General features: G+C 63.5%; 280 protein-coding genes, 1 tRNA gene and 1 pseudogene (1 of these 282 only partly in view). 186 read left to right on the plus strand and 96 right to left on the minus strand.

The genetic code is table 11. From position 1 onward, the window contains the following. Positions 1-114 carry the end of a ribose-5-phosphate isomerase RpiA gene (rpiA, locus tag ACP7B7_RS00815; RefSeq protein ID WP_426075442.1) on the plus strand. The gene continues 564 nt to the left of window position 1, outside the view, so 114 of the gene's 678 nt are visible here — the last part of the coding sequence; the start codon falls outside the window, past its left edge; it ends in the stop codon at positions 112-114. A 14-nt stretch (positions 115-128) separates the two neighbouring features. Here the strand turns inward: rpiA and ACP7B7_RS00820 are convergent, their stop codons facing one another. Both ACP7B7_RS00820 and ACP7B7_RS00825 read right to left on the minus strand, forming a co-directional pair. Continuing rightward, positions 129-650, minus strand: a complete 522-nt coding sequence (locus ACP7B7_RS00820; RefSeq protein ID WP_426075443.1) for a DUF6622 family protein — start codon at positions 648-650, stop codon at positions 129-131. A 182-nt stretch (positions 651-832) separates the two neighbouring features. After that, positions 833-1,105 (minus strand): oxidative damage protection protein, encoded by a 273-nt coding sequence (locus ACP7B7_RS00825; RefSeq protein ID WP_065310347.1) that lies wholly within the window; start codon positions 1,103-1,105, stop codon positions 833-835. A 228-nt stretch (positions 1,106-1,333) separates the two neighbouring features. Between ACP7B7_RS00825 and kdsA the strand changes: the two genes are divergently transcribed. Then, a complete protein-coding gene (gene kdsA, locus ACP7B7_RS00830) occupies positions 1,334-2,179 on the plus strand; it encodes a 3-deoxy-8-phosphooctulonate synthase (RefSeq protein ID WP_308924976.1) in 846 nt (281 codons plus the stop codon). Next, entirely contained in the window at positions 2,179-3,471 is a 1,293-nt protein-coding gene (gene kdsB, locus ACP7B7_RS00835; RefSeq protein ID WP_426075444.1) for a 3-deoxy-manno-octulosonate cytidylyltransferase, read from the plus strand. Before kdsA ends, kdsB begins: the two co-directional genes overlap by 1 nt. Before the next feature lie 113 nt (positions 3,472-3,584). On the opposite strand, the gene argA is transcribed toward kdsB, so the two are convergent. Then, on the minus strand, positions 3,585-4,895 hold the full coding sequence (gene argA / locus ACP7B7_RS00840) for an amino-acid N-acetyltransferase (RefSeq protein ID WP_308924978.1): 1,311 nt from the start codon (positions 4,893-4,895) through the stop codon (positions 3,585-3,587). A gap of 56 nt (positions 4,896-4,951) precedes the next feature. On the opposite strand from argA, the gene hrpA reads away from it, so the two are divergent. Continuing rightward, positions 4,952-9,037: an ATP-dependent RNA helicase HrpA gene (gene hrpA, locus ACP7B7_RS00845; RefSeq protein WP_426075445.1), complete on the plus strand. Its 4,086-nt coding sequence runs from the start codon at positions 4,952-4,954 to the stop codon at positions 9,035-9,037. A 165-nt stretch (positions 9,038-9,202) separates the two neighbouring features. On the opposite strand, the gene ACP7B7_RS00850 is transcribed toward hrpA, so the two are convergent. Beyond that, positions 9,203-9,754, minus strand: a complete 552-nt coding sequence (locus ACP7B7_RS00850; RefSeq protein ID WP_426075446.1) for a PRC-barrel domain-containing protein — start codon at positions 9,752-9,754, stop codon at positions 9,203-9,205. A 180-nt stretch (positions 9,755-9,934) separates the two neighbouring features. Between ACP7B7_RS00850 and ACP7B7_RS00855 the strand changes: the two genes are divergently transcribed. Then, on the plus strand, positions 9,935-11,080 hold the full coding sequence (locus ACP7B7_RS00855) for an extracellular catalytic domain type 1 short-chain-length polyhydroxyalkanoate depolymerase (RefSeq protein WP_426075447.1): 1,146 nt from the start codon (positions 9,935-9,937) through the stop codon (positions 11,078-11,080). Positions 11,081-11,083: 3 nt separating this feature from the next. Here the strand turns inward: ACP7B7_RS00855 and ACP7B7_RS00860 are convergent, their stop codons facing one another. Continuing rightward, on the minus strand, positions 11,084-12,349 hold the full coding sequence (locus tag ACP7B7_RS00860) for a putative Na+/H+ antiporter (protein WP_426075448.1): 1,266 nt from the start codon (positions 12,347-12,349) through the stop codon (positions 11,084-11,086). A gap of 215 nt (positions 12,350-12,564) precedes the next feature. Between ACP7B7_RS00860 and imuA the strand changes: the two genes are divergently transcribed. The 3 genes from imuA to ACP7B7_RS00875 all read left to right on the plus strand — a co-directional run bounded on the left by imuA (position 12,565) and on the right by ACP7B7_RS00875 (position 15,716). Next, on the plus strand, positions 12,565-13,275 hold the full coding sequence (imuA, locus tag ACP7B7_RS00865; RefSeq protein WP_426075449.1) for a translesion DNA synthesis-associated protein ImuA: 711 nt from the start codon (positions 12,565-12,567) through the stop codon (positions 13,273-13,275). Next, the gene (locus ACP7B7_RS00870; protein ID WP_426075450.1) at positions 13,205-14,701 is read left to right on the plus strand and encodes a Y-family DNA polymerase; all 1,497 of its coding nucleotides are present in this window, start codon (positions 13,205-13,207) and stop codon (positions 14,699-14,701) included. Before imuA ends, ACP7B7_RS00870 begins: the two co-directional genes overlap by 71 nt. A 241-nt stretch (positions 14,702-14,942) precedes the next feature. Then, positions 14,943-15,716, plus strand: a complete 774-nt coding sequence (locus ACP7B7_RS00875) for an alpha/beta hydrolase family protein (protein WP_426075451.1) — start codon at positions 14,943-14,945, stop codon at positions 15,714-15,716. A gap of 51 nt (positions 15,717-15,767) precedes the next feature. Here ACP7B7_RS00875 and ACP7B7_RS00880 read toward each other — a convergent pair whose 3' ends face one another. From ACP7B7_RS00880 to ACP7B7_RS00910, 7 genes are all read right to left on the minus strand, one after another. Continuing rightward, a complete protein-coding gene (locus tag ACP7B7_RS00880; protein WP_065310711.1) occupies positions 15,768-16,118 on the minus strand; it encodes a hypothetical protein in 351 nt (116 codons plus the stop codon). A gap of 23 nt (positions 16,119-16,141) precedes the next feature. Continuing rightward, on the minus strand, positions 16,142-16,774 hold the full coding sequence (locus ACP7B7_RS00885) for a glutathione S-transferase family protein (RefSeq protein WP_426075452.1): 633 nt from the start codon (positions 16,772-16,774) through the stop codon (positions 16,142-16,144). A 66-nt stretch (positions 16,775-16,840) separates the two neighbouring features. Beyond that, the gene (locus tag ACP7B7_RS00890; protein WP_426075453.1) at positions 16,841-18,712 is read right to left on the minus strand and encodes a M61 family metallopeptidase; all 1,872 of its coding nucleotides are present in this window, start codon (positions 18,710-18,712) and stop codon (positions 16,841-16,843) included. Positions 18,713-18,738: 26 nt separating this feature from the next. Further along, positions 18,739-21,963, minus strand: a complete 3,225-nt coding sequence (locus ACP7B7_RS00895; protein ID WP_426075454.1) for a CHAT domain-containing protein — start codon at positions 21,961-21,963, stop codon at positions 18,739-18,741. After that, on the minus strand, positions 21,960-23,612 hold the full coding sequence (locus tag ACP7B7_RS00900; RefSeq protein WP_426075455.1) for a caspase family protein: 1,653 nt from the start codon (positions 23,610-23,612) through the stop codon (positions 21,960-21,962). Before ACP7B7_RS00900 ends, ACP7B7_RS00895 begins: the two co-directional genes overlap by 4 nt. Beyond that, positions 23,609-24,106, minus strand: a complete 498-nt coding sequence (locus ACP7B7_RS00905) for a hypothetical protein (RefSeq protein ID WP_426075456.1) — start codon at positions 24,104-24,106, stop codon at positions 23,609-23,611. The genes ACP7B7_RS00900 and ACP7B7_RS00905 overlap by 4 nt, the downstream gene beginning before the upstream one ends. Then, the gene (locus tag ACP7B7_RS00910; protein ID WP_426075457.1) at positions 24,103-24,714 is read right to left on the minus strand and encodes an RNA polymerase sigma factor; all 612 of its coding nucleotides are present in this window, start codon (positions 24,712-24,714) and stop codon (positions 24,103-24,105) included. Before ACP7B7_RS00910 ends, ACP7B7_RS00905 begins: the two co-directional genes overlap by 4 nt. Before the next feature lie 176 nt (positions 24,715-24,890). Between ACP7B7_RS00910 and ACP7B7_RS00915 the strand changes: the two genes are divergently transcribed. The 7 genes from ACP7B7_RS00915 to coaD all read left to right on the plus strand — a co-directional run bounded on the left by ACP7B7_RS00915 (position 24,891) and on the right by coaD (position 31,204). After that, positions 24,891-25,157 carry a helix-turn-helix transcriptional regulator gene (locus tag ACP7B7_RS00915; protein WP_426075458.1) on the plus strand — a complete coding sequence of 89 codons (267 nt, stop codon included), beginning with the start codon at positions 24,891-24,893 and terminating at the stop codon, positions 25,155-25,157. A 79-nt stretch (positions 25,158-25,236) separates the two neighbouring features. Beyond that, complete coding sequence (locus ACP7B7_RS00920; RefSeq protein WP_426075459.1) at positions 25,237-25,542, plus strand: hypothetical protein; 306 nt, start codon at positions 25,237-25,239, stop codon at positions 25,540-25,542. A 156-nt stretch (positions 25,543-25,698) separates the two neighbouring features. Next, positions 25,699-26,172 (plus strand): Hsp20 family protein, encoded by a 474-nt coding sequence (locus tag ACP7B7_RS00925; RefSeq protein ID WP_426075460.1) that lies wholly within the window; start codon positions 25,699-25,701, stop codon positions 26,170-26,172. 239 nt (positions 26,173-26,411) lie between these two features. Beyond that, positions 26,412-27,941 carry a Do family serine endopeptidase gene (locus ACP7B7_RS00930; RefSeq protein ID WP_426075461.1) on the plus strand — a complete coding sequence of 510 codons (1,530 nt, stop codon included), beginning with the start codon at positions 26,412-26,414 and terminating at the stop codon, positions 27,939-27,941. Between the two features lie 23 nt (positions 27,942-27,964). After that, positions 27,965-28,624 carry a response regulator gene (locus ACP7B7_RS00935; protein WP_183746146.1) on the plus strand — a complete coding sequence of 220 codons (660 nt, stop codon included), beginning with the start codon at positions 27,965-27,967 and terminating at the stop codon, positions 28,622-28,624. Between the two features lie 2 nt (positions 28,625-28,626). Next, positions 28,627-29,961, plus strand: coding sequence for an ATP-binding protein (locus tag ACP7B7_RS00940; RefSeq protein WP_426075607.1), 1,335 nt, complete (start codon positions 28,627-28,629; stop codon positions 29,959-29,961). 94 nt (positions 29,962-30,055) lie between these two features. Further along, complete coding sequence (gene coaD, locus ACP7B7_RS00945) at positions 30,056-31,204, plus strand: pantetheine-phosphate adenylyltransferase (RefSeq protein WP_426075462.1); 1,149 nt, start codon at positions 30,056-30,058, stop codon at positions 31,202-31,204. On the opposite strand, the gene ACP7B7_RS00950 is transcribed toward coaD, so the two are convergent. Continuing rightward, positions 31,205-31,807, minus strand: coding sequence for a 2-hydroxychromene-2-carboxylate isomerase (locus ACP7B7_RS00950; RefSeq protein WP_426075463.1), 603 nt, complete (start codon positions 31,805-31,807; stop codon positions 31,205-31,207). It abuts the gene before it with no gap. Positions 31,808-31,923: 116 nt separating this feature from the next. Between ACP7B7_RS00950 and ACP7B7_RS00955 the strand changes: the two genes are divergently transcribed. From ACP7B7_RS00955 to ACP7B7_RS00970, 4 genes are all read left to right on the plus strand, one after another. Continuing rightward, entirely contained in the window at positions 31,924-32,367 is a 444-nt protein-coding gene (locus ACP7B7_RS00955) for a hypothetical protein (protein ID WP_308925000.1), read from the plus strand. A 100-nt stretch (positions 32,368-32,467) separates the two neighbouring features. Beyond that, positions 32,468-32,911 carry a hypothetical protein gene (locus tag ACP7B7_RS00960; protein WP_426075464.1) on the plus strand — a complete coding sequence of 148 codons (444 nt, stop codon included), beginning with the start codon at positions 32,468-32,470 and terminating at the stop codon, positions 32,909-32,911. Positions 32,912-32,931: 20 nt separating this feature from the next. Further along, positions 32,932-33,468: a hypothetical protein gene (locus ACP7B7_RS00965; protein ID WP_426075465.1), complete on the plus strand. Its 537-nt coding sequence runs from the start codon at positions 32,932-32,934 to the stop codon at positions 33,466-33,468. Between the two features lie 32 nt (positions 33,469-33,500). Beyond that, positions 33,501-33,989, plus strand: a complete 489-nt coding sequence (locus ACP7B7_RS00970) for a demethoxyubiquinone hydroxylase family protein (RefSeq protein ID WP_426075466.1) — start codon at positions 33,501-33,503, stop codon at positions 33,987-33,989. A gap of 20 nt (positions 33,990-34,009) precedes the next feature. Here the strand turns inward: ACP7B7_RS00970 and ACP7B7_RS00975 are convergent, their stop codons facing one another. The 4 genes from ACP7B7_RS00975 to ACP7B7_RS00990 form a co-directional block, all read right to left on the minus strand. Next, positions 34,010-35,749: a methyl-accepting chemotaxis protein gene (locus tag ACP7B7_RS00975; RefSeq protein WP_426075467.1), complete on the minus strand. Its 1,740-nt coding sequence runs from the start codon at positions 35,747-35,749 to the stop codon at positions 34,010-34,012. Between the two features lie 386 nt (positions 35,750-36,135). Further along, positions 36,136-36,408: a hypothetical protein gene (locus tag ACP7B7_RS00980; protein ID WP_426075468.1), complete on the minus strand. Its 273-nt coding sequence runs from the start codon at positions 36,406-36,408 to the stop codon at positions 36,136-36,138. A gap of 26 nt (positions 36,409-36,434) precedes the next feature. Beyond that, positions 36,435-38,555 (minus strand): TonB-dependent receptor plug domain-containing protein, encoded by a 2,121-nt coding sequence (locus ACP7B7_RS00985; RefSeq protein WP_426075469.1) that lies wholly within the window; start codon positions 38,553-38,555, stop codon positions 36,435-36,437. 166 nt (positions 38,556-38,721) lie between these two features. Beyond that, positions 38,722-39,507, minus strand: a complete 786-nt coding sequence (locus ACP7B7_RS00990; protein ID WP_426075470.1) for a PhzF family phenazine biosynthesis protein — start codon at positions 39,505-39,507, stop codon at positions 38,722-38,724. Between the two features lie 96 nt (positions 39,508-39,603). Between ACP7B7_RS00990 and ACP7B7_RS00995 the strand changes: the two genes are divergently transcribed. Further along, positions 39,604-42,753, plus strand: a complete 3,150-nt coding sequence (locus ACP7B7_RS00995; protein ID WP_426075471.1) for an error-prone DNA polymerase — start codon at positions 39,604-39,606, stop codon at positions 42,751-42,753. 21 nt (positions 42,754-42,774) lie between these two features. Next, positions 42,775-43,245: a GNAT family N-acetyltransferase gene (locus tag ACP7B7_RS01000; RefSeq protein ID WP_308925008.1), complete on the plus strand. Its 471-nt coding sequence runs from the start codon at positions 42,775-42,777 to the stop codon at positions 43,243-43,245. On the opposite strand, the gene ACP7B7_RS01005 is transcribed toward ACP7B7_RS01000, so the two are convergent. From ACP7B7_RS01005 to ACP7B7_RS01015, 3 genes are all read right to left on the minus strand, one after another. After that, positions 43,242-44,258 (minus strand): hypothetical protein, encoded by a 1,017-nt coding sequence (locus tag ACP7B7_RS01005; protein ID WP_308925009.1) that lies wholly within the window; start codon positions 44,256-44,258, stop codon positions 43,242-43,244. The genes ACP7B7_RS01000 and ACP7B7_RS01005 overlap by 4 nt on opposite strands. A 149-nt stretch (positions 44,259-44,407) precedes the next feature. Next, positions 44,408-45,091 (minus strand): polar amino acid ABC transporter permease, encoded by a 684-nt coding sequence (locus tag ACP7B7_RS01010; RefSeq protein ID WP_426075472.1) that lies wholly within the window; start codon positions 45,089-45,091, stop codon positions 44,408-44,410. Continuing rightward, positions 45,088-46,728, minus strand: coding sequence for a transporter substrate-binding domain-containing protein (locus ACP7B7_RS01015; protein WP_426075473.1), 1,641 nt, complete (start codon positions 46,726-46,728; stop codon positions 45,088-45,090). The genes ACP7B7_RS01010 and ACP7B7_RS01015 overlap by 4 nt, the downstream gene beginning before the upstream one ends. Positions 46,729-46,932: 204 nt before the next feature. On the opposite strand from ACP7B7_RS01015, the gene ACP7B7_RS01020 reads away from it, so the two are divergent. The 22 genes from ACP7B7_RS01020 to tssA all read left to right on the plus strand — a co-directional run bounded on the left by ACP7B7_RS01020 (position 46,933) and on the right by tssA (position 78,406). Beyond that, the gene (locus tag ACP7B7_RS01020) at positions 46,933-47,577 is read left to right on the plus strand and encodes a hypothetical protein (protein ID WP_426075474.1); all 645 of its coding nucleotides are present in this window, start codon (positions 46,933-46,935) and stop codon (positions 47,575-47,577) included. Continuing rightward, positions 47,578-53,463, plus strand: a complete 5,886-nt coding sequence (locus ACP7B7_RS01025; RefSeq protein WP_426075475.1) for a hypothetical protein — start codon at positions 47,578-47,580, stop codon at positions 53,461-53,463. A gap of 373 nt (positions 53,464-53,836) precedes the next feature. Then, positions 53,837-54,379 carry a type VI secretion system contractile sheath small subunit gene (tssB, locus tag ACP7B7_RS01030; RefSeq protein WP_426075476.1) on the plus strand — a complete coding sequence of 181 codons (543 nt, stop codon included), beginning with the start codon at positions 53,837-53,839 and terminating at the stop codon, positions 54,377-54,379. Between the two features lie 46 nt (positions 54,380-54,425). Then, positions 54,426-55,922 carry a type VI secretion system contractile sheath large subunit gene (tssC, locus tag ACP7B7_RS01035; RefSeq protein WP_308925015.1) on the plus strand — a complete coding sequence of 499 codons (1,497 nt, stop codon included), beginning with the start codon at positions 54,426-54,428 and terminating at the stop codon, positions 55,920-55,922. A 91-nt stretch (positions 55,923-56,013) separates the two neighbouring features. Then, positions 56,014-56,499 (plus strand): Hcp family type VI secretion system effector, encoded by a 486-nt coding sequence (locus ACP7B7_RS01040; RefSeq protein WP_308925016.1) that lies wholly within the window; start codon positions 56,014-56,016, stop codon positions 56,497-56,499. A gap of 66 nt (positions 56,500-56,565) precedes the next feature. Beyond that, positions 56,566-57,024 carry a type VI secretion system baseplate subunit TssE gene (gene tssE, locus ACP7B7_RS01045; protein ID WP_308925017.1) on the plus strand — a complete coding sequence of 153 codons (459 nt, stop codon included), beginning with the start codon at positions 56,566-56,568 and terminating at the stop codon, positions 57,022-57,024. 28 nt (positions 57,025-57,052) lie between these two features. Next, the gene (gene tssF / locus ACP7B7_RS01050; protein ID WP_308925018.1) at positions 57,053-58,798 is read left to right on the plus strand and encodes a type VI secretion system baseplate subunit TssF; all 1,746 of its coding nucleotides are present in this window, start codon (positions 57,053-57,055) and stop codon (positions 58,796-58,798) included. Then, a complete protein-coding gene (tssG, locus tag ACP7B7_RS01055; RefSeq protein ID WP_426075477.1) occupies positions 58,786-59,889 on the plus strand; it encodes a type VI secretion system baseplate subunit TssG in 1,104 nt (367 codons plus the stop codon). The genes tssF (ACP7B7_RS01050) and tssG (ACP7B7_RS01055) overlap by 13 nt, the downstream gene beginning before the upstream one ends. Positions 59,890-59,891: 2 nt before the next feature. Further along, positions 59,892-62,591 (plus strand): type VI secretion system ATPase TssH, encoded by a 2,700-nt coding sequence (tssH, locus tag ACP7B7_RS01060; protein WP_426075478.1) that lies wholly within the window; start codon positions 59,892-59,894, stop codon positions 62,589-62,591. Then, positions 62,588-64,579 carry a type VI secretion system Vgr family protein gene (locus ACP7B7_RS01065; protein WP_426075479.1) on the plus strand — a complete coding sequence of 664 codons (1,992 nt, stop codon included), beginning with the start codon at positions 62,588-62,590 and terminating at the stop codon, positions 64,577-64,579. Before tssH ends, ACP7B7_RS01065 begins: the two co-directional genes overlap by 4 nt. Before the next feature lie 100 nt (positions 64,580-64,679). Continuing rightward, on the plus strand, positions 64,680-65,315 hold the full coding sequence (locus ACP7B7_RS01070) for a toxin-antitoxin system YwqK family antitoxin (RefSeq protein ID WP_426075480.1): 636 nt from the start codon (positions 64,680-64,682) through the stop codon (positions 65,313-65,315). Then, the gene (locus tag ACP7B7_RS01075) at positions 65,316-65,702 is read left to right on the plus strand and encodes a DUF4280 domain-containing protein (protein WP_426075481.1); all 387 of its coding nucleotides are present in this window, start codon (positions 65,316-65,318) and stop codon (positions 65,700-65,702) included. 46 nt (positions 65,703-65,748) lie between these two features. Next, complete coding sequence (locus ACP7B7_RS01080) at positions 65,749-65,997, plus strand: hypothetical protein (RefSeq protein WP_308925024.1); 249 nt, start codon at positions 65,749-65,751, stop codon at positions 65,995-65,997. Continuing rightward, a complete protein-coding gene (locus ACP7B7_RS01085; RefSeq protein ID WP_426075482.1) occupies positions 65,994-66,875 on the plus strand; it encodes a substrate-binding periplasmic protein in 882 nt (293 codons plus the stop codon). Before ACP7B7_RS01080 ends, ACP7B7_RS01085 begins: the two co-directional genes overlap by 4 nt. A 28-nt stretch (positions 66,876-66,903) precedes the next feature. After that, positions 66,904-68,172, plus strand: a complete 1,269-nt coding sequence (locus ACP7B7_RS01090; protein ID WP_374694301.1) for a dicarboxylate/amino acid:cation symporter — start codon at positions 66,904-66,906, stop codon at positions 68,170-68,172. 7 nt (positions 68,173-68,179) lie between these two features. Beyond that, positions 68,180-69,610 carry a cation:dicarboxylate symporter family transporter gene (locus tag ACP7B7_RS01095; protein ID WP_426075483.1) on the plus strand — a complete coding sequence of 477 codons (1,431 nt, stop codon included), beginning with the start codon at positions 68,180-68,182 and terminating at the stop codon, positions 69,608-69,610. 23 nt (positions 69,611-69,633) lie between these two features. Then, positions 69,634-70,170, plus strand: a complete 537-nt coding sequence (locus ACP7B7_RS01100; RefSeq protein ID WP_426075484.1) for a hypothetical protein — start codon at positions 69,634-69,636, stop codon at positions 70,168-70,170. Positions 70,171-70,199: 29 nt separating this feature from the next. Continuing rightward, positions 70,200-71,534, plus strand: coding sequence for a type VI secretion system baseplate subunit TssK (tssK, locus tag ACP7B7_RS01105; RefSeq protein WP_308925029.1), 1,335 nt, complete (start codon positions 70,200-70,202; stop codon positions 71,532-71,534). Positions 71,535-71,538: 4 nt separating this feature from the next. After that, positions 71,539-72,312, plus strand: a complete 774-nt coding sequence (locus tag ACP7B7_RS01110; RefSeq protein WP_308925030.1) for a DotU family type IV/VI secretion system protein — start codon at positions 71,539-71,541, stop codon at positions 72,310-72,312. Between the two features lie 21 nt (positions 72,313-72,333). Beyond that, positions 72,334-76,491, plus strand: coding sequence for a type VI secretion protein IcmF/TssM N-terminal domain-containing protein (locus tag ACP7B7_RS01115; protein ID WP_426075485.1), 4,158 nt, complete (start codon positions 72,334-72,336; stop codon positions 76,489-76,491). A gap of 46 nt (positions 76,492-76,537) precedes the next feature. After that, the gene (locus tag ACP7B7_RS01120) at positions 76,538-77,164 is read left to right on the plus strand and encodes a formyltransferase family protein (protein WP_426075486.1); all 627 of its coding nucleotides are present in this window, start codon (positions 76,538-76,540) and stop codon (positions 77,162-77,164) included. A gap of 12 nt (positions 77,165-77,176) precedes the next feature. After that, entirely contained in the window at positions 77,177-78,406 is a 1,230-nt protein-coding gene (gene tssA, locus ACP7B7_RS01125; RefSeq protein ID WP_426075487.1) for a type VI secretion system protein TssA, read from the plus strand. Between the two features lie 15 nt (positions 78,407-78,421). Here tssA and ACP7B7_RS01130 read toward each other — a convergent pair whose 3' ends face one another. After that, entirely contained in the window at positions 78,422-79,831 is a 1,410-nt protein-coding gene (locus ACP7B7_RS01130) for an FAD-binding oxidoreductase (protein WP_426075488.1), read from the minus strand. Between the two features lie 179 nt (positions 79,832-80,010). Between ACP7B7_RS01130 and ACP7B7_RS01135 the strand changes: the two genes are divergently transcribed. The 5 genes from ACP7B7_RS01135 to ACP7B7_RS01155 all read left to right on the plus strand — a co-directional run bounded on the left by ACP7B7_RS01135 (position 80,011) and on the right by ACP7B7_RS01155 (position 85,442). Next, entirely contained in the window at positions 80,011-80,901 is an 891-nt protein-coding gene (locus tag ACP7B7_RS01135; protein ID WP_426075489.1) for a ChaN family lipoprotein, read from the plus strand. A 278-nt stretch (positions 80,902-81,179) separates the two neighbouring features. Further along, complete coding sequence (exbB, locus tag ACP7B7_RS01140; protein ID WP_308925036.1) at positions 81,180-81,935, plus strand: tonB-system energizer ExbB; 756 nt, start codon at positions 81,180-81,182, stop codon at positions 81,933-81,935. A 3-nt stretch (positions 81,936-81,938) separates the two neighbouring features. Beyond that, positions 81,939-82,364: a TonB system transport protein ExbD gene (exbD, locus tag ACP7B7_RS01145; protein ID WP_308925037.1), complete on the plus strand. Its 426-nt coding sequence runs from the start codon at positions 81,939-81,941 to the stop codon at positions 82,362-82,364. Then, positions 82,361-83,155, plus strand: a complete 795-nt coding sequence (locus ACP7B7_RS01150) for an energy transducer TonB family protein (protein ID WP_308925038.1) — start codon at positions 82,361-82,363, stop codon at positions 83,153-83,155. Before exbD ends, ACP7B7_RS01150 begins: the two co-directional genes overlap by 4 nt. 31 nt (positions 83,156-83,186) lie before the next feature. Next, positions 83,187-85,442 carry a TonB-dependent receptor domain-containing protein gene (locus ACP7B7_RS01155; protein WP_308925039.1) on the plus strand — a complete coding sequence of 752 codons (2,256 nt, stop codon included), beginning with the start codon at positions 83,187-83,189 and terminating at the stop codon, positions 85,440-85,442. A gap of 65 nt (positions 85,443-85,507) precedes the next feature. Here the strand turns inward: ACP7B7_RS01155 and ACP7B7_RS01160 are convergent, their stop codons facing one another. After that, entirely contained in the window at positions 85,508-85,915 is a 408-nt protein-coding gene (locus ACP7B7_RS01160) for a PRC-barrel domain-containing protein (RefSeq protein ID WP_308925040.1), read from the minus strand. Between the two features lie 245 nt (positions 85,916-86,160). Here ACP7B7_RS01160 and ACP7B7_RS01165 point away from each other — a divergent pair, with 245 nt between their 5' ends. The 4 genes from ACP7B7_RS01165 (at position 86,161) to ACP7B7_RS01180 (ending at position 91,132) form a co-directional block, all read left to right on the plus strand. Next, the gene (locus tag ACP7B7_RS01165; RefSeq protein WP_308925041.1) at positions 86,161-87,813 is read left to right on the plus strand and encodes a CTP synthase; all 1,653 of its coding nucleotides are present in this window, start codon (positions 86,161-86,163) and stop codon (positions 87,811-87,813) included. 136 nt (positions 87,814-87,949) lie between these two features. Further along, positions 87,950-89,233, plus strand: coding sequence for a phosphopyruvate hydratase (gene eno, locus ACP7B7_RS01170; RefSeq protein WP_308925042.1), 1,284 nt, complete (start codon positions 87,950-87,952; stop codon positions 89,231-89,233). 61 nt (positions 89,234-89,294) lie between these two features. Next, entirely contained in the window at positions 89,295-89,618 is a 324-nt protein-coding gene (gene ftsB / locus ACP7B7_RS01175) for a cell division protein FtsB (RefSeq protein WP_308925043.1), read from the plus strand. A gap of 155 nt (positions 89,619-89,773) precedes the next feature. Next, positions 89,774-91,132, plus strand: coding sequence for a glycerophosphodiester phosphodiesterase family protein (locus ACP7B7_RS01180; protein WP_426075490.1), 1,359 nt, complete (start codon positions 89,774-89,776; stop codon positions 91,130-91,132). A gap of 323 nt (positions 91,133-91,455) precedes the next feature. Here the strand turns inward: ACP7B7_RS01180 and ACP7B7_RS01185 are convergent, their stop codons facing one another. From ACP7B7_RS01185 to ACP7B7_RS01195, 3 genes are all read right to left on the minus strand, one after another. Then, on the minus strand, positions 91,456-91,713 hold the full coding sequence (locus ACP7B7_RS01185; RefSeq protein WP_426075491.1) for a hypothetical protein: 258 nt from the start codon (positions 91,711-91,713) through the stop codon (positions 91,456-91,458). A gap of 305 nt (positions 91,714-92,018) precedes the next feature. Continuing rightward, complete coding sequence (gene hslO / locus ACP7B7_RS01190) at positions 92,019-92,999, minus strand: Hsp33 family molecular chaperone HslO (RefSeq protein ID WP_426075492.1); 981 nt, start codon at positions 92,997-92,999, stop codon at positions 92,019-92,021. A gap of 5 nt (positions 93,000-93,004) precedes the next feature. Then, positions 93,005-93,529, minus strand: coding sequence for a gamma carbonic anhydrase family protein (locus ACP7B7_RS01195; RefSeq protein WP_426075493.1), 525 nt, complete (start codon positions 93,527-93,529; stop codon positions 93,005-93,007). 178 nt (positions 93,530-93,707) lie between these two features. On the opposite strand from ACP7B7_RS01195, the gene ACP7B7_RS01200 reads away from it, so the two are divergent. The 8 genes from ACP7B7_RS01200 (at position 93,708) to bamC (ending at position 100,835) form a co-directional block, all read left to right on the plus strand. Further along, a complete protein-coding gene (locus ACP7B7_RS01200; RefSeq protein WP_426075494.1) occupies positions 93,708-94,589 on the plus strand; it encodes an alpha/beta fold hydrolase in 882 nt (293 codons plus the stop codon). 80 nt (positions 94,590-94,669) lie between these two features. Continuing rightward, positions 94,670-95,503: a 3',5'-nucleoside bisphosphate phosphatase gene (locus tag ACP7B7_RS01205; RefSeq protein WP_426075495.1), complete on the plus strand. Its 834-nt coding sequence runs from the start codon at positions 94,670-94,672 to the stop codon at positions 95,501-95,503. Between the two features lie 211 nt (positions 95,504-95,714). Then, a complete protein-coding gene (gene htpX / locus ACP7B7_RS01210; protein ID WP_426075496.1) occupies positions 95,715-96,596 on the plus strand; it encodes a protease HtpX in 882 nt (293 codons plus the stop codon). A gap of 38 nt (positions 96,597-96,634) precedes the next feature. Next, positions 96,635-97,258: an L-threonylcarbamoyladenylate synthase gene (locus tag ACP7B7_RS01215; protein WP_308925051.1), complete on the plus strand. Its 624-nt coding sequence runs from the start codon at positions 96,635-96,637 to the stop codon at positions 97,256-97,258. A gap of 70 nt (positions 97,259-97,328) precedes the next feature. After that, positions 97,329-98,006, plus strand: coding sequence for a site-2 protease family protein (locus tag ACP7B7_RS01220; RefSeq protein ID WP_426075497.1), 678 nt, complete (start codon positions 97,329-97,331; stop codon positions 98,004-98,006). Positions 98,007-98,034: 28 nt separating this feature from the next. After that, complete coding sequence (locus ACP7B7_RS01225; RefSeq protein WP_426075498.1) at positions 98,035-98,607, plus strand: class I SAM-dependent methyltransferase; 573 nt, start codon at positions 98,035-98,037, stop codon at positions 98,605-98,607. Positions 98,608-98,691: 84 nt separating this feature from the next. After that, complete coding sequence (gene dapA, locus ACP7B7_RS01230; RefSeq protein WP_308925054.1) at positions 98,692-99,570, plus strand: 4-hydroxy-tetrahydrodipicolinate synthase; 879 nt, start codon at positions 98,692-98,694, stop codon at positions 99,568-99,570. Positions 99,571-99,638: 68 nt separating this feature from the next. Further along, positions 99,639-100,835, plus strand: coding sequence for an outer membrane protein assembly factor BamC (gene bamC, locus ACP7B7_RS01235; RefSeq protein ID WP_426075499.1), 1,197 nt, complete (start codon positions 99,639-99,641; stop codon positions 100,833-100,835). Between the two features lie 159 nt (positions 100,836-100,994). Here the strand turns inward: bamC and ACP7B7_RS01240 are convergent, their stop codons facing one another. Beyond that, complete coding sequence (locus ACP7B7_RS01240) at positions 100,995-101,249, minus strand: hypothetical protein (protein ID WP_308925056.1); 255 nt, start codon at positions 101,247-101,249, stop codon at positions 100,995-100,997. 354 nt (positions 101,250-101,603) lie between these two features. Then, positions 101,604-102,725, minus strand: a complete 1,122-nt coding sequence (locus ACP7B7_RS01245; RefSeq protein WP_308925057.1) for a cupin domain-containing protein — start codon at positions 102,723-102,725, stop codon at positions 101,604-101,606. A 93-nt stretch (positions 102,726-102,818) separates the two neighbouring features. Here ACP7B7_RS01245 and ACP7B7_RS01250 point away from each other — a divergent pair, with 93 nt between their 5' ends. Continuing rightward, positions 102,819-103,370, plus strand: coding sequence for an FKBP-type peptidyl-prolyl cis-trans isomerase (locus ACP7B7_RS01250; RefSeq protein ID WP_426075500.1), 552 nt, complete (start codon positions 102,819-102,821; stop codon positions 103,368-103,370). A gap of 316 nt (positions 103,371-103,686) precedes the next feature. On the opposite strand, the gene ACP7B7_RS01255 is transcribed toward ACP7B7_RS01250, so the two are convergent. The 3 genes from ACP7B7_RS01255 to ACP7B7_RS01265 form a co-directional block, all read right to left on the minus strand. Then, on the minus strand, positions 103,687-104,694 hold the full coding sequence (locus ACP7B7_RS01255) for a hypothetical protein (protein ID WP_426075501.1): 1,008 nt from the start codon (positions 104,692-104,694) through the stop codon (positions 103,687-103,689). Next, positions 104,691-107,357, minus strand: a complete 2,667-nt coding sequence (mutS, locus tag ACP7B7_RS01260) for a DNA mismatch repair protein MutS (protein WP_426075502.1) — start codon at positions 107,355-107,357, stop codon at positions 104,691-104,693. The genes ACP7B7_RS01255 and mutS overlap by 4 nt, the downstream gene beginning before the upstream one ends. Before the next feature lie 165 nt (positions 107,358-107,522). Further along, complete coding sequence (locus ACP7B7_RS01265; protein ID WP_426075503.1) at positions 107,523-108,050, minus strand: hypothetical protein; 528 nt, start codon at positions 108,048-108,050, stop codon at positions 107,523-107,525. Between the two features lie 327 nt (positions 108,051-108,377). Here ACP7B7_RS01265 and ACP7B7_RS01270 point away from each other — a divergent pair, with 327 nt between their 5' ends. Then, entirely contained in the window at positions 108,378-110,237 is a 1,860-nt protein-coding gene (locus ACP7B7_RS01270; protein ID WP_426075504.1) for a sensor domain-containing phosphodiesterase, read from the plus strand. Here ACP7B7_RS01270 and ACP7B7_RS01275 read toward each other — a convergent pair. From ACP7B7_RS01275 to ACP7B7_RS01305, 7 genes are all read right to left on the minus strand, one after another. Then, entirely contained in the window at positions 110,200-110,973 is a 774-nt protein-coding gene (locus ACP7B7_RS01275) for a transporter (protein ID WP_426075505.1), read from the minus strand. The genes ACP7B7_RS01270 and ACP7B7_RS01275 overlap by 38 nt on opposite strands. Before the next feature lie 415 nt (positions 110,974-111,388). Next, a complete protein-coding gene (locus tag ACP7B7_RS01280) occupies positions 111,389-113,524 on the minus strand; it encodes a peptidase domain-containing ABC transporter (RefSeq protein WP_426075506.1) in 2,136 nt (711 codons plus the stop codon). A gap of 32 nt (positions 113,525-113,556) precedes the next feature. Continuing rightward, on the minus strand, positions 113,557-114,864 hold the full coding sequence (locus ACP7B7_RS01285) for an HlyD family secretion protein (protein ID WP_426075507.1): 1,308 nt from the start codon (positions 114,862-114,864) through the stop codon (positions 113,557-113,559). 253 nt (positions 114,865-115,117) lie between these two features. Then, on the minus strand, positions 115,118-115,324 hold the full coding sequence (locus tag ACP7B7_RS01290; RefSeq protein WP_308925072.1) for a hypothetical protein: 207 nt from the start codon (positions 115,322-115,324) through the stop codon (positions 115,118-115,120). A 771-nt stretch (positions 115,325-116,095) separates the two neighbouring features. Then, on the minus strand, positions 116,096-116,299 hold the full coding sequence (locus ACP7B7_RS01295) for a hypothetical protein (RefSeq protein ID WP_426075508.1): 204 nt from the start codon (positions 116,297-116,299) through the stop codon (positions 116,096-116,098). Positions 116,300-116,345: 46 nt separating this feature from the next. Next, a complete protein-coding gene (locus ACP7B7_RS01300) occupies positions 116,346-116,903 on the minus strand; it encodes a hypothetical protein (protein WP_308925075.1) in 558 nt (185 codons plus the stop codon). Positions 116,904-116,907: 4 nt separating this feature from the next. After that, on the minus strand, positions 116,908-119,142 hold the full coding sequence (locus tag ACP7B7_RS01305; RefSeq protein ID WP_426075509.1) for a protein kinase domain-containing protein: 2,235 nt from the start codon (positions 119,140-119,142) through the stop codon (positions 116,908-116,910). A gap of 206 nt (positions 119,143-119,348) precedes the next feature. On the opposite strand from ACP7B7_RS01305, the gene tssF (ACP7B7_RS01310) reads away from it, so the two are divergent. From tssF (ACP7B7_RS01310) to ACP7B7_RS01340, 7 genes are all read left to right on the plus strand, one after another. Next, the gene (gene tssF / locus ACP7B7_RS01310) at positions 119,349-121,196 is read left to right on the plus strand and encodes a type VI secretion system baseplate subunit TssF (protein WP_426075510.1); all 1,848 of its coding nucleotides are present in this window, start codon (positions 119,349-119,351) and stop codon (positions 121,194-121,196) included. Further along, positions 121,157-122,197, plus strand: coding sequence for a type VI secretion system baseplate subunit TssG (tssG, locus tag ACP7B7_RS01315; RefSeq protein ID WP_426075511.1), 1,041 nt, complete (start codon positions 121,157-121,159; stop codon positions 122,195-122,197). Before tssF (ACP7B7_RS01310) ends, tssG (ACP7B7_RS01315) begins: the two co-directional genes overlap by 40 nt. Before the next feature lie 35 nt (positions 122,198-122,232). Then, on the plus strand, positions 122,233-124,983 hold the full coding sequence (locus ACP7B7_RS01320) for a type VI secretion system Vgr family protein (protein ID WP_426075512.1): 2,751 nt from the start codon (positions 122,233-122,235) through the stop codon (positions 124,981-124,983). 23 nt (positions 124,984-125,006) lie between these two features. Beyond that, a complete protein-coding gene (locus tag ACP7B7_RS01325; RefSeq protein ID WP_426075513.1) occupies positions 125,007-127,226 on the plus strand; it encodes a T6SS effector phospholipase Tle3 domain-containing protein in 2,220 nt (739 codons plus the stop codon). 75 nt (positions 127,227-127,301) lie between these two features. Continuing rightward, entirely contained in the window at positions 127,302-128,645 is a 1,344-nt protein-coding gene (locus tag ACP7B7_RS01330; protein WP_426075514.1) for a hypothetical protein, read from the plus strand. Next, a complete protein-coding gene (locus ACP7B7_RS01335; protein ID WP_426075515.1) occupies positions 128,642-129,940 on the plus strand; it encodes a hypothetical protein in 1,299 nt (432 codons plus the stop codon). Before ACP7B7_RS01330 ends, ACP7B7_RS01335 begins: the two co-directional genes overlap by 4 nt. Positions 129,941-129,959: 19 nt before the next feature. Continuing rightward, complete coding sequence (locus ACP7B7_RS01340; protein ID WP_426075516.1) at positions 129,960-130,223, plus strand: PAAR domain-containing protein; 264 nt, start codon at positions 129,960-129,962, stop codon at positions 130,221-130,223. Between the two features lie 5 nt (positions 130,224-130,228). Here ACP7B7_RS01340 and ACP7B7_RS01345 read toward each other — a convergent pair whose 3' ends face one another. Next, positions 130,229-131,551: an aspartate aminotransferase family protein gene (locus ACP7B7_RS01345; RefSeq protein ID WP_426075517.1), complete on the minus strand. Its 1,323-nt coding sequence runs from the start codon at positions 131,549-131,551 to the stop codon at positions 130,229-130,231. A gap of 179 nt (positions 131,552-131,730) precedes the next feature. On the opposite strand from ACP7B7_RS01345, the gene ACP7B7_RS01350 reads away from it, so the two are divergent. From ACP7B7_RS01350 to ACP7B7_RS01360, 3 genes are all read left to right on the plus strand, one after another. Next, positions 131,731-132,402 carry a response regulator gene (locus tag ACP7B7_RS01350; RefSeq protein ID WP_426075518.1) on the plus strand — a complete coding sequence of 224 codons (672 nt, stop codon included), beginning with the start codon at positions 131,731-131,733 and terminating at the stop codon, positions 132,400-132,402. Next, positions 132,386-133,771: an ATP-binding protein gene (locus ACP7B7_RS01355; protein WP_426075519.1), complete on the plus strand. Its 1,386-nt coding sequence runs from the start codon at positions 132,386-132,388 to the stop codon at positions 133,769-133,771. Before ACP7B7_RS01350 ends, ACP7B7_RS01355 begins: the two co-directional genes overlap by 17 nt. A gap of 82 nt (positions 133,772-133,853) precedes the next feature. Further along, positions 133,854-134,264 carry a YgiW/YdeI family stress tolerance OB fold protein gene (locus tag ACP7B7_RS01360; protein WP_426075520.1) on the plus strand — a complete coding sequence of 137 codons (411 nt, stop codon included), beginning with the start codon at positions 133,854-133,856 and terminating at the stop codon, positions 134,262-134,264. Here ACP7B7_RS01360 and ACP7B7_RS01365 read toward each other — a convergent pair. Beyond that, complete coding sequence (locus ACP7B7_RS01365) at positions 134,261-135,130, minus strand: MurR/RpiR family transcriptional regulator (protein WP_426075521.1); 870 nt, start codon at positions 135,128-135,130, stop codon at positions 134,261-134,263. The two genes, ACP7B7_RS01360 and ACP7B7_RS01365, sit on opposite strands and share 4 nt — an antisense overlap. A gap of 45 nt (positions 135,131-135,175) precedes the next feature. Further along, positions 135,176-135,469: a hypothetical protein gene (locus tag ACP7B7_RS01370; protein ID WP_308925090.1), complete on the minus strand. Its 294-nt coding sequence runs from the start codon at positions 135,467-135,469 to the stop codon at positions 135,176-135,178. Positions 135,470-135,682: 213 nt separating this feature from the next. On the opposite strand from ACP7B7_RS01370, the gene ACP7B7_RS01375 reads away from it, so the two are divergent. After that, positions 135,683-136,120: a YbjN domain-containing protein gene (locus ACP7B7_RS01375; RefSeq protein ID WP_426075522.1), complete on the plus strand. Its 438-nt coding sequence runs from the start codon at positions 135,683-135,685 to the stop codon at positions 136,118-136,120. A 1-nt stretch (position 136,121) separates the two neighbouring features. Here ACP7B7_RS01375 and ACP7B7_RS01380 read toward each other — a convergent pair whose 3' ends face one another. The 3 genes from ACP7B7_RS01380 to cphA (ACP7B7_RS01390) form a co-directional block, all read right to left on the minus strand. Further along, the gene (locus tag ACP7B7_RS01380; protein ID WP_426075523.1) at positions 136,122-139,298 is read right to left on the minus strand and encodes an EAL domain-containing protein; all 3,177 of its coding nucleotides are present in this window, start codon (positions 139,296-139,298) and stop codon (positions 136,122-136,124) included. Positions 139,299-139,470: 172 nt separating this feature from the next. Next, entirely contained in the window at positions 139,471-142,041 is a 2,571-nt protein-coding gene (cphA, locus tag ACP7B7_RS01385; protein WP_426075524.1) for a cyanophycin synthetase, read from the minus strand. Between the two features lie 79 nt (positions 142,042-142,120). Then, positions 142,121-144,298 (minus strand): cyanophycin synthetase, encoded by a 2,178-nt coding sequence (gene cphA / locus ACP7B7_RS01390; RefSeq protein WP_426075525.1) that lies wholly within the window; start codon positions 144,296-144,298, stop codon positions 142,121-142,123. Between the two features lie 480 nt (positions 144,299-144,778). Between cphA (ACP7B7_RS01390) and ACP7B7_RS01395 the strand changes: the two genes are divergently transcribed. Both ACP7B7_RS01395 and ACP7B7_RS01400 read left to right on the plus strand, forming a co-directional pair. Beyond that, complete coding sequence (locus tag ACP7B7_RS01395; RefSeq protein ID WP_426075526.1) at positions 144,779-147,052, plus strand: ABC transporter ATP-binding protein; 2,274 nt, start codon at positions 144,779-144,781, stop codon at positions 147,050-147,052. Between the two features lie 2 nt (positions 147,053-147,054). Then, on the plus strand, positions 147,055-147,525 hold the full coding sequence (locus ACP7B7_RS01400) for a DUF1854 domain-containing protein (RefSeq protein WP_426075527.1): 471 nt from the start codon (positions 147,055-147,057) through the stop codon (positions 147,523-147,525). 86 nt (positions 147,526-147,611) lie between these two features. Here the strand turns inward: ACP7B7_RS01400 and ACP7B7_RS01405 are convergent, their stop codons facing one another. Beyond that, complete coding sequence (locus ACP7B7_RS01405) at positions 147,612-148,220, minus strand: hypothetical protein (RefSeq protein ID WP_426075528.1); 609 nt, start codon at positions 148,218-148,220, stop codon at positions 147,612-147,614. Between the two features lie 192 nt (positions 148,221-148,412). Here ACP7B7_RS01405 and ACP7B7_RS01410 point away from each other — a divergent pair, with 192 nt between their 5' ends. Beyond that, positions 148,413-148,895 (plus strand): antitoxin Xre-like helix-turn-helix domain-containing protein, encoded by a 483-nt coding sequence (locus tag ACP7B7_RS01410; protein WP_426075529.1) that lies wholly within the window; start codon positions 148,413-148,415, stop codon positions 148,893-148,895. Then, positions 148,892-149,362, plus strand: a complete 471-nt coding sequence (locus tag ACP7B7_RS01415; protein WP_426075530.1) for an RES family NAD+ phosphorylase — start codon at positions 148,892-148,894, stop codon at positions 149,360-149,362. Before ACP7B7_RS01410 ends, ACP7B7_RS01415 begins: the two co-directional genes overlap by 4 nt. 4 nt (positions 149,363-149,366) lie before the next feature. Here ACP7B7_RS01415 and ACP7B7_RS01420 read toward each other — a convergent pair whose 3' ends face one another. Further along, positions 149,367-150,881, minus strand: a complete 1,515-nt coding sequence (locus tag ACP7B7_RS01420; protein WP_308925100.1) for an AMP nucleosidase — start codon at positions 150,879-150,881, stop codon at positions 149,367-149,369. A 232-nt stretch (positions 150,882-151,113) separates the two neighbouring features. Beyond that, positions 151,114-151,515: a hypothetical protein gene (locus ACP7B7_RS01425; RefSeq protein ID WP_426075531.1), complete on the minus strand. Its 402-nt coding sequence runs from the start codon at positions 151,513-151,515 to the stop codon at positions 151,114-151,116. 215 nt (positions 151,516-151,730) lie between these two features. Between ACP7B7_RS01425 and ACP7B7_RS01430 the strand changes: the two genes are divergently transcribed. From ACP7B7_RS01430 to ACP7B7_RS01450, 5 genes are all read left to right on the plus strand, one after another. Then, entirely contained in the window at positions 151,731-152,033 is a 303-nt protein-coding gene (locus tag ACP7B7_RS01430; RefSeq protein ID WP_308925102.1) for an HNH endonuclease, read from the plus strand. 88 nt (positions 152,034-152,121) lie between these two features. Then, complete coding sequence (locus ACP7B7_RS01435) at positions 152,122-153,363, plus strand: hypothetical protein (protein WP_426075532.1); 1,242 nt, start codon at positions 152,122-152,124, stop codon at positions 153,361-153,363. A gap of 78 nt (positions 153,364-153,441) precedes the next feature. Continuing rightward, on the plus strand, positions 153,442-154,044 hold the full coding sequence (locus ACP7B7_RS01440; protein ID WP_426075533.1) for a TetR/AcrR family transcriptional regulator: 603 nt from the start codon (positions 153,442-153,444) through the stop codon (positions 154,042-154,044). Between the two features lie 25 nt (positions 154,045-154,069). Continuing rightward, a complete protein-coding gene (gene map / locus ACP7B7_RS01445) occupies positions 154,070-154,873 on the plus strand; it encodes a type I methionyl aminopeptidase (RefSeq protein WP_308925105.1) in 804 nt (267 codons plus the stop codon). Positions 154,874-154,935: 62 nt separating this feature from the next. After that, the gene (locus tag ACP7B7_RS01450) at positions 154,936-155,238 is read left to right on the plus strand and encodes a hypothetical protein (RefSeq protein ID WP_308925106.1); all 303 of its coding nucleotides are present in this window, start codon (positions 154,936-154,938) and stop codon (positions 155,236-155,238) included. A 95-nt stretch (positions 155,239-155,333) separates the two neighbouring features. On the opposite strand, the gene ACP7B7_RS01455 is transcribed toward ACP7B7_RS01450, so the two are convergent. Then, complete coding sequence (locus tag ACP7B7_RS01455; RefSeq protein WP_308925107.1) at positions 155,334-157,775, minus strand: hypothetical protein; 2,442 nt, start codon at positions 157,773-157,775, stop codon at positions 155,334-155,336. A gap of 113 nt (positions 157,776-157,888) precedes the next feature. Here ACP7B7_RS01455 and ACP7B7_RS01460 point away from each other — a divergent pair, with 113 nt between their 5' ends. Together ACP7B7_RS01460 and ACP7B7_RS01465 are read left to right on the plus strand one after the other, a co-directional pair. Beyond that, positions 157,889-158,788 (plus strand): DMT family transporter, encoded by a 900-nt coding sequence (locus ACP7B7_RS01460; RefSeq protein WP_308925108.1) that lies wholly within the window; start codon positions 157,889-157,891, stop codon positions 158,786-158,788. Between the two features lie 37 nt (positions 158,789-158,825). Then, entirely contained in the window at positions 158,826-159,422 is a 597-nt protein-coding gene (locus ACP7B7_RS01465) for an O-methyltransferase (RefSeq protein ID WP_308925109.1), read from the plus strand. Here the strand turns inward: ACP7B7_RS01465 and ACP7B7_RS01470 are convergent, their stop codons facing one another. Together ACP7B7_RS01470 and ACP7B7_RS01475 are read right to left on the minus strand one after the other, a co-directional pair. Further along, entirely contained in the window at positions 159,423-159,932 is a 510-nt protein-coding gene (locus ACP7B7_RS01470; RefSeq protein ID WP_308925110.1) for a GAF domain-containing protein, read from the minus strand. Between the two features lie 61 nt (positions 159,933-159,993). Then, positions 159,994-160,872: a LysR family transcriptional regulator gene (locus ACP7B7_RS01475; protein ID WP_308925111.1), complete on the minus strand. Its 879-nt coding sequence runs from the start codon at positions 160,870-160,872 to the stop codon at positions 159,994-159,996. Positions 160,873-161,007: 135 nt separating this feature from the next. Here ACP7B7_RS01475 and ACP7B7_RS01480 point away from each other — a divergent pair, with 135 nt between their 5' ends. From ACP7B7_RS01480 to ACP7B7_RS01540, 13 genes are all read left to right on the plus strand, one after another. After that, positions 161,008-161,964: an aldo/keto reductase gene (locus ACP7B7_RS01480; RefSeq protein ID WP_308925112.1), complete on the plus strand. Its 957-nt coding sequence runs from the start codon at positions 161,008-161,010 to the stop codon at positions 161,962-161,964. Positions 161,965-162,051: 87 nt separating this feature from the next. Continuing rightward, positions 162,052-162,912, plus strand: coding sequence for a CheR family methyltransferase (locus tag ACP7B7_RS01485; protein ID WP_308925113.1), 861 nt, complete (start codon positions 162,052-162,054; stop codon positions 162,910-162,912). A 14-nt stretch (positions 162,913-162,926) separates the two neighbouring features. After that, a complete protein-coding gene (locus ACP7B7_RS01490) occupies positions 162,927-163,535 on the plus strand; it encodes a chemotaxis protein CheB (RefSeq protein ID WP_308925114.1) in 609 nt (202 codons plus the stop codon). 159 nt (positions 163,536-163,694) lie between these two features. Further along, a complete protein-coding gene (locus ACP7B7_RS01495; protein ID WP_308925115.1) occupies positions 163,695-164,816 on the plus strand; it encodes a hybrid sensor histidine kinase/response regulator in 1,122 nt (373 codons plus the stop codon). Next, on the plus strand, positions 164,813-168,187 hold the full coding sequence (locus tag ACP7B7_RS01500; RefSeq protein WP_308925116.1) for a hybrid sensor histidine kinase/response regulator: 3,375 nt from the start codon (positions 164,813-164,815) through the stop codon (positions 168,185-168,187). Before ACP7B7_RS01495 ends, ACP7B7_RS01500 begins: the two co-directional genes overlap by 4 nt. A 42-nt stretch (positions 168,188-168,229) precedes the next feature. Next, complete coding sequence (locus ACP7B7_RS01505; RefSeq protein WP_308925117.1) at positions 168,230-168,628, plus strand: MAPEG family protein; 399 nt, start codon at positions 168,230-168,232, stop codon at positions 168,626-168,628. A gap of 119 nt (positions 168,629-168,747) precedes the next feature. Next, complete coding sequence (locus ACP7B7_RS01510) at positions 168,748-170,469, plus strand: RecQ family ATP-dependent DNA helicase (protein ID WP_308925118.1); 1,722 nt, start codon at positions 168,748-168,750, stop codon at positions 170,467-170,469. 84 nt (positions 170,470-170,553) lie between these two features. Further along, positions 170,554-171,609 (plus strand): ligase-associated DNA damage response exonuclease, encoded by a 1,056-nt coding sequence (locus ACP7B7_RS01515; protein WP_308925119.1) that lies wholly within the window; start codon positions 170,554-170,556, stop codon positions 171,607-171,609. Beyond that, a complete protein-coding gene (locus tag ACP7B7_RS01520) occupies positions 171,602-173,233 on the plus strand; it encodes an ATP-dependent DNA ligase (RefSeq protein WP_308925120.1) in 1,632 nt (543 codons plus the stop codon). The genes ACP7B7_RS01515 and ACP7B7_RS01520 overlap by 8 nt, the downstream gene beginning before the upstream one ends. Positions 173,234-173,243: 10 nt before the next feature. Next, a complete protein-coding gene (locus ACP7B7_RS01525) occupies positions 173,244-175,709 on the plus strand; it encodes a ligase-associated DNA damage response DEXH box helicase (protein WP_426075534.1) in 2,466 nt (821 codons plus the stop codon). Further along, complete coding sequence (pdeM, locus tag ACP7B7_RS01530; protein WP_426075535.1) at positions 175,706-176,407, plus strand: ligase-associated DNA damage response endonuclease PdeM; 702 nt, start codon at positions 175,706-175,708, stop codon at positions 176,405-176,407. Before ACP7B7_RS01525 ends, pdeM begins: the two co-directional genes overlap by 4 nt. Before the next feature lie 159 nt (positions 176,408-176,566). Then, positions 176,567-176,938 carry a KGG domain-containing protein gene (locus ACP7B7_RS01535; RefSeq protein ID WP_308925123.1) on the plus strand — a complete coding sequence of 124 codons (372 nt, stop codon included), beginning with the start codon at positions 176,567-176,569 and terminating at the stop codon, positions 176,936-176,938. A gap of 151 nt (positions 176,939-177,089) precedes the next feature. Beyond that, positions 177,090-177,380: a hypothetical protein gene (locus ACP7B7_RS01540; RefSeq protein WP_308925124.1), complete on the plus strand. Its 291-nt coding sequence runs from the start codon at positions 177,090-177,092 to the stop codon at positions 177,378-177,380. On the opposite strand, the gene ACP7B7_RS01545 is transcribed toward ACP7B7_RS01540, so the two are convergent. Together ACP7B7_RS01545 and ACP7B7_RS01550 are read right to left on the minus strand one after the other, a co-directional pair. Beyond that, positions 177,377-177,967, minus strand: coding sequence for a DUF2239 family protein (locus tag ACP7B7_RS01545; protein WP_426075536.1), 591 nt, complete (start codon positions 177,965-177,967; stop codon positions 177,377-177,379). The genes ACP7B7_RS01540 and ACP7B7_RS01545 overlap by 4 nt on opposite strands. Positions 177,968-178,047: 80 nt before the next feature. After that, complete coding sequence (locus ACP7B7_RS01550) at positions 178,048-178,545, minus strand: pyridoxamine 5'-phosphate oxidase family protein (RefSeq protein WP_426075537.1); 498 nt, start codon at positions 178,543-178,545, stop codon at positions 178,048-178,050. A 217-nt stretch (positions 178,546-178,762) separates the two neighbouring features. Between ACP7B7_RS01550 and ACP7B7_RS01555 the strand changes: the two genes are divergently transcribed. Genes ACP7B7_RS01555 through ACP7B7_RS01580 form a run of 6 tightly spaced genes read left to right on the plus strand, consistent with a single transcriptional unit; the run spans position 178,763 to position 183,788 of the window. After that, entirely contained in the window at positions 178,763-179,407 is a 645-nt protein-coding gene (locus ACP7B7_RS01555; protein ID WP_426075538.1) for a PepSY-associated TM helix domain-containing protein, read from the plus strand. A 32-nt stretch (positions 179,408-179,439) separates the two neighbouring features. Then, positions 179,440-179,955, plus strand: a complete 516-nt coding sequence (locus ACP7B7_RS01560) for a DUF2271 domain-containing protein (protein WP_308925128.1) — start codon at positions 179,440-179,442, stop codon at positions 179,953-179,955. A gap of 12 nt (positions 179,956-179,967) precedes the next feature. Then, positions 179,968-180,792 (plus strand): DUF4198 domain-containing protein, encoded by an 825-nt coding sequence (locus tag ACP7B7_RS01565; protein ID WP_426075539.1) that lies wholly within the window; start codon positions 179,968-179,970, stop codon positions 180,790-180,792. A gap of 3 nt (positions 180,793-180,795) precedes the next feature. Further along, positions 180,796-181,818, plus strand: coding sequence for an FAD:protein FMN transferase (locus ACP7B7_RS01570; RefSeq protein ID WP_426075540.1), 1,023 nt, complete (start codon positions 180,796-180,798; stop codon positions 181,816-181,818). 7 nt (positions 181,819-181,825) lie between these two features. Next, positions 181,826-183,190: a sulfite reductase subunit alpha gene (locus ACP7B7_RS01575; protein WP_426075541.1), complete on the plus strand. Its 1,365-nt coding sequence runs from the start codon at positions 181,826-181,828 to the stop codon at positions 183,188-183,190. Between the two features lie 46 nt (positions 183,191-183,236). Then, positions 183,237-183,788, plus strand: coding sequence for a glutathione peroxidase (locus ACP7B7_RS01580; protein ID WP_426075542.1), 552 nt, complete (start codon positions 183,237-183,239; stop codon positions 183,786-183,788). Between the two features lie 4 nt (positions 183,789-183,792). On the opposite strand, the gene ACP7B7_RS01585 is transcribed toward ACP7B7_RS01580, so the two are convergent. The 7 genes from ACP7B7_RS01585 to ACP7B7_RS01615 all read right to left on the minus strand — a co-directional run bounded on the left by ACP7B7_RS01585 (position 183,793) and on the right by ACP7B7_RS01615 (position 188,545). Further along, entirely contained in the window at positions 183,793-185,019 is a 1,227-nt protein-coding gene (locus ACP7B7_RS01585; protein ID WP_426075543.1) for a DUF2325 domain-containing protein, read from the minus strand. Between the two features lie 45 nt (positions 185,020-185,064). After that, entirely contained in the window at positions 185,065-185,394 is a 330-nt protein-coding gene (locus tag ACP7B7_RS01590; RefSeq protein ID WP_426075544.1) for a hypothetical protein, read from the minus strand. A 96-nt stretch (positions 185,395-185,490) separates the two neighbouring features. Continuing rightward, positions 185,491-185,688, minus strand: coding sequence for a hemin uptake protein HemP (hemP, locus tag ACP7B7_RS01595; RefSeq protein ID WP_426075545.1), 198 nt, complete (start codon positions 185,686-185,688; stop codon positions 185,491-185,493). Positions 185,689-185,865: 177 nt separating this feature from the next. Continuing rightward, a complete protein-coding gene (locus ACP7B7_RS01600) occupies positions 185,866-186,678 on the minus strand; it encodes a Crp/Fnr family transcriptional regulator (RefSeq protein WP_308925709.1) in 813 nt (270 codons plus the stop codon). Between the two features lie 326 nt (positions 186,679-187,004). Further along, positions 187,005-187,649 carry a response regulator gene (locus ACP7B7_RS01605; protein ID WP_426075546.1) on the minus strand — a complete coding sequence of 215 codons (645 nt, stop codon included), beginning with the start codon at positions 187,647-187,649 and terminating at the stop codon, positions 187,005-187,007. Positions 187,650-187,757: 108 nt separating this feature from the next. Further along, positions 187,758-188,225: a universal stress protein gene (locus ACP7B7_RS01610; protein WP_308925137.1), complete on the minus strand. Its 468-nt coding sequence runs from the start codon at positions 188,223-188,225 to the stop codon at positions 187,758-187,760. Next, the gene (locus ACP7B7_RS01615; RefSeq protein ID WP_308925138.1) at positions 188,207-188,545 is read right to left on the minus strand and encodes a hypothetical protein; all 339 of its coding nucleotides are present in this window, start codon (positions 188,543-188,545) and stop codon (positions 188,207-188,209) included. Before ACP7B7_RS01615 ends, ACP7B7_RS01610 begins: the two co-directional genes overlap by 19 nt. A 135-nt stretch (positions 188,546-188,680) precedes the next feature. On the opposite strand from ACP7B7_RS01615, the gene ACP7B7_RS01620 reads away from it, so the two are divergent. Both ACP7B7_RS01620 and ACP7B7_RS01625 read left to right on the plus strand, forming a co-directional pair. Beyond that, positions 188,681-189,532, plus strand: coding sequence for a protein phosphatase CheZ (locus ACP7B7_RS01620; protein WP_308925139.1), 852 nt, complete (start codon positions 188,681-188,683; stop codon positions 189,530-189,532). Beyond that, positions 189,532-191,421, plus strand: coding sequence for a chemotaxis protein CheA (locus ACP7B7_RS01625; RefSeq protein ID WP_308925140.1), 1,890 nt, complete (start codon positions 189,532-189,534; stop codon positions 191,419-191,421). The genes ACP7B7_RS01620 and ACP7B7_RS01625 overlap by 1 nt, the downstream gene beginning before the upstream one ends. 52 nt (positions 191,422-191,473) lie before the next feature. Here the strand turns inward: ACP7B7_RS01625 and ACP7B7_RS01630 are convergent, their stop codons facing one another. Next, a complete protein-coding gene (locus ACP7B7_RS01630; RefSeq protein ID WP_426075547.1) occupies positions 191,474-192,607 on the minus strand; it encodes a S41 family peptidase in 1,134 nt (377 codons plus the stop codon). Between the two features lie 311 nt (positions 192,608-192,918). Here ACP7B7_RS01630 and leuC point away from each other — a divergent pair, with 311 nt between their 5' ends. From leuC to ACP7B7_RS01710, 16 genes are all read left to right on the plus strand, one after another. Further along, positions 192,919-194,322 (plus strand): 3-isopropylmalate dehydratase large subunit, encoded by a 1,404-nt coding sequence (gene leuC / locus ACP7B7_RS01635; protein ID WP_308925142.1) that lies wholly within the window; start codon positions 192,919-192,921, stop codon positions 194,320-194,322. A 67-nt stretch (positions 194,323-194,389) separates the two neighbouring features. Continuing rightward, positions 194,390-194,512, plus strand: a complete 123-nt coding sequence (locus ACP7B7_RS01640) for an entericidin A/B family lipoprotein (RefSeq protein ID WP_308925143.1) — start codon at positions 194,390-194,392, stop codon at positions 194,510-194,512. Positions 194,513-194,565: 53 nt separating this feature from the next. Continuing rightward, a complete protein-coding gene (leuD, locus tag ACP7B7_RS01645; protein ID WP_426075548.1) occupies positions 194,566-195,213 on the plus strand; it encodes a 3-isopropylmalate dehydratase small subunit in 648 nt (215 codons plus the stop codon). Between the two features lie 12 nt (positions 195,214-195,225). After that, the gene (gene leuB / locus ACP7B7_RS01650) at positions 195,226-196,296 is read left to right on the plus strand and encodes a 3-isopropylmalate dehydrogenase (protein ID WP_308925145.1); all 1,071 of its coding nucleotides are present in this window, start codon (positions 195,226-195,228) and stop codon (positions 196,294-196,296) included. A 47-nt stretch (positions 196,297-196,343) separates the two neighbouring features. Further along, complete coding sequence (gene asd / locus ACP7B7_RS01655) at positions 196,344-197,468, plus strand: aspartate-semialdehyde dehydrogenase (protein WP_308925146.1); 1,125 nt, start codon at positions 196,344-196,346, stop codon at positions 197,466-197,468. Between the two features lie 384 nt (positions 197,469-197,852). Next, on the plus strand, positions 197,853-200,315 hold the full coding sequence (locus ACP7B7_RS01660; RefSeq protein ID WP_374694266.1) for a FimV/HubP family polar landmark protein: 2,463 nt from the start codon (positions 197,853-197,855) through the stop codon (positions 200,313-200,315). Between the two features lie 103 nt (positions 200,316-200,418). Then, positions 200,419-201,249: a tRNA pseudouridine(38-40) synthase TruA gene (truA, locus tag ACP7B7_RS01665; RefSeq protein WP_426075549.1), complete on the plus strand. Its 831-nt coding sequence runs from the start codon at positions 200,419-200,421 to the stop codon at positions 201,247-201,249. Positions 201,250-201,264: 15 nt separating this feature from the next. After that, complete coding sequence (locus ACP7B7_RS01670; protein ID WP_308925149.1) at positions 201,265-201,945, plus strand: phosphoribosylanthranilate isomerase; 681 nt, start codon at positions 201,265-201,267, stop codon at positions 201,943-201,945. Then, positions 201,942-203,186, plus strand: a complete 1,245-nt coding sequence (gene trpB / locus ACP7B7_RS01675) for a tryptophan synthase subunit beta (protein WP_308925150.1) — start codon at positions 201,942-201,944, stop codon at positions 203,184-203,186. The genes ACP7B7_RS01670 and trpB overlap by 4 nt, the downstream gene beginning before the upstream one ends. 87 nt (positions 203,187-203,273) lie before the next feature. Further along, positions 203,274-204,071: a tryptophan synthase subunit alpha gene (gene trpA, locus ACP7B7_RS01680; protein ID WP_308925151.1), complete on the plus strand. Its 798-nt coding sequence runs from the start codon at positions 203,274-203,276 to the stop codon at positions 204,069-204,071. Positions 204,072-204,282: 211 nt separating this feature from the next. After that, positions 204,283-205,155 carry an acetyl-CoA carboxylase, carboxyltransferase subunit beta gene (gene accD, locus ACP7B7_RS01685; RefSeq protein WP_065310462.1) on the plus strand — a complete coding sequence of 291 codons (873 nt, stop codon included), beginning with the start codon at positions 204,283-204,285 and terminating at the stop codon, positions 205,153-205,155. A 96-nt stretch (positions 205,156-205,251) separates the two neighbouring features. After that, positions 205,252-206,550, plus strand: coding sequence for a bifunctional tetrahydrofolate synthase/dihydrofolate synthase (gene folC / locus ACP7B7_RS01690; RefSeq protein WP_308925152.1), 1,299 nt, complete (start codon positions 205,252-205,254; stop codon positions 206,548-206,550). Between the two features lie 24 nt (positions 206,551-206,574). Further along, positions 206,575-207,561, plus strand: a complete 987-nt coding sequence (locus tag ACP7B7_RS01695; protein ID WP_308925153.1) for an SPOR domain-containing protein — start codon at positions 206,575-206,577, stop codon at positions 207,559-207,561. Positions 207,562-207,588: 27 nt separating this feature from the next. Then, positions 207,589-208,077 (plus strand): CvpA family protein, encoded by a 489-nt coding sequence (locus ACP7B7_RS01700; RefSeq protein ID WP_308925154.1) that lies wholly within the window; start codon positions 207,589-207,591, stop codon positions 208,075-208,077. A gap of 37 nt (positions 208,078-208,114) precedes the next feature. Then, a complete protein-coding gene (gene purF, locus ACP7B7_RS01705) occupies positions 208,115-209,638 on the plus strand; it encodes an amidophosphoribosyltransferase (RefSeq protein ID WP_308925155.1) in 1,524 nt (507 codons plus the stop codon). A 43-nt stretch (positions 209,639-209,681) separates the two neighbouring features. Further along, positions 209,682-210,923: a cystathionine gamma-synthase family protein gene (locus ACP7B7_RS01710; protein ID WP_426075550.1), complete on the plus strand. Its 1,242-nt coding sequence runs from the start codon at positions 209,682-209,684 to the stop codon at positions 210,921-210,923. Between the two features lie 65 nt (positions 210,924-210,988). Here ACP7B7_RS01710 and lexA read toward each other — a convergent pair whose 3' ends face one another. After that, a complete protein-coding gene (gene lexA, locus ACP7B7_RS01715; protein WP_308925710.1) occupies positions 210,989-211,627 on the minus strand; it encodes a transcriptional repressor LexA in 639 nt (212 codons plus the stop codon). Between the two features lie 276 nt (positions 211,628-211,903). Here lexA and rpsF point away from each other — a divergent pair, with 276 nt between their 5' ends. From rpsF to ACP7B7_RS01750, 7 genes are all read left to right on the plus strand, one after another. Continuing rightward, complete coding sequence (gene rpsF / locus ACP7B7_RS01720) at positions 211,904-212,293, plus strand: 30S ribosomal protein S6 (RefSeq protein ID WP_034750499.1); 390 nt, start codon at positions 211,904-211,906, stop codon at positions 212,291-212,293. Between the two features lie 17 nt (positions 212,294-212,310). Continuing rightward, positions 212,311-212,610 carry a primosomal replication protein N gene (gene priB / locus ACP7B7_RS01725; RefSeq protein ID WP_308925711.1) on the plus strand — a complete coding sequence of 100 codons (300 nt, stop codon included), beginning with the start codon at positions 212,311-212,313 and terminating at the stop codon, positions 212,608-212,610. Positions 212,611-212,636: 26 nt separating this feature from the next. Further along, positions 212,637-212,927 carry a 30S ribosomal protein S18 gene (gene rpsR, locus ACP7B7_RS01730; protein ID WP_010400024.1) on the plus strand — a complete coding sequence of 97 codons (291 nt, stop codon included), beginning with the start codon at positions 212,637-212,639 and terminating at the stop codon, positions 212,925-212,927. Positions 212,928-212,954: 27 nt separating this feature from the next. Next, positions 212,955-213,410: a 50S ribosomal protein L9 gene (gene rplI / locus ACP7B7_RS01735; protein ID WP_308925157.1), complete on the plus strand. Its 456-nt coding sequence runs from the start codon at positions 212,955-212,957 to the stop codon at positions 213,408-213,410. Between the two features lie 137 nt (positions 213,411-213,547). After that, a complete protein-coding gene (locus ACP7B7_RS01740; protein WP_308925158.1) occupies positions 213,548-214,933 on the plus strand; it encodes a replicative DNA helicase in 1,386 nt (461 codons plus the stop codon). A gap of 92 nt (positions 214,934-215,025) precedes the next feature. Further along, positions 215,026-215,652 (plus strand): DUF47 domain-containing protein, encoded by a 627-nt coding sequence (locus tag ACP7B7_RS01745; protein ID WP_065310472.1) that lies wholly within the window; start codon positions 215,026-215,028, stop codon positions 215,650-215,652. A 44-nt stretch (positions 215,653-215,696) separates the two neighbouring features. Further along, the gene (locus ACP7B7_RS01750) at positions 215,697-216,707 is read left to right on the plus strand and encodes an inorganic phosphate transporter (protein ID WP_308925159.1); all 1,011 of its coding nucleotides are present in this window, start codon (positions 215,697-215,699) and stop codon (positions 216,705-216,707) included. A 47-nt stretch (positions 216,708-216,754) separates the two neighbouring features. Here ACP7B7_RS01750 and ACP7B7_RS01755 read toward each other — a convergent pair whose 3' ends face one another. The 3 genes from ACP7B7_RS01755 to ACP7B7_RS01765 all read right to left on the minus strand — a co-directional run bounded on the left by ACP7B7_RS01755 (position 216,755) and on the right by ACP7B7_RS01765 (position 218,189). Further along, the gene (locus ACP7B7_RS01755; RefSeq protein ID WP_308925160.1) at positions 216,755-217,000 is read right to left on the minus strand and encodes a hypothetical protein; all 246 of its coding nucleotides are present in this window, start codon (positions 216,998-217,000) and stop codon (positions 216,755-216,757) included. 52 nt (positions 217,001-217,052) lie between these two features. Continuing rightward, positions 217,053-217,223 carry a hypothetical protein gene (locus tag ACP7B7_RS01760; RefSeq protein WP_165829518.1) on the minus strand — a complete coding sequence of 57 codons (171 nt, stop codon included), beginning with the start codon at positions 217,221-217,223 and terminating at the stop codon, positions 217,053-217,055. Between the two features lie 81 nt (positions 217,224-217,304). Then, positions 217,305-218,189 carry an MBL fold metallo-hydrolase gene (locus ACP7B7_RS01765; protein ID WP_426075551.1) on the minus strand — a complete coding sequence of 295 codons (885 nt, stop codon included), beginning with the start codon at positions 218,187-218,189 and terminating at the stop codon, positions 217,305-217,307. A gap of 180 nt (positions 218,190-218,369) precedes the next feature. Between ACP7B7_RS01765 and ACP7B7_RS01770 the strand changes: the two genes are divergently transcribed. The 9 genes from ACP7B7_RS01770 to ACP7B7_RS01810 all read left to right on the plus strand — a co-directional run bounded on the left by ACP7B7_RS01770 (position 218,370) and on the right by ACP7B7_RS01810 (position 239,308). Next, positions 218,370-220,013 carry an HD domain-containing phosphohydrolase gene (locus ACP7B7_RS01770; protein ID WP_426075552.1) on the plus strand — a complete coding sequence of 548 codons (1,644 nt, stop codon included), beginning with the start codon at positions 218,370-218,372 and terminating at the stop codon, positions 220,011-220,013. Beyond that, on the plus strand, positions 220,013-222,262 hold the full coding sequence (locus tag ACP7B7_RS01775) for a CHASE2 domain-containing protein (RefSeq protein WP_426075553.1): 2,250 nt from the start codon (positions 220,013-220,015) through the stop codon (positions 222,260-222,262). The genes ACP7B7_RS01770 and ACP7B7_RS01775 overlap by 1 nt, the downstream gene beginning before the upstream one ends. A 116-nt stretch (positions 222,263-222,378) precedes the next feature. Beyond that, on the plus strand, positions 222,379-223,965 hold the full coding sequence (locus tag ACP7B7_RS01780; protein WP_426075554.1) for a ShlB/FhaC/HecB family hemolysin secretion/activation protein: 1,587 nt from the start codon (positions 222,379-222,381) through the stop codon (positions 223,963-223,965). A gap of 20 nt (positions 223,966-223,985) precedes the next feature. Then, complete coding sequence (locus ACP7B7_RS01785; RefSeq protein WP_426075555.1) at positions 223,986-234,755, plus strand: beta strand repeat-containing protein; 10,770 nt, start codon at positions 223,986-223,988, stop codon at positions 234,753-234,755. 4 nt (positions 234,756-234,759) lie between these two features. Then, entirely contained in the window at positions 234,760-235,494 is a 735-nt protein-coding gene (locus tag ACP7B7_RS01790; RefSeq protein ID WP_426075556.1) for a FecR family protein, read from the plus strand. A 72-nt stretch (positions 235,495-235,566) separates the two neighbouring features. After that, the gene (locus ACP7B7_RS01795; protein ID WP_426075557.1) at positions 235,567-237,951 is read left to right on the plus strand and encodes a heavy metal translocating P-type ATPase; all 2,385 of its coding nucleotides are present in this window, start codon (positions 235,567-235,569) and stop codon (positions 237,949-237,951) included. 3 nt (positions 237,952-237,954) lie between these two features. Further along, positions 237,955-238,380 (plus strand): Cu(I)-responsive transcriptional regulator, encoded by a 426-nt coding sequence (cueR, locus tag ACP7B7_RS01800; protein WP_426075558.1) that lies wholly within the window; start codon positions 237,955-237,957, stop codon positions 238,378-238,380. A 98-nt stretch (positions 238,381-238,478) separates the two neighbouring features. Beyond that, on the plus strand, positions 238,479-238,694 hold the full coding sequence (locus tag ACP7B7_RS01805; RefSeq protein WP_308925169.1) for a hypothetical protein: 216 nt from the start codon (positions 238,479-238,481) through the stop codon (positions 238,692-238,694). A gap of 11 nt (positions 238,695-238,705) precedes the next feature. Beyond that, positions 238,706-239,308 (plus strand): hypothetical protein, encoded by a 603-nt coding sequence (locus tag ACP7B7_RS01810; protein ID WP_426075559.1) that lies wholly within the window; start codon positions 238,706-238,708, stop codon positions 239,306-239,308. On the opposite strand, the gene ACP7B7_RS01815 is transcribed toward ACP7B7_RS01810, so the two are convergent. Genes ACP7B7_RS01815 through ACP7B7_RS01830 form a run of 4 tightly spaced genes read right to left on the minus strand, consistent with a single transcriptional unit; the run spans position 239,274 to position 243,454 of the window. Next, positions 239,274-239,591: a hypothetical protein gene (locus tag ACP7B7_RS01815; RefSeq protein ID WP_426075560.1), complete on the minus strand. Its 318-nt coding sequence runs from the start codon at positions 239,589-239,591 to the stop codon at positions 239,274-239,276. The genes ACP7B7_RS01810 and ACP7B7_RS01815 overlap by 35 nt on opposite strands. A gap of 10 nt (positions 239,592-239,601) precedes the next feature. Then, positions 239,602-242,118 carry a cbb3-type cytochrome c oxidase subunit I gene (locus ACP7B7_RS01820; RefSeq protein WP_426075561.1) on the minus strand — a complete coding sequence of 839 codons (2,517 nt, stop codon included), beginning with the start codon at positions 242,116-242,118 and terminating at the stop codon, positions 239,602-239,604. After that, on the minus strand, positions 242,115-243,053 hold the full coding sequence (gene coxB / locus ACP7B7_RS01825; RefSeq protein WP_426075562.1) for a cytochrome c oxidase subunit II: 939 nt from the start codon (positions 243,051-243,053) through the stop codon (positions 242,115-242,117). Before coxB ends, ACP7B7_RS01820 begins: the two co-directional genes overlap by 4 nt. Further along, positions 243,050-243,454, minus strand: coding sequence for a c-type cytochrome (locus ACP7B7_RS01830; RefSeq protein WP_426075563.1), 405 nt, complete (start codon positions 243,452-243,454; stop codon positions 243,050-243,052). The genes coxB and ACP7B7_RS01830 overlap by 4 nt, the downstream gene beginning before the upstream one ends. A 118-nt stretch (positions 243,455-243,572) precedes the next feature. Between ACP7B7_RS01830 and ACP7B7_RS01835 the strand changes: the two genes are divergently transcribed. Next, entirely contained in the window at positions 243,573-244,445 is an 873-nt protein-coding gene (locus ACP7B7_RS01835) for a c-type cytochrome (RefSeq protein ID WP_426075564.1), read from the plus strand. A gap of 30 nt (positions 244,446-244,475) precedes the next feature. Continuing rightward, positions 244,476-245,216, plus strand: coding sequence for a glutathione S-transferase (locus ACP7B7_RS01840; RefSeq protein ID WP_426075565.1), 741 nt, complete (start codon positions 244,476-244,478; stop codon positions 245,214-245,216). A 16-nt stretch (positions 245,217-245,232) separates the two neighbouring features. Here the strand turns inward: ACP7B7_RS01840 and ACP7B7_RS01845 are convergent, their stop codons facing one another. The 3 genes from ACP7B7_RS01845 to yidD form a co-directional block, all read right to left on the minus strand. Next, positions 245,233-245,439 carry a heavy-metal-associated domain-containing protein gene (locus ACP7B7_RS01845; RefSeq protein WP_426075566.1) on the minus strand — a complete coding sequence of 69 codons (207 nt, stop codon included), beginning with the start codon at positions 245,437-245,439 and terminating at the stop codon, positions 245,233-245,235. 94 nt (positions 245,440-245,533) lie between these two features. After that, positions 245,534-246,475 (minus strand): bestrophin family protein, encoded by a 942-nt coding sequence (locus tag ACP7B7_RS01850; RefSeq protein ID WP_426075567.1) that lies wholly within the window; start codon positions 246,473-246,475, stop codon positions 245,534-245,536. Positions 246,476-246,676: 201 nt separating this feature from the next. Beyond that, positions 246,677-247,069: a membrane protein insertion efficiency factor YidD gene (yidD, locus tag ACP7B7_RS01855; RefSeq protein ID WP_308925179.1), complete on the minus strand. Its 393-nt coding sequence runs from the start codon at positions 247,067-247,069 to the stop codon at positions 246,677-246,679. Between the two features lie 149 nt (positions 247,070-247,218). Here yidD and ACP7B7_RS01860 point away from each other — a divergent pair, with 149 nt between their 5' ends. Beyond that, complete coding sequence (locus tag ACP7B7_RS01860) at positions 247,219-248,586, plus strand: NAD-dependent succinate-semialdehyde dehydrogenase (RefSeq protein WP_308925180.1); 1,368 nt, start codon at positions 247,219-247,221, stop codon at positions 248,584-248,586. A gap of 33 nt (positions 248,587-248,619) precedes the next feature. Here the strand turns inward: ACP7B7_RS01860 and ACP7B7_RS01865 are convergent, their stop codons facing one another. Next, on the minus strand, positions 248,620-249,603 hold the full coding sequence (locus ACP7B7_RS01865; protein WP_426075568.1) for a TPM domain-containing protein: 984 nt from the start codon (positions 249,601-249,603) through the stop codon (positions 248,620-248,622). Positions 249,604-249,749: 146 nt separating this feature from the next. Here ACP7B7_RS01865 and ACP7B7_RS01870 point away from each other — a divergent pair, with 146 nt between their 5' ends. Beyond that, positions 249,750-252,161: a TonB-dependent siderophore receptor gene (locus ACP7B7_RS01870; protein ID WP_308925182.1), complete on the plus strand. Its 2,412-nt coding sequence runs from the start codon at positions 249,750-249,752 to the stop codon at positions 252,159-252,161. Between the two features lie 62 nt (positions 252,162-252,223). Here the strand turns inward: ACP7B7_RS01870 and ACP7B7_RS01875 are convergent, their stop codons facing one another. Next, positions 252,224-252,898 carry a site-2 protease family protein gene (locus tag ACP7B7_RS01875; RefSeq protein WP_308925183.1) on the minus strand — a complete coding sequence of 225 codons (675 nt, stop codon included), beginning with the start codon at positions 252,896-252,898 and terminating at the stop codon, positions 252,224-252,226. Between the two features lie 223 nt (positions 252,899-253,121). Between ACP7B7_RS01875 and ACP7B7_RS01880 the strand changes: the two genes are divergently transcribed. The 3 genes from ACP7B7_RS01880 to ACP7B7_RS01890 all read left to right on the plus strand — a co-directional run bounded on the left by ACP7B7_RS01880 (position 253,122) and on the right by ACP7B7_RS01890 (position 259,238). Next, complete coding sequence (locus tag ACP7B7_RS01880; RefSeq protein WP_426075569.1) at positions 253,122-253,520, plus strand: DUF3304 domain-containing protein; 399 nt, start codon at positions 253,122-253,124, stop codon at positions 253,518-253,520. A gap of 132 nt (positions 253,521-253,652) precedes the next feature. Further along, positions 253,653-254,219 carry a DUF4011 domain-containing protein gene (locus ACP7B7_RS01885; RefSeq protein WP_426075570.1) on the plus strand — a complete coding sequence of 189 codons (567 nt, stop codon included), beginning with the start codon at positions 253,653-253,655 and terminating at the stop codon, positions 254,217-254,219. A 27-nt stretch (positions 254,220-254,246) separates the two neighbouring features. Then, positions 254,247-259,238 (plus strand): DUF3320 domain-containing protein, encoded by a 4,992-nt coding sequence (locus ACP7B7_RS01890; RefSeq protein WP_426075571.1) that lies wholly within the window; start codon positions 254,247-254,249, stop codon positions 259,236-259,238. 85 nt (positions 259,239-259,323) lie between these two features. Here the strand turns inward: ACP7B7_RS01890 and ACP7B7_RS01895 are convergent, their stop codons facing one another. From ACP7B7_RS01895 to ACP7B7_RS01935, 9 genes are all read right to left on the minus strand, one after another. Next, a complete protein-coding gene (locus ACP7B7_RS01895) occupies positions 259,324-261,171 on the minus strand; it encodes a PhoH family protein (RefSeq protein ID WP_308925185.1) in 1,848 nt (615 codons plus the stop codon). 270 nt (positions 261,172-261,441) lie between these two features. Then, complete coding sequence (locus ACP7B7_RS01900; RefSeq protein WP_308925186.1) at positions 261,442-261,912, minus strand: peroxiredoxin; 471 nt, start codon at positions 261,910-261,912, stop codon at positions 261,442-261,444. Between the two features lie 74 nt (positions 261,913-261,986). Then, positions 261,987-262,946 (minus strand): polysaccharide deacetylase family protein, encoded by a 960-nt coding sequence (locus ACP7B7_RS01905; RefSeq protein ID WP_426075572.1) that lies wholly within the window; start codon positions 262,944-262,946, stop codon positions 261,987-261,989. Further along, positions 262,946-263,998 (minus strand): bifunctional UDP-4-keto-pentose/UDP-xylose synthase, encoded by a 1,053-nt coding sequence (locus ACP7B7_RS01910; RefSeq protein WP_308925188.1) that lies wholly within the window; start codon positions 263,996-263,998, stop codon positions 262,946-262,948. The genes ACP7B7_RS01905 and ACP7B7_RS01910 overlap by 1 nt, the downstream gene beginning before the upstream one ends. Then, positions 263,995-264,927, minus strand: coding sequence for a formyltransferase (locus ACP7B7_RS01915; RefSeq protein WP_308925189.1), 933 nt, complete (start codon positions 264,925-264,927; stop codon positions 263,995-263,997). Before ACP7B7_RS01915 ends, ACP7B7_RS01910 begins: the two co-directional genes overlap by 4 nt. Next, positions 264,927-265,922: a glycosyltransferase gene (locus tag ACP7B7_RS01920; protein ID WP_308925190.1), complete on the minus strand. Its 996-nt coding sequence runs from the start codon at positions 265,920-265,922 to the stop codon at positions 264,927-264,929. Before ACP7B7_RS01920 ends, ACP7B7_RS01915 begins: the two co-directional genes overlap by 1 nt. Then, positions 265,919-267,124 (minus strand): DegT/DnrJ/EryC1/StrS family aminotransferase, encoded by a 1,206-nt coding sequence (locus ACP7B7_RS01925; protein ID WP_426075573.1) that lies wholly within the window; start codon positions 267,122-267,124, stop codon positions 265,919-265,921. Before ACP7B7_RS01925 ends, ACP7B7_RS01920 begins: the two co-directional genes overlap by 4 nt. A gap of 205 nt (positions 267,125-267,329) precedes the next feature. Continuing rightward, positions 267,330-269,003 carry a glycosyltransferase family 39 protein gene (locus ACP7B7_RS01930; protein ID WP_308925192.1) on the minus strand — a complete coding sequence of 558 codons (1,674 nt, stop codon included), beginning with the start codon at positions 269,001-269,003 and terminating at the stop codon, positions 267,330-267,332. Beyond that, positions 269,000-269,404, minus strand: coding sequence for an Mth938-like domain-containing protein (locus tag ACP7B7_RS01935; RefSeq protein ID WP_426075574.1), 405 nt, complete (start codon positions 269,402-269,404; stop codon positions 269,000-269,002). The genes ACP7B7_RS01930 and ACP7B7_RS01935 overlap by 4 nt, the downstream gene beginning before the upstream one ends. 379 nt (positions 269,405-269,783) lie before the next feature. On the opposite strand from ACP7B7_RS01935, the gene ACP7B7_RS01940 reads away from it, so the two are divergent. Next, positions 269,784-271,013 carry a pyridoxal phosphate-dependent aminotransferase gene (locus ACP7B7_RS01940; protein WP_426075575.1) on the plus strand — a complete coding sequence of 410 codons (1,230 nt, stop codon included), beginning with the start codon at positions 269,784-269,786 and terminating at the stop codon, positions 271,011-271,013. Positions 271,014-271,085: 72 nt separating this feature from the next. After that, positions 271,086-272,408, plus strand: a complete 1,323-nt coding sequence (locus ACP7B7_RS01945; RefSeq protein ID WP_426075576.1) for a homoserine dehydrogenase — start codon at positions 271,086-271,088, stop codon at positions 272,406-272,408. 53 nt (positions 272,409-272,461) lie between these two features. Here ACP7B7_RS01945 and ACP7B7_RS01950 read toward each other — a convergent pair whose 3' ends face one another. After that, positions 272,462-272,818, minus strand: a complete 357-nt coding sequence (locus ACP7B7_RS01950) for a ribonuclease E inhibitor RraB (protein WP_426075577.1) — start codon at positions 272,816-272,818, stop codon at positions 272,462-272,464. Between the two features lie 294 nt (positions 272,819-273,112). Between ACP7B7_RS01950 and ACP7B7_RS01955 the strand changes: the two genes are divergently transcribed. After that, on the plus strand, positions 273,113-273,511 hold the full coding sequence (locus tag ACP7B7_RS01955) for a hypothetical protein (protein WP_308925197.1): 399 nt from the start codon (positions 273,113-273,115) through the stop codon (positions 273,509-273,511). 441 nt (positions 273,512-273,952) lie between these two features. Here the strand turns inward: ACP7B7_RS01955 and ACP7B7_RS01960 are convergent, their stop codons facing one another. The 3 genes from ACP7B7_RS01960 to ACP7B7_RS01970 all read right to left on the minus strand — a co-directional run bounded on the left by ACP7B7_RS01960 (position 273,953) and on the right by ACP7B7_RS01970 (position 276,875). After that, entirely contained in the window at positions 273,953-274,513 is a 561-nt protein-coding gene (locus ACP7B7_RS01960; RefSeq protein ID WP_426075578.1) for an outer membrane beta-barrel protein, read from the minus strand. Between the two features lie 146 nt (positions 274,514-274,659). Further along, complete coding sequence (locus tag ACP7B7_RS01965) at positions 274,660-276,129, minus strand: sensor histidine kinase N-terminal domain-containing protein (RefSeq protein ID WP_426075608.1); 1,470 nt, start codon at positions 276,127-276,129, stop codon at positions 274,660-274,662. Positions 276,130-276,161: 32 nt separating this feature from the next. Beyond that, on the minus strand, positions 276,162-276,875 hold the full coding sequence (locus ACP7B7_RS01970) for a response regulator (protein ID WP_426075579.1): 714 nt from the start codon (positions 276,873-276,875) through the stop codon (positions 276,162-276,164). 188 nt (positions 276,876-277,063) lie between these two features. Here ACP7B7_RS01970 and ACP7B7_RS01975 point away from each other — a divergent pair, with 188 nt between their 5' ends. The 26 genes from ACP7B7_RS01975 (at position 277,064) to ACP7B7_RS02100 (ending at position 302,477) form a co-directional block, all read left to right on the plus strand. Beyond that, positions 277,064-278,125: a porin gene (locus tag ACP7B7_RS01975; RefSeq protein WP_308925200.1), complete on the plus strand. Its 1,062-nt coding sequence runs from the start codon at positions 277,064-277,066 to the stop codon at positions 278,123-278,125. Positions 278,126-278,128: 3 nt separating this feature from the next. Then, positions 278,129-279,127 (plus strand): Bug family tripartite tricarboxylate transporter substrate binding protein, encoded by a 999-nt coding sequence (locus tag ACP7B7_RS01980; protein WP_426075580.1) that lies wholly within the window; start codon positions 278,129-278,131, stop codon positions 279,125-279,127. Between the two features lie 44 nt (positions 279,128-279,171). Next, a complete protein-coding gene (locus ACP7B7_RS01985; RefSeq protein WP_308925202.1) occupies positions 279,172-280,269 on the plus strand; it encodes an ABC transporter substrate-binding protein in 1,098 nt (365 codons plus the stop codon). Positions 280,270-280,338: 69 nt separating this feature from the next. Next, entirely contained in the window at positions 280,339-282,129 is a 1,791-nt protein-coding gene (locus tag ACP7B7_RS01990; protein ID WP_308925203.1) for an ABC transporter permease, read from the plus strand. Between the two features lie 20 nt (positions 282,130-282,149). Continuing rightward, positions 282,150-283,226 (plus strand): ABC transporter ATP-binding protein, encoded by a 1,077-nt coding sequence (locus ACP7B7_RS01995; RefSeq protein ID WP_308925204.1) that lies wholly within the window; start codon positions 282,150-282,152, stop codon positions 283,224-283,226. A gap of 445 nt (positions 283,227-283,671) precedes the next feature. After that, positions 283,672-284,379 (plus strand): beta-ketoacyl synthase chain length factor, encoded by a 708-nt coding sequence (locus ACP7B7_RS02000; protein WP_308925205.1) that lies wholly within the window; start codon positions 283,672-283,674, stop codon positions 284,377-284,379. Further along, positions 284,372-285,163 (plus strand): lysophospholipid acyltransferase family protein, encoded by a 792-nt coding sequence (locus ACP7B7_RS02005; RefSeq protein WP_308925206.1) that lies wholly within the window; start codon positions 284,372-284,374, stop codon positions 285,161-285,163. The genes ACP7B7_RS02000 and ACP7B7_RS02005 overlap by 8 nt, the downstream gene beginning before the upstream one ends. Then, positions 285,156-285,410, plus strand: coding sequence for a phosphopantetheine-binding protein (locus ACP7B7_RS02010; protein ID WP_308925207.1), 255 nt, complete (start codon positions 285,156-285,158; stop codon positions 285,408-285,410). Before ACP7B7_RS02005 ends, ACP7B7_RS02010 begins: the two co-directional genes overlap by 8 nt. A 29-nt stretch (positions 285,411-285,439) precedes the next feature. Further along, a complete protein-coding gene (locus ACP7B7_RS02015; RefSeq protein ID WP_308925208.1) occupies positions 285,440-285,697 on the plus strand; it encodes an acyl carrier protein in 258 nt (85 codons plus the stop codon). Positions 285,698-285,702: 5 nt separating this feature from the next. Continuing rightward, a complete protein-coding gene (locus ACP7B7_RS02020; protein ID WP_308925209.1) occupies positions 285,703-286,248 on the plus strand; it encodes a hypothetical protein in 546 nt (181 codons plus the stop codon). Then, the gene (locus ACP7B7_RS02025; RefSeq protein WP_308925210.1) at positions 286,241-288,034 is read left to right on the plus strand and encodes an AMP-binding protein; all 1,794 of its coding nucleotides are present in this window, start codon (positions 286,241-286,243) and stop codon (positions 288,032-288,034) included. Before ACP7B7_RS02020 ends, ACP7B7_RS02025 begins: the two co-directional genes overlap by 8 nt. Next, complete coding sequence (locus ACP7B7_RS02030; RefSeq protein WP_426075581.1) at positions 288,028-289,116, plus strand: class I SAM-dependent methyltransferase; 1,089 nt, start codon at positions 288,028-288,030, stop codon at positions 289,114-289,116. The genes ACP7B7_RS02025 and ACP7B7_RS02030 overlap by 7 nt, the downstream gene beginning before the upstream one ends. After that, positions 289,109-289,876, plus strand: coding sequence for a glycosyltransferase family 2 protein (locus tag ACP7B7_RS02035; protein WP_426075582.1), 768 nt, complete (start codon positions 289,109-289,111; stop codon positions 289,874-289,876). The genes ACP7B7_RS02030 and ACP7B7_RS02035 overlap by 8 nt, the downstream gene beginning before the upstream one ends. After that, complete coding sequence (locus ACP7B7_RS02040; protein ID WP_426075583.1) at positions 289,873-290,847, plus strand: acyltransferase; 975 nt, start codon at positions 289,873-289,875, stop codon at positions 290,845-290,847. Before ACP7B7_RS02035 ends, ACP7B7_RS02040 begins: the two co-directional genes overlap by 4 nt. Then, on the plus strand, positions 290,834-292,402 hold the full coding sequence (locus ACP7B7_RS02045; protein ID WP_426075584.1) for an HAL/PAL/TAL family ammonia-lyase: 1,569 nt from the start codon (positions 290,834-290,836) through the stop codon (positions 292,400-292,402). The genes ACP7B7_RS02040 and ACP7B7_RS02045 overlap by 14 nt, the downstream gene beginning before the upstream one ends. Beyond that, complete coding sequence (locus tag ACP7B7_RS02050) at positions 292,395-292,841, plus strand: acyl-CoA thioesterase (protein ID WP_308925215.1); 447 nt, start codon at positions 292,395-292,397, stop codon at positions 292,839-292,841. Before ACP7B7_RS02045 ends, ACP7B7_RS02050 begins: the two co-directional genes overlap by 8 nt. Continuing rightward, positions 292,838-293,458, plus strand: a complete 621-nt coding sequence (locus ACP7B7_RS02055; RefSeq protein ID WP_426075585.1) for an outer membrane lipoprotein carrier protein LolA — start codon at positions 292,838-292,840, stop codon at positions 293,456-293,458. Before ACP7B7_RS02050 ends, ACP7B7_RS02055 begins: the two co-directional genes overlap by 4 nt. 5 nt (positions 293,459-293,463) lie before the next feature. Then, positions 293,464-295,845 (plus strand): MMPL family transporter, encoded by a 2,382-nt coding sequence (locus ACP7B7_RS02060; protein ID WP_426075609.1) that lies wholly within the window; start codon positions 293,464-293,466, stop codon positions 295,843-295,845. Further along, positions 295,845-296,396 carry a DUF3261 domain-containing protein gene (locus ACP7B7_RS02065; RefSeq protein WP_426075586.1) on the plus strand — a complete coding sequence of 184 codons (552 nt, stop codon included), beginning with the start codon at positions 295,845-295,847 and terminating at the stop codon, positions 296,394-296,396. Before ACP7B7_RS02060 ends, ACP7B7_RS02065 begins: the two co-directional genes overlap by 1 nt. Beyond that, positions 296,393-297,586, plus strand: coding sequence for a beta-ketoacyl-ACP synthase (locus ACP7B7_RS02070; protein WP_426075587.1), 1,194 nt, complete (start codon positions 296,393-296,395; stop codon positions 297,584-297,586). Before ACP7B7_RS02065 ends, ACP7B7_RS02070 begins: the two co-directional genes overlap by 4 nt. Continuing rightward, positions 297,583-298,056, plus strand: a complete 474-nt coding sequence (locus tag ACP7B7_RS02075; RefSeq protein WP_308925219.1) for a hotdog family protein — start codon at positions 297,583-297,585, stop codon at positions 298,054-298,056. The genes ACP7B7_RS02070 and ACP7B7_RS02075 overlap by 4 nt, the downstream gene beginning before the upstream one ends. After that, complete coding sequence (gene fabG / locus ACP7B7_RS02080) at positions 298,049-298,774, plus strand: 3-oxoacyl-ACP reductase FabG (protein WP_308925220.1); 726 nt, start codon at positions 298,049-298,051, stop codon at positions 298,772-298,774. Before ACP7B7_RS02075 ends, fabG begins: the two co-directional genes overlap by 8 nt. Next, a complete protein-coding gene (locus ACP7B7_RS02085) occupies positions 298,771-300,003 on the plus strand; it encodes a beta-ketoacyl-ACP synthase (protein ID WP_308925221.1) in 1,233 nt (410 codons plus the stop codon). The genes fabG and ACP7B7_RS02085 overlap by 4 nt, the downstream gene beginning before the upstream one ends. Continuing rightward, on the plus strand, positions 300,000-301,181 hold the full coding sequence (locus tag ACP7B7_RS02090) for a serine hydrolase domain-containing protein (RefSeq protein ID WP_308925222.1): 1,182 nt from the start codon (positions 300,000-300,002) through the stop codon (positions 301,179-301,181). Before ACP7B7_RS02085 ends, ACP7B7_RS02090 begins: the two co-directional genes overlap by 4 nt. A 37-nt stretch (positions 301,182-301,218) precedes the next feature. Further along, entirely contained in the window at positions 301,219-301,860 is a 642-nt protein-coding gene (locus ACP7B7_RS02095) for a hypothetical protein (protein WP_308925223.1), read from the plus strand. Next, positions 301,857-302,477, plus strand: coding sequence for a 4'-phosphopantetheinyl transferase family protein (locus ACP7B7_RS02100; RefSeq protein WP_308925224.1), 621 nt, complete (start codon positions 301,857-301,859; stop codon positions 302,475-302,477). The genes ACP7B7_RS02095 and ACP7B7_RS02100 overlap by 4 nt, the downstream gene beginning before the upstream one ends. On the opposite strand, the gene ACP7B7_RS02105 is transcribed toward ACP7B7_RS02100, so the two are convergent. Together ACP7B7_RS02105 and ACP7B7_RS02110 are read right to left on the minus strand one after the other, a co-directional pair. Next, entirely contained in the window at positions 302,474-303,259 is a 786-nt protein-coding gene (locus ACP7B7_RS02105) for a DUF2145 domain-containing protein (protein WP_426075588.1), read from the minus strand. The genes ACP7B7_RS02100 and ACP7B7_RS02105 overlap by 4 nt on opposite strands. A gap of 4 nt (positions 303,260-303,263) precedes the next feature. Further along, positions 303,264-303,689: a hypothetical protein gene (locus ACP7B7_RS02110; protein ID WP_426075589.1), complete on the minus strand. Its 426-nt coding sequence runs from the start codon at positions 303,687-303,689 to the stop codon at positions 303,264-303,266. Between the two features lie 148 nt (positions 303,690-303,837). On the opposite strand from ACP7B7_RS02110, the gene ACP7B7_RS02115 reads away from it, so the two are divergent. Continuing rightward, positions 303,838-304,581: a helix-turn-helix domain-containing protein gene (locus ACP7B7_RS02115; protein WP_426075590.1), complete on the plus strand. Its 744-nt coding sequence runs from the start codon at positions 303,838-303,840 to the stop codon at positions 304,579-304,581. Between the two features lie 3 nt (positions 304,582-304,584). Here the strand turns inward: ACP7B7_RS02115 and ACP7B7_RS02120 are convergent, their stop codons facing one another. Together ACP7B7_RS02120 and ACP7B7_RS02125 are read right to left on the minus strand one after the other, a co-directional pair. Continuing rightward, a complete protein-coding gene (locus ACP7B7_RS02120; RefSeq protein ID WP_426075591.1) occupies positions 304,585-306,039 on the minus strand; it encodes a DUF3999 family protein in 1,455 nt (484 codons plus the stop codon). Then, positions 306,036-309,272, minus strand: coding sequence for a DUF2339 domain-containing protein (locus tag ACP7B7_RS02125; protein ID WP_426075592.1), 3,237 nt, complete (start codon positions 309,270-309,272; stop codon positions 306,036-306,038). Before ACP7B7_RS02125 ends, ACP7B7_RS02120 begins: the two co-directional genes overlap by 4 nt. 242 nt (positions 309,273-309,514) lie before the next feature. Here ACP7B7_RS02125 and ACP7B7_RS02130 point away from each other — a divergent pair, with 242 nt between their 5' ends. Beyond that, on the plus strand, positions 309,515-311,401 hold the full coding sequence (locus ACP7B7_RS02130) for an MFS transporter (RefSeq protein WP_426075593.1): 1,887 nt from the start codon (positions 309,515-309,517) through the stop codon (positions 311,399-311,401). 3 nt (positions 311,402-311,404) lie between these two features. On the opposite strand, the gene ACP7B7_RS02135 is transcribed toward ACP7B7_RS02130, so the two are convergent. Together ACP7B7_RS02135 and ACP7B7_RS02140 are read right to left on the minus strand one after the other, a co-directional pair. Beyond that, positions 311,405-312,931: a hybrid sensor histidine kinase/response regulator gene (locus tag ACP7B7_RS02135; protein WP_426075594.1), complete on the minus strand. Its 1,527-nt coding sequence runs from the start codon at positions 312,929-312,931 to the stop codon at positions 311,405-311,407. An 8-nt stretch (positions 312,932-312,939) separates the two neighbouring features. After that, the gene (locus tag ACP7B7_RS02140; protein WP_426075595.1) at positions 312,940-314,448 is read right to left on the minus strand and encodes an ATPase domain-containing protein; all 1,509 of its coding nucleotides are present in this window, start codon (positions 314,446-314,448) and stop codon (positions 312,940-312,942) included. A gap of 450 nt (positions 314,449-314,898) precedes the next feature. Between ACP7B7_RS02140 and ACP7B7_RS02145 the strand changes: the two genes are divergently transcribed. The 6 genes from ACP7B7_RS02145 (at position 314,899) to ACP7B7_RS02170 (ending at position 322,582) form a co-directional block, all read left to right on the plus strand. Further along, positions 314,899-316,128 carry an efflux RND transporter periplasmic adaptor subunit gene (locus ACP7B7_RS02145; protein ID WP_426075596.1) on the plus strand — a complete coding sequence of 410 codons (1,230 nt, stop codon included), beginning with the start codon at positions 314,899-314,901 and terminating at the stop codon, positions 316,126-316,128. 15 nt (positions 316,129-316,143) lie between these two features. Further along, on the plus strand, positions 316,144-319,311 hold the full coding sequence (locus ACP7B7_RS02150; protein ID WP_308925235.1) for an efflux RND transporter permease subunit: 3,168 nt from the start codon (positions 316,144-316,146) through the stop codon (positions 319,309-319,311). A 1-nt stretch (position 319,312) separates the two neighbouring features. Further along, complete coding sequence (gene adeC, locus ACP7B7_RS02155; protein WP_426075597.1) at positions 319,313-320,758, plus strand: AdeC/AdeK/OprM family multidrug efflux complex outer membrane factor; 1,446 nt, start codon at positions 319,313-319,315, stop codon at positions 320,756-320,758. Positions 320,759-320,821: 63 nt separating this feature from the next. After that, positions 320,822-321,433: a TetR/AcrR family transcriptional regulator gene (locus tag ACP7B7_RS02160; RefSeq protein ID WP_426075598.1), complete on the plus strand. Its 612-nt coding sequence runs from the start codon at positions 320,822-320,824 to the stop codon at positions 321,431-321,433. A 90-nt stretch (positions 321,434-321,523) separates the two neighbouring features. Beyond that, positions 321,524-321,600, plus strand: a tRNA-Pro gene (locus ACP7B7_RS02165). A 508-nt stretch (positions 321,601-322,108) separates the two neighbouring features. Further along, positions 322,109-322,582, plus strand: a complete 474-nt coding sequence (locus tag ACP7B7_RS02170) for a hypothetical protein (RefSeq protein WP_308925238.1) — start codon at positions 322,109-322,111, stop codon at positions 322,580-322,582. A gap of 117 nt (positions 322,583-322,699) precedes the next feature. On the opposite strand, the gene ACP7B7_RS02175 is transcribed toward ACP7B7_RS02170, so the two are convergent. From ACP7B7_RS02175 to ACP7B7_RS02190, 4 genes are all read right to left on the minus strand, one after another. Next, a complete protein-coding gene (locus ACP7B7_RS02175) occupies positions 322,700-323,116 on the minus strand; it encodes a type II toxin-antitoxin system HicB family antitoxin (RefSeq protein ID WP_426075599.1) in 417 nt (138 codons plus the stop codon). A gap of 61 nt (positions 323,117-323,177) precedes the next feature. Further along, positions 323,178-323,423, minus strand: coding sequence for a type II toxin-antitoxin system HicA family toxin (locus ACP7B7_RS02180; protein ID WP_308925240.1), 246 nt, complete (start codon positions 323,421-323,423; stop codon positions 323,178-323,180). Positions 323,424-323,715: 292 nt separating this feature from the next. Next, entirely contained in the window at positions 323,716-324,201 is a 486-nt protein-coding gene (locus ACP7B7_RS02185) for a hypothetical protein (protein ID WP_308925241.1), read from the minus strand. Beyond that, positions 324,198-324,758, minus strand: a complete 561-nt coding sequence (locus ACP7B7_RS02190) for a hypothetical protein (RefSeq protein ID WP_426075600.1) — start codon at positions 324,756-324,758, stop codon at positions 324,198-324,200. Before ACP7B7_RS02190 ends, ACP7B7_RS02185 begins: the two co-directional genes overlap by 4 nt. A gap of 365 nt (positions 324,759-325,123) precedes the next feature. Here ACP7B7_RS02190 and ACP7B7_RS02195 point away from each other — a divergent pair, with 365 nt between their 5' ends. From ACP7B7_RS02195 to ACP7B7_RS02210, 4 genes are all read left to right on the plus strand, one after another. Further along, positions 325,124-325,627: a hypothetical protein gene (locus tag ACP7B7_RS02195; RefSeq protein WP_308925243.1), complete on the plus strand. Its 504-nt coding sequence runs from the start codon at positions 325,124-325,126 to the stop codon at positions 325,625-325,627. 367 nt (positions 325,628-325,994) lie between these two features. Continuing rightward, the gene (locus tag ACP7B7_RS02200; protein ID WP_426075601.1) at positions 325,995-326,438 is read left to right on the plus strand and encodes a PEP-CTERM sorting domain-containing protein; all 444 of its coding nucleotides are present in this window, start codon (positions 325,995-325,997) and stop codon (positions 326,436-326,438) included. Positions 326,439-326,634: 196 nt separating this feature from the next. After that, the gene (locus tag ACP7B7_RS02205) at positions 326,635-330,447 is read left to right on the plus strand and encodes an ATP-binding protein (RefSeq protein ID WP_426075602.1); all 3,813 of its coding nucleotides are present in this window, start codon (positions 326,635-326,637) and stop codon (positions 330,445-330,447) included. Positions 330,448-330,471: 24 nt separating this feature from the next. After that, complete coding sequence (locus ACP7B7_RS02210; protein ID WP_426075603.1) at positions 330,472-330,888, plus strand: DoxX family protein; 417 nt, start codon at positions 330,472-330,474, stop codon at positions 330,886-330,888. 19 nt (positions 330,889-330,907) lie between these two features. On the opposite strand, the gene ACP7B7_RS02215 is transcribed toward ACP7B7_RS02210, so the two are convergent. Next, positions 330,908-334,162 carry a DEAD/DEAH box helicase gene (locus ACP7B7_RS02215; RefSeq protein WP_426075610.1) on the minus strand — a complete coding sequence of 1,085 codons (3,255 nt, stop codon included), beginning with the start codon at positions 334,160-334,162 and terminating at the stop codon, positions 330,908-330,910. 94 nt (positions 334,163-334,256) lie between these two features. Here ACP7B7_RS02215 and ACP7B7_RS02220 point away from each other — a divergent pair. Further along, positions 334,257-335,044, plus strand: a pseudogene (locus ACP7B7_RS02220) (IS3 family transposase); the annotation flags it as partial. Positions 335,045-335,121: the final 77 nt, after the last annotated feature.

Genomic DNA, 335,121 nt, shown 5'->3' on the forward strand with positions numbered 1-335,121 from the left:
GAACAGCAGATCAACCAGATCGTCGGCGTGATCGCCGTCGGCCTGTTCGCCGCGCGCGGCGCCAATGTGTGCTTGCTGGGGACGGCGGAAGGCGTGCGTACGCTGGCTTACTGATCGCCAGCGTTGCCTTACACAGCGGCCCCCTGCGGGCCGCTTGTCATTTGCGCGGTCCGATAGGCGCTCAGCGTGCGCAGCAGGCCGCCCAGGAAAATGCCGCTGAAGCAGCCGTAGGCGACACATACAAACAGCACGAAACCGGTGGCATGGGCATAGGCGGGATGGATGGCCAGGCTGACCGCCACCGCATACTTCATGCAGAAGATGCTCATCATTAATGTCAATGGCAGCCAGCTGCCGGCCAGCCGCAGCGTGCCGCGCTCGGGGCAAGCCGTCAGCTTGCGCGCATCGGTCAGCGACCAGGCGAGCAGGCCGCCGGCCAGCGCACCGGCCGCCCAAGCAAATGGCGCCACGCCGTCAAAACCGAAGCTGCCATGCACGCCGGACAGCGACAGGGCCAGCATCACCAGCGGAATAATGCACAGCTTGCGCAAGGTCACTTCACGGGCACGGCTGGCCAGCACGCCGCGGTACACGAGAAAAGCCAGGATGGCCCAGACGTAGAGGGGAGTGTGGCTGAAGAGCTGTTGCATGGTGTCCGCCTTGGAAAGTCGTTGTCGATGGATGTACTGTGCCTGCCGGCGGCATGGACGGCGAGCGGACTGCGACGAAACGAAGACGGAAGGCCGTGAAAACGGCTGAGGATGGCGTGAAACTGCGGTGTGAAACGAAGACGAAAACCTGCCCGTGACGTGGTCACGGGCAGGGATGCAACTTATTCCGTCGGTGGCACGTAGCCCATGGCGGCGTCGGCGCCATCGCCGAAGAAATGCTTTTCCATCTGCGTGGCCAGGTATTTGCGGGCGCGCGCGTCGGCCAGGTTCAAACGGTTTTCGTTGACCAGCATGGTCTGGTGCTTGAGCCAGGCGGCCCAGGCTTCTTTCGACACCGATTCGTAAATTTTCTTGCCCAGTTCGCCCGGGTACGGCGGGAAGTCCAGTCCTTCGGCTTCCTTGTTGAGTTTGACGCAATGGATAGTGCGGGCCATCTGTGCTCCTGAATCGGTGTAGAGATAAAGCGTGATTATAAGGTACTTTGCGCGGCGCTACCGGCAGCGATGCCCGGCCAGCCGCGCGGCTTGTGGCGCGCCCTTGCGCCAGATCAAATTTGATCTGCGCCGCCCCAGCTAGTAAGATGTGTTGTCGCGCAAGTGCGATCTTGCGCCAGTATTGCCTCAACCACGCGGCCCGCCCGCCCAACAAGAATGGAATCCCCTATGGTCTCGGTCAAAGTCAACGATATCAGCGTCAGCAATGAAGGCAAGTTTGTGCTGTTTGGCGGCATCAACGTGCTCGAATCGCGCGATCTCGCCCTGCGCGCCTGCGAAGAGTATGTGCGCGTCACGCAAAAACTGGGCATTCCCTATATTTTCAAGGCCAGCTTCGACAAGGCCAACCGCTCGTCGATCCACTCCTACCGTGGCCCGGGCCTGGAAGAGGGCATGCGCATTTTCCAGGACGTCAAGGCGGCGTTTGGCGTGCCCATCATTACCGACGTGCATGAACCATGGCAGGCCCAGCAGGTCGCCGAAGTGGTCGACGTATTGCAACTGCCCGCCTTTTTGGCGCGCCAGACCGACCTGGTGGTGGCCCTGGCCAAGACCGGCAAGGTGATCAATATCAAGAAGCCGCAATTCCTCAGCCCTGGCCAGATGGCCAATATTGTCGAAAAATTCAAGGAAGCGGGCAATGAACAGCTGATCCTGTGCGATCGCGGCACCTGCCTGGGCTACGACAACCTGGTGGTCGACATGCTGGGCTTTGGCGTGATGAAACAGACCTGCAACGATTTGCCCATCATTTTCGACGTTACCCACGCCTTGCAGCAGCGCGATCCCGGTGGCGCCGCCTCCGGTGGCCGCCGCCAGCAAGTGGCGGACCTGGCCCGCGCCGGCCTGGCCGTCGGCATCGGCGGCCTGTTCCTGGAAGCCCATCCGGACCCGGACAACGCGCGCTGCGATGGCCCCAGCGCCTTGCCGCTCGATAAACTGGAACCGTTCCTGACGCAACTGAAGGCGCTGGACGATCTGGTGAAATCCTTCCCTGCGCTGAATATCAATTAATGGAAAACGGTAAATTGACCCCGCGCCTGGCCATCGTCATCCCGGCCCGCTACGCGTCCACGCGCCTGCCCGGCAAGCCGCTGGCCGACATCCTCGGCAAACCGATGGTGCAACATGTGTACGAACGGGCGCTGGAAGTGCCCGGCGTCGACACGGTGGTGATCGCCACCGACGACCAGCGCGTGGTTGACGCCGTGCGCGGCTTTGGCGGGCGTTGCGTGATGACTTCGCCCGATCATCCATCGGGCACCGACCGCCTGGCCGAGGTGATGCGGACGGTGGACGCCGACATCTATATCAACCTGCAGGGCGACGAGCCTTTGGTGCGCCCGGCGGATATCGCCTTGCTGGCCGACGGCATGCGTGCGGACAGCGCGGTGCAGGTGGGCACCTTGTGCCACGCCATCGACGCACAGGAAGCGCGCAACCCGAATACGGTCAAGGTGGTGTTGGCCGCCAATGGCGACGCCCTGTATTTCAGCCGCGCCGCGATTCCGTTCGCGCGCGACGATGCGCCGGCCAGTTACCTGAAGCATGTGGGCGTATATGCCTACCGGCGCGACGTGCTGGCCGCGTATTCTGCCTTGCCGGCGGCGATGCTGGAGCAGGCCGAAAAGCTGGAGCAACTGCGTTTGCTGGCGGCGGGACTGCGCATCCGTGCGTTCCAGGTGGCACCTTCCGGGCCCGGGGTCGATACGCCCGAATGCCTGGCGCGCGTGCGTGCGCTGATGGCCGGTGAAACACCTGCATCCCTGCCGACCCTGGCCGAGATCAAACTGGTGATTACCGATGTCGATGGCGTGCTGACCGATGGCGGCATTTATTATGACGCCACCGGCGAATGCCTGAAGCGCTTCCATGTGCGCGACGGCCTGGGCATGCGCCTGCTGGAAGAAAACGGCGTGCGCGTGGCGGTGCTGTCCGGCCGCGATTCGCCGACCCTGCGCAAGCGGGTGGCGGACCTGGGCATCACCCTGTACCAGTTCGGCGTGAAGGACAAGCATGGCGCCTGCCGCGAGCTGATGGAACAGGCTGGAGTTGGCGTCAATGAAACCGTCTGCATCGGCGACGACAGCATCGACCTGCCCGCGTTTGCCGCCTGCGGCCTGTCGTATGCGGTGGCCGACGCCCCCGTCTACGTACAGGCGCGCGCCAGCGCCGTGCTGGTCAAGGAGGGAGGCAAGGGGGCTTTCCGTGAACTGGCTGACGCCATTCTGGTTGCGCAGGGCAAGGAGCATGTATTCGGTTCGGCCGAGGGTTTTTCCACGGTGATGGGCCGGGTGGTGCAATAACATTGAACAGCGGGCCGGAGTCGCGAGCTTGGCCCGGTATGCCTGTGCGGACGACTGGGGTTGTAATGCCCTTCGCTGGTCTGCTTGTGGAAAGGCCTTGTTCCTGGTGGTATTTACAAGGTCTTGATCAACACCTGCGACTTGCGCTGCCAGTTATACATATGCTGGCGGTCCTTCGGCAGGTCGTCCACGGTGGCCGGCAGGAAGCCCCGTTTCTTGAACCAGTGCGAAGTGCGCGTGGTCAGCACGAACAGCTTGGTCAGCCCGGCGGCGCGCGCGCGGTTTTCCATGTGCTTCAAGATGCGCTCGCCATCGCCCTGGGTCTGCACTTCGGGGTTGACGATCAGGCAGGCCATTTCCGCCATCTTCTCGGCCGGGAACGGGTACAGCGCGGCGCAGCCGAAGATCACGCCATCGTGCTCGATGACGGAGAAATAATCGATTTCGCGTTCGATCAGCTCGCGGCCCCGCTTGACCAGGGTGCCGTCCGCTTCCATCGGCTCGATCAGCTTGATGATGCCGCCCACGTCCTCGATGGTGGCCTGGCGCAGGCTTTCCAGGTTTTCATGGCTGATCATGGTACCCACGCCATCGTGGGTAAACAATTCCAGCAGGGCCGAGCCGTCCATCGAGAACGGCACGATGTGCGAGCGGTCCACGCCGTTGTGGCAGGCCTTGACGCAGTGTTTCAGGTAGAACGCGGTGGCGTCCGGCAAAAAGCCCGCCATCAGCACGGCTTCGGCCTGGTGCGAGGACAGCTCTCGGATTTCCACGCCGGTGGCGTCCGCCATCATCGGCGTTTCGGTAATGAAGATCAGTTTGTCGGCATGCAGGGCGATCGCCGCGCTGCAGGCCACGTCTTCCATGGTCAGGTTGAACGCTTCGCCGGTCGGCGAAAAGCCCAGCGGCGACAGCAGCACCAGGCCGTCGGAACCGAGAATGGAGTGGATGGTTTCGGCGTCGACCTTGCGCGTGATGCCGGTCAGTTCCAGGTCCACGCCATCGATCACGCCCAGCGGGCGCGCCGTGATGAAGTTACCTGAAATAATACGGATCGCCGCGTTCGACATCGGCGTGTTCGGCAAGCCCTGGCTGAACGCGGCCTCGATATCGAGGCGCAATTCGCCGGCCGCTTCCTTGGCGCATTCGAGCGCGGCGATGTCGGTAATCCGCACGCCATTGTGAAAGCGGCCTTCGACGTTACGCAGGGCCAGCTGTTCGGCCACCTGCGGGCGCGAACCATAGACCACGGTCACATTGATATCGAGCGCATGCAGCAGCGATAAATCATGGGCCAGCACCTGCAGCGCCCCGGCGCTGACGAGTTCACCGGGGAAGGCGACCACGAAGGTCTTGCCGCGAAAGGCGTGGATGTAGGGCGCGACGGAGCGCAGCCATTGGACGAATTGGGTAGGGTTTTCCATTAAGCGCATTATAATTCGCTGCGCGATGTGCGCGCTCAAAATACCTGTAAAAAACAATGTCTTCAGCCAGCGATAAGTCTTCCCCTCCTTCCACTGTTGCAAATGTGCCAGCGAATGCGCCTGATCGCGCTGCGCGCCAGCGTCCGACCGTCGGCCAGCAAAGGCCACAGAAGCCGCAAAAGCCGCGTACGGAAGAAAAGCAGCAACAGCAGCAACAGCGTGACGCCGCCCGTGCCGCGCGCGAGGCGGAAAAAGCGTTCCGCAATCCGCTGCCGCCCATCACCTATCCGGAAGACTTGCCGGTGTCGGGCCGGCGCGCCGAAATCGCCAAGGCCCTGCTGGACAACCAGGTGATCATCGTCTCGGGCGAAACGGGTTCCGGCAAGACCACCCAGCTGCCGAAGATCTGCCTGGAACTGGGGCGCGGCCAGAAGGGCCTGATCGGCCACACCCAGCCGCGCCGTATCGCCGCCTCGTCGACCGCCAAGCGCATCGCGCAGGAACTGGGCACACCGCTCGGCGTCACCGTCGGTTTTAAAGTGCGCTTTGCCGATACCCTGACGAAGGGCGCGTCGGTCAAGCTGATGACGGACGGTATCCTGCTGGCCGAGACGCAGACCGACCCGCTGCTGAAAAACTACGACACCATCATCATCGATGAAGCGCACGAACGCAGCCTGAACATCGATTTCCTGCTCGGCTATCTGAAGCAGCTGTTGCCGCGCCGGCCCGACCTGAAAATCATCATCACCTCGGCCACCATCGACGCCGAGCGCTTTGCGCGCCATTTCGGCACGCCCGAAAAGCCGGCGCCGGTGATCGAAGTATCGGGCCGCCTGTACCAGGTGGAAGTGCGCTACCGCCCCGTGGAACGCGAACAGGTGGCGATGCCGGGCGCGGCCAATCCCGACAAACCGGGCCAGCGCACCGCCGCCGCGCGCGAAAAGCGCGACCTGATGGACGCCGTGGTCGATGGCGTGGAAGAGCTGTGCCGCATCGGTTCGGGCGACGTGCTGGTGTTCCTGCCGGGCGAGCGCGAGATCCGCGACTGCGCCGAAGCGCTGCGCAAGCACCATCCGCCGCATGTGGAAATCTTGCCGCTGTTCGCCCGCCTGTCGGCCGAGGAGCAGGAGCGCGTTTTTAAAACCAGCAATGCGCGCCGCATCGTGCTGGCCACCAACGTGGCGGAAACCTCGCTGACCGTGCCCGGCATCCGCTACGTGGTCGACGCCGGCCTGGCGCGTGTGAAGCGCTACAGCTACCGCAACAAAGTGGAGCAGTTGCAGGTCGAGCCGATCGCGCAGTCGGCCGCCAACCAGCGCGCCGGCCGTTGCGGCCGCGTCGCCGACGGCGTCTGCATCCGTCTGTACGAAGAGCAGGACTATCTGCTGCGTCCAAAATTCACCGAGCCGGAAATCCTGCGCTCGTCCCTGGCGGCCGTTATCCTGCGCATGAAGTCATTGCACCTGACGGACGTGGAAACCTTCCCGTTTATCGAGCCGCCGCTGGCGCGCGCGATCGCCGACGGTTATCAATTATTGCAGGAACTGGGCGCCGTCGACGAGGTCAACCAGCTCACGCCGCTGGGCAACAAGCTGGCCAAGCTGCCGCTCGATCCGCGCGTGGGCCGCATGATCCTTGCCGCGCTGGACAACGCCTGTCTGACGGAAGTCTTGATCGTCGCTTCCGCCCTGTCGGTGCAGGACCCGCGCGACCGCCCGATGGAGCACCAGCAGGCGGCCGATGAAGCGCACAAGAAGTTTGCCGATGAAAAATCGGAGTTTTTGAGCTACCTGAAGATCTGGCGCTGGTTCGAGTCCGCCATCGAGCACAAGAAAACCAACCGCCAGCTGCAGGACAATTGCCGCACGAATTTCCTGTCGCAGATGCGCCTGCGCGAATGGCGTGACGTCCATTCGCAGCTGCTGACCATCGTCAAGGAACAGGGCTGGCGATTGAACGAAGCGCCGGCCACGTATGACAATCTGCATATGGCCTTGCTGACCGGTTTGCTGGGCAATATCGGCTTCAAGGGCGAGGACGAGCCGGGCGCCGGCTACCTGGGCGCGCGCGGCATCAAGTTCCATATCTGGCCCGGTTCCTCGCTCTTGAAAAAGCCGGGCAAGTGGATCATGGCGGCCGAACTGGTCGACACCACGCGATTGTATGCGCGCTGCGTGGCCAGGATCGAGCCCGAGTGGCTGGAAAAAGTCGGCGTGCACCTGCTGAAAAAATCGTGGGGCGAGCCGCGCTGGGAAAAACGTTCGGCGCAGGTCACGGCATCGGAACGGGCCACGCTGTACGGCCTGGTGGTGTACAGCCAGCGCCGCATCAATTACGGCAATTTCAACCTGCCGGAAGCGCGTGAAATCTTTATCCGCGACGCGCTGGTGGGCGGCGACTTCGACACGCGCGCGCCGTTCTTTGCGCACAACCACAAGCTGATCAAGGACATCGAAAACCTCGAACACAAATCGCGCCGGCTGGACGTGCTGGTCGACGATGAACTGATCGCCGCGTTCTATGACCAGCTGCTGCCGGCCGACGTGTGCAATGGCGCCGGTTTCGAGAAATGGCACAAGGAAGCCACGCGCGAGAACCCGAAGCTGCTGTACCTGAACCGCGAAGAGCTGATGCGCCACGAGGCGGCCGGCGTGACGACCGACCTGTTCCCGAAAACCATGTCGGTGACGGGCCTGGAAATGGGGCTGACCTACCACTTCGAGCCGGGCAGCCTGCGCGACGGCGTCACCTTAAGCGTGCCGCTGTATGCGCTGAACCAGTTGCCGCGCGAGCGCTGCGAATGGCTGGTGCCGGGCATGCTGAAGGAAAAAGTCCATCTGCTGCTCAAATCGCTGCCGCAAAAGCTGCGCCGCCACTGCGTGCCGCTGCCCGACTATGCGGCGAAATTCTGCGAACGCGTGCATGAGGCGGGCGTGTTCGGCCGCGGCGACCTGGTCGACGCCATCATTCTGGACATCCGCACGCAGATCACCATCAATGTGCTGACCACCGACTTCAAGCCGGAAACCCTGCCGGCCCATCACTTCATGAATTTCAAGGTGATTGACGAGCATGGCCGCCAGCTCGACATGGGCCGCAACCTGGCCACCCTGCAAGCGGAATTCGGCGGCCAGGCGCGCCAAAGTTTCCAGAAGCTGGCCGAGGTGTCGGGCGTGTCGGGTGCCGGCACGCCGGGCGCGAAAGTGGCGGGCAGCCAGGTGGCGGCGCGCCTGCAATCGCAGGCGGCGCCGGCCAAGGCTGCTGCGCCAGCCGGCAATAGCGTTGCCCAGCATATGGGTTTGACGGGCTGGACCTTTGGTGAACTGCCCGAGCTGCTGGAAATCGTGCAGGGCAAGCTGACCCTGATCGGCTTCCCCGCGCTGGTCGACAAGGGCACGCATTGCGACCTGGAAGTGTTTGACGACCCGACCGTGGCGGCGCGCACGCACCGCACCGGCCTGCGCCGGCTGTTCGCGCTGCAGATGAAGGAGCAGATCAAGTTCGTCGAGAAAAGCATCCCGGGCCTGCAGCAGATGGGCATGCAGTTCATGGCGCTGGGGTCGCAAGAGGAATTGCGCGAGCAGATCATCAACAAGGCGATCGACATCGCCTGCCTGCAGGACCCGCTGCCGCTGGACGCCGCCTCGTTCGCCAAGCGCCAGATGGAAGGCAAGTCGCGCCTGGTGCTCCTGGTGAATGAAATCGCCCGCCTGCTGTCGCAGGTGCTGACGGAATTCCACGGACTGCCCAAGCGCCTGCAGAATATTCCGGCGCCGGCCGCCACCGATATCCAGGCCCAGCTGCAAGGCCTGGTGCACAAACGTTTTCTCACCGAAAACGAGTACACCCAGCTGTCGCACTTCCCCCGCTACTTGAAGGCGATCAACGTGCGGCTGGAAAAACTGCGCGCCGACCCCGCGCGCGACACCAAGCTCATGGCCGAATGGCAATCGGCCGCCGCGCCGTATCTGCGCCAGGCGAAAGACCGCCAGGCCGGCAAGAATACCGACCCGAAACTGGTCGATTTCCGCTGGATGCTGGAAGAACTGCGCGTGTCGCTGTTTGCGCAGGAGCTGAGGACGCCGATGCCGGTGTCGGCCAAACGCCTCCAAAAGGTTTGGGAATCGATGCAGAGGTGATGGCGTCTCCATAAACCTACTGCGCAGCTCACTCTCGGGTCGGCGTTGCTCACCGTACTTGAGTACGGCTGCGCTACTCAACCCGATATTGAGCTTGCTCGCTACGGTTTCTGGAGACGCCGTGACGCCAGGGGTGCGCCGATAAAAGGTGCGCCAATAAAAACATCAACTCCGCCGTTTCATCTCATCATCGTCGCTCATCGACGATCCCGACATGCTGCCGCCGGTGCCGGACTGCACGCTGGCGCCGCCGCGCAGGTCGCTGCCGGAGGGCATGCGGCTACCGGCCAGGCTGCCCATGGTGTTCATGTCGCCGGTGCCATAGCGCGAGCTGGTGCCGTAGAACTGGTTCATCTGGTCGTTCCACGCTTCGCTGGCCATGTCGGGCCAGTTGTCCTTGTCGAAGCCGGGGGCGCTTTTCAATTGTTCCTTGTCCACGTCCAGCAGGAAACGCTTGTTGACGGTGTCCAGGGCCAGCTTTTCCCACGGCACGGCGAACAGCTTTTCGCCCAGGCCCAGTACGCCGCCGAAGGACAGCACGGCATAGGCGATCCGGCCGCTGCGCATGTCGAGCATGATTTCCTTGATGTCGCCCAGTTGTTCGTCGTCGTGGTTGTAGACATCGTCGCCGATCAGGGTGTCGGCGCCCATCAGTGCGGGGCCGGGTCCGGTGTCGTTGCGGTACATGCCCAGCATGTCGCGGTCCAGATAGCTCATGGTGTTTTCTCCAGTCAAAGGGGATGGAAGTGCGCGGTGAGCGTCCAGAGTAGGCATGGCGCCCTGGCGGCGCTTGAGCTATCTCAATTGTGTCAGGGGAACTTTTAAAAGTGCAGGATCGTACGGTGTCGTGCGGCAAGTGGGGTACTCTATGGTGTCCAATCAGGAGGCTCTGCAATCATGGTTAAACCCGCCACCACGTGGTTGCGCGGCTTGCTGCGTGCCGGCAAGGTGCAGCAGCGTACGGCCACCAAGCTGGCCAAGGTGCTGTTCGGTCCACCTGCGGCCAAGCCCGCTTCCAAGCCCCGCCGCAAACCGGTGGCCAAAGCCGCGCCGGCCGGCCCCGATCCGCTGGCGCCGCCGCGCGTGCGCAAGCGGGCCGCACCGGCGCCGGGCAAATGGCTGGCCTCGCAGTATGCGCCGCTGGTGGAGCGGGGACAGTTGCCGGGCCGGCGCCTGCCGTATTATCTGTATCTGCCGGACAAGGAACCCAATGTGGCCATGCGCAGCCGGGGCCGGCCCCTGCTGGTGATGTTGCACGGCTGCGAACAGAGCGCCACCCAGTTTGCCGAAGGCACGCGCATGAACCGCCTGGCCGAGCGCAAGGGCTATGCCGTGCTGTATCCGCAGCAGTCGCTGCGCTCGCATGCGCGGCGCTGCTGGAAATGGTATGAAAAGCTGACCCAGGAGGGCGGCGGCGACGTCGGTCTGATCGTCGGCGCCATCGCCCAGGTGGCGGCGCGCTATCCCATCGACCGCTCGCGCATTTATATCTGCGGCATTTCCGCCGGCGCCGGCATGGCCCATATCGTGGCCTTGAACCATCCGCAGCTGTTTGCCGCCGTGGGCCTGCATTCGGGCCCCATGTTTGGCGCCGGCCACAGCCTGATCGGCGCCATGCACGTGATGCAGCATGGGGCGGCCAGCCGGGTCGACAGCGCCATTGATGAAGTGCTGGCGCGCCAGCCCATGTTTCCGCGCCTGCCGACCATTTTGCTGCAGGGCCAGCAGGATAGTGTGGTGCGTCCCATTAACCAGACGCAACTGGTGCGCCAGAGCATACGCATCAACCGCATGCCGTTCGACACCGTGGTGACGGCCGAGCGCTGGCCGCCAGGCGCCACGGGCGGCCGCAATCCCGCGCATGGCTACGCCCTGCATGACTACCAGGTGGGTGGCGAGTTGCTGCTGCGCGTGGCGCAGATCGAGCAGCTGGAGCACGCCTGGAGCGGTGGCGACGCCAGCCTGCCGTTCAATGCCAAGGCGGGGCCGGACGCCAGCAAGATGCTGCTGGACTTTTTTGCGCGCCACCAGCGGCGCTTGTAGAAGCTACAGCGCCAGGAAGGCCAGCGCCGCCACGGCAGTCGGCAGCAGGGCGCCGGCCAGCAGGCCCAGCGCGCCGATTGACTCATTGTTGAAGCCGCGCCGCAGCAGGGCCACGCCGGCCGGATTCGGCGCATTGGCGATGACGGTCAGGCCGCCGCCGGCCACCGCGCCCGCCATCAGCATGTATTTCGCTTCCTCGCTCATGCCGACGATCAGCGAGCCGAGATAGGTCAGGGCGGCATTGTCGGTAATCGCCGTCAGGCCCAGCGCGCCGAAGAACAGCGCCAGCGGTTTCAGGCTCGATACTATCGGCTGCAACCACCATTGCTGCATGCCGCCCAGCACCACCAGCCCCGCCAAAAAGAAGCCGACCAGCAAGCCCTCCTTCAGGATCAATGGGCTTTGATAGCGTTCATAGGCCTGCACGAAACCGAGGAAGAACAGGAACAATCCCAGGAACAGCACCGGATGATGGGCCAGCGCCACCACGCCGGCCAGCACGGCCAGGTGCACCAGGCTGATGGCCAGCGGTACTTTGGGCAATTCGACATCGCCCGGTTTCGGCTTGATGTCGGAAGTGTTGCTGTGCAAATACTTGCGCAGCAGCAGGCAGGCGCCGGTGGCGTTGACCAGCACGGCAATCGCCGCCTTCCAGCCGAAATGGCTGGCCATAAAGGCGCTGTCCCAGTTCCAGGTGGTGGCCACCATCAGCACCGGCGGCGCCGCATACGAGGTCAGCGTGCCGCCGATCGAGACGTTGACGAAAAGCACGCCCAGCGCGCCATATTTCAGCCATTCGGGTATGCCGGGGCGAAAGATTTGCGGCGCCAGCATCAGCGCGGCCAGGGTCATGGCGGCCGGTTCGGTGATCAGCGACCCCGTCAGCGGCACCAGCGCCAGGCCCAGCCAGGCCAGCGCCAGCTCGGTACGCAGCGGCATGGCGCGCGCCACGCCTTTGAGCAGGCGCTGCACGGCGTCGAGCACGGGGCGCGAAGCGGCCACCACCATGACGACGAAGACAAACAGCGGTTCCGTGTAATGGCGCGACTCGGCATAGCTGATCGCCGCGTCGCCGCCGGAAACGAAGGCCATGGCGATGATCAGGATAAACGCCCAGAAACCGAACACGACTTCCACCTCGCCCAGCAGATGAAGCACGCCGGCATGGCGCGGATGGCGGTGGGCCAGCACTTCAAACGACTTGGCGGCAAAGGTGTGGACGAGGGCGAGGCCGAAGATGACGGCGCTGATCAATTGTATGGTGGTCAAATGGGAGGTCCTTGAAGAATAAGAAACCGGCGCTGTCAGGCTGGCCGGTAAGGAGAGTGCTTATGGTACAGCAATCGTGATCAATAATAGTGTTTTTCGGCACCGCGAAGCGGCCCGTGCAGCGGCGTGGAGGGCATGGACAGACAGATAATCCTTGCCAAAATCGCTGGTGAATAGTACTGTATATTTATACAGTATTTTACATGGATACTTTCATGCAACATTCCGAACTGATGGCCTCGCCGGAAGCCTTGCACCCGTCCTTGTGGCGCGCCTCGCAACTGGGGCAGGGCGCCGTGCGCTGTGTCGACACCGGCTTTGCCGCCTTGTCGGCACAGCTGCCGGGCGGCGGCTGGCCCACGGGCAGCCTGGTCGACCTGCTGGTGCAGCAGGCCGGCAGCGGCGAGTTGCGGCTGCTGGCGCCGGCGCTGGCGCAATTGCAGGGCTTGCCCATCGTGCTGTTGCAGCCGCCCCATCCGCCACAGGCGCTGGCGCTGGCCGCGCAAGGCTTGCATCCGTCGCAACTGCTGTGGCTGCGTAGCGCCAGCAGCAAGGATGCCTTGTGGGCGGCGGAAAACATCTTGCGCAGCGGCAGTTGCGGCGCGCTGCTGTTCTGGCAAAGTCAGGTACGCGCCGACAGCCTGCGCCGGCTGCACCTGGCGGCGCAGGGCGGCAATACCCTGTTTTTCATGCTGCGCCCGCTGCATGGCGCGCAGGATGCGTCGCCGGCGCCGCTGCGCCTGTCGGTGCGGCCGGCCGCCGGCGGCATCGATATCGGCTTTGTCAAACGCCGGGGACCGCAGCGCGATGCGCCGCTGTTCCTGCCCCTGCAACCTCCTTCTTTACTGCAGCGCCATGCGCCTCTGGATCGGCCTTTGCCTGCCCCGGCTCCCGCTCGACGTGTTCTTGCCGAACTGGTCGGCTGACACCTCGTGCGTCGTGCTCGAGCACGAACAAGTGATTGCCCTGTCGCCGCTGGCGCGCGCGGCCGGCATCAAGCCGGGCATGCGCCGCGCCGGCGCCCTGATGCTGGCGCCGCAGGCGCGCGTGCATGAACGCTCATTGGAACGGGAAGCGCGGGCGCTGCAGGAAGTGGCGCTGGCGCTGCTGCAATATTCGCCGCAGGTGGCGCAGGCCGAGGAAGCGACCTTGCTGGTCGACGCGGGCGCCAGCCTGCGCCTGTTCGGCGGCGTGCGCGCGCTGTGCCGCAGCATCGAGGCCAGCTTGCGCGCGCTGGGCTACACGGCCGTGCTGTCGTGTGCGCCGACGGCGCGCGGCGCCTGGCTGCTGGCGCAAGGCGTTGCCAAGGCGGGCGCAAAATCGGGGCGCGCGCTGGGCATGGCCGGCCTGGTGCGCCGCCTGGACCGGCTGCCCTGCGCCTTGCTGCCGCCGGCGCGTCCCTTTATCGACTGGTTCGACGGCATCGGCTGCATGACCCTGGGGCAAATGCGCCGTTTGCCGCGTCCCGGCCTGCAGCGCCGCTGCGGGCGGCCTTTGCTCGACATGCTCGACGACGCCCACGGCCACAGCACGGAATTGTTCGTCTGGCTGGCCGCGCCGCCCAGCTTTTGTGCTTCGCTGGAATTGTTCGACCGGGTCGAACACGCCGACGCGCTGCTGTTCGGCGCGCGCCGCCTGCTGCAGCAAATGACGGGCTGGCTGTGCGCGCATCAACTGGCCGTCGAACGCATTGAATTGCTGCTGATCCATGAACGGGGCAGGGTGGCGAAGCCGCCCACCGTGCTGGTGCTGGCGCTGGGCGAGGCCGTCTGGCGCGACGAGCACCTGGTGCGCTTGCTGCGCGAGCGGCTGGCGCAAGTGACGCTGGACGCGCCCGTGATCGGCTTGCGCTTGTCCGCGCCGCAAGTGCAGGCGATGGCGCCGCCCAGCGACAGCCTGTTTCCCGAGCCGGGCGGCACGCCGCAGGAACGCCAGCGCCTGATGGAATTGCTGGTGGCGCGCCTGGGCGTGGAGAATGTCTTGCAGGCCGTGCCGCAAGCCGACTACCGGCCCGAAGCGGCCAACCGCTGGCTGCCGCTGCCGTCCAGGGCGCCGGCCAACAGCGCCGTGCCCGACTTGCCGCCCGGCCTGCCCGGCATGCCGCGGCCCGGCTGGCTGCTGGCCCAGCCGATCGCCCTCTTGATGCGCGAACACCGGCCGTTTTATGGTTCGCCCCTGAGGATGGTGTCGGTGGCCGAACGCATCGAAGCGGGCTGGTGGGGCCAGTCGCAGGCGCGCGATTATTTCATTGCCGAGGGACTTGATCACGCCCATTACTGGGTCTATCGCGAACGTGTCGCAGGCAATGCGGAAGAAGCGCCACGCTGGTATTTGCATGGCTTGTTCAGTTGAATTGCATATCACCTCAACCTCGGGAAACCTGATGCCTTTAAACTGTTCAGTGCATGGAAAGAGCAAGGCCTGAAAGCTTAAAAATGACGGGCGGAGACGCGCCCGCTTGGCCCGGGGGAACCTGTGCGGGCGACTGGGGTTTAACACGTTTTTCTGGCGTGCTTGTGGTTAAAACATGCTTGCTCCAGTAGCGCTACAATGCCCCATCGCCGGGCATGTCCGGCAGCTTTGATGAGCACCTATGAAATCCACCCGGCAAGACTTTCCCGGCGCGCATGGCCATCTGCTGGCGGCACGGCTCGATGCGCCCGATGGCGCAATCCGCGCCCATGCGCTGTTTGCCCACTGTTTTACCTGCGGCAAGGATGTGCTGGCCGCGCGGCGCATCGCGCAAGGCTTGACCGAACACGGCATCGCCGTGCTGCGCTTTGACTTCACGGGACTGGGTGCCAGTGAAGGTGAATTTGCCGCCACCAATTTTTCCTCGAACGTCGATGATTTGGTGGCCGCCGCCGATTTCTTGCGCGCAAAGCATGCTGCGCCGCAATTGCTGATCGGTCATAGCCTGGGTGGCGCGGCCGTGCTGGCCGCCGCCGCGCAAGTGCCGGAAGCCACGGCCGTGGTGACCCTGGCCGCACCGAGCACGCCCGCCTACGTGACGCGCATGTTCAGCGCCCACCTGGACCAGATCGCCGCTGATGGCGAAGCGCTGGTGCAGCTGCAAGGGCGGCCGTTTCGCATCCGCCAGCAATTCGTCGACGATGCGGGCAGTCACAGCCTGAAGGAATGCATCGCCGGCCTGCGCCGCGCCTTGCTGGTGATGCATGCGCCGAACGACACCACCGTCAGCCTGTCGAACGCGATGGATATTTTCACGGCCGCGAAACACCCGAAAAGCTTTGTCTCGCTCGACGACGCCGACCATCTGTTGACGGGGCGCGACGATGCGGCCTATGTCGCCAACGTGATCGCGGCCTGGAGCGCGCGCTATCTGGCGCAGCCTGGAACGCCATGAAAAACGCCGCACCGGCATATAGCGGGTGCGGCGTAGTGGAGAGGTAAAAACTTACTCGTCGTCGAATTCGGCGGACAAATCTTTCCAGCCTTTACTTGCAGCAAAAGCGGAAAACTCTTCCGGTGCTTCGAGCACGATCAGTTTCTTGTCTTGCAGGCCCAGGTCGCCATGGCCGAAGTCGGGACCGACGTAGCCGAGGCTGCGCAGGCGCGCCAGGATATGGCCGACCAGGGTCTTGTCTTTATAAGCACCCGCTTCGAGCGGGGCGGAAAAATCGACATACACGTCGATGATGCCGTAGCCTTCGTCGAAGATGCGGATGGCCTTGATGTCGTGGGCACGGCCGGAGCCGTCGGTGGCCTTGAAAGGGCCGCTGAGCTGGATGTCGGTGTCATTGTTCATGGTGTCAGCATACACCAAATCAATCAGACTTTGGGCAAGGCCATGCCGCGCTGCACGGCCGGGCGTTCGCCGACCAGTGTCAGCCAGCGCTGCAGCGCCGGGCTCGTTTCGATTTGCGTGCCCAGCGCGCCCTTGAGGCGTTCTTCGGCGGCGCGCACCCACGGGTAGGCGGCGATATCGGCAATCGTGTACTCGCTGCCGGCCAGATAGGGCGCGGTGGTCAGCTGTTTTTCCATTACGTTGAGCAATCTTTCGGCTTCTTCGCGGAAACGTTTTAACGCTTGTTCCGATTTTTCCTCGGCGCGCTCGAAATAGCCCAGCTGGCCCAGCATCGGACCCAGGCCGCCGATTTGCCAGCTCAGCCATTCCAGGGCCTTGTAGCGGGCAGGGCCCGACGGCGCCAGGAAACGCTGGTGTTTTTCCGCCAGGTAGATCAGGATGGCCGCGCTTTCAAACAGCGGCAGCGCGCCGCCCTCGGCGTCCTCGTCGACGATGGCGGGAATCTTGTTGTTGGGCGAAATGGCCAGGAACTCCGCCGTGAATTGCTGGCGCTCGCCGATATTCACCGCCTCGATGCGGTAGGGAATGCTCAATTCCTCGAGCAGGATGGTGGGCTTGCGGCCGTTGGGCGTGGTCCAGGTGTAGAGCGTGATCATGATTTCTCCTTGGTGGAATACTGCGCCATCTTAAAACGGCACCGCGCCGGCCAGCGCGCGTTAGCCTTATTTCAACGCTTGCAGGATGGTGCCCAGGCGATCCGGCGTGCCGGGAATCCGTTCCAGCTGCGGATATTTCAGGCCGCCGTGATAGTCGAGCGCCACGGTCTGGAACTGCTTGCCCTTTTTCACCAGCAAGTTGATCGGCTCGCTGCCGTCCCTGGCGGCCTTGATCGCCGCTTTCAGCAGCTTGGGCGTGTAGGCCGTGCCATTGACGGCCAGCAAGGTCGTGTTGCCCGACAAGCCGGCCTTGAAGGCGGGGCCGTCCCACAGCAGCCGGCCCAGCTTGCCATCCTTGTCGATCACCACGCCCAGCGAATACGTCAGGTCGGTGCTTTTGGCACGCTCTTCATCGGCCTTCAGGAAAGCCGTGGGGGTATCGCGGTAGACCAGCTTCCAGCCGGCGCGCGCCAGGCCATCGAGCGGCGCGCCGGGGCCGTGGCCTTCCACGCGGCTGCGCAGGAAGGTGGCCCAGTCGTAGGGCTGCACCTTGTTGAGCGCCGCCACCACATCCTCGAAGGTGTAGGGCAGCGGCGTGGTGCTGCCGTCGTTGACGCCAAAAAAGGCGCGCGCGAAATCGTCCAGCGAACGGCGCTCGCGCGACAGTTCGCGGATCAGGGTGTCGACGTCGAGCCAGACCAGCGCGCCCTCCATGTAGTAATCCTCATCGCGCTGCCAGCTGCTCCAGCCCTGCGGGCGGCGGCCATTGATGATGGGATCGTTGGTGGTGTCGCCCATGCTGCGCCAGCTGCGCCCTGGCGCCACGTCGTAGCGCGCGGCGGTGGCGGCGAACAGGTCGCGCATGTGGGCCGGGTCGACCAGGCCGGAACGGGCCGCCAGCACATTGCCCCAGTACTGGGTCTGGCCTTCGTAGACCCACAGCAGGCTGTTTTGCAGCGGCGTGTTGAAGTCCGGCGTGTCCTGGCCGGCCGGGCGGCGGAACTTGCCGTTCCACGAGTGCGTCAGTTCATGCGGCAGCAGCACGCGCACCGGCGCGGTCTTGTCCCAGTCGCTGAAGTAGCCGGGCTTGACGCCGTTCTCGCTCGACTGCTGGTGCTCGCGGCCGATGCCGCCGAATTCATCGCTTTGCGCCAGCAGGAAATCGTAATGTTGGTAATGGCGCGAGGCGAACAGTTTATACGCCTGCTGCATCAGCGCGCGGTGCGGCGCGATCTGTTCCGGCGTCGCTTCCAGGCTGTCGGCGCTGTCGGCCACCAGGTTCAGGTGCACCGGGAACCGGGCGCCCGGGTCGAGGTCGATGCGCTTGAAATGGCGGCCGGCGAACAGGGGCGAGTCGACCAGGGTTTCCAGGTCCAGCGGCTTGAACGCCACCTGCTGGCCTTGTGGCGTGGCCGCCTGGCTTTGCACGGCCAGCGCGCTGCCGAACTGCCAGCCGGCCGGCAAGGTCAGATTGGGCTGCACGCTGATCTCGCGCGTGGGCTTGCCTGCCGGATACAGGGTCATGGCCTGCCACTGCACGCCCAGCATGTCACGGGTCATGGTGATGCGGCCCTGGTTCGCTTCGACCGGCGAGAGGAACTGGTACTGCGCTTCCACGGTCGATGCGCCGGCCGGCACGGTGACGTGGAACGCGAACATGTTGACCGGATCGCGCCGCCATTCCAGGGGCTGGCCATTGGCCGACAGGCGCAGGCCGGCGAGTTGATTGAGCGGGCCGCTGGGGCCGTGGTTGCCCGGTATCCATTGCGGGTACAGCAGGGTCAGCTCGCCGGGGGCGGCGGGTATCGACGCCTTGATCTGGAAAATCTGCTGCGCCACGTTGCTGGCGTCGACATTGAGCACGATGGGTGCGGTGGCCTGCGCATGGCAGGCAGTGGCGAACAGCAGGGCAAACAAGGGGCGGGGAGAAAAGGGCATGGATGGCAGGTAATTAAAGAAAGAGATCAGGAGCCGAGCAGGATAAAGCCGGCCCAGTAGAAAGGGTGGTCGCGCGACGCCCCGGCAGGGGAAGGCGCGGCCATGTCGAGCGGTGTCAGGCCGCGCCGCGCCAGGCCGCGCCTGGCTTGGATGGCGGCGCTTTGCCGGCCGGCCCGCAACTGGCGCAGCTGCGCCTGGCGCAAGGCTTGCGGCTTGCTTTTGCCTTGCGCCAGGGCGGCATAAAAGTCGCTCATCAGGGTGGCGGTCGACTGGTCCGACACGCGCCACAGGCTGGCCAACACATTGTGCGCGCCGCGCTGGCGCGCCAGCCAGGCCAGGCCTTCCAGTTCGCGGCCCGTGTCGTCGGTGCCGGCCGGTACGGCCGTCTCGCAAGCCGACAGGGTCAGCAGGTCCAGGCCGTCGAAGCGGTAGCGGCTGTCGCCCAGTTCGGCCAGGCTCAGTTTCTGGCCATCGCCCAGCAGCAGATAAGAATCCTGGCCGGCGCCCGAGCGCAGCACGAAGTGGCTGGCGATATGCACGCTGCTGTTGGCGGGCAGCGCCTGTTGCAGCGCGGCTTGCGTGAAATCGCCATCGAGATACAGGCGGCTGGGAATGCGCGCCGTCCGCTCAATGGTGTCGACGGCCTGCAGTTCGCGCCGCACGAAGGGGAGCGCGGGCAGTTCGCCGCTGGCGCCGGTCTGGCCGAACAGCGCCATCGATGGCGCGCGCGCCGGCGCCTGTTCCCCTGTGCCGGCGCTGGCCTGCAGCGAGACGGGCAGCCGTTCGACCAGCCAGCGGCGCCCGTCATGCAGCATGGCGAACGGCAGGTAGCGCAGCACGCCGCCCAGCCACAGCGACAGCGCAGTGGCGCCCGCCAGTTCCGCGCGCGCCGGCGCGATCAGCAGCGCATACAGCGCTTGCGCCTCGGCTTTGGCATCCAGGCCCGGGTCTTGCGCGCTGCGCCGCAGGCGGGCGATATGCCGGGCCAGTGCGCGCTCGTCGATGGCGACGTTGTAGACATGGGTCGCGGCACGCCCGCCACGGCGGGCGACGATGCGCAGGCGCTGGCCCGTCACCAGGTAAGTCAGGTGCAAGGTGCCGCGTTTCAAGGGCGCCGCTTGCATGCTGGCGGCGGCAAGGTCGCTTACGGTGGTGGCCGTTGGCGTCGATGGCAGCGCCAGCAGCGCCCGGCTTGCGGCATCGACCAGGCTGGCCATCGAGTCTTGCGCGGCCGCCAGTGCGGCATCGGCCTGCGGCGCGTTTTGCGCCTGCTGTTCGCGCGCCTGGGCCAGTGCCTGGGCGCCCGCGCGCAGGGCCGCACCGCTGGCGGCGAGCTGGCGCTGCCAGGCGCTTTCCACGCCCGTGTAGTCCAGGCGCGTGGTGCGCGGGTCGGCGCCGCTCCTCACCAGGCTGTGAAACTCGTCTTCGCGCACCATCGCCAGCACGGTTTCCGCTTCATGCAGGCGGCGCTGGTCGAGCAGGCGGTCGGCCAGCTGGCCGTAGGCGGCGCGCTTTTGCCGCACAAAGCCCAGGCGCAGCGCGACCGGCAAGCCGGCGGTCGCGCTGCGCGCCGTCTGCAGCGCATTGACGGCTTGCTTGCCCAGGAAAATGGCGGCGCCATCGGTTTCCAGCGCACCCAGCTGCGCCGCGGCGCGCGCTTCAAACAGCGTGTTGTCATTGGCCAGCGCGATGGCCAGCGCGCGCGCCGCCTGCTCGCGGGCCGTGGCCAGTTCGCCCGCGCGCGCCTGCAGGCCGGCCGCGTCCAGCAAGGCTTGCGCGCAAGCGGGATGCGACAGGCCGCGCGTGGCGGCCAGGTGCCGCGCCATGGCTGACGCCTCGCCGGCCAGCGCGGGCAGGCCGGCGGCATCGATCACTTCAGCGCGCGCCAGCAGATGTGCCTGGCGCACCGTGTCCAGCAGCTCTCTTGACGCGGGCGGCGTTTGCGCCAGGCGCGCTTCGAGTGCGCCCAGGATGGCGACGGCTTCTGCTTGCCGGCCCAGCGCGATCTGCGCCTGTGCACCCAGGAGCAGCGCTTCGGCCTCGTCGCCGGGCAGCGCCTGTGCGCCCGACATGGCCAGCCGCGCCGCCGCCTGCGCCGCGTCCAGCGCGTCCTGGTACTGGCCCAGCGCCAGCAGCGCGCCGCCCTGCGTCAGCTGGTGCAAGGCGCAGGCCGGGGCCGTGTCGCCCTGCACGCCGCGGCAGTGGCGCAGCGCCTCGCCGGCCGCCACTTCGGCGCGCCCCAGCTGGTTGTCGGCCAGCGCCGCTTGCGCCACATCCTGCCAGGCGTTGACGGTATGCGCATGGCGGTCGCCGAACAGCGCGCGGCGGATGCGCAGGCCGTCTTCGGCTTCCTGCAGCGCCTTGCCGCTTTCGCCCAGGCGCAAATGGATGCCGCTCAAACGGCTCAGGGCCACGCTGGCCTGCATCGAGTCAGGCCCCGCTCTGCGCACGGCGCTGGCCAGCGCGCGCTGGGCGAACGACAGCGCCTGCCGGTCGTTGCCGGCGAGGGTATGCCAGTTGGCCAGGTCGTTGACGCTGGTCTGCGTCTCGGTGCTGTCTTCGCCGAAGGCGCCCAGGCGGATGCGGTAGGCGCGCTCCAGGTAGGCCCGGGCTTCCTGCATGCGCCCCATGCGCAGCAGCAGCACGCCGACGTCGCGCATGCCCCAGGCGTGGTCGGTGCTGTTCTTGCCCGAGGTGCGTTCCCAGGTGTCCATCGCCTGCCGCGCATACGGCAGGCCGCGCGCATATTCCTTGGTCTGCAGCGCCACGCCGGATAAATTCGACAGGCTGGTGCCATACGACACCGTGTCCTTGCCGATCAGGCGCGCCTTGGCCGCCAGCGCGATATCGCCCCATTGCCAGGCCAGCTCGAAACGGCTCCACTGGCGGTACAGATACATCAATTCGCTCGGGTAGTACATGGCTTCGCGGCCCGGATCGCCATCGCCATCACCTAGCTTCTGGCGGATGGCCCAGCCTTCGAGCAGCGCCTGTTCGCTGTCGGCGTAGCGGTTGAGCATCTGCAGGCTCTGGCCCAGGCCCAGCAGGCTGCTGGCCACGCCGGCCTGGTCGCCCGCTTGCCGGCAAGCTTCCAGGGCGCGCTGGAACAGCGGCAGCGACACGGCCGGCCGCTCGGCCGCATTGGCATCGTTGGCCTGCGCCAGCCACGGCGCGATGGCGGCGCGGCAGCTGTCCGCAGCGATCGCCGTCATGGGGCAGGCCAGCAGCAGCGCGAGCAACAGGCGCTTCATGGCACCGACTTCCACGATACGCGCGCCAGCTGGGCCTGTTCGGGCGTGTCGGCTGGCGCAGGGATGGCGCCACCGCGCGTGCTTGCCGGCAGTGCCTCCAGGATGGCGAAGCGGCGCGGCGGGGCGCCATTGGCGGCCGGTGCGGCCACCAGTGCCAGCCACTCCACGCCATAGGCCGGGCCGCTGACGGCAAAGCTGCGTTCAAAAACGCTGATGCCATTGCCGATGGCCGGCGGCATGCGGTTGCTGTCGCCCGCCAGCGCCGGGTAGATGGCGGTGGCGGCGCCGTGCAGCGGCAAATGCGCCAGGCCCAGGTCGACCGATGCCGGACTCCGGTTTTCCACGCTGATGCGGATGCGCGTGCCGGCCGGCAGCGTGCCCAGGTCGCCATCGGCGAACGGCAACTGGCGCGGCGCCTGGCCCGGCAGGGTCAGTTCGATGCGCGCGTCCAGCAACGGCGCGCCCTGCGATGGCGGCAGCGCCAGCAGCGCGGCGATGCGTCCCGGTGGCGTGTGCGCCGGCGTGCGGCGCGCCCAGTTCGTGTTCGGCAGGGTTTGCGGACTGTCCGATAGTAGCCGGGAGCTGTTCCAGCCCACTTCACCGGCGCGCCAGCGTGCGCCGCCCGCCTCGAACAGATCGCCGCTGCGCACGCCGTCAAGCAGGCCATGCGGCAGCTTCCAGCCCTGCGCGTCGCGCTGCACCGGCCACAAGGGGGCGGTGTCGGCGGCGTCGCCCGCACGCCACAAGGGCGCGTCGAGCAAGCCCGCATATACGGGCGAAGGCCAGGCGGAGCGGGGCAGTTGATAGGACTGCAGCGCCGTGCGGTACTGCGCGCTGGCGTTGCCGGCCCAGGCCGCATAGGTGGCTGGCCGCGCCTGCAGGCCGGCGATCACGGCGCGCGTAAATAGTCCCGCCGCCTGGCCGGGGACGGCAACGCCGCGCGCCTCGGGCGTGCGTTGCTGGGCTTCGGCGGCAAAAAAGCCGACAAAGCGCGGACGGGCGCGGGCCGGCTCCGATTTTCGCTCCGATTCCCGCCCCGTTCCCGCTTCCTTGCTGGCGGCCTGGCGCCAGCCGATCTCGCCGGCCGACAGGCCGCGCCAGGTCAAACCGTCATCGCTGCGGGTGCCGGCCGCCGCATGGCAGGTATCGAACACGGCCACCACCTGCACCTGGCGCGCGGACAGCACATCGATGGCGCGCCCCAGTTCGGCGCTGCCGATGCCGCCGTCCAGCTGTTTTGAAGGGCCGAGGCGGCTGTCGCGCGTCAGCAGGCGGGTACGCCGGCTTTGCGCCACGGCGCCGGGATAGGCGGGCGCCAGCACGCTGTGGCCGGACCAGTACAGCAGCAGCACGTCATCCTTGCCCAGGGTTTTTTCCAGCTGCGCCAGGCGCGCCAGGATGGCCGCGCGCGTGGGCGCGGCATCGGCTTCTCCGCCATCGGCCAGGCTGGCGATATGGCGCTCGGCAAAGCCCTGCTGGCGCAGCGCGGCGCGCATGGCGGCCACGTCGCTGACGGGTCCGGCCAGCCAGGCGGCGCGCGGCAGGGCCGGCAGTTCGCCCACGCCGACCAGCAGCGCATGGCGCTCGCCGGCCAGCGCCGTGCCGCTGGCCAGGCAGTGGCATATCAGCCAGCACAGCGTGCGTTTCATGGATGGCGCAGTTCGATGGTGGCGACGATGGCGCCGTTCGCCTGCAGGCTGCGCAGCGCCGCCGGCGGGTCGGCTGCGTCCAGCAGATAGCTGCCGTCGGCCAGCGGACCGGCGACGATGCTGGCACCGGCCTGTGTCAATGCGGTGTTCATCTGCTCGACGGTGGCGCCGGGCGCGAAGCGCGCGCGCAGGGTTGCCGTACCCTGCGCTTCCATGCCGGGCAGGCTGCGCCATTGCAACTGATCGGCGGGATCGTGTGGCTGCCACAGCATCCAGGCTTGCGCCACGCAGAGGCTGGCCAGCGCCGTGATTGCCCATGGTGCCAGGGTAGGGAAGGTGGGCCAGCGCAGGCGGCGCCACCAGGCAAGCGGCCGCAGGCGCTGGTGCAATTGCGCCAGGCCCGCGTCGGGATCCATGGCGGCCGCTTCGGCGTCGAGCGCCTCGCGCAGCATGGCGCGCAGGCGTTGATCTTCCGGATCGATGGGGTCAGTCATGCCGGGCCTTCCTGTACCAGCCAGCGCTCCAGGCACTGGCGCAAATTGAGGCGGCCATGGAACAAGCGCGTCTTGACGGTGCCCGCCGGCGCCTGCTGGATGCGGGCGATATCGGCCACCGACAGGTCATCGATGGCCCACAGGGTCAGGCTTTCGCGCTGCATGGGATTGCGCAGCCGCCGCAGGCAGTCGAGGATGCCGTGGCGCCGCTGATGGCTCTCGTGCCGCGCCTGCGGCCCCGGGTCGTGTTCCTGTTCATCGAGCTGCGCCTGGTCGTAGCCATCGCGGTCGATCGATTCTTCGCGCGCCTGGCGCTTGCCGTGGCGGCGGATCTGGTCGATCGCCTTGTTGCGCGCCAGGGTCAGCAGCCAGGTGCCAAAGGCGACCCGGCCGTCGTAGCGCATCGGCGCGCGCCATACATCGTGGAACACGTCGACCGTGACTTCGTCGGCGATCGCATGCGCATCGAGTCCGCAGCCGGCCAGCTGCAGCCGCGCAAACACGCGCACGCGCGGCGACCAGGCGCGGTACAGCGCATCGAGCGCGCGCTGGTCGCCCGCTGCCATGGCGGCAAGCAGTTCGGCGGGATTGACGGGCAATGCGCTCATGGATAGTGGAAAAGGTGGGCGGTCAGGGACAGGCGGGCCGCTGGCGATTATATAGCACTGAAGAAACATTGCCCGGATGGTTGTCGCGGCATTGCCGGTCCGCTGCGCTCAAAAAAAATCTGCAAAAAGATTGAACCGGAGCGTGTCGGCCAGCGAACAAGGCAGTGAAGGGTCGCATGCGTGGCCCCGTCACCGGCAAGGGAGGTTCGATCATGAGACAGCAGGACACGATGTTACAAGATGGCGGCTGCGCCATGCAGCGCCTGACGCCCGCCGAGCGGGCGGTGGCCGCCATGGCCATGCATGGCACGCCCTACAAGACGATCGCCCGCACACTCGACAAATCACCGGCCACGGTGCGCAACCAGCTGCACATGATTTACCAGAAGCTGGGCGTGAGCAACCGCACCGCACTGTCCGGCGTATTGCTGTGCGACCCCTAAAGAAGTGGTCACCCTGGCATTTTCCTCATGGCGTGGCCGTGTGCTGCGTCTGTTTTACTTATCCATAGAAAGGTTTTTCATGTTTACACGTTTGACACAATCGGCCCTGCTGGCCACCATCGCCTTGATGGCCGGCTGCACCACGGTCACCTCCAATAACATCCGCGAAGTGAGCGAGCAGAATGTCAAAAGCTGCCGTTTCCTGGGCAATGTCAATGGCGCCGACGCCATCTTCGTGGGCCTGAGCTCATCCATCGGCAGCAAGAACGCCAAGGCCAAGGCCATCAATGCGGCCGTCGCGCTGAAGGCCACCGATGTGGTCTGGTCGCAACAGGGCACCAGCATGACCAATGAGTGGATCGGCAAGGCTTACGCCTGCCGTTGATGCGGGCGGGGCAGGATCAGTTATTTTTGGCACTGGGGCAAAAATCGCGTTTTTCAAGGCCTTGAAGGGCGCTTGATCGTCCTTAGATTGGTAGCAGGCGGATGCTCATCGTGAGGTCCGCCCCTCTTATCGCTTAACTTCAAAAGGATATTTATCATGCGACCATTTGACCTTGCTCCCCTGTATCGTTCCGCCATCGGCTTCGACCGCCTGGCCCAATTGCTCAACGAACAGCGCGCCGATGCGCAGCCGAGCTACCCTCCGTATAACATCGAACTGGTGTCGGAAGACAAATACCGCATCGTGATGGCGCTGGCCGGTTTCTCGCGCGGCGAGATCGACATCATCACCGAACGCGACTCGCTGCAAGTGACGGGCCGCAAGCAGAAAGATGGCGTCGAGCGCACCTTTTTGCACCGTGGCATCGCCGCCCGCGATTTCGAACAGCGCTTCCAGCTGGCCAACCATGTGAAGGTCACCGGCGCCACGTTTGAAAACGGCATGCTGACCATCGAACTGGTACGTGAAGTGCCGGAAGCGCTGAAACCGCGCAAGATCGAAATCGGCGCCGGCAGCGGCGAGGTGGTTGGCGACAATGTCAGCGCACTGGAACAGCGCCAGGCCGCCTGAGCCTTCAGCCTGGCCTGACAGGACGGAAGGATTCCCCATCCTTCTGATGCAGTAAAATACTGGCCGGTTGATCCGGCCAGTGTCACGTCCAGGCCTCCTGGAAAGACTGAATTAGACGATGCTTAAACGGCTGAAAAAGGACAGCACACCTGTTTCTCAATGGAAAAATGTTAAGCAGCGCCTAAGTCTGGTGGCCCACTATTGCATACATCAAAGTCTCATTGAATGAGGAGCAATCCATGGAACGCCAAGAACACAAATCGACCAGCCCATCGCTGAATATCAAACGCACCGTAGCCGCGCTGGCCGCGATCGGTGTGCTCGGTGCCGGCGGCGCGATGGTGGTGCATCAGAACAATGCCGGCGCGAATGGCGCGACGGCCGCCCCCCCGGTGGCCGCGGCCGTGGCGCCCGCCGCAGCCCCGGCCGCGCCTGGCCCGCTGGTGGCCTTGCCCGACTTCAGCCAGATCGCCGCGCGCAACAGCCCGGCCGTTGTCAATATCAGCGTTACCGGCAGTACCAAGGTGGCGCTCGACACCTCCGGCCAGGCCGGCGCCGACGATTTCGGCAACGACCCCTTCCTTGAATTCTTCCGCCGCTTCCAGGGGCCGCAAGGCGGCCAGCGCGGCGGGCGCGACGTGCCGACCCATGGTCTCGGCTCCGGCTTTATCGTCAGCCCGGACGGCATCATCATGACCAACGCCCACGTGGTGCGCGATGCGCGCGAAGTGACCGTCAAGCTGAACGACCGCCGCGAGTTCCGCGCCAAGGTGCTGGGCAGCGATCCGAAGACCGATATCGCGGTGCTGAAAATCGATGCCAGCAACCTGCCGGTGGTGCCGCTGGGGCATTCGAACGACCTGAAAGTGGGCGAGTGGGTGCTGGCCATCGGTTCGCCATACGGCTTTGACAGCACGGTGACGGCCGGCGTGGTCAGCGCCAAGGGGCGTTCCCTGCCCGACGACAGCAACGTGCCGTTTATCCAGACCGACGTGGCGGTCAACCCCGGCAACTCGGGCGGTCCGCTGTTCAATACGCGCGGCGAAGTGGTCGGCATCAATTCGCAGATCTACAGCCAGACGGGCGGCTTCCAGGGCCTGTCGTTCGCGATCCCGATCGACCTGGCCGGCCGCATCAAGGACCAGATCGTCGCCACCGGCAAGGCCAGCCACGCCAAGCTGGGCGTCACGGTGCAGGAAGTAAACCAGGGCTTTGCCGATTCGTTCAAGCTGGCCACGCCGGAAGGCGCGCTGGTGGCGAATGTGGAACGCGGCAGCCCGGCCGACAAGGCGGGCCTGAAATCGGGCGACGTGATCCGCAAGATGAATGGCGAGCGCATCATCGCCTCGGGCGACTTGCCGGCCATGGTGGGCATCGCCCTGCCAGGCGCCAAAGTCAGCCTGGATGTCTGGCGCGACGGCAAGATCGTGACGCTCACCGCCACGCTGGGCAATGCGGCCGACAAGGTGGCCGAAGCGGCGCCCGAGCATGGCGCGGCCGGCAAGGTGAAACTGGGCCTGGCGCTGCGTCCGTTACAATCGGATGAAAAGCGCGAGGCGGGCATCAGCGCCGGCCTGCTGGTGGAAGACGCCGGTGGCGCCGCCGCCAATGCCGGGGTGCAGCCGGGCGACGTGTTATTGTCGGTCAACGGCCGCCCCGTCAACACCGTCGAGCAGGTACGCGACGTGGTCGACAAATCGGCCAAGTCGGTGGCCTTGCTGATACAGCGCGGACCGGACAAGATTTTTATTCCCGTGCGCTTGGGCTAAGTAATTAACAAAGAGAGGCAACCATGCGCTTGCTGCTGGTAGAAGACGACACAATGATCGGCGAAGTGGTGCTGGACCTGCTGCGCGCCGAGCACTACGCGGTGGACTGGGTCAAGGATGGCGACATGGCCGACACGGCCCTGCAGACGCAAACCTACGATCTGGTGCTGCTGGACCTGGGCCTGCCGCGCAAGGATGGCCTGGAAGTGCTGCGCTCAATGCGCTTGCGCAAGCTCGACACACCGGTGCTGGTGGCCACCGCGCGCGACGCCATCGAGCAGCGCATCGCCGGGCTGGACGCGGGCGCCGACGATTACGTGCTGAAACCGTACGACCTCGACGAGCTGCTGGCGCGCATCCGCGCCTTGCTGCGGCGCGCTTCGGGCCGGCCGGAACCGGTGTTCGAACACCAGGGCGTGTCGATCAATCCATTGACGCGCGAAGTGATCGCCGAAGGCCATCCGGTCAACCTGTCGGCGCGCGAATGGGCGGTGCTGGAAGCCCTGATCGCGCGGCCCGGCATCGTGCTGTCGCGCGCGCAGCTGGAAGAAAAGCTGTACAGCTGGAAGGATGAAGTCAACAGCAATGCCGTCGAAGTGTATATCCACGGCCTGCGCAAGAAGCTGGGCAGCGAATTGATCCAGAACGTGCGGGGACTCGGCTACATGGTGCCCAAGGCATGAGAATGAAGGTGACCGTGACGCACTCGCTGCGCGGCCGCTTGCTGTGGTTCCTGCTGGCCGCCATCATCATGGCGGCGCTGGCGCAGGCCTCGATCGCCTACCGCAGCGCGCTGTACGACGCCGACCAGATCTTTGACTATCACATGCAGCAGATGGCGCTGTCGCTGCGTTCCGGCGCGCCGCTGGCCAACCACGCCGAAGCCTTGCCGGCCGATCCGGCCAATAACGACATGGTGGTGCAGGTCTGGACGCCGGACGGGGTGCAGGTGTTCCGTTCGATTACGCGCGCCGAACTGCCGCAGCGCGCCGTGCTGGGCTTCTCGAATGTGAAAGCCAACGGCACCACCTACCGCATCTTCTCGGTGCAGACCAGTTCCCAGACCGTGCAGATCGCGCAGGACATGGCGGTGCGCAAACGCATGGCCGGCAGCCTGGCGCTGCGCACCGTCGGCCCGATCGCGCTGATGGCGCCGATATTGATGCTGGTGGTGTGGTGGGTGGTCAGCGGTTCGCTGGCGCCCGTCTCGCGCGTGCGCAAGCAGGTGGCGGCGCGCCAGGCCGACGATCTGTCGCCGGTGTCGGAGTCCGGCTTGCCCGACGAAGTGCGTCCGCTGGTGCATGAATTGAACCTGTTGTTCGATCGCGTGAAAACCGCCTTCGACGCGCAGCAGCATTTTGTCGCCGACGCCGCGCATGAATTGCGCACGCCGCTGGCGGCGCTGAAACTGCAGGTGCTGAGCCTGGAGCGGGCCGAGTCGGAAGACAAGCGCAGCCTGGCCATTTCGCGTGTCAGCGCCGGCATCGAACGGGCCACGCGGCTGGTCGAGCAATTGCTGGTGCTGGCACGCCAGGAGGCCAGCGCGGCCAGCGGCGACCAGCTGCAGCTGGTCGACCTGAACGATGTCGTCAAGCGCGCGCTGGGCGACATGGCCGGCGTGGCGCAGGCGCGCAAGATCGACCTGGGCCTGCACCATATGGACCCGGCCAGCGCCGCCGGCCAGGCCGACGCCCTGAACATCCTGTTGCGCAACCTGGTCGACAACGCCATCAAGTACACGCCGCAGGGCGGCAGGGTCGATATCGACCTGCGCTCGACCCCGGTCGGCGTGACCCTGTCGGTGGAAGACAGCGGCCCCGGCATTCCCGAGGAAGAGCGCGAACGCGTCTTCAGCCGCTTCTACCGCGTGCCCGGCACCGACGCCAATGGCAGCGGCCTGGGCCTGGCCATCATCAAGGCGATCGCCGAGCGCCATGGCGCGCGCCTGGTGCTGGACAGTTCCGAACGGCTGGGCGGCCTGTGCGTGCGGGTGGAGTTTCCGCTGCCGCTGAAAAAATAGCGATTTGCTACGAATCTTTGGCATGCTGCATTGACGTGCGCGGCGCAGGCCTATATTGTCTGCGCAATAAGTACATTAATGAACGGAGCGCAGCATGCAGAAGATCGGATTTTCAGGCACCCTCGACCCCATCACCAACGGCCATATGTGGGTGATCGGCGAAGCGCGCTCGCTGGCCGACGAGGTGATCGTGTTCCTGTCGCAAAACCCGGCCAAGAAACCGCAGTTCCCGGCCGAAGACCGCAAGCGCATCATCGAACAGAGCGCGCGCGACTGCGGCTGGGACAATGTGCAGGTGGTGATCGTCAAGGGCGACTACACGGCGCGCGCGGCCAAAAAGCATGGCTGCGACTACCTGATCCGCGGCATCCGCACCACCGCCGATTTCGACTATGAAAACCTGATCCAGCAAACCAATGTCGACGTGCTGCAGGGCGCGAAAACCATCTTCGTGATGCCGCCGCGCGACCTCGGTTCCGTCAGTTCCAGCTTCGTCAAGGCGCTGGAAGGCCCGGTCGGCTGGAACTGGACCATGAAAAAATTCGTCCCCGGCCCCGCCTACCACGCCTGGATACTCGACTGCCTGCGCAAGGAGTGGCAAGCGCTGTGGCACTATGCGACCGCATCAGGCGAACAGGTCGCGCTGTTTGATCACTGGTTCGACCACCTGACAGGGCCCGACGCCTACGGCGGCGTCGACCGCCACTATCACAACCTCGACCACCTGGTGCACGGCCTGTCCGAGATCCGCGTCTGGGCCGACAACACCTACGCCGCGCCACGCGACAGCGCGCTGGTGAAAAAAGCCTTCTGGTTCCACGACGCCGTCTACAGCCACGACGACGCCGCCCTGTATTCCAGCGAGGAAGCCAGCGCCCAGCTCTGGCTGGGCAGCGGCCTGGATGCCGGCGACAACCAGGAAGTGGCACAACTGATACGCGCCACCGACCACTTCCAGGGCCCGGCGATTGTCCACCAGCTGAAAGACGTGATGCTGAGCGCCGACCTGGCCATCCTGGGCCAGGATGAAGAAGTCTACCGCGCCTACACGCAAGCCATAGTCCGCGAATACGCGCATGTCGAACCGACCCATTTCAATACGCAACGGGGACTGGCCCTGCAGCACCTGAGCGCCAAGGCGCAGGCGGGTCAGTTGTTTGGCGATGCGTATTTTGCCAACCAATATAACGAGCGGGCGATCGAGAACATGCAGAAAGAAATCGTGGCGCTGGCGGTCAGCTGATCAGGCGCGCGCGGTGGCAAACACCAGCGCATCGTCCAGCCTGTCATTGCCCCAGAATAATTCACCATGGCAGACAAAACTGGGCGCGCCGAACAGGCCCAGCGTTTGCGCCTGCTGCGTCTGGCGGCGCAGGCGCAGTTTATTGTCATCCGTCAGCGCCAGCGCCAAGATGGCGGGCGCATCGAGGCCCAGCGCCGTCAATGCCTCGCCGACCGCATCAAGGTTGTCGATCTCGCGGTCTTCGACAAAATTCATCGCCATCATGCGCCGCGAAAAAGGCGCGACCCAGCTCTGGTCCGCGCCGATCAGTGCCACGCGCATGGGCAGCAGGGCGGTGCGCGGAAAGGTGCCGGGCTGCTGCCACGGCAAGCCATATTTGTCGCACAGCCGCGCCATGTCGCGCCACATATAGTCGCCCTTGAGCTTTTGCAGCACGAACGGCGACGACTGCCAGCCCAGCGCCTTGAACACGACACCGAGCAGAAAGGGCTTCCAGATGACCTCCACATGATGTTTACGCGCCAGCGCCTCGATGCGCATGGCGCTCAGGTAGCTGTAGTTGCTGCCGAAATCGAACCAGAATTCCAGTGGCGACGCGGGCATGGCTTCTCCTTCAAGGTGGTGACGCAGATTGCATCTTATATCGATAGCAAAATACGTTAAAGTGGCAACCAGCCAGGCGCAGCCAGCAGGGCTGAACGTGAAGACAAAGGGAGTATATGGATACAGGAATCAGCTTTCTGAGGATGTGGGCCGATGACGATATGGTCGAGCTGCGTATCGAGGTCAACGACGGCACCTCAACCTTTGGCATCAGGGTGTATGCGGGACACCAGCGCCTGAAGGATACCGCCGCAGGATTGGAGCGCTTCAAGGACCAGATCCACGGCGGTATTTATGACCTGCGATTTGGAGAATTCGGCCCTGAATATGCATCGGGCGCCTTTCATGCCCGCCTGCAGTTTCAGCATGGCGGACATGTACATATCACTATTTCAGCCCAGTCCGAGTATTTCGATTTTGGCAAAAAGCACGTTGCCAATGAATGCACCGTGTACATGATGACCGAGCCGGCGCCGCTCGATGATTTTGTCCGCGGACTGAAAGCCTTGAGCGATGGCCATGTCGACAAGGCCAGCTTGGGTGCATGGTCAACTTTTTGAGGCCAGCCATGCTGGATATCGACAGGCCGATACCCGGCAGGCAAAGTAGCCGCTCAGCAAGCATGTACGATGAACGCATTCCCTATCATGTGAGTCTGCCATGTCCCGAATTCGCCGCCTTTTAACCATCCTCCTTTGCATTACGGTGACGCTCTTGCTGGCCCTTCCACCTGGCCTGTATTGGCTGGGACTGAGCGGCGTCGATGGCGTTCCGGAAAAGCCCTTGCAACTTGCCTCCAAAGAGCAGCAGGCGCTGGTTTGGAAACGTGCCCATGGCAACGGTGTGCCACGTATCGCAGCAATCAATCCTTATTCGTTTGCAATGACGTTACTCGTCAAAAAAGACCCCGGCGTAGATCCTGAGCAACTGATCGTCTGGTGGGTTGCCGCTGACTATCTCATCAGCCAGCAGCGGCACAAGGGCATGAACTGGTGGCATTTGTCAGGCGCGGCACTCGCAATTTGGTTGTCACGCCATTGGACGCAGGAGGACATCCTGTCTGCCGCTGTCGCTGCGTCAAAGTACCGGGAGCAAGCTTCATGACGAGGAACAGGATAAAAACCATGCGATTGCCATCCCGCTTGCTGCCACCCCGCCATCGCGAAAGTCTGGACTGTGCCTCAGTATTATTCCTGACGATCCTGGTAGTGGGGTTCGGATACTTGCTCTATTCGGCATCGACGTTTGCCCGGTGCATGATCGCGATGGCATGCTGCGCCGTCTGGTGCCATGGCGTAGCCGTGACCAAGCGGGAAAAGCGCCGCTACGAAGCGCTGGCAAGGTCGCGTCTAGGCGTATCGATCTGCGAGTTTGCCCGCAGCTTTGACACGCGCCAGACGGATACGTGGATCATGCGTGCGACCTACCAGGAACTCCAGCAATGGCTGCAGCCGTACGTGACCGCCTTTCCTGTATGCGCCTCGGACAGGCTGTCTGCGGACTTTCACCTTGAGGCGGACGACGTGGACGATTTGTTGCAGGACATCGCGGCCAGGTCAGGACGCTCCCTGGAGAAAACGGAAGACAATCCCTGGTATGGCAGCGTGCATACCGTGAAGGACCTGGTCGCTTTCATCAATGCACAGGGACGATTCCAGTGACCCTCCATTCCGCGCAATTGGCTGGGCGCATCATGAAGGTGAATCATGCGGGCGAGCATGGCGCCATCAGCATCTACACGGGCCAGATTTTCATGGCGCGCCTGACCGCCAGGTCACTGGTGCCGGAGCTGCGCGCATTCAGGGCGGATGAAGAAAAGCACAGGACCATCTTTTACAACGAGCTCCAGCGTCGTGGCTTGAAGCGCTGCAAGAGTTACTGGCTGTGCGCTGCGGGAGGCTATGCCCTGGGCGCCGCCACCGGCTTGCTGGGTGCGCGTGCCATCTCGCTCACCACGGTGGCGGTCGAACGCACGGTGTTGCGCCATCTGCGCCGGCAAACCACATTGCTGGCGCACGATGCCCAAGCTGTTGCCGCGATTGCCGGCATCCTGGACGAAGAGCAGGCGCATCACGACCAAGCAGCAGGGCACGGCACAACGACTGGCCTGTGGGGGCGCATGCTCGGTTCCGCCGTTTCCGGCATGACCGAATCGGTGATCTGGCTCGGCATGCGGCTGTAGATAGTATTGATGCGCAGCGCCTAGAATTCTTCCCAGTCACCCACGGCAGCGGTTGCCTTGCGTGCTTTTGCCTGCGACAAAGGCATGATGTTCGACACGGGCGCGCGCTTTGCGGGCAAGGCGCGTGCCGGTGCTTTGGCCACGGCGCTCAGCTTGCCGGCATGGCTCGGCGTTGGCCGCGCGGAGGGGCGTGCGCCGTCTGCGGGTATCTGGAAAACACTCACGGTAAGGACCAGATTGTCGGCTTGAACCCGCAGCGATTCAGCTGCTGCTGCCGCTTCTTCGACCAGCGAGGCGTTTTGCTGTGTGACATTGTCCATCGCACTGACGGCATGATTGATCTGTTCGATCCCGGTTGATTGCTCCTGGCTGGCGCTGACGATCTCGGCGATTACATCGGTCACCCGCGTCACGCTGCTGACCACCTCCGACATGGTGGCGCCGGCTTCGTTGGCGAATTTGGTGCCCAAGTCAACCCGTTCCACCGAGTTGTCGATCAATACCTTGATTTCCTTGGCGGCGCTGGCGCTGCGATGGGCAAGACTGCGTACCTCGGAAGCGACCACCGCAAATCCACGCCCCTGTTCACCGGCCCTGGCCGCTTCCACCGCCGCATTGAGCGCAAGGATATTGGTTTGAAAGGCGATGCCATCGATGACACCGATGATGTCGACGATTTTGCGCGACGCTTCGCTGATCGATTCCATCGTGCCGACCACCTGGGAAACGACAGCGCCGCCCTTGGTCGCGACATCGGACGCCGTGATGGCCAGGACGTTGGCCTGGCGCGCATTCTCGGCATTTTGCTTGACGGTCGAGGTCAATTCTTCCATTGAAGAGGCCGTTTCTTCCAGTGCGCTGGCCTGTTGCTCGGTTCTGTTCGACAAATCGTTATTGCCCGAGGAAATTTCCGCTGCGGCGCTCGACACCAGTTCCGAGTCCTGGCGAACGGATGAGACTACCTGCACCAGCGACAACTGCATGCGCTGCACCGCCGCCAGCACACTGCCGCTGTCGCCGGGCCTGACATGCAACTCGCCGGTCAGGTCGCCACTGGCAACCTTGGTCACGGCGTCACACAAGGCGACCGGTTCCGCGCCCAAGGCATTGAGGAGGCGCTTCGAGATCAGGATGCCGGCCGCAATCGCCAGTGCGGTGGCGAGCATGCTGAGCAGGATCAGCTGGTTCCTGGCGGCCGCAAACTTGTCTTCCGCGTTCTTGATCAGTTCCAGCGAGTGTTGGGTCGTGTATTGCGCGTATTCATTGGAGGCGGCTACCAGGGCTGCCAGCAAAGGGCGGCACTCCTGGTTGATCTTGATGGTCGCTTCCTCTTTCTTTTCTTGCAGGGCAAGATCCACAATGGCCAGCGCCACCGGTGAGTATTGTTTTTCGATGCTCTCGATCTTGGTGATCATGCGCCGGGCATCTTCCGACACGGATGCATCGCTGGCGAGTTCCTTCAGTTTGCGCAAATTGGTCACCACGTCTTCCTGGGCCTGGAAGACAGTTTTCTTCTCCGCATCACGGTCTGCCGGCGTGGTGACGAGGACCAGATTCCTGGCCGCCACGGCACGCATCCCTACCGCTTCCCTCACGACATGGGCCGCTTCGGAACGTGCACGCACACCATGCACATAATTTTCAAAGGTGGCTGACTGGTACGACATTCTGATGATGGCGATAATGGCTATCCCTGCCAGCAACAAGGTGATGCCGCCGAAGGCGAGTGCAAGCTGGGTACGTACGGATAAGTTTTTCATAACATTCCCTTGGGAATTATTTACATGTGATCCTTATCCGTCGTGATATGAGGACGTCAGGGATGCACGAGATGGAAGTCGATGGGCGTGATGGACTATCGATCAACTCAGGCAATGCCATGTTGAAGGCAGGCCGAGCAAGGTGGGGCGCGATGGTGAGCACGGGGCTGGGTGCTGGAATAACGAAATAAGTTGTTTAGTTATTTCGTTTTGTTATTTTTATTGGTTGAATTTAGTTTCTCACTAAAAATCACAAAAAGCAATGTGAGCGTGATTTCGTTGTGAACAGGCAACTTTTAATGCATGCCATGCTGATCACGGCGTCAACAAAAAAGCGGCTGCCCATCCCTGGCGCAGCCGCTGTTTTTTACGAAATGACCACTACATCAGAACTTGACCCACAAGCGTCCAAAGTACGATGCGCCATTCAGGCCGAACTGCACGCTGTCGTATTTGAAACCGTTGTCGGTTTCGTCGGCGTTCTGCGTGGTCGGTTTGACGTTGAAGATGTTGTTGCCGCCGAAGGTCAGCTTGGCGTTTTTCGTGATGCTGTAGGTAAAGCTCAGATCGGCCGAGGTCTTGGCCTTGTAGCGCGCGTTCGGTACGCCTTCGGCGGTGCCGCTGAAGGTGCCCAAGGTTTGCGGGCCGAAGTGGATCACGCGCAGGTTCGATTCCAGCTTGCCGGTCAGGTAGTCGAAGCCCAGCGTGGCTTTCGAACGGGGCCGCCTTGCTCGATGAACAGGCGTTCGCGTTCGGACAGCAGCACGTCTTCGAATCCGCTCAAGGATGCTGGCGTCTTGACTTTCGTCACTTCCGTCTTGCTCAGGTTCAGCGCCAGGAACGTGGTCAGGCGGTTGCTGAACAACTCACCCTTGTGCGAAGCGGTCAGGTCCAGGCCGCGCGTGCGCGTGTCGATCGAGTTGACGAAGAATTGCGCTTCACCCACGCCCAGCAGCGACAGACGGGCCGCCAGGTCCGGGTAGTTGTCGGCGTTGAAGCGGCCCGACAGCACGATGCGGTCCTTGATCTTGATGTTGTACAGGTCGGCCGTGACGGAGATGGCCTGGGTCGGTGTCCAGGTAGTGCCGAGGGTAAAGCTGGTGGATTTTTCTTCCTTCAGTTTCGGGATGCCGGCCGCATTGGCCACCGCGCCGCCATTCGGCGCCAGCACCACGTCGGTCGGCACGCCGCCGATAAAGTCGGTGAAGGTCGACGAGAAATACACTTGCTGCAACGATGGCGCACGGAAGCCGGTGCTGGCCGAGCCGCGCAGCAGCACATTCGGCGCCGCCTTGTAGCTGGCGGCCAGCTTGCCGGTGACGGTGGAGCCGAAGTCGCTGAATTTTTCATAGCGCACGGCGCCCTGGGTTTTCAGGCGCTGCGTGACGTCCAGTTCCACGTCGCCATAGGCGGCGATGCTGTGGCGCTTGGCCTTGGTGGCGTCGCCGGGCTGGAAGCCGGGAAAGCCCTGGCTGCCCGCATTGCCGCCCACGCCCACGCCGTCGGCATCGCTGTAGGAGCCCGGTTCGCCGGCGACGATCTTGTATTCCTCGCTGCGGTATTCGGCGCCGAAGGCGACGTTCATGCCTTGCAGCACGGTGTCGTAGTAGCGGCTGAAGTCGGCATTGGTGGTCAGTTGCTGGAACGAGAAGCCGCCCGCGTCATAACGGCTGGCACTGACGCCCTTGCCGCCGTTCAGCAGATCGAGGTTGGCGATCGATGCGTTCAGCGTATTGCTGATGTCGTAGCGCATCTTGTTGTAGCCATAGGTCTGCGAGAAATCCGCATTCCAGTCGCCGATCTGGCCACGGTGGCCGATGGTCGCATATTGGTCGTCGATCTTGCCGTTGATAAATGGCACGAAACCGTTCGGATACATGGCGGCCGAATTGCGCGATGGAATATCGTCGCTGCCGATGCCGCCGCGGCCAAACGCGGCGCTCGAGGCGTCGCGCGTCTGCGCGCCGGCCGTGAAATAGAGTTTGCTGGTGGCGCTGGTAGCATAGTCGCCATTCACGTACAAGGTCTTGTTTTCCGACTTGGTGTCGCCGATGATGCGCATGCTGTCCGAGTCGGCGCGGTTCGAGCGGCCACGGTCCAGGTATTCGCCGGTAATCGCAATCGTGCCCTTGTCGCCCAGCGCCATGCCGCAGTAGGCCGAGGTCATGTAGTTCTTGCCGTCGCCTTCCGAATACTGGCTGTAGCCGGCCACCGCTTCACAGCCCAGGCTTTTCTTCAGTTCGATATCGATCACGCCGGCAATCGCGTCCGAGCCGTACTGGGCGGCGGCGCCGTCGCGCAACACCTGCACGTTCTTGATCGCCAGCAGCGGAATCGCATTCATGTCGGTGCCCGTGTTGCCGCGGTTGCGCGCGCCGAACAGGTTGACCAGGGCCGTCGTGTGGCGGCGCTTGCCGTTGACCAGCACCAGCGTCTGGTCGGAACCGAGGCCGCGCAGGGCGGCGGAATCGACCAGGTCGGCGCCGTCCGCGCCGGTCTGGCGGGTGGAATTGAATGATGGCGAAATATATTGCAGCGACTGCGCCAGGTCGAACTGGCCGCCCTGTTCGGCGACCTTGGTCATGGGAATGATATCGACCGGCACCATGGTGTCGGTGGCGGAACTGGCGGTGACGCGGCGCGAGCCGACCACGCTGACCGTTTGCACGGCGCCCGTGTCGGCCGTGCTGGCGGTGTCGCCGGTTTGCGCCATGGCGGGCGCGGCGCAGATGCCGAAAACGCCGAGGGCGGCGCTGCCATACAGGCTGATCAGAACGGCTTTACGCAAGGTGGTCAGGGTCGGCACGCGGGTATCTCCAAGTGATTTTGTCACTTGATTCTAGTGCCAATTTTTAACTATCTGCCAGCAATACCGTGTTTTATTATTACAAATAAAGCCTGACTGTTGTTTCCTGGTACGCGGCGGTTTTGTTGCCTCTTTGTCTGCATTGCCTTGGTGCATCATGCCCCGTTCAGGTGCTGCTTTGCACCATTCCACCCACCCAAATCTCCCCTTCCGCATACTCGACCCGGATCAGACAAGGCTGCTGCGTGACATGGCCTTGTGACAGGCTCAGCGACTGTTGCAAGTGCAATGCCAGCGCCCCGGCCGCCACGCCGGTGGCGCTATCTTCCATGGCCGGGTCGGGATGATTGAAGTTGCGCCCTTCATAATGACCATCGGCCAGCTTGCAATACACATAGCAGCCATTGACGCCATGCAAGCGGCCCCAGTCGGCGATCAGCTCCAGGTTGGGCCGCAGCGCGCGCAAGGTGGTGCTGTCCGCCACTTCCAGCAGCAGCTTGGGGCTGCCGATGGAAGCGATCACCGGTGGCGATGCCAGATGCATGTGCTGGCCCATCAGTTCCGATGGCAGATAGCGTTCTATTTCGACAGATGGCGCTGTCTGCGGCGCCAGGCCGATCAACAGGTCCGCGCCGCGCCGCGCCAGCATCAGCGCTTGCCCGCGCATGGCGGTCCGTACCGTAACGCTGGCTGGCGCGCCCGGCGCCGCCAGCAGCACATGGGCGGCAGCCAGGGTGGCGTGCAGGCATAGCGGGCTGCGCGTGTGCGGATAAAAATAGTCGAGCACGATGGCGCCGTCCGGTTGGCGGTCGATAAAGACGCAGGCGCTGACCTGGCGTTCACGTGCAAATTGCTGGCGCGCGGTCTCCGTGCCGGTGTCGTGTTCGACGACCAGCGCCGGGTTGCCGCCACCGGGCGTGGCGCCAAAACATTTCAAGAGATGGATGGTCATGGCAGGTGCTGGTGGAGAGAAAGCACAAGCATAACCGCTTGGCCATTTTTTACTTGAGTATAATTACTGTGTTTATATACAGTATTGAGGTGGATCATGGTGGCGGCAAGCTTGCCCGATTATGCTGAGTTGTTCTGCCTGACCAACTTCAGCTTCCTGCACGGCGCCTCGCATGCGCAGGAACTGGTGGCGCGCGCCATCGAACTGGGCTACCGCGCGCTGGCCATCACGGACGAGTGTTCGCTGGCCGGCGTGGTGCGCGCCCATGGCGTGGCCAAGCGGGCACATTTCCCCCTGATTATCGGTTCGCATTTTCAGCTGACGCATGCCGATGGCCGCCCCGCCTGGTCGCTGCTGGCGCTGGCGAAAAACCGCGAGGGCTACGGCAATCTGTCCGAGCTGATCACCATGGCGCGCACGCGCGCGGCCAAGGGACGCTATCTGCTGACGCCCGACGATTTCGCCGCGCCGGCGCCCGAGTTCGCGCATTTGAAGGGCTTGCCCGGCTGCGTGATGATCCTGCTGCCCGGCTACCCGGCCGATGCCGATGCCTTGCGCGAACAGGGCGCCTGGATGCAGGCCACGTTTGCCATGGAAGAAGAAAAGGAGCGCAACTGGATCGGCCTGAACCTGCTGCTGCGCGCCCAGGACGATGCGCACCGCCTGGCCGTGCAGGCGGCGGCACAGGCGCGGGGCTTGCCGGTGGTGGCGGTCGGCCATGTCTGCATGCACGTGCGTTCGCGCAAGCCCCTGCTCGACACCCTGTGCGCGGTGCGCGTGGGCAAGCCGGTGGCAGACTGCGGCTATGCGCTGGCGCAAAACGCGGAACAGCATCTGCGCGCGCGTCTGCGCCTGGGCAATGTGTATCCAGCGCAGGCACTGGCCGAAACCGTATTGATTGCCAACCAGTGCAAGTTCAAGCTCGATACCCTGCGCTATGAATATCCCGATGAACTGGTGCCAGCCGGCCATACGCCGGCCACTTATTTGCGCGAAGAAACCTATCATGGCGCGCGCACGCGCTTTCCGCTGGGTATTCCTGCCAACGTGCAGGAGCAGATCGAGCACGAGCTGGAGCTGATCGCCGACCTGCAATACGAACCGTATTTTTTGACGGTCTACGATATCGTGCGCTTTGCCCGCTCGCAAGCCATTCTGTGCCAGGGCCGGGGCTCGGCCGCCAATTCGGCCGTCTGCTATTGCCTGCGCATTACCGAGGTGGACCCGGCGCGCGGCAATTCCCTGGTCGAGCGCTTCATGTCGCGCGAGCGCAATGAGCCGCCCGACATCGATGTCGACTTCGAGCACCAGCGGCGCGAGGAGGTGATTCAGTATATCTATGCCAAGTATGGCCGGCGGCGCGCCGCGCTGGCCGCCGTGGTGATCAGCTACCGGCCGAAAAGCGCGCTACGCGACAGCGGCCGCGCGCTGGGCGTGGACCTGGCCATCGTGGAAAAAGTGGCCAAGGCGCACCGCTGGTTCGACGGCAAGCGCGACTTGCTGAACCGCCTGGCCGAAAGCGGGCTGGACCCGGAGGCGCCCTTGTCGCGGCAATGGGCCAGCCTGGCGCAGCAACTGCTGGGTTTTCCGCGCCACTTGTCGCAGCACCCGGGCGGCTTCGTGATTGCGCAAGGCAAGCTTTCGCGCCTGGTGCCGATTGAAAACGCCACCATGGCGGGCCGCAGCGTGATCGAGTGGGACAAGGACGACCTGGAAGAGCTGGGCCTGATGAAGGTCGACGTGCTGGCGCTGGGCATGTTGTCGGCCCTGCGCCGCGCGTTCGATATCGTCAGCCTGCGCCGTGGCGAGCCGTTCGTGATGCAGGATATTCCGCCCGAGGACAAGGCGACGTATGACATGATCTGCGAGGCCGATACCATCGGCGTGTTCCAGATCGAATCGCGCGCGCAGATGAGCATGCTGCCGCGCCTGCGGCCGCGTGCATTCTATGACCTGGTGATCGAGGTGGCGCTGGTGCGGCCCGGTCCGATCCAGGGCGGCATGGTCCATCCGTATTTGCAGCGGCGCCAGCAAAAGGAGGCGGTGACCTATCCCAAGGGGCTGGAAAAGGCGCTGGGCCGCACCCTGGGCATACCGATTTTCCAGGAGCAGGTTATGCAGGTGGCGATCATCGCCGCCGATTTCACGCCCGGCGAAGCGGACCAGTTGCGTCGCGCCATGGCGGCCTGGAAACGCAAGGGCGGCATGAACAATTACCATGACCGCATCGTCGACGCCATGGTCGACAACGGTTATGAAAAAGAGTTTGCCGACGCCATCTTCAGCCAGATCGAAGGCTTTGGCGAATACGGCTTTCCCGAGTCGCATGCGGCCAGTTTTGCGCTCTTGACCTATGCCAGTTCCTGGCTGAAGTGTCACGAGCCAGCGGCCTTTTTGTGCGCCTTGCTCAACAGCCAACCCATGGGTTTTTACAGCCCCTCGCAACTGGTGCAGGATGCGCGCCGGCATGGTGTGCAAGTGTTTCCCGTCGATGTGGCCGTCAGCGGCTGGGAGGCGGCGCTGGAGGGCGAGGCCGCGCTGCCTGCCGTGCGCCTCGGTTTCAATACCCTGTTCGGCATGCGCGAGGACGCCGCCCGGCGCATCGAGGACGCGCGCGCGATTGCCGCCTTTCACAGCGTGGCCGAGCTGGCGCGGCGCGCCGGGCTGGACCGCCACGACTTGCAGATCCTGGCCGCCGGCAATACCTTGCAGGCGCTGGCCGGCAACCGCCACGCAGCCCTGTGGCAGGCGGCCGGCGCCGTGCCCGATCGCGACTTGCTGCGCGCCACCACGCCCGAGGAAGACTTGCCGCAGCTGTCAACGCCGAGCGAAGGCGCCGGCATCGTCAGCGACTACCGCGCGCAAGGCCTGACCCTGGGCCGCCATCCGCTGGCGCTGCTGCGCAAGCAATTGCTGGCGCAGCGCTTTATGCCGGCCTCTACGCTCAGTTGCTATACCAACGGGCAAGTGGCGCGCGCCTGCGGCATCGTCACCGTGCGCCAGCGCCCCGGCACGGCCAAGGGCGTGCTGTTCCTGACCTTGGAAGACGAGACCGGCACGGTCAACGTGATCGTGTGGCCGTCGCTGGTGGAGGAGCAGCGCAAGGAGGTGCTGGGCGCGCCCTTGCTGGGCGTATATGGCGTATGGCAGCAGGAGGGCATCGTGCGCAACCTGGTGGCCAAGCGCCTGGTCGACATGTCGCATCTGCTGGGACGGCTGCGCACCAGCAGCCGCGATTTTTGTTGACGCTTGTGGCATGATTTGCCCATGAAGATCTTGCCTGAAATCACACTACGTCCGGCGCTGGTCGCCGACGCGCCCGCCATCGTCGCCCTGATCGACGACCTGATGCCATTCCTGACCTTGCATCCGGATGGTGCCGGCGCGGAAAAATTCATAGCCCACTGCCGCTTGCCGGCCATCGAAAATTATCTGTCGCAGGAAAAATACCAGTACCAGATCGCCCATCTCGGCGGCCAGTTGGCCGGCGTGGTGGCGATGCGCGACAACACGCATCTGTTCCACCTGTTCGTGCCGCGCGCGCTGCACCGGTGTGGCATCGCCCTGCAGCTGTGGCAGGCAGCGCGCGATGCGTCGATTGCCAGGGGCAACACGACGGGCTTTACGGTGAACTCGTCCGTATTTGCCTTGCCCTTCTATGAAAGCCTGGGCTTTGTTGCCACGGCCCCCAAGGTGGAGGCCGATGGCATTGCCTATGTGCCGATGCGGATGATTTAGCGGCCGATAATGGCGTTGCTGCGTGGCCGTGTCGGCGCCTGCGTGATGGCGTTGCTGCGCGGCCGGGTGATGCTCATTTCGTTGCCGGCGTCGTAATAGCCCTGCGCTACCGCGTGCGACAGGTAGGAGGCGAGCCACGTGGCGCCGCCCGCGCTTTCATGCGGTTTGGTCAGCACCGGCAAGGGCACGGCATTGTATTTGTTGCGGCCGATATCGGTTTTGCCCGCCAGATAGGCGTCCGCATAGCCTTTTTGCAGTACGGCGTCGACGGCGGCTGGCATTTTTTCGCGCAGGGTGGTCTTGTAGCCGGTGACCACGGTGCTGATGCTTTGCACCCGTTCCTGCATGGCCGTCAGGTATTGCTGGATCTGCGTCAGCGCGATATTGAGCGACGAGGCTGCCGCCTGGACCTTGAAGGTGGCCGTCGGGAACGTGACGGCGTCATCGAATGTGGCGATGGTGGGCGGCAGGGCGGTGATGTAGTTGCACACCTGCTTGTATTGCTCCATCGCCTTGGTGGCCAGTTCCGCCGCTTCGGTGTCGCTGGTGTACAGCATCGATACTTCGCCGCCGGCCTGCTTGTTCAAGGCGCCGTCCGCTTCGCGGATGCTGCGCGTATGCAGTTCGGCCTTCGCTTCGGTGGCGGCCATGGTGATGGTTTTCGACACGATGGTCGACAGCACGGGAATCGGAATCTTGCTGGCCAGTTCGGACAGGGCTTTTTCCGCCAGGCCGACCAGCACGCTGGCGACGTCGTTCTTGTTGGCAAACATGACGCCCAGCTGCAATTTCAGCTGCGCCTTGAAGGTGGTGGTGAACGCGTCCTTGGATTTCTTGCGCAAACTGGCGTAGGTATCCTTGGCCTGGTCGAGATAGCCGGTGACAATGCCCATGTTGGCGCGCGCCATGCGGTCGAACAGGGCGCGGTAGCCGGCCTCCAGTGCTTCTTCGTAATACAAGGCCAGCGCTTTTCCAATCGCTGTCTTGTCCGCCTCGCTTAATGGATAGGGCATCAACTTTCCTTCATATGGGTAGGTATGTTCGAAATCACCACGCCGGGCTGGCAAGGCGTTGGTACGGCAACAGCATGGGCGAATTTGTAGCCACTTCGCCAATAATTGTAACTCGGATGGCCAGCCTTGCCGGCATCAACCAATGGCGCTCAAGCGGCCGCCGCCAGGTGCGAGCGGGCGTGCGACTGCGTCATTTTCCGGTGCACGCCGGCCATGAATTGGGACTGCTTGAACTTCCTGATCATGGCCGTAAACAGCAGCGAGGTGACGACGAAAAACAGGCTGCAATACAGATAGATCGGCACCATGGCGCCGGTGCCGCTGGCGGCGATCACGGTATTGCAGCGGCTGACCAGTTCGCTGACGCCGACCAGCGACGAGCCCGACGAGGCGACGAAGGAAATCAGGAACACATTGATCCAGTTGGGGATGAACAGCATCACGGCGTCGACATCGCCGCGGCTCCAGGCGCGGTGCGCCGCCACCAGGCTTTCGGCCGTGAACGACAGCGGCGAGGCCGACAGGCCGATCACCGCCTTGACCCAGGGCGCGATGAAGATGGTCATGCCGATGCCGGGAATCGTGATTTCGCTGGGCAGCACGAACACCACGTAGAAGATCAGCGCCAGGGTCGGCACGGCGCCCAGGGTGGTCGACACGCGCGCCGCCGCCCGCGACAGCGCACCGCTGCTCCTGACGCGCAGCCAGGCCAGCAGCGCGCCCAGCAGCGAGCCGAGCGAGACGGCGCAGATGGCGATGAAGACATTCCACAGGAAGCCTTGCAGCAGGAAGGGCGTCCAGGTGGCCAGCAGGCTCAGGGTATCGAAGTTCATGGATGTACGGCCGGGCGCAGCAGGACCGCCTCAAAATGGTGGATGATTTTTGCCCACAGGGTGGTGGTCAGATAGAAGGTGATCACCAGCGCCGTCATGGTCAGGAAAATATTGCCTTTTTCCGCGATCAGCAGGCTGCTGGCGCTGAGCAGTTCGGGAATCGCGATCGCCGACGCCAGCATGGTCTGCTTGGTCAGGTTGATCAGGGCCTGCTTGATCGGCAAGCCTGAAAATTGCTCGGTTTGCTTGATATTGTGCAGCCGCAGCACGAAATCCGGTTGCATGCGGCGCATGTGGTCGGCCGCTTCGAGGAAGGCGCGCATGATCAGGCCGGCCGTATAAAAGCCCGAGCAGAAGGTGGCGACGGCGAAGGCCGGCAGCTTGATGCCGAATTCGCGCGTGGTCCAGCCGCCGATGCCGAAAAAGATCAGGTACATCATGATCAGGGGCGGGGTCAGCCTGCCGTAGGCCATCAGCACGCGCAGCGCGCGGTGGCGCCAGCCGTTCCTGCCGTCGACGGTGGTGGCCGCCGCGATGCCCAGGGTCAGGCTGATGGCGATGCCCGAGGCAATCAGCAGCATGCTGTACAGCAGGCCGCGCAGGAACTGCGTGCGGTCATACGGGTCGTAGACGAAATTGAGGTCGATGCCGAAATTTTCCTTCAGGCGCAGGCCCAGTGCCTGCAGCCCGGTGACTTCTTCGCTGGAGACATATTCGGCGGTGCGGCAGGCGGCGCTCCAGGCGCCGTTCTTGCCGCGCACGCAGTTCAGCCGGCCGTTCTCGTCCTTGCCCGACCACAGCGCTTTTTGCTGCGTCAGCCAGTCGGTCGATTTGATGCCCCATTTGTTATTGGCTTCCAGCATCCAGCCGCTGCGATGCAGTTCGGCCAGCAGGTCACCGATGGCGATATCGAGCTCGCTGCCCTGTTCTTCGCGCGTCAGGAACACCGCCATCGGCGTCACCAGCGCATTCGGCAAGGGCATGCTGTAGCCGGCCCATTGCGGCAAATGCCTGGTATTGTCGAGTGCGCCGGTCGAATACATGAAGCCGGAGCACTGGCCATCGCGCAGCGCCAGGTGGGCGTCGCGCACGGTCTTGTAGGTCTGCAAGTTCAGCAGGTAGCGCTCGCCCATCGGCTTGTTGAAATAACTGCCCTGCACCGCGCACAGGGTGTCGTGGCGGACCTGCTCCCATTTGTCGATCTTGGCGCCGGGCGGGAACAGGGCGTTGACGCTGGTTTCGTTGTAGCCGGGCTCGACCGCCAGGGCCATGCCGCGTCGCTCGGCCGTGTCGGCGACGGTGGCCAGCAGGATATCGACGTCGCCCATCACCAGTTTCTGGAAGCGGTTTTCGGTGGTGGTGTTGACCTTCTTGAGGCGCATGCCCAGGCGCTCGGCGATCAGTTCGGCCAGGTCGCTTTCGAAGCCGGAGACCACGCCTTGCTCGTTGATCGAGTTGTAGGGACGAAAGTCGGTCTTGACGCCGATGCGCAGGAATTTTTTCCGGCGCACTTCTTCGAGCGTGGGGCTGGGCTTGCCTTTCCATGCCGTGGCCGCCGCCGCGGGAGCGGCTTCCTGCGCGGCCAGCTGGCCGGCAAAGCACAGCGCCGCGATCAGGCTCAGGAGTTGAAATACCATTCTTTTGTACATAATTTGTTATCTCTGAGCAATCACAAGCGGCGAGCAGCCATGCTAACTTAGACCAACTCATCATGCAATCACGGAAAGAGAGGATGACGCTTTGTTATCGCCTGGTGTTGTCAAAACGTCTGTTTTTCTTGTCGTTTGCCTTATCCCGTGCCACATGATATTGTCGGCCGACATTATTTCCCTGGGTAGACCATGCTGCATCCTCTGGCCAGTCTCTGGCGCCATTCGGGGCGCGTCACGTTCTACGAATCAGGTGGCCAGGTCGGACAAGCATTATTGCAAGGCGGCGGGCAAGGGTCGGCTTCGGGCTCGCGGCGCCGCTTCGCATCGGGCACCGAGGCGTTCGGCTATCTGCGCTTCTGGGCCGGCGAACCGGCCGCGCGCGCCGAACTGAAATGGGTCTTGCAGCGCTCCGGCCCATCGCTGGCCAGCGCGCATGGCGGGCCCGACGGCTGGATGCATGCGCTGGCCGGGCGCCTGGTCAGCGGCGCCGTGGTGGTGCTCGAGGAAATCAGCCGGCAAGCCATGCCCGGCCGCCTGGTGGCGCCGGCCTCGGCCGCGCTGTCGGCCGCCGCCATTTCCGCGCTGCCGGCGCTGTCCGCCTTGCCTTCCTTGCCGGTGGTGCCCGACCTGTTGCCGGTACTGGAAGACATCCGCATCGAAGGCGCGCAAGTGCTGCCTGAACTGAATCAATCGCTGGCGCAGGTCAAGGGCGCCATCGCCAGCGTCAGCTCGGCTTCGCTGTCGCTGGACCCGGCGCCTACGCGGGTGGCGGCGATCAGGACGGCGCTTGCCAGCGCCACCAGCCAGGCCACCACCACCCTCGGAGCGTTATAAATGAAAGTAGTCGAGCACGCCCTCGAGGTCTTGCCGCAAAGTCCGGTACGCATCGCCGCCGCCGTGCAAACGGCTGGCGATACCATGCTGGAGCAGGGCAACAATTTTGTCAGCGAAGTGAGCGCCTGCGCCGAATCGCTGAAGACCGACATGCTGGCCGTGGCCGAACAGATGAAGGCGATCCCGGCGCTGCTCGATCCGCAGCCCATCCTCGATTGCTGCATCGGCGTGCTGGAAACGGCGGCCGCCGACCTGCGCAAGCTGGCCAGCGACGCGGTCGAGATTCCGCAGCGCCTGCTGGAGCAGGCGGCCGGCGCGCAGAAAGTGGTCGACGCGGCCGGCGACGCGGTTCAGTCGATGAGCACGCTGCTGCCCGAGCTGGCCGATCTGGTGCCCGACTTCGGCGCCCAGCTGCAATTTGTCGACAGCCTGCCGTCGCGCGGCGCGGCGCTGGCCGACCTGGCCACGCGCAGCGGCGCGATGGTCGAGCAATACGGGCGCGACCTGCTGCCCTTGTCGGCGCAGCTGCAAAGCCTGGCGCTGCTGCAGGGCGGCGCCGGTGCCGGTGCAGCGCTGACCGAAACACTGGTGCAACAGGCCGAGCAGCTGCAGGCGGACGCGCTGGCCAAGGTGCAGGCATTGCGCGATACCCTGGACGGCAATGTGGTCGACCTCGACGCCACGCTGCAGGACGCAACCATGCAGGTGGTCGACGCGATCGCCGGCGTGTCCAGCCTGGTCGACCAGAAGGCCGAGGCCCTGCTGGCGCCGCTGCAGGCGCAGATCGACTGGATCGGCGAGGTGCGCGCCGCGCTGGCCGACGAGGCCCAGGCATGCGACCGCCTGTTCGACGAGGGCTGCGCCCAGGTCGACCGGCTGGGGGACATCCTGATGCAGCCGCTGGCCACCGCGCGCGCCCAGGTCGACGTGGTGATCGGCAAGCTGGCCGAGGCCGCCGCCAGCGTCGACGCCATGGTCGCCAAGGCGCGCGTGCCGCTCGACGGCCTCGATGCGCGCGTCGATATCATCACCGAAGCGCTGCGCGGCGTGGTCGAGGTGATCCGCCAGGAAGTGGCGAAGGTGCTGCAGCTGTTGCGCGAACTGGACGACGAGGCGGAAAACGCCAAGATCGCCCTGCGCGCGCTGCCGGAACAATTTGCGCCGGTGCGCAGTGCCATCGCCGACGCCGTCGCCATGCTGGTCGGCGTCAAGAACCAGATCCCGCCGTTCGTCGGCGAGGCCAACAGCGCCCTGAGCCTGGCCGACAATGAACTCGACCAGGCCGCCGCCCTGTGCGCCAGCGCGATCGAGATCTGCACCCGTTACATGATGAAGGCGCCTGGCCTGATGCTGGCCAGGACGCTGTTCGTCGGCCTGCAGGCGATGATCCCGCCGGTAAAAACGGCGATCGCCAGCGCGCGCACCGTGGTCGCCACCGCCGGCACGCAGGCGACCGGCCTGATGGACCAGGCGATCGGCCTGGTCGAGTCGCTCAATCCCTTGCTGGACCAGGCGCTGGCGCAGCTGCAAGTGGCGATCGATGCCTTGCTGGCGCTGCTGGAACAGATGCAGATGGCGCTGCTGCAGGTGGCGACCGCCGCCGAGGCGGTGCCGCCGTTGCTGCAGGAGCAGGTCGAAAAAGCCTGTACGGCGGCCCATGCGGTGCTCGACAAGGTGCGCGCCGCCGTCGACCAGTGCCTGTCGCAATTGCAGTGCGAAGCGCTGGTGCAGCGCTTGCGCCAGGAATTGTCCGATTTGCTGGACCGTACGTTCGCGCCGCTGGAAGCCCAGCTGAACGCGGCCGGCGCGCCGCTCAGGCAGGTGCTTGAAACGGGCAAGGTGCAGGTGGGCAAGGCGGCGACCCTGGCGCAGGACGGCTTGCAAACGCTCGCCGACGCCATCGCCAGCGCGCGCGACATGGCGCGCCAGCCGGTGCAGGCCTTGCACGGCACCTTGCAAACGGCGCAGGACCAGCTCACGTCGGTCAGTGGCGTGGCGCGCCAGCAAGTGCGGCAGGCGGCCGACCAGGCCCTGTCGTACGTCGACCAGGCCTGCCAGGCGATCCAGCGCCTGCGTATCCGCGACGCGGCCGGCCAGCTGGCGCCGTTCGTCCAGTTTTACGACGATGTCGCCGCCACTTTTCAACAGGCGGGCGAACAGGTGCGGCAGGCCGGCGATATCGCGGCCCGGGTCGATGGCTGGCGCACCCAGGCGCAGCAGGCGGCCAGCGATTTGCTGGACGACGTCAAAGGCAAGGCGGCGCAGGCCCTGCAGTCGGTGCAACAGCTTGAAACGGCGTCGAACGACGCCAGCGCCGGCGCGCAAGCCCGGCATGACAGCATCGAGGACGGCGAATCGCCGGAAGCGCAGGTGCGCGCCTCGTTCGATGGCATGCAAAGCGATGCGCAAGGCGTTGCCGACCAAGCCGATGCGGCGCTGGCCAGCATGTCGGGCACGCTCGACGAAGCCAAGTCCGAGTCCGAGACGGTGTCGGTGCCCGATCCGGCCGCCAGCGAGCCGGCGCTGGCCGAATTGCAGTCGCAAGCCGACCAGGCCACGGCGTTGGCCGAACAGGCCAAACAATCCGAGCAGGCGCTGCTGGTGGAAATCGCCAGCTGCGACAGCAGCGTCGGCGCCGCCGCCGACCAGGCCCTGAGCCAGACCACGGCCTGGAAGGACGAAGCGCAAGCGGGCATTGCGCAGGCCATGGCGCAGGTGGAAGGCGTGCAGGCGCAAGTGAATGTGGCGCGTGCCGAAGCGGTCAAGGCCGAGGCCATCGTCGATGCCGAAGTGGTGAAATTTGGTGGTACCTCGACGGCGGCCTATGCGCAGCAAACCGGCGAGCAGGCGGATGCCGCCGCCGCTGCAGGAGCAGGAGCGCAGGCCGCCGCTGGCGGCAGTGCCGGCAATGCGGGCGCCGAAAGCGGCGCCAATAATGCCAATGCCGCCAATGCCGCCAATGCCGCCAATGCCGCCGATGCCGCCGATGCCGACGCTGGCGCGGGCAATGATGGCGTGCCAGGCACGGGCGGTGCCAATCAGGTCAACAATAATGCGGCGGACGCCACCGGCAATCCTGGCGCAGACGGCGCGCAAGGCAATCGCAGCGCCGACAGCGCCACGAATGCCTCGGACGACAACGCGCAGGCGCGCGGCGATGCGGCGGCAGGCGATGCCGCCGCCGGCAATGAAGGCTCCGGCGACGCCGGCAGCCGTGCCGCAAGCGATGCCGGCGCCGATGGCGCTGTGCCACCCAGCACGCAAGCCGGCGACGCCGCCGGCAATGCGAACACGGATACCGGCGCTGAGGCGCTGGTGCGCGCCGGACAAGGCGATGGCGAACCCGCTGACGCCGCCACGCCTGTTGTCGGCGATACCGGCCAGGATGGGGCGCGGTCCGGCGACGATGCGCCACAAGGCGGCGACGCCGGCTTTGCTGCGCGCGATGAGGACACGCCAGCTTTGGATCGCGCAGCGGCCGTGCAGCCCATCACGGCGCCGGACGTGCCGGCGCCGGCCGGTGGCGACGCCGACAGCGACGCGCCAGTGACGCAAGACGCCGCCGCCGGCGACATGCCCGCCAATGCCGCCGTCCTGGCCGCCGCGCTTGCGGCGTCCAGGGCTGGCCTGGGCGCCGTCGCCGCAGACGCCGCCGCCGTGCCGCCCGGCGGCTATGCCGACATGGCCGCCCTGGCGGGCGCCGCTGGCGGTATCGCCGATCTGTCCGCCACCGGCGCTGGCGTCATGGAAGGGGACGCTGGCAAGGGCAGCACTGGTGATGATGCCGGTGCCGGTGCCGGTGCCGGTGCCGATGCCAGCGCCAGCACGGGAGAGGGTGCGCAAGACGATGGCGCCGGCGCGAATCCGGCCGGTGGCGATGCCGATGCCGGCGCCAGCCGGAACGCAGCCGGTGATGGCGCAGCAGGCGATGCCGCCTTCAATGGTGGGGCGGATGATGCCGCAGCCGCCAAGCCCGCCGCCGATGATGCGCAAGCGGGTGATGCGCAAGGTGAGGATGCGCAAGGAGAGAGTGCACAAGCCGATGCGGCGCAGGACAATGACGCTACGCCGCCACCGGCCGCCGTCAATGAAGGGCAGGGCGCCGGCGCCACCCCGGATGCCGCCGGTGCGGCGGACGCGGGCGCCGACAGTGCGCCGCAAGAAGAGAACGCTGCCGCGCAAGCCGGTGCCGAAACGGGCGTGGCCGATGCTAACGCTGGAGCCGAAACCGCAACCGCAACCGAGGCTGACTCCGGCACCGGCACCGGCGCCGCTGCAACGGATGGTGGCACTACAGGTACGGACAGCGCCGGCGCCCAGGATGATGCTGCCGCCAATCAGGCTGCCGCGACCGCTGGGGACGATGCCGGCGCCGCCAATGCCGATGCAGATGCACCGGCACCTGAAACCGACGCGGGTGCGAAGGCTGATGATGGCGCACAAGGCGACAGTGCCGCCGCTAGAACGCAGGGGGGCGAGGCGGCCGAGGAGGAGGCCGGTGGTGGACAGGACGACAGCGCCGCCGCTGAAAAGACCGATGGTTCCGCCACGGCTGGCGCTGGCGCGGCCACGCCGTCCGCCGCTGCCGCTGCCGATGCCTCGGCCGCCGAGGGAAGCGGCACCGAAGGCGGTGCGCCAGCCGAAGGCCCGGGCAACGCCGCCAATCCAGCCAATCCCGCCACTGGCCCTGCTGCCGCCGCGACGGATGCCGGCGCGGGCGCGGGCGCTGACGCGGCGGCACCGTCCGCCGCTGCCGATGAGGCGGCCGCCGAATCAGGCAGCGCCGATAATGGCGACGGCTCCAGCGCCGATGTGGCTGGCAATGGGGCGCCAGCCACATCGGCTACTGCGAATGGCGCGGCTGCCGAAGAGGGCGGCGCCGCTGCCGCCGCCGATGGTGGCGAGGGCGCCCAGGGCGGCAGCGACGCCGCGCAACCGGGCGCCGCCGCCAGCGAGGAACATGCCGGTGCGCAGCCGTCCTCTTCCGCCCCCGCCGATACGGACGCAAATACTGGCAAGCAAGGACAAGAAGCTGAGGACGCGGCCAAAGCCGCCACGGCCGATGCTGCTGATACTGTTGCCGCCACCGCCGATGCGCACGACGCCCACGACGCCCATCCCGCCGCCGCCAGCGAGACAAGCGAGACAAGCGAGACAAGCGAGGCCGGTACGGCGAACAAGGATGGGCACGCCGCCGCCAGCGAGGCGGGCGAGGCCAGCACCAACGCCAGCGCCAGCGCCACCGGCTCCGCGGCGGCGCCAGCAAGCGAGGCCGGCACGCCTGCAGTGACCGATACAAGAACCGATGCCGGAACCGAAACCGGGACCGATACCGGGACCGATACCACGACCGATACCGCCAGCGACACTGCCCACGCCAGCGCCGCCCTGGCGGCGGGCGGTGGCGTGCCAGGCACCGCCGCTCCGGCAAGCACTGCCGCGTCCACCGATGCCGATGCCGATATCGGCGCCGGCCACGCCGGGTTGCCGGCTGCGGCAGCCCCGGTGGCGCCACCGCATGTCGATCCGCATGGCGCGCGCCATGGCGATGCGGCGCCAGCTTCGGCCCAGGCGCCGCGAACGGCGCATGCCGGCGACTGGCGCGGCACGCCGCCGGCCGCGCCGCAGTTGGAGCATGGGCCGCAGATGGGGGACGGATCGCAGATGGAGTACGGTCCGCAGATGGAATACGGGCCGCAGCTGCCGCCCGCGCCGCAGCCGTCCGTCCTGCCAGGCGATGCCGTCGCCGCGCCGGCCGGCCAGCCAGTGGTTCGGACCAGCTGGCGCGGGGGCGCCGAGGTGCCCTGGGATCTGGCCGGCTGGCGCGCCAGATATCTCTCCAAGGTCAGCCGCAAGGTGCTGGGCAAGCTCGATAGCCCGGACTGATGCCGCCCCTGAAACGGTGCTGTGTAAAGTTATGTGAAGAGTCTGCCGGCAGGCTGGCAGGCCGCATGCTTTGCCGTTATTCTTGTTTTTCTAATGCAACTGATTCGTATCACGCAAGCTTTTTCTTCCATTCGGCAGGCATGTGTCGTATCTAAGTCGCAAAAGAACAATTTCGATAAGTTTGTTGATCGAGTGCAAATAAACTTGTTCAAAATTAGTTTTTCCATTTATCATTATTTGGTTGTTGGAAGAAATATCGATTGATACCGTTGCGGGGCCTGCAAAGTCGCGGCACGGCGGGCGTGATGCCTGTTTTGCGGTGTTTTGTTGATTTTTCGCCCCGCCCGCCACTAGTCACCATGTGAGGGTGTGAATGTCAGGCAGCTTACAAAAATGGGTAGGACGTAATCGTCCACCTCGTGTGCAAATCACGTACGATGTCGAAGTTGGCGATGCCAGCGAGAAAAAAGAATTGCCATTGGTTGTAGGCTTGTTGGCAGATCTTTCCGGGCAGCCATTGGTGCCCCCAGCGAAACTCAAATCGCGTCGCCTGATCGAAATTGACGGCGAAAACTTCAACGAAGTCATGAGCAATATTGCTCCCCGCCTCGATCTGTCCGTTCCGGACACCTACAAGGGCCAGGGCAATCTCAAGGTGGAACTGAACTTCACCTCCTTCGAACATTTCCATCCTGAAGCAATCGTTGCGCAAGTGCCGCGTCTGGCCAAATTGCTGGAAGTGCGCCAGCAATTGCGTGACCTGCTTGGCAAGCTCGACGGAAACGATGAGCTCGACTCCCTGCTGGAAAACATCATCCAGAATACAGAGGAGCTCAAGACGCTCAAGGGCCAGGGAGCAGGTGCGACAGCTCCGGCGGCGTCAAGCGAGCCTGAAGCTGAAGTGGCGCCTTCCTGATAGCGTGCTGCACGCTTCCCTCAATTCGTTTACAGAGAGCTAAATCATGGCCACCAATCAATCCGCCAAAGGCGGTGCCGGCAAGTCCGTCGAGTCCGCCGGCGAGCTGAGCCTGCTGGACCGTATCGTCCAGGAAGGCAAGATGGCAATCGAGCCATCGCAAGACGCATACGCAAAAAAACTGCTGGGACAATTCGCGACCCAGGTGCTGGACGAAGGCATGAAGACGGCGCCGAACAAGGGCGTCGTCGCGATGATCAACGAGCGCATCGCCGAGATCGACAAGATCCTCAGCGACCAGCTCAACGCGCTGATGCACCATCCTGACTTCCAGAAGCTGGAAGGCTCGTGGCGCGGCCTGCACGACATGGTACACGGCACCGAAACCGGTACCAACCTCAAGCTGCGCCTGCTGAACGTGTCGAAGAAAGAGCTGCTGAAAGACCTGGAAGGCGCTGTCGACCACGACATGAGCGTCCTGTTCAAGAAGCTCTACGAAGAAGAATACGGCACCTTCGGCGGCCATCCGTACTCGCTGCTGATCGGCGACTACTATTTTGGCCGCGATCCGCAAGACATCGCCTTGCTCGAACGCCTGTCGAAAGTGGCCGCCGCAGCCCATGCGCCACTGATCACCGCCGCCGCACCGTCGCTGTTCGACATGACCGAGTTCACCGACCTGGGTGTGCCGCGCGATCTGTCGAAGATCTTCGAAAGCGCTGAAATGGCCTCCTGGCGCAGCTTCCGCGATTCGGAAGACTCGCGTTATGTCGCCATGGTGCTGCCACGCTACGCGGCACGCCTGCCGTACGGCGCCAAGACGGTACCGGTCGAAAACTTCAGCTTCGAGGAAGACGTCGACGGCCGCGATCATGGCAAATACCTGTGGGCCAACTCGGCTTACCAGCTGGGCCTGCGCATCACCGACGCCTACGCCAAGTACAACTGGACCACGGCGATCCGCGGTGTCGAAGGCGGCGGCAAGATTGCCGGCATGACGGCGCACACCTACAAGACCGATGAAGGCGACGTCGTGCTCAAGTGCCCGACCGAGGTGTCGATCACCGACCGCCGCGAAAAGGAATTGAACGACCTCGGTTTCATCGCCGCCGTCAACGCCAAGGGTACCGACTTCGCCGCCTTCTTCGGTGGCCAGACGGTCAACAAGCCGAAGGTGTACAACCTCGACACGGCCAACGCCAACGCGGCGCTGTCGTCGCGCCTGCCGTATGTGCTGGCCGCGTCGCGCTTCGCGCACTACATCAAGGTGATGATGCGCGACAAGGTCGGCAGCTTCCAGACCCGCCAGGGCGTGGAAAGCTACCTCGGCGAATGGCTCAGTTCGTATGTGCTGCTCAGCCCGAATGCGACGCAAGGTGAAAAAGCCCGCTTCCCGCTGGCCGAAGGACGTGTCGATGTCACCGAAGTGCCGGGCAAGCCTGGCGTGTATTCGGCCACCGTGTTCCTGCGTCCGCACTTCCAGATGGAAGAGCTGACCACCTCGATCCGCCTGGTTGCCGAACTGCCGGCGTCGGTCGGCTGACGGCTGGCCGGTCCGCGTTCAACCTGACGTCCCCTCAACGCCGGCAGCTGGCATGGCCGCCGGCGTTGTTTATCAAATTTGGAGCCAGTAAATGTCTGACGTACTTATTCTGGACTTAGGTCCTTCGATCATCGGCAACTGCCAGGTGGTCGGCTATGTGGGCAAGATCATCGTCCATTCGTATTCGCACGGCGCATCGATTCCCCTGCAAATGGACTCGGCCAACACCGAGCGTACCGCCGGCCGTCCGGTGTTTTCGGAAATGTCGTTTTCGAAGATGGCCGACCTGGCCACCACGGAAATGTACAAGGCTTGTACCCAGGGCAGCAAGATCGGTACCGCCACCCTGTACGTGGGCCGGGTTGAAAATGGCAAGTACATGGGCTTTTTCGTCTACTCGATGACGCACGCCATGATTTCCAATATCAGCACCTCGGGCGGTGGCGGCATTCCAAGCGACTCCTTCTCGATCTCCTTTACCAAGATCAAGTGCGACTTCACCCAGCAGCAGTCGGATTCGACCGCCAAGGGCACCGGCACCTGGAACTGGAACCTGGAGACGATGAAATCGGATTGATGTCGAGGCGGCCGCCTGGCGGCGCCGCCATGGTTGGCCCCTCTCTCTTTCTGATTGCTCCGAATTATGTCCAAAGCCATCACCGCGTCGCTCGTTCCGCTGTTTGACCGACTCACCGGCATGTCCGCTTCGGCCGATGGCAGGCTGCTCGACGGCGGCGGCTTGCAGCAATCGCTGCAACTCGACCTGCTGCGCTTGTTCAATATCCGCAACGCCCTGTCGATACACGACTACCTCCAGGCCGAACCCGCGCTGCTGCCGTTCGGCCTGCCCGACATGCAAGCCCTGTCGGCCCGCTCGGAACAGGATCTCGACTTGTGGACGGCCGTCCTGGAGCGCTGCCTGGCGCGCTTCGAACCGCGCCTGTCGCATGTGAAGGTGGTGCTGCGTCCCGATCCGCACAAGCCGCATGCCGCGCACGCCGACATCAGCGCCGTAGTGAAGCTGGGCAGCCAGCTGTGCCGCGTCAATTTCGATGTCGCCGTCGACGCCCGCTCGGCCGCGTTGCAGGCGCTGGCCGCGTGAAAGGTCCGGTGCTGCCTTGAGCGACGACATGCTGGAATACTATCGGCGCGAACTCGATTACCTGCGCACCCAGTCGGCCGACTTCGCCGCGCGCTACCCGAAGGTGGCGCAGCGCCTGGTGCTGAGCGGCGACGAGTCGGCCGATCCGCATACCGAACGCCTGATCGAATCGGTGGCCTTTTTGACGGCCCGCGTGCACCGCGACCTCGACCGCGATTTTCCCGCCGTCGCCTCGGCCATGCTGGACAATCTGTGCCCCAGCCTGACCCAGCCCGTGCCGGCCATGACGGTGGTGCAGATGCGCCTCGATGCGTCGCAGGGCAAGGTCATGGCCGGCATGCCGGTGGCGCGCGGCACGACCTTGTCGACCACCGCCGCCAGCGGCGAAAACTGCCGCTTCCAGGTCGCCTGGGACACCACCCTGTGGCCGCTGTCGGTGGCCGCCATCAAGCTTGAAGACACGCGCACCTTGCGCCTCGACCTGCGCTGCGACGCCGGGGTCGACGTGGCCGAACTCGAACTGGCTACCTTGCGCCTGCACCTGGCCGGCGACCTGCTGACCACCATGCCGCTGCATGAACTGCTGATCAGCGAACTCGAATGCATCGAATTGCTGCCCGGTGGCGGCGGCGTGCATCGCTTCGGTCCCGACAGCCTGGTCGAGGTGGGCTTCGACGAAGACCAGGCGATCCTGGCGCAGCCGGCGCACGCCCATCCGGCTTACGCCCTGCTGCAGGAGTATTTTGCGTTTCCCCGCAAATTCCAGTTTTTCGACCTGAGGGGCTTGCGCGGCCGCCTGGGCGCCGGCGCCGGCTTTTCGCTGCGCTTCGTGTTCAACCGCAGCGCGCGCGTGCTGGCGCAATTGAGCGCCGACACCTTCCGCCTCGGCTGCGTGCCGGCGGTGAACCTGTTCAAGGTGACCAGCGAACCGCTGCGCCTGGACCGGCGCCAGTATGAATACCTGTTGATCCCCGACTACCAGCGCGACAGCATGATGGAAGTCCATTCGGTGCTGTCGGTCACGCTGTCGGACCAGCGCACCGAGCGCGCCCGCGTCATTCCCAGCATGTTCGCCGAATCGGAACCGGACGCCGGTGGCGCGGCCGACGACGTGTTCTGGTCGCTGCGCCGCGAGATGAGCCTGCGCAAAGGCATCAACGGCAGCGATGTGTATCTGAGTTTCGTCGACCGCGGCAATGTGCGCGCCGATCCGGGCGAGCCGGTGGTGTACGCCCAGCTGCTGTGCACCAACCGCAACCTGGCCGAGCAGATCGGGCCGGGCACGCGCTTCTACGGCGAGGGCATGTCGTCGTCGACCGATATCCGCGCGCTGTACCAGCCCAGCATGCAGCGCGCGCCGGTGCTCGAGGCCAAGGCCCTGTGGTCGCTGGTGTCGCTGCTGCGCCTGAATCACCGCTCGCTGGTCGACGGCAGCACCGGCGTGCAGACGCTGCAGCAGATGCTGATGCTGTTCGCCGGCGAAACCGCGCGCGACCAGGGCCAGGTGCGCGGCGTGAAAAGCCTGCTGGCCACGCCGGCCACCACCCGCGTGGGCCGCGATACCTGGCGCGGCCATTGCCGTGGCACCGACATCGTGCTCGAATTCGACGCCGACGCCTTTGTCGGCACCTCGCCGCTGGTGCTGGCCGGCGTGCTGTCGCGCTTTTTCGCCCTGTACACCTCGGCCAATTCCTTCGTGCGCCTGGCGGTCTGGCGCAATGGCGAGCCGTGGATGCAATGGCCGGCCATGAGTGGACGACAATGCCTGATCTGATCGAACAGCTGCGCCAGGCGCCGCAGACCTTCAACCTGTTCCAGGCGCTCAGCATCCTCGAGCGCAGCGAACCGGCGCGCGCCGCGCTGGGCACCTCGGTCGGGCTCGATGAAAGCGTGCGCCTGGTGGCGCAGATCGGCATGGGTTTTGCGCCCAGCGACCTGGCGGCGCTGGAGGACAGCGGCCGGCCCGGCCCGCCGCTGACCCTGGCCTCGACGGTGCTGTCGCTGGCCGGCGCGCATGGTCCGCTGCCGATGCCGTACACCGAAATGCTGCTCGAACGGCGCCGCCTGCGCGACCCGGCCGGGCTGGAGTTCCTCGATATTTTCAATCAGCGCCTGCTGGCCTTTCTGTACCGCAGCCGGCGCAAGCACCATCCGGCGCTGGCCGGCGGCGACCTCGCCAGCGCGCCGCTGGTGCGCTGCCTCGATGCGCTGGCCAGCCTGGGACGCACCGCGGACGACGCCGACCAGGCCGGCGCGCGCGGCCCGCACGGCGAACAGGCCTGGCTGCGCCATGCCGCCGTGCAGGGCGCCGCGCCGCGTTCGATGACCTCGCTGCTGGCGGTGGTGCGCGACCGCCTCGGCATCCATTTCACCGGCAAGCAATTCGTCGGCGGCTGGCATGCGCTGGCGCTGCAGGACCGCGCCCGCCTGCACAGCCAGGGCAAGCCGGCCGGCCGCCTGGCCGGGCTGGGCATGGGCGCCAGCCTGGGCGCGCGCGCCTGGGACCAGGGCGCCGGCCTGGCGCTGGACGCGCCGCCGCTGGCGCCGCCGCAATTTGCAGCCCTGCTCAAGGGCGGCAAGACGCATGGCCTGCTGCACTGGCTGGTGGCGCGCCACTTGCAAAGCGACCTCGATGTCGAACTCAAGCTGCAGCTGGCGGTGCGGCCAATGACCCGCCTGGCCGCGTCCGCGCCTGCCACCCGGCCGGTGGCGGCCATCACGGCGGCCATCACGGCGGCCACGCTGGCGCCACGGCTGGGCCTGAGCGCCTGGCTGTGCAGCCCCGGCGACGCGCCGCGCCCGGCCGGCGTGGTGTACCAGCAACCACGTTTCCGCCTGTCCGCCAACGCTACAGAAAGCACCTGACGATGGACATCGATATCCGCACGCTGTTATTGAAGCTCAATCCCGAATGCAAGCGCGCCATGGGCGAGGCGGCCGAATTGTGCGTGCGGCAGACGCAGTTCAATGTCGAACTGGAGCACCTGCTGTTCGCGCTGCTGCAGGCGCAGGCGCCCGACTTCGGCGTGATCCTGCGCCGCTTTGGCGTCAACGACAGCGCGGTCACGGCACAGCTGCAGCACAGCATGGATGGCTACAAGCGCGGCAATGGCCGCACGCCGGCGCTGTCGGCCCATTTCATCGCGCTGTTCCAGCAGGCCTGGACCCTGGGCTCCCTGCTGCTGGGCGCACAGCAGGTACGCTCGGGCACGATCCTGCTGGCGATGCTGGAAGTGGACAGCCTGCGCGGCATGCTGATCGACAGCGCGCCGGAATTGCTGAAGATTCCGCGCGAGCAGCTGAAAAACGAACTGGCGGCGTTGCTGGCCGATTCGGCCGAAGACGCCGGCCAGGCCGGCACGCCGGCAGCCGCCGCCAGCGTCGCCGCTGCGCCTGGCGTGTCCGCTGCGGCGGGCCAGACGCCGGCGCTCGACCAGTACACGGTCGACCTGACGGCGCAGGCGCGCGCCGGCGCCATCGATCCGATCCGCGGCCGCGACGCCGAGATCCGCCAGATCGTCGATATCCTGCTGCGGCGGCGCCAGAACAATCCCATTCTCACCGGCGAGGCCGGCGTCGGCAAGACCGCCGTCGTCGAAGGTTTTGCGCAGCGCATCGCGCAGGGCCTGGTGCCGCCGTCGCTGGCCAACGCGGTCGTGCGCTCGCTCGACCTGGCCCTGCTGCAGGCCGGCGCCGGCATCAAGGGCGAATTCGAAAACCGGTTGAAATCGGTGATCGCCGAAGTGCGCGCCTCGAGCACGCCCATCATCCTGTTTATCGACGAGGCGCACCAGCTGATCGGCGCGGGCGGCATGGAAGGGCAGGGCGACGCCGCCAATCTGCTCAAACCGGCGCTGGCGCGCGGCGAATTGCGCACCATCGCCGCCACCACCTGGGCCGAATACAAGAAATACGTCGAGCGCGACCCCGCGCTGGCGCGCCGCTTCCAGGTGGTCAAGGTCGAGGAACCGGAACCCGATGCGGCTGTTGGCATGTTGCGCGGCATGGTGGCCACCCTGGAACAGCACCATGGCGTGGAAATCCTCGATGAGGCGGTGATGGACGCGGTGCGCCTGTCGCACCGTTATATCAGCGGGCGCCAGCTGCCCGACAAGGCGATCAGCGTGCTCGACACGGCCTGCGCGCGGGTCGCCGTGGGCCAGGCCGGCGCGCCGCCGCAGCTCGAAGCGCTGGAACACGATATCGTGCTGGCGGACGAAGCGTTGCAGATCGCGCGGCGCCAGCATGCGCGCGGTGAGGAGCGCGGCGAGGCGATCGCCAAGCTGGGCGTGCAGCTGGCCGCCTTGCGCAAGCGCCAGGCCACCTTGAGCGCCAAGCTGGCCGAGGAACGCGGCGCGGTCGACGAGATCCTGGCGCTGCGCCGCGCGATTGCCGCCGATAGCGCGCAGGCCGGCGGCGTGATCGACGAAGAGGAGCGCGGCTCGCGCGGCGCGCAATTGCAGCGCCTGCAAAAAGGCCTGGAAACGATCCAGGAAGACGAACCGCTGGTGCCGGTGTGCGTCGATTCGCGCATCGTCGCCGACGTCATCTCCGGCTGGACCGGCATCCCGGTCGGCAAGATGATGGCCGATGAAATCCATACCGTGCTGCAGCTCAAGGAGCGCCTGTCGGACCGCGTGGTCGGCCAGGACCAGGCGCTCGACGCGATCGCGCGCCGCGTGCGCACCTTCCGCGCCGAACTGGACGATCCGGGCAAGCCGGTGGGCGTGTTCATGCTGGTCGGCCCCAGCGGCGTGGGCAAGACCGAGACCGCCTTCGCGCTGGCCGACATGCTGTATGGCGGCGAGCGCAATATGGTCACCATCAATATGTCCGAGTTCCAGGAAGCCCATTCGATCTCCAGCCTGAAAGGCGCGCCGCCCGGCTATGTTGGCTACGGCAAGGGCGGCGTGCTGACCGAGGCGGTGCGCCGCCGGCCGTACAGCGTGGTGCTGCTCGACGAAATGGAAAAGGCCCACCCCGACGTGCTCGAGATGTTCTTCCAGGTGTTCGACAAGGGCACCATGGAGGATGGCGAAGGCATTTCGATCGACTTCAAGAATACCCTGATCCTGCTGACCTCGAATGCGGCCCAGGACGTCATCACCCAGGCCTGCGCGGGCGGCCAGCGGCCCGACGTGCCGCAGCTGACCGAGCAGCTGCGCGCGGCCCTGCTGGGCCAGTTCAGCCCGGCCTTTCTGGGGCGCCTGGTGCTGGTGCCGTATTATCCGCTCGGTGACGAGCAGATCCGCAATATCGTCGACCTGAAGCTGGCCAAGCTGGCCGCGCGCTTCAAGGAAAACCACCACGCCCGCTTCACCTGGGATGATCATGTCACCGAGGTCGTCACGGCGCGCTGCACGGAAGTTGACAGCGGCGCGCGCAATATCGATTTCATCCTCACGCAATCGGTGCTGCCGCTGCTGTCCTCCCTGGTGCTCGAGCGCATGTCGCTGCTCAAACCGTTCACGGCGGTGCACATGAGCGTCGGCCCCGACCAGCAGTTCCGCTACGCCTTCCGCGACGAACCGCAGCGCGCGCCGGCGGGCACGGCGGGAGCGGCATGAGGACCGGCTTCACGCAGGCGGGCGGCTTCCTGTCGGTCAAGTCGCCATTCGGCGCCGACGACCTGCTGCTCGACGCCGTCGAAGGCAGCGAAGGCATTTCGGAGCTGTTCAAGTTCCACCTGCATATGCGGTCGAGCAGCACCAGCCTCGCCGCCGCCACCATCGTCGGCAAGAGCGTGACGGTGACCATGACCCTGGAGGGCGGCACCACGCGCTACATCACGGGCATGGTGTCGCGCTTTATCCAGAGCGGCTACGACCGCGACTTCGCCAGCTACGAAGCGGAACTGGTGCCGATGCTGTGGCTGCTGACCCTGTCGCGCGACCGCAAGATCTACCAGGCCAAGAGCGTCACGCAAATCATCGCTGCCGTGCTGGGCGACTTTTCCATCACCTTCGACGACCAGACCACGCAGACCTATGCGGCGCTCGACTACTGCGTGCAGTACGACGAGACCGCCTTCGACTTCATCAGCCGGCTGATGGAGCAGGCCGGCATCTTTTACTTTTTCACGTTTACCAGCAGCGGCCACACCATGGTGCTGGCCGACGCCAGCGCCGCCTTCGCCGATTGCGCCGGCGGCGCCGCGGTGCGCTTCTTTCCGCGCACCGGCATGTATAACGCGATCGACACGGTCTCGCGCTTCGCCTGGGAGAACACCATCGCGGTGAAGAAGGCGACCGTCAACGACTACGATTTCATCAAGCCCAGCACCTCGCTCGAAGGCACGCATTCGGCCACCGGCGGCAAGGGCGAAGTGTACGAATTCGCCACCGGCCACCTGGCCGTCGCCGCCGCCACGGCGCTGGCCAAGCTGCGCGTCGAGGCCAGCCAGGTGAATGCCGAAGTGCTGCGCGGCGACAGTTTTTGCTACCCCTTCCGCGCCGGCAGCAAGTTCACCCTGTCCGAGCATTTCGTCACGTCGCTGAACGCGGCCTTCGTGCTGCGCCGCGTGCACCATACGGCGCGCGACGAGCTGTACACCAATTCCTTCGAGGCGTTTCCGGCCACCGTGCCGTTTCGCCCGCCGGTGCAGACGGCGCGCCCGCGCGCGGTCGGCTGCGAGACGGCGCTGGTGGTCGGCCCCAGCGGCGAAGAAATCTGGACCGACAAATACGGCCGCATCAAGGTGCAGTTCCCGTGGGACCGCGACGGCGTCAAGGACGACAAGAGCTCGACCTGGCTGCGGGTGGCGCAATCGATGGCCGGCAACAGCTTCGGCGCGCTGGTCCTGCCGCGCATCGGCCAGGAGGTGGTGGTGACCTACCTGAACGGCGACCCGGAGCGGCCGCTGGTGACCGGCTCGGTCTACAACGGCGAAAACGCCACGCCGGCCACGCTGCCGGCCAACCAAACCCAGAGCATCCTGCGCAGCCGCTCGTCGAAACAGGGCACGGCCGGCAACGAGTTGCGCTTCGAGGACAAGAAGGACGCCGAAGAGCTGTACCTGCATGCGCAAAAGGACATGCTGACCGAGATCGAGGACGCGCTGACGACGACCATCAAGAAGGGCGCCGAAATCCATACCCTGCAGGAAGGCGACCGCACGGTCGACGTACAGAAGGGCAAGGAAATCCACAACGTCAAGACGACCCGCACGCTGAAGATCGACGGCGACGAAAGCCACACCAGCGGCGCCGATTTTACCCACAAGGTGACGGGCGACTATGCGCTGACGATCGACGGCAAGCTCAGCATCACCGTGACGGGCGGCATCACCATCACGTCCAGCGCGGCCATCACGCTCGACGCCAGCACGTCGCTGACGGCCAAGGCCGGCACCGCCTACAGCGCCAAGGGCGGCACCACCATGATCAACGAAGCGGGCACCAACCTGACCAACAAGGCCGGCATGAAACTGCTGAACCAGGGCGGCGTGCAGCTCGACAGCAAGGCGCCCATCATCAACAGCAAGGCCGACGCGATGCAAACCGTCGAGGCCGGCGCCATGCTGACGCTCAAGGGCGCCCTGGCGAAGGTGAACTGATATCGACACCCATCCATCAGCGGGCGCCGGCGCCGCGCCGCCAAGCTCGTCACCAGAAACCGATCTGCTGGTCGAAGAGCACGCCGACGACGGCCGCCTGGTGCAGCGCTGCACGATGCGCGGCGGGGTGCTGCACGGCCCGCTGGAACAGTTCGGCGCGCAGGGCCAGCTGCTGGTCAAGACGTTTTTCGAGCACGGCAAGATGCACGGCCCGATGGCGGTGTTCGACGAAGACGGCCTGCCGGTGCAGAAGTCGCAGTTTCGCGAGGGCCTGGCGCACGGCCCCATGGAGGTGTATGTGCATGGCCGCTGCGTGTCGCGCCAGACCATGGTCAAGGGCGTGGCCAGCGGGCCGGCGCTGTCGTATGACGAGGCGGGCAACCTGACGGCCAGGCTGCATCTGCTCGAAGGCCAGATCCACGGCCCCGCCGAATTTTTCCACCAGGGGCAACTGGTGCGCAAGGCGGTGTACCAGGGCGGCCTGCTCGAGGGCGCCTCGGTCGACTACGACGCCGAAGGCAGCGTGGTGCAGGCCTGCGTGTACCGCGCCAACCTGCTGCACGGCCCGCTGCGCCGCTACTGGCCCGACGGCACCCTGATGGAAGAAGTGCATTACCAGGACGGCAAACTGGTGGGGGCGCCGGCGCGGTTCGATGCCAAAGGACGCCGCACCGACAACAACGAGGCGACGCCGGCCTTGCTGGAGCGCATACACAAACTGGTGAGAGGTCAATGAATGGGACAACAAGTATGCATGGGAGCAATGCTGACCTGTACCTTCGGCGCGGCGCCGGGCTCGATGATGGTGTTGCCGATGAACCTGGTGCTGACCGGCGTGCCGGACGCCAACATCATGGACAACAAGCCGATGATGAACGTGCTGCCTTTCGGCATGTGCATGTCGATGTCGAATCCGATGGTGATCGCCGCCACCGCCGCCGCGCTGGGCGTGCCGACGCCGATGCCGTGCATCCCGATGACGATGGCGCCGTGGGTGCCCGGTTCGCCGACGGTGTTGCTGGGCAATATGCCGGCGCTGAACAATTCATCGAAGCTGATGTGCATGTGGGGCGGCGTGATCGGCGTCACGATGCCCGGCCAATTTACCGTTGCCGTGCCGTGAAACGCGGCCACCCAAGTTTGAACCATCCTGACCACGAATGCCCGACATGAACTACAAATTTTCCCTCACGCCACGTTTGATATCGCTGGCGATCTTTTCCGCCATCGCCCTGATGGTGCTCCTGTTCGCGCTCGGCTACCAGGTCGGCAAGAGCAGCGCGCCGGCGCCGCAGGTGGAGGGCCGCCTGGTCGACCAGGCCGAACAGCGTGCGGAACGGCGCGTGGAACAGCGCCTCGGCGCCGCCACTGCACCGCTGGCCGCGCCCGTGCGCGAGCTGCAGAAAGTGGCGCCATGAAGCACGTGTATTACTTCGTGGCCGCGCTAAGCCTGGGCTGGACCTTGTTGTCGGCGCCGGCGCCGGCGCTGGCCGCCGCCCCGGCCGCGCCCGCCGCAGTGGCGCCGGCGCGCATTTCGCCGCTGGTCAAGGTGCCGGACGGGCGCATGCTGGCGCCCGATATCGCGCGCGTCGTCAGCCAGGGCGAACTGGTGGTGGCCATGCTGGCGATCGACAATCCGCCGTTCTTTTCGGTCAGGAACGGCGCCCTGGTCGGTACCGATGTCGACCTGGCCAGGCGCATCGCCGCCGCGCTGGCCGTGCCGGTACGGTTCGACCGCAGCGCCACCACGTTTGACGCGGTGGCCGAGACGGTGGCGTCGGGCCAGGCCGACCTGGGCATCAGCCGCATGGCGCGCACGCTCAAGCGCAGCCAGGTGGTGCAGTTTTCCGATACCTACATGCGGCTCGGCCATGCCTTGCTGATCAACCGCGTGCGCTTTGCCACGCTGGCCGGCGACCAGCCGCTGCCGCAGGTGATCCGCAATTTCAGCGGCCGCATCGGCGTGATCGCCGACTCCTCGTGGGAAGAGTTCGGCAAGCGCAATTTTCCGCGTGCGACCCTGGTGCGCTACAAGACGTGGGCCGAAGTGGTCAGGGCGGCCAAGGCGGGCGAGGTGGTGGCCGCCTACCGCGACGAGCTGGAAGTGATGCAGATCGTGCGCAGCGACCCGAGCCTGGCGCTGTCGCTGCGCACCGTCACCTTTGACGACCTCGAGTCGCCGCTGCGCGTGATGGTGGGCATCCGCGACACCACCATGCTGGCCTTTGTCAACGAAGTCATTGCGCAGTGGCCCGACAAGCCCACCGTCAGCAGTGTGCTCAAATCGATCAAATAAGAGCGCACCCATGGATATTCCCGTGACCATGCGGCGTTACCAGAAATGGGCGCTCAATCCCCTGACCGTGCTGGCCTGCGTGCTGGCCGGCGGCCTTGCCGGCTGGGCCTTGCCGGGCCCGTCCAGAATGCTGGGCCTGGTCGGCGTGGTGTATGTCGACCTGCTGAAGATGATCGTGCTGCCGTTCATGATTTCGGCTGTCATTTTCAGCCTGCAAAGCCTGTACCGCGAAGGCGGCGCCAGCCGCATCCTGCAGCGCGTGGTGGTGGTGTTCCTGGCCGCGTCGCTGCTGACGGCGGCGCTGTCGGTGGCCACCGGGCTGCTGGTCAGCCCCGGCGGCGAGATGCCGGCCGAGACGCGCGCCGCGCTGGGCAAGATCGTCAGCGCCGACGGCGACAGCAGCAATGCCAGCATGTCGCTGCGCAGCATGGACGAGCCGGTGTACGCCAGCAGCGTGCAGGATGTGCTGCAGTCGCTGATTCCGCAAAATATCTTCGCCTCGCTGGCGAATGGCGAAACCCTGAAGGCGCTGGTGTTCGCGCTGCTGTTCGGGCTGGCGGCGGGCAGGGTGCCGAACCGCATTTCCACAGGTCTGAACGAGGCGCTGGAAACCATCTACCTGGCCTGCCAGACCCTGACGCGCTGGGTCAACCTGCCGGTGCCGCTGATCCTGTTCTGCATGGCGGCCAGCCAGGTGGCCGAGTCCGGCCTGCAGCCGCTGCGCGCGATGGCCGGCTTCGTCTTCGTGTTCCTGTTCATCTGTGTGCTGCTGCTGGCGCTGGCGATGTCGGTCATCAGCCGCCGCGCCGTGGTGCCGTATGCGGTGGTGCTGAAAGCCATGCGCGAGCCGTTCGCGCTCAGCGTGGCCACCAACAACAGCGCCACCTGCATGCCGGCGATGGTCGACGCGCTGGCGCGCCAGCTGCAGTTTGCCCGCTCGCGCGTCGAACTGCTGGTGCCGCTGAGTATTTCACTGCTGCGCGTCGGCGCCATCGCCTATTTCGTCTGCGCCACCCTGTTCATCGCCGCCCTGTACGGCCGCACGCTGTCGCCGTACGACCTGTGCATGCTGGCGCTGGTGTCGGTGCTGTCGGGTTTTGCCGCCGCCGGCATGAGCGGCATCGTCACGGTGTCGCTGGTGGGCACCATCTGCGCCTATCTGTCGCTGCCGTTCGAGGCGGCCTTCGTGCTGCTGGCGGCGGTCGATCCGATCTGCTCAATGGCGCGCACGGCCGTTACCGTCATCGGCAGCTGCGCCTCGGTGGCGGCGATCTGCGCCCAGCCCGTCAAACTCTAGGCCGCCCATGTTTCCCATGCCTTCCGCCATCAAGCCGACCACCATCCAGATCGGCGAAATCGTCCGCCATCCGGTCGTCATGCTGGGCATGGTACTGCTGGGTGGCACGCTGGGCGCATTGACGCCGGGCAGCGCGCCGTGGCTGTCGGCCTTGTCGACGCTGTACCTGTCGCTGATCCAGATGGCCGCCTTTCCCTTCGTCATCCTGGCCGTGTATTTTGGCGTGCAGCGCCTGCCCAGCGTGCCGGATGCCGGCAAGCTGCTGCTGCGTTTGGTGCTGATGGCCTTGCTGGCCATGCTGCTGTGCACGGTGATCGGCGCGCTGGTGGCCGGGCTGACGTCCGCCGGCTCGCACCTGTCGGCGGCGCAGGTGGCCGAACTGGGCAAGCTGGCGCTCGATTCCGAACCGGGCTTTGCGATGGCGATGCGGGGCCGCGAAGCCGAGGTCGCCGCCTGGAACGTATCGGCGCTGGTGCCGGACAATCTGTTCGGCGTGCTGGCCTATGGCCCGGCGCCGGCGGTGCTGGTCGGCGTGCTGTGCTTCGGCGCGGCGGTGGCGGTGCAGGCGCCAGCGCGCGCGAATGCCCTCGGCGCCATCTTCGAAGGCATCTACCGCGCGCTCGAATCGCTGGTGCACCGTTTCAACACCTTGCTGCCGCTGGCGGCCTTCGTGCTGGCCGGCGCGGCCACCGCCACCGCCGGCATGGAAACCATCTTGCTGCTGGGTGGCTTCCTGCTCGCCTTTTTGGCCGCCGCGCTGCTGGTGTGCGCGATGGCGCTGGGCGTGATCTGCTGGCGCCTGAAAAAAGCGCCGTGGCCGGTGCTGCTGGCGCTGCGCGAGCCGATCACGGTCTGCCTGTTTTCGCCGGTGGCCACCGCCGCCGTGCCCGGCTTTATCCAGGTCATGAGCGGCCAGCTCGGTTTCAACCGCGCCCTGGTGGAGCTGTGCACACCGATCGCGCCGGTCTTCCTGAAGGCCGGCGAGGCGATGTATTTCTCGATGCTGGCGATCTTCATCGCCAATCTTTACCATCACCCGCTGGCCGCCGCCGATGTGGCCCTGATCTGCGTGCTGTCGTGGACCGCCGCGCTGTGGTCGGTGGGCATACCCGGCGTCAAGTCGCTGGTGCTGGGCACCTTCGTAATGGCTTCGCTGGGCCTGCCGCTGGAGGCCGTCTTGCCGGTGTTTTTGCTGGTCGAGGTGTTGTGCGAAGGACCGCGCAACCTGCTTTCCCTGCTGATATCGTCAGCCTTGATTGCACTGGTTGCGGATGGTCTGTATATTAACTTCGGGCAAGTTTCAGAGGCATGGCAACCGGCGACGCTGAAGCTGGTGTTCAGCCGCAAACAGATGATGCTGTTTTTTGTATTGGCGTCGATTGCGCTGGCAGGCGTGTTCTGCGCAGGCGTCGGCTTTGGGCTGTATGCGGCTTCCTGATGACTTTTTTTGATCGAACAACTATGACATGGAACTCCCGCCCGAACGTGCCACCGGCGCCGATGCGCCGCGGCGTGCTGATGTTGATGCTGGCCGGCGTGCTGAACGGCTGCGGCGTGGTCTCCGGCGCCGGCGCCCTGCTGGGACTCGGTCCCAAGCCGGTCGAGCCGGACTGGAAGACCCTGGCCCTGCAGGCGTCCGACGACGCCAATGACAACAGCGCGCTGGCGGTGGACGTGGTGCTGGTGCGCGATACCGCCGTGCTCGAATCCTTGCTGACGATGCCGGCATCCAAGTGGTTCGCCACCCGCGCCGATGTGCGCCGCAGTTTTCCCGATGCGCTGACCGTGTATTCCTATGAAATCGTGCCGTCGCAAAGCATCAAGCTCAACGACAAGTTGTGGCGTTCGGAAAAGGGCTGGGCGGCGCTGGTGTACGCCAGTTACGCCACCCCGGGCGAACACCGCGCCAGGCTGCTGCTGTCCGCTTCCGGCTATGTGGTGCGGCTTGGCGCGCAGGGCTTCGAAGCGGGCGAAATCAGGCCCGGCGCGGCGCAATAGCAGATACAGCAGATGATGAAACGACCACAATGATTCCAACTCAACTTTTGAACCGCATCCAATGGCATGAAGGCATGCTGTTGACACCGCAGCACTTCCAGCAGGAAGGCGCGCGCATCGACACTTTGCTGGCCTGGCAAACCGTGGCCACCAATCCTTACGGCTGGGGCGTGCGCGAGCTGGTGATCGACGAGGCGCGCCTCAGCACCGGCACCGTCAGCGTGCTGCGGCTGGAAGCGATTTTGCCGAACGGCATGGCCGTCAGCTACGACGCCAGCACCGCGCAGGTACGCGACATGGAACTGAAGCTGGAGCTGGCGCCATGGGACGGCGAGATGACGCAGCGCGATGTCGACGTCTACCTGGTGCTGGGTAATACGCGCTCGCTGCGCCAGCCGGGCCAGCCGGCGATGTTCCGTGGCATCGAGAGCGCGCCGGTGGAGGATGAAGTGTCCGAGGCGCTGCCGGCCACCGTGCCGCGCATGGCCGTCAACCTGGCGCTGATGGCCGACGCGCTGCCGTCGTTCGGCTACGCCAGCCTGCGCCTGATGACCGTCAACAAGGTCAACGAGATCGTGCGCCGTGGCGCCTTTTTGCCGGCCATGCTGCAAGTGCCGGCCGAGGCGCCGATCCTGAAACGCGCGCGCGAACTGGCCACGCAGATGCGCAGCAAGGCGCTGTTCCTGGCGCGCCAGACCGCGCAGCCGTCGTCGCGCACCGAAGACCGGCTGAACCTGCTGGAGCAGAAGTCGCGCCTGGCCAGCCTGATTCTCAATTTGCCCCTGCTCGAAGCCGTCTCCTCGTGCCCGGTGGTGCAGCCGCTGCCGCTGTACCTGGCGCTGTGCGCCCAGCTTGGCGCGCTGACCACCTTGCGGCCCGGCGCCGTGCCGCTGATGCCGCCGGCCTACGACCATGGCGACAGCGCGGCGATGTTCGATACCGTGCTGACGGCCTTGTCCAGCCTGGTCGCCGAAGTGAGCCAGGAATGGAAGACCTGCACCTTCGAATTCGACGGCAAGGTGTTTGCGCTCGACGTGCAGCCGGAATGGCTGGCCGGCAGCCGCATCGTGGTCGGCTTGCGCGGCCGGCCGGAAAGCGAGGCGATGCAATGGATGCGCGGCGCGGCGATCGGCTCGAAAACCGTGTGGACCTCGCTGACGGACCGCAGGGTCAGCGGCGCGGCGCGCATGAAGATCGATGTCGCCGAAGAGCTGGGCCTGCGCGCCAGCAGCGGCTACACCCTGTTCAGCATCGAGTTGTCCGAGCAATTCATCGTGCCTGACCAGCCCCTGCTGATCAGCAATCCCAATGAAAGCCTGCTGGCCCAGCGCCCGCAGGAAGTGGTGTTGTTCATAAAAGGATGAGTGCGTGAGCAAATCAACCAGTCCGGCCAATACCCTGTCGACGGGCAATACATGGAGCGGCGCCAATACCGAAGGCGTCGACCTGGCGTCGGTGCAGTTCCGCGATTTCTACGAAGTGCTGGCGCGCGCCGCGCAGGCCGTCACGCGGCTGACCGAAGGCGAAGCCAAGCCGGCCGCCGAAGCGCTCAGCCGCCAGCTGTGCCAGATGATCGAGCTGCAGACGCTCGAAGCGCGCCGCATCGGCGGCCATGCGGGCATCGAAGCCGAGGTGCAGGGCCGCTTCCTGAAGGCGGCGCTGGCCGACGAAGTGCTGCTCAATACCGAATGGGTCGGGCGCACCTACTGGCGCCATGTGCTGGTCGAGGCGACCCTGTACAAATCGAGCTTTGCCGGCGAACGGGTGTTCGACGACCTGGACCAGCTGCTGCGCGACCGCGAAGCATCGCGCCGCAACCTGGGGCGGCTGTACCTGTATCTGCTGTCGCTCGGTTTCCAGGGCCGCTACCGCGGCCAGCCGCAGGACAAGATCGCCGAGTACCGGCGTGAATTGTTCCAGTTCGTGTACCAGCGCCCGGCCGACCTGCAGGGGCGCGACCGCACCCTGTCGGAACAGGCTTACGCCAATACCCTGGCGCACCTGACGGCGGGCCGGCTGCCGCGCTTCAGCCGGCTGGGCCTGATCGCGGTGGTGGGATTCCTGGCCTTGCTGGGCATTTCCGAGTTGTTGTGGTTGTGGCTGTCGTGGCCCGTACGCACCGCCCTGGCGGTATCCTTATGATCGGCCTGCGGGGACCTCATCGTGTTTAGTTTTTTATCGGATAAGATAGCCATTGTCACTCTGCTGGGCCTGACCTTGCTGGTATTGCTGCTGCTGGCGGTGGTGGTATGGGCGGCCATGAAGGGCGCGCAGCAGGCCGACAAGCCGGCCGCCGAACAGCCGCGCCTGCTCAGCGCCGATTCGCTCAAGCAGTCGTTCCGCGTGGCGGTCGAGCTGATTGAAAACAATATCGCGGCGCGCGCGGAACGCTACAACCTGAGCTGGACCCTGGTCCTGAACGAGGGCAAGCAGGGCCGCGAATTGCCGCTGGTGCAGTCCGGCCTGCAAAGCGCGCTCAGCGCCGACAGCACCCTGGCCGCGCGCGGCCAGGGCATCAACTGGAATTTCTTCGACCAGGGCGTGGCGATCCAGCTGCAGTCGGAATACCTGGGCTCGCCCGATGGCGAAGGCCCGGGCGGCAACAATACCTGGGACGACTTCCTCGGGCTGTGCCGCAACTACCGTCCCGACCGGCCGTTCGACGCCATCGTGCTGGCGATCCCGGCCGCCGCCTTCTTCGATACCGACGGCCAGGCCCACCTCGACCTGATCGCGCGCGCCAAGGCCATCCACCGCCGCCTGTGGCTGGCGCAAAACCGGCTGGCGCTGCGCTTCCCGATCTATATCGCCATCGCCGACTGTGAAACCATACCCGGCTTCGCCCGTTTTGCCGCCGCGCTGCCCGAACCGCTGCGCCGCTCGATGCTGGGCTGGTCGTCGCCGTATGAATTGTCGGCGCCGTTCCAGGCGCAATGGGTCGACCACGCCATGAACGACATCGTGCGCAGCCTGTCGAACAGCGGCGCCGAACTGTGCGCGCTGGAGCCGGCCGGTTCCGACAGCAGCGCCTACTTTTTGCTGCCGACCCAGGTCGAACGCCTGCGCACCGGCCTGAAGCTGTTTGCCGAAGAACTGATGCGGCCGAGCGCCTATCACGAGCCGTTTTTGCTGCGTGGAATTTATCTGACGGGCGACTGCAGCGACGCCGCCGTCCTGCTGGGCAACGACAGCGATACCCAGGACCCGCTGGCCTCGCTGGCCTACGCCATGCCGGCAGCGCCGGAGCCGATCCCGGCGCCGGGCGACGAGCTGGCCTGGAACGGCAGCGGCGCCATCGCCAGCGCCGCGCCGGCCCTGCAGGCGGACCAGCTCAATGCGATGCCGGCCTTCTTGCGCGATATCTTCGAACGCAAGATCTTTGCCGAGGCCGGGCTGTTGCGCTCGTCCTCGTCGCAGCGCATGCGCCGTCCGGCCATGAACCGCGTGCTGCGCTGGTGCCTGGTGGGCGTGCCGGTGGTATGGGTGATCGGCATGGGCATCGGCGCGACCAGGCTGCATTACCTGGCGCGCGACGTGGTCGGCTACCTGCACAATATGGACGCCAACGCGGGCAACCTGGCCGGTAACCGCCAGGTGTTCGACCTGGCGCAGAACCGCCAGCACGCGCTCGACGCGCTGCTCAATATCGAACGCATGGGCGCGGCCCACATGGGCTCGCTGGCCATGCCCGGCTCCTGGCCCTGGTTCGACGGCCTGCATGACCGGCTGCAATGGCGCATGGAAAAAGGCTTTGCCGACAATGCCTTCGACCCCTTGCGCCGCGCCGCGTATGCGCGCGTCAGCGAGCTGACCGGGGTGCCGCTGGACCCGGTCTCGGGCAGCCTGATCATCGGCGCGCAATGCACCTTGCCGGCCCGCTGGCACCAGAACACGGGCGCCGTGACGAACGCCCTGAATGTCGAGGACCTGCCCGAATTCGGCGCCACGCTGGACTATATGGCGCGCCTGGAACAGCTGGAAAAACTGCTGCAGGCGATGATGCGGCTCAAGTCGCCCAGTTCCGGGCCGGCTTCGGGCGACGACCTGGCGCTGGTGGTGCGCATGGTGTTCGGTTTCGAACTGAGCGGCAATCCGGCGCGCACCGCGGCGCTGTTCCGCCAGGTCTCGCAAAACATGGCCTCGCTGTCGATGGAGCCGCTGCAGGAAGCGGCCGCCTGCTCGATGCGCCTGGCCATGAAGAGCACCACTCGCCGCCTGTTTGTCGACAACGGCTTGCTGCGGGCCGAGCAGGCCATCGGCGCCGGCTCGATGGAACTGGTCGACGCCAGCACCAAAATCGCCGATCCGGCCGCCACCTTGCTGGTCTGGCAAAACCTGCGCACCGCCCTGCGCTCGCAGGAAACCTATCTGGTGGCCGGCAAGGGCGCCTGGATGCACAGCAACGCGCTGGCGCTGGGGCCGGCCTGGGACAGCCTGCTGCAGCGCATGGAATCGCTGACCTTGCTGGGCAAGGGGCCGGCCGACGACGCGCGCAAGCAGGCCGAACAGGGCTTCATGCAGTTTACCTCGGCCTGGGATGCGACCCTGGAATCGGACCGCTTGATCCAGGGCCTCAGTTCGGGCCTGGAATGGTCCGACAGCAACGCCAAGTGGGCTTTCGCGCCGGACCGCAAGGCCTTGCTCGACGCCTTGAACAACCTGCTGTCGCAGCCCTACATGAAGTTCAATACGCAGATCCGCTTCCCCGACGTGCCACCGGGCGCCACCGTCAGCTGGGACCAGGCGCGGCTGGAGCAGGTGCTGGCGCTGGGCGAGGCGCGCAAGCGTTTCCAGACCGAATTGCTGCCCAAGTTCCCGGTGGCACTGCACGGTGCCGCCGCGGCGTTCGCCGATGCGGGCCTGGTGGAAACGGCGCGCGACCTGATCTCGCAGGCGTATTTCGTCTCGCCGCGTGAGCTGCAGGCGCCGGCCAGCGAACTCGACCGCGGCCGCGCGCTGCGCATGCGGGCCTGGCTGCAGGACGTCGGCGCCATCGATACGGCCGATACCCTGAGCCGCATCCTGGCCACCGATGCGCTGTCGCGGCTGCAACTGCTCGACGACACCCTGACGCGGGCCCAGGTCTACGTGCCGCGCGACCGCGCCTTCCGCGACTGGAACGGCGAAAAAGCGCCGCTGCTGCACGCCTTTGGCGCCAGCGATCCGGCTGGCCTGAACGCCTATGTGGCGCAACAGCAATCGTTTATCGAAGCGATCCACAAGGACGCCGAAGCGCTGCTGCTGCAACTGGGCGGCGCCCACGCGGGCAATCCGCTGGTGGCGCGCTGGCAGGCCAGCGTGGCCGACCTGAGCCGCTACCGGCTGCGCAGCCCGACCAGCAGCCTGATGTCGCTGGAGCAATTCGTGCTGAGCGGTTCGTCCGAGCTGGAGTTCGGCAATTGTCTCGACAAGCTGCCGCGCGGCGCGGCCCAGCGGCGTGGCGTCGACCTGTTTTCCGAGCGCTTGCAACTGCTGCAATCGGGCTTGTATGCGCGCTGCCGCGAATTGACGGTAAAGGGCTACCAGGATGCCTGGAACAATTTTGCCGACGCCTTCAACCGCGACCTGGCCAACCGCGCGCCGTTCCGCGCCCCCGGCGCCGACAGCGCGGCCAAGGGCGGCGGCGAACGCACGCCGGCGGCCGTCGACGATGTCGTCGCCACCTTGAAATTGTTCGACCGCGCGCGCGCCCTGGCGCCGTCGTCCGAGCGCGATACGGCGCGTCCATCGGCGCCGCAGGAGGTGCGCAGATCCGACGAGCAACTGCAGAAAGTGCGCGATTTCCTGGCCCCCCTGTACCAGGGCGAGGAAGGCCAGCCTGGCGGCATGGATGTCAGTGTCGACTTCCGCGCCAATACCGCCGCCGAAGTCGACGGCAACAAGATCATCGACTGGGCCATCACCATCGGCGGCCAGACGCTGCGCCAGCGCGACACGCCGCGCCCGCTGCGCTGGGAACCGGGCATGGCGGTGGCGCTGACCTTGCGCGTGGCCCAGGATGGCCCGGTGATGCCGAAGGCCGAGCCCGGGCACCCGGGCATGAGCGTCGAGGAACGCACCGTCAGCTACCGCTTCAACGATGCCTGGGCGCTGCTGAGTTTCGTGTCTGCCTACCGCGAAGCGGGCGCGCCGTCATCGTCGGCTTCGCGTTCGCAACTGCTGCGCTTCGAGTTTCCGATGACGGCCGTCAGCGACAGCGCCCGTATCGCCACCCGCGATACGCGCGCCAGGGTCTTTATCCGGGTCAGCGTCAGCCCGCCGGGCAAGCGCGCGCCGCTGGCCTGGCCCGGCGTTTTCCCGGCCAGGGTGACGGCGTGGTAAACCATTTCATGATTTGCACTCTTTCCATCTTAAGGACGTATCATCTATGACGGACGAAATACGCATTGCCGTTTTCGGCAGTTTTCACCGCGGCTTTCACGTCTTGAGCGAGTTGCTCAAGGGACCGCTGGCCAGCAAGGTGCGCGTGGTTGGCGTGGCCACCGACGATGTACAGTCCGGCCACATCAGCCGCGACCGGCGCGTGTGGGCGTATCCGCATGCGCGCGAGGAAGAAACCATGGTCGAGGAACTGGCGGCGGCGCACGGCTTGCTCGCCTACAAGGGCAGGGTCAAGACGCCCGAGTTCTATCATATGTATGAACAGGAATGGCGGCCCGACGTGTGCATCGCCGCCACCTTCGGCCAACGCATCGACGCTCGCCTGTTCGGCTTTCCCTCGCTCGGCTTCTACAACCTGCATCCCTGCATCGACGATGGCTGGCCTTCGCACTATGCGGGGCCGAACCCGTTCAAGGCCTTGCTCGACGATAAGTCGGACCATGTCTCGATCGCGCTGCACGAAGTCGATGATGGTTTTGACACGGGCAGGCTGCTGGGCCTGTCGGAAAAAATCTATTTCCCGCCTGGCGCGACGGTGGTCGATCTGCACCGCCTGTCGTCGCCGATCGCCGCCAAGTTCTTTGCCAGCGAACTGAACAAGATGCTCGGCTAGGCGCGACCCACCATGGCGACACCGAAAAGCAGTATCAGCAGCAATTTGCGCAACTTGTACGACAAGGCGCGCCTGCTCATTACCGAGGAGCGCGACCCCGCTTTCCCGACACCGATGGCCCCTATGAATCCTCCCAGCTTGCCGATACCGATTTCCCTGATGAGCCATGCGCACCAGGATCAATTGGACATGTTGCTCCAGCCTCTCAGCGAAGAGCTGCCTTGCGGGCCGGCGCTGCGCTACGATCCGATCTTCACCGAGATCCGGCTGCTGCGCGAAGAGGATGATCCCAGCTTGCCGATGGGTAACTGGGAACGCCCGCTGAAACGGGCCGACTGGCCCCTGATCGAAGCGCGCTGCGTGACGATGCTGAGCACCCGCTCCAAGGATTTGCAGATCGCCGCCTGGCTGCTCGAAGCGTGGGTGCGCCAGGGCGGTTTCGACGGCCTGTACCGGGGCCTGAGCCTGATCGACCGGCTGGTGCGGCAACTGTGGGAGCCGCTGCACCCGATGATCGAGGACAATGACGAGGACGCCCGCATCGCGCCGCTCGAGTGGCTCAACGCGTCGCTGTCGGCCACCTTGCGCCTGCATGTGCCGCTGCTGAAGATGGCCGGGCGCAAGCCGCCCGTGCTGACCCTGATCGACTGGGAACGGCTGATCGCGGTGGAACTGGCCGGCCCCGGCCACACCACCGACAAGCCCGGTGGCGGCGACGACGCGCCGCTGACGCGCGCCGACGTGGTGGCGTATGCGCACCAGCGGCTGGGGCGCGAGATGGCGCTCAAGCGCGAGATCATCAAGCGCTGCCTGAATTGCCTGGAAACCATGATGGCCTTTGTCGAGATACAGCTGGGCTCGCGTTCGCCCAACCTGTCCAAGCTGAAGGGCACGCTGGTGGCGTATGAACGGGTGATGGCGCAATTGATCGTGGAACCAACAGAGGATGACATCATGCCGCAAGACAGCGACAGTGTAGACTTGCCGCCCTTGGGCGAGGTGGCCGAAAGCGTGCCGGCCAAGGTTGCCAGTTCGGGCTGGAAGAACCGCAAGGAAGCGTATGCCACGCTGGAGTCGCTGGCCGATTACCTGAGCGCGGTGGAGCCGCACAGCCCGACGCCGTATCTGCTGCGGCGCGCCGTCAAATGGGGCAGCATGCCGCTGCCCGAATTGATGGCGGAAATCATCCGCGAAGAGGGCGATTTGAATCGCTTGGCGAATGTGCTGGGCCTGAAGGAGTAGTTACCGGCGGATGGGCTACCAGCTGATAATTTTGCCCGGATTCATGATGTTGTTCGGATCGAGGGCATGCTTGATGGCGCGCATGGTGCCGATCGCGTCCGCGCCATGTTCCTCCACCAGGAAATCCATCTTGTGCATGCCCACGCCGTGCTCGCCGGTGCAGGTGCCGTCCATGCCGATCGCGCGTGTGACCATGTCGCTGTTGACCTGCTCGGCGCGCGCGATATCGGCCGGATTGCTTGGGTCGACCAGCATCTGCACATGGAAATTGCCGTCGCCGACGTGGCCGATAATGGCGTAGGTCAAGCCGGCGCGTTCGCAGTCATCCCTGGTGGCCAGGATGCATTCGGCCAGCCGTGAAATCGGCACGCAGCAATCGGTGGAAATGGCGCGGCTGCCCGGGCGCAGTTGCAGCAGCGCAAAATAGGCGTTGTGGCGCGCGGCCCACAGGCGCGAGCGCTCTTCGGGCCGGCTGGCCCATTCGAAACCGCTGGCGCCGTGTTCGGCCGCAATCTCCTGCACCAGCTGCGCCTGCTCGGCCACGCTGGCCGGCGTGCCGTGGAATTCAAACAGCAGCAGCGGTTTTTCCGGCAGCGCCAGCTTGTCGTAGGCGTTGATGGCTTTCACGCCGTTTTCGTCAAGAAACTCCACGCGCGCCACCGGCACGCCCAGCTGGATGGTCTGGATCACGGCGTTGACGGCCGAGCCCGTGCCGGGAAACGAGCAGACGGCGGCGGAAATGGCTTCCGGCAAGGGGTACAGTTTCACCGTCACTTCCGTGATGATGCCCAAGGTGCCTTCGCTGCCGACAAACAGCAGCGTCAGGTCGTAGCCGGCCGACGATTTTTTCGCCCGCGTCCCGGTCCTGATGATGCGCCCGTCGGCCGTGACGACGGTGAGCGCCAGCACGTTTTCGCGCATGGTGCCGTAGCGCACGGCATTGGTGCCCGAGGCGCGCGTGGCGGCCATGCCGCCCAGCGAGGCGTTGGCGCCCGGGTCGATCGGGAAGAACAGGCCGGTGTCGCGGATTTCCTCGTTGAGCTGCTTGCGCGTGACGCCGGCCTGCACCGTGGCCGTCAGGTCCTGGCCGTGCACGGCCACCATCGCGTTCATCTGCGACAGGTCGATGCAGACGCCGCCATGCAGGGCCAGCACATGGCCCTCCAGCGAAGTGCCGCTGCCCCAGGCGATCACCGGCACGCCGTGCGCGGCGCACAGCTTGACGGCGGCCGCCACTTCCTCGGTGGAATGGGCAAAGATCACGGCGTCGGGCAGCATGGCATCGTAGCGTGATTCGTCGCGCCCATGGTGCTCGCGCATCGCCTGCGTGGTGCTGTAGCGGTCGGCGAAGATCAGGGCCAGTACGGCAGCCAGCGTTTCGGGTAGTGGCCGTTTCAGGGCCGCCAGTTGGTCGGTGTGCGTCACGTGTGTCCTCCGTTATTTTCCTGATTTTACTCCCAGGCCGCCTTGCCCCTGAGGTCGGTTTTTTTGCCAGCTGTAAAAAAAATTGCTGTAACGTATTGTTTCAATTGTAAATGAGAATCATTTCCAATAGAATGATGCCGGTTATTGTTGTTGCATGTCATTTTTTTGAAAGCTGATCGATGAAATTATCTGTTTTCCTGCTGTTGGGCGGTGCGCTGGTCTTGAGCGCTTGCGGCGCCCTTGCTCCTGCCGCTGGCGGCGCCGACGCGGTTGTCTTCGCGCAAGCGCCACATCCTGCCGGCGATATCATCGACTTGCGCAGCGGCCAGCGCATCGACGCCGGCCAGCTGCTGGCGCAACTGGCGGCCGCGCCGCGCGTGATCGTCGGCGAGCAGCACGACCAACTGAGCCACCACCGGATCGAGCAATGGCTGGCGCTGCAGCTGCAGGGCCAGCGTCCGCAAGGCAGCGTGCTGCTGGAAATGCTGAACCCGGATCAGCAGGCGAAGGTGGACAAGGTCCAGCCCTGGCTGCGGACGGACCCGGTGGTGCGTCCCGAGCATGTGGCCGAACTGCTGGCCTGGCAACCGGGCTGGCAGTGGCGGCAATATGGCGAGCTGGTCATGACGGTGATGCGCGCGCCGTACCCGGTCTGGTCTGCCAACCTGGACCGCAGTGAAATCAAGCAGCTGTTTGTCGACCGGCCTGGCGTGCAGGGCAAGTATTCCAACCTGGCCAACGATGCCAAAGTGCACGCCAGGCTCCAGGACCTCATCCGCGTCATGCACGACAACCAGATCGATGCGCCGCGTCTTGCCGCCATGCTGTCGGTGCAGCAGCAGCGCGACCGCCGCATGGCCGAGCGCCTGCTGGCCGCGCCCGCGCCGGCCCTGCTGATCGCCGGCGCCTACCATGCGGCCAAGGATGTGGGCGTGCCGCTGCATGTGCGGGACCTGACGGGCGGCCCCGCGCCGCTGGTGCTGATCCTGGCGCAACAGGGCGCCACAGTGACGCGCGAGCAGGCCGATTTCGCGTGGTTCACGCCAGCGTCCGCCGCCGACGTACAGTAAGAGCCTATCCCAGTAGTGAGCGTCTTCTGCTTGCAGCTCATCAGGAGCGCGGACAAGGCGCGAGGAGGCCGCATGGCGAGCCATGCAACGACGAGCAACGCAGTCCCCGCTTCTGAGGGGCGCCAGCAGGGGGCGTATTCATCTACTGGGATAGGCTCTAAGTATTTCCCATCCCCCCCAGCAAGCTCTTCCAGCAGCCAGGCAGTCCCTTCGATTTTTTTTGCATGCGCATGCGCCGCCGCAGGCGCAGCCATGCCCGCTGACCTGGTAAAACCCTGATGACTGTTGCTGCTTCCCTCACTTCCCTGACACCCGCCGCGCGCGCCGCCGCCTTGTCCCATGATATGTCGCCCTTCGGCATGTTCCTTGCCGCCGACCAGGTGGTCAAGAGCGTGTTGCTTTGTTTGCTGCTCGCGGCATTGGCCGCCTGGGTGATCTTGCTGGTCAAGGGGGCCAGCCTGCTCAAGGCGCGGCGCGAAGCGGCCCAGGCCGTTGCCTTGCTCAGGACGGCAATTTCATTGCCGGACGCAACCCGGAAGCTGGCCAGCGCGGCGCCGCTGGCACGGCTGCTGCTCGATGACGTGCGGCAGGAACTGGCGCTGTCGCACGCCGATGCGCCGGTGGCGGCCCTGAAGGAGCGGGTGGGATTTCGTCAGGAGCAGTTGCTTGCCGATACCGTGCGCGCCATGGGGCAAGGCCTCGGCGTGCTGGCCAGTATCGGCGCCGTCGCCCCGTTCGTCGGTTTGTTCGGCACCGTGTGGGGCATCATGAACAGCTTTATCGGCATTGCCGCCAGCCAGAGCACCAACCTGGCGACGGTGGCGCCGGGCATTGCGGAAGCCTTGCTGGCCACGGCGCTCGGGCTGGTGGCGGCGATACCGGCCGTGGTGATCTATAACCTGCTCAGCCGTGGCATCAACGGTTACAAGGCGCAATTGCGCGCCGCTTCGGCGCAGGTGCTGCTGATGCTGAGCCGCGATCTCGATGGCCGGGACGCCGCCACTGTCCGTCAATCCAGCCTCCGGCAGGCCTGAAGCATGGCCTCCCTGTTTCCTTCGCAAGCGGACGATGCGGCTGACCTGGCCGAACTGAGCGAGATCAATGTCACGCCCTTTATCGACGTGATGCTGGTGCTGCTGATTATCTTCATGGTCGTCTCGCCGCTGGCCACGGTCGACCTGAAGATCGATTTGCCGGCCGCCACCGCGCGGCCCGAACCACGCCCCGATCAGGCGCTGTTCGTGTCGCTGAAAGCCGACCGCAGCCTGTATCTGGGCGAGGCGCCGGTGGCGCGCGAGCAGCTCGGTGCGCGGCTGGACGGCGCAACCGGAGGCGACCGCCAGCGCACCGTGTTCTTCCAGGCTGACAAGCAGGCCGCTTACGAGGATGTGCTGGCGGTGATGGACGGTTTGCGCCAGGCCGGTTACCTGAAAGTGGGCCTGGTCGGCCGGGAGGGCGGGTGATTTCGCGATCGCATCAGGAGCGGCCCGTGCTGGGCTGGGGCATCGCCAGTGCGCTGGTGACGGCGCTGGCGCTGGCGCTGCTGCTGTGGCTGAGCTGGCGGCCGCAGGCGGTGGCGCCGCCATTGCCCGCAGCCAGCGTGATGGTGGTGTTTGCCGCGCAAGCGATGTCGCCGGAAACGCAGGCCAGCCAGGCGGTGGGCGCGCGCCAGTCGGCCGCCTCGCATGCGGCGCGGCCGCCTCCTGGTCCGCTTCCCGCGCCAGCGCTGCCGGTGCTGGCACGTGCCGATGCCTCGGTCATCGCGACGACCGACAAGCAGGCGAAGGCGGCCGCCAGTCCATCGCCCGACCCGGGCCAGGATGCGGCGCTGGAGGCGGCCTCGCCGGCACAGGCCAGCAGCAGCGCCGCGCCGGCGCCGGCGGCCGTGCGCGGTCCGCAGGCGGCGCCCTTCGACAGCGATACGCCAGCGAGCAGCGCCGTGCAAGCCAGCTGGCAAAGCCTGGTGCTGGGGCATCTGGCGCGCTTCAAGCGTTATCCGGGCGATGCGCGCCAGCGCCAGCGGGCAGGGCAGGCGTGGGTGCGTTTCCGGCTCGATGCGGGCGGCAAGCTGCTGTCGAGCGAGCTGCTGACGTCCTCGGGCACGGTGTTGCTCGACCGCGAAGCGCTGCAGGTGCTGGCGCGCGCCCAGCCTTTGCCGGCGCCGCCCGGCGAGGTGCTGCGGCAGGGCGTGGTGACCGTCACCTTGCCCGTGTCGTTCAAGCTGGCGGCGGGCCACCCGCCCGATGCCACATGATTTTCTAAAAACTTACCACAAGCGAGGATGCATGAAAATGAACAGGATGGCGTACGCCGTGGGCGTGTGCATGATGGTGCTCGTCCAGCAGGCGCGGGCGCAGGAAGACGACGATGGCAAGGTGGAGTTTTCCGCCTTGAATGTCTCGGGTGAGGCTGTTTCCGCAGAGCAGCAGGCGCTGGAAAAACCGGGCGCCGTCAGCGCGCGCGGCGCCGACACGCGCTTGCAGTCGGTGGACCAGATCGTGCGCAGCATGCCGGGCACGTTTACCCAGATTGATCCGGCGCAGGGCGCCGTCAGCGTGAATATCCGCGGCCTGTCGGGCCTGGGCAGGGTCAACATGATGGTCGATGGCGTGAGCCAGAACTATTACGGCAGCGCGCCGTCGGAAGTGTCGCATGGCGGCGTGCCGGGCAGCCAGTTTGGCGCCCTGATCGACCCCAACTTCATCGTTGGCGTGGATGTTTCGCGCGGCAATATCACGGGCGGCGACGGCGTCAATGCGCTGGCTGGCAGCGCCAATTTTCGTACCATCGGCGTCGACGACGTGGTGTTTGCGGGCGAAAGAACGGGCGCGCGCACGAAACTGTCGGCGGGTAACAATGGCACCGGCCGCAGCGCCATGCTGGCCGTGGCGCTGAAAAACCCGGCTTTTGATGGCGGCAGCGTGGGCTTCATGGCCGCCACCAGCGCCAGCGTGATCGGCAGCAACTACAAGAATGGCAAGGGCACGAATAGCGAGGAGTTCGGTTTCGGCTACAACCGTTACTACAAGCAAAAACCGAAGTCGCAGCTGCTCAAGCTGGACCTGACACTGAGCGACTTCCATGCGCTGGAACTGTCGGCGCGCGATTATCGCAATACCTTCACGCGCCGCGATATCCAGAGCAACGATTACTATGTGAAATACCACTACACGCCGTTTTCCGAACTGGTCGACCTGAACGTCATGGCCAGCAGCAGCCGCGGCAACCAGAAATACATGCCGGAAGCCTTGCTCAATTTCGTCAACACCAATGCGGCCAACCGCGCCGACGCGTTCGACATCCACAACACCAGCAGCTTCCGGCTGGCCGGCGGCGACGCGCTGGTGACCGTGGGCGGCAAGCTGATGCGCAACCGCTACAGCAAGCATGTGGAAAGCCTGGTTCACGACCCGGACAACCCGGACGCCAACCGGCAGTCGATCGAGTCGAATACCTTCGGCCCGTCCGGACGTCAGAGGATCGACAGCCTGTACGCCAGCATGCAGTACAACCGCGGCATCTATCAGGTCAATGCCGGCCTGAACTACACGGGTTTCGAGCTGACCGGCTACAAGCCCGCCTGCGATGTGCGTGTGAAATGCTTCCCCCAGGGCGCGGCCGATATCGCCCTGAAGGAGCATGGCATCAACCCCTCGCTGCTGTTGTCGGCCCAGTTGCATCCGTGGTTCCAGCCGTTTGCCAGCGCCGAGCGCACCATGCGCGGGCCGAATCCGCAGGAAGTATTTTTCTCCAATGATGGCGGGGCCTCGATGAATCCTTTCCTGAAGGGGGAAAAGTCGACCACCTATCAGCTGGGCTTCAATTCCAGCCTGCATGGCTTGCTCAGTGCTAACGATGCGCTGAACTTCAAGGTGCTGTATTTCAAGAGCAAGATCGACGGCTATATCACCAGCCAGTCCTTTCTTGTCTGCGAAGGCGGGCGCAAGTGCAATATCGCCGAAGTGATCGCCACCGACTGGCAAACCGTCGATCCCTACGTGACCAATATGTATATCTACATCAACTCGGCCACGCCGGTGCATACGCGCGGGCTGGAACTGGAAGCGCAATACCAGTGGGGGCCGGCCTATGCGCGGCTGTCGTATACACGCGAAAAAACCAGCCAGCCCACCTCGATCGCCAGCGCCTGGTTCGGCGCGGCCGATATCAGCGAACTGCCCAGCGTGTACTACAACCTCGACGTCGGTGCGCGCCTGCTGGACAATAAACTGGAACTGGGCGCCATCATCAAGCATACGGGCAGCAACCGCCGCCTGTCGCCGGATAACGAGGCCGATGAGGTAACGGGCGAAGTGACCAAGGTGAGCAATCCGAAGATCCCGGCCGTGATCGACCTGTATGCCAGCTACCGGCTGGGCAAAAATCTGTTGCTGCGCCTGTCGGTGCAAAATGCGATGGACAAGGATTATTCCGAAGCGCTGAACCGCATGAATTCCATGCCCTCGCAGTCGAACGACTATACGCCGATGGGCACGGCGCGCGGCAGGACCTATGTGGCGGGGCTGGAGTACCGCTTTTAAGCGCCGGCCATGAAAAAGGCCGGATCATGGGATCCGGCCCAGGGAGTTGCTGTTGGGCTTAACTCTTAGTATTCGCGGGCGGTGGTGCCGTAATAGCTGTGGATCTCGTTGGACCAGGTGGTGTCGGCCATGTTCGGCCAGTTGTCGGTGTCGAAGCCGGGCGCGTTTTCGATGCGCTCCTTGTCGATGTTCAGCGTGAAGCGCTTGTTGACGGTGTCGAGCAGCAGGGCTTCCCAGGGCACGGCGAACAGTTTTTCGCCGATGGTGAACACGCCGCCGTGCGACATGACGGCGTAGGCAATTTTGCCGCTGCGCATGTCGATCATGATTTCCTTGATTTCACCGAGATGTTCATCCTTGGCGTTATGCACGTGGTCGCCGATCAGGGTGTCGGCACCCATCAGTTCGGGGCCGGGACCTTTATGGCCACGGTCCACATACATGCCATAGGCGTCGCGTTCTTCATAGCTCATGATATACCTCCGTTGAAAAATGCCAGTCTGCGGCAGGGCGACGCCTGGGTCTGTTCGCTCACCCACATAATGTATAAGAGTATAAATATTTCAAATATTGCCACTGCATAATGTTGTTGCGTATGCACCCTCGCTGCGCGCGGATAGCCGGCAGTTGGCGCAATTTTCCACGCCGCAGCGGTCCGTACGCCGGGCTTTAGTGTATAATTTCAATTTCCCGCACGTGCCGTTCGGCACCATCTGCAATGACCAAATTTGTCTTCGTCACCGGTGGCGTTGTGTCTTCCCTTGGAAAAGGGATTGCCGCCGCCTCTCTCGCCGCGATCCTCGAATCGCGCGGCCTTAAAGTCACCATGCTCAAGCTCGACCCGTATATCAACGTCGACCCTGGCACGATGAGCCCTATGCAACACGGTGAAGTCTTCGTCACCGACGACGGGGCCGAAACCGACCTCGACCTCGGTCACTACGAGCGCTTCATCTCCACCCGCATGAAAAAGGTGAATAACTTCACCACCGGCCAGATCTATGAATCGGTGATCCGCAAGGAACGCCGCGGCGAATATCTGGGCAAGACCGTGCAGGTGATTCCGCATATCACCAATGAAATCCAGGACTATATCCGCCGTGGCGCCGAAGGCTACGACGTGGCCCTGTGCGAAATCGGCGGCACCGTCGGCGATATCGAGTCCCTGCCCTTCCTGGAAGCGGCACGCCAGCTGAGCCTGCGCGCCGGCCGCAAGAACACGGCCTTCGTCCACCTGACCCTGGTGCCGTATATCGCCTCGGCCGGTGAACTGAAAACCAAACCGACCCAGCACTCGGTGCAGAAGCTGCGTGAAATCGGCATCTTGCCGAACGCGCTGCTGTGCCGCGCCGACCGCGCGATTCCGGAAGACGAGCGCGCGAAAATCTCGCTGTTCTCGAACATCGAGGAAGACGCCGTGATCTCCGTGTGGGACGTCGACACCATCTACAAAGTGCCGCAGATGCTGCACGACCAGGGCCTCGACAAGATCATCTGCGACGCGCTGGACCTCAATCCCGCGCCGGCCGACCTGTCGGTCTGGAGCAAGCTGATCTACACGCTCGAGCATCCGAAGTCGGAAGTGACCATCGGCATGGTTGGCAAGTATGTGGAACTGACCGAATCGTACAAATCGCTGACCGAAGCGCTGCGCCACGCCGGCATCCACAACGAGTCGAAGGTCAATATCGAGTACATCGACTCGGAAGAAATCGAAACCACCGGCTGCGCCGAACTGGCCAAGTACGACGCCATCCTGGTGCCGGGCGGCTTCGGCAAGCGCGGCGTGGAAGGCAAGATCATGGCGGCCCAGTTCGCCCGTGAGAGCAAAGTGCCTTACCTGGGCATCTGCCTGGGCATGCAAGTGGCGCTGATCGAATACGCGCGCCACAAAGCCGGCCTGACGACGGCCAATTCGACCGAATTCGACCTCGAGACCGCGCAACCGGTGGTGGCCCTGATCGACCAGTGGCAAGGCGCCGACGGCAAGGTCGAGAAGCGCGACGAGAACTCGGACCTGGGCGGCACCATGCGCCTGGGCGCGCAAACCTGCGAAATCAAGCCGGGCACCCTGGCCGCCGAGATCTACGGCGCCGTGGTGACCGAGCGTCACCGTCACCGCTACGAAGCGAACAATCACTACCTGCCGCGCGTGGAAGCGGCCGGCCTGGTGGTGGCCGCCCGTACGCCGACCGAAGACCTGTGCGAAATCATGGAATTGCCGCGCACCGGTGATAACGCCCACCCATGGTATATGGGCGTGCAGTATCATCCGGAATTCAAATCGACCCCACGTGACGGCCACCCGCTGTTCACCTCGTTTATCAAGGCAGCGCTGGCCCACAAGGAAGCGAACGCCACCGAGCAATAAACGTGGTTGATGGCGTTAGGCCTTGAAGCACCGCTCCCGGCAAGTCAGTCTCGCCGGGAGTTTCTTTACCCTCTTTGTGCAATTGCGCATCAGAACGCAGTGTGCAGCCCTGTTACGCTTAACTTTGGAGAATGATATGAGTGCTATTGTTGACATTATCGGCCGTGAGATCCTGGACTCGCGCGGCAATCCGACCGTCGAATGCGACGTCTTGCTGGAATCGGGTGTGATGGGCCGTGCCGCCGTACCGTCGGGCGCCTCGACCGGTTCGCGCGAAGCCGTGGAACTGCGCGACGGCGACGCCAAGCGCTACTTCGGCAAGGGCGTGCTGCAAGCCTGCGAGAACATCAACACCGAAATCTCCGAAGCCATCATGGGCCTGGACGCCAATGAACAGGCTTTCCTGGACCGCACCCTGATCGACCTGGACGGCACCGAAAACAAGTCGCGCCTGGGCGCCAATGCGATCCTGGCCGTGTCGATGGCCGTCGCCAAGGCTGCCGCCGAAGAAGCCGGCCTGCCTTTGTACCGCTATTTCGGCGGTTCCGGCGCGATGCAACTGCCAGTGCCGATGATGAACGTGATCAACGGCGGCGCGCACGCCGACAACAACCTGGACATCCAGGAATTCATGATCATCCCGGTGGGCGCCCCGTCGTTCAAGGAAGCCGTGCGTTACGGCGCGGAAGTATTCCACACGCTGAAAAAAATCCTGCACAAAAAGGGCCTGAACACCAACGTCGGTGACGAAGGCGGTTTCGCGCCATCGCTGGCCAACCATGAAGAAGCGATCAAGCTGATCATCCAGGCAATCGAAGAAGCCGGCTACGAGCCAGGCACGCAAGTGGCCATCGGCCTGGACTGCGCCGCTTCCGAGTTCTACAAGGACGGCAAGTACGAGCTGGAAGGCGAAGGCCTGTCGCTCACCGCCACCGAATTCACCAACCTGCTGGCGACCTGGTGCGACAAGTACCCGATCATCTCGATCGAAGACGCGATGCATGAAGGCGACTGGGATGGCTGGGCGATCCTGACGGCCGAACTGGGCAAGAAAGTGCAACTGGTCGGCGACGATCTGTATGTCACCAACACCAAGATCCTGAAAGAAGGCATCCAGAAGGGCATCGCCAATTCGATCCTGATCAAGATCAACCAGATCGGTACCCTGACCGAAACCTTCGCCGCCATCGAAATGGCCAAGCGCGCCGGCTACACGGCCGTCATTTCGCACCGCTCGGGCGAAACGGAAGACTCGACCATCGCCGATATCGCTGTCGGTACCAACGCCCTGCAGATCAAGACCGGCTCGATGTCGCGTTCGGACCGCATGGCCAAGTACAATCAGCTGCTGCGCATCGAAGAAGATTTGGGCGACATCGCTTCCTACCCGGGCCGCGATGCATTCTATAATCTGAAGTAAATGAAGTAATATCACCAACTGACCGGCCGGAATTTTCCGGCCGGTTTTTTAACCGAGACCCATGCGCCTGATTACGCTCGCCCTGGCGGCCCTGCTGCTGCTGATACAATTTCCCCTCTGGACGGGCAAAGGCGGCTGGCTGCGCGTTGCCGACATGGAAGCGCAAGTCGCGCAGGCGAATCAAAAGAATGTGGAATTGAAAGCCCGTAACGCCAAGCTCGAATCCGAAGTGCGCGACCTGAAGGACGGCACCGGCGCGGTCGAGGAGCGTGCCCGCTATGAGCTGGGCATGGTCAAGCAGAACGAGATTTTCGTGCAGATCGTGCGCAAGGGCCAGATCCCGCCACTGACGGAAGCGCCGTCCGATACCACGGCGCCTCACTAAGAAACTGCTTCTGCATTCCTGCTGCGGGGCAGGCAGGCGTCATTATCCTGTCATAACTGGTTTTTACAATAAGGCAATACGGTGTTTCGGGCAATCGCTGCGCATTGCCCGGTACGTGTTCCCATAATGACCATCAACCAGGAATTGCGCTTGCCATGATCACCAACAAACACACCTTGCTATGCCTGTCGGCGCTGGCCTTGTCCGCTTGCGGTGGCAGCAGTACCGAGTCGTTGCAGACGCTGGACGGCAAGGCGCCGCTGGTAATTGCCCATCGCGGCCTGCCGGGCCTGTACCCTGAACAAACCCGCCCGGCCTACGAGGCGGCGGCCGATGCCGGCGCCGATTCGCTGGAACTCGATGTGCACATGTCGAAGGACTGCGTGCTGGTGGCGCGCCATAATCCCTGGCTCAGCGACAACACCAATATCGGTACGGTCGCACTGACCAATGCCCAGGTCGCCGCACGCAAACGCACGGTGCCAGGCCGTCTGGTCAATGTCGGCTATTCCCTGGCGACCTATGGCGGCCCGGCGCAATACCTGACCGACCTGACCGATCCGGCCAATCCGAAATCGGTACTGAAATCGCTGATCGTCGATGGCGAAGATCATACGGGCGACTGGTCGATCAGCGACTTTACGGCGGCCGAACTGAAGCAATGGATCGGTGGCACGACCTACGACGCGCGCGAATCGCGTCCGAGTGAATTGAATGGCAAGTATCCTGTGCTGACGATGCAGGAAGTGATCGATATCGCCAAGGCCAAAAGCGCCTCGAGCGGCCGCACGATTTCGGTGTATCCGGAATCGAAAAACCCGGTATGGAACAATGCCCAGGCCATCGCCAACGGTTGCGGCAGCGGCAGCCATCCGTTCGAAGACGCGATCGTAAAGATCGTCAAGGACAATAACCTGAACAGCAAGACGGCGGCGATTTATATCCAGAGCTTTGATCCCGCCAGCCTGAAATACATGCGTGCTGCCGGTTTGACGAGCAAAATGGTGCAGCTGGTCGATGGCAATGACGTCAATTACAAGACAGGCGAAATGATTTATCGCACCAACGATGTCTACAACTTCGTCGATGGCCGTCCGTATAGCTGGACCCTGGCTGGCGACGGCCGCTTCTTCGGCGAGATGCTGACGCCGGCCGGCCTGGCCGAAATCAAGACCTACGCCGACGGTATCGGTCCCTGGAAGCCGCAAGTGATGGCCTTGACGATTTCACCGTTCAAAGCGACCAATGCCGATGGCACGCCGTACACCGGTTCGGCTGCCGACGTCAACAAGGCGACGCCAACGAGCCTGATCGCCGACGCGCACAAGGCCGGCCTGTTCGTCCACAGCTATACGTTCCGTAACGAGGCGAAATATCTGGCTGGCGTGTACAAAGGTGAGCCTGCACTGGAATTGCTGGGCTTTTTCCGCGCCGGTATCGATGGCGTTTTCAGCGATTTCAGCAATACGGCCGTGGTGACGCGTAATGCTTATTTGAAAGAAACGGGGCACTAAAGTAATCGTCAGGAAATTATTGTGAAGTTATGACGAACAGAACCGGATGCTATGCAAGGCGCTCGCTGCGACGCAGTGCGAGCACTGCTAGCAGCGGGCAACGCAGCAGAGCGCCGGTTATGGAAGTCAGAAATCACAAGAATTTATTGGGGGTTACTTGGGCACCGTGGCCGGCGCCGCCCGTCGTTGGTACTGCTTAGAACTCGCCCTTGCCGGTCGAGATCAGGTAAAAACGGATGGCGGTGACGGCAACGGCCAGGGCGATCAGGGTGGTTTCGAGGATCATCATAAGGTTCCTAAAGATATCAGTAATTGTTGGTGGATCAGCCGCGTGAAGCCAAAAAGCGCAGTTCGCTGGCCAGATTTGGCATCAATTTCTCGTAGCGTGCCGCTTCCGAATTCAGCAGCGCGATATCGTGCTTGCTGGGGCGCGTGTAGCGTGGCTCGTCGGCGGCGGTGGCGGCCTGGACGTATGGTTTCGAGGCAAGCAGGGCGCCCAGGAAGGCGCGCGTGGCGCGGCCCAGGTTGCTGAAGTAGCCATCGTGGCTGTCGGTGCTGTAAGTGCTGGTCAATGTGGACATATGTCCTCCATAAATGGTGTGTTGTTGCATTGCACAATAGCGCAGCCGTGGTTATGCGTCCAATTTCAAATTCCAATTTCAGAAATTCAATATGTGAATAATAAGGGCGTAGCAGCCTGACAACGCATGGAAAAGAATTTGTTGATCTGAATCAATTCTGTTGCAGGCCGGGTGCTTGCGAAGAATGGTGATGACAGTTATGCGTTTGTGTGGGGATGACTGCGCCCTGTGCGCAGGCGCGCGGCGCTGGTGCAGTGCAGCACGGAAGAGGGGTGCGCCGCCGGGAAGGCGGCGCGGGAGGGGGCCTAATTGATGCTGGTCGCTGGCGGGATCAAGACCTCGGCCGGCGCATCGGTCACAAACAGCTGCGCGCAATCGACTTTGTCGAAATCATAGTGCTGGCCGCAGAAGTCGCAGTTCACGCCCACGTGGCCGATTTCCGCCAGCGCGTCGTTGACTTCCTGTTCGCCCAGCATCTTGAGCATATTGCCCACTTTTTCGCGGGTGCAGGTGCAATGAAAACTCGGGTGCAGCGGGTCGAACACGCGGATGGTTTCTTCCCAGAACAGGCGCTGCATCAGGGTATCGATGTCGGTGGCCAGGATTTCTTCCTCTTTCAGGGTCGAGGCCAGCATGACGGCGCGGTTCCAGGTATCGAGCGCATCTTCTTCCGACACCGGCGTCGCTTCGGCCTTGCCGCCGTGGTGCGGCAGCTTTTGCAGCAGCAGGCCGCGCGAGGTGGTGTCGTCGGTGGCCAGCCACAAACGCGTGTCGAGCTGTTCCGAGCGCAGCATGTAGTTTTCGATGACGGTCGCCATGTCGTCGCCGTCCAGCGGCACGATGCCCTGGTATGGCTGTTGGCCCGGCACCTTGTCGGCCGGATCGAGCGTGATGATGAAGCGGCCCTTGCCGTTGGCGTTCATCAGTTGCGGCACGGTGGCGCCGTCGACGATCTCCGCATCCGGATCGAGCTTGGCCGTGGCGCGCAGGCGCAGGTCGGAGTCGCACTCGACCACCATCAGGCGCACCGGACCGTCGCCATGGATCTGCATGATGATGGAGCCGTTGAATTTCAGGTTGGCCGACAGCAGGGCGGCCGCCGCCACCATTTCGCCCAGGACTTTTTTCACGGCCAGCGGATAGGCGTGGCGCGACACCACTTCCTGCCAAGTGTGCGAGACGTCGATGAACTGGCCGCGCACGGCGGCGTTATCGAAAATAAATTTTTGCAGCGTATCCTGGCCTGCGATGGGGGCGATGATCGCGCCGCTGGTGTCAGTCGTCATGTGGTTTATCCAATCTTCTTGAGTTGCGTATTAAATAGCTGGCCGCGCTGTACATAATTGAGAGCATTGCCTTGCAGCCTGGTGATATCGTCCGCCGTCAGGGTGCGCACGGCCTTGGCCGGCGTGCCGATGATCAGCATATTGTCGGGAAATTCCTTGCCTTCGGTGACCAGCGCGCCGGCGCCGACCAGGCAGTTCCTGCCGATTTTCGCGCCATTGAGCACCACCGCCTGGATGCCGATCAGCGTGCCGTCGCCGATGGTGCAGCCGTGCAGCATGGCCTGGTGGCCGATGGTGACGTTCTGCCCCACGTCGAGCGGATAGCCGGGGTCGGTATGCAACACGGCGCCTTCCTGTACATTGCTGTTGGCGCCGACCGTGATGCGTTCATTGTCGCCGCGCAAGGTGGCGCCGAACCATACCGAGGTGTTTTCATGCAAGGTGACCTTGCCGATGACATTGGCCGTGTCGGCAACAAACGCGGAAGCATCAATCTGTGGCGCATCGGCGCCCAATTGGTAGAGTGTCATGTTTAGCCTGAGGCAATGGTGGAAAGGCCGGGATAGCGCTATTTTACGCTGTTGCAAGACAAGCCAGAACGGCGGCAAGCGATCCGGTATAATTAAAGAACGGTCGTACTTTTATGGCGGTACATTACTTCAGACACAGCATGTGGCGACGCCTGCGCCACTTTCAAGGTAGCTACTCATGAAACTTTCTCGTTCCGAATTCATCAATATCCGTGGCGCGCGCGTCCATGTGCGCCACTGGGGCCGCGACGGCGCGCCGGTTTTGTTCATGGTGCATGGATGGATGGATGTGGCCGCCTCTTTCCAGTTCGTGGTCGATGAGCTGGCAGGCGACTGGCATGTGATCGCGCCCGACTGGCGCGGTTTTGGCCAGAGCGACTACACCCAGTCCGATACCTACTGGTTCCCCGACTACCTGGCCGACCTCGACGCCATGCTGCTGCATTACTCGCCCGAGGCGCCGGTGCACCTGCTGGGCCACAGCATGGGCGCCAATGTGGCGGGCCTGTATGCGGGCGTGCGGCCCGAGCGCATCGCCAGCTTCATCAACCTGGAAGGCTTCGGCATGATGGCGACCCGGCCCGAGCAGGCGCCTGGCCGCTACGCCAAATGGCTCGATGAATTGCGCGCGCCGCCGCTGATGCGCAGCTATCCAAGCCAGAAGGCCGTGGCCGAGCGCTTGCAAAAGACCAATCCGCGCTTGAATGATGAACGTGCGGCGTTTCTGGCCGAACACTGGTCGGTGCAGAATGAGGCGGGCGAGTGGGACATCATGGGCGATCCGCGCCACAAGCGTGTCAATCCGATGCTGTACCAGGTCGAGGAGGTGTTGGCCTGTTGGCAACGCATCACGGCGCCGGTGCTGTGGGTCGAGGCGGACGACACGAATATGTGGCAATGGATGGGCCCGAAAGAACAGGCGCGCATCGAAATCGACCGCCGCCTGGGTTTCCTGAAAGACGTGCGCTGCAAGCTGATGGTGGACGCCGGCCATATGCTGCACCACGACCAGCCACGGGCGCTGGCGCGCATGGTGGAAGAGTTTCTTGCCACAATATGATGCTAACGCTGCCGCGCCCCGGCAGGCAGCGTACAATAAAACTTCTTCCCATCACAACCCGCGCACGGTATTGTTTTCCCATGCTTAAAGTCGACCTGCATTGCCATTCGAATATTTCCGACGGCGTCCTCGCACCGGCCGCCGTGGCTGCGCATGCACGCAAGGCGGGCGTCGACGTATGGGCGCTGACCGATCACGACGAGGTGTCGGGCATCCCTGCCGCGCGCGTGGCGGCCGTCGAGTTGGGCATGCAGTTTGTTGCTGGCGTGGAAATTTCGATTACCTGGGCCGGCCAGACCGTGCATATCGTCGGGCTGCAGGTCGATGAGAACCATCCCGGCCTGGTCAACGGCCTGAACCAGACCCGCTCCGGGCGCGACGCGCGCGGGCGCGAGATCGCCCGCCAGCTGGACCTGGCCGGCATTCCCGGCGCCTATGAAGGCGCGCTGAAATTCGTCGGCAATCCCGACCTGATGTCGCGCACCCACTTTGCCCGCTATATCGTGGAAACGGGCAAGTGCGCGAATATTCCCGAGGTGTTCAAGAAATATCTGTCCGAAGGCAATCCAGGCTATGTCGAGCACCGCTGGGCCACCCTGGCCGAAGCGGTGGGCTGGATACGCGGCGCCGGCGGCCTGGCCGTGATCGCGCATCCGGGCCGCTACCGCTTCAGCGACATGGCGCAGGGCGTGCTGTTTGATGAATTCAAGCAATTGGGTGGCGTCGCCATCGAAGTGGTGACGGGCAGCCACAGCCCCGACCAGTATCCCGAATATGCGCGCCTGGCCAACGACTACGGCTTTCTTGCCTCGCGCGGCACCGATTTTCATGCGCCGGGCGAGTCGCGCGTGGATTTTGCGCTGCTGCCGCCGCTGCCTGCGAACGTCAAGCCGATCTGGCACGACTGGTTTTAAACACCTTACATAACCTACTGCGCGGTGCGATTTGCGGCCTCCGATGCTCACTATGCTAAAGCACAGTTACGCTTCTCAGCCACAACTCACATCCGCTCGCTACGGTTCTGTAAAGTGTTTTTAAGGGAGGGCTAAGCCCGCTCTGGCAAGCTTGATAACAGCCGTATCGCCCCTATTTTATTGTTATCGCATTCCTGCCGGAGCTATCGCCATGAAACGCATCGTCCTGTTTATCGTCACCAACCTGGCCGTGATGCTGGTGCTCACGCTCGTGCTCAGTTTGCTGGGCGTCGGCAATCCGGCGCGCGGCAGCACCCTGAACCTGGGCAGCCTGATGGTGTTTTCGCTGGTGGTCGGCTTTACGGGTTCCATCATTTCCCTGTTGATCAGCAAGCCGATGGCCAAGTGGAGCACCGGTGCGCGCGTGATCGACAACCCCACGTCGTCAACCGAACTATGGCTGGTCGGTACGGTGCGCACGCTGTCCGAGCGGGCCGGCATCGGCATGCCTGACGTCGCCATCTACGAGGGCGACGCCAATGCGTTTGCCACCGGCGCGTTCAAGAATTCGGCGCTGGTGGCGGTCTCCACCGGTTTGCTGGAAAGCATGAACCGCGATGAAGTCGAAGCCGTGCTGGGCCATGAGATCGCCCACGTCGCCAATGGCGACATGGTGACCCTGACCTTGATCCAGGGCGTGGTCAATACCTTCGTGGTGTTCTTGGCGCGGGTCGTGGGTTTCTTTGTCGACAATATGCTGCAGAAAAATAATAATCGCGAAGGCGGGCGCGGCATCGGCTATTTCGTCACCGTGATGGTGTGCGAAGTGCTGTTCGGCCTGCTGGCCTCGATTATCGTCGCCTGGTTTTCGCGCCAGCGCGAGTTCCGCGCCGACGCCGGTTCGGCCAAGCTGCTGGGCAGCCCGACGCCGATGATGCATGCGCTGGCGCGCCTCGGCGGCGTGGCGCCGGGCGAGCTGCCGCAGTCGATGCAGGCGCTAGGGATCAACAGCAAGGGCGGCTGGGGCGCCCTGTTCGCCACCCATCCGCCGCTGGAGGAACGCATCGCCGCGCTGCGCGGCGTACAATCATGACACATCAATAAAAAACTGGTCCGCCAGTCAGTGAACCCATGAGTCAATTTTTCCAGATTCACCCTGACAATCCGCAATTGCGCCTGATCAAGCAGGCCGCCCACATCATCCAGTCCGGCGGCGTGGTGGCCTTGCCCACCGATTCCTGCTACGCGCTGGTCTGCCAGCTCGACGACAAGGGCGCCGTCGAGCGCCTGCGCCGCATCCGCGGCATCGATGAAAAGCATCATCTGACCCTGCTGTGCCGCGACTTGAGCGAACTGGGCGTGTATGCGCGCGTCGACAACCGCCAGTTCCGCCTGCTCAAGGCGGCCACGCCGGGCGCCTATACCTTTATCCTGGAAGCGACCAAGGAAGTGCCGCGCCGCCTGAGCCACCCGTCGCGCAAGACCATCGGCCTGCGCGTGCCCGAGCACCGCATCGTGCAATGTTTGCTGGAAGAACTGGGCCAGCCGCTGCTGGGCACCACCTTGACCCTGCCCGGCGATGAAGACAGCCTGACCGACGCCGACACCATCCGTGAGCGCCTGGAAAAGCTGGTTGACCTGATCGTCGACGGCGGTGTCTGTGCGCATGGCCCGACCACCGTGATCGACCTGACCGGCGCCGAGCCCGAAGTGGTGCGCGTGGGCCGTGGCGACCCGGCCGCGCTGGGCCTGTAGGCAGGGGCTTTACCTCCCTTTAATGGCGGCATAAGAAAGTGGCAAGGGCGGCTCTGGTAGAATCGCGGTCATGAGCGATTTCAACACGATAGTCCAAACCGTCGCGGTGTACCTGGTACCCGTTCTTTTTGCCATTTCCCTGCATGAAGCGTCGCATGGCTATGCCGCGCGCTATTTCGGCGACCCGACCGCCTCCGACCAAGGCCGGCTGAGCCTGAACCCGATCCGCCATATCGACCCGTTCGGCACGGTGATCCTGCCGCTGCTGCTGTATCTCACGATACAAGTGCCGTTCGGCTACGCCAAGCCGGTACCGGTCGACTTCAGCCGCCTGCGCAATCCGAAGAAGCAGATGGCCTGGGTGGCGTTTGCCGGGCCCGGTTCGAACTTCGTGATGGGCTTTGCCTGGATGATCGCCTTTGTCGTGCTGAGCGTGCTGCCGCCGACCGAGATCGGGGCGTTCCTGCGCAAGATGGCCGGCGCCGGCGTCAGCGTCAACGCGGCCATGTTCGTGTTTAACATGATCCCCGTGCCGCCGCTCGATGGCGGACGCATCATGACAGGCATCCTGCCGATGTCGCTGGCGCGCCCTTACGCCAGCATCGAGCGCTACGGCATGTATGTGTTCGGCGCGCTGGTGCTGCTGATGTACCTGGGCGTGCTGAACGGCGTGCTGCTGGCCGCGATCAAATTTGTCATCGGCATTTTCGTCATGCTGGTGTCGCCGCTGACCGCCATGCTGACCTGAGCCGCCCCCACAACCGATGGATATTTCGATGCAAGCAACTGAACAACACAAGAATGCCGAGGCCATCTCCGGCTGGGTGCGGCGCTGGGCGCCGCTGCTGCCGGGCGGCGAAGTACTGGACCTGGCTTGCGGCAGCGGCCGCCATGCGCGTCACCTGGTCAGCCTCGGCCACCCGGTGATCGCGCTCGACCATGATCCGGAAATGCTGGAAAAGGCGGCCGGACCGGGCGTCACCACCTCGCTGGTGGACCTGGAGGCGCCTGGCGCCGCGTGGCCCTTCGCGGCCGGCCGCTTTGCCGGCATCGTTGTCACCAACTACCTGCACCGTCCGCTGTTTGACGCGATGATCGCCAGCCTGGCGCCCGATGGCCTGCTGCTGTACGAAACCTTTGCCGAAGGCAATGAAGAGTTTGGCAAACCGTCGAACCCCAACTTCCTGCTGCAGGAAGGCGAGCTGCTGGCGTTGGCCTTGCAGCAAGGCTTGCGCGTGGTGGCGTTTGAAGAAGGCCGCGTGGAGCAGCCGAAAGCTGCTTTGGTGCAACGAATTTGCGCCGTACGGCCGGATTTTCCACGGCTGGCGGCTTTGTTGCCAGCGTTTTGAGCGGCATTCCTCTCGTAGAATGCACCACAGGCGCGGGCTATCCGCTACAATCGTTGTTTTATTTATCGGCGCTATAAACTTACTATGATCAAGGGCAGCATTGTAGCAATCGTCACCCCGATGCACGCGGACGGCAGTCTGGACATTCCAGGTCTGCGCAAGCTGATCGACTGGCATATTGCCGAGGGTACAGACAGCATCGTGATCGTCGGCACGACCGGCGAATCGGCAACCGTCAGCGTGGAAGAGCATTGCGAGCTGATCAAGCTGACCGTCGAGCACGCCAATGGACGCATTCCTGTCATCGCCGGCGCTGGCGGCAACTCCACGGCGGAAGCCATCAAGCTGACGCGTTACGCGAAAGATGCGGGTGCCGATGCTGTGTTGCAAGTTGTGCCTTACTACAACCGTCCTACCCAGGAAGGCATGTATCAGCACTTCAAGGCCATCGCCGAAGCCGTCGATATTCCCGTGATCCTGTACAACGTGCCGGGCCGCACCGTGGCCGACATGAGCAACGAGACCATCGTGCGCCTGGCCGCGATCGCCAACATCGTCGGCGTGAAAGATGCAACCGGCAATCTCGGCCGTGGCATCGACCTGCTGCGCCTGGTGCCCGCCGATTTCGCCGTCTACTCGGGCGATGATCCGACCGCCATGGCGCTGATGCTGTGCGGCGGCCACGGCAATATTTCCGTGACGGCCAACGTTGCCCCGCGCGCCATGCACGAGCTGTGCGTTGCCGCCATGGCCGGTGACCGCGCCACGGCGATCGCCATCAATAACAAGGTCTTCCCCCTGCATCAGAAATTGTTTGTCGAACCGAATCCGGTGCCCGTCAAATGGGCGCTGGCGGAAATGGGCCTGATGCCTGCCGGCATACGCTTGCCGCTGGTGCCACTGGCCGATCAGTACCATGCCACCGTGCGCGATGCCTTGCGCGACGCTGGCGTCTTATCCTGAGCCCGGACTGGTATAGTCCGGACCTTCCCTGATTTCAGCTGCCACTTAGCTTCTTATCCAGTAACGACATGACTAATAGCAAGAAAACCACCCCGGCGCCAGCCACCATTGCCCTGCGTGGCCTCGTCATCGGCGCCGTCGCGGCCAGTCTCGCCGGCTGCGGCATGATCAGTTCGGTAGTCGGCGGCGACAAGGTCGACTACAAGTCGGTCAAGAAAGCCAGTTCCCTGGATGTGCCGCCCGACCTGACGCAACTGCAGCAAGACAACCGCTACTCCCTGCCTGACGCCAAGAACGGTGTGGCGACCGCCTCCGGCTACAATGCCCAGCGCAATGCCGCCGCCGGTACGCCGGCCGTGGTCGGCGCCGATGGCGTGGTCGGCGTGGTGCCGATCACGGCCGGCTCTGTCAAGGTCGAGCGCGCGGGCAACCAGCGCTGGCTGGTGGTCAAGCAGTCGCCTGAGGTGCTGTGGCCGCAGGTGAAGCAATTCTGGGAAGACGCGGGCTTCACGATCGCCCTCGACCAGCCGACGGCGGGCATCATGGAAACCGAGTGGAATGAAAACCGCGCCAAGATTCCGCAGGATATTATCCGCAAAACAATCGGCAAGGTCTTCGACGGCCTGTATTCGAGCGGCGAGAAAGACAAATACCGCACCCGCGTGGAACGCCTGGCCGACGGCTCGACCGAGATCTACATCAGCCACCGTGGCGTGGAAGAGGTGCTGACCGGTCGCGACAAGGAAAGCACCACCTGGACCGCACGTCCCAACGATCCCGGCCTGGAAGCGCAATTCCTGGCCCGCCTGATGACGCGCCTGGGCGCGGCCAGCGACGAAGCGCAAGCCCGTACCGCGGTCGACGCCGCGATTGTGCAACCGCAGCATGCGAAGCTGGTCGGCGATGTCGCCACGCCGGCGCGCGCGATCGAAGTCGACGAAGGTTTTGACCGTGCCTGGCGCCGTGTCGGCCTGGCGCTGGACCGCGTCGGCTTTACCGTCGAAGACCGCGACCGCACGCAGGGCACGTATTTCGTGCGCTACGTCGATCCGGACGCCGTCAAGAAAGATGGCTTCTTCTCGAAGCTGTTCAGCTGGGGCTCGTCGGACGACAAGGACAAGGGCGCGCAGCGCTACCGCGTGCTGGTCAAGGCCGCCGCCACAGGTTCGGCCAGCACCGTCAGCATCCTGTCGAACGAAGGCCAGCCCGACGTCTCGCCAGTGGCCGAGAAGATACTGGGCTTGCTGAACGATCAGTTGAAATAAAGTGGTGCAGGGCGGTGGGTGCATACCCGCCGCGCGGCAAAAAGGCTGGCCCGGAAACGGCGCCAGCCTTTTTTATCGCCTGCCACTTTGGCGTCATGACAAAGTGACGGACGTAAAAAAGCCGGCCCGAAGGCCGGCTTTTTCACTACGGGTGCTAAATTACTTAGCAGCCGATGCAGCCGACGAAGCGGCAGCAGCAGCGTCCGAAGCAGCCGAAGCGGCGCTCGAAGCAGCAGCAGCAGCATCGGTAGCAGCCGAAGCAGCAGCGTCAGCAGCTGGTGCTGGAGCGGCTTCAACTACTGGTGCTGGTGCTGGGGTTTCAACTACTGGTGCTGGTGCAGGAGCTTCTTCTTTTTTGCTGCAAGCAGCCAGAGCAACAACCATCAGGGAGGCGATCAGCAGGGATTTTTTCATTTGTTTTCCTTAATTATTTCAAAAAATAAATCAACATTGTTGCGATGAATAATTACCGGTAATTATCGCTCGTTAGGTCGTCTTCGAAGGCTTTTCGTACCAGGTGGTGCCTGCCAGACAACGGAAACTTCCTAACCGAATATTATAGCGATTTTTGGTGCGTCGCAATAGGAGCAAGAGGCAAATTCGCAACTATTTTGTGATATCGCAATATTTGCCAAGGCAAATTGCAAGCAAGTGTAAGAGTTTTGCGAAAGCGCGTCAAAACGATATTAAAACTCCATCTTTCTTTGCGTCAGCGCAGACTCTTTACCCTTGCCTGTGTTTCACCACATTTGCTGCGTTGCGCCTCAATCAGGCCAGTTCGAGCCAGCCATCCTGATACCAGGTGTACAGCGCTTCCATCACGTCATCGGATGCCAGGGCCACGGCCGCGCCGTTCAGGGCACGGTCATTGGCCAGCGTCTCCAGCGCCGTTTTATCGGCCCGGCCAATCGCGAACGACTCGCCATTGATGAAGACATTCTTGCCACGATACAGCATCAGCGTCTTGCGTGACAACACAACACCCTTCTTGTGTGCCGCTTGTGTGAAGCGTCCCACAGTCAGCGGCTTGGCCAGTGGCGTGAAGAACACATTGTGCTTCGGTTCGGACAGGTGTTCGCCGAGGAAAATGGTGACGTCCTCTTCCGTGAAGCGCACCTTGTTCATCTCTTCGGTGATCACGCTGAGCATCTCGCGCGGGATTTCCGCCGGCTTGGCCGACGCCTTCAGGTCGGGGTCGCTGTAGATGCCGGGCAGGTCGATCGAATCGGCCATGAATTGCAGGAACGCTTCGCCCAGTTCCTGGAACGACGGCGAACGGAAACCGATCGAATAGGTCTGGCAATCGCCGATGGCCACGCCGTCGTGTGCGTAGTGCGGCGGCAGGTACAGCATGTCGCCCGGTTCCAGCGTGAATTCTTCGTCGGGCGTGAAGTTGCTGAGGATTTTCAACGGCAGGCCGTCGATCAGGCTCAGGTCCTGCTGCGCGCCGATGCGCCAGTGGCGCTTGCCCTGGCCTTGCAGCAGGAACACGTCATAGGAATCGAAATGCGGGCCGACGCCGCCGCCGTCGGTGGCGAAGCTGACCATCAGGTCGTCCAGGCGCGCATCGGGCAGGAAGCGGAACTGGCGTAGCAGGGCGTCGGCATCGGCGCTGTGCAGGTTGGCGCCTTGCACCAGCAAGGACCATTGCTTCTGTTTCAGGGAGGGCAGGCTGGCCAGCGGGCCCTGCTGCATGGACCAGTGGCCGTCCACCAGGCTGACCAGGCGCGACTCGACATGGTCGAGCTTGGCCAGTTCGGCCAGGGCCTTGAAGTCCAGCAGGGGCTTGAAGCCAGGCACGGCCTGGCGGATCAGCAGCGGTTTTTTATGCCAGTAGTCGCGCAGGAATTGCGCCGGCGTGATGTCGCCGAGGAGAGTTAATTTTTTCATGCGCCCATTATAACAACCGGAAATGCAGGAATGCGCCTGTCGTTGGCGGCGGAAAGGTATAATTTGTCAGCTTATACAATGAAAGGGAGCATAATGAAGATTGCCAAAAATACGGTCGTGACTGTCAACTACAAACTGTCAGACGCGCAAGACAATCTGATCGAAGACGGCCGCCAGCCGATGGTCTATCTGCACGGTGATTATGAAAACACCCTGCCGAAGATCGAAGAAGAGCTCGACGGCAAGGAAGTTGGCTATTCCAACACGATCCAGATCGAACCGGATGATGCTTTCGGTGAATACGACCCGGCGTTGGTCAAGGTCGAGCCACGCAATCGCCTGCCTGAGCCGCTGGAAGTGGGCATGCAGTTCGAAGGCATGCCGGAAAGCGATTCGCCGGACGAAGAAGCGATGATCTTCACCGTCACCGATATCGCCGACGACAAGGTCGTTCTGGATGGCAACCATCCGCTGGCCGGCATCGCGCTGCGCTTTGCGCTGACGGTCGCCGACGTGCGTGAAGCCACCGAAGAAGAAATCGCCCACGGCCACGTGCATGGCGCGCATGGCCACGGTCATGACGATGAAGAGGGTGATGACGAAGGTGCTGAAGGCGATCACTTCCGCACCCATCCTATCCACTAATCGATAACACCTGACCAAACCTGCTGCGCGGCGCGCTTTGCGGCCGGCGATGCTCACCGTACTGAAGTACGGTTGCGCTTCTCGACCACAAATCACTGTCGCTCGCTACGGTTTGCTCAGGCGTCTTGACGCTAAGTAACCCCCAATAAATTCTTGTGATTTCTGACTTCCATAATCGGCGCTATGCGGCGTTGCCCGCTGCTAGCAGTGCTCGCACTGCGTCGCAGCGGGCGCCTTGCATAGCATCCGGTTCTGTTCGTCATAACTTCACAATAATTTCCTGACGATTACTTAGTTGTAAAGCAGTACTTCTGATTTAACGGCGCGGCACCGACGGCCTGGTGGCGCGCTCGCGCACTTCAAACAGCGGCGTCTTGCCGGTGCGCACCGCAATCGCCGCCCAGTCGCTGGCGATGCTGACATGGCCCACATTGCCTTTCCAGTGAATGGCCGGCGTGGCGCCCTGGCGAGTTCCCTTGCCCTTGCTGTCCCGTTCTTTCTGCGTATCGACCAATAGCACCTTGCCGCCGAATTTTTTTGCCAGCAGGCGGATCTGCTTGCGCGGACCGGCAAAGCCATCCTGTTTCGAGCTGAAGCTGGGCAACAGCGAGCTTTCCTCTTCATCGAGCACGCCGACGTCGCCGTCGGAAAACAGCACGATGCCGTCGAGTTTCTTGCCTTGCGCCATGGCGAACAGCCGCTGCAGCCAGGCGCGGTTGGCCACCAGCCGGTCTTCGAATTCGCTGTTGCGACCCGCTTCTGGCAGGAAATGGTTGTTATTGGCGGGCAGGTTGACGGTGGCAAACAGCACGCCGCCCACTTCCCAGTGCGCATTTTCCGCATAGCTGCGGAACTTGGCCGTCGATGACAGCCGCGACAGGTTCAGCTTGCGCTGGCCCAGGCTCTGGTTGTCGGCGAAATACACATCGCGCAAGCGGTTCAGCCGTTCGATGGCGTTGACCCTGCCGCGCGAATTGCGGCAGCCGGCCCAGTCGCTGGCCGACAGCGACACGATCAGCGGCGAGGTACTGGCCTCGAGCAAATCCTTGCGCTGGCCGTACAGCTTGTCGCTGCACGATTCGCTGGCGGCCTTGATGCCGGTCGCCACCACGAACGAGGCATTGAAGGCGCTGGCGCCGGCAATCGCCTTTTTCAAGGGCCCGTCATCGGGCCCGGCCTGGAAGGAGTGGCCCAGCACCGCAAATTCAAAGCCGGGATTGCCGGTGTTGCCAGCGTTGGCCAGCGCCGGTGCCAGCCAGCAGCTGGCGGCCAGCAAGCCGGCCGCCAGCCTGGGCAGGCGCACGATGCCGTACATCAGCGTCATGCGGCGGCCAGCCGTTTCAACTGATACAGCTGTTCGAGCGCATCGCGCGGGGTCAGGGCATCGGGATCGAGCTCGGCAATCGCATCGAGCAAGGCTTGCTGCGCTTCGCTCAGGGCGGCCGGTGGCGCCGTTTCTTCTTCCTCCGCATATGGATCGGACGCCGGCGCGGCAAACAGGTCGCGCTGCGGCGTGGCGTCCAGCGCTTGCGCTTCCAGCCGCGCCAGGTGCTTGCGCGCGGCCTTGATCACCGGCTGCGGCACGCCAGCCAGCTGGGCCACCTGCAAGCCATAGCTTTGCGAGGCCGGACCGGGCTGCACCGCGTGCAGGAAAACGATGCTGTCCTTGTGCTCGACGGCCGACAGGTGCACATTGGCCGCGCTTGGATGGCTGTCGGGCAACTGCGTCAGTTCAAAGTAGTGCGTCGCGAACAAGGTGAAGCTGCGGCTGGTATCGATCAGATGGCGCGCGATGGCCCACGCCAGCGCCAGACCATCGAAAGTGGAGGTGCCGCGGCCCACTTCGTCCATCAGCACCAGCGAGTGTTCGGTGGCGCCGTTCAGGATTGCCGCCGATTCCGTCATTTCCACCATGAAGGTCGAGCGTCCGCCGGCCAGGTCATCGGTCGCGCCGATACGGGTAAAGATGCGGTCGATCGGGCCGATGGTGGCGCTGGCGGCCGGCACATAACTGCCCACATAGGCGAGCAGGGTGATCAGGGCCACCTGGCGCATGAAGGTCGATTTACCGCCCATGTTCGGGCCGGTGATCAGCAACAGCCTGCGTTCGTTGACGAAGCGGCAGTCGTTGGCGATAAAGCGCTCGATCTGCTTTTCCACCACCGGGTGTCGGCCTTCGACGATATTGATGCAGGGCTCACCCACCAGTTGCGGCGCGGCCCAGTTGTGCTGCTGCGCGTGTTCCGTCAGCGCGTTCAGGGTGTCGAGCTGGGCCAGGCCCTGGGCGATGGTTTGCAGGGTGCCGATATGCGGCGCCAGGTCGGCCAGCAAGATGTCGTACAGCAGCTTTTCGCGCACCAGCGCCTTGTCCTGCGCCGACAGCGCCTTGTCCTCGAACACCTTCAGTTCCGGCGTGATATAGCGCTCGGCGTTTTTCAGGGTCTGGCGGCGGCGGTAGTCGTCCGGCACCTTGTCGGTCTGGCCGTGCGTGACCTCGATATAAAAGCCGTGCACCTTGTTGTATTCCACGCGCAGGTTGGCAATTCCCGTGCGGGCCTGCTCGCGCGTTTCCAGGTCGACCAGGAACTGGCCCGCGTTTTCCGACAGCGCGCGCAATTCATCGAGCTCCGCATCGAAACCGCGCGCAAACACGCCGCCGTCGCGCACCATCGCGGCCGGCTCCGGCGCCACCGCGCGCACCAGCAGATCGAGGCAGCTTTCGGGCGTGGCCAGTGCGGTATGGATGTCGGCCAGCAAGCCGTCGCACGGTTCGCCGCCATAGCAGTGGGTGACGCGCTCGCGCAGCGCCGGCAATTGCTGCAAACCATCGCGCAGGGCGGCCAGGTCGCGCGGGCGCGCCGACAGCAGCGCGATACGGGTGGTGATGCGTTCAATGTCCGGTACTTGCGACAGGGTGGCGGCCAGCGGCGCGGCCGCTTCGCTGTGCATCAGCGCGGCGATCGCCTGGTGACGCGCGCGCGCCACGCCCTGGTCGCGCCGCGCGTGGTGCAGCCAGTGACGCAGCATGCGCGAACCCATGGCGGTGCGGCAATGATCGAGCAGCGAAAACAGGGTGGGGGACTCTTGCCCGCGGATGGTTTCCGTCAGTTCCAGGTTGCGCCGGGTGGCGGCGTCCAGGCCGATGAATTCGCTTTCCGTCTCGGTCGTCAACGAGCGCACGTGCTGCAGGCCACGGCCCTGGGTCGACTGCGCATAGCGCAGCAGCGCGCCGGCCGCGCCGAACGCGGCGCCGAGGCCATCGGCGCCAAAGCCGGTCAGGGTCGCCACGCCGAGCTGGTCCAGCAGCGCCTTGTGGCCGCCGGCCACGTCGAAATGCCAGTCCGGCACGCGGTTGACGTGGGTGGTCGGGTGGTCGTCAAACAGCGTGCCGGCGTCGCCGCTGAGGATTTCGGCCGGCACGATGCGTTCCAGTTCCTGCTGCAGCCGCAAGGCAACAGTGTCGCTGCTACCCGAAAACTCCATCAATTTGAGCGCGCCGCTGGCCAGCGACAGCCAGGCCAGGCCGGTGGTCACCGTCTTGCGCTGCGTGATGCTGCACAGGGCCAGCAGCGGCCGCTCGGCCTTTTCCGGCAGCAAGTCGGCGTCGGTCAGGGTACCCGGCGTGACCACGCGCATCACCTTGCGTTCGACCGGCCCCTTGCTGGTGGCCGGATCGCCGATCTGTTCGCAAATGGCGACCGACTCGCCCAGCTTGACCAGCTTGGCCAGGTAGCCGTCGAGCGAATGAAACGGCACGCCGCACATCTTGATCGGATTGCCGCTGGCCGCGCCGCGCGCCGTCAGGGTAATGCCCAGCAAGCGCGCGGCTTTTTCCGCATCGTCAAAAAACAGCTCGTAAAAGTCGCCCATACGATAGAAGACCAACATCGTCGGGTGATTGTCCTTGATGCCCATATATTGCTGCATCATCGGCGTGAGCTTGCTGCGGGCGATATTGGCGAGCTCGTGGTTTGACTGCATGTTCATGTAAGTCTTTGAAGGTAAGCGTTGTTCTGTAGGGTGGTCGGCGGCCGGGCATGGCGGGCGCGCAATGGCGCGGCCAGGCTGCCTGCGGCAAGCCACACTTTACCATTACCGGCGGGGGAGGGGCGAGACTTGCCGGACGGCAGGCCTGGCTCCATGACGTTCACGTCAGTTTCTTTTGATGATGCTATCGGCATGGGCCTTCAGCACCGGATTGCCAACCGCATTATTGTTGTGCTTGGTAGCATTGGCCAGCACGGAAGAGACACTGTCCTTATAGATCGCCAGGATTTCTTCTGCATTCTTTCCAGCCGCAATGCCCACTACAAACGCTGTTTCGGCATACGCTTTTTGCGACAAGATCCATTTGGCCAGAGCCAGTTGCTGCGCATCATGCGATGCCTTGAAGCGCGGATTTTTTGCTGCTATCTCATCCATTGGCAGTGATAACAAACTTTCAAGAAATTTATTGTCAGTTTCAAGCTGTGCATTTGCCCGCTGTAGCTGATGATTTTTTTCGGCAAGTACGCTTGCCTTATCTCGGAGCTGAGCAATCAAGCTGTCATTGGACTGATTGCGAAATTTTTCGGCATCGAGCTCTCGCCTTGCCGCAATCTCCTCCAGTCTTGCCCTCTGTTCATTCAGTTTTGCCTGTTCTGCAAAATGATTGTTTGGGTTGAAGTAATCACTGCTCATGACGCGCCTTGTTCTCAGTTTCGGAAGATTGTTAAAAGTGTAGCAGTGATTCCTGAGTTGATGCCACTGTGTCATCTTGGCCCCGTACCTTGCTGGCAGATCCAGTCACATGACAACCGCCAAACAACAGATTGGTGCAAATGTGGTTTCTTTTAATTAACGTAAATTGCCTCAATATAATTTCAGGGTAAGATGGAGGCATCCAGGCATTTTTCTTTTCAAGTACCCCCAACTTTGTATTGTATTGAGGGAAATATTGCCAACTGCCAGGCGTCACGAGCGTCCGGGTTGGACTGGTGAATCTTGAATAACAACCAAGCCCAACCTATGACCATTTCCTGCCATATCACCGAAGCGCGCCGCCTGCAGGCGCTGCGCAAGCTCAATCTGCTCGACACGCCGCCCAGCGAGGCATTCGACCGCATTACGCGCATGGCGGCGCGCTTTTTCAATCTGCCGATCGCCGCCGTGTCGCTGACCGATACCAACCGCCAATGGTTCAAGTCGCGCGTCGGCGTCGAGCACACCTCGATACCGCGCATGCAGGCGCCGTGCGGCGCAGTGGCCGACAGCCGCGACGTGCTGGTGATTGCCGACCTGCTGGCCGACGCCGGCTATCGCGACAGCCCGCTGGCCGCCGGCGGCGTGCGCTATTATGCGGGCGCGCCCCTGATCACGCAGGATGGCCATTGCCTGGGCGCCTTGTGCGTGCTGGGCACCGCGCCGCGCGAGACGACGCCGGAAGAGCTGGGCAGCTTGCAGGACCTGGCCGGCATGGTGATGGCGCAGATCGAGATGATGCATGCGATCGGGCGCGTCGATCCGGTCAGCGGCTTGCCGAACCGCACCCAGTTCATCGAAGATTTCGAGGACATGCAAAAAGACCGCCCCAGCGGCGAATGGCGCCTGGCCATCCTGATCAACCTGGCCACGCCGGAACAACTGGCGCACGCCGCGCGCGCCATGGATTCGGTCTACCTCGACGAACTGGTCAACGACGCGGCCGCCTGGATACGCGACGAGCTCGGCGATGGCCGCAAGGTCTACCACGTGGCCACCACCCAGTTCGCGCTGCTGGCGGCGCCCGGCATCACGCTCGACGCTTGCCTGCCGGTGATCGAAGCGAAAATCGCCGGCGCCATCGCCTCCATCAAGACCAGTTTCGTGGCCACGCCTGCGGTTGGCGTGGCGCCGTTCGAAGTGGGCACGGCCGATTGCCTGAGCGTGCTGCGCCGCGCGCAAAGCGTGGTCCAGGATGCGCTTGAACGAGCCAGCCATGTGGCCGTGTATTCCGCGCATGAAGACCGGCTGTACCGCCGCCGCTTCACCTTGCTGGGCGACTTCGCGCGGGCCCTGGCCAGCGGCGACCAGCTGCGCCTGGTGTACCAGCCGCGCATCGACATCGCCAGCGGCCTGTGCGTGGGCGCCGAAGCCTTGCTGCGCTGGAACCACCCGACCCTGGGCGCCATCGGCCCGGCCGAATTCATCCCCTTCATCGAGCGCTCGCGCCTGGCGCAAGCCACCACCGCCTGGGTGCTCGAAACGGCGCTGGAGCAGCAACGGGCGTGGCGCGAGGCGGGCATGGCCTTGCAGCTGTCGCTCAACGTGTCGGCCGCCAACCTGCTTGAAACCGACCTGGCCGCCCGCATCACCGAAGCGCTGGACCGGCGCGGCCTGCCGCGCGACTGCCTGGAACTGGAAATCACCGAAAGCGCCATCATGGAGCAGCCGGCCCGGGCGCATGCGACGCTCGAGGCGATCGCCGCCAGCGGCGTGCACCTGGCGGTCGACGACTTCGGCACCGGCTACAGCAGCCTGGCCTATTTGCAGCGCATGCCGGCCGACGTGGTCAAGATCGACCAGTCCTTTATCCGCGAACTGGAAAGCGACCCGCGCCAGCAGGGCCTGGTAAAAGCCATGATTTCATTGTCGCAGGACCTGGGCCACCGGGTGGTGGCCGAGGGCGTGGAAAACGAGGCGGTGCTGGCCTTTTTGCGCGAGGCCGGTTGCGATGAGGCGCAGGGTTACTGGTTTGCGCGGCCGATGGAGGTGGATGTGTTTACTGGCTGGTATGTGGGCCGCATCGTGGCGCAGGCGCAGCAACTGGCGTTGAATGTGGCGGCGAGGCCCGCTGCCGGTGATGGCAGCTTTACCACAGGCGCGCCAGCGGCATCACAAAGCCGCTGAAGAACGACCACTTGGGTGACGCGCGATTGAGTCCGCGCGCAACGCCGAAGTCGATTGCCAGCCGTCTGGTCGGGCTGTAGGTGGTGGCGAACAGAACCTGGGCCGTGCTGTCGGCGCCTGGCCGGCGCGTGCCGGACAGCTCGCCCGTGGCGCCCCAATGTTCGTCCAGCGGCAGCGACAAGGACACCGAAGCGCCCGTCTGCACGCGCCCTTCGCCGGCATCGGCGGCGCCCATGCGCGTCACGTTCAGATTGCTGTCCATATGCACGCTGGCGAGATCCTGGCTGTAGATGCCATTGACGCTGTAGTCCGCCTTGCCACTGCCGATCACCTTGCGCGCCGTCGGCACCGTGGCGCCCAGTTCCACGCCGAAGGCCGTGGCCGGGCTGACCAGGAAAGCATGCTTGAGCTCGATCGTTGTATCGCCCAGCCCCTGGTTGCGCCCATTGCCGCCGTCCCGCTCGGAAACAAAGGCCTCGCCCCCCAGCAACACGCCCCAGGTCTCGTTGAAAGCCAGCTTGACGGTGTAGGGCAGGCTGGCCCGGCGGTCATCATCGAGCCTGGTGTGCAGGCCACCCAGCTCCAGCTCCAGCTGCCCTGGTACCGGCAGTTGTGCCGGGCTGGAGACGGAAGGACGGTAAGGCGTCACCGCATCGTCCGGGGCTTGCTGGGCGTGCGCGGCGCTGGCGGCGAGGCACAGGCAGAGCAGACCGGCAAGCGGTTTCAGGACGGACATGTATGGGCTTTCGAATGATGCCAAATGGTGCATTGAAGGCACCATCCGCATAAGCTGTACTTGCTGCAGTGTTATGGTAAGAGGTAGCACATGCTTATGGACTGTGCTCTATGAAATCTAAGGGTAGGGCGATGCGTGTGGCATGACATCGTCCTTTATGTAACGTTATCCTACGTCCAGCGTACCGCCGACCGAGCTTTCAGGCATGACGCCGCCAGACACTTCTTCTACTTCATCAAAATTTAATTCTTGCATATTTTCCTCGCTGGTTTTTAACTTGGGTATTTGTATAGGTAAGTATTGCTCACTTACCAAGAATAATATTAACTTGCTGAGTTGATTTTGTATATGAAGACTGGAGAAATTTCCAAATTGCAAAAGACAGGCAAGCGTTTCCCATGTCAGCCGGTACTGATCACGCAGACTCTCTTGTCTCCTGCATCACATCCTGCACTATTTTCCCTTGTTGCAGTACCACCAGCCGCTCTGCCATGGCAATCGTTTCCGGCCGATGCGCAACAATCACGCGCGTCAGCTGGATCTTTTGAATCGCCGCATTGACGGCTTGTTCGTTCCACACATCCAGATGGCTGGTCGCTTCGTCCAGCACCAGCAGTTTCGGATTGCAGTACAGCGCGCGCGCCAGCAGGATGCGCTGCTTCTGCCCACCCGACAGGCCGCTGCCGATATCGCCCACCAGGGTATTGAAGCCCATCGGCATGGCGGCAATTTCTCCGTGCACGGCCGCCAGCTGCGCGCAGGCCTGCACCTGCTGCGGGTTCGGCGACGGCGCAAAGAAGCTGATATTGTCGGCGATCGAGCCGGCAAACAGGCTGTCTTCCTGCATCACGGTGCCCAGCAGTTGCCGGTAGTTCTTCATGCCCAGGTTGGCCAGGGTCACGCCGCCGATCAGTATCTCGCCTTCGGTCGGCTCCAGCAGGCCCAGCAGCAGTTTCATCAGGGTCGTCTTGCCGCAGCCGGACGGGCCGGTCACCGCAATGCACTGGCCGGCCGGTATCGTCAGGTTCAGCCCACTCAGCACATAGGGTTCGCTGTCGGCGTAGCGGAACGCCAGGTTGCGGATCTCGATCGATGGCGAAATATGGTCGATGTCGATTTCCACGTCGTTGCTGTCTTCTTCAGCCTTGGTCAACACGATATCGGCGACGCGCTCGCCATGCAGGCGCAGCATGCGCAGTTCGAACAGCTTGTCGACCAGGCTGGCCATGCGCTGGCTGAATTGATCCTTGTAGCTGATAAACGCGAACAGCATGCCGACCGAAAAACGGTTGTCGAGCACCGCCAGCGCGGCCATCCAGATAATGATCACTCGTTCGGCGCTGAATAAAAATGTATTGGCGGTCTGGTACGACACCGACAGGCGCGCGATGCGCAGGTCGGCATTGAACTGGTCGGCCAGCGCATTCATCCAGCTGGCGCGGCGCTCTTCATTGCGGCCGAACAGGCGGATGCTCTGGATGCCGCGCACCGATTCCAGGAAGTGGGTCTGCTGCTTGGCGGCGTGGATGATCTGCTCGGCGGTCGCTTCGCGCAGGGCCTTGAAGATGCTCCAGCGCAGCAGCACGTACAGCAGCACCGCGATGCAGGCCACGCCGGCCAGCAGCGGACTGTAGATCAGCATCATGCCCAGCGTGGCTAGCACCAGCACGCCGTCGATCGCGCCTTCGACAAATTGCGTCGTCAGGCTGCGCTGCATGGTCTGGATCGAATTGAAGCGCGAGACGATATCGCCAGTGTGGCGCTTCTCGAAATACGGCAGGGGCAGCTTCAACAAATGCGCAAACGCATTGCCCAGCCATTGCAGATTCAGATTCGTCGCCAGCACGGTGGTGATCCACGAGCGCACGGCGCCAATCGCCGTCTGTATCAGCACCAGCAGCAGAAAGCCGCAACCGAGCACCGTGATCAGGTCGCGGTCGGCCGCCAGCAAGGCTTCATCGACCAGCCACTGCATGTAGAACGGCGCCACCAGCGCACACACCTGCAAGGCCAGGCCCAGCACCAGCAGTTGCAGCAGGCCGCGTTTCAGGCCCACCACACGCCCCATCAACGACAGCAAGGAAAACTGCTGCTTTTCCTCGACCTTCCTGAATGCGGCGGTCGGCGTCAGCTCCAGCGCCACGCCCGTAAAGTGCTTCGCCACTTCCGCCAGCGGCAGGCGGCGTTCGCCGACGGCCGGATCGTGGATCACCGCATGGCTGCCGGAGACTGAGCGCAGCACCACGAAATGGTTCAGGTCCCAGTGCAAAATCGCCGGCAGCTTCAGTTCGGGCAAGTGCTGCATGTCCAGTTTCAGCGGCCGCGTATGCAGCGCCAGGCCCTGTGCCATCGCCATCAGGCCTTTTAACGTGACACCTTTCAGCGAGACGGAAAAGCGCCGGCGCATGCTGGAAATATCGATCTGGTGGCCCCAGTAGCTGGCCACCATACACAAGCTGGCCAGGCCGCATTCGGCCGCTTCCGTCTGCAGCAGCACGGGCAGGCGATTGCTGCGCCAGAAAGACAAATGAGCAAGAGAGGGGAGATGCATGGCGCGCAGACAAAGAGAATAAAAAAGAAGTTTTACAGGCGCCCGGAAATGCTGAACAGTGGCTCCAGCACCCATTCATACAGGCGGCGCTGTTCCAGCAGCACGCTGGCATCGACCAGCATGCCCGACTTCAAAGGCAGCGTTTCGCCATACGCCTGCACGCTCTGGCGCTGCAGGCGCAAGCGAATGCGATATAACGGTTCGCCACTGGTGCCACTGACGGCGCCCGGCACGGCCAGGTCTTCCGGCCGCAGCGAAGTGCTGGCCACTTCGCGTACCTGGGCCGGATACTGGCCGAATTTCTGGTACGGATACGCCTGGTAGCGCAGTAGCACCTGCATGCCCGGCTTGATAAAGCCGACCGAGCGCGATGGCGCATAGATTTCCGCCTCCAGTTCCGCGCCCATCGGTAGCACCGAAGCCAGCACGCTGTTGGCGGCCACCGTCTGGCCGATTTCGGTGGTGATCGCGGTGACCTTGCCATCCTGCGCGGCGCGTACCAGGATCTCGCGGCGCGCCTCGTTTTCGGTCAGGTCCTGCTCGATCTCTGAGGCGTTACGCTGCAGGTTTTCCGCATCGCGCTGGGCCTGCACCTCCAGGTCGCGTACATCGGCTTCGGCGCTGGCCAGGTCGCGCCCGCTGGCCGACTTGATGCGCTGCAGTTCCGCCAGCCTCTGGTGCTGGTCCAGCAGCTCGGCCTGCTTGTCCTGCAACTGGGCAGACGAGATGTAATTGGTGACGTGCAGGTCGCTGTAGCGCTTGTACGATTGCTCGGCCAGGGTAATGCGGCGCTGCTGCAGCACGATCTGGTCTTCCATGCGAGCGATCTCGGCCGTGAGGTCGCTGGCACGGCGTTGCCCGGCCGCCATGCGCTGGCGCGACTGCAGGCTCGATTGTTTCAGCTCCGCGTCATAACTGTCGCGCCGGCTTTTCAACAAGGTCGACACCACTTGCTGCGGCGCACCGGCATTGGCGCTGCTGCGCTCGCCCGACAATACGAACAGTACCTCGCCAGCGCGCACGGTCTGGCCTTCCTTCACGCGCGCTTCGGTAATCACGCCAGACTGGCCCGGCATGACGCGAATCACGCCGCTGGTCGGCAGCAGCACGCCTTGCGACTGCGCCTTGCGGGTGGTGCTGAAGAAAATGAAAAAAGCGATGATGGCCAGCGCGATGCCCAGAAACAGCAGGGTCAGGAACAGATGGCTGACGGGACGCGCCAGGATGACCGTGCCATATTGGCGGCTGCTCAGGTGCTCGAGGGCTTGCTGGCGGAACAGCGGTTGGACAGCTTGAGGGGGAGTTGCTGGCGACGCCGGAGCACTGGGTTGATCACGCAAAATAAGTGCTTTTCAATAAATGGATTGATCTCGGCCACGGTGTGCCGGAAACAGGTGAAACACGAGCTTCAGAGAAAATATCGCCGAAGCTCGTTGAGCGCACGCCACGCTGAAGCCTGCGTCGCAAATCCGTGTTTGGTACAAAGTAAATGCCTGTTTATGCTAGCGCATTGACTAACATGCCATCGGTCATGCTTGTTGATGCACTAATGTCTTTTGTTGTGTTTTAATGGCAAAATTATCTGAGGCAGCCTTACCAGTTGCTTTCGCCACCAACCGAGCTTTCAGGCAAGTTGCCACCGGATACCTCTTCAATTTCCTCGATGCTTAATGCTTGCATGTTTTTCTCCAAAACTTCATTATAGGTTGATGACAGGTGGTGCTGAAATGCCCCGTGGGATCGTGTCGCCGCCCACTGAGCCTTCAGGCATGTTGCCGCCAGAAACTTCCTCGATTTCATTGATTTTCAATTCCTGCATATTACTGTCCATTCGTTTTAAATGTTGCGGGTGAAATCAGGCTTTTATATGATTAGGTTTCCAAGCGTCCGCCAACCGAAGCTTCAGGATAATTTCCGCCAGCCACTTCTTCGATTTCACTAATATTTAATTCTTGCATATATTTTTCTTTTCTTCTGGTTGTTTGAATCATACATCGAATTTTAGTAGACAGCGTGCATCGTCAGTCCTGATCGCAACTTGAATTTTCTACTGGGTTTTATGTGAAAAGCCAAGCTTTCAGATATTTTTTCCATCGCAAAATTTTTCAATTTTGGTTTGACTTAATTCAGTCATGGCTTCTGCCAAAAATTAAAATTTATGATGGTTCTCGATGACCATGCAATCACGGCCTTACTTTGCCACCAACTGAAGCCTCCGGATAGTTTCCGCCTGATACTTCTTCTATTTCTTTGAGATCTAATTCTTTCATATTGTTTTTCTTTCTTTTGAATTTTGTGAGATAAAAATCAGGTCGACTATGTTTATATGTTTCAGTTTTTATTATTATTTTCTATTGAAATAATAATTTTATTTTTTTTTATCTCTTAGATTTTATCTCGGACCAGTATCACCACCAACTGAGCTCTCAGGCATGTTGCCGCCGGATACTTCGTCAACTTCATTTAAATTTAATTCTTCCATTCGATTGATTCTATCTTGAGATTGAGGTGCTGAGAGAATAATTTAACTGAAAATTTTGACTGCTGCCTGGAATGGAGTTAATGTTTTAATTAACCCATGCCCCAAGCATCGCCAACCGAGCTTTCAGGAATATTTCCACCTGATATTTCTTCTAAATCATTATCATCTAATTCTTGCATTTTTGAAAAATTTGAAAATGTGGTATATGTTGGACTAGTATCGCCGCCCACTGATGCTTCTGGCATATTTCCACCGGAAACTATCTCTACCTCATAAAAATCAAGTTCTTTCATATTATTCATAAATGATTGATTTTTACAAAGTGAATTTATCTAATTGTTACATATCAGTGTTGCCGCCTACTGATGCTTCTGGGTCAAAACTAAAAACACGTAATTCTGGCAGATCCTGTTCACCTCTGGTAATGCGTACGGTTATGACAAATGCAAGTTCCCAGCGGCCTTTGCTTTGCCCGATATCGAGATTGTGTTTCCATTCCTGACGAATACGGCGCAGGTCAGGCATTTCCGGATCTTGTGGCAGTAAGTGCGATTCAAAATCCAGTGGCAGTTGGTATGTTGCACCCACTGATTGCAGAAATGGTGACGGCATGGAGTAGCGTGTGGGTAAATCTGGACCAATCTGCGTCAACTGAGGCACGCTGATAAGGCAGCAATCGACGATTTGAAAGCCGGTAAAACCACTTTCTTTTGAGCCGCAGCAATTAATTTCTAGGTAAACATGCTGACCTTGCTGAAAGTGTACACCTCCCATATAAGGCCCATGGCGAGGATCAGCGCTACCATCACAAGAGGTAAAGGCGTAGTCCAGTTCATTGGTAATTTGATCTGCATCGAAGTGAACAGATAATTTCATCCAAGGTTTTTCGTAATTCATCTTTCTATTTTCTTTCGATGTGAGTAAGTAGTTTTTGATAGCGAGCATCTCGCCTCAGTGCCAACAGATCGGGAGTTGCTTCGATCAGATTGATAGGGTAGCCTCGCTCCAGGGCGCGTGCGAGAGAAGTTATTGCTTCGTTGCGGTTGCCTAGTAATTCATAGGTTAATGCTGCGCGAAAATGAACATCTGGCAAAGTAGGGGCAAGATTGATAGCTTGCGCCACGTGCTTTAACGCATCTTCACGCAAGCCAATATACGCAGAATATAATGCCAGACGAGAATGAATGTTGAAGTCATTAGGCATGTTTTTGAATGCGTATTTGGCAAGTATTATGGCTTGGCGATAAGATTCGCGCGAAAGTTCAATTTGGCCTGGAACCCATCGTTGAGCATCTGCTAGATTTGCCCAAAGTAAATAATTATTGGGGCTTCCTTTTTTATCGGAGACTGCATTTTTAAATGATTGAACTGCACCTAAATAGTCTCCGCGATTAAATAGTGCATTGCCTAAGTTTGTGTAAAGTTCCCAATCTGGATTTATTTGCAATCCTTGTTGTAGAATTTGTAGCGCTTCATCATTGCGATTTAAACGATCAAGTGTGGCACTAAGATAGGCATATGCGTTTGCTAATCCTGGTTCTAATTTTACTACCTTTCTAAAAAGCTTTTCTGCCTCAATATAGTTTCCCTGATTATAGTGTATGCGCGCTAGGAGAGAAATGAACGGGCTACTGTCAGGATAGATTTGTAAAGATGCCTCAAGTATGTCTTTTGCTAAATAAAATTTTTGTGCACGATTAAACAGTCGAGCTTTACCATACAATCCGAGAAAATTGTTTGGTTCTAAATTTAATGCAATAGTCGTTTCTTGTTGAGCTTGATCGTGTTTTCCTTTGTACTCAAGCACCCAAGCCTTCGCTACATGCGCCAAGGCTAACTGGTCGTCGGTTATTAATGCTTGCTTCGCTGTAACATCTGCGCGTTGTAGCCAGGTGGGATCGCGATCACTGCCTAGATAGCGTAATGTGGATACCAGCGAAGTGCCTGCGTTTGCACCTGCATGTTCGGGTTTGTGCTTGAGAATTTTGCTGAAATGTTCCAGCGCCTGATATTGAGAAATTTGTTGGTCGAAGGTACGTAACGCCTTCATCCCCGCAGCCATACTTTCTACCTCGGAATATGGTGCCGGCACTTTTTTCCCAGTGATTAAAGCTGTTACTGCAGGTGCTATATTGGACCATTGCCAAGTGAGTAACAACATCAACGCTATAATCCCTGCACCAATTTGCAAACTGCGCTTGCGCGGTACTGGAACTCGAATTGAAACAGTTGTGGGGGGCGCGGGCGGCAATGTGGTTTCAGGTGTCGGGACCGCGGCAGATGCCGATATCAGACCGCTGCGGTGCGCCGCGATCGCTTCCTTTATCCCCCCCATCGTCCTCGGCCGCTCCACCGGATCATGCGCCGTCATCGAACGCACCAGCGCGTCGATGGCCGCTGGCACGGACGAGGGCATGGCCGCCCACACGGCGTTCGTCTGCATGTGGGCGGCGGCCAGCGCCAGGCCGTTCAGGTGCGGGAACGGGCGCTGGCCGGCCAGCATTTCATACAGCATGGCGCCCAGCGCGTAGATGTCGCCACGCATGTCGGGCAGGCGGCCCATCAGGCGCTCGGGCGCCATGTAGGCGATCGTGCCCTGCAGGTCGCACAGGGCGGTGGTTTGCGTCGCCTGCGGATCGAGGTGGCGCGCCAGGCCGAAGTCGAGGATGCGCACCTTGCCGTTCGCTTCGAGCATCAGGTTCGACGGTTTCAGATCGCCATGCACCAGGTCCATGGCATGCGCTTCGTCCATCGCGTCGGCGATCTGCTGGGCGATGTCGAGCGCGGCGTCGAGCGGCATGGCCGCTGCGTGCATGACTTGTCCCAGGGTCTGGCCCTCGACCAGTTCCATCACGATGGACTGGCTCTTGCCGTCGCCGTCGATCGAGAAGATGCGCACGAAGGCGGGGTGGCGCAGGGACGCCGCCAGGCGCGCTTCGTTGAGCAGCTTTTCCGGATGCAGCATGTCGGCATGCTGCTTGAGACGCTTGAGCGCCACGCTGCGGCACAGCTTGGCATCCCACGCTTCGTACACGTGGCCGAAACCGCCTTCGCCCAGCAGCCGGCGCACTTCGTAGTGCGCGCTGAGGGTGTCATCTTGCAGCGCAGGCTGCAGCACCGGATCGAGCAATTCCATAGGGCCTGATGTGCAGTAAATTGATTTTAAGTAACTTCCTGATTTAAAACGATTGTTTCGAATAAGTCAATTCCTATTGATAAAAAATGAAGATGGCTTGCCGTGCAAGATGATGACGTGCGCACCAGAAACTTGTTTAAACGCAACTTTGACGGTGGCTACCGCACCAATAATGCAAGGGGAACCTGGCATGGGAAAGGGCGGTCATGGACAAGCTGCTGCAGTATTACGAGCGTGAACTGGGCACCCTGGGCGCGCATAACCAGGCGTTCGCGCGGCGCTATCCGGCGCTGGCCGGCGCGCTCGGCATGGCCGGTGGCGAGCCCGGCGATCCGCACTTGGCGCGCATGCTGCAGGCGTTTGCCATGTTCAATGCGCGCACGGCCAAGCGGCTCGACGATGCATTCGGCCAATTCAGCGATACCCTGCTGGACGTGAATTTTCCGCATTATCTGCGGCCGTTCCCGTCGTGCTCGATTGCCCGCGTGGACAGCGATGGCCATGACGATATTGGCCCGCTTGTGATTCCACGCGGCACTGTCATGCATGCGCAGGAACAGCAGGGCGTGGCTTGCAAGTTCAGCACGGCGTGGGACGTGACGGTCGCGCCGCTGCGCCTGTTTGACGTGCGCTATCAGGCCGTGCTGGCGGCGCCGCCAGCGCTGCGCCTGGCCAGCGAACTGGGGTCGGCCATCAGCATCGGCATCGAAGCCACCGGCGCGGTGTCCGCCTTGGGCAAGCTGGCCCTGCCGTCGCTGCGCTTGTTCCTCGATGGCGAACCGGCCTTGTGCGCGAGCTTGCGCGACGCCCTGTTTCTGCGCGTGCGCGGCGCCTGCGTCGAGATCGTCGATGGCGCCGGGAAAGGACGCTGGCTGGCGCTGGAGCAGATTCCGGTCGCGGCGGTGGGCTTTGCACCAGGCGAAGCGTTGATCCCGTTCCAGGCCACTGGGCACCCGGCCTACCGCCTGCTGACCGAATACTTTGCCTTTCCCGAGAAATTCAACTTTATCGATATCGGGCTGGCGCCGATCCTTGCGCTGCTGCCGGACGACTGCCGCCGCTGCAGCGTGCACTTGCTGCTGGCCGATGTGCATGCCGACTCCGCTATCGCGCGCATCCTGCGGCCATTATCAAAGCGCAACTTGCTGACCGGCTGCACGCCGGTCGTCAATCTGTTTGCCCAGGCGGCCAATCCGCTGCGCCTGACGCACACCAGCGCCGACTATCCGCTGCTGCCGTCCGTGCGGCAGGCGCATGGCCATGACATCTACAGCGTCGACAGCGTGCGCGTGCTCGGTGGCAGTGGGCAGGGTGCGGCGCCGGACACTTATTTCCCTTTGTATTCGATGCGCCACGGCGAGGCCGGCGGGCGGCGGGGCCGCTACTGGCTGACGCGGCGCGACGAGGTCATGGCGCTGAGCCATCCCGGCTATGAAATGCGCATCGCCTTTGTCGACAGCGCCATGGCGCCGCTGCACGACAGCACGCAGACGGTGTCGATCAATCTCACCTGCAGCAACCGAGACTGGCCGACCCGCCTGGCCTATGGCGCGCCGGGTGGCGACCTGCGCCACGAAGGGCCGGCCAGCAGCCTGCCGGTGCGCCTGTTGCGCAAGCCCGGCGCGCCTTGCCGCTTTGCCTCGGGCGCGCCGGCTCACTGGCGGCTGATTGCCCAGCTGTCGCTGAATCACCAGTCGCTGGGCCAGCAGGGTTTGCCGGTTTTCAAGCAAATCCTGGAGCTGTACAACTTGCCGGGTTCTATCAGCGCCGCGCGCCAGATCGCCGGCATTATCGGCTTGCGCCAGTGTCCCGCCAGCACCTGGCTGGCCGACGAGGCGGGCGGCAGCCTGGTGTTCGGCATCGAGGTCGTGCTGACGGTGGACGAGGACGCCTTTGCCGGCAGCGGCCTGCATGCGTTCGCGCAAGTGATCGAACATTTTCTCGGGCTATATGTTCACCTTGCCAGCTATACCCGATTGATCGTCCTGTCGCACCAGAGCGGAAAGGAGTTGCTATGTTGCCTGCCCCGCAATGGAAGCCAGACCCTGGTCTGAACCCTGACGTTATTCCTGATTTGATTGCGCAGTTGCTGGCGCGGCCCGGGTGCTTCGATTTTTTCCAGGCGCTGCGCCTGCTGGCGGCCTGGCTGGCGCAACAGGGAGTGGAAGCGGACCGGATATTCGGGCACGGCCTGCACCTGCACGGCAGCGCCAGCCTGGCGTTTGCGCCTGGCCAGATCGAACACTGCTGGGCCGATGACGAGGGCCGGTTGCATGTGCGCGCGGCCATGATCGGTTTTCTGGGCCTGCACGGCAACTTGCCGCTGCACTACACCGATACCATCGACCGCCATGAACGCGACACGGGCGACAGCGGCCCGCGCGCCTGGCTCGATGGCTTGTCACAGCGTGCGCTGAGCTTGTTTTACCAAGCCTGGGCCCGCTACCGCATCGAATGCCAGGGCGACGCCGATGGCGGCGACTTCCTGCCGTTGCAACTGGCGCTGGCCGGCGTCGCTCCCGGTGCCTTGGCGCACCAGTCCGATAGTTTGCCCGCGCACGTGATTGCCCATTACGCGGCTTTGCTGCGCCACCGGCCGGCCACGGCCGAAGTGATGCAGGCGGTACTGTTTGAATATTTCGGCGTGGACGTACGGTTGCAGCGTTTTATTGCTGCCTGGGTGACCCGCGCGCCGCACGAGCATACGCGGCTGGCGGGCAGCAACGCCGTGCTGGGCGGCGGCGCCATGCTGGGCGAGCGCTGTCGGCGCGCCGATCTGCGCCTGCGCCTGGTATTCGGACCCTTGTCGCGCGAGCAATATGACGACTTCCTGCCGGGCCGGCCGGGCGCGCTTGTCCTGCGCCAGATGCTGGCGCTGTTCGGCTTGCCGTGCGTCAGCTTCGAGGTGCGGCTGGTGCTGCGCCGCGACGCCGTGCGCGGTTGTGCGCTAGGCGATGGCGCCTGCCTGGGCCAGCATGCCTTTGTGCTGACCGAACCGCCACAGGCCGACCGCGACGACATGCATTACGAGCTGCGTTTTGATGGTTCCGCCTGAGATGGCAAATCTTGACCATGATGGGAGGGCATGCCGTGGACAGTGACAACGATTTTGCGCAATGGATGGCGCTGGAAAAAACCTTGATTACCGCCAACCGGCCGCTGCGCCTGCGCCTGGCTTATGCGCAAGGCATCAATGACGATGTGCTGCTGCCGCAGCGCATCCACGGCACGGAAACCCTCTGTGGCGGCATCGAGTACCGCATCCTGTGCGTGGCGACCGATGCCCAATTGCCGCTCAAGCAGTTCATCGCCGTGCCGGCCGAGTTGCAGATCGTGACCGACCGGGGCGCGCTGCGCAGCGTGTGCGGCATCGTCGCCGAAGCGATGGCCGGCCAGAGCGATGGTGGCCTGGCCACGTATCAGCTGGTGCTGCGCGATGCGCTGGCGCTGATGGACAAGCGCATCAATACGCGCGTGTTTCTCGACAAGAACGAATTGCAGATCGTGCAGCTGCTGTTCGAGGAATGGCGCCAGGGCAACGGCATCCTGGCGGCCAGCCTGGCGCTCGATATCGAGCCGGCGCTGGCGGCGCGCCAGCATCCGCCGCGCGACTTCACCATGCAGCACAATGAATCGGACGCGGCCTTTATCCGCCGCCTGCTCAGGCGCCGTGGCATCGCCTGGTGCATCTGTCCCGGCCAGCCCGCCACCCCGGGCGCGCAAGGCGACGATTTTCCCGCACACACGGTGCTGCTGTTCGATGACGCCAGCCGGCTGCCGCAAAACGCGGCCGGTCTGGTGCGCTATCACCGCGACGACGCCACCGAACAGCGCGATACCGTCACCGCCTGGAATGCCGTGCGCCGTTTGCAGCCGGGAACGCTTGACCGCCACAGCTGGGACGAGGCCCACCCGCTCAATCCGCAATTCATGCATACGCGCTCATACGGCATGGCGCAGCAGGGCGCCAACGGCCAGCAACTGGCGGCCACCCTGGACGATTACATCGTGCAGATGCCGCAGGCCGGCGCCGGCAGCGACGATCACGCCCGGCTGGGCGAACTGGCGATGGCGCGCCACGACCTGGAAACCAAATGCTTCGAGGGCGAAGGCTGCGTGCGCGATTTTTGCGCCGGGCAATGGTTCAGCTTGCAAGGCCATGCGGAGATCGACAGCCACGCCGTCGACCAGCGCAGTTTCGTGATCACGTCCCTGACGGTATTAGCCAGCAACAACTTGCCGAAGGGACTCGATGCGCGCATCGACCGCCTGTTTGCGCAGAACCAATGGGCCATCGATGCCAGCCTGGCGCCGCCAGCGGAGGGCATGACCTTGCGTTACCGCAACCGTTTCAGCTGCGTGCGGCGCGGCGTCGCCATCGTGCCCGCTTTCGACCCGCGCAGCGACTTGCCCGTGGTGCGCCTGCAAAGCGCACTGGTGGTGGGCCCAGCCAATGAAGAGGTGCATTGCGACGCGCTGGGCCGGGTCAAGCTGCGCTTTGTTGCCACGCGCGCAAGAGACCATGCACATGCCAACGGCTCGGGCGCTTCGAACAGCGAGCGCGATTCGGCCTGGGTGCGGGTGGCGTCGAGCTGGGCCGGCAACGGCCCCGGCATCGGCCGGCAGTGCGGCGCCGTGACCTTGCCGCGCGTCGGTAGCGAAGTGCTGGTCGATTTTCTCGGCGGCGACCCGGACCGGCCCATCATCGTCGGCCAGTTGTACAACGCGGTAGCCATGCCGCCCGGCTTGAGCGAGCGCGGCGGCTTGCCTGGCAACCGCTATCTGTCAGGCCTGCGCAGCCGCGAAGTACGCGGCACGCGCGGCAATCAGCTGTGCCTGGACGATACGCCGGGCCAGATCGGCGCCCAGCTGGCCAGCGACCATGCTGCGACGCAATTGAACCTCGGTCATTTGAGCGTGCCGCGCGTTGACGGCGCCGGCCAGCAGCGCGGCGACGGTTTCGAATTGCGCAGCGACGCCAGCGGCAGCCTGCGCACGGCCCGCTCGCTCTTGATTACAAGCTGGAAACAGCTGGCCGCCGGCGGCAAGCAGCTTGACAGCAGCGAGCACGTGGCGCTGATGAAAGAGTGTCTGGAACTGTTCACTTCGCTTGGCGAGTATGCCGCGCAGCACCAGGCACTGGCGCCGGAACCTGCCGGCAGCAAGGCGCTGGCCAGCGCGATCGCGGCGGACCAGCCGGTGATCAGCATTACCGCGCCCGAGGGCGTGGCCGTTTCCACGCCCAAAACCATCGCCGGCCATGCCGGTGAAAACATCGACCTGGTGGCCCTGCGGCAGCTGCAACTGAGCGCGGCGCAGCACTGCAATCTCAACGCGGGCAAGGGCATCTCGCTGTTTGCGCACCAGGATGGCATCGTGCAAGTGGCCCATCACGGCAAGTTCTTGCTGCAAAGCCAGCATGACCTGCTGCAGGCCGATGCCGCCAAGGAAATCCGCTTGTCGGCCGGCACGCGCCTGGTCGGCATGGCGCAGGATGAAATCACCTTCATGACGACCGGCGGCGCGTATTTGAAACTGTCGGGCGGCGCGGTCGAGCTGGGCGGGCCGGGCGCCTTGACGATCAAGACCGACGGCCACCACTGGAATGGTCCGGGCAGCATGAAGGCGGAGTTGCCGGTTTTCAGCGAAGGCGACCTGGGCCGCATGCCGCGCCTGGTGCGCGCCACCGACGGCATGCCGGTCGAAGGCGTGGAAGTGCACGTCGAACGTGAAAACGACAGCGCCCTGACTGGCAAGAGCGACGCCGGCGGGCGCGGCCCCAAGGTGCTGACCGACCACTTGCAACGGCTGAAAGGCTTTTTCTTCAGCCGCCGTTCCTGATTCCCCCTCCAGGAGAGCACACCATGACCTTTGATCCACGCCCGCCGCTGTGCGACGACCCGAAAGTCGACCTGCACGGCGAGTTTGCCTGCAGCGCCAATTACTTACACAGCGACAAGGTGACCGTACAGCAGTTGCCGCTACCGGGCATCATTATTTTCGTGCACGGCGTCAATTCCGATGGCGAGTGGTACCAGGCTGCCGAGGAGGGCTTGTGCCGGGGCTTGAACCAGCGCCTCAAGCGAAGTTGCGATCACCTTATGCATCACGGCGTGGAAGGCGGGGAAATGACGCCGGTGAGTTATGGCAAGGAGATCACGGACGAAGGCTTTCTCAATCCCGAAATGTCGGCCGATAATCTCATTCTCGACAGCGCTACTTTCTCGCCCGTGATCCGCTTTCGCTGGGGCTACAAGGCCTCGGGCGAGGAATTGCAACAGTATGGCCGGGGCATCTACCTGAATGAACAGGATTACTGGGGTGGCGGCCCGTTTGCCAATGGCTGCAGCGCGCTGGCCGATTTGTGGAAGGAGGGCCTGAGCGAAGCCCTGTTCCTGTGGACCACGATCCAGCATATGAACCCGTTCCCCGAGCGACAGGTGTTCAGCTGCCCGCCGCGGCCGTATTTCGTGCTGGCCGCGTATCGCCTGGCCAAGCTGGTGGAAGCGGTACGCCAGCAGCAGGCCGACGTGCCGGTCACCATCGTCTGCCACAGCCAGGGCACGATGGTGGCGATGGCGGCCGCTTTCCTGGGCAAGAATCTGCCGGCGGTGGAGGGCAAGTTTCCCTGTGTGGCCGATAACTACGTGATCTGCAATTCGCCGTACAGCCTGGCGCAAAGTAATTTTTCAGAAAACTGGATCGGCAGCAACCTGCGCGCGGTGGACGGCAGCAAGGGCAGGGTGACGGTCGCGGCGCGGATCGAGACGTTGAAGAACTTCTTCGAGATTATCCGCCAGCGCGCCAGCCTGGCTGAAGTGCAAACAGACCAGCGCCTCGACGACTGGGCGGCCAATGTGCAACACGGATTCTCCGCCGCCGCCGACCGCGAACAATATGGCATCGCCGGTGCCGCGCGCGGCGGCAGGAAATCCTCGTACGGCCGCGTCACCGTGTATTGCAATCCGCACGATGTGGTGGTGTCGTCGATCGCCATCCAGGGCATCGGCTGGCGCGGCCTGGATGGCGCCGAGCTGGCGGCCACCCATGCCGCAGGCGTGTATGTGCAGCGCGTGTTTGCGCAGGGTTTCGAGGTGGGCAAGCAGGGCAGTTATCACTACTGGGCCAATCATTGGCGCAAACCCACGCCGGGCGGCAAGGATTTCTGGTTTCCGGACCAGAAATATGCGTCCTACTCCATCAAGCAAGGCAAGGAGGCCAGCGAGAGTGCGTTTGCCGCCATCCTGACGGTCGGCTTTGCGCCCTTGTTCATGCTGCTGACCAAACTGTCCAAAAACCCCACCAATGCCTCGCCCGACAAGGACTGGAAAATCGAACTGACTGCGCCCGACCTGGCGCCGCCCTTCACGCCCCAGTCCCTGCGTTTCGGGGTAGCGAGTGATCAATTCGACGAGGGCTACGACCCCGCCGGTGAATCGCGCCAGGCCGGCAAGCAGCGCACGCCGGACGACGATTATTTTGCCAACCATGAAATTCCGCGCGGCGGCCTGCAAGGCGAGGAAAAAAGGCTGGAAGCGCAACGCATGGACATCGCCAAAGGCACGGCCGACGACGAGGCGCGCCTGCGCTACGAGCAGCGCGCGGTACTGCGCGCCCAGGCGATACGGGAAGAGAAAAGCGCCGCTGGAAAAAAGGTAGAGCAGGAAATGCCGCGCGCCACGCCCAGCGCCGACTACATGACTTGGCGCAGCGCGCGGGTCGAGGAAATGATGTCTAACCAGGCCGGCGCTTTTGCCACCGACCATTCCACCATCATGACCAATCCCCTGCATGCGGAAAGAGTATTGGCGTATGACGTGCCGGTGGGGGTGTGCAATATCAAGGCGCAGGCGCTGAGGAGGTTGAGGGTGATGGCGGATTGGCGATTGTTGGAGTGGGGTGGAAACGATAACTCTGCAATTGAATTTCTGGAATATTTTAATGAAGGAAAATTTCGTCGGAAGACCATTTCGGCTTGGGTAGCTCAGTCTGGTGAGGCGGCAATGCCAAGTTTGATTATTGACAGGCGTCAAAATCCTGCGCCGAGTGCCGGACCCACATCTGGCGAAATGGCGCACGGTTGACATCTTGCTGCTTGATTCACCATAATTTTTTTATTAATAACTTTATTCAAAAAATATTTCGAATGGAGAATTCGCATGTTGAAAACGTTTTTTTTGTACGCATTATTGGTGCCGCTGGCATCAATTTTTCTCACCGCCTGCGCTCGGTTTCGCTCATCGACTACTACGCCGTTAAATACCATGGTTGTGTTGCCAGAAGCTGTCAAGCGACCTTATATGGCGCAAGTGGTTGCTGTGCAATGGCTTAATCCCTTGCAGCGTCGTGATTACCCGACGCAATGGCAGTTGCTTTGGACGTTAGGTCTGGTACAGCCCAACCCTGCCGATGACATGGTCAAGGCAAACCCTGGGAAGTATTCCAGCTTGCAGGCTATCTCGCCTGTCGCCGCTGGAAATGAAGGTGAAGAGACGTTTCGAGGCTATCATCAGAAGTATATTCGCAAGGTGATGAATCTGTTTCGTAGCCCGTATTTTTCAGATCCCGAGTATTTTTATAACGTTCATTCAGCCAAGGACAGGTCGCGCTGGCGCGAATTGGCTGGCATCCACGTGGAATATGCACTTCCTGAAGGAAAGCTTGATATAAAAGACGCGGCGGATTTTGTGGGCGATTACATTGCAGGTACTTTTGATATCGGTAATCCCAACTTTCCTACACTTTGGACACGGCCGACTCCACCGGACGTTCGCTTCAACACAGGCGGCCCCAACGCCGGCTTTACCTCCCTTTCCGCCGCCCTCGACTATCTGCAAGCCCACCCCAAGGAAACCGTCTGGGCCATGAACTGGGATGCGCCCAGCCGTCCCAAGGACAGGCAGATCAACGAAAACCTGGTGTTGCTGATTTTGGCTGGCCCTGACTTCAAGACCGAGCGCGCACCGCTGGCGTGGCTTGGGTATCCGAGCACAAAATCCATCGCCGACTTCGAGCTGAAAAAGGGCGAGCCGCCGCGGCTGGTGCAGGCGTGGACGGCCGCCATCGAAGAGGCCGCCGGCAAGGCGGGCAGAATCGATACCGAGATCGGCTATGTGATCCATGATGCGGGCAATATGCACAAGGACTCGTCCGACCGCATCGGCGCGCTGGCGCAGACCTTGACTTTGCAACTACCCGAGTTCGATTTTCTGAAACAAAGTTTTAATCTGACCGCCGTGCTGGGCGAGACGGGGGCCGGCACGGCCTTGACGAATGTGGCGCTGGGCATCGCTTACGCGCATCACTTCGGCAAGCCGGTGCTGGTGGCCGGCACCAGCGATCTGGCCGCGCCGGTGGCGCTGGTGGTGGCGCCGCCGGCGGTGGTGCGGCCGATTCAATATGACAAGCCTTGGTTCCGCGCGCGCGGCGGCAATCATGCATATTTGCCGTGGTGGGGGCTGCGGCATGATGCGCCCGAGTATCTTCAGGGGTTTTCGCAATGAAGAAATTGACAGCGGTGCTGGTTTCGCTACTGCTCTGTGCTTGCGCGACTTTACCGGTTCAGGAAGAGCCAGTGAAGCGCAGTGGTCCGTTCATCGCGCAGGTGGTCGGCTTGCAATGGCTGAATCCTTTGCAGCGGAAAGACTATCCGACGCAGTGGCAATTGCTGTGGACACTAGGGCTGGTAAAAGCCAATCCAAGGGATGAAATGGTCAAGGATAAACCTGAAAAATACTCTAGGCTTCAGAGCATCGGTTCTATCGCTGCCGGCAATGATGGCTCGGAATCATTCGATGGATATCATGAAAAATATGTCAGTAGATTAATTAGCCTGTTCCATGGATTTTATTACTCCGATCCAGAATACTTCTACAATGTTCACTTCGCTGATGACAAGTCCCGCTGGCGCGAACTGGCCGGTATCCATATCGAATATGCTTTGCCAGAAGGAAAACTGGATCCAGTCGAGACGATGGAATTCGTTCGCAAACGCGTGGCAAGAACTTTTAGCATTGGCAACATCCATGCTCCAACTCTTTGGACGCACGCTACGCCCCCCGATGTCCACCTGACCATGGGCGGCCCCAACGCCGGCTTCACCTCCCTTTCCGCCGCGCTCGACTATCTGCAAGCCCACCCCAAAGAAACCGTCTGGGTCATGAACTGGGATGCGCCCAGCCGTCCCAAGGACAGGCAGATCAATGAAAACCTGGTGTTGCTGATCTTGGCTGGCCCTGACTTCAAGACCGAACGGGCGCCGCTGGCGTGGCTTGGCTATCCGAGCACAAAATCCATCGCCGACTTCGAGCTGAAAAAGGGCGAGCCGCCGCGGCTGGTGCAGGCGTGGACGGCCGCCATCGAAGATGCCGCCGGCAAGGCGGGCAGAATCGATACCGACATTGGCTATGTGATCCACGATGCGGGCAATACCAATAAAGACTCATCGGACCGTATCGGCGCGCTGGCGCAGACCTTGACTTTGCAACTACCCGAGTTCGATTTTCTGAAACAAAGTTTTAATCTGACCGCCGTGCTGGGCGAGACAGGCGCCGGCACGGCCTTGACGAATGTGGCGCTGGGTATCGCTTACGCGCATCACTTCGGCAAGCCGGTGCTGGTGGCCGGCACCAGCGATTTGACGTCGCCGGTGGCGCTGGTGGTGGCGCCGCCAGCGGTGGTGCGGCCGATTCAATATGACAAGCCCTGGTTCCGCGCACGCGGTGGCAATCATGCGTATCTGCCATGGTGGGGGCTGCGGCATGATGCGCCTGAGTATCTTCAGGGGTTTTCGCAATGAACACGGGCCAGGAGGCGGCATGCGTGGCGTGATTCGTCTGAACGACCCCACCAGCCATGGCGGCAAGGTGATGGGGGCGGCGTCGAACAGCACGTTGCTGGGAGTGGCCGTGGCGCGCAAGGGCGATCCTTGCATGTGTCCGGTCAAGGGCCATGTGCGCTGCACGATTGCGGAAGGCGATCCGCAGGTGCTGATCGGCGGCGTGCCGGTGGCCTTCGAAGGCCACAAGACCACCTGCGGCGCCAGCCTGATTTCCACGGTGGGCAAAAGCGGGCGCGGCTGAGGCAATCAGGCCAGGCAACTGTCGATGGCCTTGCCCAGCTTGTTGACGACCTCGTCCACATGGCTGCCGTCGATGATATACGGCGGCGCCAGCAGCACATGGTCGCCGTGCTGGCCGTCGATGGTTCCGCCCATGGGGTAGCACATCAGGCCGGCCTGCATGGCTTGCGCCTTGATGCGCGCGTGCAGGCGCCGCGCCGGGTCGAACGGCTGTTTTGTCGCGCGGTCGCATACCAGTTCCAGCCCCAGGAACAGGCCTCGGCCGCGGATATCGCCCACATGCGGATGCTCGCCGAAGCGCTGGACCAATCGATCTTTCAACAGATTGCCCATGGCGCGCACATTGGCCAATAAATCGCGTCGTTCGATCTGCTGCTGCACCGCCAGCGCCGCTGCGCAGGCGGTGGCGTGGCCGATATAGGTGTGGCCGTGCTGGAAGAAACCGGTGCCATCACGGATGGTGTCGCGGATGGTGGTTGATACCATCACGGCGCCGATCGGCTGATAGCCGGCGCCCAGGCCCTTGGCGATGCAGATCAGGTCGGCGGTCACGCCTTCCTGCTCGCAGGCGAACAGGCTGCCCGTGCGGCCCATGCCGCACATCACTTCGTCGAGGATGAACAGGATGCCGTGGCGCTGGCAGATGGCGCGCATATGGGCAAAATAGCCGGCCACGGCGGGCAGGGCGCCGGCCGTGGCGCCTACCACCGGTTCGGCGATAAAGGCCAGTACGTTTTCCGCGCCCAGCTCCATGATACGTTCTTCCAGCTCGCGGCCCAGGCGCGCCACATAGTCGCCATCGGTTTCGCCGGACAGCTGGTCGCGATACGCATAGCAGGGCGCCACATGCGTGACATCGATCAGCAGCGGCGCGAACTGCTGGCGGCGCCATGCGTTGCCGCCGGCGGCCAGCGCGCCCAGGGTGTTGCCGTGATAGCTCTGGCGGCGCGCGATGATATGGCGGCGCTGCGGCTGGTCCCGCTCGACCACATACTGGCGCGCCAGTTTCAGCGCGCTTTCCACGGCTTCCGAACCGCCCGACACAAAATACACGCTGGCTATGCCGGCCGGCGCCCGGGCGACCAGGAAATCGGCCAGTGCTTCCATCGGCTCGCTGGTGAAAAACGAACTGTGCGCATAAGCCATGCCGGCCACCTGCCGCTGCACGGCGGCGATCACGGCCGCGTCCGAATGGCCCAGGCAGGAGACGGCCGCGCCGCCGCAGGCGTCCAGGTAGCGCTTGCCGTCGGCATCAATCAGGTAGGGCCCGTCGCCGGCAACGGCGGTGGGGTAGGTGGCGGTCAGGCTGCGGTGGAAGACATGGCTCATGGCGGCGCTTTCGGCAAGGAGGGAAGCGCAAGTATAGGGTTGCCAACAGTAATTAACAACATATGTTGTATTTTAAAATTAAAAACAACATAAAATGTTTGGCGTCTTAAGATGGCATTCATCTTGCCCCTCCACACTGGGCGGGCCATACTGGCGGCTGACTTTTTTGGAAACTTCCCATGCGTATCCTGCTTGCCGAAGACGATCTCTCCCTCGGTGAAACCATCCTGGCCTGGTTGCGCCTGGACCAGCACGCCGTCGACTGGGTCGAGCGCGGCGACTCCGCACAGACGGCCCTGATGACCCATCACTACGACTGCGTGCTGCTCGACCGCGGCTTGCCCGGCATGAGCGGCGACGCCTTGCTGGCGCAGTTGCGCGGCGCCGGCAATGCCGTGCCGGTGATCCTGATCACCGCCTTCAATGCCCTGGCCGACCGGGTCGAGGGGCTGGACCTGGGCGCCGACGATTACCTGGTGAAACCGTTCGAGCTGGAAGAGATGTCGGCCCGCATCCGGGCCGCCGTGCGGCGCGGCGCCAGCCAGGTCAGCAATGCGCTGTCGCACGCTGGCATCGCCCTCAATATCGAAACCAGGCAGGCCAGCCTTGACGGCCAGCCGGTGGCGCTGACAGCGCGCGAATACCATGTGCTGCATGCCTTGTTATTGAGAAAAAACAGCATCGTCGCGCGCGCGCAGATCGAGGAAGCGCTGTATGGCTGGGGCGATGAAGTGGAAAGCAACGCCATCGAGGTGTATATCCACAACCTGCGCAAGAAATTCGGCGCCGACAGCATCGTGACCGTGCGCGGCCTGGGCTACCGGCTGAAACACGATGACAGCCAGGCCTGAGCTGGAAGCCAAGCCCTGGTCGCTGCGGCGGCGCCTGCTGGCCGCCATTGTGGCCGCCAGCACGGTGCTGTGGCTGGCCAGCCTGGGCATCGTCACCATGATCGCCTGGCATGAAACCAACGAGGTGTTCGACGATGCGCTGGAGGAATCGGGCCAGATGCTGATGGCCGCCACCACCGACTGGCAGCAGCGCGGCCTGCTGGCGCGCGCGCAGGGATCGGATGGGCCCGACGGCAAGCCGGAGCGCAAGGTTGACATGCAGTACCAGATCGTGGCCGGTGGCAAGGTGGTGCAGCGCAGCACCGGGGCGCCTGCGCAGCCGTTCGTGACGGACTTCGATGACCGCCACGGCTTTGCCGACCCACAAGTGGAACAGCGCCGCTGGCGCGTGTTCGTGATACGCGACGAGGAGCGCCATTTCGAGGTACAGGTGGGCCAGCAGTACAAGAAGCGCTACGATATCCTGGAGGAACTGGCCGAGCACCTGTGGCTGCCGATCGCCGGCTTCCTGGCGCTGCTGGCGCTGGCGTGCTGGCTGCTGACGGGCAGGGTGCTCAAGCCGCTGCGCGCGACCGCCGCCAGCATTGCCGGCAAGAGTCCCAGCGACCTGGCGCAGGTGGAACTGGCCGGCCAGCCGCGCGAGTTGCTGCCCATCGTGCAGGCGCTGAACGGCGTGCTGGCGCGGCTGGACACGGCGCTGCAGTCCGAGCGCCGCTTTACGGCCGACGCCGCCCACGAACTGCGCACGCCGCTGGCCGGCCTGCATATGCATGTGCAACTGCTGCAGCGCCAGCATCCCGACCTGGCCGCGCCGTTCCAGAAGCTGCGCCGCGATATCGCGCGCGTGACAGCCCTGGTCGACAGCCTGCTGACCCTGGCGCGGCTGGACCCGCTGGCGCCTGGGCAAGTGGGTCGCCAGCCCGTGATGCTGGCGCCGGTGCTGGATCAATTGCTGGCGGCCCATGCGCAGGAGGCGGCGGCGCGCGGCATGACGCTGGCCGTGCGCTGCGGGCTCGACTCGGTCGAAGCCGACCCCGCCATGCTCGAGATTGTGCTGCGCAACCTGCTCGACAATGCGCTGCGCTATTGCCCCGACGGCAGCCGCATCGAGCTGGTGGCCGAACGCCACGCGGGCCGGCCCCGCATCAGCGTGCGTGACAACGGGCCCGGCGTGGACCAGGCCAGCCGGCAGCGCCTCAGCGAGCGCTTTTTCAGGGTGCTGGGGCAGCAGCAATCGGGCAGCGGACTAGGCTTGTCCATCGTCAGGCGCATTGCCGACCTGCATGGGATCGCGCTGGCGTTCGGTAGCGGCCTGGATGGCCGTGGCCTGGGCGTGACCCTGGATTTTCCTGGCGGGTCCGCACCTTAAGATACGGTTAACGTCGGCTCGGTGTAATGCGTCTGTGCCTGCAGCGACAGGCAAACCCCGCCACTACCGAAGAGGAACGACCATGAAAAAAGTACTGACCATCTCCTGCATGACCGCCCTGATTGCCGCTTCCGCCTTTGCCATCGCCCAGCCCGCCGGCTATACGGGGCCGTCGAATACGGCGCCAGCCGCAGCAAGCGGCTACACCGGTCCGTCGAGCATGGCGTTGATGACGGCCAAGGACGTGCTGGCCAAGGCCAAGGACGATCAATACGTGAAGCTCAAGGGCAAGCTGACCAGCCACAAGGGCGGCGAGGAATATGAATTTACCGACGCCAGCGGCAAGATGACGGTGGAAATCGACGCCAAGCGGTTCCCGCAGGGCGTCAAGATCGATCACACGACGATGGTGGAACTGACCGGTGAATTCGACAAGGAAACCTTTGGCGAGTCGACACTGGACGTGAAACAGATCAAGGTCGTGGCGAACTAAGGCGCGTAGGCGCCCAGTTCGCGCAACTGGCTTTCGGCCGCCGCAATCGCTTGCACGGCTTCTGGCCCGGCGCGCGCCACCAGCAGTTCGGCCAGGCTTTCGACGGCGGCAATGCCCGCCACGATGGACGGGAAGAACGAGGGACTGTCGACGGCGATGACGATGCTGGCATGCGCTTGCCGGGCCAGCGGCGACATGGCGCTGTCGCTGACGGCCACGACCATGCAGCCGGCCTGGCGCGCGCGGCCGGCCACCAGCAGCGCTTCGCTGGAGTATGGCGCAAAGCTGGCCACCACCACCGCGTCGCCCGACTGCAGGGCGCGCAAGTCCATCTCCAGGGTGCCGCCCTGGCCGCTCAGCAGTTGCACGCTGGGGCGCAGCAATCGGTACAGATAATGGAAGGTGTAGGCGATCGGGTGCGCCGCGCGAAAGCCGGCCACGTGCACGCGGCCGGCCGCTTCCAGCAGGCCGGCCGCCGCCTGCAGGGCGGCCTGGCTGGCGCATTCGGTGGCGGCCAGGTTGCGCTGCTGCACCGCAAATACTTCGGCCACCAGCTCGGCGCCCTTGCCGGCCAGCGCGCCGGCTTTTTCCGCATAGGGCGCCGGCCGCGTGCGCAGGCGCTCGACAAAAATGCTTTTCAGTTCAGGCCAGCCGGCAAAGCCCAGCTGCTGCGCCAGCCGCACCAGCGCCGCCGACTGGACCCTGGCGCGCGTGGCGATGCTGCGCATCGACGAGACGGCCACGTCGTCGGGATGGTCGACCAGGTAGCGCGCGCCGGCCTGGAATTGCGGACTGAACTGCGCATAGCGCGCCTGGATCTCGGCGATCAACGCCGCGTGCCTGTCGTGGTGGGTGCTTGCCTGCATCGCCGTGCCTGAAGTAAGTAAGGTGGGGCGATGGTACAGGATAGCTCAGCGTCCCGGTAGCGCCGCGCCGAGGGTAGCGTAGCCGACGGCCCCCGCGCGCGGGCGCAAGCGGGCGAACAGGTGCGGGCCGGCCTTGTGCCGCTGCGGCCCGGTGGTCAGCACGCGCAGGGCGGTGGCCAGCGGCACGTCGTGGCAATGCAGGAACAGGGCGGCCGCGCCGGTGCCGGCCATGTTCTGCAGCGCCAGCGCATGCTCGACCAGTGCGCAAGTGCGCATGTCCAGCCGCGCCGGGATGTCGGGCTGGAATAATTGCTGAGGAGCTTGCCGCGCACCGCCCATGCCGTTCTCCGCTTGATTGGATGAGGAACTGACAGCATAAAAGCGCCGTGCCGAATTACTTTGCGACAGATCAAACCCGGCACTAAAACGATGCTTTCAGGAAAATTTCGCGGGCCGTGAAAATAATTTTGTATTGTGGCCGGGCGGCGCCGTTGAGGAGGGTATGCAGCGGCACCATCACGGTTGCCGGCATCTCAACCGAAAGGATCCACCATGGCCAGCAACACTTCCGTTACCGACTTCCTGCTCCAGCATCTGCAAGCCGAAGGCTACCAGGCCAGCCTCGACGGCGATGGCGACATCGCCTTCCGCTTCGAGGGCATGGGCTACGTGCTGTGCTTTGACGAGGACGACGCCCAGTTCGCCAAGCTGATCCTGCCCAATGTCTGGTCGATCGATACGCCGGAGGAACTGCAGCGCGTGCTGGCCGCGCTCGACGAAGTCAACCGCCGCATCAAGCTGGTCAAGGGACACGCGGTGCGCGGCCAGGTGTGGTTCTGCATCGAGATGCTGCTGGTCGACCAGCGCCACTGGTCGGTCTTCTTGTCGCGCGCCACGCGGGCCATCTCGCACGCCACGTCCATGTTCGCCGCCGAGATGCGCGCCAGCGCGGTGGCCGCGCAAGCCATCGCCGACGCCGGCGCCAACTAATCTAGGCGCAGGCCGGCACGGGCTGCTCGATGCCTTCCAGCCATGCCAGCAGCTGCGCCTGCGGCATGGGACGGGCAAAATAATAACCCTGCAATTCGTCGCAGCCGGCATGGCGCAGCACGTCGGCGTCGGCCGCGCTTTCCACGCCTTCGGCCGTCACCGTCAGGCCCAGGGTGTGGCCGAGGCCGATGATGGCCTTGGTCACGGCCAGGTTTTGCGGCGACTCATGGATGTTCTGCACGAAGCTCATGTCGATCTTCAGCTTGTCGAGCGGGAAGCGGCACAGGTAGTTCAGGCTGGAATAACCGGTGCCGAAATCGTCGATCGACAGGCCGAAGCCCAGCGCCTTGATTTGCTGCAGGGTGGCGATGGTGTCGTCCACATTGTCCATCAGGATCGATTCGGTCAGCTCGAATTCGATCTGGCCCGGCGCCACGGGAAACTCGGCCAGCACTTCGCGCAAGGTCGCCACCAGCGCGCCGTTTTTCAGCTGGATTGCCGACAGGTTGATCGAGACGGCGATGGCGCCGATGCCCGCCTCGCGCCAGGCCACGTGCTGGCGGCACGCTTCGCGTATCACCCAGGCGCCGATCGGCACGATCAGGCCCGATTCCTCGGCCACCGGTATGAAGCTGTCGGGCGCGATCAGGCCCCGCTGCGGATGGTTCCAGCGGATCAGGCTTTCCACGCCGTGCAGCAGGCCGCTGATGGCGTCGATGCGCGGCTGGTAGTGCAGCACCAGCTGCTGGCGGTCGATGGCGTGGCGCAGGTCGCTTTCCAGGTGCAGCTGCTGCAGCTGCTGGTCCTGCAGCTGCGCCGAGAACATGCGCGCGTTGTCGCGCCCGCCGCTCTTGGCCTGGTACATGGCGGCGTCGGCGTGGCGCATCAGGGTGTCGAGGTCGTCGCCGTGATCGGGATACACGGCCACGCCCACGCTGCACGACACATACAGCTCGCTGCCGGCCACCTGGTGCGGCGCGCGCATGGCCGGGATCAAGCGCTTTTCCAGCAGGCGGCCGATGGCCTCGACATCGTCGATGCCGTTCAGGATGACGACGAATTCATCGCCGCCCAGGCGGCTGACGGTATCGCCGTCGCGCACTAGTTGCAGCAGGCGCGATGACACCGATTGCAGCAGCGCGTCGCCGACATGGTGGCCCAGCGCGTCGTTGACGTTCTTGAAGCGGTCCAGGTCGATGAACAGCACGCCCACCTTGTCGCCGTTGCGGCGCGCCTGCGCGATGGCGGTGGCCAGGCGCAGGTTCGAGACATGGCGGTTGGCCAGGCCCGTCAGCGCATCGTGATGCGCCATGTGCTCGATCTGGCGCTCGCTGGCCTTGCGCTCGCTGATGTCGAGCGAACTGGCGATAAAGTGCGTGGTCACGCCGTCCAGGTCGCGCACGGCGTTCATGACCAGCCAGGCCGGATAGCATTCCAGCGACTTGCGCTGGATCGAGATTTCGCCTTGCCAGTAGCCGCGCCGCGCCAGCGTGTGGCGCAGGTTGTCGAGCTGTTCGGGGCTATTGTCCGGCGCCAGCAGAAAGGCCGGCCGCTTGCCGATCAGTTCCACCATGTCGTACAGCGAATGGCGGCGGAAGGCCTGGTTGACGGTGATGATGCGCATGTTCGCATCCATCACGATCAGGCTTTCGGCCGAGGCCTCGAACACCTTGGCCCACAGTTCCAGGCGCGACTCCATCTGCTTCATCTTGTTGATCGGCGTGAAGGTCGACAGCACCGCGCGCTGGCCCTGGTAGTCGATCAGGCGCGCCGAGATCAGGGCCCAGGTGGGCGTGTCGCCGCTGTGCCACAGCACTTCGAATTCATCGACGGCGCCCAGGTCGCTCAGGCGCTGGAAGAAGCGCGAACGGGCCTGCCCGCTCATGCCGCGGCTCCACGGATCGAGTTCCAGTCCCTGCTGCCACGCATGCGCGGCCTGGTTGGCGTGCAGTACCTGGTGGTGCGGGATCGAGGTGACCATCAGCGGGATCGGAATCGCGTCGACCAGCTGGCGCTGCGCATCGGCCGCGCTGGCGCGCGCCACCAGTTCCTGCTGCGCCACGCGCTGGAAGTCGAGCTGCTGCAACATGGTGTTGAAGGCGCCCACCAGGCGGCCGATTTCGTCCACGCTGTGCCAGTCGGCGCGCAGGCTATGGTCGCCCGTTTCACGCACTTCTTGCGCCACGCGGGCTAGGCGGCGGATCGGCAGGGCGATCTGGCGGGCGACGAAAAACACCAGCCCGAGTATCATCACCAGCAGCAGCACGGCGGTACCCAGGTGCAGCCACATGCGCGTGAAAAAGCCGTCGACCCGCAGCTGGATCAGGCGCTGCAGCTCGACTTCGGCATCCTTCCAGGCCAGCTGCAGCGCGGAGACTGCCGCCGCGTCGCGCAGCAGCAGTTCCTGGCGTCCGGCCGGATACGCCTCGGCGCCGGCCAGCGCCTGGGTGCTGGCACGGAACCGGGTGACGGCGTCGCGCAGGGCCGCGCGCGAGCCTTCCAGGTGGCGGCGCAGCAGCGGCGTGCTCGCTTCGAATGCTTCCGTGTAATCGCTGCCGATGCCGCCCATGGTGGCGTCCATGCGCCCTTCCAGGATCAGGAACTGGGTCTGCATGCGCTGGCGCTGCGCGCCTTCGGCGCTGGACAGGTTCAATGCCAGTTCGCGCATGCTGTTGATCACTTCCAGCAGTTCGGGAAAGCGCAGGATCACCAGCGACATGGTGTAGTAGCTGTCGAGGTCGGGGTCGAGGATCAGGTTCGATTGATTGCCCACGCGCGTGAGCAGTTCGCGCCCGGCGACAAACACGGGCGAGGGGGCGATGGCGTCGCTTGCCGCGCCGGCCTCGTGCGGGCGCACCAGCAGGGCGGCGAATTCGGCCGCCAGTTCGGCGCTGCGCATGGACCCGCCCAGGGCGCTTTCGGCGCGGGCGATGCTGGACGCCGCTGCCGCGCCCTGGGTTTCGGCGCCGGTGCGCGTGAGCGGCAGCATGGCGTCGCGGATCACGGCGATGTATTCGTTGCCGGCCATCTCCTTGCGCGAAAAATCGATGGCGATGTATTTTTCGTTGATCAGGATGCCGGAGATAAAGATGACGGCGGACAGGTCCAGCAGGTAGATCAGGGCCAGCTTGCGCCCCACCGTCAGCTTGCCGATAAACCGCGAGATTTTACTCACCATGCCTGCACCGCCTTGTCGTCAACCGATGATATGGTTTCTTATATGCAATTTTCATGCCCGAAATTACAGCATGCAGACCACGATTCGGGGTGAAAATGCACCAGGCTGGTGCGAGGGGGCCGGACGAAAAAAAGGCGGCGCATTGCGCCGCCTCTTCATCGCAGTGAGCCGCTTACGCTTCGGCCACGCGTTTGGCGATATGCGCCAGCGCTTCTTCCACCTGGTCGATCAGGATCAGGCACAGGTCGCCTTCGCCCAAGCGCGCCAGGGCCGTATCGATGGCCACGAACTCGCCGTTGATTTCATCGATATGGCTGGTGCGCTTGGCGCCGTCGAGACCCTGGCGCAGCAGGGCCACCACTTCGCCGTCGGCGCGGCCGCGCTGGCATTGATCCTGGTACAGCAGCACGTCGTCGAACGCGGCGCCGAGGATTTCCGTCTGCTGGCGGATATCTTCGTCGCGGCGGTCGCCGGCGCCGCTGATCACCACCGAGCGGCGCTTGGCCGGCATGCTTTCCACCGCCTGCACCAGCGCCAGGATGGCGTCCGGGTTATGGCCGTAGTCGGCGATCAGGGTCGCGCCCTTGTAGTCGAACACATTGAAGCGGCCCGGCGCATTGTCGGCTTCGTTGGCAAAGGTTTTCAGGCCCAGCGCGATGGTGGTCCAGTCCAGGCCGACGGCCCAGGCGGCGGCCACCGAGGCCATGGCGTTTTCCACCTGGAAGCCGATCGCACCGTTGCGCGTGATCGGCACTTGCGACAGTGCAATTTCATGGCGCGCCTTGCCTTGCGCCGCCACCAGCTTGCCGTCTTCCACGTAGACCACGCGGTTGCCCTGGGCGCGGTGGGTGGCCATCACGGGATGCGATTTGTCGGCCGCAAAGAAGGTCACGCTGCCGCTGCAGTTCTTCGCCATGCGCACCACCGCCGGATCGGTTGCATTGAGCACCGCCACGCCGCTGTCGGCCACGTTCTGCACGATCACGCGTTTCAATACCGCCAGGTCTTCCACGGTGGTGATGTAGTTCAGGCCCAGGTGGTCGCCGGCGCCGATATTGGTCACCACGGCCACCTGGCAGCGGTCGAAGGCCAGGCCTTCGCGCAGCATGCCGCCGCGCGCTGTTTCGAACACGGCCGCATCGACGTCCGGGTGCAGCAGCACATTGCGCGCGCTGCGCGGGCCGCTGCAGTCGCCGCTGTCGATCTGGCGTCCTTCGATGTAGACGCCGTCGGTATTGGTCATGCCGGTGCGCAGGCCCGACGCCGTCAACAGATGGGCGATCAGGCGCACGGTGGTGGTCTTGCCGTTGGTGCCGGTGACGGCGACGACCGGAATGCGGCCGTCGTCGCCGTCGGCGAACATGGCGGCGATGATCGCCTCGCCGACCGGACGCGGCCTGCCGAACGAGGGCGCCAGGTGCATGCGCAGGCCCGGCGCGGCGTTCACTTCGACGATGCCTGCATTCTGTTCTTCCAGCGGTTTCAGCACGCTGTCGGCGACCACGTCGACGCCGCAGATGTCCAGCCCCACCATGTGCGCGGCGGCGACGGCGCGCGCCGCCACTTCCGGATGCACGTCGATGGTGACGTCGGTGGCCGAGCCGCCCGTCGACAGGTTGGCGTTATTGCGCAGGATCACGCGCTGGCCCACCGGCGGCACCGAGTCGGCCACATAGCCCTGCTTGGCCAGGCTGGCCAGGGCGATATCGTCGAAGCGGATCTTCGTCAGCGAAGTGGCGTGGCCACTGCCGCGGCGCGGATCGAGGTTGACCTGGTCGACCAGTTCGCGCACCGTGTGGCGGCCATCGCCGACCACTTGCGGCGGGTCGCGGCGCGCCGCCGCCACCATTTTGTTACCGATCACCAGCAGGCGGTAATCGTGGCCCGGCAGGTAGCGCTCGACCAGGATATCGTCGCGAAATTCCTGCGCCGCGATAAAGCCGGCCGTCAGCTGCTCGCGCGTGGTGACATTGACGGTGACGCCCTTGCCCTGGTTGCCGTCCTTCGGTTTGACGACCACCGGCAGGCCGATCTCGCAGGCGGCGGCCCAGGCGTCGTCGGCGTCGAGCACCACGCGGCCTTGCGGCACCGGCACGCCGGCCGAGTCCAGCAGTTTTTTGGTCAGTTCCTTGTCCTGCGCGATCGCTTCGGCAATCGCGCTGGTGCCGTCCATTTCGGCGGCCTGGATCTTGCGTTGTTTGCTGCCCCAGCCAAACGTGACCAGGCTGCCTTCGGTCAGGCGGCGAAACGGAATATTGCGGGCCAATGCCGCGTTGACGATGGCGCCGGTCGACGGCCCCAGGCGCACGTCTTCATCGAGTTCCTGCAGCTGCAACAGGGCACCGGCAACGTCGAAAGGCCGGTCTTCCAGCGCGGCCAGGCACAGCTGCTGCGCCAGTTCCAGCGCCAGGCGGCCGACCGCTTCTTCCGAATATTCGACCACCACCTGGAAGATGCCCGTTTCCAGGGTCGGCGTGGTGCGGCTGAAGGTGACCGGGCAGCCGGCTTGCGCCTGCAGGCCCAGCGCCACCAGTTCGAGCACCTGCGCCATCGGCGCGGCGTTGTAGTTGCCCAGCGGTTGCAGCGGGCTCAGATGCGGAAAGATATTGCGCAGGCGCGCTTCGAATCCAGGCAGCTGGGCGATGTCGAGTTCCTGCGTGGTGCAGGAAACGATGGCTTCCACGGCGGTGTCGTGGCTCCAGAGGTTGGGGCCACGCAGGGCCCGTACGCGAGATACTTCCATAATTAACCGTATTCCTTGTGTTCTTGTGGGCCCGGCTTGCGCCGGGCTTGTTCTGTGCCTTGCCGGGTTTGGCAACCGTTCAGTTGCCGATGCTGCCCGGCGCCGCGTCAAACGTGCGCAATCCCGCGCAGATCAGGTCGGTGGACAGTTCCAGCGACCAGGCCGCGGCGACGGCCGCCAGCACGCTGTCGACGTTGCCGGCGGTGGCCGGTTTCAGCAGGTCCAGGCACAGCAGCACGGTTTCGATGCCGCCTTCGGCCAGCACGATATGGTTGCCGCGCACGAAAGCGGCGCGTTTTCCTTCGGCCAGGTGGGCGGCGATGCCGGGCAAATCACCATCCTGGGCGTACAGGGTCACGCTGCCGTCGCACAGTGCGGCCATTTCCAGCACCAGTGGCTCGGCGGCGTTCAGCACCGCCACGCCGGTCGGCAGCACCACGTCGACCTGGCTGCGCACGGCCTTGTACAGGCCGACCTCGTCGAGCACGTCGAAATCCTTGATGTCATCAAGGCTGCCGGTGTCGGTGACGATGCCGATCTGGCAGCGGTCGTACGCCAGGCCTTCGGCCAGGATCATGCGCGGATTGCTTTCGAACAGGGCCGTCTGCACGGTGCGGTTGAGCAGCAGGCGCTGGCCCGCGTCCCAGTTCACGCAATTGGTGCTGACCACGCGGCGCTGGTCGAGGAACATGCCTTCGCCGCAGACGGCGCCGGTATGCAGGCCGGACAGGTTGAGCAGTTTGCACAGCATGCGCACGATCAGGCTGGCGCCGCGCGTGCCGGTCACGCCGATCAGCGGAATGCGGCCCGTTTCGCCAGGTTCGAACAGATGCTCGACGATCGCCGCGCCGACCGCGCGCGGCTTGCCGACACCCGGCTTGATATGGGCCAGCAGGCCCGGGCTGGCATTGACTTCGATGATGGCGCCGCGCTGTTCTTCGAGCGGACGCGTGATGTCTTTCGCCACCAGGTCGATGCCGGCGATATCGAGGCCGACCACGCGCGCGGCCAGCAGCACCGCATGCGCCACCGATGGGTGGACGTCGTCGGTCACGTCGATGGCGACATTGCCGTTCGGCTGGATCAGCACTTTCTGGCCCGCTTGCGGCACGGAATCGGCCGTCATGCCCTGGCGCCGCAGTTCCAGCACGATCTCGCCCGATTCATGCGGCCGGACAGTGCCGAGCGGGAAATCTTCGCCTTCGCCGCGGCGCGGATCGGTATTGATCTGCGTGTTGACCAGTTGCAGGATGGTGGAGGCGCCATCGCCATCGACCCACAGCGATTCGCCCTTGGCGGCGGCGACCAGCTTGTTGCCGACCACCAGCAAGCGGTGTTCGTCGCCGGTAATGAAGCTTTCGACGATCACGGCCGAGCTGTCGCTTTGCGTGGCGGCCAGTTCATACGCGGCCTTCACGTCGCTTTCGGTCATCAGGTTCAGCGACACGCCGCGGCCATGGTTGCCGTCATACGGCTTGACCACCACCGGCACGCCGATATCCTGCGCTTCTTCCCATGCCGCTTCGGCGCTGCGCACCAGGCTGCCTTCGGGCACGGGCACGCCGCACGACTTGAGCAGCGACTTGGTCAGATCCTTGTCGCTGGCGATGCCTTCGGCGATCGCGCTGGTGCGGTCGGTTTCGGCGGTCCAGATGCGGCGCTGCGCGGCGCCATGGCCCAGTTGCACCAGGTTGCCGTCGTTCAGGCGCAGCGACGGGATGCGGCGCTCGGTGGCGGCGTCGACGATATTGGCCGTGCTCGGGCCCAGGCAGCGCGCATCGACCATCTCGCGCAGCGGCGCCAGCGCCGCTTCCAGGTCGTAGGCTTCATCGTTGATGGCGGCCATCAGCAATGTGCGTGCGGCGGCCAGGGCCGCGCGGCCGACCTGTTCTTCGCGCGTGCGGAAAGCCATTTTATAGACGCCGCGCTGGCTGGTCGAACGCGTCTGGCCGAAGCCGGTGCGCATGCCGGCCAGGTTTTGCAGCTCCAGCACCACGTGCTCGAGGATGTGGGCCGACCAGGTGCCTTCGCGCAGGCGCTCGAAAAAGCCGCCCCGTTCGCCGACGCCGCAGCGGTGCTCGATCATGCCGGGCAGCCATGCCACCAGCCGCTCATACAGGCCGGGCAGGGTATTGGAGGGGTAATCTTCCAGTTCGCCGATATCGACCCAGGCCTCGATCACCGGACGGTAGGTCCAGATGTTGGGGCCGCGCAGATGGGTGACGCGGACAAATTCGATGTTCTTCTTCTTGATCATGTAAGTGGTTTCTTGATAACAAGCCAGGCGTCTGGGCGCCAGATACTTTAGGTGGCTCTACAGAGACTTTTCAGGCTCGTGCTTGGTTCTTTATCCCGGGTATGCGCAGTGTGCCACTTTTAGGGGGCTCTTGTCGCGTTTGCTTCTACTATTCTGCTGGAGTTACGTTTCTAATTGTTACCATTCGTTGCCTTGCCTGCTATTTATTTCCTGCCTAGCCCCGCAACTTGCAGCATTTGCGCAACGCGGTGTTGTTGTATACTTCAGCCTGGCGTTGCAAAAGCGCAGCATCCACCTGGCCCTTCCTGATCAGTTTAGCCATCCATGCCTTACCTGCAGGCATCCATTCGATACAATACAGGAAATTGCCACTGGTATATCTGCCAGCCGCCGTCCCGCTGCACACCCCAGGACAGGCAGCTTTCACCCCACCCAATCCGCCCTTCGAGGGCCAGGCCATGAGCCGGAGCATGCTTTACGATGACAACTGAACTGATAGTTCCCGCAGTACCCACCCCCGCCACCGCGCTGCCTGACCACTGGCTGGCGCAGGTGGAAAAGAATCTGCTTACCGGGGAGAACGTTTTAAGTAGCGTGGAGGTTGACCTCGACGCGCGATTACGTTTCACAAAAGGCATAATAGTTGTCACCGAGAAGCGCCTGCTGGCGCGCGCTCCCGGCGAAACCACGTGGCAGCACTGGTCCTACCGCCCGGGCCTGCGCCTGGCGCACCACGATCACGCCGGCGTGGGCCACCTGGAACTGTTCGACGACCACGGCCGCCTGGCCTCGTGGCGCTTCACGCTGGGCCAGAACCTGCACGCCATCCGCGTGCTGGAACAGTTCGTCGAACGGCTCGACAGCCACCTGACGGGCCAGCCCATCCTGGCGGCCGAACAGGAAGTGTGCCCCAGCTGCAAGGCGCCGTTGGAACCCGACCAGGAAGAATGCCCGATCTGCGCCAAGGTGCTGCATACGCCGCCGTCGACCTGGACCCTGTTCCGCCTGTGGCGCTTCGCCCACCCCTACCGCGGCCAGCTGGCGCTCGGTTTCCTGCTGATGCTGCTGAGCACCGCCGCGCACATGATACCGCCCTACCTGACGGCGCCGCTGATGGACAATGTGCTGATCCCGTACCAGAACGGGCAGCAGATCGACCCGTGGCTGGTGGTGTATTACATGGGCGGCCTGCTCGGTTCGGCCCTGCTGGCCTGGCTGCTGGGCTGGGGCAAGACCTATGTGCTGGCGCTGGTGTCCGAGCGCATGGGCGCCGACCTGCGTTCGGCCACCTATGAACACCTGATGAAGTTGTCCCTCGAATTCTTCGGCGGCAAGCGCACCGGCGACCTGATGGCGCGCATCGGCAGCGGCAGCGACCGCATCTGCGTGTTCCTGTCGCTGCATCTGCTCGACTTCGCGTCCGACGTGCTGATGATCATCATGACCGGCGCCATTCTGTGGTCGATGAATCCGTGGCTGGCCATCATGACCCTGGCGCCGCTGCCGTTCATCGCCTGGATGATCCACCTGGTGCGCGACCGCCTGCGCACCGGCTTTGAAAAGATCGACCGCGTGTGGAGCGAAGTGACCAATGTGCTGGCCGATACCATTCCCGGCATCCGCGTGGTGAAGGCGTTTGCCCAGGAACACCGTGAAGCGGCGCGTTTCCGCGACGCCAATGCGCACAACCTGGCCGTCAATGACAAACTGAACAAGGTATGGTCGCTGTTCTCGCCGACCGTCTCGTTCCTGACCGAAATGGGCTTGCTGGTGATCTGGTGCTTCGGCATCTGGCAATTGTCGCGCGGCGAAATCACCGTCGGCGTGCTGACCGCCTTTATCGCCTACAGCACCCGCTTCTACGGCCGCCTCGATTCCATGAGCCGCATCGTGTCGGTGACGCAAAAGTCGGCCTCGGCCGCCAAGCGCATCTTCGACATCCTCGACCATGTGTCGAGCGTGCCGGAACCGGCGCAACCGGTGAAGCTGGACAAGATCGAAGGCAGGATCGACCTGCGCGAAGTCGGTTTCCGCTACGGCAACCGGGCCGTCAACCGCGGCATCACCCTGAACATCAAGGCCGGCGAAATGATCGGCCTGGTCGGCCACAGCGGTTCGGGCAAGAGCACGCTGGTCAACCTGATCTGCCGTTTCTACGATGTGTCGGAAGGCGCGATCCTGCTCGATGGCGTCGATATCCGCTCGTTCGCCGTGTCCGACTACCGCCGCAATATCGGCCTGGTACTGCAGGAGCCGTTCCTGTTCTTCGGCACCATCGCCGAGAACATCGCCTATGGCAAGCCGCACGCCACGCGCCAGGACATCATCGCCGCCGCGCGCGCCGCGCATGCCCACGAATTCATCCTGCGCCTGCCGCAGGGCTACGATTCGATGGTCGGCGAACGGGGCCAGGGCCTGTCGGGCGGCGAGCGCCAGCGCATCTCGATCGCGCGCGCGCTGCTGATCGATCCGCGCATCCTGATCATGGATGAGGCCACCTCGTCGGTCGACTCGGAAACCGAGAAGGAAATCCAGAAAGCGCTCGACAACCTGGTGCAGGGCCGCACCACGATCGCGATCGCGCACCGGCTGTCGACCCTGCACCGCGCCGACCGCCTGGTGGTGCTGGACCGCGGCCAGGTGGTGGAAGTGGGCAGCCACGACGAACTGATGGCGAAAGAGGGCGCGTATTACCGCCTGTATGAAGCGCAGGCGCGCAACGCCGCCGAAATGGTATTGGAAGAGAAGGAATAAACATGGCCAGCACGACTTTTACCTTGCGCCGCGACCCGTATGGCAAGCTGGTGATGACCGCCGAAGACGGCCAGCAGCATGTGGGCGTGGCGCCGGTGCGCGCGTTTCCGATCCAGGCGCCCGACGAGGGCATTTCACTGGTGCAGGGCGACGGCAAGGAAGTGGCGTGGATCGATCATCTCGACGAGCTGCCCGAACCGCAGCGCGGCTTGCTGAAGGAGGAACTGGAAGGGCGCGAATTCATGCCCGAAATCGCGCGCGTGAAAAGCGTGTCGAGCTTTGCCACGCCGTGCACCTGGCAGGTCGACACCGACCGCGGCGAAACCGAGTTCGTGCTCAAGGGCGAAGAAGATATCCGCCGCATCGGCGCCACCTCGCTGCTGATCGCCGACAACCACGGGATACAATTTTTGATCCGCGACATGTTCACCATCGACAAGCACACGAGAAAAATCCTCGACCGTTTTCTGTAAGCCGATGCCACAGACAAAAATGGCGCCTTGTATATGGATACAAGGCGCCATTTTTACGACCATGTCATCCTGAGAGAGAGCCTTTTTTATCGTGTCTTGTTGGCCTCATGGACCCTGTGAACCGATACCGTCAGCTTTTTCATGCAGGCCAGCATGGCGTCATAATCTTCATCCGACAGTTTTTCCGAAAACTGGATGGTATTCTGGCTGCGCTGGTTCGGGTATTCAATGGACAACTGCGTTTCCTCGCCATTGATCAGATTCCATAACTGCCGGGTAGCCGGTACCAGATCGGCCGTGCCATGGAGCTGCCCGGGCTTGCTGGACGCCTCGATGTTCCGCATGCGCAGTACTTCGGCGTCATCCTTTTTCTTGATCCAGAATCCGGTAGGGCGGGGTAATTTTTTTTGTGCTCCTGCCTGTTTTGCATTGTCAGGCGGCGTGGTCGGTGCACCGGCATTGACGTGGCCCATCAGCGTCGAGGCTGCGACATAGAACTGGAAATTATATGTTTCAAGTTTCTTGTTGATGATCACTGCGGTGATGGCATCCACTCCGCAGATGTCATTGCCGTTCGCATCGATTTCCACGAGGGGGCGCAGCAAGCTGTAGATGGGCGTGGAGACGGTTTGCGCGAATGCCGGCATCGACAGACCGAATGCCAGGGCGATACTGGCGCTTTGAAATAGATTCATTATTTTCCGTGAGATAAATGGCGGACCGGGCGGTCCGCATTCATGATACGCAAGCTTTACCGAAAAGCAACCTTGGCAAAGTGCGCAATGTGTGACCATGACAGCAGGCGAGAAGTCCCTTGTCATTTTTCTCGGCGCGTACCTTGTATTTTGTCTCATTCAACCTATTCTGATGTCTTGAAGGAGACGATCATGGCACATCCCAAGCAAACAGATCATTCACTGGCAGCCAGACAAGCGCGGGTTCTGTATGAAGGCACGGCGCCGCATGGCGGTGATCCGCACGAACGCATCGCACTGATACGCCAGGGCATCCCGGCGGCGACCATCGCCCGCTTGTCGGCGCGCATGGGCATGAGCAAGGAGTTGCTGCTGTCCAGCCTGGGGCTGTCGCGCGCCACCATCAGCCGCAAGGAAAAAGACGCCGGCCTGCTGTCGAAAGACGAGTCGGAGCGGGTGCTCGGCATCGAGACGCTGATCGGCTCGGTGCAGGCAATGGTCGAGCGCTCCGGCGATCCGGCCGGCTTTGACGCCGCGCGCTGGCTGTCTGACTGGCTGAGCAAGCCCTTGCCCGCGCTGGCCGGCGCCACGCCCGCCAGCTATATGGATACCTTCGAGGGGCAAAAAATGGTGGGCGCCTTGCTGGCGATGAGCGAGAGCGGAGCTTACGCATGAGCGTGCTCTGGCGTATCGCCGCCGATACGCCAGGCTATGCCGCCGATGACCTGAGCGGCATCGGCGCCAAGATTACGGGCGGGCGCTGGAACAGCAAGGGCGTGCCGGTCGTGTATTGCTCTACCAGCATTGCGCTGGCGACCCTGGAAACCGTGCACTACCTGCGCGCCGGCACGCTCCCTTTCAATCGCTTTCTGGTGCGCATCGAGGTACCGGAAGCGGTATGGCAGGCGCGCCAGCTGCTCGATCCCGTGCCGGGCGGCTGGGACGCCATCCCCGCCAGCATGTCTGCCAGCCGGGCTGGCGATGGCTGGTGCGCGGCAGGCAGGACCGCTCTGCTGGTGGTACCTTCCGTGATCGTGCCCGACGAATGCAATGTGCTGATCAATCCGCGTCATCCTGACGCGGCGGCGATCACTGCCAGCACCGTGCGGCGCTGGCAGTACGATCCGCGCTTCTTTGCTTGAACGCTTACTGAAACGCCACCTCGGCAAAGCTGCGCAGCTTGCGGCTGTGCAGCCGGTCCACGCCCTGGCGGCGCAGCAGTTCCACCGCGCGGATGCCGATGCGCAAATGCTGGTCGACCCGCTCGCGGTAAAAATGATTCGCCATGCCGGGCAGCTTGATTTCGCCGTGCAGCGGCTTGTCGCTGACGCATAGCAAAGTGCCATACGGCACCCGGAAACGGAAGCCGTTGGCGGCGATCGTGGCGCTTTCCATGTCGAGCGCAATCGCGCGGCTCTGGCTGAAACGGCGCTCGGGCGTGCGCTGCGGCAGCAGTTCCCAGTTGCGGTTGTCGGTGCTGGCCACCGTGCCGGTGCGCATGATGTGTTTCAGGTCCAGCCCCGTCAGCTGGGTGATTTCGGCCACCGCCGTCTGCAGCGCCTGCTGGATTTCGGCCAGCGGCGGGATCGGCACCCACAGCGGCAAGTCTTCGTCGAGCACATGGTCTTCGCGCACATAGGCGTGCGCCAGCACGTAGTCGCCCAGGCTTTGCGTGGTGCGCAGGCCGGCGCAGTGGCCCAGCATCAGCCAGGCATGCGGGCGCAGCACGGCGATATGGTCGGTGATGGTTTTCGCGTTGGCCGGACCGACGCCGATATTGACCATGGTGATGCCGCTGCCGTCGGCGCGCAGCAGGTGATAGGCCGGCATCTGCGGCAGGCGCGGCGGCGCGGCGCCCAGGGCGTCGTCCAGCTCGACCGACTGGCCGACCCGGCGCGTCACCACATTGCCCGGTTCGACAAAGGCGATATAGCCGTCGTCGTCCGAGGGCGTGCCGGCGTCCTGCGGGCGCTGCATCATGGCGTGGCCCAAGCGGATGAATTCGTCGATATAGAACTGGTAATTGGTAAACAACACGAAGTTCTGGAAATGCTGCGGCGAGGTGCCGCTGTAGTGGCGCAGGCGCTGCAGCGAGTAATCGACGCGCGGGCCGGTAAACAATGCCAGCGGCTGGGCTTCGCCATGCGCCGTTTCATGCGTGCCGTTGGCGATGCCGTCGTCCATCGCCGCCAGGTCGGGCAGGTCGAACAGGTCGCGCATGGCCATGCGGCGTCCGGCATCCATATTGCCTTCGATATGGTCGTGCTCGGCAAACGAGAAATGCACGGGAATGGGCTGGGCGCTGACGCCCACTTCCAGGGTCACTTTCTGGCCGTTGTTATGGTTTTTCAGCAGCAGGGTGAACTGGTCGAGATAGTAGTCGGCGAACAGGTCGGGGCGCGTCAGGGTGGTTTCGAACACGCCGGGGCCGGCCACGAAACCATAGGCCAGCGGCGAGTCGGCGCGCGCCACGGTCTCGGTCTGGATGCGCACGAAGGGGTAGCAGCCGCGTACCCGTTCCTGCATGTTTTCGCCGGCGACAAAGCGCTGCAGCGCATCGCGCAGATGGTCGATGCTGGCGCGGTAGATGGCTTGCACCTGTTCCAAAGCCAGGCGGGGATCGTCAAAACGGGCGGAGGCGATAAAGGCGGGCGTATGCAAGCGGTACTCCTGTAAGGGTTGGTACATGGCATTGTAAGGCAGGCACCGCATAAAGGTTTAAAAACGGCGGGCCGGAGACGCGGGCCCGAGAAAATGCCGATGGCGGCGTTGCGGCTCCTTGCCGTACATGCGTACTGTCTTCGTCGCCGCGCCTTGCCCTCGACATTTTTCAGGCCCGCTTGGCCCGGGACGCCCGAGCTGGCGACTTGGGCCATGATGGGAAAGCAGTCGTCTAGGGTGCGGTGAGCACGACAATATTGTCGCCGTAATCGCCGTCAAGCCACCCGTGATAGCCCATGCACATTCCATCACCGTCGCGCAAGTCCAGTTCGGCTGCAATGCCGGGCGGTTCTCGATTCACCAGCCGTGCGGTCACGGAGAGCTCGACAGATTGAGGCCCGCTTTTGAGAACACCGGACACACCGTCAATCACCATCATCAAGCCGTACATCGCATCATCAATTCCTTTCTGCACAGCCAAGCGAGTTTCGTCCGGCAGCGTCGGGTCGATTTTTTCGGTAGCGTAAGCCCGTACATCCTCGAATAGAATGCGGCCTGCGGCATGCTGTAGCCAAAGCTCCAAGGCGCGCGCCTGCTGCGGTGGACGAGAAAGTTCTAATTGCGATGTTGCCATGGGTAGGTCTCCTGAAGCTCTGATCAATACGGAAAAAAACGAGTCGTATCGGTGTTCAACGTCGCACCTCCACCACCCCTGGCGAGCAGCCGCCTTCAACCGCCGGATGCAACACTCTACCCTGTATGGTGACAACCACTGTCAGGCGGCACGACAAGTGCAGGCCAGGGGCGAATGATATAGTGGCGGGAATGTATACACTGAAAGAAACTGCCATGAAAAACGATATTGCCGTGCGCCCGAAAGCAAGCCAGGCACCTGCCAGGCTCAGCAAAGGGGACTTTGTCACCGTGCTGCGCAAACAGCTGCAAGAAGCGGAAAAGGCCGGCGAGGCCAGCGTGGACGTACGCGCTGCCAACTTGCACACCGAGGTTGGCGTTTATCCGGCGCGCGGCCACTCGATGCCAACCTGTTGCACCGTGATGTATGAAGAGATGCAGCCAGGTGACGAGATACTGCTGACGCCGCCTGGCGGCAAGGGACCTACGCTGCTGGTACGGTATAAATTCCCACGCTGAAAATCGCTGTCATCAGCTGCGGCAGGGTGAGGGCGACAGGTTACACTGTCGAGTCATTCACTGACCGGCCTGATCGGCCCACACTGCCATGTTCGTGCGCTTCGCTTTCCTCGCCACCGCCTTGACGCTGGGCTACGCCGGTCCGGCCGCCGCCGATACTGCCGTCCTCGACAAACTCCAGGCCAGCCGGCTCGCCATCACGCTGGACAAGGGCACGCTATCGGGGCCCGGTGCGGCACCGCTGCTGCAAGCGTCGCGCCAGGCGCAGTACGTGCTCCTCGGCGAGGATCACGGTGTCGCCGAGATCGCCCGGTTCTCTTCCGCCTACTTCAATGCCCTGGCGCCTGCCGGTTTCACGACCCTGGTAACGGAAACTGGTCCGGTCGTGGCGAGCGCGCTCGAAGGGATGCTCAAGCTCGCCGACGCGGTCACTGCCATCGCCCAATTCGACGCCGCCTATCCGGACGCCATCGCTTTCTACGCCATGCGCCAGGAAGCGGAGATGCTGGCCGGCTTTGCACTGGCCGCAGGACCGCGCTTCGAGCACTGGGGCATCGACCAGGAATTCATTGGTACGGCCAAATACCTGATCGCCCAGATGCTGTCCCAGCCGGTCAATCCGGCCGCCCGCGCGAAGCTGGAAGCCTTGCGTCAAATGGAAGCTGTCGCTTATCAAAAGGCGGCGGCTACCGGCAATCCCCTGGAGTACCTGATGCTGTCGGCCTCCGACGAGGAGCTTGCTTCGCTGCGCCCGCTGCTGGCCGGCCCCAAGGAGCAAACAGCGCTGGGCCTGCTCGATGCACTGCTGGAGAGCCGTGCCATCTATCAGAAAAGCGCCTCCAAAGTGCCCGGCGACCGCGACCTCTCCAACCGCCTGCGTTTGGCGCTGTTAAAGCGGACCCTGGCCTCCCGGCTCGGCGCGCAAGAGCAAAAGCTGGTGGTCAAGGTCGGCGCAAATCACGCCTACAAGGGTATCAATCCGCTCAACAATCGTGACGTCGGCAATTTTCTGGCGGAACGCGCCGAAGGCCAGGGCCGTACCTCGCTGCACCTGATTGTGCTGGCGGTGAAGGGCAAGCAACTGAGATTCGCGGGAGCGGGCAAGCCACACCAGCCTGCACAGATCGAACCTGGCAGCGCCGCCTTCAAACTGCTGGCCGATGCGGGCGCCACCGACGGCAGTTGGTCGCTCTTTGATCTGCGGTCATTGCGGCCCGGCTTGCGCAAACTGGCGGCGGGCGATATCGACATGCTCAATCTGATCAACGGCTACGACTTCGCCCTGATGATTCCCGAAGGCAGCGCTTCGACGCAGCTCGTAACACCGTAGAGAGAAAGCGGAACCCGGGCAGGGCGCAAAATATCGGCATGCTTGACGGATTCAAATAGAATGGGTATTCTATTTGCCATGGTCAGACTAGCCAAATTCAACGAAAATCATTTTATCGACAGCGCCATCACGGTTGCGGCCCAGTGCGGCGTGGCGGCCGTGTCGATGTCCGCCATCGCGGTCAAGGCGGGCGCGCCGATCGGTTCGGTGTATCACCGCTTCGATTCGCGCAACGCCATCCTGGCGCGCGCCTGGCTGCGCGTGAAAAGCGACTTCCGCGAGGAAGTGGCCAGCCTGTGGGGCGAGGGTGACACCTGGGCCGGCGTGCATGGCTTGCTGGACTGGTGCCGCCGCAAGCCCGTCTACGCGCGCTTCTTGCTGCAATGCGAGGACAGCCCCGATTTCAACGGCAGCCTCGATGCGGCACTGCAGGCCGCGCTGGAACAGGAACAGGCCGCGCTCGACGCCTGTTTTACGCGCTGCGCCGCCGCCATGCCCAACGTGGCCGAAACCGATGCGGGCATTGATCACCTGGTGCTCAAGTTCATGCTGATCGACGCGCCGGTGGCCGTCGTCAAGCCTTACCTGACCCAGGAACGCACCATTCCCGCCAGCGTCGATGCCATGCTGCGCGCCTCGCACGACGCCGTGCGCGGCTGGGCCGCCCACACCACACATTAATCAATCAGAATAAAGAACCCACACCATGCGCTATTCCACCCAGCTTGAACACGGCAAGAAAATCCCCCTGCACGACGAAGAAGGGTTCGAAGGCATGCGCGCCGCCGGGCGCATTGCCGCCGACACGCTCGACTACATCACGCCGTTCGTCAAACCCGGCATTTCGACCGCCAAGCTCGACGCCCTGTGCGAGGAATTCATGCGCGCCGCCGGCGCCATTCCCGCCACCATCGACTACCACGGCTACAAGCACGCCAGCTGCATTTCGGTCAATCATGTGGTCACGCACGGCATCCCGTCCGAGAGCAAGATCCTGAAAGTGGGCGACATCCTCAATATCGACGTCACGCCGAAATTCAACGAGTGGCACGGCGACACCAGCCGTACCTTCAAGGTCGGCGCCGTGTCCATCCTGGCGAATCGCCTGGTCAATACCGCGTATGAAGCGATGATGGTCGGCATCAACACCGTGAAGCCGGGCGCGACCCTGGGCGACGTTGGCGCGGCCATCGAAGCGGTGGCAAAAGCGCAGGGTTTTTCCTCGGTACGCGACTTCTGCGGCCACGGCGTCGGCAAGGTCTTCCACGACACGCCGCAAGTGCTGCACTACGGCCGCGCCGGCACCGGCATCGTGCTGGAACCGGGCATGATCTTCACCATCGAACCGATGCTCAACGTCGGCAGCTACCAGGTGAAAGTGTTGCCCGACAAATGGACCACCGTCACCAAGGACCGTTCGCTGTCGGCCCAGTTCGAGCATTCGCTGGCGGTGACGGAAACCGGGTTTGAAATCTTTACCCTGTCGGCGTTGCCGGACGCGCAGCCCTGAGCTCGCTGACCCGGCGGCTGCTGGCGCGCCATCGCTCGGAACCCGAAGATGCACTGCAGCAGGTGGCGCAAGCCGTCCTGATGCAGCACGGCATCCGCAGCGACAGCGTGCTGCGCGCGGAACGCATTGCCGCCCTGGCGCCGCCGGTGGCGTGCGTGGTGGTGCTGGCCGAATGGCTGGCGTATGTGGACTGGGAAGGATTCGACAGCGCGCGGTACATGAATTTTAAGGCCGTCAATGCGCTGGTGCAAACCGAGCTGGGTTTGCCGCCGCTGGCGCGCGACAATTTCGAGCGGCAGCGGCCCCAAGTAGTGGACGCGCTGTACGCCTATATTCAACGCCATATTGCCGAATTCCCAGCGTAGGTCGGATTAGCGTGCAAGCGCGTAATCCGACAACATTGTTAACGCGGCCGGAGGTGATGTCGGATTACGCGCAAGCGCTAATCCGACCTACGCCGTCAAGGCTTGCCCTGCGCCACCGCTTTGACGGCGCGTTCCTCCCCCATGCTTGCCGCAATCTTCCACCTCTGCATGGCGCTGGCGCGGTCGGGGCGTTTCAGGCCGGCGCCTTCCCAGTCCATCAGTCCCAGGTTGTAGATATCGCCGGCGCTGCCCTTGTCGGCGGCCATGGTGAACCATTTGCGCGCTTCCTTGTGGTTGACAGGCGTGTTTTTGCCCATCATGTTGTACAGGCCCAGCAAGTGCATCGCTTCGGTATTACCCTTTTGCGCCGCCTGCTTCAAGAGTTCCAGCGCGCGCGGCATGTTGCGCTGCTCCTGCCAGCCTTCGGCCAGCATCACGCCCTTGGCGGCCAGCGCGTAGCTGTCGTTTTTCGCCAGCGCGCGCGTGATCCACGGCTTGGCGTCGGCGTGCCATGCCTGGCGTTCCTGCGTGGTGGGGGCGGCCTGGCCCGGCTTTTTCGATAGTCCTTCGCCCATCAGTGTCATCCAGCCGTACAGGCCGTAGGCGTCGGCATTGCCTTTCTTGACCAGCACGTCGAGCATGGCCAGCGCTTGCGCCTTTTCGCCGTTTTCATACAGTTTCAAGGCCTTCGCCGCACTCGCGTCCTGCGGCACGCTGGCCACATGCGGCGACACCGGCGTCGACGCGATGGCGGGTACCGGCGCCGTGCTGGCGCGCTGGCGCAGCGGCAGGCCATAGCCGGCGCCCAGCGCCGCCACGATGGCCGGCGTCAATACCAGGGTATAGGCCAGCTGGTGGCGGCCGCCCTTGCCGGCGATCAGCATGGCCCGTTCGGCCTGTCTGTCGCCGCCCAGCGCTTCGCTCAGCACGCTTTTGACCTGGCGCTTGAACAGCAGCCAGGCCGCGCCGGTGGCCAGCAGGCCGGCAAACGCGCCCATGCCGCGGCCAAAGAAGAACCACACGCCGATGGTGGCGGCCAGCGCGCCGAGCGCGCCTTTCCACCAGAATTGCTTGGCCAGCCGGGTGTAGACCTGGCGCAGCGCGCCCAGCACGCAGGTGCGCACATTGCTGGCGTAGTCGGCCGAGACCACGTCGGCGTGGGCGTGATTGGTCTCGCCGCTCAGCACCGCTTCGATCACGTCGGCGTTCAGCTCGGACGCCGCCACGTCGCGCAGCGGCGTCAGCAAGCCCTTCACCTGGGACGAGAACAGGCCGTCATCAAGACTGCCAGCCAGCGCGTCGCTGAGCGCCTTGAGGTCGCCGCGCAGCAGTTTTTCCACGATATCGTCGAGCGTCAGCCAGCGCAAGTCGCGGCCGTAGGCCACCAGGTGGTGCGACTCGCCATTGCAGGCGGCGTCCAGGCGCACGATGCGCAGCTTGCCCGCATACAGGGCGTCGACTTCCTGCGGCAGGTCCGGGTCGTACACACTCACTTGCGCCAGCGCCAGGCTGCCGGCAAGCGCCGCCAGTGAGCGCACGCTTTCTTTTTCGCGGATGCGGCGCGCGTCGTCGGGCGCCTGTTTCGGCAGGCTGACGCTGTAGGCGGGCGCCACATGCACGTCGACCCAGGCCGCGCTGCCGACCTTGCCGGAACCGTCGCAAGGGTTGCAGCGCAAATCGCCGACGCCGCTGCAGGTGCGGCACGTGACGCTGCCGCTGGCGCGGCAGGTGCCGCAATTGACATTGCCGTTGCCGTGGCAGGTGTTGCACGTGACCTTGCCGTAGCTGCAATGATGGCAATTGCGCTGCACGTTGCGGTACTGGGTGCGCGTTTCCGTGTGGTAGCTGGTGCGCGAACTGCCGTTCTCGTAGATGGTAGTGGGTACTTCCACCGTCACGTAATCGGTCACCTGTTCGGTGACGAAACCGCTGCCGCTGCAATACGAGCACGACACCTTGCCGCTGCCGTAGCAGCCGTAGGCGTCGCAGCTGACGGTGCGCCGGCCGTGGCAGCTCCAGCAGGTTTCCGTGGTGCTGCCGTAGCAGGTGGTGCAATCGACGCGGCCGTGGCCGGCGCAGCTGTGGCAGGTGTCCAGATGCCACTGCTTGACGGCGTGACCGAGGTACAGGCCGTCGGCAATCGCGTCGTAGGCGTGGCCGGCGCCGTTCAGTTCCGTGCCCAGCCTGGCCGCCGCGCGGCGCAGCCGGTCTTTGGTCTGCCCCTGCGCGAATGGCGTCACTTCATGGCTGGCGCAGCAGTGATCGCTCGCTGACGGCGTGAAATAGCCGTTGATATGGCGCTGTTCCAGGCGCGCCTCGAAGGTGTAATTGGCTTGCAGTGAAAAGTCCTGGAGCACATCGTCTTCGGCCAGCGGCGTGATGTCCTGCGGCTCGAAGCGGGTCTTGTCCTGCACCAGGGTGCGCAATTTGCCCAGTACGGTGGGTGCGTCGTCCTTGCCCAGGTTGATGGGGGCGGGCGAGGCCGGCGCGCTGGCGCCGCCGGTGTCATCGCCGTTCGTCTCCGACACTGGGTTCATGCGACCATCCTTTGCTCAGTAGAAAGATGTTTGGATTTTAGCATTGATGGCATTGACGCCATGCGGCCGGCCGGCGCATGCGAAAATGCGGGCTGTTGAATTGAGGAGTTGCCATGCAGGCCAAGCATTATGTGTTTCCCGTGATCGCCGTACTGATCTGGGCCGTCAATACCATCGTCAGCAAGCTGGCCGTCGGCGTGATCGATCCGGCCGCGATCTCGTTTTTCCGCTGGCTGCTGGCCGGCGTGCTGCTGGCGCTGGCGTTCGGCCGTCCGGTATGGAAGCAGCGCGCCGTCGTCAAGCCCTACCTGGGCAAGCTGTTTGTGCTGGGCATGCTGGGCATGGTGATGTACCAGTGCCTGGCGTATATCGCCGCGCAGACCACCTCGGCCACCAATATGGGCATCCTGGCGTCGATGATGCCGCTGCTGGCGGTCGGGCTGTCGGTGCTGCTGCTGGGCGAGGCGGCCACCGTCGGCGGCGTGTTCGGCGGCCTGGTGTCGCTGCTGGGGCTGGCGTATCTGCTCAGCCATGGCGACCCGGCCGCGCTGCTGGCGCACGGCGCCGCCATCGGCGATGGGCTGATGCTGCTGGCCTGCCTGTCGTATGCCGGCTATGGCGTGCTGCTCAAGCGCTGGAAGATTCCCCTGAATAATTGGCACTCGCTGCTGGTGCAGGTCTGGTGCGCGGTGCCGGTGCTGTTCATCTATTACCTGAGCCAGTCGGCGCCGCCCGTGACCAACGCCGGCCTGCCGCTGGTGCTGTTCGCCGGCATCCCCGCCTCCATCGTCGCGCCGTTCCTGTGGATGCACGGGCTGGCGAAGCTGGGACCTAGCCGCGCCACCACCCTGATGAATCTGCTGCCGGTGTTCACCGTGATTATCGCCATGCTGTTTCTTGGCGAAACCCTGCACGCCTACGATGTGATCGGCGGCGGCGTCACCCTGCTCGGCGTGCTGATGGTGCAACTGCTCAAGCAACCGCTGCGCCGCGCCAAGGTCAAATCGGCTTGATTTTTTGCTATGCTGGTGCTTTTTGCCAGGAGCCGTCATGATCATCAATCCCACCCTCGATACCTTGCTGGGCGAACTCGAAGCGTTCGGCCTGGCCAACGATGCGGCGCACGCCGAACGCGGCAGCCGCATGCTCAATATCACGCGCGATACGGGCCAGTTGCTGGCGGTGCTGGTCCAGGCGCGTGGCGCGCGGCGCCTGCTGGAAATCGGCACCTCGAACGGTTACTCCACCCTGTGGCTGGCGCACGCGGCGCAGGGCCTGCAGGGCACGGTGGTGACGGTGGAGCTGGCGCAGGATAAATTCGCCATGGCGCAGGCCAATTTTGCGCGGGCGCAATTGGCACAGCTGATCGAACAGAAACTCGGTGACGCGGGCCAGGTGCTGCGCGAGGCGCAGGACGGCGCGCACGACTTTATCTTCCTCGACTCGGCGCGCGGTCAATATCAGGCGTGGTGGCCGCAGCTGGACCGGGTGCTGGTTGCGGGCGGCGTGCTGGTGGTCGACAACGCCACCTCGCACTATGAGGAGATGGCGCCATTTCTTGACGGCATACGGGATGATCCTCGCTATACCACATGCCTGGTACCGGTCGGCAAGGGCGAGTTTATCGCCGTCAAGTCGGCTACCTGATCAGGCAGCGACGATGGTCGCTTCCAGCGCACGCACCAGCGACTCGATGCCTTGCGCATCGACATCGTCGAAGCGGCCGGGCAGGGGGCTGTCGAGGTCGAACACGCCGACCACTGCGCCGTTCGAGAAGATCGGCACCACCAGTTCCGAGCGCGAATTGACGTCGCAGGCGATATGGCCGGGAAACGCATGCACATCCTGCACCACGATGGACTTGCCTTCGACCACGGTGGTGCCGCACACGCCACGGCCCTTCTTGATGCGGATGCAGGCCGGCTTGCCCTGGAACGGTCCCAGCACCAGTTCATCACCCTTGAGGAAATAGAAACCGGCCCAGTTCAGGCCCGGCATGGTGTTGAACACCAGCGAGCTGAAGTTGGCGGTATTGGCGATATAGTCGGTTTCGCCGGCCAGCAGGCCCTGCAGCTGTGAACGCAGGTCGGCATACATGGTTTGCTTGGCGGCGGGGGTGTCGGTGCCGTAGGCGGCGTCGCTGATGGTAAAGGTCATGGTGAAAGCTCTTGAACAGGGAAGGCGACATGGTAGCGCTTCTGGCGCGATCGCGTACTGGTCAGGCGTTTGCCCTTGCATGCAACAAGTCCAGCGCCGGATGTGATTTCTCCTTGGGCGCCACCAGCGCGATCCGCAGCGCCAGTTCCTCGCCCTCGGCCAGCGCGCGGTAGGCGACCCCGGCCAGGCGCAGCGCGCGGAACGAGTCGGCCAGCAGCGCCGCGCCCTTGCCGGCGGCCACTTCGGCCAGCAGCACATGATGGTCCGGCGGTTCGCGCAGGAATACGGGATCGTAGCCGTGGCGCGCAAATACCTGCTGGCAATGGTCAAAAAATGCCGGCTGGCGCGCGCGTTCGAACCAATACACGGGCAAGCACTGCAAATCGGCCAGGCGCAAGCGGCGCTTGCGCGCCAGCGCGTGGCCGGACGGCAAGGCCACCATCATGGGCTGGCGCAGCAAGGGGTGCACCGCCAGCTCGAAGGTATTGGCCGGCAGGGCCACCAGCGCCGCGTCGAGCTTGCCCTTGCGCACAGCCGTGATCAGGGTAGGGGACGGCGCCGATTGCAGGCGCAGCGTGGTGGCCGGCAGGCGCGTTTCCAGCTGCGCCAGCCAGGGCCGGAACAGGCCCGCCTCGACCGACGTCGTCAGGCCCAGGCGCAGCTGTGGCGCCGCGCTGTTGCGCGCCAGCGAGCGCTCGGCCTGGTCCAGTAACGCCAGGATTCGCAGCGCCTGCGGCAGCAGGCTTGCTCCGGCATCGGTCAGCGCCACGCCTTGCGTATCGCGTTCGAACAGGCGCGTGCCGAGCTTGTCTTCAAGCGTCTTGATGGCGCGCGACAGGGGCGGCTGCGTCATGTGCAGCTGCTGCGCCGCCTGGCGGAAGTTCAAACAGCGGGCGACCGCGCAAAACAGGGTCAATGCGTGGGTGTCGAGGGCTCTCATACCATAAAGGTATCACGAAATCGGACCTTCCCCCGCTGCTCAAGGCGCGCCAGACTGGTCTCACTCAACCATCACTGGAGAATCACCATGCGACAAATCGTGCCACAAAGCGTACGACACATCGGCAATAGCGGAATGGCTGCTTCGGCGCTGGGCCTGGGCTGCATGGGCATGTCCGAGTTTTATGGCGCCACCGACGAGGCGCAGTCGCTGGCCACCTTGGCGGCGGCGTTCGACGCCGGCGTGACCCTGTTCGATACGGCCGACACCTATGGCTTTGGCCACAACGAACAATTGCTGGGCCGCTTTCTGCAAGGCAAACGCTCGCGCGTGCTGGTCGCCACCAAGTGCGGGCTGGCGCGCGAGCCGGGCGGCTATGCGCGCCGGGTCGATAATTCTGCCGCGTATATTCGCCAGGCCTGCGAGGCGTCGTTGCAGCGGCTCGGCGTCGACACCATCGATCTGTTTTATCTGCACCGCATCAACCTCGATACGCCGTTGGAGGAGTCGATGGGCGCGCTGGCGCAATTGCGGCAGCAGGGCAAGATCCGCGCGATCGGCTTGTGCGAAGTGGGGCCGCAGACGCTGTTGCGCGCCGCCGCGATCGCGCCGGTGGCTGCCGTGCAAAGCGAATATTCGCTGTGGACGCGTGAACCGGAGCAGGGCGTGCTGGCCGCCTGCCGCACGGTGGGCGCCAGCTTTGTTGCCTACAGCCCACTGGGGCGCGGATTCCTGACGGGTGCTGTCCATGATGTGGCAGCCCTGGAGCCGAATGACTTTCGCCGCTTCAATCCGCGTTTTGCGGCTGAGAACATGGCACGCAACCAGGCCATCGTGGCGCCGCTGCGGCGGATGGCGCAGGAAAAACAGTGCACGCCGGCCCAGCTGGCGCTGGCCTGGCTGCTGGCGCAGGGCGACGATATCATCGCGATACCCGGCACCAAGCGGATTGTTTATCTGCACGATAACCTCGGCGCGCTGGCGGTGCGCTTGAGCCCGGCTGAGCTGGACGCCATGGCGCACGCTTTTCCACCGGGCGCGGCCTTTGGCGCCCGGTATACCGACGAGGGCATGAAGGGTGTGGACGCCTGATGGTTGCTCAGTGTTCGCTACCGAACGTACACCAGACTTTTCATAAGGAAAAATGCAGGACGATCTGCTAGCATCGACCAGGTCCCCATGTCACCCGGGAAACCAAGCAAAGGTGGGAAACCATTGTTAGACGACGATGCAATTTTTGATATTGAACTGAAATTATTGTTGGAAGGAATATTGCTGCGGTATCAGCATGACTTCCGCGATTATTCGGTGGCCTCGCTGCGCCGGCGCATGCGCCAGGCGCTCGAACGTTTCGACTGCGCGACCTTGTCGCAGTTGCAGGATCGCATACTGCACGAGCCGGCCATGTTCCTGCAGATGCTGCAGTTCTTTACGGTACAGGTCAGCGAGATGTTCCGCGACCCGGCGTATTTCCGCGCGCTGCGTGAAAAAGTCGTGCCGGTGCTGCACACCTATCCCTCGATCAAGATCTGGGTCGCCGGTTGCAGCAGCGGCGAAGAAGTGTGGTCGCTGGCAATTTTGCTGGAAGAAGAGGGCTTGCTGGAACGCACCATGATTTATGCCACGGATATCAATGTCGATGCGCTGGCCGCCGCCGAGGCCGGCATTTATGCGGTCGACCGCATCGCCCAGTTCAGCGACAATTACCGGCGTTCGGGCGGCAAGCGTTCCTTGTCCGACTACTACACGGCCGCGTACAAAGGCGCGATTTTCGACCGCCGGCTGCGCCGCCATTTCGTGTTTGCCGACCACAGCCTGGCGACCGACAGCGTCTTTTCCGAGGTGCATATGGTGTCATGCCGCAATGTGATGATTTACTTTAACAAGGACCTGCAGGACCGCGCGCTGGGCCTGTTCCATGAAGCGCTGGTCAACCGCGGTTTCCTGGGGCTGGGCATGAAGGAAAGCCTGCATTTCAGCCGGCATGCGGGCAACTTCCGCGAGCTGTGCCAGGTGGAAAAAATCTTCCAGCGGGCTTGAAAGGTGATTTGACCATGCTGCCGCACCGCGCACCGCTGACCACCATCGCCGCGCCGCCGGAAGGCCTGCGCCTGATCGCCATCGGCGCCTCGGCCGGCGGCGTCGAAGCGCTGGGCTTGCTGCTATGCGCCTTGCCGGCCCACTGCCGCGCCAGCGTGGTGGTGGTGCTGCACCTGGCGCCGGGTCGTTCGAGCCGCCTGCCGCTGCTGTATGGTGCGCGTTGCCTGCTGCCGATCCGCGAAGCGCAGGACAAGGAACCCTTGCAGCCGGGAGTGGTGTATTTCGCGCCGCCCGACTACCATTTGCAGATCGAGCCGGAGCGCAGCTTTTCGCTGTCGCTGGAAGCGCCCGTGTATTTTTCGCGCCCATCGATCGACGTGCTGCTGGAAACGGCGGCCAGCACCTACCGGCGCGAGATGCTGGCCATTATCCTGACCGGCGCCTCGGCCGATGGCGCCGAAGGGTTGGCGAAAGTGCGCCAGCTGGGCGGCGGCGCCTGGGTGCAGGACCCGGCGACGGCCTCGTCGGCCACGATGCCGGCCGCCGCGCTGCGGCGCGCGGGCGCCGACCGCGTGCTGGACGTGCGGCAACTGGCCGCCAGCCTGGCTTTGTTGGCAAGCTGAGCTGCACGCTTGCACAGTCCGCCGGTGCGGATGGCGCAGTACGTGTAAGATACACATGAATGCGGTAATGTTGAATTTGTGATATTAGAATTCCTGTTTTGTAACTTTTATTGAAACGCACGCTGCCGGCTTGCCGTCGCGATGCCTGAAGACTGATCCGTGACCGCACCTATCCACATCCTTGTCGTTGACGACATCGCGCAAAACCTGGTTGCCCTTGAGGCCGTGCTGGCCCGGCCCGGCATCGTCATCCTGAAAGCCGGTTCGGGCGCCGAAGCGCTGGAAATCCTGCTCAACCAGGAAGTGGCGCTGGCTCTGCTGGACGTGCAGATGCCGCAGATGGACGGCTTCGAGCTGGCCGAACTGATACGCGGCAGCGCGCGTACGCGCGACATTCCCCTGATCTTCCTGACGGCCGCCACGCGCGAGCCCACCTACAGTTTTCGCGGCTACGAGGCGGGCGCGGTCGACTTCCTGTTCAAGCCGGTCGACGTCAAGGCGCTGCAAAGCAAGGTGCAGGTGCTGGTGCAGCTGTACCAGCAAAAGCGCGAACTGTCCTCCCAGCTTACCGAACTCAAGCACGCGCTGCACCTGAACGAATTGTTTACGGCCGTGCTGGGTCACGACCTGCGCACGCCGCTGTCGGTGGTGATGAACGGCGCCATGCTGCTGCCGATGATGAGCGAGCATCCGAAGGTCATCATCACGGCGCAGCGCATCGAGAGCAGCGCCAAGCGCATGGCGCGCATGGTCGATCAGCTGCTGGATCTGGCGCGCATCCGGTCGGGCACCATGGAGCTGCGCTGCGGCATGCACGACTACCTGGCGCTGGCGCAGGCCATCGTCGATGAATTCGACATGCCGGGCCAGCCGGCGCGCATCACGCTCAGCCATGTGGGCGAACTGCATGCCCAGTGCGATGCGGGGCTGTTGTCGCAAGTCATATCCAACCTGCTGGCCAATGCGCTGACGCACGGCGAACCGGGCGCGCCGGTGCAAATGGTGCTCGACGGGCGCGCCGCCGACCATGTGGAAATACGCGTGGTCAACCGGGGCGAACTTGATCCTTCGCTGCTGCCGGCCCTGTTCGAACCGTTCCACCAGAGCGGTGAAAAGCGCAGGACGGGGCAGGGCCTGGGGCTGGGCCTGTACACGGTCGACATGTTCATCAAGGCGCATGGCGGCACGGTGCAGGTGAGTTCCTCCGCCACCCAGGGCACCATCTTCACGCTGAATCTGCCGCGCCAGTGCGATCCCGCTGCGCAAGTGGCAATACCATGAGCGACTCCATGGATAACGATCAGCCGCGCGGCGGCGGCATTACCGGCGAGCTGGTGCGCAAGCTGGACTGGTCCGCCACCAGCCTGGGCGCCATCTCCGGCTGGCCGGCCAACCTGCGCACCAGCGTCGACATCGTGCTCAATTCGCCGATGGCGATGGTGCTGATGTGGGGCCCCGAGCATGTGATGATCTATAACGACGAATATATCAAGATTGCGGCCGGGCGCCATCCGGCCGCGCTGGGCGGCACCGTGCCCGATGTCTGGCCCGAAATATGGGACTGGAATGCGCGCATCCTCGAAGCGGGCCTGCGTGGCGAAACCCAGGTGCACCGTGAATGCGCGCTGCCGCTGCTGCGCGACGGCGTGCCGGTCGACCAGTATTTCGACCTGTTCTACACGCCCGTGCACGGCGCTGGCGGCCAGGTCGACGGCGTGCTGTGCACGGCGCTGGAACTGACGGCGCGTCTGGAAGAGGGCCGCCAGCTCAAGCTGGCCACGGCCGAACTGGGCGCCGTCAATCACGCGCTGCAGGCCGAGGCGGAAGCGGCGCGCGACGCCAACCGGCGCGTGGCCGAAGAGCGCGGCCTGTTGCGCGCCCTGTTCGAACAGGCGCCCAGCTTCATGGCCGTGCTGCGCGGTCCGCAACATGTTTTCGAGCTGGCCAACGAACACTATATCCGCCTGGTCGGACGCAGTGAATTGCTGGGAAAAAGCGTGGCAGAGGCCTTGCCGGAAGTGCGCGAACAGGGTTTTATCGACCTGCTCGACGAGGTCTACCGCACCGGCGTGCCGTTCGAAGGGCGCCAGCTGAAAGTCGACCTGGCCACCGCCGACGGCAAGCAAAGGCAGCGCCATATCGATTTCGTCTACCAGCCGATCAAGGATGACGACGGCGTGGTCGGCGGCATCCTGGTCGAAGGCAGCGATGTCACGGAACGCATCGAGGGCGAAGAGCGCTTGCGCCTGGCGCAGCAGGCCGGCGGCATCGGCACCTTCGAGTGGTTTCCTGACACCGGCAAGATGGATGTCTCGCCGACCTTCCGCCGCATCTGGGGCATCGCCGACGATGCACTCGTCACGCAGCAATTGCTGGTGAGCCTGGTCGACCGGCGTGACCTGGAAAAAGTCGGGCCCAGCCGCATGCAGCTGGCGCAAAACCCGCTCGAATATGTGGAATACCGCGTGCGCCGCCCGCTGGACGGCGAAGTGCGCTGGATCGCGCGCCAGGGCGAAGTGGTCGACGGCCCGGCGCCGGGGCAGCGCCGCTATGTCGGCGTGTCTTTTGACGTGACCGAGCGGCGCCTGATCGAAAATGAACTGCACGCCAGCCAGGAGCGCATGGCCGCCATCTTCGGCCAGGCTTCGGTCGGCCTGTCGGAACTGGGCCTGGACGGCAGCTTCCAGCGCGTCAACGGCGCCCTGTGCACCATGCTGGGCCGCTCTTCCGAAGAGCTGCTGAGCATGAACATGAACGACATCATGCATCCGGACGATGTGCCGGGCAATACCCTGCTGTTCCGGCGCCTGGTGGAAACGGGCGAATCATTCAGTCTGGAAAAACGCTACCTGAAGCCGGACGGCATGCAGGTGTGGGTGTCGAGCAATGTCAGCCGCCTGGTCGATGAGCATGGTCAAACGCGTGCCCTGATCGCCGTCAAGACCGATATCACGGAACGGCGGCGCATCGAAAAAGCGCTGCATGAATTGAACGAAACCCTCGAGCACCGGGTCGAACAGGAAGTGGGCGAGCGCACCAAGGCCGAAGACGCCTTGCGCCAGGCGCAAAAAATGGAAGCCGTGGGGCAACTGACGGGGGGCATCGCGCATGACTTCAACAATGTGCTGCAAATTATCTCGGGCAATCTGCACCTGCTGCACCATTTGTCCGGCAACGACGGCGTGATGCGCCAGCGCCTGGACACGGCGATCGCCGCCGTCGAGCGCGGCGCCAAGCTGTCGTCGCATTTGCTGGCCTTTGCCCGCCGCCAGCCACTGCAGCCGGTGGTGGCCGACCTGTCGCGCGTGGTGCGCAACATGGATGCGCTGTTGCGGCGCGCCCTGGGCGAAGCGATCGATATCGTGCTGGTGGGCGGCGCCGGCCTGTGGAATACCCTGGTCGACCGCGGCCAGATCGAAAACGTGATTTTGAACCTGGCCATCAATGCGCGCGACGCCATGGATGGCGCGGGCAAGCTGACCATCGAGATGGGCAATGTGGTGCTTGACGAGCAGTATGTGCACAACCTGGACGTGCCGGCCGGCCAGTACGTGATGCTGTCGGTCACCGATACCGGCAAGGGCATGAGCGGGCCGGTGCTGCAGCGCGCGTTTGAACCGTTCTTTACCACCAAGCCCGAAGGCGCCGGCACCGGCCTGGGCTTGTCGATGGCGTATGGTTTTGTGACGCAAAGCCGTGGCCATATCCGCATCTACAGCGAACCGGGCCATGGCACGGGCGTGAAGATCTACCTGCCGCGCACCCTGATGGCGGAAGCGGCGGACGAGGAGGAACTGAGCGGCGTGGTCACGGGCGGTACCGAAACCGTGCTGGTGGTGGAAGACGACGTGGGTGTGCGCGCCACCGTGGTCGACATGCTGGGCAACCTGGGCTACAAGGTATTGAAAGCGGAAGACGGCGAAAGCGCGCTGGCCGTGCTGCAAAGCGGTGCGCAGATCGATTTGCTGTTTACCGACGTGATCATGCCGGGACCCGTGCGCAGCACCGACATGGCGCGCATGGCGCGCGAGATGCAGCCCGATATCGCCGTGCTGTTTACCTCCGGCTATGCGCAGGACGTGATCGTGCACGAAGGACGGCTGGACGCGGGGGTGGAGTTGCTGAGCAAACCGTACCGGCGCGAAGAACTGGCGCGCAAGCTGCGCCATGTGCTGGCCAACCGCCAGCAGCAACTGCGCGCGCGCCAGTTCGACTGGTCTGCCACGCCAAACGATGGCGCGGCGGCGGCCGGCACGCCGGGCCTGGACCTGACGGGCCACGCGCCGGTGCCACAGGGTGACGTGCCGACTTCGATGAAAATCCTCGTCGTGGAAGACAACCTCGATTCCCAGCTGATGGTATGCGAACTGGTGGGCATGCTGGGCCATACCGTGAGCGGCGTATCGGACGGCGAATCGGCGTGGGAATTGCTCAATGAGCAAGAGTTCGATATCCTGTTTACCGATGTCAGCCTGCCTGGCATGTCCGGCATCGCGCTGGCGCGCATGGTGCTGCGCGACAAGCCTGGCATGCGCATCATCTTTTCCACCGGCTACGGCAAGGAATCGATGGACGAACTGGGCTTTTCCGCCAGCGTGCTGCGCAAGCCCTACGACCTGCTGGAACTGCAGGCGGCGCTGGAACAATCGTAAGCCGGGCAATCTTGCCCGGTTTTAACTAACTGAAAGGCAAGCATGACTCCTGAACTGACGATACTCGGCTGGACCCTGGTGCTGGCGCTGGTGCAGATCTTCCTGCCATCGAGTGCCCGCACGCGCGAGACCGGCGCCGCCTACAACATGAGCGCGCGCGACGAGCCGGGGCCGCCGGTGGGCAAGGTCACGGCCCGCCTGAGAAGGGCGCAGGCCAACCTGTCCGAAACCCTGCCGCTGTTCGCCGCCGCCGTGCTGATCGCACACGTGACGGCCGTGCACAACAGCCTGACCCTGTACGGCGCGGCCCTGTACCTGGCGGCGCGCGTGCTGTACGTGCCGCTGTATGCGTTCGGCATTCCTGTCGTGCGCACCCTGGTGTGGGGCGTTTCCTTCGTCGGCCTGCTGATGATCTTGTGGGCAATTCTGTTTCCCTCCTGAACCACTTCCTGAAATCCTACAGGGGCTGTGGCAGGCGTCCTATGGCGCACACACCGGCCCAACCGTAGAGTGAATACCAGCTGGCGCACGGGCGCCGGCATTCACCATACGGACACAAGATGGCCACCATCGCCACTGCATTACCCGAGACCGCCGGCAAGACGCCGGGCAAAAAGATCCAGCGCCTGCTGCGCTCCGTGTTCGGCGTCGCGCGCCTGCGCCCAGGCCAGCAGGACGTGATCGACAGCGTGCTGGCCGGCCGCGACACCCTGGCCATCATGCCCACCGGCAGCGGCAAGTCGCTGTGCTATCAGATTCCCGCCTCCTTGCTGCCGGGCCCGACCCTGGTGGTGTCGCCATTGATCTCGCTGATGAAAGACCAGCAGGAAAAGCTGGCCGGCCTGGGCATTACCGCCGTGCAACTCAACAGCAGCCTGTCGCGCGCCGAAGAACAGGACGCCATCGCCACCATCGCGGCCGGCGGCAAGGTGATTATTTTTTGCACGCCGGAACGGCTGGCCACCGCCGAGTTCCTGGCGCTGCTGGCCGCCACGCCACCGTCGCTGGTGGTGATCGACGAAGCCCATTGCATTTCGCAGTGGGGCCATGATTTCAGGCCCGCCTACCTGGAAATCGCCGCCGCCCTGCGCGCGCTGGGCCGCCCGCCGGTGCTGGCGCTGACGGCCACCGCCACCGACGACGTCGTCGACGATATTGGCGCCCAGCTCGATACGCGCAAGCTGCATATCGTCAATACCGGTATCTACCGTGACAACCTGCGCTACAGCGTGATCCAGGTCACCAATGCCGGCGAAAAACAGGATCAGGTGTTGCGCCTGCTGCGTGAGACGGCCGGTGTCGGCATCGTCTATGCGGCCACCGTCAAGGCTGTCGAAGCGCTGGCGGAGAAACTGCAGGAGCTCGGTGAAAGCGTGACCTGCTACCACGGCAAGCTGTCGGCGCGCGAACGCAAGGAACACCAGGACCTGTTCATGCGCGGCGAGCGCCGCATCATGGTGGCCACCAACGCCTTCGGCATGGGCATCGACAAACCCGACACGCGCTTCGTGATCCACCTGCAGGTGCCGGCCAACCTGGAAGCGTACTACCAGGAATCGGGACGGGCCGGGCGCGACGGCCTGCCGGCCGACTGCACCTTGCTGTACTTCCAGGAAGACAAGCGGGTGCAGCAATTTTTTCTTGCCAAGCATTATCCGACCGCCACCGAACTGGCGGCCATCGTGCTCGAAGCGCAGGAGTTGCCGGCCACGTTTACCTTCGATGCGCTGGCCGGGCGCCTGCCCGATTTCTCCGATGGCCACCTGAAAGTGTGTCTGAAGCTGTTGAAGGACGGCAAGCTGCTGCGCCAGGACCGCAAGCTCGGCTATTGCCTGAAAGCGGTGACGGCCAGGACGCCGTCGTATGCGCAGCTGGAACAGATCTATATTGAAAAGCAGGAACGCGACAAGCAGGCGCTGGAACAGATGGTGGCCTATGCGCAGAGCGGCTTTTGCCGCTGGAAGCTGCTGCTCGATTATTTTGGCGACGCCGGTGATTTTGAGCGCTGCTGCAGCTGCGACAACTGCCTGTCGCCGCCGGCCGTGTCGGCGCCGATCACCTTCGATGAGCACTTGCAGATAAGCACCCTGGCGCCGGCGCTGCCGGAAGTGCCGGAAGTGCAAAAAGCGCCGGCGACGCCGCCGATCGCCGTCGGCAGCCGGGTGCGCGTGCCGCGCTTTCATATCGGCACGGTGCTGTCGGTGGCGGGCGACCAGGTCACCATCGAGTTTCCTGAAAACACCACCAAGACGTTCATGGCCGAATTCGTCGCGCCAGCCTGAGTCTGCCTGAGTGTGCGCTGTCGAACAACGCCGGTGGCGGCGCATGGCTAGAATGGTTCCATTCGAGGATGACATGGAACTGGCATGAGCGACATGGTGGTAGTGCGCAAGGAAGGCCTGTATTGTGTGCCGGGCCAGTTTTACATCGACCCGTGGCGCCCGGTCGAGCGCGCCATCATTACCCATGCGCACGCGGACCATGCGCGCGTGGGCCATGGCCATTACCTGAGCGCGCAATCCGGCGTGAAGGTGCTGCAGTCGCGCCTGGGTCCCGTCAATATCCAGGGCCTGGCATATGGCGAGCGCATCAATCAAAACGGCGTGACCGTCTCGCTGCACCCGGCCGGCCATGTGCTCGGTTCCGCCCAGGTGCGCATGGAATGCGGTGGCGAAGTGTGGGTGGCCTCGGGCGACTACAAGCTGGAGTCCGACCCGACCTGCCTGCCGTTCGAACCGGTGCGCTGCCATACCTTCATCACCGAATCGACGTTTGGTTTGCCGATCTACCGCTGGCAGCCGTCGCAAACCATCTACGACGAGATCAACCAGTGGTGGCGCAAGAACGCCGCCGAAGGGCGCACCAGCGTGCTGTTCTGCTATGCCTTCGGCAAGGCCCAGCGCATCCTGGCCGGGCTCGACCCCGAGATCGGCCCGATTATTTGCCATGGCGCGGCGCAGGCCTTGACCGAGGTCTACCGTGCCTCTGGCGTCATCTTGCCGCATACCGTGATGGTGGGCGATGTGACGGACAAGGCGGCCCTGAAGACGTCGATCGTGATCGCGCCGCCGTCGGCCGCCGGCTCGCCCTGGATGAAACGCTTCGGCGACTACAGCGATGCGTTCGCCAGCGGCTGGATGCTGCTGCGCGGTGCGCGTCGCCGGCGTGGCGTCGATCGCGGCTTTGTCCTGTCGGACCACGCCGACTGGCCCGGCCTGATGCGCGCCATCAAGGCGACGGAAGCCGAGCGCGTGATCGTCACGCATGGCTCGATCCCCACCATGGTGCGCTGGCTGCAGCAGAACGGCTGGCAGGCGGGCGGCTTCGAGACGGAATATGGCGATGACGAAGCGGCCGACGCGGTAGCCGGCGCCGTCAATGAAGCAGTGGCCGCCGCCGCCGACGAGGCGCCCCATGCGTGAATTCGCCCGCCTGTATGCCGAGCTCGACGAGACCACCTCGACCAGCCGCAAGCTGGCCGCGCTGCAAGCGTATTTCAGCAGCGCCTCGCCCGAGAATGCGGCCTGGGCCGTGTATTTCCTGGCCGGCGGCAAGCCGCGCCAGGCCGTGCCGACCAAATTGCTGCGCGAATACGCGACCGAAGCGGCCGTGCTCGACACCTGGCTGTTCGACGAGGCCTATCACGCCGTGGGCGACCTGGCCGAAACCATCGCCCTGATCCTGCCCGCGCCCGGCCATGTCAGCGATATCGGCCTGGCCGAGTGGGTCGAACAGCGCATCGCGCCCTTGCGCGGCGCCGCCCCCGAGGCCATCCGCAGCGCCTTGCTGGGCTTTTGGGATGAGCTGGAAACGCGCGAACGCTTTCTGTTGATCAAGCTGATCGGAGGCGGCTTCCGGGTCGGCGTGTCGAAACTGCTGGTGACGCGCGCGCTGAGCGCCATCGCGGCGGTCGACAGCAAGCTGATCGCGCAGCGCCTGATGGGCTGGACCGATGGCAAGGTCAGCCCCACCGGCGCGGGATTTTTAAAACTGATCAGCGAGGAGAGCGACGGCGAACATGCGCTGCGCGGCGGCCAGCCCTATCCCTTTTTCCTGGCCCACCCCTTGCAGGCGGCGCCGGAAACGCTGGGCGAGGTCGGCGACTGGCTGGTCGAATGGAAATACGACGGGATGCGGGCCCAGTTGTTGCGGCGCGACGGCACCACCTGGCTGTGGTCGCGCGGCGAAGAACTGATCACGGAACGCTTTCCCGAACTGGCGCACATCGCGCTTCCGGAAGGCTGCGTGATCGATGGCGAGATTCTGATCTGGCAGCCGGGCGACACGCCATCGCCGTTTGCCGACCTGCAAAAGCGCATGGGCCGCAAGACGGTGTCCAACAAGCTGCTGGCCGAATTGCCGGCCGCCCTGGTCGCCTACGATGTGCTGGAGCTCGATGGTGTCGACATCCGCCACCTGCCGCAGCACGAGCGGCGCGCACTGCTGCTCACCCTGGTGGAAAAGATTGCCGACCCGGCGCTGCGCCTGTCGCCGCGCATCACGGCCGGCAGTTGGGAAGAACTGGCGGCGATCCGCAGCGAATCGCGTGCGCGCGGCGTGGAAGGCATGATGCTCAAGGCGGTCTCGGCCGCTTACGGCGTGGGCCGCACCAAGGATGTGGGCACCTGGTGGAAATGGAAGATCGATCCGTTTTCCGTCGACGCCGTGCTGATCTATGCCCAGGCGGGCCATGGGCGGCGCGCCTCGCTGTACACCGACTACACTTTTGCCGTATGGGATGACGATGAAGACGGGCAGCGCAAGCTGGTGCCGTTCGCCAAGGCGTATTCGGGCCTGACGGATGCCGAAATCGGCAAGGTCGACGCCGTGATCCGCAAGACCACCATCGAAAAATTCGGCCCCGTGCGCAGCGTGAAGCCGACCCTGGTGTTCGAGATCGGCTTCGAGGGCATCGCAGCGTCCAGCCGGCACAAGGCCGGCATCGCGGTGCGCTTTCCGCGCATCCTGCGCCAGCGCGACGACAAGGCGATTGCCGATGCCGATACGCTGGACACCCTGAAAGCCTTGCTGACGGGTGTGCCATGAAAGGAAGGCCGTGAGCAAGAGCGCGCTGGCGCAGCGCATCGACGACTGGTTTGCGGCCAAGGGCTGGACCGTGTTTCCGTTCCAGCGCGCCGTCTGGCGCGCGGCCGCCAGCGGCCAGCCCGGCATGCTGCATGCGAGTACCGGTTCCGGCAAGACCTACGCCGTCTGGTTCGGCGCCTTGCTGCGTTCCGATCGCCTGGTGCGCAAGAACCGCAAGCAGGGCCTGCGCGTGGTGTGGATCACGCCGATGCGCGCGCTGGCGGCCGATACCGTGCGCGCGTTGCAAGCGTCCGCCGAAGAACTGGCGCCCGGCTGGCGCATCGAGGCGCGTACCGGCGACACCAGCGCGGCCCAGCGTGCGCGGCAATCGAAGACCTGGCCCGACGTGCTGGTCACCACGCCCGAAAGCCTGTCGCTGATGTTGAGTCAAGCCAATGCCGCCGAGCGCTTCAACCTGCTGGAAACGGTGATCGTCGACGAGTGGCACGAGCTGCTGGGCAGCAAGCGCGGCGTGCAGGTGCAGCTGGCGCTGGCCCGCCTGCGGCGCTGGAATCCGGCCCTGATTACCTGGGGCGTCTCGGCCACCCTGGGCAACTTGCAGCAGGCGCAGGACGTGCTGCTCGGCGAACACAATAGCGGCGTGCTGGTCGAAGGCAAGGTGCGCAAGCGCATCGTGGTCGACAGTCTGATCCCGCTCAATCCCACGCGCTTTCCCTGGGGTGGCCACCTGGGCATCCAGATGCTGCAGCCGCTGATCGCCGAAATCGACGGCAGCGCCACGACTCTCGTATTTACCAATACCCGTTCGCAAGCCGAGATCTGGTACCAGCACCTGATCGACGCGCGGCCGGACTGGGCCGGGCTGATTGCCTTGCACCATGGTTCGCTGGCGCGCGAGGTACGCGAGTGGGTCGAGCAGAGTCTGAAGGCCGGCACGCTGAAAGCCGTGGTCTGCACCTCCAGCCTCGACCTGGGCGTGGACTTCCTGCCGGTCGAGCGCGTATTGCAGATCGGCAGCGCGAAAGGCATCGCGCGCCTGGTGCAGCGGGCCGGGCGCAGCGGCCACGCGCCGGGGCGGGTCTCGCGCGTGACCCTGGTGCCGACCAACAGCCTGGAATTGCTGGAAGCGGCCGGCGCGCGCCAGGCGCTGGCGCAGGGATTGCTCGAAGCGCGGCCGGTGCCCGACAAGCCGCTCGACGTGCTGGTACAGCACCTGGTGACGATTGCGCTGGGCGGCGGTTTCCAGTCGCAAGCACTGTATGAGGAAGTGCGCACGGCCTGGTCGTACCGGAATCTGACGGCACAGGAATGGCAGTGGGCGCTCGATTTCGTCGCGCGCGGCGGGCAGAGCCTGACCGTGTATCCCGAATACCGGAGAGTGCTGCCGGACGAGGACGGCATCTATCGCGTGCCGGACGCGGCGCTGGCGCGGCGCCACCGCATGAGTATCGGGACGATTGTTTCCGAGTCGTCGATCCAGGTCAAGTACATGAGTGGCGGCAAGATCGGCAGCATCGAGGAATCGTTTATTTCACGCCTGAAGCAGGGCGACCATTTCCTGTTTGGCGGGCGCATCCTGGAATTCGTGCGCGTGCATGAAATGACGGCCTATGTGCGGCGTGCCACCGGCAGCCGTGGCGCCGTGCCGCGCTGGCAGGGCGGCAAGATGCCGCTGTCGTCGGAACTGGCGCATGCCGTGCTCGACCAGTTGCAGCAGGCGCAGGACGGTGAGGCCACGGGGCCGGAAATGCGCGCGCTGGCGCCACTGCTGGCGATCCAGCAGAAATGGTCCAGCCTGCCGACGCGCGCCAGCCTGCTGGTCGAAACCTTGTCCAGCCGCGAGGGCCATCATCTGTTCCTGTATCCGTTTGCCGGCCGCTCGGTGCACCTGGGGCTGGCGTCCCTGCTGGCGTACCGGATTGCGCGCGTGCATCCGGCCACCCTGTCGATCGCCGTCAATGATTATGGCTTTGAATTGCTGGGCGCGGACGATCTCGATTTTGCGCCGCTGTTTACGGCGGGGACGGGCGGGGAGGTTCCCCTGTTCAGCCTGGATAAGCTGCTGGAAGACGTGCTGGCCAGCCTGAACGCGACGGAGCTGTCGCAGCGGCGTTTTCGCGAAATCGCCCGCATCGCCGGCCTGGTATTCCAGGGCTATCCGGGCCAGCCGAAAAGTACGCGCCAGTTGCAGGCGTCATCGTCGCTGTTCTTTGAAGTGTTCCGCAAGCATGACGCAGGCAACTTGCTGCTGACGCAGGCGCAGCGCGAAGTGCTGGAGCAGGAACTGGAGCTGACGCGCCTGCGCGCCACCTTGCGTGAGCTGCACCAGTGCAGCATGAGCGTGCAAGCCTTGCAGCGCGCCTCGCCGTTTGCGTTCGGCCTGATGGTCGAGCGTTTCCGCGAAAAGCTGACCACCGAAAAACTGTCGGACCGGGTGGCGCGCCTGGTGCGCGAACTGGAGAAAGCGGCCGCATGAAGCACTGCAGTATTGAACTGGCCGACGAAACGCTGTGGCTGCTGGCCGGCAAGGCCATCTATTGGCCGGCGCGCAAGATGCTGCTGGTGGCAGACATTCATTTCGGCAAGGCCACCGCGTTTCGTTCGCTGGGCGTGCCGGTGCCGCACGGCACCACCAATGAAAACTTGCAGGCCTTGTCGCACTTGCTCGAGGGTTACGCCTGCGAGGAAATCGTGTTTCTCGGCGACTTTCTGCACGCCAGGGCCGCCCGTGCGCCGGCCACCCTGGCCGCCATGCAGGCCTGGCGTGCGCGCCATCCTGGCTTGCGCCTGACCCTGGTGCGCGGCAACCACGACCTGCATGCGGGCGATCCGCCGGCCAGCCTGGGCATCACCATGGTCGACGAACCGCACCGGATGGGGCCGTTTGCGCTGTGCCATCATCCGGAGCTGGAAACAGATGGCTATGTGCTGGCCGGCCATGTCCACCCCGTGTTTCATTTGCGCGCCGCGCGCGAGACCTTGCGCCTGCCGTGTTTTTTGCTGGGGCCGCGGCGCGCCATGCTGCCGTCGTTCGGCGCATTTACGGGCGGCCATGCGGTCAAGCCCGCGCCGGACGAGGCCGTCTTTGTAGTGGCGGACACGGCTATTTTTCGCGTGCCGGGCCAGGGGCCGGATACTGTTGAGTCTCTGGTACCATCGATCAAAAACCAATAGTAACTGCGCCACCGCAGGCGGGATAGCTCCTACATATCGTCTTGTCATGCTCCTATTCTGGGTTGGCCGATCGCGCACTAAGATGACTGCTCCCATGCATAAGCGTGGTTTCTAACACCCGAGATTACTCACGAATTACTCACGATTGAGGAGATGATCATGGCCACATCGAGTGACAACAAACCCGGTCAGCAAGGCGGCAAGGCCAGCGGCAGCGCCGGCAGCGGCAGCGGCAACAAGCAGAGCGACACCAGCAAACGCGGTTTTGCTTCCATGGATCCGGCACAGCAACGCGAAATCGCCAGCGAGGGTGGCCGCGCCGCCCATGAAAAAGGTACAGCCCACGAATTCACGTCGGAAGAAGCACGCCGGGCCGGCAGCCAAAGCCATAAAAACGATGGCAACCGGCAAAGCGCCAGCACGGCGCAAAATCCGGGAGGGCGCGACGATACCAGCATGAAACAGGACAATCCGAACAAGCAAAGCGGTGGCTCGGGTTCGTCCGGTGGCAGCGGCAGCCGTGGCAGCTAATGGCGACAGGTAGCAACAGGCGGCAGCGATGCCGCCTTTTTGTAGGATAAATCCTACATAACCATCTGTTGTTTTCTGATGTCTGTCCCCGTCGGCGTGGACTATGCTGAACAGGTTGCAATCACGCAGCACACCATAGACGGAGGTCGACATGGCGCACACTACTCCACCGGGGCCGGCGGACAAGGCGAACAAGGCGGGCAATCCCGGCAATCAGCAAGTTGCCCGCAGGGATGAGGGTAACCGGCAAAGCCACGCGCAGGAAGGCGAGCATTTCGTGCTGGTCGACAGTGAACGCGGACTCGATATCGGCGACGACCTGTTTTCCATCGGCGAAGTGCGGCGTGCCGACCGGCTGCCGCAGCACCAGGGCGGCAACGCGGGCCAGAGCCGGCAAAGCGCCGATGATGCGCCCGACACCACCGGCAGCACCGGCGTTTAGTCGGCGCTCCAGGCCGCTTGTGCCAGTTGCAACACATATTCGCGCACATCGGCCGGCCAGCTTGCTGTCTGTGTCAAAAAGGCCGCGCGCTGCCCGGCAAACAGGGCGCGGCTCGCTTCCTCGAAGCCCGCTTCATCACCGGCCAGCGCACTCATGAAGCGGTAGGCCGTTTCACGCGCCTGGCGCTGTTCGTCGACTGCCTTGTTGCCGCGCTGCGCATGTTCCACCAGTTTCCGTAACGCCACCGACGCGCCGCCCGGCTGGGTCGCCAGCCATTCCCAGTGGCGCGGCAGCAGGGTGATTTCGCGCGCCACCACGCCCAGCCTGGGCCGGCCTGCCGTGCGCGGTGTCGCGGGCACGGCAATCTCTTCCACCTGTTCACGCGGCTGTGGCAGGCGCTGCAATACCTCGGCCAGGCTGCCGTGCAGGTTCAGGTCGACCTGCTGTCCATTGTCGTCATTGAAAACCAGGATTTGTGCGTCGGGCTCGCGGCTCACGAGTTCCTTCAAGGTTTGCGCCACGGCATGCAAGCTGCCGGCGGCCACCTTGCGCTTGCCGGCAAAGGCGGTGAGGGGGGATGGGGTCATGCTGCCTCCGTGTGGGAATGGGATAAGCAGCTAATTCTACCCGGGTTAAAATAAAAGTCAATAATACCCGGGTAAAATTTTTAGAGATCGACGCGGCCGTGTTCGCCCAGGTCTTTAGGGGTGTCGCCCGTGATGGCGGCCTTGGCCATTTCAAAGAACTGGCGCATCTTGCTGGCGTCGCTGTCCCAGTATTCGGCCGACTGGATGGTGACCTTGATCAGCGACAGGTGGGGATCGTCGAGTCCGCCCGGGAACCAGGCCTTGACGATGGGGTTCCACAATTCTTCCGCCTTGGCGCGGTCTTTCAGCAACTCGGCGCGGCCGCACACCGACACATACAGGCTGTCGCTGGGTTCTGCGAAGCTGACATTCACTTGCGGGTTGTTCAGCAGGTCGCGCGTATAGGCTGCCTCGTCCGTGACGAAAAACCAGATCTGGCCTTCGCTGTCGACTTGCTGCTGGGTCAGCGGGCGGCTGGTCAGCGTGCGCGTGTCGTCGCTGGTGGTGAACATGCCAAATTTCACGCTCTTGATCTTGTCGGCAATCAGGGTGATCTGTTCGCTGGTGTAGGAAGTCATGGGATTCTCCGTTGGTGGTTGTGCTGAATGAACAGCATAGGCCGCCTCAGTCCCACGCTCTGTTCGACAGCGTACTTTGACGACAGGTCGCTCATGTTTCAAGCTTGTTACAAAACGTTGTTGTTGGGACACCTTCCGCATATTGACTTAATAAATGATAATCATTATCATTTGTTGGATAATCCGGTTTGACCCCTCTTATTTTCGAAGGATGTGAATGAAGCAAGCTGACGTGTCGCGCAGCAACGCCAGCCGTGCTGTCTGGTTGAAGCAACTGCATCAGTGGCATTGGATCAGCTCGGCGCTATGCCTGCTGGGCATGTTTTTGTTTGCCATCACCGGCATTACCCTCAACCACGCCAGCCAGATCGAAGCCAAGCCCGTCGTTTCGCGCCAGAAGGCGCAACTGCCCGCGCCCCTGGTCACGGAACTGGCCGCCTATGCCGAAAAGCATGATGGCGCCAACGCGCCGATGCCGGCAGCGGCCGAGCGCTGGCTGAAACATCAGTGGTCGCTCAATGCGGGCGGCCGTCCGGCCGAATGGAGCGTCGACGAAGTCTATTTGCCGCTGCCGAAAGCTGGGGGCGACGCCTGGGTGCGCATCGGCCTGGAAGACGGCGCCGCCGAATACGAACTGACGGACCGTGGCTGGATCTCCTGGCTCAACGACGTCCACAAGGGCCGCAACACGGGCGTGGCCTGGTTCTGGTTCATCGATATTTTTGCCGGTCTGTGCATCGTGTTCTGCCTGACCGGGCTCTTGATCCTGAAGTTCCACGCGGCCAACCGGCCGTTCACCTGGCCGATGGTGGGCCTCGGTATTTTGATTCCTTGCGCGATCGCGCTGCTGTTTATCCACTGATGTTTTTTCTCCCTTACTTTGACAGGCACACCATGAAATTACGCTACTCCCTTGCGCTCGGTCTTCCCCTGATCGGCACCTCGGCGATGGCGGCCGACCTGGCCCTCAAGCTTGAAATCCCGCAACTGAACGTAGCGGAATACCACCGTCCTTACGTGGCCGCCTGGCTGGAAACGGCCGACCAGAAAGTGGCGGCCAACCTGGCCGTGCTGTACGACGTGAAGAAGAAGGACAAGGCGGGCGAGAAGTGGCTCAAGGACATGCGTTCGTGGTGGCGCAAGAGCGGCCGTGACCTGGCCATGCCGGTCGACGGCGTCAGCGGCGCCACCCGTGCGCCAGGCGAACACAGCCTGACCTTCCCTGGCTCCAAAGCCGTGCTCGACAAGCTGCCGGCCGGTGAGTACCAGCTGGTGGTGGAAGCGGCGCGCGAAGCCGGTGGCCGCGAACTGGTGCGCGTACCGTTCCAGTGGCCGCCGAAGTCGGCCCAGTCCGTCCCTGCCAAAGGCAAGGAAGAACTCGGTAACGTCGTCGTCCAACTCAAACCTTAAGGCGCATCCATCATGCTGAAGCAATTGAACAAACCGCTGATCGCCCTGGCCCTGGCCGGCCTGGCCATGAACGCCCACGCCCACCGTCCGTGGATGGTGCCATCGAGCACGATGGTGGAAAGCAAGGACGCCTGGGTCACGGTCGATGCCGCCGTCTCCGAAGGCCTGTTCGAGATCGATCACCAGCCGCTGCGTCTCGATGCGCTGGTCGTCACCGGCCCGGATGGCGCCACCGTCGCGCCCGCCAATGTGGTCACCGGCCGCCTGCGCAGCGTGTTTGACGTCAAGATGGAAAAAGCGGGCACCTACAAGGCCGCCATCGTCTCGCAAAACGTGATGGCCAGCTACAAGGTCAACGGCGAGCAGAAGCGTTTCCGTGGCAACGAGGAAACCTTCAAGAAAGACGTGCCGGCCGATGCACAGGACTTGAAAGTCACGCGTACCGCAGGCCGCCTGGAAACCTTCTTCAGCAAGGACGAAGCGAGCACAGGCGTCTTCAAGCCGACCGGCGTGGGCCTGGAACTGGTGCCCGTCACCCACCCGAACGAATTGCGCGCCGGCGAGAAGGCCACCTGGCGCTTCCTGATCGACGGCAAGCCGGCCGCCAACCAGGCCTTCAGCCTGGTGCCAGGTGGCGTGCGCTACCGTGGCGTGCTCGGCGAAATCCGCCAGAGCACCGACGCCAAGGGCGAAATCACGTTCACGGTGCCGGCAGCCGGCATGTATTACGTCAACAGCAGCTGGCCCGCCGCCACGCCACCGGTCGCCGGCCAGCCGCCAGCCATGCCGGAGCGCCGCATGACCTACGCGGCCACCGTGGAAGTACTGCCGGAGTAAGCGATGCGCCGGGTACTGTTGCCGCTGGAACTCGATGATCGCGCGCCGCCACCTGGCGCCGCAGTGCGGGAGTTGCGCGGCCTGAGCATGGGCACCAGCTGGTCGGTGCGCCTGGTCGACAGTCCGCTGCCGGGACGCGCCGGCAGCGCCGATGTGCAGCAGGGCTTGCAGCAGCAGCTGGACCTGGTGGTGCGGCAGATGAGCCATTGGCAGCCTGATTCCGACCTGGGCCGTTTCAACCGCGCCGCGCCAGGCAGCTGGCAGCAATTGCCGGCCGCCTTTGGCGAAGTGCTGGGCTTTGCGCTGCAGGTGTCGCAGCTGAGCGGCGGCGCGTATGACCCGTGCGCCGGGGCCCTCGTCAATGCCTGGGGTTTTGGCCCCGAAAACCGCTACGACCAGCCCGGCTTCCGGGCGCCCGCTGCGGCGACCGTGCGGCAATTATTGGCGCAAGGTAGCCGCATCGAGTTCGATGTGGCCATGCGCCGCGTGCGCCAGCCGGGCGGGGTGCAGCTGGATTTCTCTTCTGTTGCGAAGGGTTATGCCGTGGACCGGCTGGCGCGCTACCTGGACAGCCAGGGCATCGCACATTACCTGGTGGAAGTCGGCGGCGAGCTGCGCGGCGCCGGCTGCAAGCCCGATGGGCAACCGTGGTGGGTGATGCTGGAGCAGGTTGACGGGGCCGATGCGGCCTGTCATCCGGCGGAAATGATGCTGGCGCTGCATGGTTTGTCGGTCGCCACCTCGGGCGACTACCGCCGTTTTTTTCACGATGGCACAGTGCGCTATGCCCATACCATCGATCCGCGCAACGGCATGCCGCTGACGAATGATCTTGCCTCCGTCACCGTGGTGCATGCGCAATGCATGGCGGCCGATGCCTGGTCCACCGCCTTGACCGTGCTGGGCATCGATGCCGGCATGGCGCTGGCCGAACAGCAGGGCCTGGCGGTCCGCTTCGTGCGGCGCGACGGCCAGGCTTACCAAGAATACCTGAGCAGCGCGCTGCTGGCCTTGCTCGACGACTGATACCTTCATGATTTTTACCCACGATACGACTCGGCTGTTGCTGCTGGCCGGCCTGTCCTTCAGTTATGCCGGCGTGTGCCTGGCGCCCTGGCTGCGCGCGCGCACCAAGCGCCGCGCCGCCGCTGCCGCCAAGGCGGCGCTGGCCGGCAATCCGGCCTGGCTGGTGGCGTATGCCAGCCAGACCGGCAATGCCGAAGAGCTGGCCACGCAGACGGCGCACAGCCTGCAGCTGGCCGGCATCGCCGTGCGCGTGTGCGCACTGGCCGAACTGACGGCGCAGGAGCTGCAGCAGGCCGAGCGGGCGCTGTTCCTGGTCAGCACCTATGGCGAGGGGGATGCGCCCGACAATGCCGCCGCCTTTATCGGTCGCCTGATGACGGGCGAACTGGCTCTGCCGCAACTGCATTATGGCGTGCTGGCGCTGGGCGACCGCAGCTACAGCCAGTTCTGCGGCTTTGGCCGCGCACTCGATGCCTGGCTGGCCGGGCAGGGCGCGTCGCCCCTGTTCGAGCGCATCGAGGTCGACCGCAGCGCCAGCGCCGCCATCGGCGCCTGGTTCCAGCAACTGAGCCATCTGGCCGGCACCAGCGATGCGCCCGACTGGAGCGCGCCCGCGTTCGACGACTGGCGGCTGCTGGAGCGCCGCCTGCTCAATCCCGGCAGCGCCGGCGGCCCGATTTATCACGTGGAGCTGGCGCCTGCCAGCGGCATCCTGCCGGCCTGGCAGTCGGGCGACCTGGTGCAGCTGGCCGCGCCGGCCGATCCATCGAAGCCGCGCGAATACTCGATCGCTTCGATACCGCAGGAAGGCCGCGTACACCTGCTGGTACGCCAGCACAGCCATCCCGACGGCAGCCTGGGCGTGGCATCGGGCTGGCTGACGCAGGCGGCGCAGCCGGGGCAGCTGGTGCAATTGCGCGTGCGCCAGCACCGCCGTTTCCGGCTGGAAGACAATGCCGGGCGGCCCTTGATCCTGATCGGCAACGGCAGCGGCATCGCCGGCCTGCGCGGCCACCTGAAAAGCCGCATATTGGCCGGCCAGCGGCGCAACTGGCTACTATTTGGCGAGCGCAATGCGGCCCACGATGCGCATTACCATGAAGAATTGCAGCGCTGGCACGCCAGCGGCGAGCTGCCGCGACTGGACCTGGTGTTTTCGCGCGACCAGGAGCAGCGCCTGTATGTGCAGGACCGCCTGCGCGGCAATGCCGATGAAGTGCTGCAGTGGCTGGCGCAGGGCGCGGCGATCTATATCTGCGGCAGCCTGGCCGGCATGGCCGGCGGCGTCGACCAGGCGCTGGAAGAGATACTGGGCCGCCCGGCCCTCGATGCGCTGGCGGCGCAAGGCCGCTACCGCCGCGACGTGTATTGAGCTGGCAGGCTATGATGGCTGTTTCCACCCGTTCCCAGGAGGCAACATGAGCGACAGTATCGAGACGATTCCCGTCAACCTGATCAATGGCCAGGCCACCAGCCTGGCGGCCTACCGTGGCAAGGTGCTGCTGGTGGTCAACGTGGCCTCGGCCTGCGGCTTGACGCCGCAATACGAAGGCCTGGAAAAGTTGTATGAAGACAAGCAGGCCGAGGGCCTGGTGGTGCTGGGCTTTCCCGCCAATGAATTCGGCGCGCAGGAGCCGGGCAGCAACGAAGAGATCGCCGACTTTTGCAGCAGCAAGTTCAGCGTGCAGTTCCCCCTGTTCGAGAAAATCGTCGTCAAGGGGCCGGGCCAGCATCCGCTGTACCAGCAGCTGGTCAAGCAGCAGCCGCAGGCGCAGGAAAAGCCGGGCAGCGATTTCCGCGCCAAGCTGGCCGGCTACGGCATTACGCAAGACAAGCCCGATGATGTGCTGTGGAATTTCGAGAAGTTTTTGATCAGCAAGGATGGCCGGGTGGTGGGGCGTTTTGCACCCGACACCACGGCCGACGACGCCATCCTGCGGGACGCCATCGAGCGCGAACTGCGCGCCTGAGCGCTTATTCCGACGTGGCGTGCTGGGCCGCCGGTGCCAGCTCGCCGCTCACTTCCTGCAAGCCGCGCGCCAGGCTGGAAATGCTGGGGTTGTCGATGAAGACGCAACGCTTGCCGGTGCGCTTGCAATAATCCTTCACGCGCCAGTAGGCGCTGTGGCTGATGCAGCCGGTCTGGCAGATCACCAGGTCGGCCGCCGCCAGGCTCGAATCGAGCAGGTTGGCATTGTCTTCCAGTCCGCCGTCATGGTGGGCGAACTGCGCGCCCACGCGCTCGATCAGGGCGCGGTAGGTGGCGACGTTGCCGCTGCGGCCACCGACGCACAGCACGCTCTGGTCGACCAGGCGGATCGGCATTTTCAGCTTGCCGCCGCTGGGCGCTTCCAGCTTCGGCGCCGGTGGCGGCACGGCCGCGGCAGGCCGTGGCTGGGCTTTCAACTCCGTGATTTGCAGGCGCAATTCCTTTTCGCGCTCATCCATCTGCGCCAGGCGTTCGACCAGGCGGGTGCGCGATTCCAGCGACGGGATGGCGGCCTGCAACTGCGCCAGCTCGGCCCGCAAGCCTTCGATCACGCTGTCCTTGCCGATCGCTTCGGCACGCGTGCGCAGCAGCACCGCTTCCTGGCGTTCCAGTTCGCCGGTTTTCTCCTGCAGCATAGCCTGGCCGCGCTGCTGCAGCCTGGCCAGTTCCTGCGCCAGGCGCACGTTTTCTTCCTGCAAGGCGGAAAACTTGCCCATGTCGGCCCGCACGCAGGCGCCGGCCTGGTGCTGGATCATGTGCAGGTCGCGGCACATCTGCTCTTCCAGCTCCGCATCGCAGCGTGGATGGGTCAGGCCGGCCCAGAAGGCGCCGGACACATCGCCATTGGCCACCGCGGTGCGCCACAGCTGGGCCACCTGCTCCTTGCTCTTGGCGCCGCGAAAACGCAGGATTACCGGTGCGTAGCGGCGTTCCAGTTCCTTTTGCAGCGCTTCCGACAAGCGGTTGCGCGCGCCGCATTCGGTCACCGCGCCGACGTGCACTTCGTAGTCGTCGGCCAGCACCCGCCCGCCCGTCATCTTGCCGACCAGTTTGCGCAAATAGCCGAGCGGCAGCCCCACGCCGACCAGCGGGCAATGGCAGGTATGCGACAGTTCCCACAGGCGCCGGCGGCGCGAGGTGAGCGCGGCGGTATCGGCGTCGCTGGCGGAACAATTGCTGATGACGGGCAGGGACTTGTCTTTGTCACACATGGCGGTTTCCTGTAAAGCGTAGCGGTAGGGCAGAGAGGGCGGCGCTTATTGCGCCAGCGGCAGGGGGCGCTTGGGGTTGACCAGGCGGTCCAGGCGTTCGAGCAAGGTGCCCTTGGCCGGCTTGGGCGGGTTGACGCTGGCCGTGACCATGGCAGCCCATTGCTGCGACAGCTGCTGGCAGGTTGCCTGCAGCACCGGCGCCAGGCTCGGCAGGCTGGACAACACCCGCAGGTGTCGTTCGATCACCGACGCCAGTTTCGGACACGCCGCGTTGGCGTGATAGTGCGACATCAGGTGCAGCACATTCGACAGCATCAGTTCGGGCTGCTGTTCATGGTTGCTCGCCAACATCGTGTCGATACGGTCGTTCGCCATCAAGCGCTCCTGTGCGGTAGTGCCGCTGGCGGGCGCGCCGTAGGCGCACGACTGGCTTGCGGAAAGGGATGGTCTGCCGGTTCAGCCGCAGCTGGCTCAGGCAGTGAGGATCAGTTTGTTCAGTTGGGTGACGCGCAGGCGGTAAATCTTGCCGCTGTGTTCGATTTCGATTTCGCGGCCCTGCTGCAGCAGCGTTTCGCTGGTGATGCGGCGAGCCGGCTGCGCCATGCTGACGGGCGGACGGATATGGGCGGTGGCGGCATCCTGGATCATGGCTGGTTTTGAGCTGTGCATGGGTGGCTTTCTTTATCTCAGTTGAGAATGATTCGTATTTGCATTATTGTTGAGTGTGACCCGAAATGCAAGCCTTATTTACGAGAAAATCATCATGAGAAAACCGGTCTTTCTTGCGCGCAAAAAAAGACCCGGCAGGAGCGCGTGCTCCGGCCGGGTCAAGCCTGTACGGTCAAATCAGACGGCGAGCAGCTGCGGTGTTTCCAGGGCGGCCACGCTGGCCGCCTGCGTTTCTGCCTTGAGCTTGGCGGCGGCCAGTTGCTTGGCGCGCGAGCGCGACGGCGGCAGGCGGCGCAGGGTCTTCAGCGCTTCCGGGTCCTTGATGCCGATCGTGCGCTGGTCGACCGTGATCAGCCCGATTTCATTAAAGGCCGACAAGGTGCGGCTGACCGTTTCCAGCGTCAGGCCCAGGTAGCTGCCGATTTCATGGCGCGTCATGCGCAGGTTGAACAGCTTGCTGGAATAGCCCATCTGCGCGAAGCGGTCGGCCAGCGAGACCAGGAAGCGGGCCACGCGCGCTTCGGCGGAGAGCGCGCCCAGCATGCCGATCATCGCCTGTTCACGTACCAGTTCGCGGCTCATCACGCCGTACATGACGTTTTCCAGCTCCAGGTGCACGCGGCCCAGCGCCGTCAGTTTTTTGAATGGCAGCAGGATCAGGTCGCAGTCGGACAGCGCCACCGCTTCCGACGAGTAATGGCGGGTGTGGATGCCGTCGACGCCCAGCATGTCGCCCTTCATGGGGAAGCTGAGCACCTGTTCGTTGCCGAATTCGTCGATCAGCACGGTTTTCAGGAAGCCCGAGTTGACGATGTACAGGGTGTCGAAGGGCTGGCCGATGGTGTGGATGCGCTGGCCGGTCTTGAACTGCACATGCTGGAACAACAGTTCGTCGGCGGCGATGGTGCAGGCGGTGGAAATATGCAGCAGATCGCAGACCTCCTTCAGGTTCGACCACAGCCGTCCCTGGCGCTGGCGTCCCGCTTCCATGGACGGCGAAGGGGGCATCGGCGAAACCGGACGGTTTTCAGACGTTTGCGTGGACAGCATGTTCATCTCCTGGTGTCAGGTCGGTCATATTGAATAGCGGAATGCTCAGGGATTGCGCCGCATGTCGGCAGGTTCCTGGCGGTTAGTGCTTGAAGCGCTGAAACTTGGCATGTGATGAAATAACTTCCAGCAACTCGATGACTGGTTTCAGTATGCCAACACGCGTAGTGAATTCATATCAGCCGAGGCTGAATATGGCAGTAGGAGGTAAGGAGAGGACTGTAGGATTGTTCCTACTGTGACGAGCCCGCGCGCGGCGGGCTGGTTCAGGTCTTGAAGGGCGACAGCAGGCGGTGGGCGACGGCGTATTGCACCATTTCTGAAAGGGAACTCATGCCCATTTTTTGCATGATGCGCGTCTTGTGGGTGCTGACCGTCTTCACGCTCAGGTGCAGGTTGTTGGCGATTTCCGTGATCGACTTGCCGGCCACCAGCAGTGAAAACACTTCGAATTCGCGGTCCGACAATTGTTTGTGCAGCAGGCTTTCATTGGGCATCATGATGTTGAGCACCAGCTGCTCGGCCACTTCCGCGCTGATGTAGGGCCACCCCGAGGCCACCTTGTGGATGGCGCCGACCAGCTGGGTGCCGGCGCTTTCCTTGGTCAGGTAGCCTTGTGCACCGGCGCGGATGGCGCGCACGGCATATTGCTCTTCTTCGTGCATGGTGAGGATCAGGATGGCCAGCTTGGGCGCCTCGCTGCGGATCTGGCGGATCAGGTCGACGCCGCTGCGCCCCGGCATCGACAGGTCGAGCAGCAGCAGGTCGAAGCCGCCCTGGCGCACCTGGTTCAGTACTTCGAAGCCATCGATGGCTTCGCCGACGATGTCGATGTCGGGTGCGCCGTCCAGTATGCGCTTGAGGCCCTCGCGCATGATGGTGTGGTCGTCGGCAATCACAATACGTATCATAGGGTGCGGTAGGTTGGTTCGCCGGGCGCGGGGCGATTGTTAAGGAATCAGAAAGGTTGTCATCTTAGCCGAAAAAGACCGCCGCACCGGTATCCCTGGCGCGGCGCTTCATTGCGCAGGCGGTTCCTTGATCAGCCGGTGCACCAGCACCGGCAAGGTGGAGTGCGACAACACCTTGTTGGTGACGCTGCCCAGCAGCAGTTGGCCCCAGCCGCTGCGGCCATGCGAACCCATGAAGATCAGATCGCAATGCTGCAGCTGCGCCACTTCGACGATCTTCAGCGCCGGGCTGTCGGAAAAGGCCGTCAGGCCGCTCGCTTCCAGTCCCCGCTTGGCGGCCTCGTCCAGGATGGGCTGCCAGTGGCCGCCGCCGGCCTTGCGCATGGCGATGCGGTATTCTTCTTCGCTGGGATAGCTGGGCGGAATGATTTCGATATACACGGGATACTGGTATTCGGGTGCGACGTACAGGGCAAGGATGTCGGCATGCATTTGTGCGGCGAACGCGACGCCGGCGCAGGCGGTGAGGTTGGAGACGGCGGAACCGTCCGTGGCGATCAGAATTTTCTTATACATGACAGCTCCTTCTTAAGTGAACCGGTGCGCGCAGCCTCCCTTATTGTAGGCCGGGCAGCATGATTGTATTCATGTAAAGACTTGATATTTATCAACAGTTGTGCAGCTTCAGTATAGACAACATTGGCGAAAAGGTTGTCATTTGCCGCTCCTGGTGTGGCGGCAAGTGGCTTGCGGCAAGGTTTTCTCGCCGGATTGATGCTCTTGCCTGCGCGCCAATGGTAGTATTTCAAAATACAACACCTGATACGGATATTTCCGTACGGAAAAGGTATTGTATGCCCGCTTTGCGGCGGGAAGCGCGTTTTGAGATTGAACAACAGGGCGGCGCCCTGCTACACTCGCACCATCGCAGCGGTATTGCCTCAAATCATCTTAATCGAGAAATTGTGGGTAGTAGTCTGTAAAACGCACAGTTCAGGCGGAATTTTGACAAATTATGGAGAAGCAGGGATATGACAAACGCCGCTGATGATTTCGATGCCTTATTCGATGAAGTATCTGCCCAACGCACCGAGGCGCCCAAACCGGCGCCCGCCGCGGCAGCTCCCGCCGTGATTGCGGACGATGATTTCGACGCGCTGTTCGACTCGGTGTCGGCCAGCGCCGCGCCCGCCGCAGCCGCCCCGGCGCCTGCCGTGGTGGAACCTGCGCCGGCAGCGGCCGCACCTGCCCCTGCGGCAGACAGCGCCGATCCGGTCGACCAGTCCGACAAGCCGATGTTCGAACGCCTGGGCGGCATCGTGCGCCTGCTGCACGACTCGCTGCGCGAACTGGGTTACGACAAGGCGCTGACGGAAGCGTCGTCGCAGATCGTCGACGCCCAGGACCGCCTGGAATACGTGGCGACCCTGACCGAACAGGCCGCCAACAAGGTGCTGAACACGCTCGACGAAGGCATGCCGGCACAGGACGTGCTGTCGAAAAAGGCCAAGGACATGGACAGCCGCTGGACGGCGCTGTTCGACGGCAAGCTGAGCCTCGACGAATTCAAGGCCCTGGCCGGCGACTCGCGCCAGTTCGCGCAGGCCGTCACCGAGGCGACCGAGGCGGAAAAAGCCCGCCTGCTGGAAATCATGATGGCCCAGGACTTCCAGGACATTACCGGCCAGTTGATCAAGAAAGTGGTCATTATCACCAAGACGGTGGAAAATGAACTGGCTCAGTTGCTGCGCGACAATGCTCCGGCCGAAGTGCGCGAGAAACTCGCACTGAAGGAAGCGCCGCTGATGCAAGGGCCTTCCGTGCCGTCGGTGGCGCTGGACCAGGATAATGTCGACGACCTTCTTGCCGATTTGGGATTCTAATGGACGATATGCTCAAGGATTTCGTCGTTGAGGCGATGGATCTTGCGGTTAATGTTGAAGAGCACTTACTGCGTCTCGAACGCGATCCGGACAACAAGGAAACGCTCAATGCGGTGTTTCGTTCCTTTCACACCATCAAGGGTGGCGCCGGTTTCATGGGCCTGCCTGCGCTGGTGGCGGCCTGCCACCTGACCGAAAACCTGTTCGACGCGCTGCGCACGGGCGCCGCGCCGGTGACGCCGATCGCCATCGAGGCGGCGCTGCAGGCGTCCGGCTTCGTGGCCGACCAGTTGACGGAGCTGGCCAACGGCGCCGCGCCGGAAAGCCTGCCGGCCATGCCGGAAGAGCTGGAAGTCATCCTCACCAACGCCATCGAAGGCAAGAGCATGGATGCGCCTGCCGCAGCCGTCGCTGCGCCTGCGCCGGCGGTGGTTGCAGCGCCCGTGGCCGCCGCGCCCGTCGCCGCTGCGGCCGCGCCTGCCGCTGTCACGGTGGGCGCCGATGGGCTGGACTGGACCGCCCTGTACAACGCCGTGGTGCCGGCCGGCAGCCAGCTGGCCGTGGTCGCGCCTGCCGCTTCGGCTGCCGCGCCGGCTCCGGCATCTGCTGCCGTCGCGGCGCCGCCTGTCGCCGCCAAGCCGGCCGCCAAGGCCGTCGATGGCGTGGTGCGCGAAGAGCGCCCGGACATGCGCCATGCGGCCCCGGTCAAGGAAGACAGCATCCGCGTCGATGCCGTCAAGCTCGACGCCTTGCTGGAAGTGGCCGGCGAATCGGTGCAGGCCGCCAACCAGGCAGCCGTGCTGCTGGAACGCTTGCTGCAATTCAAATTCGAAGGCCAGGCCGCCACCTTGATGGCGACCCTGGCGGAAACCCTGGAACGCGCCTCGCGCTACTCGACCGAACTGCAGCGGGCCACCCTGGCCACGCGCATGCAGCCGGTCGGCCGTCTGTTCCAGAAATTCCCGCGCCTGGTGCGCGAGCTGGCCAAGGACCTGGGCAAGGATGTCGAACTGACCATCGAGGGCGCGGAAACGGAAGTCGACCGCGTGGTGGTCGACAGCCTGTACGATCCGCTGGTGCACATGCTGCGCAACTCGCTCGACCATGGGGTGGAATCGCCGGAAGACCGTCTGGCCGCCGGCAAGCCTGCCAAGTCGTATATTTCCCTGAAAGCATGGCAGGAAGCGAACAGCGTGATGATCGTGCTGCAGGACGACGGCAAGGGCATGGACCCGGTCTTCCTGCGCAGCAAGGCGCAGCAAAAAGGCCTGATCAGCGAAAACGCGCAACTGAGCAACGACGAATGCTTCCAGTTGGTGTTCCTGCCCGGCTTCTCGACCAAGGAAGTCGCTTCCAGCGTGTCGGGCCGTGGCGTGGGCATGGACGTGGTCAAGACGGCGGTGGAAAAAAACCGCGGCGCCATCCATATCGAATCGGCGCTGGGCAAAGGCACCAAATTTGCCATCCGCCTGCCGATCGAACTGTCGATCGTGCCGACCATGCTGGTGTCGACTTCGGGCGCCGCGCTGGCGCTGCCGATGGCGGTGGTGCAGCGCGTGGTCGAGTTGCCGGAAACCTTCATGGAAGTGGGCGGCGCGCCGGTGCTGAAAGACCAGGGCCGTCCGTTGCCCGTGCGTTCGCTGGCCGGCGCCCTGGGCTACGAGCCGTGCAGCGAGCGGGTCGGCATCGTGGTGGCCGCGCCGCAGCCGTATATCCTGGCGGTGGCGGCCGTCGACGGCACGGCCGATCTCGTGATCAAGCCGATGACGGCCATTACGGTCGAAGGCATTACCGGTACCGCCCGTTCGGCCGAAGGCGAACTGGTGCTGGTGGTAGGGCTGTCCTTCCTGATGGATGGCTGCCGCGGCACGGTACGCATGGCGGCGTAACCTTTGCTTCAAAAATCAAGCCCGCTGCGCAGATTTGCGCAGCGGGCTTTTTTTATGCGCCGTCGCGGCGCAGCGTGCCGCCTTCCAGCCAGCGCTGCACGCGCACGATCTCGTCGTCGCGGCCGGCCTCGTCCTTGGGCGGCGGCAGATAGATGTCGGGTTGAATGCCGCCCAGGTCCACCTGCAGATGCGGCAGGCGGGCCGAGCGCGAGGTGGCGTATTGCAGGTGGCGCACGCCCGAGGGCAGGGCATGCAGGCGCAGGTTCGAATAGTCGAGCGCGCCATAGCTGTTGCGTCCGATCAGCTTGACGTGAAAACTTTGCCGCGCCGCCAGCAGGAATTCTTCGCAGGAACTGGCACAGTCGCGGTCGACCAGGATCGCCACCCTTGCCGGCCGCTGCGCCGTTTGTCCGTCGACGCGCAGATAGCTGATGGTGCCGCCTGGCTGCTGCGGCGCGAATTCGCCGGCCTGGACCGTGCGCATCTGCGCCACGGCCTGGCCGGCAAACGCCGCGCAGGCGGCGTCGCCGGGCGCCAGCAGCGCACAGACGCTTTCCTGGCCGGCGATATTGGCCGGCGTGGACAGCCATTCGGCGCCTACCCGCACCATTTCACCCGAACTGATCCATTGCAGCAGCGGCGCGTAGGTATTGTCGCTGCCGCCGCCATTGCGGCGCACGTCGAGTATCCAGTTGGGACGTGCGGCCAGCGCCTCGCGGTGGGTGTCGAGCAAGGCCTGCATCGCCGCGCTGTGGTTGCCGCGAAAGCTGGGCAGGCTCAGCAGCACGGTCTGGCTGCTCAGCAACTGCAGCGTGGGCGCTTTCGATGGCGCGGCCTGGCCGCTGGCGGCAGGCTGCGCCGGTGCCGGCTTGGCAATGTCCACGGCGCTGCCCGGCTTGACATGCAGATGGCCCTTGCGCCACACGCCCACGTAGTTTTCCAGCACCGCGTCGCAGGCGGCGGCGTCAGGCGCGGCGCTTGCCGCCTGGCTGGCCGTGGCCAGTGCCTGGTCGAAATACGCTTGCCCTTTTTGCGCCAGGTGCTGGCGCGCGCCAGTATCGTTTTCCAGCAGGAAGCCGGGAATGGCGCGCAAGTCCTGCACGCAGATCTCGCCAGGCGTGGCGGCCTGTGCGTGGCTGGCCGCGACGATGGCCAGTGCGGCCCATGCGAAAAAACTTGGTCTCATCAGTGTTGTTCCTTGATATTGTTGTCAAAATACAATACACGAAAGCCCTTGAAAGTCCTATCGCTTTGTGGTGCCGCCGTGGTTGCTTCGGGCGGCCGGATTGCTGGCCCGGCCTGATGCCACAAGCAGGCCATAATCGGCAATTTTCAGCTCAAATCCAACACTGCGGCCAAACTTTGTATCGCCAATCCCACGGCTGGGCCGCTTTCGGTTCTGTAATGGGCAAAATATGGCATAATCCTTGTGGATCACCGTATGAATCTGGTATCACTTGATCACTTACTACAGGCTGTGGCATTGCTGCATAATTCATGATGAAGACGCTTTACGACAAACTCTGGGAATCCCACGTGGTGCGGGCCGAAGAAGACGGCACGACCATTCTGTATATCGACCGCCACCTGGTGCACGAAGTGACCAGCCCGCAAGCGTTTGACGGACTACGCGACGCCGGGCGCCAGCCGTGGCGCATTTCCGCCAACCTGGCGGTGGCCGACCATAACGTGCCGACCACCAGCCGCGCCGACGGTATTGCCGATCCGGTCTCGCGCCTGCAGGTCGAAACCTTGGACAAGAACGCCAAGCACTACGGCCTGACGTATTTCAACATGAACGACAAGCGCCAGGGCATCGTGCACGTGATCGGCCCCGAGCAGGGCGCGACCCTGCCCGGCATGACGGTGGTGTGCGGCGACTCGCATACGTCCACCCACGGCGCCTTCGGTGCGCTGGCGCACGGCATCGGCACCTCGGAAGTCGAGCATGTGCTGGCCACGCAAACCTTGCTGCAGAAGAAATCGAAATCGATGCTGGTGCAGGTCGACGGCGTGATGCCGGCCGGCGTGACGGCCAAGGACATCGTGCTGGCCATTATCGGCAAGATCGGCACGGCCGGCGGCACCGGCTACTGTATCGAGTTTGGCGGCGCGGCCATCCGCGCGCTGTCGATGGAAGGACGCATGACGGTCTGTAACATGGCGATTGAGGCGGGCGCGCGCGCCGGCATCATCGGCGTCGACGACACCACCATCAACTACGTCAAGGGTCGCCCGTTTTCGCCGGCCGGCCCGCACTGGGACCGCGCCGTGGCCTACTGGCGCACCCTGCATTCGGACCCGGGCGCGCGTTTCGACCTGGTCGTCACCTTGAACGCTGCCGAGATCGAGCCGCAGGTCACCTGGGGCACCTCGCCTGAAATGGTGGTGGGCATCGACGGCCGCGTGCCTGATCCCGACCACGAGAAAGACAGCGTCAAGCGCGACGCCATCGAAAAAGCGCTGGTCTACATGGCCCTCAAACCAAACACGCCGATCTCGGATATCCGCATCGACAAGGTCTTTATCGGCTCGTGCACCAACTCGCGCATCGAAGACTTGCGGGCCGCCGCCGCCGTGGTGCGCGGCAAGTACCGCGCCTCGAACGTGAGGCTGGCGCTGGTGGTGCCGGGCTCGGGCCTGGTGAAGGACCAGGCCGAACGCGAAGGCCTGGACCGCATCTTCAAGGACGCCGGTTTCGAATGGCGCGAACCGGGCTGCTCGATGTGCCTGGCGATGAACGCAGACCGCCTGGAGCCGGGCGAGCGCTGCGCCTCGACCTCGAACCGCAACTTCGAAGGCCGGCAAGGGCAGGGCGGGCGTACCCACCTGGTGTCGCCGGCGATGGCGGCCGCGGCGGGGATTGCCGGGCATTTTGTCGATGTGCGTGGCTTGCGATGAATGACGGGGCTGGTGCCGCTGGCGTACACTGGCAGTTCCAACCCCTACCCTGACCAACGAGCATACAATGAAAAAACTCTTCGCCCTCCTGATCGCCACCGCCCTGCTTGCCGGCTGCAATACCGTGTCGGGTTTCGGCCGCGATGTGCAGAAAGTCGGCCAGGTCGTCACTGGTGCCGGCGGAAAATAACCCTGTGACGGTGCGGTGCCTGCGCGCCGGCCGTCCTACCGAGTACACACAGCATGGATAAATTTACGATTTACGAAGGCCTGGTCGCTCCGCTGGACCGCGCCAATGTCGATACCGACGCGATTATCCCGAAGCAATTCCTGAAGTCGATCCACCGCAGCGGCTTCGGTCCCAACCTGTTCGATGAATGGCGCTACCTGGACCACGGCGAACCGGGCCAGGACAACAGCCGCCGTCCGCTGAACCCGGAGTTCGTGCTGAACGAGCCGCGCTACCAGGGCGCGTCGATTTTGCTGACGCGCAAGAACTTCGGCTGCGGCTCCTCGCGCGAACACGCGCCGTGGGCGCTCGATCAATATGGCTTCCGCGCCATTATCGCGCCCTCGTTTGCCGATATCTTCTTCAATAACTGCTACAAGAACGGCCTGCTGCCGATCGTGTTGTCGGAGTCCCAGGTCGATCATCTGTTCAATGAAGTCAAGGCTTTCCCCGGCTACAAGCTGGTGGTGGACCTGGAGCAGCAGCGCGTGGCGACCAGCAGCGGCTCGGTGTCGTACCCGTTCCAGATCGACGCCTTCCGCAAGTACTGCCTGATGAACGGCCTCGACGATATCGGCCTGACCCTGCGCCACGCCGACGATATCCGCGCCTTCGAAGAACGCCATTTATCGAACCAGCCCTGGCTTGCCAACGTTATTTAATTCTATAAAAACATGAAAATTGCTATCCTGCCCGGCGACGGTATCGGTCCTGAAATCGTCGCCCAGGCCGTCAAGGTCCTGAATGTCCTCGGTGAATCGTTTGAGCTGGAAACGGCGCCCGTCGGCGGCGCCGGCTATGCCGCCCACGGTCACCCCTTGCCCGAAGGTACCCTGGCCCTGGCCAAGGCGGCCGATGCGGTGTTGTTCGGCGCCGTCGGCGACTACCAGTACGACAACCTGGAGCGTCAGTTCCGCCCCGAGCAAGCCATCCTGGGCCTGCGCAAGAACCTGGGCCTGTTCGCCAACCTGCGTCCGGCCATCCTGTACCCGGAACTGGCGGGCGCCTCGACCCTGAAGCCGGAAGTGGTGTCGGGCCTCGATATCCTGATCATCCGCGAACTGACCGGCGACATTTATTTCGGCCAGCCGCGCGGCGTGCGCGAGTGCCCGGACGGTCCGTTCAAGGGCCAGCGCGAAGGGTTCGATACCATGCGCTATGCGGAAGGCGAAATCCGCCGCATCGCCCACGTCGCCTTCCAGGCCGCGCAAAAGCGCGACAAGCGCCTGACCAGCGTCGACAAGGCGAACGTGCTGGAAACCTTCCAGTTCTGGAAAGACATCGTCACCGACGTGCACAAGGAATACCCGGATGTCGCGCTCGACCATATGTATGTCGACAATGCCGCCATGCAACTGGTGCGGGCGCCGAAGAAATTCGACGTGATGGTCACCGGTAACATGTTCGGCGACATCCTGTCGGACGCGGCCGCCATGCTGACCGGTTCGATCGGCATGCTGCCGTCGGCTTCGCTGGACGCCAACAACAAGGGCTTGTACGAGCCATCGCACGGCTCGGCGCCGGATATTGCCGGCAAGGGCATCGCCAATCCGCTGGCGACGATTTTGTCGGCGGCGATGATGCTGCGCTACTCTTTAAACCGCGCCGAGCAGGCCGACCGGATTGAGGCCGCCGTGAAAAGCGTGCTGGCGCAGGGTTTGCGCACGGCCGATATTTACGAAGCGGGTACCACCAAAGTGGGCACCGAGGCGATGGGCGATGCGGTTGTGAAAGCGTTGGCGTAATATATATTTCAATGACGGCGTTGGCCGTCTCTTCTCGAGGAATGGTAATGAAATTAGTAGGCTTGGTAGGTTGGCGCGGTATGGTCGGTTCGGTCCTGATGCAACGCATGCAGGAAGAGGGCGATTTCGCCCATATCGAACCGGTGTTTTTCACCACCTCGAACACGGGCGGCGCGGCGCCGGCGATGGCGAAGAATGAAACCATCCTGAAGGATGCCAACAGCATCGCCGAACTGTCCAAGTGCGACATCATTATTTCCTGCCAGGGCGGCGACTACACCAGTGCCGTCTTCCCGCAGTTGCGCGCAGCCGGCTGGGACGGTTACTGGATCGATGCGGCCTCGACCTTGCGCATGGAAAAAGACGCCGTCATCGTGCTCGACCCGGTCAACCTGCACGTCATCAAGGACGCGCTGGGCAAGGGCGTGAAAAACTATATCGGCGGCAACTGCACCGTGTCCTGCATGATGATGGGCCTGGGCGGCCTGTTCCAGCACGACCTGATCGACTGGATGACCTCGATGACCTACCAGGCGGCTTCGGGCGGCGGCGCGCAGCACATGCGCGAACTGCTGACGCAGTTCGGCACCATCAACAGTTCCGTCAAGGCGCTGCTGGAAAATCCGGCCTCGGCCATCCTGGAAATCGACCGCCAGGTGCTGGCCACCCAGCACGGCTATTCGGCTGACGAGATCAAGCAGTTCGGCGCGCCGCTGGCCGGCAATTTGATCCCGTGGATCGACAAGGACCTGGGCAACGGCCAGTCGAAGGAAGAATGGAAGGCCGGCGCGGAAACCAACAAGATCCTCGGCCGCGGCATCGACTTCGGCAGCAAGGAAATCCCGGTCGACGGGCTGTGCGTGCGCATCGGCGCCATGCGCTGCCACTCGCAGGCACTGACCATCAAGCTGAAAAAAGACGTGCCGCTCGACGAGATCAACGACATTATCGCCAGTAACAATGAGTGGGTAAAATTCGTGCCGAACACGCGCGAAGCATCGGTGCGCGACCTGTCGCCGGCGGCCGTCACCGGCAGCCTGACGATTCCCGTCGGCCGCGTGCGCAAGATGAGCATGGGCGGCGAATACCTGTCCGCCTTCACCGTCGGCGACCAGCTGCTGTGGGGTGCGGCCGAGCCGCTGCGCCGCATGCTGCGCATCTTGCTCGACTGATCCCGCCTCGCTGACAGACTGCCCTTGCCAGCACGCCGGCGCCGCCCACCAGGGCCGCGCCGGCGTTTTTCGTGTGCCGCAGCGCCATCCGATCCATTTCCTGGGTGCCGTCCAGCTGCTCGACTACCTGTATGTGTCCGCGTCGTCGTCACCAGACGCCGTCTTCCCGCTGCCGCCGCGTAGCGACTGACGGGCAAGGAAGCCGCGTTACATAGGAGGAAAGCTTGCACAGCTGGATACATGATGATATGTTGGTACATCTGGAAAAGTAACTGTTTTCCCATGCCAACCAAGATGCCACCAATTATGCCTGTACATACTCGTCCCCGAGTCGCCTCCCTTGCCATCAAAACACTCAGCAGCGCGGTCGCCTGCGCGGTGTTATTGTCACCGGCGGCATACGCGGCCGAGCTGGGCAAGATTACGGTACTGTCCGCCGTGGGCCAGCCCCTGCGCGCGGAAGTCGAACTGACCGCCGTCAAGCCGGGTGAAACGTCGGCCTTGCTGGCCAAGCTGGCGCCGCCCGATGCCTATCGCCGGGCCGTGGTCGACTTCAATCCCGCCCTGAGCGGCCTGACGTTCGCCATCGAGACGCGTACCGGCACCCCCTATATTCGCATCAGCTCGGCGCAGCCGCTGACCGAACCGCTGGTCAACCTGATGGTCGAACTGAGCAGCAAGGGCAGTGTGCAGACCCGCGAATACGCTTTCGTGCTCGATACCCCGGAAGCGCGCCAGACGCGTGGCGCGCAAGTGGCCGCGCCGGTGCAGCCAGGCAAGGGGCAAGGTAGCGGTGCGGCGCCCGCCACGCCGGCAGCGCCCGCCGCCGAGGCCAGGTCCGACTATCGCATCAAGCGCGGCGATACCCTGAGCCGTATCGCCAGTGAACTGAAACCGTCGGGCGTCTCGCTCGACATGATGCTGGTGGCCCTGTACCGCGCCAATCCGGACGCCTTCCAGGGCGAGAACATGAACCGCATGCAGGCCGGACGCATCCTGGCCGTGCCGTCCAGCGACACCGTGCGCGCCACGGATGCCGCCGAGGCGAAGGGCGTGGTCACGGCGCATGCCATCGATTTCGAAGCCTACCGCAACAAGCTGGCGGGGCAGGTGGCGCAAAGCCGTCCCGCGCGCGCGGCCCAGGCCACGCAAAGCACGGGCGGCAAGATCGGTGCTACCAAGGTCGAAGAAAAACCGACGGCGGTGAGCGAAGCCCAAGACAAGCTGAAACTGTCGAAAGCCGAGCCGGCAGCCAAGGCGGCCGGCAAGAGCACCGTGGCCAGCGAGGAAGAAAAGATCGCTAAGGCCAGACAGGTGGACGAAGCGGCCTCGCGCGTCAAAGAGCTGGAAAAGAACGTCAGCGACCTGGAACAGCTGATGGCCGTGAAGAACAAGGCCATGGCCGACAAGAGTGCGCCGTCGCCGGCCAAGCCTGACGAGGTCGCCGCCAACGCGCCGGCAACACAGCCGGTTGCGCCACAGCCGCCGGTGCCCAAGGCCAAACCGGTGCCGCTGGTCAAGAAGCCGTCACCGCTGGAACCGACCTTCGCCGACAAGATCAACGACCACCTGGGCGCCATCGGCATCGCCCTGGCCGCCCTGTTTGCGGCGGTGGCCGCGCTGGTGATCGCGCGCCGCAAGAAAGACACGCCGCCGGCGCACGACTACATTGCGCCGGTGCTGCCGCCCGATGAACCATCGCTTGCCGGGACCGGTTCCGGGACCGATGCCGACAAGCCGCACGACCTGGCGCCGGAAGACCAGCAGTCCGAAGCGAGCAATCATCTGTTCGGCGCTGGCGTCGCCGCCGCCGGCGTGGCGGCGGTGGCCAGCACCGCGCTGGCCTCGAATGAAGTCGATCCGGTGGCCGAAGCCGATGTGTATATCGCCTATGGCCGCGATGGCCAGGCGGAAGATATCCTCAAGGAAGCCTTGCGCGCCAACCCCGACCGCCATGCGGCGCGCCTGAAGCTGCTGGAAATCTATTCGGCACGCAAGGACGTGGCCGCCTTCGAAGACCAGGCCAGCGAACTGTACAGCCAGACCCGCGGCCACGGCGACGAATGGCCGCAAGCGGCCGCCATGGGCGCCGCGCTCGATCCGACCAATCCGCTGTACGGTGACGCCGACGTCGATGCGGTGGTGAGCCTGAGCAAGCCGCCCGAAGAGCCGCTGCACGGTCAGAGCGTGGACTTGCCGCTCAATCACAGCGCCTTCGATATCGACCTGCCGCCGGCCGAGCCCGCGCCAGCCACGCCAACCGCACCGGTGCCGGCGCGCGACGAGCGCCATCCGCTCGACTTCGATCTTGACAGCCTCGACTTTGAACCGGTATCGACCAGCGACCCGATCACCATGCCTGCGCCTGCCCATGCACCGGTCGGCAAGCTGGACGGCAAGGACCCGGCCCAGTACGACGCCAGCATGGATTTCGGCCTGGACCTGGAGCCGCCTGGCGGTCCCGCCAATGGCCTGGGCCCTGGCTTGACGCCGCTGCCCGATCCCCTGAAAAACGTCGACCTGGCCGATTTCGACCTGGAGCCGCCAGTCACGCCCGTGACGCCGCCCGCAGCGGCCGTGCCAGCCGAGACGCCGCCGGCGCCGCAGGAATTCGACCTGACCGGCATCGACCTGGACCTGAACGAGGGCAAGACGGCGGCCAGTGCCGGCGTGGACGACCCGCTGTCGGCCATCCACATGGAAATGGATACCAAGCTGGACCTGGCGATCGCCTACCAGGAGATCGGCGACAAGGAAGGCGCACGCGAGCTGATCGATGAAGTGATCAAGGGCGGCAGCGCGGAGCAGGTCGCCAAGGCCAACACGATGAAGGCATTACTGAGTTAATCACCTGATACGACGCTCATGGCTGCGTTGCTTGTCCTCGCCGTACTATTCGTACCGTCTTCGGGCGCTTAGGCGGAATGGTCAGGCCCGGTATAATGCGGCGATGCAAAATACTAACGAAGCAACGCCATTGAAGCGCATCGTCCTGGGCCTGCAGTATGACGGGCTGGCCTGGCATGGCTACCAGAAGCAGGAAAGCGGCCTGACGGTGCAGGACCAGCTGGAAAACGCGCTGGAGAAATTTGCCCGCGTGCGCCTGGCCACCACCTGCGCCGGCCGCACCGATACCGGCGTGCATGCGCTGGAACAGGTCGTGCATTTCGATACCACCCTGACGCGCGACATCCATTCCTGGGTGCGTGGCGTCAACGCCTTCTTGCCGGCCTCGATTGCCGTGCGCTGGGCCAAGGAATTGCCGGGCGACCCGACCGTCAATGATTTCTTTCACGCCCGCTTCAGCGCCCGCGCCCGCACCTATCATTATGTGTTGTACAACAATCCGACCCGTTCGCCGCTGGTCCAGGGCCGCGCCGGCTTCTTTTTTCGCCCGCTCGACGTCGAACTGATGCGGCAGGCAGTGCAGCCCTTGCTCGGCTGGCACGACTTCACGGCATTTCGCGCCGCCCAGTGCCAGGCCAAGTCGCCCGTCAAGCTGATGCATGACATCCATATCGAACGCCGTGGCGACATGGTCATCTTTACCATCACCGCCAATGCTTTCCTGCACCATATGGTGCGCAACCTGGTCGGCTCGCTGGTGTATATCGGCAGCGGCCGTGAAAAACCCGAGTGGCTGGCGTATCTGCTGGAAAGCAAGGACCGCCATGCGGCCGCGCCCACCTTCATGCCGGACGGCCTGTACCTGGCGAAAATCGATTACGACCCGCAATGGGGCTTGCCGCAGGACACCAGCAGCGCCTTGCCCTGGTTTTAACAAGGACATATTTCCATGCCACGCACCCGTATCAAGATCTGCGGCCTGACCCGCGTCGAAGACGTCCAGGCGGTGGTTGCCGCCGGCGCCGACGCGATCGGTTTCGTGTTTTATCCGAAAAGCCCGCGCCATGTGACGCCCGAGCAGGCCGCCAGCCTGATTGCCGCCGTGCCGCCGTATGTGGCCACGGTGGGCCTGTTCGTCAACGCCAGCGTGGCAGAAGTGCAGGCGATCTCGGCGGTGGCGCCCCTGTCGCTGCTGCAGTTTCACGGCGACGAAACGCCAGAGCATAGCGCTGCCCTGGCGCAAGCCGTGCATACGCCGTTCGTGCAGGTGTTCCGCGTCAAGCCTGACACAAGCGTGGAAGATTTGCTAGAATACGAGCAGCGCTATCGCGCCGCCAGTCCCCTGTTTTCCAGCCTCTTGCTCGATACCTATGTGGATGCCTACGGCGGTGCAGGAAAGGTATTTGATTGGTCTCTCGTTCCAGAAGAACTCGCGCCTCGGGTCGTTTTGAGTGGTGGCTTGAGCGTACACAACGCGACTGACGCAGTGGTGCGCGTACGCCCTTACGCGGTTGACATCAGCAGTGGTGTCGAGGCGTCCAAGGGCATCAAGGAAGCGTCCAAAGTCCGCGCGTTTATTGCCGCGGTGCAGGACGCCGATGCCATCATTGCCAGAGGAAATACCCCATGAAGCCATTCAATACCAGCGGCGCCGCCGCATTGTTCCACGCCACCGATTATCCTTTTCCTGACGCACGCGGCCACTTCGGCCCCTACGGCGGCTCGTTCGTGGCCGAAACGCTCACGCACGCGCTGGCCGAGCTGAAGGACGCCTATGCGCGCTACAGCGCCGACCCGGAGTTCCTCGAAGAGTTCCGCTACGAGCTGAAGCATTTCGTCGGCCGCCCGTCGCCGATCTACCACGCCAAGCGCTGGTCCGAGATGGCTGGCGGCGCGCAGATCTATTTCAAGCGCGAAGACCTGAACCATACGGGCGCGCACAAGATCAACAACGTGATCGGCCAGGCCTTGCTGGCCAAGCGCATGGGCAAGCCGCGCATCATCGCCGAAACGGGCGCCGGCCAGCACGGCGTGGCCACCGCCACCATCTGCGCGCGTTTCGGCCTCGAATGCGTGGTCTACATGGGCAGCGAGGACGTTAAGCGCCAGGCGCAGAACGTGTACCGCATGAAGCTGCTGGGCGCCACCGTGGTGCCGGTCGAATCCGGTTCCAAGACCTTGAAAGATGCGCTCAACGAAGCGATGCGCGACTGGGTCACCAACATTGAAAACACCTTTTACATCATCGGCACCGTGGCCGGCCCGCACCCGTATCCGATGATGGTGCGCGACTTCCAGTCCGTGATCGGCGAGGAATGCCTGGTGCAGATGCCGGAAATGACGGGCCGCCAGCCCGACTACGTGCTGGCCTGCATCGGCGGCGGCTCGAACGCCATGGGTATTTTCTATCCGTATGTCGACCAGAAGGATGTGCAGCTGATCGGCGTGGAAGCGGCCGGCGAAGGCCTGGAAATGGGCAAGCACTCGGCCTCGCTGACGGCCGGCTACCCTGGCGTGCTGCATGGCAACCGCACCTATCTGCTGCAGGATGATAATGGCCAGATCATCGAGACGCATTCCGTCTCGGCCGGTCTCGACTATCCGGGCGTGGGTCCCGAGCATTCCTGGCTGAAAGACTCGGGCCGCGCGCAATACGTCTCGATCACCGACGACGAAGCGCTGCAGGCCTTCCACGACTGCTGCCATATCGAAGGCATCATTCCCGCGCTGGAATCGTCGCACGCATTGGCCTATGCGGCCAAGCTGGCGGCAACCTTGCCAAAAGATAAAATTGTACTGGCCAACCTGTCGGGCCGCGGCGACAAGGACATGCATACGGTGGCCGAGCGCATGGGACTCAATTTCAGCTGAACAGTTGAAAAGCCATTCCTGTCGTAGGTCGGATTAGCGCGCAAGCGCGTAATCCGACATCTCTCACCGATTACAAGAAAGCCATCCATGTCCCGTATCGCCGCAACCTTTGCCTCCTTAAAAGCCCACAACAAGACCGCCCTGGTCACCTTTATTACCGCCGGCGACCCCGGTCCCGACGCCACCGTGCCGCTGATGCACGCGCTGGTCGAGGGCGGCGCCGACGTGCTGGAACTGGGCGTGCCGTTTTCCGATCCGATGGCCGAGGGCCCCGTGATCCAGCGCGCCTGCGAGCGCGCCCTGGCATTCAATGTCGGCATCCACGATGTGTTCGAGTATGTGCGCCAGTTCCGCAAGACCAACCAGAGCACGCCGGTGGTGCTGATGGGCTATGCCAACCCGATCGAGCGCATCGGCAGCGCCGCCTTTATCGCCGCCTCGAAGGAAGCGGGTGCCGACGGCGCCATCGTGGTCGACTATCCGCCCGAGGAATGCGAAGAGTTCGCCGCTGCCATGCGTGCCGGCGGCCTGGACCTGATCTTCCTGCTGGCGCCCACCTCCACCGAAGAGCGCATCGCGCAGGTGGCCAAGGTCGGCGGCGGCTTCAGCTATTACGTGTCGCTGAAAGGCGTGACCGGCGCCGGCAATATCGATACGGCGCAAGTGGCCGAACGCCTGGCCGCCATCCGCCAGCACGTGAAACTGCCGATCGGTGTGGGTTTCGGCATCCGTGACGCCGCCACCGCGCGCGCCGTGGCCGAGGTGGCGGACGCCGTGGTGATCGGCAGCCGCATCATCCAGGAGATAGAAAACGCCCCGCAAGGTGGCGAAGCCGAGGCCGTGCGCAGCTTTGTGGCCGGTATCCGCGCCGCGCTGGATGCCTGACAATATTGCCTTCAAAGCAAGGCGTTAATATGGCAAAGTTCGACAGCCCGGCGATAAACGGCTACACTTCGGCCACTGAATTGGCTGATATTGTGCAATAGATAAAACAGGGGCCGCCGCAAGACGCGGCTGCCTCATCATCGTTCGCCGGGGGCGTCCATCGACGCACCGACACGACATTCTTGCCCGACAAGGGTAACAGGAGAAAAATATGAGTTGGTTGGAAAAACTGCTGCCACCGCGCATACAGCGCTCTGATGCTGCCGCGCGCAAGACCATGCCGGAAGGGCTGTGGGTCAAATGCCCGTCGTGCGAAGCCGTGCTGTACCGTACGGACCTGGAATCGAATTTGCACGTCTGCCCGAAATGCGACCATCACATGCGCATCCGCGCGCGTGAACGCCTCGACAGCCTGCTCGACGCTGGCGGCCGCTATGAAATCGGCCAGGAAATCCTGCCGGTCGACACGCTGAAATTCAAGGACAGCAAGAAATACCCGGACCGCCTGAAGTCCGCCATGGAAGCGACCGGCGAGACCGACGCCATGGTCGTCATGGGCGGCGCCATCATGAGCTTGCCGGTGGTGGTGGCGTGCTTTGAATTCGAATTCATGGGCGGTTCGATGGGTTCGGTGGTCGGCGAGCGCTTCGTGCGCGGCGCGCAGATCGCGCTGGAACAGAAAGTGCCGTTCATTTGCATCACCGCCACCGGTGGCGCGCGCATGCAGGAAGGCTTGCTGTCCCTGCTGCAGATGGCCAAGACCACCGCCATGCTGACCAAGCTGGCCGAAAAGAAACTGCCCTTCATCAGCGTGCTGACCGACCCGACCATGGGCGGCGTATCCGCTTCCTTCGCCTTCATGGGCGACGTGGTGATCGCCGAGCCGAAAGCGCTGATCGGCTTTGCCGGCCCGCGCGTGATTGAAAACACCGTGCGCGAAAAGCTGCCGGAAGGTTTCCAGCGCGCCGAGTTCCTCGTCACCAAGGGCGCCGTCGACATGATCGTCGACCGCCGCAAGATGCGCGAAGAAATCGCCCATCTGCTGGCGTTGTTGCAAAACCAGGCTGTGGAAGTCCTCGCTTAAATCCTGCCATGCCGGGTTGCGCCATGCGGCCAGCCCGGTGACCACGTTTTACCGTCTTCGCGCGCGGCGCATCGTTTCCTCTTCAAGAAGTCTCCCATGCAAAACCTCCCCACCACTTTGCCAGACTGGCTCGCCATGCTGGAAGCCCGGCATTCGGAAACCCAGATCAACATGGGCCTGGACCGCGTGCAGGCCGTCAAGGCGCGCCTGCAGCTGGCCTTTGCCTGCCCCGTGATCATGGTGGCCGGCACCAATGGCAAGGGGTCCACCTGCGCCATGCTGGAGTCGGTGCTGTTGCGCGCCGGCTACAAAGTGGGCCTGTATATCAAGCCGCACTTTCTCGACTTTAACGAGCGCGCCCGCGTGCTGGGCGAAATGGCCAGCGACGAGCAGCTCGTCGCCAGTTTCAATGCCGTCGAAGCCGTGCGTGGCGACACGCCGCTGACGTATTTCGAATTCACCACCCTGGCCATCTTGCATTTGCTGTCGCAGGCAAATCTCGATGTGGCCATCCTGGAAGTGGGCCTGGGCGGGCGCCTGGACGCCGTCAATGTGATCGACGCCGACGTGGCGATCGTCACCAGCGTCGATATCGATCATACCGATTACCTGGGCGACACGCGCGAGGCGATCGGCTTTGAAAAGGCCGGCATCTTCCGCGCTGGCAAGGCCGCCATCTGCAGCGACCCGGTGCCGCCGCAATCGCTGATCGACCATGCAACGGCAATCGGTGCCGACCTGTGGCTGATGGGCCGCGACTTTAACTACTCGGGCGACAAGCAGCAGTGGAACTACGGCGGGCGCGAGCAGCGCCGCAACTCGCTGGCGTATCCGAGCCTGCGCGGCGCCAACCAGATCCTGAACGCCACCGCCGTGCTGGCCGCGCTGGAAGTGCTGAAACTGAAACTGCCGGTGGGCGCGCAGGAAGTGCGCACCGGCCTGGTCACGGTGGAACTGCCGGGCCGTTTCCAGGTGTTGCCGGGCCGCCCCAGCGTGATCCTCGACGTGGCGCACAATCCCCATGCGGCCTCGGCGCTGAACCAGAACCTGGGCAATATGAGTTTTCACCCGTATACCTATGCCGTGTTCGGTTCCATGCAGGACAAGGATATCGACGGCGTGCTGGCCGCCATGAGCGAGCACGTCGATCACTGGTGCCTGGCGGGCCTGCCGTCGCCGCGCGCGGCCACTGCGTCCGAGCTGGCGGCCAAGGTGCAGATCATGCTGGAAGACAAGCCGGACAGCGGCGATCATACAGTGTCTGTTTTCGATGACCCGGCACAAGCTTTTGCAAATGCAATGAGCCGGGCCGGTGAGAATGATAGAATTGTGGTCTTTGGTTCTTTCCTCACCGTTGCCGGCGTGATGAAGGCCAGGAAATCCTCACTTCACTGAAACGCACTCGACTGAAAATGACGCATGGGCTTGTTCTCGAAACTGTTTAAAAACAAGCAAGAATCCTCTGGCGAAGACAGCGGCTTTTATGTTCCTGGCGAAGCACAGTCGCCGACCCGCAAGCGTGCCGCCAATACCGCCGGTGGCGGTGGCCGCCGTGCTGGCCGCGATGCGCCCGATCCCGCCTTGCCGGAAAAGAAACGTGCGCGCCGCCGCCTGATCGGCGCCATCGCGCTGGCGCTGGGTGTGGCCGTCGGCCTGCCGATGCTGCTCGATTCCGAACCAAAGGCGCCCGTCAACGATATCGCCATCGAGATTCCGTCGAAGGACAAAGTGGCCGCCGCACCGGTCCCGGTACCGGCGCCCGTGCAGGCGGTGCCCGCCCAGGGCGCGGCCAGCAATGGCCTGGACCAGTCCGAGGAAATCGTCGACACGCCATTGCCGGCCAGAAGCAAGCCAGTACCGATGCCAACGCCGGTTCCGGCCACCGTGGTGGCCGCCGCCGAGCCGGTCAAGCCGGCCTATGTCGAGCCGAAGCCTGTCAAGGTCGAGCCCAAGCATGAGGCCAAGCCTGAGCCGAAGGTCGAACCGAAGCGGGAAGCCAAGCCTGAACCCAAGCCCGAGCCGAAACATGAAGCCAAGCCGGAGCCGAAGCCCGAGCCGAAGCCGGCCAAGGTGGAAAAATCGAATGACGATGCGGCGCGCGCGATGGCCATCCTGGAAGGCAAGCCCGCCGCCAGGGCGGAGGCCAAGCCTGCGGAGAAGTCGGCCGACGCCGATTCGGGCCGCTTTGTGGTGCAGGTCGCCGCGCTGGCGACGCAGGACAAGGTCGATGAGCTGCAGGCGAAATTGCGCGACGCGGGTATCAATTCCTATACGCAAAAAGTGTCCAGCGCCGGTGGCCAGCGCATCCGCGTGCGCGTGGGGCCGTTCGGCAGCCGCGACGAGGCGGAAAAAACCCGCGCCAAGCTGCAAAAGCTGGGCCTGGGTGGCAGCCTGGTGCCGGCGTGAGCAGTGTAGATCTGGCGGGCTGACGGCGTGACGATCTTCGATTACCTGGTGCTGTTCGTGCTGGCAACTTCGGTGCTGATCAGCATGATGCGCGGCCTGATCAAGGAAATCCTGTCGCTGGTGAGCTGGGTGGTGGCGTTTGTCGCCGCCAATGCCTACGGCGCGACCCTGGCGAAATTCCTGCCGGCCGTGATTCCTGGCGAGGCCGTGCGCCTGCTGCTGGCCTTCGTGATTCTGTTTATCGGCGTACGCATCCTGATGGGCTTGCTGGGCATGACGGTCGATGCGCTGGTCAAGGTGACCGGGCTGAGCCTGGCCGACCGCATGCTGGGCAGCCTGTTCGGCGCGGCGCGGGGGCTTGTAATTGTGCTGACCACCGTCATCTTGTGCGGCATGACCTCGATTCCGCAACAGCCGTTCTGGAAGAACGCCTTGCTCAGTCCATACGCCGAACAGGGCGCGCGCACCATCAAGCCTTATCTGCCTGCCGCCTACGCGCAGCATGTGAAATTTTGATCTTTTTAAATCAGTAGCACAGTTACAGGAGCACACCATGTGTGGCATCGTCGGCGTCGTTTCCCATCAACCTGTCAATCAATTGCTCTATGACGCATTGTTGCTCTTGCAACATCGCGGTCAGGACGCGGCAGGGATTGCGACCAATCACAGCAGTATGTTTTCCATGCACAAGGCCAATGGCCTGGTGCGCGACGTCTTCCGTACGCGTAACATGCGTTCGCTGCAAGGCAATTCCGGCATCGGCCACTGCCGCTATCCTACCGCTGGCTCGTCGAGCGAAGAAGAAGCGCAACCGTTCTATGTCAATGCGCCGTTCGGCATTACCCTCGCGCACAATGGCAACCTGACCAACTGGGAACAGCTCAAGCAGGAGATGTTCAAGAACGACCGCCGCCACATCAATACCGATTCCGACTCGGAAGTGCTGCTGAACGTGCTGGCCCATGAAATCCACCAGGCCACCACCGGCCTGGTGCTCGATCCTGAAGCCATCTTCAAGGCCGTCACCGTGCTGAACCGCCGCGTCAAGGGCGGTTACGCTGCCGTTGCCCAGATCGCCGGCGTGGGCCTGCTGGCCTTCCGCGATCCGCACGGCATCCGTCCGCTGTGCCTGGGCATCAATGAAAGCGAGCAGGGCACCGAATACCTGATCGCCTCCGAGTCGGTGGCGCTGGAAGGCATGGGCTTCCGCTTCGTGCGCGATATTGCGCCGGGCGAAGCCGTCTTTATCGATGCCGACAAGCAGCTGCACAGCCAGCAATGCGCCGACAACGCCAGCCTGAACCCTTGCGTGTTCGAATTCGTCTACCTGGCCCGTCCCGACTCCGTCATCGACGGCGCCTCGGTCTACGCCACGCGCCTGAAAATGGGCGAATACCTGGCCGAAAAGATCCGCCGCGAACTGCCCGAAGGCGGCATCGACGTGGTCATGCCGATTCCCGATTCCTCGCGTCCGGCCGCCATCCAGCTGGCCCTGGCGCTGAATATCGAGTACCGCGAAGGCTTTATCAAGAACCGCTATATCGGCCGTACCTTCATCATGCCGGGCCAGGCGGCGCGCAAGAAGTCCGTGCGCCAGAAGCTCAACGCCATCCCGTCCGAATTCAAGGACAAAGTGGTGCTGCTGGTCGACGACTCCATCGTGCGCGGCACCACCAGCCGCGAAATCGTGCAGATGGCGCGCGAAGCGGGCGCCAAAAAGGTGATCTTCGCCTCGGCCGCGCCACCGGTGATCTACCCGAACGTGTACGGCATCGACATGCCGACGCGCGACGAGCTGATCGCCTACGGCCGCACCACCGAAGAGGTGTGCCGCGAAATCACGGCCGACTACCTGGTCTACCAGGATATCGACGACCTGAAGCAGGCGATTGCCGACGTCAATCCGGCCCTGACCAGCTTTGAAGCGTCGTGCTTCGACGGCGTCTACGTGACGGGCGATGTATCGCAGGACTACCTGGACCGTCTGGAATATGCGCGCCATAATCCGAAGGCGGCCGCACCCGAAGACACGCCGCGTTCCCAGCTGAACCTGAACCTGGCGACCACGGAAGCATAAGTAACCTGCCCGGCCTGCGCCGGGCTTTTTTTTCTCTGCGATCATGAACGACAAAAAAAACTACGGCTTTACCACCACCATCCTGCATAGCGACCGCCGCAAGGGCATCGAACACGGCTCGCTGCACAAGCCCGTGCATACCTCGGTCGCGTTCGGCTACAGCGACGCGCGCCAGCTGGCCTCCGTGTTCCAGGGCAAGGAACCGGGCTTCCGCTATGGCCGCCAGGGCAACCCGACCGTCTCCGCGCTGGAAGACAAGGTCAACCAGATGGAAGACGGCGTCGCCACCTTGTGCTTTGCCACCGGCATGGGCGCCATCGGCGCCGTGGTGCAGTCGCTGCTGCGGGCGGGCGACCATGTGGTGTCGTCGGCCTTTTTGTTCGGCAATACCAACAGCCTGTGGCAGACCGTCACGGGGCAGGGCATCGCCGTATCATTCGTCGATGCCACCGATGTCGCCAACGTGGCGGCCGCCATCACGCCGCAAACGCGCATCGTGTTCGTCGAAACCATCGCCAATCCGCGCACCCAGATCGCCGACCTGGCAAAGATCGGTGAGCTGTGCCGCGAAAAAGGCATCCTGTATATCGTCGACAACACCATGACCACGCCCTACCTGTTCCGCCCGAAAGCGGTCGGCGCCGGCCTGGTGATCAATGCGCTGACCAAGTCGATCGGCGGCCACGGCAATGCGCTGGGCGGCAGCCTGACCGATACGGGCGTGTTCGACTGGACGCAGTACCCGAATATTTTCGAGAACTATAAAAAGGCGGCGCCGAAACAGTGGGGCATTGCGCAGATCCGCGCCAAGGCCCTGCGCGACTTCGGCGCCTCGCTGGGGCCGGAAGCGGCCCACCATATCGCCGTCGGCGCCGAAACCATGGCCCTGCGCATGGACCGCACCTGCTCGAACGCCTTGGCGCTGGCCACCATGCTGCAGGCCGATCCGCGCGTGGCGGCCGTGCACTATCCGGGCTTGCCGGGCCACCCGCAGCACGCGCTCGCCACCGAGCTGTTCCGCAGCTACGGCTCGCTGTTCAGCTTTGAGCTGAAAGACGGCATCGACTGCTTCGATTTCCTCAACCGCTTGAGGCTGGCGATTCCTGCCAGTAACCTGGGCGACACGCGCACCCTGGTGATACCGGTGGCGCACACGATCTTCTACGAGATGGGTGCCGAGCGCCGCGCCAGCATGGGTATTGCCGAGTCGTTGATCCGCGTCTCGGTCGGTATCGAAGACGAAGCCGATCTGCTCGATGATTTCAAGAGCGCGCTGGACGCTTAACTGCTACGGCAAGTAAAAAGGGCCGCGACAGCAATGCTGTCGCGGCCCTTTTTGCGTGAAATCGATTAATGCCAGCTGCGCATCAGCCCGACTGCGAGACCTTCCAGCGCAAATTCGTCTTCCGGCGACACGGTAATCACCTTGAAGTCGGGGTTTTCCGGCAGCAGTTCGATCAGGGTGCCGGTCTTCCTGTAGCGCTTGACGGTGACTTCATCGCCGATGCGGGCCACGACGATCTGGCCGTTCTTGGCGCTGTCGATCTTTTTCACGGCCAGCAGGTCGCCGTCCATGATGCCGGCGTCGCGCATCGACCAGCCGCGCACTTTCAGCAGGAAGTCGGGCTTGCTGGAAAACAGGGCCGGGTCGACGTTGTAGCTCGCTTCCAGGTTTTCCTGCGCCAGGATCGGCGAGCCGGCGGCAACGCGGCCGATCAGCGGCAGCGACATCAGCAGCGCGGCCGGCACTTTCGGCAGCGCCGGCTCGGTGACGGACGCGCCGATCAGGCGGATGCCGCGCGAGGTGCCCGGCGAAATCTCGATCGCGCCCTTGCGGGCCAGGGCCTGCAAATGCTCTTCGGCCGCATTGGCCGATTTGAAACCCAATTCATTGGCGATTTCGGCGCGGGTCGGAGGAAAACCCGTGTTTTCAATCGCGTCCTTGATCAGGTTCAGGATTTGTTCTTGTCGTGCTGTCAGCTTGATCATGGATGGTGGGTGCATAGTGAAATGCTGTCTATATGAACAGTCTGTATTTTTGTACAGTATCGCCGACTATGCAAGCGACTTTCGGCATTTTCGGCTGATTTCGATGCAAAAAATCACCTGGCGCGCAAAAAGGGCAGGCCGGCCGCCGCTCCAGGCGCCGTCGAAGAAGCAATGGTTGATCGGATTGCAAAAGGCGGTTATAATCTTCGGCTGACCTTCCCACACCCGTCTTGACGCCGGGGTGGGCGATTATCAATCCGACCTGAAGGAGTTTGCATGCGTCATTATGAAATAGTCTTTATCGTCCATCCGGACCAGAGCGAGCAAGTGCCCGCGATGATCGAACGCTACAAAGCCAGCGTAACCACCCGCGGCGGTTCGGTTCACCGCGTGGAAGATTGGGGCCGCCGTCAAATGGCTTACTCGATCCAGAAGCTGCCTAAAGCACACTACATCTGCCTGAACATCGAATGCGACAACGAGACCCTGGTCGAGTTGGAAACTGCATTCAAATTCAATGATGCCGTGTTGCGTCACCTGACCGTTAAAATGAAGAAAGCTGAAACAGCTCCTTCGCCGATGATGAAATCGGTACAACGCGAAGATGCGGCGAAAAGCCACCGCACCGAAGCACCAGCAGCCGCTCCAGCCGCAGCAGCAGCCTAATTGAGCAGGATCGTGCGCTGAACCAGTTACAAGTTACCGCCATCATTGCCGAGCGCGAAATATTGCGCTATACCCCGGCAGGGTTGCCGATCGTGAATGCAGTATTGCAGCACAGTTCGCAGCAGATGGAAGCCGGTATTGCCCGTTTGACCGAGTTTGATGTTGCCGCGCTTGCCGCTGGCGAAATTTCAGGCCGGTTCAGCCAGGCAAGCTTGGGCGGGGTGTATCAGTTCACGGGTTTCCTGGCCAGAAAAAGCCGCAACAGCAAGAGTTTGGTGTTTCACATCATTGATTTTAGTGCAGTCATTTCTGACTAGCGCATTTATAGATACAGGAGCCTCACATGGCATTCGGTAAAAAGTTCGACAAAAATAAGCTCAAGCTTAAAGAAAAACGCAAACAGCAAAACCCACTGTTCAAACGCAAGAAGTTCTGCCGCTTCACCGCAGCACACGTTGAACAAGTTGACTACAAAGACGTTGACACGCTGAAAGACTTCGTCCAAGAAAACGGCAAGATCATGCCAGCACGCCTGACCGGTACCAAAGCGCACTACCAGCGCCAAGTTGACACCGCAATCAAGCGCGCTCGCTTCCTCGCGCTGCTGCCATACACCGATCTGCACCACGCTTAATCGGTCAGATATTCCTGGAGAAGAACTATGCAAATCATTCTGTTAGAAAAAGTTGTTAACGTCGGTAACCTCGGCGAAGTCGTCAAAGTCAAAGACGGTTACGCACGTAACTTCCTGATTCCACAACGCCTGGCCCGTCGTGCTACCGCTACCGCGATCGCCGAATTCGAAGTCAAGCGCGCCGAACTGGAAAAAGCTGCTGCCGCCAAACTGGCCGCATCGCAAGCCCAGGGCGAAAAACTGAGCGGCCTGACCGTTCAAGTCGCTCAAAAAGCTGGCGTCGATGGCCGTCTGTTCGGTTCCGTCACCAACTTCGACATCGCTGAAGCGCTGACCAAGCAAGGTTTTGCTGTTGAAAAAGCACAAATCCGCATGCCTACCGGCCCGCTGAAAGTTGTTGGCGAGCACAACGTTTCGGTTGCTCTGCACACCGACGTGGTGGTGGAAGTGGTCATTGCCGTCGTACCAGACGCAAACGCGTAAATCGTTTGCAGGCCTTGGCCTGCAGGCATTGCCGCAATAGAAAAAGCCGGGTTCGCCCGGCTTTTTTGTCGCCTTTTTTTCGCTGATTTTCAGCCCTTTATTTTTGCCCGGACGCCGAAGCGGGTATAATTCGCGCCATGAACGCCCCCTCAGATCCACAACTGGATTCCCTCCGCATACCGCCGCATTCGATCGAAGCAGAACAGTCCGTCATTGGCGGCCTGCTGCGCGACAATGCCGCGTATGACCGCATTGCCGATTTCATGCATGCGGATGATTTCTATCGCTATGACCATCGCATCATCTTCGAGCAAATCGTCAAGATGGTGAACGCCTCCAAACCGGCCGATGTCATTACTGTTTTTGAAACCCTGACCCAGCTCGGCAAGGCCGAGGATGTGGGCGGACTCGCTTACCTGAACGCGATGGCGCAGAACACGCCGTCGGCCGCCAATATCCGCCGCTACGCCGAGATCGTGCGCGACCGCGGCGTGCTGCGCAAACTCATCACCGTGGCCGACGATATCTCGGGCACCGCCTTCAGCCCGCAAGGCAAGGAAGTCAAGCAGATGCTTGACGAAGCCGAATCGAAGATCTTCGCGATCGCCGAAGAAGGCGCGCGCGGCGCCCAGGGCTGGACCGCGATCCAGCCCTTGCTGACGCAGGTGGTCGAGCGCATCGACGAGCTCTACAGCCGCGACAATCAAAGTGAAATCACCGGCGTGCCGACCGGTTTCATCGACCTCGACCGCATGACGTCCGGCCTGCAGCCGGGCGACCTGGTGATCGTGGCCGGCCGTCCGTCGATGGGCAAGACCGCGTTTTCCGTCAATATCGGCGAGAACGTGGCGATCGACAGCGGCTTGCCGGTGGCCGTGTTCTCGATGGAGATGGGCGGCGCCCAGCTGGCCATGCGTATGCTCGGTTCGGTCGGACAGCTGGACCAGCACCGCCTGCGCACCGGCCGCCTGAACGACGAAGACTGGCCGCGCCTGACCAACGCGATCCAGAAGATGAACGACGCCCAGTTGTACATCGATGAAACCCCGGCGCTCAACTCGATCGAGCTGCGCGCCCGCTCGCGCCGTCTGTCGCGCCAGTGCGGCAAGCTGGGCCTGATCATCGTCGACTACTTGCAGCTGATGTCGGCCAATAGTCCCGGCGACAACCGCGCCACCGAGATTTCCGAAATTTCACGGGGCCTGAAAGGGCTGGCGAAAGAACTCGGCTGCCCGGTGATCGCGCTGTCGCAGCTGAACCGCTCGCTGGAACAACGCCCGAACAAGCGTCCGGTGATGTCGGACTTGCGCGAATCGGGCGCGATCGAGCAGGATGCCGACGTGATCCTGTTCATTTACCGCGACGAGGTCTACAACCCAGATTCGCCCGACAAGGGCACGGCCGAAATCATTATCGGCAAACAGCGTAACGGGCCGATCGGCAGCATCCGCCTCACTTTCATGGGGCAGTACACCAAATTTGGCAATTACAGTGGTGGCCTGGCGCTTTACCAAGGCGACTAATCCATCAGCACTGGCATTCCATCGGCCGCCCCCACTCACCGGGGCGGCTTTCTGTAGTAAATAACACGACTCAATGCTTAACGGAGAATGACATGTTTGGACGCTTGATGCCCACTGAGGGCAAGTTTTTTGAATTGTTTAACCAGCACGCGGAACTATGCGTCAAGGGCGCCAAAGAGATGCTTGGCCTGATGACCAATTTCGACGACCTGGAAAACCGCGTGCATGCCATCGAGAGCATCGAGAAACAGGCCGACAAGGTGACCTACGCCACGGTCGAAATGCTGCACAAGACCTTCATCACGCCGATCGACCGCGACGACATCCACCAGCTGATCACGCGCCAGGACGACATCCTGGACCTGCTGGAAGACGCGGCGCAAACCGTTTCCCTGTATGACCTGAAAGCCGTCACGCCGGAAGCCAAGCGCCTGGCCGAACTGGTGCTGGCCTGTACCGAAAAAGTGCGCGACGCCGTCGCCCTGCTGCACAATATGGACAACTCGCGCAAGATCGTCGCCATCTGCGAAGAGATCGACCGCCTGGAGTCGGACGCCGACCACGTGATGCGCGCCGCCATGTCCAAGCTGTTCCGCGACGAGCCGGACGTGCGCAACCTGATCAAGATGAAGGCGATCTACGAGCTTCTGGAAACCGTGACCGACCGTTGCGAAGATGTGTCCAATATTATCGAAGGCATCATCGTCGAAAACGCGTAAGCGTTTGGGCCTGTCCTGAACCAGAATCAGAAAAGAACATACCAATGACCATACAAATCAGCATCTACGTGCTAGGCCTGTTGATCGTCCTCGCACTGCTGTTTGACTTCATGAACGGCTTCCACGATGCCGCCAACGCGATCGCCACGGTGGTCTCGACGGGTGTATTGAAACCGCAGACCGCGGTTGCCATGGCCGCCACCTTCAACTTTGTCGCCATTTTCGTGTTTCACCAGCTGACCGTGGCCGCCACGGTGGGCAAGGGCACCATCGACCCGGCGGTGATCGACCAGTACGTGATCTTCGGCGCGCTGATGGGCGCCATCTTCTGGAACCTGTTTACGTGGTATTACGGGATTCCGTCGTCGTCCTCGCACGCCCTGATCGGCGGCTTGGTCGGCGCCGCCGTCGCCAAGTCCGGCACCGGCGCGCTGGTCGCGGCCGGCCTGTGGAAAACCGTCGCCTTTATCGTCATCGCCCCGGTGCTGGGCTTTGTGTTCGGCTCGATCATGATGCTGATCGTCTCGTGGATTTTCGTGCGCTCGACGCCGCGCAAGGTCGACAAATGGTTCCGCCGCCTGCAACTGGTTTCGGCCGCCGCCTACAGCCTGGGCCACGGCGGCAATGACGCGCAAAAAACCATCGGCATCATCTGGATGCTGCTGATCGCCGCAGGTTACTCCAGCGCGGCCGACGCCATGCCGCCGATGTGGGTCATCATCTCGTGCTACACGGCGATCAGCTTCGGCACCCTGTTCGGTGGCTGGCGCATCGTCAAGACCATGGGCCAGAAGATCACCAAGCTGAAACCGGTGGGCGGCTTCTGCGCCGAAACCGGTGGCGCCATCACCCTGTTCGTCTCGACCGCGCTGGGCATCCCGGTGTCGACCACGCACACCATCACCGGCGCCATCGTCGGCGTCGGTTCGTCGCAAAAAATGTCGGCCGTGCGCTGGGGCGTGGCGGGCAATATCGTCTGGGCCTGGATCTTCACGATTCCGGCATCGGCCTTTGTTGCCGCAGTGGCCTGGTGGATCGGCCACCACATCATGTGATGAAGTACCTTCACGATTGAAAAGGGAGCCGTCCAGGCTCCCTTTTTTTATTGGCCGATCTGCGCCTGTTTGCCTCGCCGGCGCGCATACCCCATGCACAGCAGCACCAACAGCACCAGGAACACGATGGGGGCGGCGCCCATCACGGCAAATACGGCGCCGTAGCCGCAAGCGCCTTCGGAATGGCCGCCAAACCAGGAACACGGCATCAGTTCGAGCGCCATAAAGGCGAGCAGGGCGGTCGCCAGCGCAGAGAGCAGGGCCAGGCCGGCAATGGTCAGCAGGTTTTTCATGGGGGAGCGCCAAATGAAACAGGCGCCGCGGCGCCTGTCTGGTGATCAAGACTTATTGGCCGCGTGGGCCCTTGTCGCCACCCTGGTGCGGTTTCAGGCCGTCATTCTGGCGGATCGCCCCCTTGTCCTGCTCGGCCTGCTGGCGGCTTTTGTTCGCTTCATGCTGGGCTTGCTGATCTTCGCGCTGCTGCTGTTCGCGCGCTTTTTCGCTTTGCTGGGTCATGACGGTCTCCTTGAATAAACAGGCATTCATCATGGCCCACTGGCGCCGGCCTGACCGTTCGTTACCCAACATACACAGAGCTTACGCCAGCGCCACCGTCATGCCTTCCGCCGCCAGGAAGACCTGCAGCGGTCCCAGCCGCCCCGCAAAGCGCGCCATCACGTCGGCAAACACGGCTTCCAGCTGGTCGTCGCTGCGGCCCGGTTCATGGTGGGTGCAGTACAGCCGTTTGGCGCCGCAGCGCAGGGCCAGCTCGAACGCGCCGTCGAAGGTGCCGTGGCCCCAGCCGCGTTTGTTCGCGTATTCCTCGCGCGTGTACGAGCAGTCCATGATCAAGGCGTCGACGCCGGCAATCGCCTTGTCGATGGCGCCCTGGCGCTGGGCGATGACGGCTTCGCAGGCGGCGTGCTCGGGCGTGCCGCTGGCGTGTGGATTGGCAAACGGTTCATGGTCGCCGCTGAAAAACAGCGAGGCGCCGCCGGACTCGATGCGGTAGCCCAGGTTGATCACCGGGTGGTTCATTTCGGCGTTCGTCACCACCGCGTCGGCCACTGCCACGCGCTCGCCGACGGCCAGGGTGCGGTAGTCGATCTCGGCCGCCATGGCCGCTTCGCTGACGGGAAAATAATTGTTCTGCAGCTGGGTGGCCATCACGTGCTCGATACCATTGCCGGCCGCATCCGCCGCGCCATACAGGCGCACGCGGCTGCCGCGGATGAATAGCGGCGCGAACATCGGCAGGCCATGGATATGGTCCCAGTGGCTGTGGGTGATCAGGATGTGCGCCGTCGCCGGTCCTGGCGGCAGTGCGCCGGCCAGGGCGAAGAGGCCGCTGCCGCCATCGAGTACCAGCAGGGCATCGCCGGCCGTGCGTACTTCGATGCAGGTCGTGTTGCCGCCGTAGCGCACCGTGTGCGGGCCGGGCGAGGGGATCGAACCGCGCACGCCCCTGAAGGTGAATTTCATCGCTGCCTTGTTATACTGTAACGATTGTTGATTCTATTCTAATTGTCGTACACGAAACGGCATTTTTTAATAGTTGTTGTGTTTCGGAAATCTATTTTCAGTTGTTGCCTTTTTGTAATGTACAGCCGGCAGCCGGCAACGTTACACTGGCGGTTGTTGCCACTTCCCCAGTCCTCCACCATGCTCCAGCTGCACCCCGAGCAAATTGCCCAGCGGCTCGACCAGCTGACTGAACTGAGCGTCGAACTGGGCCGTGGCGCGGCGGCAGGCATGCTGCACGGCGGCGATATCACGCCCCTGCTCGAACGCATCGTGCTGGTCGCCAAGGACATGACGGGCGCCGATGGCGGCACCTTGTACCGCCCCAGCGCCGATGGCCGCAGCCTGGAATTTCATATCAGTATCAATGACAGCCTGGGGCTGCGCCAGGGCGCCAGCGCCGGCGTGGCGGTCGGCGTGCCGGGCGTGGCGCTGTGGCAGGAAGACGGCGCACCCAATCTGGCGTCGGTGGCGGCGTATGCCGCGCACCGCCGGGTGTCGGTCAATATCGACGATGTGTACCAGTCGGGCGAATTCAATTTCTCGGGCATGCGCGCCTTTGACGGCCATTATGGCTACCGTTCCAGGTCGTTCCTGACGGTACCGATGAGCGACCATGAAGGCGAGCTGATCGGCGTGCTGCAACTGATCAACGCCCAGGATCGCGAGACCGGCGCGGTGCAGGCGTTTTCCGCCACCGACCAGCGCTTTATCGAGGCCCTGGCGGCGCAGGCGGCCGTGGCGCTGACCAATCAATTGCTGCTGCGCCAGCTGGAACAGTTGCTGGAATCCCTGGTCAACCTGATCAATATCGGCATCGATGAAAAGTCGCCCTACACGGGCCGGCACTGCCAGTTCGTGCCCGAGCTGACCATGATGCTGGCCGACGCCGTGCACGCCACCACGCACGGCCCGATGGCCGGTTTCCAGCTGAGCGAGAACGAACGCAAGCAGCTGTGGCTGGCGGGCCTGCTGCACGACTGCGGCAAGATCACCACCCCGGTGCATGTGGTCGACAAGGCCACCAAGCTGGAAACCATCCATGACCGCATCCACCTGGTCGACACGCGCTTCGAAGTGCTGCTGCGCGACGCGGAAATTGCTGCATTGAAGGCGCAACTGGCGTCACCGGCACAGGCTGGCGAGATCGCACTGGTCCTGCGCGAGCAGCAAACCTTGCTGCGCGAGGAGCGCGACTTTTTACGTCACGCCAATATCGGCGGCGAAGGCATGTCGCCGGCGGACCAGGAGCGGGTGCGCGCGATCGCGGCGCGGCGCTGGACCGGCCCCGATGGTGTCGAGCGCGATTTCCTCGAGGCCAATGAGCTGGAAAACCTGACGATTCGTTTCGGCACCCTGACCGATGCCGAGCGCAAGATCATCAACAACCATATTTCGGTATCGATCCGCATGCTCGAAGCGCTGCCCTGGCCCAAGCATTTGCAAAAGGTGCCGGAATACGCGGGCGGCCACCATGAACGCATGGACGGCAAGGGGTATCCGCGTGGCCTCACGCGCGAGCAGATGTCGGTGCCGGCGCGGCTGATGGCGATCGCCGATATCTTCGAGGCGCTGACGGCGCGCGACCGGCCCTATAAAAAGGGCAAGTCGCTGTCCGAGTCGCTGCGCATCCTGGGCCACTTCAGCCTGAACGGCCATATCGATCCCGACCTGTTCGACGTGTTTATCCGCAGCAAGGTGTACCTGGCGTTTGCCCGGCAGCATATGCATCCCGAACAGATCGACGCCGTCGACGAGGCGGCCATTCCCGGTTACGTGCCTTGATGCGCTGGTTTGCGGCACTGAAAAAGCATGGCGCGCGGCTGCTGCTGGGCGCGCTGTTGACGGTGCTGGCCGCCAGCGCCAGCATCGGCCTGTTCGGCGCCGATACCCTTGGCCGGCTGGACGCCATGCTGGGCGACATGCGCATGCGCGTCGAAGCCCCGCAGCTCGACACGCGCATCGTGATCGTCGATATCAACGAAAAAAGCCTGAACCAGATTGGCCGCTTTCCCTGGGGGCGCGACGTGCAGGCGCGCTTGGTGACGCAACTGACGGGCCACTATGGCGTGGCCGCGGTCGGCTTCGATATCTCGTTTCCCGAGCCCGACACCAGTTCCGGCTATGAGGTGCTGGCCGACCTGGCCAAGGGCGAACTGGCCGGCGTGCCGGGCCTGCGCAGCCAGCTCGAACGATTGCGGCCGCAGATGGATTACGACGCCCTGTTTGCCGAGGCCATGCGCGGCCAGCCGGTGGTGCTGGGCTACAGCGTGTCTGACCGGCAAAAGAAAGGCGTGCTGCCCAAGCCTGCTTTTACGGTGAGCGACCTGAACGGACGCACGGTGACGGCGTTTACGGCGCCCGGCTACGAGGCCAACCTGGCCCAGCTGCAACAGGCGGCGCAAGGGGCCGGCATCTTCACGGCCCTGACCGACAGCGACGGCGTGCTGCGCTCGTCGACCCTGCTGCAGCGCATCGGCGACGCGTATTACCCGTCGCTGTCGCTGGCCACGGCCAGCGTGTACCTGAAGGCGCGCGCGATCGCACCGGCGTTCGGCCAGACCACCGACAAGTTGTCCGAGGCCGAGCGCGAGCATGGCGGCCTGGACCACATCGCCGTGTTTACGCCGCGCGGACGCCTCGATATCCCGGTCGGCGAAGCCTTGACCACCACCATCCAGTTTCGCGGCAATGGCGGCCCGGACGGCGGCGCCTTCCGCTATGTGTCGGCCGCCGACGTGCTGATGGGAGCGGTGCCGACGGAGGTGCTGCACGGCGCCATCGTGCTGGTGGGCACCACCGCCGCCGGCCTGAACGATATTCGCGCCACGCCCGTCAATGCCGAGTTTCCCGGCGTGGAAGTGCACGCCAACCTGATCAAATCCATCCTCGACGGCCATTTCAAGTCGCGTCCCGACTATGCGCTCGCGATCGAGTTCGGCCAGGTGGTGCTGGTGGGCTTGCTGCTGGGCTGCGCGCTGGCGCTGGCCACGCCGGCGGCGGCCGTGTTGCTGGCCAGCGCGGCGCTGGCCGGCGCGCTGGGCCTGAACTGGTGGTTGTACCACGGCTTCGACGCGGCGCTCGATGCTGCCGTGCTGCTGCTCCTGATCGCGGCGCTGTTCGTCGCCAACCTGGCCTGGGGGTATTTCTTCGAAGTGCGCAAGGGCAGGGCGCTGGTGTCGCGCTTCGGCCAGTACGTGGCGCCGGAACTGGTGGCGCAGATGGCCGACAATCCCGACCGCTACAGCATGGATGGCGAAAGCCGCGAGCTGACGGTGCTGTTTGCCGACGTGCGCGGCTTTACCGCCATTTCGGAACAGATGACGCCGCAGGAGCTGCGCGTATACATCAACCTCTACCTGACCGCCATGTCGGAAGACATCCGCGACAGCCACGGCGGCACCCTGGACAAATATATCGGCGACGCCGTGATGGCCTTCTGGGGCGCGCCGGTGGCGTTTTCCGATCATGCCAGCCGGGCCGTGGCCAGCGCCCTGCTGATGCAGCGCAGCGCAGCGCGCCTGAACACGGACTTCCAGGCGCGTGGCTGGCCGGCGCTGCAGATCGGCATCGGCATCAATAGCGGCCTGATGCATGTGGGCGACATGGGCTCGCGCATCCGCCGCGCCTATACCGTGATGGGCGACGCCGTCAACCTGGGGGCGCGCCTGGAGGGCATTACCAAGGTGTATGGCGTGGGGATTGCCGTGAGCGAATTCACGCGTGCGCAGGCGCCGCAATTTGCCTACCGCGAACTGGACCGCGTGCGCGTGAAAGGCAAGACCGAACCGGTGGCCATCTACGAGCCGCGCGGCTTGCTGGACGAGGCCGATGCGGTTGAACTGGCGCTGCTGGCGCGCTGGTCGCGCCTGCTGGAACTGTTGCGCGCACGCGACTGGGATGGCGCCGGGGCAATCTTGCTGGAACTGCCAGACGATGGCCTGCGCCGGCTGTACGCCGAGCGGCTGCGCCAGTATCGCGCCACGCCGCCCGGAGCGGACTGGGATGGCGTCACCAGCTTCGAGACAAAATAACCATCGCTAGCACAGAAATATCTGACTGAGAATCAGAATCCGTCTAAACTTTGCCTTCAATCAATTGATGGTCCAGACACGCCTGGCTGGCCATGCAACCACAAGAACTCTCACACATGAATTATCGTCTGGTGCGCCTGCTTGCAGGTTCCGCGCTGTTGTTCTGCGCGGCACGCGCGAACGCCCAAACCCCGGTTGCCGACAGTGCCGTCCCTCTGTTCGATATCGCCAGCTACGAGGTCAGCGGCGACACCTTGCTGGGGCCGCAACTGGTGCAATCGCTGGTGGCGCCGTTTGCCGGCCGGCAGCGCGATTTTGGCGCCATCCAGCAAGCCGTCGAGGCGCTGGAAAACGCCTACCGCGCGCGTGGCTACACCATGGTGCTGGTGGCTTTGCCGGAGCAGGAACTCGATCATGGCGCCGTGCGCCTGGAGGTCATGCAGACGCAGGTCGGCAAGGTGGCCATTACCGGCAACCAGCATGTCGACCAGGCCAATGTGCGGCGAGCCTTGCCGGCCCTGGTCGAAGGGCAGACGCCGAACATGCCGGCGCTGGGGCAAAGTTTGAAGCTGGCCAATGAAAATCCGGCGCGCAAGATGGAAGTCAAGCTGGCCACCGGCGAGGTCGACGGCACGGTCGACGCCAGCATCGCGGTGGCGGACGAACGTGCCTGGAAAGCCACGCTCAACCTCGACAATACCGGCAGCAAGGACTCCGGCAAGACCCACGCCGGCGTGGTGCTGCAGCATGCCAATCTGTGGGGCCGCGATCATGTGGCCAGCCTGCAATACACCACCTCGCTCGAGCACGCCAACCAGGTCGGCGTGTACGGCCTCGGCTACCACGTGCCGCTGTATGCGCTGGGCGATTCGCTGGACTTTTTTGCCAGCTATTCGAACGTCGATTCAGGCAGTGTCGCGGCCGGCATTGTCGACCTGGCCGTCAGCGGCCGCGGCACCACCGCCGGCGCGCGCTACAACCAGAACTTCGGCAAGCGCGACAACTACGAACCGAAACTGGTGTATGGCCTGGATTTCAAGGCCTACCGCAACAGCCTGCAGTTCTTCGGCATGGAGCTGGGCACCGACGTGACGGTGCACCCGGTCAGCATCGCGTATATCGGCGCCTGGAGCTTGCCGCGCGGCGAGGCCAGCGTGGGCCTGACCCTGGCGCGCAATATTCCCGGCGGCAAGAATGGCAGCCAGCAGGATTTCACCCTGGCACGCCTGGGGGCCAAGGCCGGCTACAGCACCTTGCGCTTGAGCGGCAACTATAGCCAGGTGCTGGAAAACGATTGGCAATGGCGCGCGCTGTTCAACGGCCAGTACACGCCCGATGCGCTGGTGCCGGGCGAGCAGTTCGGCGTCGGCGGCGCGGCCACCGTGCGCGGCTTCCTCGAGCGCGAAGTGGCGAACGATAGCGGCGCCAACCTGAACCTGGAACTGTACACGCCGAACTGGTGCGGCGATGGCGGCTACCAGTGCCGCGCGCTGGCGTTTTATGACACGGCCTGGGTGCGCCGCAATCATGCCTTGCCCGGCGAAATCGACAGCATGGCGATCGGTTCAGCCGGCCTGGGCCTGCGCATCCTGCTGAACCGCTACGCCAACCTGCAATTGGACTATGCGCATGTGGTCAATGCCGGCCAGACGGGGCGCCGCGACGCCAACCGCCTGCATTTCAGAGTTGCGCTGTCGTACTGAGCATCAAGGATAACCACATCATGACCAAACAAAAACAATTGCGCACCGTGCCTGCCGGCGGCCCCTTCGAGCCGCCGCTGCGCCGCACCGCGCTCGCCTTGCTGATCGCCGCCTGCTTCAATGCGGCCTACGCCAATCCGGTTTTGCCGCAAGTGGTGCATGGCCAGGCCACGTTCAACCAGCAGGGCAATCTGTTTACGATCACGAACACGCCCAACACCATCATCAACTGGCAGAGTTTTTCGGTCAACCAGGGCGAAATCACGCGCTTTGTCCAGCAAAACGCCGGCAGCAGCGTACTGAACCGCATCACCGGACAAGATCCCAGCAAGATCCTTGGCGCGCTGCAATCGAACGGCAAGGTGTTCCTGATCAATCCGAACGGCGTGCTGTTCGGCCGTGATGCGCGGGTCGACGTGGCGGGCCTGGTGGCGTCCAGCCTGGCGCTGTCGAACCAGGATTTCTTGGCCGGCAAGATGAATTTCAATGCCGGCGACAGGGCCGGCGCCGTCCTCAACCAGGGCACCATCAACGCCGGCAGCGGCGGGCAGATTCTGCTGATCGCGCCGAACGTGGAAAATAGCGGCATCATCACCGCGCCCAACGGCGACGTGCTGCTGGCCGCCGGCCACAGCGTGCAACTGGCCGACGCCGCCAACCCGGACCTGCGCGTGGTGCTGTCGGCCCCTGCGGACCAGGCCATCAATGTGGGCCAGATCGTGGCCCAGGGCGGGCGCATCGGCATGGCCGGCGCGCTGCTGAACCAGCGCGGCGTGCTCAATGCCAACAGCGCGGTGCTCGGCGAGAACGGCAAGATCGTGCTGAAAGCGACCGGCAAGGCGCTGCTGGAAAACGGCAGCGTCACCACCGCGAGCAACACGGCGGGCAAGGGCGGCGAGGTCACGGTGCTGGGCGAGCAGGTCGGCGTGCTGGGCAATGCCCAGGTCGACGCCAGCGGCGCCCTTGGGGGCGGCACGGTGCTGCTGGGTGGCGACTACCAAGGCAAGAATGCTGCCATTCCCAATGCGCGCCAGGTGGCGGTGGACAGCGGCGCCAGCATCAAGGCCGATGCGATCGTCAACGGCGATGGCGGCAAGGTCATCGTCTGGGGCAATGAAACGGCGCGCGTGTACGGCAGTATTTCGGCGCGTGGCGGCGCCGCGTCCGGCAACGGTGGCCTGGTGGAAACCTCGGGCCACTACCTGGACGTCGATGGCATCCGCATCGATACCGGCGCGTCGCGTGGCAAGCGCGGTAACTGGTTGCTCGACCCCTACGATATCGATGTGGTGTCCAGTTCCAGTGGCCAGCTGGAGAACTTCGACCAGTTTGCCGATGGGCCAGCCACTGGCAGCTCGACCATTGGCGCCGGCACCATTTCGTCGGCACAGACTAATGTAACCCTGCAGGCCACGCACCGCATCACGTTTACCAGCGCGATTAATATCGTCAAGTCGGGCGTTGGACTGACGGCCCTGGCCGGCGAGTCCATCGTCGTCAATGCGGCGATCAGCGCGCAGGGTGGCAATATTACGCTGTCGGCCAACGATGCTACCAGCGGCAGCGCCTATGGCCTCGGCTCCGATGTGATCCTGCACGCACCCATCAACACCTATGGCGGCGCGGCTTACCTGTCGGGCGCGAGCATTACCAGCAATGGTTCGGGCTGGGTCAATGTCGGTAATGGCAACCTGACCTTGCGCGCCAGTGACGCGCTTGGTGGCATCAATCTGGGAGGCGGCGGCGACCAGTTGCTTGGCAGCGGCGCCTATGGCCAGTTGGTAACTTTGCAGGCCGATAACATCAGCTTTGGTGGCAGGCTCGTTTTTGGTGGCGCCACCGGCTATGCCGAAGTGATCGCCAAGCCGCTGACCGATGGGCGCCAGGTGTCCGTGGGAAGCAAACCCGGCAATGGCCTGGGCCTGACAAATACCGAGCTGAACCAGATTTCCGCCAATACCGTCACCATCGGTAGCGCGACGGCGGGCAACCTGACCGTCAGTGCGCCGGTCGACCTGGTCAATCTGGCCGAGACCGAAGGTGTGCGCAGCCTGAACCTGCAAACCGGCGGCAACCTGACCGTGTCGAACATGGTGGCCCTGCGCCAGGACGGCAGCAACCTGCGTGCCACGGCCGGCGGCGCCTTGAGCGTGAATACCGGCGGCGGCTTGTACGCGGGCGGCACGGTCAGCCTGGTGGCCGACAACATGACGCTGGGCGGCGCCGCGCAATCGATCTCGACCGCATCGAACGGCACGGTCAACCTGCGGCGCCGCAGCAATGACGGCAGCATCGAAGTGGGCACTAGCGCCGCCGACAGCGGTACCAGCCTGGGCCTGAGCACGGCCGAACTGGGCACCATTGCTGCGCCGACGATTGCGATTGGCAGCAGCGAGTTTTCCGGTACACTCGATGTAAAGGGCGGGCTCGACCTGACAGGCCTGACGACCCTCAATACGCTGGCCTTGAACAGTGGCGGCGGCATCAACCTGAACAGTGCGCTGGCGGTGGCCAAGGACCTGACCCTGTCGGGCGGCTCCATCAATGCCACTGGCGCCGTCAACGTGGGCGGCAACTTCCTGCTCGATCGTGGCAACTGGGAACAGAACGCCGCCAGCCTGCCCGCTTTCTTTGCCAACGGCTTCAGCATTGGCAACGCCACCTTTTTGCGCGCCACCGGCGGCGACGGCAGCGTGGCGGCGCCGTATCAGATTGCCGATGTGTACGGCCTGCAAGGCGTCGGCAAACAGATCAACAACAAGAATTATCTGCTGGCGGGCGATATCGACGCCAGCGGCACCGCCAGCTGGAACGGGGGCGCCGGCTTCACGCCGCTGTTCGGCGGCGACGAATATGCGTACACCGGCATCTTTGACGGCGGCAATCACGGCATCCAGGGCCTGGTCATCAATGGCAGCGCCAATTCATCCTATTTTGGCAGCGGCCTGTTTGCCAGGTTGCAGGGCGGCACCATCCGCAACCTGGCCATGCTGGGCGGCAGCGTCACCGGCGGCAACAATGTCGGTGCGCTGGTGGGCAACAACAGCGAAGGCACGCTCAGCAATGTGAGCAGCAGCATGGCCGTCAGCGGCAACACCAATGTCGGTGGCCTGGTGGGCGCCAATGGCGGGACGATCAGCAATGCCACCGCCACTGGCAATGTGACGGGCCTGGCCGGCGGCATGGGCAACGGCAGTGTCAGCGGTTCATCGATTGGCGGCCTGGTCGGTTCCAACAATAGCGACGGCAGCATCAGCGTGGCGCGCGCCAGTGGCGCCGTCACCGGCCCAGGCGAAAAGATCGGTGGCCTGGTCGGCAATAATGACGGCGCCATTTCGCAGGCCTACGCCACCGGTGGCGTGGGCGGCGGCGCGAATGTCGGCGGCCTGGTCGGACGCAACGGCGGCACCATCGCCGATGCCTATGCCGCCGGCGCCATCGGCCTGGCCAGCAATAGCGACCAGACGCTCACACGCGAGAACGTGGGTGGCGTGATCGGCTGGAGCGTGGCGGGCAGCAGCGCCAGCCGCCTGTATTTTTCCGGCACGGTATCGGGCAATGGCGTCAACTCCGGTACCTTGGGCGCCGTGGTGGGCCGCGCCGATCCTGGCGCAGGCGTGGGGCCGGCCTTCTTCAACTACGAAACCGCCGGTACTTATTTTGACCAGGGCGGCTCCACCGGGCGCAGTACGGCCGACATGAACAAGCAAAGCAGCTTCGGCGGCTTCAATTTCGGCGAGAACGCCGTCTGGCGCATCTACGACGGCTATACCACGCCGATGCTGAAGGCCTTTTTGACGCCGCTCCAGGTCACCGCCAGCGGCGCGGCCAGCCGGGTCTATGACGGCCAGGTGGCCGGCGTTGACACGCTCGGCTATGTCGGCCTGCTCAATGGCGATCTTGGCGCCAGCGGCACCGCCAGCTACGGCAACGCCCTCAATGTCGGCAACTACGCGCTGGGCGGCTTGTGGTCGACCAAGTACGACATCAGCTATGCCGGCACCACCACGCTGGCCATCACGCCGCGCGCCCTGAGCGTGATCCTGGGTGGCAGCAAGGTGTATGACAGCCAGCTGGGGTTTGCCAACGCGACCTTAAGCTTGGGTAACACGGTTAGTGGCGACACCCTGGGCGTGACCGGCAGCGCGCAATTTGTCGACAAGAATGCCGGCACCGCCAAGGCCGTCAATCTCAGCGGCCTGGCCTTGAGCGGCAATGAACTGGGCAATTACAGCCTGGCCGAAACGGCCAGCGGCACGGCCGAGATCAGCCGCGCCAGCCTCAGCCTGGCCAGCGTGAGCGCCGCCAGCAAAGTCTACGATGGCAGTACCGGCGCCAGCCTCAGCGCGACCTTCGAAGGCGTGTTCGGCACCGACCAGGTCCAGCTGTCGGGCGCCTCGGCCAATTTCGTCGACAAGAACGTGGGCGCCGGCAAGGACGTCAACTACAGCGTGGCAGGCGGCAACCTGGGCGGCAGCGACGCGGGCAATTATGTGCTCAATACCAGCACAGGCAAGACCAGCGCCGGCATCACGGCGCGCACGCTCGATCTCGGCTTTACCGGCGTCAACAAGACTTACGATGGCGGCGTGGCGGCGGCCGTGACGCTCACCGATAACCGCGTGGCCGGCGACGTGCTGACGGCAACGGCCACCGGCGCATTTGCCGACAAGAACGCGGGTGCTGGCAAGACCGTGACGGTACAGAACGCCAGCTTGTCCGGTACCGACGCTGCCAACTATACGCTGGGCAATACCGGTGGCACGGCCACGGCCGATATCACGCAGCGCACCCTGGACCTGGCGTTTGCCGGTGTCAACAAGGTATATGACGGCGGCACGACTGCCGTCGTGACAGTCACCGATAACCGTGTGACCGGCGACTTGCTGACGGCAACGGCCAGCGGCGCATTTGCCAACAAGAATGCTGGCGCCAACAAAGCCGTGACGGTGCAGAATGCCAGCTTGTCCGGTACCGATGCAGCCAACTATACGCTGGGCAATACCGGTGGCACCGCCACGGCCGATATCACGCAACGTGCCCTGAACCTGGCGTTTGCCGGTGTCAACAAGGTATATGACGGCGGCACGACTGCTGCCGTGACGGTTACCGATAATCGTGTGACCGGTGATCTGCTGACAGCGTCGGCAACCGGCACGTTTGCCGACAAGAACGCGGGTGCTGGCAAGACGGTGACGGTGCAGAACGCCAGCCTATCTGGTACCGACGCGGCCAACTATGCGCTGGGCAATACCGGTGGCACGGCCACGGCAGATATCACGCAGCGCACTTTGAACCTGGCGTTTGCCGGTGTCAATAAAGTGTATGACGGCGGCACGACTGCTGCCGTGACAGTCACTGATAATCGCGTGACCGGTGACGTGCTGACAGCGTCCGCAACCGGCGCGTTTGCCGACAAGAACGCGGGTGCTGGCAAGACGGTGACGGTGCAGAACGCCAGCTTGTCCGGTCTTGACGCGGCTAACTATACGCTGGGCAATACCGGTGGCACGGCCACGGCAGATATCACGCAGCGCGCTTTGAACCTGGCGTTTGCCGGTGTTAACAAGGTATATGACGGCGCTACCAATGCTGCCGTGACCGTCACCGACAATCGCGTGACCGGTGATGTGCTGACAGCGTCGGCAACAGGCACGTTTGCCGACAAGAACGCGGGTGCTGGCAAGACCGTGACGGTGCAGAATGCCAGCCTGTCCGGCCTTGACGCGGCCAATTATGCGCTGGGCAATACCGGTGGCACGGCCACGGCCGATATCGCGCAGCGCACCCTGAACCTGGCGTTTGCCGGTGTCAACAAGGTATATGACGGCGGCACGACTGCTGCCGTGACGGTTACCGATAATCGTGTGACCGGTGATCTGCTGACAGCGTCGGCAACCGGCACGTTTGCCGACAAGAACGCGGGTGCTGGCAAGACGGTGACGGTGCAGAACGCCAGCCTGTCCGGCCTTGACGCGGCCAACTATGTGCTGGCCAAGACGGACTGTACGGCGACGGCGGCCATCACGCCGCGCGTGCTGACGGCCACTGTAAGCGGCAGCAAGGTCTACGATGGTGGCCTGAATCTGGACGGCGCCAGTTTTGTCCTGGCGAACGTGGTTGCCGGCGAGTCGCTCGCCGCCAGCCTGGGCGCTGGTGGCAGCGTGAAGTTTGACGACAAGAATGCTGGAACTGGCAAACCCGTCAATGCCACCCGCATCAGCCTGGCGGGCAATGAACTGGGTAACTACACGCTGGCGACCACCGCCAGCGGCCTGGCCGATATCACGCCACGGACCCTGACGGCCAGTGTCGGCGGCAGCAAGGTCTACGATGGCAAGCTGAGCTTGAATGGCGCCAGCTTCACGCTGGGCAATGCGGTGGCGGGCGATACGGTCAGTGCCAGCGGCAGCGTGGAGTTCACGGACAAGAATGCCGGCACCGGCAAGAGCGTCAAGGCGACTGGCGTGTCTTTGTCCGGCAGCGACAAGGGCAATTACACGGTGGCCGATACCGCCACCGGCACGGCCGAGATCAGCCGCGCCAGCCTGGCACTGGCCACGGCCAGCGCGGCAGGCAAGGTGTACGACGGCACTGTGGCGGCCAGTCTGAGCGGCACGTTTGACGGTCTGTTCGGCGACGACCAGGTACAGCTGTCGAATGCGGCCGCCAGTTTCGTCGACAAGAATGTGGGAACGCGCAAGATCGTCGACTACAGCGTCACTGGCAGCAATCTCGCCGGCCGTGACGCGGGGAACTATATTCTCGGCGACAGCAAAGGCAGCACCCGTGCCGATATTACGGCGCGCGCGCTCAATCTGGGCTTTGCCGGTGTCAACAAAACCTATGATGGCGGCACGGCGGCCTCAGTGACCATCACCGATGATCGCATCGGCAACGACGTGCTGACAGCCAAGGCCAATGCTGCGTTTGGCGACAAGAATGCGGGTGCGGGGAAAATCGTTACGGTAAAAGATGCCAGCCTGTCCGGCCTTGACGCGGCCAACTATGCGCTGGCCAAGACGGACGGTACGGCGACGGCGGCCATCACGCCGCGCATGCTGACGGCCAGCGTAAGCGGCAGCAAGGTCTACGATGGTGGCCTGAATCTGGACGGCGCCAGTTTTGCCCTGGCGAATGTGGTTGCCGGCGAGTCGCTCGCTGCCAGCCTGGGCGCTGGTGGCAGCGTGAAGTTTGACGACAAGAATGCTGGCACTGGCAAAGCTATCAACGCTACTGGCGTCAACCTGGTGGGCAATGAACTGGGTAACTACACGCTGGCGCCCGCCGCCAGCGGCCTGGCCGATATCACGCCACGTACCTTGACGGCCAGCGTCGGCGGCAGCAAGGTCTACGATGGCAAACTGAGCTTGAATGGCGCCAGCTTCACGCTGGGCAATGCGGTGGCGGGCGATACGGTCAGTGCCAGCGGCAGCGTGAAGTTCACGGACAAGAATGCCGGCAGCGGCAAGAGCGTCAATGCGACTGGCGTGTCGCTGGCCGGCAGCGACAAGGGCAATTACACGTTGGCCGATACCGCCACCGGCTCGGCCGAGATCAGCCGCGCCAGCCTGGCACTGGCCACGGCCAGCGCGGCCGGCAAGGTGTACGACGGCACTGTGGCGGCCAGTCTCAGCGGCACGTTTGACGGTCTGTTCGCCGACGACCAGGTACAGCTGTCGAATGCAGCAGCCAGTTTTGTCGACAAAAATGTGGGAACGCGCAAGGTCGTCGACTACAGCGTCACAGGCAGCAATCTCGCCGGCCGTGACGCGGGGAACTATATTCTCGGCGACAGCAAAGGCAGCACCAGTGCCGATATTACGGCGCGCGTGCTCAATCTGGGCTTTGCCGGTGTCAACAAAACCTATGATGGCGGCACGGCGGCCTCAGTGATCATCACCGATGATCGCATCGGCAACGACGTGCTGACAGCCACGGCCAATGCTGCGTTTGGCGACAAGAATGCGGGTACGGGGAAAATCGTCACGGTAAAAGATGCCAGCCTGTCCGGCGCGGATGCGGCCAACTACACGCTGGCCAATGTCGGCGCCGAGGTCAAGGCCGATATCACCCAGCGTGAATTGAACCTGGGCTTTGCCGGTGTCAACAAGATTTACGATGGCGGCAAGGGCGCTGCCGTGGCGATCAGCGACGACCGTATCGCGAACGACGTGCTGACGGCGACCGCAATTGCTGCGTTTGCCGACAAAAATGCGGGCGCAAACAAGGCCGTGACGATTCAGAACGCCAGCCTGTCCGGTAGCGACGCGGCTAACTATGTGCTGGCCTCGACCACCGGCGCCACCAGCGCCACCATTACCCAGCGCGAACTGGCGCTGGGCTTTGCGGCGGCTGGCAAGATCTACGACGGCAGCACCGCCGCCACGGTGGGCATCACCGACAACCGCGTGGCCGGCGATGTGCTGACGGCGACGGCTACTGGTGCGTTTGCAGACAAGAACGCTGGCAATAACAAAGTCGTGACGGTGCAGAACGCCAGCCTGTCCGGTGTCGATGCCGCCAACTATGTACTGAACTCGACCACCGGCGCGACCAGCGCCACCATCACACAACGCGCGCTGGCGCTGGGCTTCACTGCCGCAGGCAAGACCTATGACGGCAGTACCGCCGCCACAGTTGGCATCACCGACAACCGTATTGCCGGCGACGTGCTGACGGCAACGGCCAGCGGCGCGTTTGCCGACAAGAACGCTGGCACCAACAAGGTCGTGACGGTGCAGAACGCCAGCCTGTCCGGTACCGACGCGGCCAACTATGTATTGAACTCGACCACTGGCGCCACCAGCGCCACCATCACACAACGCGCGCTGGCGCTGGGCTTCACTGCCGCAGGCAAGACCTATGACGGCAGTACCGCCGCCACAGTTGGCATCACCGACAACCGTATTGCCGGCGACGTGCTGACGGCAACGGCCAGCGGCGCGTTTGCCGACAAGAACGCTGGCAGCAACAAAGTCGTGACGGTGCAGAATGCCAGCCTGTCTGGCACCGACGCCAGCAACTACACCTTGGCCTCGACCAGCGGCAGCGCCACCGCCACCATCGCGCAGCGTGCCTTGACCCTGGGCTATACGGGTATCGACAAAGTGTATGACGGTGTGATCGGCGCGCAGGTGACGATCAGCGATAACCGTATCGCCGGTGACGTGCTGACGGCCTCTGCCAGCGCGGCGTTTGCCGACAAGAATGCGGGCAGCGGCAAGGCCGTGGCGGTGCAGGGCGCGACCCTGTCCGGTACGGACGCCGGCAATTACCGGCTCGCCGCCACCGGCGGCGCCACCAGCGCCAGCATTGCGCGGGCGGCATTGACCCTGGCCAGCGTCAGCGCCAGCGACAAGGTGTATGACGGCACGCAAGCGGCCAGTGTCAGCGGCACCGTGGCGGGCGTGATCGGCCAGGATACGGTCAGCCTGGCGGGCGGCAGCGGCACCTTTGCCGACCGCAACTTCGGCACCGGTAAAACCGTGGCGGTGAGCGGCTTCCAGTTGGCAGGTAGCGATGCCGGCAATTACGTCTTGACATCGAACAGCGGCGTGGCCCAGGCCAGCATTGCGCAGCGCGCGCTGTCGACCTGGATTGGCGCGGCCGGCGGCTTGTGGAGCGACTCCGCCAACTGGGAAGGCGGCGTGGCACCTAGCGGCGCCAATGTGCTGGCGGCCGATTTCGCGGCCAGCACCGGCAACGTGGTCTACACGGCGGCGGCCGGCGATACCGTGCTCGACAGCTTGACCTCGCGCGGCGGCCTGAACCTGTCCGGCGGCAGCCTGTCGGTCAATAACGCGTTGACGGTGGCCAACTATGCGCAAAGCGGCGGACTGCTGGGCGGCCTCGGCAACGTGACGGTCGGCAACAGCTTCAGCCAGAGCGCGGGCGCCATCAATATCGGCGGCAACCTGGCCGTGACCCAGGCCGCCGGCGACCTGCGTTTCGCGGCACTGACCGCCAATGCCATCAGCCTGAACGCTGGCGCAGGCGCCATCAGCCAGAGCGGCGCCGTGGTTGCCCGCAGCCTGGCCACGCAATCGCAAACCGGCACCGTGCTGAACGACGCCGGCAACCGCATCAAGACCTTCAGCGCGAGCAATAGCGGCGCCGGCGGCATTGCGCTGACCAATACCAGTGCGCCTGACGTGCTGGTGCTGGGTAGCCTGTCTACCGGTGCGGGCGATGTGCGCATCGAAAGCACGGGTGGCATCGAGAGCCATGCGATCAATGCCAACAGCGGCAATGTGAGCCTGATCGCGCACAGCCCTGTCAATGTGCAGGGCGTCGTCCAAGGCAACGACGTCACCGTCGATGCCAGCACGGACGTGGCCTTCGGCGACGGCGCGCGCGTCAATGCGGCGCGCGCCATCGCGGTCACGGCCGGTACCGGCGTCACCTTTGCCGGCGCCGCCACACTCGATGTGCAAGCGACGGGCGGCATCAACGTGCTGGCGAAAAACGGCGACCTGACCGCCGCCGAGACGGTCCGCATCAACAGCCGCGGCGCGCCCGTGTCGCTGCTGGCGCCGAATGGTCGCGTGACGGTGCCGGCTTCGGTGCTGGTGGCCGGGCCTGTCACCACGCCGGTGTTGCCGCCTGCGGTGATCGTGACCACAAACAACTACGTGCCGGCGATCAGCGAGCAATACAACCCGCTCAACCAGCTCAATACGCCCAACAATGTCACGTCGCCGCTGCTGGCAAGCGCCGCACCGACAGTATCGACGAAGGAAACCAAAGATGATCTGCAGAACAGCATCAAAAAGACCTTTTGCAACTAGGCCCATGCTGATATGCGCCTTGTTGTGGCTGGCGCTGATGAGCGTCAGCCTGCAGGCGATGGCGCAAGTGGCCGGTACGGTCACGCAGCTGAGCGGCCCGCTGATGGCGAAAAAGGCCGATGGCAAGATCAAGGTATTGTCGCTCAAGTCCGAGGTGGAGTCTGGCGACACGCTGGTGACGGAGAAAAACACCTATGCGCTGGTGAAATTCATCGACAGCAGCGAGATCACCCTGAAACCGTCCACCACGTTCGTGGTCGAGCAGTTTGCCTACCAGGCCGACCAGCCCGATGGTGACCGCGCCTCGTTCAACCTGGTCAAGGGCGGCCTGCGTTCGCTGTCGGGTTTGCTCGGCAAGCGCAACAAGGAAAAGTTCTCGCTGAAGACGCCGGTCGCCACCATCGGCATACGCGGCACGTATTTCATTGCTACCTTCGTGCCAGCGCCGACGCCGGGGCAATCGGCGCTGCCACCCGCGCCGGCGGCGGGGGCCACGCCACCCGGTTTGTATGTGCAGGTGCTCGATGGCATGATCCATGTGAGCAATCCCGCCGGTTCGCTCAATGTCGGCGCCGACCAGTTCGGGTTCACGCCGAGCTTCAAGCAGCCCCCCGTGGTTGTGCCGACCAATCCGGGTATTCCGTTTTCGCCACCGCCCATCTTCAACTCGAGCACTGCGCCGGCCGCAGTCAATAGCGATGCTGGCAAGCCGAATGCCGTCGATTGCATCGTGCGCTAATCGGTGCTTGACCTTCCCATCGTTGGATAGCTGATCCTGCAGGCATATATTCTTGTCTACAGGATCCGCGCCATGCAGCCAGCTTCCCCCTATTTGCAATCGTTCACGGTCGAAGGCATGACCTGCGCCTCGTGCGTGGCCCGCGTTGAAAAGGCGCTGGCGGCCGTGCCGGGCGTGACCAGCGCCAGCATCAACCTGGCCACCGATACGGCCAGGGTGGCGTCCAGCCAGAACGTGCCGCTGGCCACCTTGCAGGCGGCGGTGGACAAGGCCGGCTATGCGTTGGCCAGCACGGACATCGACCTGAAAGTGGCCGACATGACGTGCGCCTCGTGCGTGGGAAGGGTGGAAAAAGCATTATTGAAAGTGCCGGGTGTCCTGGCCGCCAGCGTCAACCTGGCTACCGAAAGCGCGCGCGTGACGGTCAGCGGCGTCGAGGCGTCCACGCTGGTGGCGGCGGTCACCGCTGCCGGCTATGCGGCCAGCGTGCCGCTGCAGGGCGAGGTCGGGGCACCAGCGCCATCGCATGACGGGATCAAGGTGGTCTTTGCCGGTCTGCTGGCCTTGCCTTTGATGCTGCCGATGCTGCTGGAGTGGGCCGGCATCCACCTGATGCTGCCGGGCGCTCTGCAATTCGCGCTGGCCACGCCGGTGCAGTTTTACCTGGGCGCGCGTTTCTACAAGGCGGGCTGGAAGGCGGTCAAGGCGGGCAGTGGCAATATGGATCTGCTGGTGGCGCTCGGTACCAGCGCCGCGTATGGCTTGTCGGTCTATCAGTGGCTCACAGCCGAGGAGATGTTGCCGCACCTGTATTTCGAAGCGTCGGCCGTGGTGATCACCCTGGTGCTGCTGGGCAAATGGCTGGAAGGGCGCGCCAAGCGGCAGACGGCTTCGGCGATCCGGGCCTTGCAAGTGTTGCGGCCGGCCTCGGCGCGCGTGCGCCGCGACGGCGTGGAGAGCGATGTGCCGGTGGAACTGGTCAGGCTGGGCGACCTGGCGGTGATACGGCCCGGCGAGCGGGTCGCCGTCGATGGCGTGGTGGTGGACGGCGCCAGCCAGGTCAACGAGTCGCTGATCACCGGTGAAAGCCTGCCGGTCGACAAGCATGTGGGCGACCAGGTCACCGGCGGCGCCATCAATGGTGACGGCTTGCTGCTGGTCAGGACGACCGCAGTCGGCGCGGAGACCACCTTGTCGCGCATTATCCGCCTGGTGGAAGACGCGCAGGCCGCCAAGGCGCCGATCCAGCACCTGGTCGACAAGGTCAGCGCCATTTTTGTTCCCGTGGTGCTGGGGCTGGCGCTGCTGACCTTGCTCGGTTGGTGGTTCACCAATGGCGACCTGGAAACCGCCATCATCAATGCCGTCGCCGTGCTGGTGATCGCCTGCCCGTGCGCGCTGGGCTTGGCTACGCCGACCGCCATCATGGCCGGCACCGGCGTGGCGGCACGTTACGGCATCCTGATCAAGGACGCCGAAGCGCTGGAGGTGGCGCATGCCGTCACGACTGTCGTGTTCGACAAGACGGGTACTTTGACGCTGGGCAAGCCGGTGCTGGCCGCACTGCATGCGCATGGCGTGGACGAGGAGCGACTCCTGCTGCTGGCGGCCAGCATACAGTCGGGCAGCGAACACAGCCTGGCCAAGGCCGTGCTGGAGGCGGCCGGCGCGCGCGGCATCGTGGCCTTGCCGGCGAGCGGACTGTCGGCCCTGCCGGGCCGGGGCCTGGCGGCGCAGGTCGATGGCATGGCGCTGAAACTGGGCAGCACGCGGCTGATGCAGGAGGAGGGCGTGGACATGGCGCCGCTGGCCAGCCAGGCGCAGGCGCTGGAAGCTGCCGGCAACACGATTTCCTGGCTGTCTGCCGGCACGCAATTGCTGGGATTGTTCGCCTTTAGCGACCAGGTCAAGCCCGGCGCCCGCGAGGCGATCGCCCGGCTGCACGCGCTGGGCATCGCCACCGTCATGCTGACGGGCGACAACCAGGGTAGCGCCGAGGCGGTCGGCAAGCAGCTGGGTATCGACACGGTGGTGGCCAAAATGCTGCCGGCCGATAAAACCGCTAGAATCATGGAGCTGAAAGCGGCCGGTGCCAAGGTCGCCATGGTGGGCGACGGCATCAACGATGCGCCCGCGCTGGCGGCGGCCGATGTCGGTATCGCCATGGCTACCGGTACCGACGTGGCCATGCATGCGGCCGGCATTACCCTGATGCGCGGCGATCCGGCCCTGGTGGCGGACGCCATCGACATCTCGCGCCGCAGCTACAGCAAGATACGGCAGAACCTGTTCTGGGCATTTATCTATAACCTGATCGGCATTCCGCTGGCCGCGTTCGGCTTGCTGAACCCCATGGTGGCGGGCGCGGCGATGGCGTTCAGCTCGGTCAGCGTGATCAGCAATGCCTTGCTGCTGCGGCGCTGGAAGGCGCGCGGCGCGCATCACCAAGAGGAGTAAGCAATGAATATCGGCCAGGCGGCAAGCGAGACCGGGGTCTCGGCAAAAATGATACGGTATTACGAAAGCATTACGCTGTTGAAACCCAGCGCACGCAGCGATGCCGGCTACCGCATTTACACCTCGCAAGACCTGCATGCACTGCACTTCATCAAGCGCTCGCGCAACCTGGGCTTTTCGCTGGAACAGATCCGCGAACTGCTGTCGCTGTGGCAAAACGACCAGCGCGCCAGCGCTGACGTGAAAACCATCGCCCTGGCCCATGTGGCCGACCTGAACCAGCGCATTGCCGAACTGACCGACATGCGCGATACCCTCAGTCAACTGGCCGGTTCCTGCCATGGCGACGACCAGCCCGATTGCCCGATCTTGCAGAATCTGGGGCTGGCGATGGGGGAAGGCGGAACCGGCAAAGCATGTTGTGGTTAATGTCAAACTTCCTGCTCAAAACCTGCGCCGTAACGGATGTATAATTTGCAGGCGCCGTTAGACGGCGAGTTCATTTGAATTTGACAGGAGCCGATAGCATGAGTGCAAAATCAGCTTTCTCGCGCAGCGACGTGGCTGCCATCATGATCCGGATGTCGAACGGCCATCCTGGCGCGGAGTTTCCCGCTTCAAGCTTGTCGCATGCGCCTGCCTCCCCCGTCGCCGCCAAGATCATGCGTGAAATAGGGGTGTCGCGTGAAAAGATGCGTCAGGCGTATGGCTATGCCAAGAGCGTGGTGTTGGCCCAAAAATAGGATTGTTGGCGGTGGCCTACAATACCATTTATGAAAAACTGACGGCTGACCCAAACGATCTGGTCGGTGCGTTTGCCTACATCATCTACAAGCAGCAAAAAGTCGACTATTTCAAGTCTTTTGGCGGGCGCGAGCTGCGTCGTGAAGAAGTGGAGAGTTTCCATGCCATTGCCGCCCTGGATACGTCCATTGCCGCATATCGCACACAGGGCGAGGCGCTGGCGCAAACCTTCCTTAACGCCAGTCTTGATGAACTGGTGGAACGCACCGAAGCCGCTACGCGCAAAGATACCCTACACCGGCAAATTGATACGGTTCATGCCGGCTTGGCCGCCAGGCTGGCTGCCATCAGTGAAAGCCTCAATGCCAGACGCACATTGTCGGGTTGGGCGTGCGATGTCGCCGGCAATCTGCTGGTCAATCTGGTGTCGATTTTCGTGCTGGGTGCGCTGCTATTGGGTTACCGGTTCAGCGGCGAGTTACAGCAAAGCGCGGAAAAGAAGGTCGGCGTCAACGCACCCGGTGTGGATCAAGGCAGCCAAGGAAGAGCCGTTGCACCAGGCGGTGCAGCAAAGAGCGTCAATACCGGAGCAGCACCAGCGGAAGACAGGTAAGCAGCACGCCAATCATACCCAGCACCGCGCAGGCCGCGCTGGCCCAGTCCAGCATGCTGATGGCGCCACCCGCATGCAAGCGTCGCACTGCGCGCCAGCACAGCACTGTCAGTAACGCCAGCGCCAGCAGCGAGGCGATTCCCACCGTCCACGACAGCGACGCCTGGCCGAAGCGACCCTGCTCGGCCGCCACAATATAGCAAAAGAAAAAGTGCACGCCCCACACCAGCAGCGGCAGCGACGGTTGCAGCAGTTGACGGAGCAAATGGTTTTGTGCGCGCATGCAATTTTCCTTAGCCCATCAATGACGGCATCAAGTGCACGATGGCAATCCCGATAATGCCCTGCAGCGCCGTGCCGTGCCACAGCAGGCTGCAGTTGTCGAGCGTGACGCGGTGGCTTGGCAGCAGGCGGTTGGCCCACGAACGGGCGCACAAAAATCCCGCCACCAGCACCAGGATCACGATATGAAAACCCTGGTAGGCCAGCAATGCCGCCACGGTGGCGGCCCAGGCGCTGGTGGTTGGCGACAGTCCCGCCAGCGCCTGGCTATGCCAGGCCAGGCCGAAGCCGGCCAAGGCGCAGGCCAGCGCCAGCAGCACGGCCAGGCGCAGCAGTCCTTGCCTGTTGCTTAACTGCATTTTGCGCGCCAACAGCATCATGATCGATCCCAAAATCAACAGCGCGCAGGCGGCCCATGGCCACAGCGGCGCCGGCAACCTGGCGCCCGGCGGGGGGCAGATCTGCAGCGCCATCGCGCTATGGATATGCGCAAACGCAAACGCGGCAAAGATGTTGGCGTCGACCACCAGCATGATGATGGTGGCGCACCAGGAGTGGGATGCCGGGCCGGTGATGCCGACCGGCAGCACAACGGTGTCCGATACCCGCGCCGTCGTCATGGGCGGGGTGCTGTCGGATTGCCACATCCAGGCAAGGATGGCCACGATGGCGGCAATCCCGCACGCCCACGCCAGCAGGGTTTGTTCTATCGTCAGCAGCAGGAAGAAGCCGGCCGTGCCCAGCGCGCCGACCAGCGGCCATGCGCTGTCGCCGGGCAAGATCTGCAGGTACAAGGGGCGCGCCTGGATCGGGCTGGTGATAATCGTTTCGCGCAAGCCCGTGACGGTGCCGGGCAGCCAGTGTTGGCCGGCCACCACTTCCTCGGGCAGGTTGGGCTGGTCCCACAGCGGGTGGCGCGAGCCGATATCGGGGATGCTGCGCACGGCGTAGTCTTCCATCGGCAGCCATTCGAGGGTGGCGGCGCGCCACGGGTTGCCGTGTTCCTGCTGTGGTTTGCGCAGGGTACGCACCAGGTCGATAAAGAACAGCACGATGCCCAGCGCCAGCACCAGCGCGCCGATGCTCGACGCCATATTCAGATTGTTCCAGCCCATGTCGGCCGGATAGGTGTAGACACGGCGCGGCATGCCCCACAGACCCGTCAGGTGCATCGGAAAAAACGCCAGGTTGAAGCCGCCGAACATCAGGCCGAAGACCCAGCGCGCGCAGCGCTCGGACAGGCGATGGCCGTTGACCAGCGGCAGCCAGTAATAAAAACCGGCAAACATCGGAAACACCATGCCGCCGATCAGCACGTAGTGCAGATGCGCCACGATGAAATAGGTGTCGTGCGCCTGCCAGTCGAACGGCAGCACGGCCACCATCACGCCCGTCAATCCGCCGAGCACGAAGATGAACATAAAGCCGAGCAGGAACAGGGTAGGGGCGTTGGCAGGACTGGCCTGGCCGCGCCACAAGGTGGCGATCCAGGCAAACACCTGCACGGCGGTCGGGATCGCCACGGCCATGCTGGCGGCCGACACCAGGCTCATTTCCAGCACGCCCAGGCCCGCCGTGAACATATGGTGGGCCCACAGCGCAAAGCTGAAAAAGCCCACCGCCAGCAGGGCCGCCACGATCGAGCGGTGACCGACCAGGGCCGTGCCGGCCAGCGTCGGGATCATGGTCGAGACCATGCCGGCGGCCGGCAGGAAAATGATATACACCTCGGGATGGCCGAAGAACCAGAACAGGTGCTGCCACAGCAGCGGATCGCCACCGCGCTCGACAATGAAGAAGGGCCAGTCGAAGGCCCGTTCCATTTCCAGCAAGGTGGTGCCGGCGATTACGGCGGGAAAGGCAAATACGATCATCACGCCGACCACCAGCATGGCCCAGGCATACACCGGCATTTTCGACAGGGTCATGCCCGGCGCACGCGTATAGAGGATGCCGACGATCAGTTCGATCGCGCCGGCAATCGCCGAGATCTCGATAAAGCCGATGCCCAGCAGCCAGAAGTCGGCGTTCAGGCCCGGCGAATACTCCTTGCCCGTCAGTGGCGGATACATGAACCAGCCGCCGTCGGGTGCCAGGCCCCAGAACAGGCTGGTAAAGAACCCCAGGCCACCGACCGCATAGGCCCAGAAGGCATAGGCAGACAGGCGCGGAAACGGCAGATCACGCGCACCGAGCATGCCGGGCAACAAATACACGGCGATCGCCTCGACCACGGGAATGGCGAACAAGAACATCATCACCGTGCCGTGCATGGTGAAGATCTGGTTATAGGTGCCGGCCGACAGGAAATCATTTTCCGGCACCGCCAGCTGCAGCCGTATCAGCAGGCCCAGGATGCCGGCCAGCACGAAGAACAGCAGCGCCGTGCCGATATACAGCAGGCCGATATTGTTGTTATTGACGGTCGTAAAGAAGCGCCAGCCGGTCGGCGTGCGCCAGATGGCTTCCAGCTTGGCCAGTTCGTCCGGTGAACGCGGCAGGGAGCTTGGCAATGCGGAGTGTGTCATTGCAGTTGCTCCAGGTAAGCGGTGAGGGCGGCCAGGGTCGCACTGTCGAGGTCGCCGGCGGCCGGCATGCGCACGCCGGGCTTGCTGGCATGCGGATCGGCGATCCAGCCGGCCATGGCGCCGGGGCTGTTGCGCAAGGTGCCGGCGCCCAGATACAAACGGCTGCCAATATGGGTCAGGTCCGGTCCCAGTTGCGCCTTGTCCTCCACGCCGCGCACCGTGTGGCAGGCCACGCAGCGCCGGGCGACAAACGCATCGCGCCCGCGCAGCGCCAGCGCGCCGGAGGGCGTCGCGGCCGGCCTGGCCTGGTTGGCCAGCCAGGTGCTGAATTCTTCGGGCGTTTGCACCACCACATGCAGCGCCATGCGCGCATGCTGTTCGCCGCAGTATTCGGCGCACTGTCCGCGGTACATGCCGGGCTGGTCGGCGCGTACTGTCATGCCGTGCAGGCGACCCGGCAGCATGTCGACCTTGCCGGCCAGCGCCGGCACCCAGAAGCTGTGGATCACGTCGGTACTGGTCAGACCCAGGTAGACGCTTTGCCCGGCCGGCAGGCGGATTTCATTGGCCAGCACGATATCGCGTCTGCTGGCCGGGTCGGTGTAGCGCACTTCCCACCACCACATCCTGGCGGTGACCGCGATCTTGACCGCGTGCTGCGACGACGGGCGCGTCAGGTGGGCGCTGCGCAAGGTGCTCCAGGCCAGGAGCGCCGTCAGCACCACCAGCGGCAGCACCACGCCGCCACCGACCAGCCAGCGCAGCGGCCGCACCGCCGCGCCTGGTTTTTTGCGGCGCAGCGCCAGCGCCAGCAGCACCATCATGCCCAGCAGGATCACGCTGGCGCCGATGATCAGCAGCCACGACAGATTGTGGATGATGGCCGCGTCGGGACCGGCAGGATGCAACGCCGATTGCCAGAACTGCGCGCTCATGGCAGGCCATACAAATAGGCGGCCATGTCGCGCGCCTGGTCGGTGGACACGCCCATGGCCGGCATCAGGGTGCCTGGCTGCATGGCTTGCGGATCGACGATCCAGCGCACCAGTGTTTCGGGCTGGTTCGGAAACTGGCCGGCGATATAGCTCTGCTTGCCCATATTGGCCAGGCTGGGGCCCATGTAACTGCGCGCGGCCGGCACGTCGGGAATCTGGTGGCAGGCGCCGCACTGGAACTGCGCCAGCAGGCGCTGGCCCCGTTCGGCATTGCCGAGGAGCGTGGCGGGAGCGGGAGGCGCCGGCATGTCGCGCGTATCGCAGGCGCTGGCCAGCAAGGCGCAGCCCAGCAGGCAGGCCAGGCGGGCGGTCGGTCGACAGTCGTTAAAGGGCTTGCGCACGATTGCTTCCTGCTGAAACTGGGTGAATCTTTATACTACGATAAAGCTATTATTTCCTTGCGTTCAATAGAAGTGCCGGCGCAGCAAGCCGGCCGCCACTGTCAAAGGAGCCACCCTGATGCCTACGCGCCGCGCGACCATCGTTCGCACCATCGCCGCCACCTTGCTGGTGTGCGGCGCAGCAGGTGCGCTGGCCGGCGTGTTCGTGCTGAAAAGCGGCTGGTACAACATCGGCGCCACCAAGCAGCACTGGCAACCCGTGTACAGCGTGCTCGAGCAGGGCATGCACGAATCGGTGCGCCACCATGCCGGCGAGGTGAAGGTGCCCGAGCCCCTGGCCGCTGGTGCTGCCAAAGCGCAACTGGTGGCCGGTGCCGGCCTGTACCGCCAGCATTGCGCGCAGTGCCATGGCGCGCCGGGCGTGGCGCAGGAGGCCATCGGCCAGAGCATGCAGCCGATCCCGGGGCCGCTGGTCGACGCCGCCAGGCGCTGGCGCAAGAACGAGCTGTACTGGATCACGCGGCACGGCATCAAGATGAGCGGCATGCCGGCCTGGGGCCATCATCTGGATGAAGAGCAACTGTGGGCGGTGGTGGCGTTCCTGGGCCAGCTGCCGGCCATGTCGACACAGGATTATGCAAAACTCGCGACAGTATCCGCGCCGCTGAACGACAAGCCGCAGACCACGCATGGCCGCGCGCCGAATCCGTCCACCAGCATCGAACGGGGCAAGGTCGCGCTGACGCAGTTCGCCTGCCAGGCCTGCCACATGATCCCCGGCATTACCGGTTCGGAAGTATATGTCGGCCCGCCCCTGGACAAGCTGGCGCAGCGGCGCTACCTGGCCGGGCGCCTGGCCAATACCGATGCCCATCTGCAGCAGTGGATACGCGATCCGCAGTCCGTGAAACCGCAGACGGCCATGCCGAAGCTGGGCGTGGGCGCCGACGACGCGCGCGACATGGCGGCCTACCTGCTGAGCCTTGATTAATTGTGTTTTGCCACCCTAGAGAGGTCATCCATGAGCGCACCGTATCTGCTGTATTACTGGCCCACCATCCAGGGCCGCGGCGAATTCGTCCGCCTGGCGCTGGAAGAAGCGGGCGCCGACTACCAGGACGTGGCGCGCCTGCCCGAGCGCAAGGGCAAGCGGCAGGGCATGAGCGCCCTGCTGGCCTGCCTCGATGGCGATGCCACGGCGCAGGTGGCGTATGCGCCGCCGGTGCTGGGCCATGGCGAGCTGCTGCTCGCGCAGACGCCGAATATTTTGTTTTACCTGGGCAAGCAGCTGGGCCTGGCGCCGCGCGCCGAGGCCGGCCGGCTGTGGCTGAACCAGTTGCAGCTGACCATGGCCGACTGGCTGACGGAAGTGCACGACACGCATCATCCCTTGTCGATGGGCCAGTATTATGAAGACCAGGCGGCCGCCGCCGCCTTGCGTTCGGCAGATTTCCGTGCAACGCGCCTGCCGAAATTCCTCGATTATTTCACCCAGGTGCTGGCCAATAACGGCAGCCGGGGCAGCTTCCTGGTCGGCGCCAAACTGACGTATGGCGACCTGTCGCTGTTCCAGATGATGGCTGGCCTGCGCTATGCCTTTCCGCAGGCCATGGAACGGCTGGCGCCGCGCTACCCGGCGTTGTCCGACTTGCACGACAGCGTGGCGGCGCGGCCCAATATTGCCCGTTACCTCAAGTCCAAAAGGCGGCTGCCGTTCAGCGAGGAAGGGATCTTCCGGCATTATCCGGAACTCGATGGCTGAGCCGCGCCTATTGCGCCTATTGCGGCTGCGCGCTGGTGACCGGATAACCGGCTTCCACGATGGCCGCGCGGATGGCTTCCAACGCCTTGTCGGTGCCGACCTTGACGCTTTTCTCTTCCAGCTCGATCTGCACTTGTGCCTGCGGGTCGACCGACTGCACGGCCTTGGTGACGGCGCTGACGCAATGGCCGCAGGTCATGTTTTCAACTTGTAACTGGTACATGGCGATTCCTCCTGAATGGTTAACATGGCCACTATAAGCCTTGCTGCCATGGGAAGGTCAAGCGGCGCACCTGCCGTGCGGCGCCTGGTGTCGATCAGGTCAACATGAAGTTTTCCGGCTGCATCGGCGGCGGCAGCTGCTCGTCCTGCAGCGACTCGCGCAGGTTGATTTCAATCGTGCGGCAGATGGCCGACAGGGGCAGGTCGTTGGCGTCTTCGCCGAACGGCTCTTCGATCTCGTCGCCGAGCGCATCGAGGCCAAAGAAGGTGTAGGCGACGATGGCCACCACGAACGGCGTCATGAAACCGAGCGAGTCGACCAGGCCGAACGGCAGCAGGAAGCAATACAGATAGGCCGTGCGGTGCAGCAGCAGCGAGTACGAAAACGGAATCGGCGTGCCGCGGATGCGTTCGCACGAGGCGCCGGCGCCCACCATGGCCGAGATCGAATTGTCGAGCTGCGCGGCCAGGATGGTGTCGATGCGTTGTTCGCGCACGCAGGTGGCCAGGTCATGGCCCATCTGCTGCATCAGGTAGTCGGACGGGTTCGACGACTTGCAGGCCAGCTCCCATTCGCCGGGCCGCAGCAGCGGCTGCAAATCAGACGCGCACTTTGAATCGCGCAACTGGTGGCGCAGCGCATGGCAAAAGGCGATGGTGCGGCAGACCATGCGCACGCGTACGTCGTCCAGCCCAAGTTTTGCGTGCGCCACCGTGTCGCTCTGGATCATGCTCTGGCACTGGCGCGAAAAGTTGCGGCTACGCAGCACCAGTTCGCCCCACAGCTTGCGCCCTTCCCAGTAGCGGTCATAGGCGGCCGTATTGCGAAAGCCGAGGAAGATCGCCAACGGCAGGCCGATCAGGGTAAACGGGATGGTGGTGAGGATCACCTTGTGGTCGAACAGCGTGCCGTGGCACCAGGTGACGAGGGTGGCGATCAGGGTGTTGACGATCAGGGTGACGCGGATGCGCGGCAGGATGGAACCGCGCACGATAAGGAACAGCCTTAGCGCCGAAGGGCGTTCGCGCACGATCATGGCATGCTCCCGAAGCTGGTGGAGAAAGGAGACAAGTGCTGCGAACAACAAGCCCGCAAGGCGTGCGGACCGGAATGGGTGTTCATGGGTGGCAATGTAGGGGAGAGGGCAGGAGTATAGGCCGCCAGTTTGCGGGCCGCCAATTCAGAATGGCGATGGCAGTTATTCATTTTATGAATGTATATTTCATAAATATCATAATCAAGCTGATTTTTTCTTTTTGCGCGGCCAGTCGCAGCAATCGAGCAGCTCGCTTGCATCACAGGCGCAGTTCGCACAATCCGCCGATGGCAGGTCGCAGTCGCAATAGCCGGCCTGCGCCTGATGGCGGGCGGCGCGGTATCGCATGGCGGATGCCGCCGCCTGATGTGCCTGGTAATGCCGGCTGCAGGCACGCGTGCGGCGCCGTAGCAATGCCATTCCGCGCAGCAGGCCGAACCGTTCGATCGCGCGATAGCCATAGGCGGAACAGCTGTCGCGTCCGGTCAGCACGCGGAAGGCGCACGCATAGCCTTTCAGCGGCGACAGGTAGCGCTGGTAAGCGCGGATGACCAGCAGGGCGGGGTAGGCAAGAATGATGGCGCTCCCATGCATTTAAAACAAGCAGCATACGTCCAGTGCTGCTTTTGGGCAAATATTTGAGGCCGCCACTATGTACGTCCCCGAACGGTAGCGTTTGCCTTACCGGCGCATACTGAAAAGCTACCCATGCAATCGCGGGGCGTCATGACAAAGGAAAACAGATGAGCTATCAGACCACGAATCCGTACAGCGAACAGATCGAACAAACCTTCACGCCGCACAGCGACGCGCAAATGGAAACCATCCTGGCCCAGGCCGCCACCACCTTCGAGAGCGACTGGCGCCAGCGCAGCTTCGCCGAGCGCAAGGCCGTGGTCAAGAAAGCGGCCAGCCTGTTAAAAGAGCAGCGCGACGATTTCGCCAAGCTGATCACGCTGGAAATGGGCAAGCTGTTCAAGGAAGCGCAGCAGGAAGTGTCGCTGTGCGTGAAAATCCTCGACTACTACGCCGACAACGCCGAACAGTTTTTGGCGCCCAAGCAACTCGACGTCAAGCGCGGCGAGGCCAGCGTGGAAATTGCGCCGCTGGGCGTGATCTTCTGCGTCGAGCCGTGGAACTTCCCGTATTACCAGCTGGCCCGCGTGGCCGGCCCGAACTTGATGGCCGGCAATACGCTGGTCGTGAAACACGCGTCGAACGTGCCGCAATGCGCGCTGGCGTTTGAAAAACTGTTTGCCGATGCGGGCGCGCCGGCCGGCGCCTACACCAATGCCTTTTTCTCCAGCGAGCAGGTGGCCACGGCGATTGCCGACCCGCGCGTGCAGGGCGTGGCGCTGACCGGCAGTGAACGGGCCGGCGCATCGGTTGCCGCCACCGCAGGCAAGGCCTTGAAAAAGACCACGATGGAACTGGGCGGCAGCGACGCCTTCATCGTGCTGGGCGACGCCGACATGGACCTGGCGGTGAAACTGGCCGTGATCGGCCGCATCCAGAATTCGGGCCAGGTCTGCGACGGCTCGAAACGTTTTATTCTGGCCGACAGCATCGCCGACACCTTTGTCGAACGCTTCCAGGCCGAACTGGCCAAGTTGCAGGCGGGCGACCCGATGGACGCGGCCACCACGCTGGCGCCATTGTCGAGCGAAGCGGCACTGAAGCTGGCCGTGAAACAGGTGGGCCAGGCGGTCGAAGGCGGCGCGAAAGTGCTGCTGGGCGGCAAGCAAGTTGACCGCACCGGTTACTTCATGGAGCCGACCATCCTGACCGATGTGACACCCGACAATCCCGTCTACTACCAGGAGTTCTTCGCGCCCGTCGCCATGATCTTCCGTGTGAAAGACGAGAACGAGGCGATCACGCTGGCCAACGACTCGCCGTTCGGTCTGGGCGGCACCATCATCACCACCGATATCGCGCGCGCCAAGAAACTGGCCAGCCAGATCGAGACGGGCATGGTCTTTATCAACTCGCCGGCGATCACGGCGCCGGACCTGCCATTTGGCGGCGTCAAGCATTCCGGCTATGGCCGCGAACTGTCGGACCTGGGCATCATGGAGTTCGTCAACCGTAAATTGGTGCTGGTGGGATAACCCTGCGCCGCATGGTGGTGGGGCCTGCCGGCCTTACCACGATCCCGACGCGCCACCTCCGCCCGAGCGCCCGCCGCCGCCGGAGGTGCCGCTGCCGCCCGACGAACCGCCGCCCGACGTTCCACCACCGCTGCGCCGGTCATTGCGCTCCCGCTTCTTTTGCGGCCCGCCACGCGCAAACCCCAGCGAAAACAGATAGACCCCGAGCCACGCCAGTGTTTGATTGCGCGCCTTCGGCAAGTGATATTTGCGCACATTGTTCGCCACCATCCACCAGCGCAGCAGCAGCCACGCCAGCACCACCGTGCCCGCAATGATCCAGCCGCGCCAGTCGCTGGCGAACAGCAGTACCACCGACACCGCGACGATCACGCTGGCCAGCAGGCCGAACACGCCCGCAAACAGCGACATGCCGAGCGCAAACAGCAGCAGGAAACCGAACAGGCCCAGCACGATCCATTTGGCGGCGCCCGAGATTTCCTTGTTCGCGACCTTGGCGCCAGCCAGCGGCGCGGCGGCCGGCTGGCCCGAAATGACAGCCAGCATGGCGTCGACGCCATCGGCCACGCCGCCCTCGATATCGCCTTGTTGGAAACGCGGCGTGATCACCTCGCGCACGATGCGCGCGCTGTGCAGATCCGTCAGTTTGTCTTCCAGTCCATAACCGGTTTCGATGCGCATCTTCCGGTCGCCGGTGGCGATCACCAGCAGCGCGCCATCGTCACGCCCCTTGCGGCCCGGCTGCCATTGTTCGAATACCGCCACGGCATAGGCGTCGATCGAGGTGTCCGCAGGCAGGCGGTCGACCGTCAGCACGAATACCTGGTGGCCGCTTTGCGTCTCGAAGGTTTTCAGTGTCGCGTCGATGGCCGGGCCGCGTGCGGCCAGCACGCCGGCGTAGTCGTTTACATGCGATTGCAAGATGGGAAGCGGCGTGGCCGCGTGCGCCAGCGTCATCGCCATCAGGCACAGTGCGCACAGCCAGGTCCAAAGACGCGACAAACGAGGTGAAATCAACAGCAGCTCCGGGAAAAGTGAGAGGCCACGGCATGCATGGCCGTGATGAGATTATCATTTATTTTCAACAAAACCTGACCGATCCGCATTTTCAAGGCACCTGCTTGATAGACACCCTCTTTGGCACGCACTTTGAAAGGCATCACATGTCAGCCGGCAATCAGCAGCATCGTTCTTCTTTAAAATTAAAATCCAAACCGCTAGTCCAGGCCGTTTCACTGGCCGTCTGCAGCCTGGCGCTGTATGCGGGCGCACCAGCCGATGCGTACGCGCAGGCGCAGCCGGCCAGCAACCAGCAGGGAGCGCGCCTTGCCTACAGCATCCCCGCCGGACCATTGGCGCCGGCGCTGCGCAGCCTGGCCAGCGCGGCGAATGTCCTGCTCAGTTATACGCCGGATCAGGCCAGCAGCAAGACGACAGCCGGGCTGCAGGGCCAGTACACGCCGCAGGCGGCGCTGGCCGCCTTGCTGGCGGGCACCGGGTTGCAGGCGGTGGAACTGGCGCCGGGCAGCTATGTGCTGCGCGCCGCCGCTGCCGTCGCAGCCAAGGCGCCCGACGCCGTGATGCCGCTCATTTCCGTCACGGCCGTGCAGGATGGCGAGGCGGCGACCGTCGCGCGCGGCTATGCGCCGGTCAGCGTGGCCGCCACCAAGATCGGCACGCCGCTGATCGAGACGCCGCGCGCCGTGTCGGTGGTCACGCACGAGCAGCTCAAGGCGCAGGCGCCGAAAAACATCGAGCAGTCGCTGGCCTACACGGCCGGCGTGATGACCGACGTGGCCGGCACCGACGTGCGCATGTCGGGCGCTACCATCCGCGGTTTCAGCGACGGCAGTTCGTACTACCAGGATGGGCTGAAGCTGCTGTCGGCCGGCAGCTATGGCTCCTGGAATGCCGAGATGGAAGAGGTCGAGAGCGTGGAAGTGGTCAAGGGGCCGGCGTCCGTGTTCTATGGCCAGGGGCGCCCTGGCGGCATGATCAATGTCACTTCCAAGCTGCCCGGGCGCGATCATGTCAATACGGTGGGCGTATCGGCCGGCCGCTACAGCAATTACCAGGCGAATGCCGACCTGGGCGGCGCGCTGGGCGCCAATGACGATCTGCTGTACCGCGTGATCGTCAGCGGGCGCAACGCCGACGATCGCCTGGTCGGCTCGCAGAACGACCGCCTGTCGCTCTCGCCCTCGTTGCGCTGGGCCATGTCTGGCCGCAGCAGCCTGACCCTGCTCGGTACCTGGTCGCAGGAGCGCGGTACGCCGAAATCATGGTGGCCCAGCCTGTTCGTCTATCCGCAAATCAAGGACTTGCCCGTCAGCCGCACGGCGGGCGACCCGTCGTTCGATTACTTCAACCGCGATACGCGCGCGCTCGGCTATATGTTCGAGCATGCGATGGACAGCGGCTGGCGCCTGACGCAGAACCTGCGCTACTCGACCATCAAGGTCGATTACCAGCATATCTACGCGATGGACCTGCTGGCCGACGGCCGCACCGCCACGCGCGCCAACCTGGCGGAAAAAGTCGATGGCAAGACCTTCACGGTCGACAGCCGCGCGCAGCAGGACTTTCGCTGGGGTGCAGTGGAGCACCGCGTGGTGCTGGGTGTCGACTATCTGAAATACAAGGAAAATGACGGCCTGGGCTTTGGCTGGGACGTACCGAATCTCGATATCTACGCGCCCGTGTATGGCCAGGCCATTGCCGCGCCAGAACTCGAGTACAACCACAAGCAGCTGAGGCAGACCGGCATCTACACCTTGAACCAGTTCAAGCTGCAACAGTGGGTCGCCAATCTCAGCCTGCGCCACGACCGCGCGAGCAGTTCGCAGGCGGCCACCACCACCACGCGCATCAGCGACAGCGCCACCACCGGCAGCACCGGCCTCTTGTACCTGTTCGACAATGGCGTGGCGCCGTATGCCAGTTATGCCACCTCTTTCGATCCTGCCACCGGCAGCGATTTTTATGGCAAGGCTTTCCAGCCGCGCAAGGGCAAGCAGGTGGAACTGGGCGTGAAATACCAGCCGCCCGGCAGCAGCACCTTGCTGACGGCGTCGCTGTTCGACCTGACGCAAACCAATGTCACCACGCAGGACCCGGAACACCCGCGCGCCTCGATACAGACCGGCGAAGTGCGTTCCACCGGGGTGGAGCTGGAAGCGACCTTCAAACCCGTCAATGAACTCAATGTGCTGGCCGGCTACACCTACCTCGACCCGCGCACCACGAAAAGCAACCGTGCCTGGGAGCTCGGCCGCCAGACCATCCAGACCACGCGCCATGCGGCCAGCCTGTGGCTCGACTACCGCCCCAATGTCGTGCCCGGCCTGATGCTGGCCGCCGGCCTGCGCTACCGTGGCAGCGCGCCCTACAACGGCGCCGCCAACGCCCTTTACATGAACGATCCTTATACGTTGGCCGACCTGGCGGTCGCGTATGAAACGGCACGCTACCGGCTGGCGCTGAACGTGGGCAACGTATTCGACAAAAAATACTTCGGCGGCATCTTTCGCGGCGCCGAACGCGAAGCGCAGCTGAGCCTGAAAGTCAATTTTTAAGTTGTGGCATGCCGGGGTCCGACCCGCCGGGTCGTATCCCAGCCTTCCGTTTTGGGTCTCAGCTACCCGATTGAATGACGCCAGCAATACACCCCGAACGCCACCAGCCACGCCAGCGCTACCCCCAGCCCCGGCAGCAGCAGCCATTTCGCCACCGTCTCTTCCCACGCCACATAGGGTTTGCCGCCGCGCGCCAGCGCCAGCAGCACCTGGCCGCCGCTCAGGCCGCCAAACGGCAGCAGGTTGAACGCACACAGTTTCACACTGACAAGGGCAGCCACCAGTGCAAAGCCGTGCGAACGGGCAAACACCTCGCCATCGGCCAGCAGCAGTTGCGCCGTGTTCAAAGGCGCCAGCGCGCCCGCGATAATCTGCGCAAACGCGTCCGTAAAACTATCCCATCCCTGCGCGCCCAGCAAGCCCAGCGCCAGGATCAAGGGCACCACCACGCCACTGAGCGGCACGGCGAGCTGTTGCCACAGCGGCCGCTCGTTATAAATATCGTTGCCACGATCGTCGTCGTAAATGTCTTCTTCACGCGTGTCCTTCAGCACCACGCTGCCGGCAAACGGCAGCAACCTGATCTGCGCCCTGCCAACCGAAAACAGGGCCGGCCCCACGCCATAGGCAATGCGGCGTATCGTGATGCCGAAGGCGCGGGCGCACAGCGCCATCGCAGACACATGGAGCAGCATGAAGACAAAGGTGGCGAGCAGGAACTGGAAGGCTGGGTGCATTGCGGCAGGGGGAAAGTTGGTGAACCGTATTAGAGCATGTCGCCTGCAGAAACCGCGTTCCGCCTGAAACCTTGTAATATGGGCAATCTTGTGCGGAAAAAATGCGGCATGGCTGGCGTGACAGGGAGAACAGAGCATGAAGTGCACGAACAGATGCGTTGTGGCGTTGCTGGCGATCGTTTTATGCTGTCTCGGCGCTGGCTGTGGCGAGCGGACCAAGCTTTTGAGCCTGGTCGGCTATAACCATACCGAGCATGGGATCGGCGGCTATGTCGTACGGCTGGCGGACGGCTCGTGGGATGAAGCAGGTTATCTCGATCCGGGCGGGGGCGGCGGCAGCATGATGGGTTCCGTGTCGGTCCCCAGGCAATGGCAGCCGGGCATGACGGTCACGGTCATCATGTACACGGTAAAAGATGGCCAGGACATCCATGTGGTCAAGGTCGTGCCCGTGCCCCGTTATGACGCCGCGCATGCCAACTACTTTGTCGTGCATTTCCTGCATGACGGCAGCTACAAGGTCTTGGTCACCCGGGTGCTGCTGGGACACCGTGAGTATCCGCTGTCCGGCAAGGAAGCGGAACTGGTGCCGGGCGAGCCGCTGGAAATCATCTGGGAATAATGTTTCAACGTCGCGACAGCACACGGCTCCAGGCAGATTCCATTTCGCTTTTACTTTATTGAGGATCGTTAGGGAGTAAAGTTGCAGATAAAACCCGAGCGGTTCAATTTATAGTGAAGTGATGAGACGACAATGAATGACGCCGACGTCGTAGTACCAGCATTTGAATCAACTTTTTTACAGGCCAGCCTGTCGGCGGACGCGAAACTGGAACGCGCCCGCACCGAATTGCTGGACCTGACAGCGCGCAACCGCCTGCTCAATATCCCGCGCTCTTCGACCACGGCGCGCACCATCGATGTGGTCGATGAGAAGACCAGCGAGGTCTTCCGCCTGATGGTGTCGGAAAGCCGGCCATTTACTTTTTTACCGGGCAGGGATGCAAACAAGGTCGACCTGGATAAAAGGGACAGTGAAGAGGACGCCGATGCAATCGGCGAGCTGGCGCAGCCCGAGAATAACGGTGTCGATGAGCGCGGCGTGCTGTCGCGCCACGCCGATACCAAGCTGCAAACGCGGCTGACGTCAAAAGGGTTGCAGAAACGCCTGCTCGACATGTATCTCGATGCCCGCACCCTGGAAGAAGAGCAGGGCGTCAATATTTTGTTCCTGGCGCTCGGTACCTTGAAATGGCTCGACCCATTGAATGCCAAGAACGTGCGCCATGCGCCGTTGATATTGATACCGGTCAGCCTGTAACGTGGTAACGCCGCCGAACAATTCAAATTGAAATGGCGCCAGGAAGATCATTCCTCGAATCTGTCGCTGGAAGCGTTTCTGGAGCGCGTGCATCATTTGAAAATGCCCGCGTATGAAGCAGGCGACGAATTCGATCCGCTGGCGTATATCGAAGCCGTGCGCGACGCCGTCAAATCCAAGGAAGGCTGGGTGGTCGATGGCGACGATATCGTGCTCGGCTTTTTTTCCTTTTCCAAGTTCCTGATGTACCGCGACCTCGATCCGGCCACTTGGCCGGAAGGCGGGCTGACGACTCAGCCGCTGATGCGCGGCTTGCTGTCCGATGGCTTCGCGTTTGAAGAATCGACGATACCGGAAGACGCCAATCTGGACGAGCATATCGCGCCGGCCGACCTGCTGCATATCGTCGATTGCGACAGCTCGCAGACCCTGGCCGTGCACGATGTGCGGGCCGGGCGCAACCTGGTGATCCAGGGACCGCCCGGCACCGGCAAATCGCAGACGATTGCCAATGTGATCGCCTCGGCGATTGCGGATGGCAAGACGGTGCTGTTCGTGGCCGAGAAAATGGCCGCGCTGGAAGTGGTCAAGCGGCGCCTGGACCAGGCCGGCGTCGGCGATGCCTGCATCGAGCTGCACAGCAATAAAGCCAACAAGAAGATGTTTCTCGACGAGCTGCGCCGCACCTCGGAACTGGGCTCGCCCAAGGGCGACACCGCCACCACCCTGAACAGCCGCCTGCTGGCGGCGCGCAATGAGCTCAACGCGCACAGCGCGCGCCTGCACCAGCCGCACACTGCCGCGATCCTGACGCCTTACCAGGTGATCGGTGAACTGAGCAAGCTGCGCCAGGACAATGTCAAACCGGTCGATATCCGCTTGCAGCAGCCGGAAAGCTGGTCGCCCGACGAGGTGCAGCAGCGCCTGGCCGTGGTCGAAGAGCTGGCGCAGCGCATCGTCGATATCGGCGAGCCGCAGGATCACCCATGGCGCGGCGTGGCGCTCAAGGTGATACTGCCGAATGACGTCGAGCGCCTGGTGGCGCGCATCACGGCCTTGCGGGCGCGCTGCCAGGAGCTTGCCGCGCAGCAGGCCGATCTCGCCCTGTCGCTCGATACGCTGGCGCCGCCGGTGCTGCGCGACTTTGCCTATCTGATCGAACTGGCGCGCGAAGTCGCCGCTGCCCCCAAGCTGTCCGCCGCGGCCTTGCGCTCGCCCGGCTGGGACAGTCAGGCAGCAGACCTTGTCGCCCTGATCGACGATGGCCTGCGGTTGCAGCGCGTCACGGCCGAGCTGGCGGGCGAGGTCCGGCCCGATGCCTGGCAGCGCGATGTGCTGGATTTGCGGCAACAACTGGCCGGCTTGCCGCCCCATGCGAGCGCGCAGGCATTCGAGCGGGCGGTCGCCTTGCAAACGTTGCTGGGCCGGTTGGCCGGCGAGGTGGCCTTGCTGGGCCGCCTGCTCGGTGTCGATGCGGCCAGCTATCTGGCCAGCTACGGCGAGATCAACCGCCTGGTGCAGACGGCGCAAAAGGTGGCGACCGCGCCGGACGTCAGTCCCGACGTGTTCGTCTCGACGGTGTGGGACCAGGGCGTGGAACAGGCGGCCGACCTGGCGCAGGCAGTTGCCGCGCTGGAAGGCTTGCAGGCGCGGCTGGAAGGCAAGGTCAGCAGTGGCGCCTGGCAGCTCGACCTGGTCCCGGCAAGACAAACGCTGGCCGCCCATGGCGAGAGCCTGCTGCGTTTCGTCAACGGTGAATGGCGCGCCGCCAGCAAGCAGGTCAAGGGCGTGTTGCGCAATCCGGACGCGCCGCTGCCGGAGCAGCTGGAAATGCTCGATGAGCTTGCCGAAGGCAGGAAACTGATCGATCGCATCGCCTCGCAAGATACGTTTGGCAGTGGCGCGTTTGGCGCCGACTGGCGCGGCGAGCGCACGCGTTCGGCGCCGCTGCTGGCGCTGGTGGAATGGATGCGCAGCCTGCGCGGCCTGGGGGCGCAGCCGCGCATGATCGCCAGCAAGTTGCCGGACCGCGCGGAGATCAGCCGGCGCGCGGCGATGGTTGACAGCCTGCTGCGGGAAATCCGGCCCTTGCTCGATGCCATGTGGTTCAACGGCTGGAAGGATGAACCCGCGTTTCGCGAGTGGACCAGCGTGGACGCGGCATTGCTGGAACGGATTACGGAACAGGTGGCGCGGCTCGATGGCTGCCAGGCCGGCTGTGCGTCCGTCATGTTGAACGTGCCGCCTGGCACTGCCGAAAAAATTGCCCGGCTTGACCTGTTGATCGAGATGCAGGCGCTGCAAACCCGTCTCGAGGCCGCCGGCCAACTGGCAGCCGGTGCCTTCGGCGAGGCATGGCAGGGACCGCAGTCGGACTGGAACCACTTGCGCAGCAGCGCGCTGTGGCTGGCAGGCCATCAGCAGTTGCGGCAGATGGTGGCGCGCCACGACGACCGCGCGGCGCCCTTGCGGCGCGCGCTCGAGATCGAGGCGGCGCAGGACCGGTTCCTGCTTGAGCTCGACGCGCTGTATGGCGAGCTGTGCACCAATAACGAGAAACTTTTCCAGGTGCCGGCCATCATCGACTTGCCGGCGTTTGCCCTGCTGGGCCGGCTGGGACTGTGGATCGAATTTTCCGAAGAACTGTCGAAATGGGTGATGTACCGCGACCGTTGCGCCAGGGCGCGCCAGCTGGGCATCGGCGAGATCGTCACCCAGCTCGAAGCGGGCGTGCTGGTGCCGCGCGATGCCATGCGTACCTTCACTATGGCCTACTTCGAGGCGCTGTTCGCCGACCAGGTACGCGGCGACGAGGCGCTGGCGCATTTTGACGGCCATCTGCACGGCCGCCTGGCCGCCGGTTTCGTGCAGATGGACAAGGAACGCATTGCCGCATCCAGCCTGGAAGTGGTGCGCGCCCATCACCGGCGCATCCCGCAGGGCGGTGGCGCCATCGGTCCGCTGGGCGTGCTGCGCGGCGAAATGGCCAAGCGCAAGGGCCATATGCCGATCCGCCGCCTGATGCAAAGGGCCGCGCCCGCCATCCAGGCCCTGAAACCGGTGTTCATGATGAGCCCCTTGTCGGTGGCGCAGTTCCTGCCGGCCGGGCAATTGAGTTTTGACTTGCTTGTGATGGACGAGGCCAGCCAGATCCAGCCGGTCGATGCGCTGGGGGCGATTGCGCGTTCGCGCCAGGTGGTGGTCGTGGGCGATGAGCGCCAGTTGCCGCCGACCAAATTCTTTTCCAAGATGACCAGCGCCGAGCCGGACGAGGATGGTGACGACGACACACAGGTGTCCGATATTGAAAGCATCCTGGGCTTGTTCACGGCACGTGGCTTGCCGCAGCGCATGCTGCGCTGGCATTACCGCAGCCGCCATCAGTCGCTGATCGCGGTGTCGAACAGCCAGTTTTATGAAAACAAGCTGTTTATCGTGCCCAGCCCGTATACCCAGGAAGCGGGCATGGGCCTGCAGTTCCATCATATCGCCAACGGCGTGTTCGATTCCGGCAATACCGGCATCAATGCGGAAGAGGCCAGGGTGATTGCCGCCGCCATCATCGACCATGCGCGCAACGCGCCGCAACATTCGCTGGGCGTGGCCACCTTTTCCGTCAAGCAGCGGCGCGCGATCCAGGATGAACTGGAACTGTTGCGCCGCCAGCATCCGGACGTCGAGCCGTTTTTCCAGCAGCATGCCAGCGAGCCCTTCTTTATCAAGAACCTGGAAAACGTGCAGGGCGACGAGCGTGACGTGATTTTCATCTCGGTCGGTTATGGCCGCAACAAGCTCGGCACCATGGCCATGCGCTTCGGTCCCTTGAGCGCCGAGGGCGGGGAGCGGCGCCTCAATGTCCTGATCAGCCGGGCCAAGCGCCGCTGCGAAGTGTTCGCCTCGATTACCGACGAAGACATCGACCTGGAACGGGCCAGGGGCCGTGGCGTGGCCGCCTTCAAGCTGTTCCTGCATTTTGCCCGGACCGGCAAGCTGGCTCCGTCGCGCGCGCCGGGCCGCGAAGTTGACAGCCCGTTCGAGGTGCAGGTGGCCGACGCCGTCAAGGCCTGCGGCTACGAAGTGCATCCGCAGGTGGGCATCGCCGGCTTTTTCATCGACCTGGGCATTGCCGACGCCGAGCATCCGGGCCGTTATTTGCTGGGCATCGAATGCGATGGCGAGTCCTATCACCGCTCGCGTTCGGCGCGCGACCGCGACCGGCTGCGCCAGGCCGTGCTGGAAGACCATGGCTGGATCATCCACCGCATCTGGAGCCTGGACTGGTTTCAACGGCCCAACAACGAATTGCAGCGCCTGATCCTCGCCATCGACGCGGCCAAGGTGGAACTGGCGGCGCGCGCCGAACTCCATGGCCGCCAGGAACGCAAGCCGGGCGTGTCGGTGGTCACCGTGGAACGGGAAGACCATGCGGAAATCGGTCTGGAAAGGAATAATCGCCAGCGGCCGGCAGCGTATGTCGAAGCGGCTCCCGCCAAGCCGGCCCATGCCGACGACCTGCACGAGTTGCCAGTGGCGGACCTGAGCGCCCTGGTCAAACAGATTGTCGCTGTCGAGGGTCCCGTGCATGCCGATGAGGTCGTGGTGCGCCTGCGCGGCGCCTGGGGATTGAAGCGGGCAGGCGCGCGCATTCAGGTGGCGGTCGACCGTGCGATCACGGCCGCCGTCCGTTTTGACGGAATGGTCAGGCTTGATAACTTCCTGAGCCTGCCCGAGACCGTGATCGCCATCCGCGATCGTGGCGCCGTGCTGTCCGATACCTTGCGCAAACCCGACATGCTGCCGCCGCAGGAAATCGACGTGGCCATCCTCGATACCTTGCAAAAGAACTACGGCGCCGGACTGGTCGAGATTGCCCAGTACGTGGCGCGCCTGTTCGGCTTCAAGGCCACCAGCCCGCAACTGCGCGAAACCATCAGGCTGCGTCTCGATGACCTGCTGCTGCGCGGCTTGCTGCAGAAAAATGGCGAGGTGTTTGAACTCAGGCCGCAGGACAGCGCATAAAGCGCTGGACAAGAAAAAAGCCCCGCCCGCATCGCTGCGGCCGTGGCTTTCTGTGATTGCGGCAGCTGGCGCTGCCCGGTAAAACTTACAGCACTTCGCTGGCGTGATCGGCCAGGCGCGAACGCTCGCCGCGCGCCAGGGTCACGTGGCCGCTGTGCGACCAGCCCTTGAAGCGGTCGACCACATAGGTCAGGCCGCTCGAACCTTCGGTCAGGTACGGCGTGTCGATCTGGGCGATATTGCCCAGGCACAGGATCTTCGTGCCGGGACCGGCGCGCGTGACCAGGGTCTTGACCTGTTTCGGCGTCAGATTCTGCGCTTCATCGATGATCAGGAATTTGTTCACAAAAGTGCGGCCGCGCATGAAGTTGAGCGACTTGATCTTGATGCGCGAGCGGATCAGGTCTTGCGTTGCCGCACGGCCCCATTCGCCGCCATCCGAGTCGGACTTGTTCAGCACTTCCAGGTTGTCGTCGAAGGCGCCCATCCATGGCGACATCTTTTCTTCTTCCGTACCCGGCAGGAAACCGATGTCTTCGCCGACCGGCACCGTCACGCGGGTGACGATGATTTCGTTGTAGAGCTTGGTTTCCAGCACTTGCGCGAGACCGGCGGCCAGGGCCAGCAGGGTCTTGCCGGTACCGGCCTGGCCCAGCAGGGTGACGAAGTCGCATTCCGGATTCATCAGCAAATTCAGCGCGAAGTTCTGCTCGCGGTTGCGCGCCGTCACGCCCCATACGTTGTTCTTCGTGTGGCTGAAGTCGCGCAGGGTTTGCAGCACGGCCGTCTTGCCGTTGATCTGTTTTACCTGGCCGTAGAACGGCGTTTCGCCGTTTTTCGGTTCCAGGTAGATGAACTGGTTCACCAGCAGCGACGGGATGAACGGGCCGGTGACGCGGTAGAACGTCGAGCTGTAGCCGTTCTTGCTTTCCTGCCAAGATTCCATGTCCTTGCCGTGCTTGTTCCAGAAGTCGTCCGGCAGTTGCACGATGCCCGAGTACAGCAAGTCCGTGTCTTCCAGCACATGGTCGTTGAAGTAGTCTTCGGCCGGCAGGCCCAGCGCGCGCGCCTTGATGCGCATGTTGATGTCCTTCGACACCAGCACCACCGGGCGGCCCTCCTGTTCCGATTCGAGCGAACGCACGACGGCCAGGATCTGGTTGTCGGCCTTGCCGACCGGCAGGCCGGCTGGCAGGTCGGCGCTTTGCAGACGCGTCTGGAAGAACAAGCGGCCCTTGGCGTCCTTGTTGCCCAGCTTGGACAGCGCAATGCCGTGCTCGATCGCGTCGTCGTCGGTATTGCTGATCAGCGCGTCGAGCGTGCGCGACACCTGGCGGGCGTTGCGCGCGACTTCCGTCATGCCCTTCTTGTGATTGTCCAGCTCTTCCAATGTCATCATCGGCAGGTAGACATCGTGCTCTTCGAAGCGGAACAGCGACGACGGGTCGTGCATCAGCACATTGGTGTCGAGCACGAACAGTTTCGATACGCCACGCTGGTCGGCGGCGCGGCTGGCCGACGATTTGAGCTGGACTTCGACCGGCTTGTGCTTGGCCGGATGGGCTTGCTCGGCCTGTTTGACGGACTTGATCGGCGTGACTTTCGCCACTGGCGCTTCGGCCACCTTGGCCGGTGCCTTGGCTTTGGCGGCAGGCTTGGCCTTGGCCGCTGGCGCTGGTGCAGCGGCGACCGGCGCCGGTGCCGCGACAGGTGCAGGTGCAGGCTTGGCGACCATCAGTGCCGCCACTTGCTTGATCTTGGTGGCCGCATTGCGGACCGGTTTTGCAACTTCGGCGATCGCCGCTTCAATAATCGGTGCAGCCACTTTCTTGGCTGCCGGGGTTTTGGTGGCCGGGCGCGCTGCGCCTGCGGTTGGGTAATCTTGGGTGGCCAGGATGGTGGCTGGCTTGCTCGGTAATTTTGGCAGTGGCATCAGGATCTCAATCAAAAAATTTCTGGAATGAATCTCCCACCGGCAGCCAATTCATGGCGGCACAGCATGGGGTGGATGCGGGAACAACAATGGAACAGAACGATATGACTGCCGACTGGCCGGCTTGCTGAGCCGGTAAGGAGGTCCATCAGCGGGCGCTGGGCCCGGCTGGCGGAGTGGAGTGAGGCGCTTCGTTGACTCAAAATGGCGATAGCTGCTGTGAACTGAACGATAGGTTGGACGACGCTTGCTGCAAACCCGACATGCGCATCAGTTCAGACGCGCCACGAATTCCAGCACTTCTTCCACGTGAGTTGCGACCTTCACGCCTCGCCATTCTTTCACTATTCGGCCCTCAGCGTCAATCACAAACGTGCTGCGCTCGACGCCGCGCACGGTCTTGCCATACATCTGTTTCATCTTCATGACATTGAATTGCAGGCACATGGCCTCGTCGGGATCGGAAATCAGCTCGAACGGCAGCTCCAGCTTGGCCTTGAAGCTTTCATGCGAGCGCAGGGAATCGCGGCTGATGCCGTAGATGTCCACATTGGCGGCGGTAAATTTGTCGTAGGCGTCACGAAAGGCGATGTTTTCCGTGGTGCAGCCAGGCGTGTTGTCTTTCGGGTAAAAGAACAGCACGCTGGCCTTGGCTGGACGGCCCAGCAATTGAAAGGTCTTGCCGCTGGTCATGGCGGCGGTAAAATCGGGTACGGCAACGAGGGATAGGCTATCAGCCACAGGTTCTCTCCTGAACGGTGATCATCAGCGCTGTTTTTAACCTGGCAACGCATCCAGGTGGAACAATACAGCATTCAGGCGGCTTTGCCCTGCACGATCAGGCGTCCCGAGCGACCCGGCAATTCATCCCAGGTGATGGGGCAGACGGGCAATTCGGACTGTTTGACCTTGTCATGATACTCGGCCATCGAGGCAAATTGATAACCCTGGGCTTGCCAGCCTGTCAGCAGTTGCTCGAAAATGGGGGCGAGTTTCTGTCCTTCAAGCTCTGCGTGCAAAGTATAGACATGATCGCGGCGGTTTTCCGCCGTCAGGGACAGGATATGGTCGGCAATATTGCTGGTGGTGAGCATTTTGCCATCAATCTGGCATCCAAGCAATTCGTCGAGGGTGGGCAGGGTGGTCGGCAACTGCACGCATTGCAGTACCGTATTGCCATTGCGCAGGCGGTGCGGGCCGTCGCCCGGGCGTACCATGGCGCCCCGTTCGTCCAGCATGGCGCGGCCGTCCGAGGCATAGTGATAGCCGGCCGCGTCGTGCTCGACAAAGGCGCTCAGGTTCATTTGCCAGCCGGCGGCGCCGTGGGTACGGGAAGGCGCGCCGAATACCTGTGCAAAGCGGGCGGCGGCCTTGCGCATCATGGCGGTGGTCCAGCCGGCCTCGCGGCGGGCCACATTATCCTGCCACAGGGTGTGGTCCCAGGTATGGATGCCGCATTCAAAGCCGGCGTCGCGCACGGCGCGCAATTCATCCGCGCACAGCTTGCCGATGTCCGGGCCCGGCAGCAAGGTGCCGTACATCAACGTTTTCAAGCCATAGTGCTCGACCACCGAGGTGCGCGAGACCTTGCTGAAAAAACCGGGCCGCAGGGCCCGGCGCAAGGCCCAGCCCGTATGGTCGGGGCCCAGCGAAAACAGGAACGTCGCCTGGGCCTGGTGCGCGGCCAGCATGCGCACCAGATTGCCCATGCCCTCGCGGGTGCCGCGATAGGTGTCGACGTCGATCTTCAGTGTCAATAAGGGTTTGCTCAACATTAATCCATCAGCGCTTGCGCCTGCGTGACCTGGCTGCGGTAGGCGTCGAAAATATGGCGCAGCGCGTCGCTCATGCCGGTGGTCGGCGCCCAGCCCAGTTCTTCGCAGGTATTGGTAATCTTCGGCACGCGGTTCTGCACGTCCTGGTAGCCGGCGCCATAGTAGGCGCCCGAGGTGGTTTCCACGATTTTCACATGCTGCGCGCCGTCGGCGTATTCCGGGTATTCGGCGGCCAGGGTCAGCATCATGCCGGCCAGCTCGCGGATCGAATAGTTATTGCCCGGATTGCCGATATTATAGATCTTGCCGCTGGCAATGCCGTTCCGATTGGCGATAATGTGCATCAGCGCATCGATGCCGTCGTCGATATACGTGAACGCGCGTTTTTGCGCGCCGCCGTCGACCAGCGAAATGTTTTCACCGCGCACGATATGGCCGAAGAACTGCGTCACCACGCGCGACGAACCTTCCTTCGGCGTGTGGATGGAATCGAGGCCGGCGCCGATCCAGTTGAACGGGCGGAACAGGGTGAAGTTCAGCCCTTCCATGCCGTAGCCCCAGATCACGCGGTCCATCAGCTGCTTGGCGTTCGAATAGATCCAGCGCGGCTTGTTGATCGGACCGCAGATCAGTTCCGAGTTCTCCGGATCGAATTCCTCGTCGTGGCACATGCCGTACACTTCCGAGGTCGACGGGAACACCAGGTGCTTGCCGTACTTGGCGGCCGAACGCACGATCGGCAGATTCGCTTCGAAGTCCAGCTCGAACACGCGCAGCGGCTGCTTGACGTAGGTCGACGGCGTGGCGATCGCCACCAGCGGCAGGATCACGTCGCATTTCTTGACGTGGTACTCGACCCAGTCCTTGTTGATGGTGATGTCGCCCTCGAAGAAATGCATGCGCGATTTGTATTCCGGGTTCTCCAGCACATCGCTGATGCGGTCCGAATTCATGTCCATGCCGTACACATGCCAGTCGGTGGTTTCCAGGATGCGCTTGGACAGGTGATGGCCGATAAAACCGTTGATGCCGAGGATGAGTACTTTTTTCATATGAATTTCTCTTGGATGGTATTGAGGGTGCTGGCATGGGAAGCCAGCTGGTCTTGCAGTTGTGCGGCAGAAATCGGTGCGCCATCGGCGTGCAAGGAGGAAATGGCCAGCAGCCGGCCGTCGCCGCAGACGCCGGCGATGGCGCCATCGACGATGGCCAGGCCCGGTGTCAGCTTGACTGGCGCAAGCTTGCTCAATCTGGCTTGCTGGATCACGTAGGTGACGCCATTGAGCTCGGTAAACGCGCCAGGATAGGGCGGCGCGACGGCGCGGTGCAGGTTGTAGACCTGCTGCGCCGGCAAGCTCCAGTCGATGCGGCCATCGGCCGGTTTGCGGCCACCGAAGTAGCCGCCCTGGGTCAGGTCGTTCGGCAGCAGCGGCGCGCTGCCGTCCAGCAGGGCCGGCAGCACGCGCCACAGGGTCTGCTCGGCCGCCACGGTGACCTTGCCGAATACCTCGAAAGCGGTGTCGTCGGGCAAAATCGGCACGGCGGTCTGCGCGACGATGGCGCCGGCGTCCGGTTTCACCGTCATCGCGTGCAGGGTGGCGCCACTCTCGCGGGCGCCGTGCAGCACGGCCCAGTTGACGGGTGCGCGGCCACGGAACTGCGGCAGCAGCGAGCCGTGCATGTTCCAGGCCGGCGCCACATCGAGGATGCCTGCTGGCAGCATATGGCGGTAATAAAAGCTGAACAGCATGTCGGGCCGGGCGGCCTGCACTTGCGCCAGCAGTTCGGGCGACCCGGCATCGGGCGGCGTAATAAAAGCAATGCCCTCCATGCGGCACAGGCTGGCGACCGACTCGAACCACAGGTTTTCCTGCGGGTTGTCCTCATGCGTGACCACCAGCGCGATATCGACGCCGCCGGCCAGCAGCACCTTGATGCAGCGCACGCCCACATTGTGATAGGCGAAAACGACGGCGCGCATCAGCGGGCCACCTGGCGTTTTTCCAGGCGCACATACGGCAGGGCTTCCGCCTCGGCCTGCGCCATGCCGTCCTGCAAGATGGTCTGCACCACGTAGCGGGGGCGGGCGCGCACCTGCTGGAAGATGCGGCCCACGTATTCGCCCACCAGGCCGATGCCGAACAGGATCACGCCCATCAGGAAGAAGGCGACCGCGAACAGGGTAAACACGCCCTCGGCTTCGGCGCCGAACAGGAAGCGGCGCGCCAGAAGGTAGATCACCAGCAGTGCCGAGCTGAACGACAGCAGCATGCCCAGCATGGAAAAGATCTGCAGCGGGATCAGCGAAAAGCCCGTCACCAGGTCGAAGTTCAGGCGGATCAGGCTGTACAGCGAATACTTCGATTCGCCTGCCGCCCGCTCCTCGTGTTCGACGATGATCTCGGTCGGTTTGCGGGCAAAGGTGTAGGCCAGCGCCGGCACGAAGGTATTGACTTCGGCGCACTGGTTGACCAGGTCGATCACATTGCGGCCATAGGCGCGCAACATATTGCCCTGGTCGGTGATCTTGATATTGGTGATGCGTTCGCGCAGGCGGTTCATCATTTTCGAGGCCACCGTGCGCCAGGCGGAATCCTGCCGCTTGCGCCGGATCGAACCCACGTAATCGTAGCCTTCGCGCATCTTGGCCACCAGGTTGCCGATTTCCTCGGGCGGGTTTTGCAGGTCGGCGTCGAGCGTGATCATGATCTGGCCGCGCGACACCTCAAAGCCGGCCAGGATCGCCATGTGCTGGCCGTAGTTGCCGTTGAACAGTACCACCCGCGTCACTTCCGGGCGCTGGCGGAATTGCTCGGCCAGCAGGGCCACGGAATTGTCGCGGCTGCCGTCGTTGACGAAAATGATTTCGTAGCTGGTCTGCAAGGCGTCGAGCGCCGGGTACAGGCGCGCGAACAGGCTGGCCAGGCCTTCCTGTTCGTTGTAGATCGGAATGATGACCGACAGTTCAGGTTTCATGATGGGGTTCCTTCCTTGACGAGGATGGATTTGACGGCGGCCACGGCCCGTTCCACGTCGGCCAGGGTCATGGCGTAGAACATCGGCAGGGTGACGGTCAGGCGGCCGATGGTTTCCGCATGGGGAAACATGCCTTCGCTAAAGCCGCGTGCGCGGTACAGGCTGAACAGGTGGATCGGCGCGTAATGAAAGCCGGTGCCCACGTTCAGTTCGGCCATCTGGCGCATGAAGGTGGCGCGCGTGTCGGGGCCGTGGTCGGGCAGGATGATCTGGAACAAATGCCAGTTGCTGTTCTCGAAATCGGCCACCGGCAACTGCGCGCCGCTGGCCGCTTCGAAACCGCTGCCGAACTGGACAAAGTAATGGCGCGCCAGCGCGCGGCGGTGCGCGGTGATGGCGTCGAGCTTGGCAAACTGGCCGAGACCAATCGCGGCCATGATGTCGCTCATGTTGTACTTGCCGCCCAGCACATCGACGTCGATGCCGTCCACGCCGCTGCGCGTGACGCCCTGCAGGCGGAATTTCTCGGCCAGCTTGGCTTCTTCCAGGTTGTTCAGCACCAGCGCGCCGCCTTCGCCGGTGGTGATGTTCTTGTTGGCCTGGAAGCTGAACGACACCATGTCGCCAAACGAGCCGATCGGACGGCCTTTCCACGAAGAGCCCAGCGCCTGCGCCGCGTCTTCGATCACGCGCAAATTGTATTGCCTGGCGATCGCATACAGGCGGTCCATGTCGACCGGCAAGCCGGCCAGGTAGACGGGAATGATGGCGCGGGTGCGTGGTGTAATGGCCGCTTCCAGCTTGTCGAGGTCGATATTGCGCGTGACCGGGTCGATATCGGCAAACACCGGCGTGGCGCCCACTTCGATGATCACGTTGGCCGTCGCCACCCACGACACGGGCGTGGTGATGACTTCATCGCCTGGCCCTATGCCGGCCACGCGCAGCGCGATTTCCATGGTGCAGGTGCCGGAATTGAAGGTGCGCACGGGGCGCCCGCCGCAGTACCCGGACAATTGCGCTTCGAAAGCCTGTACCTTCGGGCCACTGGTGATCCAGCCCGAGCGCAGCACCTCGCCGACGGCGGCGATCGTGGCCTCGTCGATGGTGGGCTTGGAAAACGGCAAAAATGGCAGGGGCGGGGTCGTAATGTTTGTCATGCTGCACTCACTGTTTCTCGGTTCAGGCTGGTCATTCGCCATGTGGCGCGCTCGCGAAAGCCGCCCGCAAACAAGGCGTTTGCAGGGACTTCCATTTTAAAGCTTCTCAATTTTGCGGCACGGCCAATTTCAGCGGGGGCGGGGCTGAGGTCCGTGCTGCGGAAGGGGTGGCAATTTCGGCGAACCCTGATGGCTGGCCGCTCTTGCCGGTGTTGCTGCCGTGGCGCATGCTTGGGCAACGGCTTTATTACAAGTTGGCAATGATCATGCGGCGTGCATCTTCGGCAACGACGCGCATGGGAACACTGCGGTGTTTCAAGTCTTCATACCGGTCCAGGCTGATGATGGCGAGGCTGTGCACGCCGGCGGCGGCGTCGTTTGTCCATTGCGTGATGAAAGTCTCTATCACCGGCATCGACAGTTCAGGCTGCTGTTTCAGGCCAAAAGCGAATTCATCGGTGTAGGCCACCAGGGTCACCGGACGCCGCAGGTAAAACACCAGCGACTGCTCGTAGATGCCGACCGAATACAGCTTGGTGCCGGGTTTCAGTTCGGCCTGGATCTGCGGCAGCAGGTCGGTGCCGGCGCGGTTCTGGCCATACAGTTCGGAGCCGGCCAGGATGCTGTGGGTGGCCAGGAAGCCAGCCACGGCGATCGTCAGCACCGCCATGTCGCGCCGCGACTGGCGCTCATGCAGCAGCGCCATCACGCCGCCCGCCATCACCAGGAAACCTGCCGCCATGACCCAGGGCTGGTAGCCGCGCAGGGCCGCCAGGTGGGCCTCGTCGCGGGCCGTGATCAGCGCCAGCGTGACCGGCACGGCGACCAGGATGGCGAGGCCCAGCACGGCCAGCATGCCGGCGAAGATCAGGCGCTGGCGACGCGAGGCCGCTTCCAGCGACAGCGCCGCCAGCAGCGCCAGGGCCGGGAAGATGGGCACGATGTAGCCGGGCAGCTTCGAGGTCGAATAGCTGAAGAACAGGAAGATGAAGACGGCCCAGATCAAGATCATCAGGCGCGGCTGGAAGGCGCCGGCCTGGCGCTTGGCGCCTGCGGCCAGGCTTTGCGGCAACAAGGTGATCCAGGGCAGCATGCCGGGGATCAGCAGCACCAGGAAGTAATACCAGCCGCCTTCGCGCTTGTGGCCCTTCATCAGGAAGCGCTGGAAGTGTTCGTGGACAAAGAAAAAATACGGCTGCTCGGGATTGCGCAAGGCGACCAGCACGAACCACGGCGTGGCGATGGCAAAGAACACCAGCATGCCTTTGATCAGGTGCAAGCGGGTCCAGATGCGCCAGTCGCGGGCGAACAGGCTGTACAGGATCAGCACGGCGCCCGGCAGTACCAGGCCGATCAGGCCCTTGGCCAGCACCGCCAGCGCCATGCCGGCCCAGCACACCAGCATCCAGTTGCGCCGCTCGCTGGCGCTGGCGTCATCGCGCTGGGCGATCAGCAGGCTGGCCAGGGTCACGGTCATCATGCTTGATAAGCCCATGTCGAGCGAATTGATCTGGCCCGAGGCCAGCCAGAACAGGCTAGACGCCAGCACCAGCCCCGCATACAGGCCGGTGCGCGGGCCGAATACTTTCCTGCCCGCATGGGCCGTCATCACCACGCCGAGGATGCCGCACAGGCCGGTCCACAGACGCGCCTGCCATTCACCGAGGCCGAAGGCGGCAAAAGTCAAGGCGTTCATCCAGGTTTGCAGCGGCGGCTTTTCGAAATACTTGATGTCGTTCAGGCGCGTGGTGATCCAGTCGCCGCTGGCGAACATCTCGCGCGCCATTTCGGCGTAGCGGCCCTCGTCGGGCGGCACCAGGGTGCGGATGCCGAGCGCATACAGGGTGACGACGACGAAGAGCCCGAACAGGGTCCACATCGCCACCTTCGATGTGTGCAGCTCGCGAACAGGCAATTTCATGCGGTGGCGCCGGCGCCAGCAGGCTGGGAGACGGGCAGAATCAGGGCCAGGGTAACCTTGCGGCCCTCGCCCATCAGGATATTGTAGGTGCGGCAGGCGGCCTGGCTGTCCATGCATTCGACGCCGATGCGGCGCATGGTCAGCGACGCCGTCAGTTTCGGATGCACGAAGCGCTGGCGCTCGCCCGTGCCGAGGATCACCACGTCGGGCGCGTCGGCCAGGATCTGCTCGAAATGCGCTTCGCTCAGGTCTTCGAAGCGCGTCACGTCCCAGGCGCGCGGCGCCGTTTCCGGCATCACGATCAGGCTGTAGCCAAAGTGTCCGGCGTTGATCTCCACGCCGGTGGCGTCGTAGCCGGTCACGGTCTGGTATTGCTGGGTGCTGGAAGCGTGCAGTTTCATGATGGTTCGGGTACTCACTGAGTGGATCGGGATGCGTGCCGATGCTAAAAAAGCATGCGGCGAAGGCCGTCAGGATGCCATAAACAACGTCAAAGAGCGAATGGAAATGGACTTCCTTTCCAAACTGCAATCTAGATGTTGACTAACAGCATCATCCTAAACAGCGAAGATTAAGAGAACATGAAGAAGGGCGCGGCACCTTGCTGCCCGGTATACAAGCAGGCGTGGCAGGATGGGCGCGAAATGCTGGGGTTGACCATGTTTAATTTGATAAAATGGCCTGCTTTCGGCGAGAATGCTTGTTTTCGCCTTGCAGTGCATTGGGGATAGTTCAGGCGCGCCTTGGCTTTTTAGCGCCGCATCACGACAGGGATTTATTTTGCGACCGATTCAGAAATCGAATAAATTGGCGGATGTCTGCTACGACATCCGCGGCCCGGTCCTGGAAAAATCCAGGCAAATGGAAGAAGAAGGCCACAAGATCACCAAGCTGAACATTGGCAACCTCGCCGTGTTCGGCTTCGATCCGCCGGACGAGATCGTGCGCGACATGATGCTCAACCTGCAAAACGCCGCCGGCTACACCGATTCAAAAGGCATGTTCGCGCCGCGCAAGGCCGTCATGCACTATACGCAGGGCAAGAATATCGCCGGTGTCACCATCGACGACATTTACCTGGGCAATGGCGCATCGGAACTGATCGTCATGTCGATGAACGCCCTGCTCAACAGCGGCGACGAGGTGCTGGTGCCGGCGCCCGACTATCCGCTGTGGACGGCGGCGGTCAGCTTGTCGGGCGGCAATCCGGTGCATTATGTGTGCGACGAGCAGAACGAGTGGTATCCCGATATCGAGGACATGCGCCGCAAGATCACGCCCAATACCCGCGCCATCGTCGTCATCAACCCGAACAACCCGACCGGCGCGCTGTACCCGGTCGAGGTGCTGTTGCAGATCGTCGAACTGGCGCGCCAGCATCAATTGATCATTTTCGCCGACGAGATCTATGACAAGGTGTTGTACGACGAAGCCGAGCACGTGTCGATCGCCTCGCTGGCCGACGATGTGCTGTTCATTACCCTGAACGGCCTGTCGAAGAATTACCGTTCCTGCGGCTACCGCTCCGGCTGGATGGTGGTGTCGGGCGAAAAGCGCCACGCCAAGGATTATATCGAGGGCCTGAACATGCTGGCCTCGATGCGGCTGTGCGCCAATGCGCCGGGACAGTTTGCGATCCAGACGGCGCTGGGCGGCTACCAGAGCATCCAGGACCTGGTGGGGCCGGGCGGGCGCCTGCTGAAGCAGCGCGACCTGGCACACAAGCTGCTGACCGATATTCCGGGCGTCACCTGTGTCAAGCCGAAAGCCGCGCTGTACATGTTCCCGAAGCTGGACCCGGCCGTCTATCCGATCGCCGACGACCAGCAGTTTGCCTATGAATTGCTGGCCGAGGCCAAGGTGCTGATCGTGCAGGGCACCGGTTTCAACTGGATCGCGCCGGACCATTTCCGCGTCGTCTTCCTGCCGAACTCGGACGACCTGACCGAGGCGATGGGGCGCATTGCGCGCTTCCTCGAAGGTTACCGCAAGCGTCACAGCCGGGCCTGAACTGAACAGCAGCAGCATTGATCAACCTGGCGCGGGCGGTTTGCCCGCGCCACTCATGAGCACAAGACCATTATGAAATCCATCAAGATCGGCCTGTTGGGCCTGGGCAATGTAGGCTACGGCACGTTCAGCGTTTTGAAGCGCAACCAGGAAGAAATCAAGCGCCGCGCCGGACGCGGCATCGACGTGGTGGCCGTCGCCGTGCGCGACGTGGCGCGCGCCGAAGCACTCGTCAACGGTGCCTGCAAGGTCGTCAATGATCCGGCCACCATCGTCAACGACCCCGAGATCGATATCGTCGTCGAACTGATCGGCGGCTATGACTTGTCGAAAACCCTGGTGCTGCAGGCGATCGCCAACGGTAAGCACGTGGTTACCGCCAACAAGGCGCTGCTGGCCGTGCATGGCAATGAAATCTTTGCCGCCGCCCAGGAAAAAGGCGTGATGGTGGCGTTCGAAGCGGCCGTTGCCGGCGGCATTCCCATCATCAAGGCGCTGCGCGAAGGCCTGACGGCCAACCGCATCGAATGGATCGCCGGCATCATCAACGGCACCACCAATTTCATCCTGTCCGAGATGCGCGACAAGGGCCTCGATTTCGCCACCGTGCTCAAGCAGGCCCAGGACCTGGGCTATGCGGAAGCCGACCCGACCTTCGACATCGAAGGCGTGGACGCGGCCCACAAGGCCACCATCATGTCGGCCATCGCCTTCGGCATTCCGGTACAGTTCGACAAGGCCCATGTGGAAGGCATCAGCAACCTCAATGCCATCGACATCCGCTACGCCGAAGAACTGGGCTACCGCATCAAGCTCTTGGGCATCACCAAGCGCGCCACCGTCGATGGCGTGGAAGGCATCGAGCTGCGCGTGCACCCGACCCTGATCCCGGCCAAGCGCCTGATCGCCAACGTCGAAGGCGCGATGAACGCGGTGCTGGTGCATGGCGACGCCGTCGGCGCCAGCCTGTATTCGGGCCGCGGCGCCGGCGCCGAGCCGACCGCCTCGTCGGTGATCGCCGACCTGGTCGACATCACCCGCCTGGCCACGGCCGACCCGGAACACCGCGTGCCGCACCTGGCCTTCCAGCCGAACGCGATGACCGATATCGCCATCCTGCCGATGTCGGAAATCACCACCAGCTACTACCTGCGCATGCACGTGGCCGACCAGCCGGGCGTGCTGGCCGACCTGACGCGCATCCTGGCCGACCGCGGCATCTCGATCGACGCCATGCTGCAAAAGGAACCGGCCGAAGGCGAGACGCATACCGACATCATCATGCTGACGCACCAGACGCAGGAGAAAAACGTCACGGCCGCCATCGAACAGATGGAAGCCCTGCACAGCGTGGTCGGCACGGTGACCAAGATCAGGCTGGAAAACCTCAGCTGATTCCGGTCCCGCCATGCAAAACGGCGCCCTCGGGCGCCGTTTTGCATCCCGTATTACAGCGTCGGCGCGCCGACCGGTCCCACATCCATGCCGTCATAGCTGGCCAGTTTCTGCTCGCTGGCGAACTGCTGCAGCTCGCCGTTGCGGGCATGCAGGCTGTCCACATTGTGCACTTCCTCTTTCTCCACGTGCAGCACCCACACCGGTGGCGCGGCCGCGTCTTCCAGTTCCGGCTGGTACAGTTCGACCGGGCGATAGCCGTCGATCGCCAGCACGCCGGCCGCCTGTTCCAGCGCCTCCGGCGTCGGGTTGGTGAAGTAGTATCCCCACAGTAGCGGCTGGGTCAAGTCCCAGGGCGCGTTTTCGGCGATATTGTCAAACAGTTCGGTCACTTCTTCTTTGGTCATCATGGCGTGCGCCCTTGTTGGATACTGAGGGCGCGATGATAGCATTTGGCGGGTTGTTGATCTGTTGAACATCCAATATGGCAGGAGGAACGGCAGCTGGTTTGTTACAGGCCGTCTGAGCGCAGATGGATAATTTGATTAAATTCATTACCGCCGATAGCGACAAGAAAATAATCGCGGGTACAGTGTGCCCGTAGCAGGTAATTTCAGAATGCAGGCACGACTCGGTGCCGTCAAGGTGTATCAGGTCAGCATGGCAAACTTGCCCTGCGTGCTGACTGATATGAATGTTTACTGGTGGCAATAACGGAGCGACAGGCAAGCCACTGCAGCGGATCCCCGCTTCGCCTCCCCGGCCTGATGGCCGAGGTGCCGCGCGCAAATTCGACGATGAAATGGCATCAATCAATTCCCCTTTTAATAACATTTGTCGGTAGTTTTATCGCATTTTCCGTCGTTTATTACCTGCTGGATCTGTCTTCAGGCTTTCTTGCGCTAGCTCCGAACGGGAATAAGGAACCATTTTTCTTCCAGATCATGGATTTTCTTGATCGCGTTGGCGGCTTTTTTACCGGAGTTCCATTTCACAAAAGAAGTGTCGGACGGGCAATCTTATTTTACGCAACAATATTTGCATTTTGGATAACCTTCTTGGACCATAGAAGAATGGAAAACAAAAAAAATATTCGTAAGTAATTGTCAATTTCTCGCTTGGGGACGGTTTGATAACTTAGCGGAAATGTGGTCGATGCAGCAGCGATCCCATGGCCACGTAAATCATGTTTTTCGACACGTCAATGCGCTGTTCATGGTCGCGCACCAAGCGCCGGTAACGCAGGTAAAGGCGAGGGGTTTGCCTGATGGGCTGCATGGGCGGACGTTTTGTTGTGATGCCGCCGGCACAAAAAAACCGGCCGGGGTGCGATCACCTCGACCGGTTCCCGAGATCAGCCAGACGCTGGCCCGGTATGAATACTTAGAGCCTATCCCAGTAGATGAATACGCCCCCTGCTGGCGCCCCTCAGAAGCGGGGACTGCGTTGCTCGTCGTTGCATGGCTCGCCATGCCGCCTCCTCACGCCTTGTCCGCGCTCCTGATGAGCTGCAAGCAGAAGACGCTCACTACTGGGATAGGCTCTTAGAACTGATAGCGCACGCCAGCCGACAGCATGGACGCTTTCAATTTCGCGCCGTTTTCGCTGTAGGTCTTGCCGAAGTTTTCGTATTCGGCGACGACCGACACGTTCTGGTTGACATGGTAAGCGGCGCCGATGCCGAACATGGCGGCGGTTTTATCTTCCTTGCCGCTGAAACGCAGGCCGAAACCGCTGACGGTGGCCTTGGTGCGGTTTTGCGTGACGCCGGCCTTGGCAAACGCCGAGAACTGCGGGTTGATCGGCATGGTGGCGGTGCCAGCCAGGTAGAAGGCGCTCGTTTCCATGCTGACGGCAGTGCCGGCATCGCGGTCTTTCAGCTTGCCGAAATTGGCGTAACCGGCTTCCAGGCCGAAATTCTGCGTGAAGTTGTAGCCGGCGTACGCCTTGTAGCCGGTTTTGTCTTCCTTGCCCGAACCCAGGTCGCCCGACAATTTCAATTCCGAACGGCCGGCATTGATGCCGACATAGCTGCTTTGCGCTTGTGCAAACATGGGCAGGGCCAGGGCGGCGCCAACGACGACTGCGAACAATTGTTTTTTCATGATTCATCCAGTAAGTCACCAATGCGGCGAGGAATTCATCGCTTGATGGGAGCCGGATTTTATAACAAGGTTAAATTTTTACAGGTGCGCACGATTCAAAGCGCCAAAAAATTTTACATTAATATCTAGAGAGTAATATTTTCCGGTCAGGCGCCGCTGCCGGCACTGAAATGCACGCGTACCCGCAAACCCTGGCCGTTATCGGCCGTGCCCAGTTCCAGCCGCGCCCCATGCAGGGCGGCGATATCGCGCACGATGGCCAGGCCCAGGCCGGCGCCGCCCGGATTGCGTTCCAGCGCCGACGACACGCGGTAAAAGGGCGTAAACACGCGCTCGCGTTCGGCTTCGGGGATGCCGGCGCCGCTGTCCTGTACTTCCAGCACCGGCCCCTGGCCTGGCCCCTGCGGCGGCTGCACGCGCAGCGCCACGCTGCCGCCGGGCGGCGTGTAGCGCAGCGCATTGTCGACCAGGTTGACCAGCAATTCGTGCAGCAGCAGCGCCTGGCCCTGCACGGTCGCGTCCAGGTCGGCTTCCAGCGACAGGTCGATCTCGCGGCCGACGGCCGACATCGCCATTTCCAGCCCCACCTGCTGCGCCAGTTCGCGCAGCGACACGGTGTCCATCAGCAGGTGTTCGCCGCCATGTTCGATGCGCGCCAGGGTCAGCAGGCGGTTGGCCAGCAGCACGGTCGAATCGGTGGTGGCGGCGATGCTGGCGACGATGTCGCGCAGGGCGGCCACCGCCTGCGGGTTGTCGGGCTGGCGGTCGCAGGCGCGCAAGGCCAGTTCGGCCTGGGTTTTCAGCACCGTCAGCGGCGTGCGCAGCTGGTGCGAGGCGTCGGCGATAAAGCGGCGCTGGCTGGCGATCAGCTGCTGCAGCCTGGCCATCGAGCCGTTCATGGCCGACACCAGCGGGCGCATTTCGCGGTGCACCAGGGCCGGGTCGACATCGGACAAATCGGACAGGGAGCGCGTTTCGACTTCGGTCTTCAGGCGCATCAGCGGCTGCAGCACCAGGCGCACGGCAAACCACACCAGCGCCGCCATCACCAGCACCATCGCCGCCTGCCAGATCAGGGTGTCGAGCAGGATCTGGTTCGACAGGCCGCGCCGCGCGTCCAGTGTTTCGCCCACCTGGATCAGGGCGATGCCGCGCATGGAATCGTCATACACGGGCTGCAGCAGGGCGGCGATGCGGATCGGCTTGCCGTGGTAGTCGGCGTGGTAAAAGCGCACCAGCGCCGGGTAATTCTGTGAGCGCGGCACATTCGCCGGCACCGCCGGCAAGTCGCCATAGCCCGACACCAGCTCGCCGCTGATGCCGGTCACCTTGTAGTAGATGCGGCCCAGGGTGTCGGTCTCGAAACTGTCGAGCGCCACATAGGGTACGTCGGCCACCACCTTGCCGCCTTCGATCGAGACGCGTTCGGCCAGCGCGCGCGTCGACGCCAGCAGCGAGCGGTCGTAGGCCATGTCGGCCGCGTCGAGCGCATTGCGGTAGACGAACACGGCGTCGAGCAGCACCAGCATCACCAGCGGGATCAGCAGCCAGCGCAGCAGCTGGTTGCGCAGGCTGCCCAGGCGCTGCGCCTGCAGGTGGCGCTGCAGCCGTTCCAGCCAGCTGAGTCTGCGTTCGCTATGGCGTGGTTTCACTTGCTGGCGGCGGCCGGCATCGCGCTGCGCGGCTGCAGCAGGTAGCCGATGCCGCGCAGGGTGGTGATGGCGGCGGGGTCGGCCAGGCCGCCCTGTTCGAGCTTCTTGCGCACGCGGTGGATCAGCAGTTCGATGGCGTCCAGGTTGACGTCGTCGGCCAGCGCGAACACTTCGTCGAACAGTTTTTCTTTCGAGACGGCCCGCCCCAGGCGCGAGATCAGCGCTTCAAGCACGGCGTGTTCGCGCGGCGTCAGGGCCATCGCCGCGCCGCCATAGCTGAACATGCGCGTGATGGTGTCGAAGCTGAGCGCGCCGCAGGTATGCACCAGCGCCTCGTTGCCCTGGCTGCGGCGCAGCAGCGCCTTTACGCGCGCTTCGAGTTCGGCCAGCTCGAACGGCTTGGCCAGGTAGTCGTCGGCGCCCAGGTTCAGGCCCTGCACTTTTTCATCGATGCCGCCGCGCGCCGTGAGTATCATGACGGGGGTCCTGGCGCGCGTGCCGCCGCGTGCGCGCAGGCGGCGCAGCACGTCCAGGCCATCCATTTTCGGCAGGGTGAGGTCGAGCAGCACCAATGAATAATCCTGCGTATGCAGCAGGGCGTCGGCATCGGCGCCGTTATGGGCTGTCTCCACCGTCAGGTGCGCGTCGCGCAGGGCTTTCGCCAGCCAGTGCGACAGCTCCAGATGGTCTTCCACTAATAGTATGCGCATGGTCTCCGCCATTCGTTGTTATGCGTGCAGTGTAAGCCAGGCGACGTGCTTGTGGGGCCGCTTGTGGCTGGCCGGCGACAGCGCTGATTCTGAAAGCAAATTGAAAGGATGCAGCTCATATAGTGTGATCCTGATTCAGAAAATGAATCGGGCATATCACCAAAAAATATAACTAAAGGGAGACTCCTGTGAAGACTACCGCATTACCGCTGGCCGCCCTGGCCTTGTTTGTGACCGCTGGCGCCGCCCAGGCCCAGTCCAACGTCACCCTGTACGGCCGTCTCGACGCCGGCGTCAGCACCACCAGCAATGCCGGCCCGTCGAAAGACTCGGTCACGCAAGTGAGCTCGGGCGGCATGAACACCTCGCGCTGGGGCATCATCGGCAGCGAAGACCTCGGTGGCGGCCTGAAAGCCGTGTTCAATCTCGAAGGCGGCATCCTGGTCGATACCGGCGCGGCCGACGGCGCGCTGTTCAAGCGCCAAGCCAACGTGGGCCTGGAAGGCGCGTTCGGCCGCGTGGTGCTGGGCCGTTCGTTCACCACCGTGTACGACTTTGTGCTGCCCTACGATCCGATGGCCTATGCGCCGTTCTACTCCTGGGCCACTTCGGGCAATGCAAGCGGTCCCAGCAAATACGGCATGACCACCGCCTTCGACAACCTGGTCAAGTATTCGGGCAAGACCGGCGACTTCACCTATGGCGCTTCCTACGGCTTCGGCGAGCAGAGCACCGGCACCTCGGACAGCGCCAAGCTGTCGACCGCCGTCAACTACAAGAGCGGCCCGGTGAGCGTGCTGGCCACCTATGAGCGCATCAACGGCAATGCGATCGCCGGCGGCGCGCGCGACAAGAACACGGTGGTGCACCTTGCCGCCATGTATGAAGAAGGCGCCTGGAAAGTGCAGGCCGCCGCGCGCGACTACAAGCTCGATCCGGCCGCCGCCAACCGCGCCGATGTGCGCGGCACCCTGTACTGGGGCGGCGTCAGCTACAAGACCACGCCGGTGATCACCCTGACCGGCGTGGTCTACTACCAGGACGTGAAAAACGTCGCCGCCAACCTGGACGCCGATCCCATCATGTACGTGGCGCGCCTGCGCTACGCCCTGTCCAAGCGCACCGACCTGTACGTGGCGGGCGCCTACGCCAAGGCCAAGCACGGCCAACTGGTCAGCCTGTCGCGCGACGACGCCGGTTTCGGCGACACGCAGCGCGGTCTGATCGCCGGCATCCAGCACCGCTTCTAAGCCATGGCCATGCTGCGCACCGCGTTCCTGTCGCTGCTGTTTTCCCTGCTTGCGCTGCCCGCGCTGGCGGGGGCGGCCGCGCCCGAGGTCGAATGCGTGGTGCCGTCCAAGCCGGGCGGCGCCATGGACCTGACCTGCAAGCTGGCCAAAAACGGCTTGCTGCAGCCGGATACGGCGTCTGCGGCGGCGCCGTTCGCGTCCTCGGTGCGCATCAGCTATCTGCCGGGTGGCATCGGCGCGGTGGCCTGGCGCTCGATGGGATCGCAGCGCCGGCGCGCCGAAGCGAACACCCTGGTGGCGTTTTCGGGCGGCTCGCTGCTGAACCTGGCGCAGGGCAAGTTCGGCAACGCCAAGGCGGGCGACGTGCGCTGGGTGGCGGCGCTGGGCGCCGACTACGGCATGATCGCCGTGCGCAGCGATTCGCCCTATAAAACCCTGGCCGACCTGATCGCCGCGCTCAAGCGCCACCCCGACAAGGTGCTGATCGGCGTGTCCGGCACCATCGGCAGCCAGGACTGGCTGAAGATGGCGCTGGTGGCGCGCCACGCCGGCATCGACCCGAAAGTGCTGCGCTTCGTGGCGCTGGAAGGTGGTGGCGAAGTCTTCACGGCGATGCAGGCCGACTACGTGCAGGTGATGTCCGGCGACACCTCGGAAGCGACCCTGAACGTGGGCGCCAACCATGCGCGCGTGCTGGCGGTGCTGTCGGAAAAACGCCTGCCCGGCGTGCTGGCCGGCGTGCCGACGGCGCGCGAGCAGGGCGTCGACGTGGTGTGGCCCATCATCCGCGGCTTGTGGATGGGGCCGCAGGTGCCCGAACAGGATTACCAGCGCTGGGTGGCCACCTTTGACCGCGCCATGGCCACGCCGCAGTTTGCCCAGTGGCGCACGCAGGCCGGCATGTATCCGTTCGCGCTGACGGGCGACAAATTGACACAGTATGTAAACCAGGCGGTCGAACGCTACTCCAGGCAGGCCGCCGAACTGGGCCTGATGCGCTGAAGCCATTGCAAGCAACCCTACAACAATCACAGACGGAGACAACCATGCAAACCAAGACCATCCTCGCCATCGCCCTGGCCGCCGCTTTCGCCGGCGCCAACGGCAGCGCTTTTGCACAAGTACCGGCCGGCTATCCGGCCGACTACCAGAAGATCATCGACGCGGCCAAGAAGGAAGGCAAGGTGGTGATCTACAGCGCCACCGACAGCAAGGCCGCCGCGCCGCTGATCAAGGATTTCAGCGCCCTGTATCCCGGCATTTCGGTCGAATACAACGACATGAATTCGACCGAAGTCTACAACCGCTTCATTTCCGAAGTGGCCGCCGGCGGCAACACGGCCGACGTGATGTGGTCGTCGGCGATGGACTTGCAGATGCGCCTGGCCTCGGACGGCTATGCATTGAAATACAAGTCGGTCGAAGCGGCCAAGATCCCCGGCTGGGCCATGTGGGACGACCAGGCCTACGGCACCACGTTCGAGCCGGCCGCCATCGTCTACAACAAGCGCTTGCTCGATCCGAAGGAAGTGCCGAAGAACCACGACGACTTCGCAAAACTGATCGCCACGCCGAAATTCAAGGACAAGGTCACCACCTACGATATCGAAAAGTCGGGCGTGGGCTTCATGTTCATGTCGCAGGACGCCAAGGAATACCCGCAGTTCCTGGCGCTGCAGAACGCCTTCGGCACGGCCAAGGTGCGCGTGCAGTCGTCGACCGGCACCATGATGGAGCGTATCTCGTCGGGCGAAAACCTGATCGGCTATAACGTGCTGGGCTCCTACGCCCTGGTGCGCGCCAAGACCGATCCGTCGATCGGCGTGGTGCTGCCCAAGGATTACACCCTGATCCTGTCGCGCGTGCAGTTCATCAACAAGAACGCGAAGAACGTCAACGCCGGCAAGCTGTGGCTCGACTACATCCTGTCGCACCGTGGCCAGACCATCATCGCGAACGGCGCCAAGCTGTACGCGATCCGCGCCGACGTCACCGGCGAGACCACCTCGGCCGACCTGATCAAGGAAATCGGCGCCGCCAACATCAAGCCGATACCGGTGCATCCGATCATCCTGCAATTCCTGGGACCGGCCAAGCGCATGGCCTTCCTGAAGCAATGGAAAGAAACAGCCGGCAAGAAGTAACGCCGTCCTGGCCAGCCGCGGGCGTACCCCGGCGGCTGGATGCCGCACCCCTCATTCATTGGATTCATCATGCAAACTGCCATCTTGCCGCTGCCTGCACGGTCGCGCTCTCCCTTGTCGCGCCTGAACTGGCCGCGCGGCGTGGTCGTGGCGATCACCCTGGTCGCCATTTTCCTGCCGTTGTTCCTGATTTTTTATCAAAGCTTCCTGTCCGCGCCGTTCTTCATGCCGGTGCGCGAATTCGGCTTCGATTCCTACCGTTTCATCTTCGATGATCCCGATTTCTCGATGGCCTTCAAGAATGGCCTGATGCTGGCCTTCGGCCTGACCGTGATCGCCGTGCCGCTGGGCGGCATGCTGGCGTTCCTGATGGTGCGCACCGATCTGCCGGGCCGCGGCTGGGTCGCGCCGATGCTGCTGGTGCCGATCTTCGTGTCGCCGATGGTGATGGGCTTTGGCTATGTGGTGTCGATGGGGCCGGTGGGCTTTTACTCGACCTGGGCCAAGGAGCTGCTCGGCTTCGTGCCCTGGAATATCTATTCCTTCACCAGCATCGTCATCATCGCCGGCCTGACCCACGTGCCGCATGTGTACCTGTACGCCTCGTCGGCGCTGAAAAGCCTGGGGTCGGATGTCGAGGAAGCGGCCCGCGTGGCCGGCGCCTCGCCGGTGCAGGTGATGATGAATGTGTCGCTGCCGATGATCATGCCGGCGCTGGCGTATGCTGGCGTGCTGGTGTTCTTCCTCGGTTTTGAAGTGTTCGGCCTGGTGCTGGTGCTGGGCGACCCGGAAGGCCACCTGGTGCTGCCGACCTATCTGTACAAGCTGACCAATAAACTGGGCACGCCGTCCTACCACCTGATGGCCGCCGTTGCCGTCTGCCTGGTGATGGTGACCATGCCGCTGGTGATGATACAGCGCTGGCTGCTCAAATCGGCCAACAAATACGTGTCGATCAAGGGCAAGGGCGCGCGCAGCAAGGCGATGCCGCTGGGCCGCTGGAAGTGGCTGGCATTCGCGCTGCTGGCCGGCTGGCTGATCTTCACCATCATCCTGCCGTTGACGGGCATCGTGCTGCGCTCGTTCGTGCAGTACTGGGGCGAGGGCGTGCACCTGGCCGACGTGTTGACCCTGCAGCACTTCCGCGATATTTTCGACCAGCCCTCGCTGGTGCGCGGCATCGTCAATACCATCCTGATCGGCGTGGTCGGCGGCGCGCTGGCGGTCGGCTGCTACAGCTTCATCGCGCTGGCCATGCACCGCAAGCAGGACGGCATCACCCGTTTGCTCGACTACAGCGTGCTGGTGCCGCGCGCCGTGCCGGGCCTGCTGGCCGGCCTGTCGTTCCTGTGGGTGTTCCTGTTCGTGCCGGCCTGGCTCGACGGCGTATTGAAAGGCATGGACAACGGCGTGGCCCTGTGGCTGAGCGGCCATGTGATCCCGGTGCTGCGCGAAGTGCGCTCGACCATCTTCGCCCTGTGGCTGGCGTATTCGGTGGTGTGGATGGCCTACGGCATGCGCCTGATCTCCACCGCGCTGCTGCAGGTGGGGCCGGAGCTGGAAGAGGCGGCGCGCGCCGTCGGCGCGAACCGTGGCCAGGTCACGCGCGACGTCACGCTGCCGCTGATCAAATACGGCCTGCTGGGCGCCTGGCTGATGGTGTTCCTGATTTTCGAACGCGAATACTCGACCGGCGTGTACCTGCTGTCGCCGGGCACCGAAGTGATCGGCGCGATGCTGGTGTCGCTGTGGGCCGGCGGCTCGACCGACCTGGTGGCGGCGCTGTCGTTCATCAACATCACCCTGGTGGCCATCGGCCTGGGCATCGCGCTGCGCTTTGGCGTGAAGTTACATAACTAAAAAGAGATTGAGACCATATCATGAATGAACTGACCGTCAATGAGCTGTACCTGGACTACGGCACCGGCGCCGCCGCCAACCAGATCCTGAAAGGTGTCTCGATGCACCTGAAAAAAGGTGAAGTGGTCGCCTTGCTGGGGCCTTCGGGCAGCGGCAAGACCACCTTGCTGCGCGCCGTCGCCGGGCTGGAAAGCCCGAAGGCGGGCACCATCGAAATCGGCGCGCGCAATGTGTTCGACGGCGCGAAACATTTCGAGATGCCGGCCGAGCAGCGCAACCTGGGCCTGGTCTTCCAGTCGTATGCGCTGTGGCCGCACAAGACCGTGTTCGACAACGTCGCCTACGGCCTGAAACTGCGCAAGATGGGCACGTCCGATATCGCCGGGCGCGTCAAGGAAGTGCTGACGCAACTGGGCCTGGGCCATCTGGGCGAGCGCTATCCGCATCAATTGTCCGGCGGCCAGCAGCAGCGCGTGGCGATCGCCAGGGCGCTGGTGTACAACCCGCCCGTGATCCTGCTCGACGAACCGCTGTCGAACCTGGACGCCAAGCTGCGCGAGGAAGCGCGCGCCTTTCTGCGCGAACTGATCGTGCGCCTGGGCCTGTCGGCCCTGATGGTGACGCACGACCAGGGCGAGGCTATGGCCATTTCCGACCGCATCCTGCTGCTCAATAACGGCAAGATCGAACAGCAGGGCACGCCGCAAAGCATGTATGAAACGCCGGACACCTTGTTTACGGCCGAATTCATGGGCAGCAACAACCGCCTGCCGGGCAAGGTAACCAGCCGCGACGGCAGCCGGGTCAGCCTGCGGATCGACGGCACGCCTATGCAGGGCGTGGCGCGCGGCGTCAATACGGGTCTTGACGTGACCACCATGATCAGGGTCGAGGAAGTGAAGATCAGCGCCACCCAGGTCGAAAACGCGATCGAGCTGCCGCTGTTGACCTGCATGTACCTGGGCGACCGTTGGGAGTGCCTGTTCGAGCGCGGCGGCGGCGCCGATAACCTCAGCCTGCGCGCGTATTCGCGCCATAAACTCGAGGCCGGTAAATACTGGCTGCATATGCCGGCCGATAAACTTTGGGTGTTTTAAATAGCACGGCGATGCGCGCTATTGTTGCGTATCGCCCGCTCGCATGATAATCAGGCAATGTCGGCTTTATTTTCAGCCGGTATTGCATCAAGCGCATCGTTGCTTATCCGCAACATCATTTTCGGGCAGGCGGTTTGTACCGCGCTTGCCTGTTTCCCCGCTCGCGCAAGGGGCTGGCCGCAGGCTGCCAGCGCATTAAATCCATAAATGTTACTAATAGTAACAATGTGGCCTTGGCAGCGCATTTCCCTGATTTGATTTTTGCCTTCTAAAAAGTTTCCCCACGACCATTTATCTTAGTTGTTTTGACTCCCTTCGTTTATAATTTGAAAAGAACGACGGCGGGGCTTTTCCATGCAGTTCAGACGCGAGTTCAACTTTTTATTCTGTTCGCGGGAAAATGCATATGTGCGCCGAGGGTGTCCGTTTTTCAATTGCCAATCAGGTGGCGTGGGCGCCTGGACTGGAAACGCCGCAGCAATGGCAGGCGTGGACGCACACCCCATTTCACATCGCCGCCAACGGCGAGCCTGGCGTGCGCCAGATGGCGCCGCTGTTGCGCCGCCGCGCCGGCCAACTGGGCAAGATGGCGCTCGAAGTCGCGTACGCCTGCCTGGGCGAGGCGCGCAATATTCCGATTGTCTTCTGTTCGCGTCATGGCGAGGTGGTGCGCGCCATCGATTTGCTGTCCAGCCTGGCGCTTGGCGAACCGCTGTCGCCGACGGCCTTCGGCATGGCCGTGCATAACGCCAGCGCCGCCCTGTTTTCCATCGCCCGCAATGATCAAGCCAATCAGCTGGCGCTGGCCGCCGGCGCCGCCAGTGTCGAAGCGGCGGTGATCGAGGCGTGCGGCCTGCTGGCCGATGGCGCGCCGCAGGTATTGCTGCTGGCGGCCGACAGCCCGCTGCCGGAGCTGTTTGCGCCGTTCGACGATGAACATGGCCAGGCGCATGCGTTTGCCTGGCTGCTGCAGGCGGGCAGCGGGCAGGGCGGCGACATCAGCCTGGCCTGGCGGCCGCGCGCGGCGCACGACACCATCAGCAACAGCGCGATGCCGGCCAGCTTGGCCGCCCTGCGCTTTGTGCTTGGCGAGGCGGCCGTGTACGAACATGTGGCCAACCGCCAGTGCTGGCGCTGGAGCCGCCATGCGTGAGCGCCGCTCGCTGGCCGTTGCCGTGTCGGTTACCTGGCGCACCCTGGCCACCGCCATCAGCTTTGCCGCCTTCGGCATCGGCGGCCTGCTGCTGCGGGTGCTGGTGTTCCCGCTGCTGCAGCTGCTGGTATGGCGGCGCGAAGCGCGCGTGGCCGCCGCGCGCGCCATCATCCGCTGGAGCTTTCGCGCGTATATCGGCCTGATGCGCGCGCTGGGCGTGCTGCGCTATGAATTGCACGGGCTGGACAAGCTGGAACGGGGCGGCATGCTGATCCTGGCGAACCATCCGACCCTGATCGACACGATCTTCCTGATGGCCCATGTGAAGCGGGCCGACTGCATCGTCAAGGCGGCCCTGTGGAACAATCCGTTTACGGGCGGCCCGGTGCGCGCGGCCGGCTATATCAACAATGCCGGCGGCGCCGAACTGGTCGACGCTTGCGTGGCCTCGCTGGCGCGCGGCAATAACCTGATCATTTTCCCGGAAGGCACGCGCACCCCGCACGGCGGCAACATCACGCTCAAGCGGGGCGCGGCCAATGTCGCCGTGCGCGGCCGCTGCGACGTCACGCCGGTGCTGATCCGCTGCCATCCGCCGACCCTGGGCAAGGGAGAACCATGGTGGCGCGTGCCGGCGCGGCGCGCGCATTTCGAGATCGCGGTGCAGGACGACCTGGCGATCACGGCCTTCACCGGCGACGGCGCGTCCGACGTCATGGCGGCGCGCCATCTGACCAATTATCTGCAACATTACTTTAGCTCGATACAGGAACAACATGCTTGAACAGGAAGTGAAGGAATTGATCATCGAGGCGCTGCAACTGGAAGACATGAGCGCCGCCGACATCGATACGGATGCGCCCTTGTTTGTCGAAGGCCTGGGGCTCGATTCGATCGATGCGCTGGAGCTGGGCGTGGCGCTGCAGAAGAAATACGGGATTTCCCTGTCGGCCGATTCGGCCGATACACGCCGCCATTTCGCTTCGGTACGGGCGCTGGCGGCCATGGTTGACAGTCACAGAAAGAAGTAAGGAGCTGCAAAATGGTAGACATGAGTGTAATGAGCCGCGATGAACTGACCGCGTGGGTAGTCAAGCTGCTGGCCGAGATGTTCGAACTCGATCCGGCGGCGCTGACGCCGCAGTCGAACCTGTACTCGGAACTCGACATCGACAGCATCGACGCGGTCGACCTGGCCGTCAAGCTCAAGCAGCTGACGGGCAAGCGGCTGCAGCCGGAAGTATTCAAGACCATCCGCACCATCGACGATGTGGTCGAAGCCTTGCGCGCGATGTCGGCGGCGGAGCAGGCGGTATAACGCGCATGCTGCTCAATGTGGTGGCGGTGCTGTTGACGGTGTTGTACCCGCTGGCGATCTGGCTGGGCCAGGGCCAGGTCGAGCCGCGCTGGCTGGCCGGTTTGCTGCTGCTGGCCGTGGCCTGCCGCCTGCCTGCGCTCAAGCTCCAGCGCGCCGCGCGCTGGTCGGTGGCCGGCGCGCTGGTGCTGGCCGCCTGCGCGCTATGGAGCAATCTGCTGCTGCCGCTGAAACTGTATCCGGTGCTGGTCAACGCCGTCTTCCTGGCCGCCTTCGGCTACAGCCTCTATGCGCCGCCTTCCGTGGTGGAACGCCTGGCGCGCCTGCGCGAGCCCGATTTCCCGCCGGCCGCGGTACGCTATACGCGCCGCGTGACGCAAGTCTGGTGCGGCTTTTTTGTCATCAATGGCGCCATCGCGCTGGGCCTGGCGCTGTGGGCCAGCGATGCCGCCTGGTCGCTGTACACGGGCGTGATCGCCTATGTGCTGATGGGCCTGTTATTTGCCGGCGAGTATCTGGTGCGCCGGCGCTTCAAACGTCTGCATCATGCCTGAATCACTTTCCTCCCTCGCCAGCCTGGCCCAGGCCATCTGCAGCCGCCCGCCCGCCATGCCGGCGGGCTGGCGCGACGGCGCCTGTATCAGCCATGGCCAACTGGCCGCGCGCATGGCCGACTGGGCCGGTTTTCTGACGCACCTGCCGGGCCGCCATGTCGCGCTCTATCTCGATGACAGCCTGGAGTTCGGCGCCGCCTTGCTGGGCGCCTGGCAGGCGGGCAAGACAGTCTGGCTGACGGCCGACGTGCTGCCGGCCAGCTGCGCCGCGCTGGCGGAGCATGTCGACGCTTTCCTGGGCCAGTTCCCGCCCGGGCATGCGCCGTCGACGGCGCCGGCCGGCAGTGGCGCGCAACCGCATTGGCGCGTGCTGGACGACGATTTCCCCGCGCTGGTGGTGCATACCTCGGGCAGCACCGGCGCGGCGCAGGCGATTCCCAAGAAGCTGTCGCAGCTGGGCAGCGAAGTGGCGACCCTGGAACAGCTGTTCGGCCGTCATGCGGCCGGCGCCGCGGTGCTTGCCACCGTCACGCACCAGCATATCTACGGCTTGCTGTTCAAGGTCTTGTGGCCGCTGGCGGCAGGGCGCCCCGTGCATGCGCACAGCGTGGCGTTTCCCGAGCAGCTGGCCATGCTGCTGGCGCAAGGCCCGTGCGTGCTGGCGGCCAGTCCGGCCCACCTCAAGCGCCTGCCCGAGCACCTGGACTGGCGCGCGGCCGGCACGCAGCTGCGCGCCGTGTTCTCGTCGGGCGGCCCGCTGCCGTTCGACAGCGCGCTGGCCGCCGGCGCCTTGCTGGGGCGCGTGCCGTTTGAAATCTATGGCAGCTCCGAGACGGGCGGCGTGGCCTGGCGCCAGCGCGCGGCCGCCTTGCCTGATGACGACAGCTGGCGGGCATTTCCCGGCGTGGCCTGGCGCCTCGATGACGGCGAGGCGCTGCAGGTGCGCTCGGCGCACCTGGCCGACGACGGCTGGCTGCCGCTGGCCGACCGCGCGCGGGCGGTGGGCGAGGGACCGGATGGTGACCGCTTTGTGCTGCTGGGGCGCAGCGACCGCATCGTCAAGATCGAGGAAAAGCGCATCTCGCTGTCCGCCATCGAAGCGGCGCTGCTGGCCATGCCGCAGGTACGGGAAGCGCGCGTGGTGCTGTGCGATGCGCCGCCCGGCGAGCGCCAGAAGGTCGCCGCCTTTGTCGTCTGCAGCGCAGCCGGACGCGCGCTGCTGGCGGCCGAAGGCAAGCTGGCGCTGAACCGGCAACTGCGCCAGGCGCTGCACGGCCAGGTCGACGCGGTGGCCATGCCGCGCCGCTGGCGCTACCTGGAGCAACTGCCGATCAACGCCCAAGGCAAGACCACGCAGGCGCTGTTGCTGGCGCTGCTGGAACGGATAAAACCGCGCCTGCCCGAGGTGCGCGCCATGGAAGGCGTCGGCAGCGCGGTCACGCTGGACCTGTTCGTGCCGGCCGACCTGTTTTATTTTGACGGCCATTTCGACGGCGCGCCGCTGCTGCCCGGCGTGGTGCAGGTGGACTGGGCGCGCCACTTTGCGCGCCTGCACCTGGCGCTGCCGGCACGGTTCCGGGCCATGCACGCCCTGAAATTCCAGCAGCCCGTGTTGCCGGGCAGCGCGTTGCGGCTGGAGCTGCAATACGACGCGCTTAAAGGCAGCCTGCAGTTTCGCTATCTGTCGGACGCCGGCCAGCACGCCAGCGGCCGTCTCTTGTTTCATCCTGACGTTGTGGCCAATACCGGCCCTGGCGAACCTCCACCTGCAGCGAGCGCATGTTAGATAAAAAATTCTCACCCGAGCGCCAGAGCGCCTTTGCGGCCCGTTTCGAAGCGCAAAAGATCGCCTTCGGTCCCGTCGTGTTCCAGTGCGTGCGCTATGCGTGGAAACGCGGCATGCTGCAGGCGCTGGCGGACACCGGTCACAGCGGCCTGACGGTGGTGGACATGGCCGCCGGCGGCCGCTGGACCGAGTACGCGCTGAAAGTGGTGCTGGAGTCCTGCCTGTCGGCCGGCGTGGTGTATGTGCGCGACGGCGCCTATGTGCTCGACAAGGTGGGCTATTGCGTGCTGACCGACAGCATCACCCAGGTCAACCTCGATTTCAACCACGATGTGTGCTACCAGGGCCTGTTCGACCTGGACCGCTCGCTCGACGCCGAGCAGCCGCTGGGCCTGGCCGCCTTGGGCGACTGGCCGACCCTGTACCAAGGCCTCTCGAGCATGCCGGAGCCGGCCAAGACCAGCTGGTTCGCGTTCGACCATCATTATTCGGATACCTCGTTTCCCGAGATTTTCCCTGACGTCTTTGCCACCGCGCCGCGCCGCATCATGGACATCGGCGCCAATACGGGCAAGTTCGCCAGCGCGGCGCTGGCGTATCACCCCGGTGTCGAGCTGCACCTGGTCGACCTCGAGCGCCAGCTGGCGGTGGCCGATACCACCCTGCAGGACGCCGGCGTTCGAGAACGCGCCCAGCTGTACCCGCGCGACCTGCTCGACGATGGTGCGGCGCTGCCGGCTGGCATGGACCTGGTCTGGATGAGCCAGTTCCTCAGCTGCTTTTCCGAGGCGGCGATCGCCAGCATCCTGCGCCGCGTGGCGCAATCGCTGGGCGCCAATGGCCAGGTACTGATCATGGACACCTTCTGGGACCGCCAGCAATACGATATCGCCGCCTACTGCCTGATCAATACCTCGCCGTATTTCACGGCCATGGCCAGCGGCAACAGCAAGATCTACCAGAGCACCGACTATATCCGCCTGGCCGAAGCGGCGGGGCTGGAACTGCTGACAGCGCGCGACGGCATCGGCTATTGCCATTCCCTGCTGCGCTTTGGCCGCGCCGGAGCGCGCCGTGACTGACGCGTTGTTCAAGCCCTTGTTCAAGCCCTGCATCGTGATTCCCGTGTTTAACCATGAACACGCAATCGGCGCGGTGGTGGCGCGCCTGCTGGCGCACAGCGTGCCGCTGATCCTGGTCGACGACGCCAGCCTGGCCGCCGGCGCGCGCACGCTCGATGCGCTGGCCGCCGCCCATCCGGCGCAAGTGACCCTGCTGCGCCACCCGCGCAACCTGGGCAAGGGCGGCGCGGTGATGACCGGCTGCCGCCACGCGCACGCGCAGGGCTACAGCCACGCGTTGCAGATCGACGCCGACGGCCAGCACGATACGAATGACGTGCCGCGCTTCCTGGCGCAAGCCCAAGCGGCGCCCGGCGCGGTGGTGGTGGGCCATCCCATGTATGACGCCTCGGTGCCGGCCGCACGTTTTTACGGCCGCTACGCCACGCACATCTGGGTCTGGATCAATACCCTGTCGCTGCAGATCCGCGACTCGATGTGCGGTTTTCGCGTGTATCCGCTGGCGCCCCTGATGGCGCTGGCGCGCAAGCGCATGCTGGGCCAGCGCATGAATTTCGACACCGACGTGCTGGTGCGCCTGTACTGGGATGGGCTGGCGATGGTCAACCTGCCCACGCGCGTGGGCTACCCCAGCGATGGCGTCTCGCACTTCCAGCTGTGGCGCGACAATGTGCTGATCACGCGCATGCACACGCGGCTGTTCTTCGGCATGCTGTGGCGCGCGCCGCGCCTGCTGGCACGCCACTGGCGCGCGCGATGACGACAGCAGCCACATCAAGCGGCCACTGGGCCAGCTTCAACGAGGTCAGCTTCGTGGCTGGCATGCGCCTGCTGTTCTGGATCTGCCGCGTGTTCGGCCGCTGGCCGTTTCGCGTGGTGCTGTACCTGGTGCTGCTGTGGTATGTGCTGAGCAAGCCGCGCGCGCGGCGCGTCTCGCGCGCCTACCTGCAGCGCGCTGCCGCCTGCGGTGGCGCCGCCGACGCCAGCCTGCTTGGTGTGCTGCGCCACTTCGCCGCCTTTGCCGAAACCATCCTCGACAAGATGCTGCTGTGGGGCGGCCTGTTCGATACCAGCACGGTCAGCCTGCATGGCGCCGGCCTGGACGGCATCGAGCGCTGCCTCGACGAAGGCCGTGGCGCCCTGCTCATTTGCGCCCACCTGGGCAACCTGGAACTGTGCCGCGTACTGTCGCGGCGGCGCGCCGGCCTGAAGCTGACGGTGCTGGTGCACACGCGCCATGCGCAGTCCTTCAACCGCATGCTGGCGCGGCTGAACCCGGACAGCCAGCTCAATTTGCTGCAGGTGACCGAAATGACGCCGGCCACCGCCATGCTGCTGGCCGAGAAAGTGGCGCAGGGCGAGTTCGTCGTGATCGCCGGCGACCGCGTCCCCGTCTCGCCCCAGCCGCGCGTGGCGCTCGCGCCGTTCCTGGGCGCGCCGGCCGCGTTCCCGATCGGCCCGTACGTGCTGGCCAGCGTGCTGCAATGCCCGGTCTACCTGCTGTTTTCGATGCGCCTCGGCCAGCGCTCGGAAGTGCATTTCGAGCCGTTCCGCGAGTCGCTGCACCTGCCGCGCAAGGCGCGCGAAACGATGCTGGCCGAACTGGCCGGCGACTATGCGGCGCGGCTGCAGCACCATTGCCTGCGCGCGCCGCGCGAATGGTTCAATTTCTACGATTTCTGGCAACTCCCCGCTACTTCAAGATTGGATACTTCCGATGCATCTCGCTGACCTGAAAAACACCCGGCGCGCCGTCCGCTTCGACCGCGAACGCCTGCGCATCGAAGACATCGCCGACATCGCGCACGGCCGGGCCAGCGCCGAACTGTCGACCGATCCGGTGTTCCGCGCGGCGATTGCGCGCGGCGCCGATTTCCTCGACCGCCTGCTGCGCGAGGACGGCACCATCTACGGCGTGACCACCGGCTATGGCGATTCCTGCACCGTCACCGTGCCGCCGGAACTGGTGGCCGAACTGCCGCATCACCTGTACACCTACCATGGTTGCGGCCTCGGTGAATTCTTTACGCCGGCGCAGACGCGCGCCATCATGGCGGCGCGCCTGGCGTCGCTGTCGAAGGGATACTCCGGCGTCAGCGTGGACTTGCTGGCGCAGATCGCGCGCCTGCTCGACGCCGGCCTGCTGCCCCTGATTCCGTCGGAAGGCTCGGTCGGCGCCAGCGGCGACCTGACGCCGCTGTCCTACCTGGCGGCGGTGCTGTGCGGCGAGCGCGAAGTGTGGCGTGACGGCGAGCAGGTGCCGGCCAGGCAGGCGCTGGAAGAGGCGGGCATCACGCCGCTGCGTTTGCGTCCGAAAGAGGGCCTGGCCATTATGAACGGCACCGCCGTGATGACGGCGCTGGCCTGCCTGGCGTATGAGCGGGCCGAATACCTGGCGCGCCTGACGACCCGCATCACGGCCATGGCCTCGTTCGCACTGGACGGCAACGCCCATCATTTCGACGAGACGCTGTTTTCCGTCAAACCCCATCCGGGCATGCAGCAGGTGGCCGCCTGGCTGCGCACCGACCTGCCGACCGACAGCTGGGAGCGCAACGGCAAGCGCTTGCAGGACCGCTATTCGATCCGCTGCGCGCCGCACGTGATTGGCGTGCTGGCCGACGCCTTGCCGTGGCTGCGCTCGTCGATCGAGAATGAACTCAACAGCGCCAACGACAACCCCATCATCGACGCCGAAGGCGAGCGCGTGCTGCATGGCGGGCATTTCTATGGCGGCCATATCGCGTTTGCCATGGACAGCATGAAAAACACCGTGGCCAACCTGGCTGACCTGCTGGACCGGCAGATGGCGCTGCTGGTCGACAGCCGCTACAACCAGGGCCTGCCGGCCAATCTGTCGGGCGCCACCGGACCGCGCGCGGCCATCAACCACGGCCTGAAAGCGCTGCAGATCAGCGCCTCGGCCTGGACCGCCGAAGCCTTGAAGCTGACCATGCCCGCTTCCGTGTTTTCGCGCTCGACCGAATGCCACAACCAGGACAAGGTCAGCATGGGCACGATCGCCGCGCGTGACTGCCTGCGCGTGCTGGAACTGTGCGAACAGGTCGCCGCGGCGCTGCTGATCACCGTGCGCCAGGGCGTCTGGCTGCGCTGCCAGCTGGCACCGGACGCGCCGCCGCAGGCACAGATCACGGCCATGCTGGCCGCGCTGGCCGACGATATCGCGCCGGTGGTGGAAGACCGCCGCCTCGACCCGGAGCTGCGCGTGCTGCTCGAACGCATCCGCACGCAAGCCTGGCCGCTGTATGGAGCGCAGCATGCATAAAGTGCGCGGCAACAGCGCCGCGCCCAGCCGCTGGCATGCGCAAGTGGAGATGCAGGTGCAGTTCTTCGACCTCGACCCGATGGAAATCGTCTGGCATGGCCGCTACGTGAAATACCTGGAAGTGGTGCGCTGCGCGCTGCTCGACAGCATCGGCTATAACTATGTCGAGATGAAGGCCTCCGGCTATGCCTGGCCGGTGATCGACATGCATCTGCGCTATGTGGCGCCGGCCACCTTCGGCCAGCGCCTGACCCTGCGCGCCGACCTGGTGGAGTGGGAAAACCGCCTGAAGATCGAGTACACGGTGAGCGACAGCGCCACCGGCAAGCGCCTGAACCGCGCCAGCACCACGCAGGTGGCGGTCGATATTGCCAGCGGCGAGATGTGCTTTGCCTCGCCGCCCGTATTGTTTGAAAAACTGGGATTGGACCCTGTATGAAAGTTATGTTGAAAGCGGCGCTGGCCGCCGTGTTCCTGGCGATGGCGATGGCGATGGCGCCGGCGCAGGCCGCCGCGCCGGTAGCGAAGATCGAGGCCATGCTGGCCAAGCCGCAGCAGTTGTGCGGCCGCTTCGACCAGAGCAAGCAGCTGGCCGGCATGAAAAAGCCGCTGGCGTCGAACGGGCGCTTTTGCGTGGTGGCCGGCAAGGGCGTGCTGTGGCGTACCTTGCAGCCGTTCCCGAATACCTTGCGCCTGACGCGCGACGAGATCGTGCATTTCCAGGGCGAGCGCGTGGCCATGCGGCTGGACGCGAAGACGGAACCGGTGGTGAAAATGATCAACAGCGTGCTGTTTTCGCTGCTGGCCGGCGACCTGGCCCAGCTCGACACGCTGTTTGAAGTGGACGGCAGCATCGAGGGCGGCAGCTGGCAGGTGGCGCTCAAGGCGCGCCAGCCGGCGCTGGCCAAGGCGATCGGCAGCATCCGCCTCGATGGCGGCGCTTTTGTCAAAAACATCAGCATCAGCGAAGCCAGTGGCGACCGCACCAGCATCGTGTTTTCGGCGATTGAAACGGGGCCGGGGGCCATCACGGCGCAAGAGGCGGCGCTGTTTTGAAGCTCCTGAAACACCAGGGCCGCCTGCTGGCCATCGCCTGGGCGCTGGTGGTGGCGCTGCTGCTGGCGCATAACGCCTATCTGTGGGGCGTCAAGCGCATCGCGCCCGAGACCGACATCTTGGCGCTGCTGCCGGTGCAGGAGCGCGACCCGGTGCTGCAGGCGTCGTTCACCCACATGGTCGACGCGGCCCAGCAGCGCCTGGTGGTGCTGGTCGGCGCGCCCGACTGGAACGACGCCAAGCGCGCGGCCGACGCCTACAGCGCGGTGCTGGCGCGCCACGCCGGCCTGTTCGCGGCGACGCCAATCGACGAACAGACGCAGAACGACTGGCTGGCGCTGTTCCGGCAGCACCGCTTGACGTTGCTGACGGCGCTGCAGGAAGCGCAGTTGGGCAAGGAACCCCCGGCGTTCTGGCGCGACTCGGCCCTGAGCCAGCTCTACAGTCCATTTGGCGGCCCCAAGCTGGGCGCCTGGCAGGACGACCCGTTCGGCCTGTTCGGCGGCTGGGTGCAGGAGCGCGCGCAGGAAACCCCGGTGCGCCCGCGCGACGGCCATCTGTTTGTCGCCGACGGCGCGCGCCAGTATGTGCTGCTGCCGATGACCTTGACCGTGCCGGCCTTTTCGCTGGCGGCGCAGGAAACCGTGCTGCCGCTGCTGGCGCAGGCGCAGGCGGCGGCGCGCCAGGCGGTGCCTGACGTGGAGATCATCAGCGCCGGCGTGATCCTGCATGCGGCCGCCGCCAGCAGCCAGGCGGCCGGCGAAATGTCGACCATCGGCCTGGGCTCGCTGGCCGGCATCATCTTGCTGACCTGGCTGACCTTCCGCTCGGTCAAGCCGATTTCATTGATACTGCTGTCGATCGGCATCGGCTGCCTGGGCGCCCTGTCGGTGTGCTGGCTGCTGTTCGGCCGACTGCACCTGATGACGCTGGTGTTCGGCGCCAGCCTGATCGGCGTGGCGCAGGATTACGGTATTTATTTCCTGTGCAACCGGCTGGGCGCCGATCCCGCGCTCGATTCGCGCGCCTTGCTGCGCCGGCTGCTGCCGGGGCTGTGCCTGACCCTGCTGGCGGCGGTGATCGGCTACATGGGACTGGCGCTGACGCCTTTCCCTGGCCTGCGCCACATGGCCGTGTTTTCCGCGCTGGGCCTGGTGTTTGCGTGGCTGACGGTGGTGTTCTGGTTTCCCATGCTGGTGCGGGGCGGCAGCTTGCGCAGCGGCGCGCTGGTGCGCCGCTATGGCGCCGTGCGCGCGTACTGGCCGCAGGTGCGCGCGAATCGCGCCACGCTGCTGAGCGTGCTGGCGTTTGCGGTGCTGGCCGGCGCCGGCATGGCGCGCCTGGGCGTCAATGACGATATCCGGCTGCTGCAGACCCCGCCCGCGCATCTGATCCGCGACCAGCTGAAACTGAGCAAGCTGCTCGACGCGCCGACGCCGGTGCAGTTCTACCTGGTGCGCGGTGACAGTGCCGAAACCGTGCTGCGGCGCGAGGAAGCGCTGAAGCGCCGCCTGCAGCCCTTGATCGAGCAGCGGCACCTCACTGGCGTGCAGGCGATGTCGAACTGGGTGCCGTCGCTGCAATCGCAGCAGGCGCGGCGCGCGCTGCTGGACGACACCATCCTGAAACCGGGCGGCGCGCTCGACCTGCTGGCGCGGTCGGTGGAAGAGGACCCGGCATGGGCAGATCAAGTGCGTACGCAGCTGGCGCAGGCCGGCGCACCGTTGCTCATCGACGACTTTCTGAAAGTGCCGGCCAGCGAACCGTGGCGCCACTTGTGGCTGGGTGAAGTACAGGGCGGCTACGCCTCCATCGTCGCCCTGCGCGGCATGCAATATGCGGCCATTCCGCTGCTGGCGCAGGCCGGCGCCGGCATGCCAGGCGTGCAGTGGGTCGACAAGGTGGCCGAGATTTCATCGGTGCTGGGCCGCTACCGCATCTACATGGGCGCGGTGGTGCTGGGCGCCTACCTGGTGGTGTTCGGCCTGTTGATGCCGCGCTACGGCCGCCGTACCTGGCGCGTGCTGGCGCCGACCGCGCTGGCCAGCCTGGCGGCGCTGGCCTTGCTGGGCTATCTGGGCCAGCCGCTGCAGCTGTTCCATGTGCTGGCGCTGATGCTGCTGCTGGGCGTCGGTGTCGATTACGGCATCTTCATGCAGGAGCATCCCGAGCAGCGCAACCATACGCCGTGGCTGGCGGTCGGCCTGTCTGCCGCCAATACCCTGTTGTCTTTCGGCCTGCTGGCCCTGAGCCACACGGCGGCGCTGCAGGCATTCGGCCTGACCATGCTGATCGGCACGGCGCTGGTATGGCTGCTGTCGCCGTGCTTTGTCGCCCCTGACCTACCTGAGCAACCTGACGCGGCCGATGCCGCAGGAGTGGCCTGATGGCTGTGAAACATGTAATGGCGGCCTCGATGCTGCTGGCGCTGGCTGGCTGCGCCAGTGCGCCGCCTTCGGCTCCGGCCCGCCTGGGCCTGAAACTGGCGCCGGCGGCGCTGGGCGCGACGGTCAGCGTGCAGCAGCATCTGCGCGTCGAGCGGGCGGGGCGCATCGACGAACTCGATGCGGCGCTGGAAGTGGAGCCCACGCACCTGGACCTGGTGGGCCTGGCCTTCGGCCAGCGCGTGCTGTCGCTGCATTACGACGGCAAGGAGGTCACCTCGTGGCGCCACGTGATGCTGCCGGCGCAGGTGCGCGCCGAGGACGTGCTGGAAGACATGCAGCTGACCCTGTGGCCGCGCGAGGCGATCGCGCAAGCGCTGCCGGCCGGCTGGCGCATCGAGGACAGCGGCTTGCGCCGCACCCTGCTGCTGGACGGCGAGGCCGTGACCGTGATCGACTACAGCGCCATGCCGCGCTGGAGCGGCACGGTGGTGCTCGACAACCTGCGCTACCGTTATCGGTTGACGATACAGAACGCACCGGAAAGCCAATGATGATTGCGCCGACCGTCTACCTGAATCACTGCGGCGTCGTCTGCGCGCTGGGCAAGACGCGCGAGCAGGTAAGCGCGCGCCTGTTTGCCGCCGACAGCGGCGTGGCGCCCACCGCGAGCCACTCGCCTGGGCGCGAGCTGCCGCTGGGCGTGGTCGATGCGGCGCTGCCTTCGGTATCGCATCACGCGGCGCCCGCGCGCAGCCGCAACAACCGCATGGCGCTGGCCGCGCTGGCGCAGATCCGCCCGGCCGTCGAGCAGGCCATCGCGCGCTATGGCGCCCACCGCGTGGCGGTGGTGGTCGGCACCAGCACCTCGGGCATCCTCGAATCGGAAGGCGCAATCGGCGCCCATGTAGCGGGCCAGGACCTGCCCGAACGATTTCATTACGGCCAGCAGGAGATGGGTTCGCCGGCCCTGATGCTGGCCGAGGAGCTGGGCATCGATGGCCCGGCCTGGGTCCATTCGAGCGCCTGCTCGTCGAGCGCCAAGGCAATGGCCAGCGCGGCGCGCCTGCTGCGCATGGGCTTGTGCGACGCCGTGCTGGCGGGCGGCGTCGATACCCTGTGCGCCTTTACGGTGGCCGGCTTTTCCGCGCTGGCCTCGGTCAGCGCGCAGCGCTGCAATCCGCTGGGCGAGGGCCGCGACGGCATCAATATCGGCGAGGGCGCGGCGCTGTTCCTGATGACGAAGGAACCGGCCGCGGTCGCCCTGCGCGGCTGGGGCGAATCGTCGGACGGCCACCATATGTCGGCGCCCGATCCGCAAGGCGGCGGCGCGCGGCTGGCGATACAGCAGGCGCTGGCGCGTGCCGGTGTCCAGGCGTCGCAGGTCGATTACGTTAACCTGCACGGCACCGCCACGCAGCAGAACGACGCGATGGAAGCGCGCGTGGTGGCCGACCTGTTCGGCGGGCAGGTCTACGCCAGCTCGACCAAGCCCTTGACGGGCCATGCGCTGGGCGCCGCGGCGGCCATCGAAGCGGCTCTGTGCTGGCTGGCGATGCAGCTTGACAACCGCGAGGGCCTGTTGCCGCCGCACCTGCTCGATGGTGCGCTCGATCCCGCCTTGCCGCCGCTGCGCCTGGCCTTGCCCGGTGCGCGCCTGGGCCGGCCGATCGACTGGGCGCTCAGTAATTCGTTTGCCTTTGGCGGCTCGAACGCCGCGCTGCTGCTGGGGAGGGGAGCATGAGTTTTCCGGATATTGATGACCTGGTGCCGCACTCCGGCGCCATGAGCCTGCTCGACAAAGTGGTGTCGGCCGACGCCGAGAACCTGTGCGCCGAGGTGCGCATCCATGCCCGCAGCGTGTTTTACGATGCGCAGGAAAATGGCGTGGGCAGCTGGATCGGCATCGAATACATGGCGCAGGCGATCGCCGCGCACGCGGGGTATCTGGCGCGCCAGGCCGGCGCACCGGTCAAGATCGGCTTTTTGCTGGGCGCGCGCCGCTACGAGGCGCAGCTGCCACTGTTTGGCGAGGGCAGCGTGCTGCAGGTGCATGTGCACCGGGCGCTGCAGGGCGACAATGGGCTGGGCGCTTTTGAATGCCGCATCGAGGCCGCCGGCGTCGTGCTGGCGCAGGCGACGGTGACGGTGTTCCAGCCCGAGAATGCAACACAATTTCTGCAAGAGAGTTCGAATGGAGCGCAGCATGAGTAACAGTGTATTGGTAACGGGATCGTCGCGCGGCATCGGCAAGGCGATCGCCTTGCGCCTGGCGCGCGACGGCTTTGACGTGGTGCTGCATTGCCGCAGCGGCCGCGCCGAAGCGGCGGCGGTGGCGCAGCAGATCGTGGCGATGGGACGCGCCGCGCGCGTGCTGCAATTCGATATCGGCGACCGTGCCGCGGCGGCAAGCGCGCTGGAAGCCGATATCGCCGCACACGGCTGCTATTACGGCGTGGTATGCAACGCCGGCGTGGCGCGCGACAATGCGTTTCCCGCCATGTCGGGCGAGGACTGGGACATCGTCCTGCAGACCAATCTCGATGGTTTCTACAATGTGCTCAACCCGCTGGTGATGCCGATGGTCCAGCGCCGCAAACCGGGCCGCATCGTCACCATGGCGTCGGTCTCGGGCCTGATCGGCAACCGGGGCCAGGTCAACTACAGCGCCGCCAAGGCCGGCATTATCGGCGCGACCAAGGCGCTGGCGCTGGAACTGGCCAAGCGCGCCATCACCGTCAACTGCGTGGCGCCGGGCCTGATCGAGACCGATATGATCAGCGAGGTGCCGCTCGACGAAGCGTTGAAGATGATCCCCGCGCGCCGCGTCGGCACGCCCGAGGAAGTGGCGGCCGCCGTCAGCTTCCTGGTCGGCGCGGAAGCCGGCTACATCACGCGCCAGGTCATTTCCGTCAACGGAGGCATGGCATGAGCCGCCGCGTCGCCGTCACCGGCATGGCCGGCATCAGCCCGGTTGGCAATGACTGGCCGGCCATCCGCCAGCGCCTGGGCGAGTACCGCAACGCCGTGGTGCGCATGGCCGAGTGGGCCGATTACGAGGGGCTGAACACGCAGCTGGGCGCACCGGCCGCGCCGTTCGAACTGAACGACCGTTATCACCGCAAGGCCGTACGCAGCATGGGCCGCATCGCGCTGATGGCCACGCGCGCCAGCGAACTGGCGCTGCAGGACGCCGGCCTGCTCGACCATCCGCTGCTCAAAGGCGGGCAGATGGGCATCTCCTTCGGTTCCTCGGCCGGCACGCCCAGCGCCATCGGCGACTTCGGCCGCATGATGGAGGAGCGCACCACCAAGGGCATCAACGCCACTACCTACATCAAGATGATGGCGCATACGGCGCCCGTCAATATCGGCGTGTTCTTCGGCGTTACCGGGCGCGTGATCACCACGTCGAGCGCCTGCACCTCGGGCAGCCAGGGCATCGGTTATGCCTACGAGGCGATCGCCGGCGGCAAGCAGCTGGCGATGATCGCCGGCGGTGCCGAGGAACTGTGCGCCACCGAGGCGGCCGTGTTCGACACCCTGTTCGCCACCAGCACCCGCAACGACGCCGGCCACACGACGCCGCGCCCGTTCGACGCCAGCCGCGACGGCCTGGTGATCGGCGAAGGCGCCGGCTGCCTGATCCTGGAGGAACTCGAACACGCCCAGGCGCGCGGCGCCACCATCCACGCCGAACTGGTGGGCTTCGGCACCAACAGCGACGGCTGCCACGTGACGCAGCCGAACGCCGCCACCATGCGCCAGGCGATGCTGCTGGCGCTGACCGACGCCGGCCTGCAGCCGTCCGACATCGGCTACGTGAACGCGCACGGCACCGGCACGCAGCAGGGCGACATCGCCGAGTCGCAAGCCACCTTCGAGGTATTCGGCGGCCAGGTGCCGATCAGCTCCCTGAAAAGCTACATGGGCCACACCCTGGGCGCCTGCGGTGCGCTGGAAGCATGGATCAGCATCGAGATGATGCGCGAAGGCTGGTTTGCGCCGACCATCAATCTGCAGGACGTCGACCCGCAATGCGCGGCGCTCGACTATATCGCCGGCGAGGGCCGCGCCATCGACTGCGATTACGTGATGTCGAATAACTTTGCGTTTGGCGGGATTAATACCTCGCTGATTTTCAAGCGTTACCGGCCATGAATCTGATGCGGGCAAGTGTGCTGCTGATGCTGGCCATGTTGACCGCTTGCGGCACCTTGTCGCGCATGGAAATCGACGCCGACAAGGTGTCGGCGGAGCGCTACGCCGCCAGCGGCGACCTGCGGGCCGAAGTCGATGCGCTGGCACGGCCGCTGATCGATGGCGGAACCACGCCCGGCCTGGTGGTGGGCGTTTTATTGCCGGATGGCAGTGTGCAGTGTTTTGGCTACGGCACCACGGAACATGCCATCGGCGGTCGCCAGCCCGATGGCGATACCTTGTTTGCCGTCGGCTCGGTGAGCAAGGGTTTTTTGAGCGCGACGACGGCAGTGCTGGTGCAGCAGGGTGTCTTTGCATGGGATGACACGCTGGAGAAGTTATTACCTGCCGGTACACCATTGAGTCCCTCCGCACGCAAGATCACCTTGCTGCAGCTGGTCACGCATACCTCCGGCTTGCCGCGTCAGCCATTCACGCCGCAAACCTTGCTGTATTTTGTCGAATATCTCTTTACGGGCGAGAGCTTCTACCGGCATTTCGACCGTGACTATCTGGTGGCCTATCTGGCCGATTTCAATGCGCCAGCGACCAGCACGCCGATGTATTCCAATATCGGCTATGGCCTGCTGGGTCATGTGCTGGAGCTGCATACCGGTAAAAAGATGGATGCGCTGGTACAGGAAACCATCTTGCGTCCCCTGGCGCTCGACAGTACCGGCTATCGTCCGCAGCAGCTGCCCGGTTTTTCCACGCGCGCGCATGGCCATGTCGGCGACCAGCCGAAATTCATGCGGCGGGGAAGCGAAGCGCCGGATTGGGAATTTACCGATGTCCTGACCGGTTCGGCAGCCTTGTATTCGACGGCAAATGATTTGTTGCGCTATGCAAAAATCAATATTGAAGGCAGCGGCAATGCGCTGCTGGACCGCGCATTGCAGGATACCCTGCATGTCAGGGTAGACCGGCCACTGGAAGCGGCGGCGCTGGCCTGGCTGGTGGACGATATCGATGGCCATAAAATTACCTACCAGGTTGGTTTCGTGGCAGGTTATTCCAGCTATATCGGTCTGGATGTGAAAAGCCGGACAGGCATTGTGGTACTGCAAAACAGTTTTAATTGGACCAATAGTATCGGTCATCGTTTGTTGCTGAGAATTGCCAAGCAAAAATCCTCCTGATCATGAAATGAATCGGAGCTAATCCATGGAGATCCATATGAAGCCAGGTTTTAAATTAGCCGCTGTCGCACTGTGCGTGGCAGCTTTCGCCGGATGCAAAAGCCGGCCAGTCGAGCACACGGCATACCAGACCACCTTGCCGCAGGTCGGCACCGTGGCAACCATCGGCATCGGCGAGAAGATGCTGACAAAAAGCGATGCCGTGGAAACGCGTGCAATGATACTGGCGCAGGATCAGCCGATTGGCGAGTTTATCGTTCGCAAAGGTACTTACTCGCAAATTGCAGACAAGGATGAATATCAGACTTTTGGTGGCGTGCTGATCACTAGTGCTGTTGGCTTGCCCGTGAAACACAATAAAATCCATCTGTTCAGCAAAGATGGATCCATCTGTATCGGACGCGCACCGTGTGCAAAATTTGATTATGTAATGGGCGTGACGACCAATTACCAGATGGCGAGTTTCCAGAGCACATTGATCTACAGCGGCCGGATCGGTAACAGAATTACGCTCGGTTATCGCGAATTTCAACGCAATGTCGCCCGTCCGGCATTTAATAATGACGTGGCTTATGATTTGTCGGAATCCATGATCGTGGGCTACAAGGGCGCGCGACTGGAAGTGCTGAGCGCTACCAACACCGAAATCAGCTATAAAGTGCTTGCAGGATTCGATTGATCGGCGTTCAGGCCAGCATCTGGCTGCTCGATGCGCGCAGCATCGACGATGCCTTGCTTCCCGGGTTTGAATCCTGGCTGTCGCCACAGGAACTGGCGCGCTACCGGCGTTTCATGCGGCCGCAGCGCCAGCGCCAGTTTTTGCTGGGGCGCGCCTTGCTGCGCACCTTGCTGGGCCAGGCGCTGGCTCTGCCGGCCGCATCCATCGTGCTGGAAGAGCGGCCCGGGCAGGCGCCGCTGGCGCCGGCGGGCGCGCCCCATTTCAGCCTGTCGCACAGTGGGCACTGGATCGCCTGCACGCTGAGCGAACAGATTGCGGTGGGGCTCGATATCGAAGTAATGGATCAGGAAAGAGACCTGCCGGCGCTGGCACGGCAGGCCTTTGGCGACGCGGTTGCCGAGGGACTGGCGGCCATGGCGCATGCGGAGCAGGTGGTCTCGTTTTACCGGCGCTGGAGCGAATACGAGGCGCGCTACAAGCTGGGAGCTGCGGCTGGCGAGGCGGCCAGCTGCGTGGCGCTGGCCCATGCCGAGTTGTCCATCGTGCTGTGCAGTGCGGCACCGCTGGCGCAGCCGCCCCAATTGCGCAGGGCGGCGCTGGCGCTGGCGCCTGGCTAGTCGCCGCGCACCACGATTTCCTGTAGTTGCGGTTCGCGCTGGCGCATGAAGCGCACGATGGAGTCGACGCTGACGACGTCGATCTGGCGCGTCATGCGGCGCTCGAACGGGTGGTCGTCAAAGGCGATATTGGCGCGGAACATGCGCGCGCCCAGGCGGGTGGCGGCGGGAATGCTGAGCGTCTGCGGCGCGTAGCTGGCGCTGCGCAGCCAGCCTTGCGCTTCGGCCCGCGTTTCGATCTTGCCCGGTTCATTGCTGGCGGCGGCCAGGGTTTCCAGCACCCACTGGTTCGAATTCTGGTACTTGGTGGAAAACGGGTAGGCCAGCATATTGTAGTGCGCCTCATGCAGGCGCTTGGGCGTGTTCGACGTCAGCAGGCGCGCCAGTTGCTGCTGGATTTCCTGGCTGGGGATCAGGATCAGCGTTTCATACATGAACACGTCATCCATGAAGAAGTTGCCCAGTCCCTCGTTGTACAGCGACGATTGCGCCGTGCCGCATTCGTTCAGCTCATGCACCACGAGCCAGCGTCCCTGCGGATGGTCGCGCCAGGCCAGCGCCATGTGCGAATAGCGCAGCTGGTATTTCGACAGGTCCTGCCCGGCGCGCGCCACCAGCGCCACCTGCGCGCCCGAGGCGTCGAGCGCCTGCCAGGTTTTTTGCGCCAGCGCCATCGATTTGACGAGCGTATTGGCGTCGGTCGGTTTTTCTTCGCAGGAACGTCCCGCATGGGCGGCGCCGGCCAGCAGCAGGCTGAAAACGAGTATCGTCAGGCGTTTCATGGTGTCATACCTTTGAATGATGGATCAGGGTCTTGCCCACTTCGTTCGGGATAAAGGCGATCGCCTTGCCGGACAGCACCAGCATATGGCCGGTCGACAGGGCCACCACGCTGACCACGGTGCCGGCCGCCAGCGACAGGCCTTCGGCCGCTTTCGCGCTCATCCGGATCGAGGCGCCGCCCGCTTCGGACGCACTTTTCAGTACCACCACGATGCCTTCGCCCACTGTTTCGACGCTGGCGACAACGATTGCGCCCGAGCCGGCCAGCATCGACAGCGTGCCGCCCACGACCACGGCGGAGCCTTCGCTCAGCGCTTCCGAGCCGCGCGACAGATTGCGCGAGCCATCGGCATGGGCCAGGCCCGGCACCGTGGCCGACAGCGCCAGGGTGAGGTAAAAGGGCAGCAGGTATTTGTTGGTCAGCTTCATCGATGTCTCCTTCATGTGTGCCAATTGGCAACGTCATCATTGTCGATGGCCGCTATTTGGTCAATCAAAATGCTACTCGTAGTGGGCGGCCATACTGCGGGTATCACTTTTTGATACCATGTTGTTCTTTATCAAGCAAAGGATGGCCATGCAGCAAACCCACGCCCTGATCGAAGCCCTCAAGCGCCTGCTCAAGGCACGCTGCGTGACCTACGCCGAACTGGCGCGCAGGATAGGTGTGTCCGAGGCCAGCGTCAAACGCATGTTTTCGCTCAAACAATTTACCTTGCAGCGGATGGAGCAGATCCTGGTGGCCATCGACAGCGATTTCCAGCAGCTGGCGCTGGCCGTGCAGGCGGCGCAAGCGGCGCCGACCCTGATCACGGGGCTGACCTATGCGCAGGAAAAGGAAATCATCGAAGACACCAGGCTGTTCATCGTCGCCGTCTCGGCCCTCAATCTGCTGCCGCTGGAACAGATCACCGCCATCTACGACATCAGCGAAGCGCAGGCGGTCAGCTGTTTGCTGCGCCTGGACAAGATCGGTTTCCTGGAACTGCTGCCGAACAACAGGGTCAAGCTGCTGGTGGCGCGCACGTTTGCGTGGATACCGAATGGCCCGATCCATGCGTATTTCAAGCAGGAAGCCTATGACGATTATCTGAACTCGCAGTTCGATGGCGACAGCGAACTGCTGCGCCTGGTGAACGTGATGCTGTCGAAAAAATCCACGGCGGCGCTGCTGGAACGGCTGCAGCAGGTGGCGGTGGAGTTTTCGCGCCTGCACCAGGAAGACGCGCGCCTGCCCGGCGAGGAACGGCTGGCGATCAGCTTCATGCTGGCGGCGCGGCCATGGATGCCGCAAACCTTCAAGGCGCTGCTGCGCCAGTAGGGTTTATTGCGGCGGTTGCTCTTCCTTCATCTGCGACAGCAAACGCCAGGCAAAAAAGCCCAGCAAGCCCACGCCCAGCAGCAGGGCGGCCCACAGCGCGGCCATCCGCCATGGCGCGCCCGTGCCGGCCTTGGCGGGCGCGGCATCGGCGGCCCCCGCAAGCGCCGTCAGCGTACCCACGGTGGCAATCGGCAGCGCCTGCAATTCGCCATCGCGGTAGCCGGGCGCCACTTGTGACAGCGGCTGAGCCGCCGGCTGGGCGTCGGCCTTGCCGAACACCAGGCGGTACGGCCCCTTGCCGCCGGCCAGGAACACCAGCGTTTCCGGCGTCCAGCCCAGGCGCAGGACAGGGGCGGTGGCCGGCAGCGCCGTGCCTTCGGTCTGCGGGCGCAATACCCATTGCGTGGTCTGCACCACCGGCATGGCCAGTTCGCCCGACACTCTTTCCTTGCCGGCGTCGCTGATGCGGTAAAAGCTGGTGCTCAGGAGCGGGTCGAAATACGCGCCCGCAGATGGCCGCGGCCGCGTTTGCTGGTGCAGATGCAGCCGGCGCTGCGGCACGTAAGTACTCTGGCGATAGACGCCGAGGGTCACCGGCAGCACCACATTCGCTTGCGCAAACTGCAGCGCGATGCTGTCGGCGGGAATCGCGACCGGCGTGGCGTACACCCATTCCCCGGGCTGCTTGCCGGCCACGCCCTGCAGCACGATGGCGGCGCGCGGCGGCGCCGCCTCGGTCTCGCTGACGGCCTGCGCCGCGATGGACGCAAACAGCAGCGGCTGGCCGTCCTGCCAGCTCAGGCGCGCATAGCGGAAGGCGCGCGGCGCGAACACGATGCTGTCGTTGGCCAGCGTCTGCGTGTCGCTGTTGCTGAGCCAGTTCAAGGTCGTGGTGCCAACCGCGTCCCATTGCTTCAGGTCGTCGCTCACTTCCAGCAGCACCTGGGCGCTGTAGTCGCCGGCTTCGGCGGGCGGCGCAAAGCGCAGCGCGCCGATGCGGCTGCCCGGCGCCTGCTGGCCGATATCGAGGATCAGCGCCTGCAGGCTCTTGCCTGCCGCGGCTGTCCCGGTCCCGGCACTGGCGCTGACCGACAGCAGCCGGCCGTCGCTGCCGGTGCGGATCTGCACGTTCTGCAAGCCGCCGCCGCCCGCCGCGCTGCCCGTCACGGGGAAGATGCGCGCGGCGATGCTGCTGCGCTGGGTGTTCGATTGCGCTGGCGGCGTGCTGATGGCGAACGGCAGGCGCTGGCCGTCGCTGTCGACCAGCCGTACATCGGCCAGGTTGCCGGTGCGCGCGTGCAGGTAGACCTCCCTGGGTAGCGGCAAGCGGGCCACGCCGGCGCCGGCCTGCACGGCCACCGGCATGCTCCAGCCGTAGCTGGACGGATGGTCCGGCGTGGCTTGCGCCAGCGCCGTGCCGCAAATCAACGCCGCGCATGGCAGCAAGTTCAGTTTCATGTCCCCTCCGCTGTTGGTTCCATCATGGTCTCGGCCTTGGGAAACGGCGCCAGGTAGCCGATCAAGACCATCAGCAAACCGACGCCGACAAACGACACGATACGGGCGATGCCGCCCACGTTCGACAGGTCGACCAGGAACAGTTTCAGCACCACCAGCACCAGCAGCACCGCACCCAGGCTCCATTGCTGGCGCCGCTGGTGCCGCGCCGCATGGCGCATCAGCAGCAGGGCGGTAATGCTCCACACCAGCGACAGCATGGCTTGCACGAACTGCGAGGCCATCAGGTCATCGAATTCGTAGGGCACGCCCATGTAGTTCGAGACCGTACGCAGCAGCAGCAGGTTGAACCAGCCATAGACAAAACAGGCGGCCACCACCGGCACGCGCGCCTGGAACTGGTCCAGCCACAGCGGCTGGCCGGCACGCAGCAGGCGCCAGGCGGCAATGCCCAGCAGGATGGCAAAGCCGCTGCTGATGTCGAGCGGATTGAGCAAAGGCAGATAGGGCAGGGGCGCCATGGCGCCGTTGTCGATCAGGTTCCAGATGGCGATCAGCACCAGCGACCATGCTGCCCCCAGCGGTATCAGCGTGTGCTGGTACCAGCCGGCGATCGGCGCCACCGGCCAGCCACCGGCACGGCAGCGGCGGATCAGCAAGGCCAGCGCCAGCATCATGGCCCAGGCCGGCAGATAGCGCGACCAGGCCGGGCTGACAGCGTCGCCCTGGCCAGCCAGCCAGGCGTCGATATGGATCGCGCCCACCGGCCACAGCATCAGCCATGGGCCGGCAATGCGCACCGTATGCAGCAGGCGCAGCACGCGCAGCTCGATGCGCCAGCCGGCGCGCGACCAGGTGCGCAGCATGAATTCACCGCTGGCCAGCATGCAGGCCAGCGCCAGCCAGGACAGGCCGGTCGGCAGGTATTCGCGCACATACAGGGCCATCAGCATATTGGCGCTCCACAGGCCCAGGCCGATCCAGACGGCCGGCGTAAACCAGCGCAGCTGCGGCCAGGCCAGGCGACGCGCCAGCAGCGCGAACAGCGGCGTGGCGATGCTGACCAGGATCAGGTACAGCGCCAGCCAGTGTTCGCCCGCGTGCGGATGCATGCTGCCCTTGCCATCGACCAGGCGCAGCAGCCAGCTGGTGAGCGGGAACAGGATGCCGACAAACCACAGCAGGCCGCTCCATTGCAGCAGCGGCAGCGCGGCCAGCGACAGTTTTTCATTGATTTCCACGCGCGCCTGGCGTTGCGTGAACCAGCTGCTCGCCAGCGCCGCGGCGCCCAGCAGCAGCGCGCTGACAAAGGTGCCGTGGAACAGGTTGCTTGGGTGCTCATTCCATTCCAGGCCCATGCGCAGCAGCAACACGATGCCGGCCAGCAGTTGCACCACCAGCAGCAGCAAGCGCGGCACCGTCCATTGCAGGCGCTGCGCCAGCCAGAACAGGCCGCCGGCAACTGCCAGCGCACTGACGGTCAGCAGGTTCAGCTGCGTGATGGCGTCGGTGCGCAGCAGGATTTCGGTCCACAGTCCACCGAGCAGCCAGGCGGTGGCGCCGGTCAGGAACACCACCGACAGGCCCTGCATCAGTTCCGGTTCCAGGCTGGCGTGCACGACGCCTTGCTGGCGGCGGAAGTTGATCGCCATCAGCAGGGCGGCGGCGGCCAGCAGCAAGAAGCCCAGCCACAGGTTCGATTGCAGCGCGGTCGGCGTATCCATGTCGGCCAGGATGCCGAGGAAGGACAGCCAGGCGGCGGCCTGCACCAGCAGGCCGAAAGCCCAGGCCAGCGGCTGGCGCTGGCGCAGGCCGACCCAGACGATGCCGGCGCCTTCCAGGGCCCAGGCGGCGGACGTCCAGCGGCCGTCGAGCGCAAACGGAATCGCCAAAGTACCGAACACGACGCCGAGCGCCAGGAAGGCTTCGGCCAGCAATTTGAAGTGGCCGCTGTGGCGGCGCCACAGGGCAAGCGCCAGGCCGGTATAGAACAGGCCGGCGACCAGGGCCGAAAACGCCAGGCCGAAATGCAGGTCCTTGACCAGCCCATACTGCAGGCCCATGGCGGCCAGCGGGGTGCCGAACACCAGCGTGCCGTCCACGTAGTGCTTCAGGCGCGGCGCCTGGCGTGCGCAGTAGGCGATCGCGATGCCGACATAGAACAGCACGAACAGGATCAGGAACAGCTGGCTCGACAGATAGTTTTCCGGCGTATAGCGCAGCAGGCCCCAGGCGGTGGCGACCACGAAGGTAAAACCGAAGCTCAGCACGTTCAGCACGCGCCAGGCGCGTTTCAGGGCGATGGCAAACACGCCGGCGTTGAGCAGCGCGTAATAGCTGAACAGGCCGATATGGCTGCCGCCGCCGGTCGACACGAGGATCGGCACGGCAAAGCCGCCGATAATGCCGAACACGGCCAGCCAGACAGCGTTTTGCAGCACCGCCAGCAGGCAGGTAAAGGCGGTCAGCACGAACAGCAAAACGAAGGCCAGGCCGGCCGGCATCAGTTCGTACAGGCGGAAGGCGCCAAAGGTGACCAGCATCAGTATCGCCAACGCCGTGCCTTGCAGCGGCAGGCTGATGCCGGGGCGCGCCACGCGGATGCGCCAGGCCCAGGCCAGCAGGGCAATATCGGCCAGCGCGATGCCGGCCAGGCGCAGCTCGATCGGCAAGGTCACTTGGGCCGACACGTATTTGAGCAGGAAGCTGACGCCGAGGAACAAAATCAGCAAGCCCAGCTTGGCGACCAGGTTGCCCGTAAACAGCCAGGCTTTTGCCTTGGCAAACAGCTCGTTGCCAGGGGCGACCCAGGCCGGGGTATTTGGCAGGTCCGGCGCCGGCGGGACGGGTTTGGCGGGCTGCGCAGGAGCTGCCGGCGGCAGTGGCGCCGGCTCGGGAGCGGGCCGCGGTGTGGGCTTGTCGAGCGAAATGGTAATCGCCGGTGGCACAGGCACAGGCGCAGGCACGGGTATCGGCACCGGTGGCGCGGCCTCGGCTGGTGGGGCCGGTTCCACCCTGGCTTCGGTCCTGGCCTCCACCGTCGCTTCGGCGTGCTTGCGCGCCATGGCAGGCCCTGGATCGAGCACGGTCAGGCGCTCCTGGATACTGTCGACTTCGCGGCGCAAGCGCGCCGTGACGGCTTCGAGCTCGGCCACTTTGCGGCGGCTTTTCATGGCGACGACAAAGGCGGTAATCAACAAGCCCAGCAATACCAGCGGTATCAATACAAACATAGGTCGGCTTTCCTGGCAGGACAGGGCGCAACAGGAGGAGGCACCCGATGTATGCGCACCTTACCTTATTATCAAGAAACGGGGTTTTCTTATAGCCATGTGGCAATTCCTCCGAAGAAGTGGCCAGCATGTAATGTCCGGCCCTGGCCGGTATTGATTGGAAGCAATACCACGACATTCAGATTGTCGTGCGCAGGATAGTGCTGTATTTTAGCAATTCGTTCACTTCCCATTTCCACGCCATGAGTCAGAGCAGCCAGTTTTCCTTGTTGTCGCAGCGCCGCTTCGGGCCGTTTTTCTGGACCCAGTTCTTTGGCGCCTTCAACGACAATCTGTTCAAGACGGCGCTGATGGTGATCCTGGCCTACGATGCGCTGAGCTGGACCACGCTCGATCCGTCCACCATCACCAATCTGATCCCCGGCCTGTTCATCCTGCCCTACGTGGTGTTCTCGGCCACCGCCGGCCAGCTGGCCGACAAATTCGAAAAGGCCGGCCTGGCGCGTTTCGTGAAATGGATGGAACTGGCCATCATGGCGGTCGCCGCCGCCGGCTGGATGACGCACACCCTGTGGCTGCTGGTGGCGGCCGTGGTCGGCATGGGCATCCATTCGACCCTGTTCGGCCCCGTCAAATATGCCTATTTACCGCAGCAGCTGAAACCCGAGGAACTGGTTGGCGGCAATGGCCTGATCGAGATGGGCACCTTTGTCGGCATCCTGCTCGGCGAGATACTGGGCGCGGTGCTGATCGTGCACAAGCCGCTGGGCGTGGAGCTGGTGGCCGGCGCGACGATCGCCGTCGCCATTTTTGGTTTGATCGCCAGCTACCGCGTGCCGCGCACGCCGGCGCCCGAGCCGGACCTGAAGATCAGCATCAATTTCGTCGCCGAATCGTTCCGCAACCTGAATTTTTCGCGCAAGAACCGTCCCGTCTTCCTGGCCATGCTGGGCAACTCCTGGTTCTGGTTCTATGGCGCGCTGATCCTGGCCCAGTTCCCCGTCTATTCGAAAGACTTTTTGCATGGCGACCATAGCGTGTTCGTGCTGCTGCTGACGGTGTTTTCGGTCGGTATCGGCACCGGTTCGCTGCTGTGCGAGAAATTGTCCGGCCACAAGGTCGAGATCGGCCTGGTGCCGTTCGGCTCGATCGGCCTGTCGCTGTTCGGCATCGACCTGTTCTTTGCCAGCAATGCCTATGCGAATACGCAGATCGTCGATGCGCTGGCCTTTGTCAGCCAGGCCGGCGTGCCGCGCATCCTGTTCGATATCGTCATGATCGGCGTCTTCGGCGGTTTCTTTATCGTGCCGCTGTTCGCGCTGATCCAGACCCGCTGCGACCCGAAACATATTTCGCGCACGATCGCCGGCATGAATATCCTCAACGCCCTGTTCATGGTGGCGGCGGCCGGCGTGGCCATTGTGCTGCTGGGACAAGGTTTTACCATTCCGCAGTTGTTCCTGGTTACCGCCATCCTGAACGCGCTGGTGGCGGCGTATATCTTCTCGCTGGTGCCGGAATTCCTGATGCGCTTCCTGGCCTGGATCCTGATCCAGACCGTGCACCGCGTGAAAGTGGTCAATGGCGAACGGATTCCCGCCGAAGGCGCGGCCGTGCTGGTATGCAACCATGTCAGCTATGTGGACGCCATCGTCATCGTGGCGGCCAGCCCGCGCCCGATCCGCTTCGTGATGGACCACAAGATTTTCAAAATGCCGCTGATGGGCTGGCTATTTCGCACCGCCAAGGCGATCCCGATTGCCTCGGCCAAGGATGATCCTTTCCTGATGGAGCGCGCCTTTGTCGATATCGCCCAGGCCCTGCATGAAGGCGACCTGGTGTGTATCTTCCCGGAGGGCAAGCTTACCCGCACCGGCCAGATCAGCGAGTTCAAGGGCGGCATCGCCAAGATCGTGGCGCGCAGCAAGGTGCCGGTGATCCCGCTGGCGCTGCGCGGCCTGTGGGGCCACTTGCTCAGTCACCGCAACGGCCACCTGTTCGAGCGCGCCTTCAAGGCCGGCCTGCGCTCGCGCCTGTCGCTGGCCGTCGGCGTGCCGGTGGCGCCCGAGGACGCCACGCCGGAGTTGCTGCAGCAAAAAGTCCAGGATTTGCGCGGCAAGTGGAAATAAGCTTCAGTTCGGTGATGCGCCAGCCAGGTGCCGCTCCAGCAGCGCGACAATCGCCGTATAGTCGACCGGCTTGGTGAGGTGGAAGTCGAAGCCCGCCTCAACGGTGCGCTGGCGGGCGTCGCCCTGGCCCCAGCCCGTCAGCGCGATCATCAGGCAGTCGCGCCCGTTGGCCAGCTGGCGTATCTGGCGCGCCGTTTCATAGCCATCCATGCCCGGCATGCCCAGGTCCATCACGATCAGCCGCGGCCAGGCCAGCGCGACCTGGATCAGCGCCTGCTGGCCGTCGTAGGCCACGGCTGCCGCATGGCCATCGAGCTGGAACATGGTTTGCAGCGCGTCGGCCGCATCGCGGTTGTCGTCCACCACCAGGATTTGCAGGGCGGCGCAGGCGGGCGCGTTCGCCGCGCTGGCCGCGGTCACCGCTTCGGCTGGCGGCACCGGCATCTCCCTGGCCGGCAGGGTCACCACGAAGCGGCTGCCTTGTCCCGCCCCGGCGCTATACGCCTGCACGCTGCCGCCGTGCATTTCGGCAAACTGGCGCGACAGGCTGAGGCCTATCCCCAGGCCGCTGGCCAGCTGGCCCGACACCGTGCGGCTCTGTTCGAACATGGAAAAGATGCGCGGAATTGCCTCAGCGTCGAGGCCGATGCCATTGTCTTCCACGCTCACCTGCAATTGCTCGCCCGCCATCTGCGCGCTGATATCGATGCGCCCGCCCGGCGGCGTGAACTTGATGGCGTTCGAGACGATATTGGCGAAGATCTGCACCAGGCGCGCATAGTCGGCGTGCAGCAGCACGGGGTGCGGCGGCAAGTCCACCGCCAGGGCGATCTGCCGCGCACTGGCCGGTTCCTGGCACAGCTCCACCACATGCCCGATGACCTGCTCGAGCAGCACATCCTGGCGCTGCAATGCCACCTTGCCGCTGGTGATGCGCGCCACGTCGAGCAGGTCATCGACCAGGCGCATCAGTTGCGTGACCTGCCGCTCGATCACGTCCCTGACCTTGCCGATCTGTTCGGAACCGGGATACAGCCGGTTCAGCAGGGCGGCCGAGGTGCGGATCGGCGCCAGCGGATTGCGCAGTTCGTGGCCCAGGGTGGCGATGAATTCATCCTTGCGCCGGGCGCTTTCGCGCACCTGGTACTGGCGCGCACGGGCCCGCTGCATGGCATGAGCCGAGGTGATCAGGGTCAGGGCGCGCACCGGGCGTTCCAGCAGGGTCAGGTTGCCGAGGGTGGAAATCGCCTGCCGCAGCGGCAGCGAGTCCTGGCCGCTGCGCGTCAGCAGCAGGATCGGCAAGTCGGACCAGTCAGGTTGTTGCTGCGCGTAATCGTTGAGCACCTGCCAGGCGCCCGCATGCAGGGCTTCCTCCACGGTCAATACGCCGCCCGCGCCCAGGCTCATTTGCTGCGCCAGTTCGCCGACCGAGTGGCACGCCAGGCTGTCGATGGTCGCGCTGGCCAATACCTTGACGGCCAGGGCGGCATCCTGGCCGGCCGGCGCGTGGATCAGGATGCGCTGTTCCATGGCCGGTCCTAGGGGAAGGGCGTGCCGCCGACGGTGGGCATGCCCGACAGGATGCCGTGAAAGCCGGCCAGCGGCGGACCGATGCGGATGCCCTGCGGGCCGATCTCGAAGCGGCGTATGCTGCGCTCATGCGCGCTGCCGCGCTTCTTGAACACGGAAATGGCTTGCCGCACTTCGCCTTCCGTTTCGTAATAGCGCAGCATGATGACGCTGTCGGCCAGGTAGCTGGCGTCGGCCGAGGTGGTCATGGCCGTGCCGATCATGTTCTGCTGCACCCCCACCAGCAAGGTGGCCACGCCGCGATGGCTCAGGTAGTTCAGCAGTTCGTGCAGATAGGTGCTTTGAAAGCGTTCGTCGGGCACCGCGTTCATGTAGCCATTCAGGCTGTCGATGACGATCACGCGCGCGCCCCGTTCGGCGGCATCGACCACGGCCTGGGCGAATTCGCCCGGCGTCAGCTCGGCCGGGTCGATCTGCTGGGCGCGCAGCAAGCCGTTCTGCATCGCCTCGCGCAGGCGCATGCCCACGCTGTCGGTGCGGTTGAGCAGCTTGCCGCGCGCTTCTTCGAACAGGAACATGGCGCACGGTTCGCCGCGCAAGGTGGCCGCGTGCACGAACTGCGCCGCCAGGGTCGATTTGCCGCTGCCGGCCGGCCCGGAGATAAGGGTGCTCATGCCTTCTTCCAGGCCGCCGCCGACCATCGCGTCCAGTTCCGCCACGCCGCTCGACAGGCTGACGCGGCCGGCCTCGCTGCGGCTGTCGGCCGCCACCAGGCGCGGATACACCACCAGCCCGCCACTGGCGATCTTGTAGTCGTGCGCGCCGCCGCGAAACGGCACGCCGCGGTATTTCACCACGCGCACGCGGCGCCGGTCATTGCCGTACGCCTGGTTCTGCAGTTCGAGCGAGATCACGCAATGGGCCACGCTGCGCACCTGCAAGCCGTCGTCGAGGGCCGAGCGGTCGTCGATCAGCACGGTGGTGCAGTGGCGGCTGGCCAGGTATTGTTTCAGCGCCACCACCTGGCGCCGGTAGCGCAGCGGGTTTTCCGCCAGCAACTGCAATTCCGACAGCGAATCGAGCACCAGCCTGGCCGGCCGGTGTTTGTCAATCGCCGCCAGGATGCGCTGGTTGGTGGCGGCCAGTTCGATCTCGGACGGGTGGAAGATGGTGTACTGGCGGTCCGGGTCGAGCATGTCGTCGCTGGGCGCCACTTCCTCGATGCCGATGCCGGCCAGGTCCCAGCCGTGCGACAGGGCCGCGCCGCGCAGCTCGATTTCGGATTCGGCCAGCGCCATGTACAGCACCGGTTCGCCCAGGCGCACGCCTTCCATCAGGAATTGCAGCGCCAGCGTGGTCTTGCCGGTGCCCGGTTCGCCTTCGAGCAGGTACAGGCGATCGGGCACCAGGCCGCCGGCCAGGATGGTGTCAAGGCCGGCCACGCCGGTCGAGCGTGGGGCTGCCGCAGGCTGCGCCGCCTGCGCCGCCTGTGCCTGCTTGGGTGCCGGTGTCGTCATCGCCGTTCGCTTTCCCGGCCTGGCATGCTGCCTCGGCCGTCATGAAGCGGCCTGTCTGTCCAGGGCCGGTGAATATGGTAGCGCATTCGCCGCAGCATGTCTTTTCAATACCATTGGTAAATAACCATGCCGATTTGCATGTTTTTTGCGCCGCCGCAACGCTTGCCATGCTGGCAAGCAAAGAAAGCACGACCCTGATACAGTAGCTGCAGCAACCACTTCTTCGCCTTGCCGTTTTATCGTCGCCCGCCAGCCTTGCTTGACGCAAAGCAAGCCCAGCGGTGACCGCGTCCTTGCCGGATCGATGCGTCAATGAAATCAAAAAGTTTCCATGTATCAATTGTAAATCTGCTTGACCATTTTAGAATGATCGTTCATTCTTTGATCTGCGTTAATAAATTACCTCATTTCTAACGACACTAAGCCCGCTTCTTTTTCAGAAAGTCCAAGATGCAACCAACATTTTCCCTGACGTCGCCGCGTACGAGCGGCGCTATTGCCGTTCTGTGCGCCACTGTAATCATGGCCGGCTGCAGTAAAAAACAGGCCGCGCCTCCGCCGCAGCAAGCGCCGCAGGTTGTCGTGTTTACTGTTAATCCGGCTGCGTTGCCGATGGTGGCCGACCTGTCCGGCCGGACCAATGCGTATCAAGTGGCCGATGTGCGTCCGCAAGTGGGCGGCCTGATCCAGAAGCGCCTGTTTGTCGAAGGCGCCGATGTGAAAGCCGGCACGCCGCTGTACCAGATCGATTCGGCCAGCTACCAGGCGTCCTACAATTCGGCCAAGGCCGCGTTGACCAAGGCCAAGGCCAACCTGCTCACTTCCGGTCCGAAAGTCGCGCGCTACAAGGAACTGGTGGCCATCGAAGGCGTCAGCCGCCAGGAATACGATGATGCCGTCGCTACCTACGAGCAAGCCAAGGCCGACGTGGAAGCGGCCACTGCGGCGCTGGAATCGGCCAATATCAACGTGCGCTACACCACCGTGACGGCGCCGATCAGCGGCCGCACCAGCCGCTCGACCGTGACGGCCGGCGCGCTGGTGACGGCTGGCCAGGCCGAAGCGCTGACGACAGTGCAGCAGCTCGATCCGATCTATGTCGACGTGACCCAGTCGAGCACCGACCTGCTGCGCCTGAAGCGCCAGCTGGCCGACGGCAGCCTGAAGAAAGCCGGCGACGGCCAGGCCAAGGTCAATCTGATCTTGCCGGACGGCACCAAGTACAGCGAACCGGGCAAGCTGCAGTTCGCTGGCGTCAGCGTCGAGCCGACCACCGGCAACGTGGTGCTGCGCGCGCTGTTCCCGAACCCGAAAGGCGAGTTGCTGCCAGGCATGTTCGTGCGTGCCCAGCTGGAAACGGGTATCGATGACAAAGCCATCACCGTGCCGCAAGTGGGCGTCTCGCGCAACCAGAAGGGCGAAGCCACCGCCATGGTCCTGAACAAGGAAAACAAGGTCGAGCAGCGCATCATCACCACCAACGGCACCTCCGGCACCAGCTGGATCGTGACGTCCGGCCTGGCCGCCGGCGACCGCGTGATCGTGGAAGGCTTGCAGAAAATCAAGCCGGGCGCGCCTGCCGTCGCCGTGCCTGCCGCTGCGCCTGCCGCCGCCGGTGGCGCACCAGCCGCACCGGGTGCAGCACCAGCCGCGTCAGCACCAGCCGCCAGCGCCCAATAATTCAGGAGAATATTAATGGCCCGTTTTTTCATTGACCGCCCGATTTTTGCCTGGGTGGTCGCGATCGTGATCATGCTTGCCGGCATAATCTCGATCCTCAGTTTGCCGATTGCGCAGTATCCAAGCATCGCCCCGCCGTCGATTTCGATCAGCGGCTCCTACCCTGGCGCCTCGGCCAAAACGGTGGAAGACGCCGTGACCCAGGTCATCGAACAAAAGATGAAGGGCATCGATGGCTTGCGCTACATGTCCTCGTCCAGCGATTCGACCGGTGGCATCAGCATCACGCTGACGTTTACCAACGGCACCAATCCCGACATCGCCCAGGTGCAGGTACAGAACAAGCTGCAACTGGCCACGCCGCTGCTGCCGACCGCTGTCACCCAGCAGGGCCTGGTGGTGGCCAAGGCCACCAAAAACTTCATGATCGTGTTCGGCTTCATCTCCGAAGACGGCAGCATGAACCAGACCGACTTGAGCGACTACGTGGCCGCCAACGTGGTCGACCCATTGAGCCGCGTGCCCGGTGTCGGCGACGTGACCCTGTTCGGTTCGCAGTACGCGATGCGCATCTGGCTCGATCCGGCCAAGCTGCAAAGCTTCCAGCTGACCCCGGCCGACGTCATCACCTCGATCCAGGCGCAGAATGCCGAAGTATCGGCCGGTGAACTGGGCGGCGCGCCAGCTGTTGCTGGCCAGCAGCTGAACGCCACCGTCTCGGCCCAAAGCCGCTTGCAGACCGCCGAGCAGTTCGGCGCGATCCTGCTGAAAACCACCACCAGCGGCGCGCAAGTGACGTTGAAAGACGTGGCGCGCATGGAGCTGGGCCGCGAGAACTACAACACGGTCGCCCGCTACAACGGCAATGCCGCCACCGGTATCGCCATCAAGCTGGCCACCGGCGCCAACGCGCTCGATACCGCCACCGCCGTCAAGGCCATGGTCGATACCCTGGGCAAGCAGTTCCCGGCCGGCATGAAAGCCGTGGTCGCGTTCGACACCACGCCATTCGTCAAGCTGTCGATCGAAGAAGTGGTGAAAACCCTGGTCGAAGCGGTGGTGCTGGTATTCCTGGTGATGTACCTGTTCCTGCAGAACTTCCGCGCCACCCTGATCCCGACCATGGCCGTGCCGGTCGTGCTGCTCGGTACCTTCGGCATCCTGAACGCCTTCGGTTATTCGATCAATACCCTGACCATGTTCGCCATGGTGCTGGCGATCGGCCTCCTGGTCGATGACGCCATCGTGGTGGTGGAAAACGTCGAGCGGGTGATGAGCGAAGAGGGCTTGTCGCCGCTGGAAGCGACGCGCAAGTCGATGACGCAGATTACCGGCGCGCTGGTCGGTATCGCCATGGTGCTGTCGGCCGTGTTCGTGCCGATGGCCTTCTTTGCCGGTTCGACCGGCGTGATTTACCGCCAGTTCTCCATCACGATTGTGTCGTCGATGGTGCTGTCGGTGATCGTCGCGATGGTGTTTACGCCGGCGCTGTGCGCCACCATCCTGAAACCGGTTGAAAAAGGCCATCACGCCACCAACAAGGGTTTCTTCGGCTGGTTCAACCGCAGTTTCGACCGCAGCAGCGAAAAATACCAGGGCTTCGTGGGCAGCATGATCACCCACCGCCTGCGTTCGATGCTGATGTATGCCGTGCTGCTGGTGGCGCTGGTGCTGGTGTTCATGCGCCTGCCGACCTCCTTCCTGCCGGAAGAAGACCAGGGCATCCTGTTCACCCAGATCCAGCTGCCGACCGGTGCCACGCAAGAGCGTACGCTGGGCGTCATCAAGCAGGTCGAAAAGCATTTCATGACGAATGAAAAAGCCACCGTCGCTTCCGTGTTTGCGGTGGCCGGCTTCAGCTTCGGCGGCAATGGCCAGAACACCGGTATCGCCTTCGTGCGCCTGAAAGACTGGTCCGAACGCAAGGCCGGCGACGCCAAGGCCTCCGCCGTCGCGGGCCGCGCCATGGGCGCGCTGCTGCAGCTGAAAGACGCAATGGTGTTTACGTTTGCCCCGCCAGCCGTGCTGGAACTGGGTAACGCCACCGGTTTCGACATGCAGCTGCAAGACACGGGCGGCGTGGGACATGACGCCCTGATGGCGGCGCGTAACCAGCTGCTCGGCATGGCCGCGCAAAACCCGATCATGGTCGGCGTGCGTCCGAACGGCCAGGAAGATACGCCGCAGTACAAGATCGACATCGACCAGCAGAAAGCGACGTCGCTGGGCCTGAAGATCGACGAGATCAACCGCGTGCTGAGCGTCGGCTGGGGTAGTGCGTACGTGAATGACTTTATCGACCGCGGCCGCGTCAAGAAGGTCTACATGCAGGGCGAAGCCAATTCGCGCATGCTGCCGGAAGACCTGAACAAGTGGTACGTGCGCAATACCGCCGGCGAAATGGTGCCGTTCTCGGCCTTTGCCACCGGCAAGTGGATCTATGCTTCGCCACGCCTGGAACGCTACAACGGCCTGCCGTCGATGGAAATCCTCGGTACGCCGGCGCCTGGCCAAAGCACCGGCGCGGCCATGAATGCGATGGAAGAAATGGTCGCCAAGCTGCCGCCTGGCATCGGCCTGTCGTGGACCGGCACCTCGCTCGAAGAGCGCGAGTCCGGCTCGCAAACGCCGCAGCTGTACGCCATTTCGCTGCTGATCGTGTTCCTGTGCCTGGCCGCGCTGTATGAAAGCTGGTCGATTCCGTTCTCGGTGCTGCTGGTGGTGCCACTGGGCGTGATCGGTACCGTGCTCGGCACCTGGCTGTTCGGCCTGTCGAACGACGTCTACTTCCAGGTGGGTCTGCTGACGGTGGTGGGCTTGTCGGCGAAGAACGCGATTCTGATCGTCGAGTTTGCCAAGGAAATGCAGGAATCGGGCATGTCGCTGCTGGACGCGACCCTGCACGCGGTGCGCCTGCGCCTGCGTCCTATTCTGATGACCTCGATCGCTTTCGGCCTGGGCGTGTTGCCACTGGCAATTTCCAGCGGCGCCGGTTCGGGCAGCCAGAACGCCATCGGTATCGGCGTGCTGGGCGGGATGCTGTCGGCCACCTTCCTCGGTATCTTCTTCGTGCCGGTGTTCTTCGTGCTGGTGCGCGGCTTCTTCTCGAAGTCCGACGACAAGACCACGCCAAGCACCCCGGCGACGGCGCCAGCCGTCACGCTTTCCAAGGATGCACATTAATATGAAAAAAACGCTACTTTCCATGGCGGCGCTGGCTTTGCTGGCCGGCTGCAGCCTGGCTCCCACCTACGAGCGTCCGGCGGCGCCGTCGCCGACCGCCTGGCCGACCGGCCCGTCGTACAAGGCCGACGCGCCCGCCGGCGCGACGGCGGTGTCCGACCTCGCCTGGCGCGAGTTCTTTGCCGACGCGCGCCTGCGCCAGGTGATCGAACTGGCGCTGGCCAACAACCGTGACCTGCGCGTCTCGATCCTGAATATCGAGAAAGCGCGTGCGACGTATGGCATCGAACGCGCCGCCCTGATCCCGACCTTGTCGGCCTCGGGCGGCCAGACGGCGACCCGCATTCCGCGCAACCAGAGCGCCAACGACGAAGCGTCGATCACGCGCCAGTACACGGCCAACCTGGGTATCTCCGCCTACGAGCTGGACTTCTTCGGCCGCGTGCGCAGCCTGTCCGACAGCGCGCTGGAGCAATACCTGGGCACGGAAGAAGCCCGCCGCGCACAGCAGATCAGCCTGGTGTCCGAAGTGGCCAGCAGCTATCTGAACCTGGTCGCCGACCAGCAGCGCCTGCGCGTGGCGCAGGACACCCTGCGCAGCCAGCAGTCGAGCTACACCCTGGCCGAGCGCCGCTTCAATGCGGGCGCCACCTCGGGCCTGGACAAGTACGACGCCCAGACCAGTGTCGAGCTGGCCCGTTCCGACGTGGCCGTCTACACCAGCCAGGTCGCGCTCGACCAGAACGCGCTGGCCCTGCTGGTCGGCAGCAGCGTGCCGGCCGAATTGTTGCCACAAGCCGAATTCGGCGCCGTGACATCGCTGGCCGACATTCCGGCCGGCGTGCCGTCGGATGTGCTGCAACGCCGTCCCGACGTGCTGGTGGCCGAGCGCACCCTGCGTGCGGCCAACGCGAATATCGGCGCGGCGCGCGCGGCCTTCTTCCCGCGCATTTCGTTGACGGCCACCGCCGGCTCGGTCAGCAACAACCTGTCCGACCTGTTCAAGGCTGGCAGCGGCAGCTGGAGTTTCATTCCGCAGATCAGCCTGCCGATCTTCGACGGTGGCGTGAACCGCGCCAACCTCGATATCGCCAAGGTGAATCGTGAAATCTCGGTGGCGCAATACGAAAAGGCGATCCAGGTCGCCTTCCGTGAAGTGTCCGATGCGCTGGCCCAGCGCGGCACCATCGACGAGCGCCTGCAGTCGCAGGAAGCGCTGGTCGAGGCGTCGACGAAGAGCTACACCATCCAGGATGCGCGCTACAAGCAGGGCGCGGAAACCTACCTGAACGCCCTGATCGCCCAGCGCGCGCTGTACACCGCGCAGCAAAGCCTGATTACGGCGCGCCTGGCCAAATCGACCAACCTGGTGACCTTGTACAAGGTGCTGGGCGGCGGTTGGCAGCCTGAGCAAACAGCCGTCGCAGCGGCTGGCGCTGCCCAGTAATCACGGGCACGCCGACGCCGGTCTTGCCCGCAAGGGCAGGGCCGGCGCGCAACGGGAAAAATCATGACTCAAGAGAAAAAACATCCTAGCCTGGAGCGCGCCAACAGCCGCCGCAAACAGGTGCTGGATGCGGCCGCCTGCTGTTTCAGCCGGCATGGCTTTCACGGCGCCAGCATGGCGGAAATTTCGAAGACCGCCGGCATGAGCGCCGGCCATATCTACAACTACTTCGACAGCAAGGACGCCATCATCGCCGCGTTTGTCGAGCAGAACATGGAACGCGTGTCGAACATCATGCACGACCTGGCGCAACGGGAAGATCCGCTGCAGGCGATGATCGACGACGTCGAGGAGCGGGTGCAGGAATGCCTGGACCCGGGCATCTGGGCGGTGCCGCTGGAAATCCACTCGGAAGCGTCGCGCAACCCGAAGATCGCCGCCACCATGCAAGCGGCCGACAAGCGCTCGCGCGGCCAGCTCTTCGCCATCGTCACGGCCGCCCGCGAAAAGCGCGGCCTGCCCGCCGGCGCCGACCTGGTGGAAGGGCGCATCAACGCCATGATCGCCATGTACCAGGGCCTGGCCGTGCGCCATGTGCACAATCCGGGCGTGCTGAACCCCGGCCTGGTCGAAGGCATACGCACCGCCATGCGCGCGTTGATGCTGGGCGAATAAAGCGGCCGATGCGGGTTCTTGATTTCAGCAATGAATCGCGTGGAAAGCATGGCAAAAACCCAAAAGCGTCTGCTATAATCTTTACCTCGTCGGGGCGTAGCGCAGCCTGGTAGCGTACGTGCATGGGGTGCACGGGGTCGGAGGTTCGAATCCTCCCGTCCCGACCATAAGAATCAAGGACTTGCAGCGAAAGCTGTATGTAAACCCAGCGCTGTATATTATACGATTGTATAATATACAGCGCTGGGTTTTTCCGTTTACGTGCTTCATTCCAGCCAGGGGAGCGACATCGGGATTTCCGACACATCAGGGATTACTTCCTTGATATAAGTGTCCGTTGTCTTGGCGGACGTGTGAACCAGTCGCTTCTGGATATCTTTACGGTCTTCGCCGCGTCGTGCGGCTGCCCGTATATCCATCGTCGCGGTGGCAAAGGAGCTGATCGTGTCGAAGTCCGCGGCCTACATCAAGAAGGTGTGAATCCATAAGGGCTGAAAGAACAGATGGCGCGGCTCAGCACGCTGCGGCCAGGCGTCTGACCGATATGTGCGCCCGCGCGGCGGATGAGGGCCTGCGTCTGCTCAGCCAGCTATGGCTTGAACGATAAGGGCCTACTTCCCGGAACACGCCCGGTGCCTGTATTATCGACAGACGATATCTTTCTTTTGAGGGGCTATGGGACCATTGCAAATAAATCAGTCAACTACAAATATCCATCAGGATGCAGGTGTCGGCTATGATCCGCTGTTGCAAGAGTTGGTGAGGGAGCTTAATGCTACCTGCAGTCAAGGGATCCCGATTACGCTCCAGATCCAAGCAATGCTCGTATCGGGGGTGATTATCAACGGTCGCGAGTATTACATTCAATTTGCCGAGCACCACATATCCTCTCTAGGCCTGGTGGATGCAAAATCGGAAGAGGTGCGGAAGCATTATGTAGATATGGCTCATAGTCTGTATCCAAGGGTGGATGATAGAAAAGGCCTGGAGACGCAGCAAATGCCGGCGATGATCCACTTGGCCGATGCAAGGCTATACACATTGCAAGGGCTGCCTATCACCTCGGGCATGCGGCTTTGGCGCGGTAAGATTGAAGCGGTTAGTGGATTTCTACTTGGGCGAATTGAAGAGTCGGTGCCTGTAAGATGAAATATCTGCCCCGGAATAAAGTGTCCGGTACAGTACCTCTTTGTATTTACCTGAGAACTGGGTCAAGCAGTTAATCACTCTGAAAAGCTTGCCACGCTGCGGGCTTTTTTATGTGCATCAGGCCGTGACAATCTCAAACTCTCGGCCAAGTGCATGCATGGCTTCTTCGATGGCGTCGATCTTTGTGGTGTGTGCCAGGTCCAGCAGTCGCGTGATTTCCTGGGGCTTTACACCCAGACGCCGGGCCAGCTCAGCCGGGCGCATATCCTGCGCGGCCATTTCATTGAGCAGCAGTACCTTGGCGCTGACGCTGGCCGGTAGGCTGATAAGGCGCTCGCCAGGCTGCGCCGCTGAAGGTACGGGCGTGGCGCGGCGGTCCTCGAAGTAGAAATCCATCGCACTTGCAAGGGCAGAGCGGGCTTCGGCCAATGCTTCGGCCTCATCATCGCCTTGTGCGATCGCTTCGGGGATATCACGGAACGTGACGACATAGCCGCCTTCTGGTGCCGGGGAAAAAGTTGCAGGGTATTTCATATAGCTCCTTTTCATGGGGAGAGTCGGCGCGGTGCCGGAAAGGCCCTTTCAGGGAATTTCCTCATTTCAGGTTGAGTTGTTTTTTGACACCTTCGACAAGTCCTGTTTTCAGTTCCTTGCCTGGATGCCTCGGTAAGATGGTCTGTTTGCCGTTTAGATAAACTTTCAAGTGATTTGTGCCTTCCTTGAAAGTCGCCCCTTTTAGCTTGAGCCATCGAACAAACTCACTCTGCTTCACCGCGCCCCCGATGCTTGGTTCGATGGAATGAGTATAAGCAAAAATGTTTGTATTTAAAAGTATTATCAACAAAATTGCTTATATTTTTTTGATCGGCCGGATGCGCGCGTGAGCATGCCACGCAGGAATTTTTGCACTTCGCGCCTATCGCTCATTTTTCTCTGTCAGTCGTTTTCAATACTTTTATCAGGTTGACCTGCGCAGGCCGCTCTTGCCGGGCACGTAGAGCTATACGTTTTACCACTTGGTGAGCGGGCCCTGCGCCACGGCAATCTCGCTGGCTTGGGGGGCAGGTCGCAACGTCCTGCTGGTTGGCGAGCAGGTGTGTGGGGTGACGTCGATTACCTCCGTTCTCGCCAAGTCAGGTTGCTGCTGGCAATGTTGATATCTCGAAGTGATATGGCAGGCAAGATATAATGCGTCGCTGCCCTTCAGCCGTGAAATAATCGATGTTGAACAGTGCCTCCTCAAGACAGATGTCACCGCGCCATCCTTCACGCTCGACTGTAATGAATACTTTGTTACTTCCGAGGCCGAGATTGCCACCGCAATAGAAGATCGTCGGACGAGGCCTGCCTGGCGGAATCTCTGGTAACACGTCCGGCCATGTTTTTCGGCGCGCAGCAGGTGGGTACCTCATTTCATCCTGCTGCAGCATCACACGCTTGACGATCAAGGTGCCTTGCCACAGTGGATATTGCTCGGGCAATACCTGGCGCTCATCAATGATGCGATCTGCATCGCCGCGAGTGAGCATGCAATACAACAGATCGTATTTCTCGGTCAGGATGTTGTACAGAGGTTCGCTGTCAGAGCCATTTGGATCCATATCGAATATCGTGCTCATGAGATACCTCCGTCAGCGACGGTCCAGCCATCGATGAAATTCACGAACTCCCCGATATCGTCGAGGTAGCGCATCGCTGCGCGTATCAAGGAGTTTGCGCGGTTGCCTTCGGGCTCGAATCGAATGCCCTCGTTAATTGCAAGAAACAAAAGTTCGCAGGCAATTGTGACGGCACAGTCAACATTACAGCGCTCGCCGCTGACAGTGGCGCGTAACGCGGCGAGTTCGTCGTCAGTGGCGCCATCAAAGGTATTTGTCCATGCATTCAACAGCGTGTCGTTAGCGGTAACGCATTTGATTTCAGTGAAAATCTCGTCACGAATTTCATCGCGGCAGTTGTCGCGCCACTGGAGCAGAGTCGTTGTTGCGCGCAGATCATCTTCATTACGGTTCCACACGGCAGCCGCCTTCGTAGCGCGGAAGATCACGCTTTCAAGAGTAGGCTTTTGTATGCCGGGCTCATCGCTGAGCGAGCCGATTGGCGCCTTTCTGTCTTGCGACAAAGACTGGTCACTTGTGTCTGGTGGCAACATTATTCCATTGCTGTGATCTTCCATAATTTTTCTCCAAAAATTCAGGGTGTGATGTACCCTCCAGCGCGTGAACGCAGGGTGGATTTTTATTGATTGCGGCTGCAACCCTTGGTATTTTTTGCGCGTTAGAGCGACGCCCCTTGCGGCTTGTCAGGCGGTTTTAATAGTGAAGCCTGGATCAAATGAATGGCATATTCATGCCAATTAATCTGATCGCCGACTTGATGGTTTTTCGCTTGGAATGGGCGGGACTGGCACCTTGGCCATCCTGTTGCCAATGAAGTCGATGGCGCGACCTGCCTGCAGCCGCGCAGCAAGCATGCCGAAGCCAAAATCGCCAATCTCCCGTTTGCTATATCATGGTTCTCATCCATCAGGGAGGACCGGCCATGTCAGCTTACCAGCAGGCGCAGCAGCAGCGTGCGAACAAGAAATTGGCGGAAAAGCTGGCGCTGGAAGAGAAGGAAAGAGCGCGTCTTGCGGCCATTTCTGCCTTCCTGGCCGTCACCATCAAGGGGATGGAGCGGTTTGAAAAAATCTTTGAAGAGGAGCGGCAGACGATAGCCGGCGATGGCGGCACCTGCCAGGTGAAAAGCTCGCACTCCGACGCTTCCTACAGCACGGCGATGATTTTTTCGCTGGCCGCGAATACGGATATCCGGGGCGGCGCGCCGGTCGTGACGATTACCCTGACCGGCAAGGCCGATGGTACGGCGGTGTTGCACGGCAAGGCCAAGCTGAATATCGGTTCGACCTATGAGCCATCCCAGCTTGGGTACAAGGACGACCTGAAGCTGGCGTCGCCGACCTTCGAGCAGGATGTAAAGCAGTATCTGTGCGAGCTGTATATCAATGCCTTCGAATTCATCGATAAATACACGATCGCCAAATGATCCTTCGGCAGGGCCCTGCTGCGCCAGTCGCTGTCAAGCGCGCTGGAGGTTCATGGGGCGCCTGTCCCTGAATCTCAGCCTCAAAAAAATTATAAAAGTGAAACTATTGATATGAAAATACCATCATAATTATGATTTTTTTAATGACATCTGGTAACATTCGATTTCCAAATAAAAACCAAAGGGATCAATATGTTCGTGTCAAAAATCAAGGCCATCGTGCTGACCACTGTGCTGGCCATGGCTGCCGGCGGTGCGCAGGCGGAGGTGATCACATTTAACGATAGCACGGCTGCAAACCATACCAGTTTGACTTCCTATACCGAGAACGGCTATGCATTCACCCTCAAATCAGGGGGGGGCACACTTGACCGATGCGAATGTCGGTGGTGCCACCGCATCAAGTACTTTCTCTTACAACGGTACGGATTACCTGATACTGAGCGGCTCGCTAACGATGACCAACGCCGCCCACACGCCATTTTCGGTAAGCAGCATCGATCTGGGTAATTTCTACTACGCGTATCCCAGCACGGCGATGCTGACCGGCACGCGGGCCGACGGCACCACCGTGAGCCAGAGTTTCACCTCCTCTATCACAAACCAAAGCAGCGCGACCGACTTCACGACCCGGGCCTTGACGAATTTCACCAATCTGACCGCCTTCAATATCCAGCAGACTTCGGGCGTTTACTACGCGTCGGTGGATAATATCAACGTATCGGCGGTGCCGGAACCGTCGACCTGGGGCATGCTGGGCCTGGGCCTGATGTTGGTCGCCGGCGCGCTGCGCCGCAAGAAATCGGCATAAGTTTTCGCCGCGCCCATCACCTGGCGCAGCGAGCCGACCAGCGCCCCGCGGGGCGCTTTTTGCTGGGCGGTCACTTTGATAGTGGCCAGGGTAGCACTTCTCCCGATCTGCGCACAAGCGACCCACCGTCCCGTCATATAATAGGATACCAATCTCATCCACTCATCGCATCGCCTTTTTGCCCGGTACAACCTCCGTGACTCAGCTCCTTGCCCCACCTTCGATCGCCCCGCTCAACCACGACCTGAACTGGCTGTCCGGCGGCGGCGAGATGGGTGCGCTGATCCGTACCATCGACTGGTCGGCCACCTCGCTGGGGCCGCTGGAAAGCTGGCCGCAAAGCCTTCGTACGTCCGTCAGCCTGTGCCTGTCGTCGACCTTCCCGATCCTGGTGGCGTGGGGGCCGGAGGACGTGCAGATCTATAACGACGCGTATCGCCCGATCTGCGGCGCCAAGCATCCGGAATCGATGGGCGAGCCGTTCAAGGTGTGCTGGGCCACGGCCTTGCCGGTGGTCGGCGACGCCTTCGACCGCGCGCATGAGGGCGAAGGCGCGTATATCCGCGACCAGCGCATGTTCCTCGACCGCTACGGCTACCTGGAAGAAGCCTTCATGACGTTCTCGTTTTCGTCGATCCGAGACGAATCGGGCAAGGTCGGCGGGGTGTTCCACCCGATCACGGAGTCGACCGGGCAGGTGCTCAATGCGCGGCGCACGCAGGGCTTGCGCGACCTGAGCGCGGCGATCGGCACGGCGCGCACGATAGGCGACATCGGCGCGCAGATGGCCGGCCAGTACGACAGCCTGGCGCTGGACGTGCCGTTTTTGCTGTTTTACCAGATCGATGCCGACAGCGGACAACTGGCGTTGCGCGGCAGCGCGGGCATGGCCGTCGACAGCGCGCTGGCGCCGGCCAGCACTGCGTTTGACGATGCCACCTGGCCGTTTGCCGCCACCGCGCAGGCGGGCGTGATGCAGCAGGTCGACGGCCTGGAGGCGCGCTTCGGCCTGGCGTCCTGTGGTCCGTACGAAGAGCTGCCGCGCAGCGCCATGGTGCTGCCGCTGGCCTTGCCGGGGCAGGAAGCGCTGTTCGGTTTCCTGGTGGCCGGCACCAGCGCCTGCCGCGCGCTCGATGATGATTACTTCAATTTTTATGCACTGTTGAAAGGCGCCGTCAACACGGCGGTCGGCAATGTGCTGGCGTATGAGCGCGAGCAGCGCCGTGCCGAAGAACTGGCCGAGATCGACCGCTCGAAGACGGCTTTTTTTTCCAATGTGTCGCACGAGTTCCGCACGCCGCTGACCCTGATTCTGGGGCCGCTGGCCGAGGCGCTGGGCGACACGCGGCATGCGCTCGATCCGGTGCAGCGCCAGCGTATCGAGGTCACGCACCGCAATTCGCTGCGCCTGCTGAAACTGGTCAATTCCCTGCTCGATTTTTCGCGCATCGAGGCCGGCCGCGTGATGGCGACCTATGTGGCGGCCGACTTGCGCCAGGTGACGCTGGAACTGGCCGGGGTGTTCGAATCGGCGATGGAAAAGGGCGGCCTGGCCTACACGCTGGACCTGCACGACCTGGGCGAGCCTGTGCATGTCGACCGCGACATGTGGGAAAAGATCGTCTTCAACCTGCTGTCGAACGCCTTCAAGTTCACCTTGCGGGGCGAAGTGGCGGTCACCTTGCGCCGCCACGAAGGCATGGCGCGCCTGTCGGTGCGCGACACCGGCAGCGGCATTCCCGCGCAGGAATTGCCGCGCATGTTCGAACGTTTCCACCGCATCGAAGGCGCGCCGGGGCGCACCTACGAGGGCACCGGCATCGGCCTGGCGCTGATCCAGGAACTGGTGCGCCTGCATGGCGGCACGATTGCCGTGCACAGCGTGGAGGGCGAGGGCACGCGCTTCGATGTCGACATGCCCTTCGGCAGTGATCACTTGCCGGCCGAGCGCCTGGGGCGCGATTTCGATGAAGCCAGTTCGCAGCAGGGCGCCTCCTTCGTGGAGGAAGCCTTGCGCTGGCTGCCTGACGCCGCCGAGCCGGCGCCCGCCACGCCGGACGCCGCGCCGCAGGTGCTTGACGCTGCGCCGGTGCGCCCGCGCATCGTGGTGGCCGACGACAACAACGACATGCGTGCGTATATCAAGTCGCTGCTGGGCGCCTATGCCGACGTGACGGCCTGCGCCGACGGCGAAGCGGCGTTCGAGCTGTTGCTGGCCGACCCGCCCGATTTGCTGGTCAGCGACGTGATGATGCCCAGGCTCGATGGCTTCGGCCTGATCGCCCGGCTGCGCGCCACCGAGTCGCTGCGCCACCTGCCGGTGATGCTGCTGTCGGCGCGCGCCGGCGAGGAAGCCAAGGTCGAAGGCTTGCGCGCCGGCGCCGACGATTACCTGGTCAAGCCGTTTTCCGCCTACGAATTGCAGGCGCGCGTGCAGCGCCAGGTGGGCCTGGCACGCGAGCGCCACCAGCAGCGCCAGGAAGCGGTGAAACAGGAAGCGTATTTCCGCACCTTGATCGACGCCTCGCCGGTGATGCTGTGGACCACCGACGCCACCGGCTACGCGACTTACCTGAGCCGGCGCTGGAGCGACTTTACGGGCCGCCTGCCGGAGCAGGAACTCGGTTTTGGCTGGCTGGAGAACGTGCACGCGGAAGACCTGCAGCGCACGCGTGACGAATTCATGGCCGCCAATGCCATTCACTCGCCGTTTTCCATCGACTACCGTCTGCGGCGCCAAGATGGCGAGTACCGCTGGATGATCGATATCGGCCAGCCGCGCCTCGACGAGGGCGGCGCGCCGTTCGGCTATGTCGGCACCGTGATCGACGTGCATGAACTCAAGCTGCTGCAGGAACGCGCCGAGGCGCTGGCCGGCGAACTGGGCGAGAAGAACCGCATGCAGAGCGAATTTCTGGTGACGCTGGCGCATGAACTGCGCAACCCGCTGGCGCCGATCCGCACCGGACTGGAACTGATGCGTTCGGGCGCCGCCGCCACGTCGCGGCATGATATCCGCGGCATGATGGAGCGCCAGGTCAACCATATGGTGCACCTGGTCGACGACTTGCTGGACGTGGCCAGGCTCACCAGCGGCAAGCTGACGCTCAAGCGCGAAGCGGTGACGCTGGCCGAGGTGGTCAACCAGGCGATCGAAATCAGCATGCCGCTGGTCAGCGCGGGCGGTCATCGACTCGACCTCGACCTGCCGCCCGATAGCGTGGCGCTGCATGTGGACCGGCACCGGATCGCGCAGGTGCTCAGCAACCTGGTCAATAACGCCGCCAAGTACACGCCGAAAGGCGGCGCCATCAAGGTGGCGGCGCGCATCGACGCGGTGGCGGGCCAGGTGGTGATCGATGTCGTGGACAACGGCGTGGGCATCGCCGCCGACGTGCTGGCCACGGTATTCGACCTGTACGCGCAGGCGCCCGGCAGCGAAGGCATGTCGCAGGGTGGCCTGGGCGTGGGCCTGAGCCTGGCGCAGCGGCTGGTGCAACTGCATGGCGGCCGGGTCGAGGCGGCGAGCGGCGGCATCGGGCAAGGCAGCCGCTTTACCGTGTGCCTGCCACTGCCGGGCGATGCGCCGCTGCCTGCCGCGCCGCCCGTGCGCGCCGCGCCGGCGGAGCCGGTGACCGCCATGAAAGTCCTGCTGGTGGACGACAATATCGACGCGGCGGAAACCATGGGCGCGCTGCTGGAGTTCAGCGGCTACGAGGTGACGGTGGCCCATGACGGCGCCAGCGCCCTGGAAAGAGCGGCACAATCACCGGTGCCGCTGGTGCTGCTCGATATCGGCTTGCCCGACATGGATGGCTACGCGGTGGCGTTGGCCATGCGCAAGATGGACGGCATGGCGGACGCCACCCTGATCGCGCTGACCGGCTGGGGCAGCGAGCAGGACCGGCTACGCTCGCAGCAGGCCGGCTTCGATCTGCACCTGACCAAGCCGGTCGATTTCACGGCCCTGCAAACGACCCTGGCGCAGGTGGCGGCCAGGCTGCCATAGCCACACTGCGGCAAAGGAGGCCATATGGATGTTGTACACCTGCGCCAGATGGGCAAGCCCCAGGCGGCGGGCCTGTGTTTCGTGTTCCTGTGGTTCTTTATCGGCGGCATCATGCACTTCGTGGCCACCGGCACCGAAGCGAGCATCGTGCCGCCATGGATGCCGTGGCCGGTGGCGGCGGTGCTCATCAGCGGCGTGTTCGAACTGCTGGGCGCGGTCGGCATCCTGTACCCGCCGACGCGCAAGGCGGCCGGCATCGGCCTGTTCCTGCTGACCATCGCGGTCACGCCCGCGCATTTCTACATGCTGCAACGGCCCGAGCTGTTCCCGGTGCCGCTGTGGGCGCTGTGGCTGCGCCTGCCGGTGCAGCTGGGCTTGCTGTGGCTGATATGGTGGAGTACCTGGAAGCAGCGTAATCGCCCCGAAGATCAATTACGCTGATGCAAGAAATCATGCCAATTCAGATATTGGTAGAAAACTCGGCTATTTCGATATCGCCACTGCCGTTGAGCATGTCGGCCGCCAGTGAGCGTTTGCGAGCCAGCAAGCTGTCCAGCGTTTGTTCAAATGTTGTCAGTCCATCGCTGATAACGGTTGGGTAATACACATGAACATCTCTGGTTTGTCCGATCCGGTAAGCGCGATCAGTGGCTTGGTCTTCCTTTGCGGGATTCCATGGGCGAGTGAAGTGGATGACGTGGTTTGCTGCTTGCACATTGACGCCAAAACCGACTGCGGTTGTTGATAAGATAATGACACCGAAACCGGGTTTTTTCTGGAAGGCGTCAATCAGTGTCTGGCGGCTGGGCCCACGGTCGCTGCTGGAATTGGTATCGCCATTGATGACCTCGGGCCTGTAACCGAATTCGTCGGAAACAGCGAATTGCAAGGCTCGCTGAATGTCTCTTAACTCAGTAAAAATGATCGCTTTTTCTCCAAGCTCGCGTATGGCCTTAAGTTGTTGCAGTGTCCAGCGCAACTTCGGTGAGACATCGACGGGATTGCCCTCCGGCCGCACCGCATGCGGATGCGCGCAGACCAGCTTCAGTGTATGCAGCAAACCCAGCATTGCCGCACTCTGGTTGCCGAGCTTTTCCTGCATGACACGCTTGTCTTGATAAGACGTGATCTCGGAACGGTACAAGCGATTTTGCAGTGAACTCATCGGCAATGATTTGCACGCGATGTTCTCGATTTTTGCGGGAAGGTCCTTGGCAACATCCAGTTTTGTTCTTCGCAGGAGCTGCGGTTCGATGATGGTTCTCAGGCGCTCCAAGGCAGCTTCGCCTGCTGCCGTTTTTGCTTCGACTGGCCTTCTATACTCGCGTCCGAATTCGTTGAGTGCGCCCAGCAACCCCGGCTGTATCCAGTCGTACAGGCACCAGAGATCGGTCAGTGAATTCTCGACCGGTGTTCCGGTGCAAGCGATCCTGAAGCGCGCCTTGATGGCTTTTGTTGCCTGGGTAACGCGCGCTGCGGGATTCTTGATCTTTTGCGCCTCGTCGCAGATCACCACGCTCCATGGTTGCCGTGCCAACGAGAACTCTTGATCGCGCAAGGTTTCATAAGTAGTCAGCACGACACGGCGGTTCTGGCGCCAGCCAAAGCGCAGCAGGTTCTGGATCCCATATTGCTTGAGTTCCAGAGGAATATCGGACTTGTGCATCCTCGCTTCCATCAGTGCACGGCCATACAGCTTCAGTGTATCTTCTGCCAGCCATGGCTCCAGGAAGCTGCGCATTTCACTTTCCCAATTGTCGAGTAGCGATACCGGCGCAACAATCAGAATCGGTAGCCCATCAGGCTCTTTTTCAATACACCAGGCGATAAACGTCAGCAGTTGTATGGTTTTACCGAGCCCCATGTCGTCAGCCAATATGCAGCCGGATGTGACATCGGGTGAAAGACCATACAAGTGCTGCAGCCATCCGACCCCCTTGAGTTGATGCTCTCGCAGCACCGTCTCGGGAAGCAGCGACTGCGGCAAATCGGCATTGGCTGCCAAGCCACTGCGTATGCTGGCGCCGCGGTTCAGTTGAAAGCCGACTTCGTCGATATTGCCAACGACCTGCAATACGCCGCGCTCGCCTTTATCCCTGGTTTCCGCAGCGTCGTGTTGCTTGAATCTTTCGCCCCACATGCCGGCGATGCGTTCCGCCGTGCGTAGTTCGATCTCCAGTTCGGCACCGGGCAGCCTTGCCGTCAGCAGTTCATCGTGCGTCGCTTGCGTGATATTGAGATTGAATTGATCATAGTGCTCCCGGTTTGACGTCTCCCATTTACTGAGCAATTCTCCATCGAATCCAAGTTCGTTGAGGATTTCTTTGGGAAGCCAGTTTTCGGAGGCGGTTTTTTGCAAATATGGTGAAACGACATTCTCGGCAGGGCCGATACCGATCACGCGGTCACCGTACTGGCTCAGGTCGAGGATGCTGTCGAGATGATGTCCTGCTTGTTGCTGTAGCCAGCGCTGATGCAAATTTTCTAGATCGGACAGATCCCGGTTGTCAAAACCAGCCAGTTCCAGTTCATGGCCTTTCCAGCATGCACATGGCAGTTGGCTAAGCATTTTCCCGCCAACCTCCTGTACAAAGCGCGCCATCGTCAGCGGTTCCTTGAAATCGAGTTCCAGCGTTTCAGCATTTTCGGACGGCGCGGTCAATACCAGGAGCACCGTTTCAATCTTCCCGTCAGCTTGCAGTCGCGGCTTAATGACAAAGGTGTAGAAGTGGATTCCTGCCGTTTCCAGCGAGTGGTCATACTCTTCAGGATCGAGCACTTTCGCAGCTTCCGGGCCAAGGAGGGAAAACGGGTTTTTCAAGAACAGCGATGCCTTGTCTCCTGCTGCGCGGCGTCCAGGCATGGAGCGTACCTCGTCCAGCACGGCTTTTACTTCGGGCGTGATCAGGATGTGCGTGACTCCTCCATCTTTCCCGGTGATGACATAGCGATCCGGAACGTGCTGATGGCGATCAAACGATGCCAGCCAGCCTTCGGGTTCGTCGGTAAATTGCGGCGTGATCTCAATTACCTGCTCTTCGCCAACCATGTGTTTATCAAGCTTGAGTTTCAGCGCATCAGGGCGCAATACGACTGTACGAGCCAGGAAACCATCCATCCTGGCGCCGGCCTGGCGCGCCAGTTTGCGTACAGTCGCCCAACCCAACTGGTTTGTTCTCTCGCCAGGGTCGGCCTTCTGGCTGCGGTTAAGTTCTTGCACCGCTTTCACGAATTTCCAGACTGTTTCAGGCATCAGGTAGCGCTGGCCATCCATGGTGAAGATCGCCCCTTCGCGTGTCAGTCCACCCCGGATGGCATTGCCATCCGGCATTTCCCAGCCTTCAATAAACACCTTGAAGTCGATATCGGACAGGCTGCCGGCACTGCCAACTATCGGCTTGACGGCGCACGACGGCGGCAGTGCCAGCAGCGGAATGCTGGCAGCATGATCTGCCTGGGCCAGAAGCTGGTATGTTTCCTCCCACGGCAGCAACCAATCTTCGATCAGCGGCGTGATGTAGCCTTCTTCTTCCAACTGCATCAGGTAGGCGAGTTTGTCACGCTGGACACGATCTGTTGTTGCAATGTCTGCCTCATCGACAACAGGGTAGACGACTCCCTCGTCTTCAAAGCGTGGCAGGACGTGTACTTTTTCAGAAGACACAGATTCAGCTGTGGCGAGCGATGCGGCTCTCAGTTTGTTCCAGAAGTTCACTTGATCCAATATCCTTTTTCCGGGTGGTGGTATAGTGGATCCACGATTTGAGACAGCAGTTTAAGCTATGGTCCTCAACGGAGGATGGCAGGGAATGACAGAAGCAAAGAAGCGGAAATTGCACAGCGCGGAGTTCAAGGCTAAGGTTGGTTTGGAGGCCGTGCGCGGGGTCAAGACGGTCAACGAGATCGCCCAGTTACACGGCGTTCACCCGGTGATGGTGAGCCAGTGGAAGAAGGAAATTCTTGCTAAGGCAGGCACGCTGTTCGAGGGAAAGCGCGGCCCCAAGGTTGAGCTGGAACACGAGAACGAGGACCGTCTGTTCGGCGAGATCGGACGCCTGAAGATGGAACTGGACTGGCTTAAAAAAAAGTCAGGCCTGTGAGCGGCGCGGTGCGGCTGGGGTGGATCGAGCGGAACCCCAAGCTGTCGCTGTCGCGCCAGTGCGAGCTGGCCGGCGTGTCGCGGGCGACAGTGTACCGGCCGCGTTTGGCCGCGCCACCCGATGAGGATGATCTGACGCTGTGTGCGTTGATCGACGAGGAGTACACCCAGCACCCGTTCTACGGCAGCCGGCGGATGGTGGTGATCCTACTGCGGCAGGGCTGGCTGGTGAACCGCAAGCGGGTGCAGCGCCTGATGCGCATGATGGGCCTGGCCGGAATGGCGCCCGGCCCCAGCACGACGGTGCGGCATCCGGGGCACAAGGTCTACCCGTACTTGCTGCGCGGGGTGGCGGTGATCCGGCCCAACCACGTCTGGAGTACCGACATCACGTACGTCAGGCTGGCACGCGGCTTTGCTTACTTGGTGGCGGTGATCGACTGGTATTCGCGGCGCGTGCTGTCCTGGCGTATTAGCAACAGCATGGACGCCTCGTTCGTAAGCGTCGTCCCACCGCCGTCTACCCTTGAGCATCGCACGATGCCATGATTGAATTTGGGACACAAATTGGTTGT

It is taken from the genome of Janthinobacterium sp. PSPC3-1 (genome assembly GCF_049896105.1).
Classification (GTDB): domain Bacteria; phylum Pseudomonadota; class Gammaproteobacteria; order Burkholderiales; family Burkholderiaceae_D; genus Janthinobacterium.

Excerpts from the sequence above, each read along its gene's own strand:
- ACP7B7_RS02145 (WP_426075596.1), top strand. The coding sequence starts at position 314,899 with ATGCAACCAACATTTTCCCTGACGTCGCCGCGTACGAGCGGCGCTATT.
- ACP7B7_RS01180 (WP_426075490.1), top strand. The coding sequence starts at position 89,774 with ATGATCACCAACAAACACACCTTGCTATGCCTGTCGGCGCTGGCCTTG.
- ACP7B7_RS00970 (WP_426075466.1), top strand. The coding sequence starts at position 33,501 with ATGAAGGTGAATCATGCGGGCGAGCATGGCGCCATCAGCATCTACACG.
- ACP7B7_RS01515 (WP_308925119.1), top strand. The coding sequence starts at position 170,554 with ATGAGCGACATGGTGGTAGTGCGCAAGGAAGGCCTGTATTGTGTGCCG.
- ACP7B7_RS01560 (WP_308925128.1), top strand. The coding sequence starts at position 179,440 with ATGAAATTACGCTACTCCCTTGCGCTCGGTCTTCCCCTGATCGGCACC.
- ACP7B7_RS01845 (WP_426075566.1), bottom strand. The coding sequence starts at position 245,439 with ATGTACCAGTTACAAGTTGAAAACATGACCTGCGGCCATTGCGTCAGC.
- argA (WP_308924978.1), bottom strand. The coding sequence starts at position 4,895 with ATGGAAAACCCTACCCAATTCGTCCAATGGCTGCGCTCCGTCGCGCCC.
- ACP7B7_RS01535 (WP_308925123.1), top strand. The coding sequence starts at position 176,567 with ATGGCCACATCGAGTGACAACAAACCCGGTCAGCAAGGCGGCAAGGCC.
- ACP7B7_RS01000 (WP_308925008.1), top strand. The coding sequence starts at position 42,775 with ATGAAGATCTTGCCTGAAATCACACTACGTCCGGCGCTGGTCGCCGAC.
- ACP7B7_RS01775 (WP_426075553.1), top strand. The coding sequence starts at position 220,013 with ATGCGCTGGTTTGCGGCACTGAAAAAGCATGGCGCGCGGCTGCTGCTG.
- ACP7B7_RS01970 (WP_426075579.1), bottom strand. The coding sequence starts at position 276,875 with ATGCGCATACTATTAGTGGAAGACCATCTGGAGCTGTCGCACTGGCTG.
- ACP7B7_RS01295 (WP_426075508.1), bottom strand. The coding sequence starts at position 116,299 with ATGAAAGAACTTGATTTTTATGAGGTAGAGATAGTTTCCGGTGGAAAT.
- ACP7B7_RS01755 (WP_308925160.1), bottom strand. The coding sequence starts at position 217,000 with ATGAAAAACCTGCTGACCATTGCCGGCCTGGCCCTGCTCTCTGCGCTG.
- ACP7B7_RS01215 (WP_308925051.1), top strand. The coding sequence starts at position 96,635 with ATGAGTCAATTTTTCCAGATTCACCCTGACAATCCGCAATTGCGCCTG.
- ACP7B7_RS00940 (WP_426075607.1), top strand. The coding sequence starts at position 28,627 with ATGAAGGTGACCGTGACGCACTCGCTGCGCGGCCGCTTGCTGTGGTTC.
- ACP7B7_RS01920 (WP_308925190.1), bottom strand. The coding sequence starts at position 265,922 with ATGAAACCTGAACTGTCGGTCATCATTCCGATCTACAACGAACAGGAA.
- ACP7B7_RS01380 (WP_426075523.1), bottom strand. The coding sequence starts at position 139,298 with ATGGTGAGTAAAATCTCGCGGTTTATCGGCAAGCTGACGGTGGGGCGC.
- ACP7B7_RS02090 (WP_308925222.1), top strand. The coding sequence starts at position 300,000 with ATGAATCTGATGCGGGCAAGTGTGCTGCTGATGCTGGCCATGTTGACC.
- ACP7B7_RS01840 (WP_426075565.1), top strand. The coding sequence starts at position 244,476 with ATGAGCGCACCGTATCTGCTGTATTACTGGCCCACCATCCAGGGCCGC.
- ACP7B7_RS00880 (WP_065310711.1), bottom strand. The coding sequence starts at position 16,118 with ATGAACAATGACACCGACATCCAGCTCAGCGGCCCTTTCAAGGCCACC.
- ACP7B7_RS01015 (WP_426075473.1), bottom strand. The coding sequence starts at position 46,728 with ATGGTATTTCAACTCCTGAGCCTGATCGCGGCGCTGTGCTTTGCCGGC.
- ACP7B7_RS01740 (WP_308925158.1), top strand. The coding sequence starts at position 213,548 with ATGAACGCCCCCTCAGATCCACAACTGGATTCCCTCCGCATACCGCCG.
- cueR (WP_426075558.1), top strand. The coding sequence starts at position 237,955 with ATGAATATCGGCCAGGCGGCAAGCGAGACCGGGGTCTCGGCAAAAATG.
- truA (WP_426075549.1), top strand. The coding sequence starts at position 200,419 with ATGCAAAATACTAACGAAGCAACGCCATTGAAGCGCATCGTCCTGGGC.
- ACP7B7_RS01895 (WP_308925185.1), bottom strand. The coding sequence starts at position 261,171 with ATGCCACTGCCAAAATTACCGAGCAAGCCAGCCACCATCCTGGCCACC.
- ACP7B7_RS01120 (WP_426075486.1), top strand. The coding sequence starts at position 76,538 with ATGACGGACGAAATACGCATTGCCGTTTTCGGCAGTTTTCACCGCGGC.
- ACP7B7_RS02175 (WP_426075599.1), bottom strand. The coding sequence starts at position 323,116 with ATGAAATACCCTGCAACTTTTTCCCCGGCACCAGAAGGCGGCTATGTC.
- folC (WP_308925152.1), top strand. The coding sequence starts at position 205,252 with ATGCAAAACCTCCCCACCACTTTGCCAGACTGGCTCGCCATGCTGGAA.
- ACP7B7_RS02055 (WP_426075585.1), top strand. The coding sequence starts at position 292,838 with ATGAAAGTTATGTTGAAAGCGGCGCTGGCCGCCGTGTTCCTGGCGATG.
- exbB (WP_308925036.1), top strand. The coding sequence starts at position 81,180 with ATGACTGTTGCTGCTTCCCTCACTTCCCTGACACCCGCCGCGCGCGCC.
- ACP7B7_RS00905 (WP_426075456.1), bottom strand. The coding sequence starts at position 24,106 with ATGACTGACCCCATCGATCCGGAAGATCAACGCCTGCGCGCCATGCTG.
- eno (WP_308925042.1), top strand. The coding sequence starts at position 87,950 with ATGAGTGCTATTGTTGACATTATCGGCCGTGAGATCCTGGACTCGCGC.
- ACP7B7_RS00885 (WP_426075452.1), bottom strand. The coding sequence starts at position 16,774 with ATGATCACGCTCTACACCTGGACCACGCCCAACGGCCGCAAGCCCACC.
- ACP7B7_RS01850 (WP_426075567.1), bottom strand. The coding sequence starts at position 246,475 with ATGATCGTGCGCGAACGCCCTTCGGCGCTAAGGCTGTTCCTTATCGTG.
- ACP7B7_RS02030 (WP_426075581.1), top strand. The coding sequence starts at position 288,028 with ATGTTAGATAAAAAATTCTCACCCGAGCGCCAGAGCGCCTTTGCGGCC.
- ACP7B7_RS02105 (WP_426075588.1), bottom strand. The coding sequence starts at position 303,259 with ATGAAACGCCTGACGATACTCGTTTTCAGCCTGCTGCTGGCCGGCGCC.
- ACP7B7_RS01995 (WP_308925204.1), top strand. The coding sequence starts at position 282,150 with ATGAATGAACTGACCGTCAATGAGCTGTACCTGGACTACGGCACCGGC.
- ACP7B7_RS01365 (WP_426075521.1), bottom strand. The coding sequence starts at position 135,130 with ATGCAGGCAAGCACCCACCACGACAGGCACGCGGCGTTGATCGCCGAG.
- ACP7B7_RS01745 (WP_065310472.1), top strand. The coding sequence starts at position 215,026 with ATGTTTGGACGCTTGATGCCCACTGAGGGCAAGTTTTTTGAATTGTTT.
- ACP7B7_RS01550 (WP_426075537.1), bottom strand. The coding sequence starts at position 178,545 with ATGACTTCCTACACCAGCGAACAGATCACCCTGATTGCCGACAAGATC.
- ACP7B7_RS01085 (WP_426075482.1), top strand. The coding sequence starts at position 65,994 with ATGAAGCACGTGTATTACTTCGTGGCCGCGCTAAGCCTGGGCTGGACC.
- ACP7B7_RS01915 (WP_308925189.1), bottom strand. The coding sequence starts at position 264,927 with ATGCGCGCCGTCGTTTTCGCCTATCACAATGTGGGCGTGCGCTGCATC.
- ACP7B7_RS00850 (WP_426075446.1), bottom strand. The coding sequence starts at position 9,754 with ATGAGCTATCTGGACCGCGACATGCTGGGCATGTACCGCAACGACACC.
- ACP7B7_RS00960 (WP_426075464.1), top strand. The coding sequence starts at position 32,468 with ATGTCCCGAATTCGCCGCCTTTTAACCATCCTCCTTTGCATTACGGTG.
- ACP7B7_RS01480 (WP_308925112.1), top strand. The coding sequence starts at position 161,008 with ATGGCTGCTTCGGCGCTGGGCCTGGGCTGCATGGGCATGTCCGAGTTT.
- ACP7B7_RS01430 (WP_308925102.1), top strand. The coding sequence starts at position 151,731 with ATGAAAAACGATATTGCCGTGCGCCCGAAAGCAAGCCAGGCACCTGCC.
- ACP7B7_RS00920 (WP_426075459.1), top strand. The coding sequence starts at position 25,237 with ATGTTTACACGTTTGACACAATCGGCCCTGCTGGCCACCATCGCCTTG.
- ACP7B7_RS00910 (WP_426075457.1), bottom strand. The coding sequence starts at position 24,714 with ATGAGCGCATTGCCCGTCAATCCCGCCGAACTGCTTGCCGCCATGGCA.
- ACP7B7_RS01025 (WP_426075475.1), top strand. The coding sequence starts at position 47,578 with ATGAAAGTAGTCGAGCACGCCCTCGAGGTCTTGCCGCAAAGTCCGGTA.
- hemP (WP_426075545.1), bottom strand. The coding sequence starts at position 185,688 with ATGCACAGCTCAAAACCAGCCATGATCCAGGATGCCGCCACCGCCCAT.
- ACP7B7_RS00975 (WP_426075467.1), bottom strand. The coding sequence starts at position 35,749 with ATGAAAAACTTATCCGTACGTACCCAGCTTGCACTCGCCTTCGGCGGC.
- ACP7B7_RS02170 (WP_308925238.1), top strand. The coding sequence starts at position 322,109 with ATGGGACCATTGCAAATAAATCAGTCAACTACAAATATCCATCAGGAT.
- ACP7B7_RS01165 (WP_308925041.1), top strand. The coding sequence starts at position 86,161 with ATGACCAAATTTGTCTTCGTCACCGGTGGCGTTGTGTCTTCCCTTGGA.
- ACP7B7_RS01780 (WP_426075554.1), top strand. The coding sequence starts at position 222,379 with ATGAATTATCGTCTGGTGCGCCTGCTTGCAGGTTCCGCGCTGTTGTTC.
- ACP7B7_RS01770 (WP_426075552.1), top strand. The coding sequence starts at position 218,370 with ATGCTCCAGCTGCACCCCGAGCAAATTGCCCAGCGGCTCGACCAGCTG.
- rplI (WP_308925157.1), top strand. The coding sequence starts at position 212,955 with ATGCAAATCATTCTGTTAGAAAAAGTTGTTAACGTCGGTAACCTCGGC.
- ACP7B7_RS01255 (WP_426075501.1), bottom strand. The coding sequence starts at position 104,694 with ATGACGCTGATGTACGGCATCGTGCGCCTGCCCAGGCTGGCGGCCGGC.
- ACP7B7_RS01805 (WP_308925169.1), top strand. The coding sequence starts at position 238,479 with ATGAGTGCAAAATCAGCTTTCTCGCGCAGCGACGTGGCTGCCATCATG.
- ACP7B7_RS01695 (WP_308925153.1), top strand. The coding sequence starts at position 206,575 with ATGGGCTTGTTCTCGAAACTGTTTAAAAACAAGCAAGAATCCTCTGGC.
- ACP7B7_RS01010 (WP_426075472.1), bottom strand. The coding sequence starts at position 45,091 with ATGAACTTCGATACCCTGAGCCTGCTGGCCACCTGGACGCCCTTCCTG.
- ACP7B7_RS01355 (WP_426075519.1), top strand. The coding sequence starts at position 132,386 with ATGACAGCCAGGCCTGAGCTGGAAGCCAAGCCCTGGTCGCTGCGGCGG.
- ACP7B7_RS01470 (WP_308925110.1), bottom strand. The coding sequence starts at position 159,932 with ATGACCTTTACCATCAGCGACGCCGCCTACGGCACCGACACCCCCGCC.
- ACP7B7_RS01280 (WP_426075506.1), bottom strand. The coding sequence starts at position 113,524 with ATGCATCTCCCCTCTCTTGCTCATTTGTCTTTCTGGCGCAGCAATCGC.
- lexA (WP_308925710.1), bottom strand. The coding sequence starts at position 211,627 with ATGATCAAGCTGACAGCACGACAAGAACAAATCCTGAACCTGATCAAG.
- ACP7B7_RS01815 (WP_426075560.1), bottom strand. The coding sequence starts at position 239,591 with ATGCGCGCACAAAACCATTTGCTCCGTCAACTGCTGCAACCGTCGCTG.
- ACP7B7_RS01245 (WP_308925057.1), bottom strand. The coding sequence starts at position 102,725 with ATGAAAAAATTAACTCTCCTCGGCGACATCACGCCGGCGCAATTCCTG.
- tssE (WP_308925017.1), top strand. The coding sequence starts at position 56,566 with ATGTCCAAAGCCATCACCGCGTCGCTCGTTCCGCTGTTTGACCGACTC.
- bamC (WP_426075499.1), top strand. The coding sequence starts at position 99,639 with ATGACTAATAGCAAGAAAACCACCCCGGCGCCAGCCACCATTGCCCTG.
- ACP7B7_RS01330 (WP_426075514.1), top strand. The coding sequence starts at position 127,302 with ATGTTGAAAACGTTTTTTTTGTACGCATTATTGGTGCCGCTGGCATCA.
- tssH (WP_426075478.1), top strand. The coding sequence starts at position 59,892 with ATGGACATCGATATCCGCACGCTGTTATTGAAGCTCAATCCCGAATGC.
- ACP7B7_RS02130 (WP_426075593.1), top strand. The coding sequence starts at position 309,515 with ATGAGTCAGAGCAGCCAGTTTTCCTTGTTGTCGCAGCGCCGCTTCGGG.
- ACP7B7_RS01885 (WP_426075570.1), top strand. The coding sequence starts at position 253,653 with ATGAATGACGCCGACGTCGTAGTACCAGCATTTGAATCAACTTTTTTA.
- ACP7B7_RS02135 (WP_426075594.1), bottom strand. The coding sequence starts at position 312,931 with ATGGAACAGCGCATCCTGATCCACGCGCCGGCCGGCCAGGATGCCGCC.
- tssB (WP_426075476.1), top strand. The coding sequence starts at position 53,837 with ATGTCAGGCAGCTTACAAAAATGGGTAGGACGTAATCGTCCACCTCGT.
- ACP7B7_RS01935 (WP_426075574.1), bottom strand. The coding sequence starts at position 269,404 with ATGAAACTGCACGCTTCCAGCACCCAGCAATACCAGACCGTGACCGGC.
- ACP7B7_RS02085 (WP_308925221.1), top strand. The coding sequence starts at position 298,771 with ATGAGCCGCCGCGTCGCCGTCACCGGCATGGCCGGCATCAGCCCGGTT.
- ACP7B7_RS01565 (WP_426075539.1), top strand. The coding sequence starts at position 179,968 with ATGCTGAAGCAATTGAACAAACCGCTGATCGCCCTGGCCCTGGCCGGC.
- ACP7B7_RS00990 (WP_426075470.1), bottom strand. The coding sequence starts at position 39,507 with ATGACCATCCATCTCTTGAAATGTTTTGGCGCCACGCCCGGTGGCGGC.
- ACP7B7_RS01135 (WP_426075489.1), top strand. The coding sequence starts at position 80,011 with ATGAAATTATCTGTTTTCCTGCTGTTGGGCGGTGCGCTGGTCTTGAGC.
- ACP7B7_RS01225 (WP_426075498.1), top strand. The coding sequence starts at position 98,035 with ATGCAAGCAACTGAACAACACAAGAATGCCGAGGCCATCTCCGGCTGG.
- ACP7B7_RS01455 (WP_308925107.1), bottom strand. The coding sequence starts at position 157,775 with ATGAACCCAGTGTCGGAGACGAACGGCGATGACACCGGCGGCGCCAGC.
- ACP7B7_RS00895 (WP_426075454.1), bottom strand. The coding sequence starts at position 21,963 with ATGAAGCGCCTGTTGCTCGCGCTGCTGCTGGCCTGCCCCATGACGGCG.
- ACP7B7_RS01325 (WP_426075513.1), top strand. The coding sequence starts at position 125,007 with ATGACCTTTGATCCACGCCCGCCGCTGTGCGACGACCCGAAAGTCGAC.
- ACP7B7_RS01425 (WP_426075531.1), bottom strand. The coding sequence starts at position 151,515 with ATGGCAACATCGCAATTAGAACTTTCTCGTCCACCGCAGCAGGCGCGC.
- ACP7B7_RS01395 (WP_426075526.1), top strand. The coding sequence starts at position 144,779 with ATGACAACTGAACTGATAGTTCCCGCAGTACCCACCCCCGCCACCGCG.
- ACP7B7_RS01570 (WP_426075540.1), top strand. The coding sequence starts at position 180,796 with ATGCGCCGGGTACTGTTGCCGCTGGAACTCGATGATCGCGCGCCGCCA.
- ACP7B7_RS01250 (WP_426075500.1), top strand. The coding sequence starts at position 102,819 with ATGAAGATTGCCAAAAATACGGTCGTGACTGTCAACTACAAACTGTCA.
- ACP7B7_RS01820 (WP_426075561.1), bottom strand. The coding sequence starts at position 242,118 with ATGACACACTCCGCATTGCCAAGCTCCCTGCCGCGTTCACCGGACGAA.
- mutS (WP_426075502.1), bottom strand. The coding sequence starts at position 107,357 with ATGAACATGCAGTCAAACCACGAGCTCGCCAATATCGCCCGCAGCAAG.
- ACP7B7_RS01585 (WP_426075543.1), bottom strand. The coding sequence starts at position 185,019 with ATGTGTGACAAAGACAAGTCCCTGCCCGTCATCAGCAATTGTTCCGCC.
- ACP7B7_RS01510 (WP_308925118.1), top strand. The coding sequence starts at position 168,748 with ATGGCCACCATCGCCACTGCATTACCCGAGACCGCCGGCAAGACGCCG.
- ACP7B7_RS01155 (WP_308925039.1), top strand. The coding sequence starts at position 83,187 with ATGAAAATGAACAGGATGGCGTACGCCGTGGGCGTGTGCATGATGGTG.
- ACP7B7_RS00855 (WP_426075447.1), top strand. The coding sequence starts at position 9,935 with ATGGTTAAACCCGCCACCACGTGGTTGCGCGGCTTGCTGCGTGCCGGC.
- ACP7B7_RS01360 (WP_426075520.1), top strand. The coding sequence starts at position 133,854 with ATGAAAAAAGTACTGACCATCTCCTGCATGACCGCCCTGATTGCCGCT.
- ACP7B7_RS02005 (WP_308925206.1), top strand. The coding sequence starts at position 284,372 with ATGCGTGAGCGCCGCTCGCTGGCCGTTGCCGTGTCGGTTACCTGGCGC.
- ACP7B7_RS00935 (WP_183746146.1), top strand. The coding sequence starts at position 27,965 with ATGCGCTTGCTGCTGGTAGAAGACGACACAATGATCGGCGAAGTGGTG.
- ACP7B7_RS01040 (WP_308925016.1), top strand. The coding sequence starts at position 56,014 with ATGTCTGACGTACTTATTCTGGACTTAGGTCCTTCGATCATCGGCAAC.
- ACP7B7_RS00825 (WP_065310347.1), bottom strand. The coding sequence starts at position 1,105 with ATGGCCCGCACTATCCATTGCGTCAAACTCAACAAGGAAGCCGAAGGA.
- ACP7B7_RS00955 (WP_308925000.1), top strand. The coding sequence starts at position 31,924 with ATGGATACAGGAATCAGCTTTCTGAGGATGTGGGCCGATGACGATATG.
- ACP7B7_RS01435 (WP_426075532.1), top strand. The coding sequence starts at position 152,122 with ATGTTCGTGCGCTTCGCTTTCCTCGCCACCGCCTTGACGCTGGGCTAC.
- ACP7B7_RS02065 (WP_426075586.1), top strand. The coding sequence starts at position 295,845 with ATGGCTGTGAAACATGTAATGGCGGCCTCGATGCTGCTGGCGCTGGCT.
- accD (WP_065310462.1), top strand. The coding sequence starts at position 204,283 with ATGAGTTGGTTGGAAAAACTGCTGCCACCGCGCATACAGCGCTCTGAT.
- ACP7B7_RS00890 (WP_426075453.1), bottom strand. The coding sequence starts at position 18,712 with ATGCCCTTTTCTCCCCGCCCCTTGTTTGCCCTGCTGTTCGCCACTGCC.
- ACP7B7_RS01240 (WP_308925056.1), bottom strand. The coding sequence starts at position 101,249 with ATGAAAAAATCCCTGCTGATCGCCTCCCTGATGGTTGTTGCTCTGGCT.
- ACP7B7_RS01500 (WP_308925116.1), top strand. The coding sequence starts at position 164,813 with ATGAGCGACTCCATGGATAACGATCAGCCGCGCGGCGGCGGCATTACC.
- tssK (WP_308925029.1), top strand. The coding sequence starts at position 70,200 with ATGATTCCAACTCAACTTTTGAACCGCATCCAATGGCATGAAGGCATG.
- ACP7B7_RS02210 (WP_426075603.1), top strand. The coding sequence starts at position 330,472 with ATGGATGTTGTACACCTGCGCCAGATGGGCAAGCCCCAGGCGGCGGGC.
- ACP7B7_RS00900 (WP_426075455.1), bottom strand. The coding sequence starts at position 23,612 with ATGAAACGCACGCTGTGCTGGCTGATATGCCACTGCCTGGCCAGCGGC.
- ACP7B7_RS01005 (WP_308925009.1), bottom strand. The coding sequence starts at position 44,258 with ATGCCCTATCCATTAAGCGAGGCGGACAAGACAGCGATTGGAAAAGCG.
- ACP7B7_RS00995 (WP_426075471.1), top strand. The coding sequence starts at position 39,604 with ATGGTGGCGGCAAGCTTGCCCGATTATGCTGAGTTGTTCTGCCTGACC.
- ACP7B7_RS02015 (WP_308925208.1), top strand. The coding sequence starts at position 285,440 with ATGAGCCGCGATGAACTGACCGCGTGGGTAGTCAAGCTGCTGGCCGAG.
- ACP7B7_RS01575 (WP_426075541.1), top strand. The coding sequence starts at position 181,826 with ATGATTTTTACCCACGATACGACTCGGCTGTTGCTGCTGGCCGGCCTG.
- imuA (WP_426075449.1), top strand. The coding sequence starts at position 12,565 with ATGCAACATTCCGAACTGATGGCCTCGCCGGAAGCCTTGCACCCGTCC.
- ACP7B7_RS01335 (WP_426075515.1), top strand. The coding sequence starts at position 128,642 with ATGAAGAAATTGACAGCGGTGCTGGTTTCGCTACTGCTCTGTGCTTGC.
- rpsF (WP_034750499.1), top strand. The coding sequence starts at position 211,904 with ATGCGTCATTATGAAATAGTCTTTATCGTCCATCCGGACCAGAGCGAG.
- ACP7B7_RS00925 (WP_426075460.1), top strand. The coding sequence starts at position 25,699 with ATGCGACCATTTGACCTTGCTCCCCTGTATCGTTCCGCCATCGGCTTC.
- ACP7B7_RS00950 (WP_426075463.1), bottom strand. The coding sequence starts at position 31,807 with ATGCCCGCGTCGCCACTGGAATTCTGGTTCGATTTCGGCAGCAACTAC.
- ACP7B7_RS01220 (WP_426075497.1), top strand. The coding sequence starts at position 97,329 with ATGAGCGATTTCAACACGATAGTCCAAACCGTCGCGGTGTACCTGGTA.
- kdsA (WP_308924976.1), top strand. The coding sequence starts at position 1,334 with ATGGTCTCGGTCAAAGTCAACGATATCAGCGTCAGCAATGAAGGCAAG.
- coxB (WP_426075562.1), bottom strand. The coding sequence starts at position 243,053 with ATGAGCGCGCAGTTCTGGCAATCGGCGTTGCATCCTGCCGGTCCCGAC.
- ACP7B7_RS02010 (WP_308925207.1), top strand. The coding sequence starts at position 285,156 with ATGCTTGAACAGGAAGTGAAGGAATTGATCATCGAGGCGCTGCAACTG.
- ACP7B7_RS01440 (WP_426075533.1), top strand. The coding sequence starts at position 153,442 with ATGGTCAGACTAGCCAAATTCAACGAAAATCATTTTATCGACAGCGCC.
- ACP7B7_RS01950 (WP_426075577.1), bottom strand. The coding sequence starts at position 272,818 with ATGATGACCAAAGAAGAAGTGACCGAACTGTTTGACAATATCGCCGAA.
- ACP7B7_RS01625 (WP_308925140.1), top strand. The coding sequence starts at position 189,532 with ATGGACGATATGCTCAAGGATTTCGTCGTTGAGGCGATGGATCTTGCG.
- ACP7B7_RS01750 (WP_308925159.1), top strand. The coding sequence starts at position 215,697 with ATGACCATACAAATCAGCATCTACGTGCTAGGCCTGTTGATCGTCCTC.
- trpA (WP_308925151.1), top strand. The coding sequence starts at position 203,274 with ATGTCCCGTATCGCCGCAACCTTTGCCTCCTTAAAAGCCCACAACAAG.
- ACP7B7_RS02075 (WP_308925219.1), top strand. The coding sequence starts at position 297,583 with ATGAGTTTTCCGGATATTGATGACCTGGTGCCGCACTCCGGCGCCATG.
- ACP7B7_RS01375 (WP_426075522.1), top strand. The coding sequence starts at position 135,683 with ATGGCCAGCAACACTTCCGTTACCGACTTCCTGCTCCAGCATCTGCAA.
- ACP7B7_RS01835 (WP_426075564.1), top strand. The coding sequence starts at position 243,573 with ATGCCTACGCGCCGCGCGACCATCGTTCGCACCATCGCCGCCACCTTG.
- ACP7B7_RS01340 (WP_426075516.1), top strand. The coding sequence starts at position 129,960 with ATGCGTGGCGTGATTCGTCTGAACGACCCCACCAGCCATGGCGGCAAG.
- tssC (WP_308925015.1), top strand. The coding sequence starts at position 54,426 with ATGGCCACCAATCAATCCGCCAAAGGCGGTGCCGGCAAGTCCGTCGAG.
- ACP7B7_RS01305 (WP_426075509.1), bottom strand. The coding sequence starts at position 119,142 with ATGGAATTGCTCGATCCGGTGCTGCAGCCTGCGCTGCAAGATGACACC.
- ACP7B7_RS01620 (WP_308925139.1), top strand. The coding sequence starts at position 188,681 with ATGACAAACGCCGCTGATGATTTCGATGCCTTATTCGATGAAGTATCT.
- ACP7B7_RS01345 (WP_426075517.1), bottom strand. The coding sequence starts at position 131,551 with ATGAGCCATGTCTTCCACCGCAGCCTGACCGCCACCTACCCCACCGCC.
- ACP7B7_RS01160 (WP_308925040.1), bottom strand. The coding sequence starts at position 85,915 with ATGAGCTATGAAGAACGCGACGCCTATGGCATGTATGTGGACCGTGGC.
- rpsR (WP_010400024.1), top strand. The coding sequence starts at position 212,637 with ATGGCATTCGGTAAAAAGTTCGACAAAAATAAGCTCAAGCTTAAAGAA.
- map (WP_308925105.1), top strand. The coding sequence starts at position 154,070 with ATGCGCTATTCCACCCAGCTTGAACACGGCAAGAAAATCCCCCTGCAC.
- fabG (WP_308925220.1), top strand. The coding sequence starts at position 298,049 with ATGAGTAACAGTGTATTGGTAACGGGATCGTCGCGCGGCATCGGCAAG.
- ACP7B7_RS00870 (WP_426075450.1), top strand. The coding sequence starts at position 13,205 with ATGCGCCTCTGGATCGGCCTTTGCCTGCCCCGGCTCCCGCTCGACGTG.
- ACP7B7_RS01100 (WP_426075484.1), top strand. The coding sequence starts at position 69,634 with ATGACATGGAACTCCCGCCCGAACGTGCCACCGGCGCCGATGCGCCGC.
- ACP7B7_RS01875 (WP_308925183.1), bottom strand. The coding sequence starts at position 252,898 with ATGCACCCAGCCTTCCAGTTCCTGCTCGCCACCTTTGTCTTCATGCTG.
- hrpA (WP_426075445.1), top strand. The coding sequence starts at position 4,952 with ATGTCTTCAGCCAGCGATAAGTCTTCCCCTCCTTCCACTGTTGCAAAT.
- asd (WP_308925146.1), top strand. The coding sequence starts at position 196,344 with ATGAAATTAGTAGGCTTGGTAGGTTGGCGCGGTATGGTCGGTTCGGTC.
- ACP7B7_RS02185 (WP_308925241.1), bottom strand. The coding sequence starts at position 324,201 with ATGAGCACGATATTCGATATGGATCCAAATGGCTCTGACAGCGAACCT.
- ACP7B7_RS00915 (WP_426075458.1), top strand. The coding sequence starts at position 24,891 with ATGCGTGGCCCCGTCACCGGCAAGGGAGGTTCGATCATGAGACAGCAG.
- ACP7B7_RS01460 (WP_308925108.1), top strand. The coding sequence starts at position 157,889 with ATGCAGGCCAAGCATTATGTGTTTCCCGTGATCGCCGTACTGATCTGG.
- ACP7B7_RS02140 (WP_426075595.1), bottom strand. The coding sequence starts at position 314,448 with ATGACGACACCGGCACCCAAGCAGGCACAGGCGGCGCAGGCGGCGCAG.
- ACP7B7_RS01785 (WP_426075555.1), top strand. The coding sequence starts at position 223,986 with ATGACCAAACAAAAACAATTGCGCACCGTGCCTGCCGGCGGCCCCTTC.
- ACP7B7_RS02050 (WP_308925215.1), top strand. The coding sequence starts at position 292,395 with ATGCATAAAGTGCGCGGCAACAGCGCCGCGCCCAGCCGCTGGCATGCG.
- ACP7B7_RS01400 (WP_426075527.1), top strand. The coding sequence starts at position 147,055 with ATGGCCAGCACGACTTTTACCTTGCGCCGCGACCCGTATGGCAAGCTG.
- ACP7B7_RS01985 (WP_308925202.1), top strand. The coding sequence starts at position 279,172 with ATGCAAACCAAGACCATCCTCGCCATCGCCCTGGCCGCCGCTTTCGCC.
- ACP7B7_RS02045 (WP_426075584.1), top strand. The coding sequence starts at position 290,834 with ATGCATCTCGCTGACCTGAAAAACACCCGGCGCGCCGTCCGCTTCGAC.
- ACP7B7_RS00820 (WP_426075443.1), bottom strand. The coding sequence starts at position 650 with ATGCAACAGCTCTTCAGCCACACTCCCCTCTACGTCTGGGCCATCCTG.
- ACP7B7_RS02160 (WP_426075598.1), top strand. The coding sequence starts at position 320,822 with ATGACTCAAGAGAAAAAACATCCTAGCCTGGAGCGCGCCAACAGCCGC.
- ACP7B7_RS02195 (WP_308925243.1), top strand. The coding sequence starts at position 325,124 with ATGTCAGCTTACCAGCAGGCGCAGCAGCAGCGTGCGAACAAGAAATTG.
- ACP7B7_RS01490 (WP_308925114.1), top strand. The coding sequence starts at position 162,927 with ATGCTGCCGCACCGCGCACCGCTGACCACCATCGCCGCGCCGCCGGAA.
- ACP7B7_RS01080 (WP_308925024.1), top strand. The coding sequence starts at position 65,749 with ATGAACTACAAATTTTCCCTCACGCCACGTTTGATATCGCTGGCGATC.
- ACP7B7_RS01980 (WP_426075580.1), top strand. The coding sequence starts at position 278,129 with ATGGCCATGCTGCGCACCGCGTTCCTGTCGCTGCTGTTTTCCCTGCTT.
- ACP7B7_RS01485 (WP_308925113.1), top strand. The coding sequence starts at position 162,052 with ATGTCACCCGGGAAACCAAGCAAAGGTGGGAAACCATTGTTAGACGAC.
- tssG (WP_426075511.1), top strand. The coding sequence starts at position 121,157 with ATGTTGCCTGCCCCGCAATGGAAGCCAGACCCTGGTCTGAACCCTGAC.
- leuD (WP_426075548.1), top strand. The coding sequence starts at position 194,566 with ATGGATAAATTTACGATTTACGAAGGCCTGGTCGCTCCGCTGGACCGC.
- ACP7B7_RS01590 (WP_426075544.1), bottom strand. The coding sequence starts at position 185,394 with ATGGCGAACGACCGTATCGACACGATGTTGGCGAGCAACCATGAACAG.
- ACP7B7_RS01410 (WP_426075529.1), top strand. The coding sequence starts at position 148,413 with ATGGCACATCCCAAGCAAACAGATCATTCACTGGCAGCCAGACAAGCG.
- ACP7B7_RS01760 (WP_165829518.1), bottom strand. The coding sequence starts at position 217,223 with ATGACCCAGCAAAGCGAAAAAGCGCGCGAACAGCAGCAGCGCGAAGAT.
- ACP7B7_RS02190 (WP_426075600.1), bottom strand. The coding sequence starts at position 324,758 with ATGGAAGATCACAGCAATGGAATAATGTTGCCACCAGACACAAGTGAC.
- ACP7B7_RS01930 (WP_308925192.1), bottom strand. The coding sequence starts at position 269,003 with ATGAAATTGCCTGTTCGCGAGCTGCACACATCGAAGGTGGCGATGTGG.
- coaD (WP_426075462.1), top strand. The coding sequence starts at position 30,056 with ATGCAGAAGATCGGATTTTCAGGCACCCTCGACCCCATCACCAACGGC.
- ACP7B7_RS01195 (WP_426075493.1), bottom strand. The coding sequence starts at position 93,529 with ATGACACTCTACCAATTGGGCGCCGATGCGCCACAGATTGATGCTTCC.
- ACP7B7_RS01200 (WP_426075494.1), top strand. The coding sequence starts at position 93,708 with ATGAAACTTTCTCGTTCCGAATTCATCAATATCCGTGGCGCGCGCGTC.
- ACP7B7_RS01580 (WP_426075542.1), top strand. The coding sequence starts at position 183,237 with ATGAGCGACAGTATCGAGACGATTCCCGTCAACCTGATCAATGGCCAG.
- ACP7B7_RS01795 (WP_426075557.1), top strand. The coding sequence starts at position 235,567 with ATGCAGCCAGCTTCCCCCTATTTGCAATCGTTCACGGTCGAAGGCATG.
- tssG (WP_426075477.1), top strand. The coding sequence starts at position 58,786 with ATGCCTGATCTGATCGAACAGCTGCGCCAGGCGCCGCAGACCTTCAAC.
- ACP7B7_RS01465 (WP_308925109.1), top strand. The coding sequence starts at position 158,826 with ATGATCATCAATCCCACCCTCGATACCTTGCTGGGCGAACTCGAAGCG.
- ACP7B7_RS01205 (WP_426075495.1), top strand. The coding sequence starts at position 94,670 with ATGCTTAAAGTCGACCTGCATTGCCATTCGAATATTTCCGACGGCGTC.
- ACP7B7_RS02115 (WP_426075590.1), top strand. The coding sequence starts at position 303,838 with ATGCAGCAAACCCACGCCCTGATCGAAGCCCTCAAGCGCCTGCTCAAG.
- ACP7B7_RS01960 (WP_426075578.1), bottom strand. The coding sequence starts at position 274,513 with ATGAAAAAACAATTGTTCGCAGTCGTCGTTGGCGCCGCCCTGGCCCTG.
- ACP7B7_RS01415 (WP_426075530.1), top strand. The coding sequence starts at position 148,892 with ATGAGCGTGCTCTGGCGTATCGCCGCCGATACGCCAGGCTATGCCGCC.
- ACP7B7_RS01065 (WP_426075479.1), top strand. The coding sequence starts at position 62,588 with ATGAGGACCGGCTTCACGCAGGCGGGCGGCTTCCTGTCGGTCAAGTCG.
- ACP7B7_RS01075 (WP_426075481.1), top strand. The coding sequence starts at position 65,316 with ATGGGACAACAAGTATGCATGGGAGCAATGCTGACCTGTACCTTCGGC.
- htpX (WP_426075496.1), top strand. The coding sequence starts at position 95,715 with ATGAAACGCATCGTCCTGTTTATCGTCACCAACCTGGCCGTGATGCTG.
- ACP7B7_RS01265 (WP_426075503.1), bottom strand. The coding sequence starts at position 108,050 with ATGAGCAGTGATTACTTCAACCCAAACAATCATTTTGCAGAACAGGCA.
- ACP7B7_RS00930 (WP_426075461.1), top strand. The coding sequence starts at position 26,412 with ATGGAACGCCAAGAACACAAATCGACCAGCCCATCGCTGAATATCAAA.
- ACP7B7_RS01870 (WP_308925182.1), top strand. The coding sequence starts at position 249,750 with ATGTCAGCCGGCAATCAGCAGCATCGTTCTTCTTTAAAATTAAAATCC.
- leuC (WP_308925142.1), top strand. The coding sequence starts at position 192,919 with ATGATGAAGACGCTTTACGACAAACTCTGGGAATCCCACGTGGTGCGG.
- ACP7B7_RS02125 (WP_426075592.1), bottom strand. The coding sequence starts at position 309,272 with ATGTTTGTATTGATACCGCTGGTATTGCTGGGCTTGTTGATTACCGCC.
- ACP7B7_RS01290 (WP_308925072.1), bottom strand. The coding sequence starts at position 115,324 with ATGAAATCGAGGAAGTTTCTGGCGGCAACATGCCTGAAGGCTCAGTGG.
- ACP7B7_RS01610 (WP_308925137.1), bottom strand. The coding sequence starts at position 188,225 with ATGTATAAGAAAATTCTGATCGCCACGGACGGTTCCGCCGTCTCCAAC.
- leuB (WP_308925145.1), top strand. The coding sequence starts at position 195,226 with ATGAAAATTGCTATCCTGCCCGGCGACGGTATCGGTCCTGAAATCGTC.
- ACP7B7_RS01185 (WP_426075491.1), bottom strand. The coding sequence starts at position 91,713 with ATGTCCACATTGACCAGCACTTACAGCACCGACAGCCACGATGGCTAC.
- ACP7B7_RS02120 (WP_426075591.1), bottom strand. The coding sequence starts at position 306,039 with ATGAAACTGAACTTGCTGCCATGCGCGGCGTTGATTTGCGGCACGGCG.
- ACP7B7_RS01790 (WP_426075556.1), top strand. The coding sequence starts at position 234,760 with ATGCTGATATGCGCCTTGTTGTGGCTGGCGCTGATGAGCGTCAGCCTG.
- ACP7B7_RS02095 (WP_308925223.1), top strand. The coding sequence starts at position 301,219 with ATGAAGCCAGGTTTTAAATTAGCCGCTGTCGCACTGTGCGTGGCAGCT.
- ACP7B7_RS01860 (WP_308925180.1), top strand. The coding sequence starts at position 247,219 with ATGAGCTATCAGACCACGAATCCGTACAGCGAACAGATCGAACAAACC.
- ACP7B7_RS01270 (WP_426075504.1), top strand. The coding sequence starts at position 108,378 with ATGACCATTTCCTGCCATATCACCGAAGCGCGCCGCCTGCAGGCGCTG.
- ACP7B7_RS01475 (WP_308925111.1), bottom strand. The coding sequence starts at position 160,872 with ATGAGAGCCCTCGACACCCACGCATTGACCCTGTTTTGCGCGGTCGCC.
- ACP7B7_RS01095 (WP_426075483.1), top strand. The coding sequence starts at position 68,180 with ATGTTTCCCATGCCTTCCGCCATCAAGCCGACCACCATCCAGATCGGC.
- ACP7B7_RS00875 (WP_426075451.1), top strand. The coding sequence starts at position 14,943 with ATGAAATCCACCCGGCAAGACTTTCCCGGCGCGCATGGCCATCTGCTG.
- ACP7B7_RS01505 (WP_308925117.1), top strand. The coding sequence starts at position 168,230 with ATGACTCCTGAACTGACGATACTCGGCTGGACCCTGGTGCTGGCGCTG.
- ACP7B7_RS01925 (WP_426075573.1), bottom strand. The coding sequence starts at position 267,124 with ATGGCGAATGACCAGCCTGAACCGAGAAACAGTGAGTGCAGCATGACA.
- dapA (WP_308925054.1), top strand. The coding sequence starts at position 98,692 with ATGATCAAGGGCAGCATTGTAGCAATCGTCACCCCGATGCACGCGGAC.
- yidD (WP_308925179.1), bottom strand. The coding sequence starts at position 247,069 with ATGCATGGGAGCGCCATCATTCTTGCCTACCCCGCCCTGCTGGTCATC.
- tssF (WP_426075510.1), top strand. The coding sequence starts at position 119,349 with ATGGACAAGCTGCTGCAGTATTACGAGCGTGAACTGGGCACCCTGGGC.
- ACP7B7_RS01910 (WP_308925188.1), bottom strand. The coding sequence starts at position 263,998 with ATGAAAAAAGTACTCATCCTCGGCATCAACGGTTTTATCGGCCATCAC.
- ftsB (WP_308925043.1), top strand. The coding sequence starts at position 89,295 with ATGCGCCTGATTACGCTCGCCCTGGCGGCCCTGCTGCTGCTGATACAA.
- ACP7B7_RS01275 (WP_426075505.1), bottom strand. The coding sequence starts at position 110,973 with ATGTCCGTCCTGAAACCGCTTGCCGGTCTGCTCTGCCTGTGCCTCGCC.
- ACP7B7_RS01630 (WP_426075547.1), bottom strand. The coding sequence starts at position 192,607 with ATGAGACCAAGTTTTTTCGCATGGGCCGCACTGGCCATCGTCGCGGCC.
- ACP7B7_RS01640 (WP_308925143.1), top strand. The coding sequence starts at position 194,390 with ATGAAAAAACTCTTCGCCCTCCTGATCGCCACCGCCCTGCTTGCCGGC.
- hslO (WP_426075492.1), bottom strand. The coding sequence starts at position 92,999 with ATGACGACTGACACCAGCGGCGCGATCATCGCCCCCATCGCAGGCCAG.
- ACP7B7_RS01090 (WP_374694301.1), top strand. The coding sequence starts at position 66,904 with ATGCGGCGTTACCAGAAATGGGCGCTCAATCCCCTGACCGTGCTGGCC.
- ACP7B7_RS01300 (WP_308925075.1), bottom strand. The coding sequence starts at position 116,903 with ATGAATTACGAAAAACCTTGGATGAAATTATCTGTTCACTTCGATGCA.
- ACP7B7_RS01020 (WP_426075474.1), top strand. The coding sequence starts at position 46,933 with ATGCTGCATCCTCTGGCCAGTCTCTGGCGCCATTCGGGGCGCGTCACG.
- ACP7B7_RS02070 (WP_426075587.1), top strand. The coding sequence starts at position 296,393 with ATGATGATTGCGCCGACCGTCTACCTGAATCACTGCGGCGTCGTCTGC.
- ACP7B7_RS00965 (WP_426075465.1), top strand. The coding sequence starts at position 32,932 with ATGCGATTGCCATCCCGCTTGCTGCCACCCCGCCATCGCGAAAGTCTG.
- tssF (WP_308925018.1), top strand. The coding sequence starts at position 57,053 with ATGCTGGAATACTATCGGCGCGAACTCGATTACCTGCGCACCCAGTCG.
- ACP7B7_RS02025 (WP_308925210.1), top strand. The coding sequence starts at position 286,241 with ATGCCTGAATCACTTTCCTCCCTCGCCAGCCTGGCCCAGGCCATCTGC.
- tssA (WP_426075487.1), top strand. The coding sequence starts at position 77,177 with ATGGCGACACCGAAAAGCAGTATCAGCAGCAATTTGCGCAACTTGTAC.
- ACP7B7_RS01555 (WP_426075538.1), top strand. The coding sequence starts at position 178,763 with ATGAAGCAAGCTGACGTGTCGCGCAGCAACGCCAGCCGTGCTGTCTGG.
- adeC (WP_426075597.1), top strand. The coding sequence starts at position 319,313 with ATGAAAAAAACGCTACTTTCCATGGCGGCGCTGGCTTTGCTGGCCGGC.
- ACP7B7_RS01545 (WP_426075536.1), bottom strand. The coding sequence starts at position 177,967 with ATGACCCCATCCCCCCTCACCGCCTTTGCCGGCAAGCGCAAGGTGGCC.
- ACP7B7_RS01605 (WP_426075546.1), bottom strand. The coding sequence starts at position 187,649 with ATGATACGTATTGTGATTGCCGACGACCACACCATCATGCGCGAGGGC.
- cphA (WP_426075524.1), bottom strand. The coding sequence starts at position 142,041 with ATGGAAGTATCTCGCGTACGGGCCCTGCGTGGCCCCAACCTCTGGAGC.
- ACP7B7_RS02020 (WP_308925209.1), top strand. The coding sequence starts at position 285,703 with ATGCTGCTCAATGTGGTGGCGGTGCTGTTGACGGTGTTGTACCCGCTG.
- ACP7B7_RS01765 (WP_426075551.1), bottom strand. The coding sequence starts at position 218,189 with ATGAAATTCACCTTCAGGGGCGTGCGCGGTTCGATCCCCTCGCCCGGC.
- ACP7B7_RS01945 (WP_426075576.1), top strand. The coding sequence starts at position 271,086 with ATGAAATCCATCAAGATCGGCCTGTTGGGCCTGGGCAATGTAGGCTAC.
- ACP7B7_RS01710 (WP_426075550.1), top strand. The coding sequence starts at position 209,682 with ATGAACGACAAAAAAAACTACGGCTTTACCACCACCATCCTGCATAGC.
- ACP7B7_RS01905 (WP_426075572.1), bottom strand. The coding sequence starts at position 262,946 with ATGTTGAGCAAACCCTTATTGACACTGAAGATCGACGTCGACACCTAT.
- ACP7B7_RS01370 (WP_308925090.1), bottom strand. The coding sequence starts at position 135,469 with ATGGGCGGTGCGCGGCAAGCTCCTCAGCAATTATTCCAGCCCGACATC.
- ACP7B7_RS01540 (WP_308925124.1), top strand. The coding sequence starts at position 177,090 with ATGGCGCACACTACTCCACCGGGGCCGGCGGACAAGGCGAACAAGGCG.
- ACP7B7_RS01600 (WP_308925709.1), bottom strand. The coding sequence starts at position 186,678 with ATGGAAGCGGGACGCCAGCGCCAGGGACGGCTGTGGTCGAACCTGAAG.
- ACP7B7_RS02040 (WP_426075583.1), top strand. The coding sequence starts at position 289,873 with ATGACGACAGCAGCCACATCAAGCGGCCACTGGGCCAGCTTCAACGAG.
- ACP7B7_RS01990 (WP_308925203.1), top strand. The coding sequence starts at position 280,339 with ATGCAAACTGCCATCTTGCCGCTGCCTGCACGGTCGCGCTCTCCCTTG.
- ACP7B7_RS01405 (WP_426075528.1), bottom strand. The coding sequence starts at position 148,220 with ATGAATCTATTTCAAAGCGCCAGTATCGCCCTGGCATTCGGTCTGTCG.
- pdeM (WP_426075535.1), top strand. The coding sequence starts at position 175,706 with ATGAAGCACTGCAGTATTGAACTGGCCGACGAAACGCTGTGGCTGCTG.
- trpB (WP_308925150.1), top strand. The coding sequence starts at position 201,942 with ATGAAGCCATTCAATACCAGCGGCGCCGCCGCATTGTTCCACGCCACC.
- ACP7B7_RS01350 (WP_426075518.1), top strand. The coding sequence starts at position 131,731 with ATGCGTATCCTGCTTGCCGAAGACGATCTCTCCCTCGGTGAAACCATC.
- purF (WP_308925155.1), top strand. The coding sequence starts at position 208,115 with ATGTGTGGCATCGTCGGCGTCGTTTCCCATCAACCTGTCAATCAATTG.
- ACP7B7_RS02110 (WP_426075589.1), bottom strand. The coding sequence starts at position 303,689 with ATGAAGCTGACCAACAAATACCTGCTGCCCTTTTACCTCACCCTGGCG.
- ACP7B7_RS01670 (WP_308925149.1), top strand. The coding sequence starts at position 201,265 with ATGCCACGCACCCGTATCAAGATCTGCGGCCTGACCCGCGTCGAAGAC.
- kdsB (WP_426075444.1), top strand. The coding sequence starts at position 2,179 with ATGGAAAACGGTAAATTGACCCCGCGCCTGGCCATCGTCATCCCGGCC.
- exbD (WP_308925037.1), top strand. The coding sequence starts at position 81,939 with ATGGCCTCCCTGTTTCCTTCGCAAGCGGACGATGCGGCTGACCTGGCC.
- ACP7B7_RS01520 (WP_308925120.1), top strand. The coding sequence starts at position 171,602 with ATGCGTGAATTCGCCCGCCTGTATGCCGAGCTCGACGAGACCACCTCG.
- cphA (WP_426075525.1), bottom strand. The coding sequence starts at position 144,298 with ATGATCAAGAAGAAGAACATCGAATTTGTCCGCGTCACCCATCTGCGC.
- ACP7B7_RS02150 (WP_308925235.1), top strand. The coding sequence starts at position 316,144 with ATGGCCCGTTTTTTCATTGACCGCCCGATTTTTGCCTGGGTGGTCGCG.